General features: G+C 71.8%; 410 protein-coding genes, 1 tRNA gene, 20 pseudogenes and 1 riboswitch (1 of these 432 running past the window's edge). Of the genes and pseudogenes, 217 read left to right on the forward strand and 214 right to left on the reverse strand.

The genetic code is table 11. The annotated features are described in order from the left end of the window. The first annotated feature begins 35 nt into the window (after window positions 1-35). Window positions 36-311, forward strand: a complete 276-nt coding sequence (locus ACH4KB_RS13265; RefSeq protein ID WP_398066076.1) for a hypothetical protein — start codon at window positions 36-38, stop codon at window positions 309-311. Window positions 312-380: 69 nt separating this feature from the next. On the opposite strand, the gene ACH4KB_RS13270 is transcribed toward ACH4KB_RS13265, so the two are convergent. The 4 genes from ACH4KB_RS13270 to ACH4KB_RS13285 all read right to left on the reverse strand — a co-directional run bounded on the left by ACH4KB_RS13270 (window position 381) and on the right by ACH4KB_RS13285 (window position 4,089). After that, on the reverse strand, window positions 381-1,028 hold the full coding sequence (locus ACH4KB_RS13270; RefSeq protein WP_398066077.1) for a class F sortase: 648 nt from the start codon (window positions 1,026-1,028) through the stop codon (window positions 381-383). Between the two features lie 52 nt (window positions 1,029-1,080). Then, complete coding sequence (locus tag ACH4KB_RS13275; protein ID WP_398066078.1) at window positions 1,081-1,713, reverse strand: hypothetical protein; 633 nt, start codon at window positions 1,711-1,713, stop codon at window positions 1,081-1,083. 368 nt (window positions 1,714-2,081) lie between these two features. After that, window positions 2,082-2,459, reverse strand: a complete 378-nt coding sequence (locus tag ACH4KB_RS13280; RefSeq protein WP_398066079.1) for a phosphoribosyltransferase family protein — start codon at window positions 2,457-2,459, stop codon at window positions 2,082-2,084. Window positions 2,460-2,535: 76 nt separating this feature from the next. After that, on the reverse strand, window positions 2,536-4,089 hold the full coding sequence (locus ACH4KB_RS13285) for an FAD-dependent oxidoreductase (protein ID WP_398066080.1): 1,554 nt from the start codon (window positions 4,087-4,089) through the stop codon (window positions 2,536-2,538). Between the two features lie 766 nt (window positions 4,090-4,855). Here ACH4KB_RS13285 and ACH4KB_RS13290 point away from each other — a divergent pair. From ACH4KB_RS13290 to ACH4KB_RS13370, 17 genes are all read left to right on the forward strand, one after another. Beyond that, on the forward strand, window positions 4,856-5,284 hold the full coding sequence (locus tag ACH4KB_RS13290) for a hypothetical protein (protein ID WP_398066081.1): 429 nt from the start codon (window positions 4,856-4,858) through the stop codon (window positions 5,282-5,284). Window positions 5,285-5,424: 140 nt separating this feature from the next. Then, window positions 5,425-6,099 carry a DUF6766 family protein gene (locus ACH4KB_RS13295; protein ID WP_398066082.1) on the forward strand — a complete coding sequence of 225 codons (675 nt, stop codon included), beginning with the start codon at window positions 5,425-5,427 and terminating at the stop codon, window positions 6,097-6,099. A gap of 232 nt (window positions 6,100-6,331) precedes the next feature. Beyond that, window positions 6,332-6,748 carry a CBS domain-containing protein gene (locus ACH4KB_RS13300; RefSeq protein WP_398066083.1) on the forward strand — a complete coding sequence of 139 codons (417 nt, stop codon included), beginning with the start codon at window positions 6,332-6,334 and terminating at the stop codon, window positions 6,746-6,748. Between the two features lie 359 nt (window positions 6,749-7,107). Beyond that, entirely contained in the window at window positions 7,108-8,094 is a 987-nt protein-coding gene (locus tag ACH4KB_RS13305) for an NAD-dependent epimerase/dehydratase family protein (protein ID WP_398066084.1), read from the forward strand. 11 nt (window positions 8,095-8,105) lie between these two features. Further along, complete coding sequence (locus ACH4KB_RS13310; RefSeq protein ID WP_398066085.1) at window positions 8,106-9,740, forward strand: carbamoyltransferase; 1,635 nt, start codon at window positions 8,106-8,108, stop codon at window positions 9,738-9,740. After that, window positions 9,737-10,735 carry a glycosyltransferase family 2 protein gene (locus tag ACH4KB_RS13315; RefSeq protein ID WP_398066086.1) on the forward strand — a complete coding sequence of 333 codons (999 nt, stop codon included), beginning with the start codon at window positions 9,737-9,739 and terminating at the stop codon, window positions 10,733-10,735. The genes ACH4KB_RS13310 and ACH4KB_RS13315 overlap by 4 nt, the downstream gene beginning before the upstream one ends. Next, window positions 10,732-11,286 (forward strand): D-glycero-alpha-D-manno-heptose-1,7-bisphosphate 7-phosphatase, encoded by a 555-nt coding sequence (locus tag ACH4KB_RS13320; RefSeq protein ID WP_398066087.1) that lies wholly within the window; start codon window positions 10,732-10,734, stop codon window positions 11,284-11,286. Before ACH4KB_RS13315 ends, ACH4KB_RS13320 begins: the two co-directional genes overlap by 4 nt. Then, window positions 11,283-12,290 (forward strand): glycosyltransferase family 9 protein, encoded by a 1,008-nt coding sequence (locus ACH4KB_RS13325; RefSeq protein ID WP_398066088.1) that lies wholly within the window; start codon window positions 11,283-11,285, stop codon window positions 12,288-12,290. Before ACH4KB_RS13320 ends, ACH4KB_RS13325 begins: the two co-directional genes overlap by 4 nt. Next, the gene (locus ACH4KB_RS13330) at window positions 12,287-13,249 is read left to right on the forward strand and encodes a glycosyltransferase (RefSeq protein ID WP_398066089.1); all 963 of its coding nucleotides are present in this window, start codon (window positions 12,287-12,289) and stop codon (window positions 13,247-13,249) included. The genes ACH4KB_RS13325 and ACH4KB_RS13330 overlap by 4 nt, the downstream gene beginning before the upstream one ends. Then, window positions 13,246-14,484, forward strand: coding sequence for a glycosyltransferase (locus tag ACH4KB_RS13335; protein WP_398066090.1), 1,239 nt, complete (start codon window positions 13,246-13,248; stop codon window positions 14,482-14,484). Before ACH4KB_RS13330 ends, ACH4KB_RS13335 begins: the two co-directional genes overlap by 4 nt. Continuing rightward, window positions 14,481-15,110 carry an SIS domain-containing protein gene (locus ACH4KB_RS13340; RefSeq protein ID WP_398066091.1) on the forward strand — a complete coding sequence of 210 codons (630 nt, stop codon included), beginning with the start codon at window positions 14,481-14,483 and terminating at the stop codon, window positions 15,108-15,110. Before ACH4KB_RS13335 ends, ACH4KB_RS13340 begins: the two co-directional genes overlap by 4 nt. Further along, window positions 15,107-16,558 (forward strand): D-glycero-beta-D-manno-heptose 1-phosphate adenylyltransferase, encoded by a 1,452-nt coding sequence (gene rfaE2, locus ACH4KB_RS13345; protein ID WP_398066092.1) that lies wholly within the window; start codon window positions 15,107-15,109, stop codon window positions 16,556-16,558. The genes ACH4KB_RS13340 and rfaE2 overlap by 4 nt, the downstream gene beginning before the upstream one ends. Before the next feature lie 5 nt (window positions 16,559-16,563). Further along, window positions 16,564-17,580 carry a glycosyltransferase family 9 protein gene (locus ACH4KB_RS13350; RefSeq protein WP_398066093.1) on the forward strand — a complete coding sequence of 339 codons (1,017 nt, stop codon included), beginning with the start codon at window positions 16,564-16,566 and terminating at the stop codon, window positions 17,578-17,580. Window positions 17,581-17,629: 49 nt separating this feature from the next. After that, window positions 17,630-18,520: a glycosyltransferase gene (locus ACH4KB_RS13355; RefSeq protein ID WP_398066527.1), complete on the forward strand. Its 891-nt coding sequence runs from the start codon at window positions 17,630-17,632 to the stop codon at window positions 18,518-18,520. Next, on the forward strand, window positions 18,517-19,413 hold the full coding sequence (locus ACH4KB_RS13360; protein WP_398066094.1) for a glycosyltransferase family 2 protein: 897 nt from the start codon (window positions 18,517-18,519) through the stop codon (window positions 19,411-19,413). The genes ACH4KB_RS13355 and ACH4KB_RS13360 overlap by 4 nt, the downstream gene beginning before the upstream one ends. Window positions 19,414-19,841: 428 nt before the next feature. Continuing rightward, window positions 19,842-20,195, forward strand: a complete 354-nt coding sequence (locus ACH4KB_RS13365) for an ANTAR domain-containing protein (protein WP_398066095.1) — start codon at window positions 19,842-19,844, stop codon at window positions 20,193-20,195. A 267-nt stretch (window positions 20,196-20,462) separates the two neighbouring features. Continuing rightward, the gene (locus ACH4KB_RS13370) at window positions 20,463-21,278 is read left to right on the forward strand and encodes a SigB/SigF/SigG family RNA polymerase sigma factor (protein ID WP_398066096.1); all 816 of its coding nucleotides are present in this window, start codon (window positions 20,463-20,465) and stop codon (window positions 21,276-21,278) included. 89 nt (window positions 21,279-21,367) lie between these two features. Here ACH4KB_RS13370 and ACH4KB_RS13375 read toward each other — a convergent pair whose 3' ends face one another. Together ACH4KB_RS13375 and ACH4KB_RS13380 are read right to left on the reverse strand one after the other, a co-directional pair. Beyond that, the gene (locus ACH4KB_RS13375; RefSeq protein WP_398066097.1) at window positions 21,368-22,045 is read right to left on the reverse strand and encodes a class I SAM-dependent DNA methyltransferase; all 678 of its coding nucleotides are present in this window, start codon (window positions 22,043-22,045) and stop codon (window positions 21,368-21,370) included. Between the two features lie 109 nt (window positions 22,046-22,154). After that, a complete protein-coding gene (locus ACH4KB_RS13380; protein WP_398066528.1) occupies window positions 22,155-23,486 on the reverse strand; it encodes a cytochrome P450 in 1,332 nt (443 codons plus the stop codon). A gap of 357 nt (window positions 23,487-23,843) precedes the next feature. On the opposite strand from ACH4KB_RS13380, the gene ACH4KB_RS13385 reads away from it, so the two are divergent. After that, the gene (locus ACH4KB_RS13385) at window positions 23,844-24,701 is read left to right on the forward strand and encodes an RNA polymerase sigma factor SigF (protein ID WP_398066098.1); all 858 of its coding nucleotides are present in this window, start codon (window positions 23,844-23,846) and stop codon (window positions 24,699-24,701) included. Between the two features lie 51 nt (window positions 24,702-24,752). Here ACH4KB_RS13385 and ACH4KB_RS13390 read toward each other — a convergent pair. From ACH4KB_RS13390 to ACH4KB_RS13410, 5 genes and pseudogenes are all read right to left on the reverse strand, one after another. Next, window positions 24,753-26,020 (reverse strand): annotated as a pseudogene (locus tag ACH4KB_RS13390) (cytochrome P450). A gap of 45 nt (window positions 26,021-26,065) precedes the next feature. Further along, the gene (locus ACH4KB_RS13395; RefSeq protein WP_398066099.1) at window positions 26,066-26,866 is read right to left on the reverse strand and encodes an SDR family oxidoreductase; all 801 of its coding nucleotides are present in this window, start codon (window positions 26,864-26,866) and stop codon (window positions 26,066-26,068) included. Beyond that, the gene (locus tag ACH4KB_RS13400; protein ID WP_398066100.1) at window positions 26,863-27,978 is read right to left on the reverse strand and encodes a polysaccharide pyruvyl transferase family protein; all 1,116 of its coding nucleotides are present in this window, start codon (window positions 27,976-27,978) and stop codon (window positions 26,863-26,865) included. Before ACH4KB_RS13400 ends, ACH4KB_RS13395 begins: the two co-directional genes overlap by 4 nt. After that, window positions 27,978-29,096: an FUSC family protein gene (locus ACH4KB_RS13405; RefSeq protein ID WP_398066101.1), complete on the reverse strand. Its 1,119-nt coding sequence runs from the start codon at window positions 29,094-29,096 to the stop codon at window positions 27,978-27,980. Before ACH4KB_RS13405 ends, ACH4KB_RS13400 begins: the two co-directional genes overlap by 1 nt. Before the next feature lie 103 nt (window positions 29,097-29,199). Continuing rightward, window positions 29,200-29,994 (reverse strand): SigB/SigF/SigG family RNA polymerase sigma factor, encoded by a 795-nt coding sequence (locus tag ACH4KB_RS13410; RefSeq protein WP_398066102.1) that lies wholly within the window; start codon window positions 29,992-29,994, stop codon window positions 29,200-29,202. 345 nt (window positions 29,995-30,339) lie between these two features. Between ACH4KB_RS13410 and ACH4KB_RS13415 the strand changes: the two genes are divergently transcribed. Then, window positions 30,340-31,560 carry a Vms1/Ankzf1 family peptidyl-tRNA hydrolase gene (locus tag ACH4KB_RS13415; protein WP_398066103.1) on the forward strand — a complete coding sequence of 407 codons (1,221 nt, stop codon included), beginning with the start codon at window positions 30,340-30,342 and terminating at the stop codon, window positions 31,558-31,560. A 96-nt stretch (window positions 31,561-31,656) separates the two neighbouring features. Here the strand turns inward: ACH4KB_RS13415 and ACH4KB_RS13420 are convergent, their stop codons facing one another. Both ACH4KB_RS13420 and ACH4KB_RS13425 read right to left on the reverse strand, forming a co-directional pair. After that, window positions 31,657-31,872, reverse strand: a complete 216-nt coding sequence (locus tag ACH4KB_RS13420) for a DUF2945 domain-containing protein (protein ID WP_398066104.1) — start codon at window positions 31,870-31,872, stop codon at window positions 31,657-31,659. Between the two features lie 85 nt (window positions 31,873-31,957). Further along, on the reverse strand, window positions 31,958-32,368 hold the full coding sequence (locus tag ACH4KB_RS13425; protein ID WP_398066105.1) for a four-helix bundle copper-binding protein: 411 nt from the start codon (window positions 32,366-32,368) through the stop codon (window positions 31,958-31,960). Between the two features lie 225 nt (window positions 32,369-32,593). Here ACH4KB_RS13425 and ACH4KB_RS13430 point away from each other — a divergent pair, with 225 nt between their 5' ends. Beyond that, complete coding sequence (locus tag ACH4KB_RS13430; RefSeq protein ID WP_398066106.1) at window positions 32,594-33,073, forward strand: SRPBCC family protein; 480 nt, start codon at window positions 32,594-32,596, stop codon at window positions 33,071-33,073. Between the two features lie 62 nt (window positions 33,074-33,135). Continuing rightward, window positions 33,136-34,776, forward strand: coding sequence for a phytoene desaturase family protein (locus ACH4KB_RS13435; protein WP_398066107.1), 1,641 nt, complete (start codon window positions 33,136-33,138; stop codon window positions 34,774-34,776). Here ACH4KB_RS13435 and ACH4KB_RS13440 read toward each other — a convergent pair. From ACH4KB_RS13440 to ACH4KB_RS13480, 9 genes are all read right to left on the reverse strand, one after another. Next, window positions 34,761-35,888 carry an amidinotransferase gene (locus tag ACH4KB_RS13440; RefSeq protein WP_398066108.1) on the reverse strand — a complete coding sequence of 376 codons (1,128 nt, stop codon included), beginning with the start codon at window positions 35,886-35,888 and terminating at the stop codon, window positions 34,761-34,763. The genes ACH4KB_RS13435 and ACH4KB_RS13440 overlap by 16 nt on opposite strands. 217 nt (window positions 35,889-36,105) lie before the next feature. After that, on the reverse strand, window positions 36,106-37,041 hold the full coding sequence (locus ACH4KB_RS13445; RefSeq protein ID WP_398066109.1) for an SDR family oxidoreductase: 936 nt from the start codon (window positions 37,039-37,041) through the stop codon (window positions 36,106-36,108). Window positions 37,042-37,195: 154 nt separating this feature from the next. Beyond that, complete coding sequence (locus ACH4KB_RS13450) at window positions 37,196-37,699, reverse strand: hypothetical protein (protein WP_398066110.1); 504 nt, start codon at window positions 37,697-37,699, stop codon at window positions 37,196-37,198. After that, window positions 37,696-40,185: a molybdopterin oxidoreductase family protein gene (locus ACH4KB_RS13455; protein WP_398066111.1), complete on the reverse strand. Its 2,490-nt coding sequence runs from the start codon at window positions 40,183-40,185 to the stop codon at window positions 37,696-37,698. The genes ACH4KB_RS13450 and ACH4KB_RS13455 overlap by 4 nt, the downstream gene beginning before the upstream one ends. A gap of 56 nt (window positions 40,186-40,241) precedes the next feature. Continuing rightward, entirely contained in the window at window positions 40,242-40,841 is a 600-nt protein-coding gene (locus ACH4KB_RS13460) for a flavodoxin family protein (protein ID WP_398066112.1), read from the reverse strand. Between the two features lie 107 nt (window positions 40,842-40,948). After that, on the reverse strand, window positions 40,949-42,424 hold the full coding sequence (locus tag ACH4KB_RS13465; RefSeq protein WP_398066113.1) for an aminotransferase class I/II-fold pyridoxal phosphate-dependent enzyme: 1,476 nt from the start codon (window positions 42,422-42,424) through the stop codon (window positions 40,949-40,951). Between the two features lie 52 nt (window positions 42,425-42,476). Further along, complete coding sequence (locus tag ACH4KB_RS13470) at window positions 42,477-43,364, reverse strand: SDR family oxidoreductase (RefSeq protein ID WP_398066114.1); 888 nt, start codon at window positions 43,362-43,364, stop codon at window positions 42,477-42,479. A 143-nt stretch (window positions 43,365-43,507) separates the two neighbouring features. Beyond that, window positions 43,508-44,554, reverse strand: a complete 1,047-nt coding sequence (locus ACH4KB_RS13475; protein WP_398066115.1) for an SDR family oxidoreductase — start codon at window positions 44,552-44,554, stop codon at window positions 43,508-43,510. Window positions 44,555-44,598: 44 nt separating this feature from the next. Continuing rightward, window positions 44,599-45,783: a zinc-dependent alcohol dehydrogenase gene (locus ACH4KB_RS13480; RefSeq protein WP_398066116.1), complete on the reverse strand. Its 1,185-nt coding sequence runs from the start codon at window positions 45,781-45,783 to the stop codon at window positions 44,599-44,601. 125 nt (window positions 45,784-45,908) lie between these two features. Between ACH4KB_RS13480 and ACH4KB_RS13485 the strand changes: the two genes are divergently transcribed. Then, window positions 45,909-46,445, forward strand: coding sequence for a cysteine hydrolase family protein (locus tag ACH4KB_RS13485; protein WP_398066117.1), 537 nt, complete (start codon window positions 45,909-45,911; stop codon window positions 46,443-46,445). 72 nt (window positions 46,446-46,517) lie between these two features. Here ACH4KB_RS13485 and ACH4KB_RS13490 read toward each other — a convergent pair whose 3' ends face one another. The 9 genes from ACH4KB_RS13490 to ACH4KB_RS13530 form a co-directional block, all read right to left on the reverse strand. Next, a complete protein-coding gene (locus tag ACH4KB_RS13490) occupies window positions 46,518-46,913 on the reverse strand; it encodes a VOC family protein (RefSeq protein ID WP_398066118.1) in 396 nt (131 codons plus the stop codon). Window positions 46,914-47,002: 89 nt separating this feature from the next. After that, the gene (locus ACH4KB_RS13495; protein WP_398066119.1) at window positions 47,003-47,983 is read right to left on the reverse strand and encodes a TIGR03557 family F420-dependent LLM class oxidoreductase; all 981 of its coding nucleotides are present in this window, start codon (window positions 47,981-47,983) and stop codon (window positions 47,003-47,005) included. 256 nt (window positions 47,984-48,239) lie between these two features. Continuing rightward, window positions 48,240-48,908 (reverse strand): HAD family hydrolase, encoded by a 669-nt coding sequence (locus ACH4KB_RS13500; protein ID WP_398066120.1) that lies wholly within the window; start codon window positions 48,906-48,908, stop codon window positions 48,240-48,242. Between the two features lie 22 nt (window positions 48,909-48,930). Further along, complete coding sequence (locus ACH4KB_RS13505) at window positions 48,931-49,404, reverse strand: DUF5709 domain-containing protein (protein ID WP_398066121.1); 474 nt, start codon at window positions 49,402-49,404, stop codon at window positions 48,931-48,933. Between the two features lie 50 nt (window positions 49,405-49,454). Continuing rightward, window positions 49,455-49,781, reverse strand: coding sequence for a plasmid stabilization protein (locus ACH4KB_RS13510; RefSeq protein ID WP_398066122.1), 327 nt, complete (start codon window positions 49,779-49,781; stop codon window positions 49,455-49,457). 271 nt (window positions 49,782-50,052) lie between these two features. Beyond that, window positions 50,053-51,570 carry a sensor histidine kinase gene (locus tag ACH4KB_RS13515; protein WP_398066123.1) on the reverse strand — a complete coding sequence of 506 codons (1,518 nt, stop codon included), beginning with the start codon at window positions 51,568-51,570 and terminating at the stop codon, window positions 50,053-50,055. Further along, complete coding sequence (locus ACH4KB_RS13520; RefSeq protein WP_398066124.1) at window positions 51,567-52,268, reverse strand: response regulator transcription factor; 702 nt, start codon at window positions 52,266-52,268, stop codon at window positions 51,567-51,569. Before ACH4KB_RS13520 ends, ACH4KB_RS13515 begins: the two co-directional genes overlap by 4 nt. A gap of 51 nt (window positions 52,269-52,319) precedes the next feature. Beyond that, on the reverse strand, window positions 52,320-53,048 hold the full coding sequence (locus ACH4KB_RS13525) for an ABC transporter permease (protein WP_398066125.1): 729 nt from the start codon (window positions 53,046-53,048) through the stop codon (window positions 52,320-52,322). Between the two features lie 149 nt (window positions 53,049-53,197). Continuing rightward, on the reverse strand, window positions 53,198-54,112 hold the full coding sequence (locus tag ACH4KB_RS13530; protein ID WP_398066126.1) for an ATP-binding cassette domain-containing protein: 915 nt from the start codon (window positions 54,110-54,112) through the stop codon (window positions 53,198-53,200). Window positions 54,113-54,595: 483 nt separating this feature from the next. Here ACH4KB_RS13530 and ACH4KB_RS13535 point away from each other — a divergent pair, with 483 nt between their 5' ends. Together ACH4KB_RS13535 and ACH4KB_RS13540 are read left to right on the forward strand one after the other, a co-directional pair. Next, window positions 54,596-54,925 (forward strand): discoidin domain-containing protein, encoded by a 330-nt coding sequence (locus tag ACH4KB_RS13535; RefSeq protein WP_398066127.1) that lies wholly within the window; start codon window positions 54,596-54,598, stop codon window positions 54,923-54,925. 110 nt (window positions 54,926-55,035) lie between these two features. Further along, complete coding sequence (locus ACH4KB_RS13540; protein WP_398066128.1) at window positions 55,036-56,127, forward strand: DUF1996 domain-containing protein; 1,092 nt, start codon at window positions 55,036-55,038, stop codon at window positions 56,125-56,127. A gap of 191 nt (window positions 56,128-56,318) precedes the next feature. Here ACH4KB_RS13540 and ACH4KB_RS13545 read toward each other — a convergent pair whose 3' ends face one another. Continuing rightward, window positions 56,319-58,718, reverse strand: a complete 2,400-nt coding sequence (locus tag ACH4KB_RS13545) for a ricin-type beta-trefoil lectin domain protein (RefSeq protein WP_398066129.1) — start codon at window positions 58,716-58,718, stop codon at window positions 56,319-56,321. Window positions 58,719-59,222: 504 nt separating this feature from the next. Between ACH4KB_RS13545 and ACH4KB_RS13550 the strand changes: the two genes are divergently transcribed. From ACH4KB_RS13550 to ACH4KB_RS13570, 5 genes and pseudogenes are all read left to right on the forward strand, one after another. Further along, on the forward strand, window positions 59,223-62,060 hold the full coding sequence (locus tag ACH4KB_RS13550) for a PQQ-dependent sugar dehydrogenase (protein ID WP_398066130.1): 2,838 nt from the start codon (window positions 59,223-59,225) through the stop codon (window positions 62,058-62,060). Beyond that, entirely contained in the window at window positions 62,057-63,835 is a 1,779-nt protein-coding gene (locus tag ACH4KB_RS13555; RefSeq protein ID WP_398066131.1) for a ThuA domain-containing protein, read from the forward strand. The genes ACH4KB_RS13550 and ACH4KB_RS13555 overlap by 4 nt, the downstream gene beginning before the upstream one ends. 426 nt (window positions 63,836-64,261) lie before the next feature. Then, window positions 64,262-64,716, forward strand: a pseudogene (locus tag ACH4KB_RS13560) (IS110 family transposase); the annotation flags it as partial. A gap of 309 nt (window positions 64,717-65,025) precedes the next feature. Continuing rightward, the gene (gene panD / locus ACH4KB_RS13565; protein ID WP_398066132.1) at window positions 65,026-65,454 is read left to right on the forward strand and encodes an aspartate 1-decarboxylase; all 429 of its coding nucleotides are present in this window, start codon (window positions 65,026-65,028) and stop codon (window positions 65,452-65,454) included. Window positions 65,455-65,516: 62 nt separating this feature from the next. Continuing rightward, the gene (locus tag ACH4KB_RS13570) at window positions 65,517-65,870 is read left to right on the forward strand and encodes a GNAT family N-acetyltransferase (RefSeq protein WP_398066133.1); all 354 of its coding nucleotides are present in this window, start codon (window positions 65,517-65,519) and stop codon (window positions 65,868-65,870) included. A 137-nt stretch (window positions 65,871-66,007) separates the two neighbouring features. Here the strand turns inward: ACH4KB_RS13570 and ACH4KB_RS13575 are convergent, their stop codons facing one another. The 6 genes and pseudogenes from ACH4KB_RS13575 to ACH4KB_RS13600 all read right to left on the reverse strand — a co-directional run bounded on the left by ACH4KB_RS13575 (window position 66,008) and on the right by ACH4KB_RS13600 (window position 71,912). Further along, window positions 66,008-66,778 carry a PIG-L family deacetylase gene (locus tag ACH4KB_RS13575; protein ID WP_398066134.1) on the reverse strand — a complete coding sequence of 257 codons (771 nt, stop codon included), beginning with the start codon at window positions 66,776-66,778 and terminating at the stop codon, window positions 66,008-66,010. Between the two features lie 536 nt (window positions 66,779-67,314). Then, window positions 67,315-68,697 carry a diaminopimelate decarboxylase gene (locus tag ACH4KB_RS13580; protein ID WP_398066135.1) on the reverse strand — a complete coding sequence of 461 codons (1,383 nt, stop codon included), beginning with the start codon at window positions 68,695-68,697 and terminating at the stop codon, window positions 67,315-67,317. 90 nt (window positions 68,698-68,787) lie between these two features. Next, window positions 68,788-69,585 carry a family 1 encapsulin nanocompartment shell protein gene (locus ACH4KB_RS13585; protein ID WP_398066136.1) on the reverse strand — a complete coding sequence of 266 codons (798 nt, stop codon included), beginning with the start codon at window positions 69,583-69,585 and terminating at the stop codon, window positions 68,788-68,790. Then, window positions 69,585-70,658 carry a Dyp-type peroxidase gene (locus ACH4KB_RS13590; RefSeq protein ID WP_398066137.1) on the reverse strand — a complete coding sequence of 358 codons (1,074 nt, stop codon included), beginning with the start codon at window positions 70,656-70,658 and terminating at the stop codon, window positions 69,585-69,587. The genes ACH4KB_RS13585 and ACH4KB_RS13590 overlap by 1 nt, the downstream gene beginning before the upstream one ends. Window positions 70,659-70,982: 324 nt before the next feature. Next, window positions 70,983-71,193, reverse strand: a pseudogene (locus ACH4KB_RS13595) (NADP-dependent phosphogluconate dehydrogenase); the annotation flags it as partial. Between the two features lie 185 nt (window positions 71,194-71,378). Continuing rightward, window positions 71,379-71,912, reverse strand: coding sequence for a DUF5709 domain-containing protein (locus ACH4KB_RS13600; RefSeq protein ID WP_398066138.1), 534 nt, complete (start codon window positions 71,910-71,912; stop codon window positions 71,379-71,381). Window positions 71,913-72,270: 358 nt separating this feature from the next. Here ACH4KB_RS13600 and ACH4KB_RS13605 point away from each other — a divergent pair, with 358 nt between their 5' ends. The 3 genes from ACH4KB_RS13605 to ACH4KB_RS13615 all read left to right on the forward strand — a co-directional run bounded on the left by ACH4KB_RS13605 (window position 72,271) and on the right by ACH4KB_RS13615 (window position 76,005). Continuing rightward, window positions 72,271-72,414, forward strand: a complete 144-nt coding sequence (locus tag ACH4KB_RS13605) for a hypothetical protein (protein ID WP_398066139.1) — start codon at window positions 72,271-72,273, stop codon at window positions 72,412-72,414. 298 nt (window positions 72,415-72,712) lie between these two features. Continuing rightward, the gene (locus ACH4KB_RS13610; protein WP_398066140.1) at window positions 72,713-74,188 is read left to right on the forward strand and encodes a UDP-N-acetylmuramoyl-L-alanyl-D-glutamate--2,6-diaminopimelate ligase; all 1,476 of its coding nucleotides are present in this window, start codon (window positions 72,713-72,715) and stop codon (window positions 74,186-74,188) included. A gap of 254 nt (window positions 74,189-74,442) precedes the next feature. Beyond that, entirely contained in the window at window positions 74,443-76,005 is a 1,563-nt protein-coding gene (locus tag ACH4KB_RS13615) for a carboxylesterase/lipase family protein (RefSeq protein ID WP_398066141.1), read from the forward strand. A gap of 172 nt (window positions 76,006-76,177) precedes the next feature. Here the strand turns inward: ACH4KB_RS13615 and ACH4KB_RS13620 are convergent, their stop codons facing one another. Beyond that, entirely contained in the window at window positions 76,178-76,996 is an 819-nt protein-coding gene (locus tag ACH4KB_RS13620) for an ABC transporter ATP-binding protein (protein ID WP_398066529.1), read from the reverse strand. Window positions 76,997-77,141: 145 nt separating this feature from the next. Next, window positions 77,142-77,504, reverse strand: a complete 363-nt coding sequence (locus tag ACH4KB_RS13625) for a hypothetical protein (protein ID WP_398066142.1) — start codon at window positions 77,502-77,504, stop codon at window positions 77,142-77,144. 96 nt (window positions 77,505-77,600) lie between these two features. Here ACH4KB_RS13625 and sigJ point away from each other — a divergent pair, with 96 nt between their 5' ends. Beyond that, a complete protein-coding gene (sigJ, locus tag ACH4KB_RS13630; protein ID WP_398066143.1) occupies window positions 77,601-78,500 on the forward strand; it encodes an RNA polymerase sigma factor SigJ in 900 nt (299 codons plus the stop codon). A 9-nt stretch (window positions 78,501-78,509) separates the two neighbouring features. Here sigJ and ACH4KB_RS13635 read toward each other — a convergent pair whose 3' ends face one another. Continuing rightward, window positions 78,510-79,085 carry a GNAT family N-acetyltransferase gene (locus tag ACH4KB_RS13635; RefSeq protein ID WP_398066144.1) on the reverse strand — a complete coding sequence of 192 codons (576 nt, stop codon included), beginning with the start codon at window positions 79,083-79,085 and terminating at the stop codon, window positions 78,510-78,512. A gap of 95 nt (window positions 79,086-79,180) precedes the next feature. Then, the gene (locus tag ACH4KB_RS13640; RefSeq protein WP_398066145.1) at window positions 79,181-80,221 is read right to left on the reverse strand and encodes an SCO7460 family lipoprotein; all 1,041 of its coding nucleotides are present in this window, start codon (window positions 80,219-80,221) and stop codon (window positions 79,181-79,183) included. A gap of 273 nt (window positions 80,222-80,494) precedes the next feature. On the opposite strand from ACH4KB_RS13640, the gene ACH4KB_RS13645 reads away from it, so the two are divergent. Together ACH4KB_RS13645 and ACH4KB_RS13650 are read left to right on the forward strand one after the other, a co-directional pair. Further along, window positions 80,495-81,640 carry a S1 family peptidase gene (locus ACH4KB_RS13645; RefSeq protein WP_398066146.1) on the forward strand — a complete coding sequence of 382 codons (1,146 nt, stop codon included), beginning with the start codon at window positions 80,495-80,497 and terminating at the stop codon, window positions 81,638-81,640. A 305-nt stretch (window positions 81,641-81,945) separates the two neighbouring features. After that, window positions 81,946-82,707: an isocitrate lyase/phosphoenolpyruvate mutase family protein gene (locus ACH4KB_RS13650; protein WP_398066147.1), complete on the forward strand. Its 762-nt coding sequence runs from the start codon at window positions 81,946-81,948 to the stop codon at window positions 82,705-82,707. 128 nt (window positions 82,708-82,835) lie between these two features. Here the strand turns inward: ACH4KB_RS13650 and ACH4KB_RS13655 are convergent, their stop codons facing one another. The 4 genes from ACH4KB_RS13655 to ACH4KB_RS13670 are packed head-to-tail and all read right to left on the reverse strand — an operon-like array spanning window position 82,836 to window position 87,463. Next, window positions 82,836-84,194, reverse strand: a complete 1,359-nt coding sequence (locus tag ACH4KB_RS13655) for a GH1 family beta-glucosidase (protein WP_398066148.1) — start codon at window positions 84,192-84,194, stop codon at window positions 82,836-82,838. Between the two features lie 47 nt (window positions 84,195-84,241). Next, entirely contained in the window at window positions 84,242-85,135 is an 894-nt protein-coding gene (locus tag ACH4KB_RS13660) for a carbohydrate ABC transporter permease (protein ID WP_018955662.1), read from the reverse strand. Continuing rightward, complete coding sequence (locus ACH4KB_RS13665) at window positions 85,128-86,141, reverse strand: carbohydrate ABC transporter permease (RefSeq protein ID WP_398066149.1); 1,014 nt, start codon at window positions 86,139-86,141, stop codon at window positions 85,128-85,130. Before ACH4KB_RS13665 ends, ACH4KB_RS13660 begins: the two co-directional genes overlap by 8 nt. An 11-nt stretch (window positions 86,142-86,152) precedes the next feature. After that, window positions 86,153-87,463: an ABC transporter substrate-binding protein gene (locus ACH4KB_RS13670; protein ID WP_398066150.1), complete on the reverse strand. Its 1,311-nt coding sequence runs from the start codon at window positions 87,461-87,463 to the stop codon at window positions 86,153-86,155. Between the two features lie 142 nt (window positions 87,464-87,605). Between ACH4KB_RS13670 and ACH4KB_RS13675 the strand changes: the two genes are divergently transcribed. Beyond that, a complete protein-coding gene (locus ACH4KB_RS13675; RefSeq protein WP_398066151.1) occupies window positions 87,606-88,940 on the forward strand; it encodes an ROK family protein in 1,335 nt (444 codons plus the stop codon). 92 nt (window positions 88,941-89,032) lie between these two features. Here ACH4KB_RS13675 and ACH4KB_RS13680 read toward each other — a convergent pair whose 3' ends face one another. The 3 genes and pseudogenes from ACH4KB_RS13680 to ACH4KB_RS13690 all read right to left on the reverse strand — a co-directional run bounded on the left by ACH4KB_RS13680 (window position 89,033) and on the right by ACH4KB_RS13690 (window position 90,966). Continuing rightward, window positions 89,033-89,182, reverse strand: a complete 150-nt coding sequence (locus ACH4KB_RS13680) for a hypothetical protein (protein ID WP_398066152.1) — start codon at window positions 89,180-89,182, stop codon at window positions 89,033-89,035. A gap of 285 nt (window positions 89,183-89,467) precedes the next feature. After that, a pseudogene (locus ACH4KB_RS13685) lies at window positions 89,468-89,698 on the reverse strand (NUDIX domain-containing protein); the annotation flags it as partial. Between the two features lie 101 nt (window positions 89,699-89,799). After that, window positions 89,800-90,966 (reverse strand): LacI family DNA-binding transcriptional regulator, encoded by a 1,167-nt coding sequence (locus ACH4KB_RS13690; protein ID WP_398066153.1) that lies wholly within the window; start codon window positions 90,964-90,966, stop codon window positions 89,800-89,802. Window positions 90,967-91,330: 364 nt separating this feature from the next. Here ACH4KB_RS13690 and ACH4KB_RS13695 point away from each other — a divergent pair, with 364 nt between their 5' ends. After that, entirely contained in the window at window positions 91,331-92,707 is a 1,377-nt protein-coding gene (locus ACH4KB_RS13695; RefSeq protein WP_398066154.1) for a transglycosylase family protein, read from the forward strand. Here ACH4KB_RS13695 and ACH4KB_RS13700 read toward each other — a convergent pair. After that, complete coding sequence (locus ACH4KB_RS13700; protein WP_398066155.1) at window positions 92,677-93,759, reverse strand: DMT family transporter; 1,083 nt, start codon at window positions 93,757-93,759, stop codon at window positions 92,677-92,679. The genes ACH4KB_RS13695 and ACH4KB_RS13700 overlap by 31 nt on opposite strands. 236 nt (window positions 93,760-93,995) lie before the next feature. On the opposite strand from ACH4KB_RS13700, the gene ACH4KB_RS13705 reads away from it, so the two are divergent. Next, window positions 93,996-94,700: a (2Fe-2S)-binding protein gene (locus ACH4KB_RS13705; RefSeq protein WP_398066156.1), complete on the forward strand. Its 705-nt coding sequence runs from the start codon at window positions 93,996-93,998 to the stop codon at window positions 94,698-94,700. A gap of 23 nt (window positions 94,701-94,723) precedes the next feature. Here the strand turns inward: ACH4KB_RS13705 and ACH4KB_RS13710 are convergent, their stop codons facing one another. Next, window positions 94,724-95,086: an STAS domain-containing protein gene (locus tag ACH4KB_RS13710; RefSeq protein ID WP_398066157.1), complete on the reverse strand. Its 363-nt coding sequence runs from the start codon at window positions 95,084-95,086 to the stop codon at window positions 94,724-94,726. 221 nt (window positions 95,087-95,307) lie between these two features. Beyond that, a complete protein-coding gene (locus ACH4KB_RS13715) occupies window positions 95,308-95,823 on the reverse strand; it encodes a MarR family winged helix-turn-helix transcriptional regulator (protein WP_398066158.1) in 516 nt (171 codons plus the stop codon). An 86-nt stretch (window positions 95,824-95,909) separates the two neighbouring features. Here ACH4KB_RS13715 and ACH4KB_RS13720 point away from each other — a divergent pair, with 86 nt between their 5' ends. Together ACH4KB_RS13720 and ACH4KB_RS13725 are read left to right on the forward strand one after the other, a co-directional pair. After that, window positions 95,910-97,091 carry a PP2C family protein-serine/threonine phosphatase gene (locus ACH4KB_RS13720; RefSeq protein ID WP_398066159.1) on the forward strand — a complete coding sequence of 394 codons (1,182 nt, stop codon included), beginning with the start codon at window positions 95,910-95,912 and terminating at the stop codon, window positions 97,089-97,091. A 49-nt stretch (window positions 97,092-97,140) separates the two neighbouring features. Further along, a pseudogene (locus tag ACH4KB_RS13725) lies at window positions 97,141-97,440 on the forward strand (RidA family protein); the annotation flags it as partial. Window positions 97,441-97,456: 16 nt separating this feature from the next. Here ACH4KB_RS13725 and ACH4KB_RS13730 read toward each other — a convergent pair. The 5 genes from ACH4KB_RS13730 to ACH4KB_RS13750 form a co-directional block, all read right to left on the reverse strand. Beyond that, window positions 97,457-97,912 carry an ATP-binding protein gene (locus tag ACH4KB_RS13730; protein WP_398066530.1) on the reverse strand — a complete coding sequence of 152 codons (456 nt, stop codon included), beginning with the start codon at window positions 97,910-97,912 and terminating at the stop codon, window positions 97,457-97,459. Window positions 97,913-98,008: 96 nt separating this feature from the next. Beyond that, window positions 98,009-98,452, reverse strand: coding sequence for a response regulator (locus tag ACH4KB_RS13735; protein ID WP_069736306.1), 444 nt, complete (start codon window positions 98,450-98,452; stop codon window positions 98,009-98,011). After that, window positions 98,449-100,068, reverse strand: coding sequence for an ATP-binding protein (locus tag ACH4KB_RS13740; RefSeq protein WP_398066160.1), 1,620 nt, complete (start codon window positions 100,066-100,068; stop codon window positions 98,449-98,451). Before ACH4KB_RS13740 ends, ACH4KB_RS13735 begins: the two co-directional genes overlap by 4 nt. 1 nt (window position 100,069) lies before the next feature. Next, a complete protein-coding gene (locus ACH4KB_RS13745; protein ID WP_398066531.1) occupies window positions 100,070-101,305 on the reverse strand; it encodes a PP2C family protein-serine/threonine phosphatase in 1,236 nt (411 codons plus the stop codon). Window positions 101,306-101,420: 115 nt separating this feature from the next. Beyond that, entirely contained in the window at window positions 101,421-102,320 is a 900-nt protein-coding gene (locus ACH4KB_RS13750) for an RNA polymerase sigma factor SigF (protein ID WP_398066161.1), read from the reverse strand. Between the two features lie 256 nt (window positions 102,321-102,576). On the opposite strand from ACH4KB_RS13750, the gene ACH4KB_RS13755 reads away from it, so the two are divergent. Together ACH4KB_RS13755 and ACH4KB_RS13760 are read left to right on the forward strand one after the other, a co-directional pair. Next, on the forward strand, window positions 102,577-104,061 hold the full coding sequence (locus ACH4KB_RS13755) for an SDR family NAD(P)-dependent oxidoreductase (RefSeq protein WP_398066162.1): 1,485 nt from the start codon (window positions 102,577-102,579) through the stop codon (window positions 104,059-104,061). 358 nt (window positions 104,062-104,419) lie between these two features. Beyond that, window positions 104,420-104,596, forward strand: coding sequence for a hypothetical protein (locus tag ACH4KB_RS13760; RefSeq protein WP_164610478.1), 177 nt, complete (start codon window positions 104,420-104,422; stop codon window positions 104,594-104,596). A gap of 4 nt (window positions 104,597-104,600) precedes the next feature. On the opposite strand, the gene ACH4KB_RS13765 is transcribed toward ACH4KB_RS13760, so the two are convergent. The 3 genes from ACH4KB_RS13765 to ACH4KB_RS13775 are packed head-to-tail and all read right to left on the reverse strand — an operon-like array spanning window position 104,601 to window position 107,481. Next, the gene (locus ACH4KB_RS13765; protein WP_398066163.1) at window positions 104,601-106,055 is read right to left on the reverse strand and encodes a lipase maturation factor family protein; all 1,455 of its coding nucleotides are present in this window, start codon (window positions 106,053-106,055) and stop codon (window positions 104,601-104,603) included. A gap of 56 nt (window positions 106,056-106,111) precedes the next feature. Beyond that, window positions 106,112-106,624: a DUF1990 family protein gene (locus ACH4KB_RS13770; protein WP_398066164.1), complete on the reverse strand. Its 513-nt coding sequence runs from the start codon at window positions 106,622-106,624 to the stop codon at window positions 106,112-106,114. Then, a complete protein-coding gene (locus ACH4KB_RS13775; protein WP_398066165.1) occupies window positions 106,621-107,481 on the reverse strand; it encodes a YndJ family protein in 861 nt (286 codons plus the stop codon). The genes ACH4KB_RS13770 and ACH4KB_RS13775 overlap by 4 nt, the downstream gene beginning before the upstream one ends. Before the next feature lie 196 nt (window positions 107,482-107,677). Between ACH4KB_RS13775 and ACH4KB_RS13780 the strand changes: the two genes are divergently transcribed. The 8 genes from ACH4KB_RS13780 (at window position 107,678) to ACH4KB_RS13815 (ending at window position 117,371) form a co-directional block, all read left to right on the forward strand. After that, on the forward strand, window positions 107,678-108,805 hold the full coding sequence (locus tag ACH4KB_RS13780) for a DUF6777 domain-containing protein (protein ID WP_398066166.1): 1,128 nt from the start codon (window positions 107,678-107,680) through the stop codon (window positions 108,803-108,805). 125 nt (window positions 108,806-108,930) lie between these two features. Next, window positions 108,931-110,994 carry a SpoIIE family protein phosphatase gene (locus ACH4KB_RS13785; RefSeq protein WP_398066167.1) on the forward strand — a complete coding sequence of 688 codons (2,064 nt, stop codon included), beginning with the start codon at window positions 108,931-108,933 and terminating at the stop codon, window positions 110,992-110,994. A 124-nt stretch (window positions 110,995-111,118) separates the two neighbouring features. Next, complete coding sequence (locus ACH4KB_RS13790) at window positions 111,119-112,486, forward strand: wax ester/triacylglycerol synthase family O-acyltransferase (protein WP_398066532.1); 1,368 nt, start codon at window positions 111,119-111,121, stop codon at window positions 112,484-112,486. 36 nt (window positions 112,487-112,522) lie between these two features. Then, window positions 112,523-113,383: an Fpg/Nei family DNA glycosylase gene (locus ACH4KB_RS13795; protein ID WP_398066168.1), complete on the forward strand. Its 861-nt coding sequence runs from the start codon at window positions 112,523-112,525 to the stop codon at window positions 113,381-113,383. 121 nt (window positions 113,384-113,504) lie between these two features. Beyond that, entirely contained in the window at window positions 113,505-114,257 is a 753-nt protein-coding gene (locus ACH4KB_RS13800; protein WP_398066169.1) for a LytR/AlgR family response regulator transcription factor, read from the forward strand. 62 nt (window positions 114,258-114,319) lie between these two features. Beyond that, window positions 114,320-114,682, forward strand: a complete 363-nt coding sequence (locus ACH4KB_RS13805) for a hypothetical protein (protein WP_398066170.1) — start codon at window positions 114,320-114,322, stop codon at window positions 114,680-114,682. Beyond that, window positions 114,679-116,184, forward strand: coding sequence for a cation acetate symporter (locus ACH4KB_RS13810; protein ID WP_398066171.1), 1,506 nt, complete (start codon window positions 114,679-114,681; stop codon window positions 116,182-116,184). Before ACH4KB_RS13805 ends, ACH4KB_RS13810 begins: the two co-directional genes overlap by 4 nt. After that, window positions 116,181-117,371, forward strand: a complete 1,191-nt coding sequence (locus tag ACH4KB_RS13815) for a sensor histidine kinase (RefSeq protein WP_398066172.1) — start codon at window positions 116,181-116,183, stop codon at window positions 117,369-117,371. Before ACH4KB_RS13810 ends, ACH4KB_RS13815 begins: the two co-directional genes overlap by 4 nt. A 9-nt stretch (window positions 117,372-117,380) precedes the next feature. On the opposite strand, the gene ACH4KB_RS13820 is transcribed toward ACH4KB_RS13815, so the two are convergent. Then, window positions 117,381-117,881 carry a hypothetical protein gene (locus ACH4KB_RS13820; protein WP_398066173.1) on the reverse strand — a complete coding sequence of 167 codons (501 nt, stop codon included), beginning with the start codon at window positions 117,879-117,881 and terminating at the stop codon, window positions 117,381-117,383. A 112-nt stretch (window positions 117,882-117,993) separates the two neighbouring features. On the opposite strand from ACH4KB_RS13820, the gene ACH4KB_RS13825 reads away from it, so the two are divergent. Then, complete coding sequence (locus ACH4KB_RS13825; protein ID WP_398066174.1) at window positions 117,994-118,191, forward strand: zf-HC2 domain-containing protein; 198 nt, start codon at window positions 117,994-117,996, stop codon at window positions 118,189-118,191. Here ACH4KB_RS13825 and ACH4KB_RS13830 read toward each other — a convergent pair. Next, a complete protein-coding gene (locus ACH4KB_RS13830; RefSeq protein ID WP_398066175.1) occupies window positions 118,125-118,697 on the reverse strand; it encodes a sigma-70 family RNA polymerase sigma factor in 573 nt (190 codons plus the stop codon). The two genes, ACH4KB_RS13825 and ACH4KB_RS13830, sit on opposite strands and share 67 nt — an antisense overlap. A gap of 268 nt (window positions 118,698-118,965) precedes the next feature. On the opposite strand from ACH4KB_RS13830, the gene ACH4KB_RS13835 reads away from it, so the two are divergent. Beyond that, the gene (locus ACH4KB_RS13835; RefSeq protein ID WP_398066176.1) at window positions 118,966-120,165 is read left to right on the forward strand and encodes a CapA family protein; all 1,200 of its coding nucleotides are present in this window, start codon (window positions 118,966-118,968) and stop codon (window positions 120,163-120,165) included. A gap of 47 nt (window positions 120,166-120,212) precedes the next feature. Here the strand turns inward: ACH4KB_RS13835 and ACH4KB_RS13840 are convergent, their stop codons facing one another. Then, a complete protein-coding gene (locus tag ACH4KB_RS13840; RefSeq protein WP_398066177.1) occupies window positions 120,213-120,674 on the reverse strand; it encodes a universal stress protein in 462 nt (153 codons plus the stop codon). A 152-nt stretch (window positions 120,675-120,826) separates the two neighbouring features. Here ACH4KB_RS13840 and ACH4KB_RS13845 point away from each other — a divergent pair, with 152 nt between their 5' ends. Further along, window positions 120,827-121,678: a polysaccharide deacetylase family protein gene (locus ACH4KB_RS13845; RefSeq protein WP_398066178.1), complete on the forward strand. Its 852-nt coding sequence runs from the start codon at window positions 120,827-120,829 to the stop codon at window positions 121,676-121,678. Between the two features lie 32 nt (window positions 121,679-121,710). Here ACH4KB_RS13845 and ACH4KB_RS13850 read toward each other — a convergent pair whose 3' ends face one another. Continuing rightward, a complete protein-coding gene (locus ACH4KB_RS13850; protein WP_018955699.1) occupies window positions 121,711-122,373 on the reverse strand; it encodes a class F sortase in 663 nt (220 codons plus the stop codon). Window positions 122,374-122,698: 325 nt separating this feature from the next. On the opposite strand from ACH4KB_RS13850, the gene ACH4KB_RS13855 reads away from it, so the two are divergent. Beyond that, window positions 122,699-123,181 (forward strand): hypothetical protein, encoded by a 483-nt coding sequence (locus ACH4KB_RS13855; RefSeq protein ID WP_398066179.1) that lies wholly within the window; start codon window positions 122,699-122,701, stop codon window positions 123,179-123,181. Window positions 123,182-123,272: 91 nt separating this feature from the next. Here ACH4KB_RS13855 and ACH4KB_RS13860 read toward each other — a convergent pair whose 3' ends face one another. Next, window positions 123,273-123,830 (reverse strand): hypothetical protein, encoded by a 558-nt coding sequence (locus tag ACH4KB_RS13860; RefSeq protein ID WP_398066180.1) that lies wholly within the window; start codon window positions 123,828-123,830, stop codon window positions 123,273-123,275. Between the two features lie 171 nt (window positions 123,831-124,001). Continuing rightward, window positions 124,002-124,766 (reverse strand): DUF4239 domain-containing protein, encoded by a 765-nt coding sequence (locus ACH4KB_RS13865; protein ID WP_398066181.1) that lies wholly within the window; start codon window positions 124,764-124,766, stop codon window positions 124,002-124,004. Between the two features lie 1,212 nt (window positions 124,767-125,978). Between ACH4KB_RS13865 and ACH4KB_RS13870 the strand changes: the two genes are divergently transcribed. Together ACH4KB_RS13870 and ACH4KB_RS13875 are read left to right on the forward strand one after the other, a co-directional pair. Next, on the forward strand, window positions 125,979-126,797 hold the full coding sequence (locus ACH4KB_RS13870) for an SAM-dependent methyltransferase (protein WP_398066182.1): 819 nt from the start codon (window positions 125,979-125,981) through the stop codon (window positions 126,795-126,797). Next, window positions 126,794-128,968, forward strand: a complete 2,175-nt coding sequence (locus ACH4KB_RS13875) for a putative bifunctional diguanylate cyclase/phosphodiesterase (protein ID WP_398066183.1) — start codon at window positions 126,794-126,796, stop codon at window positions 128,966-128,968. Before ACH4KB_RS13870 ends, ACH4KB_RS13875 begins: the two co-directional genes overlap by 4 nt. A 40-nt stretch (window positions 128,969-129,008) precedes the next feature. On the opposite strand, the gene ACH4KB_RS13880 is transcribed toward ACH4KB_RS13875, so the two are convergent. Further along, complete coding sequence (locus ACH4KB_RS13880) at window positions 129,009-129,905, reverse strand: LysR family transcriptional regulator (protein ID WP_398066184.1); 897 nt, start codon at window positions 129,903-129,905, stop codon at window positions 129,009-129,011. A gap of 131 nt (window positions 129,906-130,036) precedes the next feature. Between ACH4KB_RS13880 and ACH4KB_RS13885 the strand changes: the two genes are divergently transcribed. Genes ACH4KB_RS13885 through ACH4KB_RS13895 form a run of 3 tightly spaced genes read left to right on the forward strand, consistent with a single transcriptional unit; the run spans window position 130,037 to window position 133,399 of the window. After that, entirely contained in the window at window positions 130,037-130,705 is a 669-nt protein-coding gene (locus ACH4KB_RS13885) for a succinate dehydrogenase (RefSeq protein WP_398066533.1), read from the forward strand. 1 nt (window position 130,706) lies between these two features. Further along, window positions 130,707-132,656, forward strand: a complete 1,950-nt coding sequence (locus tag ACH4KB_RS13890; RefSeq protein WP_398066185.1) for a fumarate reductase/succinate dehydrogenase flavoprotein subunit — start codon at window positions 130,707-130,709, stop codon at window positions 132,654-132,656. Beyond that, window positions 132,653-133,399 carry a succinate dehydrogenase/fumarate reductase iron-sulfur subunit gene (locus tag ACH4KB_RS13895; protein ID WP_398066186.1) on the forward strand — a complete coding sequence of 249 codons (747 nt, stop codon included), beginning with the start codon at window positions 132,653-132,655 and terminating at the stop codon, window positions 133,397-133,399. The genes ACH4KB_RS13890 and ACH4KB_RS13895 overlap by 4 nt, the downstream gene beginning before the upstream one ends. A 76-nt stretch (window positions 133,400-133,475) precedes the next feature. Here ACH4KB_RS13895 and uvrA read toward each other — a convergent pair whose 3' ends face one another. Together uvrA and ACH4KB_RS13905 are read right to left on the reverse strand one after the other, a co-directional pair. After that, entirely contained in the window at window positions 133,476-135,890 is a 2,415-nt protein-coding gene (gene uvrA / locus ACH4KB_RS13900; protein WP_398066187.1) for an excinuclease ABC subunit UvrA, read from the reverse strand. 56 nt (window positions 135,891-135,946) lie between these two features. Continuing rightward, window positions 135,947-136,972, reverse strand: coding sequence for an MsnO8 family LLM class oxidoreductase (locus tag ACH4KB_RS13905; RefSeq protein ID WP_398066534.1), 1,026 nt, complete (start codon window positions 136,970-136,972; stop codon window positions 135,947-135,949). Between the two features lie 120 nt (window positions 136,973-137,092). Between ACH4KB_RS13905 and ACH4KB_RS13910 the strand changes: the two genes are divergently transcribed. Further along, complete coding sequence (locus ACH4KB_RS13910; RefSeq protein WP_398066188.1) at window positions 137,093-137,581, forward strand: hypothetical protein; 489 nt, start codon at window positions 137,093-137,095, stop codon at window positions 137,579-137,581. On the opposite strand, the gene ACH4KB_RS13915 is transcribed toward ACH4KB_RS13910, so the two are convergent. Continuing rightward, window positions 137,582-137,797 carry a dodecin gene (locus tag ACH4KB_RS13915; RefSeq protein WP_018955713.1) on the reverse strand — a complete coding sequence of 72 codons (216 nt, stop codon included), beginning with the start codon at window positions 137,795-137,797 and terminating at the stop codon, window positions 137,582-137,584. Window positions 137,798-138,000: 203 nt separating this feature from the next. Here ACH4KB_RS13915 and ACH4KB_RS13920 point away from each other — a divergent pair, with 203 nt between their 5' ends. The 3 genes from ACH4KB_RS13920 (at window position 138,001) to ACH4KB_RS13930 (ending at window position 141,286) form a co-directional block, all read left to right on the forward strand. Continuing rightward, window positions 138,001-139,254: an extracellular solute-binding protein gene (locus ACH4KB_RS13920; RefSeq protein ID WP_398066189.1), complete on the forward strand. Its 1,254-nt coding sequence runs from the start codon at window positions 138,001-138,003 to the stop codon at window positions 139,252-139,254. 305 nt (window positions 139,255-139,559) lie between these two features. Beyond that, a complete protein-coding gene (locus ACH4KB_RS13925) occupies window positions 139,560-140,408 on the forward strand; it encodes a GNAT family N-acetyltransferase (RefSeq protein WP_398066190.1) in 849 nt (282 codons plus the stop codon). Then, a complete protein-coding gene (locus ACH4KB_RS13930) occupies window positions 140,405-141,286 on the forward strand; it encodes a lysophospholipid acyltransferase family protein (protein WP_398066191.1) in 882 nt (293 codons plus the stop codon). The genes ACH4KB_RS13925 and ACH4KB_RS13930 overlap by 4 nt, the downstream gene beginning before the upstream one ends. On the opposite strand, the gene egtD is transcribed toward ACH4KB_RS13930, so the two are convergent. The 4 genes from egtD to egtA are packed head-to-tail and all read right to left on the reverse strand — an operon-like array spanning window position 141,229 to window position 145,767. After that, on the reverse strand, window positions 141,229-142,191 hold the full coding sequence (egtD, locus tag ACH4KB_RS13935) for an L-histidine N(alpha)-methyltransferase (protein ID WP_398066192.1): 963 nt from the start codon (window positions 142,189-142,191) through the stop codon (window positions 141,229-141,231). The genes ACH4KB_RS13930 and egtD overlap by 58 nt on opposite strands. After that, a complete protein-coding gene (gene egtC / locus ACH4KB_RS13940) occupies window positions 142,188-142,943 on the reverse strand; it encodes an ergothioneine biosynthesis protein EgtC (protein WP_398066193.1) in 756 nt (251 codons plus the stop codon). Before egtC ends, egtD begins: the two co-directional genes overlap by 4 nt. Then, the gene (gene egtB / locus ACH4KB_RS13945) at window positions 142,943-144,364 is read right to left on the reverse strand and encodes an ergothioneine biosynthesis protein EgtB (protein ID WP_398066194.1); all 1,422 of its coding nucleotides are present in this window, start codon (window positions 144,362-144,364) and stop codon (window positions 142,943-142,945) included. The genes egtC and egtB overlap by 1 nt, the downstream gene beginning before the upstream one ends. Further along, window positions 144,361-145,767, reverse strand: coding sequence for an ergothioneine biosynthesis glutamate--cysteine ligase EgtA (gene egtA / locus ACH4KB_RS13950; RefSeq protein ID WP_398066195.1), 1,407 nt, complete (start codon window positions 145,765-145,767; stop codon window positions 144,361-144,363). Before egtA ends, egtB begins: the two co-directional genes overlap by 4 nt. A gap of 146 nt (window positions 145,768-145,913) precedes the next feature. Between egtA and ACH4KB_RS13955 the strand changes: the two genes are divergently transcribed. Then, complete coding sequence (locus ACH4KB_RS13955; protein WP_398066196.1) at window positions 145,914-146,735, forward strand: TIGR02452 family protein; 822 nt, start codon at window positions 145,914-145,916, stop codon at window positions 146,733-146,735. Window positions 146,736-146,860: 125 nt separating this feature from the next. Here the strand turns inward: ACH4KB_RS13955 and ACH4KB_RS13960 are convergent, their stop codons facing one another. Beyond that, window positions 146,861-147,328 carry a type II toxin-antitoxin system PemK/MazF family toxin gene (locus ACH4KB_RS13960; RefSeq protein ID WP_398066197.1) on the reverse strand — a complete coding sequence of 156 codons (468 nt, stop codon included), beginning with the start codon at window positions 147,326-147,328 and terminating at the stop codon, window positions 146,861-146,863. 145 nt (window positions 147,329-147,473) lie between these two features. Here ACH4KB_RS13960 and ACH4KB_RS13965 point away from each other — a divergent pair, with 145 nt between their 5' ends. Together ACH4KB_RS13965 and ACH4KB_RS13970 are read left to right on the forward strand one after the other, a co-directional pair. Beyond that, window positions 147,474-148,496 (forward strand): LacI family DNA-binding transcriptional regulator, encoded by a 1,023-nt coding sequence (locus tag ACH4KB_RS13965; protein ID WP_398066198.1) that lies wholly within the window; start codon window positions 147,474-147,476, stop codon window positions 148,494-148,496. A gap of 55 nt (window positions 148,497-148,551) precedes the next feature. Continuing rightward, a complete protein-coding gene (locus tag ACH4KB_RS13970; RefSeq protein WP_398066199.1) occupies window positions 148,552-148,824 on the forward strand; it encodes a hypothetical protein in 273 nt (90 codons plus the stop codon). Window positions 148,825-148,973: 149 nt separating this feature from the next. Here the strand turns inward: ACH4KB_RS13970 and trxA are convergent, their stop codons facing one another. After that, complete coding sequence (gene trxA / locus ACH4KB_RS13975) at window positions 148,974-149,372, reverse strand: thioredoxin (protein ID WP_398066200.1); 399 nt, start codon at window positions 149,370-149,372, stop codon at window positions 148,974-148,976. A gap of 126 nt (window positions 149,373-149,498) precedes the next feature. On the opposite strand from trxA, the gene ACH4KB_RS13980 reads away from it, so the two are divergent. The 3 genes from ACH4KB_RS13980 (at window position 149,499) to ACH4KB_RS13990 (ending at window position 152,368) form a co-directional block, all read left to right on the forward strand. Then, the gene (locus tag ACH4KB_RS13980) at window positions 149,499-150,947 is read left to right on the forward strand and encodes a dihydrolipoyl dehydrogenase family protein (protein ID WP_398066201.1); all 1,449 of its coding nucleotides are present in this window, start codon (window positions 149,499-149,501) and stop codon (window positions 150,945-150,947) included. A 613-nt stretch (window positions 150,948-151,560) separates the two neighbouring features. Then, window positions 151,561-151,782 carry an HAD family hydrolase gene (locus ACH4KB_RS13985; protein WP_398066202.1) on the forward strand — a complete coding sequence of 74 codons (222 nt, stop codon included), beginning with the start codon at window positions 151,561-151,563 and terminating at the stop codon, window positions 151,780-151,782. Continuing rightward, the gene (locus ACH4KB_RS13990) at window positions 151,739-152,368 is read left to right on the forward strand and encodes an HAD family hydrolase (RefSeq protein ID WP_398066203.1); all 630 of its coding nucleotides are present in this window, start codon (window positions 151,739-151,741) and stop codon (window positions 152,366-152,368) included. The genes ACH4KB_RS13985 and ACH4KB_RS13990 overlap by 44 nt, the downstream gene beginning before the upstream one ends. Window positions 152,369-152,742: 374 nt before the next feature. Here the strand turns inward: ACH4KB_RS13990 and ACH4KB_RS13995 are convergent, their stop codons facing one another. From ACH4KB_RS13995 to ACH4KB_RS14010, 4 genes are read right to left on the reverse strand one after another with little or no spacing between them, the layout of a single operon-like run. Then, window positions 152,743-153,936, reverse strand: a complete 1,194-nt coding sequence (locus tag ACH4KB_RS13995; RefSeq protein ID WP_398066204.1) for an acyl-CoA dehydrogenase family protein — start codon at window positions 153,934-153,936, stop codon at window positions 152,743-152,745. Further along, window positions 153,933-154,193: an acyl carrier protein gene (locus tag ACH4KB_RS14000; protein ID WP_398066205.1), complete on the reverse strand. Its 261-nt coding sequence runs from the start codon at window positions 154,191-154,193 to the stop codon at window positions 153,933-153,935. The genes ACH4KB_RS13995 and ACH4KB_RS14000 overlap by 4 nt, the downstream gene beginning before the upstream one ends. Next, complete coding sequence (locus tag ACH4KB_RS14005; RefSeq protein WP_398066206.1) at window positions 154,193-155,479, reverse strand: type III PLP-dependent enzyme; 1,287 nt, start codon at window positions 155,477-155,479, stop codon at window positions 154,193-154,195. The genes ACH4KB_RS14000 and ACH4KB_RS14005 overlap by 1 nt, the downstream gene beginning before the upstream one ends. Window positions 155,480-155,488: 9 nt before the next feature. After that, window positions 155,489-155,722: a hypothetical protein gene (locus ACH4KB_RS14010; protein WP_398066207.1), complete on the reverse strand. Its 234-nt coding sequence runs from the start codon at window positions 155,720-155,722 to the stop codon at window positions 155,489-155,491. Between the two features lie 9 nt (window positions 155,723-155,731). Here ACH4KB_RS14010 and ACH4KB_RS14015 point away from each other — a divergent pair, with 9 nt between their 5' ends. The 3 genes from ACH4KB_RS14015 (at window position 155,732) to htpG (ending at window position 159,167) form a co-directional block, all read left to right on the forward strand. Then, window positions 155,732-156,025, forward strand: a complete 294-nt coding sequence (locus ACH4KB_RS14015) for an HNH endonuclease signature motif containing protein (protein ID WP_398066208.1) — start codon at window positions 155,732-155,734, stop codon at window positions 156,023-156,025. Window positions 156,026-156,461: 436 nt separating this feature from the next. After that, entirely contained in the window at window positions 156,462-157,121 is a 660-nt protein-coding gene (locus ACH4KB_RS14020; RefSeq protein WP_398066209.1) for a type III effector protein, read from the forward strand. 129 nt (window positions 157,122-157,250) lie between these two features. Further along, window positions 157,251-159,167 (forward strand): molecular chaperone HtpG, encoded by a 1,917-nt coding sequence (gene htpG / locus ACH4KB_RS14025; RefSeq protein ID WP_398066210.1) that lies wholly within the window; start codon window positions 157,251-157,253, stop codon window positions 159,165-159,167. A 128-nt stretch (window positions 159,168-159,295) separates the two neighbouring features. On the opposite strand, the gene ACH4KB_RS14030 is transcribed toward htpG, so the two are convergent. The 4 genes from ACH4KB_RS14030 to ACH4KB_RS14045 form a co-directional block, all read right to left on the reverse strand. After that, on the reverse strand, window positions 159,296-162,529 hold the full coding sequence (locus tag ACH4KB_RS14030; protein ID WP_398066211.1) for an SAV_2336 N-terminal domain-related protein: 3,234 nt from the start codon (window positions 162,527-162,529) through the stop codon (window positions 159,296-159,298). After that, window positions 162,526-163,545, reverse strand: coding sequence for an AAA family ATPase (locus ACH4KB_RS14035; RefSeq protein WP_398066212.1), 1,020 nt, complete (start codon window positions 163,543-163,545; stop codon window positions 162,526-162,528). The genes ACH4KB_RS14030 and ACH4KB_RS14035 overlap by 4 nt, the downstream gene beginning before the upstream one ends. A 73-nt stretch (window positions 163,546-163,618) precedes the next feature. After that, entirely contained in the window at window positions 163,619-165,835 is a 2,217-nt protein-coding gene (locus ACH4KB_RS14040) for a hypothetical protein (RefSeq protein ID WP_398066213.1), read from the reverse strand. Between the two features lies 1 nt (window position 165,836). After that, entirely contained in the window at window positions 165,837-166,229 is a 393-nt protein-coding gene (locus tag ACH4KB_RS14045; RefSeq protein ID WP_032752517.1) for a CU044_2847 family protein, read from the reverse strand. Window positions 166,230-166,574: 345 nt separating this feature from the next. Between ACH4KB_RS14045 and ACH4KB_RS14050 the strand changes: the two genes are divergently transcribed. The 3 genes from ACH4KB_RS14050 to ACH4KB_RS14060 are packed head-to-tail and all read left to right on the forward strand — an operon-like array spanning window position 166,575 to window position 169,059. Further along, window positions 166,575-167,939, forward strand: a complete 1,365-nt coding sequence (locus ACH4KB_RS14050) for a rhodanese-like domain-containing protein (RefSeq protein WP_398066214.1) — start codon at window positions 166,575-166,577, stop codon at window positions 167,937-167,939. Between the two features lie 5 nt (window positions 167,940-167,944). Continuing rightward, window positions 167,945-168,319, forward strand: coding sequence for a rhodanese-like domain-containing protein (locus tag ACH4KB_RS14055; RefSeq protein ID WP_398066215.1), 375 nt, complete (start codon window positions 167,945-167,947; stop codon window positions 168,317-168,319). After that, window positions 168,316-169,059, forward strand: coding sequence for a sulfite exporter TauE/SafE family protein (locus tag ACH4KB_RS14060; RefSeq protein WP_398066216.1), 744 nt, complete (start codon window positions 168,316-168,318; stop codon window positions 169,057-169,059). The genes ACH4KB_RS14055 and ACH4KB_RS14060 overlap by 4 nt, the downstream gene beginning before the upstream one ends. Before the next feature lie 20 nt (window positions 169,060-169,079). On the opposite strand, the gene ACH4KB_RS14065 is transcribed toward ACH4KB_RS14060, so the two are convergent. After that, the gene (locus tag ACH4KB_RS14065; protein WP_018955745.1) at window positions 169,080-169,367 is read right to left on the reverse strand and encodes a metal-sensitive transcriptional regulator; all 288 of its coding nucleotides are present in this window, start codon (window positions 169,365-169,367) and stop codon (window positions 169,080-169,082) included. A gap of 83 nt (window positions 169,368-169,450) precedes the next feature. Between ACH4KB_RS14065 and ACH4KB_RS14070 the strand changes: the two genes are divergently transcribed. Then, a complete protein-coding gene (locus ACH4KB_RS14070; protein ID WP_398066217.1) occupies window positions 169,451-170,026 on the forward strand; it encodes a rhodanese-like domain-containing protein in 576 nt (191 codons plus the stop codon). Between the two features lie 70 nt (window positions 170,027-170,096). On the opposite strand, the gene rpmF is transcribed toward ACH4KB_RS14070, so the two are convergent. Continuing rightward, window positions 170,097-170,267 carry a 50S ribosomal protein L32 gene (rpmF, locus tag ACH4KB_RS14075; protein ID WP_398066218.1) on the reverse strand — a complete coding sequence of 57 codons (171 nt, stop codon included), beginning with the start codon at window positions 170,265-170,267 and terminating at the stop codon, window positions 170,097-170,099. 213 nt (window positions 170,268-170,480) lie between these two features. Here rpmF and ACH4KB_RS14080 point away from each other — a divergent pair, with 213 nt between their 5' ends. The 4 genes from ACH4KB_RS14080 to ACH4KB_RS14095 all read left to right on the forward strand — a co-directional run bounded on the left by ACH4KB_RS14080 (window position 170,481) and on the right by ACH4KB_RS14095 (window position 173,779). Further along, the gene (locus ACH4KB_RS14080) at window positions 170,481-171,755 is read left to right on the forward strand and encodes an APC family permease (protein WP_398066219.1); all 1,275 of its coding nucleotides are present in this window, start codon (window positions 170,481-170,483) and stop codon (window positions 171,753-171,755) included. 76 nt (window positions 171,756-171,831) lie between these two features. Further along, window positions 171,832-172,347 (forward strand): DUF4396 domain-containing protein, encoded by a 516-nt coding sequence (locus tag ACH4KB_RS14085; protein ID WP_398066220.1) that lies wholly within the window; start codon window positions 171,832-171,834, stop codon window positions 172,345-172,347. Window positions 172,348-172,871: 524 nt separating this feature from the next. Next, window positions 172,872-173,243 carry an ArsR/SmtB family transcription factor gene (locus ACH4KB_RS14090; RefSeq protein WP_398066221.1) on the forward strand — a complete coding sequence of 124 codons (372 nt, stop codon included), beginning with the start codon at window positions 172,872-172,874 and terminating at the stop codon, window positions 173,241-173,243. A 29-nt stretch (window positions 173,244-173,272) separates the two neighbouring features. Continuing rightward, complete coding sequence (locus tag ACH4KB_RS14095) at window positions 173,273-173,779, forward strand: GNAT family N-acetyltransferase (protein ID WP_398066222.1); 507 nt, start codon at window positions 173,273-173,275, stop codon at window positions 173,777-173,779. 55 nt (window positions 173,780-173,834) lie between these two features. Here the strand turns inward: ACH4KB_RS14095 and ACH4KB_RS14100 are convergent. After that, window positions 173,835-173,991: pseudogene (locus tag ACH4KB_RS14100) on the reverse strand (arsenical-resistance protein); the annotation flags it as partial. On the opposite strand from ACH4KB_RS14100, the pseudogene ACH4KB_RS14105 reads away from it, so the two are divergent. Continuing rightward, window positions 173,953-174,784, forward strand: a pseudogene (locus tag ACH4KB_RS14105) (IS5 family transposase). The pseudogenes ACH4KB_RS14100 and ACH4KB_RS14105 sit on opposite strands and share 39 nt — an antisense overlap. Here ACH4KB_RS14105 and ACH4KB_RS14110 read toward each other — a convergent pair. The 3 genes and pseudogenes from ACH4KB_RS14110 to ACH4KB_RS14120 all read right to left on the reverse strand — a co-directional run. Further along, window positions 174,768-175,430, reverse strand: coding sequence for an HAD family hydrolase (locus ACH4KB_RS14110; protein WP_398066223.1), 663 nt, complete (start codon window positions 175,428-175,430; stop codon window positions 174,768-174,770). The pseudogene ACH4KB_RS14105 and the gene ACH4KB_RS14110 overlap by 17 nt on opposite strands. A 75-nt stretch (window positions 175,431-175,505) precedes the next feature. Further along, the gene (locus ACH4KB_RS14115; RefSeq protein ID WP_398066224.1) at window positions 175,506-176,207 is read right to left on the reverse strand and encodes a 2-phosphosulfolactate phosphatase; all 702 of its coding nucleotides are present in this window, start codon (window positions 176,205-176,207) and stop codon (window positions 175,506-175,508) included. A 113-nt stretch (window positions 176,208-176,320) separates the two neighbouring features. Further along, window positions 176,321-176,497 (reverse strand): annotated as a pseudogene (locus tag ACH4KB_RS14120) (LysR family transcriptional regulator); the annotation flags it as partial. A 427-nt stretch (window positions 176,498-176,924) separates the two neighbouring features. Here ACH4KB_RS14120 and ACH4KB_RS14125 point away from each other — a divergent pair. From ACH4KB_RS14125 to ACH4KB_RS14135, 3 genes are all read left to right on the forward strand, one after another. Then, window positions 176,925-178,502 (forward strand): amidohydrolase, encoded by a 1,578-nt coding sequence (locus ACH4KB_RS14125; protein ID WP_398066225.1) that lies wholly within the window; start codon window positions 176,925-176,927, stop codon window positions 178,500-178,502. Between the two features lie 197 nt (window positions 178,503-178,699). Next, complete coding sequence (locus ACH4KB_RS14130) at window positions 178,700-178,918, forward strand: hypothetical protein (RefSeq protein WP_398066226.1); 219 nt, start codon at window positions 178,700-178,702, stop codon at window positions 178,916-178,918. A 335-nt stretch (window positions 178,919-179,253) separates the two neighbouring features. Then, entirely contained in the window at window positions 179,254-180,459 is a 1,206-nt protein-coding gene (locus ACH4KB_RS14135; RefSeq protein ID WP_398066227.1) for an MraY family glycosyltransferase, read from the forward strand. Between the two features lie 18 nt (window positions 180,460-180,477). Here ACH4KB_RS14135 and ACH4KB_RS14140 read toward each other — a convergent pair whose 3' ends face one another. Then, window positions 180,478-181,365 carry a glycosyltransferase family 2 protein gene (locus ACH4KB_RS14140; RefSeq protein WP_398066228.1) on the reverse strand — a complete coding sequence of 296 codons (888 nt, stop codon included), beginning with the start codon at window positions 181,363-181,365 and terminating at the stop codon, window positions 180,478-180,480. A gap of 95 nt (window positions 181,366-181,460) precedes the next feature. On the opposite strand from ACH4KB_RS14140, the gene ACH4KB_RS14145 reads away from it, so the two are divergent. From ACH4KB_RS14145 to ACH4KB_RS14155, 3 genes are all read left to right on the forward strand, one after another. Beyond that, window positions 181,461-183,674 carry a hypothetical protein gene (locus tag ACH4KB_RS14145; protein WP_398066229.1) on the forward strand — a complete coding sequence of 738 codons (2,214 nt, stop codon included), beginning with the start codon at window positions 181,461-181,463 and terminating at the stop codon, window positions 183,672-183,674. Between the two features lie 179 nt (window positions 183,675-183,853). Next, window positions 183,854-184,834, forward strand: a complete 981-nt coding sequence (locus tag ACH4KB_RS14150) for a metallophosphoesterase family protein (protein ID WP_398066230.1) — start codon at window positions 183,854-183,856, stop codon at window positions 184,832-184,834. Continuing rightward, window positions 184,831-185,553 carry a 4'-phosphopantetheinyl transferase gene (locus ACH4KB_RS14155; RefSeq protein ID WP_398066231.1) on the forward strand — a complete coding sequence of 241 codons (723 nt, stop codon included), beginning with the start codon at window positions 184,831-184,833 and terminating at the stop codon, window positions 185,551-185,553. Before ACH4KB_RS14150 ends, ACH4KB_RS14155 begins: the two co-directional genes overlap by 4 nt. Before the next feature lie 614 nt (window positions 185,554-186,167). Here the strand turns inward: ACH4KB_RS14155 and ACH4KB_RS14160 are convergent. Beyond that, window positions 186,168-186,533, reverse strand: coding sequence for a tetratricopeptide repeat protein (locus ACH4KB_RS14160; RefSeq protein ID WP_398066232.1), 366 nt, complete (start codon window positions 186,531-186,533; stop codon window positions 186,168-186,170). A gap of 147 nt (window positions 186,534-186,680) precedes the next feature. On the opposite strand from ACH4KB_RS14160, the gene ACH4KB_RS14165 reads away from it, so the two are divergent. Both ACH4KB_RS14165 and ACH4KB_RS14170 read left to right on the forward strand, forming a co-directional pair. Continuing rightward, window positions 186,681-187,646 carry a pirin family protein gene (locus ACH4KB_RS14165; protein WP_398066233.1) on the forward strand — a complete coding sequence of 322 codons (966 nt, stop codon included), beginning with the start codon at window positions 186,681-186,683 and terminating at the stop codon, window positions 187,644-187,646. Between the two features lie 693 nt (window positions 187,647-188,339). Then, the gene (locus ACH4KB_RS14170) at window positions 188,340-189,470 is read left to right on the forward strand and encodes a hypothetical protein (protein ID WP_398066234.1); all 1,131 of its coding nucleotides are present in this window, start codon (window positions 188,340-188,342) and stop codon (window positions 189,468-189,470) included. A gap of 412 nt (window positions 189,471-189,882) precedes the next feature. On the opposite strand, the gene ACH4KB_RS14175 is transcribed toward ACH4KB_RS14170, so the two are convergent. Further along, complete coding sequence (locus ACH4KB_RS14175; protein ID WP_398066235.1) at window positions 189,883-194,892, reverse strand: hypothetical protein; 5,010 nt, start codon at window positions 194,890-194,892, stop codon at window positions 189,883-189,885. 435 nt (window positions 194,893-195,327) lie between these two features. Here ACH4KB_RS14175 and ACH4KB_RS14180 point away from each other — a divergent pair, with 435 nt between their 5' ends. Then, window positions 195,328-195,480, forward strand: a complete 153-nt coding sequence (locus ACH4KB_RS14180) for a hypothetical protein (protein WP_398066236.1) — start codon at window positions 195,328-195,330, stop codon at window positions 195,478-195,480. A gap of 333 nt (window positions 195,481-195,813) precedes the next feature. Beyond that, window positions 195,814-196,203, forward strand: a complete 390-nt coding sequence (locus ACH4KB_RS14185) for a lactate utilization protein C (RefSeq protein WP_398066535.1) — start codon at window positions 195,814-195,816, stop codon at window positions 196,201-196,203. Between the two features lie 191 nt (window positions 196,204-196,394). Here ACH4KB_RS14185 and ACH4KB_RS14190 read toward each other — a convergent pair. Next, a pseudogene (locus tag ACH4KB_RS14190) lies at window positions 196,395-197,581 on the reverse strand (dihydrofolate reductase family protein). A gap of 27 nt (window positions 197,582-197,608) precedes the next feature. Continuing rightward, window positions 197,609-199,036, reverse strand: a complete 1,428-nt coding sequence (locus ACH4KB_RS14195; protein ID WP_179887924.1) for a helix-turn-helix transcriptional regulator — start codon at window positions 199,034-199,036, stop codon at window positions 197,609-197,611. Between the two features lie 199 nt (window positions 199,037-199,235). On the opposite strand from ACH4KB_RS14195, the gene ACH4KB_RS14200 reads away from it, so the two are divergent. The 10 genes from ACH4KB_RS14200 (at window position 199,236) to ACH4KB_RS14245 (ending at window position 207,454) form a co-directional block, all read left to right on the forward strand. Beyond that, a complete protein-coding gene (locus tag ACH4KB_RS14200) occupies window positions 199,236-199,880 on the forward strand; it encodes an ATP-binding protein (protein WP_398066237.1) in 645 nt (214 codons plus the stop codon). Window positions 199,881-200,198: 318 nt separating this feature from the next. Continuing rightward, window positions 200,199-200,396: a DUF5999 family protein gene (locus ACH4KB_RS14205; protein ID WP_398066536.1), complete on the forward strand. Its 198-nt coding sequence runs from the start codon at window positions 200,199-200,201 to the stop codon at window positions 200,394-200,396. A 173-nt stretch (window positions 200,397-200,569) separates the two neighbouring features. After that, on the forward strand, window positions 200,570-200,824 hold the full coding sequence (locus ACH4KB_RS14210) for a hypothetical protein (protein WP_398066238.1): 255 nt from the start codon (window positions 200,570-200,572) through the stop codon (window positions 200,822-200,824). A 93-nt stretch (window positions 200,825-200,917) separates the two neighbouring features. Beyond that, window positions 200,918-201,334, forward strand: coding sequence for an NAD-dependent epimerase/dehydratase family protein (locus ACH4KB_RS14215; protein WP_398066239.1), 417 nt, complete (start codon window positions 200,918-200,920; stop codon window positions 201,332-201,334). Window positions 201,335-201,449: 115 nt separating this feature from the next. After that, entirely contained in the window at window positions 201,450-202,157 is a 708-nt protein-coding gene (locus ACH4KB_RS14220; protein WP_398066240.1) for a transferase, read from the forward strand. Next, window positions 202,154-202,681, forward strand: a complete 528-nt coding sequence (locus ACH4KB_RS14225; RefSeq protein ID WP_398066241.1) for an RpiB/LacA/LacB family sugar-phosphate isomerase — start codon at window positions 202,154-202,156, stop codon at window positions 202,679-202,681. The genes ACH4KB_RS14220 and ACH4KB_RS14225 overlap by 4 nt, the downstream gene beginning before the upstream one ends. 20 nt (window positions 202,682-202,701) lie before the next feature. Beyond that, window positions 202,702-203,928: a DegT/DnrJ/EryC1/StrS family aminotransferase gene (locus ACH4KB_RS14230; RefSeq protein WP_398066242.1), complete on the forward strand. Its 1,227-nt coding sequence runs from the start codon at window positions 202,702-202,704 to the stop codon at window positions 203,926-203,928. Further along, entirely contained in the window at window positions 203,928-205,733 is a 1,806-nt protein-coding gene (locus ACH4KB_RS14235) for a B12-binding domain-containing radical SAM protein (protein ID WP_398066243.1), read from the forward strand. The genes ACH4KB_RS14230 and ACH4KB_RS14235 overlap by 1 nt, the downstream gene beginning before the upstream one ends. Continuing rightward, entirely contained in the window at window positions 205,730-206,536 is an 807-nt protein-coding gene (locus ACH4KB_RS14240; protein WP_398066244.1) for a nucleoside phosphorylase, read from the forward strand. Before ACH4KB_RS14235 ends, ACH4KB_RS14240 begins: the two co-directional genes overlap by 4 nt. A gap of 39 nt (window positions 206,537-206,575) precedes the next feature. Beyond that, window positions 206,576-207,454, forward strand: coding sequence for a glycosyltransferase family 2 protein (locus ACH4KB_RS14245; protein ID WP_398066245.1), 879 nt, complete (start codon window positions 206,576-206,578; stop codon window positions 207,452-207,454). A 76-nt stretch (window positions 207,455-207,530) separates the two neighbouring features. On the opposite strand, the gene ACH4KB_RS14250 is transcribed toward ACH4KB_RS14245, so the two are convergent. Together ACH4KB_RS14250 and ACH4KB_RS14255 are read right to left on the reverse strand one after the other, a co-directional pair. Further along, window positions 207,531-207,935, reverse strand: a complete 405-nt coding sequence (locus ACH4KB_RS14250) for a (2Fe-2S) ferredoxin domain-containing protein (RefSeq protein WP_398066246.1) — start codon at window positions 207,933-207,935, stop codon at window positions 207,531-207,533. Continuing rightward, window positions 207,932-208,117, reverse strand: a pseudogene (locus tag ACH4KB_RS14255) (hypothetical protein); the annotation flags it as partial. The gene ACH4KB_RS14250 and the pseudogene ACH4KB_RS14255, both read right to left, overlap by 4 nt. On the opposite strand from ACH4KB_RS14255, the pseudogene ACH4KB_RS14260 reads away from it, so the two are divergent. Then, a pseudogene (locus ACH4KB_RS14260) lies at window positions 208,098-208,268 on the forward strand (pirin family protein); the annotation flags it as partial. The pseudogenes ACH4KB_RS14255 and ACH4KB_RS14260 overlap by 20 nt on opposite strands. A 298-nt stretch (window positions 208,269-208,566) precedes the next feature. Beyond that, window positions 208,567-209,256 (forward strand): DUF1345 domain-containing protein, encoded by a 690-nt coding sequence (locus ACH4KB_RS14265; RefSeq protein WP_398066247.1) that lies wholly within the window; start codon window positions 208,567-208,569, stop codon window positions 209,254-209,256. Window positions 209,257-209,339: 83 nt separating this feature from the next. On the opposite strand, the gene ACH4KB_RS14270 is transcribed toward ACH4KB_RS14265, so the two are convergent. Next, window positions 209,340-210,401, reverse strand: a complete 1,062-nt coding sequence (locus ACH4KB_RS14270) for a zinc-binding dehydrogenase (RefSeq protein WP_398066248.1) — start codon at window positions 210,399-210,401, stop codon at window positions 209,340-209,342. Window positions 210,402-210,652: 251 nt separating this feature from the next. On the opposite strand from ACH4KB_RS14270, the gene ACH4KB_RS14275 reads away from it, so the two are divergent. Beyond that, window positions 210,653-213,868: a bifunctional cytochrome P450/NADPH--P450 reductase gene (locus ACH4KB_RS14275; protein ID WP_398066249.1), complete on the forward strand. Its 3,216-nt coding sequence runs from the start codon at window positions 210,653-210,655 to the stop codon at window positions 213,866-213,868. Between the two features lie 68 nt (window positions 213,869-213,936). On the opposite strand, the gene ACH4KB_RS14280 is transcribed toward ACH4KB_RS14275, so the two are convergent. The 3 genes from ACH4KB_RS14280 to ACH4KB_RS14290 are packed head-to-tail and all read right to left on the reverse strand — an operon-like array spanning window position 213,937 to window position 215,792. Next, window positions 213,937-214,563 (reverse strand): TetR/AcrR family transcriptional regulator, encoded by a 627-nt coding sequence (locus tag ACH4KB_RS14280; protein WP_398066250.1) that lies wholly within the window; start codon window positions 214,561-214,563, stop codon window positions 213,937-213,939. 43 nt (window positions 214,564-214,606) lie between these two features. Next, window positions 214,607-214,939, reverse strand: a complete 333-nt coding sequence (locus ACH4KB_RS14285; protein ID WP_398066251.1) for an ATP-binding protein — start codon at window positions 214,937-214,939, stop codon at window positions 214,607-214,609. Continuing rightward, a complete protein-coding gene (locus ACH4KB_RS14290) occupies window positions 214,866-215,792 on the reverse strand; it encodes a GAF domain-containing SpoIIE family protein phosphatase (RefSeq protein WP_398066252.1) in 927 nt (308 codons plus the stop codon). The genes ACH4KB_RS14285 and ACH4KB_RS14290 overlap by 74 nt, the downstream gene beginning before the upstream one ends. Before the next feature lie 466 nt (window positions 215,793-216,258). On the opposite strand from ACH4KB_RS14290, the gene ACH4KB_RS14295 reads away from it, so the two are divergent. Next, a complete protein-coding gene (locus ACH4KB_RS14295) occupies window positions 216,259-217,581 on the forward strand; it encodes a diacylglycerol/lipid kinase family protein (RefSeq protein ID WP_398066253.1) in 1,323 nt (440 codons plus the stop codon). A gap of 99 nt (window positions 217,582-217,680) precedes the next feature. Here the strand turns inward: ACH4KB_RS14295 and ACH4KB_RS14300 are convergent, their stop codons facing one another. The 15 genes from ACH4KB_RS14300 to ACH4KB_RS14370 form a co-directional block, all read right to left on the reverse strand. Then, entirely contained in the window at window positions 217,681-218,547 is an 867-nt protein-coding gene (locus ACH4KB_RS14300; protein ID WP_398066254.1) for a phytanoyl-CoA dioxygenase family protein, read from the reverse strand. A 290-nt stretch (window positions 218,548-218,837) separates the two neighbouring features. After that, a complete protein-coding gene (locus ACH4KB_RS14305) occupies window positions 218,838-220,514 on the reverse strand; it encodes a transporter (RefSeq protein ID WP_398066255.1) in 1,677 nt (558 codons plus the stop codon). Beyond that, entirely contained in the window at window positions 220,511-220,783 is a 273-nt protein-coding gene (locus ACH4KB_RS14310) for a hypothetical protein (protein WP_398066256.1), read from the reverse strand. Before ACH4KB_RS14310 ends, ACH4KB_RS14305 begins: the two co-directional genes overlap by 4 nt. 129 nt (window positions 220,784-220,912) lie before the next feature. Next, the gene (locus ACH4KB_RS14315; RefSeq protein ID WP_398066257.1) at window positions 220,913-222,013 is read right to left on the reverse strand and encodes a phosphotransferase family protein; all 1,101 of its coding nucleotides are present in this window, start codon (window positions 222,011-222,013) and stop codon (window positions 220,913-220,915) included. Then, window positions 222,013-223,251 carry an acyl-CoA dehydrogenase family protein gene (locus ACH4KB_RS14320; RefSeq protein ID WP_398066258.1) on the reverse strand — a complete coding sequence of 413 codons (1,239 nt, stop codon included), beginning with the start codon at window positions 223,249-223,251 and terminating at the stop codon, window positions 222,013-222,015. The genes ACH4KB_RS14315 and ACH4KB_RS14320 overlap by 1 nt, the downstream gene beginning before the upstream one ends. A 27-nt stretch (window positions 223,252-223,278) precedes the next feature. After that, window positions 223,279-224,061, reverse strand: a complete 783-nt coding sequence (locus tag ACH4KB_RS14325) for an SDR family oxidoreductase (protein ID WP_398066259.1) — start codon at window positions 224,059-224,061, stop codon at window positions 223,279-223,281. Between the two features lie 3 nt (window positions 224,062-224,064). Beyond that, on the reverse strand, window positions 224,065-225,741 hold the full coding sequence (locus tag ACH4KB_RS14330; RefSeq protein WP_398066260.1) for a class I adenylate-forming enzyme family protein: 1,677 nt from the start codon (window positions 225,739-225,741) through the stop codon (window positions 224,065-224,067). Between the two features lie 38 nt (window positions 225,742-225,779). Continuing rightward, window positions 225,780-227,336 carry a long-chain fatty acid--CoA ligase gene (locus ACH4KB_RS14335; RefSeq protein ID WP_398066261.1) on the reverse strand — a complete coding sequence of 519 codons (1,557 nt, stop codon included), beginning with the start codon at window positions 227,334-227,336 and terminating at the stop codon, window positions 225,780-225,782. A gap of 100 nt (window positions 227,337-227,436) precedes the next feature. Next, complete coding sequence (locus ACH4KB_RS14340; protein WP_398066262.1) at window positions 227,437-228,693, reverse strand: aspartate aminotransferase family protein; 1,257 nt, start codon at window positions 228,691-228,693, stop codon at window positions 227,437-227,439. A 17-nt stretch (window positions 228,694-228,710) separates the two neighbouring features. After that, the gene (locus ACH4KB_RS14345; RefSeq protein ID WP_359617542.1) at window positions 228,711-229,826 is read right to left on the reverse strand and encodes a Zn-dependent alcohol dehydrogenase; all 1,116 of its coding nucleotides are present in this window, start codon (window positions 229,824-229,826) and stop codon (window positions 228,711-228,713) included. Between the two features lie 28 nt (window positions 229,827-229,854). Next, on the reverse strand, window positions 229,855-231,213 hold the full coding sequence (locus ACH4KB_RS14350; RefSeq protein ID WP_398066263.1) for an NAD-dependent succinate-semialdehyde dehydrogenase: 1,359 nt from the start codon (window positions 231,211-231,213) through the stop codon (window positions 229,855-229,857). A 26-nt stretch (window positions 231,214-231,239) separates the two neighbouring features. Further along, window positions 231,240-231,944, reverse strand: a complete 705-nt coding sequence (locus tag ACH4KB_RS14355; RefSeq protein ID WP_398066264.1) for a transporter — start codon at window positions 231,942-231,944, stop codon at window positions 231,240-231,242. After that, complete coding sequence (locus ACH4KB_RS14360; protein ID WP_398066265.1) at window positions 231,941-233,335, reverse strand: flavin monoamine oxidase family protein; 1,395 nt, start codon at window positions 233,333-233,335, stop codon at window positions 231,941-231,943. Before ACH4KB_RS14360 ends, ACH4KB_RS14355 begins: the two co-directional genes overlap by 4 nt. Next, on the reverse strand, window positions 233,319-234,254 hold the full coding sequence (locus ACH4KB_RS14365; protein ID WP_398066266.1) for an alpha/beta fold hydrolase: 936 nt from the start codon (window positions 234,252-234,254) through the stop codon (window positions 233,319-233,321). The genes ACH4KB_RS14360 and ACH4KB_RS14365 overlap by 17 nt, the downstream gene beginning before the upstream one ends. Continuing rightward, the gene (locus tag ACH4KB_RS14370; protein WP_398066267.1) at window positions 234,247-235,782 is read right to left on the reverse strand and encodes a flavin-containing monooxygenase; all 1,536 of its coding nucleotides are present in this window, start codon (window positions 235,780-235,782) and stop codon (window positions 234,247-234,249) included. Before ACH4KB_RS14370 ends, ACH4KB_RS14365 begins: the two co-directional genes overlap by 8 nt. 589 nt (window positions 235,783-236,371) lie before the next feature. Between ACH4KB_RS14370 and ACH4KB_RS14375 the strand changes: the two genes are divergently transcribed. From ACH4KB_RS14375 to ACH4KB_RS14385, 3 genes are all read left to right on the forward strand, one after another. Then, on the forward strand, window positions 236,372-238,237 hold the full coding sequence (locus tag ACH4KB_RS14375) for an FAD-dependent oxidoreductase (RefSeq protein WP_398066268.1): 1,866 nt from the start codon (window positions 236,372-236,374) through the stop codon (window positions 238,235-238,237). Window positions 238,238-238,755: 518 nt separating this feature from the next. Continuing rightward, entirely contained in the window at window positions 238,756-239,991 is a 1,236-nt protein-coding gene (locus tag ACH4KB_RS14380) for a PucR family transcriptional regulator (RefSeq protein ID WP_398066269.1), read from the forward strand. 206 nt (window positions 239,992-240,197) lie between these two features. Continuing rightward, window positions 240,198-240,518, forward strand: a complete 321-nt coding sequence (locus ACH4KB_RS14385; protein ID WP_398066270.1) for a hypothetical protein — start codon at window positions 240,198-240,200, stop codon at window positions 240,516-240,518. A 422-nt stretch (window positions 240,519-240,940) separates the two neighbouring features. Here the strand turns inward: ACH4KB_RS14385 and ACH4KB_RS14390 are convergent, their stop codons facing one another. Together ACH4KB_RS14390 and ACH4KB_RS14395 are read right to left on the reverse strand one after the other, a co-directional pair. Next, window positions 240,941-242,332: a hypothetical protein gene (locus ACH4KB_RS14390; RefSeq protein WP_398066271.1), complete on the reverse strand. Its 1,392-nt coding sequence runs from the start codon at window positions 242,330-242,332 to the stop codon at window positions 240,941-240,943. Between the two features lie 125 nt (window positions 242,333-242,457). Then, window positions 242,458-243,723: an MFS transporter gene (locus ACH4KB_RS14395; RefSeq protein ID WP_398066537.1), complete on the reverse strand. Its 1,266-nt coding sequence runs from the start codon at window positions 243,721-243,723 to the stop codon at window positions 242,458-242,460. Window positions 243,724-244,491: 768 nt separating this feature from the next. On the opposite strand from ACH4KB_RS14395, the gene ACH4KB_RS14400 reads away from it, so the two are divergent. From ACH4KB_RS14400 to ACH4KB_RS14450, 11 genes are all read left to right on the forward strand, one after another. Continuing rightward, entirely contained in the window at window positions 244,492-245,421 is a 930-nt protein-coding gene (locus tag ACH4KB_RS14400; protein ID WP_398066272.1) for an acetaldehyde dehydrogenase (acetylating), read from the forward strand. After that, window positions 245,418-246,431, forward strand: a complete 1,014-nt coding sequence (dmpG, locus tag ACH4KB_RS14405) for a 4-hydroxy-2-oxovalerate aldolase (RefSeq protein ID WP_398066273.1) — start codon at window positions 245,418-245,420, stop codon at window positions 246,429-246,431. The genes ACH4KB_RS14400 and dmpG overlap by 4 nt, the downstream gene beginning before the upstream one ends. Before the next feature lie 39 nt (window positions 246,432-246,470). Continuing rightward, the gene (locus ACH4KB_RS14410; protein WP_398066274.1) at window positions 246,471-247,340 is read left to right on the forward strand and encodes a cupin-like domain-containing protein; all 870 of its coding nucleotides are present in this window, start codon (window positions 246,471-246,473) and stop codon (window positions 247,338-247,340) included. Beyond that, the gene (locus tag ACH4KB_RS14415) at window positions 247,337-248,593 is read left to right on the forward strand and encodes an aminotransferase class I/II-fold pyridoxal phosphate-dependent enzyme (protein ID WP_398066275.1); all 1,257 of its coding nucleotides are present in this window, start codon (window positions 247,337-247,339) and stop codon (window positions 248,591-248,593) included. Before ACH4KB_RS14410 ends, ACH4KB_RS14415 begins: the two co-directional genes overlap by 4 nt. Continuing rightward, window positions 248,590-249,459, forward strand: coding sequence for an HpcH/HpaI aldolase/citrate lyase family protein (locus ACH4KB_RS14420; RefSeq protein WP_398066276.1), 870 nt, complete (start codon window positions 248,590-248,592; stop codon window positions 249,457-249,459). The genes ACH4KB_RS14415 and ACH4KB_RS14420 overlap by 4 nt, the downstream gene beginning before the upstream one ends. Continuing rightward, window positions 249,456-250,481: an ornithine cyclodeaminase family protein gene (locus ACH4KB_RS14425; RefSeq protein WP_398066277.1), complete on the forward strand. Its 1,026-nt coding sequence runs from the start codon at window positions 249,456-249,458 to the stop codon at window positions 250,479-250,481. The genes ACH4KB_RS14420 and ACH4KB_RS14425 overlap by 4 nt, the downstream gene beginning before the upstream one ends. Then, complete coding sequence (locus ACH4KB_RS14430) at window positions 250,468-251,826, forward strand: hypothetical protein (protein ID WP_398066278.1); 1,359 nt, start codon at window positions 250,468-250,470, stop codon at window positions 251,824-251,826. Before ACH4KB_RS14425 ends, ACH4KB_RS14430 begins: the two co-directional genes overlap by 14 nt. Before the next feature lie 82 nt (window positions 251,827-251,908). Continuing rightward, window positions 251,909-252,463: a MaoC family dehydratase gene (locus tag ACH4KB_RS14435; RefSeq protein ID WP_398066279.1), complete on the forward strand. Its 555-nt coding sequence runs from the start codon at window positions 251,909-251,911 to the stop codon at window positions 252,461-252,463. A gap of 94 nt (window positions 252,464-252,557) precedes the next feature. Continuing rightward, a complete protein-coding gene (locus ACH4KB_RS14440; RefSeq protein ID WP_398066280.1) occupies window positions 252,558-253,007 on the forward strand; it encodes a nuclear transport factor 2 family protein in 450 nt (149 codons plus the stop codon). Next, window positions 253,004-254,209: an MFS transporter gene (locus ACH4KB_RS14445; protein WP_398066281.1), complete on the forward strand. Its 1,206-nt coding sequence runs from the start codon at window positions 253,004-253,006 to the stop codon at window positions 254,207-254,209. Before ACH4KB_RS14440 ends, ACH4KB_RS14445 begins: the two co-directional genes overlap by 4 nt. An 86-nt stretch (window positions 254,210-254,295) precedes the next feature. Next, window positions 254,296-254,961, forward strand: a complete 666-nt coding sequence (locus ACH4KB_RS14450; protein WP_398066282.1) for a TOPRIM nucleotidyl transferase/hydrolase domain-containing protein — start codon at window positions 254,296-254,298, stop codon at window positions 254,959-254,961. Window positions 254,962-255,051: 90 nt separating this feature from the next. Here ACH4KB_RS14450 and ACH4KB_RS14455 read toward each other — a convergent pair whose 3' ends face one another. From ACH4KB_RS14455 to ACH4KB_RS14465, 3 genes are read right to left on the reverse strand one after another with little or no spacing between them, the layout of a single operon-like run. Then, window positions 255,052-257,199, reverse strand: coding sequence for an iron ABC transporter permease (locus tag ACH4KB_RS14455; protein WP_398066283.1), 2,148 nt, complete (start codon window positions 257,197-257,199; stop codon window positions 255,052-255,054). Between the two features lie 2 nt (window positions 257,200-257,201). Then, window positions 257,202-258,176 carry an ABC transporter substrate-binding protein gene (locus tag ACH4KB_RS14460; RefSeq protein WP_398066284.1) on the reverse strand — a complete coding sequence of 325 codons (975 nt, stop codon included), beginning with the start codon at window positions 258,174-258,176 and terminating at the stop codon, window positions 257,202-257,204. Window positions 258,177-258,184: 8 nt separating this feature from the next. After that, window positions 258,185-259,138 (reverse strand): ABC transporter ATP-binding protein, encoded by a 954-nt coding sequence (locus tag ACH4KB_RS14465; RefSeq protein WP_398066285.1) that lies wholly within the window; start codon window positions 259,136-259,138, stop codon window positions 258,185-258,187. Between the two features lie 427 nt (window positions 259,139-259,565). On the opposite strand from ACH4KB_RS14465, the gene ACH4KB_RS14470 reads away from it, so the two are divergent. Further along, entirely contained in the window at window positions 259,566-260,009 is a 444-nt protein-coding gene (locus ACH4KB_RS14470) for a subtilase-type protease inhibitor (protein ID WP_398066286.1), read from the forward strand. 349 nt (window positions 260,010-260,358) lie between these two features. On the opposite strand, the gene rpsR is transcribed toward ACH4KB_RS14470, so the two are convergent. The 4 genes from rpsR to rpmG all read right to left on the reverse strand — a co-directional run bounded on the left by rpsR (window position 260,359) and on the right by rpmG (window position 262,379). Then, window positions 260,359-260,607, reverse strand: a complete 249-nt coding sequence (rpsR, locus tag ACH4KB_RS14475; RefSeq protein WP_398066287.1) for a 30S ribosomal protein S18 — start codon at window positions 260,605-260,607, stop codon at window positions 260,359-260,361. A gap of 140 nt (window positions 260,608-260,747) precedes the next feature. Then, window positions 260,748-261,902: a CobW family GTP-binding protein gene (locus tag ACH4KB_RS14480; protein ID WP_398066288.1), complete on the reverse strand. Its 1,155-nt coding sequence runs from the start codon at window positions 261,900-261,902 to the stop codon at window positions 260,748-260,750. Beyond that, window positions 261,899-262,153, reverse strand: a complete 255-nt coding sequence (locus ACH4KB_RS14485; protein WP_006129269.1) for a type B 50S ribosomal protein L31 — start codon at window positions 262,151-262,153, stop codon at window positions 261,899-261,901. Before ACH4KB_RS14485 ends, ACH4KB_RS14480 begins: the two co-directional genes overlap by 4 nt. 61 nt (window positions 262,154-262,214) lie before the next feature. Further along, window positions 262,215-262,379: a 50S ribosomal protein L33 gene (rpmG, locus tag ACH4KB_RS14490; RefSeq protein WP_003964410.1), complete on the reverse strand. Its 165-nt coding sequence runs from the start codon at window positions 262,377-262,379 to the stop codon at window positions 262,215-262,217. A 69-nt stretch (window positions 262,380-262,448) separates the two neighbouring features. Here rpmG and rpmB point away from each other — a divergent pair, with 69 nt between their 5' ends. Further along, window positions 262,449-262,685, forward strand: coding sequence for a 50S ribosomal protein L28 (gene rpmB / locus ACH4KB_RS14495; protein ID WP_398066289.1), 237 nt, complete (start codon window positions 262,449-262,451; stop codon window positions 262,683-262,685). Next, a complete protein-coding gene (gene rpsN, locus ACH4KB_RS14500; protein WP_398066290.1) occupies window positions 262,685-262,990 on the forward strand; it encodes a 30S ribosomal protein S14 in 306 nt (101 codons plus the stop codon). The genes rpmB and rpsN overlap by 1 nt, the downstream gene beginning before the upstream one ends. Before the next feature lie 70 nt (window positions 262,991-263,060). Here the strand turns inward: rpsN and ACH4KB_RS14505 are convergent, their stop codons facing one another. After that, complete coding sequence (locus ACH4KB_RS14505; RefSeq protein ID WP_398066291.1) at window positions 263,061-264,338, reverse strand: hypothetical protein; 1,278 nt, start codon at window positions 264,336-264,338, stop codon at window positions 263,061-263,063. Between the two features lie 201 nt (window positions 264,339-264,539). Between ACH4KB_RS14505 and ACH4KB_RS14510 the strand changes: the two genes are divergently transcribed. The 12 genes and pseudogenes from ACH4KB_RS14510 to ACH4KB_RS14565 all read left to right on the forward strand — a co-directional run bounded on the left by ACH4KB_RS14510 (window position 264,540) and on the right by ACH4KB_RS14565 (window position 278,470). Further along, window positions 264,540-265,526 (forward strand): ABC transporter substrate-binding protein, encoded by a 987-nt coding sequence (locus tag ACH4KB_RS14510; protein ID WP_398066292.1) that lies wholly within the window; start codon window positions 264,540-264,542, stop codon window positions 265,524-265,526. Next, complete coding sequence (locus tag ACH4KB_RS14515) at window positions 265,523-266,584, forward strand: FecCD family ABC transporter permease (protein WP_398066293.1); 1,062 nt, start codon at window positions 265,523-265,525, stop codon at window positions 266,582-266,584. The genes ACH4KB_RS14510 and ACH4KB_RS14515 overlap by 4 nt, the downstream gene beginning before the upstream one ends. After that, window positions 266,581-267,639 carry a FecCD family ABC transporter permease gene (locus ACH4KB_RS14520; RefSeq protein ID WP_398066294.1) on the forward strand — a complete coding sequence of 353 codons (1,059 nt, stop codon included), beginning with the start codon at window positions 266,581-266,583 and terminating at the stop codon, window positions 267,637-267,639. The genes ACH4KB_RS14515 and ACH4KB_RS14520 overlap by 4 nt, the downstream gene beginning before the upstream one ends. Further along, window positions 267,636-267,785, forward strand: coding sequence for a hypothetical protein (locus ACH4KB_RS14525; protein WP_398066295.1), 150 nt, complete (start codon window positions 267,636-267,638; stop codon window positions 267,783-267,785). The genes ACH4KB_RS14520 and ACH4KB_RS14525 overlap by 4 nt, the downstream gene beginning before the upstream one ends. A gap of 59 nt (window positions 267,786-267,844) precedes the next feature. Next, window positions 267,845-268,675 carry an ABC transporter ATP-binding protein gene (locus ACH4KB_RS14530; protein ID WP_398066538.1) on the forward strand — a complete coding sequence of 277 codons (831 nt, stop codon included), beginning with the start codon at window positions 267,845-267,847 and terminating at the stop codon, window positions 268,673-268,675. A 73-nt stretch (window positions 268,676-268,748) separates the two neighbouring features. After that, window positions 268,749-268,883 (forward strand): streptamidine family RiPP, encoded by a 135-nt coding sequence (amiA, locus tag ACH4KB_RS14535; protein WP_361872703.1) that lies wholly within the window; start codon window positions 268,749-268,751, stop codon window positions 268,881-268,883. Between the two features lie 136 nt (window positions 268,884-269,019). After that, complete coding sequence (locus ACH4KB_RS14540; protein ID WP_398066296.1) at window positions 269,020-270,060, forward strand: hypothetical protein; 1,041 nt, start codon at window positions 269,020-269,022, stop codon at window positions 270,058-270,060. Continuing rightward, window positions 270,057-271,703, forward strand: coding sequence for a CocE/NonD family hydrolase (locus tag ACH4KB_RS14545; protein WP_398066297.1), 1,647 nt, complete (start codon window positions 270,057-270,059; stop codon window positions 271,701-271,703). The genes ACH4KB_RS14540 and ACH4KB_RS14545 overlap by 4 nt, the downstream gene beginning before the upstream one ends. Next, a complete protein-coding gene (locus tag ACH4KB_RS14550) occupies window positions 271,700-273,067 on the forward strand; it encodes a YcaO-like family protein (RefSeq protein WP_398066539.1) in 1,368 nt (455 codons plus the stop codon). The genes ACH4KB_RS14545 and ACH4KB_RS14550 overlap by 4 nt, the downstream gene beginning before the upstream one ends. Window positions 273,068-273,081: 14 nt before the next feature. Next, window positions 273,082-274,575, forward strand: a pseudogene (locus tag ACH4KB_RS14555) (nitroreductase); the annotation flags it as partial. 353 nt (window positions 274,576-274,928) lie between these two features. Beyond that, on the forward strand, window positions 274,929-276,668 hold the full coding sequence (locus ACH4KB_RS14560; protein ID WP_398066298.1) for an ABC transporter ATP-binding protein/permease: 1,740 nt from the start codon (window positions 274,929-274,931) through the stop codon (window positions 276,666-276,668). Beyond that, window positions 276,665-278,470 carry an ABC transporter ATP-binding protein gene (locus ACH4KB_RS14565; protein WP_398066299.1) on the forward strand — a complete coding sequence of 602 codons (1,806 nt, stop codon included), beginning with the start codon at window positions 276,665-276,667 and terminating at the stop codon, window positions 278,468-278,470. Before ACH4KB_RS14560 ends, ACH4KB_RS14565 begins: the two co-directional genes overlap by 4 nt. A 137-nt stretch (window positions 278,471-278,607) precedes the next feature. On the opposite strand, the gene ACH4KB_RS14570 is transcribed toward ACH4KB_RS14565, so the two are convergent. From ACH4KB_RS14570 to ACH4KB_RS14580, 3 genes are all read right to left on the reverse strand, one after another. Beyond that, the gene (locus ACH4KB_RS14570) at window positions 278,608-281,067 is read right to left on the reverse strand and encodes a SpoIIE family protein phosphatase (protein ID WP_398066300.1); all 2,460 of its coding nucleotides are present in this window, start codon (window positions 281,065-281,067) and stop codon (window positions 278,608-278,610) included. Window positions 281,068-281,296: 229 nt separating this feature from the next. Continuing rightward, a complete protein-coding gene (locus tag ACH4KB_RS14575) occupies window positions 281,297-282,523 on the reverse strand; it encodes a glycoside hydrolase family 26 protein (protein WP_398066301.1) in 1,227 nt (408 codons plus the stop codon). Window positions 282,524-282,645: 122 nt separating this feature from the next. Beyond that, window positions 282,646-283,935 carry a cytochrome P450 gene (locus tag ACH4KB_RS14580; protein ID WP_398066302.1) on the reverse strand — a complete coding sequence of 430 codons (1,290 nt, stop codon included), beginning with the start codon at window positions 283,933-283,935 and terminating at the stop codon, window positions 282,646-282,648. Window positions 283,936-284,195: 260 nt separating this feature from the next. Between ACH4KB_RS14580 and ACH4KB_RS14585 the strand changes: the two genes are divergently transcribed. Both ACH4KB_RS14585 and ACH4KB_RS14590 read left to right on the forward strand, forming a co-directional pair. Further along, complete coding sequence (locus tag ACH4KB_RS14585; RefSeq protein WP_398066303.1) at window positions 284,196-284,681, forward strand: tyrosinase family oxidase copper chaperone; 486 nt, start codon at window positions 284,196-284,198, stop codon at window positions 284,679-284,681. A gap of 19 nt (window positions 284,682-284,700) precedes the next feature. Further along, the gene (locus ACH4KB_RS14590; RefSeq protein WP_398066304.1) at window positions 284,701-285,564 is read left to right on the forward strand and encodes a tyrosinase family protein; all 864 of its coding nucleotides are present in this window, start codon (window positions 284,701-284,703) and stop codon (window positions 285,562-285,564) included. 67 nt (window positions 285,565-285,631) lie between these two features. Here ACH4KB_RS14590 and ACH4KB_RS14595 read toward each other — a convergent pair whose 3' ends face one another. The 14 genes from ACH4KB_RS14595 to ACH4KB_RS14660 all read right to left on the reverse strand — a co-directional run bounded on the left by ACH4KB_RS14595 (window position 285,632) and on the right by ACH4KB_RS14660 (window position 300,530). Continuing rightward, window positions 285,632-285,913, reverse strand: coding sequence for a chaplin (locus tag ACH4KB_RS14595; RefSeq protein ID WP_398066305.1), 282 nt, complete (start codon window positions 285,911-285,913; stop codon window positions 285,632-285,634). Between the two features lie 138 nt (window positions 285,914-286,051). After that, window positions 286,052-287,200 (reverse strand): GNAT family N-acetyltransferase, encoded by a 1,149-nt coding sequence (locus tag ACH4KB_RS14600; RefSeq protein ID WP_398066306.1) that lies wholly within the window; start codon window positions 287,198-287,200, stop codon window positions 286,052-286,054. After that, on the reverse strand, window positions 287,197-287,874 hold the full coding sequence (locus tag ACH4KB_RS14605) for a lipopolysaccharide biosynthesis protein (RefSeq protein ID WP_398066307.1): 678 nt from the start codon (window positions 287,872-287,874) through the stop codon (window positions 287,197-287,199). The genes ACH4KB_RS14600 and ACH4KB_RS14605 overlap by 4 nt, the downstream gene beginning before the upstream one ends. Beyond that, window positions 287,871-289,007, reverse strand: a complete 1,137-nt coding sequence (locus tag ACH4KB_RS14610; RefSeq protein ID WP_398066308.1) for a glycosyltransferase — start codon at window positions 289,005-289,007, stop codon at window positions 287,871-287,873. Before ACH4KB_RS14610 ends, ACH4KB_RS14605 begins: the two co-directional genes overlap by 4 nt. Then, a complete protein-coding gene (locus tag ACH4KB_RS14615) occupies window positions 289,004-289,816 on the reverse strand; it encodes a polysaccharide deacetylase family protein (protein ID WP_398066309.1) in 813 nt (270 codons plus the stop codon). Before ACH4KB_RS14615 ends, ACH4KB_RS14610 begins: the two co-directional genes overlap by 4 nt. Beyond that, window positions 289,806-291,572: a murein biosynthesis integral membrane protein MurJ gene (gene murJ / locus ACH4KB_RS14620; RefSeq protein ID WP_398066310.1), complete on the reverse strand. Its 1,767-nt coding sequence runs from the start codon at window positions 291,570-291,572 to the stop codon at window positions 289,806-289,808. Before murJ ends, ACH4KB_RS14615 begins: the two co-directional genes overlap by 11 nt. Beyond that, window positions 291,569-292,927, reverse strand: a complete 1,359-nt coding sequence (locus ACH4KB_RS14625; protein WP_398066311.1) for an O-antigen ligase family protein — start codon at window positions 292,925-292,927, stop codon at window positions 291,569-291,571. Before ACH4KB_RS14625 ends, murJ begins: the two co-directional genes overlap by 4 nt. 2 nt (window positions 292,928-292,929) lie before the next feature. Then, window positions 292,930-294,411, reverse strand: a complete 1,482-nt coding sequence (locus ACH4KB_RS14630; protein WP_398066312.1) for an exopolysaccharide biosynthesis polyprenyl glycosylphosphotransferase — start codon at window positions 294,409-294,411, stop codon at window positions 292,930-292,932. Next, complete coding sequence (locus ACH4KB_RS14635) at window positions 294,408-295,571, reverse strand: glycosyltransferase (RefSeq protein WP_398066313.1); 1,164 nt, start codon at window positions 295,569-295,571, stop codon at window positions 294,408-294,410. Before ACH4KB_RS14635 ends, ACH4KB_RS14630 begins: the two co-directional genes overlap by 4 nt. A gap of 618 nt (window positions 295,572-296,189) precedes the next feature. Next, entirely contained in the window at window positions 296,190-297,239 is a 1,050-nt protein-coding gene (locus ACH4KB_RS14640) for a polyprenyl synthetase family protein (protein ID WP_398066314.1), read from the reverse strand. Next, window positions 297,236-298,294, reverse strand: coding sequence for a tetratricopeptide repeat protein (locus ACH4KB_RS14645; protein WP_398066315.1), 1,059 nt, complete (start codon window positions 298,292-298,294; stop codon window positions 297,236-297,238). Before ACH4KB_RS14645 ends, ACH4KB_RS14640 begins: the two co-directional genes overlap by 4 nt. Window positions 298,295-298,435: 141 nt before the next feature. Further along, complete coding sequence (locus ACH4KB_RS14650; protein ID WP_398066316.1) at window positions 298,436-299,164, reverse strand: TetR/AcrR family transcriptional regulator; 729 nt, start codon at window positions 299,162-299,164, stop codon at window positions 298,436-298,438. Further along, window positions 299,161-299,841, reverse strand: coding sequence for a DUF4166 domain-containing protein (locus ACH4KB_RS14655; protein WP_398066317.1), 681 nt, complete (start codon window positions 299,839-299,841; stop codon window positions 299,161-299,163). The genes ACH4KB_RS14650 and ACH4KB_RS14655 overlap by 4 nt, the downstream gene beginning before the upstream one ends. Continuing rightward, window positions 299,838-300,530 (reverse strand): hypothetical protein, encoded by a 693-nt coding sequence (locus ACH4KB_RS14660; RefSeq protein WP_398066318.1) that lies wholly within the window; start codon window positions 300,528-300,530, stop codon window positions 299,838-299,840. The genes ACH4KB_RS14655 and ACH4KB_RS14660 overlap by 4 nt, the downstream gene beginning before the upstream one ends. Before the next feature lie 155 nt (window positions 300,531-300,685). Between ACH4KB_RS14660 and ACH4KB_RS14665 the strand changes: the two genes are divergently transcribed. Genes ACH4KB_RS14665 through ACH4KB_RS14675 form a run of 3 tightly spaced genes read left to right on the forward strand, consistent with a single transcriptional unit; the run spans window position 300,686 to window position 303,007 of the window. After that, window positions 300,686-301,363, forward strand: a complete 678-nt coding sequence (locus tag ACH4KB_RS14665; RefSeq protein ID WP_398066319.1) for an ABC transporter permease — start codon at window positions 300,686-300,688, stop codon at window positions 301,361-301,363. Window positions 301,364-301,388: 25 nt separating this feature from the next. Beyond that, window positions 301,389-302,060: an ABC transporter permease gene (locus ACH4KB_RS14670; RefSeq protein WP_398066320.1), complete on the forward strand. Its 672-nt coding sequence runs from the start codon at window positions 301,389-301,391 to the stop codon at window positions 302,058-302,060. Then, window positions 302,057-303,007: an ABC transporter substrate-binding protein gene (locus ACH4KB_RS14675; RefSeq protein WP_398066321.1), complete on the forward strand. Its 951-nt coding sequence runs from the start codon at window positions 302,057-302,059 to the stop codon at window positions 303,005-303,007. The genes ACH4KB_RS14670 and ACH4KB_RS14675 overlap by 4 nt, the downstream gene beginning before the upstream one ends. A 15-nt stretch (window positions 303,008-303,022) precedes the next feature. On the opposite strand, the gene ACH4KB_RS14680 is transcribed toward ACH4KB_RS14675, so the two are convergent. Beyond that, window positions 303,023-303,928 (reverse strand): nitroreductase/quinone reductase family protein, encoded by a 906-nt coding sequence (locus ACH4KB_RS14680; RefSeq protein ID WP_398066322.1) that lies wholly within the window; start codon window positions 303,926-303,928, stop codon window positions 303,023-303,025. Window positions 303,929-304,227: 299 nt separating this feature from the next. Between ACH4KB_RS14680 and ACH4KB_RS14685 the strand changes: the two genes are divergently transcribed. Then, on the forward strand, window positions 304,228-304,527 hold the full coding sequence (locus ACH4KB_RS14685; protein WP_398066323.1) for a DUF2087 domain-containing protein: 300 nt from the start codon (window positions 304,228-304,230) through the stop codon (window positions 304,525-304,527). Between the two features lie 13 nt (window positions 304,528-304,540). Here ACH4KB_RS14685 and ACH4KB_RS14690 read toward each other — a convergent pair whose 3' ends face one another. Continuing rightward, entirely contained in the window at window positions 304,541-305,365 is an 825-nt protein-coding gene (locus ACH4KB_RS14690) for an aldo/keto reductase (RefSeq protein WP_398066324.1), read from the reverse strand. Window positions 305,366-305,536: 171 nt separating this feature from the next. Then, window positions 305,537-306,700 (reverse strand): ABC transporter ATP-binding protein, encoded by a 1,164-nt coding sequence (locus tag ACH4KB_RS14695; RefSeq protein ID WP_398066325.1) that lies wholly within the window; start codon window positions 306,698-306,700, stop codon window positions 305,537-305,539. A 190-nt stretch (window positions 306,701-306,890) separates the two neighbouring features. On the opposite strand from ACH4KB_RS14695, the gene ACH4KB_RS14700 reads away from it, so the two are divergent. Further along, window positions 306,891-308,186, forward strand: a complete 1,296-nt coding sequence (locus ACH4KB_RS14700) for an alpha/beta fold hydrolase (protein ID WP_398066326.1) — start codon at window positions 306,891-306,893, stop codon at window positions 308,184-308,186. Window positions 308,187-308,249: 63 nt separating this feature from the next. On the opposite strand, the gene ACH4KB_RS14705 is transcribed toward ACH4KB_RS14700, so the two are convergent. Then, on the reverse strand, window positions 308,250-308,822 hold the full coding sequence (locus ACH4KB_RS14705; RefSeq protein WP_398066327.1) for a rhodanese-like domain-containing protein: 573 nt from the start codon (window positions 308,820-308,822) through the stop codon (window positions 308,250-308,252). A gap of 456 nt (window positions 308,823-309,278) precedes the next feature. Between ACH4KB_RS14705 and ACH4KB_RS14710 the strand changes: the two genes are divergently transcribed. The 13 genes from ACH4KB_RS14710 to ACH4KB_RS14770 all read left to right on the forward strand — a co-directional run bounded on the left by ACH4KB_RS14710 (window position 309,279) and on the right by ACH4KB_RS14770 (window position 321,641). Beyond that, window positions 309,279-309,878, forward strand: coding sequence for a helix-turn-helix domain-containing protein (locus ACH4KB_RS14710; protein ID WP_003964368.1), 600 nt, complete (start codon window positions 309,279-309,281; stop codon window positions 309,876-309,878). A gap of 188 nt (window positions 309,879-310,066) precedes the next feature. Continuing rightward, on the forward strand, window positions 310,067-311,032 hold the full coding sequence (locus ACH4KB_RS14715; protein ID WP_398066328.1) for an NADPH:quinone oxidoreductase family protein: 966 nt from the start codon (window positions 310,067-310,069) through the stop codon (window positions 311,030-311,032). Continuing rightward, the gene (locus tag ACH4KB_RS14720; protein ID WP_398066329.1) at window positions 311,029-312,222 is read left to right on the forward strand and encodes an acyl-CoA dehydrogenase family protein; all 1,194 of its coding nucleotides are present in this window, start codon (window positions 311,029-311,031) and stop codon (window positions 312,220-312,222) included. The genes ACH4KB_RS14715 and ACH4KB_RS14720 overlap by 4 nt, the downstream gene beginning before the upstream one ends. Continuing rightward, a complete protein-coding gene (locus tag ACH4KB_RS14725) occupies window positions 312,219-313,337 on the forward strand; it encodes an acyl-CoA dehydrogenase family protein (protein WP_398066330.1) in 1,119 nt (372 codons plus the stop codon). Before ACH4KB_RS14720 ends, ACH4KB_RS14725 begins: the two co-directional genes overlap by 4 nt. 145 nt (window positions 313,338-313,482) lie before the next feature. Then, window positions 313,483-313,998: a hypothetical protein gene (locus ACH4KB_RS14730; RefSeq protein WP_398066331.1), complete on the forward strand. Its 516-nt coding sequence runs from the start codon at window positions 313,483-313,485 to the stop codon at window positions 313,996-313,998. Window positions 313,999-314,178: 180 nt separating this feature from the next. After that, window positions 314,179-315,795 (forward strand): ABC transporter substrate-binding protein, encoded by a 1,617-nt coding sequence (locus ACH4KB_RS14735; RefSeq protein ID WP_398066332.1) that lies wholly within the window; start codon window positions 314,179-314,181, stop codon window positions 315,793-315,795. Between the two features lie 23 nt (window positions 315,796-315,818). After that, the gene (locus tag ACH4KB_RS14740) at window positions 315,819-316,784 is read left to right on the forward strand and encodes an ABC transporter permease (protein WP_398066540.1); all 966 of its coding nucleotides are present in this window, start codon (window positions 315,819-315,821) and stop codon (window positions 316,782-316,784) included. After that, window positions 316,777-317,634: an ABC transporter permease gene (locus ACH4KB_RS14745; protein WP_398066333.1), complete on the forward strand. Its 858-nt coding sequence runs from the start codon at window positions 316,777-316,779 to the stop codon at window positions 317,632-317,634. The genes ACH4KB_RS14740 and ACH4KB_RS14745 overlap by 8 nt, the downstream gene beginning before the upstream one ends. Before the next feature lie 65 nt (window positions 317,635-317,699). Beyond that, complete coding sequence (locus ACH4KB_RS14750) at window positions 317,700-318,629, forward strand: ABC transporter ATP-binding protein (protein ID WP_398066541.1); 930 nt, start codon at window positions 317,700-317,702, stop codon at window positions 318,627-318,629. Then, window positions 318,622-319,302 (forward strand): ABC transporter ATP-binding protein, encoded by a 681-nt coding sequence (locus ACH4KB_RS14755; protein WP_398066334.1) that lies wholly within the window; start codon window positions 318,622-318,624, stop codon window positions 319,300-319,302. Before ACH4KB_RS14750 ends, ACH4KB_RS14755 begins: the two co-directional genes overlap by 8 nt. Before the next feature lie 290 nt (window positions 319,303-319,592). Further along, a complete protein-coding gene (locus ACH4KB_RS14760; RefSeq protein WP_398066335.1) occupies window positions 319,593-320,471 on the forward strand; it encodes a phosphatidylinositol-specific phospholipase C/glycerophosphodiester phosphodiesterase family protein in 879 nt (292 codons plus the stop codon). A gap of 117 nt (window positions 320,472-320,588) precedes the next feature. Then, the gene (locus ACH4KB_RS14765) at window positions 320,589-320,783 is read left to right on the forward strand and encodes a hypothetical protein (protein WP_018955839.1); all 195 of its coding nucleotides are present in this window, start codon (window positions 320,589-320,591) and stop codon (window positions 320,781-320,783) included. Between the two features lie 114 nt (window positions 320,784-320,897). Beyond that, window positions 320,898-321,641, forward strand: coding sequence for a hypothetical protein (locus ACH4KB_RS14770; protein ID WP_398066336.1), 744 nt, complete (start codon window positions 320,898-320,900; stop codon window positions 321,639-321,641). Window positions 321,642-321,668: 27 nt separating this feature from the next. Here the strand turns inward: ACH4KB_RS14770 and ACH4KB_RS14775 are convergent. Continuing rightward, a pseudogene (locus tag ACH4KB_RS14775) lies at window positions 321,669-321,953 on the reverse strand (DUF779 domain-containing protein); the annotation flags it as partial. A gap of 386 nt (window positions 321,954-322,339) precedes the next feature. On the opposite strand from ACH4KB_RS14775, the gene ACH4KB_RS14780 reads away from it, so the two are divergent. Both ACH4KB_RS14780 and ACH4KB_RS14785 read left to right on the forward strand, forming a co-directional pair. After that, window positions 322,340-329,656, forward strand: coding sequence for a hypothetical protein (locus ACH4KB_RS14780; protein WP_398066337.1), 7,317 nt, complete (start codon window positions 322,340-322,342; stop codon window positions 329,654-329,656). A 68-nt stretch (window positions 329,657-329,724) separates the two neighbouring features. Continuing rightward, window positions 329,725-330,117, forward strand: coding sequence for a hypothetical protein (locus ACH4KB_RS14785; protein ID WP_398066338.1), 393 nt, complete (start codon window positions 329,725-329,727; stop codon window positions 330,115-330,117). Window positions 330,118-330,139: 22 nt separating this feature from the next. Here the strand turns inward: ACH4KB_RS14785 and ACH4KB_RS14790 are convergent, their stop codons facing one another. After that, window positions 330,140-330,862 carry a hypothetical protein gene (locus ACH4KB_RS14790; RefSeq protein ID WP_398066339.1) on the reverse strand — a complete coding sequence of 241 codons (723 nt, stop codon included), beginning with the start codon at window positions 330,860-330,862 and terminating at the stop codon, window positions 330,140-330,142. Between the two features lie 174 nt (window positions 330,863-331,036). On the opposite strand from ACH4KB_RS14790, the gene ACH4KB_RS14795 reads away from it, so the two are divergent. After that, complete coding sequence (locus ACH4KB_RS14795; protein WP_398066340.1) at window positions 331,037-331,321, forward strand: hypothetical protein; 285 nt, start codon at window positions 331,037-331,039, stop codon at window positions 331,319-331,321. Between the two features lie 110 nt (window positions 331,322-331,431). On the opposite strand, the gene ACH4KB_RS14800 is transcribed toward ACH4KB_RS14795, so the two are convergent. From ACH4KB_RS14800 to ACH4KB_RS14810, 3 genes and pseudogenes are all read right to left on the reverse strand, one after another. After that, the gene (locus tag ACH4KB_RS14800; protein WP_398066341.1) at window positions 331,432-331,611 is read right to left on the reverse strand and encodes a hypothetical protein; all 180 of its coding nucleotides are present in this window, start codon (window positions 331,609-331,611) and stop codon (window positions 331,432-331,434) included. A gap of 228 nt (window positions 331,612-331,839) precedes the next feature. Beyond that, the gene (locus tag ACH4KB_RS14805; RefSeq protein ID WP_398066342.1) at window positions 331,840-333,339 is read right to left on the reverse strand and encodes a S1 RNA-binding domain-containing protein; all 1,500 of its coding nucleotides are present in this window, start codon (window positions 333,337-333,339) and stop codon (window positions 331,840-331,842) included. A gap of 391 nt (window positions 333,340-333,730) precedes the next feature. Further along, a pseudogene (locus ACH4KB_RS14810) lies at window positions 333,731-333,835 on the reverse strand (DUF779 domain-containing protein); the annotation flags it as partial. An 87-nt stretch (window positions 333,836-333,922) separates the two neighbouring features. On the opposite strand from ACH4KB_RS14810, the gene ACH4KB_RS14815 reads away from it, so the two are divergent. Next, window positions 333,923-334,312 (forward strand): hypothetical protein, encoded by a 390-nt coding sequence (locus ACH4KB_RS14815; protein ID WP_398066343.1) that lies wholly within the window; start codon window positions 333,923-333,925, stop codon window positions 334,310-334,312. 75 nt (window positions 334,313-334,387) lie between these two features. Then, entirely contained in the window at window positions 334,388-334,567 is a 180-nt protein-coding gene (locus ACH4KB_RS14820) for a hypothetical protein (protein ID WP_398066344.1), read from the forward strand. Between the two features lie 253 nt (window positions 334,568-334,820). On the opposite strand, the gene ACH4KB_RS14825 is transcribed toward ACH4KB_RS14820, so the two are convergent. Continuing rightward, entirely contained in the window at window positions 334,821-335,495 is a 675-nt protein-coding gene (locus ACH4KB_RS14825) for an endonuclease (RefSeq protein ID WP_398066345.1), read from the reverse strand. Continuing rightward, a complete protein-coding gene (locus ACH4KB_RS14830; protein ID WP_398066346.1) occupies window positions 335,492-335,674 on the reverse strand; it encodes a DUF6480 family protein in 183 nt (60 codons plus the stop codon). Before ACH4KB_RS14830 ends, ACH4KB_RS14825 begins: the two co-directional genes overlap by 4 nt. A 125-nt stretch (window positions 335,675-335,799) precedes the next feature. Between ACH4KB_RS14830 and ACH4KB_RS14835 the strand changes: the two genes are divergently transcribed. Beyond that, window positions 335,800-337,005, forward strand: coding sequence for an aromatic acid exporter family protein (locus ACH4KB_RS14835; RefSeq protein ID WP_398066347.1), 1,206 nt, complete (start codon window positions 335,800-335,802; stop codon window positions 337,003-337,005). A gap of 154 nt (window positions 337,006-337,159) precedes the next feature. Beyond that, window positions 337,160-337,351: a DUF6381 family protein gene (locus ACH4KB_RS14840; protein ID WP_265597662.1), complete on the forward strand. Its 192-nt coding sequence runs from the start codon at window positions 337,160-337,162 to the stop codon at window positions 337,349-337,351. A 409-nt stretch (window positions 337,352-337,760) separates the two neighbouring features. Here ACH4KB_RS14840 and ACH4KB_RS14845 read toward each other — a convergent pair whose 3' ends face one another. Both ACH4KB_RS14845 and ACH4KB_RS14850 read right to left on the reverse strand, forming a co-directional pair. Continuing rightward, complete coding sequence (locus ACH4KB_RS14845; RefSeq protein WP_398066348.1) at window positions 337,761-338,768, reverse strand: PHP domain-containing protein; 1,008 nt, start codon at window positions 338,766-338,768, stop codon at window positions 337,761-337,763. A gap of 161 nt (window positions 338,769-338,929) precedes the next feature. After that, on the reverse strand, window positions 338,930-340,507 hold the full coding sequence (locus ACH4KB_RS14850; protein ID WP_398066349.1) for a helix-turn-helix domain-containing protein: 1,578 nt from the start codon (window positions 340,505-340,507) through the stop codon (window positions 338,930-338,932). A 243-nt stretch (window positions 340,508-340,750) separates the two neighbouring features. Here ACH4KB_RS14850 and ACH4KB_RS14855 point away from each other — a divergent pair, with 243 nt between their 5' ends. Both ACH4KB_RS14855 and ACH4KB_RS14860 read left to right on the forward strand, forming a co-directional pair. Beyond that, on the forward strand, window positions 340,751-341,368 hold the full coding sequence (locus ACH4KB_RS14855) for a hypothetical protein (protein ID WP_398066350.1): 618 nt from the start codon (window positions 340,751-340,753) through the stop codon (window positions 341,366-341,368). A gap of 160 nt (window positions 341,369-341,528) precedes the next feature. Continuing rightward, the gene (locus ACH4KB_RS14860) at window positions 341,529-344,078 is read left to right on the forward strand and encodes a SpoIIE family protein phosphatase (RefSeq protein ID WP_398066351.1); all 2,550 of its coding nucleotides are present in this window, start codon (window positions 341,529-341,531) and stop codon (window positions 344,076-344,078) included. Between the two features lie 22 nt (window positions 344,079-344,100). On the opposite strand, the gene ACH4KB_RS14865 is transcribed toward ACH4KB_RS14860, so the two are convergent. Beyond that, window positions 344,101-345,492, reverse strand: coding sequence for an FAD-dependent oxidoreductase (locus ACH4KB_RS14865; protein ID WP_398066352.1), 1,392 nt, complete (start codon window positions 345,490-345,492; stop codon window positions 344,101-344,103). A gap of 452 nt (window positions 345,493-345,944) precedes the next feature. Beyond that, window positions 345,945-346,132, forward strand: a riboswitch (cyclic di-AMP (ydaO/yuaA leader). A gap of 5 nt (window positions 346,133-346,137) precedes the next feature. Between ACH4KB_RS14865 and ACH4KB_RS14870 the strand changes: the two genes are divergently transcribed. Together ACH4KB_RS14870 and ACH4KB_RS14875 are read left to right on the forward strand one after the other, a co-directional pair. Next, window positions 346,138-346,980: a transglycosylase SLT domain-containing protein gene (locus ACH4KB_RS14870; protein ID WP_398066353.1), complete on the forward strand. Its 843-nt coding sequence runs from the start codon at window positions 346,138-346,140 to the stop codon at window positions 346,978-346,980. Window positions 346,981-347,129: 149 nt separating this feature from the next. Beyond that, entirely contained in the window at window positions 347,130-348,773 is a 1,644-nt protein-coding gene (locus tag ACH4KB_RS14875) for a GMC oxidoreductase (protein WP_398066354.1), read from the forward strand. 89 nt (window positions 348,774-348,862) lie between these two features. Here the strand turns inward: ACH4KB_RS14875 and ACH4KB_RS14880 are convergent, their stop codons facing one another. From ACH4KB_RS14880 to ACH4KB_RS14895, 4 genes are all read right to left on the reverse strand, one after another. Next, window positions 348,863-349,345: a carboxymuconolactone decarboxylase family protein gene (locus ACH4KB_RS14880; RefSeq protein ID WP_398066355.1), complete on the reverse strand. Its 483-nt coding sequence runs from the start codon at window positions 349,343-349,345 to the stop codon at window positions 348,863-348,865. Further along, the gene (locus ACH4KB_RS14885; protein WP_398066356.1) at window positions 349,342-350,421 is read right to left on the reverse strand and encodes a dihydrodipicolinate reductase; all 1,080 of its coding nucleotides are present in this window, start codon (window positions 350,419-350,421) and stop codon (window positions 349,342-349,344) included. The genes ACH4KB_RS14880 and ACH4KB_RS14885 overlap by 4 nt, the downstream gene beginning before the upstream one ends. A gap of 116 nt (window positions 350,422-350,537) precedes the next feature. Then, window positions 350,538-353,489 (reverse strand): CARDB domain-containing protein, encoded by a 2,952-nt coding sequence (locus tag ACH4KB_RS14890; RefSeq protein WP_398066357.1) that lies wholly within the window; start codon window positions 353,487-353,489, stop codon window positions 350,538-350,540. A gap of 164 nt (window positions 353,490-353,653) precedes the next feature. Then, entirely contained in the window at window positions 353,654-354,577 is a 924-nt protein-coding gene (locus ACH4KB_RS14895) for a UbiA family prenyltransferase (protein ID WP_398066358.1), read from the reverse strand. A gap of 118 nt (window positions 354,578-354,695) precedes the next feature. On the opposite strand from ACH4KB_RS14895, the gene ACH4KB_RS14900 reads away from it, so the two are divergent. The 9 genes and pseudogenes from ACH4KB_RS14900 to ACH4KB_RS14940 all read left to right on the forward strand — a co-directional run bounded on the left by ACH4KB_RS14900 (window position 354,696) and on the right by ACH4KB_RS14940 (window position 361,033). Continuing rightward, a complete protein-coding gene (locus ACH4KB_RS14900; RefSeq protein WP_398066359.1) occupies window positions 354,696-355,748 on the forward strand; it encodes a type III polyketide synthase in 1,053 nt (350 codons plus the stop codon). A gap of 15 nt (window positions 355,749-355,763) precedes the next feature. Beyond that, window positions 355,764-356,300, forward strand: a complete 537-nt coding sequence (locus tag ACH4KB_RS14905; RefSeq protein WP_398066360.1) for an isoprenylcysteine carboxyl methyltransferase family protein — start codon at window positions 355,764-355,766, stop codon at window positions 356,298-356,300. Further along, window positions 356,297-357,313 carry an NAD(P)/FAD-dependent oxidoreductase gene (locus ACH4KB_RS14910; protein ID WP_398066361.1) on the forward strand — a complete coding sequence of 339 codons (1,017 nt, stop codon included), beginning with the start codon at window positions 356,297-356,299 and terminating at the stop codon, window positions 357,311-357,313. The genes ACH4KB_RS14905 and ACH4KB_RS14910 overlap by 4 nt, the downstream gene beginning before the upstream one ends. Before the next feature lie 156 nt (window positions 357,314-357,469). Further along, the gene (locus ACH4KB_RS14915) at window positions 357,470-359,146 is read left to right on the forward strand and encodes an MFS transporter (protein ID WP_398066362.1); all 1,677 of its coding nucleotides are present in this window, start codon (window positions 357,470-357,472) and stop codon (window positions 359,144-359,146) included. Between the two features lie 3 nt (window positions 359,147-359,149). After that, complete coding sequence (locus ACH4KB_RS14920) at window positions 359,150-359,605, forward strand: VOC family protein (RefSeq protein WP_398066363.1); 456 nt, start codon at window positions 359,150-359,152, stop codon at window positions 359,603-359,605. A 94-nt stretch (window positions 359,606-359,699) separates the two neighbouring features. Beyond that, window positions 359,700-360,098, forward strand: a complete 399-nt coding sequence (locus ACH4KB_RS14925) for a DUF6221 family protein (RefSeq protein WP_398066364.1) — start codon at window positions 359,700-359,702, stop codon at window positions 360,096-360,098. Between the two features lie 22 nt (window positions 360,099-360,120). Then, window positions 360,121-360,341 (forward strand): annotated as a pseudogene (locus ACH4KB_RS14930) (hypothetical protein); the annotation flags it as partial. A 157-nt stretch (window positions 360,342-360,498) separates the two neighbouring features. Then, window positions 360,499-360,702, forward strand: coding sequence for a cold-shock protein (locus ACH4KB_RS14935; RefSeq protein ID WP_003964323.1), 204 nt, complete (start codon window positions 360,499-360,501; stop codon window positions 360,700-360,702). 202 nt (window positions 360,703-360,904) lie between these two features. Then, window positions 360,905-361,033, forward strand: a complete 129-nt coding sequence (locus tag ACH4KB_RS14940; protein WP_018955864.1) for an LPFR motif small protein — start codon at window positions 360,905-360,907, stop codon at window positions 361,031-361,033. A 155-nt stretch (window positions 361,034-361,188) separates the two neighbouring features. Here ACH4KB_RS14940 and ACH4KB_RS14945 read toward each other — a convergent pair whose 3' ends face one another. After that, window positions 361,189-361,437 (reverse strand): hypothetical protein, encoded by a 249-nt coding sequence (locus ACH4KB_RS14945; protein ID WP_398066365.1) that lies wholly within the window; start codon window positions 361,435-361,437, stop codon window positions 361,189-361,191. Between the two features lie 323 nt (window positions 361,438-361,760). Here ACH4KB_RS14945 and ACH4KB_RS14950 point away from each other — a divergent pair, with 323 nt between their 5' ends. The 3 genes from ACH4KB_RS14950 to ACH4KB_RS14960 all read left to right on the forward strand — a co-directional run bounded on the left by ACH4KB_RS14950 (window position 361,761) and on the right by ACH4KB_RS14960 (window position 363,779). Then, entirely contained in the window at window positions 361,761-361,988 is a 228-nt protein-coding gene (locus ACH4KB_RS14950) for a DUF5133 domain-containing protein (RefSeq protein WP_398066366.1), read from the forward strand. 29 nt (window positions 361,989-362,017) lie between these two features. After that, window positions 362,018-363,109 carry a glutamate--cysteine ligase gene (locus ACH4KB_RS14955; RefSeq protein ID WP_398066367.1) on the forward strand — a complete coding sequence of 364 codons (1,092 nt, stop codon included), beginning with the start codon at window positions 362,018-362,020 and terminating at the stop codon, window positions 363,107-363,109. A gap of 106 nt (window positions 363,110-363,215) precedes the next feature. Then, window positions 363,216-363,779, forward strand: a complete 564-nt coding sequence (locus ACH4KB_RS14960; protein ID WP_398066368.1) for a type 1 glutamine amidotransferase domain-containing protein — start codon at window positions 363,216-363,218, stop codon at window positions 363,777-363,779. Between the two features lie 37 nt (window positions 363,780-363,816). Here ACH4KB_RS14960 and bla read toward each other — a convergent pair whose 3' ends face one another. Both bla and ACH4KB_RS14970 read right to left on the reverse strand, forming a co-directional pair. Next, window positions 363,817-364,761 (reverse strand): class A beta-lactamase, encoded by a 945-nt coding sequence (gene bla / locus ACH4KB_RS14965; RefSeq protein ID WP_398066369.1) that lies wholly within the window; start codon window positions 364,759-364,761, stop codon window positions 363,817-363,819. Between the two features lie 56 nt (window positions 364,762-364,817). Beyond that, window positions 364,818-365,846, reverse strand: coding sequence for a S66 peptidase family protein (locus ACH4KB_RS14970; RefSeq protein WP_398066370.1), 1,029 nt, complete (start codon window positions 365,844-365,846; stop codon window positions 364,818-364,820). Between the two features lie 151 nt (window positions 365,847-365,997). Here ACH4KB_RS14970 and ACH4KB_RS14975 point away from each other — a divergent pair, with 151 nt between their 5' ends. The 5 genes from ACH4KB_RS14975 (at window position 365,998) to ACH4KB_RS14995 (ending at window position 368,738) form a co-directional block, all read left to right on the forward strand. Continuing rightward, complete coding sequence (locus tag ACH4KB_RS14975; RefSeq protein ID WP_398066371.1) at window positions 365,998-366,891, forward strand: siderophore-interacting protein; 894 nt, start codon at window positions 365,998-366,000, stop codon at window positions 366,889-366,891. 182 nt (window positions 366,892-367,073) lie between these two features. Further along, window positions 367,074-367,292 (forward strand): MbtH family protein, encoded by a 219-nt coding sequence (locus ACH4KB_RS14980; protein WP_398066372.1) that lies wholly within the window; start codon window positions 367,074-367,076, stop codon window positions 367,290-367,292. Between the two features lie 122 nt (window positions 367,293-367,414). Beyond that, the gene (locus ACH4KB_RS14985; protein WP_398066373.1) at window positions 367,415-367,972 is read left to right on the forward strand and encodes an FABP family protein; all 558 of its coding nucleotides are present in this window, start codon (window positions 367,415-367,417) and stop codon (window positions 367,970-367,972) included. A gap of 95 nt (window positions 367,973-368,067) precedes the next feature. Next, window positions 368,068-368,496 carry a DUF4190 domain-containing protein gene (locus ACH4KB_RS14990; RefSeq protein WP_398066374.1) on the forward strand — a complete coding sequence of 143 codons (429 nt, stop codon included), beginning with the start codon at window positions 368,068-368,070 and terminating at the stop codon, window positions 368,494-368,496. A 164-nt stretch (window positions 368,497-368,660) separates the two neighbouring features. Beyond that, a complete protein-coding gene (locus ACH4KB_RS14995; protein WP_370454205.1) occupies window positions 368,661-368,738 on the forward strand; it encodes a 50S ribosomal protein bL37 in 78 nt (25 codons plus the stop codon). A gap of 118 nt (window positions 368,739-368,856) precedes the next feature. On the opposite strand, the gene ACH4KB_RS15000 is transcribed toward ACH4KB_RS14995, so the two are convergent. From ACH4KB_RS15000 to ACH4KB_RS15040, 9 genes are all read right to left on the reverse strand, one after another. After that, window positions 368,857-369,792, reverse strand: coding sequence for a PfkB family carbohydrate kinase (locus ACH4KB_RS15000; protein WP_398066375.1), 936 nt, complete (start codon window positions 369,790-369,792; stop codon window positions 368,857-368,859). Next, window positions 369,789-370,778 carry a zinc-dependent alcohol dehydrogenase family protein gene (locus tag ACH4KB_RS15005; RefSeq protein ID WP_398066376.1) on the reverse strand — a complete coding sequence of 330 codons (990 nt, stop codon included), beginning with the start codon at window positions 370,776-370,778 and terminating at the stop codon, window positions 369,789-369,791. Before ACH4KB_RS15005 ends, ACH4KB_RS15000 begins: the two co-directional genes overlap by 4 nt. Beyond that, the gene (locus ACH4KB_RS15010) at window positions 370,775-371,671 is read right to left on the reverse strand and encodes a carbohydrate ABC transporter permease (RefSeq protein WP_398066377.1); all 897 of its coding nucleotides are present in this window, start codon (window positions 371,669-371,671) and stop codon (window positions 370,775-370,777) included. Before ACH4KB_RS15010 ends, ACH4KB_RS15005 begins: the two co-directional genes overlap by 4 nt. Further along, window positions 371,668-372,630 (reverse strand): carbohydrate ABC transporter permease, encoded by a 963-nt coding sequence (locus tag ACH4KB_RS15015; protein WP_398066378.1) that lies wholly within the window; start codon window positions 372,628-372,630, stop codon window positions 371,668-371,670. The genes ACH4KB_RS15010 and ACH4KB_RS15015 overlap by 4 nt, the downstream gene beginning before the upstream one ends. Beyond that, window positions 372,627-373,994 (reverse strand): ABC transporter substrate-binding protein, encoded by a 1,368-nt coding sequence (locus ACH4KB_RS15020; RefSeq protein ID WP_398066379.1) that lies wholly within the window; start codon window positions 373,992-373,994, stop codon window positions 372,627-372,629. Before ACH4KB_RS15020 ends, ACH4KB_RS15015 begins: the two co-directional genes overlap by 4 nt. A gap of 202 nt (window positions 373,995-374,196) precedes the next feature. Beyond that, window positions 374,197-374,958 (reverse strand): DeoR/GlpR family DNA-binding transcription regulator, encoded by a 762-nt coding sequence (locus tag ACH4KB_RS15025; RefSeq protein WP_398066380.1) that lies wholly within the window; start codon window positions 374,956-374,958, stop codon window positions 374,197-374,199. A gap of 409 nt (window positions 374,959-375,367) precedes the next feature. Then, window positions 375,368-376,462 carry a Rieske 2Fe-2S domain-containing protein gene (locus ACH4KB_RS15030; RefSeq protein ID WP_398066381.1) on the reverse strand — a complete coding sequence of 365 codons (1,095 nt, stop codon included), beginning with the start codon at window positions 376,460-376,462 and terminating at the stop codon, window positions 375,368-375,370. A 127-nt stretch (window positions 376,463-376,589) separates the two neighbouring features. Continuing rightward, complete coding sequence (locus ACH4KB_RS15035; RefSeq protein ID WP_398066382.1) at window positions 376,590-377,489, reverse strand: LLM class F420-dependent oxidoreductase; 900 nt, start codon at window positions 377,487-377,489, stop codon at window positions 376,590-376,592. Window positions 377,490-377,597: 108 nt separating this feature from the next. Further along, window positions 377,598-378,842, reverse strand: a complete 1,245-nt coding sequence (locus tag ACH4KB_RS15040; RefSeq protein ID WP_398066383.1) for an erythromycin esterase family protein — start codon at window positions 378,840-378,842, stop codon at window positions 377,598-377,600. 58 nt (window positions 378,843-378,900) lie between these two features. Between ACH4KB_RS15040 and ACH4KB_RS15045 the strand changes: the two genes are divergently transcribed. Further along, the gene (locus ACH4KB_RS15045) at window positions 378,901-379,638 is read left to right on the forward strand and encodes a TioE family transcriptional regulator (RefSeq protein WP_398066384.1); all 738 of its coding nucleotides are present in this window, start codon (window positions 378,901-378,903) and stop codon (window positions 379,636-379,638) included. A 75-nt stretch (window positions 379,639-379,713) separates the two neighbouring features. On the opposite strand, the gene ACH4KB_RS15050 is transcribed toward ACH4KB_RS15045, so the two are convergent. The 3 genes from ACH4KB_RS15050 to ACH4KB_RS15060 all read right to left on the reverse strand — a co-directional run bounded on the left by ACH4KB_RS15050 (window position 379,714) and on the right by ACH4KB_RS15060 (window position 382,823). Continuing rightward, window positions 379,714-381,372, reverse strand: a complete 1,659-nt coding sequence (locus ACH4KB_RS15050; protein ID WP_398066385.1) for an acyl-CoA dehydrogenase family protein — start codon at window positions 381,370-381,372, stop codon at window positions 379,714-379,716. A 72-nt stretch (window positions 381,373-381,444) separates the two neighbouring features. Further along, window positions 381,445-382,068 carry a TetR/AcrR family transcriptional regulator gene (locus ACH4KB_RS15055; protein WP_398066386.1) on the reverse strand — a complete coding sequence of 208 codons (624 nt, stop codon included), beginning with the start codon at window positions 382,066-382,068 and terminating at the stop codon, window positions 381,445-381,447. Window positions 382,069-382,241: 173 nt separating this feature from the next. Next, complete coding sequence (locus ACH4KB_RS15060) at window positions 382,242-382,823, reverse strand: dihydrofolate reductase family protein (RefSeq protein ID WP_398066387.1); 582 nt, start codon at window positions 382,821-382,823, stop codon at window positions 382,242-382,244. 185 nt (window positions 382,824-383,008) lie between these two features. Here ACH4KB_RS15060 and ACH4KB_RS15065 point away from each other — a divergent pair, with 185 nt between their 5' ends. Continuing rightward, the gene (locus ACH4KB_RS15065) at window positions 383,009-383,959 is read left to right on the forward strand and encodes an arsenic resistance protein (RefSeq protein ID WP_398066542.1); all 951 of its coding nucleotides are present in this window, start codon (window positions 383,009-383,011) and stop codon (window positions 383,957-383,959) included. An 84-nt stretch (window positions 383,960-384,043) separates the two neighbouring features. Here ACH4KB_RS15065 and ACH4KB_RS15070 read toward each other — a convergent pair. Continuing rightward, a pseudogene (locus ACH4KB_RS15070) lies at window positions 384,044-384,687 on the reverse strand (chitosanase); the annotation flags it as partial. 42 nt (window positions 384,688-384,729) lie between these two features. Beyond that, window positions 384,730-385,188 (reverse strand): winged helix-turn-helix transcriptional regulator, encoded by a 459-nt coding sequence (locus ACH4KB_RS15075; protein WP_398066388.1) that lies wholly within the window; start codon window positions 385,186-385,188, stop codon window positions 384,730-384,732. Between the two features lie 86 nt (window positions 385,189-385,274). Here ACH4KB_RS15075 and ACH4KB_RS15080 point away from each other — a divergent pair, with 86 nt between their 5' ends. Next, window positions 385,275-386,504, forward strand: coding sequence for an MFS transporter (locus ACH4KB_RS15080; RefSeq protein WP_398066389.1), 1,230 nt, complete (start codon window positions 385,275-385,277; stop codon window positions 386,502-386,504). 65 nt (window positions 386,505-386,569) lie between these two features. Here ACH4KB_RS15080 and ACH4KB_RS15085 read toward each other — a convergent pair whose 3' ends face one another. From ACH4KB_RS15085 to vph, 3 genes and pseudogenes are all read right to left on the reverse strand, one after another. Continuing rightward, on the reverse strand, window positions 386,570-387,010 hold the full coding sequence (locus tag ACH4KB_RS15085; RefSeq protein WP_361336620.1) for a hypothetical protein: 441 nt from the start codon (window positions 387,008-387,010) through the stop codon (window positions 386,570-386,572). 161 nt (window positions 387,011-387,171) lie between these two features. Then, window positions 387,172-387,451: pseudogene (locus ACH4KB_RS15090) on the reverse strand (DapH/DapD/GlmU-related protein). 182 nt (window positions 387,452-387,633) lie between these two features. Then, entirely contained in the window at window positions 387,634-388,539 is a 906-nt protein-coding gene (vph, locus tag ACH4KB_RS15095) for a viomycin phosphotransferase (RefSeq protein ID WP_398066390.1), read from the reverse strand. Window positions 388,540-388,703: 164 nt separating this feature from the next. On the opposite strand from vph, the gene ACH4KB_RS15100 reads away from it, so the two are divergent. Continuing rightward, entirely contained in the window at window positions 388,704-389,423 is a 720-nt protein-coding gene (locus tag ACH4KB_RS15100) for a hypothetical protein (protein WP_398066391.1), read from the forward strand. A gap of 126 nt (window positions 389,424-389,549) precedes the next feature. On the opposite strand, the gene ACH4KB_RS15105 is transcribed toward ACH4KB_RS15100, so the two are convergent. Beyond that, window positions 389,550-390,737, reverse strand: coding sequence for a cytochrome P450 (locus ACH4KB_RS15105; RefSeq protein WP_398066392.1), 1,188 nt, complete (start codon window positions 390,735-390,737; stop codon window positions 389,550-389,552). Window positions 390,738-390,808: 71 nt separating this feature from the next. Here ACH4KB_RS15105 and ACH4KB_RS15110 point away from each other — a divergent pair, with 71 nt between their 5' ends. The 3 genes from ACH4KB_RS15110 (at window position 390,809) to ACH4KB_RS15120 (ending at window position 393,832) form a co-directional block, all read left to right on the forward strand. Continuing rightward, entirely contained in the window at window positions 390,809-391,522 is a 714-nt protein-coding gene (locus ACH4KB_RS15110; RefSeq protein WP_398066393.1) for a nucleotidyltransferase domain-containing protein, read from the forward strand. A 191-nt stretch (window positions 391,523-391,713) separates the two neighbouring features. After that, complete coding sequence (locus ACH4KB_RS15115) at window positions 391,714-392,586, forward strand: helix-turn-helix domain-containing protein (RefSeq protein WP_398066394.1); 873 nt, start codon at window positions 391,714-391,716, stop codon at window positions 392,584-392,586. A gap of 226 nt (window positions 392,587-392,812) precedes the next feature. After that, window positions 392,813-393,832: a hypothetical protein gene (locus tag ACH4KB_RS15120; protein WP_398066395.1), complete on the forward strand. Its 1,020-nt coding sequence runs from the start codon at window positions 392,813-392,815 to the stop codon at window positions 393,830-393,832. Between the two features lie 233 nt (window positions 393,833-394,065). Here ACH4KB_RS15120 and aztA read toward each other — a convergent pair whose 3' ends face one another. Continuing rightward, the gene (aztA, locus tag ACH4KB_RS15125) at window positions 394,066-394,809 is read right to left on the reverse strand and encodes a zinc ABC transporter ATP-binding protein AztA (protein ID WP_398066396.1); all 744 of its coding nucleotides are present in this window, start codon (window positions 394,807-394,809) and stop codon (window positions 394,066-394,068) included. Between the two features lie 15 nt (window positions 394,810-394,824). On the opposite strand from aztA, the gene aztB reads away from it, so the two are divergent. The 4 genes from aztB (at window position 394,825) to aztD (ending at window position 399,225) form a co-directional block, all read left to right on the forward strand. Continuing rightward, window positions 394,825-395,685: a zinc ABC transporter permease AztB gene (gene aztB / locus ACH4KB_RS15130; RefSeq protein ID WP_398066397.1), complete on the forward strand. Its 861-nt coding sequence runs from the start codon at window positions 394,825-394,827 to the stop codon at window positions 395,683-395,685. Window positions 395,686-395,705: 20 nt separating this feature from the next. Continuing rightward, window positions 395,706-396,941, forward strand: a complete 1,236-nt coding sequence (locus tag ACH4KB_RS15135) for a hypothetical protein (RefSeq protein ID WP_398066398.1) — start codon at window positions 395,706-395,708, stop codon at window positions 396,939-396,941. Further along, the gene (gene aztC, locus ACH4KB_RS15140) at window positions 396,938-397,915 is read left to right on the forward strand and encodes a zinc ABC transporter substrate-binding protein AztC (protein WP_398066399.1); all 978 of its coding nucleotides are present in this window, start codon (window positions 396,938-396,940) and stop codon (window positions 397,913-397,915) included. The genes ACH4KB_RS15135 and aztC overlap by 4 nt, the downstream gene beginning before the upstream one ends. Before the next feature lie 104 nt (window positions 397,916-398,019). After that, complete coding sequence (aztD, locus tag ACH4KB_RS15145; RefSeq protein WP_398066400.1) at window positions 398,020-399,225, forward strand: zinc metallochaperone AztD; 1,206 nt, start codon at window positions 398,020-398,022, stop codon at window positions 399,223-399,225. Window positions 399,226-399,369: 144 nt separating this feature from the next. Here the strand turns inward: aztD and ACH4KB_RS15150 are convergent, their stop codons facing one another. Beyond that, window positions 399,370-400,488, reverse strand: a complete 1,119-nt coding sequence (locus ACH4KB_RS15150; protein WP_398066401.1) for a fatty acid desaturase family protein — start codon at window positions 400,486-400,488, stop codon at window positions 399,370-399,372. Window positions 400,489-400,495: 7 nt separating this feature from the next. Further along, on the reverse strand, window positions 400,496-401,506 hold the full coding sequence (locus ACH4KB_RS15155) for a ferredoxin reductase (protein ID WP_398066543.1): 1,011 nt from the start codon (window positions 401,504-401,506) through the stop codon (window positions 400,496-400,498). Between the two features lie 130 nt (window positions 401,507-401,636). Between ACH4KB_RS15155 and ACH4KB_RS15160 the strand changes: the two genes are divergently transcribed. Continuing rightward, complete coding sequence (locus tag ACH4KB_RS15160; RefSeq protein WP_398066402.1) at window positions 401,637-402,800, forward strand: helix-turn-helix domain-containing protein; 1,164 nt, start codon at window positions 401,637-401,639, stop codon at window positions 402,798-402,800. A gap of 37 nt (window positions 402,801-402,837) precedes the next feature. Further along, window positions 402,838-403,176, forward strand: coding sequence for a thioredoxin family protein (locus ACH4KB_RS15165; RefSeq protein WP_398066403.1), 339 nt, complete (start codon window positions 402,838-402,840; stop codon window positions 403,174-403,176). A gap of 210 nt (window positions 403,177-403,386) precedes the next feature. On the opposite strand, the gene ACH4KB_RS15170 is transcribed toward ACH4KB_RS15165, so the two are convergent. From ACH4KB_RS15170 to ACH4KB_RS15180, 3 genes are all read right to left on the reverse strand, one after another. Further along, a complete protein-coding gene (locus ACH4KB_RS15170; RefSeq protein ID WP_398066404.1) occupies window positions 403,387-404,145 on the reverse strand; it encodes an SDR family NAD(P)-dependent oxidoreductase in 759 nt (252 codons plus the stop codon). 27 nt (window positions 404,146-404,172) lie between these two features. After that, window positions 404,173-404,607: a hypothetical protein gene (locus tag ACH4KB_RS15175; protein ID WP_398066405.1), complete on the reverse strand. Its 435-nt coding sequence runs from the start codon at window positions 404,605-404,607 to the stop codon at window positions 404,173-404,175. Window positions 404,608-404,694: 87 nt separating this feature from the next. Beyond that, window positions 404,695-405,279: a TetR/AcrR family transcriptional regulator gene (locus ACH4KB_RS15180; RefSeq protein WP_398066406.1), complete on the reverse strand. Its 585-nt coding sequence runs from the start codon at window positions 405,277-405,279 to the stop codon at window positions 404,695-404,697. Between the two features lie 365 nt (window positions 405,280-405,644). Here ACH4KB_RS15180 and ACH4KB_RS15185 point away from each other — a divergent pair, with 365 nt between their 5' ends. Beyond that, window positions 405,645-405,791, forward strand: coding sequence for a hypothetical protein (locus ACH4KB_RS15185; RefSeq protein ID WP_397929054.1), 147 nt, complete (start codon window positions 405,645-405,647; stop codon window positions 405,789-405,791). Window positions 405,792-406,289: 498 nt separating this feature from the next. Here ACH4KB_RS15185 and ACH4KB_RS15190 read toward each other — a convergent pair whose 3' ends face one another. Continuing rightward, window positions 406,290-406,571: a hypothetical protein gene (locus ACH4KB_RS15190; protein WP_398066407.1), complete on the reverse strand. Its 282-nt coding sequence runs from the start codon at window positions 406,569-406,571 to the stop codon at window positions 406,290-406,292. Window positions 406,572-406,980: 409 nt separating this feature from the next. On the opposite strand from ACH4KB_RS15190, the gene ACH4KB_RS15195 reads away from it, so the two are divergent. Continuing rightward, window positions 406,981-407,358, forward strand: coding sequence for an ArsR/SmtB family transcription factor (locus tag ACH4KB_RS15195; protein ID WP_398066408.1), 378 nt, complete (start codon window positions 406,981-406,983; stop codon window positions 407,356-407,358). After that, window positions 407,355-407,864, forward strand: coding sequence for an SRPBCC family protein (locus tag ACH4KB_RS15200; RefSeq protein ID WP_398066409.1), 510 nt, complete (start codon window positions 407,355-407,357; stop codon window positions 407,862-407,864). Before ACH4KB_RS15195 ends, ACH4KB_RS15200 begins: the two co-directional genes overlap by 4 nt. Window positions 407,865-407,976: 112 nt before the next feature. Here the strand turns inward: ACH4KB_RS15200 and ACH4KB_RS15205 are convergent, their stop codons facing one another. The 5 genes from ACH4KB_RS15205 to ACH4KB_RS15225 form a co-directional block, all read right to left on the reverse strand. Further along, window positions 407,977-409,500: an aldehyde dehydrogenase family protein gene (locus ACH4KB_RS15205; protein WP_398066410.1), complete on the reverse strand. Its 1,524-nt coding sequence runs from the start codon at window positions 409,498-409,500 to the stop codon at window positions 407,977-407,979. A 210-nt stretch (window positions 409,501-409,710) separates the two neighbouring features. Then, a complete protein-coding gene (locus ACH4KB_RS15210) occupies window positions 409,711-410,970 on the reverse strand; it encodes a GAF domain-containing protein (protein ID WP_398066411.1) in 1,260 nt (419 codons plus the stop codon). Window positions 410,971-411,078: 108 nt separating this feature from the next. Next, window positions 411,079-411,666, reverse strand: a complete 588-nt coding sequence (locus tag ACH4KB_RS15215; RefSeq protein WP_398066412.1) for an N-acetylmuramoyl-L-alanine amidase — start codon at window positions 411,664-411,666, stop codon at window positions 411,079-411,081. A 333-nt stretch (window positions 411,667-411,999) separates the two neighbouring features. Then, the gene (locus ACH4KB_RS15220; RefSeq protein WP_398066413.1) at window positions 412,000-413,409 is read right to left on the reverse strand and encodes an SWF or SNF family helicase; all 1,410 of its coding nucleotides are present in this window, start codon (window positions 413,407-413,409) and stop codon (window positions 412,000-412,002) included. Next, a complete protein-coding gene (locus tag ACH4KB_RS15225; protein WP_398066414.1) occupies window positions 413,406-416,543 on the reverse strand; it encodes a DEAD/DEAH box helicase in 3,138 nt (1,045 codons plus the stop codon). The genes ACH4KB_RS15220 and ACH4KB_RS15225 overlap by 4 nt, the downstream gene beginning before the upstream one ends. A gap of 256 nt (window positions 416,544-416,799) precedes the next feature. On the opposite strand from ACH4KB_RS15225, the gene ACH4KB_RS15230 reads away from it, so the two are divergent. The 3 genes from ACH4KB_RS15230 (at window position 416,800) to ACH4KB_RS15240 (ending at window position 419,329) form a co-directional block, all read left to right on the forward strand. Next, the gene (locus ACH4KB_RS15230) at window positions 416,800-417,870 is read left to right on the forward strand and encodes a fatty acid desaturase family protein (RefSeq protein WP_398066415.1); all 1,071 of its coding nucleotides are present in this window, start codon (window positions 416,800-416,802) and stop codon (window positions 417,868-417,870) included. Window positions 417,871-417,950: 80 nt separating this feature from the next. Beyond that, complete coding sequence (locus ACH4KB_RS15235; RefSeq protein WP_398066416.1) at window positions 417,951-418,133, forward strand: hypothetical protein; 183 nt, start codon at window positions 417,951-417,953, stop codon at window positions 418,131-418,133. A gap of 290 nt (window positions 418,134-418,423) precedes the next feature. After that, window positions 418,424-419,329: an oxygenase MpaB family protein gene (locus tag ACH4KB_RS15240; RefSeq protein ID WP_398066417.1), complete on the forward strand. Its 906-nt coding sequence runs from the start codon at window positions 418,424-418,426 to the stop codon at window positions 419,327-419,329. 99 nt (window positions 419,330-419,428) lie between these two features. Here ACH4KB_RS15240 and ACH4KB_RS15245 read toward each other — a convergent pair whose 3' ends face one another. Together ACH4KB_RS15245 and ACH4KB_RS15250 are read right to left on the reverse strand one after the other, a co-directional pair. Next, window positions 419,429-420,031 carry a class I SAM-dependent methyltransferase gene (locus tag ACH4KB_RS15245; protein WP_398066418.1) on the reverse strand — a complete coding sequence of 201 codons (603 nt, stop codon included), beginning with the start codon at window positions 420,029-420,031 and terminating at the stop codon, window positions 419,429-419,431. 59 nt (window positions 420,032-420,090) lie between these two features. Beyond that, window positions 420,091-420,270, reverse strand: a pseudogene (locus ACH4KB_RS15250) (TerD family protein); the annotation flags it as partial. Between the two features lie 157 nt (window positions 420,271-420,427). On the opposite strand from ACH4KB_RS15250, the pseudogene ACH4KB_RS15255 reads away from it, so the two are divergent. After that, window positions 420,428-420,544: pseudogene (locus ACH4KB_RS15255) on the forward strand (ATP-binding protein); the annotation flags it as partial. A gap of 24 nt (window positions 420,545-420,568) precedes the next feature. On the opposite strand, the gene ACH4KB_RS15260 reads toward ACH4KB_RS15255, so the two are convergent. Then, window positions 420,569-420,997 (reverse strand): PPOX class F420-dependent oxidoreductase, encoded by a 429-nt coding sequence (locus ACH4KB_RS15260; protein ID WP_398066419.1) that lies wholly within the window; start codon window positions 420,995-420,997, stop codon window positions 420,569-420,571. A gap of 139 nt (window positions 420,998-421,136) precedes the next feature. On the opposite strand from ACH4KB_RS15260, the gene ACH4KB_RS15265 reads away from it, so the two are divergent. The 3 genes from ACH4KB_RS15265 (at window position 421,137) to ACH4KB_RS15275 (ending at window position 423,318) form a co-directional block, all read left to right on the forward strand. After that, on the forward strand, window positions 421,137-421,550 hold the full coding sequence (locus ACH4KB_RS15265) for a roadblock/LC7 domain-containing protein (protein WP_398066420.1): 414 nt from the start codon (window positions 421,137-421,139) through the stop codon (window positions 421,548-421,550). A gap of 109 nt (window positions 421,551-421,659) precedes the next feature. After that, on the forward strand, window positions 421,660-422,790 hold the full coding sequence (locus tag ACH4KB_RS15270) for a DUF6397 family protein (RefSeq protein ID WP_398066421.1): 1,131 nt from the start codon (window positions 421,660-421,662) through the stop codon (window positions 422,788-422,790). 39 nt (window positions 422,791-422,829) lie between these two features. Then, complete coding sequence (locus ACH4KB_RS15275; protein WP_398066422.1) at window positions 422,830-423,318, forward strand: GNAT family N-acetyltransferase; 489 nt, start codon at window positions 422,830-422,832, stop codon at window positions 423,316-423,318. A gap of 462 nt (window positions 423,319-423,780) precedes the next feature. Here the strand turns inward: ACH4KB_RS15275 and ACH4KB_RS15280 are convergent, their stop codons facing one another. Further along, a complete protein-coding gene (locus ACH4KB_RS15280; RefSeq protein ID WP_398066423.1) occupies window positions 423,781-425,913 on the reverse strand; it encodes a SpoIIE family protein phosphatase in 2,133 nt (710 codons plus the stop codon). A gap of 240 nt (window positions 425,914-426,153) precedes the next feature. On the opposite strand from ACH4KB_RS15280, the gene ACH4KB_RS15285 reads away from it, so the two are divergent. After that, window positions 426,154-427,257, forward strand: a complete 1,104-nt coding sequence (locus ACH4KB_RS15285) for an enoyl-CoA hydratase/isomerase family protein (RefSeq protein WP_398066424.1) — start codon at window positions 426,154-426,156, stop codon at window positions 427,255-427,257. 44 nt (window positions 427,258-427,301) lie between these two features. Here the strand turns inward: ACH4KB_RS15285 and ACH4KB_RS15290 are convergent, their stop codons facing one another. After that, window positions 427,302-427,529, reverse strand: coding sequence for a hypothetical protein (locus ACH4KB_RS15290; protein ID WP_047180342.1), 228 nt, complete (start codon window positions 427,527-427,529; stop codon window positions 427,302-427,304). A gap of 65 nt (window positions 427,530-427,594) precedes the next feature. Further along, window positions 427,595-428,089 (reverse strand): hypothetical protein, encoded by a 495-nt coding sequence (locus tag ACH4KB_RS15295; RefSeq protein ID WP_398066425.1) that lies wholly within the window; start codon window positions 428,087-428,089, stop codon window positions 427,595-427,597. 214 nt (window positions 428,090-428,303) lie between these two features. Between ACH4KB_RS15295 and ACH4KB_RS15300 the strand changes: the two genes are divergently transcribed. Then, window positions 428,304-429,146 carry a pentapeptide repeat-containing protein gene (locus ACH4KB_RS15300; protein WP_398066426.1) on the forward strand — a complete coding sequence of 281 codons (843 nt, stop codon included), beginning with the start codon at window positions 428,304-428,306 and terminating at the stop codon, window positions 429,144-429,146. Between the two features lie 64 nt (window positions 429,147-429,210). Beyond that, window positions 429,211-429,444, forward strand: a pseudogene (locus ACH4KB_RS15305) (transposase); the annotation flags it as partial. A 218-nt stretch (window positions 429,445-429,662) separates the two neighbouring features. Here ACH4KB_RS15305 and ACH4KB_RS15310 read toward each other — a convergent pair. The 6 genes from ACH4KB_RS15310 to ACH4KB_RS15335 all read right to left on the reverse strand — a co-directional run bounded on the left by ACH4KB_RS15310 (window position 429,663) and on the right by ACH4KB_RS15335 (window position 433,469). Then, entirely contained in the window at window positions 429,663-430,058 is a 396-nt protein-coding gene (locus ACH4KB_RS15310; RefSeq protein WP_398066427.1) for a cupin domain-containing protein, read from the reverse strand. A 334-nt stretch (window positions 430,059-430,392) separates the two neighbouring features. After that, entirely contained in the window at window positions 430,393-430,911 is a 519-nt protein-coding gene (locus tag ACH4KB_RS15315; RefSeq protein ID WP_398066428.1) for an SRPBCC family protein, read from the reverse strand. A gap of 190 nt (window positions 430,912-431,101) precedes the next feature. Continuing rightward, window positions 431,102-431,692 (reverse strand): hypothetical protein, encoded by a 591-nt coding sequence (locus tag ACH4KB_RS15320; RefSeq protein WP_398066429.1) that lies wholly within the window; start codon window positions 431,690-431,692, stop codon window positions 431,102-431,104. A gap of 4 nt (window positions 431,693-431,696) precedes the next feature. Next, a complete protein-coding gene (locus tag ACH4KB_RS15325) occupies window positions 431,697-432,716 on the reverse strand; it encodes a DUF6286 domain-containing Asp23/Gls24 family envelope stress response protein (protein WP_398066430.1) in 1,020 nt (339 codons plus the stop codon). Next, window positions 432,713-432,940, reverse strand: coding sequence for a hypothetical protein (locus ACH4KB_RS15330; RefSeq protein WP_398066431.1), 228 nt, complete (start codon window positions 432,938-432,940; stop codon window positions 432,713-432,715). The genes ACH4KB_RS15325 and ACH4KB_RS15330 overlap by 4 nt, the downstream gene beginning before the upstream one ends. Window positions 432,941-432,944: 4 nt before the next feature. Further along, a complete protein-coding gene (locus ACH4KB_RS15335) occupies window positions 432,945-433,469 on the reverse strand; it encodes an Asp23/Gls24 family envelope stress response protein (protein ID WP_398066432.1) in 525 nt (174 codons plus the stop codon). Window positions 433,470-433,775: 306 nt separating this feature from the next. Between ACH4KB_RS15335 and ACH4KB_RS15340 the strand changes: the two genes are divergently transcribed. From ACH4KB_RS15340 to ACH4KB_RS15350, 3 genes are read left to right on the forward strand one after another with little or no spacing between them, the layout of a single operon-like run. Next, window positions 433,776-434,363 carry an RNA polymerase sigma factor gene (locus ACH4KB_RS15340; protein WP_398066433.1) on the forward strand — a complete coding sequence of 196 codons (588 nt, stop codon included), beginning with the start codon at window positions 433,776-433,778 and terminating at the stop codon, window positions 434,361-434,363. Continuing rightward, a complete protein-coding gene (locus tag ACH4KB_RS15345; RefSeq protein WP_398066434.1) occupies window positions 434,354-435,097 on the forward strand; it encodes a hypothetical protein in 744 nt (247 codons plus the stop codon). The genes ACH4KB_RS15340 and ACH4KB_RS15345 overlap by 10 nt, the downstream gene beginning before the upstream one ends. Further along, window positions 435,094-435,432, forward strand: a complete 339-nt coding sequence (locus ACH4KB_RS15350; RefSeq protein WP_398066435.1) for an Asp23/Gls24 family envelope stress response protein — start codon at window positions 435,094-435,096, stop codon at window positions 435,430-435,432. The genes ACH4KB_RS15345 and ACH4KB_RS15350 overlap by 4 nt, the downstream gene beginning before the upstream one ends. Before the next feature lie 89 nt (window positions 435,433-435,521). On the opposite strand, the gene ACH4KB_RS15355 is transcribed toward ACH4KB_RS15350, so the two are convergent. Then, window positions 435,522-436,259 (reverse strand): NADPH-dependent F420 reductase, encoded by a 738-nt coding sequence (locus ACH4KB_RS15355; RefSeq protein ID WP_398066436.1) that lies wholly within the window; start codon window positions 436,257-436,259, stop codon window positions 435,522-435,524. A gap of 310 nt (window positions 436,260-436,569) precedes the next feature. Between ACH4KB_RS15355 and ctaD the strand changes: the two genes are divergently transcribed. Both ctaD and ACH4KB_RS15365 read left to right on the forward strand, forming a co-directional pair. Then, on the forward strand, window positions 436,570-438,243 hold the full coding sequence (gene ctaD, locus ACH4KB_RS15360) for a cytochrome c oxidase subunit I (RefSeq protein ID WP_398066544.1): 1,674 nt from the start codon (window positions 436,570-436,572) through the stop codon (window positions 438,241-438,243). 49 nt (window positions 438,244-438,292) lie between these two features. Next, the gene (locus ACH4KB_RS15365) at window positions 438,293-438,634 is read left to right on the forward strand and encodes a hypothetical protein (RefSeq protein WP_398066437.1); all 342 of its coding nucleotides are present in this window, start codon (window positions 438,293-438,295) and stop codon (window positions 438,632-438,634) included. Between the two features lie 84 nt (window positions 438,635-438,718). On the opposite strand, the gene ACH4KB_RS15370 is transcribed toward ACH4KB_RS15365, so the two are convergent. The 6 genes from ACH4KB_RS15370 to ACH4KB_RS15395 form a co-directional block, all read right to left on the reverse strand. Beyond that, window positions 438,719-439,096: a VOC family protein gene (locus tag ACH4KB_RS15370; RefSeq protein ID WP_398066438.1), complete on the reverse strand. Its 378-nt coding sequence runs from the start codon at window positions 439,094-439,096 to the stop codon at window positions 438,719-438,721. Then, window positions 439,093-440,745 (reverse strand): sigma-70 family RNA polymerase sigma factor, encoded by a 1,653-nt coding sequence (locus ACH4KB_RS15375; protein WP_398066439.1) that lies wholly within the window; start codon window positions 440,743-440,745, stop codon window positions 439,093-439,095. The genes ACH4KB_RS15370 and ACH4KB_RS15375 overlap by 4 nt, the downstream gene beginning before the upstream one ends. Before the next feature lie 275 nt (window positions 440,746-441,020). After that, on the reverse strand, window positions 441,021-441,215 hold the full coding sequence (locus ACH4KB_RS15380; RefSeq protein WP_398066440.1) for an antitoxin: 195 nt from the start codon (window positions 441,213-441,215) through the stop codon (window positions 441,021-441,023). A gap of 316 nt (window positions 441,216-441,531) precedes the next feature. Next, window positions 441,532-442,557, reverse strand: a complete 1,026-nt coding sequence (locus ACH4KB_RS15385; RefSeq protein WP_398066441.1) for an MASE1 domain-containing protein — start codon at window positions 442,555-442,557, stop codon at window positions 441,532-441,534. Between the two features lie 63 nt (window positions 442,558-442,620). After that, entirely contained in the window at window positions 442,621-443,454 is an 834-nt protein-coding gene (locus tag ACH4KB_RS15390; protein WP_398066442.1) for a PP2C family protein-serine/threonine phosphatase, read from the reverse strand. A gap of 102 nt (window positions 443,455-443,556) precedes the next feature. Beyond that, entirely contained in the window at window positions 443,557-444,177 is a 621-nt protein-coding gene (locus ACH4KB_RS15395; RefSeq protein WP_398066443.1) for a DinB family protein, read from the reverse strand. Between the two features lie 148 nt (window positions 444,178-444,325). Here ACH4KB_RS15395 and ACH4KB_RS15400 point away from each other — a divergent pair, with 148 nt between their 5' ends. Continuing rightward, entirely contained in the window at window positions 444,326-444,595 is a 270-nt protein-coding gene (locus ACH4KB_RS15400; protein ID WP_398066444.1) for a hypothetical protein, read from the forward strand. Between the two features lie 15 nt (window positions 444,596-444,610). Here ACH4KB_RS15400 and ACH4KB_RS15405 read toward each other — a convergent pair. Continuing rightward, a tRNA-Trp gene (locus tag ACH4KB_RS15405) sits at window positions 444,611-444,686 on the reverse strand. Between the two features lie 197 nt (window positions 444,687-444,883). On the opposite strand from ACH4KB_RS15405, the gene mptB reads away from it, so the two are divergent. Together mptB and ACH4KB_RS15415 are read left to right on the forward strand one after the other, a co-directional pair. Next, complete coding sequence (gene mptB, locus ACH4KB_RS15410; RefSeq protein WP_398066445.1) at window positions 444,884-446,398, forward strand: polyprenol phosphomannose-dependent alpha 1,6 mannosyltransferase MptB; 1,515 nt, start codon at window positions 444,884-444,886, stop codon at window positions 446,396-446,398. Between the two features lie 307 nt (window positions 446,399-446,705). Continuing rightward, on the forward strand, window positions 446,706-447,488 hold the 5' end (the start) of the coding sequence (locus ACH4KB_RS15415; RefSeq protein WP_398066446.1) for an ABC-F family ATP-binding cassette domain-containing protein. It continues 894 nt past the right edge of the window; the window shows 783 of its 1,677 coding nt (coding positions 1-783); the start codon lies at window positions 446,706-446,708; its stop codon lies beyond the right edge, outside the window.

The following is a 447,488-nucleotide window of genomic DNA, read 5'->3' on the forward strand; positions in this document are numbered from 1 at the left end:
GATCCCACTCCGCATTCGTCAGATCCCCACGACCCATGAAGCCAGCCTGGCCCCAACACCCCACCCAAGTCAGGCGATCCGAGAAACAGTGCCTAGGTGGACTCGGCGATCACCGCTTCCTCGACATCGCCCCCGCCACGGCCGCCTACAGCAGAGCCGCCTACGACCTGGAGACCGGAGGGCGACCCGAGGACGCCGCCATCGCACTCCAGCGAGGTGTGGACAGCGCGGTCACCCAGGACGCCTTCGCCGAGGCCCGCCTGGGCGATCTGGCCTGGTCCCGGGGCGAGATCGGCCGGGCGGCTGAGTGAGGCCCCCGCCTCGGTCGCGAGGGCGGCCGGCACCTTGTCCCCGAGGTGCCGGCCGACCCTGAGCGGCGCTCAGGCCGCCTTCTTCAATGATGTGAGATGCGCGAAGACCACCACGTTCGCCGAGTAACCCGCCTTCTCGTCAAAACGCCCGCCGCAGGTCAGCAGCCGTAGTTCGGGCCGCCCGGTCTCCCCGTACACCTTGTCGTCGGGAAACTTGTCCTTCGTGTACGTCTTCACCGCGTCCACCGTGAACACCGCGGTCTTGCGGTCCGCACGCACCACGTTGACCTTGTCGCCCCGGCGCAGTGCGTTGAGGTTGAGGAAGATGGCGGGGCCGGTCCTGGTGTCCCGGTGGCCCACGAGCAGCGCCGTGCCGTTCTCGCCGGGCGACGGCCCCTTCTCGTACCAGCCCGTCAGCTTGGGCTTGCTCAACGGCGGGGCTTCCAGCCGGCCCTTCGCGTCGAGGCCGAGTCCGGTGACCGCCGCCTCGATGAAGATGGCGGGAATGGCGACCTTCAGTGGGCGGGAGGGCACCAGTGGAGCGTGCGAGGCGGGCACGTGCTTCTCCGGTTTGTGCGGTGCCCGCCGGAACGGCTCCCTCCCACCGCCCGCGGCGTCGCTGCCGCGGGCGGCGGCGACCGTCCGGGTGTCCTCGGAGGAGCCCGAGGACACCCAGACGATGCCGGCCACCAGGGAGAACGTCACGCACAGCGTCATGGTGAGACGGCACGCGCGCGTCGGCCCTCGTCGTCGCCGTCGGCAGCGGGCGTTACGCCTCGCCACGGGCACGGCGACGTGCGGACCGGCGCATCATGACGAGGCCCGCGGCTCCGGCGGCCCCGGCAGCCAGCGCGGCGGCCGCTCCGGCGTTCGAGTCGCTCTCGGAGCTGACGGGCTCCATGTCCGGGACACCGCCGCCGCCCGCGGGGACACCGCCGATCGGCCTCTGCGGCTTGTGGGGCTTCCCGCCGCCGTGACCGCGGTCGGGGCACTCGACCTTGAAGCTCTTCTGCTTCGGGCCCGCCGGGACAACCCACACCAGCTGGTACGTGCCCTCCGGGAGCAGGTACGTCTCGCTGCGCGCACTGCCGTTGATGAGCGGCAGCCTGTCCATCAGGGTGGTGCCCGGCGGCACGGTCGGGGGCTGCTCGGTGATCGTCCAGGGGACCGAGGGGAACGACTCGAAGTTGCTCGCAGCCAGCACGAACTTGCAGACCTCGACCCCGTCGCGGTCACTGCTCGAGTGCCAGCTGACCGAGCGGATGTCGATGTTGCCGCTGTCGCCGGGAAGGGCATAGGCGGCGGGTGCTCCGGCCAGGGTGGCGCCGGCGGCCGCGACCGCGACGGCGACCTTGGCGCCCGTACGGGCGCTGCGGGAGCGGACGGAACTGGAGATGCGCATGAAGGCTCCTTCAATCCGAGATGATTGTCGTACTGATCACCTGATCGCCTAAGACATGCCATGAATCATCATGAAAGTCAGATAAGACACGAAAAACATGACGAAAGTTCCCTGATCGGCAGGCAGCATCCGAGTGGCGTTTCCGCGGGCGCGGGAGCGCGCCTTCGTCGACACGGCAGCCACGGGGCGAGCCGGCACGCGCGGCCAACCGGCCCTCGTCGCGCCCGGATGGCCGCAGCTCGACGACTGGGCCGCGCCGCCCCCATCAGCCGAAGCTCCTGTTCGGCTTCGGGTGCGGCGGCCCGTGTGAACGCGCTCGTCCGCGCTCATGGTGGTCCATCCGAAGACGCCGAGGGCGGCCGATGATCTCAGCGGCCATGCAGGAGGGCGAGGACTTCGCCGTCCGTCACCTGGTCGAAGTCGTCGTACCACTCATCCACGGACCGGAGGCCCGGCGGCTGCAGGAGGCAGAGGACATCGTCCGCAGCCCCGCTCAGGCGGTCTCGGCTGCCGGGAGCGCCGACCGGTACGGCGAGAATCAGTCGGCCCGGAGTCCGACGGCGCAGGTGACGCAGGGCGGCACGGGCGGTGAGCCCAGTGGCGAGGCCGTCGTCGACCAGAACCACGGTCCTGCCGACGACTCGGGGCTCGGGCCGGCCGCCCCGATAGAGCGCCTCCCGATGTCGCAGCTCCGTGCGTTCCCGGGCCTGTTGGGGGCCGAGACCGTCCTCGGAGAGGCCGGACATCTCCAGTGCCGCTCTGTCGGACAGCGGCGGGCCGTCGCCGACGATCGCACCGATACCGCTCTCCGGCCGGCCGGGCTCACTCCGCCTCGCCGGGGACCTCCAGCCTTTCCAGAGCGCTCGTCGCCGGCCCCTGGAGCACGGTGCCATCGGTCCCGAATCGGGAGCCATGACACGGACACTCCCAGGTGGCTTCCGCATCGTTGAAGGACACCAGGCAGCCGAGGTGGGTGCAGCGGGCGGAGACGGCCCGCACCGTGCCGTCCTCATGCCGGTAAACGGCGCAGCGCCGCCCCTTCACCCGCACGACGGCGCCCGTGCCCGGCACGATGTCGCCCACCGAGTCGACGTGGGTCACCCGCATCCGGTCGCCGGCGAAGTGCTTGGCCACATCGGCTTGTTGCTTCAACAGCGCCGAGCCCTCGCGGAGTACACCCGCGATACGTCGCGGATCGTACAGCTCCGCCCAGGCCGGCCGGGCTTCGGACTCGGTGATCAGAGAGGTCAACAGCCGGCCCGCAAGGACGCCGCCGGTCATTCCCCAGCCACCGAAGCCGGTCGCCACGTACGTATGACGAGCCCCGATATGGAGGGGGCCGATGAGTGGCACCGTATCGCTGGGGTCGTTGTCCTGCGCCGCCCACCGATAGGTGGTGGCGCCCACCGGAAAGCGTTCGTGCATCCAGGAGTCGAGACGGCGGAAGCCCTCCCGCGGATCGCCCGTTCCCGGTGTGAAGCTCTCCCCGGTGACGATCAACAGACGGCGGCTCTCGTCGAGCGGCGCAGTCCGCACCGACCGCTTCCCCTCGTCCTCGGTGATGTGCATCCCCTTCGGGGCCCGGTCGGTGGCCACCGGCGCGGCGACCACCAACTCCCGTCGGGGCGACAGCCGCGCGAAGAGCATCGCGCGGTCGAAGACCGGGTAATGGGTGGCGACGACCACGTCCCGGGCCGTCACCACCCGCTGGTCCTCAGTGGTGAGACGACACGGCTGCCCCTCCGAGAGTCCGGTGACCCGGGTCCGCTCGAAGACGAGGCCCCCGAGGCCCAGCAAGTCCTCGGCCAGAGCCAGGAGGTAGGCGCGCGGGTGGAACTGCGCCTGTCCGTCGAGGCGTACCGCGCCGCCGACGGGGAAGGGCAGCTCCGTCTCCGTGACGTACGAGACGTCGAGACCCGCGTCGGCAGCGGCACGGGCTTCAGCCTCGACGGCCGCGCGGGAGGCGGGCCCGGCCGCGTAGGAGTAGGCGCTCACGCGCTCCAGATCACAGGCGATGCCCACCTCGCCGACGATCGCCGCCAGCCGCTCCACCGCGTCCAGCTGTGAGCCGGCGTACAGCCGGGCGGCCTCGGCGCCATGGGCCCGCCGCAGCCGGTCGTACACGAGCGAGTGCAGCGCCGACACCTTGGCCGTGGTGTAGCCCGTGACGCCGGACGCGATGCGGTCCGCCTCCAGCACCGCGACCCTCCGGCCCGCCCGGGCGAGCTCCCACGCCGTGCTCAGACCGGCGATGCCGCCGCCCACCACGGCGACGTCGACGGCGATGTCCTCGGTCAGGCGCGGGTACGGCGGCGCATCCGTCGTATCCATCCAGTAGGACTCGTCCTGCCCGGAGAAGGGGCGGGGGTCGGTCATGACGTCATCTCCCCAGATCGGTCGCGGCTCGGCGGAGGCAGCTGCGCGGTAGCTCACCATGAGCGGTGCGCGCGAGGTGGTGCGCGTGGAGCGGCCCTGCTGTCGCCGGGTACCACCGTGGTCAGCTGCCAAACGCTGGAGCGGGGCCGGACGCGGTCGGGGGAAGCCGGCCGGAACCGAGACGTCCACCTCGATCAGGGCAGAGACCCGCTCAGGACGGAGACATGTTTGAGAGGAAGCCATTCGGGGACTCGGGTGGCGCACCGATTCAAGCGGAGGGAGCGATCGCGATGTCGAACCCGCAGCAACCGGAACAGCGGCGCAGCGACAAGGGTGGGGCAACCCCGCAGGACAGCGCCGAAAGGAAGGCGCGAGAGCCTGGAACGCCCCGCGGTGGAGGCGCGCACGCGCACGGAAGGGACAAGGGAGACAAGGGCGGAGGCCCCGGTGGCGGGGTCCCGCCCGAGGAGCGCCCGGATCACCCGTGAGCGACGCCCGCGCGCACTGCGTGACGGCGCCGATCGAGCAGCGCCGTATCGGACCTCTCCGAGGAGTTGTCGGCGGCGCCTCCTGGTGACGCGCTGCCCGCAGTGCCTGCCGACCGCCCCCGGCCTGCCGACGGCCCCCGGCTCCGAGCCGGGGGCCGTCGGCAGCGCCGCTGCCGGAAGTCGACCCGGGATGGGGCGCCGAGGCGTGTCGGAAGGGCGGCGGGCGGCCTCACACGCCCATGATGTCCCCGGAGGGCCGGCCGGTGGACGGAGACACGATGGCGTATCCCCGCTCGCCAGGAGCGTTTCCGGCTCCGCTTCTGGCTCCTCTGCTCGCGGCGATGCTCCTGCTGACGGGGTGCGGCGGGGCGGGCGGTCGTACGGCCGAGGTGCGGGACGCGGCCGTGGCCTTCCGAGAAGGGCTGCGCACCAGGGATGCGGCGGCGACGTGCGCGTTGCTGGCCCCCGCGACCCGCGACACGCTCGAATCCTCTGAAGGGAAGCCGTGTGTCACGGTCATCGCGGGCGAAGAGCTGCCGGTGGCCGGCCCGGTCCGCAGGGTCGATGTGTACGGGAATCAGGGACGTACCGTTTTCGACGGTGACACGCTGTTCCTGTCACGCTTCCCCGACGGCTGGAAGGTCGTGGCCGCCGGCTGTACGCCGGACCCGGGGCGGCCGTACACCTGTGTCGTCGAAGGCGGGTGACCGTGACGAAAGCGCTGTTCGTGCTCTGTCTCACCGGTGTCGTCTGCGGGCTCGCCTATTTCACCGCGCTGGGTCTGACGCACAGGTGAGGGGAGTGCCGCCTCGTCGACGAGGACGTGCAGGAGGGAAGGCCGCGGCCGGTGCGTAGATTCCTGCGGGACAACTCGCTCACTCTGGCTTTCGCCGCGGCCTTCCTGCTGACCCTGGCCGGACAGGCCCTCGTGGGCCACGCCGAGTTCAACAACGGGCTGCTCGTCGACTCCCTGGCGCCGGTGTCCCTGACCGCATACCTGATGTCGTCGGACTTCGCCGTCGATGTGACCGAGAACTGGCAGTCGGAGTACCTGCAGTTCTTCCTCTACATCTTCGGCACCGTCTGGCTGCTCCAGCGCGGCTCCCCCGAATCGAAGGAGATGGACAAGGCGGGCCCGGAGGACGACGAGACGCAGCGGGTCGGAGCCCACGCGCGTGACGACTCCCCCCGCTGGGCGGCGGCCGAGGGGATCCGCCAGAAACTGTTCTCGCGCTCGCTGGGCCTGGTCATGGCGGCGCTGTTCCTCCTGTCGTGGCTGGCTCAGTCCGTCGCGGGCACGGCGGCCTACAACGAACAGCGGCTCCGGAACCTTCAGCCGCCCATCGACTGGAGCGGATACATCCTGTCGGCCGACTTCTGGGGCCGGACGTTGCAGAACTGGCAGTCCGAACTTCTCGCGGTGGCCTCCATGGTCATCCTGTCGGTCTACCTGCGCCAGCGTGGCTCCCCGGAATCCAAGCCGGTCGGCGCACCGCACCACGCGACCGGTGTCGAGGGCTGAGAAGCCGTTGTCGGCGGGAGCTTCCCGTGGAGGCGGGCGCCGCGGTCACAGAAGCAGGGCGTTTCGTCCCGGGCCACAGCGCCGGCGAGCCGGCGACGCGGCGGCACGCACTCGTATCGGCTTCCCATGGCGCATACGCCCGGCCGGAGGAACCGGGCGTTAGGAACGTCCCCGGTGGGGAACCCGCCGCGCTACGGACGATCCGCACGATCCCAGGAAGGGAACGAGATACATGACTACCGCACGCGAGATCATGACCAGCGGCACGGAGTGCGTCGGTGAGAAGGAGAACATCCTGGACGCCGCGAAGAAGATGAAGGACCTCGGCGTCGGCGCTCTCCCGATCTGCGGCACCGACAACAAGCTGAAGGGCGTCCTGACCGACCGCGACATCGTGATCAAGGTGCTCGGTGCGGGCAAGGACCCGGCGGGCTGCACGGCCGGCGAGCTGGCCCAGGGGGAGGCGGTGACCATCGGCGCCGACGACCCCGCCGAGGAGATCCTGCGCACGATGACCTCGCACAAGGTCCGCAGGCTGCCGGTCATCGACGGCCACACCCTGGTCGGCATGGTCGCCACCGCGGACGTCGCCCGCGCCCTGCCCGACCGCCAGGTGGGAGACCTCGTCGAGGCGCTCTCCACCGACTGAGGTCACGGCCCCGCATTCCTGCCGGCCCGTCTGTTCCTCGCCCCACTCGTCGCGACCGGGGAGCAGGCGGGCCCTGCGCGACCTGCCGCCGGAGCACATGTCCACCGCTGCGGGGCCGTTCGGGGGTTCCCGCAGGAACCGGTGAACTTCCGGGTGTGAAACGTACGCGCCAGGGAACTCAGCCCGCCGAGCCCGTCGGGACCACGGCGGGCGTCCTGGCACTGCCCGCCGTGGCGCCCCATCGTCCGCCGGAGCATCCCGGCCCGGGCTCTGCCGTCCGTTGGTCGTCAAGGGTACGGCGCTGTCCAGGAGTCGTGTGTGACACCCCTGCACGGACGAAAGGCGGACCCATGTCCTTGATGACGACACCAGCCCCCTGGCGTCGCGCCGTCGTCACCGGAGGCGCCGGATTCCTCGGCTCCCATCTGTGCGAGCGGCTGCTGGACGCAGGAGTCGAAGTCGACTGCGCGGACAACCTGTTGTCCGGTTCCCTGGACAACATCGCTCACCTGGAGGGCCGCCAGGGGTTCCGGTTCGTACGCTGCAACGTCTCTTCCGACCGGACGGCGGACGAACTGTCAGGCCCCTACGACCTCGTCCTGCACTTCGCGTGTCCCGCCTCACCCGCCGACTACCTGCGCCACCCGCTGGAAACCATGGACGCGGGGAGCCTCGGCACCCGTAACGCCCTGACGGTCGCGCACCGCGACGGCGCCCGATTCCTGCTCGCCTCCACGTCCGAGGTCTACGGGGACCCCCTCGTCCATCCACAGCGCGAGGACTACTGGGGCAACGTCAACCCGGTGGGCCCGCGCAGCGTGTACGACGAGTCCAAGAGGTTCGCCGAAGCGCTGGTCACCGCCCACGCCGGGACGAAGGGCATGAACGCCGGCATCGTGCGGATCTTCAACACCTACGGACCGCGCATGCGCGCCCACGACGGCCGGGCCGTCCCGACCTTCGTCTGCCAGGCGCTCGCGGGCGACCCCGTGACCGTGGCGGGCGACGGCAGCCAGACCCGTTCGCTCTGCTACGTGGACGACACCGTCGACGGGGTGCTGCGCGTGGCGGCGAGCCAGGCCGTCCGACCGGTGAACATCGGCGGCGGCGACGAAGCCACGGTCCTGGACATCGCGCGCCGGGTGATCGCGCTGGCAGGATCCTCCTCCCCGCTCACCTTCATCGTGCGCCCCGAGGACGACCCCGAGCGGCGTCGGCCCGATACCACGCTGGCCCGCGAACTCCTGGGCTGGGAGCCGAGGGTGGGGTGGGAGGAGGGCATCAAGCGGACCATCGCCCACTTCTCCGCCACGCCCGGCCCCGTGTCCCCCGCCCCGCGAGACTGACGGAGGTTTCCATGCGCGTCCTCGGCGTCAACGCACTCTTCCACGACCCGGCCGCCGCTCTGGTCGTCGACGGCGCCATCGTCGCCGCCGCGGAGGAGGAGCGCTTCAGCCGTCGCAAGCACGGCAAGCGCCCCCTTCCGTTCTCCGCGTGGGAGCTGCCCGAGCTGAGCGCCCGGTGGTGCCTCGAACAGGCAGGCCTGCGCCCCGCCGATCTCGACGTGGTCGCCTACTCCTACGACCCCGGCCTCGCCGCTCCCGCCGACCGGCTGGGCCTCGACGACCCGTGGGACCACCTGCGGCAGGAGTACGCCCGCCGGGCCCCGGAGTTCCTCGCCGAAGCCCTGCCGGGACTCGACGCCGGGAAGGTCCGCTTCGTCCCGCACCACGTCGCCCACGCGGCCTCCGCCGGACAGGCGTCCCCCCACCCCGACTGCGCGGTCCTCGTCCTCGACGGGCGAGGGGAGTGCGGATCCCACCTCTCCGGCCGCTACGTCGACCGTCAGCTGACCGTCCTGACCTCGCAGCGGCTCCCGGACTCCATCGGCCTGTTCTACGAGGACCTCACCCAGCACCTCGGCTTCCTGCGGAGCAGCGACGAGTTCAAGGTCATGGCGCTCGCCTCCTACGGAAAACCGCGCTTCGCCGACCGGCTGCGGGAGTTCGTCCACACCGACGGCGCGGGCGGATTCACCGCCCGCCCGGTGCCGTGGCAGTCCCTGGTGCCGGGACGCGCCCCGGGCGCTCCCTGGACGCAGGAGCACGCCGACGTCGCCGCGAGCGCCCAGGCACGGCTGGAGGAGGTCCTCCTGGAGCTGGCGTCGTGGCTGCACGGCCGCACCGGCGAGGACGTGCTCGCCCTCGCCGGGGGGGTCGCGCTGAACTGCGTGGCCAACACGCGCCTGTACCGCGAGAGCCCCTTCCGGGAGATCTGGGTGCAGCCCGCCGCGGGCGACGCCGGGACCGCCCTCGGGGCCGCTCTCCATGTGGCGAACGAGAAGGAGCCGGTCGAGGCGATGCCGACCGCCGCGCTCGGGCGCGGCTGGAGCGACGACGAACTGCGCGGCTGGCTGGAGCGGGCCGCCGTACCGTACGAGGAACCCGACGACATCGCCGAGACGGTGGCGGAGGAACTGAGCCGGGACGGAGTCGTCGCGTGGTTCCAGGGGCGTTCCGAGTTCGGGCCCCGGGCTCTCGGCCACCGCTCCCTGCTGGCCCACCCGGGCCGGGCCGCGAACCTGGAGCGGCTGAACGCGGTCAAGGGGCGTGAGGAGTTCCGGCCGGTGGCCCCCATGGTGCTTCAGGAGCGGGCGGCCGAGCTCTTCGACGGGCCGGTGCCGAGCCCGTACATGCTCTTCGTCCACGACGTCGCCGAGGAGTGGCGAGAGCGCATCCCCGCGGTCGTCCACGTCGACGGCACCGCCCGCGCCCAGACCGTGAACGCCGCGGACGAGCCCCTCGTGGCCCGCATGCTCGCCGCCTTCGAACGGCGCACCGGTCTGCCCGTCGTGGTGAACACCAGCCTCAACACGGCCGGCCGGCCCATGGTCGACGACCCCCGTGACGCGTTGGAGTGCTTCGGGTCCGCCCCGGTGGACCTGCTGGCGCTCGGACCGTTCGCGGTGCGGCGCGGAAGGGCGTTCGCGTGAACCGGCCCCATGAACACGCCGCATACGCGGTGGTCGTCCCCACCATCGGCCGGCCCTGCCTGGACGACTGCCTACGGGCACTGGCCGCGTGCGAGGGGCCGCCGCCGACGGAGGTCGTCGTGGTCGACGACCGGCCCGCGCCCGGCAGCGCCCTGCCGCTGGGGTCCGCCGGAGACCTCCGCGTGCGCTCCGTCGCCACCGGCGGGCGAGGCCCGGCCGCCGCGCGGAACGCCGGCTGGCGAGCGGTGAACGCCCCCTGGGTGGTGTTCCTCGACGACGACGTCCAGGTGTCGCCCGACTGGCGCGACCGGCTCGCCGCCGACCTCGCGGCGGCCGGTGACGGCACCGGGGGAGTGCAGGGCCGGCTGTCGGTGCCGTTGCCCGCGCACCGCAGGCCCACGGACTGGGAGCGGGGCACCGCCGGTCTGGAGGGCGCGGCCTGGGCCACCGCGGACATGGCCTACCGGCAGACCGTGCTCGAAGAGGCCGACGGCTTCGACGAGAGGTTCCCGCGTGCCTTCCGCGAGGACGCCGACCTCGCCCTGCGCGTCATGGACGCCGGATGGTCACTGCGACGGGGCGAACGCGTCACTTTTCATCCGGTCCGCCCGAGCGGCCGTTGGGCCTCGGTGCGCGCCCAACGCGGAAACTCCGACGACGCCCTCATGAACCGCCTCCACGGAACCGGCTGGTGGGACCGGGCCCAGGCGCCACGAGGCCGTCTGCCCGGCCACACCGCCATCACCGCGCTGGCGGCAGCCGCCGTCCTCGGCGCTGCCGCGCGCCGCCCCCGGGCCGCCCTGCTCGCCACCGGACTGTGGGCCGCGGCCACCGCGGAGTTCGCCTGGGCGCGCATCGCCCCCGGCCCCCGTGACCGGCCGGAGGTGGTCACGATGGCCGTCACAAGCGTGCTCATCCCTCCCCTGGCGTGCTGGCACCGCCTCAGCGGCCGGGTCAGGCACCGCGCCGCCCAGCCCGTGGGAGGCCCCCGATGAGCGGCCTGCACCCGGCCCCCCGCCCGGTCTCCGCCGTCCTCTTCGACCGGGACGGAACCCTGGTGGAGGACGTCCCCTACAACGGGGACCCGGAGAAGGTGCGGTTGCTGCCGGGCGCCCGCGAGGCGGTCGCGCTGCTGCGCGCCGGCGGTGTCGCCACCGGAGTGGTCAGCAACCAGTCGGGCATCGGCAGAGGGCTGATCTCCGAGGACGACGTCGTCCTGGTCAACCGCCGGGCCGACGAACTCCTGGGCGCGCTCGGTACCTGGGTGTTCTGCCCGCATGTCCCGGAAGACCGGTGCGGCTGTCGCAAACCGAGACCGGGACTCGTCGTCGAGGCCGCCCGCCGACTCGGTGTGCCGCCGGCCGAGTGCGTGGTGATCGGTGACATCCGCGCCGACGTCCTCGCGGCACGGGCGGCCGGAGCACGGGGCGTCCTCGTCCCGAACGCGGCGACGCTGCCTTCGGAGGTGGAGCGGGAACGCTGGACGGCCCCCGATGTGCTGGGCGCGGTCCGGATGGTCCTGGAGCGCGAGGGGGACATGTGGTGAAAGCGATGGTCGTGCGGCTGGACAGCTTCGGCGACGTCCTGCTGGCGGGCCCGGCCGTCCGCGCGGTCGCCGCCCACGCCTCCCGGGTGACCCTGGTCTGCGGCCCCCGCGGCGAGGCCGCCGCCCGGCTGCTTCCGGGGGTCGACGACGTACTGGTCTGGGACGCGCCCTGGGAAGGAGTGAACCCTCCGCCGGTGGACGCCGCCGACATCGACGGGATGGTCCGGCGTGTACGCGCCGAGGCGTACGACAGCGCGCTCGTCCTCACCTCGTTCCACCAGAGCCCGCTGCCCACCGCCCTGTTGCTCAGGATGGCCGGGGTGCCGCGTATCGGCGCCGACAGTACCGACCACCCCGGCAGCCTGCTCGACGTCCGGCACCGCAGACTCCCCGACCGCCACGAGGCCGAGGCGGCACTGGACACCGCCGTGGCCATGGGCTTCGCCCCACCGCCCGGCGACGACGGGCGGCTCCGCGTGCTGCCCGCCCCCGACACCGTGCCGCTGACCGGCAACGGCCCGTACGTCGTCGTCCACCCCGGCGCCAGCGCACCGGCCCGCGCCTGGAGCCCCGAGCGCTGCGCCGCCGCCGTGCGGAGCCTCGCGGACGCGGGCCACCGCGTGGTCGTCACCGGCGGCCCGGACGAGACGGCCCTCACCCGCCACGTCAGCGGTGAGGCGGCCCTGGACCTCGGCGGCCGCACCGACCCCCGGACGCTGGCCGGAGTCCTGCGCAACGCCGACGTGCTGGTCAGCGGCAACACCGGACCGGCCCACCTGGCCGCCGCGGTCTCCACCCCGGTCGTCTCCCTCTTCGCCCCCGTGGTCCCGGCCGAACGCTGGGCCCCCTTCGGAGTGCCGACCGTCCTGCTCGGCGACCAGTCCGCGAAATGCGCCGACAGCCGGGCCCGCCACTGCCCCGTCCCCGGCCACCCGTGTCTCGACGACATCACCCCCGAGGACGTCGTACGAGCCGTCCGGGAACTCATCGAGGAGCACGCATGAACATCCTCATCTGGCATGTCCACGGCTCCTGGGCGACTTCGTTCGTCCAGGGACCTCATACCTACCTCGTCCCCGTCACCCCGGACCGCGGGCCGGACGGCCTCGGCCGGGCGGCCACGTGGAAGTGGCCGCCGAACGTGCGCGAGGTGAGCCCGCAGGAGCTGGGCGAGCAGGACATCGACCTCATGGTGCTCCAGCGTCCCCACGAGATCACCCTGGCCCACGCCTGGACCGGGCGACGTCCCGGCGCCGACGTCCCGGCGGTCTACGTCGAGCACAACAGCCCGGACGGCACGCCCGTCGGCACCCGGCATCCGCTCGCCGACCGCGACGACATCCCCCTGGTCCACGTCACCCACTTCAACCGGCTGATGTGGGACAGCGGCCGGGCCCCCGCCACGGTGATCGAGCACGGCGTCATCGACCCGGGGCCGCTGTGGACCGGTGCGGAGGCCAGAGCCGCGGTGGTGGTCAACGACCCGGTCCGCCGGGGACGCACGATGGGAACCGATCTGCTGCCGCACTTCGCCGGGGTCGCTCCGTTGGACGTCTTCGGTATGCGCACCGAAGGGCTCGGCGCCCACCTCGGGCTGCCACCCGACCGCGTCCGCACGCGCGACCTGCCACAGGGTGAACTGCACCCCGCCATGGCCCGCTGCCGCCTCTACCTTCACCCGGTGCGATGGACGTCGCTCGGCCTGTCGCTGCTGGAGGCGATGTTCCTCGGGATGCCCGTGGTCGCCCTGGACACCACCGAGGTGCGCGAGGCCGTGCCCGACGACGCAGGGGTCGTGTCCAACCGCCCGGAGGTCCTCGACGAAGCGGTACGCGCCTTCCTCGCGGACCCGGCCCAGGCGGCCTACGCGGGGGAGCGGGCCCGGGCGGCCGTGCAGACCAGGTACGGGGTGCAGCGCTTCCTGGACGACTGGGAACACCTGATGAAAGAGGTCACGCGATGAGCCCCGCCCGACCGGCCCCGCTGCGTGTCGCCCTCGTCTCGGAGCACGCCAGTCCGCTGGCCGACCTCGGCGGACCGGACGCCGGCGGCCAGAACGTGTACGTCGCCCAGCTCGCCGACCACCTCGCCCTGCGCGGGCACGACGTCACCGTCTACACCCGCCGGGACGCCCCCGGCCTGCACCCCGAACTGACCACGGCGGGCGGTGTGAAGGTCGTCCACGTTCCCGCGGGACCGGCGCGACGCGTCCCCAAGGACGGACTCCTCCCGCACATGCCGGAGTTCGGGTCCTTCCTCGCGAACCGCTGGAGGGCCGCCCCACCGGACGTCGTGCACGCCCACTTCTGGATGTCCGGCACGGCGGCACTGGCCGGAGCCCGGGGGCTCGGCATCCCCGTCGTGCAGACGTACCACGCGCTCGGCACGGTGAAGAAGCGGCACCAGGGAAGCGAGGACACCAGCCCGCCGAGGCGTCTGGCGATCGAGGCGGCGATCGGCAGAGCGTGCCGCCGCGTGCTGGCGACCTGTGCGGACGAGGTCGCCGAGCTGGTCGCGATGGGGGTAGACCGCGACCGCGTCTCCGTCGTGCCCTGCGGTGTGGACCCGCGGCACTTCGCCCCGGTCGCCGACGCCGGCCGTGCGGCTGCCGGGCCCCGTCGACTGGTGGCGGTCGGCAGACTCGTACGGCGCAAGGGATTCGATCGCGCGATCGCCGCGCTCGCCGCCGTACCCGACGCCGAACTCCTCATCGCCGGCGGGCCGGAGGCCGATCTGCTGTTCGCCGAGCCGGAGGCGGAGCGGCTCAGGAAGGTCGCCGAGGAGTACGGCGTCGCCGACCGCGTCACCCTGCTCGGCGCGGTGGCCCACGACCGGATGCCCCGGCTGATGTCGAGTGCGGACCTGGTCCTGTCCCTGCCCGACTACGAGCCCTTCGGCATCGTGCCGATCGAGGCCATGGCCTGCCGGACGCCGGTGGTCGCCACCGCCGTCGGCGGCCACCTCGACACCGTCGTGGACGGCGTCACCGGAGCCCTGGTGCCGCCCGCCGGCGACGCGTCACACCTCGCCCGGGTCATCGTCGCGTTGCTCGACGATCCGGAACGGCTGGCCCGCTACGGCAGGGCGGGCCGTGAACGCGTTCTCGCGCACTACAGCTGGGACCGTGTCGCCGACGGGGTCGCGCGCGTCTACAGCGCCGTACGCGCCTCCGCCTCACTCTCGGGAGCAGTCCGATGAACCCCACCCGCAACGCCCAGCACTGCGACGACCTCATGGAAGCCCTCACCGCGTTCCGGAACTCCTGCTCCGTCGTCCACCGCTGGGGCGGCGAGCTGGCCGGCCGCCTCGGCGGCGGGGCCAGACTGCTCGTCGCCGGCAACGGGGGCAGCGCCGCGCAGGCCCAGCATCTGACCGCCGAACTCGTGGGCCGCTACCGCGAGGACCGGCCGCCGTTCTCGGCACTCGCCCTCCACGCCGACACCTCCTCCACGACCGCCATCGCCAACGACTACGGCGTCCAGGAGGTCTTCGCCCGGCAGACCTGTGCCCACGGCCGCCCCGGCGACGTCCTGATGCTCCTGTCGACCAGCGGCGCCAGCGCCAACCTCCTCTCGGCCGCCGCCGAGGCCCGCCGCATCGGCATGACCGTCTGGGCCCTGACCGGCCCGGCGCCCAACCCGCTCGAAGCGGCCTGCGACGAGGCGGTGTGTGTGGACGCCCCTGTCTCGGCGACCGTCCAGGAGCTGCACCTGGTGGCGGTCCACATGCTCTGCGAGGCGTTCGACCAGGTCTGCGAGGAGAAGGCGGCGGCCTCGCGGCGGCCCTCTCCCCCCGCGGTGGCCGTCGAGGGAGGCGCGCTGTGACCGCACCGGCCCCTCTGCTCGTCGTCGGGGACGCCCTCCTCGACCACGACCTGTCCGGCACGGCCGACCGGCTCGCCCCCGACGCCCCTGTCCCGGTGGTCCACGGGGCCCGCCGCGGCACACGGCCGGGCGGCGCGGCGTTGGCGGCCTGCTTCGCGGCTGCCGACGGCCGGGACGTCACCCTGGTGACGGCGTTGGGCGACGGCGAGGCCGCCCGTACGCTGCGGCGCCTGCTGCACGACCGTGTCCGCGTCATCGAGATCCCCCTCACCGGCGAACTCGCCTGCAAGACCCGGATTCTCGCCCAGGGCGTGCCGGTGCTCAGGCTCGACGACGGCGACGGACGCGCGGCCGGGGCGACGGACGAGGCGAGGGAGGCGGTCGGCGCCGCCTCGGCCATCCTGGTCGCCGACTACGGCCGGGGCGCCGCCGACGTCCTGCGGGACGCGCTCGCCCGCGCCGCCCGCAAGGTACCCGTGGTCTGGGACCCCCACCCCAGGGGCGGGCCGCCGGTAAAGGGGACCAGGCTCGTCACGCCCTCCGCGGCCGAAGCCCGTGCGTTCGCCGCTCACGCGGAGGAGGCGACGGCCGGGGGCGGTGCCCGCTCCGACGGTGCACGGCCCGAGCTGCACCACGCGGCCGAGGACGCACGGAAGCTGATCCGAAGCTGGGGGGTCAACTCGGTCGCGGTGACCCTGGGACCGGACGGGGCGCTGCTCTCCCACGGGGACGCTCCGTTGCTGGTGCCCGCACCCCACCGCGCGCCGGGCGACGCCTGCGGAGCCGGTGACCGCTTCGCCGCGACCGCTGCCGGACTGCTGGCCGACGGCGCGCTGCCGGAGAAGGCGGTGCACGGGGCAGTGCACGCCGCCACCCGGTACGTCACCGACGGCGGCGCCGCCGGCCTGCCGCACGACCAGGATCCGGACCCACCGGCCCCGGAGGCCGTTCCCCACCCGGAACCGGCGCTGCTCGCCGACCGGGTCCGCACCCGGGGCGGAACCGTCGTGGCGGCGGGAGGCTGCTTCGACCTGCTGCACGCGGGCCACGTCGCTCTCCTCCAAGAGGCACGGCGCATCGGCGACTGCCTCATCGTGTGCGTCAACTCCGACGCGTCCGTCCGCCGACGCAAAGGTGCGACCAGGCCGCTCGTGCCGGTCGCCGACCGCGTCCGGGTCCTCCGCGCCCTCAGCTGTGTCGACGCGGTCGCGGTCTTCGACGAGGACACCCCCGAGCGGCTGCTGAAGGAGCTGCGCCCCCACATCTGGGCCAAGGGCGGGGACTACGCACTCGCTCGGCTCCCCGAGGCACCGCTGGTGGGCAGCTGGGGCGGGGAAGTCGTCCTGCTGCCCTACCTCGACGGCCGTTCCACCACCGAACTGGCCGCCAAGGCGGCACTCGACCCGGCGGAACGGTCCGCCGGCCGCGCCCGTACGGCCGGGAGGTGACAGCCATGTCCGCCGCCCGCCCCCGCGTACTCGTCCTGCGCGCCCTCGGCCTCGGTGATCTGCTCACCGCTGTGCCTGCCCTGAGGGCGCTGCGCCGTGCCCACCCCGGTCACGAGATCGTGCTCGCCGTTCCCGCCTCGCTGCGGGACGCGGCCCTGGAGACGGGAGCCGTCGACGGCGTCCTTCCGGCCCAGGCACCGGGACGCGGGGTCCCCACCCTCGTCGGCTGGCGCGGGGACCCGCCGGATCTCGCCGTCGACCTGCACGGCAACGGACCCGAGAGCCTCGCCGCGCTCTCCGCCCTCGGACCGCGCCGCATCATCGCGTACGCCTCCCCGTGCGCACCCGGGGCGCCGGCCGCGCCGCCCGTATGGCGGCGGGAGGATCACGAGCGTGAACGCTGGTGCCGGCTCCTGGAGGCGTACGGCATCAAGGCCGATCCGGCCGATGTCCGGCTGCCGCCGCCGACCTGCCCCTCGCCGGCTCCCGGCGCCGTCGTGGTGCACCCGGGCGCCGAAGCGGCCGCCCGGCGCTGGCCGGTCCGCCACTACGCGACCGTCGCGCGCCGCTTGCGGGCGGCAGGCTGCCGCGTCGTGGTGACCGGCGGGCCGGGGGAGGACGGATTGGTTACGGACCTGGCCAGGGCCGCAGGCATCGGACGGCGGGACGTCATGTCCGGCGGGCTGCCGTTCGCGGAGCTGTCCGCCCTGGTCGCCGGTGCCGTCTGCCTCCTCAGCGGGGACACCGGCCCCGCCCATCTCGCCGTCGCCCACGGCACACCGTCGGTGACCCTGTTCGGCCCCGTGGCGCCCCGTCTGTGGGGGCCGCCGCCCGACCCGCGGCACACGGCCCTGTGGCGCCCGGGCCCGCCGGGCGACCCGCACGGCGCCCTTCCCGACCCGGCGCTCCTGCGGATCGGCACCGTCGAGGTGCTCGCCTCCGTCCTGGGCCAGATCCGCCGCGGGCAGACGGAGAACAGGGGCGTGCCGGCCGGGTTCGCGGAGGTGAACCGCCGTGGGTGAGCGCTCCCGCGGGGCCGCGGAAGAGACCGACGCCCGGACGACCGTCGCCATGATCACCAGGAACCGGGCGGCCGGCGCCCTGCGTACCCTCGACCGGCTGGCCGAGCTGCCCGAGCGGCCGCCGGTCGTGGTCGTCGACAACGGCGACGACCCCGCGGTGACCGCTGCCCTCCGCGCCCACCACATCGGCGCCAGGGTGCTGGAGCCCGGCCGCAACACCGGGGCGCTCGGCCGCAACCTGGCCGTACGCCACGCCGCGACTCCGTACGTCGCCTTCAGCGACGACGACTCCTGGTGGGGGTCCGGCTCCCTGCGGCGCGCCGCCGACCTCCTCGACACCTATCCGCACCTGGGCCTGCTGGCGGCCCGCAGCCTGGTGGGCCCCGACGAGCGGGAGGACCCGCTGAACGACCTGCTGGCGCATTCGCCGCTTCCACCCGAACCCGGCCTGCCGGGCCGCCCCGTTCTGGGCTTCCTCGGCTGTGCCTGCGTCGTACGCAGGCAGGCGTATTTGGAAGTCGGCGGCTACCACCCGCTGCTCTTCTTCGGCGCGGAGGAAACCCTCCTCGCCTACGACCTTGCCGCCGCCGGCTGGGGCGTCTCCTACGACCCCTCGGTGACCGCTCACCATCACCCCGACCCGGGCGCGCGACCTGGCCGGACGGCTCTCCTCCGTCGGAACGCGCTGCTCACCGCCTGGCTGCGCCGGCCGGCCCACGTGGCCCTGCGGCACACCCTGGAGCTGGGCGTCGCCACGTTCCTCCGCGAGGACGGGGCCGCCACGGCGCTGCGGGGGGCGCTGGCTCGCGCCCCCCGCGCCGTACGGCAGCGCCGCCGGCTGCCCGCGCGGACCGAACAGCGCGTACGGGTGCTGGAAAGGCACGCCCGCGCGACGAGGAAGGGCCTCAGCAGGGCCGAGGAGAGGGGAACGGCCGCATGAACGACGACCGGATCACGGTCGTGGTGATCACTCACGGCCGTCGCCCCGAACTCCTGCGTACGCTGCGGGCCCTGCACGCGCTGCCGGAGGCTCCGCAGGTCGTCATCACGGACAACGACTCCCGGGACGGCACCGCGGAGGCGGTGGCACGCCTGTTCCCCGGGATGACCCTGCTGACCCCGGGCCGCAACCTCGGCGCGGTAGGGCGCAACCTGGCGGTCGAACACGTACACACTCCCTACGTGGCCTTCTGCGACGACGACACCTGGTGGGAGCCGGGCTCGCTGCGGCACGCGGCCGACCTCCTCGACCGGCTGCCGCTGCTGGCGGCGGTGACCGCGCGCATCGTCGTCGAACCGTCGGGGGACGAGGACCCCGTCGTGGCCGAGCTGCGGGATTCACCGCTGGAGGGCCCCGACTGGATGCCGGGACCCGCTCTCGGTTCGTTCCTCGCCGCCGCCACCGTGATGCGCACCGACGCCTTCCGGTCCGCAGGCGGCTTCCACCCCGGCCTGTGGCTGGGCGGCGAGGAGGAGCTGCTGGCCACCGATCTGCTCCGGCGGGGATGGTGGCTCAGCTACGTGCCCGAGCTGTTGATCCACCACGCGGCCTCTCCGGTCCGGGACAGCACCGCACGGCGGACCCTGGGACTGCGGAACACCCTGTGGTTCACCTGGCTCCGCCGCCCTTGGCCCTCCGCGCTGCGTCGTACCGCCCACCTGCTGCGGACCGTCCCCCGGGACAGGGCTTCCCTGCGGGCCTTCGCCCAGGCGGCGGCCGGACTGCCCTGGGTCCTCCGTCAGCGTGCGGCGGTGCCCCGCGATCTCGAAGAGCGACTGCGGGCGCTGGAGCGGGCCCGGCGCACGTCGGTCGCCCGGCGCTACGTGGGCTGACAGCTCTCAGGGTGCCCGTTCCGTCGATGAGCGACGAAGAACAGCCGTCAGGCGGAACGATCCTTCAGGGCAGGAGCCGAATCCGGCCGCGTGTTGGACGCGACGTGCCCCCGGGCCCTGCCTATGCTCCGTGCGGTGGAGGGATGTACCGGGCACACCGCTCCGTCCTTCCACCGACAAGTCGGCCGGGCGAGGAAGTCAGCCGGCCGCAGGTGGAACCCCACGGCGGCCGTTGCTGTGCCCGGTTTCACCGGCGGGTGTGCTCGCCCCATGAGCCGCACCTGCCCCGGGGCCCCTGCGACGCCCCCCGCAGGGGGCCCGACCCACCTCCGGAGCCCCCGCCGCGACGAACTTCGGCCGGGGCCTCGCTGGTCGCCGGGTCGAGCATCGTGAGCAGGGGTCGGGACGGCCGGGAAGGAGAAGCAGAGGTGCGAGAACCACTCGAACACGGCACACGGGTCGCACCGTCGGGCCGAGGAGGGCCCGGGCAGCCCGTCGACCCGCCGGGGGCGGACTACGCCGCTCTGCAGAGCGAACTGGAAGGCCTGCGCGCCGCGCTCAGCAGCCGCCCCGTCATCGACATCGCCCGGGGCATCCTGATCGCCTCGACGCCCTGCACGAGCCGACAGGCCTGGGACGTACTCGTGGCCGCGTCCCAGAACAGCAACATCAAGCTGAGGGACATCGCGCACCAACTCGTCGAGAGCTTTCACGGCAGCCCCCTGCCGCCGGCCACGCGCCGCGCCCTGCACAGCGCGATCAGCCACACCCGTGCCCGTTGAGCCGACCACGGGCGCACCGCTCTGCTCCGGGACGGCAGGCGGGCACCCCGCGTAAGCCGACAGCCTGGTCGGTGTCGACCGGCCGGGTGGTCGAGACGGCCGGTGCGGTTGGCGGGCCCTGCCTAGTGGCAGGGCCACCGTGTGCTTTGGAGGTGAGGCACGTCCCGGCGACGGACGCCGTGAGGGACGTTCATGGCTGTGCCCGTCACTTCCCCCACGCTCCTCCCGGTGTCATCGACCCCTGAACGCCGAGGAGTGAGAAGGCCCATGGCCGTCGACAGCCGGTATGCCGACGACCCCGACACGGCAGCGGACTTCCGGCGGCTCGCCGAACTGGCCGACGGGCCGGTCAAGGAACATCTGCGGGGCAGGATCATCTGTGCCTGGCTCCCCATGGCGCACCGCCTGGCGACCCGCTACCGCAATCGTGGTGAGAACCTTGAGGATCTGCGACAGGTGGCGGCCGTCGGGCTCGTCAACGCCGTCGACCGCTACGACCCCACTGTCACCCCCGCCTTCGCGCCCTTCGCCATCCCCACCATCACCGGCGAGATCAAGCGGCACTTCCGTGACCGCATGTGGACCGTGCACGTCCCCCGCAGGATCCAGAACCTGCGCAACACCGTCCGCCTGGCGCGAGCCGAGCTGGCCGCCGCCGGGTTGCCGACGTCGCTCGCCCGCATCGCCGAGCGCACCGGCCTGAGCGAGGACGAGGTGCGCCAGGGGAACGAGGCACTGCACGGCTTCAGTGCCCTGTCCATCGACGCCGAGATCGCCGCCGGAGACGGTGACGCGCTGCTCGGCGACAGCCTGGGCGCCGTCGACGAGGCCTTCGACCTGGTGCTCGACCGCGAAGCGGCGAGGCCCGGCATTCTCTGTCTGGCGGAGCGCGAGAAACGCGTCCTCTATTTACGCTTCTTCGCCGACCTGACGCAGAGCGCCATCGCCGCGGAACTGGGCGTGTCCCAGATGCACGTGTCCCGCCTCATCACGGAGTCCTGCCGCCGCATCCGTGAGCACACGGCATCTGAACCGGGCGCACGGGAGGAGCCCCCCAGCACCGGACGCCCGCGCCCTGTGTGACGCCGACGCGCCCGGGGCCACGTCGGCCGTACTCGGTCGGGAAGTACGAGGAAGACCCGCCGTGTGAAGAGGGGCGGCTCGGATACGGGTTAGGAAGCCAAGCCGGCCTCCTGGCGGATCGGCTTGCGGGCAAGGAAGCCGGCGATCTTCCATGTCAGCTTCTCGTCGGGCTCCTGCACCAGCTGAGCGTCGATGGTGAACCCTGCCCGGTCCAGCAACTGCGCGAGCCGGCCTGGAGGCAGGCGATAGGACTCGAAGGACACGGGAAGGCCGCCATAGGCCTGTGTAGGACGACGGTGCTCACCGGAACCGACGTGACTCACGAGGAGAAGATGTCCACCGGGTGCCAGGGTGCGGTGAAACTCGGCAAACACGAGTGGCAGCAGTTCGGGAGGCGTGTGATGGGTGGAGTAGAAGGCCAGGACGCCGCCGAGCGCGTCGTCCGCGAACTCCAGGGCGGTGAGGGAGCCCACCGAGAACGGCAGGTCCGGAAAGGCGGCGCGCGCCAGTTCGATCATCTTCGGGGACACGTCGATACCGATCGGCGACACCCCGAGCCCGGCGAGGTGCGCCGTCACCTTGCCCGGGCCGCAGCCCAGGTCTGCGACCGGTCCGAGGCCGGATGCCTGCACGAGTTCGGCGAACGCGGTCAGCATCGAGCGTGACAACGGGTCCAGCTCTGATGGGGGCTTGACGAGGGCGGCGTAGGCGTGGGCCACGGTGTCGTACGACTCCCGGACCTCGGACAGGTAAGAAGGCTCAGTCACGCGGGGACTCTAGACGGACGCACGGACATCGCCGCTGCCCGCGGCCATCCCTCCGCCGATGCACCGCATCCGACGTCGCACGACCCCGCCGCACAGGTTGAAGGTCAAGTCAGTGTCGGGGCGCGCATGGTGTGGCGTACATGGTCAGGCCCTTGGGCGTCGGCGTGAGTTCCAGGCTCACGCCGATCTTGCGGCCCGGCCGCGCCGGGCTCAGCGTGCGCGAGCCGGCCAGGGTCGCCAGGGCGACGGGCAGCATCGCGTCGGCCGCGGCTGCGCCGGGGCAGTAGCGGGGACCCAGGCCGTAGGCGAGCAGCGCGGTGGGGGCCGACGGCGGCTCGGCGTGGGGGAGCCAGCGCCGCGGGTCGAACACGTCCGGGTCGCGGTAGCGGTTCCTGTCGCGGCGCAGGGCCCCCAGGGGCAGCGTGACCACGGCGCCGGCCGGGATGCGTACACCGCCCTGGCAGGTCTCGTGGCGGGTACGGCGGACCAGGAACGGAATGCCGTGGAGGCGGGTGACCTCTTGAACGAAGGCGGTCGCGAGCGGGAGCTGGTGTGCCTGGAGGCGGCCCGTATCGGGCGCGGCGTCGGCTTCGTCCTGGAGAGCCTGCTGGTAGTGCGGGTGGCGGCCCAGTTCGTAGCAGGCCCAGGCGAGGGTGGAGGCGCTGGTCTCCATGCCGGCGATCAGCAGAGCGCGAACGTCGCGCTGCACCACGTGGGGGTTCCCGGGAGCGGCAGCTTCGAGCAAGGACACCAGGTCCTGGCGGTCGGGGTCGGGCCGGTGATGGGCTCGCACCTGGCGGACGGCCTCGTCCAGCTCGGCGAGCGCACGACGGCTGGCGCGGCGCCGGGGCACGGGCACCCAGGGCCAGGGTGAAAGGGCGTAGCGCCAGAAAATGCCGCCGGACAGGGTGGAGCGGGCGGATGCGATCTTGGACAGGGTGTCGGGAGCGAGCTCGCTGTTGAGGACACAGCTGACGAGGAGGCCGCAGGCGAGCCGGCTCATCTCCACCCGCATGTCGAGCGGTCGGTCCGCGGGCAGCTCGGCGAGAAGCTGCCGGGTACGGGCCTGGACACCGGGGCCGAGAGCGGTGAGCCGGGACGCGGTGAACGCGGGTCTCATCACGGCGCGCCGCTCCCGGTGGGCGGTGCCCTCGAGGCCGACCACCCCGTCCTCCGTGAAGTCGCGCAGGCTCGGGTCAGGGCCCCAGAACTGGAACGTTTCCTCATCACTGCCGACCTTGCGCAGCAGTGCCGGGTCGTTGACCTGGAAGGCGGTCGCCGGGCCCGTCCTGGTCGGGACGACCGGGCCCGCCTGCTCGAGACGGGCCGCGAGGTTGGCCGGGTCGAGCCAGAACCGCAGGGCGCGGGAGGGGGCGAGTACCCCCGCGCCGGGCGGCGGCACGACCGGTTGTCCGGGGCAGACTGTCCTGTCCACACTCATCAGCTTCGCTGTCCTGTCCACGTTCGGCGGCCTCCGCGGCTCCGGCCGCCAGTACCGTATGGGCAACGATCAACTGCGGGGGCGGTCACGGGCGGGCCGGCCCTGGGCGAACCTTCGTGCGCCCGGCCGGGCCTGCCGGCACCAGACACACACCGTCGCCCCCCGACCCGCTCGACGCCGGCTGCCCGTCACTCGCCGGGGCAGACCGGAGACTCCGGCGCGGGAAGGCCGTCGGTGGCCGGGGCGCCGGCGGCGCAGAAAGGGAAGCCGTTGTTTTCCTGGGAATGGCGCGTCGCAGGGCGGGTACGCGCGAACCCGCAGGAGGGCCACAACTGTTGGGAAAAGGGGAATCTCACCATGTCGACGTCCACGGAAGCCTCTGCCCCGGCTATCGGCGCAACGGCCGGGCTTCCGCAGATCGATGACCCGCGAGGCGTCGCGCCGAAGGACGCCCGGGCACTCGGGACGCTGTTCTTCGAACAGTTGCAGGTCCTCGAGGAGGGCACGCGCGCACACCAGTACGCGCGCAATACGCTGATCGAGATGAACCTGTCCCTGGTGCACTTCGCGGCGAAACGGTTCCGCAACCGCGGCAGCGGCGAGATGGAGGACATCGTCCAGGTCGGAACGATCGGCCTGATCAAGGCCATCGACCGGTTCGAGCTGTCGCGGGAGGTGGAGTTCACCTCGTTCGCCGTCCCTTACATCGTCGGGGAGATCAAACGGTTCTTCCGCGACTCCACCTGGGCCGTGCACGTCCCGCGGCGTCTGCAGGAACTGCGGGTGACCCTGGCCCGCGCGAAGGAGGAACTCGCCGGCCGACTGGACCGTGAGGCCACGGTCGCCGAACTCGCCCAGCACCTGGGAATCAGCGAGGAGGAGGTCATCGAGGGCATCATCGCCTCCAACGGCTATACCGCGGGCTCCCTCGACCTGCCCGTAGGGTCCGAACGCAACAGCGCCGAGACCGTCACTTACGGAGACGTCAAGGGCGATGACGATCCCGCTCTGGAACTGGTCGAGAACCTGCACGCGTTGGCCCCGCTGATCGAGACCCTGGACGAGCGCGAACGTGCGATCGTTCGCATGCGCTTCGGCCAGGAAATGACCCAGGCCCAGATAGGCGAGCATCTGTCGCTTTCCCAGATGCATGTCTCGCGGCTCCTCAACCGCCTCCTGGCCAAGCTCCGCGAGGGCATGCTCGCGCAGAGCTGACACAGCCGTACGGAGCGGGCCCCTCCGTGTGGGTCGGCCACTCCGTGTGGGTCAGGCGAGGGGCGCCCTCTCCGTGGGGAGCGCGGCAGACGGTGCCGCGACATCGCTGATGACGAAACCGCTGCGGGGGGCCGTCGGGATCCTCCGCAGCGGAATGCGCAGGTCCTGCTCGGTGACGGTGTACGCCAGCCGCGCCAGGAAACGGGCCACCGTCGCGAGAACGGCGACGGTCACGTCCTCCCCAGGGCAACGGTGGCCGTCCACCGGGCCACCGCCCTGGGGGACCAGCGCGTCGGCCGGGGTGGGGCCCGCCAGGAAGCGCGTCGGGTCGAAGCGATAGGGCTCGGGCCACAGATCCGCGTCGTGATCGAGCCCGTACAGGTCCAGCAGCACCATGGTGCCGGGGGTGATCGTCTGCCCTGCCCACTCCAGCCGCTCGGCGGCCAGACCTCCCACGAAGGGGGCGAACGGGTAGAACCGGCGCACCTCCTGGGCGAACGCCCACGCGAACTCGGGGCCGTCGTCGCCTGCCAGGTGCTCCCGGTGTTCGGGGTGGCGGTGCAGCGCGTGCGCGGCGAACACGGCGAACCAGGTGATGGCCACCGTCGGCCGCAGCACATTGAGCAATTCGACCGCGGCGGTGCGCGGCGTGAGCGGCGACCCGTCCGCGTTCCGGTGTGCCGTGATCGTCCGGAACATCGTGGGGCCGGGGCCGCCGCCAGGGCCGGCGTCAGCACGAGCGGCCTCCACCAGGGATGCCAGCCGCTCTTCCTGGCGTCCGCGGGCCCGTCGTGCCGCGAGGTGGCGGGGGCCGACGGCGGCGAAGCCGTCGACCATGGCGATCAGGTCGCGCGCCGTGCGCGTCAGCGCGTTCTCGTCCAGGGGGACGCCGGCCCAGGCGTGCACCGAGCGGGTGAGTACCTTCGCCAACTCGTCGAAGAGGACGACGCGGTTCTCGCGCGACCACTCCGGCCGTGCCCGTTCCAGTTCCCCGCCCCCACCTGTCGCGAGAGGTCACGCACCGCCGACGGGTCCTTGAGCAGACCGGTGAACAGCGCCTTGCGCACCCGGTGGCGCTCGCCGTCCAGCGTGTGGACCGCGCCCCGGCCGAACAGCGTGTCGATCACCGGTTGCGGCAGCGCGTCGTGGCGCCGGATGTGCTTCTCGTCGTAGAAGAACCGCACCGCGGCCGGGCCGTGCAGGGCGATGGCCTTCTTGCCCAGGAGACGTATGCGTACAGGCGCTCCGCCGCTGCGGCGCCTGCGGTCGGGAAGCCAGGCGTAACCCTGGAGAAGGAGCGGGAGAGTGCTGTCGACCATGGTTCCTCCGTGGGGCGCGGGCGGGGGATGGTGGGGGCGGTCACGTCAGGGGCGGCGCCAGTCGTCGGAGCGCAGGTGGGAGCCGGCCTGAGGGCCCATGCGCAGCATTCCGCCGTCCACAGTCCAGGAGGCTCCGGTGGTGTAGGACGACTCCGGACCGGCGAGGAAGGCGACCACGGCGGCGACCTCCCGGGCGTCGCCGGGTCGCCCGAGCGGGATGCCCGGCCGGTCCACGCCCTCCACCTCGGTGTCCTCCTGGCCCGTCATCGGGGTCGCGATCTCCCCGGGGGCCACCGCGTTCACCGTGATGCCGTACTCGGCGAGCTCCAGGGCCATCACCTGCGTCAGAAGGCCGAGCCCGCCCTTCGCGGCACAGTAGGGGGCGGCGCCGACCCGAGGCTGGTGCTCGTGCACCGAGGTGATGTTCACGATGCGTCCACCGTCCCCCTGGGCGATCATGCGGCGGGCCGCACGCTGCGAGCACAGGAAGGGGCCGATGAGGTCCACGTCGATGACCCGCCGCACCGTGGCGTGGTCCAGGTCGAGGAACCGGGTGGACGTTCCGGTGCCCGCGCAGTTGACCAGTACGTCGATCCGGCCCAGCTCGTCCGCCAAAGCATCCACCACGTCGGCGGCGGCCGGCAGTTCGGTGAGGTCCAGCCGGGCGACCGCGGCACGCCGGCCGGCGGCGCGGACTTCCGCGGCGGTGTCCTCGCCGCCCCGACGATCGCGGTGGTAGGTGATGCCCACGTCCATCCCCTGCCGCGCGAGCCGCACGGCGACCGCTCGGCCGATGCCCGAGTCCGCCCCGGTCACTAGGGCGACCGGGACGCTGCCGTCGGTCATGTCTCCTCCATGGGCGGTTTCGGGGAGGGGCAGGGGCCCGCTCCCTCTCCGGGCGTCGGGCCCGCTCCGGGCGTCGGGCCCGCTCCGGGCGTCGGGCCCTCTCCGGGCGTCGGGCCCTCTCCGGGCGCCGGGCCCTCTCCGGGCGTCGGCCGGGTACCACCGCCGCGCGGAGGCAAACGTGCGGATCGCCCGGTCTCCACCGGCCGGCCGGACATCGCGGAAAGGCGTGCACTCCGTCGACGTGCGGCGGCGCTGCCCGCGGGGGACAGGCACCAGTTCCACCAGTGGTCCAGCAGCACGGTGGACAGATTCTCACTGCCCACCGTCGCCGGCCAGCGCAGGATCCCGCTCTGCGCGGTGACCTTGGCGCCGCCCAGCACCGGGTCCACCGCCAGGGCCGGCACGCCGGCCCGCAGAGCGAGCACCAGGCCGTGCAGCCGGTCGGTGACCACGAGGTCGAGCCGTCCGACCAGGGAGAGGTACTGATCCGGCGTGCGGCAATGGCGCCAGTCGTCGTGGGCCAGACGGGTGTCGGCGTCGATCCGCGCGCAGTCCTGACGGGCCAGCCAGGGGAGGAGCATCTCGGCCACCCGGTCGTGGGCGCGGCGTTCGCCGTACTCGCCCTGGCCGTACGTGAGAGCCACCCCCACGACGGGAGCGGCAGCCGAGGCCGGCGCGTCCGTCGCGAGGTCCGGCAGCGCGGCGGCGCCCGGTCCGTCGCGGGCCAGGACGCGGTGGAAACCCCGGGCCGCCCGGCTGTCGGGATCCACCACGCTCACACCGACGGCAACGCGACGACAGGAGGCGAAACGCTCATGAAGCCGCGTGAACGGTGCACCGTGAACCGGGCCGCACACGAACAGCAGCTGCTCATAACGCGAAGGGAGCGCCTCGTCGAGGCTCAGTCCGCCGGGAACGAATGCCGGGCTCCAAGCCGTGTCGTGCACGATGCCCAGCCGGTCGAGCGAGGCCGAGACGGCCCGTTGGGCGAGAGCGTCGCCGGCGGTGACCTCGCCGTCCAGGAAGCTGAACCAGCCGGTGACGAGGACGCGCCCCGTTCCGTCGCGGGGCCGGAGCAGGTCGTCCAACCGGGTGTCGAGGGGCGACGGCATCAGAGGGGTCCCTCTCCTCGTCGTACGCGGGCGGGCGGAGCGCCCGCGTCCGCTCCATCGGGTGCCAGGTCGTCGAGCAGCGCCTGGCAGTCGGCCGTCAGGCTGCCGAGCGCGGCCCCCACCTCGGGGCGCTGACCGTGCAGGTGTTCCTTCAGGTCGGCGAGGGCTCGGTGGGCAGCCGCCAGGGCGTCGTTCCTCCGGTCGTACCGCTCCTCGTCCGCGCCGTGCGCCATGATGGCCTCGTCGGCCGAGCAGACGTCCGCCGCGGCCGACAGGAGCCGGCCGACATCGGCCAGGGCGCGGTGCGGCGGCAGGGGCAGGCCTCGCTGCTCGGAGGTGGTCTCCCACAGCGTCAGGGTGAGGGCGAGCAGCCGATTCGCCACCCGGGCCCAGACGATGTCCCACGAGGTGGACGGAGCGGGTGTCCGGCGGCGGAGCCGGTGGCCGGGGTTGAGCCGGAAGCTCTCGGTGTTCCAGCCCCGGGCCACGTGGAGCTCCGACAGCGCGGCCAGCAGGTCCTGCGCGCTCCGGTGCCAGTGCTCCGCCCGCTGCGCGTCGTACTCCCGCTCCCGTATGCCGTCGCCCATGTCGCGCAGCAGCTCGGCGCAGTCGCGCGGCAGCGCACACGCCAGCCTGCTGACCTGGAGCGAGTGGACAGGCGGCAGAACCACGGCGTTCACCGCGATGCCCACAGCGGCTCCCACGGCCGTCTCCAGCAGCCGGTGCCCGACGGCCGGCAACGAGTACGAGCCGTAGGCCAGCACGAAGAGGGCGGTGGTCGGCGCGTACAGGCCCTGGCCGCCGACGGGCGCCAGGTTGCCGAGCAACACGGTGAGGGGGAGGGCGATGACCATGGCGGCCATCGTGTCTCCCGTGAGGGCGGCGGCACCGGCGGCGAGCAGGGTCCCGGCCGTGATCATCAGGAGGAGCTGGGTCGCGGTGCGCACGGACCGGTAGACGGTCCCCAGCACCAGTGCCACAGCCGCCCAGGGAGCCATCAGCGCCATGGGCGCCGTCAGCCACCAACCGGTCAGCGCCCAGGCGACGATGGCCGCGGCGGCCGCCTTCAGGGACTGCGTCACCTGGTACGTGTCGGGCCGGTGCAGGCGCGGTGTCAAGCGGGCGAGCGCCGTCCTCATGGCCTGCTTACCGGCGCGGTGGGCTTGAGCGGGTCAACCGGCCGGCGGTCGCCCGGTCGGCGTGGAAGCGGGGTGGGGGCGGTCATGCCGCTCCCTGGAGGGCGTCGTCGCGCAGCCGCTCGCAGGACTGGCTGAGCAGCCGCGAGACGTGCATCTGGGAGATGCCGAGCCGTGCGGCGATGCTCACCTGCGTCATGTCGCGGAAGAAGCGGAGGTAGAGGATCGTGCGCTCCCGCTCCGGCAGCTTGCGCAGGCCCGGCTTGACGGCTTCCCGGTCGACGGCGACGTCCAGAGCCCGATCGGTGGACCCCAGCCGTTCGGACAGCGGGCTGCCGCCTTCCGCACCTGCCGGTTCGGCATCCAAGGAGAGAGCGCTGTAACTTTCCAGCGCCTCCATGCCCAGCAGCACGTCCTCCTCACTGAGCCCGGCCGCGGAGGCGATCTGGGCGCAGGTCGGCGTGCGCCCGCCCGCGGCCTGGCTCAGGTCACGCCGGACCGTCCTGACCTGGTTGCGCAGATCCTGGACGCGGCGCGGTACGTGGACATCCCAGGTGTGATCGCGGAAGTGCCGCTTCAGCTCGCCCGTGATCGTCGGAACCGCGTACGTCTCGAACACCTTGCCGCGGAGTGGGTCGTAGCGGTCCATCGCCTTGACGAGGCCCATGGCGGCCACTTGCCGAAGGTCGTCCATCGCCTCCCCCCGGTCGCGGAACCGTGACGCTATCCGGTGAGCCATCGGCAGCCACGCACGGACCAGATCGCTCCGCAGCTCGTCCCGCTCCCGGCCCGGAGGCAGCGAGCTCAGCCGCTCGAGAGCCTCGTGCGGGGCCGAGCCGTTCCCGTCGGCGCGTTCTTCGTGGCCAGGTGCAGCCTGCATGCGAGTTCACTCCTCGACGACGGTTACGTTGAGCCGCCGTGGGAGCGCGCGGAGCCGGACAGGATGCCGCCCGGAACTCCCACGGGCGCGCCTCATGTCCGAAGCGCATTACTCGCATACCCGTACGAATGCTGGTCAAACGTGCCTAACTCGGAATGGGCGCGGAACTCGCCGCGTCCCGATCCCACCGCTCGGCCGACAGGCCGAGTTCCCTTCCGCGGGAACCCCAAACGGGATCAACAGCGCATCCGGACACCCGTCGGCTGCGACTCGGCGCGTGTGTAGCCGTGGCCGAGCGGGGTACTCGACCGGGTCGAGCCCACCCCGACGAACCGGGAGGAAACCATGGATCTCGCGCACCTGACACCTCTGTACGAGCGCCCGGGCCCATGGGCCACGGCCTACCTCGACACCTCGGTCGCCGACGAGGCCACGCTCAGCCGCCGCGAGCTCAAGGGACGGCAGATCAGCGAGGAACTGGCCGCGCACGGGGCGGATCAGGAGACCTGCCAGGCAGTGCGCCGGGCGATCGGCTCGTACGACTTCGGCGAGCACACCGCGGGCAGGGCGGTCTTCGCCGCCCACGGCCGGGTCGTGCTGGATCCCGTGCTGAGCGTCCCCCCGCCCGGCGAGTCCTTGAGCGTCTGGGCGCCTCTCCCACACGTGGCGCCTCTGGTGGAGCTGACGCCCGACGAACCGGACACACTGGTCGTGCGCGTCGATCGCCTCGGTGCCGACATCGAGCTGCGGACGTCGTCCGCACGCAGCCCGCTCGGTACGGTGCGGGGCCGCGACTGGCCCGTGCACCGTACGGCCTCCGCCGACTGGTCCGAGCGCCACTTCCAGCTGAGCGTCGAGAACACCTGGGAGGAGAACGCCCGTACCGTGGCGGCGGCGGTCGAGGACGCCGCCGGTACGACCGGCGCCCGCCTGGTCGTGCTGGTCGGCGACGCGCGGGAACGGCATGCCGTTCGTGCGGCCCTGCCAGGCCGTCTCCCGGCGCTCGTCGTCGAGACGGAGCACGGGGGGCGAGCGGCCGGCTCGGACACCGCCCGCCTCGACGAGTGGATCGCGCGAGAGCGTCGCGCGTACTCCCGTCGGCACGCGGCGGACACGCTGGAGCGGTTCACCGAGGCCAAGGCCCGCGACGGCGGCCGGACCGACGCGGCCGACGGCGTCCCGGCACTGGTCGACGCGGCACGTGAGCATCGGATCGACACCCTTCTGCTCCGGCCCGACGGCCCCGACACCCATCGCGAGGTCTGGGCCGGCCCCGAGCCGGAACAGCTCGCGCTCCGCCGGACCGACGCCCGTTCGCTCGGTGAGCCGGAACCCTTCACCGTCCGCGCCGACGACGCGCTCCTGAGGTCGGCGGCGCTGACCGGAGCCGACGCCGTCGTGGTAGGCGGTGCGGTGGCCGCTCACGACCGTGCCCCCGAGGAGGATCTGGCAGCGGACAACCGGAAGGCTGCCGAACCGATGCCGGCGGAACCGGTCGGGGGCCTGGGTGCGCTGCTGCGCTGGCCGACGGAGGGCGAACACCCGCTGACGGAACCAGGAACCTGACGTTCCGCCGAGCAGCCGGGGTGGCTGAGAGAGGCAGCGTGCCCCGTGTCTCCAGGCCGGCGGTCCCAGACCTTGCGCATGTGCCCGAGGTCGTCGTCACTTCTTCCTGTCCAGTGACTCCGGGCGGTGGACGGCCTTCCTGCCCGTCTTGTCACTCCGTACTTCGTACTGCGGTTCTTTCCGGGAGGCGTCGACCGTCCGGCCGGCCCTCTCGGTCCGCTCTTCGATCTTCCCGGTCACGGTGCCCTCGACGTCGTGCCCGTGGCTCCGCCAGACGACGTGGTCGCCCTTGGACGGCTTCTTCTTCGCCATGGTGCGCTCCCTTCTGTGCTGATCCCGCCCGTCGATTCCCGCTGGTGGCCCGCCGGCCGCGGGTCCGGCCCGGACCGACGAGCGGTCAGCCCAGTGCGGACAGGAGGTCGTCGCACGCCTGCTCGCAGCGTCGGCATGCTTCGGCGCAGACACGGCAGTGATCGTGCCGGTCCGCATGGGTCTCGCACTCGTCGGCGCAGGCCTTGCAGACGGTGGCGCAGGCTCGGAGGAGCGCGCGCGTCACGTTCGCGTCGTACCCCGTGTGGCGCGAGAGCACGGCCGCGGTCGTTCCGCAGACGTCGGCGCAGTCCGTGTCGGTACGGATGCACTTGGTCAGCTCGGCGACCGTCTCCTCCGACAGACATGCGTCGGCGCAGGCCGTGCACGCCTGGGCACAGGTGACGCACTCCTCGATACAGCGGGCGAGTTTCCGGCGGTCCACCCCGCCCAGGTCTGCGGGGTAGGTGTTGAGCATGTCCTCGACCACGGTGGTCATGAGCGCCTCCCGGAAAGTAGGTCTCCCGTGCGGCGGAGTGCCGCTGTGCCGTACGGGTAGACCGATCGCGGGTCGCGAAACGTCTGGGCGTTCGGAAACCCACGCGATCGCGAGCGGGCCCGCCGGTCCGCGAGGGACGGGTTTGTTCTCCGGTATCGGTGGTACCCAGTAGCGGCAAGACGTCCGGCGGTTCGGGATGCTCCGACCGACGACCCGAGGAGGAACATGGCCGCCCGGCACCATCTCATCGACCGTCCCCCGTCCGCCGTGTGGGCGGTGCTGGAGGACGAAGGTCTGTACGGCACCTGGGTGGTGGGGACCTCGGAGTCCCGCAGGGAGCAGGGCGACTGGCCCGAGCTGGGTTCCTCGATCACCTACAGCGTGCGGCTGGGGCCCAAGGAGTTCACCGGGCGCACGGTGGTCCGGCGTATCGAAAGGCCCCGGACGCTGGAGCTGGAGGCCGAAGCCGGTCCGCTGGGTTCGGCGCGCATCGCCCTGGACATCCGGTCGTGGGGCGACAAGACGCTCGTGACCGTCGACGAACACCCGCTGCGCGGCGTCGGCGGCACGCTCCACAACGCCCTGCTGGACTCGCTGATCCAGATTCGCCACCGCACCATGCTGGCCCGCCTCGCCCGGCTGACCGAGCGCACGACGCCGAGGACGACGGGCGGACGTACCGTCGCACCGGCCGACCGCTCATGAGTTCCCGCTGTACGCGAACCCTGTGAGGGGTTCGCACCGTCGAAACGGAGGGTGAGGCTCCCATGGTCGACGCAGTAGTGGTCGGCAGCGGCCCGAACGGCCTGGTCGCGGCCAATCTGCTCGCCGACGCCGGCTGGTCGGTGGAGGTGCTGGAGGCGCAGGACGAGCCGGGCGGCGCGGTCCGCAGCGACCGTGGCGTCCATCCCGAATACGTCAGCGACCTGTTCAGCTCCTTCTACCCCCTGGCCGCGGCCTCTCCGGTTCTGGCCGGGATGGACCTGCACCGGGAGGGGCTTCGCTGGAGCCACGCGCCCCAGGTGCTCGCGCACCCGCTGCTCGACGGCGCCTGCGCGGTGCTGGACCGGGACCGAACGGCGACCGCCGCCGGCCTGGACCGGTTCGCACCCGGCGACGGCGAGGGCTGGCTGGCCCTCTGCCGGATCTGGGACCGGCTGGGCGAGGACATCGTCGACGCCCTCTTCTCGCCCTTCCCCCCTGTCCGGGCCGGGACCAAGCTCGCGGTACGGCTCCGAGCGGCGGGAGGGCTGCGGCTGGCCCGGAGCCTCGTCCTTCCGGTCCGCCGGCTGGGCGAGGAGGAGTTCGCGGGGGAGGGCGGACGACTGCTGCTGGCGGGCAACGCCCTGCACGCCGATCTGGCGCCGGAGGCGGCGGGCAGCGGCGGCTTCGGCTGGCTGATGTCGATGCTGGGGCAGTTCCATGGTTTCCCGGTCCCCGTCGGCGGCGCGGGGGCTCTCACCGCGGCGCTGGTGAGCCGGTTGCAGCGGCGCGGGGGAAGCGTGCGGTGCGGGCAGCGGGTCACTGAGGTCGTCGTGCGGCGGGGGCGTGCCGTCGGTGTCCGTACGGCGACCGGGGAAGCGGTCCCCGCCCGCAGGGCCGTGCTGGCCGACGTGTCCGCGCCGAGCCTCTACGGGGCGCTGGTCGCCGCCGAGCACCTCCCCGGCCGGCTTCTGGACGACCTGCGACGGTTCGAGTGGGACTTCGCCACGTTCAAGGTGGACTGGGCGCTGAACGGCCCTGTTCCGTGGAGCAGCGCGGCCGCCGCCTCGGCGGGGACGGTCCACCTGGCCGACGGGGTCGACGAGCTCACCAGATGCGCGTCCCAGATCGCCCGCGGCCTGATCCCGGACCGCCCGTTCCTCCTGGTGGGGCAGATGACCACCGCCGACGCGACCCGGTCGCCGCTGGACACCGAATCAGCATGGGCCTACACCCACGTGCCCCACGCGGTGAAGGCGGACGCCGGCGCCGACGGGCTCACCGGCGGGTGGGACGCCGACGAGCGGGAACGGATGGCCGACCGGATGGAGGACCAGGTGGAGCGCTACGCCCCCGGCTTCCGCAGCCGGATCCGGGCCCGGCGCATCCTCTCCCCGGCCTCGCTCCAGGAGGCGGACGCCAATCTGCGCAACGGCGCCATCAACGGGGGGACGGCCTCGATGCACCAGCAGTTGGTGTTCCGGCCGGTGCCGGGAACGGGCCGCCCCGAAACGCCCGTGAAGGCTCTGTACCTGGCGTCCGCGTCCGCACATCCGGGCGGCGGTGTGCACGGCGCTCCGGGCGCCAACGCCGCCCGCGCCGCTCTCCGCTCGGTCCGGGGCACCACGACCGTGCTCTCCGCCGCGCAACGGCTGCTGGCCCGCCGGAGCCGGACCGGTGAGACGGTGGACTACCGGTCGAAGTAGGACTCCAGGCTGCCACGACGGCGGATGTCGAGTGTCGCGCAGTGGAAGGACCCGCCGAAGGGCGCGTAGTGCAGCAGGTCGCACGGGATGGGTTCGAACCCCCAACTCTCCAGGGCCCGCAGCATGGTGGTGTGATGCCGTTCCGCGATGACGCGCTTCTCGTCGACCATGAGGATGTTCATGCTGAGCCACTTTCCGCACAGGGAAGTGAGCCGCAGCAGGGGATCGCGAATCGGGTCGGGCTGGGGCGCGACGAGAATGTCCCAGGATCTCAGGACGTCGGGCAGGCGATCGACGTCGACGTACTCGGGGTTGATCAGCGCCTTGCCGGGGGCGAGTACCAGAAAGGTGGTGTCGATGTGCATGGGGGCGCGACATCGGCTCTCGATCTCGTGGACCCGGTAGTCCGGTCCCAGGTGGCGGCGCACCCACTCGATGCCCATGCGATTGGTGACGTTGCTCCGGGTGACGAACAGATCCCGGCCCGCACGGACGAAATCCGCCGCGTCGAACACGGGCTCGAACTCGGTCAGGAGGTAACGCATGGGTTCGCCCGGCCGGGGAGGCCGGTAGTCGGGGTCGTAGAGCGCATCGGTGAGCTGCGGTTTCGGCGCGGCGGTCCAGCGGGCGCCCCTGCGGAAGTAGTCCTTGAGCAGGGCGCGGTAGGAGTGGGTTTCGAAGTATCTGCACGGCCAGGCCATCGGGGTCTCGATGATCTCCTCCCCGATCACCAGCATGCTGTCCCGGGGGCAGGTGTTGCAGAAGCCGCGCGATGACCAGTTCGGCGTGGAGAACCGCTGCCGGTGGTCGACCGCGTCGGGGCGGGTGACCGTGATGCCGAGGGACTGGAGAAGCTGGACGAACTGGTCGAGTTCCCGCTGAGCCGGCCCGATCAGGGCCTGTGGATATCTGTATCCGGCGGTGAGCCGCTGGAACCGCGCGGCCAACGGCGGGACATTGCAGGAGACGACGGAATGCCGTGAGGGGGTGGTGGCCCCGTCGAGACGGCCGACGACGACCTCCTCGAGAGGATCCCACTCGTTGTGCGAAGCGACGGGAGAACGAAGAGTCTCCGCGGCGCCGCCGGTCGGCGCTTTCGACGCGTCATTCATGCACGGCCCCTGACGTCGGCAGGAGGTTCACCGGGTACGAGTTCCTTCTTCCCATCGCGCTCACCACGCTCCTCCGCGTCCTGCCGTCGGCACGGCTTCCGCGCCGGCTGAGAGATGGCCCGGCAGGCGAGTATCCCGTCGGGCTTGTCCGTAACGTCCCCCTCCTGTCCAGGGCTCTCCCGGACTCGGACCGTGGTCGTGGACATGGCTGCTCGTCCTACGGGTCGGCCGGGGGAGCGGAGCGGGAGGCCCGGTAGGAGTTCCAGTCGGCGCGCCCTCCGGCACCCAGGACCGTGCCGCTGGAAGACGCGGCCCCATCGGGGCGGCGTAGTTCGCGGCGGGTGGTCCGGGCGACGAGGGCCGGGAACAGGGGCCGGAGGGGCTGGCACCAGCGAAGCCAGGGCGGGGCGTAGAGGTGACGGCTGCGGCGGGCGATGCCTCGGGTGAGCCACTGGGCGACCTGGGCGGCGCTGTGGACGCGGCGGGCGGGGCGGGGCTGATTGCGGCGCAGTGCCGCGAGGACGGGGTCGTCGTCGATACCGGTGAGCATGTCGGTGCCGGTCCAGTGCAGGTAGGCGATGCCGACCTGGACGCCGGCCGGTTCGACCTCGCCGCGCAGGGAGAGCGCGAACGACTCCGCTCCCGCTTTGGAGGCGCAGTACGCGCTCATCATGGGTGCGGCGCCGAACGCGGCGGTGGAGGCGATCTGGAGGAAGTATCCGCGGGTGGCGGTGAGCTGGGGCAGGAAGGCGCGGGCGGTGTTGGCGGAGCCCGTGAGATTGACGTCGATGACGCGTTGCCAGAGCTCGCCGGCGGTACGGTCGAACGGGCCGCTCACCGCGATGCCGGCGTTGGCCACGACCACGCTCGCGGGCCCGAGCTCCCTCTCCACGCGGCGTGCCGCGTCCGCCAGCGCCGTGCGGTCGGTGACGTCGCACTCGACGCACATGCTCCGGCCGGGGAGGGCCTCGGCGGCCTTCAGCAGGGTCGCCCTTTCCCGGCCGAGCAGGGCGACCTGCATGCCGACGCCGGAGAGGCTGCGGGCGAGCGCTTCGCCGACACCGCGAGCGGCACCGGTGACGACCGCGACCCGCCCGTGCAGAGGGTGGGCGTGCGCACTCCGGGCCCGCCGCCCGTCTGGACTGTCGTGCATCGACTCTCCTCGCTTCCTGAACGACCGCGCCGCTGTGGGCCGCGCTCCCGGCACCACCGTCACGCGAAGAGTCGGCCCACGCAACCGGGCCGGCGGCTCGGTCGACGGGGCCGGCCGGACCCGGAGCCGCGCTCGGGGAAGCGCGGCCCGCCCGTCACCCGTCCTGCTCGTCACCGACGGTGAGGAGCTGCGGGGACAGGTTCTTGATCATGGTGGTGGTCCACTGCATCTGGCGCAGCGTCCGGGGATGGCAGAAGGAGACGACATCGAGAAGTCGGGTGTCCTTCGACGCCTGCGCGGCCTGGCCCAGCATCACCCAGTGCAGTGAGTTTCCGGCGGCGCCCAGATGCAGTTCCCGCAGGTCCCGAAGGAGCTCCGGTACGGACTCCGGCGTTCGGCTCACGGCCTCGGCGGCGTGGTGGCGGTCGTTCGCCGACGGCTCCGACGGGGACGGCGACGGCCCGTCGAGACGCAAGCCGTAGTGGCGGCCGGTCTCGGCCAGGCGTCGGCAGTGCTCGTTCGACCAGAGAGCCAGATCCTTGGCGACGTGGCACACCTCGTGCTCACGTGTATGCCGTGCGGCGATGACGGTGAGCTGCTCCGCCAGGGCCTGTTCGCCCCGATGGAGCGCGTGCGTCGTGACGGCGATGCCCTTCATCGGGTGCCTCCCGGGGTGCGGTCGACGGGAGACCCGAAGGACTCCTGGACGTGGGCCGAGGCACCGCCGCGGGTAGCTCGGACGCCGTCGCGGCGGGCGGGCGCCGACGCGGTGTTCGTCGGGGCGGGAGCCTGTTGCCCCGTGCTCTTCTCCAGCAGCCTCACCGCAGCGGTGGCGGTCTTGAACAGGGGCTGCTTGGACACGGGGTCCCAGTCGGTGACGGTGGCCTCGTTGGCCGCCCGGCCCGCTGTCGTGCTGTCCGGTCCGCAGCCCGAGACCGTGTCCCAGTAGCCGTAGTGGAACGGCACGAAGAGCAGCCCGCGGCGGATGGCGGTGACGCGTACCCGGGCCCTGATGGCGCCGCGCGGTCCGGCGACCTCGACGAGATCGCCCTCGCCCATCCCCTGCTCAGTCGCGTCGGGGACGGACATCTCCACCCAAACGTCCGGTGCGGCGGCGTTCAGTTGGGGAGCACGTCCCGTCTTGGTGCGGGTGTGGAACTGGAAGATGGTGCGGCCGGTGGTCAGCTGGAAGGGGAACGCGTCGCTCGGCGCCTCGTGCGGAGGCAGGTACGGGACCGCCTTGAGCATGGCCCGGCCCTCCGGGTTGCGGGACCGGTACGCGGCCTCCGACGTGGAGGCGCCGGTGACGAGGTCCTTGCCGTACGTCTCGCACAGGTCCGGGTGGGCCCACGTGAAACCGTCGGTGTAGAGGCGATCGGTGCCCTCGGGCGCCCGATCGTCGCACGGCCACTGGATGCCGCTGCCTCCTCGCAGCCTGTCGTAGCTGAGCCCGGTGTAGTCGCAGGGCCGCCCGGCGCTGCAGCGCTTCCACGCCTCGAAGGCGGTTTCCGGGTCGTGCCAGGTGACCAGCGGAGCACCGTCCTTGTCCCGGAAATCCATCCGCCGGGCGTAGTCGAGGAAGATCTCCAGGTCGGGTCGGGCCTCCCCGGGGGGCTCCACAGCCTTGTCGGACAGGTGCACGGTGCGGTCGGCGTTGGTGAAGGTCCCCGTCTTCTCGCCCCAGGTCGCGGCCGGAAGCACGACATCGGCCAGTTGCGCGGTCTCGGTGAGGAAGAGGTCCTGCACCACGACCAGCAGCCGGTCCTGGGAGAGGATCGAACGGATGCGCGACAGTTCGGGCAGGGAGACCGCGGGGTTCGTGCCGCTGATCCACAGCATGCGGATCGAGCCCTGCTCGGCGTAGCGGAACATCTGCATGGCGTGCGTGGGCGGTGCGTAGTGCGGAATGGTCCCGGGGTCGACGTTCCACACCCTCGCCAGATCGGCCACGTGCTCGTCGTTCTGCCAGTTCCGGAAGCCCGGAAGGTCGCCGTTGGCGCCGCACTCGCGGGTGTTCTGGGCCGTCGGCTGCCCGTTCATCTGCAGGACGCCCGCACCCGGCCGTCCGAGCATGCCGCGGACCAGGTGGATGTTGTTGATCTGGACGGCGGCGCCGGTGGCCTGATGGGACTGGTAGACGCCCTGAAGCACGGTGGACAGGAGCCGGTCGGCGGTGCCGAGCAGTTCCGCCGCCTCCCGGATCTTCGCCGCGGGGACGTCGCAGACGTCGGCCGCCCACTCGGGGGTGCATGGCTCGACCTCCTCCGACAACTCCGCGAAGCCGACCGTGTGCGCCTCGATGTAGCCGGGGTCGACGCGGTCGGTACGGATGATCTCGTGCAACAAGGCGTTGAGCAGCGCCACGTTCGTCCCGCCGCGCGGAGCGAGATGGACGGCCGCACGTCGTGCGACGGCTGTCGGGCGTGGATCGATACAGATCAGCCGCGGAGGATCGGCGCCATCGAGCCGGTCGAGGATGCGCATCCACTGCACGGGTTGCGTCTCCGCGAGGTTGTGACCGTACAACGCGATGACATCGGCGTGGTCGATGTCGTCGTAACTGCCGGGCTGGCCGTCGCAGCCGAAGGACTCCTTGAGGGCTTCGGCCGCCGTGGAGGTGCACAGGCGGGTGTTGCCGTCCAGATGGTTGGTGCCGATGCCGGCCCGGGCCAGAACCGCGAGCGTGTAGTACTCCTCCAGGAACAGCTGGCCGGACGTGTAGAAACCGATCGAGCCGGGACCGCGCTCGTCGAGGAGCCGGCGCGAGCGCGAGGCGATCGCCTCCATCGCGGTGTCCCAGTCGCACTCGGTCAAGCGTCCGCCGCGGCGCACGAGCGGCCTGGTCAGCCGGGAGCGCGAGGCGTTGGCCTGCCAGCCGAACAGATCCTTGGGGCCGAGCCGGCCGCGGTTGACCCGGTCCGAGGCCCTGCCCCGTACGCCGACCATCGAACCGTTCCTGACGGCGACGTCCATGGCATCACCGTCGGAGTGCAGGATCGACGAAGTCTGCACCCACCGCTCGACGTCCGAGGATCTCACCCCCTCGGCCAGGAAGGTGTCGACCCTCGTCGGCCAGGTCTCGTGCCGCCCGTACGGCGTGCGCGTTCCCCACGGCTCCGCGATCCGGTCCACCGGCATCTGCATCAACTCCCCTGACGTTCCTGGCGTTCCTGGCGACCTTGCCCTCGTGCGAGCGCGGATCAGGCTGCCGGGTAGGGGCTGCCGGTGAGCTGCCGGGCCAGGTGGACGGCGTTGGCCGCAAGGGCCTTGGTGGTGGAGGCGACGGCTTCGGGGGTCTCGTCCAGATCCTGGTAGTCGGTGCCGTGCATGGCCTCGCCGACCCAGTACGTGACGGCTCCGGGGGCGAGCGAGAAGCCGACGTCGTTGAGTCCCTGGAACACGTCGGCGCTCACCTTGTGCGCGCCGTCCTCGTTGCCGACGACGGCCACGGCGGCGACCTTGCCGTACGTGTGCGGGCGGCCCTGGTCGTCGGTCTCGGAGGACTCGGCGTTCAGGCGCTCCAGGACCAGCTGGCAGACGCTGGAGGGGTGCCCGAGCCAGATGGGGGTGGCGATGAGCAGGATGTCGGCGGCCAGGACCTTCTCCCGCAGCGCCGGCCAGGCGTCGCCGTCGCCCAGGTCCACCCCGATGCCCGGGCGGACGTCGTGGTCGGCGACCCGGACGACCTCTCCCTGGACGTCATGGTGGGCGAACTGGGCCATGACCTGCTCGGCGAGGTACTGGCTGCTGGAGGGGGCGGGTGAGGCGTTCAGGGTGCAGACGAGGGCGAGAGCACGCATGGTGGGGGCTTCTCCTTGAGCTGAAGGGGCGGGGCCGGAGGCCGGGCCGGTCGCGGGTGTTCCCGTGTACGGCGCCGGTCGGACCCGGGGCTGATCGGGCCTGGCTGTCAGGGGGCCTCGGCGCGGACGCGGATGGTCTGAAGGGTGGGGTCGGCGGGGTCGGGAATGTTCATGCCCGCCTCGACTCCGGAGCGCAGGTAGCGCACGAGGGGTTCGGTGATCCGCTCGCCGGGCAGCACGGCCGGAATGCCGGGAGGGTAGGGCGTGAGCATCTCGGCGGCGACGCGGCCCACGGCTTCCGACGCCGGGACGTCCTCCGTCCGGGCGAAGTAGGCGTCACGCGGCAGACACACCTGGTCGGGCCGGAGCTCGGCGGGCGTGGGCACCAGCACCTCGGGAGCGGGGCGGAGCGTGTGCGCGTGGCGGGCCAGGTCGCGTAGGGCCGTCAGCAGCCGGTCGGCGGTCTCCTTGTCGTCGGCGTGGGTGAACTGGGCGCTGATCCGGCGGTGGTCCACGAGGTGCATGTCGATGCGGTGGTGCTCGCGCAGCCAGTCGGCGGCCCGGTAGCCGGTGGTGCCCATGGCCTCGATGTCGATGATCACGGGCAGCGGGTCGAATTCCGCTGCCGCGCCGGGTCCGCAGAAGTCGTCCGGCCCGTTGACGTGCATTCCCTCGATCTCCTCGATGCGGCGGCGCACCGTCGCCACGAGGTCGAGCGCTCGGGAGAGCAGTCCGTGGCCGTCCAGAACCATCTGCCGGCGCCAGCCGTCGATCCCGGCGTAGAGCAGCACGGAGGGGCTGGTCGTGCCGAGGAGGTCGGCCCGTGAGGCCAGGGTGTCGTGGTCCACCAGGTCGCCCCGGAGATGGAAGACGGAGCCCTGTTCGAGGCCGCTGCCCATTTTGTGGACGCTGGTGACGCAGACGTCGGCGCCGGCGTCCATGGCCCAGGACGGCAGGTCCGGATGGAACGGCAGGTGGGCTCCCCAGGCTTCGTCGACGATCAGTGGCTTGGCGCGCCGGTGGCAGACGTCGGCCATGGCGCGCAGGTCGGCCGCCGTGCCGTACGGGGTGGGGCTGGTGATCAGGGCGCCGCGTGCGTCCGGGTGCCGGGTGAAGGCCTCCTCCAGGGTGGCAGGGGAGGGCGGGTGTGCGAGATGCCGCTCCTTGTCCCACTCGGGTTCCAGCCAGACGGGCTCGATGCCGCAGAGGATGAGGCCGGCGATGACGGACTTGTGGGCGTCCCTGCCGATCAGCAGCTTCTGGTGGGGTGCGGCGACGCTGAGCATGGCGGCCTTGACCGACAGGGAGCTGCCACAGGTGGAGAAGAAGGTGTGCTCCGCGTGGACGGCGTCGGCCATGAGGTCCTCGGCCCGTTGCAGCACGGAGGACTTCTCCCGGCGGTCGTCCAGCCCTCCTGTGGCGAGGACGTCTCCGAAGAACATCGCGTCGCCCAGCAGGGCGCGCACGGCTGGGGCAGCGCCTCGCGCTTGTTTGTGACCCGGCGGGGAGAAGCCCAGCTCGCCCCGGTCACGGTAGGCGGTGAGAGCGTCGAGAACCGGTGTTTCGTGATGGTTCATGGTCATATGGCACGCCTTCCCGGCCTACGCGCGGTCAAATCAGCCTCCGTTCCCCGGATCAGGGGAGCGGTGTACCGCCGGTGGCGTTCATGATCTCGCCGGTGATGAACGAGGCGTTGGCCGACGCCAGGAAGACATAGGCGGGCGCCATCTCCGCGGGCTGCGCGGGCCGGCCCAGCGGGCTCTGCTTCCCGAACTCGGCGGTGTCGGGCAGCGTCGCCGGGATGAGGGGAGTCCAGACGGGGCCCGGCGCCACGGCGTTGACGCGGATGCCGTCGGAGGCCAGCATCTGGGCCAGGCCCTGTGTGAAGGTGACGATCGCCCCCTTGGTCATCGCGTAGTCCAGCAAGTGAGGGCTCGGCTTGTACGCCTGCACCGAGGTGGTGTTGATGATCGACCCCCCTGCCGGGATGTGTGGCAGGGCGCTCTTGCACAGCCAGAACATGCCGTAGAGATTGGTCCGCATCACGCGGTCGAACTGCTCGGTCGAGATCGCGGAGATCCCGTCGGGCTGCGACATCTGGTACGCAGCGTTGTTGACCAGGACGTCGATGCGGCCGAACTCGGACACGGCGCGCTCGATGAGCGAGCGGCACTGCTTCTCGTCCCGGATGTCACAGAGGACGGGCACCGCACCGCGGCCCGCCTGCTCCACCAGGCGAACGGTCTCCCGAGCCTCCTGCTCCTCCTCGGGAAGGTGGGTCAGCAGGACGTCGGCGCCCTCGCGTGCGAAGGCCAGCGCCACCGCGCGGCCGATCCCGGAATCGCCCCCGGTGATCACGGTTTTCCGGCCGTCGAGCAGGCCCGAGCCGCGGTAGGACTCCTCGCCGTGGTCGGGCGGCGGGTCCATCGGGCCGGTCCAGCCGGGATGCGCCTGGTCCTGCTGGGGGAAGTCGGGGCGGGGATGGAGCGTATGGGGGTCCTGCGGCTGTTCACTGCTCGCCATGGTTGATCCTTCCTACGTCGTCCGTCGTCCGTCGTCGCGGAAGCCGAAGCCCAAGCCGAAGCCCAGTACATCGGAGGCTCCCGAAGCCCGCGGGCCGTGCGGACCGACCCGTGGGAGCTCCGCCGACGGCACGGCTGGGTGGCTCAGCCGGTCTTCCGGCCTGCCAGCGGTGCGGTGTCCTCGCCCGCGCCGGTGCGTACGCCGCGCAGAAAAGCGCTCAGTGCGTCTTCCGCCGTACGGGTGGGCTGCCAGCCCAGTACGTCGCGGGCCCGGCCGGAATCCAGTACGGGCAGACGCAGCACCGCGTCGAACAGGTGAGGGGAGGCCGGTACGGCATGGGTCCGCCAGGCGGCCGAGAGCGCGGTGCGCACCAGGGCCCTGGGGATCCGCACGATCCGGGCGTCGAGCAGGCCCGCCAGCGTGCGGGCGTCGATGACCGGGTCCGCCGCCAGGTTGAAGGGGCCCCGTACGTCGTGGAGCACGGCCAGCCGGTAGGCGTCGGCGGCATCGTCGGTGTGAAGCACCTGGAAACGCAGCCCGTCCAGGTCGGGTACGAAGGGGAGCAGATCGGGCCGCAGCAGGGGGCCGGGGACGTAGCGGCCGGCGAAGATACGCCGCTGCTCGGGGGCGGCGGTCTCCTTGAAGAGGAATCCGGGCCGCATCCGGACCACCCGGATCTGCGGGTGGCGCAGCTCGAAGGTGTCGAGGACACGTTCCAGGTAGGCCTTCTCCCGGCAGTAGGCGGCGTCCGGCCAGCCATGCGTGGGCCACTGCTCGTCGACGCCGGGTTCGTCCTTGGGGCCCGGGGAGTAGGCGCCGACGGACGAGGCGTGCACCAGGGCGGGGACCCCGCCGCGTGCCACGGCCTCGAAGACTCGCCGGGAGCCCAGCACGTTGCTCTGCCACGTCACCACGGGGTCGTGGGTGGGCTGGAAACGCCACGCCAGGTGCACGACGGCGTAGGCACCGTGCAGCAGACCCGCGAGCCGGTCCTCGCTGTCGGCCCGGGACAGATCGACGGTGTCCCACTCCACCTTCGGGATCTCGAGCGATGGTCTTCTGCGGGCCAGCCCGAGGACGGATCCGATGTCCGGTTCCGCGGCGAGCGCGCGGACCACGCTGGTTCCCACATTGCCGGTGGCGCCCGTGACCACCACACGCTTGCCGGGATGCCGACTGCTGTTCTCCACGCCCGGGTCTCCTTCCTGGCACTGGCCCGGTTCCGGTCTCCGGATCAGGGGATGAGCAGGGTTTTGATCATGCCGTCGGCCTTCTCCCGGAACGTGTCGTACGCCTGAGGTCCCTCTTCGAGCGGGAGGTGGTGGGTGGCGAAGGAGTCCACGCCCAGCGGGTCGTCGTCGGTGAGCAGGGGCACCAGGTCGTCGACCCAGCGCTTGACGTTGGCCTGGCCCATGCGGAGCTGGATCTGCTTGTCGAACATGGTGAGCATCGGCATCGGGTCGGCGGAGCCGCCGTACACGCCGGAGACGGAGATCGTGCCGCCCCGGCGCACCAGGTCGATCGCCGTGTGCAGTGCGGCGAGGCGGTCGATGCCCGCCGTCTCCATCATGCGCTGCGCGAGGGTGTCGGGGAGCAGCCCGACCGCTGTGTGTGCCGCCTTGGCCACGGGGGAGCCGTGGGCCTCCATGCCGACCGCGTCGATCACCGCGTCCGTGCCGCGCCCGTCCGTGAGGTCGCGGACGGCGTCACCGAGGCCCTTGCCGTGGCGGCGCAGGTCGAGGCAGGTGGCGCCGTACCTGCTCGCCCGGTCGAGCCGTTCGGGGACCAGGTCCACGCCGATGACGAGATCGGCGCCCCGGTGGCGGGCGATCCGGGCGGCCATGGCGCCGATCGGGCCGAGGCCCAGGACGGTGACGCTGCCGCCGGGCGGGATGTCCGCGTACTCCACTGCCTGCCAGGCGGTCGGCAGGACGTCCGACAGGTAGACGAACCGGTCGTCCGACGGGCCGTGCGGGACCTTGATGGGCAGGTCGTTGCCGAAGGGCACCCGCAGGTACTCGGCCTGGCCCCCGGGCACCTGCCCGTAGAGCTTGGTGTATCCGAACAGTGCCGCGCCCATGCCGCGCTCGCGCACCTGCGTGGTCTCGCACTGCGAGTGCAGCCCCTGCCCGCACATGTAGCAGCGCCCGCAGGACACGTTGAAGGGGATCACCACCCGGTCCCCCGGAGCGACGGCGGTCACCTCGCGGCCGACCTCCTCCACCAGCCCCATCGGTTCGTGGCCCAGGATGTCGCCCGGATCGAGGTAGGGCCCGAGAACCTCGCCCAGGTGAAGGTCGGATCCGCAGATCCCGGTCGACGTGATCTTGACGATGACGTCCGTCGGCTCCTGGATCCGCGGGTCCGGGACCGTCTCCACCCGGACGTCCCGCTTTCCCTGGTAGGTCAATGCGCGCACGGGTCCGCTCCTTCTGTCGCCGGTAATCAGTGGGCGAGTGTGCCGGGTTCCCACCCTGCCGACCGTGAAACACCCAGGCAGGTCGCGGGCCGGAACACGAGTGGTCTCTTTGCGATGATGAAGGGATGAGGAACAACGCGCTCATCGTGGTCGACATGATCAATACCTACGATCACCCCGACGCCGACCTGCTCGTTCCATCGGTGCGCAGCGCACTGCCCCACATCGCGCGGCTCATCGCCCGCGCCCGCGCGGAACATGTGCCGGTCATCTATGTGAACGACAATTTCGGAGAATGGCGGTCCCACCACGGAGAGATCGTCGAGAAGACCCTCGCGGGAGAGAACGCGGAGCTGGTCGAACCCATCCTGCCGGACGACGAGTCCCTCTTCGTCGTCAAGGCCCGGCACTCGATCTTCTACGAGACGCCGCTCAGCTATCTGCTCTCCCAACTGGGCGCCGACCACCTTGTGCTCTGCGGGCAGGTCACCGAACAGTGCGTGCTGTATTCAGCACTCGACGCCCATATCCGGCAGTTGCGCGTCACCGTCCCGAGGGACGCCGTGGCACACATCCACAGCGACCTCGCCGACGCGGCTCTGCGCATGATGGAACGCAACATGGGAGCCCGGGTCACCTCCACGGACGACGTCACCTTCTGACATCCATCGGTACACGAAGACGCTGCGGTACGTTCCGCCCGCAGCGTGCCGGCCGTCCCAGAACCGCGGAATTCAGTCGAGGTAGTGGGCGTGCCCCCGGTCATCGAGGCCGACGGAGCCGGGGCCCTCGGGGATGACGCAGAACTCGTTGCCCTCGGGGTCGGCCATCACCAGGAAACCGCCGTCGTCGTACTCCTCCAGGCGTCGTCCTCCGAGCACCTCGACCCGCCGCTGCTCGGCCCCCGGGTCGGGGGAGGAGATGTCGAAGTGCATGCGGTTCTTCCCGGGCTTGGGTTCTCCGGCCTGTTGAAAACCCAGGCCCAGCCCGTTCTCCCGCCGCAGCCAGACGTAGGGGCCGGTACGGTCCACGATCGGACGGCCGAGCAGCTCGGACCAGAACGCGGCGAGCCGCTCGGGGCTGCCGGCGTCGATGACGAGGGCGTTGATCCGCGGACGTGCCTCTGTCATGCGTCGCTCCTCCTTGATCACCGGGCGGGCGACCTGGCGGAACCACCTGAGGCCGCCGCCTCGGGCCATGGTTCGGCCGGGCCCAGCTTTCAGGTGCGCGCGCTGGCCGGTTCGAGCTGTCGGATGCGCGCGTCGAGCTCACGCTGGTAGAAGTCGATGAAGCCGTCGGGGTCGGGGCCCGCGTTCTGCATGACCAGCCTGTCGAAACCCGCGTCGACGTAGCTCTGGGCGACCTCGATGTAGCGTCCGGGGTCCGCTCCGCAGGCGAACTTCCCCAGAATGTCCTCCTCGCGCACGGTGGTGGTCGCGGCATCGAAATTGACCGGATTGGGCAGCTCGCTCATCACTTTCCACCCGGTCAGGGCCCACCGCGACGTCTCCAGGGCGGCGCGCGCGGCGGTGTGCGCGTCGGGCGCCCAGGCCATCGGGACCTCGCCGTAGCACGGGCCGGTTCCACCGGCGTCACGGTAGTGCTGGACGATGCTCGGCTTGTCCTCCGTGGCGAACAGGCCGTCGCCCAGCTCGGCGGCGATGCGCGTCGACAGGTGACCGCTGGCGGCCACGGCGATCAGCGGCAGTTCGTCGGGGAGGTCGAAGACCCGGGCGTCCCGCAGCCGCAGGTGCTTTCCCTCGTAGGACCGGTACCCCCCGCTCCAGAGCAGCCGGATGATCTCCAGGGCTTCCGTGAGCATCTCGTGCCGGGGCTGGACCGTGTCGGGGAATCCGGGACCTACGACGTGTTCGTTGAGCCGCTCCCCCGAGCCGACACCCAGGACGAAGCGGCCTTCCGAGAGCAGGGCGAGTGTCGCGGAAGCCTGAGCGATGATGGCGGGGTGGTAGCGCACGGTGGGGCACGTGACCCCGGTCGCCAGACCGATCCGCGACGTCTTGGCCGCGATGCTTCCCAGCACCGTCCAGGCGAACGGTGAGTGCCCCTGGTTGTCGAGCCAGGGGTGGTAATGGTCGCTGATCTCGACGAAGTCGAACCCCGCCTCCTCCGCGAGCACGGCCTGCCTGACCAGCTCCGCCGGGCCGAACGCTTCCGCCGCCAGCTTGTATCCCACCTGCATGTGATCCTCGTTCCGCACGCGTCATGGCTGCCTCTTCCGCACAGGGGGTACCCCCTGATTCCCGTACATAACGGTCGAGGACGTGGACAGGGCGGGACGAGGCCGGGGCCTGGCCCGTCCGGGTGGTGCTCGGCGGCAGCCGTACGGGGCCGGCATGTCCGGCCCCGTACGGCTACGCGACGGGGGGTTCGAGGTCCGCGCGTCAGTCGGGGCCCGGCCCGTACGGCTACGCGACGGGGGGTTCGAGGTCCGCGCGTCAGTCGGGGCCCGGCCCGAACGGGCTGTCGTCGAGGCGGTCGAGCAGATCGGCGACATTCCGGTAGACCGCTTCCGCTCCTGCCCGCTCCAGGTCCGCGCGAGGGATACCGCCCGACAGGAGAGCCACCGCGGTCACCCCGGCCCGGGCCGCCGCCTCCATGTCCCACACCGTGTCGCCCACGAACACCGCCTGCCCCGCACTGACTCCGGCCAGTCGGCACGCCAGCTCCACGGGCTCCGGGGAGGGCTTTCCCCGGTCGACGTCGTCCGAGCTCGCCGTGGCCCGGACCGCCTCGTCCGCGTCCACCGCCCGCCGCAGAGCCGCGAGCTCCGTCCCGCTCGCCGAGGTGGCGAGGACGACCCGCCAACCGCGGCCTGCCAGGGTGCGCAGCAGGTCGCCCGCGCGCCGGAAGGCGGGGAGGCGGTCGAAGTACGTCGCGTAGAGCACCGTGTGCGCGGAGCTGATGGCCGCGTCCTGCCCCGCGTCACGGTCGGGCCCCAGCAGCCGCTCGATCAGATCACCGGAGCCGAGGCCGACCGCCCGGTGGATCTCCGGCATCGGCACGGTGTGCCCGGCCTGCCGGAAGGCCTCCCACCAGGCCACCACGTGGAGGTGATTGGTATCGGTGAGTGTGCCGTCCACATCGAAGATCGCCGCGCCAGTCATGGTCTCCCGCTTTCACCGGCCCTCAGGCCTCGCGCCCCTGGATGTCCGCCTCGTCCGTGACATGGACGGCCGCTTCCTCCGCCGACGCCGCGCCACCGTCGATGCCCACGTCCTCGGCGAAGACGTCGTTCTCCCGCCCCGCCGCGTCGTCCGCCGCGCTGAGCCGGCCTGCCCGGGGCTCGCGCCCGTCCCGTTCCAGGGGCTCGCCCTCGCCCTCGGCGAGGTCGCCGATGCCGTCGCCGTCGGGCGGTTCCACGTCGTCGGTCTCCTGGGCGAGCCGCTGGTCCAGGGATTCACCGTGGCGTACCTCGGCCCCGGTCGTGCCGAACTTGTTCACGGCCAAGGGGCGTTCGGGAGGGGAGTACCCCTCCTCCATCCGGTCGTCCAGATCCCGTTCGTCGAGCGTGTTCTCCAGGTCGAGCTCGTCGTTCGGCGGATCGACGCCGTCGTCGTCCTGCGGCTGGTACACGTCGTCGCCGCGTGCGTCTGCGGGCATGTCCTGTTCCCTCCGTCGTGCGGCGGCCGGCCCCGGACCGCCGGTGGGTGTCAGCGTCCGAGGGCCTTGCGGAGCTGTTCCTTGTTCATGGAGGAACGCCCGTCGATGTTCTTCTTCCTGGCCTCCGCGTAGAGCTGGTCCTTCGTGGGCCCCTGCGCGCCCTGGTGGGAACGTTCGCCGCCGCGTTCGTAGGCGGACTTCTTGTCCTGCGTCGACGTCTTGCTCGCCGTCCTCGACTCGCCCGACCGGGCGCGCTCCTTGTTGACGGTCCGGGCCGCGATCTCCTTCGCGCGGCTCTTCGACGCGCCCTGCTCCTCCTGGCTCTCCTTGATGTGCTCGTACTGCCGCTCACGCTTCTTGCTGGATCCAGCCGGCATGGCGTCCTCCTCCATTTCCGTCCCGGGTGCGTCGGGACACCGCGTTTCCCGTACGGATCCCACTAAACAACGCCCACCGCGACAGCGCCCCCGGAGACAGGACCAGGAGAGGCACCCCACAGAGCCGACGGAGCGGACGCGAGCGGGCTGAGGGCCTTCACCGTCAGGTCGAGGGCATCCTCAGCAGGCCGTTGCGTGACGTGCGAGGGATACCCGGGGCGAGCGCGACCGAGCGGCGCGTGCGGTGTCGGGGTGCGAGGTACGGATCTGTTCAGTCGCCGAGTGGATCGGTGTACACGGGAAGCAGGATGCGGAATGTGGCGCCCTGGCCGGGGGAGGTGTGGACTTCCACCCGGCCGTGATGGGCGGCGACCAGGGAGTGGGCGATGGACAGGCCGAGGCCGGCGCCGCCGGTCTGCGTCCGGCCTCGGGCAGTGTCCGCGCGGTAGAAGCGATCGAAGACGCGGGCGGCCTGTTCGGCTGTCATCCCGGGGCCCTGGTCGCTCAGTTCGAGGATCGCCAGGGTGGCGTGTGTGCCCACACCGATCCGGATCGCACTGCCGGCCGGGGTATGGGCGATGGCGTTCCCGATCAGGTTGGACATGACCTGCCGGAGCCGCGCCTCGTCTCCCAGCACGGGGGCGGCTCCTGGAGGGCCGCCGCCGGGCCCGGTCAGGGTGATGGCCCGGTCGGAGGCGAGGGCTCTCAGGTCGTGCAGGGCGTCAGCGGCCAGGGTGCGCAGGTCCATCGGGGTCGGCTTCAGGGGCAGCTGGGTGCGCGCGATGGGGTCCTCGTCCAGACGCGCCAACAGCAGCAGGTCCTCGACGATGTGCACCAGGCGGGCTGATTCGCGCTCGATGCGGTTCATCGCGGTGTCGACGTCCGCCCGCCCGGGCATGCCTCCCATGCGGTACAGCTCCGTGAACCCCTTGATCCCGAACAGAGGGGTACGCAGTTCGTGGCTGGCGTCCGCGATGAAGGTGCGCATCCGGTCGTTGGTGGCCGCCCGCGCCGCGTCACCGGCTTCGATCCGGTCCAGCATGCCGTTGAGGGCGGCGGCCAGGCGGCCCAGTTCCGTACGGGAAGAGGCCAGGTCGGGGACGCGCCGGGAAAGGTCACCGCCGGCGATGGCGGCCGCGGTCGTCTCGATGCGCCGCAGGGGACGCAGCCCGGCGCGCACGGCGAACCAGCCGATGACACCCAGCAGGACAAGGACCAGGGAATCGATCACCAGCATTCTCAGCCCCAGGCCCCGGACCGTGCCGCTCACTCCTTCCAGTGAGCCCGCCGCACCGATGCTTCCCGTGGAAGACGCGTCCCGGTCCCCGTCCTGGCCCGGCGAGGAGCGCACCGGTTGGGCGACCACTCGCCAGTCGCTGCCGCCGCCCGACGCCTGGAAGGGATCGCCGCCGCGGGCCGCGACCGCTGCTGTGTCCAACCGCGGCAGCTCTGGTGGATCGCCCGCCGCGGGGCGCAGGCTCCGCGACAGACCACCGTCGGACTTCAGACGGACCAGGTAGACGTCGCCGGTCAGCTGGGGCTCCACCGCGTCGAGCACCCGCGGCGCCGTGGCGTCGGGATCCCTGCCGAGATCGGGGAGGCGCGCCGCCGCTGCGGCGGCCGTGCGCAGCCGCTCGTCCAGTTGGTCCGTCAACTGCCGCTGGAGGAGCGTGATCAGCAGGGCGTTACTGGCGAGCAGGGCGGCCACGACCAGCAGCAGGCAGATGATCACCAGACGGGTCCGCAGCGACAGACGTGCGGCACCGCGGCGCAGGGACGTCGTGGTCATGTCCTGGGCCTGCGCAGGACGTAGCCGGTGCCGCGCACGGTGTGGATCAGCTTGGTCTCTCCGGTGTCGATCTTCCGGCGGAGGTAGCTCACGTAGGAGGCCACGATGGAGTCGTCGCCGCCGAAGTCGTAATGCCAGACCTGATCCAGCAGTTGTTCCCGGGACAGGACCTGCCCGGCGTTCTCCATCAGCACGCGCAGCAGATTGAACTCGGTCGGAGACAGAGGCACCGGCACGCCGTCCCTGGTCACCTGATGGCTGTCGACGTCCAGTTCGAGATCGCCCACCGTGACGCGGTTCTCGGGTTGACGGCCGCTGGTGCGGCGTAGCACGGCTTGGATGCGCAGGACCAGTTCCTCCAGGTTGAACGGTTTGGTGACGTAGTCGTCCCCGCCCACCCGTAGCCCGCTGATCCGGTCCTCGGCCGCGTCCCGTGCCGTGAGGAAGAGGACCGGCGGGTGGCCTGTACGTACGTCCGGGCGCGCGCGCAGGCGGCGGGCGACTTCGAAGCCGTCGATGTCGGGCAGCATCACGTCCAGCACGATCAGGTCCGCGGCGTGCTCGCGCACCGCATCCAGCGCCTGTGCGCCGGTCTCCACCGAGTCCACGTGGAAGCCGGCCAGCCGCAGGCTTGCTGACAGCAGCTCGCGCAAGGTGGGCTCGTCCTCCACGAGGAGCAGGCGTTGTTTCGTCGTCATGGCATCTGTCCCCGGCCGGTGGTCTACTGCCCGCCCAGTGTCCCTGCCGTATCAGACGTCGCGCTCGCGGAACACGACGAACGCCACCGCAAGGAGTGCGGCCACGCACCCGGCCATGACGCCGAGCCCGGCCCAGGGGCCCAACACGTCCGGGTCCCGGACAGCGGTGATGATCTGTCCACCGGCGATGGGCGGCCAGAACTTCGAGACCCAGTCCCCGAGCGCGCCGGGCAGCGCGGGCGCGAATGCCTGGACGATGAGCATGACGCCGAACAGCGTCGTCACCGTAGCGGTCGTGGAGCGGATCACCGTGCCCAGAGCCAATCCGAAGAGGGCGGCCAATGCCAGGTATACGCCGCCGCCGAAGATGCCGCGCAGTGCCACACCATCGGACAGCGCCAGGTGTGGAGCGCCTGTCCCGGACAGCGAAGCCTGTCCGACGAGAAACCCGCCGAGCGACACCAGGATCCCGACCGGCAGTGCCACTCCCGCCAGTACCAGGGCCTTCGATCCCAGCACCCGGGCCCTCTGCGGCACGGAGGTGAGGGTGGGCACGATCGTGCGCGCTCCGTATTCGGAGGTCATCACCAGGCCGCCCAGCAGGCCGAACGCGATCTGCGCCACCAGATAGCCCATCAGACTGGTCGCCAGCGGATCGAACGCGGCCTGGTCGGCGGGCGACAGCTCCGCGTACTCGCCGCCTGCCGACGAACCGTTCAGCGCGGCCAGGCCCGCGGCGAAGGCCGGCGCGCCCAGGATCACCATCAGCGTCGACCGCATCGTCCGGATCTTGACCCACTCGGCGTGCAGGCTGTGCCAGAAGGTCGCCCGGCCCGGTCCCGTCCTGTCCGACGCGGGCCGCCCGCTGCCCGCACGGGGAAGCAGCTTCACCGGAACCGACGCCGGCCCGGGGTGCGCAAGAGGGCGGCTCATCGGTTCGTCCCCTTCTCGGCCTGGTACTCCACCGCGTCGCGGGTCAGGTCCATGAACGCCTTCTCCAAGGACACCTGACGCGGATACAGCTCGTGCAGCTCCACGCCGCCCGCTGCGGCCAGGGCTCCTATCCTGGCGGCTTCCAGGCCAGTGACCACGAGCGTGTCGCTGTCCTCGGCCCGCACGTCGGCGGCGCCGGCCAGCAGCGGCCGGAGCGTCTCGGCCTGCGGGGTGCGCACCAGGACCTCGCGCTCGGAGTGCGCTTCGATGAAGTCCTTCATCGTGGTATCCGCGATCAGCTTGCCGCGCCCGACGACGATGAGATGGTCCGCGGTCAGTTCCATCTCACTCATCAGATGGCTGGACATCAGCACGACACGTCCCTCAGCGGCCATCCTGCGCATGAGCGAGCGGATCCACACGATGCCCTCGGGGTCGAGTCCATTGAGGGGCTCGTCGAAGACCAGGACCGGCGGATCACCCAGCAGCGCGGCGGCGATCCCCAGGCGCTGGCGCATCCCGAGGGAGAAGGTCCCGGCCCTGCGCCGCGCGACCTTCTCCAGTCCCACCTCGGCCAGTACCTGGTCCACGCGGCTGCGGGGGATCCCGTTGCCGGCCGCGAGGGCCAGCAGGTGATGGAAGGCAGTGCGGCCGGGCAGCACCGCGCCGGGATCCAACAGGGCCCCGACCGCCGTGAGCGGGGCGGGCTGGGCGCTGTACGGCCGACCCCGCACGGTCGCGGTGCCTGATCCGGCGGCGTCCAGACCCAGAAGCATCCGGAGGGTCGTCGACTTGCCCGCGCCATTGGGCCCCAGGAAGCCGGTGACCTCTCCCGCGCGGACGCCGAAGGTCAGATCGTCCACGGCGAGGACCTCACCGTAGCGCTTGGTCAGTCCACGTACTTCGATCATCGAGTCCCCACAGGCCGACGGTGGCAGAGGTGCCCGCGATGACCACGAGCACCACACCAGCGTCGCCCGCGGACATGGGAGCGCATGGGAGAACATGCACGTCGCATGGCACCTCCGGCCCTGTGACCTGCACCGATCGGATCGTCGGTCGCCTTCGGGGCAAGACCCTCACATGAAACTCACACGAACCGCCCGCTACTAAGGGAGGCATGAAGGCCGGGATACATGTGCCCAGGCCTGTCGTAGCAGGGCCCGGCTTCGCCGCCCAGGAGGCCGAACACCGGGCGGCCACCGGTGACGGCGAGCCGTCCGCGCCCGTTGATGCCGCTCGTCAGTCATCCGCCGTCCAGCAGGCTCCGCCCGTGAATGGCCCTCACCTTAATGTAAGCCCAAAGAAAAGCTGCCAGGGTTCTTGACCGTTCGATCGCGTGGCGGCATGGTCTGGAGAGCGCTCTCCCGTTGAGGATTGTTGAGGAGCTCTTCATGCCTGTTGGCATACCGGTCGCGGCCGTGCCACGAAGACGACGGCCGACTTCGGGCCGCGGATGGATCGCGGGGGTGCTCCCGGCCTCCGTCGTCGGCGCCCTGCTCGCCCTGGCCCCAGCCCCTGCCGCTCAGGCCGCTCCGTCGCTGCTCTCCCGGGGCAAGTCGGTGACGGACTCCCGTCAGGAGCACCACGGCACCCCCGCGCCCCAGGCCGTCGACGGCGACTACGGCACCCGGTGGTCGAGTGCCGCATCCGATGCCCAGTGGCTGCAGGTCGATCTCGGCCCGAACGTGCACATCACGGCCGGGGCGCCGCCGCCGCGCTGACCCCGGCCGCGTCGAGCGGTCGGAACGTGGGCGGCGGGAGCGAGCCGCCTCCCGCCACCCACACGCACGGCAGTACTCCACCCACCTTCACCCTCCGGCAGGAGATCTTCATGAGACTGACTTCCCAACGGCTCGCCGGGCTCCTTCTCGGCTCCGCCCTCGTCGCCGGCGTCCTGGGCGCCGGCACGATCGCCTCGGCCACGGGCCCGGGCGGCGGCGTCCCGCCGGCCGTCGCCGCGCCCGCCCACCCCGCCGGGCACAACATGGCAGCCTCCACCCGGGCCTCGGGAGACGACGCCGACGGCGACGGCTACATTCCGGCCGTTCCCCAGGTCACCGGCGTCGTCCCGTCCACGGCCACCCCGCCTCCGGCCTACCACCACGAGTTCCAGGCCGGCTGCTCCGTCACCCACACCGCCCCCGACGGCCCGATCGTCTACCCGGGCCAGTTCGGCAAGTCCCACGACCACACGTTCATGGGCAACACCACCACCGACGCCGCCAGCACCACCGGCTCGCTCTACGGCGGCAACACCACCTGCAAGGCGCCCGCGGACGCCTCCGCGTACTGGATGCCCTCGCTCTACAAGGGCGACCAGAAGATTCTGCCCGTCGGACCGCAGGTCATCTACTACAAGGCGGGCGTCACCGACTACCGGAGCGTGCGGCCCTTCCCCAAGGGTCTGCGGTTCGTCGTCGGCAACCCCATGCAGAGCGCGGAGGAGTTCCGCAGCCACAAGGGCTTCGTCGAGGGCTGGGAATGCGGTGACAGCTTCTTCAACACCGACTTCCCGGCGAGCTGTCCGGACCGGCCCGACGTACAGCTCAACCTGCGCATGCAGGCCCCCAGCTGCTGGGACGGAAAGTACCTCGACACCCCGAACCACCAGAGCCACATGGCCTACCCGGTCGTGAAGCCCGGCACCAACGACAACATGTGCCCGACCTCTCACCCGGTCGCCCTGCCGATGATCGAGTTCAAGATGGCGTGGCCGGTCAACGGAGACATGAGCCAGGTCCGCCTGGCCAGCGGCCGGGGCCACTCCTTCCACTACGACTTCTTCAACGCGTGGGAGGAGCGCACCCTCAAGGCCATGGTCGACCACTGCATCGTCGGCGGCCTGCAGTGCGACACACGGGGCTTCGACCTGTACCGCCCCGAACGCGGCACCGTGCTGAACGCCGAGCACCGCCTGCCCTGAGCCGGCCGGAAAGGCGCACGGGCCCGGTCCGCCCCTTCCGTACTCGGGGCGACCGGGCCTCCCGCGTGCGCGCGTCTCCACCCCGCACCGCATCACCGGCCGGGACGCGGCGCGGGGCGAGGGCCGAAGACGTGCACTTCGACCCTCGCCCCTCGGAGACGCGTCGTACCGCTCACGCGTCCCCCGCCGTGCTACGGCAGTGCCCACCGCTGATTGGAACCGGCGTGGCAGGCCCATAGATGGACCGGTGTGCCGTCGTTCCAGACGCCCCCGGAGGCATCGAGGCACTTGCCGGACTGCGGGTTGCGCACCGTGCCGTCGGCCTGGGGCTGCCAGGTCTGGGCCGCGGTGCCGTTGCAGCCGTAGAGCTGCACCTTCGTGCCGTCGGCAGTGCCGGCGTTGTCGATGTCGAGGCACTTGCCCAGGGCACGCACGGTCTGGTCAGCGGCAACCGTCCACTGCTGGGCCGCGGAGTTGTTGCAGTTCCACAGCTGAATCTTCGTGCCGTCGGCGCTGTTGCTGTTGTCCACGTCCAGGCACTTGCCGTTGACCCCCTTCACCTCGCCGGTCCGGGAAGTCTCGCCGGGCAGGTGGTTCATCGTGTACCAGGCTTCGGTGCTCCAGAGCTGTTCACCGTCCGTCGCACTGAAGGGGCGCGCTGAGCGCACGTGGACGACTCGGTCGGCCTTGAGCCCGGGGACCGTCAGCGTGACCGTCCTGCGGTCGGCGGACAGGGTGGCCGACTGGGCGGTGAGGCTCTCCTCGTCGACCTTGGGGCCGCCGTAGGCCGCGGTCGGCACGTAGCGCCACTGCTTGATCTTGTAGCGTCCGGCCAGGTCGGCCGCGGTTTCCGTCGACACCGGCTGGGTGTACTCCAACGCGAAACCGCCCGGGACGGCGCGCATGGCGCGGATGTCGAAGGCGTCGGTGCCGTTCGGTGTCAGCTTCTGCAGACCGTGGCTGAGCTTGCCCTCCTGGCCCCAGTTGCCGCCCGCCCCGAGCCCGCCCGCGTAGAGGGCGCCGTCCGGGCCGACGCTGATCCGGGTGACACCGGCTTCGAGGCCCTGCGTGAGACGGAAGACCGCCCCCTGGTACTCACCGCCGACCTTCTCCAGGAAAGCACGCTGGATGCCGCCGTACGTCACGTCGCCGAACAGCATCTGACCGGCGAACGGGCCGTCCTTCAACTGCAGCGGCGTGCTGGGAGAGTTGGCTATCTCGTTCTGCGGGAGCCACAGCACCGGTTTGGTGACCGGCCGGGAGTCGAAGGGCCCGTCCGGGTTCATGTAGTGGTTGAAGAAGCGGTCCTGCTTGATGTGCACCAACTTCGACGAGGGCAGCCAGCCGCCCTGGTTGTCGGTGACGAACATGTCACCGTCGGGCCCCCACCCGATGCCGTTGGGGGTGCGCAGACCACCGGCGACGTAACTGACCTCTCCGTTCGCCTTGTTCACCTTGATCGTGGTGCCCCGGTTCGGTGCCGGCTGCGGGTCCGTGGTGGCGCCCCCGTAGTTGATCGACACCGACAGGTTCAGGTAGAAGAACCCGTCCTTGTACAGCAGGCCGAAGGCGAACTCGTGGAAGTTGCCGCCGAACGGCCAGGTGGCGATCCGTCTGTACTGGTCCGTGACGCCGTCGCCGTCGGTGTCGTTCAGTTCGGTCAGCTCGTGCTTCTGGGAGACATAGAGCTTGCCGTCCACGTACTTGACGCCCATCGGCTCCTTCAGCCCGCTCGCGATCTTCTTGTACGTCACCTTGTCGGGCCCGGTGGCCCCGGTGACGTTGCTCAGCAGGTACACCTCGCCCGTGCTGTTGTCGGTGCCGCCCCAGGTGGTCACCGCGAGGCGGCCGTCGGGCAGCCAGTCCATGGCGGAGACCTGCGGTTCGAAGCCGGCCGGCCTCAGGTTCGTCAGGGTGTAGTTCGGGTGGACCCCGGTCAGGGGCAGTCCGTCGCCGGGCGTGTCGAGGCCGCCTTCGCACTCCTTCCTGCCGGGAGATGTGACGCGTACGACGCCGGCGTCGGTGCTCAGCACCGAGTTCGGTACGAGGCTGAAGCCGGTGGCGCCCGGAGGCTTCCAGGAGAGCGTGATCTGTTGGTCGCCGCCCGCTTCGAAGTGCTCGATCCGCAGGGAGTGGTAGCCGGCCGTCAGCGAGACCGTGCCGTCCTTGGGCAGGTCGGAGCCGTGCAGCCCGTCGTGGTCGATGACCAACTTGTCATCCACGTAGAGGCGGGAGCCGTCGTCACTGGCCAGACGGAAGGTGTGGCTGCCGGCCGCGTCGACGTCGAGGTTCCCGGTGACCTGAGTGACGAAGTTGGACGCCAGCCCGAAGTCCGCGTCCGAAGTCCAGTTGATCACCGACATCTTCTTGTCGATGTTCGGGGTCTGTCCGGGCTTGAGGGTGCAGATCTCCTTCAGTGACGTCTGCACGTCGAAGACGCGGAGCGTGACACCGGGTTCCTGCGGGGGAGGAGCCGCGGCCTTCGAGGGGGCGGCCGTCGCGGGGGACGACAGGCCGAGGGCCAGTAACGGGACGGTGAGCGACACGGCCAGACGTCTGCCGAGTCGGTGGGAGAACAGCCGTGGATACACGTGACCTCCTGTAGGTCCCCCCGGGATCAGGGAACGTCAATGGGGCAAAGTGCGAAATCCACCGCCGCCGGAGCGCGCCGTCGTTCCGGATACGGAGATGTGGAGAGGTGCGGAGACGCGGACGGTGACGCTTGACGTACGTACCGTCGCCCCACCGCTGCCTCGCACACAGTAGGGACTTCCTCCGGACACGTCCATGCTTTGTCATGAGCGTGTACAAAGTTCGAGGAGATCCCTGAACTACGCCTCTGTAGAGACGAGTTGGGGCAGAAGGGGAGACGTTCTCATCGCGCGAGGCCCCTCGCCCAGCCGCTTTGTCCCTCTGCTGGAAAAAGTTGCGGCCATGTACGTCAAAGGGGTTTCTGGTGCGTGGAAAAGCGAATACCTTCCTGCCCTGTACGAACGACGAGGATGGCTCCCCCTCCGGGACCCCCGAGTCGCCCGGCGCGACGGCGTGCGCCTGTGCTCCAGAACCCCAACCCCGTCACCACACGGAGGACGCGCGTGCACAGGAGAATTTTTCGACCTCTCGCGGCGCTGGCCTGCACCCTGCTCGCCGCCGCGGGTGCTCTCACCGCCCAGCAGAGACCCGCCGACGCGGCACCCCCGCCCCTGGCGGCGGCCGCGGCCGACGAGTTCCAGCAAGTCACCCTCGCCAAGGGCGTGGCCGAGACCGGTGAGCCCATGACGCTCGCCGTCCTGCCCGACAGGTCCGTGCTGCACACCTCGCGGGACGGCACCCTGCGCGTCACGGACGCCGCCGGCACCACCAAGGTCGCCGGGAAACTGGACGTCTACTCGCACGACGAGGAAGGCCTCCAAGGCGTGGGCGTGGACCCCGGTTTCACCGCCAACCGGTTCGTCTACCTCTACTACGCGCCGAAGCTGGCCACCCCCTCCGGCGACGCACCCGCCACCGGCTCCGCCACGGACTTCGCCCCCTTCGACGGAGTCAACCGGCTCTCGCGGTTCGTCCTCAGGGCCGACGGCACGCTCGACACCGCCAGCGAGAAGAAGGTGCTGGACGTCCCCGCGAGCCGCGGACTGTGCTGCCACGTCGGCGGTGACATCGACTTCGACGCCCAGGGCAACCTGTACCTCTCCACCGGCGACGACAGCAACCCCTTCGCGTCCGACGGCTACACCCCCATCGACGAGCGCGCCAACCGCAACCCCGCGTACGACGCGCAGCGTTCCTCCGGCAACACCAACGACCTGCGCGGCAAGGTGCTGCGGATCAAGGTCGGCGCCGACGGGAGCTACACCATCCCGTCCGGCAACCTCTTCGCCCCCGGGACCGCGAAGACCAGGCCGGAGATCTACGCCATGGGCTTCCGCAACCCCTTCCGGATGAGCGTCGACAAGCCCACCGGCACCGTCTACCTCGGCGACTACGGCCCCGACGCGGGCACGGCGAACGCGGGACGCGGACCCGCCGGACAGGTCGAGTTCAACCGGATCACCAAGGCCGGCAACTTCGGCTGGCCCTACTGCACCGGCAAGAACAGCGCCTACGTCGACTACAACTTCGCCACCTCGACGTCCGGCTCCGCCTTCTCCTGCTCGGCGCCGAAGAACACCTCGCCGAACAACACGGGACTGACCGACCTCCCCCCGGCCCAGCCCGCCTGGATACCGTACGACGGGGGCTCCGTCCCCGAGTTCGGCAGCGGCTCGGAGTCACCCATGGGCGGACCCGTCTACCGCTACGACGCGGGGTCGGCCTCCACGGTCAAGTTCCCGCAGAGCTTCGACGGGGACTACTTCGCCGGTGAGTTCGGCCGAAAGTGGATCAAGCGCATCGAGCAGGGCTCCGACGGCACCGTACAGTCGATCAACGCGTTCCCGTGGCAGGGCACCCAGGTCATGGACATGGCCTTCGGCCCGGACGGCGCGCTGTACGTCCTCGACTACGGCACCGGCTACTTCAACGGGGACGCCAACAGCGCGGTCTACCGCATCGAGTACGTCACCGACGGGCGGGCCCCGCTCGCCAAGGCCGGCGCCGACCGCACCTCGGGTCAGGCCCCGCTCGCGGTGGCGTTCTCCTCGGCCGGGACCTCCGACCCCGACGGCGACCCGCTCACGTACGCCTGGAAGTTCGGTGACGGGTCCACCTCCACGGCCGCGAACCCCTCCCACACCTACACCGTCAACGGCCGCTACACCGCCGAACTGACCGTCTCCGACGGCACCGGCAACACCGCCACCGCCTCCGTCCTCATCACCGTCGGCAACACCGCGCCCACCGTCACCCTCGACCTGCCCGCCGACGGCTCGATCATCGACCCGGGCGCCGCCGTACCCTTCAAGGTCACCGTCACCGACCCCGAGGACGGCACCATCGACTGCTCGAAGGTGAAGGTCACCTTCATCATCGGTCACGACAGCCACGGTCACCCGCAGACCTCCGCCACCGGCTGCTCCGGCACCGTACAGACCATCGCCGACGGTGAGCACGACCCCAACGCGAACATCTTCGGCGTCTGGGACGCCGAGTACACCGACAAGGGAGCGAACGGCCAGCCCGCCCTGACCACGCACGACCAGAACATCAGCCAGGGCAGCAAACGCCAGGCCGAGCACTTCGGCGGATCCTCCGGCATCCAGATCGTCGACAAGGCCGCGGCGAACGGCGGCAGGACCGTCGGCCACATCGACAACGGCGACTGGATCTCCTTCACCCCGTACCGCCTCGGCAACGCCACCGCAGTGACCGCTCGGGTGTCCTCCGGCGGTGCGGGAGGCACGCTGGAAGTACGGGCCGGCTCACCCACCGGCACGCTGCTCGGCTCGGCCGCGGTCCCGGTCACCGGCGGCTGGGAGACCTTCCGCGACGTGAGCGCCGACCTGACCGACCGTCCGGCCGCCACCACCACGCTCTACCTCGTCTTCAAGGGCGGCAGCGGCTCGCTCTTCGACCTGGACGACTTCACCTTCACCACCGGTCAGACCAACCCGGCCGGCCGCGACCTCAAGGGCATCGGCGGCAAGTGCGCCGAGGCCGCCGGGGGAGCGAGCGCGGACGGCACGCAGATCCAGCTGTGGACGTGCAACCAGACGGCCGCGCAGAAGTGGACGGCCGGCACGGACGACACGTACCGGGCGCTCGGCAAGTGCCTGGACGTCAGCGGTGCCGGTACGGCGGACGGCACGAAGATCCAGCTGTACGGATGCAACGGCACGGGCGCGCAGAAGTGGGTGGCCCAGGCCGACGGAACGTTGAGGAACACGGCCTCCGGCAAGTGCCTGGACGCTGCCGGGGCCTCCTCGGCGGACGGCACGAAGCTCCATCTGTGGACCTGCCACACCGGCGCCAACCAGAAGTGGACCCTGTCATGAGCCGACGACTCACCCGTCTCGCCTGCTGGGTCGCCTGCGGCCTGCTCGGCGCCGCGGCCCTGCCCGCGGCGGTCTCCACGGCCTCCGAACCGGGGCCGGCCGCCCCCGCCCGCGCGGCAGCCGCCACCCCTGCCCGCGCGTCGGCCGCCGCCGACCCGGCGTACGACGTGCTGGTCTTCTCCAAGACCGCCGGCTTCCGCCACTCCTCCATCGACGAAGGCGTCGCCGCCCTGCGCCAGCTGGGCACCGCCAACAACTTCACCGTCACCGCGACCGAGGACGCCACCGCCTTCACCCCCGCCAACCTGGCCGGTTACGAGGCCGTCGTCTTCCTCTCCACCACGGGCGACGTCCTCAACACCGCCCAGCAGAACGCTTTCGAGGGGTACATCGGGGCAGGCGGCGGCTACGTCGGCATCCACGCGGCGGCCGACACCGAGTACGACTGGACCTGGTACGGCGGTCTGGCCGGCGCCCTGTTCAAGTCCCACCCGCACATCCAGCCGGCCACCGTGAAGGTGGAGGACCGCGCCCACGACGCCACCGCACACCTCGGCTCCACCTGGCAGCGGACCGACGAGTGGTACGACTACCGCACCAATCCCCGCAGTTCGGCCCACGTCCTCGCCTCGCTCGACGAATCGACCTACAGCGGCGGCACCATGGGCGGCGACCACCCCATCGCCTGGTGCAAGGACTACGCGGGAGGGCGCGCCTTCTACACCGGCGGCGGCCACACCGAGGACTCCTACGCCGACCCCGCCTTCCGCCGGCACCTGCTCGGCGGCATCCGCTGGGCCGCGGAGATGACGGAGGCCGACTGCCGTCCGGAGACCGGCTACACCACGCTCTTCGGCTCCTCGGGCACCACTGGCTGGAAGCAGGCAGGCCCGGGCTCCTTCGCCAACGCCGACAACACCCTGACCTCCCGGGGCGGCCTCGGCCTGTTCTGGTACCAGGCGAAGGAGTACGGGTCCTACTCGCTGAAGCTCGACTGGCGCCAGGCCGGAGACGACAACTCCGGTGTCTTCGTGGGCTTCCCCGCCTCCGACGACCCCTGGTCGGCCGTCAACAACGGGTACGAGATCCAGATCGACGCGACCGACTCACCCGACCGCACCACCGGCGCCGTCTACGGCTACAAGTCCGCCGACCTCACCGCCCGGGACGCGGCCCTGAACCCGCCGGGGGAGTGGAACACCTACGAGATCCGGGTCGAGGGTGAGCGCCTCCAGCTCTTCCTCAACGGTCAGAAGATCAACGACTTCACCAACACCGACCCTGCCCGCAGCCTCCAGCAGGGCCACGTCGGCCTGCAGAACCACGGCGACGGCGACGACGTCTCCTTCCGCAACATCCGGATCAAGGAACTCGGGGGCTCGCCCGGCCCACGGGAAGGCGCCGTCACCGGCATCGGCGGCAAGTGCGTCGACGTCGCCGACGGGGCGAGCGCCGACGGCACACAGATCCAGCTGTGGACGTGCAACCAGAGTGCCGCCCAGAAGTGGACGATCGGCACGGACAGCACCCTGCGCGCCCTGGGCAAGTGCATGGACGTCAGCGGCAGCGGCACAGCCGACGGCACCAAGGTGCAGCTCTACGGCTGCAACAACACCGGTGCGCAGAAATGGGTGCCGCAGACCGACGGCACGTTGAAGAACCCGCAGTCGGGGAAGTGCCTGGACGCGTCCGGTGTCTCCTCTGCCGACGGCACCAAGCTCCACCTGTGGACCTGCCACACCGGCGCCAACCAGAAGTGGGCTCTCCCCAGCTGAGCGGCCTCTCGAATTCGTCGGCGTCGCGGAGGGCGGCGCCGGCGAAACCGGCCGCGAGATCGGGCCGGTGACGGCGGCCGGGCGCGACGCCGAAGCGCCCGCCGCCGCTCGCTCACGTACGTCCATGCGGTCTCCGCGGTCCTCCGCGCGGATGGCCGAGTCTTCCCGTCATCCTTTTCGCGGTCCCGCAAGAGGGCCGCTGGCCTCCGGGCCCGGTATGACTGTGTCCCCTCTGTCGAAGGCATGACGTGGGGTGGTGTCGCCGGGTCCGAGGGGTGCCGTCGGAGACGCTGATGAGAGACCCCGGCCACCGTCCGGTCCGGCGCAATGCCGGGCAGTTCGCGGGCGGCAGGTCTGCATGACGTGGATGCGCGAGCACGACACCCGAGCCGAGGCCGGCACCATCAACACCGCTGGAAGGGCAGCATGTTCGAAATCGACGACGCCGGCGTGTTCCTGGGCCTGGACGCGGGCGAGTGCGCCCACCACGGCCACGGACTGACCCCCGCGGGCAGAAGGTCTTCGACAAGCCGCTGCCCAACAGCGAACCCAAGCTGCGGGCCGTTTTCGACAAGCTGACCGCGAAGTTCGGCACCGTTCTGGTGATCGTGGACCAGCCCGCCTCCATCGGCGCCCTGCCCCTGGCCGTCGCCCGCGACGCAGACTGCCGCGTCGCCTACCTGCCCGGCCTGGCCATGCGCCGGACTGCGGATCTCTACCCCGGCGAGGCCAAGACCGACGCCAAGGACGCCGCGGTGATAGCGGACGCCGCCCGTACCATGCCGCACACCCTGCGCTCGCTCGAACTGACCGACGCGATCACCGCCGAGCTGACCGTGCTGACCGGCTTCGACGTGGACATCGGCAGCGTCATCCCGCGCCGTGGCCGGCCAGGCGGAAGACCTCCTCGTCCACGCCGGAGAACGCCTCGACGCGGGGCCGTTCAGCAGAAGACGTGGTCGGTGCCGACGTACTCGGCAGGTCAGCATCCGGTCAGCATGAGTCGCCAGGTGTTCCCCGAGGATTGCCTGAACAGGCGTCGGTGACAGCGCGAAAGCCCAGGTAGGAAGCCGCCTCGCCAGATCGGAGCGATGTTCCTCACAAACATCGTCCGGCAGGTGCCGGTGTACAGTCGAGACTGCCCTTGACCTGCACAAAGCAGGCAGGGAGCCGTCTCAGAGGAGTCCAAGATGCTGCGCACTCTGTTCAAGTCCAAGATCCACCGGGCCACCGTCACCCAGGCCGATCTGCACTACGTCGGTTCCGTGACGATCGACGCCGCCCTGATGGAGGCCGCCGACCTGCTCCCCGGTGAGCTGGTCCATATCGTTGACATCGACAACGGCGCCCGCCTGGAGACGTACGTCATCGAGGGCGAGCGCGGCTCCGGTGTCATCGGGATCAACGGTGCGGCCGCACACCTCGTGCACCCCGGCAACCTGGTCATCCTGATCAGCTACGCACAGGTCGACGATGCCGAGGCCCGTGCCCTCGTGCCGCGCGTCGTGCACGTGGACGCGGAGAACCGGATCGTGGCGCTCGGAGCCGACGCCTCGGCGCCGGTTCCCGGGACCCGTACGGAGCGGAGCCCGCAGGCCGTCGTCGTCGCCGGCGGTTGAGGTCGCCGTCCGTGTTTCCGGGGCGAGCGACGTCCAGGGTCACGAACGAGGAGGCAGGAGTCATGGCCGAGAAGGCAGCTGTGGAGATCAGGGACGACCGGGAGCACGGCAGTCTCGTGGCGTACGAGGATGGCGAGCCGACCGGGAGCATCGCGTACTTCGTCATGGACCCGGCCCCCGGGGCGCTGGTGGCCGTACACACCGTCGTCCGGCCCGAGCACGAGGGCAAGGGCGTCGCGGGGGCGCTGGTCCGGGAGTTCTACACCATGGCCGCCCGCGAGGGCGTTCCCGTCGTTCCGATCTGCCCGTACGCGGCGAAGTGGGCGCAGCGTCACCCCGACGAGGCGTCCGAAGCCTCGGCCGAACTCGTCCAGGAGGCGGAGCGGCAGCTCAGGAACCACCCCGAGCTGTTCTGAGACCGGAGACCGGAGACCGGAGATCTGAGACCGGAGATCTGAGACCGGAATCCTGAGACCGGTGTGGGTTTGGCGGACGGCGTTCGGAGCGGTCCTCCGGCCGCCGTTCCCCCACGCTTCCCCCCCCACGCTTCCCGTCACGCGGTAAGCGCCGTGGCCGATCCGTTCCGGGGCGCGAGGTCCCGGCGGATGTACCACTCGGTCCCCAGCACCTCGCGCTGAACAGGCGCAGCGAGAGAGGCGATCCGGCCGGGCGCCGCTCCGCGGTCCACCTCGCTGCGGTGCGCGAGGATCGCGGCCAGTTTCCGCGGAAGCCAGGGGCCGACGTCGACGGTCGTGGTGATCCACGCGTCCTCCGAGCAGTACAGCGCGTCGGCCGGGGTTCCCGGCCGGGCCAGCCGCCCGCCCACCGGAACAGCAGCCGAGCGGGGGTGCGTGGCGAGGTAGAGGGCGCTCGGCTGCCACGGATCACCGGACCCCGGACAGAAACGGGGGAGGCCGGCGGCCCGGACCGCCAGCGCGGTGATCCGGTGGGCGTGCACGTGGTCCGGGTGGCCGGTCATGCCTCCGTAGGCGTCCACCGTGATCACGATCTCCGGCCGGACGTCACGGATGTGGCCGACGACGGCCTCCACGGCCTCGTCCAGCGGCGCGTCGAGGAACCGGGGCCGGCCAGGGGCCGACTCCGGCACACGGGCGTCCGCGTAGCCGAGCAGCCGTGGGGCGCCCGCGCCCAGGGTGTCGAGGGCCTCGGCGAGCTCGGCGGCCCGGTGCGTGCCCTCCGCCCAGGTCGCTGTGACCACCGCGGTCCGGGCGCCGTCGGCCGCGTGCTGAGCGAGGACGCCTCCGCAGAAAAGGGACTCGTCGTCCGGATGGGCGTGGACGGCTAGAACACTCGGCAGGGGCATGAGGGACACCTTTCGCGTCGACGGCGCCGGTCGCGGATCCGGACGGGTCCAGCCAGGTCCGGGCAGCTTGCCGGAGTCCTGCCCACTCCGGGCGGTCCGGCACACACCGGCACACACCGGCACACACCGGCTCGCGCCGCGGTCGCCAGGTGGATGTGTGGACTCGGCAGGCGCGGGCAGCCGCTCCGGGAGACGGTGGAGGAAAGCTCCATCTGTCCATTTCGTGCCGTTGTGGAGGATCGCGATGACCCACCCGTACCCCGACCCCGTACCGCCCTCGCCGACGCCTCCGCCCGTACCGGGCCCGCCCACTCCGGTACCCAGCCCGCCGCCCGTGCCGCCGGGCCCCGGGCCGGTGCCGCCCGGGCCAGCGCCGGACCCGATCCCTCAGCCGCCCGCGCCCGGCCCGGACCCCGTGCCGGATCCGGAGCCCGAGCCGCAGCCCGCCGGGACGTGACCGGCGGCCGGCCGGCCGTTCCGTCCTGGCCGGCCGGCCTCGGCCGTACCGGGCCCGCCCGCTCCCTCTCCCCGCCCGTTCAGATGCCTCGTTCGATCAGCGCGTCCGCGTGCGCGAGACCGCTCTCCGCCGCGATGTCGTCCAGCGACTGCGCGTCCCGCACCGTCACGAACGTCACCTGTCCGTCGTGGCCCGAACCGTGCGCCGGTCCTGCCGCCGCCCGGAAGCCGTACACCGCGGGACGGGGCAGGCTGTTGTACGCCCACGGGGTGGAGAAGTAGTAAGCCCCCGTGTCGTACAGCACGACGACATCGTCCTCGGCCAGTTTCGGCAGCTCCCTGCCGTACGCCACCACGTCTCCCGCGAAGCAGCACGGTCCCGCGATGTCCTGCGCCAGCGACGGCCCGGTCTTGGGCGTGCCGTCCGGGCCGAACGCACCGATCCGCAACGGCCAGGCGTCGGGCATGAGCACGGTACGGGTGGCGGTCTGCGCTCCCGCGTGGGTGAGCGCGATCCGGCGGCCCCCGGCATCCTTCGTGTACTCCACCCGGGCCCCGATGAAGCCGTTCTTCGCCAGCAGTGAGCGGCCGAACTCCGTGACCAGGGAGTAGCGGCCGGAGAAGAGGCCGGGGGCGGCCGCCGTGAGTGCCGCCACGTAGTCCGCGTAGCGGGGGTGTACGGTCTCGTCGGCGAAATTGACCGGGAGGCCGCCGCCGATGTCCAGGCTGGTGACCTGTCGGACGCCCAGCGTCGCGTTGATCTCCTCGGCCAGCTCGTACGTCCGTGCCACCCCGGCCGCGATCAGCTCCAACGGGCAGCCCTGGGAGCCCACATGGGCGTGCAGCCGGGTCAGCCACGGTCGCTCCCGGAAGGCCCCCACGATCGCCTCGCGGGCCCCCGGGTCGCGCAGCGCGACCCCGAACTTCGAGGTGTCGGTCGCCGTGCTCATCGGCCCGATGGAACCACCGCCCACCTGGGGGTTGACCCGCAGCCCGAGGACCGAGGCGCTGCCCGGGTGGCGAAGCGCGTCGATGCGGCGCAGTTCGTCGAGGCTGTCGGCGTTGACGGCGACGCCGAGGGCGAGCGCCAGCCGGATCTCCTCGCGGGTCTTGGCGGGGGAGTCCAGGACGACACGGGACGCGGCGAACCCGGCCTCCACGGCCAGCCGCAGTTCACCGGGGCTCGCCACCTCGCACCCCATGCCGCAGTCGGCGAGCAGCCGCAGCACCGGGACGAGGGAGCAGGCCTTGGCCGCGAAGGTGTGCAGCACCTCGGGCGTGGCGGCGAAGGCGTCGTGCAGGTCGCCGACGGAGGCGCACACGCCCTCCGTGTCGATGAAACCGGCGACCGGGCTGCCCTCGCCCAGCAGCCCCTGCCCGACGGCCGCCCGGACGACGGTGTCGAAGCGGGCGGCCGGCGGTGCCGTGCCGCCCTCGTGGTGCGCGGAAGTCGTCTGCGTCATACGGCCAGAGTCCCTGATGGCTGCCCCCAGGTCTTCGGCGGAACGGGGGCGCTCGGTCGCCCGGGCACGCGCCGGTGAGCGCCCCCGGGATCAGGCGATCAGGCCGACCACGGCCTCCGGCGTCAGCATCCGGAAGGTGAAGGCCTGCTGGAAGTAGAGGTGGATGCTCGTGGCGTCGTGGTCCGCGTAGCCGATCGACAGGTCCTGGCCGAGACAGAGCTCGAAGTCTCCGCCCCGGGTGGACAGGAGCACCCCGCCCTTGACCGCGGGCGCCCACAGGATCTCGTCGTCCACCAGGCGGCTCAGGTGTGTCTTGACCGGATACCCGTGGTCCGAGGTCTCGGCGGCCTCGGTGAACGCGTCCGCACCGAGCAGCAGCCGGTACGGTCCGTCCACACCGGCCAGCCGCAGCCGCGTCACGGCCTGGCTGACCGCCACCGGATAGTCCCGCGCGTCGGCGGGCAGCGGGAGGGGATCATGGGAGGAGCCGTCCCGCAGGCCGGTGATCCCGGCCGCCCCGTAACCGTCGATGACCGCCATGTCCTCGGCGAACGCGCAGGTGCGCGCCGCGTCCTTGACAGGCTGCCAGTCGCTGTCGGCGGAGCCGCGCTCCACGTCGTCCACGGCCTGGCGGGTCACGGTGAACGGCACCCGCCACTCGATGACCGGCATCGATGTCCGGGCCCGGGCCACCACGTCCGGGGTGGGCGGATCGATGTCGTGCAGATGGCCGTCGCCCACGGCGGCCAGTGTCGGACCCGCCGGATCGGACACGTCGACGACACGGCGGCCCGCGACATGGCGGCGGAAGGTGCGCCGGGCCTCCTCCTCGATCTCGTCCCAGGCCGACGGGGTGACCGGCGCGAGTTCGCGATGCAGGTTGTTCATCACTGGGCGCTTTCTTGCAGGCTGCCGATGCGCAGCGAACCGTGGTCCGCCCCGGCCGCGAGAGGTCCCTGCCGGACCGGTGCGGGCACCGGTTCCGGCCGGTCCCCGGCGCGGGTCAGGACGGGCGGGGGCGGCGGAGCGTCGAGGAAGTCGGCGCGGGGGGCGAAGAAGAGGGAACCGGTGACCGCCGTGGAGAAGTCGAGGATGCGGTCGTGCGTCCCGGGCGGATCGCCCAGGAACATGTTGCGGAGCATCCGCTCGGTCACGTCGGGATCGGCGGCGTACCCGATGAAGTACGTACCGAACTCGCCCTTCCCGAAGCTCCCGAACGGCATGTTCGCCCGCAGGATGTCCCGTTCGGTGCCGTCCGGGTCGGTGATCGTGTTGAGCGCGAGGTGGGAGTCGGCGGGCTTCTCGTCGTCGGGGAACTCCACGTCGTCCACCTTGGTGCGGCCGATGACGCGTTCCTGCTCCTCCACGGAGAGGGCGTTCCAGGACGTCAGGTCGTGCAGGTACTTCTGTACGACGACGTAGCTGCCGCCCTCGAACTCCGGGTCGTCCTCCGCCCCGACGAGCGCCGCCGAGCGGGCGTCGTCGCCCACCGGGTTCTCCGTACCGTCCACGAAGCCGAGCAGGTCCCGGTGGTCCAGATAGCGGAAGCCGTGCGTCTCGTCCACGATCCGCAGCGCTCCGCCGAGCTTGTCGAGCAGCTGGGCCGCCCACGCGTAGCAGACGTCCATCCGCTCGGCCCGGATGTGCAGCAGTACGTCGCCGGGGGTCGCCGGGGCATGATGGAGAGGGCCTCGCAGCTCCGGGAACGGGTGGAGGTGAGCCGGGCGCGGCCCGGCGAACAGCCGGTCCCAGGCGCTGGAGCCGAAGCCCGCGACGCAGGCGAGACCGGCGTCCGGGTAGCGGAAGCCGAGCGACCGGGCGACGGCCGCGAGATCCGGCAGCACGTCCAGCACCGCGCTCTCGCCGCCCGGCTCGATCGTGCCGACCAGGAACAGCGCCGCGCTGGTCAACGGCGCCACCACGGGCTGGACGGAGACGGGATCGGGGACGGCGTCGGGCATGCGCGCACTCCACTACGACGGTGTACGGACGGCGTGGATCGCCGGTGGTGAACGGTCGGCGGTCGCGGACCACGGTGAACAGGGCTCGCAGCCACTAACCCACGTCCCGTCCCCGACCGCACGCCGGGGGCGCCCGGCCGGGGGAGCACGCCGGGGACGCGATCGCGCCGGACGCTTCGGATACGGGGGCGGCCCCCGCGTGCCCCCCTCACGACGTCCCCGGGCGTGCGCGCAGGTCACCGGTGCCCGTAGAGGGGATGCCGAGGCCGACGGACGGGAGTGCGTCACCGGCCGCGCCGACGGCATCGGCTTCGGGCAGGCGTGTCAGCTCTCCACCTCGGTCCTGTCGTCGCTCCAGAGGGTGTGGAACATGCCGTCGCGGTCGGTGCGGTGATAGGTGTGTGCACCGAAGTAGTCGCGCTGGCCCTGGGTGAGGACGGCGGGGAGGCGTTCGGCGCGCAGCGAGTCGTAGGAGGCGAGGGTGGCGGCGAAGGCCGGGGTGGGGGACGCCCTGGGTGGCGGCGGTGGCGATCACGGCGCTCCTGGAGGTCCGAGTACGTCGGTGCGTTCCATGCGTTCCATGCGTTACGTACGTTCGGAGGCACGTTCCGAGTGTGTGGAGGCGCTGGTGCGTTCGGGGCCGCGTGGTGTGCTTCGGGCAGGGGGGCTACGGGCCCGGGAACAGCCGCGCTCAGGGTCGGGCGCTCGCGGACGGCCAGCTCAGGGCGTGGGCGAGGCGGCCCCGCCACCGGTGGAGGGGCCGGTTCCGGGCGCCGGACCGGCCTCCAGGAGCGCCTCGTCGTCCCCCGGCTCGGGGATCACATGCATCGCGGCCTCCTCGGCCGACGCCGCCGCCCCGTCGATGCCCACGTCGCTGGCGGTGAGGGTGGCCGGGACGCTTCCGTCCGCCTGCTGGGTCAGCCGTCCCGCGCGGGCGACGCCGACCTCGTCGTCCCACGGCTCGCCTTCGCCGTCCACCAGATCGCCCACGCCGTCGCCGGCGGAACCGTCCGGCTCAGGAACTTCCCTGGTCAGCCGCGCTTCGAGGGACTCGCCGGTGTGCCGCTCGTTGGCCGTGGTGCCGAGGCCGTCGACGGCCCAGGGGCGGTCCGGCGGAGCGTAGCCCTCGTCCAACGGATCGCCGGTTCCGGACGGATCCATGAGCGTGTCCCCGGCGTCGAGCTGCTCGTCGGGATCGGAGGCCTCGGGTTCCTGGGGCTGGTAGACGTCGTCCCCCCAGTCGGTGTCGCTCATGGCGCGTCCTTTCCTCCGGGAGTACCGAATACCACTGTCCCCTGTACGCAATTCCACTCCGGTCCCGCTCCCGCCGCAAAGGGAAGATCGGATCCAGGCCCTGTAGGGGCCGGTGACGGGCCTCGCGGCCCGGTCCGTACGCAGGTCGTGGCCCGTTCGCCGCGCCCCCGGGGGCCGGGCCCCACCCGGGGCCTTCCCTGTCCGTGCCCGGCCTTCCCTGTCCGTCCCCGGCCGTCCCCAGCCATCCCTGTCCGTCCCCGGCCGTCCCCAGCCACCCCTGTCCGTCCCCGGCCGTCCCCGGCCGACGGAGGACCCGGCGGCGGACCGGGGTCCTTCCCACCGCACGTACACTCGGCCCATGGGACTCAGCGCCGAACCGAGGACACGCCCGCACCGGGCCGCCTCCGCGCTGCCCCCGGCCGCCACCCGCGCGGCTGTGCCCCCGGCGCCCGCGGACGCGGCGCCCGGAACGGGCCGTACGGCACTGCACGGCCACGGCTAGCGGTCCACGCGGCGGTTCCCGACAGCAGCGCCCGGCATCCCCGGCCCCCGGCATAACCGCCCCGGCCCGCCGCCTCCTCACCCGCACCAGCACACCCACCGCGCCCGCACACCCACCGCACCAGCACACCACCACTCCGGCCCGCTGAGCGCCGGAGCTCACCGTCGCCTCCAACGCTCGCCGGACGCGAGAGTCACGAGCGGCTCCACAGCACCACGCGGCCCACGGCGCACCCGCCCGTGCCGCTTCCCGGCGACGGCCGCACCAGCCGGACGGCGCCGCACTCGAAGGGATCATCGTGAAGCTGAGCGACCTCATGGCCGGGCAGGACCATCACGTGCTGCGGGGAACCCCGGCCCGGACGGACGTCACCGCCGGAGCGACGTTCGACGCGGACCGGGTCACCCCCGGCTCCGTTTACGCCGCCGTGCCCGGCCACACCGCCGGCGGCCCGGAAGCCGTCGCCCCGGCGGTCGCCCGAGGCGCTGTCGCCGTACTCGTCGACGAACAGGCGCCGCCGCTGCCCGCGGCACTGGGCGACGTGTGCGCCGTACGCGTCCCCGACGTCCGCAGGGCCGCGGCGGTCCTCGCCTCGCGCTACTTCGGCGAACCGGGCCGGGCGATGGACCTGATCGCCATCACCGGCACCAACGGCAAGACCTCCGTCTCGTACATGACCGAGTCGGTGCTGCGGATCGCCGAGGGGGCCCGGGTCGGAGTGATCGGCACCGCGGGCAGCCGCATCGGGGACGAGCCCATCCCGATGCCCCCTTCCGTGCTCACCACCCCGGAATCGCCCGATCTGCAGTATCTGCTGGGGCACATGCGTGACCGCGCCACCGGCAGCGTCGTCCTGGAGGCCACCTCGATGGGGCTGCTGACGCACCGGCTGGACCGTACGTTCATCGACGTCGGCGTCTTCACGAACCTGACCCAGGATCACCTCGACGACCACGGCACCATGGAGAACTACCGGGACGCCAAGCTCCGCCTCTTCCAGGGGCTGTGCCGGCGCGCCGTGGTCAACGCCGACGACCCGGTGGGCGCCGGGATCCGGGACCTGATGCCCGACGCCGTGACCACGTACGCGCTGGACGGCGACGCGGACTACCGCGCGAGCGATCTCACCGTGGACGCCTCGGGCACCCGGTTCACGCTGCACCACGACGGCCGCAAGTACCCAGCGGCGATCCCCTCGCCCGGCCGGTTCTCGGTCTCCAACGCGCTGGCCACGGTAGCGGCCTGCCACCTCCTCGGCCACGGTCTGGCCGGGCTTGTCGACGCGCTGGAGCGGATGCCGCAGATCCCCGGCCGCTTCGAACGCCTCCACACCTCCAGTGGCGCCTCGGTGATCGTGGACTACGCCCACTCGCCGGACTCCCTCAGCAAGGTCCTCACCACGATCCGGGGCTTCGCCCGGGCCCGCGTCATCACCGTCTTCGGCTGCGGCGGCGACCGCGACACCACCAAGCGCGCCGAGATGGGCGCCATCGCGGGCGACCACTCCGACCTGTGCTTCCTCACCTCCGACAATCCCCGCTACGAGGACCCCGAGGCCATCCTCGACGAGATCGCCCCCGGCATCGCCTCGACCGGAACGCCGTTCGAGCGGATCACCGACCGCCGCCTGGCCATCGCCGCGGCGCTCGCGGAGGCGGGGCCGGCCGACATCGTGCTCATCGCGGGCAAGGGCAGCGAACCGCACCAGAGCATCCGGGGCGAACTGCTGCCGTTCAGCGACATGGCCACCGTGCGCGAACTGATCGCCGGATAGGCGGGCCGGCGCACAAGCGGGCGGAGCCGCGGTCGGGCCGATGCCGAGGCGGGCAGAGGTGTACGCAGGCGGGCGGGAGAGTGGGAGACCGGGTGACCGGGAGACGGGGTGACCGGCATACCGGGGGTGACCGGGTGACCGGGTGACCGGGTGACCGGGCCAAGATCAATCCGGTGGTGGTGGCGCCCGGGGTCCGGCATGATGGCCCGGCCGCGCAGAGCGCCGGACGGGGCAGCGACGGGGGAGTGGGAGCCGTGGACGTCTTCACGACGAAGTCCGGGAGGGTACGGGGGCGACGCGCCGCCCGGGACCACGCCATCGTCGCCGTACTCGGACTTCCCTACGCGGCACCGCCGTTCGGCGCCCTCCGGTTCCGGGAGCCGCAGCCGGCGGAGCCCTGGGACGGCGTGCGGGAGTGCACCGCCTTCGGGCCGGTGGCCCCACAGTCGGCCGAACTGCCGGGCGCGCCGGGCTGGTCGCCCGGTGACGAGGACATCCTCACGCTCAACATCTGGACGCCCGCCGACGGACCGGGCGACCTGCCCGTGCTGGTCTGGATCCACGGCGGCGCGTACGTCTTCGGCTCCTCGGCCCAGCCCGACTTCGACGGCACCGCGCTGGCGGGCCGAGGGCTCGTGGTCGTCACCCTCAACAGCCGCCTCGGCTTCGAGGGGTTCGGCCAGGTGCCGGAACCTCCGGATGTCGTCGGCGGCGTGCCAGGGCCCGCCGCCGACAGCGGCGCCACGGCCTTCCCCGGGAACCGTGGCCTCCTCGACCAGATCGCCGCCCTGGAATGGGTCCGGGACAATATCTCCGCGTTCGGCGGCTCGCCCGACCGGGTCACCCTGGCCGGACAGTCGTCGGGCGCCACCTCCGTGGCCTGTCTGACGGTGGCCGACCGGGCGCGCGGCCTCTTCCACCGCGCCGCCCTCCACAGCGCCGTCAACGCCTTCGCCACCGTGGAGCAGGCGGCCCGCACCACCGCCGAGGTCGCTGCGGCGGCCGGGGTGCCCGCCACGCGCGCCGGGCTGCTCGCCGCCCCGCCCGAGGCGCTCGTGGCCGCGACGGACCGGGTCTGCGAGCGGTACGCACAGGACCCCGGCTCGGGGCGGCGCCACTACGACCCGGCGATCTTCGGCCCGGTCGCCGACGGCGTCCTCCTGACCGCCGACCCGTTGGAGGCACTGGCGGCCGGAGCGGGCGGCGCGGTGGAGCTGCTGGTCTGCCACACCACGGAGGAGTACTGGCTCCTGGACGCGGTCGGCAGCAGCGCGAAGGTCACATCGAAGGAGCGACTGGCGGTCTTCGCAGCCGACTTCGGACTCCCGGCGTCGCTCGTCGAGGGCCACCGGGAGCTCCTGCCGGACGCGCCGGTTCTGGATGTCTACCTGACCCTCCGCTCCGGCCTCCTGTTCGCCGAATACAGCACCCGCCTCGCCGAGGCCCACGCCCTGGCCGGCGGCCGGGCCTTCCTCGCCCGCTTCGACCGCCGCCGGGACCGTGCGGGGCGGCGGGTACGCGCCTGGCACTGCGCGGATATTCCGTTCGCCTTCGGCAACCTCCACGAGGAGAGCGTCCACTTCCTCGTCGGCGGCCCGCCCGGCCCGGCCGACGAGGAACTCTCCCGGCGCATGACCCGTGCCTGGGCCGGGTTCGCCGCCCACGGAGACCCGGGCTGGGCCCCCCTCGACGGGCCCGCCGGGAGCGGGGCGACGGTACGGGACTGGCGTACGGCTGCGGAAGAATCCGCCGGGGCGGCGGGGCACGGCTTCCGTGATCTGTGGCGTACGGCCGGACTGCCGTCGCTGGCGCCCTGAGGCTCCTGCCCCCAGCGGCCCGGCTCCCAGCGGCCCGGCCCCCTCAGCCCTCGTCCGGCTGGGCAGCCTGATGCCCGGGCCCGCGTGCGACAGCCGTCCTGGCAGTGGCGGGCCCCGCCGACGCGGGCCCGGGGCCGGACTCACCCGTGCACCGGGTCGGGACGGGCCCCGTCTACCCGAAGCCGCCCGAGCGGGCCAGCCAGCGGCCCGCGTGCCGTGACACCTCGATGGGGCGGCCGAAGCAGGCGGTCATGCGCTCCTGCGTGAGGACGTCCTCGACCGCCCCCGCCGCGAGGACACGCCCCTCACGCAGGAGCAGGGCGTGACCGATCGCCGGGGAGAGCTCCTCCACGTGGTGCGTGACCGTCACCGTCGACAACTCAGGCCGGTTCACGGCGAGATGACGCATGGTGTCGACAAGGTCCTCGCGCGAGGGCAGATCGAGTGCGTTGAACGGCTCGTCGAGCAGCAACAGCGCCGGATCCGCCATGAGGGCGCGGGCGATGAGGATCCGGGCGCGCTGGCCGCCCGAACAGACGCCGTACGGGCGGTCGGCGAGCTCCTTGACATGGAGTTCGGCGAGCAGCCCGTGGGCACGCTCGCGCACTTCGTCGTCGTACGACTTCCACAGCGGCTGGACGGTACCGGAGTGGCCGGTGAGGACGATGGTGTGGCCGGTGAGGTCCCCCGGGACGCGCTGGGAGGTGGAGACATGGCCGATGCTGGTGCGCAGCTCCCGCACGTCGACGCGGCCGAGCCGGTGGCCGAGGACGTCGACCGTGCCGGTGGTGGGGAAGGCGGTGGCGCCGACGAGCCGCAGGACGCTGGTCTTGCCCGCCCCGTTGGGGCCGAGCAGCGCCCAGTGCTCGCCCGCCCGGACGGTCCAGCCGACGTCGTCCAGGATGACCTGGCCCGTCGTGTGGCGGCGCATGCTCACGCCGTCGAGGGCGGCGACGATACGCCCGTGGCTGGTGCCGGTGTTCCCGTCCATGCCGTCGTCCGGCCCCTTCGCGTCGATGAGTACCGCGTCTGCCGCACGGAGGATAGCTGTAGTCGACATTTATCCGCCGGGGTGACTGCATCGCGGACACGGACCGGACCTGGCCGCAGCTGCCCGTGCCTCGCGGCGGCGGACCTCAGCGCCTGGCCAGGGCGAGCAGGCTCAGCCCGAACATCAGGACTCCCAGGGGTAGATGGACCGACGGAAGGTGCGCGATGCCGACCGCGACCTGGACGGAGGCCAGGACCAGGAAGCCCGACGCGTGCAGGACGGGCCGGGGCGAGCCACCGCCCGGCTTCCAGGCCAGTACCGCCGCGAGTACGTACAGCATCGACGCCCCGTACATCACGCGCGCACCGACGCTGTGCAGCGTCTCCCCGTAGGACGAGGTCATCAGCAGTCCGGAGGAGACCGCTTGAAGGAAGATCGTCAGAGTCTGCAGGGCGATCGCGATCCGAAGGAACGAGAACGCGCGCCGTGCCGGCATCGGAGTGGCCATGCCACGCCCCTTTTCCGCCCGTGGGCAGTCGATCGATAAGGTCTCACCAACCCGACGACACGGGCCGGCGAAAGGTAAGGCGAAGGGGGCCGGAGCATGGGGGCGGCGGGGGCGGGCGCCGAGGCGACGGCCGGTGAGCGCGGCCGACTGATCAATGTGGCCTACCGGTTGCTCGGATCGCTCGCGGAGTCCGAGGACGCCGTGCAGGAGGCCTTCGCGCGCTGGTACGCACTGCCGCCAGGCCGGCGGGACGAGATCGTGTCGCCCGGCGCCTGGCTGACGACCGTGACCGGCCGTATCTGCCTGGACGTGCTCGGCTCGGCGCGGGTCCGGCGTGAACGCTACGTCGGCGCGTGGCTGCCCGATCCCCTGCCCGACCCCGTCGAGCGCGGCGGCGGCCGGGGATCCGACCTCGCGGACCGGATGGTCCTGGACGAGTCGGTGACCATGGCCTTCCTCGTGGTCCTGGAGACGATGACCCCCGCCGAGCGTGTCTCGTTCGTCCTGCACGACGTCTTCCGCTACCCCTTCGCGGAGATCGCCGGCGTACTCGGCCGGACCCCCGCCGCCTGCAAGCAGCTCGCGTCCTCCGCCCGGCGACGGGTGCCCGACGCCCGGACTCCGGTGGCGGCGGACGCGCGGACCGAGGTGGTGCGGCGAGTCAAGGAGGCTTGGGAGAACAAGGACATCGCGGCCCTCGTCGACCTCCTCGACCCGTCCGCCGTGATGACCGCCGACGGCGGCGGTCTGGTCGGTGCCGCCCTGCGCCCGATCGAAGGAGACGCGCGCATCGCCTCGTACATGGTCGCCATCGCCGACCGGGCCCCGGGGCTGGAACTCCAGGCACGGTCGGTCAACGGTGCGCCGGGCCTGGTGGCGCTGCGGGGCGGTGTCGTCCTGACCGTGGCCTCGTTCGACGTGACCGACGGCCGCGTCGCCCGGATCTGGGTGGTCCGCAACCCCGAGAAGCTGCGGCCGTGGATGCCGCCGGGGTGACGGTCGCCGCTATCCGCGCAGGTCGAGCCGCATCAGGACGCGGGGATGTCCGGCCAGTACCGAGGTGGTGTCGGCGGCGTGGGTGAACCCGGCGCGCTCGAAGTTCCTCCGGATACCGGGGTAGGCCATCGTCGGATCGACCTTGGCGTCACCGCTGTCGAGCGGGTACGCCTCGACCGCCGGCGCACCGTGGGCGCGGGCGAACTCGGCCGCACCGGCGATCAGCTCGTGCGAGATCCCCTTGCCGCGGTGACCGGGGCGGACCCGGATGCACCACAGGGACCAGACCGGCAGGTCGTCGACGTACGGGATCTTCCGGCTGCGGGCGAAGGAGGTGTCCGAGCGCGGCGCCACGGCTGCCCAGCCCACCGGCTCGTCGCCGTCGTAGGCGAGCACCCCCGGCGGAGGCTCCGCACGGCACAGCCGGGCGGCGTACTCACCGCGCGCCGGACCTCGGAGCTCGGTGTTGAGCTGGGACGGAATCCGGTAGCTCAGGCACCAACAGACGTTGGCCTTCGGTGACTTCGGGCCGACCAGGGCGCGAACGTCTTCGAACACCGAGGCCGGGCGAACGGCGATGGTCATGGCACCACGATCCCACGACACACCCGGCGACGCCCGCGGGGAACCGCCCTCGCCCGCACCGAGAGCGAACAGCCAGGGGCCGGGGCGCCCCGTCCTCAGTACGGCGGCAGCCGCAGCATCCCGGTGCCCTCGCGTACGTCGTGCACGAGCCGGATCTTCTCCACCGGAGTGCCGTGCTCGTCCGTGGTCACCAGGGCCGCGTCGTCGCTGTCGACGCACCGCCCGCGCGCGTCCGGCTCGGGGCAGAACAGGACGTAGCCGGTCTGCCGGTCGACGCGGCCCGGCTCCAGCCGCCAGATCCACTGGTAGGTGCTCACGACCACCCGGGGGTAGGTGGCGCGCAGTTGCTCCTTCACCGCCTTCTGCACGGTGTCGCCGAACTTCTGGCGCTCCCGGAGCGGGCGGACCGCCCGGGCCCTGCCCGTCGTGTCGACCCGGCCCGCCTCGATCTCGTAACTCGCCGAGAAGTAGGCCTGCTTGGTGAGCGAGGCGCGGAGGCCCGACCGGGTCAGCCGCATCACGGTGGGCCCGGACTCCTCGCCCCGGTCACGCCGGTCGGCGACGGACGGGGAGACCAGGTTCACGTACGACCCCTGAGCCTTCGCCAACGCGCTGTCGGCCCCGCTCGCCGTGACCCAGCGCTGGACGCACTCCCCGATCTCGCCGAGCACCTTCGTGACGGTGGCGTTCGTCAGCTCGGCCACGACGTAGGGCGGGGTGCCGGTCGGGCCCAGGGCGACGACCTCGTAACCGCAGGCGTCGAAGGCGCCCTTGAGCGCCCGGAAGTCCTCGGCCTGCTGCCGTCCGCGCTTCATGGCCTCGGCCAGCGCGCCCGCGCAGTCCTTGCGGTCGCACGTGCCCTCGTCCGCCCTGTCCGTGTCGATGCGGAGCCGGACCACGGCGTCGCGGTCGTCGGTCACCGCGAACGTGACCTCCGAGCCGCCGGAGCCCGGGAAGAGCGTGTGTGCCCCGATCGCCTGGAGCTGGCCGGGGAAGTGCTTCTCGGCCAGTTCCGTCGCCGCCCGGCGGTCGTCATCGGTGTCGACCACTCCGCACGCGCCCACCAGCGCGACCAGTGAACCCGCCAGCGTGCCGGTCAGCGCGGCTCTCCACCGTCTGCGGCGTGATCCGGTCATGATCAGCTCCTCCATCTGGCCCCGTCCCCTGTTCCTGTGACAGTAGGACGAGTGCCTGCGGGCCGGATGAGTACGCCTACTCAACCCGGTGTGCGGCGTTCGCGCACACCTCTTCCGACCCATCGTCCCCATTGGCATGGACCTGACTATCGAACTCCGCTACAGTCCGGGAACGGCACATCTGAGAGCGCTCTCAAGCGACACGATGGGCATGCGCTCCCGGACGCCTCCCGTTCCACCCCACGTCGCTGGAACAACAGGAAGGTCACTCCCTTGAGACACGCAACCGTGCTGCGGACCGGTCTGTCCGCACTCCTGCTCCTCGGTGCCTGGGCCGCCGCCGGCCCGTCGTCCGCCTCCGCCGCCCCCGTCGACTCCGCGGAGGCCCCCGCTTCCGCGGCCCTGCTCACCGCGATGCAGCGCGACTTCGGCCTCACCGAGGGAGAGGCCGTCGAGAGGCTCGCCGACGAGCAGGCGGCCACCGCCCTGGAGCCGAAGGCGCAGCGCGCCGCGGGCTCCGCCTTCGGCGGGTCCTGGTTCGACGCGAAGACCGGCAAGCTGGTCGTCGCCGTCACGAACACCGAGAAGGCCGAGGCCGTCCGGGCCGCCGGCGCCGACGCCCGGCTCGTCGAGCACTCGGCGAAGCGGCTCGACGCGGCGAAGGCCCGCATCGACGCCCTGTCCGCCCCGTCCGGCGTGAGCAGCTGGCACGTCGACCCGGCGACCAGCAGCGTCGTCGTGAACGTCGTCGCGTCCGAGCGACGTGACAACGATGTCCGGTCCTTCGTCGCCAAGGCCCGCGAGGCCGGACCCGTGACCGTGGAGACGACCGCCGAAGCGCCGCGGACCTTCGCCGCGGGAACGGTCGGAGGCGACCCGTACTACACGGGTAACGTCCGCTGCTCGATCGGCTTCTCCGTCCACGGCGGCTTCGTCACCGCCGGGCACTGCGGCGGCGCCGGCCAGTCCGTGCGCGGCTGGGACGGCTCGGCCATCGGCAACTTCCAGGGCTCGTCCTTCCCCGGTAATGACTACGCCTGGGTGAACGTGGCCAACGGCTGGTGGACCGTGCCGGTCGTCCTCGGCTGGGGCACCGTCTCCGACCAGCTGGTCCGGGGCTCGAACGAGGCGCCGGTCGGCGCCTCCATCTGCCGCTCGGGCTCCACCACGCGCTGGCACTGCGGCAGGGTCCTCGCCAAGAACGAGACCGTCAACTACAGCCAGGGCGCCGTGCATCAGATGACCAAGACGAGCGTCTGCGCCGAGGGGGGCGACTCCGGCGGCTCGTTCATCAGCGGCGACCAGGCCCAGGGCGTCACCTCCGGCGGCTGGGGCAACTGCTCCGGCGGCGGGGAGACCTGGCACCAGCCGGTCAACGAGATCCTCAACCGGTACGGGCTGACCCTGCACACCGCGTGACCCGGGGGAGCCGTCCCGCCGTCCTCCCCGGTGGAGCGGCTCCCGCCGACGGGTGGGGGTGCCGGGCCGCGAGTGGTCCGGGGCGCCCACTCCCGTCGGCTCAGCGAAGAGACGGTGAGCGGCGGCCCCGCCGACGTGCGGGGCCGCTTCCGTGTACGAGTCTCCCGGGAGAGGATCTTCCCGAAGCCCAACAGCCTCTGCGCGGAGCATCGTTCACCAGCTAGGGACATCCGGGACCGTCGCGCGCGTTCGCGCCCCCGGCGGCCGTGCCCTGTCGGCGCGTCGCGGAAGGTAGCGTGCTCGGCATGGACCTTCGTACCACCGTTGAGCGAGCTCAACGCCTCAAGCAACTGCACGCCGAGCACAGGCCCCTCGTCCTGCCGACCGTCTGGGACGTCTGGTCGGCGCGGACAGCGGCCGACGCCGGGTTCCCCGCGCTGACGGTCGGCAGCCATCCGCTCGCCGATTCCCGGGGGGCGGCGGACCAGGAGGGGCAGACCTTCGAGGAGGTGCTCGCCGCTGTCGCGCCGATCATCGCCGCGGTCGACGTCCCCGTCTCCGTGGACCTGGAGGCCGGCTACGGGCAGCAGCCCGCGGATCTCGTCGCCGGTCTCGTCGAGGTCGGCGGCGTCGGACTCAACATCGAGGACACCGTCCACTCGGAGGGCGGACGCGTACGGAGCACGCGGGAGCACGCGGCCTACGTCGCCGGCCTGCGTGCGGCGGCCGACCAGGCGGGAGTCCCGGTCTGGATCAACGGGCGCACCGACCTGTTCGTGCACGCGGAGGACGCCTCCGCCGTTCTCGACGAGGCGATCGAGCGACTGAGGGCCCTTGAGCAGGCGGGCGCCGACAGCGTCTATCCGGTGCGCATCCAGGACAACGACGTACTGCTCGCGGCGGTGACCGCCGCCGTCTCCGTGCCGGTGAACTCCACGGCCCATCCGGTCAAGCACGATCTCGACCGCTTCCGCCGCCTCGGCGTCGGCCGGATCACCTACGGTCCGCTGCTGCAGTCCGCGATGACGGACGCGATGAAGGACATGCTGGGGCCGTGGGCCCCTTAGGGCGCACCCGCACCCGCACTCGCGCCCGCGCCCGCGTCCGGGTGCCCTCCTGAGACGCGAAACACCTCCGGCCGCGGCGAGGAATTCGCCGCGGCCGGAGAAGGCCGGCAGGAGCCGGTGGGGGAGGGTCAGACGGCCGCCCGGCTACGCCGCTCCGCGTGCTCCCGGACCAGCTCCGCGTACCGGCGTCCGCTGCTCTTCACCGTACGGCGCTGGGTCGCGTAGTCCACGTGGACCAGGCCGAACCGCTTGTCGTAGCCGTACGCCCACTCGAAGTTGTCCATCAGCGACCAGGCGAAGTACCCGGCCAGCGGGGCTCCCTTGCCGACCGCGCGGGCGCACGCGGCGAGGTGCTCCTCCAAGTACCGGGCGCGTTCCGGGTCGTGGACCGAGCCGTCCGCCGCGACGACGTCCTCGTACGCCGAACCGTTCTCGGTGACGTAGATCCGCTGGACGCCGTACTCCTCGGTCAGGCGCAGCAGCAGCCGCTCCAGGCCCTCCGCGTGGACCTCCCAGTCCATGTGCGTGAGCCGCGCGCCGGGGACGGGGACCTGCTTGGCGTGCGGTGCGGGCCCGTCGGGGTCGGCGGTGACGATCTGCCGGAAGTAGTAGTTCAGCCCCAGCCAGTCGAGCGGTGCCGCGATCGTCTCCAGGTCGCCCGGCCGGACCGGGAGTTCGACCCCGTACAGCTCCACCATGTCCTGCGGGTAGCCGCGGCCCAGGACCGGGTCCAGCCACCAGCGGTTGATGTGGCCGTCGGCGCGGCGGGCGGCGGCGAGGTCGGGCGCGCTCGCGCTCGCCGGCTCGATCGGGCTGAGGTTGTTGACGATGCCGACCCGGGCGTCCGATGAGGCCGCCCGGATCGCCCGGACGGCCAGGCCGTGGCCCAGGTGCAGGTGGTAGGAGGCCCGCACAGCGGCGGTCAGGTCGGTGAGACCCGGCGCCATACGGCCCTCCAGGTGACCGATCCAGGCCGAGCACAGCGGCTCGTTGAGCGTCGCCCAGTCCTTGACCCGGTCGCCGAGGCGTTCCACCACGTGGGAGGCGTACGCCGCGAAGTGCTCCGGGGTCTCCCGTACGGTCCAGCCGCCCCGGTCCTGGAGCGCCTGCGGCAGGTCCCAGTGGTAGAGGGTGGCGAACGGGGTGACGCCGGCCTCCAGAAGGCCGTCCACGAGCCGGTCGTAGAAGTCCAGGCCCGCCTTGTTGACCGGCCCGTCACCGCCGGGCACGACGCGCGGCCAGGCGATCGAGAAGCGGTAGGCGTCCGCGCCGAGCTGCTTGATCAGGCCGATGTCCTCGGGGACCCGGTGATAGTGGTCGCAGGCCACGTCGCCGGTGTCGCCGTTGTCGATCGTGCCGGGGGTGTGCGAGAACGTGTCCCAGATCGAGGGGGAGCGGCCGTCCTCGGCCACGGCTCCCTCGATCTGGTACGCGGCGGTGGCGACGCCCCAGGTGAATTCCGCCGGGAGGGCGTTGAGGTCGGGCACGTGCTGCCTTTCGGTCGGGGGCGACGGACGGCTCTCGCCGGTGGGGGTCACTTCACGGCTCCCGCGGTGAGACCGGCGACCAGATAGCGCTGGAGGAGCAGGAACCCGGCGACGATCGGGACGCTGACCACGAGGGACGCGGCCATGACCTGGTTCCAGTACACGTCGTTCTGCGTGGCGTAGCCCTGGAGGCCGACGGAGAGGGTCCGGGTGGCGTCGTTCGTCATGACGGAGGCGAAGAGGACCTCGCCCCAGGCCGTCATGAAGGAGTACACCGACACCGCCACGATTCCCGGGACGGCGGCCGGCACGACGACCTGGAAGAGGGCGCGGACGGGGCCGCAGCCGTCGACCAGGGCCGCTTCGTCGAGGTCCCGGGGGATGGAGTCGAAGTACCCGATCAGCATCCAGATGGAGAACGGCAGCGAGAACGTCAGGTACGTGAGGATGAGCCCGCCGCGCGAGCCGTACAGCGCGACGCCGGTGCTGTTGCCGATGTTGACGAAGATGAGGAACAGCGGGAGCAGGAAGAGAATCCCCGGGAACATCTGCGTGGACAGCACCGTGACGGTGAAGACCCGCTTGCCCCGGAACCGGTAGCGGCTCACCGCGTAGGCGGAGAACACCGCGATCGTCACCGACAGCACCGTCGCCGAGCCCGCCACGATCAGCGAGTTGACGAAGTACTTGGCGAGCGGAACGGTCTCCCAGATGTCGAAGTACGGCTGGATCGTCAGCGTCGACGGGATCCACTGGAACTTCCCCGACACGTCCTGGAGCGGTTTCAGCGAGCTGCTGACCATCACGTAGACGGGCAGCAGGACGAAGCCGGCGAGCAGGGTCAGGACGATGCGGCGGGTCCAGAGGAAGGACTGCGGCGCGGCCATCGGCGAGCGGGCCCGCGACCGGGTGGTGCGGGTCGGCCGCGTGAGGCTAGACATCGGCGCCCTTCCTTCCGCGCGAGGTGAGGAACAGGTAGGCGGCCGTCACGACGAGCAGGAAGAGCAGCAGCAGGACCGACATCGCGGATCCGGTGCCGAAGTTCCAGGTGACGAACGACGACTGGTAGATGTGGATCGAGATCAGGTCCGCGCTCTCCGGGGCCGATTTCCCGAACAGGACGTACGGGGTGTTGAAGTCGTTGAACGTCCACAGGAAGAGCACGAGGACCAGGACCTGGTTGACGGGTCGCAGCGAGGGCAGCGTGATCCGGCGGATCTGCTGCCAGATGCCGGCGCCGTCGATGGAGGCGGCCTCGTACAGCTCGCGCGGGATGTTCTGGAGCCCGGCCATCAGCATGAGGAAGGCGAACGGCCAGCCCTTCCACACCGAGACGATGATCAGGGCGTAGATGCTGTTGTCACCGATCAGCCAGAACGACGGCTCGTCGGTGATGCCGAGCTGGTCGTGCAGGACGTGGTTGATCAGCCCGTTGTCCCGCTGGAACATGAACGCCCAGGTGATGACGGCCGCGTAGACCGGCAGGGCGTACGGGACGAGGAAGATCGCCCGCAGGATGCCCCGGCCCCGGAAGCTCTCCTGGAGGAGGATCGCCGCCGCGGTGCCGAACAGCCAGGCGAACCCGACCGAGAAGAACGTGAAGACGCAGGTCACGAAGAACGAGTGGAGCAGGGCCTCACCGATCGGCGCGTCGAAGTCGACGGCGATGCTGTAGTTGTCGAGGCCGATCCAGGGCGCCGCGCCCCAGTTGCTGATGAAGAACTGTGTGAGCTGCCGGAAGCTCATCACGATCCCGATGACCATCGGGACGATGTGGATGAGGAGTTCGAGCAGGACGGCGGGCAGGAGCAGGAGGTAGGGCAGTCCGCCCTGGCGGATCCGGTCGGGGATGCGCGGCAGTCTCCTGCGCGCGCCCCCGGTGCCCCGGCTCGTGCCCCTGCCGGCCGACTTGTCGACCTCGGGGTCGGTGGTGACGGTGGCGGTCATGGATCAGGGCCTCACTGCTGCATCGTCTGCTGCGCCTTTTCCAGGCGTGCCTTGACGGATTCCTCGGTCACGGGGCGTCCGGCCGCGGCGTCCGCCCACAGTTCCTTGACGGCCGTTCCCACGGCTGTCTCGAACTGCGACTCGTTCGGGACCTGGGGGAGGGGGGCGGCGCTGGTGGCGAGGGTGTCGCGCAGGACCTTGAGGTCGGGGGCTCCGAAGGCCTCGTCGGCCTGTGCGGCCTTGATCGGCGGGATCGAGCCGTAGGTCTTGTTGAGCAGCTTCTGCTCGGCGTCGCTCGTCATGAACTTCACGAACTTCTTCGCGCCGTCGATGTTCTTCGTGTTCTTGAAGACGGCCATGTTGATGCCCGCGACCATGGAGTTGGTCTGCTTGCCCGCCCCCGGTGCGCCCGAGGGGACCGGCACCGGGGCCGCGCCCCAGTCCTCGGGCTTCATGCCCTGGGCGGCGAAGGTGGAGGCGGCGGCCTGCCACAGCACCATCGCCGTCCTGCCCTTGGCGAAGTCGGTGAGCGACTGGTTCTGGGCGTACTCCGCGTTGCCCGGAGCGATGATCTTGTCCTTGGCCATGAGGTCGATGTACTGCTTGACCGCCGCGACCGCACCGTCGGAGGTGAAGGTCGCCTTGCCGTCCTCGTCGAAGAAGTCGGCGCCGTGCTGCTTGGCCAGAACGAAGGTCTGGTGGATGTTGTTGGAGAGGTTGCCGCCCTCGGCGCCCAGCCCCCACTTGCCGTCCTTGGATATCTTCTTGCCCGCCGCGACCAGCTCGTCCCAGGTGGCCGGAGGCTTCTCGACGCCCGCCTCGGCGAACATCTTCTTGTTGTAGTAGAGGGCGTACGCCAGCGAGTACAGCGGCACGGCGGCGGGCGGCTCGCCCTCCTTGCCGGCCGAGGCGACCGCCGAGTCGACGAAGCGGTCCCGGCCGCCGATCGCCTCGAAGTTCTTCTCGTCCCACGGCAGGAGCGCACCGGTCGCCTGGAGCGAGGCCGACCAGGTGTTGCCGATGTTCAGCACGTCCGGGCCCTGGCCGGAGCTGGTGGCGGCGAGGATCCGGTTCAGCAGGTCGGCCCACGGCACGACCTCCAGCTTCACCTTGATCCCGGTCTCCTTCTCGAACTTCTTCAGCTCGGGAGTGAGGATCTCCTTGTCGGCCTCGATGCTGGGGCCCTGGTTGGACGCCCAGTAGGTGAGGGTCTTCGGCGACTCGTTGCTGCCGCCCGAGGTGGTCCCGCCGCCACAGCCGGTGGCGGCTACGGCGATGGCGAGGGCGAGGGTGGCGGCGCTTGCGGCTCTGGCATGACGCATGTGAGGTGGCCCCTTTCCGGGGATGGCTGCGTTCGGGAACCGAACGGCCTCCATGACTTAATTTATGACGTGATTTAAGAGGTGAGAGAAGGTCGCGTCAAGGCCTGGGACCGGGGTATGTTCCTGGACGGGAAGGAGCAACATGGCCGAGCGCAACAGACGGACCGTGCGTGACCTGCGGCGGGGCAACCGGGCGAGGGTATTGCAACGGTTGTATTTCGACGGCCCGCTGAGCCGCCAGGAGCTCGGACCGGTCACAGGTCTGAGTTCGGGATCCATCAGCAACGTCGTCGCGGAGCTCTCCGCCGAAGGACTGCTGGAGGAGGCCGGCGTCGTCGACTCGGACGGCGGCCGCCCCCGTACGCTGCTGCGCGTCGCCCCGGACGGCGGGTTGCTCGTCGGCATCGACATCGGCGAGACCCGGGTCCGCGTCGAGCTGTTCGACCTCTCCCTGACAGAACTGGCCCGCACCGAACGGCTGCTGGCCCAGCACGGTTACGACGTCGACCGCATCGTCTCCCACGTCCGCACCGGCGTAGCGGACGTGCTGCGCGACGCGGGCGCCGACCCGAGCCGGCTGCTCGGCATCGGCATCGGGGTCCCCGGCATCATCGAGCGCGACGGACCCGAGGGGCCCGACGGCTCCCGGAGCGCGGTGGTCCACGGCCAGACCATCGGCTGGCGCGCGGTCCCCTTCGAGCAGCTGCTGCGCGAAGCCGTCGACGTGCCGCCCGAGGTGCCGCTGTTCATCGACAACGGCGCCAAGACGCTCGGCCAGGCGGAGATGTGGTTCGGCGGCGGCCGGGGCGCGGGCGCCGCCGCCATCGCCCTCATCGGCTCGGGCGTGGGCGCCTGTGTCGACCACGGTGACATCCTCGACGAGGACCGCACGAGCCTCGCCCTCGAATGGGGCCACACCACCGTCCAGCTGCGCGGCCGCCGGTGCCGCTGCGGCTCCATCGGCTGCCTGGAGGCGTACGCGGGCGCGGAAGCCCTGCGCGAGCGCTGGCGCGAGGCGGACGGCCTGCTGCCCGAGGACGCCGACGACGAGACGGCGCTGGCCGCGCTGCTCGCCGCCGCCTACCCGGGAGGCGGCGGCCCCACCCCGGACCCGGTGGCGCTCGCGCTGCTCGACGAGACGGCCGAATGCCTCGGCGCGGCCCTCGCCGACCTGATCAACCTCTTCCTGCCCGAGCGGATCCTGATCGGCGGCTGGGCGGGCCTGCTCATCGGCCCCCGCCTGCTGCCCGAGATCCGCCGGTACGCGAACGAGTACGCCCTGCGCCACGCGGCGGCCCGCACCACCATCGAGATGGGCCGCCTCGGCCCGGACGCGGTCACCGTGGGCGCCGCGACGCTCCCGCTCGCCGACTTCCTCACCCGGGGCGGCAGCCGCCCCGGGCCGGGCGACTCCGGCGCGCCGTCCCGTACGGCCGTCCAGGCGGTCCGGGAACGTCACCGCACCCCGGTGGACTGAGCGGGGAGGCCCACGTGACGCGTCCGCCGCCCGCGCGCCGGCCGACGCGTCGCCCGTACGCGGGCGGCGTGGCCGCCGCGCGCCGCCGCGCCTCAGGGGGCCGTGTCCCGCGCGGGGCCGGGGCTCCCGGCCGCACCGCCCCAGGTGCTCCAGCGCGCGTCCACCAGGCCCAGCCACGCGTCCTGGGCGTCGGCCGGCGGGTGCTCCAGGGGAAGCGGTGCGAACCGGCAGGCGAACCGCATCCCCGCGTCGGACCCGTCGCCGCGGACCCGGTGCTCCCACGCCGCCGGCCCGTCCGAAGGGGCGTCGAGCAGGAGAAAGGTGGTCAGCCGGGGCTGCCCGGTCCCGGGATGGGGCCGCTAGGGCGTGTCCGGCGGATCTTGACCGGGTCCGCGGCGCCTGGCACGGCACCTCGCGGCGTTGCCGAAACGCCCGAATCGCTCCGCGATGAGGACGTTCCAGCGCCTTGCGATGCACCGCACCAGACGCCGCGGCCTATCCGGCCCTGATCCGCCGGACACGCCCTAGTCCACCGTGATCCGCCGGACGACGCGGGCCCCGGTCAGCCCGGTCTCCTCGGCGGCCTCGCGCAGGACGGCCCGCTCCGGGTCCTCGCCCGGCGCGACGCCGCCCGCAGGCACCTGGGTGCCGGCCTCGGGAGAGTCCGCATGATCGAACACCAGCAGGGCGGGGCAGGGGTGACGCCGGATCACATAGGCGGCGACCCGGAGACGGGGCCCGGCCGGGGACGAGGTCATACGGGCATCCTCGCCCACGTCCGGGCGGCCCCGCCCGCGTCCGGGCATCCCCGCCCACGTCCGGGCGGCCCCGCCCGCCGGGCCGGGCGGCTGCACCCCGGTCACGCGGAGCCCCGCACCACCAGCTCCGGCTCGAAGACCACGGAGGTCACCGGAGCGTCCGGCCGCGTCAGCCGGTCCAGCAGGAGGCGCGTCATCTCGGCGGCCATCCCCTCCACCGGCTGGCGGACCGTGGTCAGCGGCGGGCGGCAGGCCAGGGCCGCGCTGCTGTCGTCGAAGCCCACCACCGCCACGTCCCCCGGAATCGAGCGGCCGTGCTCCCGCAGGACGTGGCAGGCCCCCAGGGCCATCAGGTCGTTGGCGGCGAAGACCCCGTCCAGGTCCGGATGGTCGGCGAGCAGCCGCTCCATCGCCGTCTCGCCGCTCTCCTGGGTGAACCGGCCCTCGACGACGGGGATGTACGGATGCCCGTGGCGTGCCATGGTGTCCTGGAAACCCGTCAGGCGGGCGTGGCCCGCCGGCACGTCCAGCGGGCCGCTGATCGTCGCGATCCGGCGGCAGCCCCGGTCCAGGAGATGCTCGGCCGCCAGCCGCGCGCCGTCCCGGTGCGCGAGGTCGACATAGCTCACCGGGACCGGCCGCGCCGGGCGCGCGTACAGGACAGCCGCCAGGCCGGCGTCCGCGATCAGTCCCGGCAGTGGGTCCTCGGCATGCGTCGAGACGACCAGGGCCCCGTCCGCGCTGCCCTGCCTCAGGTACGTCACCACCTCCTCGCGGTCCCGTGAGGTCTCCGCGAACATCAGCACCGGGTGCAGGCCGCGCGGACGCAGGTAGTCGACCACACCGGTCACCACCCGGCCGAAGAACGGGTCGGCGAACACCTGTGCGGCGAACGAGCCCGAACTCCCGTGGCTGTCCTCGTCCTTCCCGGAGGCCCGGCCTCCGGACCGGGCCCCGGACCCGCCCCGGGCGCCGCCTCCGCCGCCGGACGCTCCGGTGCCGGAGTCCCGCCGGGCCGCCTCCGGCTCGACGCCCGCGCCCGACACCACCAGGGCGATGGCGTCCGCCCGCCGGGTCACCAGGGACCTGGCCGCCCGGTTGGGGGCGTAACCCGTCACGGAGACCGCCTGACGCACGGCCTCCTGGATCACCGGGTCCACATTGCGCACCCCGTTGACGACCCGGGAGACGGTGGCGCGCGAGACGCCGGCCGCCCGCGCCACGTCCTCCAGGGTGGGCGCTCCGGCCGAGCGCGGGTCATCCGTCATGAGCGCCTTTATAGCACCCAAGGAGAGCGCTCTCCATCGCTCGGTTCCAGGCTGCGCGAGGTGAGGAGTCCGACCGGGGAGCAGCCTGGAAGGGACAGCGGGGAATGGAGGGGAGCCGCGGACGAGGCGAACGGAGGGGAGGGGCGGGTGAAGCGCGTCGGGCGGAGCGGAGGAACGCGTTCGGGTGAAGCGCCTCGGGCGGAGCGGAAGTTGCGGCCGGCCGGCCGGCCGGTCGGCCGGGGATCGGAATCCGGCCACGGACCGGCCGAGGGCGGCCGACTATCACGTTTTGCTTGTGATCAGTCACCGTGCGGACCTACGTTGCCCCTTGCGACATGACCCGAAGCCAGTGGGGGAGCCACGTATGGCCGCGAACGGACGGCACCGCAGATACCAGCCGAGCCGGATCAACCGTGCCTCGCTCACGGTGACGGCGAGCGGCGCGGGCATCGCGCTTCCGCTCATCACCGCGGCGTCGGCGGGGGCCGCGCCGGTCGAGGTCTGGGAGAAGGTCGCCGCCTGCGAGTCGAGCGGCGATTGGGACGTCAACACGGGCAACGGCTACTACGGCGGTCTCCAGTTCAGCGGCTCCACCTGGTCGGCCTTCGGCGGTACGCAGTACGCGCCGCGCGCCGACCTCGCCACCCGGGACGAGCAGATCGCCGTCGCCGAGAAGGTCCTGGACGGTCAGGGCCCCGGTGCCTGGCCCGCCTGTTCCGTACGGGCGGGGCTCACCCGGGGCGGGGACGCGCCCGGGACCGGTCCGGAGACCGACACGCAGAGCGCGGGAAGTCGGCCGGTCCGGGCAGCGGCTCCGCAGAGCGCGTTGCCCCGGCAGCCGGTGACCCGTCCCGCCGAGGCGACGCCCACCCACGTGCCGGGCAAGCGCGACTCGTACACCGTCGCCAGCGGCGACTCCCTCTCCGGGATCGCGTCCGCCCAGCGGGTGCGCGGCGGCTGGCAGGGCCTCTACGCGGCCAACCGCACCGTCGTCGGGGGCGACCCGGACCTGATCTTCCCCGGGCAGCGGCTGAGCCTCGACCAGAGCCGGGCAGCGAAGGCGGGGGAGGGGAAGAGCTCCGGACAGCCCGCGCGGAAGACCGCCCCGAAGCCCCCCGCGGCGACCCCGGAGGCGAAGAAGGCGGATCAGCGCAAGGCCGAGGCCAAGAAGGAAGCATCCGCGCAGGCCGGGCCCAAGAAGGAAGCCTCGAAGCAGCGGGCCCCTGAGAAGACGGTCCCCAAGAAGGAAGCGCCCAAGCAGCAAGCGCCGAAGAAGGAAGCGCCCAAGCAGCAAGCGCCCAAGAAGGAGCGGCCCGCTCCGGAGCGGGCCGAGAAGCAGACCGGTTTCAGCGCCCCGGTCTCCGCCGGCACCGGCACTCCCTACCGGCAGGCCGGCGGCTGGTCCAGCGGCTATCACACCGGCGTGGACTTTCCCGTGCCCACCGGGACATCGGTGAAGTCGGTGGCTCCGGGCCGCGTCGTCTCGGCCGGCTGGGCCGGAGCGTACGGCTACGAGGTCGTCATCCGGCACAGCGACGGCAAGTACAGCCAGTACGCCCATCTCTCCGCGCTCCACGTGCGCGCGGGGCAGTCGGTCTCCGGTGGGCAGCGCATCGCCCGCTCCGGCTCCACGGGCAACAGCACAGGCCCGCACCTGCACTTCGAGATCCGCACGGGCCCCGGCTACGGCTCGGACGTCGACCCGCTCGCCTACCTCCGGGCAGGCGGCGTCAGGGTCTGAACCGTCCGGTCGGAGCGGGAGCGGCGCAGAGTGGCCCCACCGCGCCGCCGCTGCTTCGCGAGGGCGCCCGGCGTGCCGAACTCCAGCTGCGGCACCGCCTGCCCCGGCGGCAGGGGCGACGGCAGTCGCGTCGCCGGGAGCCGCTCCGACGCCGGTTCCGGCACGACCGGTGACGGCGAGGGGGCAGCCTCCACCCCGGCGTCCGTACACGACTCCTGGACGTGCTCCGTGCGCAGCCGCTCCCGCGTCAGCATGATGAGTCCGCCGGCGGCCAGCGCCCCGCAGGAGAGGGCCAGGACGGTGCCCGGGACGCCGAGGCGGAAGTGCTCGCCGAACAGCGTGATGCCGATCGCGGCGGCCACCACGGGGTTGACCACCGTCACCGTCGCGAGCGGAGCGGTGAGGCCCGCGCCCCGGTAGGCGGCCTGGGAGAGGAACAGGCCCGCCGCCGCGAGCGCGGCGATCACCAGCAGCGGAAGCGCGCCCGAGCGCAGCGAACCGGACGTCCACTCCACGGCCACGGTCTTGGTGAACACCGAGGCCATGCCGAACGCCACGCCCGCGCCCGTGGCCAGGACGATGCTGCGCAGGACCGGCCGGCGCAGCGTACGGGCGAGCACGACGAGCGCGCCGACGGCCCCGAACGTCACCGAGGCCAGCAGCGCCTGCTCGGGGCCGTTCAGAGTGTGCGGCTCGGCGGTCCCCGTGAGCGCCAGGAGTCCACCGAGCCCGGCCGTCGCCATCAGGGCGCCGCGCCAGGCCGTCGCCCCCGCACGCCGCCCGACGAACAGGGCCGCCATCGGCAGCGCGAAGACGATCGTCAGCGCGCCGAGTGGCTGGACCAGGCTGAGCGGGCCGTACGCGAGGGCCACCACATGCAGGACCGCACCGGTCCCGTTGAGGAGAACGGCGGCCCACCACACACCGTTGCGCAGCAGGGCCTGCCACGCGTTGTCACCGGTCGCGGCCACGCGCTCCTGGACGATCGCCCCGGCCGCGTAGGCGACCGCGGAGACCAGTGACAGCAGCACGGACAACGCAAGGGAGCTCATGTACACCACGATGTCCCGTCCGGGGCCCCGCGTCGTCGTCCTTGAGACTGCACTTCGGCCTACTGCCCCAGTAGTACGCCCGACGGACCGACGTCCTCCTCCCGACGGTAGTCCTCTCGTCCCCGGACGTCAGAAGTTCCCGCCCGGCGGATACGGTGAGCGGCGAGGGCGGCACCGCCGGTGGCCGTACGGCCGGTCACGGGAGCGGAGCGGGCCGGGAATCGAGGGGGCGGGGCATGGACCTGGTGCTACTGGCGTCGGTCGGGGGATTCTTCGCGCTGCGGACCACTCCGGTGCCGGGCGGCGGGCACCGTCCGCTGCGGGAGTTGTACGCGGGGGACGGCGGCCCCCTCGCCGCGCGCGTCGACAAGGTCGCGGCACGCCTCGCGGCCCCCGAGCGCCGGGTCGCCGCCTCCATCGCCCATCTCGGTCTCGCCGCCCGGCTCTGGTCCCTCGCGCTGGGCCCGGCCGCGCTCTTCGGGCGGTTCCCCGCGCTGCCGCCCGACACCCTCCACTGGGACCCGTCGGCCACCTCGCCGGACGACCTGTGGCTCGCGGGGACGGCCGAGCTCCCCGGTACTGCGGCCCGGATCCGCGAGGAGGTCCAGTACGGGCATCTGGACCCGCTGTCCGAGGCGTTCCGGCGCGACGGCGCCATCTCCCCGCAGCTGCTGCGAGGCAACGCGGGGTCCGCGCTCGCCGGAGCCGTGCGCGAACTCGTCGCCTTCGCGCGGGCCCAGGACCGGCCGGACGTGGCCGCACGGGCCCGCGCATTGGCGGCCGAGCTCTTCGACGACGAGGCGCTGCGCCACACCGGGGCCCCGCACGGTCCGGCGTTCCGGCGGCGCAGCTGCTGCCTGTACTGGCGCTGTCCGGGCGGCGGGCTGTGCGGGGACTGCGTGTTCGACCGGGCGCCCGGGCAGCGGACGGAGCGCCGGTAGCCGCCCGCTGCGCCCCGGGGCCGTCAGGACGGCAGTACGGCGTCGATCGCGGCGTCCACCGACGGCAGGACGGGCAGGGCGCTGTCGAGGCCGATCATGTCGATCAGGCGGCGCATGAACGGGGACGGGGCGGCCAGCCGCAGCCGGCCGCCCAGCGCGGTGTGTCCCTGGAGGAGCACGTTCACCGTCGTCGAGTCCGCGAAACCGACGCCGGAGAGGTCCACGACGACCGGGCCGGAGCCGTCGCCGACTGCCGAGGTCAGGGCGAGGCTCAACGGCGTGACGCTGTCGATATCGAGGTCACCCGACACGGTGAGGACCAGAGCGTCCCGCTCCTGCCGGGCGGTGATTCTGACGGCTCTGTCTTCGTTGGGTGATGAAAGCACGGAAGGCACCTCGGGCGGATCGTAGGGGACGGAGAGCCGTGTCGTCGGACGGGTCGGCATGGTTCCGTCCCTGGTCGGGGCGGGGTACGGGGTAACGATAGAAGTAACAGTTGCCATTTGACAACATTCTCTATCGGGTAACAATCTGATCCCCGACGGTTGCTCGGCCGGCCTGCCGAGGGCGGAGAACCGATGGATGCGGAAGCAGGAGCTGGATGGAGCTAGGCGCTGTCCGCGACATCATCGCGGAGTGGGGAGGCGGCCGTATCCCTTTGTGGGGAAAGGCGCTCCGAAGCGGCGGCGTGGAAGGCCGCGAGGCCCTCGGCGAGGGCGGCGAGGGCGGCGGGATCCATTCGCTCCAGTACGGCGTTCAGTTCGCCGGCGCGCAGGGCCCGGTACTCTTCCAGAAGGGTGCGACCGCGCAGACTCAGCCGCAGTTCCACTTCGCGGCGGCTGGTCGGGCTGGGTGCCCGCTGGACCAGCCCCATCGCCTCCATCCGGTCGCAGAGCCTGCTGACGGACGGGGCACGCGAGCCCAGGGCTGCACCCAGCGCCCGCAGATTGGTGCCCTCCTGCTTCTCGATCACGAGCAGGGCCCGAAGCTGGGAGGGCGATACGGTTCCCGAAGCGGCGGATTCCTGGCCCCTGCCCCACAGCACTTCCAGCAGCTCCGAGGCCGCGACGGCGTCGGCGGACGCCTGTTCGCGACTGCTCGGGCGGAATCCACGGTGGGGCATTCAGCCACTGTGTCACCCGTCAGGCCTGCTTGTCAGCCCGGCCCCGCCCCCTACCACGTCGCAGGACGAAGATTGCGCGAGAGACCGTGAACAGAAGAACGGACATCGAGGCCGCCGTACGGGCCGCCGCGCCGCACGCCCTGCTGGCCACCCTGCGCACCAAGCTCAGCGGCGCCTACGGGGCCCTCGCGGTCGAGCTCCACCTCGCCGACTACAGTCTGCGGGTCCTCAAATCCCTGGACCGGCCCGATGACGACAGCGAGCCGCTGTCCCTCCACAACAGCCCCGAGGGCCGGGCGTTCGGCAGCCAGGAGCCCGGCGAACAGCAGGTCCGGCACGACGACGCCGTCGACCACCACCTGCCCGTGACCGTACGGGGCGAACGGCTCGGCATCCTCACCGTCCGGCTGCCCCAGGCCCTGTCCACCCCGGAGCTCGTCGGCGAGCTGACCCACATGGCGGACCTGCTGGGCCACGAGATCCTCGTCGCCGAACGGGACACCGACCTGTACCAGCGCGCCCGGCGCACCACCCGCCTCACCCTTGCCGCCGAGATGCAGTGGCAGCTGCTGCCCGCCCGCGCCTGCACCGCCGCCGAGTTCGCGATCGGGGCCCAGTTGGAGCCCGCGTACGCCATCCACGGCGACAACTTCGACTGGGCCGCCGACGCCGACGAGCTGACCCTCGCGGTGACCAACGGCATGGGCGAGGGCATACAGGCCTCCCTCCTCACCAATCTCGCCGTCAACGCCCTGCGCAACGCCCGCCGGGCCGGCATCGGCATCGCGGACCAGGCGGCCCTCGCCGACCAGGCGCTCTACGACCAGCACCGCGGCGCGTGCCACGTCTCCACCCTGCTGCTCCGCTTCGAGCTGGCGACCGGACGGGTCGGCGTCGTCGACGCGGGATCGCCGCAGCTGTGGATGCAGCGCGGCCGGGAGGTCCGCCGGATCGAACTGGAAGCACAGCTGCCGCTCGGGATGTTCGAGGAGTCGCAGTACACGGTCCAGGAGTTCCACGTGGAGCCCGGCGACCGGCTGCTGCTGCTCAGCGACGGCGTCTACGAGGCCGTGTCGCCGCTCGGCGAGGCGTACGGGGAACGCGCGCTGGCCCGCGCCATCCAGTCGACACGGCTGCTTCCGGCCGCCGCCGTTCCGCGCGCGGTGCTCGGCGAACTGGCGGAGTACCGGGGCACGGAGACACTCGACGACGCACTGGTGCTGTGCCTGGACTGGTTCGGCCGGCCGGAGGACGGGGACGTGGCCTGAACCGCGTCGGAGCAGATCCCCCCGACGAGTCCCCGCCGCTCCGTTCCGGGACACGCGGGGCGCCACCGTCGGCGAGGGCGACCTCGCCGCGCAGGTCGAGCAGTGCTACGTGAACGTAGGCACGGCCCTCGCCGCGGTCGGCGGCACCTTCGACGACGTGGCGAAGCTGACCGTGTACGTCGTGGACTGGACGCCCGAGAAGATGCCCGCGTTCCTGGAGGGCGTGGACCGGGCCGCCACGAGGCTGGGCACCACGCCCCGAGCGCCCGGCACCCTGGTGGGCGTCGCGGCCCTGGACCTCCCCGAACGCCTGGTGGAGGCCGCGGCCACCGCCGTGCTCGACGCCTGAGGGGCGCCGGCCGGGCTCAGGTGCTGAGCTGGAACTCCGCCCGGATCCGCTTGCCCACCGGCACCCGCTCGGCGGTGAGCCGGTCGCACAGGGCCACCACGATCTCCATGCCGTGACCGCCGAGGCGGGACGGGTCCGGGGCGTACAGCACGGGCATCGCGGTGCTGCTGTCGTACACCGTGACGCTGATGAGCTGCGCGGTGCCCTCCAACTCCAGGAGATAGGGGCCGTGGCTGTAGCGGTCGGCGTTGGTGACCAGCTCGCTCACGGCCAGCATCAGGTCGCTGCGCGTGTGCTCGCCGATCGGGGCGAGGCACTCCACGGCGAGTCGCGTCAGGAAGCGGTCGGCGAGCGCCCGGGCCATCGCGATGCAGCCCGGCTCGCCGTCGAAGACCTCGGCGCTGAGCAGTACCTCGGCGGAAGCCAGCCCCTGACCCGGGTCTTCCGGTGGGGAGGTGACCTGTTCGTTCATGTGCTCCAGCCAGGGCGCCGCAGTGAGGTCGGAGACCTTTTCCGCCATGCGTCTACCCCTGGCGAACGATCCCACTCCAGGAGATCCGGACCGATCCTACGCACGTCCGGGCAGCCGCACCACGGTCACGAAGAACTCGTCGATCTGGCGCACCGCGGCGATGAACTGGTCGAGGTCCACCGGCTTCGTCACGTACGCGTTGGCGTGGAGTTTGTAACTGCGCAGGATGTCCTCCTCGGCCGAGGACGTGGTGAGCACGACCACGGGGATGAGAGAGAGTTCGGGGTCGCCCTTGATCTGTTCCAGCACCTGCCGGCCGTCGTACCTGGGCAGGTTCAGATCCAGCAGCACCAGGTCCGGGCGGGGGGCCTCGGTGTACTCGCCGCGCCGGTAGAGGAAGTCCAGCGCCTCCTGGCCGTCGCGCACGACGTGCAGGGTGTTGCGGATCTTGTTGTCCTCGAAGGCCTCACGGGTCATCAGCTCGTCGCCGGGGTCGTCCTCGACGAGCAGGACCTCGATGGGCTGGACAGGGGTGTTCACGAAGGATCTCCCGGCTGGCTGGTGAGCAGGGCGGGAGCGAGCAGCTCCGCCGTGGTGTGCGTGGGCGCCTCGGGCGCCACGGGCAGGGTGAAGTGGATGCGGGTGCCTTCGCCCGGTTCGGGCTCCAGCCAGATCCGGCCACCGTGGAACTCGATGATCTTCCGGCAGAGCGCGAGGCCGATGCCCGTGCCCTCGTACTCGTCACGGGCGTGCAGCCGCTGGAAGATGACGAACACCTTGTCCGCGAACTCGGGCGCGATCCCGATCCCGTTGTCCGACACCGTCAGGTGCCAGTCCTCGTCCTCGCGTACGCAGGCGACCGAGATCCGGCACGGGACGCCCTCCCGGCGGAACTTCACCGCGTTGCCGACGAGGTTCTGCCAGACCATGGTGAGAGCGGTCGCGTCCCCGAGCAGTTCGGGCAGGGACTCCGGCCGTTCGACCACCGTCCCCGACTCCTCGACCGCGAGGGTCAGATTGGCCAGGGCGCGGTCCAGGGCCCGGTCCAGATCGACCGGCTTCCAGCTCTCGTGCACCCGGCCCACCCGCGAGAACGTCAGCAGGTCGTTGATGAGGACCTGCATCCGCTTGGCGCCGTCCACCGCGAAGGCGATGTACTGCTTGCCCCGCTCGTCGAGCTCCTTGCCGTACCGCTTCTCCAGGAGCTGGCAGAAGGACGCGACCTTGCGCAGCGGCTCCTGGAGGTCGTGCGAGGCGACGTACGCGAACTGCTCCAGCTCCGAATTGGAACGCCGCAGCTCCTCCGTCTGCTCCGCGAGCAGGGCCTCGCGGCTCTGCGCCTCGGCCAGCTCGTCGGCCAGCCGCCGCCGCATGTCCTCCACGGCCCAGGCCACGGCCTGCACGTCGGACGGCCCCTTGATCTCGATCCGCGTTCCGAAGGACCCCGACCTGACGCGGTCCGAGGCGGCGCGCAGCCGGTTGAGCGGGACGCCCACCACCCCGTGGAGCAGCAGGCTCAGCGCGACGACGGTCAGCACGAAGACGGTGACCAGCGCGATCCCCACCCGGTCACGGGTGGTGCGCGCCGTGCCGAGGTCGGCACGCGCCTGGTCGCGGGCTTCGGCGAGATGCCCCTGCTGGGCGCGGTACGCCTGCCGCAGCTGGTCGAAGTCCGCCTTGCTGCGCTGCAACTGGGCAGAGGTGGCGCCCTCGCTCGGCCCCCGCTCCCGGACCGTCGCGATCAGCGGCTCGGCCTTGCTGCGCCGCCACTTCCCGGCGGCGGAGGCGATGGCGTCGAGGTCGTCGGCGTACCGGCTGCCGGGGCCCACCAGCCGCCGCACCTGTGCGAGGCGCTCCTGCTCGGCGGCCTTCCCGGCCTCGTAGGGGTCGAGGAAGGAGTCGTCGCCGGTCAGCGCGAATCCCCTGATGCCGGTCTCCTGGTCGAGCAGGGAGTTCTGGAGCTGGAACGACGCGGATCTGGCGGGCTGGATGCGGTCCACCAGCTCGGTCGTGCGATCGGAGATCCGGGCCATCACGATCCCGCCGATCACCAGACAGGCGCAGACCACCACGATGAATCCGCCGAGTATGAGATGGACCCAGTTCTGCACCGACAGCCGCGCGGCCAGGCCGCCCGGCGCGGGTTTCCTCGTCATGTCACCGCTCATCGGATTCCGATCCCCAGCCCAGATGCAGTACGGCCACATCGTCCGCGAGGCCGCCGTACGGGGCGGCCCCCTCCGCGGCCCCCGCGACCAGGGCGTCGATGAACGAGCGGGCCGGCAGGTGCGCGTTGGCCCGTGCCATCGCGAGCAGCCCTTCCTCGCCGAGGCGGCTGTCGGGGCCGTCGCGCCCCTCGAAGAGCCCGTCCGTGAAGAGTACGAGACCCGCACCGGGCGCCAACGGGATGTCGACCGTCGGCCACCGGCCCGCCCCGGGCAGCAGCCCGAGCGCCATGCCGCCCTCGGGCTCGACCCAGGTCACGTCCTTGCCCTCACGCAGCAGCAGGCCCGGATGACCGGCCCGCAGGACCTGCACGTGCCGTTGCCCGGGCGGGAACGCCAGCGAGGTGACGGTGGCGAACACATGCGAGTCCGAGCGCTCGGCGACCAGGATCTCCTCCAGCAGGGCTATCTGCTCGGGATGGGACGTACCGCACAGCACGGCGGTGCGCCAGGCCACCCGCAGACACACGCCGAGCGCGGCCTCGGCGGCCCCGTGCCCGGACACATCCCCGATCACCGCGTGGACCGTGCCGTCGGAGGTCTGCACGACGTCGTAGAAGTCACCGCTCAGCAGCCCGTGGACCCGCCCCGGCTCGTAGCGGGCGCGCGCCCGGAAGCGGTCGTCGCGCAGCAGGGGGACGGGCAGCAGCCCGCGCTCCAGCCGGGCGTTCTCCTGGGCGATCAGCCGGTTGGCGCGCAGCGCGGCCGCGGCCCGCTCCACTTCCTTGCGCTGGAGGGCGTAGCGGACCGCGCGCGCGAGTATCTCCGGGCCCAGGCGGCCCTTGACCAGGTAGTCCTGGGCACCACCGGCGACCGCGCGGAGCCCGGTGCCGGACTCCTCCAGCCCGGTGAGGACGACGATCGCGGCGTCGCTGTCGGACTCCAGGATCTGGCGCACGGCGTCCAGACCGTGGACGTCGGGAAGGTGCAGGTCCAGGAGCACGCACACCGGGGTGGTGGCCGCGGTCAGGAAGGCGCGCGCCTCGGCCAGGGTCTTGCACCAGGTGAGGGCGGAATCCAGCTCGCTGTCGGTGAGCATCTCCTCGACGAGCAGCGCGTCACCCGCGTCGTCCTCCACGAGCAGGATCGACGCGTTCAGACTCCACAGCGGGCCCTCGGGGTGGTGCGAGGCCCCGACCTGCTGGGAGGGAATCGCGGAGAGGCCCACAGGAATCGGCGATGTGCCCACGGGCGACTCGGTCAACCCTCCACCCCTCGTCCGAAGGCACGGTTGTTCCGGCCTGATCGTTACAAAGCATAAGCGAGCGAGGGGTCCCGCAGACTCATGCCTCCACGCTCATCCCCTTGCGCAGCTGCTGGACGATCCTGCTGAGCAGCCGCGAAACGTGCATCTGGGACACGCCGAGCTCCGCGCCGATCTGCGACTGCGTCATCTCCGCACCGAAGCGCATCTGCACGATCCGGCGCTCCCGGTCGTCGAGCTGATCGAGCAGCGGAGCCAGGGTGTGCAGGTTCTCCACGGTCTCCATGCCCGGATCGGCCTCGCCGAGGACATCGGCGTACGCCCGCTGATCCTGGCCCGAGTCGCTGTCCGCGGTGGGGGTGTCGAGGGAACCGGCAGAGTAGCCGTTGGCGGCCACGAGCCCCTCGATGATCTCCTCCTCGGAGAGGTCGAGGTGGGCGGCCAGCTCCTTGACGGTGGGGTCGCGGTCGAGCTCCGCGGAGAGCTGCTCCTTCGCCTGGGCGAGGGCCACCCGCAGCTCCTGGAGCCGCCGCGGCACATGTACGGACCAGGTGGTGTCGCGGAAGAAACGCTTGATCTCCCCGACGATGTAGGGCACGGCGAAGGTGGCGAACTCGACCTCGCGGGACAGGTCGAACCGGTCGATCGCCTTGATCAGGCCGATCGTGCCGACCTGGATGATGTCCTCGGTGTCGTCGCCGCGGTTGCGGAACCGGGAGGCGGCGAAGCGCACCAGGGAGAGGTTCATCTCGATCAGGGTGTTGCGCGCGTACTGGTGTTCATGGGTGCCCTCCTCCAGGACCTGGAGCCGGTCGAAGAAGATCTTCGACAGGGCCCGTGCGTCCTGCGGGGCGATCTTGCCGGCGTCCTCGACCCAGGGCAGGTCTCCGGTGGTGACGTCCGCCGTCCGCGCATCGGTCCGGCTGTCGCTGTCGCTCAGCGGCGTCGTTCCGGTGGCTCGCGCTGACATCGCCGTCATGGTGTCGCCCTCCCTGCTGCCCAATGTGTCGGACGGTCGCATGCCCGGTCCTCGCGAAGTCATGCGTCCCTGATTCCGCTCATTTTCGCAGGGCTCTCCCGTGCCCCTCCGCCGGAGGCCTCTCCCGTGCCCCTCCGCCGGGGCCGCCCGTACACCACTCGAACAGAGCAGTGGCCCGCGCATGGCAAACTTGGGCGGGGTGTTTCGGCCTGCGGTGATCCACGATCCGCGGCGAGAAGATGACAGAGGAACGGCAATGACGGTGACAGAGGACAGCCCGGAGCTCGCTCCCGGAATCGAGGAGTTCGGTCCCGGTATCGACCCGGAGCGGCTGGCCGTCTGCCTGAGCGTGCTCGACGAGCTCGACCGGATCGAGGTGGACCACCCGGACGCCATCGCGGTCCGCCGAGCCACCGCCGGGATCTACCGCACCGTGAAGCAGCGCCGCCGCCAGGAGCGCCGCGCCGCGAAGACCGCCCACGACCGGGCCGTCACCGAGGCCACGGCGACCGGCTCGGCCGAGCGCATCGACGACGAGACGCAGGGCGTGCTGCCTTCCTCCTCGGCCCGGGCCGAGATCGCGGGCGTCCTCCAGCGGCCCCGGTCCTGCTACATCTGCAAGACGCGGTACGTCGAGGTCGACGCGTTCTACCACCAGCTCTGCCAGCCGTGCGCCAAGGAGAACCGCTCCCGCCGCGACGCCCGCACCGACCTGACCGGACGCCGGGCGCTGCTCACCGGCGGCCGGGCGAAGATCGGCATGTACATCGCGCTGCGGCTGCTGCGCGACGGCGCGCACACCACCATCACCACCCGCTTCCCCAACGACGCGATCCGCCGCTTCAAGGCGATGGAGGACAGCGACGAGTGGATCCACCGGCTGAAGATCGTCGGCATCGACCTCCGCGATCCGGCCCAGGTCGTCGCGCTGGCCGACTCGGTCGCAGCCGAGGGCCCGCTGGACATCCTGATCAACAACGCGGCACAGACCGTGCGCCGCTCCCCGGGCGCCTACAGCGAGCTGGTCAACGCCGAGTCGGCCCCGCTGCCCGCGGGTGAACTGCCCGTCGCCGAGGTCATCGGCACCTTCGGCAGCGGCACGGTCGACCGGGTCGCGGCCCTGCCCGCCGCCCGCAAGGAGGGGCTCAGCGCCCAGGAGGTCACGGACCTCGCCCTGGTCACCGGCTCCGCCTCGCCGGCCCGGATCGCCGCGGGCACCGCGATCGACGCGGGCGGCCTCGTCCCCGACCTGCACGACACCAACAGCTGGGTCCAGACGGTCGAGGACGTCGAGCCGATCGAGCTCCTCGAAGTCCAGCTCTGCAATTCCACCGCGCCGTTCATCCTGATCAGCAGGCTGCGCCCGGCGATGGCGGCGACCGCCGCGAAACACGCGTACGTGGTCAACGTCTCGGCGATGGAGGGCGTCTTCAGCCGCGGCTACAAGGGCGCCGGCCACCCGCACACCAACATGGCCAAGGCCGCGCTCAACATGCTGACGCGTACCAGCGCCCAGGAGATGTTCGAGAAGGACGGCATCCTGATGACCGCCGTGGACACCGGCTGGATCACCGACGAGCGCCCGCACCCGGACAAGATGCGCCTCGCCGAGGAGGGCTTCCACGCACCCCTCGACCTGGTCGACGGCGCTGCCCGGGTCTACGACCCGATCGTGCGCGGAGAGGGCGGAGAGGCCCTCTACGGCTGCTTCCTCAAGGACTACGCCCCCGCCAACTGGTAACCCGAACGGCGCAACCGGCCCGTCGGCCCCGTGCGACGGCCGAGAACCCGGCCCAGGATGTTCCCTGGGCCGGGTTCTCGCTGTACCCGGTGGCCGAAAGTGACCTACCGCACACGTGCTATCGAGCGCGGTGGCGCTCATTTGGTTAGGCTGAGGTGAACGGACGTCATCGAAGAGCCCACGAAGGTTCCTCGACCGTCCTGGGACATGGTCGGTAACCCGGCCGCTGTTCCGCCCCGAACCGGCGCCACCGCGACCGACATATCCCCATCCCTGCCCCGCGCGGGGCGGTCGCGCTCCGGCATCGCCGCCGGAGCGACGGCGACGCCCCGGGCGACGCGACACGAAGGAGTGCGCGGTGACGACACCGGAACTGACCGAGCGTGAAATGCGCCCCGCCGAACGGAACGCGGGCCGGCCCGGCCGCCCCGAGAAGCTACGGAACATCGAGGTCTGGGCCAGGTCTGCCCCGATCCGGCTGGCCGGATACGAGGACGACCTCGCCGAGCCGCACATCCTGCCCGGCATCGACTGACCGCTCAGCGTGTCCTGCGGCCCGTCCCCCCGCCCTCCCGCTCCGGCGGCAGCGGCCGGGAGACGGGCCGCAGGAATTCCCGGACATAGGTGCGGTGCCACCAGCGTCCGGTGGCCCGCAGCTCCCGCGGCCCGGTGAACCGGTAGCGGAACACCCGGGCGCGCACCTGTCGGGGCGGTCCGTCGGGGAACGGGTTGTGCCCGAGCAGCCGGAGCGTGTCCCGGTCGCCGTCGAGCAGCCGCTCGGCGAAGGGCCCGAACCAGGGGCGGGCGTACGCGGGGGAGAGCGCCGCGAACCACATCATCCAGTCGAGCCGCAGGTGGTACGGGGCGAACAGGCGCGGCAGCCGCCGCGGATCGCCTGGCTTGCCGCGGAAGCCGTACTCCCGCCACTCGGCCCCCTCGCGCCCCACCGGATCGGCGCTGCCCTCGACCACGACCTCCAGCCGCATCCGGCTGATGGAGCCGAACGCCCCGTAGGTGTTGACCAGGTGCAGGGGATCGTAGGACCGGTTCATCGCCTGCCGCCGCGAGAGCAGATTGCGCACCGGGCGATAGCTGAGCACCAGGACGAGGGCGGTCACCGCGATGACCGCCACCTCGTACCAGAGGGGCGGCGCGACCTGGGTGGGCGGCGGCCCGGCCAGAGGGGTCCAGTCGATCGCGGAGAGCGCCAGCGCGATGGTGAGCCAGTTCAGCCAGGCGAAGTTCCCCGACAGGACGAGCCAGAGCTGGGTGAGGATCATCAGACCGGCCGCCGCGCTCGCCACCGGCTGTGGGGTGAACAGCAGGAAGGGCACCAGCAGCTGGGTGACGTGGTTGGCGGCGACCTCCACCCGGTGCACAGGCCTCGGCAGATGGTGGAAGAACCAGCTCAGCGGCCCCGGCATCGGCTGCGTCTCGTGGTGGTAATCCAGGCAGGTCAGCTTCCGCCAGCACGTGTCCCCGCGAAGCTTGATCAGCCCCGCGCCGAACTCCAGCCGGAAGAGCACCCACCGCAGCAGCCACAGCACCAGCACCGGCGCGGCCGTGTCCCCGGTGCCGAGGAAGACCGCCAGGAACCCCGTCTCCAGCAGCAGCGACTCCCAGCCGAATCCGTACCAGACCTGGCCCACCTGGACGATCGACAGATACAGCACCCACGGCAGCGCCCAGAGCAGCATGCCGCCCCACAGCGGCAGCAGTCCGTCGAGACCGGCGATCAGGGCCGCCGAGACGGCGCAGCCGCCCCAGGCGACGGCGGCGAAGAAGCGGTCCGAGTAATGCAGTCGGAACAGCCCCGGAGCGGCGCGCCAGGGGGTGCTCCGCAGCAGCTCGGGGACGGGCAGCATGCCGCGCTCGCCGATCAGCGCCCGGAACTGGAGCGCGGCGGAGAGGAAGGCGACCAGATAGACCACGGCCAGAGCCCGCTGGAAGATCAGCCGGCTGAGCCAGTAGCCGTCCGCGGTGAACCATTCCATCCCTGCCAGTATCGGCCAGGGCGCGGCCCGGGACCTGCCGGTCGTGGCCGGGCGGGTCAGCTCGCGGCGACGATCCGGCGCAGAGTGCGGCCGAGCCTGCGCGCGTACCAGAGCTGCGCGAGGGGCACGAGCGGTCCGGCGAGCCGGGCGTACCAGGACGCGGGGCGCGAGAACGCCAGCACCGTGAACCACACGGCGCCGTCGTCCGCGAGGTTCACCACGAAGCACTCCTCGCCGCGCTCCGGATGCCCGTCGAGGGTGCCGTAACCGAAGCCGGTGCGGCCGTCCTCCCCGTACGCCGTCCAGACGACCTCGCAGGGGGCGGTGAAGCGCAGCGGCCCGAGGCCGACGGAGACCCGGACGCTGCCGCCCGGCTCCGCGCGGCGCCCCGGGGCCTCCACCCGCGCGCCCGAGGCGCGGTGCATCCGCCATTCGGTCACCGCCGCTCCGGCGGTGGCGAAGTCCGTTTCGCCCCGGCCGATCCGGGTGCGGTGGTGGAGGTGGTGGTAGCCCCGGGGGAGCGGGCCGAGGCGGGTCGCGCCGACCTCCGGGTAGGTGAGGGTGCTCATGTGGTCCTGCCTCCGGTGCGGTCGGGTCCTTCGGTGCGGTCGGGTTCCTCGGTGCGGATGCGCCGCCAGGCCAGCAGCGAGCAGAGGGCGAAGCCCAGCGCGTTGCCCAGGCCATGGGTGGCGGCCATCCAGGTCAGGGTGGGGTGGGGCAGTCCGGTCGCCTCGCCGAGCGCCCAGCTCAGCGCGAGCAGCATCGTCGCCACCAGGACGGCGGCCGAGACGAGCAGCAGGAGCCGGGTCGTCCGGTCCCGGTCGCCGGTGCGCCCCATGCGCCAGGTCAGCAGGCCGACCGTCCACATGCCGGCCGTGAGGACGAGGGCCCCGGCGAGCTCGGCCCAGTCGCCGATGAAGTACCCGACGAGGACGAGCAGGGTGCCCAGCGGCACGCTCAGCGCGGCGAAGCGGCCCGCCGGGCCGTCGGAGACCCGGCAGACCAGCCCGGCGACCAGGGCGGCGGCGAACCCGGCGAAGTGGAAGTGCGGCACGGTCAGCGCCAGGATGCCGAGGTCGAACCCGAACAGCTCGTGCCCCGACCGTTCGGCGACCAGGGCGACCGCGGCGACGGCCGGGGTGACCAGCGCGGTGAGCAGCGCGATCCCCGCCGGGTCGAGGTTCCGGCCGCGGACCGCCCGTCGCGGGGCGTGCAGGGCGAGCAGGACGGCTCCCAGCGTGTAGCAGCAGGCGAGCGCCGTGGCCGCCGTGGAGCGCGGCAGCCAGAGGGCGACGGCGCCCGGCACGGCGAACAGGGGCCAGAGCCGCCGGATCCGTTCCAGCTCCTCTTCTCCGGTCAGCCGCAGTCCCGCCGGTACGACGACGAGCATGCCCAGCATCACGATGGCGTTGACCAGTGCGGACATGACTTCCCCCTGCTTCGAACGCCCTGCTTTGGACGCCTTGCTTTGAACGTGTTCAAGTTCTGGAAGTGAGAGTAGAGGGTTTATTGAACGCGTTCAAGACGGGGGTGGTGGTCGGGCCGTCCGCTTGCGGGACCGCGCCCGGTGCGGCACAGATGGTGACACCCATCCGTTCCCCAGGGACAGGCAGGAGAGCTCTGTGCGCTCACCCAGACGTAACCGGCGTACCGCGCTCGCCGCGCTGTCCGCCGGAGTGCTGTTCGCCGTCGCCGGCTGCGGAGGCGGCGGCGACCGTACGGCGAAGGGCACCACGGGCACCGCCGAGGCCAAGGACGTCCTCCTCCAGCCGCTCGCCTCCCCCGGCCCCGGCCCGTTCACCGCTTCCACGGCGCGAACGGCGGCCTCCCCGTCCCCCACCGGGCCGCCGGACGCCGAACCGCCCTCCGCCACCCGGACGGTCCATCCGGTCTCCGGCGCCGTACCGGGGCTCTACGGCGGCACCCGGTCGGTCGCCGCCTGCGACGTCGAGCAGCAGACCTCCCTCCTGGCCGATGACGAGGACAAGGCGCGCGCCTTCGCCGACGCGTCCGGCATCGAGGCCGTGCAGATCCCGGGCTACCTGAAGTCCCTCACCCCGGTCGTCCTGCGCGCCGACGCCCAGGTCACCAATCACGGCTACAGCGCCGGCTCGGCCACCGCCTTCCAGTCCGTGCTCCAGGCGGGCACCGCCGTCCTGGTCGACAGCCGGGGGATGCCCCGCGTCCGTTGCGCCTGCGGCAACCCGCTGGCCCCGCCCGTGGTCGCCGACGGAAAGATCGCCCACCGGGGGGAGCGCTGGCCCGGCTACGATCCCGCGCGCATCGTGGCCGTCGAGCCCGGCGTCAAGGCGGCCACGAGCCTGATCATCGTGAACGCCGACGACAACACCTGGATCGAGCGGGCCATGGGCGACAGCGGCGGCCGCGACCGCACCCCGGACGACCCGCCACCCTACGAGCCCGACGCGGACCTGCTCTTCCCGTCGCCGGGCCGCCCCTCCGAATCCGCGCCCCCGGACACCGCCCCGTCCGGGCCGGCCCCCTCCGAGCCGGCGGAGCCCACGGACCCCGGACCGCCGGAGCCGTCCGACGACTTCGGTGACACGCCGCCCGAGGAGCCGTGGGAGTACGAGGAGGAGGGCTACCCGGACGTCGCGCCAGAGCCGACCCAGGTCTTCCCTGCCGAGCCGGACGAGCCCGCGGGGCCCGACGGCCCCCTTGAGCCGGAAGCGCCCGCCCAGCCGGACGAGCCCATGGAAGCGGGGCTCGACGACGTGTTCGCCGGCTGACCGGACCGGACGCCAGGGGCCGCGTGCCCGGCCGGCGGAGCCCGTACGGCACCGCCCCGGCCCCCTACGAAGCCGTCGACGCATCGGACGAGAAGAATCGGATAAATGGTGGCAAAGTGGCCCACATGGATGATCGGGTAGCGGGTGCCCTGTCACTCCCCGACGACTGGCCCGCCCACCCGGACCTCAGACTCGCCCTGAACCGTATGGGCAGCTTCGACTGGGATCTCGACACCGGCCTCATGCACATGGACCAGGCCGCCCTCGACGTGTTCGACCTGACCGCGGACGAGTACGACGGCCGGCCGGCCTCGCTGGCGCCGCGCGTGCCGACGGACGAGGCCCAGCGTCTGGACGGGATGGTCTCGCACGCGCTGAAGAGCGGCCGCACCGACTACGGCGCCTACTTCCGCATCCAGCGGCGCGACGGCACGCTGCGCTGGACCCACACCCAGGGGTTCGTCCGCCGGGACGGCACCGGCCGCCCGCACCGCATCATCGGGATCGTCCGCGACGCCACCCAGGAACTGGCCGACTCCACCGCCCGGCGCGAGCTGGACGAGGATCGCCGCCGGCGCACCAGCCTGGTCGAGGGCACCACCGCCGCACTGGCCCACGCCCGTACCGTCAAGGACGTCATCGCCGTCCTCAAGAACTCCCAGGGGCTCGCCCACCTCGGCGCCACCAGCCTCGTCATGGGCCTGCTGGAGTCCGGCCGCATCCACCTCGTGGCCGACGGCCCCGAGGGCTCGTACGTCCCCGGCACCCGGTACACCCGGGTGGACGAGCAGTACCCGATGAGCGAAGTGGTGCGGACCCTGGCCCCCCGCTTCATCGAGTCCGCCGAGGACTTCGCCGCCTCCTACCCGATCCTGTGGCCCGGCATCAGCCGCCTCCAGATCACCTCCGCCGCCTACATGCCGCTGATCGCGCAGGCCCGCCCGATCGGCGCACTCGGCCTCCTCTACCGGGACAAGGGGGGCTTCACCGCCGACGAACGCAATCTGCTGATGGCGCTCGGCACCTCGATCGCCCAGAGCCTCCAGCGCGCGATGCTCTACGAACAGGACCACGACCTCGCGGAGGGCCTCCAGCAGGCGATGCTGCCGCGCAGGATCCCGGCCGTGCCCGGGGCGCAGGTCGCCGTCCGCTACCGCTCGGCCCGCCTCGGCCGCGACATCGGCGGTGACTGGTACGACCTGATCCCGCTGCCCGGCGGCCGGGTCGGCGCCGTCATCGGGGACGTCCAGGGGCACGACACCCACGCGGCCGCCGTCATGGGGCAGCTCAGGATCGTCCTGCGCGCGTACGCCGCCGAGGGGCACAGCCCCGCCACGGTCATGGCGCGCGCCTCCGTCTTCCTCCACGAACTGGACACCGACCGCTTCGCCACCTGCACCTACGCCGAGGTCGACCTCACCACCGGCGTCGTCCAGCTGGTACGCGCCGGACACGTCGACCCGCTGGTGCGGGACGTGGACGGGAGCTGCCGCAGGATGCCGTCCGAGGGTGGGCTGCCGCTCGGCCTCTCGGCGGAGTTCGGGCGGCTGGAGTACCCGGTCGGCACGGTCGAACTGGACCCCGGCCAGACGATGGTCCTGTTCACCGACGGGCTCGTCGAGCTGCCGGGCTCCGACCTCGACGAAGGCATGCAACAGCTCACCGCCCTCGTCACCAACGGCCCCCAGGACCTGCAGAAGCTGGCCGACCAGCTCTGCGACACCGTCGACGAGCGCGGTGGCCAGGACGACGTCGCGGTCCTGCTGCTGCGCCGCAGGGCCGCGCACGCCCCGCAGCCGGGCGGCCGGCTCCAGCAGCACGTCGCCCAGAACGACCCCGAGGCGCTGAGTTCGTCCCGGCACATGATCCGGGCCGCGGTCCGGGCCTGGGGAGCGAAGGACCGGGCCGACGAGATCGAGCTCGCGGCCGACGAACTGATCACCAACGCGCTCATGCACACCGACGGCGGCGCCGTCGTGACGATCCGGGTGCTCGCCGGAACCGAGCGACGGCTGCGCGTCGACGTCGAGGACCGCTCCAGCGCACTGCCCCGGCGCCGCGACGCGGGGGAGTCGGGGGTGTCGGGCCGCGGCCTGATGCTGGTCGACCGGCTGGCCGACGTCTGGGGCGTGGAATCCCGAGGCAGCGGCAAGTGCGTATGGTGCGAGTTCCTCATTCCGGCTCGCTGAATCACCCACCGAGACGTAACAGTACGTAACGTGTCTGTGCTTGACCGTAATCGACCGCGAACGATTGACTGCGCGGGACCGGCCGCACCCCGGCCCTGCCGCCTTCGACGACATGAGGCCCCCGTTGGGTACCGAGCTCCTCGCCCCGCTCGATCTCGCTTTCTGGCACCTCGAATCGGACGCCCATCCCATGCACCTCGGCGCGCTCGCCGTCTTCGCGCCGGCGCCCGGCGCCGCGCCGGAGCGGATCCTCGACCTGCTCGGCACCCGCGCCGCCGCGATTCCCCGGCTGCGCATGTGCGTACGGGACGTCCTGCTGCCGGTCGGCGGCAAGGCCTGGACCGTGGACCAGGGCTTCGACGTGCACCGGCACGTCGAGCACGTCGTCGTGGGCGACGGCGACTTCATGGCCGGGGCCGGCCGGCTGGCCGGCGAACTGATGGAGCGACCGCTCGGGCGCGGGCTGCCGCCCTGGCGGATGTATCTCATCGGCGGCGTGGCGGGCGGCCCCTTCGCCGTCCTGGTCAAGCTGCACCACGCCCTGGCCGACGGGATGCGGGCGGTCGCCATCGGCGCCGGGATCTTCGACGAGATCGCCGCCGTCACCCGCGCCCGCACCGCTGCCCGGGGCCGCCCCGCCGTCCCGCCCCGCTCCTGGCTGCCCGACCCCCGGGAGATGGCGGGCATGGCCCTCGGCCGGATCGGCGAGGTCGGCCGGGCGCTCGGCGTGGGGGCCTCCGTCGTCCGCGCGGGCCGCCTCGGCCTGCGCTCCACGACCGCCTTCACCGCACCCTCCAGCGGCACCCGCCGCCTGGCCACCGCCGACCTCGACGCCGGGGACCTCCAACGGATCCGGCGCGCCGAGGGCGGCACCGCCAACGACATCCTCCTCGCCGTCGTCGCCGGTGCGCTGCGCCGCTGGATGGCCGGGCGCGGCGAACCGCTGTCCGCCGCCGACCCGCGCGCCCTGGTCCCCGTCTCCCGCCGCCGGCCCGGTGGCGCCTCCGCCACCGGCAACCGGCTCTCCGCCTACCTGCTCGACCTGCCGGTCGCCGAGGCCGACGCGCGCCGGCGGCTCCGGGCGGTGCGGACGGCGATGGACCGCAACAAGGCGGCCGGCCCCCTGAGGGGCGCCGGAGCCGTCGCCGTACTCGCCGACCAACTGCCCCCGCTGGCCCACCTGTTCGGCGCACCACTGGCGGCCAACGCCGCTCGCGTGCTCTTCGACGTGCTGGTCACCAGCGTGCCGCTGCCCCGCTCCGCGCTCTCGCTCGGCGGCTGCCCGCTGACCGCCCTCTACCCCATGGCCCCGCTGGCCCGGGGTCAGTCCCTGGCGGTGGCCCTGACCACCTACGGCGGCCGGGTCCACGTGGGACTGGTCGCCGACGGCAAGGCGCTGCCCGACCTCGACCGGCTCGCCGCCGCGGTCGAGGAGGAGTTCACGGAGCTGGGCGCCGTCATCACCGGCACGGACCGCGCACCGGTGTCCTGACAGGCAGCCGCCCACCGGCTGCGGCAGTCTGGAACCATGCCCGAACTGCCCGAAGTCGAAGCCCTGCGGGTCTTCCTCGACGACCACCTGGTCGGCAAGGAGATCGCCCGCGTCCTCCCGCTGGCGATCAGCGTCCTGAAGACGTACGACCCGCCGCTGACCGCCCTGGAGGGCACGGCCGTCACCTCGATCGCCCGCCACGGCAAGTTCCTCGACATCGAGGCGGGCGGCCTCCACCTGTGCACCCATCTCGCCCGGGCCGGCTGGCTCCGCTGGAAGGACTCCTTCCCCGCCGCCCCTCCCCGCCCCGGCAAGGGACCCCTCGCCCTGCGCCTGATCACCGTCGACGACGACGGCTTCGACCTGACCGAGATGGGCACCAGGAAACGCCTCTCCGTCCACCTCGTCCACGACCCCAGGGACGTTCCCGGAATCGCCCGCCTCGGCCCGGACCCCCTCGCCGACGCCTTCGACCGCGACGCGTTCGCCGCGCTGCTCGCCGGGGAGCGCCGCCAGATCAAGGGCGCGCTGCGCGACCAGTCGCTCATCGCGGGCATCGGCAACGCCTACAGCGACGAGATCCTGCACGTCGCGAAGATGTCCCCGTTCAAACGGACCGCCGACCTCGGCGAGGACGACGTCACCCGCCTGTACACCGCGCTGCGCACCACGCTCAAGGACGCCGTGACCCGCTCCAGCGGGGTGGAGGCCGGAAAGCTCAAGGCCGAGAAGAAGACCGGGATGCGGGTTCACGGGCGTACCGGGGAGGCATGCCCGGTCTGCGGGGACACCATCCTGGAGGTCTCCTTCAGTGACTCCTCGCTCCAGTACTGCCCCACCTGCCAGACCGGCGGGAAGTCACTCGCGGACCGCAGGCTGTCCAAGTTCCTGAAGTGAGCAGAGGCGCCGGCGCTCCCGAGCCCGCCCAGCGCACGGGCCCCGGCCCGGATGCGCACCGCACCGGACGACGCGGCCTTTCCGGCCCTGATCCGCCCCGCACCCCCTAAACTCCGGCCTCATGCTGCGCGTACTCGCCGTCGACGACGAACAACCCGCCCTGGAGGAACTCCTCTACCTTCTGCGCGCCGACCCCCGTGTCCGCAGCGCCGAGGGCGCCACCGGCGCGACCGAGGCACTGCGCCGCATAGGTGGCGCGGTGGACGCGGGCCCCGACGACCCGTCCGCGATCGACGTGGTCTTCCTCGACATCCACATGGCCGGTCTCACCGGCCTCGACGTCGCCCAGCTCCTCGCCGGCTTCGCCGCGCCCCCGCTCATCGTCTTCGTCACCGCGCACGAGGGCTTCGCCGTCCACGCCTTCGACCTCAAGGCCGTCGACTACGTCCTGAAACCGGTCCGCCGCGAACGCCTCGCCGAAGCCGTCCGACGGGTCGCCGAGCAGGTGGGGGACCGGTCCGCACCCGTCCACGACAGCGCGGGCGACCAGATCCCGGTCGAGCTGGGCGGCGTCATCCGTTTCATCCCCATCGACGAGATCGCGTACGCCGAGGCGCAGGGCGACTACGCCCGCCTGCACACCGCCACCGGCAGCCACCTCGTCCGCGTTCCGCTCACCACCCTGGAGGAGCGGTGGCGCTCCCGGGGCTTCGTCCGGATCCACCGCCGCCACCTCGTGGCGCTCGGCCGGATCGACGAGCTGCGCCTGGACGCGGGCAGCATGAGCGTGCGCATCGGGGCGGCGGAGCTGGCCGTCAGCCGCCGCCACACCCGTGCCCTGCGCGACCTCCTGATGCGCCAGGGCGGCCGCTGACCTGGGAGCTTCTTCGCCCAACCCTTCCCACCGCGGCCCGCCGACGCCTACACTCCGAGCCCATGTCCGCAGAGCCATCGCCCCGGCGCGAAGTGGTCACGGGGGAGCCGCGGCGGGTGCGCCCGCTGCCCCGCTACCGCACCCAGTCGGAGATCGACGAACAGACCGCCCTCGGCGGCGCCTATGTGCGATCGCTGATGCGCGGCCAACTGCGCGCCGGGCTCACCGTGTTCGGCGTCCTCGTCGTTGTCGCGGGTTCCCTGCCGCTCATCTTCGCCGCGCTGAACAGCTCCGCCCTCGTCTGGGCGGTGCTCGGCTTCGCCACCTATCCGCCGCTCACCCTGGCCGCCTGGTGGTACGTCCGCAGGGCCGAGCGCAACGAACGCGACTTCGCCCGGCTGGTGGAGGGCCGCCCCGCCCCGTGAGCACCCCCGACCACATGGCGTCCTGGGTGGCGGTCGCCCTCGTCGTCCTCGCCACCGTCCTCGTCGGCGGCTTCGGCCTGCGCATCTCCCGTACGACCTCCGACTTCTACGTCGCCTCGCGCACCGTACGGCCCCGCCTCAACGCCGCCGCGATCAGCGGCGAATACCTCTCCGCCGCCTCCTTCCTCGGCGTCGCCGGGCTCGTCCTCGTCCATGGCCCCGACATGCTCTGGTACCCGGTCGGCTACACCGCCGGATACCTGGTGCTCCTGGTCTTCGTCGCCGCTCCGCTGCGCCGCTCGGGGGCGTACACCCTGCCGGACTTCGCCGAGGGACGGCTCGAATCACGGCAGGTCCGCCGACTGGTCAGCGCCCTCGTCGTCGGCGCGGGCTGGCTCTACCTGGTCCCCCAGCTCCAGGGCGCCGGCCTCACCCTCAAGATCCTCACGGGCGCTCCGGGGTGGCTCGGCGACGTCCTCGTCGCCACCGTCGTGACCGCCGCCGTCGCCGCCGGCGGCATGCGCTCCATCACCTTCGTCCAGGTCTTCCAGTACTGGCTGAAACTCACCGCCCTCCTGGTCCCCGCCCTCTTCCTGGTGCTCGCCTGGCAGGGCGACGGCCGCCCCCGGGTCAGCTTCGACGACCAGCTCACCGTCTTCCGCGCCGACCATCCGCTGTACGCCACCTACGGGCTGATCGTGGCGACCTTCCTCGGCACCATGGGCCTGCCCCACGTCGTCGTCCGCTTCTACACCAGCCCCAACGGCCGCGACGCCCGCCGCACCACCGTCGCCGTCCTCGCCCTGGTCGGCCTCTTCTACCTGCTGCCGCCCATCTACGGCGCGCTCGGCCGGCTCTACACGCCCGAACTGCGGTACGGCGGAGACGCGGACGCCGCCGTCCTCCTGCTGCCCGCCCGTCTCATCGGCGGACTCGGTGGCGACCTCCTCGGGGCGCTGATCGCCGGCGGGGCGTTCGCCGCGTTCCTGTCCACCGCCTCCGGGCTCACCATGGCCGTCGCCGGAGTCATCACCCAGGACGTCCTGCCCTCGCGCGGGGTACGCCACTTCCGGCTCGCCACCGTCCTCGCCATCGCCGTACCGCTCGCCGGTTCCCTGCTGGTGAGCCGGGTACCGGTGGCCGACGCGGTGGGCATGGCCTTCGCCGTCTCCGCCTCCTCCTTCTGCCCGCTGCTCGTCCTCGGCATCTGGTGGCGGCGGCTCACCCCGCCCGGGGCCGTGGCGGGGCTCCTGCTGGGCGGCGGCTCCGCCCTCGTCGCGGTGGCCGTCACCGTCAGCGGAGCCGTACGCCCGCCGGGCTGGCCGCACGCCCTGCTCGCCTGGCCCGCCGTCTGGTCCGTCCCCGTGGGGTTCCTCGCGATGATCCTCGTCTCGCTCGCCACACCGGGGCGGATACCCCCCGGCACCAACGCCGCCATGACCCGCTTCCATCTGCCCGAGGCACTCTCCTCGACGCGGTCCACCGCCGGGCGGGAACGATGACCGGGGCCGCGATCGCCGCTCTCGTCGTGCCGGCCGTGCTGCTGCTCGGCACCGGGTATCTGGTGGGCCGCCGCACCGCCCGGCCGCTGCGCCCCAGCGATGTCGGCACCCCCGTCGAGCACGCCACGTTCGAGACGCTGCACACCGCGTCGCTGGCCGCCCCGCCGCTGCGGGCCGGCCTCACCGAGGAGAGCGCCCGGCGCGCCGCCCGCCGGCTGCGCTCCCTCCTCGGCACCGACGCCCTCTGCCTCACCGACCGGGACCGGGTGCTGGTCTGGGACGGCGCCGGGCACCACCACGGCAAGGACGTCATGGAGCACCTGAAGGTGCTCCTGGACAACGGCCGCCGCACCGCCTTCGACAGTGGCTGCGCCGACCTCGACTGCCCGCTGCGCTGGGCCGTCGCCGTCCCCCTCACCGTCGAGAACCGGGTCCTGGGCGCGCTGGTCGCCTATGCCCCGCGCGAGTCGGCGGTACTGGCCCGGGCGGCGGGGGAAGTGGCCCGCTGGGTCTGCGTCCAGCTGGAGCTGGCCGAGCTGGACCGCTCCCGCACCCAGCTCATCGAGGCGGAGATCAAGGCCCTGCGGGCACAGATCTCCCCGCACTTCATCTTCAACTCGCTCGCCGCCATCGCCTCGTTCGTCCGGACCGACCCGGAACAGGCCCGCGAACTGCTGCTGGAGTTCGCCGACTTCACCCGCTACTCGTTCCGCAGGCACGGGGAGTTCACCACACTGGCGGACGAACTGCACTCCATCGACCAGTACCTGGCCCTCGTCCGCGCCCGCTTCGGCGAACGCCTCGCCGTGACCCTCCAGGTCGCTCCCGAGGTGCTGCCCGTCGCGCTGCCGTTCCTGTGCCTCCAGCCGCTGGTGGAGAACGCCGTCAAGCACGGCCTCGAAGGGGCGGCCACCCGCAGCCGCATCACCATCAGCGCCCTGGACGCCGGCTCGGAGGCCGAGGTGGTCATCGAGGACGACGGAACCGGCATGGACCCCGAACGGCTGCGGCAGATCCTGCGCGGCGAGGGCGGCGCCTCCACGGGCATCGGGCTGCTCAACGTGGACGAGCGGCTGCGCCAGGTCTACGGCGACGACTACGGCCTGGTCATCGAGACCGGGATCGGGGCCGGCATGAAGATCACGCTGCGACTGCCCAAGTACCGTGCCGGGGTGCACGGTTCCTGAAGCAGGGGATCAGCACAGATGGACGGCCAGATGTCCCAGCGGCAGCCCCAACTGCCAGGCGGGCGTCCAGACGCGGACCTCCTGGTTGTCGGTCTCCCAGCGCCCGGGGCCGATCGCGTCGAGGTCCGCCGCGAGCAGCTCGGTCTCCTCCAGCCACCGCCAGGCCGCTCGCGCCAACGCCAGATCGGGGTCGCCGGGCTCGGTGTCCCGTCCCGCTTCCGTCAGCCGCTCGCAGATCCAGGCGCGCCAGGTGCACTCGTACGCCGTGAGGATCCGCAGCTCGTCCACCCGAGGTTCGGGCAGGGCCCGGGGGGCCGGAGCGTCCCGCGGGACTCCGCACAGGAACATCGTCAGCGCGAGGGCGTCGCGCCCCGCCCGGAACTCCAGGGTCGTCGGTTCCATCAGATCGCCGGTCCGCAACAGGTCGTCGGCGAGATACTCGGTGGACAGCCAGGTCATCGGTACCCGGAGGTCGTTCCCACCGGTCCCATCCGTATCCTCGGGACGCATCCCGTCTCGCCTCTTTCCTCGCTCGGTGCCGGGCTTCACGCAGCATTGAACCGGGGGCGGGCGCCCCGCGTGGGCAGAAGGGGAGGATCGCCCAGGAGATGCGAGGCAGTGAATGAGTGTCGACCCCGGCGACGACGGGCATGTGCGCCTGCTGCTGGGCGCGTACGTCCTGGACGCCCTGGACGCCGAGGAGACCTGTAGGGTCTCCCGCCACCTCCGGGGCTGCGACGGCTGCGCCCGGGTCTACGTGGAGGTGGCCGAGGCCTCCGCCCTGTTGGCGCTGCTCCGGGCGGAGGACCTGCGGGAGTAGCCGGGCAGCGTCCGCGCGAGGACCCGCAGGGCGTAGTACGAGCGGGACTTGACGGTCCCCGCGGGGATGCCGAGCGCCTCGGCCGTCTCGCCGACGCTCAGCCCGCGGAAGTAGATCTGCACCAGCACCGCACGGTGCTCGGGGCTGAGGGTGCGGACCGCCTCCCGGACGTCCAGGGCGCGGACGGCCGAGTCCGCGGTGTCCAGGGTGTCCGGGGTGCTCTCCAGCACGGTGTCGCTGACCTCGACGGGACGGGCCTGCCGGGAGCGCCGCGCGTCGATGGCGAGGCGGCGGCCCACGGTGAACAGCCACGGTCGCATCGACGCGTAGGGCGCGTCGAAGGCCTCGGGGTGCTGCCAGGCGCGTACCAGGGTCTCCTGCACCAGGTCCTCGGCCCGCTGCCGGTCCCCGAAGGTCAGACCGAGGAGGAAGTGGAACAGCGCGGGGCCGTGTTCCCGCTGCAACTCGGCGAGGGTCCGCTCGTCGGTCGTCGTGGTGGTCTTCATGAACGCCCTCTCCCGCCGTGGCCCCTGGCGGCCTCGTTGCCGACTTGGCGTATACGAACGCATTCGGCGGCGCGGGAACAGGCGGTGCGCCGAGGCGTGCGACGAGCGGTCGCTCAGTGCGGCGAATGGTGCGGTGAACGGTCGAGGGGCCGTCGGGGTCGGACGGTACGACCAGTTCAGCTAGGTATGCGGCAATGCTCCTTGCCTATCCGGTATGAAGATCTGTGTAGTCGGATGGTCGTAATCATCCGAACATGGAGTCGAGCAGATGACGCAGCGCATCCGACCGGGCACCGTGGCGGCCGTCGCCCTCCTGCTCGCCGCGGCCACCGGCTGCACCGGGCAGCAGTCCACGGCCCCCGCGCCGAGCGGGCCACCCGCCGCCGCCCGGGGCGCCGGCGGCCAGGACGCCGAGGGGCCCCGCCCGTTCACGCTCCTCGCCGCGGGCGACATCCTGCCGCACTCCTCCGTGATCGACCGGGCCGCCGCCGACGCGGGCGGCGCCGGCTACGACTTCGCCCCGATGCTGGCGGGCGTCGCCCCGGTCGTCTCCGCCGCGGACCTGGCGTTCTGCCACATGGAGACGGTGTACGGCGAGGAGGGCGGCCCCTACACCGGCTACCCGAGCTTCAAGTCGCCGCCCGAGGTCGCCAGGGCCCTGCGCGCCACCGGGTACGACTCCTGCTCCACCGCCTCCAACCACACCCTCGACGACGGGGCCGAGGGGGTCTCCCGCACGCTCGGCGCGCTGGACGGGGCGGGCATCCGGCACGCCGGCTCCGCCCGCACCGCCGCCGAGGCCGCCCGGCCCACGATCCTGCCCGCCGGGCCGGGAAAGGGCGCGGCCAAGGTCGCCCACCTCGCGTACACCTACGGCACCAACGACATCCCGGTCCCCGCCGACCGGCCCTGGACGGTCAACGTGACCGACGAGCGCAGGATCATCGAGGAGGCCAGGGCGGCCCGGCGGGCCGGCGCCGACGTCGTCGTCCTCTCCGCGCACTGGGGCACCGAATGGCAGGACGAGCCCGACGCGACCCAGCTGGAGCTGGCCCGGCGGCTCACCGCGTCCGCCGACGGCGGCCGCCCCGACATCGACCTGATCATCGGCACCCATGCCCATGTGCCGCAGGCGTACGAGAAGGTCAACGGCACCTGGGTCGTCTACGGGATGGGCGACCAGATCGCCGGAGCGATGATCAACTACGAGGGGGTCCAGGACCCGCGCGGCAACCAGAGCTCGATGGGGCGCTTCACCTTCGCGCCGCCCGCGAAACGCGGCGAGCGCTGGACGGTGAAGAAGGCGGAGTTCGTCCCGCAGTGGTACGACACCGATACCGGACGCGCCGTCAACCTGAACGCCTCCCTCGACGACGGGGCCGAGCACCTGCGCGAGGTCCGCGACCGCATCCGTACTGTCGTCCTCGGGCGTGGAGCGGAGAGCGACGGGCTCCTCATGGGCAAGTGAACGCTCCTCACGGCACCACGGCACCACGGCACCACGGCACCACGGCGTCACGGCACCACGGTGACCGGCCAGCGCCCCGCCTTCACCAGGCGCACGGCCACCGAGCCGACGAAGCGGTGCCCGGCCGACTCCGACGCCCCGACCACCACCGCGTCCGCCTTCAGCTCGTCGGCCGCCGTCACCAGCCCGTTGTACGGGTCGCCCCGGAAGGTGTGGAACTCCCAGCGCATGCCCCACGCGTCACTGAAGCGCTCGGTCGCCTCGCGGATCTCGGTGACCAGGTCCTCCGCGACCTCGCTCGTGGTGTCGCTCACCGGCACGCCCAGCGCCGCACCCGCCGTGATGACGGGCTGGACGTACACCAGAGCCAGCATGGCGTTCTGCCGACGGGCCAGTCCGGCGGCGTAGGCCGCCGCGCGCATCGACGAATCGGAGCCGTCGAGCCCCGCGACGATCACCTTGGGGCCGTCCGTACCGCGTTCGAATCGCTGAGGCTGCTGCTCTGTCACGGCTCCGAGGCTATCGGCTCGTCCCGGAGGGGAGGCTCCGGGCCGCCGACCGACCCGAAGAGAGATGAACATACTGCACCGATCGTGTACAAAACGGGCGACGGTCGGTGTCGGCGGCCGGAGCGGACGTCCGGCCGTGCGAGCAGTTGGCCATGAGAAGTGATCACACCGGACCCGACCGCCGCACTCTGCTGAGGGTCGCCCTCGGCCTCGGAACCGCCACCGCCGTGCACCTGATCGCCGCCGATCCGGCCTCTGCGCCCGGTCGCTCCGCACCCGCCGCGGACACCCCGCCCGCCGCTGCCGCGGGACCTCCGGGACACGTCCGGGGCCGGCCCTCCCCGTACCGGCTCGAACCGATGACGGCGAACACCCCGCCCCGGTTCAGACCGGCCAGGCCGCCCGTGCGCGTCCGGCCCTTCGAGCATCTTCCCGAGATCGGTCACTCGATGGTCCTGAGCTTCGACGACGGACCCGACCCGCTCTACACCCCGGACATCCTCGCCACCCTGCGCGAGCACCGGGTCCGCGCGATGTTCTTCGTCTGCGGGGAGATGGCCGACGGGAACCGGGACCTGCTGCGCGAGATGGCCGACGACGGGCATGTGGTGGGCAACCACTCCTGGTCGCACCCGCTCATCCCGAAGCTCTCCCGCCCCGCGATCCGCGAGGAACTGGGGCGCACCAGCGAGGTGGTGGACCGGGCGCTCGGGACCCCGCCGCTCTGGTACCGCGCGCCCTACGGCGCGTGGAACCGCAACTCCTTCGAGATCGGGGCCGAGCTGGGCATGGAGCCCATGGCCTGGACCGTGGACACGCTCGACTGGAAGACGCCGGGCACCGGCACGATCGTCCGCCGGGTCCTGGCCGGAGCGGCGCCCGGCGTCGTCGTCCTCTCGCACGACGCGGGCGGCGACCGCTCGCAGAGCGTCGCGGCCCTGCGCCGCTATCTTCCCCGCCTGCTGGACTCCGGCTACCGCATCACGGTGCCGCGCCGCCTCTGAGCCGGGGGCACCGTCGCGTGGGAACGCCGCTGTCAGCGGGTGTCGACGAGCCGGGCGAAGACCACCACGTTGCCGTCGTAGCCGCCCGCCTTGGAGTAGCCCCCGCCGCAGGTGATGACCCGCAGCTCCGCGTGGCCGGTGTCGCCGTAGACCCGGGGGCCGGGGAAGTCGTTCTTGGAGAAGACCTCCACCCCGTACACCTCGAAGATCCCGACCCGGCCGTCGTAGCGGGCGACCTCGACCCGGTGCCCCTTCTGGAGCGAGCCGAGGCCGTAGAAGACCGCCGGCCCGGACATGTTGTCGACGTGGCCGACGACCACAGCGGTGCCGCGCTGGCCGGGAGCGATGCCGTTCTGGTACCAGCCGGCGAGGTTGGGGTCCTCGGCGGGCGGGGCGTCGATCCACCCGTTGGCGTCCAGGTTGACGTCGATGACCGGGGCGTCGACGTCGATGGACGGGACCTTCACCCGGGAGGCCGGGGCGTACGGCAGCGGCTGCACCGCCTCGCCCTCCACCGGCGGCCCCGCGGTGTCCTTGCCCAGGTCCAGCGAGGCGGCCGCCGCGGGCTGCGGGGGGCCCGCCTCCCCGAACTCCGTGCCGTTGCGCATGAGGGCGAGGCCACTGAGCAGCACCAGGGCGACCGCACCCCATGGCACACGTCTGGTCCGCTCGGCGCCAGCGTAGTCCCGGCCCATGGTTCTCCCTTCGTCGCGACGCTGTGAACGCTAGGGGCGTCGGATCCGGGCGGCGATCAGAGAGAGGCGAACGGGTGGTGGCGGGGTCGGGCCCCTGCCGGATGCCTGCCCATCGGAGTAATGAGCAGATAAAAGTTCTGACGGTCCGTGACCTGCGGCTCCATCAGTTTCACGGGTTTTCGTACGGCGTGTCGCGTCACCGGGGTGGACCAACGCCGAAGTGCGAGCCAGCGGTCCGCTGGTGAGTGTTCGTCATGGGAGGCGTTCTCGTCGATCAGCCCGGGGGACAAGCCCCCGGGGGCGTTTCCCGCTGGAGGTTCACACGATGCGTGTCTCACGCGCTCTCGCGGTCACCGCGACCGCTTTCGCGGCCGTCGGGCTGGCGGCTCCCATGGCCGCCGCCACCAACGGCCCGGTCAACGTCGCCGTCAACCCCCACTCCGTCCACCAGGGCGGCACGCTGAAGATCACCGCGCAGGGCTGCGGTCACGGCGGCAAGGTCTGGTCGAACGCGTTCCCGACGACCACCCTCTCGCCGGGCGACGGCACCAACTACGCCCACGCCCGGGTCCGGAACAACACCACGCCGGGGCAGTACCACCTCTCCGTGAAGTGCGGCGACAACGACCGGATCGCGACGCACAAGTTCACCGTGCTCGCCGGCAACCCCTCGCAGGGCGGGCTCGGCGGCTCGATGGGCCCGAGCTCCGTGGAGATGCAGGTCGGCGGCGGTCTGGTGGCCGCGGCGGCCGTCGGCGGCGCGGTCTTCCTCGTCCGGCGCCGGCGGCCGAGCCATGCGGCGTTCTAAGGCGTCGAACCTCCCGCCCGGCCCGATACGCCCGTCGCCCCGAGTCCTGGATCAGGACCCGGGGCGACTGTCGTGCGCCGCATGCTCGCGGTCAGTGGTGGCGGTCGGCGGTGCGGCGGCGCGCGAAGTAGAGGGCGCCCGAGGCCGCCAGGGCCACCAGGGCCGCTCCGGCGGCGACCTCCACCGTGTCGGCGGAGCCGGAGCTTCCACCGAGGCCGCCGCGCACGCCCCCCGGCACGAGCGCCGTCGAGCTGGCGGTCGGAACGGTGGTGGGCCTCGGGGTGGGGGTGCTCGTGGCGCCGCCGGTGATCGTCAGATTGACGTTGCGGGAGGTGCCGGTGGAGCCGCACGCGAACGTCACCGCGTACACGGCCCCCCGGCGGGCGTCCGTGTCGATGGTGGCGGTGGCCGTTGTGGAGCCGCTCGGGATGGTGGTGGTGTCGAAGATGCCCGAGGAGACGGTCGTCTCGCCCGTGCAGCCGCCGGCGCCGAGGGTGACCCGGCCGCCGGGTGCGATGACCGACGGGGCGATCGTCGGGTTGAACGTGCTGGTCGCCCCGTCCGGCGCGGCGTGGGCGGCGGACGGGGCCAGCAGAGTCAGGGCACTGGCGCCGAGCAGGGCGAGCGGTGCGACACGTATCGCGCGCATGGTGGATCCTCCGGGTTCCCCGAGGGGCAGCTGCGGAACCATTTTCCACATAGCAGGAAAAATGCACCTCGATGCCCGACACGCTAGGAGGGGTCCCCCCGGCCCGCGATCGGGGTCCGGCGAATGGGTCAGCGGTGTCCCCCGGCCGGCTCACGGGCCGGGGGCGCGGACTCAGCGGGCGGCCCCCGGGAACATGTCGAGGAACGGGTCCGCGGTGGCCGAGATGCCCCGGCCGAAGGGCGCGTCGAAGTCCCAGATCAGAAAGAGCAGGAAGGCGATCAACGCGCTGAACAGGCCGGCCAGGAGCAGTTCCCGGAACGTTCTGCGGATCTGGAGGGTGAAGATCAGCCCCACGGTCACCAGTGCCCCGATGATCAGCCCGAACCAGACCACCCCCGGCATCGTCGCCCCGGCGTTCTGCCCGCGTGTGCTGCGGGCGTCGTCCGCCGCCGCCACCTGGTCGACCAGCGGCTGGTAGGCCTGCCCCTCGTGATCGGTCCTGGGCACGTAGTCGGTGACGTCCGCCCGCACCTTGTCCAGCAACTGGGTGCCGCGCTCGGTGAGCGTGTTCCGGTCGGACATCACCTTCCACTCGTCGTGTACCACGTGGCTGACATAGGCGTCGACGTCCGCCCGGATGCGGTCGCGGACCTCCACCGGGTAGACGGAGGCGCGCGCCTGCACCTCGTGCAGCGCCTGCGCCTCGATGCGGACGGACTCCTGGGCGGCGCTGCGTCCCTCCCAGACCCCGGCGATGGCGAGCCCCAGGACGATCGCGTAGACCACGCCGATCATCATCGTCATGTACTCGATGACGTCGGGCGTCTCGGACGGGTCGTCGTCATCCCTGATCCGCCGGTTGTTCAGGACGGCGATGGTGAGGACGACCGCGCAGGCGGACGCCATGGCAATGCTCAGGACGAGCCATTCGGACATGCATCTCTCCTGGTCAGCGGGATGATCGCGGCCGCAGCACGGCAACGGCGAACACCGCCGGGGCGGTGATGAGCAGCGTCAGGGACACCAGCGACGGTCCGCTTCGCGGCTGTTTGCGGGCCGGTTTGCGGTAGGTCGGCAGCGCCACGGGGCGGGGGCGCGGTGGCTCGGTCCGCTCCGATGGCCGCGGCGACGGCGACGGCGATGGCTTCGGTTGCGGAGCGGGCGCGGGCGCCGGTGGCGGGGGAGAAGGCGGCGGAGGCGGAGGTGGTGGAGGCGGAGGCGGAGGCGGCTGTTCCGCGACCACCGGCGGCGGTGGTGGCGGTGGTGGTGGCGGTGGCGGAGGCTGCGGCGGAGGCGGCGGGGTGGGTGGCGGTGGTGGTGGTGGCTTCGGTGGTGGCGGTGGTGGTGGCTCGGAGACCGCGACGCAGTCCCCGTCGCCCGCCACGGCGACCGACGAACTGCCGTCTCCCTGCCCGATCGTGGCCACCGCGCAGCTGTCGGCGGTGGCGGGCAGCGGTACGGCTGTCAGCCAGAGAAGTGCGGCGACCGTCGTGAGCCGCGCGATGCGTGATCCGTACACATCCGCGAGCATGATCCACGCTGCCGGGGAACACGCGATACCTGCCGGTGATTCGCCTGATCGTGCGGTTAATGCGCCATTCGTGTTTGTCCGGTGGACGTCGCGTCGCCGAATTATTCTCAGCATTCCTTTGAACGCGGCCCCCGTCGGCGTCCCGTACCGAGGGCCAGGAACGGCGCGCGGTCCCCGCGCCGGCAGCGCCCCTCCGGCCCAGCCGCCCGCCGACAGCGGGTACGGATCAGCGGTCGGGGGATGCGGGCCGGGGGCCGATGCGGAGGCGGAGCCGGCACCACCCGAGGAGGTCGGTCAACTCGCCCTCCAGGAGCGCGAGAAGCTCGGGAAGGTGCTCCCTGGCAGTGCGGGCTTCACGCTCTACCGGTTCGACAAGGACACATCGCCCAGGAGCCCCAAGTGGCCCGGAACCGCAGGGAAACGGCGTCCGGAGTGCCGGTCCGTCGCTGTTCGCATACGCGCAGCGACGGACCGGCCGCCGATGCCACCGGAGTGTGACCAATAACGGATCGCTAATTTCCGTTTCCACTCGCTCTCTTGGCGGCCGATCAGTAGCCTCTGGACAACACTGACCATGAACATGGCCGGATCGCCGTGGCGACTTGTTGGAGACATCGATGGAGCGTCCCGCCTGGGCACCGCAGGGCATTGACATCTCGGTGCCAAGCGTGTCTCGCATGTACGACTTCTATCTGGGCGGATCGCACAATTTCGAGGTGGACCGGGAAGCCGCGCGCAAGGCCATGGAGTTCCTTCCGGGCCTTCCCAAGATCATGCAGGCCAATCGCGCCTTTATGCGCCGGGCCGTCCGCTACGCCGTCGACACCGGCATCGACCAGTTCCTGGACATCGGCTCCGGCATACCCACCTTCGGCAACGTCCACGAGGTCGCCCGGGCCGCCGACCCCGGGGCCAAGGTGGCCTACGTCGACCACGACCCGGTCGCCGTCGCCCACAGCCGGGCCGTCCTGGAGGGCGACGACCGCGCGGTCATCGCCGCCGCCGACCTGCGCCGTCCCAAGGAGATCCTGACGAACCCGGAGATCACCGGGCTGCTCGACCTGGAGCGGCCGGTGGCGCTCCTGCTGGTCGCGGTCCTCCACTTCGTGGAGGACGCCGACGACCCGCGTGGCGCGGTCGCCGAGCTGCGCCAGTCACTGGCCCCCGGCAGCCTGATCGTCCTGACCCACGCCTCGTACGAGGGCATCCCGCTGCCCGAGGAGGAGGCGGCCGGCACGGTCGGCGTCTACCAGAACATCCGCAACCCGCTGATCATGCGCTCGCGCGGGGAGATCGGCCAGTTCTTCGAGGGCTACGAGATGGTCGAGCCGGGGCTCGTGTCGATGCCCGAATGGCGGCCCGACACCCCGCAGGCGCCGGAGCAGGAAGACCCGTACGCCTTCTCGGGCTTCGCAGGGGTTGGGCGCAAGGCGTGACCATTCCCGCCCAGGCGTCCGGGGAACCGGACGCGGAGCCCGACGGTCCGGAAGGCCGGCTGCGGAGATTCGCCAGAATCTGGAGCCGGGCCATCTTCCCCCTGACGGCCACCTCTCTCACCCGGCCGGAGTTCGAACAGCATCTGCTGCCCCTGGCACGCGAGCTGAACGGCATCCTGCACGCCCACCCCTTCGACGCCTCGCCCGCCCAGCGGATCGGCGAGGCCCTGATCGACGCGCACTGCACCGACCCGGACGCCCTCAGCTCCACGCTCGGCGTCATCGACTCCTACCTCGTCCTGTACTGCGGCGGCAACGGGCCCGGCGCGCTGTCCACCGAGGACGGCCGGGCCCGCTGCGCCCGGATCCAGCACACCCTCGCCGCCGGCTTCACCGGGGCCCTGCGCGAGCGCACGCTCGCCGAGCAGGAGGCCATCGCCCGCTCGGCGCTGACCGCCCGCTCGGACGCCGAACAGGCCCTGCACGCGACGGAGGCCCGGTTCCGCGCGGTCTTCAAGGACGCCGCCATCGGCATCGGCGTCGCCGACCTGGACGGCAACATCCTGGAGATCAACGACACGCTCACCAAGATGTTCGGCGGGCTGGAGAACCACGTCCGCAGCCACAAGGTGAACGAGTGGGTCCATCCCGAGGACTCGCCGCAGGTGTGGAAGTACTACGACGAGTTGGTACGTGGCGAACGCGACCACTACCGGGTGGAGAAGGCGTACTACCGCAACGACGGCACCGTGCTGTGGACCAACCTCACCGTCTCCCTGCTGCGGGATTCCGAAGGCCGCCCCGAGTACCAGCTCGCACTGATGGAGGACACCACCGAGCGGCGGCTGCTCAATCTGCGCCTGCGCTACGAGGCCACCCACGACGCGCTCACGGGACTGCCCAACCGGACGCTGTTCTTCGAGCGCCTGGAGAAGGCCCTCGCCGCCCAGGAGGGAATCCGCTTCGGCCTCTGCTACCTGGACCTCGACGGCTTCAAGGCCATCAACGACAGCCTCGGCCACGCCGCCGGCGACCGCCTCCTGGTCGAGGTCGCCGACCGGCTCCAGAGCTGCGCCACCGCGCGTGGCGAGATGGTCGCCCGGCTCGGCGGTGACGAGTTCGTCGCGTTGACCACCGGCCCGGACACCGCCGACGAGGTGGGTGAACTGGCGGGCCGCATCCTGAACGCGCTCGCCTCCCCGATCCGCCTCGACGGCCGCGAGCTGACCGTCCGCGGTTCCATCGGCGTCGTCGAGGGGCCCGCCGGGGAGCGCAGCGCCGCCGAGGTGCTGCGCAGCGCCGACATCACGATGTACCGGGCCAAGGCGGCGGGCGGCAACCGCTACCAGCACGCCGACGCCGAGGCCGACTTGCGGGCCATCACCCGGCACGGGCTGACGACCGCGCTCCCGGCCGCCCTGGACCGGGGCGAGTTCTTCATCGAGTACCAGCCGCTCGTGCACCTGGGCGACGGCACGGTGCACGGCGCCGAAGCCCTCGTACGGTGGTGCCATCCGCAGCACGGGGTGCTCGGCCCCGACCGGTTCATCCCGCTCGCCGAGCACACCGGGCTCATCGTGCCGCTCGGGCGCTGGGTGCTGGAGGAGTCCGTACGGCAGGCGAACTTCTGGCAGGAGCGGCACAGCGACGGCGGACCGCTGCGGATCAACGTCAACCTCTCGCCGACCCAGCTGCACCACCCCCGCCTCGTCGCCGAGACCGTCGACGTGCTGGAACGTTCCGGTCTCGAACCGGGAGCGCTCTGCCTGGAGGTGACCGAGTCCGCGCTGATCGGCGCCGACGACGATCTCCTCAAGCCGCTGCGGCAGCTCGCGGAGATGGGCGTCGACATCGCGCTCGACGACTTCGGCACGGGCTACTCGAACCTGGCGAACCTGCGCAGGCTGCCGGTGAGCGTGCTCAAGCTGGACCGTTCCTTCACCCGGGGCATGCAGCAGCACCCGGCGGACCCGGTCGACATGAAGATCGTCGAAGGCATCGTGTCGCTGGCCCACAGCCTGGAGCTGGCCGTCACGGTGGAGGGCGTGGAGACGGGCGCCCAGGCCGAGCAGCTGCGGCTGCTGGGCTGCGACACCGCACAGGGCTGGTACTACGCCCGCCCCGGGGCTCCGGACCGCATCCACTCCCTGCTGCTGGCGGACGCGGTCTGAGTCAGGCCGGGGGGCGGAGGACCCTTCGCACCCCGGCCGGTCAGCCCGAGGCCGGCCGGTGCTCCAGCAGCATCCGCTGGAGCTCGCGGGCGGCCCGGGGCGGAGCGACGTCGCTGCGGTGCGCCAGCGCGATCGTGCGCCGCAGCCCGGCGCCGGCCAGCGGGGTCCTCCGCAGGTCGCTGCCCGCCCGGGCGGCGGCCATGCTCGGCACCACGGCGATTCCGAGCCCCGCCCGTACGAAACCGAGCACCGCGTCCATCTCGCCGCCCTCGACGGTGAACGTGGGCTCGAAGCCCTCCGCGCGGCACGCGGCCACGGTCAGCTCCCGCAGGTTGTACCCGTGCCGGAACATCACCAGCGGCGCCCCCTCCAGATCCGCGATCCGGATCGACTCGCCCGGTCCCGGGGGCGGCTCCGCCGCCGAGGACACCACCACCAGGTCCTCGTGCAGCAGTTCCACCGTGGTCAGCGCGGGAGAGGCGGCCGGCATGGGCAGCACCACCAGCGCCAGGTCGAGTGCGCCCCGCGCCAGCTGACGCACCAGGTCGTGCGAGCCGCCCTCCTCCAGCAGCAGCCGCACCCCCGGATGACGGTCGTGGAAGGCGCGCAGCACGTCCGGCAGCAGCCCGGTGCACAGACTCGGCGTCGCCCCCAGCCGCACCCGGCCGCTGCGCAGCGAGACCAGCTCCTGGACCTCCTGCCGCGCCGTCTCCGCATCGGCGAGGATCCGCCGGGCGAGCGGCAACAGCGCCTCGCCCGCGTCGGTGAGGGCGATGTTTCCCCGGGCCCGGCTGAACAGATCAGCGCCCAACTCCGTCTCCAGCGCCCGGATCTGCTGGGAGAGCGAGGGCTGCGACACATGCACCGCCTCGGCGGCCCGGGTGAAGTGCCGGGCCTCGGCGACGGCCACGAAGTAGGTGAGCTGTTGGAAGTGCACCCTTCGACTCTAAGGGCTGTCGATAGGGAACGCCTATGGAGATGAGCCAGGCCATGTCTTGGACTGATCGGGCCCTTCCCCCTACCGTCGTGTCCATGGCATTGGCAACGCGGACGGACCGACGGCCGTCGATGACGCGTACGCTCTGGGACTCGACCGTCGGCAAGAAGACGATCATGGCCGTGACCGGTCTGGTCATGCTCGGATATCTCGTCGCCCACATGGTGGGCAACCTGAAGATCTTCTTCGGACCCGGCGAGTTCGACGGGTACGCCCACTGGCTGCGCACCATGGGCGAACCGGTACTGCACTACGAGTGGGCCCTGTGGATCGTCCGGGTGGGGCTGGTCGCGGCCGTCGTGCTGCACGGCGTCTCCGCGTACCAGCTGAGCCGGCGCGACATCAGGGCGCGCCCGGCCAAGTACGTCCACAAGAGGCCCCGGGCGAGCTACGCCACCCGGACCATGCGCTGGGGCGGGATCATCCTCGCGCTCTTCATCGTCTGGCACATCCTCGACCTGACGACCGGCACCGTGCACACCAGTTTCGAGGCCGGGCACCCCTACCAGAACGTCATCGACACCTTCTCGACCTGGTACGGCAACGTCATCTACATCGTCGCCGTGCTCGCCATGGGCCTGCACGTCCAGCACGGCTTCTGGAGTGCCGCGCAGACCCTGGGCGTCGGCAACGCGACCCGCGACCGCATTTTGAAGACCCTCGCCAACCTCCTCGCGGCGGTGCTGACGGTGGGCTTCATCTCCGTACCCGTCGCCGTCATGACCGGAGTGGTGAGCTGACATGCCCGACTACACGCAGTACGCCACGGGCGAGCCCGTGGTCGACACGAAGGCCCCCGAGGGCCCCGTCGCCGAACGCTGGGACACCCGCCGCTTCCAGGCGAGACTCGTGAACCCCGCCAACCGGCGCAAACACACCGTCATCGTCGTCGGCACCGGTCTGGCCGGCGGAGCGGCCGGCGCCACACTCGCCGAACAGGGCTACCACGTCGTCCAGTTCTGCTTCCAGGACTCACCCAGGCGCGCCCACTCGGTGGCCGCCCAGGGCGGCATCAACGCAGCGAAGAACTACCGCAACGACGGCGACTCCATCCACCGGCTGTTCTACGACACCGTCAAGGGCGGCGACTTCCGCGCCCGGGAGTCCAACGTCCACCGGCTGGCGCAGATCTCGGTGGAGATCATCGACCAGTGCGTCGCCCAGGGCGTCCCCTTCGCCCGTGAGTACGGCGGCCTCCTCGACAACCGTTCCTTCGGCGGCGTCCAGGTCTCCCGCACGTTCTACGCGCGCGGCCAGACCGGACAGCAACTCCTCCTCGGTGCGTACCAGGCGCTGTCCCGGCAGATCGCGGCGGGCGGCGTCGAGCTCCACGCCCGCACCGAGATGCTCGACCTGATCGTGGTCGACGGCAAGGCACGCGGCATCGTCGCCCGCGACCTGGTCACCGGGAAGATCGACACCTACTTCGCCGACGCGGTCGTCCTGGCCACCGGCGGCTACGGCAACGTCTTCTACCTGTCGACCAACGCCATGAACTCCAACGCCACCGCCGTCTGGCGGGCGCACCGGCGCGGCGCGTACTTCGCCAACCCCTGCTTCACCCAGATCCACCCCACCTGCATCCCGCGCACCGGCGACCACCAGTCCAAGCTCACCCTGATGAGCGAGTCGCTGCGCAACGACGGCCGCATCTGGGTCCCCAAGGCCAAGGGCGACGACCGACCGGCCAACCAGATCCCCGAGGACGAACGCGACTACTACCTGGAGCGGATCTACCCCGCCTTCGGGAACCTGGTGCCCCGCGACATCGCCTCCCGCGCCGCCAAGAACGTCTGCGACGAGGGGCGTGGCGTCGGCCCCGGCGGACAAGGGGTCTACCTGGACTTCGCCGAGGCCATCGGCCGGATGGGCCGCAAGGCCGTAGAAGCCAAGTACGGCAACCTCTTCGACATGTACCAGCGGATCACCGACGAGGACCCCTACACGGTCCCCATGCGGATCTACCCCGCCGTGCACTACACGATGGGCGGCCTCTGGGTCGACTACGACCTCCAGACCACCATCCCCGGCCTCTTCGCCATCGGAGAGGCGAACTTCTCCGACCACGGGGCCAACCGCCTCGGCGCCTCAGCCCTGATGCAGGGTCTCGCCGACGGCTACTTCGTCCTGCCCTCCACGATCAACGACTACCTCGCCCGCCATCCGCACACCGAAACCGTGGACGAGGCGCACCCCGCCGTCGCGGAGGCCGTGGCGGAGACCGAGGACCGGATCAACCTGCTGCTCTCCGTCGACGGCGACCGCACCCCCGACTCCTTCCACCGCGAGATCGGTGAACTCATGTGGGAGTACTGCGGGATGGCCCGCACCGAGGACGGTCTGCGCAAGGCGCTCGCGAAGATCCCGGAGATCCGCGAGGAGTTCTGGCGCCGCATCAAGGTCCCCGGCACCGGCGAACAGTTCAACCAGTCGCTGGAGAAGGCGAACCGCATCGTCGACTACCTGGAGCTCGCCGAGCTCATGTGCCTCGACGCCCTGCACCGCGCCGAGTCCTGCGGCGGCCACTTCCGCGCGGAGTCCCAGACCCCGGACGGCGAGGCCGAGCGGCGCGACGAGGACTTCTCCTACGCCGCCGCCTGGGAGTTCACCACCACCGGCGGCGCCCCTGTCCTGCACAAGGAAGACCTCGTCTTCGAGTACGTCCACCCCACCCAGCGGAGCTACGCATGAAGCTCACCCTGCGCGTCTGGCGCCAGCGGAACGCCGAAGAGCCCGGCGCCATGGCCACCTACGAAGTCGACGGCATCTCCGCCGACATGTCGTTCCTGGAGATGCTCGACACCCTCAACGAGGAACTCACCCTCGCCGGGGACGAGCCCGTCGCCTTTGACCACGACTGCCGTGAGGGCATCTGCGGCGCGTGCAGCCTCGTCATCAACGGCGATGCCCACGGCCCGGAGCGCACCACCACCTGCCAGCTCCACATGCGGTCCTTCGCCAACGGCGACACGATCGACATCGAGCCCTGGCGCGCCTCCGCCTTCCCGGTCATCAAGGACCTGGTCGTGGACCGCTCCTCGTTCGACCGGATCATCCAGTCCGGCGGCTACATCTCCGCCCCCACCGGCACCGCCCCGGACGCCCACGCCACCCCGGTGCCCAAGCCGGACGCCGAGCTGGCCTTCGAGAACGCCGAGTGCATCGGCTGCGGCGCCTGCGTCGCGGCCTGCCCCAACGGCTCGGCCATGCTCTTCACCGCCGCCAAGGTCAACCATCTCAACGTCCTGCCGCAGGGCGCACCCGAGCGCGAGACCCGCGTCCTGGACATGGTGGCCCAGATGGACGACGAGGGCTTTGGCGGGTGCACCCTGACCGGCGAGTGCGCCACGGCCTGCCCCAAGGGCATCCCGCTGCCATCGATCGCCGCGATGAACAAGGAGTGGCTGCGGGCGACCCGCAAGGTCCGCCGCTGACACGGGTGTTGACCCCGGCTGTTGATCCCGTACGGTTCCGGAGCCGTACGGGATCGACGCGCCGCCCGCCGTCGGCTCAGCGCCGCAGCGCCTTCGCCAGATACGGCGCCGTACGGCTCCCGGCTTCGCCCGCCACCTCCGCCGGGGTACCGGACGCGACGATCCGGCCGCCCCGGTCACCCCCCTCGGGCCCCAGGTCGATGACATGGTCCGAGCCCGCCACCACGGCCATGTCGTGCTCCACGACCACCACCGTGCTCCCGGCGTCGACCAGGGAGTGCAACTGCCGCATCAGCACCTCCACATCGGCCGGATGGAGTCCCGTCGTCGGCTCGTCGAGCAGATACAGCGTGTGCCCGCGCCGGGTGCGCTGGAGCTCCGCCGCCAGCTTGATGCGCTGCGCCTCGCCGCCGGACAGTTCCGTGGCGGGCTGACCGAGCCGCAGATAGCCCAGGCCCACGTCCAGCAGGGTGGTCAGCGCGCGCTCGGCGGCAGGCGTCCCGGCGAAGAAGGACGCCGCCGACTCCACCGTCAGCTCCAGGACCTGAGCGACCGTCAGCCCGTTCAGGGTGACGTCCAGGGTCTCCGGGTTGTACCGCGCTCCGTGGCAGCCCGGACAGGGCGCGTAGGTGCTCGGCAGGAACAGCAGCTCCACCGAGACGAACCCCTCGCCCTGGCAGGTCTCACACCGCCCGCCACTCACGTTGAACGAGAACCGCCCCGCCGTGTACCCCCGCTCCCGCGCCGCGTCCGTCCCCGCGAAGAGCTTCCGCACGGCGTCGAACAGGCCGGTGTACGTGGCCAGATTGGACCGGGGCGTACGGCCGATGGGCTTCTGGTCGACCTGGACGAGCCGGTCCACCGCCTCCAGACCGGTGGCCGCCGCGCAGAACCGCGCACCCGGCCCGGGCTCCTCGCCGGCCTGCCGGTCCGCCAGTACCCCGGCGAGCACCTGGCCGACCAGGGTCGACTTGCCCGAGCCGGACACCCCGGTCACCGCTGTGAACACCCCGAGCGGGAACGCCGCGTCCACGCCCCGCACATTGTGCCGCTCCACGCCGCTGAGCCGGATCCACCCGGTCGGCGCCCGCGGCTCCCGGACCGGCGCGGGCCCCTCCTCGAACAGGAACCGCCGCGTCGCCGACTCCGGCACCCCGGCCAGCCCCGCGGGCGGCCCGCTGTGCAGCACCCGCCCGCCGTGCTCGCCGGCCAGCGGACCCACGTCCACCAGCCAGTCCGCCCGCCGCACCACGTCCATCTGATGCTCCACCACGAAGACCGAGTTCCCGGCCTCCTTCAGCCGGCCCAGCACCCCGAGCAGCGCCTCGGTGTCCGCCGGGTGCAGCCCGGCCGACGGCTCGTCGAGGACGTAGACGACGCCGAAGAGACCCGACCGCAACTGCGTTGCCAGCCGAAGCCGTTGCAGCTCCCCCGAGGACAGCGTCGGGGCCGTACGGTCCAGGCTCAGATAGCCGAGCCCCAGCTCAGTCACCGTCCCGATCCGCGTCAGCAGGTCACCTGTCAGCACCCGGGCAGTCTCCTCGCCGCCCGCCCCCGCACCGGCCAGCACCTCGGCCAGCGCGGACAGCGGCAGCCCGGCCAGCTCCGCGACGGTCCGCCCCGCGAAGGTCACCGCCATCGCCTCCGGCCGCAGCCGGCTCCCGCCGCACACCGAGCACGGGGCGCTGGTCAGGAACCGCTCCGCCTTCGCCCGCAGGGCCCGGCTCTTGGTATCGGCGAAGGTGTGCAGCACATAGCGCCGCGCGCTCATGTACGTGCCCTGGTAAGGGCGTTGGATCCGGCCCGCGTCCCGCACCGGATGCACCGTCACCACCGGCTGCTCGTCGGTGAACAGGATCCACTCCCGGTCCTTCGCGGGCAGCTCGCGCCACGGCCGGTCGACGTCGTGACCCAGCGCGTCCAGCACATCGCGGAGGTTCTTGCCCTGCCACGCCCCGGGCCACGCCGCGATCGCCCCCTCCCGGATCGACAGCGAGGGGTCCGGGACGAGCAGCTCCTCGTCCGTCCGGTGGACGCGCCCCAGCCCGTGGCACTCCGGGCACGCCCCGACGGCGGTGTTGGGGGAGAAGGAGTCGGAGTCCAGCCGCTCTGCCCCCGGCGGATAGTCGCCGGCACGGGAGAAGAGCATGCGCAGCGAGTTGGAGAGCGTCGTGACCGTCCCGACGGAGGACCGGGCCCCCGGGGCGGAGCGCCGCTGCTCCAGCGAGACGGCGGGCGGCAGCCCGGTGATCTCCCCGACGGCGGGCGCGCCCACCTGATGGATCAGCCGCCGGGCGTAGGGGGCCACGGACTCGAAGTAGCGGCGCTGGGCCTCCGCGTAGATGGTCCCGAAGGCGAGCGAGGACTTGCCGGACCCCGACACACCCGTGAACACGGTCAAGGTGTCGCGTGGGATGTCGACCCGGACGTTCTTGAGGTTGTGCTCGCGGGCGCCGCGCACGCGGACGTACGGATCGTGGGGGGAGTGCATGGGGCTCGGCTCCGTACGGATGGGTTCTGACGCCTGACAGGACAAACAGTCCGATTCTAGGCGTCGGTGCCGGTGACGGGCTCCCGGGATCGACGTGCGATCCGGGCGAGCCGCCGCAGCGAGTCCACCAGACCCTCCCGGTCGTACGTACTGGTCGTGACGAGCACCTCGTCCGCCCCGGTCTCCTCGATCGCCCGCTCCAGCTGCCCGGCCACCTGGTCCTCGGTGCCGTGGACATGGCCGTCGAGCCCTCGCTCGTACAGAGTCCGCTCCTTGGCCGTCATGGCGAGGGCCTCGACACGCTCGGCCGGGGCCAGCGGCGGAAAGTCTCCGCGCGTACGGGAGTACGCCATGGCCCACGCCTCCGGTACGAGCAGCCGGCGGGCCGCTTCCTCGGTGCCGGCGACGGCCACCGTGCCCGCGACGATCACCTCGGGCCGCTCGGCGCGGGCGGAGGGCCGGAAGTCGCGGCGGTAGACCTCGATGGCCCGCAGCACCTTGTCCCGGCCGCGCAGATCACCGATGACGAGGGGGAGCCCGGCGGCCGCAGCGACCGACGCGCCTTCCCCGATCGCCAGGACGTACGCGGGGATGCGCAGGCCCTCCGTCGGACGGGCGTGCACCCCGGGGTGGGCCTGCTGGGTGCCGTCGATCCAGCCGAGCAGTTCGGCGAGCCGGCCGGGGAAGTCCTCGGCGGCCTCCTTGCCGTGACCGAGCGCCCGGCGGACACCGTCGGTGAACCCCACGGAGCGGCCCAGCCCCATGTCGATCCGGCCGGGGAAGAGGGAGGCGAGCACCCCGAACTGCTCGGCGACGACCAGCGGCCGGTGGTTGGGCAGCATCACCCCGCCGGTACCGATCCGGATGGTGGAGGTCGCGGCGGCGACGGCGGCGGCCAGCACCGTCGGCGCGGACCCCGCGACCCCCGGCACGCCGTGGTGTTCGGAGACCCAGAAGCGGTGGAAGCCGAGCGCCTCCGCCTCCCGGGCCAGGTCGACGGTGTCGCGCAGCGCCCGGGAGGCGTCGTGCCCCTCGCGGGTGCGGGAACGGTCCAGGACGGAGAAGCGGGTCGAGGCGATCACAGAGCTCACGCTCCCTTCAACACCACCGCTCTCCCAGGATTCCCGTGAAGGCCGCGGCTCTCCCGGGGTTTCCGCGCGACGGGCCGACGCGGGGGCCGACGGGCTTCCTAAGCTGGGGGAGTGGACAACGACGCACGGCCGCTGGCCGTATTCGACCTGGACGGCACGCTCGCGGACACCGCCCACCGGCAGCACTTCCTGGAGGGCCCGAAGCGCGACTGGGCCGGCTTCTTCGCCGCGGCCGCGGAGGACCCGCCGCTCGCGGAGGGCGTACGGATGGTGCTCGCGAGCGCCGAGGAGTGCGCCATCGTCTATCTGACCGGACGCCCCGAGCGGTGCCGTCGCGACACCGTGCGCTGGCTGAGCCGTCAGGGGCTGCCCGCGGGCACGCTGTTCATGCGCCGCAACGACGACCGGCGCCCCGCACGCCGGACGAAGCTGGACATCCTCCGGCAGCTGGGGCGGAAGGGGCAGGTGCGCATGCTCGTGGACGACGACGAGCTGGTCTGCGACGCGGCCCAGGTGGCCGGATTTACCGTGGTGCGGGCCCGCTGGGCCGACCCGTCGGCGGTGCTGAAGGATGCCCAGGAGCGCGAGGGACGTACCTGATCAGGCGCTTTCGTCGAGCCGGAAGCCTACTTTGAGGCCGACCTGATAGTGAGCGATTCGGCCATCTTCGATATGGCCTCGAACTTGATTAATCTCGAACCAATCGAGATTGTGCAACGTTTCCGCCGCTCTTGCGACGCCGTTCCGGATCGCCTCGTCGATGCCCTCCTCGGAGGTTCCTACGATCTCGGTGACCCGATAGGTGTGATTCGCCATTGTTTGTCTCCTCTCCTGTGACCACGTTGCCCCAATCCGAGCTGTCCCGCGAGGGGGAGGACAGGGCGAAACGGGACAGGTGTCCGCCTTGACCTACTGATTGGTCCATACCAAAATTCAGCCAACCACCCGTGCGAGCGCCGCCCGCAATCCCCCCACACCGGGTCCCGATTTCGTTGTGCCGTTTCGCAGAAGGTGACCACGTGAAGAACCGCATACTGGCCGGAGCCATCGCGCTTGTCTCGTCCGTCGCACTCGGTGGATGCGGCTTCATACCCGGCTCGGGCAGCGGTGACCGCACGGTGACGGTCTGGCTGATGAAGGACAGCGTCTCGCCCGGCTTCCTGGACAAGTTCACCCGCTCGTACGAGGAGGAGAACCCCTCGATCGAGCTGGACTTCAAGATCCAGGAGTGGAGCGGCATCGGTCCCAAGGTTCTCTCCGCGCTGGAGGGCGACGCCCCGGACGTGATCGAGGTCGGGAACACGCAGGTCGCGCAGTACGCGGAGAGCGGCGGCCTGCGCGATCTGACCCTCGAATCGATGCGCGACCTGGGCAGCGAGGACTGGCTGCCCGGCCTGGCCCAGCCCGGCAGCATCAACGGCGTGCAGTACGGCATCCCCTGGTACGCGGCCAACCGGGTGGTCATCTACAACAAGGAGATCTTCGAGGAGGCAGGCATCGACTCCGTCCCGAAGACGCGCGACGAGTGGATCGCCGCCACCGACAAGCTCAACAGGGCGGGCAACCAGGGCATCTACCTGGCCGGTCAGAACTGGTACGTGCTCGCCGGTTTCATCTGGGACGAGGGCGGGGAACTCGCCGACGAGAACGGCGGCGACTGGCAGGGCGCCCTGGACACCCCGGAAGCCCGGGCGGGCATGGAGTTCTACCAGGAACTGCAGGCGCTCGGCGACGGACCCACGGACGCCGACGAGGAGAAGCCCCCGCAGACCGACGTCTTCGCCAAGAGCGACGTCGCGCAGATCATCTCGACTCCGGGCAGTGCCGCGCTCATCGAGCAGAAGAATCCCGAACTCAAGGGAAAGCTCGGCTACTTCCCCATTCCCGGCAAGTCCTCGAAAGCCCCCGGCTCGGTATTCACCGGCGGTTCCGACCTCATCGTCCCGAAGAAGGCCGACGAACGCACCGCCGGCATCGCCGTGGTCAAGGCGCTGGCGAGCGAGAAGTGGCAGACGGAGCTCGCCCGGGGCATGAGCTACGTCCCCAACAAGCCCAGCCTCGCCCATGTCATCGAGGGCGACGAGGGCACGGCGGCGATGGCCGAAGGCGCCACCCGAGGCCGCGCCACCCCCAACTCGCCCCAGTGGGCCAGGGTCGAGGCGGAGAACCCGATCAAGCCCTACATGACGGCCGTGCTCGAGGGCGGCGACCCGGCCCGCGAGGCCAGGACCGCCTCCGAGCGCATCACCGCCCTGCTGGCCGGCAGCGGCTGATCCCACCCGGACGAAGTCCACGGGACAAGTCCATGGGACGAGGAGTCCTCGCGCGGCACGGAGTCCTCGCGGCAAGGAGTCCTCGTGACACGGTGCCCCCGGGAAATCGTGCCCCGGGAAATCGTGCCGCCGGGAAATCGGGTCCCTGGGGAATCGGGTCCCTGGGGATTCAGCCGTCGCACATCCACGCTCTCCACAGCGGTCACGTCGAATCCAGCCGGTGACGGAAGAAGTAAGGGGCCGGGCCGTCGCACTCCCGCGACAGCCCGGCAGCGCCCCTCACTCTTCCGTCACCGGAGACCGCCATGACCGTGCTGCCCGTCGCCCCGCTCCCCGCCTCATCCCCGGCCCCCGCCTCGTCCCCGCTCCCCGCCTCATCCCCGGCCCCCGCCCCGGCCCCCGGCCCCGCCGGCGCCCCGGAACCGGCCTACCGGGTCTCCTTCGCCGGCTGCCAGGAAGACATACGAGCCGCCCAGCGCCTGCGCCACCTCGTGTTCGCCGGGGAACTCGGAGCCCGGCTGGAAGGGCCCGAACCGGGCCTGGACAGCGACGCCTTCGACGCGTACTGCGACCACCTCCTGGTCCGCGAGACCGCCACCGGGGAGGTCGTCGCCACCTACCGGCTGCTGCCGCCGGACCGGGCCCGGATCGCCGGACGCCTCTACGCGGAAGGCGAGTTCGACCTCACCCGGCTCGCCCCGATCCGCGACGACCTCGTCGAGGTCGGCCGCTCCTGTGTCCACCCCGCACACCGCGACGGCGCGGTCATCGCCCTCGTCTGGGCCGGACTCGCCCGCTACATGGAGCGCACCGGCCACACCTGGATCGCGGGCTGCTGCTCCCTGCCGCTGACCGACGGCGGCGCGAGCGCCGCCCGGAGCTGGAACACCGTACGCGCCAGCCACCTCGCGCCGGAGAAGTACTGGGTCACCCCGCACCGCCTCTGGGACTCCTCCGCGCACGGCACGGAAGCCGGCTCCCGGGCAGATCTCCCACCCCTGCTGCGCGGCTACCTCCGGCTCGGCGCCCAGATCTGCGGAGCCCCGGCGTACGACCCCGACTTCAACGTCGCCGACCTGTACGTCCTGCTCTCGCTGCGCCGCACCGACCCGCGCTACCTGCGCCACTTCCTCTCGCTGGCCCCGTTGCGATGAGCCCCTGGCTGCCCGTCGCCCCCTGCACCCCGGACGGCTGCGCCCGGCACACCGGAGCCGTACGCGCTCCACTGCCCGCCGCCCTCCTGCTGCTGGCCGGCTGCGGACTGGTCCTGCTGGGCGTGGCCTGCGTCCCGCTGGTACGGCTGCTCGGGCCCGCCCCGCGGCGCCGCCTGACACGGCGCTGGGCGCGCGCCGTCCCCCGGGCCTTCGGCGTACGCGTCACCGTCCGGCGGCACGCTCCGGAAACCGCCACGGGCGGCGAACTCGTCGTCGCCAACCACATCTCCTGGCTCGACATCCCGCTGATCGCCTCCGTACTGCCCGGCCGGATGGTCGCCAAGAGCGAGATCCGGCGCTGGCCCCTGCTCGGCCCCCTCGCCGCGCTCGGCGGCACCCTGTTCATCGAACGCGACCGGCTGCGCGTCCTGCCCGACGCCGTACGGGCCGTCGCCGCGGCCCTGCGTTCCGGCTCCCGGGTCGTGGTCTTCCCCGAGGGCAGCACCTGGTGCGGACGGGACGGCGGAGCTTTCCGGCCCGCCGTCTTCCAGGCGGCGATCGACGCCGGTGCGACGGTCCGGCCGGTCCGCATCGCCTACCGCACCGCGGAGCACCGCTCCGGACCGGCCGCGGGCGCCGTCGCGTTCGTCGGGTCCGACCCGCTCGCCGCCTCCCTGTGGCGGGTGGTGCGGGCGGCCGGGCTCACCGCCCGGATCGACGTCCTCGCGCCGGTCCCCGTGGACGGCGAGGACGGCCGCCGCGCCCTGGCACGCAGAGCACGAGCGGCCGTCCTCGAACGCGAGGGCCCCCTCCGGTCCCGTCAGACCGCCGTGGCCAGCGACAGGGCGAACCGCCCCGCCGAGTCCGTCCACCACTGAGTCAGCCGCATGCCGGCGGCGGCCAGCTCCGCACGGACGTCCTCCTGCCGGAATTTCGCCGACACCTCCGTACGCAGTTCCTCACCGGCCTCGAACGGCACCACGAGGTCCAGCTCCCGGATCTTGACGCTCAGCGCCCGGCGGGCCCGCAGCCGCATCTCGATCCAGCGGTCCCGCGGATTCCACACCGCGAGGTGATCGAAGTCGTCGAGCGGGAAGTCGGCCCCCAGTTCACGGTTGACGACGTTGAGGACGTTCTTGTTGAAGGCCGCCGTCACCCCGGCCGCGTCGTCGTACGCGGCCACCAGCGTCTCCTCGTCCTTCACCAGGTCCGTGCCGAGGAGCAGCGCGTCACCGGGCGAGAGCAGCGAGCGTACCGACCGGAGGAACGCCGCCCGCTCCTCCGGCAACAGATTGCCGATCGTGCCCCCCAGGAACACCACCAGCCGGGGCCCCGGTGTCCCCGGCAGGGCCAGGCCCCCGGTGAAGTCCGCGATCAGCGCGTGGACGGACAGCCCCGGGCGCTCGGCGAGCAGCGACTCGGCCGCCCCCGTCAGCGCGCTCTCGCTCACGTCCACGGGAACGTAACTGTGCAACTCGGGGAGTGCGTCCAGCAGGTGACGGGTCTTCTCGGACGACCCCGAGCCCAGCTCGATCACCGTCCGGGCGCCCGACGCCGCGGCGATCTCCTCGGCGCGCGCCGAGAGGATCTCCCGCTCCGCGCGGGTCGGGTAGTACTCGGGCAGCCGGGTGATCTCCTCGAACAGCTCGCTGCCGTGGGCGTCGTAGAACCACTTCGGCGGCAGGGTCTTGGGATGCCGGGTCAGGCCGCTGAGGACGTCGGCGCGCAGCGCCGCGTCCGTCGCGTCCACCGGCAGGGTGCGGGTCAGCAGGAAGGGACTCACGCGGTGGGCTCCTTGAGCGGGGTGAGCAGGACGTCCGTGGAGGTCGCGACCAGCAGCGTGCGGTCGGGAACCTCGCGCCAGAGAGGGTCGTCGTCGTACGGCTCCGAGGCGACCGCGGTGCGGTGGCCCGGTGCCGTGAGGTACCAGAGGGTGTCGCCCCAGGCGGTCGCCGTGATCGTCTCCCCGTCGGTGAGGAGCAGATTCAGCCGGGAGCCGGGCGCGGCGGCCGCGACCTCCCGCACGGTCTCCGCGACGGCGCGCGGCACATCGTCCCCGGCGTCGGTCCGGTGGCGGATCAGCGCCCAGATCAGCGCCGAGTCGTTACGGGCGGCCAGCGACAGGAGCCGCTCGGCGGGCAGGGCGGCGGCCGCGTCGGCGAGTGAGCCGGGCCACCCCCGCACCATCCCGTTGTGGCTGAACAACTGCCGCCCGGCGGTGTACGGCGCGGCCGCGGCCTCCCCGTCCGCACCCGCCTCGGTGGCATCCCGTACGGCGGCGAGCAGCGCGGTGCTGCGGACCACCCGGGCCAGATCGGTGAAGGTCTCGTCGCCCCATATCGGTCCCTGACGGCGATAGCGTCCGGGTACCGGGTCGCCTTCCGCGTACCAACCGACCCCAAAACCATCCGCGTTCACCGTTCCGTAACGCTGGCGGCGCGGCGCCCAGGACTGCCGCCACAAGGCATGCGGAGGTCGCAGCAGGATGTCGCCGAGCGCCACCGGCTCGCCCACATAGGCGATGTGACGGCACATCAGGCGTCCTTGGCGGTGCGGAATCCGGAGAAGATCTGCCGCCGCACCGGAAGGTCCCAGTTGCGGAAGGTGCCCCGGCAGGCGACCTCGCCCACGGCGAACGAGCCGCCGCGCAGCACTTTGTGTGCCGGCCCGAAGAAGACCTCCGAGTACTCGCGGTAGGGAAACGCCACGAACCCCGGATAGGGCAGGAAGTCGCTGGAGGTCCACTCCCACACGTCGCCGATCAACTGCCCGGCCCCGGCGGGCGAACGTCCCGCCGGATACGCGCCGGACCGTGCCGGACGGAGGTGGCGCTGTCCCAGATTGGCCCGCTCCGGCGTCGGGTCCTCGTCGCCCCACGGGTAGCGCCGGGAGCGGCCGGAGGCGGGATCGTGGCGGGCGGCCTTCTCCCACTCGCTCTCCGTGGGCAGCCGCCGCCCCGCCCAGCGGGCGTACGCGTCCGCCTCGTACCAGCTGACGTGCAGCACGGGCTCGTCCTCCGGCACCGGCTCGGTCACCCCGAACCGGCGGCGCAGCCACTGTCCCGCCTCCCGCCGCCAGAACAGCGGTGCGGCCAGGTCGTGTTCACGGACCATCGCCCAGCCCTCGGGCGCCCACCAACGCTCGTTCCGGTACCCGCCGTCCTCGATGAAGCGGAGGTAGGCGCCACAGGTGACCGGCGAGGCGTCCAGACGGAACGCCGGCACGTCGCGCCGGTGCGCGGGCCGCTCGTTGTCCAGGGCCCACGGCTCGGCGGAGGTTCCCATCGTGAACGGGCCCCCGGGAATCAGGACGTCGTCCCCGAGCGCCTCGGCACCGACGGGCGGCGGCGGCGCGGGCGCGGTGAGCGCCGCGGGACCCGCGCGCAGCTGATGGGTGATCAACATCGTCTCGTCGTGCTGCTGTTCGTGCTGGGCGATCATGCCGAAGGCGAAGGCGGCCCGCTCCAATGGGCGTCCGCCCTCGTGCAGCTGTGTGCCCTCCAGCAGGTCCAGCGCCCGCCCCCGTACGTCGGAGGCGTACGTCCTGGCCTCGGCCGGTGCCAGCAGCGGCAGCGAGGGGCGCGAGGCACGTGTGTGCTCGAAGGCGTTGTACAGCCCGTCGATCTCCGGGCGCAACGCCTCCCGGCCGCCGACCGCGCGCAGCAGCCACTGCTCTTCCTGGTTGCCGATGTGCGCCAGGTCCCAGACCAGCGGCGACATCAACGGGGAGTGCTGAGCGGTCAGTTCGCCGTCGTCCACGCTGTCGGTGAGCAGCGCGGTGCGCTCGCGCGCGGACAGCAGCGCGTCGAGGGCGCGCCGTCGCAGCGCCTCCGGATCGATGCCGGGTGCGACGGCGAAACCCGTCGACGCGGTGGCGCCGGCCGGATCGAAGGCGTCGGAGTGCTCGCGGTGCCGGGTGTCTTCACGCTGCCGGGTGTCTTCACGGTGCTCGGTCATGCGGAGGCCGCCTTTCCGGGACGTGGCGGGGTGCGATCGCTCAGCGGGCTGGGACCGCTCAGCGGGCTCGGACCGGTCAGCAGGCTCTGATCGGTCAGCGGGCTCCGATCGGCCGACAGGCTCCCCGCGGTCAGGGCGCCTGGCTCGGGCAGGTCGTCGGCCGGACATCGACCCCGGGCGACATAGCGGTCGGTGAAGGCGGCCACGGTGTCGCGCACCGCCCCGCTCGCTCCCATCCGCTCCAGCGCCGGGAGCGCCGCCCCGAAACAGGCGGTGGCCGCGGCCCGCAGCTCCGGGTCGGCGAGTCCCTCGCGGGCGGCAGCCGTCCAGAGCGGGTTGCGGGGCGCGGCCGCTGCGCCCGACGTCTCGGCCAGCGGCTTCACGGTGCGGTACACGGTCTCGGCGGCCTCCGGGTCGTCGAACAGGGCCGTGGCGACGGCGAGCGGCACCAGCCACCCGTCGGGTCCGCTCTGCGCGTCGATCATGCGCAGTTCGAGGTGACCGCGCGGCCGGACGGGAGGGAACAGCGTGGTGAGGTGGTAGTCGAGATCGGCCCGCGTCGGCGGCCGGGGCGACCCGGTGCGGATCCACTCACGGAAGGTCAGCCCTTCCGGCACGTCCCAGGGGCCCTCCTTGCCCCGGATGCACAGCACGGTCGTGTCCAGCACGTGCGCGGCCCACGCCTCGCGCGGGGCACGCCCAAAGCCCGGCGCCAGGGTGCGGCCCGGGTCCAGATCGGCCCAGAGCGACTGCCGGGTGGAGCGCCAGCCGGTCCGGCGGCCCTGCTGGAACGGCGAATTCGCGAACGCGGCCACCAGCACCGCGCCCAGCAGGTGCGCGAGCTGCCAGCGCCGCCCGTATCCGAGCGGCCCCGGCTCCTCCTCGCCCGCGTCCAGGCAGACCTGGACCGACGCGGAGGTGCACATCATCGCCCGCCCCGCCGGCCCCGTACGGTCCAGCGCGGCCTCCATCGCCTCGTAGCGGGGCTCCCGCAGCCTGCGGCGCGGCGCCTGCCAGGGGTCGACGCCGAGCCCGACCGGTGCGAGCCCCGCCGCGCCGAGCGTGGCGCGGACCGCCGCCAGATCGGCCGCGGTGGTGTCGACGCACTCCATGAGGGAGCCGGCGGGCTGCGAGCTGAGCTCCAGCTGCCCGCCCGGCTCGAACGTCAGCGCCGCGCTCAGCGGCAGTGCCCGGACCGCCTCGGCAGCGCTGTCCAGCCGTTCCTGACCGACCGGAAGGTCAGGGCGTTCCCGGTCGTGGATGAGCCATTCGAGTTCCACTCCGACGGTTCGAGGCGGGCCCGTCTTGAAACATATGCCGCGCAGTAAATCCTCTGCCCCGCTCTCGTCGAGGGGGGCGGCGTCCGGGCGCGAGCCGGTTACGCCGGGAATGTCCAAGCCCATGGGGGCCTCCTTCTCAGCCGCGTGCCTACCAGCCAAACCTGTACCCGGAGATCGCACAAGGGTGCCCCCGAGTCAGAAGAATCCGGTTGCGCCGAGGCCGGGTTCCCCGTCAGCATGCCCCGTATGCACCAGACGGGGGAGCGCCGGTGAGCGCGCGGCTGCGCGGCATCGCGCGCGGGACGGAAGCGGTCGTCGAGGCCGGTACATATCGCAACGCCGCAGGTCAGGACGTGTCCATCACACGGGCCGTGGCCGCCGCGCTGTCCGGTACCACGCTCTACGGGCCGGACCCGGTGCCCGTCGCGGCCCTGGAATCCGACCGCACCCCGCACTTCGAGGTCACCGGCGAGAGCAGCCTCGCCGCTGCCCGCAGGATGACCGCCGAGGCACCCGGCCGGGTCGCCGTCCTCAGCTACGCCTCGGCCCGCAACCCCGGCGGCGGCTACCTCAACGGCGCGCAGGCCCAGGAGGAGGCCCTGTGCCGCGGCTCGGCCCTCCACGCGACCCTCCTGCGCGCCCCCGAGTACTACGCGCACCACCGCGCCGAACGCAGCGCCTTCTACACCGACCGGGTGATCCACTCGCCCGGGGTGCCGGTCTTCCGCGACGACCGCGGCGCCTTCCTGGACGCCCCTTACACCGTCGGATTCCTCACCTCGCCCGCGCCCAACGCCGGGGTGATCCAGCGGCAGACCCCCGACGAGGCCCACCGCGTCCCGGCGGCCCTGGCCTCCCGCGCCGAACGGGTGCTGGAGGTCGCGGCCGTACGCGGCTACCGCAGGCTGGTCCTGGGGGCCTGGGGCTGCGGGGTCTTCCAGAACGATCCGGCACAGGTGGCGGAGGCGTTCCGGGCGCTGCTCGGCGAGGGCGGCCGGTTCGGCGGCCACTTCGAGCAGATCGTCTTCGGGATCCTGGACCGGGACCCCGAATCCGCCGTCCGGGCGGCCTTCGCCCGGACCTTCACCTGACCCGGGGACCGGCGTCCGGAGCGTGCCCGGCGGGCCTCACCACGGCCGCCTCCCACCGCGTTGCCGCCGCCCGCCTCCCACCGCGTCGCCGCCGCCCGCCGCACCGCCTCCCACCGCGTCGCCGCTCAGCTCCAGCCGTACCGCTCGCGCAGCCGCCCGGCGACCCGGTCGAACCGCTCCCGGTCCAGGGCGCACGCCTCCCGGCGCATCCCGTCCTCGTGGACCCGCAGCACTCGATCGAGGCCCGCCCAGGAAGGCCGCCCCGAGCTGTCCCAGGGGCCCGCGCCCAGCGCCACCCACTCGTGTTCCCGGTCGTGCTGCTTGCTGGAGAGCTGGACGGCGAGCAGCGTGCCCGCCTCCTCGCGGGCCACGACGAGCACCGGCCGGTCCTTCCCCCGCCCGTCGTTCTCCTGGAAAGGCACCCAGGTCCAGACGATCTCACCTGGGTCGGGATCGCCGTCGCGATCGGGGGCGTAGGAGGTGCGCACGGGGCCCACGTCATCGGCGTCGGCCTGCGTCGTGGCGGTCGGCCCGCTGCTGCCGGGCACGTCAAAGGGGTTGTCGGATCGGTACGCGCTGTCGTGGAACGTCATCGCAACACCGTAGAACCCTCACCGCCCGGTCCCGGGAGCGGGGCGTCGGGCCGGGGCCGCGGGGCGGCGTTCCGGCCACCGTGACCGAAGGTGCGGGCCCCGGACCGAAACCCGCTCCCGCGGGTCTGGAAGACTGCCCGACGCCATGAGCCAGTTACCCAAGCAGCCCGCCGAAGTCTCCGTTCCGACCAGCGCCGATGTCGCGCGCCTCGCCGGAGTGTCCCGGGCCACCGTGTCCTACGTACTGAACAACAACGCCACCGTCCGGATCAGCGAACCCACCCGACGCCGGGTCAGGGAGGCAGCTCTCCAGCTCGGTTACGTTCCGCACGCGGCTGCCCGCAGTCTGCGCGCCGGACACAGCCGTATGGTCCTGCTGCCCTCCGGTCACATACCGGCGGGACCACTGCACCAGTACTTCTTCGAGGAACTCCAGTCCGGGCTGCGCCGCCTGGACTACACCGTCGTCCAGTACGGCAGCGTCGGTCTCACCGCCGACGAGGCGGCCACGGCCTGGGCCGAACTGCGGCCCGTCGCCGTCGTCGTACCGCCGGGCATCGCCCTCACCCCCCACGGCACGGGCATCCTGACCCGCTCCGGCGCCAAGGCGGTGATCACCCTGGGCCCCGGCCCGGTGGCCGGAGCGCACGGCCTGGTCATGGACCAACGCCAGGTCGGCGCCAGCGCGGTGGAACACCTGCTGGCCCGCGGCCGTCGCCACATCGGCGTGGTCATGCCCCAGGAACCGGGCCGGGCGCCCTTCTCCGAACCCCGCCTCATCGGGGCACGTCGCGTCGCCGAACCGGCGGGGGCCCGTGTGTGCCCCCTCCCGCTGCGGTACGAGGAGGAGTCCGCTCACCAGCTGGCCGCCCGCTGGCCGGAACTGGGACTGGACGCGGTGTTCGCGTACAACGACGAGTACGCCATGCTGCTGATGCGGGCCCTCCAGGACGCCGGAGTGACCGTGCCCGCCGACACGGCGGTGATCGGCGCCGACGACTCCCTCATCGGCCGGCTGCTGCGTCCCCGGCTGAGCACGGTCCGGATGGAGCTCGCCATGCCGCAGCCGCTGGCCGAGACGATCGACCGCATGGTCCAGCACCCGGGCGGACCGCCGGTCCATCAGGACCTGCTCCGCACCAGCGCCGTGCACCGGGAGTCGAGCTGACCGCCTCCGGCGCGACGACATGCGCCACGCACGGCGGGTGTCTAGCGTCGGAGGCATGAGCCACCCGCAGAGTTACGAACTCCTCCTGACCCCCCACCACAGCAGGACGCGGACCGGGGCCCCCGGCCGGCCGATCCGGTCCGCGGTCGTCGCCGCCACCGGCGAGACGGGGGCCTCGGGCTACCCCCGGTACGCGGGCGAGGGCATGGAAGCGGACATCGACCCGGAGACCCGGGCGGTGGAGGCCGTGCTCGTCGACGGCGAGGAACTGGACTACGGCATGTCGGTCCGCGTCGCCGGGGCCGAGGGGGAGCGCCCCGCGTCCTGAGCGGGAGAGGGCGAGACAGCGAGAAGAGAAGAAGGGCTCGGGACACCCTGCTCGACGCCCTGGGCACGACCGAGGGCCCCGACCGCGTACACCGTCTCCACGGTGTCGGTCAGGGCCCCAGGGCCGTGCCGGGCGCAGGACAGGCCGGACTACGGGGCCTCCGGCTGCCCCTGGCCCGCCTCGGCCGCCCGCTTCTGCTCCTCGACGGACTTGCGGACCTCGTCCATGTCCAGCTTCCGGGCCTGCCCGATGACGTCCTCCAGAGCCGCCTCGGGCAGCGCACCGGGCTGCGAGAAGACCGCGACATTGTCGCGGACGATCATCAGCGTCGGAATCGAACGGATCTCGAAGGCCGCCGCCAGCTCCTGCTGGGCCTCGGTGTCCACCTTGGCGAAGACGAGGTCGGGGTGGCGCTCGGAAGCCGAGTCGTAGACCGGCGCGAACTGCCGGCAGGGGCCGCACCAGGAAGCCCAGAAATCGATCAGAACGAAATCGTTGTCGCTGACGACCTGATCGAAGTTTTCGTTGGTGAGCTCGACGGTGCTCATACGGGGGATACCTCTTCCTCTGCCGGTGGGGTCCTCACGGGTCCTGTCCGGCACAACGGTGACGGCACTTGCGCTATTCCGCCTGCCCATGTGGCCGGGGCGCACACCCGCGAGGACACTGTTTCCATGACTGACGCAGGGAAGAACAACTCCGAGCGCTCCGAGTACGACGTAGTGGTCATCGGCGCCGGCCCGGTGGGGGAGAACGTGGCGGACCGGGCCCGCGCCGCCGGGCTCTCCGCAGCGGTGGTGGAGTCCGAGCTGGTCGGCGGCGAGTGCTCCTACTGGGCGTGCATGCCGAGCAAGGCGCTCCTGCGCCCCGTCGTCGCCCGTGCCGACGCCCGCCGGGTGCCGGGACTGAGCGCCGCGGTGCGGGGCCCCCTGGACGTGGAGGCCGTACTCGCCCACCGGGACGCGGAAGCGAGCCATTGGCAGGACGACGGCCAGGTCGCCTGGCTGGAGAGCGTCGGAGCGGACGTGTACCGGGGTACGGGGCGGCTCACCGGCCCCCGTGCGGTCACCGTCACCGCCCCAGACGGCACGGAGCAGCGGCTCACCGCCCGGCACGCCGTCGCCGTCTGCACCGGCTCCCGTGCCGTGGTCCCCTCCCTCCCCGGCATCGAGGAGGCCCGTCCCTGGACCAGCCGCGAAGCCACCAGCGCCAAGGAGGCTCCCGGCCGGCTCGTGATCGTCGGCGGGGGAGTCGTGGGCGTGGAGATGGCGACCGTCTGGCAGGCGCTGGGCTCCGACGTGACGCTGCTGATCCGGGGCGGCGGTCTGCTCCCGAAGATGGAGCCCTTCGCGGGCGAGCTGATCGCCGACGCGCTGGCGGAGGCCGGCGCCCGGATCCGTACGGGCGTCTCGGTCACCGCCGTCCACCGCCCCGCACCGGGCGGCCCGGTCACCGTCGACCTGGACGACGGCGACCGTATCGAGGCCGACGAGATCCTCTTCGCCACCGGCAGGGCCCCGCGCACGGACGACCTGGGCCTGGAGACGATCGGCCTCGAACCCGGCTCCTGGCTCACCGTGGACGACAGCTGCCGCGTCGACGGAACGGACTGGCTGTACGCGGCCGGGGACGTCAACCACCGCGCCCTCCTGACCCACCAGGGCAAATACCAGGCCCGCATCGCGGGCGCGGCGATCGCCGCCCGCGCCGGGAACGGTGCCCTGGAGACCGCCCCCTGGGGCGCCCACTCGGCCACCGCCGACCACACTGCCGTCCCCCAGGTCGTCTTCACCGACCCGGAGGCCGCGTCCGTCGGCCTCACCCTCGCCGAGGCCGAACGCGCGGGCCACCGCGTACGCGCCGTCGACTACGACCTCGCCTCGGTCGCCGGCTCCGGCCTCTACGCCGACGGCTACCGGGGCCGCGCCCGGATGATCGTGGACCTGGACCGCGAGATCCTGCTCGGCGTCACCTTCGTCGGCCCCGGCATCGGCGAACTCCTGCACTCGGCGACGATCGCGGTCGCGGGGGAGGTCCCCATCGCCCGCCTGTGGCACGCGGTCCCGGCGTATCCGACGATCAGCGAGGTGTGGCTGCGACTGCTGGAGACATTTCGAGGTTGAGGAACCGCCGTCAACAGGGGCGACGCTCAGGCCGCCCGGACGCCCGAGTCGTAGTAGATCTCGTCGTGGGCGGCGATCCTGTGCACCCCGGCCCTGATCGCCTCCGTCCACGGCATGGACTTCGACCACATGCCGTGGTTTCACCGGACCTGGGCACACCTCTCCAGCTCGCGCCGACTCGCTTCGTTTGCACGGTGGTCGGCCGGGCACGCAGAGTCTGCTCCCGGGGCGGGAGTGGCTGGCGCCAGAGCTGTGCCCGCCGTACTTCTCACGTCGATCATCGCGGTCGCGGCAGGGTCACCGCTGCGCAGCGCGTGTTCGGCGTAGTTCAGGCGGGCGCCGGGTCGTGGTCGGCGCCTTGTCGGTGTCCGCCGTCCGTCCTGCGGGGATGGTCGATGGACGGATGTCCGGCCGACGCGATGGGCGCGCGGCCCGAATCGCCGTGTGTGCCGAAGCTGTTGGGCCAAGCCGACGAGCGACAGCCCGCGACGGACACGTACGGCGGCGACCCACCGGGCGCGAGGGGCGCCCGCCCCGGCCTGTCCGACACCGCCGAAGTCCCAGGCGGCCATTGGGGCGCGTACGGCTGCGGACGGGTCGATAGACTGCGGAAATGACGCAGCCCCGGTTGATCGCGACCGACCTCGACGGCACACTCCTGCGCAACGACGGCAGTCTCTCCGAGCGCACCCGCAAGGCGCTGGACCTGGCGACCGCCGGAGGCGCCGAGGTCGTCCTCGTCACCGCCCGTCCCCCCCCGGTACGTGGACGCCCTGGCCGCGGCCCACCGGGTGACCGGAACAGCCGTCTGCAGCAACGGGGCCCTGGTCTATGACATCGGCTCCCGGACCGTGCTCAAGTCTCTTTCCCTGGAGATCGCGTGCGCCCGGGCGGCCGCGGACGCCCTCACCGCCGAGGTGCCGGGCATCGGCTTCGCGGTCGAGACCGGCCATCAGGTGCTCTTCGCCCCCGGCTACGGATTGCGGCTGCCCGAGGACGCCGGCGCCGAGTTTCCCGTGGAGCGGGTGGGGGACCTCTGGCAGGGGAAGGCCGACATCATCAAGCTGCTCGCCTGGTCTGCCCAGCATGACGTCGACGCCATGCTTGCCGTCGCGGAGCGTGCCGCCGGGACGCTGGCGCAGATCACGCACTCGGGGGGCCGGGGCCTGCTGGAGATCAGTGCGCCCGGAGTCACCAAAGCGGGGACGCTGGCGGAGCTCTGTGCCGCCCGGGGCATCGGCGCCGCCGATGTCGTCGCCTTCGGCGACATGCCCAACGACCTGAGCATTCTCAACTGGGCGGGTCGGCCCTACGCGGTGGCCAGCGCGCATCCGACCGTGCTCGACGCGGTGCAGCGGCATACACGGTCGAACGAGGACGACGGCGTCGCGGTCGTGCTGGAAGAGCTGTTCGGCTGCTGAGCCACGGCAAAACTGAGGGGCACCGGCGACGTCCCGCGAAGACTGCACCAGCAGTACGGACCCCACGTGCCGCAATGGCCACCGAGCGCCGTCGGAATCCGCCAGGGGGCTCTGCCGAGACCGGTGCCCGCGGCTTTGGCACACGCCTCGCGGGCGGTCCAGAACCAAGCCGACTCCAGGGAACGCCGGGCCATCGGCAGATGCCCGAGCTGATCCAGCGCCGTCCGCGTGCCGACAGCTCCGGCGCCGTCGGCCACGCTCGCGGGGCGGACCGGGCAGCGGCCGAGGGACCGGTACGACACCCGCTCCGGCGGGCTCTGGACGTCGATGCCCACCGAGCGGTCCTCGGCGACCGCGACCGCCAACCCAGCGGATCAGACAAACCGCACCTCGGGGTCGAGCAGGGTCAGTCTCCCGTCCGCCAGATGAAGCCGGTCGTTGTGGTAGTTGAGCGAAGCGGATCGCAGATCGCGCAGGGCCTGCTCCAGCCGTGTGGGCGAGTCGCGTAGATATCCGTGGCGCAGACCTGCCGCCTCGACGAGACCGTCGACCGCCCGGTGGCACTCGTCCGCCGCGGTGATCTTCAGGGCGTTGAGGAGCAGTTGCACGCGGGGTGTGGAGAGATCCGTCGCACCTCCGACGGCCTGTTCGGTGTGGCGCAGCAGCGCGTGCACGGTGTCCAGCCGACGACGGGCCTCGGACAGCCGGGTCAGCAGCAGCTCCGATGTCAGGTCCGTCCGCGCCCGGCCTTGTGGACTGCGCAGCATCTTCACCGTACGAGACAGTGCCCCGGCCGCGGTTCCCAGCCAGCACGCCGCCCAGCCGAGATGCGCGGCGGGGGCGAAGACGGTGGTGGCGATGGTCGGGAAGGAACCCTGATCTCCCACGACCTGATGCTCCGGGAGCCGCCCGGTCAGCCGCATCGCGGTGCTCCGGGTAGCCCGCATTCCCAGCGGCTGCCAGTCGCCGCTCTCCTCGACCGCCAGCTGGTCGCGGTGCGCGTACACGAGGGACACCTGGCTCCCGGAGTGCGCCCCGGGACTGCGCATGGTGACCAGGAATCCGTCCGAGTATCCGCCACCCGTGACGATGGGGGCCAGTCGGTCCAGATGCAGGAGGCCATCACGCGCCTCCAACTCTGCTTCCGCGCTGCGCAGATGGCCGCCCTTCCCCTTCTCGGTGGTCACGGAAGCCAGATAGACCGCACCCGAGGCGATGCCGGGCAGCACCTCGGCGCGCAGCCGCTCGTTGCCGAACCGCACCAGGGCGGATACCTGCTGGCAGTGCATGGCGAAGACCATCGCCACGGACATGTCGACGCGGCCGAGTCGCGTACTGACTGCCGTCATGTCGCGGAGGCCGCCGCCGAAGCCTCCGTACTCGCGAGGTACCAGCAGGCCCAGCAGCCCGCTCTCGCGCATCGCGGCGAGGGCCTCGACGGGGAAGGAGGCGTCGGCATCCGTCCGCTCGACGTGGGGTGCGGCTGCCTCTGCGGTGGACTCGGCCGCCGCCGTCCAGTCCTTCCCGCGGCGTTCCTGCCCCGCGTGGGCAGGAACGCGCACGTTCACGGGCGGGCCGCCGTCCCGTGCTGTGCCTCGACCGCCGAGCTGATCGCCGCCCAGAGGCTGCCCGCCGTGGCGAAGGTCGTGTCGTTGATCGCTTCCTCGGGCAGCGCGATGGCGAACTCGTCCTCGATGGCGAAGAGCAGTTCCACGGCCAGCATGGAGTCGAGTCCGAGGTCGCGCAGTGAGGACTGCGGGGTGATCGCCCCGTCTCCCAGGAACTTGAGGAGCGAGGTGAGAATCTCGGTGAAGCGGGGGTCCATCAACGTTCTCCTTGGGCGGTGCGGACGAGCCGTAGACGGGAAACGGCGGGGGCGGTGCCGGGCGCGGAGCTGTCGATCACCACTTCGCAGGGCATCGGCCGTCCGAGGAAGGCCACCAGGCTGGCCGTCAGTCCGTAGGCCCCCACGTTGGGGATGGAGAGCAGGTCGCCGGGGCGCAGCGGTGGCAGCTCCGCCGCCCGGGCCCAGGTGTCGAGGGGGGTGCAGAGCGGACCGGTGACGATCGTGGGCACGGTCTCGGAGGCGCCCCGGTCCTCGTCCGTGACGAGGGTCGGACGCAGGGGCGGCAGCCTGCGCAAACCTGACATGCCGCCCAGGTGGTTGATGCCCGATTCGAGGACGACGACGTTCCGCCCCTGGGAGAGCTTCACATCGAGGACGCGGGTGAAGAGGGTCCCCGCCGTCGCGACCAGGTATCGGCCGGATTCGAAGGCGACTTCGGGCAGCGGATCACCAGGCTCGACGACGGCCGGAAGGAGCTCGCCGAGCAGACGATCCAGTCGCCGGTCCAGCCCCGAGAGATCCGACGCCTCGCCCGTGGTGGCGAACGGCGCGCCGAATCCACCGCCCAGGTCCAGCAGCCGCAGGCGTACGCCGTGCCGCGCCAGCGCCCCGGCCAGCCGCCCGGCGGTGCGCAGGGAACGTTCGAACTGGGCCGTGAGCGCGTCGACGCCGTCGACGTTGGATCCCATGTACAGGTGGAGACCGACGACCTGGGCGTGTTCCCGGGAGGCGAATCGTTCCGGCTCGTCGAGTATCCACGAGGCGTCAGCGCCGAACTGCGAGGGCACTCCTGTCATGACCAGGCCCTGACCAGGGACGGGGTGGTCGTCGTTGACCCGGAGGAGACAGTCCACGGCCATGTCCTCGGCCGACGCGATCCGGTCCAACTGGTCCAGCGCATGGGGTGAGTCGACGGAGAACAGCCGGACTCCCACTTTCAGCGCCCGGGTGATCTCGTTGTCCGGTCTGCCCGGCCCGGTGTACAGGATCTCGGCGCCGGACCAGCCCGCCGCCAGTGCGGCACTCAGCTCACCCGTCGAGCACACCTCGGGACGCGCACCGCCTGCGCGCAGCGCTTCGAGCAGCAAGGGGTGCGGATTGGCCTTGAGGGAGTAGAAGAGGACGGAGCGCGGTGGCAGCGTGGAACGGAGCGAGGCATGCCGGCGCCGTACTTCCGCGAGGTCGTAGACGTACGCGGGTGTCGGTGCGGCGCCCGGTGGCTCGGGCGGGGGCGCCGCGGCCGGGGATTGACGAAGGGCGGGCAAGGGGGTTCCTTACGGGGAGGGGAGCTCGTGCGGAGCGGGGCGGGTTTTGGTCCGGTCCCGGGGGGTTTCCGACGGTTCGTCGGCCGTGCCGGTGACGGCGGCGCGGGCCAGGGCTCTGCGGTCGCCCTTTCCGTGGGCGGTGAGGGGCAGGTGAGGCAGCACTGAGCAGTGCTGCGGGATCTTGTACGTCTCGATCTGGTCCCGGAGCCGCGCGAGCACCTGGTTCGCGGACATCTCGCTCACGACGAACAGATGGGCGTGGCGGCCGGCGGTGGGGGCCAGTCAAGGGACGCCGTCCTTGTGCGCTGCGGTGGGCTGTGCGAGAACCCTGGGTGTGCGGGGCAGCCAGTCGACGTGAAGGACGACGGCAGCGCAATCCTGGAAGTGGACCACGTCCATGCCCTTGAGGACGGTGGCCCTGATCTTCCGTGGAACATGGTGGCGCTATGCCCCAATTGCCACCGCGTCAAGACGTACGGCCGTACCAGGAAAGAGCTGACGAGGGCCCTGGGTGAGCTTGCCCGGCGAAAGCATGCAGCATTCTGACCAGCCGTGCGGGGAGGTCACGATGCTCATCGTCACCCGTAAGGGTGGCCGCGGTGCAAACTCCCGCCGCCCCCGGCGGGCGGTAAAGCCAAAGCTGCCCCGCATGCCGCAAGGATGCGTCGCACTACCGTACGGAGGCGACGGTCGGGAAACACCTGCCGGCCGCCGCCTCTCCTCGCCGATAGCGGCCGGCCACCTGACGGTGCGGCGTCGGCCAGTAGGTCCGCCACGATCGAGGCGACGGGCGCCCTGGTCAGGACGTCGACCAGAGAGCCGCGTCGTCGGCAGGCGGGCAGTGGGCGTCAGCACCGTGAGACGGCTCCAGCGAGGTTCGAGCCGTTGCTGCCGATGCGCTGCAGTGATCCCGTTGCCATTTGTCATCCAATGGACGACAATTAGGATGTCGTCCACCCACTGACAAGACGAGGGAGGTGCCGTGAACGCAGCAGACCAGCCGTCCACGGCCAGTACCGGCGCCCACAGCCCGGCGTCCTTCATCGCCGCCGCGGCGGCCCTGGCCGCCATGGACGACGCTCTGCGCGACGCGCAGAGCGACTCCCCCGACGCCGTCGGCCCTGACCCCGAGCAGGCGCTGGCCTCCCTGATGCTGCTGCGGCAGGTGCGCGAGCATCTCGCCGGCTGGGAGACCGGCCTGATCGAAGCCGCCCGCGGCGCGGGCGCCAGCTGGGCCGATCTCGCCCGCCCTCTCGGCGTCGCCAGCCGCCAGGCCGCCGAGCGCCGCTACCTGCGCGGCCGCCCCGGCGCCGCCGGAACCACCGGCGAGCAGCGTGTGGCGGCCACCCGTCAGGCAAGAGCCGCCGACCGCGCCACTGCCAACTGGGCCCGCGCCAACGCCGCCGACCTGCGCCGCATCTCCGGGCAGATCGCCGCGCTCGCCCACCTCGCGCCCGGCGCGCGCTCGGCCCAGGACGCCCTGCACGCCGCTCTCGGCGCCGCCGACGCGGCTGAGCTCATCGCCCCGCTGGCCGGCATCCGCCCCTACCTCGATGCCCGTCATGCCCGCCTCGTCGAATCCCTGGACGCCCTGGACGCCCTGGACGCCCCGGCGCACAGCCGCGCGGACGGTGATGACTGACTCCCACCACGCAGAGGCATGCCATGCGGGTGTGGCCCGACCCATGCAGAACCACGCCGGTGACGGTCAACGACCCGTCCCGGCCCTGCTCCGATTCCCTTCGTGACGTTTCCACAGAAAGAGATCCACATGAGCGGCAGTGTCGAGACGCTGGAATTCCAGGCGGAGACCCGCCAGTTGCTCCGGTTGGTGATTCACTCGATCTACTCGAACAAGGACATTTTCCTGCGCGAGCTGATCTCCAACGCCTCCGACGCCCTGGACAAGCTGCGGCTGGAATCGCTGACCGACTCCAGCCTCGAGATCGAATCGGCCGACCTGCACATTGCGCTGGAAGCCGACCCGGACGCCCGCACCTTGACCGTCCGTGACAACGGGATCGGCATGACCCGCGAGGAGCTGGTGGAGCTGATCGGCACGATCGCCAAGTCCGGCACCGCCGGCCTGCTGGAGAAGATCAAGGAGTCCAAGGACGCCGCCACCGCCGAGAATCTGATCGGGCAGTTCGGCGTCGGCTTCTACTCGGCCTTCATGGTCGCCGACAAGGTCACCCTGTGCACCCGGCGGGCCGGCACCGACACCGGCACCCGGTGGGAGTCCGACGGCGAGGGCACCTACGCCATCCAGGCCGTCGACGGCCTGCCCGTGGGCACCTCGGTCACCCTGCATCTGAAGCCCTCCGACAGCGAGGACGGACGCGCCGACTACCTCTCCGAGCCGAAGATCCGTCAGATCGTCAAGCAGTACTCGGACTTCATCCGCTGGCCCATCCGCATGGCCACCGAGCGCACCTCCGCCGATGGCGCGACCACCCGCGAGACCGACACGCTCAACTCGATGAAGGCACTGTGGGCCCGGCCCCGCACCGAGGTGACCGAGGACGAGTACAACGAGTTCTACCAGCAGATCAGCCACGACTGGCTGCCCCCGGCCGAGACGATCCACATGCGCGCCGAAGGCACCTTCGAGTACGAGGCGCTGCTGTTCATCCCCTCGCAGGCGCCCTTCGACCTGTTCTCCCGCGACACCAAGCCCGGCGTGCAGCTGTACGTCAAGCGGGTGTTCATCATGGACGACTGCGAAGCGCTCATGCCCAACTACCTGCGCTTCGTCAAGGGTGTCGTGGACGCCCATGACCTGTCGCTGAACGTCTCGCGCGAGATCCTCCAGCATGACCGCCAGATCCACGGCGTGCGCCGACGCCTGGTCAAGAAGGTCCTCGGCGCCCTCAAGGACATGCAGTCCAAGGACACCGAGCGTTACGCGAAGGTGTGGGAGCAGTTCGGCCGGGCCCTGAAGGAAGGCCTGGTCGAGGACGCGGACAACACCGATGCCCTGCTTCAGCTGGTGTCGGCGGCCTCCACCCACGACCCCGACCGGACCACCACGCTGCGCGAGTACGTCGAGCGCATGAAGGACGGCCAGGACACCATCTACTACCTGACCGGCGAGAGCCGCGCGATGGTGGAGAACTCCCCGCACATGGAAGCCGTCGCCGCGAAGGGCTACGAGGTCCTGATCCTCACCGACCCCGTCGACGAGGTGTGGGTCGACCGGGTCACGGCCTTCGACGGTCACCCCCTGCAGTCCATCGCCAAGGGCCAGGTCGACCTCGGCGAGTCCACCGACGGCGAGAAGGAGGGCGACGCCGCCAAGGCCCAGCGCGAGGAGGACTTCGCCGCCCTGCTGCCCTGGCTGACCACCGCCCTGTCCGAACAGGTCAAGGAGGTCCGCCTGTCATCGCGCCTGACCACCTCGGCCGCCTGCATCGTCGGCGACGCCCACGACGTGACGCCGACCCTGGAGAAGATGTACCGGGCGATGGGCCAGCAGATGCCCACCGTCAAGAGGATCTTGGAACTCAACCCCTCACACCCGCTGGTCACCGCCCTGCGCACGGCACACGACGCAGGCGCCGACGACCCCGCGCTCACGGAGGTCGCCGAGCTGATCTACGGCAGCGCACTGCTCGCCGAAGGAGGCGACCTGCCCGATCCGGCCCGCTTCACCCGGCTGCTCGCCGACCGGCTGGCCCGCAGCCTTTAAGGGTGCAGCCCTGCACAGACGCAGCCGCCTGTGCCGGCGTCCCGTACGGGGTACCTGCACAGGCGGCTGCGGGGGCGCCGTCGCGCAGTCACCCGCTCCATGGGCCGGGCGCCGGCAAGAGCCATCGTTCACGTTGGCCGATGTGCCGCGGTGGTCGACTCGTACCCCGTGGCGAAGTGGATCGGCCCCTCCCCGGAAGGGATGTGGAGAACGGCCCCGTCCAGTGACGGGGCGCCGCCCTCGACGGTCCGGCTCAGCAAGTCGACGCGGGCGCACAGACTGACGGAGACGTCGTCGGTGGCCACCAGCTCCATGTCATCGGCGGACATGACCAGATGGATGCCGAGCCGCCCGCCGGCCCTGACCACCTCGCGCAGGGCGGTGTGCAGTTCGGGGGCCAGACGGTGGACCCGGGGGAAGTCGTCCACAGCCACGACCAGGTGCGGCGGGCGGTCCTGCTCGGAGACCTCGCGGGTGCCCGGCGAAGTGCTTCGCCGACTCCAGAAGTTCTCCCGGCGCCTCAATTCCCGCCGAAGCAGATCGCCCAGCGTCAGGACGTCCGTTCCACCTCGGCGAAGGCCGAGGAACGAGAAGTCGCGTGGACGTTGCGCGAACCGGTCGAAACCGCTGCGGTCGTCATAGTCGGCTAGGAGGAAACGTACCCCGTCGCCCGCCTGACGCGAGATCTGTTCCAGCACGTCCAGCAACAGGTCTCTGCGTACCCGCGCCGGACGCCCCTGGCACAGCAGGTGAGGGCCGTTGCCACTGCCGGACTCGCCGCGCAGGTCGAGCCGTACGGAGTTCAGCTCGGCGTCGAAGCCGAGGGCGATCGTGAACGCGTCGGTCTCCCGATGCGCCAGGGAGTCGAGAGCCTGGCGCAGCTGAAGTGCGGTGGGTCTGCGGGCGGGGTCGTCCTGAAGACAGGCGCGGAGAAGGCCGATGAAGGCGGGTTCGAGCGTCTCCCTGGCCGCCTCCAGGGCATCGGCCGGGCCCCCGTAGTAGCCTTGGCCGACCGCGGCCTCCACCAGGACGGCCCCGAGCGCATAGACGTCGGCCTCCCGGCTCGGACCCTCCGTGGCGTTGTTCAGTTCCGGGGCCCGGTAACGCGGGTGCTGTCGATGGACGGACCAGTAGCGGCTGTCCACATCGTCCACGGACGCGGTCAACCACCCCAGGATCTGTGCGTCACGTCCTGCGATCAGCACCCTGCCGGACGTCAGGGCCCCATGGACCAGCCTCAGCTCGTGGGCCCGGGCCAGGCCGTCGGCGAGCTGACGGGCGACCGCCAACAGGCCCGCATGGTGGAGGAGCCCGTGCCGGGTGGTGAAGTCATGCAGGTTGGGTGCGGGTTGCGACGGCTCGTCGAGGGAACACAGAACGGCGTGCCACGGTCGCTCGTGGTCGGGCTCCCACGCCATCAGAAGCGGGGCGCAGGAGCCGTTCATGCGCTGAAGTGCGAGGACTTCCGTCGCGATCAGGTTGTGGGCGTCGGGTTCCCCGTCCAGTCTCCGGATGACCAGCAGACGTCCCTCCCCGTCGTGCGCGAGGAAGACACCGCTCTCGACCGGTCCGTACTCGGCGAAGACGTCGTACGGCAGAGCCGACCGGCCCTCGAATCGTTGATCGGAGACCGTGAGCCCGCGCCACCGCGTCGCGTCGAGGTCGAGTGCCAGACCGGGCGGCAGCGGCCGCAGTTCCGGTGATCGCGGCGGAGCCTCGTGCTGGGAGACGTCCGGCGGCGAGACGCCGAGTCTGCGCAGGAGAGTCTCGCCCACCCAGCCGAACGGCCTTCGCGAGTCGGCCGATACCCGATCCGCGCCGCCCGGGTGAGGCAGCCAGGCCGGGAAGTCGGCCGATGAGCTGCTGAGTTCGCTGAGGTGGTCCGTCACCCTCCGTGTGGTGCGCACCAGTTCGGCGGGCGGAACGGTGCCGAGCAGAATCTGTCGGGTCTCCTCCGTGAAGTCGAACGTCCTCTGGTGCGGTGGGCGTTCCGTCTCGTCGGCGCTGCGCATGAGTCCGCCGAGGAAGACCTCGACCAGGTGGGACGTGTCCACGGCCGGAGTCACCGCGTGCTGGACGATGCGCATGACCGGCACGGGAAGGGGTGCGACGGAGGCCAGATGCGCCGCGAGGCGATAGGCGTCCGCGGACGCGGATTCCCGGAAGCGCGTCACGGCTTCCCGCGCGCCGCCCGTACGATCGCGATGCGGCGAGCGGGGCTGGTCCGGAGCGGTGACCGTTCCGGACGGCAGCGTGAGCAGAGGTAACACCGCGGTTTCCCCCGGGGAACCGACCAGCCGGGCCCACGTACCGACGGCGTCGCCGTCGGTGGCGAGCACCGGGACGGGTACCCCGTCGAAGGGGGCGAGTTCGGGGGGCAGTAGCGGGTCCTCGATGTGCCAGGACCGGTTCGCCGCGCCTCGGCGCCTGGCCGTCACCCGCCACGACCGCGTGTCGATGCCCGTCCCGGCCCACAGGCGCCGGGGCAGCGTGTGCACCACCGCCGTCGGCCCGGCCGATGCGGTGCGCAGCAGTGCCTCGTGCATCGAGCCGTCCCGCCAGGACCCGCCGACACCGTCACTCATGACGAGCAGCAGCGTGTTGCCGGCCGGGTCGAGCACCGCGGACAGGGGCAGCGCCGCCGCGGAGGCGCCATAGGGGCGGCTGCGCAGCCGCGGCCCGGTGGGGCCGCGGGTGTCCAGGCCGTGGACGCGTACCTGCCGGAAGGCGCCGCAGCGTTCCAGCAGTCGTCGGAGTTCACCGGCGAGCCCCTGCCAGAGGAGCATCGAGACGCCGTCGTCGACGAGGACGGTCAGGTCGAGCCATCGCGTCGTCGCCGGGCGGAGCACGGCTTCCGGGAGCCCTGTCTCCGCCATGGCCGTGACCGTCGCGTCGACGTCGAGTTCGCTGCGCAGGAAGTCGGGGCGCATCTGCTTCAAGGGACGGAGGGCCCGCCCGAGGCGGAGTTCCGCGCCGCCGAGCGCCTTGACACCGGGAGCTCGTACGGCCATCGCCGACCGGTCGGAACGGGCGGGGGGCTCTTGCACGACAGGAGCGGCATGCAGGCCGGTCTCCCGCGCCGGCCGAAGGACGGGGAGGGGCTCACCATCCGTCGTCGCCGTGCTCCGCGCGTCGTGGCCCGGCAGCGGGGCAGCGAACGGGGTGGGGTCATCGGCGTCCTGGTGGGCGGGAACCACGGCCGGAGGTTCGGCGAGGGCCGCCACGCGGGCGAGTGCCGTGGCGGCGCACGGGGGCAGCCGTGCGGCCAGCCAGAGGACATCGAGGAGTTCCTCGGCGTCGAGCGGCTCGCCCTCCGCCGCCAGGGCCCTGCGGATCCGCCCGAGCTCCGGCCGGCCGGTCACAAGGTTCTGCCGAGGCGGTGCAGTACGGCGTCCAGCAGCCCCTCGGCGTCCAGTTCGACGCCTCCGCGGCGCAGGAAGACGGCGTTGAGCAGCTGGTCCGTGGCCAGTTCACCGCGGGCCCTGCGGGCGAGGAACGCGCGCATCAAGTCGTCGAACTCGTCCGTGCCGCCCTCCTTGCCGTCCGGGTCCAGGTGGGCGGAGACGATGGCGCGCAGCCGCTCCTCGTCCGGTTCCGGAAGGTCCAGACGGACGCATCGGCGCAGGAAGGCGGGCGGGAAGTCGCGTTCGCCGTTGCTCGTGATGACGACGACGGGGAACGCGGTGCAGCGGATACGTCCGCGGACGACGTCCGTCCAGGCGTCGGAGTCGGCGGTCATGACGCTCACGGCGGACTGCTCCTCCGTGAGCCGTGCCAGCTCAGGGATCTCGAACTCGCCCTCCTCGAAGACGTTGAGCAGGTCGTTCGGCAGGTCGGCGTCGCCCTTGTCCAGTTCGTCCACGAGGAGGACACGTGGCGAAGCCGACGGCACGAGCGCGGTACCGAGAGGACCGAGACGTACGTAGGAGCCGATGCCGGGTTCTTCCTGCGGTGAGTCGTCATCGCCCTGTGCGTTCCGGCGCCTGTTCGTTTCGCGGAGGCGGCCGATCGCGTCGTAACGGTAGAGGGCGTCCTGGAGGGTGGTACGGCTGTTGACCGGCCAGTGCAGGACGTGGCCCAGGGACAGTTCATGGGCGAGGGCGTGTGCGAGGGAGGACTTGCCCGTCCCCGGGTGCCCGGTGACCAGCAGTGGCCTGCGCAGGAGGAGCGCGGCGTTGACGACATCGGCCTCCTGCGGGCCGATCAGATACGGCCGGGAACGCCGGGAGCGTGCTTCCTTGTCCCCGAAGCGCCTCCACGGCGGTGCCTCGGGGAAGGAGACGTGGCGTGCCCGGCCATCGCCCTTGAACAGCCTCCAGTCGGAGTCCTGTCGGCTGTCGGCCGCTCCATGGTGCCCTTGAGATGCCTGGGCCGTCATCGTGTGTCTGCCTTCTTGTCGGGGAGGTACGAGGGAAGGTCGGGGAGGTTCGAAGGGCTACGGCGCCGGCGCGTCATGCGGGATCCGCGAAGTGCAGGGGTTCGGGCAGCGACAGCTCGGTGTCGTGCCAGACGAGGGCCGGTCTGGCGGCGGAGAGACCCGCCTCCGCTCCGTAGACGGCGGAGCGGAGGTTCTGAAGCCGCTGCGGGAGCTTGTCCAGCGGGCCGGTCGGATCGAGGGGGTCGAGCCGGGGGGCGTCGTCGTGCGATGCCGCTGCCCGGTCCCAGAGGACGACGGGTACGCCCATCGCCAGGCACACCGGCAGAAGACGGCTTCGCTGCTGCGGTGGGCCGTGCAGGACGACCCGGACGGTGTCGCGGTGCGTGGTGCTCAGCAGTTCGTAGAGATGCTGAATATCGAGGGAGGGATCGCCGACCACCAGCGGATGAGGTTCGTCGGCAGCCCAGCGGCGCTGGACCTCGCCGTCGGTCCTGACGATGAACTCGGGGCATCGCAGGGCGACTTGGTAGCGGCTTCCCAAGGCCACGCTGAGGCCGCTGACATCGGGGAGGACGTCCCTGAGTCCAGCGAGTTCGGGGAGGCCGTCCGCCAGCTCACTGCCCGTTTCCCAGCCGTCGACGTCGATCTCGAGATGGGCGGGGCCGACGACTACGTCCACCTGGGAGGGGGCGGGCTCGCCCGCCACGCGGCTGCCCTCCGCGGTCCGGCGCAGCAGCCTGCCGATCTCCTCGGGTGTCAGGAAGCCCTTCGGAGTGGTGACGCCCACGCGTGTGCCGTCCCTGTGCCAGAGCCAGATCTCGCAGCGGTAGCGGCCGGTCGGCTCGCCGTCCGCCGCGGTGAGGCGGGCGCCGACGCGGGTGACGGGGGACGGCCGGTGGGCGGCCCATGCCACGGCGTCGGCCCGTCGCTCCGCCAGCGCCGAGGGGCTGATTCCGAGTCGGTCGGCGACGCGGTCGCACCATCCGCGCAGACTCTTGCGACGGGTGATGTCGGTGGTGGCCGCGGCGGTGAACTCGGTCAGTCTGAGCAGCGCGGGAACCGGGACTGACTGAGCGGCCGCGAGATCGCCGTCGGGGTAGTCCTCCAGGGCGAGGATGATCGCGTCGACGTCCACCACCGTCGGACGGGAGGCCAGCGAGAGCATGATCGGCAGGTTCATGAACCGGAGTGCCTCACGGGCGGCGCGCGCGATCAGACCGGGGTCGGCGTGGACGCTCGCCCGGAAGAATGCGACGAGCTGACGGTGTTCGGCGAAGGAGAGCAGCCGGACGTGGTCCTCGACGCGGCCCAGTGCCAGCAGGGCGCTCAGCGCGCGGCGCCGGGGAGGGTCGTGCTCGACCGCCGGAGCCAGCGACTCCGACAGCGTCGCGAGTGCCCGGTCCTCCGCGAGCAGGACCCCCGCCAGTTCGTCGAGGGCGGGCGCCTGCGACCCGCCCGTCGGCACCTCGCACCCCAGGGCGAACGAGAGATCGCGGCAGTGGTCGGTCCGCCTCACCGGGTCGTCCAGCAGGATGCGCAACAGGGGCGCCATCGCCTGTACGGAGGTCTCGCCGGGGCCCGTGGTGCGGCCCCGCCGCACCACCTGGCACTCCGCGACGACGTCACCGGCCCCCGCCCGCGTCATCTCCTCCCGTATGGTCTGCCAGGGCACGGCCCAGCCCCGGCGCACGGTGTCCTGGGCCTTCAGGGCCGGACCGTCCGTCATCACCTGCGCTACGGCGAGCCCGGCGACCGTGGCATCGGATCTGACCCACAGGGGACCACCGCTGTATCCGGGGCCGATCGCAGCCCCGGTCAGGGATCCGTCCAGATAGCAGCAGCCGTCGTGCTGGAGGCCCGCGATGGTGTCCGCGTAGGTGATCGCGGCGCCGCCACCGTGCCAGGCCCGCAACTCCATGCCTTCCAGCATGTCCTGCCAGACGACGGGCCTGGTCCAGTCGGGGGCGGGTTCGTCGAGGTCCAGCACCGCCAGGTCACCGCCCCACACGGGGCTGCCGGCCCGTCTCTGGGGCGGCAGCCACAGCGAGACGCGGCCGGTTCCCACACCGGCGGCCGCGTCGGCGCCGCGGAAGGAGACGGTGAACGCCCCGTCACGCCCAGGGTGTTCGGGGCTCAGCAACTCGCGTCCCAGAGCGTCGTTGACGACGTGGGCGCAGGTGAGGATACGGCGGGCGGAGAGGAGCACCGCACCGCCCGCCGCCCTGGAGTCACTCGTACGCAGCAGTGCGGTGTGGGAGCCGGGAGCTGAACGGCGGCTGAACCAGCCCATGTCAGACCTCGCCGGAGCCCTGGTTCTGCCAGGTGGCACTGACCGTCATCGTCGCCTGGCCGTTCACCCCCACGATCCCGAGCTTGAGGTCCTGGCCGATCTGGACACCGAACTCGACCGTCAGTTCCTGGGGTGGATGCGCGGTGCCGGTGACCGACGCGTGGACTTCCTCGAGGAGCGGACCGAGAGGGCTGAGCGCGGACTTCAGCACGTCCTGTGCCACCTCGGCGGCGCGTCGCCCCCTGGCCACGGGTGTGGCGGTGCCGAAGCCGTCGGGGAGGTCTCCGTCGTCCGGGGCGGCCGCAGCGGCAGGGAGCGGTGCTGGTTCCCCCACGGCGGCCAACTCCACGCGTAACGCGGCTCCGCCGAGGTCGAGTTCAAGGTATTCCGGCATGCCCCGCATTGTGCACGAATCGAGGAACCCGCCGGGGCGGATGTCGCAAGTTCGTTGGGTTCCCGCGGGCGGGAGCGCCTCTCCTGCGGGGCGGACGCCGGAACGCAAGGAGGCGGGACGCGGCAGGCGCCGCCCCTGGCGCCACACCGTGCCACCTTGTCCGCGGCCTCCGCCCTCCGGCTGCGCTTCCGTCGCTCCCGGCGCGCCCTGACCGGACGAGGTCTCGGCGAGCGAACGCGGCTCGTCCATTGGGGTCGCCGCCCCGCCAAATATACCCCCGGGGGTAAGAGTGTTACGGTGAAACACATACCCCCGGGGGTAATTTTTCGTCGGAAGGAGACTCTCGTGTTCTTCGTTGAAGCCATCGAGCTGGAGGGCTTGGGCAACCGCAGCTACCTGGCCGGTGGCCGGCGGGCGGCGGTCGCCGTGGATCCGCCACGTGACATCGACCGGGTGCTGGCCGCCGCGGCCCGGCGTGGTGTGGCGATCACCCATGTGGTCGAGACGCATATCCACAACGACTATGTGACCGGCGGTCTACAGCTGGCCCGTATCACCGGAGCCGCTTACCACGTTCCGGCCGGCGCGCACGTCTCGTTCGCCCGGACCGCCGTTTCCGACGGCGACACCGTCGTCATCGACGCGGAACTGATCCTCGGCGCGGTGGCGACGCCCGGGCACACGCCGCACCACATGTCGTACGTGCTGAGCGAGGCGGGCAGGCCCGTCGCCGCGTTCACGGGCGGTTCTCTCCTCATCGGTACGGTGGGGCGGCCCGATCTCGTGGAGCCGCGGCTCACCGAGCAGCTGGCCCGCGCCCAGCACGCCTCCGCCCACCGCCTCGCGGACGCGCTGCCCGACGGGACCGAGGTACTGCCGACGCATGGGTTCGGCAGCTTCTGCTCATCCGCCCAGGCCCACGGGGAAGCCACCACGATCGGCAGGGAGAAGGCGGTCAATCCGGCTCTCACCGCGGATGTGGACACCTTTGTCGCCGAGCTGCTGGCAGGGCTGGAGGACGTGCCCGCCTACTACGCGCACATGAGCCCCGCCAATGCGGCCGGCCCCGCACCCGTGGACCTGACCGTGCCGGCCGTGGCCGACCCCCACGACATCGCCGCGAGGCTCGCGGCGGGGGAGTGGGTGGTGGATCTGCGTAACCGCGTAGCTTTCGCCGAAGGGCATGTCGCGGGGTCGTTCAACTTCGAGGCGGAGGGCAAGCTCGCCACGTACCTCGCCTGGTTGATCCCCTGGGGCAAGCCGGTGACCCTGCTCGCCGAGTCGGCGGAGCAGCTTGCCGCGGCCCAGCGGGAGCTGGTGCGTGTCGGCATCGACCGCCCGGCCGCCGCCGCGACCGGCGGTCCCGCGGACTGGCTTCGCGCCGGCGAGAGCGCCGCGTCCTTCCCCCGGGCCACGTTCGCCGAACTGGCCGGTCAGGGAACGGGCCGGATCGTCGTACTGGACGTACGCCGCTCGTCCGAACGGGCCGAGGGCTGGATCGAGGGCTCGGTGCACATCCCGGTCCACCAGATCCACCGCCGTATCGACGACGTGCCCGACGGCACGGTCTGGGTGCACTGTGCGGGAGGTATGCGCGCGGGCATCGCCGCGTCGCTGCTGGACGCGGCGGGGCGGGACGTGGTCGCCGTGGACGACGGTTTCGACGCCGCGGCGGCGGCCGGGCTGACCGTCGTCACCGAAGAAGGGTGAAGTCGATGTTCCTCTTCCGGTCCCGAGGGCGTGGAGGACGCCTGTCCGTCGGCGAGGCGCGCACCCGCACCGGCGGGGAGCGGCCCGCAGCGGTTCTGCTGGACGTGCGGGAGAAGTCCGAGTGGCGAACCGGCCACGCCCCCGGCGCGGTGCACGCGCCGCTGACCGCCCTGGCCGCGGGCGCGCCGCTTCCGGCCGCGGCGGCGCGGGAGAGGCCGCTGGTGGTGATCTGCCGCAGCGGGCAGCGCTCGCAGCGGGCAGTGCGGCTTCTCGCCGAGCGGGGAGCGGACGCGGTGGACGTCAAGGGCGGCATGATCGCGTGGGCCGCCGCAGGGTTGCCGGTGATCGACGAGCGCGGTGACGGCGGCTCGATAGCGTGAGCACCTTGGTTCTCGCCCTCGTCGCCGGGACGGTGATCGGGCTGGCGCTCGGTGCGCTCGGCGGCGGTGGCGGCGTTCTGGCGGTTCCGGCACTGATCTACCTGCTCGGCTTCTCGGCGGCGTCGGCCACGACGGCCAGCCTGATCATCGTCACCGCCACATCGGCCACCGCTCTCTACGCCCATGCCAGAGACGGCCATGTCGCCTGGAAGGCCGGGGTGATGATGGCAGCCGCGGGAGTCGTTCCGGCGTTCCTCGCCGGAGCCGTCGCCGATCACCTGCCCGAAGCGGCTCTCACGGCGGCGTTCGCGGTGATCGCCGCCCTGGCGGCGCTGCGGATGCTGCGGCCCTCCGCTGCCGAGCCGACAGCGGGGGTGCGGCCCGCGAAGGCGGCCGGAACCGGCGCCGGTCTCGGCGCCGTGACGGGATTCCTCGGGGTGGGAGGCGGATTCCTCGCCGTGCCCGCCCTCGTCGGAGTCCTCGGCCTGCGGATGAAGCAGGCAGTGGCCACCAGCCTCCTGGTCATCACCGTCAATTCCCTCGCCGCCCTCGGGGCCCGGTCGGGGACCGGCGACGACCTTCGATGGGAGGTGATCGCCCCGTTCGCCGGAGCGGCGATCCTCGGAGCCTGGGACGGCAAACGGCTGGCGGCGAAGGTCTCCGGCGCCACTCTGCGGAGCGTCTTCGCCTACACCCTGTTCGCGGTGGCGGCCTTCATGGTCATCGACGTGGTCGCCTGAGCACGAGGGCCGCCCCGGCATCAGGCGAGCGAGAGGAAGAGCTTCTCCAGCCGGGCGCGCATCTCGTCCTGGGACTCGGCGGAACGCCGGCCTTCCTCCACCTCGGTCAGGCACTGCTGGAGCCCGGTGGCGATGATCGCGAACCCGGCCCGGTCCAGCGCCCGCGACGCCGCCGCCAGCTGGGTGACGACGTCCTCGCAGTCCCGCCCCTCCTCGATCATCCGGATCACCCCGGAGATCTGCCCCTGTGCCCGGCGCAGCCGGTTCAGGACCGACTTGAGCTCCGCTCCTGCCAGATCAAGCTCCATCATCACTCCTCATGAATACCCCCAGGGGTAATGTACTCCCCCTTGGTGGGGACCCCGCCGACAGGAAAAGGATGGCACCCGCCATGACCACGCCCACCGCCCTCGCCACCCACGAGACACGCAGCCGCCTCCACGAGCTGACCGTCATAGACGTCCGCACGCCCGGTGAGTACGCCGGCGGCCACCTGCCCGGTGCCCTCAACATTCCCCTGGACCGGATCCAGCGGGCCCTCGCCGAGATCCGGCAGGCCGCGGACCGGGGTGAGGTCCTGGTCGTCTGCGCGTCCGGAGCCCGCTCGGGGAACGCCTGCCGGATCCTCGCCGAGAACGGCATCCCCGCCGCCATGCTCAGCGGTGGCACCAGCGCCTGGGCGGCCGACGGTCACGACCTGCACCGCCCCCAGGGGACCCCCCGTGCGGTCTGGGGCATGGAGCGGCAGGTCCGTCTCACCGCCGGAACCGTCGTCCTCCTGGGCCTGCTCCTGGGCCTTCTGGTCCACCCCGCGTTCCAGGTCCTCTCGGCAGGCATCGCGGCCGGGCTGGTCTTCTCCGCCCTGACCAACACGTGCGGCATGGCCGCGATGCTCGCCAAGCTGCCCCACAACCGCACCAGCGCGGCCGATCTCGACGCCGCTCTCGCGGCACTGCGCGGGCGCTGACCGGGCGCGACGGAAGAGAAACGCTCAGGAAGCGAGGCGGTGACGGGCGGGGGGCTGCGCCCCAGGGGTCTCAGCCCTCGGGGTGCAGGAGGCCGCGCTCGTAGGCCTTCACCAGGCGTTGCGGCACCTGGTGGACGGAACCGTCGATCGTGACGGGCACCAGCTGAGGCGTCACGGCCTTCCACTGGGCGCGACGGTGACGGGTGTTGCTGCGGGACAACTTCCGCTTCGGGACTGCCATGGGTACCACCTTCGTCGTTGGCGTCGAGACGTTACATGGAAATGATAGTCATCACGAAATGGTTGGGGGGCCGGACCCCGGTGGGTGGCCCGCCGTCCGCCCCGGCACCCTCGCGATGCCCACTGCCGTGACCGCTTCCGCCGCGACACCGAGGTGACACGCGCTTCGGGTACGGTGCCCGTTGAGTCGTCCGTGGGGTGAGGGGAAAAGCGCGTGAGCTCGGTGGATGTCGCAGGGGGCGCGGGCGGGTTGCGGCGTCGGCTGGGTGTGTTCGATGCGGTGGTGATCGGCCTGGGATCGATGATCGGCGCCGGGATCTTCGTGGCGCTGGGTCCGGCCGCGGAGGCCGCGGGTTCGGGGCTGCTGCTCGCCCTGGCCGTCGCCGCGGTGGTGGCCTACTGCAACGCGACGTCCTCGGCGAGGCTGGCCGCCCGCTACCCCCGGTCCGGCGGCACCTACGTCTACGGCCGTGAACGACTGGGCGACTTCTGGGGCTACTTGGCCGGCTGGGCGTTCGTCGTGGGCAAGACCGCCTCCTGTGCCGCCATGGCCCTCACGGTCGGCGCCTACCTGTGGCCCGGTCAGGAGCACGCGGTGGCGGTGGTCGCCGTGGCGGCGCTGACCGCGGTGAACTACGCCGGGGTGCAGAAGTCCGCGCGGCTCACCCGGATCGTCGTCGCGGTGGTCCTGACGGTGCTCGCCGCCGTGGTCCTCGCCGCCCTGACCTCGTCCGGTGCGGACGCCTCGCGGGTGCGTATCGGCTCGGACGCCGGTTTCGGCGGGGTGATCCAGTCCGCCGGGCTGCTGTTCTTCGCCTTCGCCGGGTACGCCCGCATCGCCACGCTCGGGGAGGAGGTGCGGGACCCCGCCCGTACGATTCCGCGCGCCATCCCGATCGCGCTCGGCATCACGCTCGCCGTCTACGCCCTCGTCGCCGGTGCCGCACTGGCGGTGCTGGGCCCGGGGGGAATGGCGGCCACGACCGCCCCGTTGGTGGACGCCGTCCGCGCCGCGGGGGCCGGCTGGCTCGTGCCCGTCGTCCGTGTGGGGGCCGCCGTCGCGGCTCTCGGCTCCCTGCTCGCACTGATCCTCGGCGTCTCGCGCACCACCCTGGCCATGGCCCGTGACCGGCACCTGCCGCACGTCCTGGCCGCCGTCCACCCCCGCTTCGGCGTCCCGCACCGCGCCGAACTGGCCGTCGGCGCTGTCGTCGCCGTGCTCGCCGCGACCACCGACGTACGCGGAGCGATCGGGTTCTCCTCCTTCGGCGTGCTGGCCTACTACGCCATCGCCAACGCCGCTGCCTGGACGCTCACCCCTGAAGAGGGGCGGCCCAACCGCCTCGTTCCCGGCGTCGGCCTGACCGGCTGCGCGGTGCTCGCCTTCGCGCTGCCCCCGGACTCCGTGATCTCCGGTGCCGCCGTTGTCGTCCTCGGCGCCGCCGTCTTCGGTATCCGAAAGGCGGCGGGCGGCCGTTCGGACCGCTGACCCGCGCGTCATACCCCTGCCGGGTATAACGTGTCGCGGGTGGGGGACACACCGCACGGCACGGGAGGCGACGACCATGGACCACGGCACGCACCACGCCGACCACGACCACGGCGGCCGACGGGCGCCCGCGGGTCATGCCGGACACAGGGAAGGCGGGGCGACGTGGGGGACGGCCGCGAAGGCGACGCTCCACTGCCTCACCGGCTGTGCCATCGGTGAGATCCTCGGCATGGTCATCGGCACCGCCCTGAGGTGGGGCAACGTCCAGACGATGGCTCTGGCGATCGCGCTGGCGTTCGTTTTCGGCTACTCGTTCACTCTGTTCGCGGTCCGCAGGGCAGGGCTGGACTTCAGGACCGCGCTGAAGGTGGCGCTGGCCGCCGACACCGTCTCGATCGCCGTGATGGAACTCGTCGACAACGGCATCATCGCCCTGACGCCCGGGGCCATGGACGCCCACCTTTCGGACGCGCTGTTCTGGACGGCCCTGCTGGGCGGCTTCGCCGTGGCCTTCGTGATCACGACGCCGGTCAACAAGTGGATGATCGGCCGAGGCAAGGGGCACGCCGTCGTCCACGCCTACCACTGACCGCACCCGCCCGCCTCCCCGGTGCCGCGTCGGGTTCGGTCCGAGCTTTTCCTGCTCCTCGGCGGCGGACGGAACGGTCCGTTCGGCAGGCGTGACGAGGCCTGATGGCGCGCCGGTCCGGTCTGGAGGAGCAGCAGCCCGCCGCGCCGCCGTCGGCCGGTGCTCCGGCACCGAGCCGGACCACGGTGGGTCCGGGCGTCCCTCAGCAGCCTCCGGTGTCGGCCTCGCCCCCGTCGAAGGTGGAGTCGGAGAGGCCCCGGCGCAGGGCCCACACCCCGGATCCGGTCGCCCAGGGCGTCGGGCGAGCGGCCGCAGATACTGTTCGGCCCAGTCCCCACCGGAGGGACACGTGTCCGGGGCGGGCCGCGTTCAGCCCGTGAGGGCCAGCCCCTTGGTCAGCCCCTTCTCGGCGGCCGGGTCGACGACCTCGCCCCAGGTGGAGAAGAGGCGCACATGCGCCCGGTCGCGCACCGCGGCGCCGTGGGTCTCTCCCGCCCTGGTTTGACGTGTGTCAACATAGACATATGTCGCATGCGAAGGTGCTGCCGCTGATCGAGCCCGTCGGCGGCCAGGGTGTTGTGCCGTGCTGTCCGCCCCTGGCCGAACGCCCGATGACCGCCGACGAGGCGCAGACGGCCGCGCGGATGTTCAAGGCGCTCGGCGACCCGGTGCGGCTGCGGCTGTTCTCCGCCGTGGCCTCGCACGAGGGCGGCGAGGCATGCGTCTGCGACATCTCCGATGTCGGGGTCTCCCAGCCCACCGTGTCCCACCACTTGAAGAAGTTGAAGGAGGCCGGGCTGCTGACGTCCGAGCGGCGCGGCACCTGGGTCTACTACCGGGTCGAACCGTCGGTGCTGGCCGGGATGGGCAGGCTGCTGACGCAGCCGGCCGCCTGAGCGCGAGGGTGACGGGGAGGGGGCACGCGGTGAGCGGGGCGCCGGGATGCGTGATCGCGCCGCTGACCGCGGACCACGCCGAGCAGGTGCTGGCGATCTACCGGGCGGGCATCGACGAGGGCAACGCCACCTTCGAGACCGGCCCGCCCGACTGGCGGAGTTTCGACGCCGCGAAGTTGCCCGGCCACCGCTTCGTCGCCCTCGGTGGGCCCGGTGAGGTCCTGGGCTGGGTGGCGGCCGGCCGGGTCTCGGACCGGTGCGCGTACGCGGGCGTCGTCGAGCACTCCGTCTACGTCGACCCCGCCGCGCGAGGCCGCGGGATCGCGTCCGTCCTGCTGAAGGCCCTGGTCGACTCCACCGAGCAGGCCGGGATCTGGACCCTTCAGGCCGGCATCTTCCCGGAGAACACCGCCAGCCTCGCCGTTCACGAGCGGGCGGGATTCCGGGTCATCGGCATCCGCGAGCGGATCGGGCGCCACCGCGGCGTCTGGCGCGACGTCGTTCTCGTCGAGCGCCGCAGCCCCGCCATCATGTGACGGCCGGTTCGGCCACCCCGTCCCGCGTACGGCGTCGCGGGGCGCCCGCGCCGCGTCACGGTGCCGTCGTCACCGCACCGGAGGCGAACCTGCGCCGCCAGGCGAGCGCGACGTACACCAGCCCGATCAGCACCGGCACCTCGATGAGCGGGCCGACACGCGCCGGACAGGGCCTGTCCGGAGGTGACGCCGAAGGTGGCGATGGCCACCGCGGGGTATGGACCCGGCGGCAGCTGGTCGACGGCATACGGTTCCGGGTCCGCACGGGCGTCCCGTGGCGGGACGTGCCCGAGGAGTACGGGCCGTGGGGCCGGGTGTACGACCTGTTCCGTCGCTGGCAGTGCAACGGGACCTGGCAGCGCATCTTCACCCAACTCCCGGCCCGGGCCGATGCGCAGGATTTGATCACCTGGGACGTCAACGTCGATTCCACCGTCTGCCGGGCCCACCAGCGCGCCGCCGGAGCGAGGAAAGGGGGGACCTGCAGAAGGAACCGCCCGGCGGCGTCACCACCGAGCCCGACGACCATGGCCTCGGGCGCTCGCGCGGCGGCCCGACCACCAAGCTGCACCTGGCCGTCGAGCAGGGGCAGAAGCCTATGTCCGTCGTGATCACTGCCGGGCAGTGTGGGGACTCCCCGCAGTTCGAGGCCGTCCTGGGCCGCGTCAGGGTGCCCCGACCGGGGCCGGGCAGACCGCGCACCCGGCCGCGGCGGGTGCGCGCTGACAAGGCGTACGCCTCCCGCAAGAACCGTGCCTACCTGCGCAGACGTGGCATCCATTGCACCATCCCGGACAGGACCGACCAGGCCCGCCACCGCAAGAGGCGCGGCTCCCACGGTGGCCGCCCGCCGGAGTTCGACCCGAAGGACTACAGGGCCCGGCACGCGGTCGAGTACGGCATCAACCGCCTCGAAAGGCACCGGCCGTGGCCACGAGGTACGACAAACTCGCGGTCCGCTACGAGGCGACCGTCCTCGTCGCGGCCATCAACGAGTGGCTGTGACCAAGCGGCCCAGGGCGGGGAGCACGCCTCGTAGGTCGCCGCCGTCCACCGTCACGGTTGCAGCCGCCCGAGCTCCTGCCGAGGCATTGAACGCCACGCTCAGCCCAACGGAAGCGAATAGGGGCAGATCGGAGCGGCTGTCACCGACGGCCCCGCACGAGCCGGGAGCCAACCCCAGCTCTCGTGCCTGCGCGAGAGCGAAGTCTCGTTTGTCGTACTCGTCGAAGTGGCAGGCGACGCGGCCCGTGAACCGGCCGTCGGCGGTCTCCAGCCGAGGCCCGCTGAACGCGTGGAAGCCGAAGCGGTCAGTCAGGTAGCTACCGACCGGCGACCAGGCGAGAGTTGCCAGCACGGGCACCAACCCGTTCCGCCGGCACCAGCCCACGGTCTCCGTGATGCCCGAGACCAAGGGAAGCCCATCGAGCCAGCCAGAGACCTGTCCTTCCAGCACGCCCGCCCAGCCCTTGGCATCCAGCTCGGAGACTTGTCGATTGTCCAGGTCGCCGGAGGCGTAGGCTTCCTCGGCCTTGGCCAACTCGTCCCGATGGCCAAGGAAGCCAGCCAGAAAGACCGACGAACTCGTGCCTGGGACGAGGGTGCCATCGACATCGAAGAACACGACGCCCGCATGATCGGATGAGAACACCGACCGAGGATGTCACCGCCACGTGAGACGCCAGATCGGGGGGCGTCCCGCGTACTTCGACCTAGTGGGGCTTGGTCATGGCGAAGCCTCGTCGCCCGGGGCGGGCACGGCGCACGGGCGGAGGACCATCAACGAGTCCTCCGGCGACGCGACCATGGCGAAGGGGAACCGGTCGAGTTCGAGGCAGAGCGCGACGTCATCCGGATGGGCTCCCTGGCGTACGCCCTCCGTCAGTTCGGCGGCGGCGCGCGACCGGGCGGCACGGCGCAGGAACGGGGCCGCGTCCGTCCCGCCCCCGCCGGTCCTTCGCGCGATGTACTGAGCGCACGCCAGATCTTCCTCGGCGCGTCCTTCCTCGCCGGTGACCACGAATGTGACGGCGTCGCAGCCGCGTTGACGCAGGAGCCGAGCCGTTGCTCCCGCCACCACGAAGCCGGCGCACAGCACCAGCGACGCCTCCTTGACCGCGAGGGCACCGACCGTCCCCGCCGTGGTCTTCTGTACGACGGTCCGTCCACCGAGGTCGAGGGAGCGCAGCAGACCGGGTGAGTTGACGGTGTCGAAGCCGGGCGCGGGCGGACCGTCCTTGAGGGCCACCCAATCGGGATGGCGTGTCTTGAGCGCCAGTGCGGCGGCCTGGGACTCGGCCAGGACGATCTTCTCCGCGCCTCGGCCGAACGCCCAGGCGGCCACCGTGAACGCCCGCATGACGTCGACCACGACCGCCACGGACGGAGTTTCTGCCAGCTCGGCGATGCCGAGGAAACGAGCTTCCATCCGGCCATGATCGCGTACGTCCGGCCCGGAGCACCCGGTCAGTGAGGCAGTTCACAGCGGCCGTCCCGGTACGCGAGACCGGCGGCGGCCCGGGCCGCCGGAGTTACCCGGGGTCACTCCGCCTCGATGCCCAGGAGTTCGAGGAAGGCGGCCGCCGCCGGGGTTCGGCTCTCCCGGCCCCAGATCACGTACTCGACGCGGGTCGGCGCGTCCGTCACCTCGATCGTGGTCACACCGGAGAGGCCGGCCACTTACGCGGGCGGGAGCAGGGCCACACCCAGGCCGGCCCCCCCCGGCGGCCTCCCCACGGAGTTTCCGCGTGGAGGCCGTCCGCTCAGGCGCCCCGGCGCAGTTCCGGGTGACCGTTGTCGCGCAGCCAGCCGTGGTGGGCCGGCCCGTCGACGACGGGCGCGCCGTTGGCCGCGAAGACCATGCTTACCCGATAGCGCAACGGCGCTTCCCGGCCATGCCAGTTGAGTCCGCCGATGTGACGGCTGTCCCCGAACCCCTGGGCCGGAGGGGCGTTGAAGGCCGATGCGTCAGGCCGTGCCAGGTCGGACCCGTGCCCGATTCGGGGGACCGATGGTGCCCGCCGCGCCCCGACGCTACATTCCGGGCGGACGGCCGGGAGCGCTCGGCGGCGATGTCCCACAGCCGTACGGCTCCGAGAAAGGCCGCGCCCGCGCAGCACACCGGACTCCGAAGGACGGACTGCCCATGCTCTGTACGCGACTGACCAACGCGCGCATCCTCACGATGGACCCCCGGCACCCCGTCGCCCACGACCTGGGCATCTGGCGGGGGCGGGTCGTCGGTGTGGACGATGCCGTGACGTCCCTGCCCGCCCGCGAGGTCGTCGACCTGGGCGGCGCCACCGTGTTGCCCGGTTTCATCGACAGTCATGTCCACCTGGCCTGGGCCGGGTTGAAGGCCGGTACGCCGAGCATCGCCCCGTGCGAGCGGGTCGAGGACATCCTCGCCGTCGTGGCCGCGGCGGCCCGGCGGCCGGCCCCTGCCGGTGCCTGGGTGGACGTCGCCGGGTACGACCAGCGGGCCCTGGGCCGGCATCTGACCGCCGCCGAGCTGGACCGGGTCAGTCACGGCCGCAAGGTCCTCCTGATGCACGACTCCGGGCACGCGTGCGTCGTCAACACCGCCGTGCTGGAGCTCCTGCCGGAGGGAACGCCGCACGAGGACGGTTTCCTCGCCGAAAGTGCCATGACCACAGCCCGTCGGCTGCGGCTGCCCTACTCCCAGGAAGAGCTGGCCGACGCGATCGAGCTCGCCGCCCGCGGTTGCCTCGACGAGGGGATCACGGCTTGCGCCGAGGCGGGCATAGGCGGCGGGCTCCTCGGACACAGCCCCGTCGAACTGGGTGCCTACCAACTGCTCCGGGACCGCGGCCGACTGCCCCTGCGGGTCCAGCTCATGGCGTCCGGCGACACCCTGCGCCCCCGTGCCACCCATGCCGACGACGGGTTTCCGCGGGCCCTGGACCTCGGCCTGCGCACCGGGTTCGGCGACGACTGGCTGTCCCTGGGCGCCCTGAAGATCTACACCGACGGCGGGATGATGGCACGCACGGCTGCGCTCACCTCCCCGTACGAGGGCACGACCGACAACGTCGGCCGTTTCCAGGACGACCCCGGCCTTCTCGCCGACCTCATCGTCGACGGCCACCTCGCGGGCTGGCAGCTCGCCGTCCACGCCATCGGCGACCGCGCCGTCGACCTCGCCCTGGACGCCCTGGAGCGGGCCCAGAAGCTCCGCCCCCGCCCGGACGCACGCCACCGCATTGAGCACGCCGGGCTGATCCGCCCGGACCAACTGCCCCGGTTCGCCGGGCTGGGCGTGAGCGCCGTGGTCCAGCCCGGCTTCCTGCGCTGCTTCGGCGACGACTACGCGACGGTGATGGGGGAGGAGCGGGCCGGCTGGCTGTACCGGGGCCGGGGCTTCCTGGACCACGGGGTCGCCCTCGTCGGCAGCTCGGACCGCCCCGTCACGGACGGTTCGCCGCTGCGGGCGATCCAGTTCATGGTCGAACGCGCCTCCACGTCGGGCCGCCTCGTCGGTCCTGACGAGGCCGTCACCGTCGACGAGGCGCTGCGGGCCTACACGGTCGCCGGCACCCACGCCTGCCGCTGGGAGGCGTCGGCGGGCGCCCTCTCGCCGGGAATGCGCGCCGACCTGGTGGTGCTGGGCGACGACCCGCACCGCGTGGCCCCCGCGCGGATCGGGGACATCGAGATCGTCGGGACCTTCGTGGACGGCCGGGACGCCCGCATCGCTGGGTGACGCACGGGCGTGGCCGTCGTCGTGCGCCCGCCGGGAACCGCGGGACAGCCGTTAGGCTGGCCGTCATGCGCAGGCAGAAGGCGGACAGCGGGTCGAGTGCCGCGTGGGTGGCCGTCGTGTCGTGCGAGAACCTGGCGGGCTGTCCGCGGCCCCCGGAGGAACTCCGCGCCTGACTGCGGGACCGTGGCGTCGACTGGATGCCCTTCGCCGGGAATCTCGTCCGCTTCGATCTCCTCTGCGGCGTCGGCGCGGACGGGCGCCGGTACGGTCAGTACGTCGTCCGGGTCCGCGCGGACGCGCTGCGCGTCCTGGGCCTGCACCCCGATCAGCCCACCGCCGCGGTCACCGCTCCCTCTCCGCCCCGCTGGTGGCACGCGGCCGCCGAGCGCAACGCCGGACGGGGACTCGGGTACTGATGGCCCATCCGCCCGCGCTCACCCCTCAACTCCGTTCACGCCGAGCCTCTTTGGAGGCTGATGGGCGGTCGGCCCGGCGCCTTCCGGCAGTCGGGTGACAGCCCGGTGACCGTTCCGGAGGCAGCCCGGGTGGAGCCCGGCGGCAGAACAATAGGTCGCTCTTTTCGTGTTATTTAGGGTGAATGCGGACATTGGCCCGTAGGTTGGGGAGAAACGCCACCCGAGTGGCGTCCCGTGTCCCCCGACCCGCAACCGGCCCGGGGCCGGGCGGCCGCCGTTCCACCGGCCGTCCGGTGTCCCGCGCCGCAGGTCATGAACGAGGAAAGGCAGGGCAGGTGAACGTGCTGGGGATCATCGCCTCCGGTGTGGCCGCGCTGTTCATCACGGTCGCACTCGCCAAGGGCGCCCGCCGTGCGGCGCTCCGCCCCCACGCCCCGGACGAACCGGGCGGGCGGGCGCCACGGGCCGCAGCGCTGCGCAGGACAGGCGGTGCCACAGTCGTGCTCGGCGTCGGCGCGGCAGCCGGCGGGGCCCTGTGGCTCGGCGCGGTGGACGACTCCGCCGGCTCCGTCGCGGGGTTGCTCGCCGGGGCCGGGATCGTCGCGGCCCTGGGACTCGTCCATGACCTGAAGCCGTTCCGGGCCGCTGTCCGCCTCCCCGTGCAGACGGCCGCCGCGGTCCTTGTCGTCTGCCTCGCCGGACTGTCACCGGCGGCGGGCGTCCTGGCCGTGCTCTGGATCGTCCTCGTCACCAACGCGTTCGCCCTGCTCGACCACGCCGACGGACTGTTGACAACCGTCGGGCTGGTCACCGCCGCCGGGCTGCTCGCGTGCGCCGCCGTCGGCGGGAGCCCCGCCCTCGCCCTGCTTCCGGCGGCCCTGGTGGCCGGTCTGGCCGGCTTCCTGCTCCACAACTGGCACCCCGCCCGCCTCCGGCTGGGCGCATCCGGTGCGCAGTTCACCGGATTCGCGCTGGCCGCCTCCGGCGCGCTGATCCAGGCGGCGGCCCCGTCGGGCCGGGCCGCCTGGGCCGCACTGCCGGTCCTGGCGGCGGTGGCCCTCGCCGACACCGTCCTGGTCCTGGTCTCCCGCCGCCGCGCCGCGCGTTCCCTGCTGCGCGACACGGACGACCACATCGCGCACCGCCTGCGCCGGGTCCGCGTCACCGTGCCGGGCACGGCGGTCCTCCTCGGCCTGTGGGCGGCGGTGCCGGTCACCACCGCGACACTGGTGTACGCGGAACTGCTGCACCCCGCGCTGCTCCTCCTGCCGCTGGCCGGGACCGCGGCGGCCGTGTTCGCGCTGCTGAGGATTCCGGTGTACGCACCGCTCCGTCCGGCCCGACCCCGTACGGCCGCCCGGCGCACCACGGCGACCTCCACCGGCGCCGCGATCCCCTCCGCCGCCTCCGCGCGGCGTGTCGCGGGCCCGGCTCCCGGGAAGAGGGCGCCCGCCGGCACCGCCAGGACAGCCGCGGGGCACCCCACCGTGCCGCCCCCGCCCACCGGCCGGTCCGCCGCCGCGGTCGCCGAGCGAAGCTGACGCCCGCCCGGCCCCTGCTCACCCCCGCGGCCGGCCGAGCGTGGCGCGGACCGCGGCGCGCGCGTACGGGGCGAGCATCAGATACGGCGCCCACGGCCAGGTGTGCCGCAGGCAGTACACCCACCACGGGCGGAGCGGCAGCTCCTGCGCGGAGGTCACGCGGCGCAGCGCCTCCCGGACGCCGATGCCCGGCTCCCGGGATCGGGGAGCCTCCGGTCCGCCCACGCACTCACCGGCGTGTCCCGGGGCGACGAACGCGGTCACCCCGGCCCGCCGCGCCCGGCAGCCGTGGTCGTAGTCGCCCATCCGGTGGCGGAAGACCTTGTCCGGGTCCCCGACGAGGTCGTACACGGGACGGGGCACCAGCACCACGCGCCCGTCGTACGTGTCGCAGGCCTCGGGCCGGTGCTCGCCGGGCTCGACGAGGGTCAGGAAACGGCCCCGTCGGCCGGAGTACACCGTGTCCCCGTACGCGTTCCGTACCGCGCCCACGACGACGGTCCGGGGCCCGGCCGCCCCGGCCGTCCGCAGCAGGTTCGCCAGGGCGTCCGGGAGGAGCTCGACCCCGTCGTCGAGCCAGAGCTGATGCGTCCACGAGTGGGTCGGCCCGCCGGGCGCGCCGCCGAGCGGACCCCCGCCCCCGCCGCCGCTGCGGCTGTTGCGGCTCGCCATGCGCAGCGCCAGGTTGGGGGGTGTGTCCGCGCCCACCGACATGACCTCCACCGCCGGGTGCCGCAGCCGGACCGCCTCCGGCGTACCGTCGGTGCTGCCGGTGTCCACGAGATGCACGCCGAGCGTCGTACCGGCGGGGAGTCCGCGCTGCTCCTCCAGGGCGCGCAGCGCGGACAGCGTTCGCGCACGGCGGTCGTGACTCGTCATCAGCACGGCCAGGTGAACGGAGTGCACAGCGGCTCCTCGGCTACGGAGTGCACAGCGGGCTCCTCAGCTCCTGAATCTCATCATTCATGCGGAAAAGCTGATATTCCGCATAGGCTGGGCGGGTGAGTGCCGAACCGACCGGGAACTCGCTCGGGCCGTCGCGGGGACCCGCGCCCCCGCACCGGCCCGGCCGTCTCGTGCAGGTGCTCGCCTTCCTGCTGGCCGTCCTGTGCGTGACGACGGTCGCCCTGACCGCGACCGTCCGGTCCACGGCCGCCTCGCCCTCCTTCTACCAGGCGGTGCTGGACGAGGAGTCGGCCTACGACCGCCTCTACACCGAGGTGCTCGTCGACCCGGAGATCTCGCCCGTCACCCGCGATCTGCTCGCGCACTTGCCCGTGCCCGAGGCGCTGGTGACGTCGAACATCAAGGTCGTGCTGCCGCCCGGCACGGTCCGGGCCCTCACCGACCAGCAGATCGAGGCGGTGACCGGCTATCTGCGCGGCGACCGTGACGAGCTCCGGCTGACCGTCGACCTGGCCCCGGTGCTGGAGAACCTCGCCGACCTCGCACGCGTCTACTTCGGCGACCTGGTGGCCGGCATCCAGGGGAGAGACCGGCCGGACTTTGAACGGTTCGCCGCCGACCTCGTCACGGCGCTCGACGCGCTCCAGGAGGGCCGCGCCCCCGACCTGCCCACGCTGCCGCTCACCGAGGACCAGGCCGACCGCGCCGCCGACGCCCTCCTCACGACGGTCCCGGAGCCGGAGCGGGCGGCGCTGCGCCCCGAGATCGAGGTGGCCCTGGGGGAGGGAGACGTAGCGACCGCGCTGGCAGCCACCGCAGCCGCCGCGCTCTCCGAGGGCTCGCGGACCGCCGCCGCCGGCCTCCGCACCACTCTCCAGGACGGTACGTGGGACCTCACCGGCACCCTGACCACCGCCGGGATGGACCTCACGGCCCTGGAGCGGGCCCGTGACGCCATCAGGCTCCTGACCCTGCTCCAGGTCCTCGCCCTCACCGGCGCACTGGCCGCGCTCGCGACGCTCTGGTTCACCGGTCCCGCCGCCCCGGCCCGCCGGCTGATGAGACTGGGGCAGGCGCTCGCCTGCGCGGGAGTCCTGACCGCCGGGGCCGTGCTTCTGGCCCGGCTGATCACCGGAGGACGCCTCCTCATCACACCGCTCTCCTGGGCCCCGAGCGTCGCCGCGCTCGTCGACGACCTTCAGCGCAACGCCGTGAACCAGGCGGTCGCCACCGGGCTGGGCGCCGCCCTCACGGCCCTCGTCGGCGGCGTGCTCCTCACGGGCGTGGGCTGGGCGTTCCTGGTGCGCCCGGGTCGGATGCCGACCCCGACAGCGGTGCGGACGACGGCGGCGGGCGTGGCCTGTGCCGCACTGGCCGGCGTACTGCTCGTGCCGCCCGTGTTCGGCCCGTCCGCGCCCCGCCAGTGCCTGGGCAGCAGCCGGCTGTGTGAACTGCGTTACGACGAAGCCGCCTACCTCACCGCGCACAACGCCATGTCCACCACCGCGGACCGGTTCATCGGCCCTCTTCAGGACCCCGACATCACCACCCAGCTCAACACGGGCGTCCGGGCCCTCCAGCTCGACACGTACCGCTGGGAGCGCCCGCAGGACATCGCCGGGCGTCTCGACTCCCCCGAATTCACCCCCGAGCAACGGCGCCTGATCACCGGCGCCATCGACCTGGCGAACCCGCCGCGCGAGGGACTCTGGCTCTGCCACGGCGTCTGCCGCGCCGGGGCCGTCGAACTGGTTCCGGCCCTGGAGGACATCGGCGACTGGCTGCGCGCCCACCCGACCGAGATCGTGACGCTCATCGTCCAGGACGACATCAGCCCCGAGGACACCGAGGAGGCGTTCCGCGCCGCGGGCCTGGAGGACCTCCTGCACACCCCATCGGTGGATCCTGACGCCCCGTGGCCCACCCTGGCGGAGATGATCGACAGCGGCCGCCGACTGGTGGTGTTCGCCGAGAAGGCCGACGGCCCGGCCTCCTGGTACCGCAACTTCTACCAGTACGGGATGGAGACCCCGTTCGCCTTCCGGAGCCCCTCCGAGATGACGTGCGAACCCCACCGGGGCGGCACCGGGAAGCAGCTCTTCCTGCTCAACCACTTCATCACGAACGCGGGCGGCAGCCGCCTGGACGCCGGCCGCGTCAACGCCCGCGACTGGGTCCTGGAGCGGGCCCGCGCCTGCGAGGCGGAACGCGGCAGTCCGGTCACCTTCATCGCCGTCGACTACACGACGGTCGGCGACGCACTCGGGGCGGTGAACGAACTGAACTCGCGCCGGGCCGAGGCCGACTGACGGCTCATCAAAAATGGGGCCATCGGCGATGGCAGGGGCCCCGCCCGAAGCCGTCCGACGTGCCCGCCATTCGAAACCCCGGGGGAACCGGGAGGGGAGCGTGAGAGGCTACGTTCCCAGCGGCTCCCACCGTGCGGACGGAGCCGGACCACTGCCGACAGATCGGGAAATCAGCGCCCATGACGCCTCCGAGCGACCCCGCACCGCACGGTGCCCCCGCCGCCGTTCCCGCCCCCGGCGACGGGGGCCGACAGCAGAGCGCGGGTCGCCTGCTGGCCGTGAGCGACCTGCACGCGGCGGTGACCGACAACCGTGCCATCGTGGAGTCCCTGCACCCGACGTCCGACGCGGACTGGCTGATCGTCGCCGGCGATGTGGCGGAGACGCCCGAAGACATCCGGTGGACGCTCGGACTCCTCGCGGAACGCTTCGCCCACGTGATCTGGACCCCCGGCAACCACGAGCTGTGGACCCTGGCCAAGGACCCGGTCCAACTGCGCGGCCAAGCCCGCTACGACCACCTCGTCGAGCTGTGCCGGGACCTCGGGGTGACGACTCCGGAAGACCCGTTCCCGCTCTGGCCGGGCCCGGACGGGCCGGTGGCGATCGCGCCGCTCTTCCTCCTGTACGACTACACCTTCCGCGCCCCGGGAACGCACACGAAGGAGGAGTCGCTGGCCGTCGCGCACGAATCCGGCATCGTCTGCAACGACGAATACCTCCTGCACCCGGACCCCTACCCGACGCGGGACGACTGGTGCCGCGCCCGGGTCGCCACGACCGGCCGCCGGCTCGCGGCGCACGACCCCGGGATACCCCTCGTCCTCGCCGGGCACTGGCCGCTGGTCCGGGAACCCACGTCGGTGATGTGGTACCCGGAGTTCGCCCAGTGGTGCGGCACCGAACTGACCGCCGACTGGCACCGCCGCTTCAACGTCACCGCCGTCGTCTACGGCCACCTCCACATCCCCCGTACGACCTGGTACGACGGGGTGCGCTTCGAGGAGGTCTCCATCGGCTACCCCAGGGAGTGGCGCGAGAGGGGGCACCCCCGAGGCCTGCTGCGGCAGATCCTCCCCTACGAGGGACAACCCGCCCCACCGGCCCGCACCGACGCCGAACCCTCAGCACAGCGGCGCACCAGGGGAGGCTCCTCGTGATCGAGCGACTGCTGCCCGCCGACGTCTCCTGTGCCGCCACTCGCGCGGAGACCGTCCCCGACGGAACCCTCTTCCCGGAGGAGGAGGCGCTGGTCGCCAAGAGCGTGGCCAAACGCAGGAACGACTTCGCGACGGCCCGCGCCTGCGCCCGGCGTGCCATGGCCGGACTCGGCCTGCCACCCGTGGCGGTGCTCCACGGTCACCGTGGACGACCGCTGTGGCCCGAGGGAATCGTCGGCAGCCTCACCCACTGTGAGGGGTACCGGGCGGCCGCGCTGGCCCGCGCGAAGGGCGTACTGTCGCTCGGCATCGACGCGGAACCGCACGCCCCGCTCCCCGCCGGAGTACGGGAGTTGGTGACGCTGCCCACCGAACGTGCGCGGATCGGCCCGCCCGCGCCGGAAGGCAGGGGCGAAATCCACTGGGACCGTGTCCTGTTCAGTGCCAAGGAGAGCGTCTTCAAAACCTGGTACCCGGTCACGGGAATCGAACTCGACTTCATTCAGGCGGATCTGACGTTCCAGCAGGCCGGCGGTCGAGTCGGCGAGGACGACGCGCCCCACGGGGGTACCGCTGCCGAGGGCACGTTCGCGGCGCGTCTGCTCCTCACGGACCCGGCCCTGCCGACCACGCTGCGCGGGCGGTGGCGGATCGAGGACGGCATCGTCGCCACGGCCGTGCTGGTCCGGCCCGACTGGCGGGAGAGCGAGGCGGTGTGACGCCCGGTCGGCCGGGCAGCGCGAGGGCTGCGCGGTGGCGCTCGGTGGGCCGGGTCCCGTACCGCGGTGCCGTTCAGCCGGTCGTGGGGGCGGTGAGCGGGCGGCCCCGGCCCCACGTTCCACCGGCGAGGGCGGGAGACCGGGCGCGGAGGCCGTCATGGTGCGGGGGAGGGGACGTCGTGATCGCGGAAGCCGCCCTCCGTGCGGCGTGCCGCGTTGCCGACGATCCGTTCGAGGCTTTCCCGTACGTCGTGTTCCGTGCTCCCGTGCGGTGCGTTACGCGGACACCGTGAGCACGAGGTCGCCGTTCCGCGGGAGGAGGGTGCGGCCGGGGCGTTCCTGGTCGTCGGCCGGTATCGCGTAGGCGGCGTCGTGGACTTTCCCGGGCCCGCGTCCGTGGGCGCGGTCGAGGTCCTCCTTGACGCGGTACGCGGTACGCGTGACGGGTGGCCTCGGCGGCCTCGTACACCGATGCCCTGGTGCTGAGCCTCCAGAACGTGCCGTCGGGAGCCTCCAGGCCCGCGAGGAGATCGCAGGGTGTGCTGGTCCAGCTGTGGGTTCGAAGACCGGGCCCGCACCGAGTGGTGCGGGCCCGGCCGGTGACACGGAACTGCTCAGGAGCGCGTGGCTCCGGGGCCGAAGTCCCCGGTGAGGGCGGCGGCCATCCGCAGGTGCGGCACCGCGTCGGCGCTCCGCCCCTGGCGCTCCAGCGTCCGGCCCAGCATCAGGTGCGCGTAGCTCTCCACCGGGTCGAGCTCCAGAACGGCCCGGAGCTCCTGCTCCGCCTTGCCCAGCCGGGCGGAGTGGTAGTAGGAGCGGGCCAGCAGCAGCCGCGGAGCGACCTGCTCCGGCGCTTCCCCGACGAGTCCGCCCAGGATCCGTGCGGCCGTCAGGTACTCCTTGGCCTCGAAGAACATCTGCGCCCGGTCCCACCGGTCGGCGGCGGTGCCGAACTCGTAGTAGGTCTCGGTCTCGCTCACGTGTCCTCCTTCATGTGGTGCGGGCCGGCCCCGGACCGCCCCGCCGTACGTTCAGCCATGACAACAACGCACAATGGTTGAACATTCCACTAAAGTCCTGGCGTGGGACCCGGTGCTCCGCGCCCCTACGGGAATAGGTTGAGCGTCATGAGCAATCTCGATCGCCAGGCCACGCCCTCCGTCTGCGGAGGACGCGGCTTCGTCGTCGCCGAGCCCGTCCGTGAGCTTCTCGCACCCCGCCGCGTCCAGCTCGGCGAGGGCACCGAGGTCCGCCGTCTGCTGCCCAATCTCGGCCGGCGCATGGTGGGCGCCTGGGCCTTCGTGGACCACTACGGCCCCGACGACATCGCCGACGAGCCCGGGATGCAGGTCCCGCCGCATCCCCACATGGGCCTCCAGACCGTCAGCTGGCTCCACGACGGGGAAGTCCTTCACCGGGACAGTCTCGGCAGTCTGCAGACGGTACGCCCCCGCGAACTGGGCCTCATGACCTCGGGCCGCGCCATCAGCCACTCGGAGGAGAGCCCGAAGGAACATGCCCGGCTGCTGCACGGAGCGCAGCTCTGGGTGGCTCTCCCGGAAGCGCACCGCAACACCGAGCCGCACTTCCAGCACCACACGGACCTGCCCGTCGTCACCGCCCCCGGCGTGACCGCCACCGTCATCCTGGGCGAACTGGACGGTGCGGCCTCGCCCGGCACCACGTACACCCCGATCGTCGGCGCCGACGTGACTCTGGCCGGTGGCGCCGAGGCCCGCCTGCCCCTGGACCCCGACTTCGAGTACGCGGTCCTGTCCATGTCGGGCGAGGCCGAGGTCGACGGCGTCCCCGTGCTGCCCGGCTCGATGCTCTACCTCGGCTGCGGGCGCTCCGAACTGCCGCTGCGCGCCGTCTCCGACGCCGGGCTGATGCTCCTGGGCGGCGAGCCGTTCGAGGAGGAACTGGTCATGTTCTGGAACTTCATCGCCCGATCCGGTGAGGAGATCGTACAGGCGCGAAAAGACTGGGAGGAGGGCTCCCGGTTCGGCGAGGTGCGGGGCTACGACGGCGCCCGCCTGCCCGCCCCGGAGCTTCCCGCTACTCCGCTGAAGCCGCGTGGACGGGTGCGCTGACCTGCGGAAACCTATAGACGGTCTGGTCGTGCTTCCGCTGGCGACCGCCATGCTGGGCCCCGATCCGCCTTCCGTCCTGGTGCAGGGTGCTCGGGGGCCTATTGGATGTGAGAGGAGGCGCGTCGAGTCTCGTGTTTGAGCTTGTGTGTCAGGGTTCAATCGGATCGATGCTGACCTCTTGCTGACTTTCCTGATTGCCTGTCAGGTGGTGGTAGCCGTATGCCGGAAACCGGTCCCGGACGGAGCCGCTGAAGCGTGACTGGGTGCAGCAGAGCCCGGGCGTAAACTCGTCCGGCCGACTTCCGAGCCACCCTCGCCGAAGCCGGGAAGTGCCGCATCGGCTGGCTCCGGCGGGTGCTCACCGACGAGTTCTGGAAGTCGCCCAGCCAACTTCCAGGCCGCCTCTCAGCAAGCCAGGTCAGGTGTCACTTAACCGTGCAGCAGTCCCCCGCGCGGCCAATGTCGGTGGCAACGCCTAGGGTGCGGCACATGTCTGCTTCGTCAACTGAACTCAAGGCTGAGGAGCCCCTGGTGCCGTTGTACCCCTTCAATGCGCCAGGGGAGCCGATCACCCTCTACGACGGACCTATTGGCGCGGCTGGGGCTGAGGTGCCCGGGGTTGTCCAGTACGACTGCTCCCCGAAGCCCCGGATCTCTTGGCGGTTGCATACCGAAGACTATGACCCCACGTCTATGGACAGGACTGAGCTGAGTCTGCTCAACCCCGGCATCGAACTGCCGGTGTCTGCCAGAGACGCTGTGAGCGGCTGGTCCAACGGCACTTCTTACGGAGACCCCACCGCCCCGCTCGACCGTGTTATTGCCCACTGGTTCAATCTGCCCCGATGGCGTGGATCAGCCCACCTCGAGGCTCATGCTGCTGATGGGACGCCGCGACTGATATCGGCCGGACGCAGTGTGTATGAGGCGGACGGGTGGAGGATCACGCTCGACGTCCGCCCCGATCACAAGGCCGTCTTCTCTGATGTGCGCCAGGCCGACGTCTACGTCATGACTCACGTGATGGAGCTCCGTCGGTTGGACGGAGCCACGTTCACGGCCGCCGAGGTCGCCCCGGTTCTCAGTGCGCTGCACGTCGGACTGTCCTTCGCGCTCGGCCGGTGGGTCGCCCCCGCCCTGCCCGTCGGCCTGAACGACCAGGAGCATACGGTGTGGGGCCAGTGGGGCCCGATGCTCTGCGACCCGGCACGCCGCATCAGCTCCGGCTGGTGGTACACCGAAGACCAGAAGTCCTTGGCAGGTCTGCTGGCCTGCCTCCTGCCTACCTTCCGCGATTCCGGCAAGGGGCAGGCGCTTCGCCTGCAGATGCAGTACGCGATCACTGCCATAGTCGATCTAGGGTTCGTCGAGCAGCGGATCATGAGCGGAGCTGCCGGACTGGAGCATGTGATGTGGCAGGAACTCGTGCTCAGCGGGCGGTTCACGGAAGCCGAGTACACATCCCGCGCACGGCCGGCTCATGACAAACTGCGTATGGTCCTGACGGAGTCCGGGGTCGATCTTAGGGTGCGCGCAGACCGTCTGCCGGCAGCCGCTGCCTATGCGGCCAGACAGCGTGTAGACGGCACTCGGCTGGCGGACGGCGCCGACGTCGTCACCCGAGTCCGTAACCGTCTTGTGCATCCCAAAGAGACACAAGAGCCCGTCTACGGGGTGAAAGGACTGGTCACCGACACCTGGCTCCTGACCCGTCACTACCTCGCGCTGCTGGTGCTCCGCTCGATCGGCTACCGAGGCTCCTACCAGGATCTCTCCAGGACCAACAGGTGGGTCGGTGAGACCGAGCCCGTCCCATGGGTGTGAGGTCGAGCAAGCATTCAGGAGCCGACAGCGCTCTTTCCGGGCTTGGGGGCCCCTGCGGTCGTACGAGGTGCTGGGCGACATCGTTGCGGCTGATGTCCTGCGAAGTCGCAGCCTCGCGGATCGTGCGCTACCGCATCCTCGATTGATGACGGCGGCGTCCGAGTCCGGATTCGGTGACCGGAGGCCGACTGTGGCCTCCAGCCATGCCAACCTTCGACACCGGGATGAAGCCGCGAACTTGAAGGTGCCCCCTGTGGGAGATAGATGCGGATCAAGCACCTCGCCGGAACGTGCTCCCTGGCGCCGGAGCCGGTCCCCGCTGCGCGTGTGGCGTGCCTCTGCGCTGCTGCCGGTCGAGACCTGACGAACACAAGGCCGGCTGCCCCCGCGCCCCGGGGGCCCCGCGCCGGAGTCATTCCTCCATACGCTGCAGATCGGCCGCCCGGTGGTCACCTGCGGACGCCAACCCGTCGACGAGGCGTCGCCACCGTGCGATCTGGTCCGGTGTCATGGCATCCCGTGAGTGAAGCGTCCGGAGCCAGTCGGGAAGGTACCAGCACCTGTTCGCGGCGATGCGATGGTTGCCGTCGACCAGCCGCTCCGCCAGACGGAGTCCCGTGTCCCTCTGCCATGTGAGCGGGGCGCACTTGCCGAGTTGTGCGAGTGCATCGAGGGCCTTCGGTTCCTGACGGGCGAGTACTGTCCAGCGGTCCAGGAGGCTGGTGAGGATGTCGGGATGGAGCCAGTCCTGCCGGGCGCGAGCCAGGGTCGCGTCGATGTCGGTGTCACTTATGTCGATTTCTGGCGCGGGCAGGAGCGAACCCAGCGCGAGGCCGTCCCAGTGATGGCTGGTGCGTAGCCCGGTGCCGTTGCCGATGGCGTCGAGGGCGGCCTCCATGACGACGGGCCAGACGGCAGGGAGGGACGGGCGCAGGCCGTCGTCGTAGGTGAAGAGTACGGCGAGGTCGTGGAGGAACTGGTGGAGGGCGCGGCTGTTAGCGGCGAAGTGCTGTGCGTGTGCTTTGAGCGGCTCGGTGTTGCCACTGACCGCTAGGTCGACAATGACGCGCGCGCTTCGCTTGCTGTGCCGGTTCTCGTACCCTTCCTTGGCCCAGTGGTCAGTGGTGCGGGCGTGGGCGGCGAGCAGGGTTTCGGTGAGCCTGTTCGCCCGATCCACCACACAACTGTCGCTGAGGGATGCCGCGCCGGCGGCCACGAGCGGGGGGATCAGCGAGATCAGGTACAGCTGTTCCGTATCGACCTCGGGCAGCGTTCGCTCATAGGGGCCGTCGAGCCGGGGACGCTCCCGTGTGCCGGTCTTCGGGTCCCAGTCACCCAGTAGACAGCTCCGCAGTCCCGCCTCCGCGGCGTCTAGCGCCACCTGGTGGCGGCACGGGCCGGGCTGTCGGTCGGTGTCGCATGGCGCGGCCCAGACGTATTTGAGAGCCCGGGCGAACGCCATGCGCACCTCGTCGAAGTGGTTCGTGCTGCAGCGGGTCAAGACGCCGATGATCGCCTGCCGGTCGAGGACGGCGTCGTCGGAGGTCACCGCTAAGAGCGCCGCCAGGCCGGTCGCCGCGGACCGGTCGGCCCCTATCGAGTAGTAGGAGGAGGCGGCGTACCCGGTACGCTTCGGTTCGGTGATCGCCTCAATCAGGACGGTCGTCGCCCATCGCAGGTCGTCGGCCGGAACCCGGAGCCGTCCGCGAGCCTGTACGACGGCAGCGGAGGCGGCGACGGCGGCGATCGGGTCAAGCCGGTCGAGAGGAAGACCGGGTGTGTCGTCGCCCAGGGACCGCGCCTCGGCTATGTCGGCCAGAAGCGTGTCGGGAGAGGCGGTGCGACCGTCAGATCCAGCGTAGGTGTTCTGCAGGCGCAGGGCCCGGCTGGCCCGGTCGAGCATCTCAAGCTCGGGCCGCATGCGAGTCGCCAGCGGCTCGGGATGCTGGTACTGCACTGCCAGGTTGCCGGATCCGGCGGTTTCCAGGCGGAAGTTCTCCGGCCTGAACGTCGCTGCCCACACCCGCACCGAGGCGAGGAAGCGGTCGGCCTCCGAGCCGTCCTGGGAGTCGGCGACCATTTCCTCCGCGCGGCGGACGAGTTCCTCTCCGGTGGCCGCGAGCTCATCCACCCGGCCCTGGTCCCCCGAGAGGACCGCGCGCATGGTGAGTTCGGCGGCGACATCGCGAAGGCTGCTTCGGCGACGGGACCGCCCCACGAGATCGGGCTCGTCAGGGCCTTGCACGTGCAGTACTCCTTCACTGGCGACTCGTGCGAACTCCAACTGCCACACGTTCGAATCACGCATCCAGGGGATGAGTAGATCGCTGGCCTGTTCCAGATGGCGGGTCAGGAACCCGACGACCAGACCAGGCATGGCCAAGTTGTTGCAGTCGCGCAGCAGCAGCTCCACGACCCGGGCGGGGGGAATGCCGGCGATGGCCACGAGCTGGTCCGCCATACGCTCGACCGCGAGCAGCGCGCTCACGCATGGGTACGGTCCGACTGACGACCCCCGATACCAGACCCATACCTGCCCGTCCCCGATGCAGTGCCGGACCATTCCTGCCAGTTCCAGCTCGACTCCGGTTGGTTCGTCAGCAGGTTCCCGGACATCGTCGCCGTGGTTCCCGACTCGGACGGTCGCCGCGTGGTCGAGCATCCGGTTGATCAGCGCCAGAGCAGACACGGCGTGCGTCTTCAGCAGCGGCCAGAAGGGACCGCGGTACCACCCCGCCATCCGCTCGGTAAGGCCTCCGCGGGCGCGGTGATGTCGAATGCCGTCGTCGAATGGGTATGAGCGGGACCAGCCGTATCTGGCCTCTGCAGGGTCGTGCTGTTCGATGTAGTAGGACTCGGCCAGGGCCAGCAGCAGATCCGGCTGATGCCTCGCCATCTCCGTCGCAGCCCAGAAGCTCTCCACGGCGGGCTCGAGAAACGCACTGCGGTTGCCGGCGATTCTTCTGAGGAACGCCTCGGTCCGGCCGTCGAGGTCGGGACCGAGCATCGCCAGGGCTTCCACTGCGAATTCGTCCGAGTGCTCCGGATCAGATGCGAGCACGCGGTCCCGCAGCGACTGTCGGATCGGGACTGGCCCGCGTGTCTCGGCTTTCACCAGGCCACACAGCCACGCCAGCACCAGTTCGCGGACGCTGCTACCTACCTCGTAGGCGGTTTGTGAGCTGCTGTCGGAGCCGGCGTCGTGCGGGTGGCAGAAGGCCAACTCGACCAAGGGCGCGAGTACCAACGGGTCGCCGACACCATGGGACGCGTAACGCTGCATGGCCAGCCGGATCACCGTGCGCAAGCCGGCTTGCTGATCCGTCTGCAGCGCGGGCCACACGCGCCTGATTACCTTTCCGGCGGCACCGAGGGTGAGCACCGCCTCCCATGGCACATCCGACCACCGCTCGCCGTGGTCGGCCGCGATCCCGTCGAAGACGGTGCGCAGGTGGGCGAGTGCCCGTTCGACGTCATCGGTGCCGAGAAGATGGGCCTGGCACGCGACGCGGGCGGCACGCAGCCCCCAGCGCGGCGCGTCGGCGGTCGAGAGGAGAGCGAAGCCGTCCGTGACGAGCAGCCGCACCACCGCCATGTCCCGCACGAGATCGCTGGCGAACCGATCAGACGGACTCCAGGCGCTGGTCGCGCCGAGCGGTGCCAGCAGACCATCGGAGCGAAGGGAGGGCAAGGCGGTCGGGTTCGGTGGCACGGCGGTCTCGTGGGAGAGTAGCTGGCGCCTGGCCAGTGCCTGGAGAGACTGGTCGCGAGCGTCGGGGGAGGGGCCTCCCGCCGTCATCACCTCTCCACGGCGTACAAGGTTGCGCCAGACGGCGGCGAACAGGTCGGCCTCCGACGCCGCCCCTTGGGGGGCCGCCACGCCCGGGCCCGAGCGCAACAGCATGTCCACTAGACCAGGCCTGCCCAGCAACCACCGTGTCCGCTCGTCACCAGCCCACTGCCGCAGCTGCGGAAAGGCCTCGACGAGCCGCGTGATTTCGGCCGGAGTCAGCCGGGGGACCTCATGCTCGCGAACGAGGTCCTCAACGATTCCGCCGTCCCGTGTCACGCTCTCCGCAGCCTGAACGAGCACGTCACGTGCGGCTCCCGAACCGTCAGCACGGGTGACCGCCACCACGCCGAGCCCGGCGGCCATGGCCGCCCGCGCGAGGTCCGAGAGCAGCTGGGCACGTCCTTCCAACACCGACTCCGCGCCGTCGACTACCAGGAGACGCCCCATACCCACCGCAGAGGCGCCGAGCACCGCGGCGAGGCGGGCACCGAGCAGCGCCTCGAATCCCGCAAGCGTTGCGGGGATCTCCCGCAGGTTCAGCACGGTGATCGTGACTCCGTCGGCTCGCAGTCGCCCAGCGGTACGCAGGGCCAAGGCCGACTTGCCGGCGTCGGGCTCCCCGTGGACGATCAGCGCGGTCGCCCGCGAGGCAACCGCCCTCGCTTCGGAGGCCAGAGCGTCTCCGGCTTCGGCGCGCTCCAGTTCGAGGTTCGCGCCGACACTGGTCAACCGGAACCGCACGAGGTTCTCGGCCGTCTCTGACAGGGCGTCAAGGGCGCGCCACGCTGGGGCGTAGGACGGGGAGCGGTCGACGACCGCAGTCCCGGAGAGCTGTCTCCGAAGCATGCTTTCGGTGACAGCGGCCGCTGTCGGGGCGTAGCTCCGGGACAGTCTGCCCAGAGCTTCGAGCAGGGTGGCGGAGCCCTCCACGGAGGCATCGGGAACGACACTCCGCAGGCGGGCCACGGCCGCTGTACGGTCAGACTCGTCGGCCCCCTCCAGCCTCAGCTGCCACAACCAAAGCACGTGCAGGACTCGCCAGGTCAGCTCGGCGGCAGGCCTTTCGGTGCTCACCTTCGAACTGGTGGCCGCCTGAGCGATCAACGCGTCCAGATGGCTCAGCCGCCTGCGAACCGCTTCGGTCGTGCGTCCAGGCTGCTTTACTACCGCACGGAACGACTCCTCGTCGGGCTGCCCCTGTGCGATCACGGCCAGCTCATGCACCTGCCGTACGGCAGGACTTGTACTGGCCACAGCGAGCGCCAGCCGCCAACGCCCTGCGCCGGCCTCGGCCCAGTGATCCGTGACGATCTGCAGGTAGGACACGAGCAGGTCCGCCGTGGAGACGTCGCTGGTCGTGAATGCCGGGGCCCGGCGTACACCGATCGACAACCGCCGCTGTGTTCCGTCGGCCGTGTCTCCGACGACGATCAGGTCGTCCACGGGGCTGAAACTGCTGTCCTGAAAGCGTACGGACACCGGCGTGACGTCATCGCCCAGTGCCGGTACGGGATCGCCGAGGAGGAGGTGCGCCAGCAGGATGGCACCGAAGTCGTGCTCCAAGATCGTGCCACCGCCGCCGGTCGCGTACGGGCTGGCCACCTGCTCTGATGCGTCGCTCTCCACCATCTTCGCATGGTAGGACGCGCCACTGACAGCAATGGCGGCACGACGCCGCGTCTGTCAGTGCAACGGTCCTCTCAGACGAGAGGGGTATGCGATGGATGCGGCGATACATGAAGAACGTACCTACGTCCGTGGCCGCGTGCTATGGAACCCACACCGCCCCGCAGCGGAAACTCGGAATCGGTTGGATCGATCTTGAGCGGCGGGATGCTCCCACGAGTGGCCGAGGTAGGCCCGTGCCGATGGCCCGGCTGTTCCGGGGCGAAGAGCCGCCGGGCGGCAAGTGCGACCTGAAGACCCTCGTGGCCGGTGCCGGAATCACGCGCACGGGTTTCTACCCGAAGATGAACGGGGTTGGCACCGAGCGTCCCGCCCCGTGCCAGCACTTACCGAAAAGTTCGAGCGTCGCCCTGCGGCGATGCGCGACGCCGGGAGGCCGTGGACTCGCGGGACACTAAGATCGAGCGGCCCAGGGCCGAGGTGACCGAGTTGCGGGAGCGGGTCGCTGCGAGGGACAGGACGATCGTCGACCTGAAGGACTCCATGCAGAAGGCGGTGTCCCGACTGGCGCCGCCCAGCACGACGCCGTGAGCGAGGCTTGCAGGCCACGGCGCTGCCCCCGTGGTCGTCGCGGGCGACACTCCACTGGGGCTGATGGGACCGCAGACGAAGTGATGGCCTGTCGGCTCGTATCGGCTTCTGCTGCCTGCCCGTTGTTCTCTTGCCGGATCAGCCGATGGTGAGGTTCCTCTGCGCGGTGATGGCTCGGGAGTTGCGTGCCGTGGCGAAGGTGTAGAGGCCGGGGACCAAGGCCCACGTTCCGGACGTCCAGACGGTGAGGTCGTCGGTGGGGATGGTGAAGGTGAGACGCTGGCGGAGCTCGTTGCGCGTCTGGTCGCGGACCGGGAATCCGCGTACGTGATCGTGCCACCAGGACTACCCGACGACCTGCTCAAACTGGTCGGACCCCGCATCGAACGGGAAAGCACCCATCTCACGGCTCGCCGCCTCGACACCTTCGGAAGCGTGATCACGGGATGCGCACTCGCCCTAGCCGAGACAGGGACGCTCGTGCTTGACGCGGTACCGGACCAAGGGAGCCGAAAACTCACCCTCGTTCCCGACCACCACATCTGCATCGTGTACGAGCAGCAGATCGTGGGGTCGGTTCCCCAGGCCACAGCACGCTTGTCCCCGACCCGGCCCATGACGTGGATCTCGGGCCCCTCGGCCAGCAGCGACATCGAACTCAACCGCGTCGAAGGCGTTCACGGGCCCCGCCACTTCGACGTGCTCGTCGTCGCCGCGACCTGATCCTCCGTACGAGTCCTTGGTTGGCACCCGGGCCAGCAGTATGGGCGACGGCACCTGGCCTCAACTGCCAGGTGCTGTCGCCATGCGGCACTCTCATAAGGGTCGAAAGCGCTCCTAGAACGCACCACGAAGAAGTCGTGCTACGTCCTCAAGGCGCTTGCCGAGGGTGGGACCGTCCTGCCGCGAACTAATCAGAGCAGGTGGAGGTTCGGGGCCTGCGCGGCGTTCGCGTACTCAGGCAGTGCAATGACCGTTACGTCGGCCTCTTCGAGGAACTCAGTACCTTCTGCGCCTGCGACGAAGGTGTCGGGCTCGCTCCAGGCGGTGACGACGCGGCGGATGCCGGAGCTTTGAATGAGCTGGGCGCAGGGCCGAGAGCGGGATGCCCGCTGGGAACAGGGCTCCAGGGAGCTGTAGATCGTGGCGGTGGCGAGTCGGGCATCGTCGGCGGGGAGTTTGGCGAGGGCGCCTTCCTCGGCGTGGTCGTGAGGGTCGCTCTCGCGGGAGAAGCCGCGGGCGAGTTCGGTTCCGTCGGCCGCGACGATGACGGCTCCCACGCTGAAGGCGGTCGCCGAGGGTGGGCAGAGGGCGGCCAGTTCGCAGGCGAGTGCGAGCCAGTTCCGGTCCGCGGTGTTGGCCGTACGGCCGGTGCCGGGAGTGCTGACCGAAGGGGTGGGGCTCATCGGGGCTCCGTGGAGGTGTCTTTGGGGGCGTACGTCAGAAGTACCACGTCGCCGATCTGACGAGCCTCCAGGAGCCGGAGCCGGGAGGTCGGGCCGCCGGGGTAGCTGGCTGAGCCGAGCATCCGTACCGCGTCTGGCTGGCCGACCAGGAGCGGGGCGACGACGAGCTGGAGTTCGTCGGCGAGCCCTGTTTCGAGGAGCTGTGTGTGAATGGTGCCGCCGCCTTCGACCATGAGCCGGTTGACGGCGTACGCATCACCGAGGACATCGAGAACGGCGGGCCACGTGCCCTCCGCAGGGATGCTCTGAACGGTGGCCAGGTCACCGAGGGCGGAGCGAGCCTTCGCCGTGGCCGCGTCGCCGACGGCCAGGACGAGCTTGTCCCCGCCGTGGTGCCAGAATTTCCAGTCGGGGTCGAGGTCTCCCGTACCGGTGATGGTGACCTTCAGCGGGTACTCCGGCTGACCGGCTGCGATTCGGGAGGCCCTGCGATCCTCTGAGTTGACCAGGAGTCGGGGGTTGTCGGCACGGAGTGTTCCGGCTCCCACGAGGATGGCGTCGACGCCTGCCCGTACGGAGTCGACGCGGTCGAAGTCTTCTCTGTTGGAGAGCAGGAGCCGGGCTTCGCCCGGGCGGGTGTCGAGGTAGCCGTCGATCGAGACGGCTGCGGACAACAGGACGTACGGGCGGGGCACGCTATCTCCAGAAAGTGTGTTGGTGGGTCAGGCGGGGTGCAGGACGATGCGATCGAGCGAGGCTCGGAATTCGGCGACGCCGTCCTCGCTGGCTGCGGGGGCCAGCGTCTGGTCGAGACGGTCGAGCTGGTGGACGATCCGGGCGGAGCCGGTCTCGGCAGCGATGCCTACAGCCTGCGTACCGATTCGGGCGGCCAGGACGTTGTTCCCCGTCCCTGCATGGGCGCGAGCGGCACGAGCGAGGTAGACGCCCCTGTCTCGGCGGTACGCGGGTGGAAGCATCGCGATGGCGTTGTCGAAGCCGGCCGCGGCCCGCTCGTAGTCACCGAGCGCAGCGAGGGAGCGGGCTCGGGCTGTGTTGACGTACGCGGTATCGAGCCAGGAACCCCAGACGCCGTCGGAGTCCGCACGGGCGAGAAGGGCGAGCGCGGTGTCGTATGCCTTATGGGTTTCACTGGCCTCCCCGAGCACGGCATGTGCGTGAGCCTCGTGCAGAACAGCGATGACCTCCAGGCGGCTCCCGGGCCGGGCGGTGCGTCGGGCAGCGGTAGCGAGCCCGAGGGCGTCGGCGGGATGTCCGGTGTCAACGGCGAGTTGGGCCTTCCGGCCGAGAATGTAGGCCGTGAGGTCGGTGTCGCCGGTGATATGGGAAGCGTCCAGTGCTTTCGCGGTGTGACCGTGCGCAGAGCGTTCGTCGCCGATGTCCTGGGCGAACCAGCCTGCCAGCTCTTCGTAGCGGGTCTCCAGCGCGAGGAGTTTGACGGCGTCGGCACCACGGGCGGCTCGACGCCTTGCGGCAACGGAGACGAGATTCTGCTGCAGGGCGGGCAGCACGTGCCGAGGGCCGATAAGGTTGTCGGTCTGAATTATTACTCGGCGGAGCTGCGCGAAGTGCTCGAAAGGCGAGCCCATGTCGGCCAAATCGCTGTCGGCCGTCGCCGTCGTGGCCGGAACGGCAGCCGCGGCCAGTCCGGCGAGCCCGGAGGCGAGAACGACACGGCGAGGCACGGGCACGAAATGGATCCTTCCGTTGATTCGTGCGGGGACGACGACCAAGTCCATGTCGTCTCCGAGTGAGACTGCCTTCTCGGGGCCGCTCATTGCCAGAGGTCCCAGGCCGCTGGCCCCATGGCTCCGTGTATTGGCCTCATGAACCTCTATCTCGGCTCTGGACGTCATGGCCGAGGTGTCCTGTGGGGACTCGCATTCCGCCTCGTCCCAGTAGCGAACCAACGCGCCGGCGGCATCCAGGACCCGGTCAAGGACGACGGCCGCAGGCCGAGGCACGCGGCGCTCGGCGCGCTCGAAGCGCCCGAGATGCGAGCGGTCGATCAACGCCTTGCGAGCGAGCGCCTGCTGGGACAGCCGACGGGCCTCGCGGAACTGGCGTAGCTCGTACCCCCAGCGGTGCCATGGGCCTGCACCCGGAGTCAGGTCGTTCGGCTGTTGCCCCACGCTTCCCCCCTCACCCGCGAACTTCCCTCGTGCCACGGATTGATCCAACGAAGTCGGCCAGCTCCCGATGGGGCCTGTGGAGCCAGCGTGCGGGGCTCCATCCAAGGACTCCCGGCTGGGGCGCCCAGCCGTTTTCATCGTTGGCATGAGTTGGCCTCACGGTATCCGAACGGTCCGTGTGACGACTCGGATTCACGTCATGAAACGCGAGAGCCAGCGAACGCACCCCGCGCTCCTCTCCCAACCCGGGAGGCACACCATGTCCCAGGCGCCACACCCGCGTAACACGCTCGAATTGGCAGACACTCCCAACGCCGTGCCCTGGGCGCGGCTGCACACCGCCGATCTCCTTTCCTGGTGGGGCGTGCCCTCCGAGGCCGCGCAGACGGTACAGCTCGTGGTCTCGGAGCTGGTCACCAACGCCGTGCAGCACCCTCAGGAGGAGGGTGATGAGACACAGGTCTCGATCCTCTCCTCGCGCAACACGTCACAGACCTTCGAGCTCACGCTGGAGAAGCTCTGGGACGCCGTGCGGGTGTCCGTCTGGGACCGTGACGCACGGCCGCCTGTCCTCAAAGAGGTCGGAGTGGAGGCGGAGAGCGGGCGGGGGATCTTCATGGTCGCGATGATGAGCAGGGCCTGGGGCTACCGCCCGGCCGTGGGCATACCCGGCAAGGTGGTCTGGGCCGAGGTCGGACTCCTCTCAATTGGCCGAGTCGGTGAGGACGAGAGAGCCGTACGCCCTCCCGGTCGGCTGCCGTCGGCTGAGCCCGGAATTCCGAGGGCCGCGCCGACGGACCCGAACTTGCTCGGCCGCGTGCTCGTCGGTGTCAGGGAACGCTGAGCCGTGGCCGCGACAGACCGAGTCGGACCGGTGCCCGAGAGGACGAGGGAGCTGTCCTCCTGGGAGCGCCACCTGTTCGCCGGAGTGCGGATGGTGAGCCCGGACGAGCAGGCAGTGATAGCCGCAACGCCTCGCCATCGGCCGGACGGAGCCGCCCTCGCCCAGGGTTCCGCCGGGGTGAGGGTGACAGCTGATCACCCCGACACCGAGGCGAGTTCCCCACAAGTCCCCTCTCCGGCGCCGGGTGGTTTTCCCCTGCGGCGCCCGGCGTCGGAGAGGGCCCAACTTCCGATCGTCGAGGAGAGGATGGCGCACTCGATGTGCCCTCATACCCCGCGGTGTCCCACGGCTGACGCGGCTGACCGCCAGGCCGCACGCGTTTCCACCGCCTGCCACGAGCAGGGGTGGTGCCGCCTCTGCAACGGCGTCGTGGGGTTCGAGGACACCGGTGCGCTGTTGCCGGACGGTCGACTGATCCCGCCCCACCGTGACGTTCGCACCGGTCAGTCCTCGTGACCGACCGGGACAGCTCCGCTAGTTGGCCCGCGCTCTACATCCGGGCAAGCGAAGCACTGCGGCGGTTCCCCGCCGCGTAGCTCGTGCGCGACCTCGCCACCTCGGAGCCCGTCAACGTCCGGCGCGGTCTCCTCTGCACCACCACCCGCTGAACTAACCACCAAGGATCTGTTGTGATCTCTGTTCTCGATGCCGCTCACGTACCGCCGCTGCCGTTGGCCTTGAAGGTGAGCGGGGTGCCCCAGCGGTTGGTTCCGTCCCGTCCGCTGCCGGGCGAGCGGTTCGACGCCGGCCTCCAGGTCCGCGTTGACCGCGACGGAAGCCCGGTGATCCAGAGCGACCAGTACCGAGCATCCAACACCGGGGTCAGTTTTACGCATATGCGGCCCGGCGATTGGGTCGTCAGCGATGTGGATGGTGCGGCGTGAGCCCGGTCCAGGCCGATGGCGGCACCGTCCTGGTCATCACCGCCCGGGACTCCGATACCGGGGACGCGGTCACGTTGGCCCTTCAGGACCTCGGTGTCCGCACCGTCCGCTTCGACCTCGCCGATCTGCGGCCTACCGCTCCACCTGAACGGCGGCGGCGGCCAGGTGAGGGACCTGACCCACGTTGAGGACATCGCCGAGGGCACGCTGCGCGCCCTGGTCAGTCCCGGGGCCCACAACGAGACGATCAACATCGGCACCGGCATCGCCACCAGCATCCGGGCCGTGGCGGAACTGGTCCAGGCCCACTACCCGGACACCGAACTCCTGGAAACGCCCCTGCCGGCCGGCGACCCGCTCGGCGGCTACGCCTCGGTCCGCCACAGGGAGAACGTCCTGGGCTGGACGCCGAAGGTGCCGCTCGCGGCCGGGGTGGAGCGCTACGTGCGGTGGCTGCAGAGCACGCCGCAAGCGGCCCCGGACTGGCTGTTGCAGGCAACACCCCTTTAGGGACACCGAGTTCAGGCCCCGCAGCGCCGTACGGCGTCGACCGCCGCCGCCTTCCCCGAGGGCGAAGCCCCTCAAGACCTTCCGCCGCGACCAACTCACGGAAAGCCGAAACTCCATGAAGCCGCTCCCGCTCGGCGACTATGTCACCGCGCCCGCCTACGGACAGCTCGCCGCCACCCCGTACGGGCGTCTGCACACCTACGACCTGGCCGACTTCCTCGCTCGGTGGTCGGAGCTGCACGAAGAGGCTCTCGCTCTGCTCGGCGACGACCGCATCCACCCGACGGCGTACGTGCACCCGCAGGCGATCGTCGGGGACGACGTCATCATCGGCCCGGACGTGAAGGTGCACGAGTTCTCCACCGTACGCAAGGGCAGCGTGCTGTGCGCCGGGGCCTCCATCGGCTTCAACTGCGAGGTGACCTCCGCATTCGTCGGCGAGGGCGCGGTCCTGGGCCATCGCATCGGCATCAACCGCACCATCGTCGGCAACCGAGCGCACCTGTCGGCCGGGGTGATGGTGGCCGCCATCGCGGTGAGCGCCGACATGTCTGCGCGGGACCGCGAGATCCGCCTGCGCACCGAAGGCGGCGCGTACCGGTGCGGGACCGCGCGGTTCGGCGCGGTCATCGGCGACAGGGTGCAGACCGGCAACAACATCAGCCTCGGCCCCGGCGTCCTCGTCGGCCGCAACAGCCAGGTCGACAGCGGCGTCACCCTCGCCATCCGCGCCGTCCCCGAGCACTCCGTCGTCACGGCCCCGCACACCGCACAGACCCGCATCCGCAGCCGCAACGCGGGAGTCGAGGAAATGTTCCCGTGACCGCGCCCCGCCGGAATCCGGGTGCTGGCCCCGACGCTCTGCCTCCCCTGCACCTGGCCATCGGCGCCGATCGCGCCGGCCAGGAATACAAGGACGCGCTCGGCGAACACCTACGAAATCACCCCCTCGTCGCGACGGTGCTCGACGTCGGCGTGCACCTTCGTTCCGAAGGCACGTACCCGCAGATCGCCGAGGAGGCTGCCCGGCGCGTCGCCGAGGCCACCGTCGACAGGGCCCTGCTCATCTGTCACACCGGCCTCGGGGTCGCCATCGCGGCGAACAAGGTTCCCGGCGTCCGCGCCGTCACCGCCCACGACTCCCTGTCCGTGCGGGCCTCCGTGCTCTCCAACAACGCCCAGGTCCTCACCTTCGGCGCCGGAATCATCGGCCTGGCCCTGGCCAAGCAGCTCACCGAGGAGTGGCTTGCCCACCGCTTCGACCCGACCGCGTCCGCCGCCCGCAAGGTCCAGATGATTCACGACCTGGAGAGCACCGGCCGCATCATCCCCCCGCCCGTTCCCTGACCCGTACGAGGAGAGCGCCGATGCCGACCAACCGCAGCACCGTTCCCCGCACCACCGCAGCGCTTTCAATCCCCTTCGAGCCGGCTCAGGGCGGCTGGTACACGGGAGCCGAGCACGACGCCATCCGCATGGTCGTCTCCGGTTCGGAGAGCTGGCGGACGGGCTGGCGCGGCGCCGAGTACGTCACCAGCTTCGAGAATGCCTTCGCCCGGTACACCGGGGCGAGTTACGCCCTGGCGTTCAACTCGGGTGGCACCGGGATGGAGATGGTGCTCCGTGCCCTGGAGCTGCAGCCGGGGGACGAGGTCATCTCCTGCGCGATCAACTTCGTCGGCCCGCACATCGCCGTCATCGGGCAGGGCGGGCAACTCGTCCTGGCCGAGCCGGACCCGATCACCCTCAACCTCGACCTCGCTGACACCGAGCAGCGGATCGGCCCGCGGACCCGGGCGATCCTGCTCACCCACTGGAACGGGGCGAGCGCCGACATCGGCCGCTTCGTCGAGCTGGCCGCCCGCCACCCGCACCCGGTGCACGGGCCGCCGGTCGTGATCGTGGACGCCGCCCGCGCCTGCGGCGGCCGGACCCCGTCCGGAGCTCGCGTCGGTGCTGAGGGCTGGGCGACGGTGTTCTCCTTCGAGTCCAAGAAGCTGATGACCACCTTCGGCCAGGGCGGCATGGTCACCACCGACGACCACGTTCTAGCCGAGCGGCTGCGCGGGCTGCGGACGTACGGCGGACGGGCGGGGTGGGGTACCAACCAGCTGCTGACCAAGGCCCAGGCCGCGGTCGGGCTGATCCAGCTCGCGCGCCTGGACGAGATGAACGCCGCCCGCGTCACCCGCGCGCACGACCGTACGGCGGCCCTCGCCGACATTCCCGAGCTGACCCTGCCTCCGACGCTCGACGAGGGCCTGCACCTCTACTACCGGCACAACCTCCTGGTCCCCGAAGCGTGGGCGGGCCGGGGCCGCGACGAGCTGATGGACGTGCTCGCCGACCGGTACGGGGTCGGCAGCATCGTCTCCGACCCCGTCACCTACCTCGGCCACGACCTCATCCGCGCCCACACCGCCGGCCAGCGCTGCCCGCGCGCCGAGCAGCTCGCCGCCCGCCTGCTGTGCCCCTGCCTCCACCCGCAGATGACCCGGGACGAGGAGGCCCAGGTCCGCGACGCCGTCCGCCGGGCCACCGCCGACGTCGCCCAGCTCCAGCCCGCCACCACCACCGCCAAGGAGAACGGCTGATGTCCCAGCTCCGAGCCGAAATCGACGGCATCCTCGACCGCGAGATCCACCTCGTCGACCCGTACGAGCTCAAGGATCCCGACGGGCTGTTGCGGATGGTCTTCATGATCCCGTACGGACACGCCTTCAGCCTGATGGGCAACGGCCCCATGGGCTTGCACGACCTCATCAACCGTACGAAGGACGTCCCCGCCGTCGCCGAGCGCGCCCTGCACTACGAGTGCCTGGTCCACGAGGGGAACCGGGTGACCACGCCGGACGGCGAGGTCTACCGCAGCATCGAGTCGCCCTTACCCGTCGGCACGGCGGACGTGATCGGCGTCTCCGTCATCAACTCCGGCAGTCTGCACTCCGTCTTCCAGCAGCTAGACCTCGCCGGAGTGCCCCGCCGCAGCGCCGACCGGATCCCCGGCGAGCACCCGCTCGTCGTCGGCGGCAACTCCGGCCTCGCCGACCCCGAGCCCATGGCCGACTACCTCGACGTCATCGCCCTCGGCGAAGCCGAAGAATCCCTGCTCGAACTGCTGCGCGTCCTCCACGCCCACCGCGAGGAGCCCGGAACCGGCGTCACCTTGTACGAGAAGCTGGCCCGCATTCCCGGCCTGTACGTGCCGTCGCTGTACACCTGCGAGTACCTGCCCGGCGGCGGCGTCGCCGCGGTCACCCCGAAGAAGCTCACCGTCCCCGCGAAGGCCAGCCCCGCCTACCTCCCCGTACGGGAGCTGCACCCCGCCCACTTCGTCTACCCCAAGAGCGACGGCACCGCCGCCGGCATCCACCCCACCCTCGGCTGCCGGCACTCCTGCGACTTCTGCAACCTCGGCGTCCCCCCGTTCCGCCACGCGCCCATCGACATGCTCAAGGACTACGTTGACCGGCTCGAAGCGCGGAAGATCCGGCGGATCATCATCAGCTCGCCCACGTTCACCCAGTACCGCCACCGCGGTGAGCTCCTGGACCACATCAGCGCTTACGCCCGTCGGGCGGCGGCCGAGGGGGAGACGGTCACCACGATCATCGGCTCCATCAGGGCGGATGAACTCACTGCGGACTACCTGGAGTCGGTCACCGAACTCGAAGAGTTCGGGCACCTGTTCACCGAGCTGAACCTGGACCAGGCCCGGGGCATCATCACCATTGCCCCCGAGTGGGCCTCCCCGGACCTCGTCGCGATGTACGGCAAGACCCAGCGCCGCGAACGCGTCGACAACGCCATAGAGCTGTGCCGCAAGAGCAAGGACGTCAACACCGTCATGCTCTATTTCATCGTCGGCGCCCCGGGCGAGCGCGACGCGGACCGCCTAGCCATTGCCGACTACGCCCAGGACGTCCTGGATCGGCTCGGGCACCCCGACGGCACGGTGATCGTCAAGCTCCACCAGTTCATGCCCAAGCCCGGCACCGCCAGCCAGCGCCTGCGGATGAGCGACCCCGACCTCGTCCACACCTACACCGCCCAGATCGAGGACCGTCTGCGCGACCTCGTCGGCGACGAGAAGTTCGAACAGCACTTCCGGGTCCTGGACCTCGGCGCCAGCCACATGCACCTCGAAGTCATCTGCTCACGCGGAGACCGCCGGATCGGGCTGGTCCTGGAGGACCTCTACGACGCCAACGTCGACCTGCACACGGTGACCAAGGACCAGCTCGTCGAGGCCCTCGCTCGGCGTGGTCTGTCGTACGACCGCCACCTGCGGCACATGGACGAGCCCGTCCTGCCCTGGCACACTCTCAATTACGTCAACACCGCCGCCGAGCAGCAGCTGGCCACCGCCCTGTACGAGCGCGAGAGCACCCTCGGGTGAACGGCTTCCCCCTCCACCCGGGCAAGCACGCCCTGCCCGCCGTACCCGACCCGGCCGAGCACGCCGCGTACGTCCGCACCACCGACCCGGAAGCGGACCTCGCCCCGCTCGACGGGGTGGTCCTCCTCTACCAGGGGCGGCTGCTGGAGCACGCTCTACGTACGTACCCCACACGCCCTTGCCCGGGGTGGGTGCGCGGCGGCCTGCACCTGGTCGAGGACCAGGGCCGTAAGTTCGCTCTGTGCGGCGGCTTCGGCCTCGGCGCGCCGGCCGCCGCCCTCGTCGTCGAGCAGCTCGCCGCGCTCGACACCCGGCGGATCATCACCGTCGGCACCGCCGCCTCCCTCCAGCACGGGCTCGGCCCCGGCCACCTCGTCGTGGGTACGAGCGCGCTGCGCGATGAAGGACTCTCCCACCACTACCTGCCCCCCGGCCGTACGGCCTCACCCTCGCCCGTCCTCACCCAGCACCTGACCGAAGCGCTGGCCCCGTACGACGTACCGGTCACGCGCGGGCCGATCTGGAGCACGGACGCCCCGTACCGCGAGACAGCGGCAGAAGTCGATCGGTACGAAGCCGAAGGCATCCTCGCCGCTGACATGGAAGCCGCCGCGGTCTTCGCCGTGGGCCACTGCCGTACGGTCGCCGTCGCCACCGTCCTCGCCATCGCGGACTCCCTCGTCGACCGCCGCCCGCGGCGGCACTCGCCGGACACCGAACACGCCCTTCACATGGCGCTGGCCGCAGCGGCGCAGGCGCTCCACACCTCCACGGCGTTACCGCCGACCCCCGGCGAACACTAGGGTTGAACTCCTCGTGAACAGAAGCAGAAGGGCACCCTTGTGAGCACCGGCGCCTCGCGTCCCACGGTCGGCGCGGTCGTCCTGACCATGAACGACCGGCCCGAGGAGTTCCCCCGGGCCATGGCCTCGCTCCTCGCGCAGGAAGGCGTCGACCTCGACGTCGTCGTGGTCGGCAACGGCTGCACACCCGAACAGGTCCCCGCGGGTGTCCGTACGGTCACGCTGCCCGAGAACGTTGGCATCCCCGAGGGCCGCAACGTTGGGGCCCACAACGTCAAGGGCGATTACCTCTTCTTCTTCGACAACGACGCCCACCTGTCCGACACCGACACCCTCGCCCGGCTCATCGCCGGACTCCACCGCGACCCCCAGCTCGCCTACGTCCAACCGCGCATCAGCGACCCGGTGACCGGTGAGACCCTCCGCCGCTGGGTGCCCCGCCTCCGGGCCTCGGACCCCACCCGGCCCGGCGTGGTCACCGTCATGGCCGAGGGCGTCGTCATGGTCCGCCGCGACGCCTACGACCGAGCTGGCGGCTGGCCCGGAGACTTCTTCCTCTTCCACGAAGGCGTCGAGCTGGCCTGGCGGCTGTGGGACCTGGGCTGCACCGGCCGATACCTGCCCGACATCGTCGTTCACCACCCCGCCACCAACCCGGCCCGGCACGAGACTTTCTATCGGCTCAACGCCCGCAACCGCGTCTGGGTCGCCCGCCGGAATCTGCCGCGTCTCCTCGTCCCCTTCAACCTCGCCACTTGGTGCCTGATCACCCTGTGGCGCATTCGCGACCGCCAGGCCCTCCGCGTCACGCTGGCCGGCTTCCGTGAAGGGCTCGCCGGTGGACAGGGCCCAAGGCAGCCCATGTCCTGGCGAACCGTGCTCCGGCTCACGACGGCCGGGCGACCGCCCGTCTTCTGACGCTCTCTGTCCTGTGCCATCGAACCTTGAGCGCGTGCCATCGAACTTTGAGTTGTCCGGAGGATCGGTGTGAGCGCTATTCGTCGTGGAGCTCGGCCTGGACTCGGCGGGAGGGGCGGAAGGTGTAGAGGTCGAGGATGTCGGGCGGGTCGGTGATCCCGGGGCCTCCGCTCTCGACCCAGGTGGTGATGTCGGTGGTGGCGTCGGGGTCGTTGACCAGGCCGAGCCAGACGGGCCGCCCGCCGTTGCGGCGGGCTTCGGCGGAGGGCTGGACGACGACGTTGGCGCGTTCGCAGGCGTCGAGGCAGTCGGTGACCCGTACGGTCGCATGGCCGTCGAGGGCGTGGCGCAGGTCGCGGAGCTGGGCGGTGTGGTCGAGGCCGGGGATCTTGGGGCTGCCGCAGCAGCAGCCCCGGCAGACGGTGACGGTGGGCCGTGCCGCCCCTGTGGTGGGGGCAGCACGGCGGGTGCGTTTGCTCACGCGGTGTCCTGGGTGAGGCGAGGCCAGGCGGCTTCGCGCAGGAGGCGCAGGCCGTTGAGGCCGACGATGACGGTGGAGCCTTCGTGGCCGGCGACTCCGAGCGGGAGGGGGAGGTTTCCGATCAGGTCCCAGGCGACCAGGGCGGTGATGAAAGCTCCGGCAATGATCAGGTTCTGGAACTTCATCGCCCGATCCGGTGAGGAGATCGTACAGGCGCGAAAAGACTGGGAGGAGGGCTCCCGGTTCGGCGAGGTGCGGGGCTACGACGGCGCCCGCCTGCCCGCCCCGGAGCTTCCCGCCACTCCGCTGAAGCCGCGTGGACGGGTGCGCTGACCTGAAGAAATCCATTTCTCGGGGTTGGCCTTGCTTCCGGTGGCGGCCGTCATGCTGGAACTCCGATACGCATCCTGCCCTGTGCTCGTACTCGGAGCTCTGCTGGATTCGAGGTCAGACACGTCGGGTCCCACCAGTCGTCAGGAAGGTCAGCAAAAGGTCAGCATCGATCCGATCACACCCTGACTCACCAGCTCAGACAGCCTGCCTTTCGTACGATCACACTCTGTTCCCGGCCCCTTCGCGGGGTGAGCGGTTGCCCCGGGCGCGTGGGGCGTTCGAGAGGAGGGCACTGCCGGTGCATTCATGGCTCTCCGAGCGCCGCCGGTCCGCGGTGAGCACGGTCGTCGGGCTCTGTGTCGCCGGGCTCCTCGGCCTGCTGGGAGCTTTCGTGCCGGGTTCGGTGTCCGCCTCCGGTGCTGACCTGGGGGTTGTGGCGCTGTTCGCCTACCTGCTGTGCTACCTGGTGGTCACGCTGAGAGCCTTCTCGGCCGCGCCGCCGGAACGGGTCCGGCTGTGGGCCCGGCGGGAGGCGCGGGGCACCGTGCTGCAGCGCTATCTCCTGGGAACCGCGCCCGGGCCGGGAGTGTCGGTTCTCATTGCGTCGGCGGCGCTCGTGGTGTCGGCGGTCTGGCGCCCCGGGCATCTGGGTTCCGCTTTCCCGGCGACGGCTTGGGTGCTGATGGCGCTCGGCCTCGTCGTCGTCGCCTGGATCTGCGTCCTGGCCGCTTTCGCGGTCGCGTTCCATGCCGACAACCTCGTGGAGGACGAGGCGGCGCTGGACTTCCCGGGTGAGAAGACAGTGGCCTGGACCGACTACATGTACTTCGCCCTGTCGGTCATGACCACCTTCGGCACGACGGACGTCACGGTGATGTCGCGGGAGATGCGCCGGACGGTGGCGGCCAACGCGACCATCGCGTTCGTCTTCAACACAGTGATCGTGGCCGGCATGGTCGCGACGCTGGACAGTGGGCAGGGCGCCTGAACAGGCGCCGTTGACCCCGGGCGGCGGGGGCGGTGGCCGGGGTCAACGGCGCTGGGCGGGGTGAGCCGGCCTCCGCCTCCTGCTCAGGGGATGAGCACGAGGCGGACCGGGTCTCCGATCTTCTTCTCCAGCTGGGCGACGGCGTCCGCCGCCTCGGCCAAGGGGATGTGGGCGCTGATGGAGGGGCCGAGGTCGATCCGTCCGGCGGCGGCCAGTCCGACGAGCTGCTCCACGTGCTCCGGCTCGGAGCCGTAGTGTCCGCGGATCTGCTGGACGTTGAAGCAGAAGTCGATGCTGTCGGCGACGGTGACCGGCTCCGGGGTGAGGCCGGCGAGCACCAGGACGCCGTTCGGGCCGAGGACCGTGGTGGCCTGGGAGCGGGCCGCTCCGACGCCCGCGAAGTCGAAAGCGACGTCGATGCCCCGGCCTGCCGTGGCCTTGCGTACTGCCTCGGCGAAACCTCCGGCCATGGGGTCGAGCGCGTAGTCGGCGCCGAAGAGGAGGGCGCGCCTGCGGGCCGAGGGCAGCGGGTCGACGGCGATGACGGGGGCCGCGCCGACCAGGCGGGCGAGCCGGATGCCGTGGGCGCCGAGGCCTCCGGCGCCCCAGATGCCGACGGCCTGCGCGGGGCGGACCGCGCCGGTGTCCACGATCGCGGCGTACGGGGTGGAGACGGCGTCGGGAATGATCGCGGCCTGGTCGAAGGGCAGGCCGTCCGGTATGGGGAGCAGGGTGTCCTCCCGCGCGAGGGCGTACTGCGCCCAGCCCCCGTCGTAGTCCACTCCTCGGGTCAGGGGCTGCCGGCAGGCCATGTGGCGCAGGCAGTCGGCGCAGTGGCCACAGGCCTGACCGGCCTGGAGCACGACCCGCCGGCCGGGGGTCCAGCCGCCCCTCACGTCGGGGCCGACGGTGTGGACGACACCGGCCACTTCGTGGCCGGGGGTGATGACGCCGGAGGCCTTGACGGCGTCCACGGGGTAGAAGGGGCTCAGGCTGCCGTCGATCAGATGGATGTCGGACAGGCAGACGCCGGCGGCCCGCACCTCGACGAGGACCTCGCCCGGGCCGGGGACCGGGATCGGGACCTCCTCGACGGCGAAGGTCCGGGTGTCCAGGCGCAGCCGTCCGGCCAGCATTTTATTCATGCGGAAACCTCGATGGATTCGGTGAGAAGAGCGCGCACAGCTGGGGCGCTCGGGATGGTCGATCGACCGTGTCGCTTAACCGTGTCGAGTGACAATGTCGTCTGTCAAGCCGCTGTTGCCGGGACGTTCTCGGAGGGCGGAGGGTTCCCAAGCGTGACTGTGTCGGTCAATACAGTCAGTCGACATGTTCACCTGACACAGTCATGTGTAAGTTGGTCGGTGACTGCTGGATTGCAATGAAAGGCACGCTCATGACTCAGGTGTCCGTAGGCGCGGCGCGGGCGATCCCCGAGCGCCCCCCGCTGCCCCTCGTAGGCCACGCGTTCAACGTTCCGGCGGGCGCGGACTTCCTGGCCTACCTGCTGAAGGAGTTCAGGGAGTTCGGGCCCGTGTACCGGCTGCGGCTCTTCGGGAGGGACACCGTCATGGTCGGCGGTCTGGACCTCGTGACCGAACTGTCGGACGAGACCCGCTTCCGCAAGCACGTCCACACCGAACTGGTCGAGGTCCGGGCGTTGGCCGGGGACGGTCTGTTCACCGCCTACAACCACGAACCGAACTGGCGCAAGGCCCACGACATCCTGATGCCCGCGTTCTCGCTCGGCGCGATGCGCAGCTACCACGACCCCATGCTCAAGGTCGCCCGCTCGCTGATCGGCAAGTGGGACCGGCTGGCCGGGGTGCAGACGGTGGACGTGCCCGACGAGATGACCCGGCTGACCTTCGACACGATCGGCCTGTGCGGCTTCGGCTACGACTTCGAGTCCTTCCGCCGTGACGACCTGCACCCGTTCGTCGAGGCGATGGCCCGGGCTCTCGTCTTCGCCCAGGAGAAGGGCGAGTCCATCCCGGGCTCCGAGTTGTTCAAGAGGAAGAAGGTCGAGCAGTTCCGCGCGGACATCGATCTGATGACGGACCTCGTCGACGATGTGATCAGGGAGCGCCGCGCCTCCGGCGACACCAGTACGGACGACCTGATGGGGCTGATGCTGCACACCAAGGACCCGGTCACCGGTGAGCCGCTGGACGACGTCAACATCCGGCACCAGGTGATCACCTTTCTGATCGCCGGCCACGAGACCACCAGTAGTTCGCTCTCCTTCGCCCTGTACTACCTGACCAAGCACCCCGAGGTGCTCGCCCGGGCCCAGGCCGAGGTGGACGCCCTCTGGGGTGACACCGGCTCCCCGGACCCCCAGTACGGCGACATCGGCAAGCTCACCTACATCCGCCAGATCCTCAACGAGAGCCTGCGGCTGTGGCCGACGGCTCCCGGGTACGCCGTCGAGCCGATCGAGGACACCGTCATCGGCGGCAAGTACCCCGTACACAAGGGCGAGTCGCTGATGGTGATCAACTCGGCCCTGCACCGCGACGCTGCCTGGGGGGAGAACGTCGAGCTGTTCGATCCCGAGCGCTTCACCCCCGAGCGAGAGGCGGCTCGGTCGGTCCACGCCTTCAAGCCGTTCGGCAGTGGTGAACGGGCTTGCATCGGACGCCAGTTCGCGCTGCACGAGGCCACCCTGCTGCTCGGCCTGCTGGTGCACCGCTACCGCCTGATCGACCACACCGACTACCAGCTGAAGATCAAGTCGACGCTGACCATCAAGCCCGACGGGTTCAGCCTGCGGCTCTCCCGCCGTACCAGCGACGAGCGGCGCCTGCCCACCGCGGCGGCGGCGGACCCCGCCGCGGGCCGGACCTCTGCCGTGACGCGCCGGGCGAGCGGCACCGCGCTGACCCTGCTGCACGGCTCCAACCTCGGCACCTGCGCCGGTCTCGCCCGCGATCTGGGCACGGACGGCGAGGAGCACGGCTTCGCCCCGACCGTCGCCTCCCTCGACCCGTACACGGAGAGGCTGGCCGACGCCCAGGGGCCCGTCGTCATCGTCGCCGCCTCCTACAACGGCCGACCCACCGACGATGCGGCCGAGTTCGTCGCCTGGTTGGAGAACCTTGCCCCCGGCTCGCTCGCCGGGCTGCGGTACGCCGTCCTCGGTGTCGGCGACCGCAACTGGGCAGCCACCTACCAGCGCATCCCCACCCTGATCGACGAGCGTCTGACCGCCGCCGGCGCCGTCCCGCTCCTGGAGCGCGGGAGCGCCGACGCCTCCGGCGACTTCGGAGGAGCGGTCGACCAGTGGACGGAGAACCTCTGGAAGGCGCTCCTGGACGAGTACGGCCAGGCGATCGCCGGTGAAGCGGCCGACCCCGCACCGGAGGCCGAAGGGGAAGGGCTGTACGACCTGGAGGACACCTCGGAGTCGGTCCTCGGCGGTCTCGCCGAGCGTCATGGCGTTCAGCCGATGAAGGTTCTCGAAGCGTACGAACTCGTCGACACCGACCACGAACTGGGCCGCTCCAAGCGGTTCCTGCGACTCAGGCTCCCCGAGGGCGTCACCTACCGCACCGCCGACCATCTGGCCGTCCTGCCCGGCAACCCCGAGGCCCTCGTCCAGCGCGTCGTCGACCGTTTCGGCCTCGACCTGGACCGTACCGTCCGGCTGCGCGCCCGCCGCCGGAGCCGGGCCGCCCTGCCCGTCGACCGGCCGCTGACCCTGCGCCGTCTCCTCACCGACTTCGTCGAACTCCAGGACGCTGCCACCCAGGAGCAGGTCGCCGTGCTCGCCGAGCACACCACCTGCCCGCCCGAGAAGCAGCCTCTCACCGCCTTCGCCACCGCCGATCCCGATGCCTTCCGGGAACAGGTGACCGCCGCGGGCCTCAGCGTCCTGGACCTCCTGGAGCGCTACCGCGCGTGCGAGCTGCCCTTCGAGCGCTTCCTGGAGCTGCTGCCGGTGCTGCGTCCCCGGCACTACTCGATCTCGTCGTCCGCCGCGGCCCGGCCCGGCGAGGCCGACCTGATGGTCTCGCTGCTCGCCGCGCCCCACCGGTCGGGGGAGGGGACCTTCCGGGGCATCGCCTCGCACTTCCTGCAGACCATGGACGCGGGTGACGTGATCCAGGCCCGGGTCCTGCCGTGCAGCGAGTCCTTCCGCCTCCCCGAGGACACCTCCGTGCCGGTGATCCTGGTCAGCGCGGGCACCGGCCTCGCGCCCTTCCGCGGCGCGGTCCTCGATCGCCACCACACCGGCTCGACCGGCACCCTGCTCTGCTACTTCGGCTGCGACCACCCCGACGTGGACTTCCTGCACCGGGAGGAGTTCGAGGCGGCCGAGGCGGCCGGGGCCGTCAGCATGCGCCCCACCTTCATGCACGCGCCCGAGAACGGCGCTCGTTTCGTTCAGGAGCGCATCGCCAGCGAGAGCGAGGAGGTGTGGTCCGTCCTGGACGCGGGCGGACGCGTCTACATCTGCGGTGACGGCCGCCGAATGGCGCCCGCCGTACGGGAAGCATTCATGGCGGTCTACCGTGAGCGGACCGGTGCGAGCGATGAGCAGGCCGTGGCATGGCTGGGCGAGCTCGTCGAGTCCGGACGCTACGTCGAGGATGTCTGGGCCGGCTGATTCCCTGGAGTAGGCAAAGACGTTGTGGGCGCACCCGGAAAGGTGCGCCCACAACGTGTCGCGTCGAGTCAGGCCGTCGGCACGTCCGGGAGTTCGAGATTTCCCTTCGCCAGCGCTACAGTCGCGGCTACGAGTGCCCTGAGGCCCGTCCGCTCAGCGGCCTCGTCGGGCAGGGCCACAAGGACCTGCATGGTGAGTCCGTCGAAGCCGGAGAGGAAGAACCGGGCCACCGTGTGCGGAGACTCGGCCAGTTTCTGCCCCGTCCTCTGCGCTGTCTCGGTGATCACCTGTGCGGTCACCTCTATGACCCGCTGGTAGTGGCCCTGCCGGGCCTCGTTGAGACCGGGCACACGCAGGGCGAACATGGTCAGCTCACTGAGCAGCTGGTGGTGCGACGTCGGCTCGCGCACGGTGTCCCACAGGGACCGCGCGAAGGCGATGATGGTCTCCTCGAAACCCGCGTCCTCCGGGGCCGCCCGCTGCACATGCGCGACCAGCTCGTCGGTGATCTCGTCCATGACCGCGCGGTAGAGGTCCTCCTTCGAGCCGAAGGTGTAGTGGACGGTGGTCTGGGCGACACCGAGCTCCGCGGCGATGGCACGGGTGCTCCCCGCGGCCACACCCTCCCGGGTCATGAGATCGATGGCCGCCTTGATCAACTGAGGGCGGCGCTCCGCCGCGGAAACATGAGCCATGAGCTCACTATATCGACTCAGTCGGTCGACACAGTCATCCCCGTCAACGCTCGGTCACCGGCCAGGCGGACCGTTCGGCCGAACTCTCTTCTCTGCCCCCGGTCAGAGGGGGTTGGATTCCTTCGATGCTCGGCCCGCTTCCCGCCGGGAGAGCCTGCTCGGCCCAGATGACCTTTCCCTCACGATGGTGTCGCGTGCCCCAGCGTTCGGTGAGCTGGGCCACCAGGAGCAGGCCCCGGCCGCCTTCGTCGAGGATCCGGGCCCGGCGCATATGCGGGGCGGTGCTGCTGGCGTCGGAGACCTCACAGGTGAGCGTCGCCTGGAGGATCAGTCGTAGTTGGACCGGACTCCTGCCGTAGCGGATCGCGTTCGTCACCAGTTCGCTGAGACCAGCTCCGTGGTGAAGGACAGTTCCTCCAGTCCCCAGGCCGCCAGGATGTCGGAGGTGAAGCGGCGGGCCCGGACACGGCCGCCGCATCGGACGGGAGGTCGATCACCGCGACTTGGTCGGGGTCGAGGGCTCGGGTCCGGGCCACCAACAGCGCCACGTCATCAGCCGGGCGGCCAGGCAGGAGCGAGGCCAGCAGCTGGTCGCATGTCTCCTCCAGCGACTCCGGTGCCGAGGTGAGAACGTCGTGCAGCGTGGCGAGTCCGACGTCCACGTCACGCGTGCGGCCGGCGAGTAGCCCGTCGGTGTGGAGGACCAGCAGGCTGCCTTCCGGCAGTTCGAACTCGGCCGTCTCGAAAGGGAGCCCGCCCAGGCCGAGAGGCGGGCCGATCGGTACCTCGGGCAATTCGGCCACGCTGGAGGTCCGATTCGTAGGCGACAGGGGCACCACGGTCGGCGGGAGGTGACCGGCACTGGCGAGGGAGCACCGGCGGGAGACGGGGTCGTAGATCGCGTACAGGCAAGAGGCGCTGGTCATGGACACCGCCGCCCTGGAGGCGATCTCCTGCGCGAGAAGGAGATCGTCGTCGTCGAGGGGGGCCGAGGTGCGATGGCGTACGAATTGCACGAGGCCCAGGGTGCCCCCGCGGGAGTGCAGAGGAACGAGGAGAACCGAGTGGAGGCCGAGCGCACGCAACACCTCGCGGCGGGACTCGGACGGTGCCATCCACGCTGGTATCCCGGCCCCCGCGACGTGGTGCAGGACAGATCGTCCGGTGACCAGTGCGCGAGCCGGTTGCGAGTCGTCGGGACAGGAGTGGGCCTCGCCTCTGCGGAGCAAGGACTCCGGACAGCCGTCGAGGACGGAATGCTGGGTGACCCAGGGGCGGTGTCGAAGAGGTCGACGGTGACGAGGTCGGCGAAGTCCTCAGTGCAAACCTCCGTCAGCTCCTCCGCGGTACGGGTGACGTCGAGCGTGGTCCCGATTCGCTTGCTCGCCCTGTTGGTGAGGGCGAGCCTGCGCTGCACCAGATGGTCGCGCTCCTCCTGGTAGGCGGCGACGACCTCTTCCGAGGAGTGGTCTACGTAGTCGAAGCCGATCGTGACCAGTCTCATCGAGGCCAGGTGAATCATGTGCCAGTCGTCGGTGAGACGGGAAGCTTCGGTCTGTACCCGCTCGAACAGGCTGACGTGGCCCAGCCGGTACGCACGCAGGAGTCTGCTTTTAGGAGAGGGCCATAGACAGGACACGGAAGGCGCGGGCGCGGGCATGGCCGGCCGCCCGGCTGCTCGCGCGGTGCGCCGTGGTGGCGGCCACCGCCGCCGTGGTCGTGCTGCTGCTCGCGCTGGGCGCGGGCGGACTGCTCCTGGTGGTGGTCGGGCTCTTCGGGCTGGTGATCTGCGCCGCAGGCATCTGGTGGGCTGTGGCCCGACGCGGTCTGGTGCGGCTGCTCGGCGCGTTCGTGGCCGTTGCGGCGCCGATCGGCGTGCTCGTGTTCTACGTACGGAGTGGTCTGTGGCTGATCGCGTTGATCTCCAGCCTGTGCTGGGTGACGGCGTCGGCCTGCGGCCGCGCGGCGCTGCACCGAGCGCGGCCGCCCCGGTCGCAGCGACCCGTCCGCGCACGTCGGCCGAGGCGGGCGGTGCTGATCATGAATCCGAAGGCGGGCGGTGGCAAGGTCACCCGGTTCGATCTCGTGAAGCGGGCGGAGCGACTGGGGGCGCGGGTGATCCTCCTGGACCCGTCAGCCCCGGTCGATGTAGGCGGACTGGCCCGAGAGGCCGTGGGGAATGGGGCCGACCTGCTCGGTGTCGCCGGCGGCGACGGTACTCAGGCACTGGTCGCGGCCGTCGCCGCCGAACACGGACTGCCCTTCCTCGTGATCGCTGCGGGCACCCGTAACCATTTCGCCATGGATCTCGGCCTCGACCGCGCCGACCCGGCTCGTTGCCTCGATGCCTTGATCGACGGTGAGGAGACCCGGGTCGATCTCGGTGACGTCTCCGGCCGTCCTTTCGTCAACACGGTGTCCTTCGGCGTGTACGCGGACATTGTGCAGAGCCCCGAGTACCGCGACGACAAGACGGGCACCGCCCTGAAGCTGATGCCGGGCCTCCTGACCAGGCCGGGCGCGCGACGACTCGACGCGCGCGTGGACGGTGCCCGGCTCGCGGACCTGCAGGCGCTGTTGATCAGCAACAACCCGTACATCTCGCCCGACGAACTGAGCAGCGCCGGGCGCCGGCCCGTGCTCGACGACGGTGAGCTGGGTGTCATCGGGGTCAGAGTGGAGAACGCGGTACAGGCGGCAGAGCTGGCCCTATGGGGCTCACAGGCGCCGGGGCTCGCCGTGGCGACCGCGCGGCGGGTCGAGGTCACTGCGGGGGGACCGCGGCACCTGGTGACGGTGGGCGGGGAGGAGTCGCGGCTTCCGGTGGCGGTCGACGGGGAGGCGCTGTGGCTGCGCACACCGGTCGTGTGCTCGGTACGGTCCCGCGTGCTGCGAGTACTGCTGCCACGCGAGCGCCGCGGTGCGCTGCCTCCAGCGCCTCCTGTCGACTGGCGGAAACTGCTCGCCCTTGCGTTCGGTCCCGCCCAGCACACAGCATCCGGAGAGAGCCACACCTGATGGCCGTCCGGTCCCTGCGGTCCTCGGTGACACCCGCGCTCTGCTCCGACGATGCACGAGCCCCTCAGAGCATGGCTCGTTGGCTGATCGAGTCGGCTTCTAGAGACCGAGGTAGTCGCCCAGGTCGGCGTAGTCGACCTGCCACAGGCCGGGGGAGCCCGTCGGGTACTGGGAGCGGAAGCCGAGCATGCGCTGGACGCGCGGCGAGAGCGTTCTGGCGACCTCCATGTCGATCAGGAAGGGGTACGCCTCCTCGCCGGTGAGGAACCCCGGGTTGAGAGCGAAGGCCACGGCCCGCCGGTATTCGTCGTTCGTCCGGTTCGCTCCGCCGCCGTGCGCGGTCTTGCCGCTGAACAGCAGGGCGTCGCCGGCGTTCATGACCGCCGGAATCGTCTGGCCGGGAGTCCCACGGTCCTCGAAGTCGCCCCAGTGGTTGCTCCCAGGGATGACGCGGGTGGCACCGTTCTCCTCCGTGAAGTCGGTCAGGGCGATCAGGAAGTTGACGGCGACTTCCGGGCCCCTGGGCCCCATCGCGACGAACGGGAACCAGTTCTCCAGGTCCCGGTGCAGCATCTGCGCCTGGCTGTGCGGGCCGATCTCGATCACCTGCGCGGTGGTCATCCAGTACGTGCCCGACTCCGGGAGGAAGATCCGGTCACAGATCTCGTGGACCAGCCGGTGCTCGAGGATCTCGTTGCGGAACGTGGCACTGTGCGTGACCAGGTTCGTGAGCCGCTTGGTGTTGCTGCCGTGGAACGCGGCCACCATGTCGTTCCCGTGGGTCGAGCCCGGGTGAAGCGCCTGCAGCGGGGGCTCGATTTCGGAATTGAACCGGCACATCTGCTTCTGCGTCAGGAAATCCTTGACGATGAGGCTGCCATCGCGGGTCAGGAGCTCAAGGATCTCGTCTGCCGGAGTGCCGACCGCTACCGACGACAGAGTCTGGGGCTGCTTCTGTGCTGTCATGTGAATCTCTCTCCTCGACATGAACTCCGGCCGATCGGAGCCCCGATCGGCCGACGGCATCCTGGCTTTCGTGGTCGACTGCGCGTCGCCCTCGCGACGGTCAAGCGGGTTGGATCGTCAAGGCGGCTTCTTCGTTGTTCCTGTGGCGGGTGGCGTAACTTTCGCCACCCGCCACCGCCGACGAGAATGACGGCGTGCACCTGTTTCGATCGGGCCGGTGCGTGGTGAACAGGCGGGTCGCCCGAGCATGGCTGCCGGTCCGGATCCCGGGCGTTCGCGGTCAGGGCGGGCTATCCGCCGACGCCGTCCCGGTCGGAGCCGATGCCTGCCCAGGGGCCATCGCGGCTGGGATCCGGGACGTGTCCCTGTCGCCCTGCCTCCCGCGATGCAGCGTGCCGGCGCCCTGCGGCCCGCTCCCACGGACGCGCGCTGCCGAGCCATCCGAGCAGGAAGGCCGCCGGGACGGAGACCAGTCCAGGGGTGTGGAGCGGGAACAGGTCGAAGTCCCGGTCCGGCAGCAGCGCGTACGCCGTCCCGGACACCGCTGGGGAGAAGAGGGTCAGCAGAACACAGAGGGACAGCCCGCCGTAGACCAGCCACAGCAGCCCTCGGCGGTCGAAACCGGTCCAGAGGAAGGAGTAGACGAGCGCGGGGAATACACATGAGGCCGCGAGACTCAGCGAGAACGCGAGGAGGAACTCGATGGGGTAGCGGTGCACGGTCGTGGTGAGAACAAGGCTCACAGCGCAGAGCGCGACCACGGCCAGCCGCATGACCGTCGGCTCCCTGATGCCGGCCCTCGCAAGGCCCCTCTGACCGATCAGGTCGCGGGTCACGGAGACGGCGGCGGCGAAGGTCACACTTGCCACGGCTGTGAGGACGGCGAGGAAGGCGACGCAGGCCACGAGGGTGATGAGCACGACCCGGCCGGTGGAATGGTGGGGGAGCACCTCCGATGCGAGGAGGATCGGGGCTCCCTGTCCCTTCGAGTCGACCGCCCCGATCCGTCCGCTGCCCACCACCGCGGCCGCGGCGAAGCCGGCTGTGATGAGGAGCAGGTAGAAGACGCCGGTCAACCCAACGGCGACGCTCAGTGAGCGCCGGGCGGCAGGCACGTCCCGACCAGCGCTGACGCGAAGGAGCAGGTGGGGCATCATCGCGGTGCCGAGGATGACGACGATGTGGTCGCTGAGCGTGCCGAGCGGTCCGAGACCGGCGGAGTGCGCCCACAACCCGGGACTGAGGTACTCGTCCGGCGACGTGCTGTTGTCCACGGCGGCGGACAGCAGGGACGCGGGACTCCAGTCGAACCGGTGGAGCGCCAGCAGGATCACCGCGGTGAGCGTCGCCAGAGCCACGGGCACCTTGGCGACCTGCACGAAACTGGTCCCACGGAGATCGGCCACTCCCGCGAAGAACGTGATGAGGCATCCCATCATCACCGTGCACACCACCTGGGCCGTCTCGGTCGGCATGCCGATCAGAAGAGCCGCGGTGATGCCGCCGGCACGCAGCTGGACCATGAGCAGGGGTACGGCGATGCACAGCGTCACCACCGCACCGGCGATCCGCGCCCCCGGTCCCTCGGCGCGCAGGGAGAACAGCGCGCCGAGGGTGTAGCGGCGGGTCGCACGAACCCTGGCGGCGAGCAGCAGGAAGACCCCGAGGGCGAGCGCGCTGTCGACGGCGGTCGAGACCCCGTCGTAGCCGAAGAGGGCGATCGCCCCCGGCAGCGAGACCAGAATGACGACCGTGATCTGTTCACCCGCGATCGCGACGCCGTTGAAGACCGGTGGGAGGGACCGGTCGGCCACATAGAGGCGTTCCGGGTCGTCGGTCTGCGTCGCGAGGGTGAAGATCCACAGCAGGCAGAGACCGATGAAGACGAGGAAAGAACAGATGACCGCGCCCCTCGCGGCAGGGCCGATGAGGTCGGTCGAGCCGACGCTCAGGAGGCACGTCGTCACCACGTGCCTCCGGCCGAGGAGGCAGCGGTCGTCGCCGACGCCGGTTCACCGGAGGACGCGGACCGGCTCTCGTACCACCAGGCCGCGCCGACGAGGACGACGAGCTGTGCGAGCGCCCAGCCCAGGGCGAGGGTGAGACGCCCGTACAGGGAGATGGCTCCGAGGGGCGTGGAGCAGGAGAGCAGCACACCGACGGCGAGCGGCAGTGCGTTGACCGTGACCAGGACCCGTAGGTCGCGGGATGGGGACGGGGAGGGAGCGGAGTGCACGGTACCTCTCTCTGAGGAGAAAAAGACGGAGACGAGAAGGAACGGCACGCTGGTGACTGAGAGGCACGAGGAGGGCGGCCGGGCCGCGGCGATGTCGGTGCAGAGCCCCGTACCGTGGAGCGTCGGGCGTCAGCGGCGCGTGATCGCTGTCAGGCCGGCGTAGTGGCCGGCCCGTTCCAACAGACGGGGAACACCCGTCTCGAGCGACGGTCCGAAGGACGTGTCGTGGGGGCGCTCGCCGCGCTGCCAGCGGGTGTAGATGGCCTCGCAGAAGATCGCCGCCTTCCACAGGGCGAGGGTCTGGTACCAAGGGAGCGGGGTGAGATCGAGGCCCGTGCGGCATCGGTAGCGCTCTGCCAGTTGGCGCCGGGTGAGGTATCCGGGCGACCGGGTCACCCGGGTGAGTTCGAGCGGGGTGGCGGGGCTGCCCGCCTCGGAGTAGGTGGCGGTGAGGTAACCCAGGTCCGCGAGCGGGTCGCCGAGGGTGGCCATCTCCCAGTCCAGGATCCCGAGGATCCTGGCCGGTGCCTGGGGGGCGAACATGAGGTTGCCCATGCGGTAGTCGCCGTGCACCACCGAGGCCGCCTGGCTCGGCGGGAGGTTGCGGGCGAGCCACTCCCCGATGCGCTCCACCGCAGGCAGGCTGCGCGTGGTGTTGATCTCCCACAGGCTGTGGAACCGCTCGACCTGGCGCCGGAGATACCCCTCGGGCAAGCCCAGGGAGGCGAGCTCCCCCCGGGTCACGTCGATGCCGTGCAAGGTCACGAGGGCGTCGATGACCGCCTCGCTGGTGGCCCGGCGCTGTTCGGCGCAGGAGAGGTGCGGCGGGACGGAGTCGGTGATGACCGTGCCGTCGAGCCGGGACATGAGGTAGAACGGCACGCCGAGAAGCGATTCGTCCTCGCAGACCGCGATGATCTCCGGTACCGGCACCCCGCGCTCGCCGAGGATCTTCTGGACGCGGGCCTCGCGCATCATGTCGTGCGTCGACTTCGGCAGCGGCGGCCGGGGGCCGCGGCGTAGGACGACGCACTCGCCACCACGCTCGATCAGGTAGGTGACGTTGGATTGGCCATCGCCGATGCGCTGCCACGCGAGCGTGCCGCTGCCGATGCCCTGTTGGTCGAGAAAGCTGGTCGCCGCGTCGACGACCAGGAGCGGAGGGCTGTCGAGGTGACGGGCCCGGCCCCAGCTCGCGACGACTTCCACCCCGTCGGGGACGGTGTGCATCACGCGCCTCCGCCCCGGCCCACGACGGCATCGCCCCTGTACTGGTCCCCGGCCTGGACTGCTGCGCGTCGGCCGGCCGAGGCCCGGCGGGCGATGGCCCACCGGTGGGTCTCGTTGGAGCCGTCGTAGATGCGGAACGGGCGGACCTCGTTCAGGTACTGCGCCAAGGGGAGCCCGTCGGAGACGCCGTCCCCGCCGCAGATCTGGATGGCTCTGTCGATCACCCGGAAGATCGCCTCTGAGCAGTGCACCTTCGCGACCGAGGACATTGCGGAGCCCGCCTTCGGGTCGCTGTGCAGCAGCGCCGCGGTCTTGGTGATGATCGCGTCGGACGTCTCGATGTCGATCACGGACTCGGCGATCAGGTGCTGCGCCAGGCCGAGGGAGTCGATCGGCGCCCCGAACAGCTCCCTCTTCCCGGCCCGGTCGAGGGCGGTGTCGTGTGCTCGCCGTGCCAGCCCCAACCACCGCATGCAGTGCGTGAGACGTGCGGGGCCGAGCCGTACCTGCGCGTAGCGGAATCCGAGTCCGACCTCGCCGAGGACCGCGTCGTCGGGGACGAAGCAGTTCTCGATGTACAGGTGAGGGTGACCGCCGTCGATGGTGCGGTCCACGGTGTGAATCGCCTCACCGACCCGGATCCCGGGGTTCGTCATGTCGACGAGGAACATGGTGGCCCCCTGCGGGGCACCGTCGACGGCCGGGGTCCCCGCCATGACGATGCAGAAGGCGGCACCGACAGCGCCGCTGGTGAAGCGCTTGTGGCCGTCGATGACCCAGCCGCCGTCGGCGCGCACGGCCGTGGTCCGCAGCGCCGCCGGGTCGGAACCCGCTCCGGGGTGGGGCTCGGTCATGCCGAAGCACGACCGGACGGCTCCCGCCGCCAGAGGCGCGAGATAGCGCTTCTTCTGCTCCTCGGTCGCGATGAGGTTGAGCATGTGCATGTTCCCCTCGTCGGGGGCCATGCAGTTGAGCGCGACGGGACCGATCGGCGAGTAGCCGGCTTCCTGAAGGATCGGTGACCAGTGCTCGATGGGCAGGCCCTGCCCGCCGTACTCCGTCGGCACGAGTGGTGCGAAGACGCCGACTTCCTTGGCCGCGGCCTGTAGCCGGTCGCGGGCGTCCTGGTCGAGACGTCCGCCAGGCATGGGCTCGGCGTCGACGACGGACTCGCGTATGAACCGGCGCGTGCGCTCACGCAGGCTCGCGATCTCCGGGGGAAGGGGAGGGGTGGTCATGGCAGTCCTTTGGGGTGAGCGAGGTTGTTACGCGGTGCCGCCGGCGACCGTGAGGCCGCCATCGACGGTGAGGACGTGACCGGTGACCCATGAGGAGTCCTCCGAGGCCAGGTACGCCACCGCGGAGGCGATGTCGGACGGCACGCCCAGACGCCGCAGGGGGTAGTCGGCGGCCACCTCGGTTTCCTTGCCCGCGTACAGGGCTTCGGCGAACCGGGTCTTCACCACGGCCGGTGCCACCGCGTTGACACGGACCTCCGGGCCGAGTTCGACGGCCAGAGTCCTGGTCAGGTGGGACACCGCCGCCTTGCTCACGCCGTACAGGCCGATGCCGGAGGCGGGGGTGTCGCCGGTGACGGAGGAGAGGTTCACGACGGTGCCGTGACGTTCGGTGAATCGAAGCCCGGGGTGGGCCACCGCCTCCTGCACCCAGGCGAGGGTGGCCAGGACGTTGACCTCAAGGACCTTCCGGGCGACGTCGAGGTCCAGGCCGACGACGGGACCGTACGCCGGGTTGATTCCCGCGTTGTTCACCAGGACGTCCAGCCCGCCGAACTCGCGCGCGACGGTGTCGAAGACCTCGCGGCGGTGCTCGGGGTCGTCCGCTCCGCCGGCGACGGTGACGACGCTGCCCGGCGGAAGAGCGGCGGCGGCCTCTTCGAGCGGTCCGGCCTTGCGCGCCGTGATGCACACGCGCGCCCCTTCGGCGACGAGTCGTTCCGCGACGGCGAGACCGATGCCCCGGCTGGCTCCGGTCACTACGGCGACGCGCCCGGAGAACCGGCCGCGGTCGGTGTGGTTCTCGCTCATGGATCAGTCCTTCGAGGGGGAGGCCGGCCGCAGACCGTTGAGGCCGCGGAGCTCGGCGCGCCGGATCTTGCCGCTCTGGGTCTTGGGCAGGTCGGCGATGACATGGATCGTGCGGGGGCACTTGTAGGCGGCCAGCCGGTCGCGGGAGAAGGCGATCAGCTCTTCCGCCGTGGCGTCGAGACCTGCCTTGAGCGAGACGTAGGCCACGACGGTCTCTCCGCGGTAGGCGTCCGGCCGGCCGATGACCGCGGCCTCGAGCACCGACGGGTGCTCGTACAACGCGTCCTCGACCTCACGCGGCCAGACCTTGTATCCGGACACGTTGATCTGGTCCTTGAGCCGGTCCACCAGGTAGACCCAGCCCCCCTCGTCGATGACGGCGACGTCGCCGGTACGGAGTCGGCCTTCCGGCATGGTCCGACGGGTGGCCTCGGGCTTGTCCCAATAGCCGGCCACCACCTGCGGCCCGCTCAACTCGAGTTCGCCCTGCTCCCCGCTCGGCACCGCGTCACCGTGAAGGTCCACGACGCGCGCGGTGAGGTGCGGCAGGGGTTTCCCGATGGACAGAGTCCCGCTCGGCCGATGCACCGGCGCTCTCTCCCCTGGTGGCACGGCGATGACGGCGGAGGTCGTCTCCGTCATCCCGTAGCCGTTGTGGAGGTAGACGCCGAACCGCTCCCGGAACCGCTCGACGGTCGCCGCCGGGATCGGCGCACCCCCGGAGTACAGGGCCTTCACCGACGTGAAGTGCTCCGGTCCGGCCTGCGGCAGCTCGTGGATCGCGTTGTACGCCGTGATGGAGCCGATCGTGTAGGTCACCCCGTGCTCGGCGAATGCCTCCAGGGCGACCTCGGGGTGGAACCGGCCCGTCAGGACGAGCGTGGTGTCGGTGAGCAGGGAGATCGTCGCGTTGACCACGGCACCGGTGATGTGGAACAGCGGGGCCATGGCGAAGACGACGTCCCCGTCGCCCACGCCCATCCACGACGCGCAGGTCGAAACCACGCTCAGGACGTTGCCGTGGGTGTTCATGGCACCCTTCGGCGGCCCCGTCGTGCCCGAGGTGTACGTCAGGAACGCGACGTCGTCACGGGTCGGCCCCACGGGCGAGGGGCTGCGGCCCTCGAACTCGCTTATCAACGCCACCAGATCGCCGTCCGGCCCCGGGGCGTGGCGTTGCGTCGTCGTGAAGACCCGCGGATCGCTCCTCGACTGGTAGTCCAGCGCCGACGTGCTGATCAGCCAGCGCACCGTGCTCCCCGCCAGCGTCCCGAGCGTCTCGTGGACGTCCACGTCCGCACAGACGACCCCGACCGCCCCGGAATCGTCGATGATGCGGCGGAGCTCCTGGCGCCGGTACATCGGGTTGAGTCCCAGCGCCGTGGCCCCCAGCTTCCACAGGGCCAGCAGCACCAGCGCGTATTGCGGAACGTTCTGCAGGTACACCCCGACACGATCACCCCGGACGGTTCCGTGCGCCTCGAACACGGTGGCCAAGGCGTCCGACGCCGCGTCCACCTCCCGCGCGGACAGAACACCGTCGAAGTAGCGGAGAGCGGTGCCGTCCGGGTTCTTCGCCACGCGCGCCTTCCAGGCGGCCACGAGCGAGTCAGGAACCGCGTCGCCCGTACCCGGGCTGCCGAGGAACGTGTCGCGCCGCCGGCCCTTGTCCACTGCCATCTGCCGTCCTTCCCGACCAAGTTCATGAGCTTGGCGTGTCACGTGAGTTCGCGCTTGAGGATCTTTCCCGTGGACGTCATCGGCAGGGTCGGCACGATCTCCACGATGCGCGGGTACTTGTAGCCGGCCATCTGCTCCTTGCCCCATGCGATCAGCTCGTCGGGGCGGGCCTCGGCACCACGGTCGAGGATGACGAACGCCTTGATCTCCTCGCCGTGGCTCTCGTGGGGCACGCCGATGACCGCGGCCAGGCTGACCGCCGGGTGCGTCATCAGGACCTCCTCGATCTCGCGCGGGTACACGTTGAAGCCACCGCGGATGATCAGGTCCTTCGCCCGGTCGACGATGTAGTAGAAGCCGTCCTTGTCCCTGCGTGCCAGGTCGCCGGTGCGGAACCAGCCGTCCCTGATGGCTTCGGCGGTGGCCTCGGGGCGGCCGTGGTAGCCCTTCATGACGTTGTGGCCCTTGACCGCGATCTCCCCGATGGCGCTGCCCGTGCCGTCGTCCTCGACCTCCGACCAGTCCGGGTTGACGAGCTTGACCTCGACGCCCCAGATCGGCACGCCGATCGACCCGGGCCGGGGCTCCCGCGTCGGATCGCTGAAGGTCGCCACCGGCGAGGTCTCGGAGAGGCCGTAGCCCTCCAGGACCTGGACGCCCAGTCGCTCCCTGACCTGCTTGATGAGCTCCGCAGGGAGGGACGCGCCGCCGGAGGCGCCGACGCGCAGGTTCCTCGCTATGCGCTCGACGTCGACGTCGTCGGTGAGCGCCTGCAGCAGGCCCCACCACATGGTGGGGACGCCCGCGAAGACGGTGATGTCCTCCTGCTGCATCAGGGACACCGTCTGCCGGGCGTCGAACCGTGGCAGCAGCACCAGCGTGCTCGCCGTCGAGAAGCCGGCGTTCATCTGCACGGTCGCCCCGAAGGAGTGGAACAGCGGCAGCACGACCAGATGGGTGTCCCGGGCCGGCCGGTTCTCCAACAGCTTGTTGCACGCGAGGGCGTTGAGAACCAGATTGGCGTGGCTGAGTTCGGCACCCTTCGCCTGTCCTGTCGTACCACTCGTGTAGAGCAGCACGGCCGGGTCGTCCCCCGACGTGCCGACGCTGTCGAACGTCGTCGCAGTGCCTCGCAGCGCTGCGCCCAAGGTCTCGGCGCTTTCGATCGGGCTCTCCGCAGCAGGGTCGGCGGTGATGACGAAGAAGTGCTCACAGGCCGGGGACCCGGTGAACCCGGCGTGTCCCTCCGCACCCGTCGGCAGGCCCTCGCCGCCCTCGAAGCAGAAGTACGCCTTCGCCTCCGAGTCGGCGAGGTGGTAGGCGACCTCCCGGCCCTTGAGCAGGATGTTGAGCGGTACGACGACTGCGCCGGCCTTGAGGATCCCGTAGTAGACGATGGGGAACCAGGGCACGTTCGGGCAGCTGAGCGCGACCTTGTCGCCGGGCCAGATGCCGCGGTCGACCAGGAGGTTGGCGACCCGGTTGGCGGCGGCCTCGACCTGGGCGTAGGTGAGACGCGTCGTGCCCAGGACGACGGCGTCCTGGTCCGGGTGCGTGCGGGCGGAGTCCTCGAGCAGGACCGAGAGGTTCAGCATGGTGGGTCTTCCGGGAAGGTGGGCCGGGCCAGGCCGCGGGGGAACGAACACGCGGCCTGGCTCGGAGCGGGTGAGGGTTGCGCATGGCTCGAAGCAGGCGTCACAACGTCCGCAGGAGCCGGTCGAGGGCCTCGGCCGTCGCCTCGATGTCGGGGGTGGTGTGTGTCGTGCTGATGAAGACCTTGCCGGACGGCATGAACAGGAAGCCCTGACGCAGCATCCCTTCGAGGATCTCGGTCCAGAGCCCGCTGGTTCCGTGGAGCCCGGTGGTCCCGCCGGCAGGGACGTACTGGAGGAGCGAGCCGACCCGGTTGAAGCGGCCGAACTCAGCGGATGGACCGAGAGCGCCGCCGACGAGTGCTTCGAACTCGGCCGAGGTCCGTTCGAGCAACTCGTAGACCGCGGGATCGGCCAGGGCCTGCATCGTCGCCGCGACGGCCGCCAGGGCGATCGGGTTGGCGTTGAAGGTTCCGGCGTGCACGACGCCGGTCGTCACCTGATCGACCAGTCCGGCCCGGCCGACGACGGCGCTCTGGGTGAACCCGCCGGCCATCGCCTTCCCGAAGACGGACAGGTCGGGCAGCACGCCGTACTTCTCGGCCGCCCCGCCCCGTGCGATCCGGAACCCGGCGATCACCTCGTCGAAGACGAGGACGACGCCGTGCCGGTCGCAGAGGGTCCGCAATGTCGACAGGAACTGCGGTGCGGGTGCTTCGACGCCGGCGTTGCTCATCACCGGGTCGACGAGCACGGCCGCGATGTCGCGCTCGACGGACTCGCTCAGCAGGCGCTCGGCCAGCTGTACGTCGTTGAAGCGCGCCACGACCAAGTCGTCGAGCACGCTTGCCGACTGTCCCGGTCCGCCGGGGGTGGCGGGGCGGCCGCAGTCGTCCTCGGACATCCCGGCGTACACGGTGTCGTGCCAGCCGTGGTAGCTCTTGGCGAACTTGAGGACGCGGCGCCGGCCGGTGGCGGCGCGCGCGAGGCGCAGCGCCACCTGCACCGCTTCGGTCCCCGTGTTGCTCCACAGCAGTCGCTCGCCGTGCGGCACGGCTTCGAGGACCGCTTCCGCCGCGAGGTACTCGAGCGGGTGGCCGGTGCCGACGACCTGCATCCTCGTCGCGACCTCGGTCACGGCGGACACCAGGCGGGGGTCGCCGTGACCGAGGACGAGCGGGCCCCAGGCCATCACGTAGTCGATGTACCGGTCGCCGTCCAGGTCCCAGACGTACGCGCCCCGCGCCTCGCGCACGAAGAGCGGATGGGGTGGCATCGCGGCGCGCAGCCCCGACCCCACTCCTCCGCCGACGCTGCGGCGGGCTCGCTCGAAGGCCGAGCGTGATGATTCCAGGGCCATGAGATCGCCCCTGCCTTTCAGTACGTGATCACCGAGCGGATGCCGATGCCGCGCTTCATCTGGTCGAACGCCTCGTTGACGTCCTTCAGACCGATCACGCTTGTCACCAGGGAGTCGAGCTCGATGCGATCGTTCATGTAGTGGTCGATCAGCAGCGGAAAGTCGGAAGCCGGCTTGCTGGAGCCGTAGTTCGAGCCGATGAGCGAGAGCTCCTGATCGGACATGACGAAGGGATCGATGGAGATCTTCAGGCCGTCCGCCACCTGCCCGGCGACCACCGCCGTGCCGCCCCGGGCCAGGACCTCGTAGGCCGACTCGATGGTGCGGGGCAGCCCGATGGCCTCGATGGCGATCTCCACACCGTGTCCGTCGGTGAGCTGTCGCACCCTGTCCGCGAAATCCTCGCGGCCGTTGTTGATCAGGTCGGTCGCGCCGAAGACGCGCGCCTGCTCCAGCTTCTCGTCGGAGATGTCCGCGGCGATGATCTTCCGCGCGCCGGCGAGCCGGGCACCCTGGATCGCGTTCAGGCCGACGCCGCCGCAGCCGAGGACCAGCACGGTGTCGCTCGGCCGCACGCCGGCGGTATTGACGGCCGCGCCGACGCCGGTCGTGACGGCGCATCCGACCAGAGCCGACTGCGGGAACGGCGCGTCGTCCCGGATGGCGATGGCGCCCGATTCGGGCACGAGGGTGTACTGGCCGAACGTTCCGAGGCCCGCGAAGCTGAGCACGTCGCCCCCGTCGGCGGAAGTGATCCGGGACCGGCCGTCGAACGACAGGTGGTTTGCCGAGTGCTGGCTGACCATGTCGCAGAGGACGGGCCTGCCACTGATGCAGTAGCGGCAGCGGCGACACGAGGGCGTCCAGGACAGCACGACGTGGTCGCCCTTCTTCAGTGTCGTGACGCCTTCGCCGACGCTCTCGACGATCCCGGCTCCCTCATGGCCGAGGATCATCGGCGTAGGAACCTCCCATTCGCCCAGGAGGACGTGGAGGTCGCTGTGGCACACCCCGCTCGCCTGGAGCCGCACGAGTACTTCGCCGGGCGGAGGCGTCGAGGGGATCGTCACTCTCTCGACGGTCAGTGGTTCGTTCGGCGTCCTGAAGACAGCGGCGTCGAATTCGATGGTCATGAAAGTCTCCCTTCCGAGTTCCGGGCGATCACGTCCGAGCGGTGCGGATGAGCTTCCTGTTGGCGAACTCGTCGATTCCCGCCCGGCCCAGCTCGCGGCCGAAACCGGACAACTTGACTCCGCCAAAAGGTAGTTCCGCGCCTTCGAGGCCGACGCCGTTGATGAAGACCATGCCTGCGTCGATCTGGCCGGCGACGCGCAGCGCCTGCTCGGTGTCCGTCGTGAACACGTAGGAGCCCAGCCCATACGGCGTGCCGTTGGCCAGTGAGACAGCCTCGTCCTCGGATGCGACCCGGTAGACGGTCGCGACGGGGCCGAAGAGCTCCTCGGCGGCCGACGGCGACGTCGGCGAGACGCCCGTCAGCACGCCGGGCGGGAAGTAGGCCCCCTCGCGCTCTCGTGCGGAGACGAAGGCCGCCCCGTCAGCGACGGCCCGCTCGACCTGTTCCTCGACGTACTCGGCGGCGGCGACCGAGGACAGCGGCGCCAGGCCGTCGGTCAGCGCGAGCACCTTCTCGGTGAACTTGTCGAGGAAGGCGTCGTAGACGTCCTCGGCGACGATGAAGCGCTTCCCGGCGTTGCACGCCTGACCGGCGTTCTCGAAGCGGGTCTCGACCGCCGCCTGGACCGTGGCGTCCAGGTCGTCGGTGGAAAGCACGATGAAGGGGTCCGAGCCGCCCAGTTCGAGCACCACCTTCTTGAGGCTGCGCCCGGCCTTCTCGGCGACCTCCGCGCCGGCCCGCTCCGAACCGGTGAAGGAGACGCCCTGCACACGGGGGTCCGCGATGGCGCGACCGATCTGTTCGCCGGTGGCGTGGACGTTGACGTAACAGCCCTCGGGGAAGCCCGCGTCCGTGAACAGCTGCTGGAGAGCCGCGGACGACTCCGGACACTGCGACGCGTGCTTGAGCACGATGGTGTTGCCCAGCGCGAGATTGGGTGCGGCGAACCGGGCCACCTGGTAGTACGGGTAGTTCCAGGGCATGATCCCCAGCAGCACGCCGACCGGCTGGCGTCGGACGAAAGCGGTGCCCTCCCCCTCCAGGAGCTCGATCGGCTCGTCGGTGAGGAACTTCTCCGCGTTCTCGGCGTAGTACCGGTAGATGGAGGCGCTGAACTCGACCTCCCCGACGGCCTCGGCCACCGTCTTGCCCATCTCCCGGCGGATGATCTCGGCAAGATGCTGGCTGCGCTCGCTGTGCAGGGTTGCGACGGCATGCAACAACTGGGCGCGCTCTTCCACGGAGGTCCGCCGCGACCACCGCGCGTAGGCGCCCGCCGCCGCGTCGAGTGCCGCGTCGACGACCTCGTCCGTCGCGGTGGGGTACTCCTTGACCAACTTGCCGGTGGCCGGGTCCACCACCGCGTACACGTGCCTCTTCGCCATGCTGACTCCTTGTTGGTGTGACGGGTTCACGCGACGGCCCCGGTCGCGCGGGCCGGGTTCGCGTCCGAGGCCGCGTTGTGGTCGTGCAGTGCGCGGTAGGCGCGGAAGTAGACGAATCCCTGGGTGCCCCACGTCGCCAGCGCGGCGGTGTAGAAGATCGTGCGGTTCGCGTCGTCGAACGGCAGCGGGAAGAAGTCGTAGATCAACGCGATGGTGGTCCCGGCGGCGGTGACCAGGCCCGTCCAGATCGCGAGCCGCTTCGCGCCCGCGTTCCAGAGCCGCTTCGCGAAGTACCCGAGGAAGACCGCCGTGAGGAGGTTGACGACGACATAGAACACGGCGACCCAGAACGCGGTGCCGCCGGTGTGGAGATCCGCGCCGTGGAAGGGCCGGAGGAACAGACCGGCCACGATCGCGACTCCGAACACGGCGACGTCGACGCTGCGGCTCGGCTTGTAGCGGTGGGTGACCTTCATCAGGCCCATGATCAGAATGAGCGTGATGCCGACCGACCTGGAGAAGGCGTCGAAGAAGTACGCGACGTCGTACAGGACGCTGTCGCTCTCGGCCCCGAGCAGCGACCAGAGCAGGAAGTTGCTGCCCGACGTCGCGACGACCATCAACTCGAGACCGAGGAGGTAGTTGCCGTACCGGCGGATGAGTTTCCAGCCGTAGAAGTAGCCGACGAAGATCATCCACAGGTCGGCAAGCAGGAACAGCGCCTCCTTCAACGCGACGCCCCCTGTCGGACGTCTCGGGACAGGAGGGTGGCGATGTTCTCGGCGGTGCGCTGGCCCGTCAGGACCGCGCCGTTCATGGTGCCGGCCCATTCGCCGGCGGTCTCGGTGCCGGCCCAGTGGATGCGTGCGTGGGGCTCGGTCAGCGCCTTGCCGTAGCTCGTGGTCGCGTGGGGACCGGCGACAGGGTGGGGGCCGCCCGGGGCGAAGGGTTCCGCTCCCCAGCAGTGGTCCAGGTAGTCGATCGGGGTGCGGGCCTGCGGACCGTAGAGGTCGACGAGCTGCCGAACGACCAGGTCGCGTCGGGTCTCGGGGTCGAAGCCATCGAAGACGCGAGGGTCGCAGAAGGCCATCAGAACACCCGGTCCGCCGGGGGCGGGGGACACGTCGAAGGTGATGAACACGGTTCCGGTGTCGGTCAGCGCCTCACCGGAGAAACCGTCGGTCCGCCAGAACGGCTTCTCGTAGGCCACGAAGGCCTTGCTGAGGACACCCATGCGCCAGGTTCGCGTCAGCCCCTCGGCCCGCTCGGGCAGAGCGGGCTCGAACTCGATGGTGGCGCGGTGCGCCGGTGCGGCCGTGACGATCGCGTATCCCGCGTGGATCTCGCCGGAATCGGTGCGGACGGTGACGCCGTTGTCGTCCTGCGTGATGCGGCGCACCGGTGTCTCCAGTCGCACGCGGTCGCCGAGCCGCTCCGCCACCCGCTTGGCGATCTCCTGGGTGGTCTCGACGAACCGGTCCTCGTTCGCTCCGCCCTCGACGTCCAGCATGTGATGGAGCCCGCCCGCTGCACGGATGTAGCGCATCACGTGCAGCAGGGAGACGTCTCCCGGGGTGCAGCCCCACTGCACCTTGCTGACGATGGTCATCAGCGCACGGGTGCTGGGCAGCGCGCACTTCCGGTCGAGCCACTCGCCGAACGAGATCGCGTCGAGCCGGCCCGCTTCGGGCGTCTCCCACGCGGCGTTCACGTCGATGGTCGCGACCAGCTTGCTCACCGCCGTCTGCATGCGGGCCATGTCCACCAGGACCGCGGGGGAGACCTTGGGGATGGTGCCGCTGTAGGTGCGGCGCCGTCCTGCCATCCACAGCACGTTGCGACCCTGGTCGAACTGGCCGGTCGTGGTACATCCCATCCGGTTCGCGAGGTCCCGGATGGCGGTGTGGCGTCGTGCTACCCATGTCGCTCCGAGGTCGACCTTCACGCCCGCCACCTCACCCGAGAGCGATCGGCCTCCGACGCGGTCGCGGGCTTCCACGACCAGGACGGACCGCCCCATGCTCACCAGCCGTTCGGCAGCGCTCAGACCGGCGAAGCCGGCACCGACGATCACGACGTCGACCGTGGTGTCCCCGGAGTCGGATTTACGAGATCCGGTCATGGTTTCCTCCTTCACACACGCTGTTCGCGTGCTGCGAGATGTAGGTCGTGATGGGGGCGACGAGGCCCTCGGGAATGTGATGGCCCATACCGGGAATGACCACGTGCTGGGCCGAGCGGATTGCCCGAACGGTCGCGACGCCGCCACTCGGGTCGACCAGCGGGTCCCGGTCACCGTGGATGACCAGCGTCGGGGCTGTGATTCTGCTCAACTCGGCCGTACGGTCTCCGGAGCGCTGGATCGCCTGGATCTGGCGTGCCGTGCCGGCCGCCGGTTCGCCGGCGCTGCGGTCCCACCCACGAGCCGCGATGGCCGCCTCGGCCGCGTCATCGAGGGGATGTTCCGTTCCCGTGACGTGCCGGGTGAGCCGCAGGTGGGCACGGACCGCCGCGGTCCTGTTCCTCGCCGGCGGCGCGGCGAGGAGCCGGATCGTCGACAGAGCCGGCTGACCGACCTTGCGCCCCCCGGTGGTGGAGTAGAGGGAGGCCAGCGACAGGACCCGCTCGGGCGCCGTGGCCGCGATCGTCTGCGCGATCATTCCACCCATCGACCGCCCGGCCAGGTGTGCCCGCGCGATCCCGAGGTGGTCGAGTACGCCGACGGCGTCCCGGGCCATGTCGGACAGCGCGTACCCGTCGCCGCGCGGACGCCCGGCGATCTGACGCCAGAGCCCGGGAGGGGGAGCGGCGACGAACGTCGACCGGCCGACGTCGCGGTTGTCGATCCGGACGACCCGGAAGCCGCTGGTGACCAGGGAGCCGACGAACGAGTCGGTCCAGAAGGTGAGGTCCTCGCCCAGTCCCGCGATGAGCAGCATCGCGGGATCGGCCTTGTCGCCGTGGTCCCGGAAACAGATCGTCATCCCGGACGGCAGGGTCGCGTACTGGTCGACGGTCTCGGCGCGGCTGGTCTCAGGCATGGGTGGTCCGCCTCCCACCGGGCAACTGGGCGGCCGCCCGGCGCGCGCCGAACTCGAGGTGCTCGTCGGCCACCGGGCCGCGCAGGGCCCTGGCGTCCTCGGGGAAGGACATCGCCATCCGCCAGGGCTTCTCGGGGCCCTGTTTGGGCATGAACTTCTCGCTGCGCTTGGCGTATCCGGCCTGGATGTCCATGACGGGCCGGCGGTTCGTTCCCGACGGTGCGACCGGAACCACCGTGTCGTATCCGCGGGCGTCCATGTGCCTGACCAGGTCGATGAAGTAGCGGCACATCAGGCTCACCTTGAGCGTCCAGGACGAGGTGGTGTAGCCGATCGCCATCGCCCAGTTCGGGATGCCGCTCAGCAGCATGCCGCGGTAACAGAGCGCGTCCGCGAGGTCGACCTGGCGTCCGTCGACCACGAGGGGCATGCCGCCGAAGAGCTGCAGGTTCAGTCCCGTCGCGGTGACGACGACATCGGCCTCCAGCTCCTCGCCCGACGCCAGGACTATGCCGCGCTTGCTGAACCGGGCCACGGCGTCGGTGACGACGGAGGCCCTTCCTTCCTTGATCGCGTCGAAGAAGTCCCCGTCCGGTGCCACGCACAACCGCTGGTCCCACGGGTCGTACGGCGGGTTGAAGTGCTTGTCGACATCGAATCCCCTGGGAAGGCGCTTGACGTTCTCACGCCGGATGAAGGCCCGTCCTGCCTTGGGGAACCTCCGCAGCCCCTTCACGACGGCGTGTTCCGTCCAGATGTTCTTGAACCGCGTCACGGCGTATCCGCGCTCTTCCCCGAGCAGCTTCGTGAGCGCCAGGGCGGCCCTGTCGACACGGGGGAGCGCCATGACGTAGGTGGGGGTGCGCTGCAGCATCGTCACGTGCCGGGCGGCGCCCGCCCCGGTGGTCATGGCGGGCACCAGCGTGATCGCGGTCGCGCCGCTGCCGATGACGACGACCTTCTTGCCGCTGTAGTCGAGTCCCTCGGGCCAGTGCTGCGGATGGACGATCCGGCCTTCGAACTCGTCCCTCCCCGGGAACTCCGGGGAGAACCCCTCGTCGTACCGGTAGTAGCCGGTGGCGGCGAAGACCCATCCCGCGTGGATCGTCCTGGTCCGGGGCGCTCCCGTGGCGGGGTCCGACGTCTGGACGGTGAGGGTCCACCGTGAGTCCGCCGTGGACCACTCCGAGCGGACGACCCGGTGGCCGAGCCTGAGGACGCGCTCCAGGCCGTTCTCCTCGACGGTCTCGTGGAGGTATCCCTTTATGAGGGGAGCGTCGGCGATCGCGGCTTCGTGGCGCCAGGGCTTGAACGCGTATCCGAACGTGTGGAGGTCGGAGTCCGAGCGGATGCCGGGATAGCGGAACAGGTCCCACGTGCCTCCGATGTCCTCGCGCGCTTCCAGCACGGCGAGCGACTTGTCGGGCAGCTCCCGGCTGACATAGGTGGCCGCGCCGATCCCGGAGATCCCTGCTCCGATGATCACCACGTCGAACTCCTCGACGGCGTCCAACACCTCAGCTGTCATGGCGTTTCCTCGCTGTTCCTGTGGCGGATACCTCACTGTCGCGAGCAGCGACCGCCTGCGAGAACGACAGCGGGCACCTCCTTTGCCAGGGCTCGGTGCACGATGCACAGGCGGGCCGGGCCGCTGCGCCCATACGGTGTCCGACGTTCGGGGCGCGGCCCCGGTGGAGCCCGCGGCCAGGTCCTTCCGGGAGCAGGGCGGCCGGAGACGGCTGTCCGGCGGCCGGCCATGCGCCAGTCATTGCGGCAGCGAGACCGGCGTGACAGACGTTCGTTGGATCATGACGGGGTGAACCGTCGCCATGAACTGCCCGATGCCGAGCATGAGTTCGTCCGGACGTTGACAAGACCGCCGGGTCCGATGAAGCAGCCGTCGCCTTCGCGTCACCGTTTCTCGCTGACCGGGCTGTGCGCCGTGCACCACCCCCGGGAAAAATAGGTGCTCGGTGTCGTTCTCGCCGCGGTCGTGGCTGAGGACAGTGGGATACGAGGCAATCGCCACAGGCGAAGTCCAGTTTTGCCGAACACCATGGCGAGGGTGCGCCGACCGGGGTGCCTAGGGGTGTGCGTCGAGTAACCAGACTGTCACCGTGGGGCTAGGTGCGCTCGCGGCAGGGCTCGGATGGGATCTCGACACGGTGGACGTGGCAGAGGCCGAACCCGCTGTCGTGACGACTTCGCCGCGCGTCGGGGACCACATGTGTATCGAACCGGGGCAGATAGCGGCTGTCACCCATGCCGCCCGGGGTGTACTCAAAGGCGAAGTGGTGATCGATCTGGAGATCACGTTCGGATTTTTCGAACCGGTCGATGAAGTGGCCGCGGGGGACGACTACCGGATCGTCGGAGAGGGGCGGGTCGTCGACCTTCGTCGCTCCGTGGGCTTCGACTCCCTCCTCAGCATCATCGCAGCGGCGGTCAATGCCTCGACCGCGGTCGTCGAGGCGCGTCCCGGTCTTCTGTGGACGGGGGACCTTCCAGCCCGCTCGGTCGCGGCCAAGGGAGAGCGACGAGGAGCCGGGGCCTCGGGGGCGCTGCCGAGCGGGCCACGCGGAGCCGAGGCAAGCCGAAAATCCCATCCAGGAGGAGATCAGGACATCATGAGGACCGACGGCACGAAGTACAACAACTTCAGCGGCTGGATCGACCGGCCGGACGACGTTCAGCCTGCACTGGACGGCGACCTCACCTGTGACATCGCCGTCATCGGCGGCGGCATGGGTGGCATGGCGGCGGCGCTGCGCCTCGCGGAGCGCGGCCAGGACGTGGTGCTGCTGGAGGCCGAGTTCTGCGGCTACGGCGCAGCCTCGCGCAACGGCGGCCAGATCGCCGGGGCGCCGGGTGGCGACCTGCGGATGCTCAGCCTCCAGTCCCCGAAGAAGATGCCGGTCATGGCCAAATTGGCGGAGCACGCGGGCCGCTACGTCGAAGACCTCATGAAGACGCACGACATCGACTGCGACTACGTGGCGAACGGCCTGGTGTGGGGTGCGGTCTCACCCCTCATGATGCTCAGGGTGCGCACCCAGGCGGCGATCCTGCGTGCCTTCGGCGGGAACGGGACCGTCGGGAGCCGGGAGGAACTCGGCCTCCCTGCCGGCTTCGTGGGCGGTATGCGGGAATCCATCGGCGGGATGCTGAACCCGGGCAAGCTCGCTCGTGGTGTGCGTCGCGCGCTGCTCGCCTCATCGGCCAGGGTCTTCGAGCAGTCGCGGGTGAGCGATGTCCGGCGGACAGGCGGCATCGTCGAGCTCACGACACCGAACGGCACCGTACGGGCCGACAAGGTGATCCTCGCAACCAACGTCTACGGCGGCGAGTGGGACATCACGCCCAAGAACCTGGCGACGCCGCTGTACGTCATCGAGATCGAGTCGGAACCCATCGCGCCGGAGCGGCTCGCCGAGCTGGACTGGACCAGCCGGTCCGGCATCATCACCCAGCACCAGCTGATGACCCACTACCGGCTCACCGAGCGCAACACCATCGTCTGCGGGGTCCGCCAAGCACAACGGGGTCAGACCTATCCGCTCCCGGACCGCGTCCCGGACCCCGTAGTCGTGCAGGACATGGGGAAGGACCTGGCCAAGCGGTTCCCGACGCTGTCCGACGTGGCGATCGAGCGGGCCTGGGGCGGTTGGATCGGCATCAGCCCGGACTGGCTGTCGGTCGCCGGTCAGGTGGGCGACAACGTCTTCTACTCGATGGCCTGCAACGGCCACGGCCTCTGCCAGGTGCCGTACGTGGCCCATCAGCTCGCCGACTACGTCGTCGACGGTGAGATGTCGGATGACCTCGCCGGTATCTGGTCGAACGCCTCGAAGTACTCGCCATCGATGTCGATGCTCATGCAGCCGCTCGTCCTCCGAGCGGTCTGGAGGCTCGACCGGTTCAACGACTTCTTCAACGGCAGCAAAACGCTGGCGCGCCGACGTCGCAGGCGCGGGGACTCCTGAAGGTTCGGGCGGAATATGCTCCGTGACGGCGTGACGTGAGATCGCCACCCGCTACGACCAGACCGCCGAGTTCTGCGAAGCTGCCGTAGTCATCGCATCAGGTCCAGCCTGATCCTCCGCAGCTGTGCGCCTGTGGCCCCTTCGAGAGCGGCGGCGGCTTCCCGCTCCGCCTGCTGTCCCATCGTCACCGATGGACATGGTGCGCTCACCGACTGTCCGAGGCTACGGTCGTGTGCCTGTCAGGTGACGGGCCGACCCGGACGAGTCCTTTCCCGGACACGGGGCTAGTCCATGCGCATCAGGGGTAGCCGGTGCGCCCCGGCGGAGGGGGCGACGGCGTCGAACCGCTTGTGGCGCCGGTGAGGGCGTGGTAGGTCTGCCACCGTTCAGTGTGAGGGAACAGTGGCCGAACGGCCCGTGCGTGCGTCCTCGTCCAGGCCGCCGACGAGCCCTTCACCTGTCTGTGACGCGGCATGTCGGGAGCCTCGGTTCCCCGAGACCAGAGGGACACTGAGAACATGGAAGAGCTGTGGCCCCCGCCCTCGCGTGAGGTCGCGGATGCGATCAGGTCACTTTGCCAGCGCCTGCTGACGGAAACGGACGCCCTGGTCGGCGCCTTCGCAAGGCCCTCTCTCGTCGCCCAGAACGACCCCGCCCTCCTCGCGGACGCATCGCTGGTCGAGGAGGATCGCGCGCTCAACCGCTCTGACCTGGTCCAATGGATGACCGCGAATGTTCAGCAACCGGGACGGCGGGTAGAGCCCTACGTCAGCCCCAGGACCACGGCGTACATCAACGATCTCGTCTCCCGGGGCATCGCGCCCGACTTCGCCGGTGCATGGCGCGTGGCCCTGGGGATCGGCTGGCGGCGGTGGCTGGAGGAGTGCGTGGCGGACTGTGCCGACCCCGTCCTTCTCGTGGAAGTCCTGGACGTGACGGCGCAGTCGCTGGTGCAGTACGCCCTCGACTCCGTCGCGGCCCTGCGGCAAGCCGGCCTCGCCGCGGCGATGGGTAACACGGATGCCGAGGGGATCGCGCTGATTCAGCTGATCGCCAGTGGGGCGCCGATGGCGGAGGACCTCGCCGAAGGCCGCCTGCGCTACCGGATGGCGCGGTGGCACGTGGGTCTTGTCCTCTGGGTCGATGACCCCCGGCAGGCCGGTGCCCTGGACGACGAGGTCTCCGCCGTGCGATCCGCCGCCGGCGGCCGGAGCGCGCTGGTGGCGCGGGCCAGCGCCACGTCGCGGTGGATCTGGCTCTCGGGAGAAGTCGTCCCGGACCTTCACCACGTGGAGAATGATCTCGTGGCGGCCGACGAGGTCCGCGCGGCGGTGGGAAGGCCGGGGCGCGGTCTCGATGGATTCCGCTCCAGCCACCAGGACGCCCTCGCGGCGCAGGCGCTGGTGATCCGGCTGGGATCCGACCGGCGATTCACCGCCTACGCCGATGTCGAGCTGATCGACGCGCTCACGAAGGATCGTTCCGGCGCACGCAGGTTCGTCCTCAGCACCCTCGGGCCGTTGGCCGAAGCCGACACAGCGCTACGGCAGGCCCTCCTCACCTACGTGCAGTGCGGCTTCAGTACCACCCGGGCAGCCGCCAACCTCTATGCGCACCGCAACACCGTCGAACGGAGGGTCTCCCGCGCCAACGAGCTCTCGGCCGTCAAGGTGGAGACCAACCCGGCCCATGTGGCGGCGGCGCTCCTGGTGCTGGACATCGCGCCTGACATCGTGACGATCGCTCCGAGCTGAGCTCACACCACGGGGTCGCACGGCCACATCCTGCCGCTCATGCTGACTTTTGCTGACCTTCGAGACTTACAAGCCGCTGACCTACGGTCATGTGCGTTGCTCGTCATTCTGGAACTGGATCGGACGTTCGCAGGAGGAGATCGAACAGGCCGGCGTGCTGCGAGAATGCTGGTGAGATCCCGGGGAGATCCTGCGACCCTGAGTACATGCCTCGACGCATCATGTTCGTGCAGCTGAAAACGGGTTTCGACACCGACCGCGGGCCCTCATGGATCGGGTGGGTGGACTTTTCGAAGACGTGGGGGACCGCGAACTTCCACGGGCGAACGCTGCGCCGTGCAGGGGGGATGTTCGATGCCAACTTCTACGACATCGAGACCAGCGAGGAGTTCTGGGTCTCCGGTCCAAAGCGGGACCGTGCTGACACCCGCTACGCCCCCTCGGACCCCGAGGTCGAGCCGGAAGCAGCCGAGGCCTATGCAGCCTTCCTGGATGGCGCGCCTCTGCCGGGCCGGGAAAACGGCTAGTACGGCTTGGTCACGCGCGATCCGTGTTGGCTGCCCGGGACCACCCCGCTGCACCGCCCGTTCACTACGGAGGTTGCACGGTGGTCCACCTCCTGTGCAGGGGGCAAAAGCCCCTCGCGGGCGTGCGCCCCGGTAGCGTGCCGGCGCACGCCTCGCCCTTGATCGGCTACATCACGAGAGGGGACGTGGTCCTCCCCCGGAGATCTATTGTCCTGCTCCTCCCAGTAGAGCAGCCCGCGCGATTGAGGCCGCCCGACCAGGGACGGGCCGAGCTGCTGTAGTCCACACTGCCGTTCCGCCATTTGTACGGAGTCGCCAGTGCCGCTCCGCAGAAGTCGTGGAGGGGGCCGGAAGGCGGGGAGCCGGCCGGCGGGGTCCGGTGGCGGCCTTTCCGTCGCCGGGCCGGGCTCGGACGCGGGGGATCAGCGGTCGCCGCCGTGGAAGACGCAGCCGACCGTGGCGCCGCCGCCCATGCTGACGACCCCCACCGCCGGATCGGCGCTGCCCCGGACGAAGCCTCCCGCGTAGCCGTCGTCCTCGGCGCCGCGTGCGCTCAGGTAGAGGCCCCAGTTGAGGAAGAGTTCCCGCACGCCGCCGGCGCCGTCGGGAAAGGGCTCGGCGGTGGGACGTACACGGCGCTGGAGTACGAACGGGCCGTCCATCGCCGAGGCGACCCTGCTTTCCCACTCGGCCGGGTCCACCGTCCAGCCGGCGATGATGCCGTTGCCGCCGTGCAGCAGCGTCGGCTTGAGGATCAGTTCGTGCTGGTGCCCCAGGGCGTGGGCGAGCAGGTCGACCCGGGTGCCGCCGGGGTCCGTGGCGCGGGGGCGCACGTACCGTGTCCACGGCAGGATCCGGTCGAGGCAGGCCAGTTCGGCGGCATCGTACCGGTCACGGTGCTCCTCGTCGGAAAGCATCGCCAGGGTGCCCTTGTTGCCGTACAGCTCGGCGTCCAGACGGCTGAACAGGCCCAGCCTCCCCTGTTCGACCGCGGTCAGCAGCGGCTCCAGCTGGGCCGCCGCGGTGGGGTCGGTGAGGTCTTCGGGCAGGAAGTACCGGAAGACGACGTCGACGGTCCGGCCCGCGGCCGTCGGACGGCCGTTCGGGTACGTGATCGCGCCGAGGTCGCAGGCGATCCCTTCTGCCCCGAAGTCGGCCAGCTTCTCGGCGAAGACCCGCAGTCGAGGTCCCACGACGGCGAAGTTCTCCACCGTGTCCACCACGGCGACGACGGGCGCCCGGCCGGTGGGGATGTTCGCGGCACACTCCGCGTACATGGTCCGCACCATGTGGCCCAGCGTGTCCTCGTAGCGCAGCCCGTGCCGCCGTACGAACTCTTCGAGCGGGGGATAGGCCAGCATCGCCCGGTTGATGTCCGCGTTCTCGAAGCCGCCGAGGGCGCTGGTGATGTTGAATTCGAGAAGTTTGAATCCCGTGCCGTCGTGGTACAGGTCGGCCCGCCCCAGCGGGAGAAGTGACCCGGTCCGGGCGCTCCGCGTGATGAGCGCCGACTGCGAAGGGTCCAGCCCGACCGCCGCGGCCAGTGCGGTGACGCTTCCGCCGAACCCGCGTTCCGGCAGCGAGCGCAGCAGCCCGTAGACCGTGTGGAGGTCTGCCACGAGGGCGCGGAGCTCGCTCTCGCCGAGGAAGGCGGGGCCGGTCAGGAACCGGTCCTGGTACGCGAGTCTCAGCGTGGCGGACTCCAGGGCCGCGGCCGTGGGGCTGCCCGTCGGCCCGTTCCGCGCGAGCTGCTCCCCGTACGCGTGGCCCAGCCGCGACCTGGTCGGGGTGCGCGGACTCGTGGTCGTCGTCATGGGGTGTCCCTTTCCGGAATGGGCCGTGCGTTCGTTACGGTGCCGCGTTCGGTGCGCCGCGGTCCAGGGCGCTGCCGTGTCCGGTGCGGTGCGGCCGTCCCGCGGCGCGCCGGACGACTGCCCGCTCAGTCCGATTCCGTCGTGCGCGGAGCCGGGTCGGCGCGGGTGATCCACCGGCGGCGGGCGCCCACGAGGAGCCCCGCCGCGACCACCGCCATGACGACCGCGCCCGCCCCGAACACGGCGCGGGTGCCGACCTCGGCGGCGACGAACCCGCCGGCCGCCGCACCGACGGGCAGTCCGCCCCAGGCCACGAGCCGGTACACACTGTTCGCCCGCCCGAGCAGGTGCTGCGGCACCAGGGTCTGCCGCAGCACGACCACGACGACGTTCCACGTCACCGTCCCGCAGGCGAAGATCGCGAGGGCCACGCCGGCCGCGTACATCGAGGGCACGGCGGCGAGCACCGTCTCGCTCGTGGTGATCAGGACGGCGGTTGCGACCAACGCACCTTCCCGGCCGAGCCGTTCCGTCAGCGCGGGGGCGAAGCGTGAGGCCAGGACGGCTCCCACCGCTTGGCAGGCGAGCAGGACGCCGTACCCGAACGGACCCAGGCCGAGCTCCTTCCCGCTGTGCACCACGAGGACCGCGAGCATCGCGCTCCCGGCGAGGTTGATCAGACAGGACACCAGGGCGAGGCTGCGCAGCAGATGATGCGAGAACAGCCATCTGGCGCCGGCCAGCATCTCCGACATCACGCCGGACCTGTCCGGTGCACGCTCGACGGGCCTGGTGCGGCGGATACGGCTGATCAGGACGGCGGAGCACAGGAAGGTGGCCGCGTCCACGCCGAAGGGCAGAGCCGTCGCCACACCGAACATCAGCGCGCCGAGGAGCGGCCCGATGAAGCCGGTGCCGGCCTCCTGCGCGGCCATGATGCGGGCGTTGGCGGTGGAGAGACCCGCCTGCGGGGTGATGAAGGGGACGAGTACCTGGGCGGCGTTGCGGCAGAGGACCTCGCCGACGCCGAGCAGGAACATACAGACGTAGAGCAGCGGCAACCCGCCCCAGCCGCCGAGGATCCCGAGGGTGAGCACCGCCAGCAGGACGGCCCGGCCGACGTCGACACGCACCATCATCGCCCGGATGTCGATGCGGTCCACCAGCAGCCCCGCCGGGATGCCGAACAGCAGGAAGGGCGCGGTGAAGGCGACCGAGGCCGCGCCGATCAGGCGGGGGTCGTCGGTGAGTCGGGTGGCCAGCAGGGGCGCGGCGGCGATCGTGGCCCCGTCACCGAGCGAGGACACCGCGGCGGACCACCACAGCCGGGAGAAGTCACGTCCCAGAGCGGGCCGTTGCGCGTCGGCCTTGTCGGTCGTCGGCGCGGTCATGAGCGCGCGTGGCAGCGCGACCGGCAGTACATTGCCTCCCCCTTCGACGTGGCTGCCCCGCCGTCGACGCCCCACCAGCCCGTCGTCGTGCGCCGAGACCCGCACAGTCAGGTGCACGGGGTTCCCGAGAGTAGTCGGCGTCCGCGGTGGAGTCGAGGAAAAGATCAGGTCCTGCGGGGAAAGGTACGTAACCGGCGCTCACGTGCCCGGGACTGAGCCGCCGAGCGCCTCTCAGGAAGATCAACCGATGCACGAATGAGGGGGGTTGTGTCCTGCGGTCTTCTGATATGTTCGCCGCCGCTGGGCGGGTGAATCGGCGGCCGGCGACGTGCGTGCATGGGAGGGCATGCCGTCAATGGGGCTTCAACACACCGAGTCAAGCCTCCGGTTCGCGCTCACGGCCGATTGTTTCGGCGCGACGACATGCGGCCGGTGATTCCTCGTCCTCCAAGCACGACCGCGCATCGCCTCACTGACGCTTCACCTCTCGGCGGCCGACCGGCACGGACGACTGACCGACGGCTGCCCGAGGGAGAGGCATCGTGTCCGACCGCGTCGGCACACGGCCCGGAACGGACGGAGATCCCGGAGAGGCACCTGGCCCCCCGCGGCCAGGACCGCCACGGAGCTGCCGCGCGCAGATGGAAGGGTGGGAACAACGTTCATGAGAACCTACGAACCCGACGTGGCGAGACAGACGACCGGCGCCCGCCGTCGCCACTCACATCATCCGCCGGCCACCCGCCTCCGGCGCCCCGGAGGCATCCGTTGAGTCCCGCGGCGGGCCTGACGAACGCCCGTCCGGACATCGTCGAGACCGTGACGGTCGCCGTCATCGGCACCGGGGCGATCGGGCGGGACCTGGTCGGAAAGATCGACCGGTCGCCCGGGCTGGACTGCCGGCTGGTCGCCGGGCGCAATCCGGAGTCGGCGGGCCTGCGGTACGCCGAGAGCCTCGGCTGCCCCACATCCGCCGCGGGCATCGAGGCCGTACTGGCGGCGCCGATTCCGTTCGATGTCGTCTTCGACGCCACCAGCGCCGCGTCCCACCGGGGCCACTGGCCGCTGCTGGAGCCGCTCGGAACGCTGGTGATCGACCTGACCCCCAGCAAGGTCGGGCAGATGGTGGCGCCCACCGTGACCGGGGTCGCGGCCGAGGCCGCGCGCAACGTCAATCTGATCAGCTGCGGAGGCCAGGCGTCCGTTCCGGTCGTGCACGCGCTCGCGGCCCGGTTCCCGGTGACGTACCTGGAGGTCGTGTCGACCGTGGCGAGTGACGTGGCCGGCCGCGCGACCAGGCTGAACCTCGACGAGTACGTGACGGCCACCGGTCACGCCGTGACGACGTTCTCCGGCGTGAGTGACGTCAACGTGATCCTCAACATCAGCCCGGCGGTGCCGCCGGCCACCTTCCGCACGGTCATCCATGCCCGGGTGCCCGACGCCGATGCGGCGGCGGTGCGAGCGGTGGTCGACCGGGCGGCCGAGCAGGTCCGGTCCTTCGCTCCCGGGTACGAGGTCGTCGCCTGCACCGCCGCCGACGACCTGGTGACGATCGTCCTCAAGGTCACGGCGCACAGCGACGTTCTGCCCCCGTACGCGGGGAACCTCGACATCATCAACGCCGCCGCCGTCATGGTCGCCGAGCAGTACGCGGCCCGGCCGGACCGGGTGTCCCGGACGGGAGTGTCGTCGTGAAACACGTGGTGATCCACGACCCGACGTTGCGCGACGGCCAGCACGCCGTCCGCCACCAGCTCGGCCTGACCGCACTGCGCCGTTACGCGGAAGCGGCGGACGCGGCACGGATCCCGGTGGTGGAGGTCGGCCACGGCAACGGCCTGGGCGCCTCCTCGTTGCAGGTCGGGCTGGCAGCGGCGACCGACGACGAGATGCTGTCGACCGTTCGAGAGGCGCTGCGGCACAGCCGGTTGGGCACCTTCATGCTGCCCGGCTGGGGCACCTCCGAGGACCTCCGACGGGCGATCGCCCACGGGGTCGACGTCTTCCGCGTCGGCGTGCACGCCACCGAGGCGTCCCTGGCCGAGCACCATCTGGGCTTCCTCCGGGACGCGGGCGCCGAAGCCCACTGCGTCCTGATGATGAGCCATATGGCCTCCCCGGACGAGCTGGCCGAGCAGGCCGCACGGGCCGTCGGATACGGCGCGCAGGGTGTGGGGATCATGGACTCCGCCGGGCACTTCCTCCCTCCCGACGTCACCGCGCGGATCGGCGCGATCGTCGAGGCGGTCGACACCGTCCCGGTGATCTTCCACGGGCACAACAACCTCGGTATGGCCGTCGCCAACTCGGTGGCCGCCGCCGACGCCGGTGCCCTGATCATCGACGGCTGCGCCCGTGGCTTCGGAGCCGGGGCGGGCAACACCCAGCTCGAAGTGCTGGTGCCGGTGCTGGAGCGGAGCGGCTTCGCCACGGGCATCGACCTGTACGCGCTGCTCGACGCCGCCGACCTCGCCGAGCGCGAACTCATGCCGGCACCACCGGTGACCGCCTCGATGAGCATCGTCAGCGGTCTGGCCGGAGTCTTCTCCGGCTTCAAGCACCGGGTCGTCGAACTCTCCGGGGCCGCGGGTGTGGACCCGCGCGAAGTCTTCTTCGAACTCGGCCGACGGCAGGCCATCGCCGGCCAGGAGGACCTGATCGTGGACGTGGTGGCGGAGTTGAGCGGCCGCGGGACCGACGGCTGACGCGGTAGGAGACCTGGCGACGAGAGGAGGACCAGCGACATGGCAGTTCCGGAAGCTGTGCCCGGGTCGAACGGGACAGCGGGCGTCGAGATCACCCGTATGTCGTTCGACGAGTTCCTGGCCGTGGGCCCCCGGGGGCTGTACAAGGCCGACCGCCCCGTGGTGATCAAGCTGCCGGCCGATGTGCAGGGACTCGGACGGGACGAAGTGGCCGCGCGCCTGGCCGAGATGACCGTCACCCTGTTCACCGAGCCGGGCGACAAGAACCACCCGGGGCGCTGGGAGACACGGGACATCAGGCTCCGCGAGTTCTTCGCGGACGAGCAACACCTCACCAGCACGGACACCTGGCACCGGGTGGTATCGAACATCCGCAGCAACCCGGCCGACGTGAACGCCGTCATCGGCTTCGACGCCGAGGAGTTCTTCGGCTACGGCGACAGCCTGTACGCGGCCAACCTGTGGATCAGCCACCGCGGCGTGTTCACCAAGAACCACTTCGACGAGTTCGAGAACTTCAACATCGCGCTCGAGGGCAGCAAGCGGTTCATCATCGCTCCACCGGGCGTTCGGGCCTACTACCCGAGGTCGGTACTGCGTGGCTTCGGCGACAAGTCGAACGTGGTCGACCTCGACGACGTCGACCTGTCGCGCTACCCGAGGCTCGCGGCCAAGCTCGCCCAACGCCGCGACTTCGTCCTCGAACCGGGGCACATGCTCTACCTGCCGCTCGGCTGGTGGCACCAGGCCGAATCGCTGGACGAGCTGAACATCAACGTCAACTTCTGGCTCAAGTCCAAGAAGATCCTCCACCGGCCGCACGTACTCGGCGTCGCCCTGTACACGTACGCCTACCGGAGGCTCAAGGGCGTCTACAGCTACAAGCCCACCGAGGGGAACTCCCGATGAGCGAGCGCAGGACCATCACCCCCACCCACCGGTACCGCAACAACGACAAACTCATCGGGATCGGCAACGCCTTCTGGAACCAGTCCTACGAGAGGGGGGTCGCCGGCATCGTCGGCGACCTGGAGGACGGCGTGTTCCACATGCCCGACGGGCATGAATTCGTCAACTTCACCGTCTGCTCCTACCTGGACCTGGACACCCACCCCAAGGTCATCGACGGCGCGGTCGCCTCGCTGCGCCGCTTCGGGGTGCTCGACCACTGCATCCCGCGCACCCGCGTCCAGACCCCGGTGCTGCTGGAGCTGGAGGAGTCGCTGGGCGAGCTGTTCGGCGCGATGGTCATCAGCGCGCTCTCCACCGCCGCGGCCAGCACCGGTCTGCTTCCGATGATCGCCTCGGGGCACCTGGGCAACGGCACCAGGCCGCTGATGGTCTTCGACAAGAACGCCCACGTCTCCCTGGCCCATGCCAAGCCGAGCTGCGCCGACGAGAGCGAGGTCGTCACCTGCGGCCACCACGACCTCGACTTCATCGAGGACATGTGCCGCACCTACGAACGCGTTTGCTACGTGGTGGACGGCTCGGACAGTCTCGGCGGCTACGCGCCCGTCGAGGAACTGGCCGAACTCCAGGAGAAGTACAACCTCCTGGTCTTCTACGACGACTCGCACTCGCTGTCCGCGTACGGCGAGCGCGGCATCGGCTACGTACGCACCCACGCCCCGGTGCTCGACGAGCGGACCATCACCGTGGCGACCCTGACCAAGGGGTTCGGCGCCGGAGGCACGGCGATCCTGCTCGACGGCTACCCCGAGGAGACGCGCCGGCTCATCGAACGATTCGCGGGCCCGCTGGGCTACTCGCAGAAGATGAACGCCGCCGCGGTCGGTGCGGCACTCGCCTCGGCCGAGATCCACCGCACCGAGGAACTCACCCAGCTCCAGGGGCGCCTGCGGTCCAACATCGCGCTGTTCGACTCGCTCGTCCTGACCGAGCAGGCCGACAGCACCTATCCGATCCGGGTGGTGCCGATGAGCGACGACACGGTCGTCGACGCGGCCAGACAGGTCTTCGCGGCCGGGTTCTACACCTCACCGGTGTTCTTCCCGATCGTCGCACGCGGCACCGCCGGACTGCGGGTCATGCTGCGGGCAGGCCAGAGCGCCGACCAGATCAAACGGCTCTGCACCGCGCTGATCGAGGCCGGGGCGCGCCCGGCGGGCACCACGCTCCCCGGGGCGGTGAACCGGTGACCGGGGCGCCCAGGGCGATTCCGCGCAGCATCCTCTACACGCCGGCCCTGTCGCCGGAGAAGGTGGTGAAGGCCTGGTCGTACGACGCGGACGTCCACCTGATCGACCTGGAGGACTCCGTACCGGCCGCCGACAAGCAGGCCGCCCGCACGGTCTGCCGGGCCGCGCTGGAGAAGACGCCGAGACCCGGACGCGTCGCCGTGCGGATGAACGAGCTCGGCAGCCTCGCGGGGGTCCAGGACGTGTCGATGCTGGCCGAGGGCCCGGTGCGGCCCGGCATCGTCCTGATGACGATGGTGACCTCGGCGGACGAGGTCGACCTGCTGCGCCGGATGCTGGCCTCGGCGGGCGCGTCCCCCGAGATCTACGTGACGGTGGAGACGGTCGAGGCGGTCACCCGCATCGACTCCCTCGCGCGCTCGGCCGACGGCCTGGTGCTCGGCTCGGCCGATCTGGCCGCCACACTCGGTGTCGACATCAGCTGGGAGGCCATGCTGGCCGCGCGGCAGGCGATGGCGATGGCCTGCGCCCGGCACGGCACGGCGTGCGTCGACACCGCCAACTACCGGCTCGCCGAACCGGCGGTCCTCGCCGAGGAGACCACCCGGGCGCGGGCGCTCGGCTTCCACGGCAAGGCGACGGTGCACCCGGGTGAACTCGACGTGATCAACCGCCTCCTGCGGCCCCGGCCCGACGAGCTGGGACAGGCCCGCCGGGTGGTGGAGGCCGTGGCGGCGGCCGACGGCGGGATAGCCGTCCTGGAGGGCAACATGGTCGGCCCGCCGTTCGCCCGGCTGGCCCGCACCACTGTGGCGCGTGAGGACGCCTGGGCGAGCCGGTTCGGCGGAGACGGTGGGACCGCGTGAGCGCCCCGGTGATGGTCCAGGCCGCCGACATGGCCGGCAACCGGCGGATGCTCCGCGTCATCGACGTGCTCGGCGAGATGTTCGTCGACCTGGCCTCCGGCCGCACCCGCTCCCCGGCCCGCACGGTGATCGAGCACGGCGACCGGCGGGTCCTCCTGGTCAGCCCCGCCGTCTGGGAGCGGCGCGCGGTGGGCAGCGTCAAGGTCACCACGCTCACCCCCGGCAACCCGGTACGCGGGCTGCCGCTGATCCACGGGATCGTCGCCCTCACCGACCTGGAGACCGGGCAGATCACCGCGCTCCTGGACGGCGCCGAGCTCACCGCCGTCCGCACCGGCGCCGTCGCCGCTCTGGCGACCCGCTGGTGCACGCCCGACGACGCCGACGACCTGGCGGTGATCGGCGCGGGGGTCCAGGCGCGAGCCCTCTTCCGGGCGGTGACGGCGGTCCGCCCGATCCGTACCGTCCGCGTCCACTCGCGCACGTGCGCCGGGGCCGAGAAGTTCGCCGACTGGATCCGAGAAGCCGCACCACGGCCCGTCCACGTGACGGTCTGCGCCACCGCGAGGGACGCCGTCACCGACGCGGCGATCATCTGTACGGCCACCTCGACCGACGACGGCACCCCCGTGGTGCGGGCGGACTGGGTGACCCCCGGGGCCCATGTGAACGTGATCGGCGGAACCCACCCGGACGCCGTCGAGCTGGCCCCCGCCCTGCTGGCCGACGCCGTGACCGTCGTCGAGGACCGGACCGCGGCGCTGGACGGCGCGGGTGAGATCCGGGCCGCACTGGCCGACGGCCTGATCAAGGCCGAGGACCTGTACGAGCTGGGCGGCCTGGTGAGCGGCGCGGTCGACGTCACCGGCCGGACCACGGTCCTCCGCACGGTCGGCATGGCCATCGAGGACACCGCCGCCGCGGTGGCGCTGTCCGAGGAGCACCGTAGGGCCGAGCAGGGAACCGGCGGCCCGGCCGCCGTTCCGCCGACAGAGGAGGAAGAGCCGGATGGACACGCATGAGGACCTCGGTCCGGGACACGGGCACCCGTGGTTCGGCCGCCACCGGCTGAGGCCCGCCGCGTCCGCGGACGCGATCCGGCAGATGCTGCGGCACGAGCTGCGGGACACCGGCTGGCCGTACCAGAAGGTTCTTCCCGCGGCCCCGCTGGCGATCCCGCGCGCGTCCTACGCCGAGATCTTCCGGGTGAGCGTCGCGCTGGTCGATCTGCTGCGCCGTGCCGCCCTGGAGAGCGGGCACACCACCGCCGACCGGCTGACCGCCTACGAGATGCCCGCCACCGAGGACCGGCTGTGGACGCCCGACCCGTTCGTCGAGGAGCGGTACGCCGACTCCGTGGTCCGCCCGGATCTCGTCATCGGCCCCGACGGGCCGCAGTTCCTGGAGTTCAACGTCAGCGGGGCGCTCGGTGGCGTGGTGGAGACCCAGAGCCGTCTGGCCGTGTGGCGCGCGCTGCACGCCGACGAGGAGGGCCGGACCCCGTTCCGGTCGCCGAGCCCCTTCGCCGTACGCGCCGAGATGTTCCGGTCGCTCAGCGCGGAGTTGGCGGTGGCGCCGCGGGTGGCCGTCGTCGGCAGCGCCCGGGTGACCGGCGTGGAGCGGCGGTACTTCGAGATGGAGGCCGACCACTACAACAGCCACGGCCTGACCGCACGCTTCTTCGAACCGGAGGAGTTGTCGGAGGCGTGGGACTGCGCCCCGCATCTGCGCTATCCGGTCGGACTGCGCAACTTCACCATTCCGGACTGGCTCGACGCGGGCCTCGACACCACTCCGGTCCAGGACGCCCTGGACCACGGTTGCCTGCTGGTGGGCACCCAGACATCGACGTTCCTGCACAGCAAGCTCACCATGGGGCTCCTGTCGGAGGGACGGCCCTGGATGACCGAGGGCGAGCGCGGGCTCATCGCGCGGTACCTGCCGTGGACGCGGATCCTCTCCGAGCGCAGGACCGACCGCGAGGGACAGCAGGTCGACCTGGTGCCGTTCGTCCTGAAGAACCGTGAGCGGCTGGTGCTCAAGGCCGCACTCGGGGAGAGCGGACAACAGGTGACCATCGGCCGCGAAGCCGATCAGGCCGCGTGGGAGTCGGCCGTCGGTGAGGCCGTCCAGGGCCGCACCAGCGTGGTGCAGGAGTTCGTGCGGCCGGAGACCTGCCGGGTCGCGCTGATCGCCGACGGGGTCGACGAGCCGTACGACGCCGATGTCGCCCCGGTGCTGGGGCCCCTGATATTCGGCGGCCGGCCGGCCGGGCTGTTCTGCCGGTTCTTCGGCGACGGTTCCGCCGGGATCGTCAGCGTGCGGGGCGGAACGAGCAGCTCCGACAACGTGATGGTCGCGATCTGACCGCAGCACCGCTCAGCCCGCCCCCGTATCGGCGCCCGCCCGCGCCGCCCCTGATCGAGTGACATCACCGGAGAGATGCCGCATGACCCTGCGTCACGTCAAGGACAACGAGTACGTCGAGGAGCACGGCGGGGACTACGAGGACTTCGAACCGGGCATGGTGATCCGGCACTGGCCGGGCCGTACCCTCTCCGAGGCCGACAACACCTGGCTGACCCTGCTGACGATGAACCAGCACCCGCTCCACTTCGACCAGCACTACGGCGCCGGCGCCGAGTACGGAAGGGTCCTGGTCAACAGCGGCATCACGCTGTGCCTGGTCGGGGGGATGACCGTGCAGGCGCTGTCGGCGCGGGCGGTGGCCAACCTGGGCTGGGACAGGGTCCGGCTGAAGAGCCCCGTCTTCGTCGGCGACACCCTCTACGCGACGAGCCGCATCCTCGACAAGCGGCTGTCCCGGTCCCGGCCGGGGCAGGGCATCATCACGGTGGAGACGACCGGCACCAAGTCGACGGGGGAGACCGTCATCGTCTTCGAGCGGTCCTTCATGGTCCGCTGCCGTGAGCTGCCCGACCCACCGACGGACCAAGGCCCCGAGGGCCCGGCCGCCGCTCCGGAAGGCGGCCCGCCCGCGTAGCGCACGGAACCGCGGGCCCCGTTCGGTTCATGGGCGGCCCCCGCCCGGCCGCCCATGAACGGCGACCCGCGTACCCCGCGGCTACGCTCGAACCATGGAAGACAGCGGAGCCGGCTCCGGGCCGCCCCTGAACGGCGCCGACGCCCAGGACCCTGCCGTACAGGCCCGGCTCGCCGCCCTGGTGGAGGAGTGGTCCGCCGCGATCGTCTCGAACGACGTGCCGCGGATCAGCGCCTTCATGGCGGACGCATGGGTCATCGTCTCCGAGTCCGGCATCACGGACCGGGACGCGTTCCTCGGCTACGTCGCGTCCGGCGACCTGACCCACTCGGCGATGCGGGCCATCAGCCCGTCGCGGGTCCGCGTCCACCAGGACACCGCCACGGTCACCGCGCGGATGACGAACACGGCCCACTACGGTGGCCGCCGCGTCGACGCCGACGAATGGGTCACGGACGTCTTCGTCCGGCGCGACGGCCGTTGGCTGTGCGTGCTCACCCACATCACCTCCGCCGCCCCGACGGACCCTCCGCCCGACGCATGAGCCGGACGCCCGGCTCCGCGCACCGCGGGAAAGGCCTCGGATACCCGGCCGCGGCGGCCGTCTTCGCCATCGGCATGGCCGGCACCACGCTCCCCACACCGCTCTACGGCCTCTACCGGGACCAGCTCGGCTTCTCCGAGCTGATGGTGACCGTCGTGTTCGCCGTCTACGCCCTCGGAGTGATCGCCACCCTGCTGCTGGCCGGGAACGTCTCCGACGAGGCGGGGCGGCGGCCCGTCCTCCTGGCCGCCCTGGGCTTCTCGGCGGCCAGTGCCTTCTGTTTCCTCTTCGAGGGCGGGCTCCCCGCCCTCTTCGCCGGACGTTTGCTCTCGGGGTTCGCCGCCGGACTGCTGAGCGGCGCGGCGACGGTCACCGTGATGGAACTGGCCCCGCCGGGACGCGCGGCCCGGGCGGGGCTGGCCGCGACCGCCGCGAACATGGGCGGCCTGGGGTGCGGCCCGTTGCTGTCCGGGCTGCTCGCCCAGTACGCCCCCTGGCCCCTGCGGCTGCCCTTCGTCGTGCACCTGGCGCTGATCGCCGTGGCCGCCGTACTGACCTGGTTCCTCCCCGAGACGGTCGCCTCCTCCCGGGTACGGGGAGTGCGACTGCGGCCCCAGGGCCTGGCCGTCCCGCCCGCGATGCGCGGCGTGTTCGCCACCTCGGCGCTGGCCGCCTTCGCCGGGTTCTCCCTGCTGGGCCTCTTCACCGCGGTCGCCCCCGCGTTCCTGGCCGAGACGCTCGACGTGCACAACCTGGCCCTGACGGGACTCGTCGTCTTCTCCGTCTTCGTCGCCTCGACGGCCGGGCAGGCGCTCATGGGGCGGGTCGGCGAACGGCGGGCCCTGCCGGGCGGCTGCTTCGTCCTGGTCGGGGGCCTTCTCCTGGTGGGCGCCTCGTTGCTGTTCACCTCGCTTCCCCTGCTCATCGCCGGTGCGCTGGGCGGCGGCCTCGGGCAGGGGCTCGCATTCCGGGGCGCGGTGACGGCGATCAGCGCCGCCGCGCCGGCCGAACACCGGGCCGCGACCGTGTCCGCCTTCTTCGTCATCGCCTACCTGGGCATCTCCCTGCCCGTGGTCGGCGTCGGCGCCCTCACCCTGGGCATCGGACTCAGGAACGCCGGACTGACCTTCGCCGGCTGTGTCCTGGCGCTCGCCCTCGGCGTCGGCCTGTACCTGGCGCGCAGGCCTCCCGCACCCCGCTGACGTACCGACGTACCCCGCCGGCAGCCCTGGCCGACGTACCGGAAAACCCTTGCCGTGACCGCCGACCACGGTGCGAGACTGGCTCCGTGGACACAGCGACGCGCTTCCGGCAGACGGTCGTCTCCTGGGCCGCGGGCGACGCGGACACGCCCGCGCCCGCCGAGGCCGGGGCCGCCCGTGAGCTGGCGGCCGACCTGAGCCTGCGCACCGTGGTGCTCGTCGAGGGCGTCAGCGACCGGGCGGCGGTCGAGGCCCTCGCCGAACGCCAGGGGCGCACCCTGAGCGCCGAGGGCGTCGTGGTCGTGCCGCTCGGGGGCGCCACCAGCATCACCCGCTATCTGCGCCTGCTGGGGCCCGACGGGCTCGACACCCGGCCGGCGGGCCTGTGCGACGCGGCGGAGCAGCGCTTCTTCGTCCAGGGCCTGGAGCGGACCGGCTTCGGCACCGCCCGGACCCCCGACGACCTGGCGGCGCTGGGCTTCTTCACCTGCCACGCCGACCTGGAGGACGAGCTGATCCGGGCGCTCGGCACGGACGGCGTCCAGCAGGTCATCGACGACCAGGGAGACCTGCGGGCCTTCCGGATCTTCCAACGCCAGCCCGCCCAGCGGGAGCGGACGGTCGAGGCGCAGTTGCGGCGTTTCGTGGGGACCATCGGCGGGCGCAAGGAGCACTACGCGCGAGCGCTCACGGAAGCACTGGACCTCGCACGCCTGCCGGAACCGCTGGACGGCCTCCTCTCCCACGTCTGACCGAGGGCGCTGCTGACCGGCTTTCCCGGGGAAACGCCGGAGCCGCGCGGTCGTCGACCGCGCGGCTCCGCAACCGGGCCGGCTCCGCACTCACCCCTCGCGCCGCGACCGCCAGAGCAGCCAGATGAAGTACGGGGCGCCGATCACAGCCGTCAGCAGTCCCACCGGGATCTGCGCCGGCGCGATGACCGCCCGGCCGACCAGGTCCGACACGACCACCAGCAGCGCGCCGAGCAGCGCGCTCACCGGTATCACCCGCACATGACCGCGTCCCACCAGGGCACGTGCCGCGTGCGGGGCGACGAGGCCGACGAATCCGATCACGCCGACCGCCGCCACGGCTCCCGCCGTCAACAGGACGGCCAGGCTCAACAGCGCCAGCCGGGTGGCGCCGATCCGCACACCGAGCAGGGCGGGCGTCTCGTCGTCCAGCCCGATCAGGTCCAGCTCGCGGCGCATCAACGCCAGGACGGGCAGCGCGACGACCAGACCCACGAGCACCGGGATCAGCTCGGGGAACGTCCGCCCGTACGTCGAACCGCCGAGCCAGGCCAGCGCCTTCGTCTCGTTGTGCGGGTCGGTGAGCACGATCAGCAGACTCACGAACGCGCCCGCACCGGCCTGCACGCCGATACCGATGAGCACCAGGCGGTTCTGTTCCAGCCCGCGGCGCGCGGCGAGACCGAACACCAGCGCCGCGGCGGCCGTCGCACCGGCCAGCGCGGAGCCGCCGATCAGCCAGAAGCTCGCCAGCGGTACGACGGTGAGGACGGCGACCGCCCCGACCCCCGCCCCGCTGACGACGCCGAGGACTCCCGGCTCCGCCAGCGGATTGCGCGACACCGCCTGGACGACGGCACCCGCGACGGCCAGCGCCGCACCGGCCAGCAGGGCCGCGGCGACCCGGGGGACCCGCGTGTCGAGGACGTAGCCGACGAACTGCCCCGCCCGGCCGGTGAGCCAGTTGCCCACATCGCCCAGGAGCAGCGTCGCGTCCCCGAAGAGCGTCGCCGCCACCACCGCGCCGAGGAGCCCCACAACCGTCACCACCAGCGTGAGGACGAACGCCCGCCGGCTGCGCAGCCGGGCGAACGCCGTCGAGCCGCTGTCCGTGCCCGTGTCGCGCGACCGGTAGGCCAGGACGACCAGGACGAGCGCGCCGAAGCAGGTCGTGACGATGCCGGTGGGCACCTCGGCCCCCGCCTGGGCGCCGAACACCGCGCGCAGAGCCACGTCCGCGCCGAGCACGACCAGCACACCCGCGAGCGCCGACGCGGGGATGAACGCGTGGTGCCGGACCAGGCCCGGGATCCACGTGCTGAGCAGGCGGACCACGGCGGGCGCGCACAGGCCGACGAAGCCGACCGGCCCCGCGACCGCCACGGACACCGCCGCCAGCAGCACCGCGAGGACGACGGCGGTGCTGCGCGTCAGCCGGGGGCTCACGCCCACGACCGCGGCGCCGTCGTCGCCGAGGGCGAGGATGTCCAGCCGCCTGCCGAGCAGCATCAGTCCGGCGAACGCCAGGAGGGCGACCGGGGCGAGCCGGTCGATGGACTGCATGCCGATCTGGGCGAGCGAACCATTGCCCCAGGCGAACAGCCCGGTCGTCTGCTGGGAGCGCAGGAGCAGCAGCATCCCGCTCAGCCCGGAGAGGGCGAGGGTGAGGGCCGAACCCGCGAGCACCAGCCGGATCGGTCCGGCTCCCGCCCGGGAGAGGCCGAGGACGACGCCGGCCGCCAGCAGCCCGCCGAGGAACGCCGTCGCCCCGGCGGGCAGCGCGGGCAGCGTGATGCCGAACGCGGCGACGGCCACCACCGCGAGGTACGCGCCCGCGTTGACGGCGAGCGTGTCGGGGGAGGCCAGCATGTTGCGCGACACCGACTGGAGGGCCGCGCCCGCCGCACCGAGCGCGCAGCCGACGAGGAGTCCGGCGGCGAGCCGGGGCAGCCGGGAGTCCAGGACGACGGCGGCCGTCTGCTCGTCGGCGCTCCGGTCGGAGGCGGCCCCGATGGCCAGCTGCCAGAGCGTGTGCAGGTCGACGGCGGCGGTGCCCTGGCCCACGTGCACGAACGCGAGTGCGGTCAGCGCGACGGTCCCCGCGATCGCGAGGACAAACATCCGGCCGCGGCGGGCCGTTGGGCCGGCCGCCACCGGGGAACCGGCGCCGGCCTGACCGGCCGCGCCCGCCCCGGTCCTCACGGGGGCGGGCGGGGCGGTTGTGGTGCGTGTGCTCATCGTCAGGCGGTCAGAGCGCCGACGAGGGCGTCGATGTACTCGCGCATCGACGCGGTGGAGCCGAACATCCAGATGCCGTCGGGCAGCCGGTGGACCTCGTCGTTCTTGACGAACGGGAGGGACTTCCACACAGCGTTGTCCTTGAGACCGTCGGCGAACGGGTCGCCTCCGTCGGAGTCGTTGGCGATGTACGCGAACCGCGCGTCGCCGATCTTCGTGAGGCCCTCGACATCGGTCGCCGCCAGGCCGTAGGCCTTGTCACCCTTCAGCTTCCACGGGTCGACGAGGCCGAGTCCGGTGTTCACGTCGGAGAGCAGCGAGCCCTTGACGTACGGGCGCACCGAGACCTGGTTGCCCTCCTGCCAGCCGTCGGCGAAGGCGACCTTCTCGCCGTCGAGACCGGCGTCCGCGAGCTTCTTCTTCCCGTCGGCGACCGCCTTGCGGAAGGAGGCGACCTCGGACTCGGCCTTGTCCTCGTTGCCGGTGGCCTTGCCGATGAGTTCGACGGTGTCGACCATCTGGTCGATCTGCCGGCTCGCGTCGGCCGAGCGCACCACGGCGACCGGGGCGGCCTTGGACAGCTGCGCGATGGCGGAGTCGGACAGGTCGGTGGTGGCGATGATGAGGTCGGGCTCGAGGCCGGCGACGGTGGCGACGCTGGGCTCGCCCCGGGTGCCTATGTCCTTGACGCCCTTGGTGAGCGGCGCGGCCGTGTTGTACGCGGTGTAGCCCTTGACGTCGGCCACGCCGACCGGCTGGACGCCGAGGGTCACGAGCGACTCGACGACGTTCCACTCGGTGCCGACGACGCGCGTCGCCGGCCCGTCGAGCGTGATCTTCTTGCCGCGGGAGTCGGTGATCGTCACCGCGCTGTCCTTGGCTGACTCCTTCTTCGGCGCCTCGGTGGTGCCACAGGCCGTGAGGGCGAGCGCGGCCGCGGCGGCGAGGGCGGGCCACGTCAGGTGCTGGTTCTTCATGAGGGTGTTCAGGGCCTTTCGGAACGAAGGTGGTGGCGGCCGACCGCGCGGGTGCGCGGGATGCCGGTGGAGGAGTCGTGTTCGACGTCGATGCGGATGCCGTACGCGTCGCTGAGCCGCTCGGGGGCGTACACCTCCGCGGGCGTGCCCGCGGCGACGATCCGCCCGGACGAGAGGAGGACGACCTGGTCGGCCACGGCGGCGGCCTGGTCCAGGTCGTGCAGGACGACGCCGACGGTGACGCCGTGGGTGTCGGCGAGGTCGCGGACGAGGTCGAGGATCTCGACCTGGTAGCGCAGGTCGAGATAGGTGGTCGGCTCGTCGAGGAGGAGGACGTCGGTGTCCTGGGCCAGGCAGCAGGCGAACCAGACGCGCTGCAACTGCCCGCCGGACAGGCTCTCCACCCCGCGGTCGGCGAACTCGGCGAGGTTCGTGACGGCCAGCGCGTGTTCGACCATCCGGGCGCCGTCCGGATCGGTGCCCCGGAGCCGGCCCCGGTAGGGGTGCCGGCCAAATCCGACCACGTCGCGCACGCTGAGGCCGGCCGGCGCGTTCCGGCTCTGCGCGAGCAGGGTGACCCGGCGGGCGAAGTCGGAGCGTGACAGGGCGAGGGCGTCGACGGGCGCGGCGTCCTCGGCCCCGGCCGCCACGGTCACACTGCCGGTGCGGGCCTTGTGCAGCCGGGCCACCGCCCGCAACAGGGTGGACTTCCCACTGCCGTTCGGCCCGATGAGCGCGGTGACGCGACCGCGCGGCAGCCGGAGGTCGGCCCCGTGCACGACGTCGGTACGGTCGTACGCGATCGTCATGTCACGGGCGTCGAGTCCGGCATCGGGTTCGGGGGCCGCGAAGGCCGTGGCCGGGCCGGGCTCGGCGCCGGGGGGCGCGGCGGTGGCGCCGGCAGCCGGCGCGGAGCGCCGACGCGGCGGGGGGTCTTCTCGGTCGAGGGCAGGAGCGATCACGGATGTGAGGTTAGCCTAACCTAAATTGCCCTGGTCAAGCGGGATTCGGAATCGTGTCCTCCGTGTGACCCCCGGGTGGTTCGCCCTCCGGCCGCCGGTCGTCGGCCGCCGGTCGCCACTGAGGGGTGGTCGACGCTCCCGGAAGGGTCTGGCGGTCCCGGGTGGCGGTACATTCTGGCCGAAGCGGCGATGTGGCGCATCAATGGACTCGCGCATGTCCGCAGGTCAGGCGGTAGTTCTGTGTTGAACAGCCGAAGTTGGTCCATATGTTGGACGGCTCACGCGGGGCGTCTGAGCTGCCCGAATGACCATTCGGTCGGTTCGAACGTCCGTCCACGGCTGGAAGCTGGCCGTCGACGTGCGCTTACTTTCCGCATGCGTCAGACTCCTGACCGCAATCAAGCACACGACCAAGGAGTCTTCACTCATGCGACGCAACCCTCACGCGATCTTCGCAACTGTCACGGCGGGCACCCTCCTGCTCGGCGGATTCGCGACCGCCACCGCTCAGGCCGCACCGGCGAGGGCGGAGAGCCTCTACGCGCCCTCGGCGCTCGTCCTCACCGTGGCCCGCGGCGAGGACCCGCTGACCGCCGCCGTCGAGCGGGCCGTGACGCTCACCTGCGCCCCCACCGCCGAGGGAACGCACCCCACTCCCGCTGCGGCCTGCAAGGAACTGGCCGCGGTCCAGGGCGAGTTCTCCGAGCTCACCGCCGGCCCGTCGAACCGGACCTGCACCCGCCAGTGGGACCCGGTCGTCGTGACCGCCCACGGTGTCTGGCAGGGCAAGCAGGTCCAGTTCAGCGCCGCCTACGGCAATGCCTGCGAGATGGCGGGCAGCATGAACGACAACGCCGTATTCGCCTTCTGATCCACCGGGGCGTGCCGACGCCGGGATGACGGAGCGCGACTCCGTACCGCCCGACCGCGTCCGGCGACCCGCCCTGCCCGGCGTGCCCCGCACACGCCCCCCGTTCGCGACGACCGGGAGCCACGCGGTCGCCCCAGCCGTTTCCGCCGCGGCCGGCAGCGCCCCCCCGGTCGGTTCGTCCCCGGTGTCGATCGCCCGGATCGTCGCGTCGGTCGAGGCCGGCACCGGCAGGCCGCGGCCCGCCTGGTGAGCCGACCGCCGAGCAGCGGCCTGATCGCGTGTGATGAGCGCCCCGCACAGAGCGGAGGGGGTGACGACGACCCGGCTTTACGCGGCGGGGCAGCGCCCGCTACTTGCCCGCCGCGGATCCGGTGTACGGCAGCAGGGCCATCTCGCGGGCGTTCTTGATGGCCGCGGCCAGCTGCCGCTGCTGCTGGGCGCTGACCCGGGTGACCCGGCGGCTGCGGATCTTCCCGCGGTCGGAGATGAACCTCCGCAGCAGATCGGTGTCCTTGTAATCGATGTACGTGATCCGTGCGGCGTCCAGGGGGTTCGGCCGGTTCTTGAGCGGCTTGCGGGGGTCCTGCTGACGTGCCATGGGGCTTCCTTCGTGCTCGGTGTGCGGTCGGCGGTCGTTCGGGTCGCGGGATACGGCGGTACGGGGGTACGGGGGTACGGGGGTACGGCGGTACGGCGGTACGGGGGTGCGGGGGTACGGCGGTACGGGGGTGCGGGGCGTCAGTGCACCGGGTCGAGGAGCGCGTCGAACGCGGCGGGCAGGTTCTTCCACGTCTCCCGGCCGGAGCCGTACTCCTCGTCCGTGAGCAGGCAGGAGTCCAGCAGACCGGTCAGGCCGTCGCGGTCGAGGCCGGGGGAGACGAAGACCAGGTGCTGGCAGCAGTCGCCGTGCTCCGGGTGCCAGTCCAGGGCGGCGGCCGCCCGTCGGTAGGGCGGCACCATGGACCAGGCGGCATCCGGGAGCGAGGCGAGCCAGGGGCCGGTGTTCTCCACGCAGAGCGCGCCGCCCGCCGCATCCCAGGAGAGCAGGGTGTCGGGCCGGTCCGCGAGCCAGAACCGGCCCCGGCTGCGGGCCGCCGCGCAGCTCAGGTCCTCCAGTGCGTCGAGCAGGCGCTCGGGGTGGAAGGGACGGTGCCGCCGCCAGACGAGCGTGCCCACCCCGGCCTCGTCGGCCTCCTGCGGAAGCAGAGCGCAGGCCGGGTGCTGGCCCGCGTCCGCCGCCTCCACATCGAATCCCGCGAAGGCGAGCCGGGCCAACTCGGCCGATCCGGAGGCGGCCTGGCGGGCCGTCGGGTTCAGCTGCCGGATCAGGGCGCGGTCCTCGTCGTCGGCCGCCGGGCTCGGCACCACGGCCAGTACGGGTGCGTACTCCACCTGCCGGGCCCAGGTGTCGCCGATGGTCCGCCGGTCGGCCGGCGCCGCCGCGAGACCGGCCTCGGCCAGATCGTCGCCGTTGGAGAGGCAGGGCAGGACGAGAGTGGGATCGACCGCCGCGAACACGCCTGTGACCTCGGCGGCGGTGGTGTGCGCGGCGATCACCTCGGCCATGGACTTCGGCTCGACGGAGTCCCAGAGCTCCAGGACGGCGAGGCGGGTCCGTCCGTCCCCCGCGAGGCGTTCGAGTTCGGGGACGAGGTCCTCGCGCAGCGCGCAGCAGGCGCACGCGTTCACCAGCGGGGTCTCGCCGGAATCCAGCTCACCGCCGGAATCCCGCAGGGAGCGACGTACGGTCCCGCCGGTGGCCGTGGACAGGTCGTGGTGCAGCGCGACGCTGTGCGGGACGTCCCGCAGCAGCCCTTCCACCACTTCGCGGCGGGCCTCGGAGTGCAGGCCGCAGACGATGACGACGGGCAGTTTCGTGCGGTGCCCGCTCACCGGGCCTCACCACGTCCGTAGCGGCGCTCGAAGCGCTCGACGCGTCCGGCGGTGTCCAGAACGCGGGCGGTGCCGGTGTAGAAGGGGTGGCTCGCGGAGGAGATCTCCACGTCGACCACCGGGTAGGTGTTGCCGTCCTCCCAGGTGACGGTGCGGTCGCTGGTCATGGTCGAGCGGGTCAGGAACGCGAAGTCGGCGGCCTTGTCGCGAAAGACGACGGGGCCGTAGGAGGGGTGGATTCCGGGCTTCATGAAGGTGTCCTAGGGGTCGGGTCCGGGGCGCGTGCGGGTGAGCGGTGGGGTCTCTGGGGCCTCAGCGCTCCTCGCGGAAGTCGACGTGGCGCCGGGCGACCGGGTCGTACTTGCGCAGCACCATCCGATCGGGGTCGTTCCGCCGGTTCTTGCGGGTGACGTAGGTGTAGCCGGTCCCCGCGGTGGAGCGGAGCTTGATGACCGGGCGCACTTCGTTGCGAGCCATGGGCGCTACTATATGGCAATGGTTTCCATTTTCAATAATGGATGCGTCGAAGGAGAGGCAGGTAACCTCATGTCCGCCCACTGTCAACTGACCGGCTCGAAGCCGGGATTCGGCAACAACATCTCCCACTCGCACCGCCGGACGTCCCGTCGGTTCGACCCGAATATCCAGCGCAAGCGGTACTGGCTGCCCGGCGAGGGCCGCTATGTGCGCCTCACGCTGAGTGCTCGTGCCATCAAGACCGTCGACAGCATCGGCATCGAGGCCGCGGTCGCGCGCATCCGTGCGCTGGGCGGGAAGGTCTGATGGCGAAGAAGAGCAAGATCGCGCGGAACGACCGGCGCCGGGAAACCGTCGACCGCTACGCCGCCCGCAGGGCCGAACTGAAGGAGATCATCCGCCGGCCGGGTACGCCGGAGCGCGAACGCAGCGCGGCCGTAGAGGAGTTGCGGCGTCAGCCGCGCGACGCCAGTGCCACGCGGGTGCGCAACCGTGACAGCGTCGACGGCAGGCCCCGGGGGTACCTGCGCAGGTTCGGGCTCTCCCGGGTCCGGATGCGTGAGCAGGCCCACGCGGGGTTCCTGCCGGGGGTGACCAAGTCCTCCTGGTGAAGGCGGTCTGAGCGCCAGGAACGGGTGGTGGTAGGGCGGTTGCGCCGCGCCACCACTCGTTACGCGTCTCTCAGCGGCCGACCGTGTCGGCGTGCGCCCCGTCCCCGGGGGTCAGCAGGGCGAGGTGGCCGCCGTCGTTCAGGGGGGTCGGGACGGTCAGGGTCGTGAGCAGCTCCGCCCGGTCCGCGTCGAATACGTGGACCTCGCCATGGCCTCCCCGGCTGACCGCGACCAGGCCCCCGCCGGGCGACGCGGCGACGGCCCGCCGCTGCACGCCGTCCCAGGGGGTCCCGCCGGGCCGGGGCGCGCCGGACATGGCGGGCAGGGGCAGGCGCGCGGCGACCTCCGGGCGGGCTCCGGCGACCGGGGGCGCGGTGAGCAGGACGAGTTCGTCGCCGTCCGGGTGGACGCGGGTGTACGCGATGTGGCGGGCGGTCACCGCGAGCCGGAAGACCAGTCCGGGGCCCAGGTCCAGCCGGCCCGTGACGCCGGTGTCGAGGTGGTGCCACCAGGCGTCGTTGGACCAGTCCGGCCACTGCCCGGGGTCGCCCGGACCGTCGCGCACGCAGGACCAGAGCGTCCGCCGCACGGGGTCGAGCCGCAGGTAGTAACCGCGCCCGCCGGAGCGCCCGTCGGCGGACCAGGGCAGGGGAGCCTCGCCGACGAGGCCGTCCCCCTCCCGCCGTGCGCGATGCACCCCCGACCCCGCGGCGGCGAACACCCGGCCGGTGAGCGGGTCGTGGGCGTCGCCGTGTCCGTCGTCGTCCGGCAGGGCGATCCGCCGGACCGGGGTCGCCGGAGGGCATGCGGGGGCCGAACGCATCAGGTCGCCGTGTCGGTGGACCAGCAGCTCGCCCGGCTCCCGGTGGCGCAGCACCACGAGCGAGGGCGCCCCGCCGAGGACCGTGACCCCCGGCTCGCCCGTCCGCCCGCGTACGCGTACGGCGACGGCGCCGTCCGGTGCGTCGAGGTCGACGGCGGTCAGAAGCCCCGTCCAGGCCTCCTCGTTGCGGCCGAGGCCGGTGGTCACCGCGAGGTGCCGTCCGCTCGGGTCCGCCGCCAGGTGTTCGGCGGGGACCGCGACCGGTATGCGCCGCCGGACCAGTGGCCGGCCGGCGCCGGGGCCGTAGGGGTCGAGGACCAGCAGCTCGCCCGCCCGGTCGTCCACGCAGGCGGTGAGGCCGTCCGGCAGTGCGAGGAACCCCGCGTGCTCGGCGAGGTGCCGGTGGTTCAGCTCGGCACGCTCCGTGCCGTCCGGGAGGTCCAACAGGCTGATGCGGCCCGCGACATGGTCGGAGACCAGCAGGCGCGGGGGCGCGTGGGGCGCGGGGTGCGGGGACTGCGGCATGGCGAACTCCTGCGGTCGGCGGGGTCGTGGGGGCGGCGGTGGCCGGTGGGTTCCGGCGAGGGCCGGGTGAGGGCCCCGGCCACTGTATTGGAAATGATAATCATGTGTAAGGTTTCGGTTCGTGGCGGGGATCGCTCCCGGGGCTCCGCCGCCTGCTCTGCCGCATCCCCGGGACCGCACAGGAACGTTGAGGGACCGTCGATGCCACGAACCGCGCTGAGAGTCCGCCGCTGGGCGGCGATCGCCGTACTGGGAGGCCTGCTGGCCGGCTGCGGGACCGGGGAGACCGACACCGGAGGGCCGGCCGCCGCTCCGGGGAACGGGGCCGGCGCCCGCACGAGCACGGACGTGCGGCCCATCGAGGCCGCCACCCGGATCACCGACGCCAAGGGCGTCAGCGTCTCCCTGTCGAAGCCGCCCGAGAAGATCGTCTGCCTGGTCGCCCTCTGCGACGACATCCTCGTCGAGCTGGGTATGACCCCGACCGCCACCAACTCCCAGGTGCTGGCGCACCCGAAGTTCCTGGGCGAGAAGAAGGCCGCGGAGATACCGGTGGTGCCCGGCGGCTTCCTCAGCCCCGAGGTCGAGGCGATCCTGTCCCACCGTCCCGACCTGGTGATCGGCCTGGAGGACACGCACGGCAAGCTGGCCCCCGCGCTGAAGGGCGCCACGACGTTCTGGCCGGTCCAGCCCGGATCCTGGCAGGACAGCGTCGGCTACCTGCGGGACCTGGCCGCGCTCACCGGCCGCACCGAGCAGGGCGAGACGGCGGAGAAGACCTTCCGCACCCGCCTGGCGCAGGCGGAGAAGGAGAAGAGCGACCAGACCGCGCTGATCGTCTACGGCAGCGACGAGAACTTCGGCGTGGCCACCCCGGAGTCCGACGTGGCGGCCGGGCTGTTCCCGAAGATCTCCCACTACCCCTGGAAGAGCCGGGGCGTCGACGGCAGTTACAGCCTGGAGGAGATCCTCGCCCGGGACGTCGACGTCCTGTTCGTGGAGACCCTGTCGTTCGGCGCCCCGGACGGCAAGCTCTCCGACAAGCTGGCGAAGAACCCCCTCTGGTCACGCATCCCCGCCGTGAAGAACGGCAAGGTCATCGAGGTCGACTCCGAGGTGTGGGCCAAGGGGCGCGGCACCCGCTCCCTGGGCGTCGTCCTCGACGAGGCGACGGCCGCACTGCGGTGAGGCGCCCGCCCGTGGCGCCGCTCTGCCTGGGCGCGGCGGCCCTGGCGGGCGCGGTCTGCGCGCTCAGCCTCGGCACGCCGTACGTCCCGCCCGCCAGGCTCCCGGCCACGCTGGGGGCCGACGGGCTCGCGGGGCTCGTCGTCACCGAACTGCGGCTGCCCCGCATGGTGCTGGCGCTGATCGCCGGGGCCTGCCTGGGCGCGGCCGGCCTCGTTCTCCAGGAGGCCCTGCGCAATCCGCTGGCCGTGCCCGAGATGCTGGGAGTCTCCTCCGGGGCCGCGCTGGGCGTCGCCGCACCGCTGGTCCTGGCCCTGGCCGTCCCCCTCGGACTGCAACCGTTCCTCGCCCTGGCCGGGGCGGCGCTCGGCGGTCTGCTCACCCTGGTCGCCGCCGGATTCGGGCGGAGCCCCTCGGCCGTCCTGCTGACCGGAGCCGCCGTCGCGGCCGCGCTCCAGGCGGCACTGCTGGTGCTCATGGTGATGGCCGACCAGCTCGACCTCCAGCTCATCTACCGCTATCTGCTGGGCAGTCTGTCCGCCCGCACCTGGGACGACGTCACCGGCCTGCTGCCCTGGCTCGCCGTGGCCGTCCCGGCGCTGGTGCTGTGCGTGCCGGTGCTCGGTGTGCTGCGCCTCGGCGACGACGACGCCCGCGCGCTGGGCGTGCGCGTCGAACGCGCGCGGGTCGCCGCGCTGGGCATCGCCGTCGTCCTCATCGCCCCCGTCGTCGCGGTCTGCGGACCGGTGGCCTGGGTCGGCTTCCTCGCCCCCCACCTCGCCCGCCGGCTCCGCCCGGACGGCGGCGCGGCCGGGTGGCTCGTCCGGTCCGCCGTGTGCGGCGCGATCGTCGTGCTGTGCGCCGATCAACCGGCCCGGCTGGCGCTCGCCCCGGTCGAGACCCCCGTCGGCGCGTGGACCGCCCTGGTCGGGGTGCCGGTCGGGGTCGTGCTGCTGAAGCGGGGGAGACGGCCCGACCGGGACCGGGGGCCCGTGCTCGCGTCCCTGCCGGGGACTCCGCGGGACCTCTCCGCTCCCGTCCTGCGGAAGGCGGAACGATGACACTCATCGACACCGTGCCCGGACCGTCCCGCCGGGTCCTGCGCGCACCGGGCGTCCGGATGGGCGGCCTGGTGCTGCTCGTCGCCGCGATGGCCTGCGCCGATCTGTTCGCCGGCCGGGGCGTCACCCCCGAAGGCGTCCGGGCCGTGCTGCTCGGCGGCGGTGACGACCCCACCGCCGAGCACATCGTGCTCCAACTGCGGTTGCCCCGGCTGCTGGTGGCGCTGGTCGCCGGGGCGTGCCTGGGGGTGGCCGGGCTCGTGCTCCAGTCGGCCCTGCGCAACCCGCTGGCCGGGCCCGAGGTCACCGGCGTCACTCCCGGTGCGGTGCTCGGGGCGGTCGCCGCGACCGGCCTCGGTCTCGCGGGCTGGGAATCCCCCACGGCCGTGGTCGTGGCGGCCTGCCTCGGCGGCTTCGCCGGGGCGGGGCTGCTGTGGCTGCTCGCCGGGCGGGACCGGGGCGACCCGGAGCAGACAGCCGTGTACGGGGTCCTCGTGTCGGCGGTGCTGGCCGGGCTCACGGCGGTCGTCCTTCTGGTGGCCCCCGGCGAACTCGGCAGCGTCGTCCAGTGGTTGATCGGTTCCACCGAGGGCCGGGTGTGGCAGCACTGGAATCTGCTCTGGCCGTGGGCCGCCTTCTGGGGCGCGGCGGCCTGGCTGCTCGCCGGGCCGCTGACCCTGTTGCGCTGCGGCGACGAACAGGCCTCTGCCGCGGGCCTGGCCACCGGCCGGGGCCGGGGGGCGGCGCTGGTGTGCGCCGTCGCGCTGACGGCCGGTGCCGTGTCGGCCGTGGGGGCGCTCGGCTTCGTGGGGCTGCTGGTGCCCCATCTGGCGCTGGCGGTCTTCGGGGCCGATCTGCGCATCACCCTTCCGGGTGCCGCGCTGCTCGGCGCGGCGGTGGTGTGCGGGGCGGACGCCGCCGCCCAGCTGCTGTCCCGGCTGCTGGCCACCGCGCTGGAAGCGGACCGGCTGACCCTTCCGGTCGGCGCCCTGACCACCTTCGTGGGGGCGGGGCTGCTGATGGTGGTGGCGCGACGACGGGCGGACGAGCGATGACGGAGAGCGGTACGCGGACGGGGTGCGTCGATGGCGGTATCGGTGCGGGCGTCGGCGTCGGCGTCGGCGTCGGCGTGGGCAACTACGCCGACGCCGACGGAAGTGGAGGACAGCGGATGAGGAGGGTGACATGCCGGAAGGCCTGACCGGACAAGTGGAGCCAAGCCCGGTGGAGGCGGCCGGGCCGGAAGCGGAACCGGGCGTGATGTCCGGTCCCGAGGTCGTCCGGGCGGAGGGGCTGTCCTTCGGCTACCCCGGACGCATGGTCCTGCGCGGGGTGGACCTGAGCGTCCACGCCGGCGAACTGGTCGCGCTGATCGGGCTGAACGGCTGCGGCAAGAGCACCTTCCTCAAGCTCGCCGCCGGACTGCTCACCCCGAGCGGCGGGCGCGTCCTGCTCGAAGGCGACGACGTGGCGAGGCTGCCCCGCCGCACCGCCGCCCGGCGCGTCGCCCTGCTCCACCAGTCGGCACCCGCCGTACCGGGACTGACCGTGCGTCAACTCGTGCGTCAGGGACGCTACGCCGCCCGGGGGCCGCTCGGAATGCTGCGGGAGGGGGACGACGAGGTGACGTCGCGGGCGCTCGCGGACGTCGGCGTCACCGCCTGGGCCGACCGGCCGGTGGACGCGCTGTCCGGAGGCGAACGCCAGCGGGTCCGGCTGGCCATGGCGCTGGCCCAGGACGCCCGCGTGCTCTTCCTGGACGAGCCGACCACCTATCTCGATCTGCGGCACCAGCTGGAGGTGCTCCAGACGGTCGTACGGCTGCGCGCGGAGCGCCGGCTGACGGTGGTGATGGTGCTGCACGACCTCAACCACGCCGCGCGGTTCGCCGATCGGATCGTCGCGCTGCGCGAGGGCCGCGTCGCCGCCGACGGGCCTCCGGCCGAGGTGGTTACCCGGGGTCTGCTGGCCGAAGTCCTCGGCGTGGAGGGCCGGGTGGGGGTCGACAGCGAGGGCGGGTGGCCCGTCTGTTACCCAGATCACCCTCTCGATCCGCTCCAGCTCTTGCGGAATGAAAATCATATTCATTAGTGTCTGTGCTGCGGCACGCACCGACGCCGCGACCGAAAGACCCATCCGATCCTTCCGAATGGAGATTCAACTCATGGAGAACAACAAGGTGTTCAGCCCGATCGCCGACCAGGGCCAGCTCGCGCACCTCTCCGCCACCCACTCGAACGCCCTCGTCGAGAACCCCTTCGACGACGCCGTCGAGGCCGACACCGCGACCGAGAAGTAAGCGACGCCTGCCGCTGACGGCAGGTTCCCCGCGTGGCGCGGGGCGGGCCCGCCCGGTGACATCCCGGGCGGGTCCGCCCCGTTCGGCCCTGTTCAGCCCCGAACGTCCCGTCCCGCTTCCTGCTTCGGAGGATTCCGTGACCCGCAGTCGACTCGCTCCCGGCACCGGGATCGTCACCGTCCCCGGTGAACCTCCCGTACTCCGGACCTCCGGAGGGGAGTTCCTGCGCATCGACACCGGCGGTGTCGCCCGCGAAGCCCTGGTGCGCCGGCTGGCGGGGGAGGAGGCGCCGGACGAGGACGCGCCGGACGGGAGCGGGCACGCCGCCGAACTCGCGCGGCTCGTCGAGGCGTTCGAGGCAGGCGGGCACGCGGTGTCCGCCCCGTCCCGGGCCCGACTCGCCGGCCGCACCGTCCACGTACTCGGCGACCCCGTGCTCGCCGAGCCGCTGGCGCGCTGCGCCGGGGCGGAAGGGGCCGAGGTCCACCGGATCACCCCGGGCGGTGTGGCGGAGCTGGCCCGGACGGCCCCGGACCACCGCACCGAAGGGCGCGTCGCCGTGGTGTGGTGCCTCGACTCGCCCGTGCCCGAAGGGCTCTGGGACACGGCGGACCTGCTGCCAGGGCGACGCGTCGCCTGGCTGCGCTGCCACCGCGAGGGCGCCCACAGCTGGACCGAACCCCTTGCCGCGGCCCCGGGAGACGTCACCTCCCGTCACGTCAGGCTCCGCAGACTCGCGGCCACCCCCGCCCATCGCGAACTCGCCGCGTACTGGGCCGGGCACCGGACCCCCGACACCGGACCGCACCCCACCGAAGCCTCCGCCGCCCTGATCGCCGCGCTCCTCACCGCCGATCTGCTCGCCTGGGCCGAAGCCGAAGCCGAAGCCGAAGCCGAAGCCGAAGCCGAAGCCGAAGCCGGGGCCGAAGCCGGGGCCGGGGCGCGGGCCGGAGCCGGAGCCGAAACCGGGGCGCGGGCCGATGCCGCGACGAGCCGGGAGGCCGTTCTCCCGGTGCGCCGTCGGCTGCGCCGCATCGACCTGCGCGACCTCACCTTCTCCGAGCACTCCGTGCTCCCCGTCCCGGACGTCGCACCCCTGCCCGCTCCGGCCTCGACGCGCGCCGGGGCCGGGGCCGGAGCTGGAGTCGGAGCCGGGGCAGCCAAGGCGCGCCCGTGAACACCCGCACCCTGTACGTCCCCGCGCCGGACGGCACCGCGCTCGCCACCGACGTATGCCTTCCGGAGGGCAATCGCCCCGTCCCCGCCGTCCTGATCAGAACCCCCTACGGGCGTGACGCCCACCGCGCCGAGCTGTACGGCTGGGCGGCGCACGGATTCGCCGCCCTCGCCCAGGACGTTCGCGGCCGCCACGGCTCACCGGGGGAGTGGCACCCCTACCGGGGCCACGAGACGGTGGACGGCGCGGCCACCGTCGCCTGGACGCGCGCACAGGAGTGGAGCAACGGGGAGGTCGTCGCCGTCGGCGCCTCCTACGCCGCGTACTGCGCCCTCGTCACCGCACTCGCCGCTCGCGACACCGCCCGCGACACCGTCCGTGACGCCGCCTGCGATGCAGCCCACGATGCCGGCCCCGGACCCGGCGCCGACTCCGACCGCCTCCTTGCCCTCGGAGTCCCCGACGCCGTCATCGCCGCTGTCCCCGCGCTCGGACTCGCCGAGACGGCGCGGGAGCCCGGGGGTCCTGAGCGGCTGTGGGCCCGGGCCGGCTGGTGGGCGGCCCACGGCGACCGTCGCGACTCCGACCCGGACGCGTTGGCCCGCGCCCTGGCCGAGGACCCCCGGCTGCTCGAACACCTCCCGGTCGCCCACCTCCCGACCCGGCTGGCCGAGAGCCTGGGACGCGAACTGCCGTCCTGGCCCCGCCTCTGGGCCGGCCGAGGACGAGGCCGGCTCGTCGCGCTGGGCCACACCGCCCGCCTTCCGCTGCTCGCAGTCGGTGGCACCCGTGACCCCTTCGCCGACGACACCGTGGCCCTGTGGCGCGGCTGGGGCGGACCGTCCCGCCTGCTGCTCGGGCCCTGGGGCCACCGTCTCACCGCCGACCCTGCCGCACCGGCCCGCGCCCGCGTCAACCTCGGTGCGCTGTACGTACGGTGGGCCCGCGCGGCGCTCGCCGGGCGGCTGGGGCCGACGCGGCGCGGTGTCATCGCCCTCGGCGACAGCGGTCGCTGGCACAGCGTCCCCGGAGAGCCGATCACTCCCGACACCACCTCACCGGACCGGCCGGAGGCGGAGCGCCGCTGGCCCTTCGGCTCTCCCACCGGTCTACGGCTCCTCCACGGAGCCGAGTTCAGCGCCGACCCGGACCGCCCCGTGCGCTCCGACGACCTCGCCGTCCCGGCCGACGGCGCCCCAGCCGACCGCTGCCTGCTCCTCTCGCCACCGCTGCCCCGCCCGCTCGACCTGGCGGGAGCCGCCGTCGCCCGGATCAACGTCACGGCCGACACGCCCAGTGCCGACTGGGCCGTACGCCTGACCGCACTCGACCCGTCCGGCCACGCGGATCCGCTCGCCTTCGGCATCGTCCGGCGCACCGGCCCGCCCGGCGAGGCCGCGGACATCACCGTGCCGCTCGGCACGCTCGGCCGTCGGCTGCCCGCCGGGACCCGGTTGCGCGCGGAGATCGCCGGACACCACTTCCCCGCCCACGCCCGTAACCCGCACACCGGGGAGGACCCGGTCGCCGCCACCCGGCTCGCCCCGTCCCGCCGCACCGTGAACCCCCGGGGCAGCGCCCTCCACCTGCCCGTCGTCGCCCGACGCCGCTACGTCGAGCCCGCACCGGAGATATGCCGTTGACCAGCGTCCTGCCCATTGAAGCCCTCGTCGATCCCGTCACCGGGATCATCCGCGACGTCGCACCCGTCGAGCACCCCACCGGTGCGCCGCCCCGCTACACCGCGATGACCGCCGACGTCGCCGACGCCCGCCGCCTCGGCGCCTGGCCCGCCGACCGGGTCTCGCTCGGTACCACGTTCGGCGACCCCCGGGGCGCCTGGATCGCCGCGGTGGCCGAGGCCGTCGAGCGCTACTGCGGCAACCGCCTCCCACCGCCCGGCCACCCCCAGGAGCCCCGCCGGGCCACCGCCGCCGAACTGACCGCCGAGGGCCACCGCGTGTACGGGCCCGGCGCTCTGCCGACGTACGCGCCCTGGCAGTTCGGCCGCCCGGGATTCCCGTACGCCGAACTCACCCCCGACACCCCCGCACTGTGGACCCGGGCCACCGAGAACGGGCAGGCCTGCTGGGCCCCCGTCGCGCTGACCCACCTCAACTGGCGTCAGGGTGAACTGCGTTCGCTGCCCCGCACCCACCACCTCAACTACGCGGGCATCGCCACCGGGCAGGGCCTCGACGACGCCGTCGAGCGCGGCCTCCTCGAAGTCGTCGAGCGCGACGCCCTGGAGCTGTGGTGGCACCTGGACGGGCCCACCCGGGGCATCGACCCGGCGAGCGTCCCCGGGCTCACCGAGGACCTGGCCGGCTGCGCGCTGGACGTGCACATCGTGGAGATGCCCTCCGAGTTCGCCCCCTGTGCGGCGGCCCTCGTGCACGACCCCGGGCGCGGCATATACGCGGCCGGGTTCGCCTGCCGGTACGACCCGGCGGAGGCGGCCCGCAAGGCCGTCCTGGAGGCCGTGCACACCTGGGTGTTCACCCAGGGAGCGGTGGACGCCGACGGCTGGGTGTACCGGGCGGTCGAAGCCGGGATGCTCGCCCGTGGCCTCTACCTCGACCACCGTGCCGACCGGCGCTATCTCGACGACTGCGGGCCCGAGTTCGCCGCCGTGCGGGACCTCGGGGCCCACGTCCAGGTCTGGCTGGACGACCGGATGTCCCCGCTCGCCCGCCGCTTCACCGAACCCGCCCTCGGCACGGTTCCGGTCACCGCGATCGCTCCCGGTGGCCGCACCGCGCTCGACGCGGCGCTCGCCGCCGGGGGGCACCGGGTGATCACCGCCGACCTCACGACGGAGGACGTCGCCGAGACGGCACTGCGGGTCGCCCGCGTCCTGGTCTCCGGACTGATCCCCAACGCACCTGCCGCCTTCGGCTACTTCGGCTGCCCGCGCCTCGCGGACGCGGCGCTCGCCCGGGGCTGGCGCACCCGACCGCCCACCGCCCCGGGGGACTTCACCCTCGCCCCGCCCCCGCACATGTGAAGGAGCGCGCCGCCATGCCCGACACCCCGGCCCGGACCGCCGCCCCCGGCCCCCGCACGCGCCCCGCGTCCGGCCTGCTGCGCCGGGCCCTCGCAGACGTCCGCTCCTCGCGCGCGCCGGGCCTCTCCCCGTACGTTCCCGAGCGCCCGTTCCCCTGGAGCGGGACCGGGCTGCCGTTGGCCGGGGAAGAGGTCCGGTCCGGGGCGGGTCCTCGGGCCGGGGGCGGGGCCGGCCTCGACCTCGACCGCCTCCTGCGGCTCTCGCTGGCCGCGCCCGCCGGCACCCCGGGCCGGCTGCGGCCCGTCCCCTCGGCGGGAGCCCTGCACCCGGTGCGCGCGCACCTGTTGGCCGGGCCCGGGTGTTCGCTGCCGCCCGGGCGCTACGCCTACGACCCGCGCGCCCACCGCGCGCATCCACGCGGCCCGGCCCCCGAAGGCATACCCCCGGGCGCTCTCGTCGTCCTCACCGTGGTCGTGTCCCGCACCGTCGCGCACTACGGCCACCGGGCCTGGCCGCTCCTGCTGCTGGACACCGGCCACGCCGCCGCGGCCCTGGCGCTGGCCGCGCCCCCGGTAGCCGATGTCCTGGTCTGCCTCGACGCGGACACCGCCCTCCTCTCCGCCGCCGCCGGACTGCCCGCCGCTCCGGACCGGCCGAACGCCTGGCCCGGCACCGAGCCGGAACTGCCGCTCGCGGTAGTCGCGTTGACGCCCGTGAGTGTGACAGCCGACGCCCCCGGGGCGCTCAGGGCCTGGGCCGGCCCACCCCGTACCGGAACCCCGTCGCCGCGATCCGGCGCGGAGACCACCCCGCCCAGTGAACTCGCGGCGACACTCCACCTGTTGCACCACATCGCGGCATCCCCCGAGCTGCCCGGCGGCACCTGGCACCCGGCCGTCCGTCCGGGACCGGTGACCGACCAAGCCCTGGAGGCGCGCCGGAGCGCCCCGCCCGACGACCTGATCCACCCGCCCGGCGAGGAGCAGCTCACCCGGCTCCTGACCACAGCCGGGACAGCACGGCCGGACGGACCCGCCTGGACCGCGGCGCTCGGCGGTGGGGCCCCGGCCCTGTACGCGAAGGCTCCCGGCGGCAGCGGACTCGACGTCCGCGCCTCCGGGGACGCGCGTCCCACCCTCGCCCACTGGGCCGCGGGCCAGCAGTGGATCGGCGGCGCGGGCGCGGTGCTCCTGGCCCACGGCTGTCCCGCTGACGCCCCGCCGGCCACTGTTCGCACCGGCCACCTCGCCGCCGGGTACGCGGCCGGAGCCGTCCAGGCCCACGCCACCGCGCTCGGCCTGCGCTCCCGTCCCGTCGGATCCTGGCAGCGGGCGGATCTGGGCGCGGCGCTGGGCGAGGCCCCCGGACGCGACTGGATCGCGCACGGCCTCGCGGTGGGAGCGCCCCCACCGCCGGGCCCCGTCGGCCCGGGCTTCGTGCGGCGCCCAACGACGGCCGAAACGCCACCCGCCCCGACGCCCCCCGGCGCAGCCAGGCCAACGCCACCCGCCCCGACGCCCCCCGGCGCAGCCAGGCCAACGTCACCCGCCCCGGCAGCACTCGGCCCCAGGGCTTCCGGCGCAGTGAGCCCAGCGCCACCCGCCCCGACGCCCCCCGGCGCAGCGAGGCCAACGCCACCCGCCCCGGCAGCACTCGGCCCCAGGGCTTCCGGCACAGCGAGCCCAACGCCACCCGCCCCGACGCCCCCCGGCGCAGCGAGCCCAACGCCACCCGCCCCGACACCACTCGCCCCCACGGCCCCCGGCACAGCGAGCCAGGCGCCCGCCGCCCCGACGGCACCCGCCCCAGCGTCCCCGACAAGCGCCGCCCCGGCGGCTCCGCCCGGCGAGGAAGAACGGCCATGATGCTCCACCCCGAACTCCTGCGCGCCGCGAACACCGCACGCCGCCCGCTCGGCCTCGCCACCGCACTGCTCGCCGCGGTCGCCGCCACCCACCTCGCCCAGGCCGTCCTTCTCGCGCTCGTGCTCGCCCGGATCGCCCGGGGGGAGACGGCCGCCCTCGCCCCCCTGCTCACCACCGTCATCGCCGTCGTCCTGGTCCGCGCCGGACTCGGCCGTGCCCAGCGCCTGACCGCCGTCACGGCGGGAGCCGCCGTACGGGTCGGGCTGCGCGACACCCTGCTGGCGAGGCTCGGCGCACTCGGCCCCACCGCGATCACCGGCGCGCGCGCCGGAGCCGTGCGCGCCACGCTGGTGGACGGCGTCGAGGGCGTCGACGCGTACGTCTCGCGCTATCTGCCCCAAGCGCTCATCACCTGCGCCGTTCCACCGCTGCTGCTCGTCGCCGTCGCCCTCGTCGAGCCGTACGCGGCCCTCGCCCTCGGCCCCGCCCTGCTGCTCGCCCTGTTCGGGCCGCGCTGGTGGGACCGGCTGCTCGCGCGGCGGGGCAAGGAGCACTGGGACTCCTACGAAGCCCTCGCCGCCGACTACCTGGAAGCGCTCCAGGGGATGCCGACCCTGCGCGCCACCGGTGCGGTGGGCCGCGTACGGGAACGGCTGGAGCGGCGGTCATCCGCCCTGCACCGGACCACCGTCGCCAAACTCCGCGTCTCGCTCGTCGACACCGGCCTCACCGACCTGGCCGTCCAGGGCGGCACGGCCGCCGCCGTCCTCGTGGCGTGCTCGTCGGCGGCCACCGGCCGTACCGCCGCCACCGGCACCTACCTCCTTCTCCTCCTCGCCTCCGAATGCTTCCGCCCCGTCCGCGACCTCTCCCGCGAGTGGCACGCGGGCTACCTCGGGGTGTCCGCGGCCGACGGAATCGCCGCCCTGCGCACCGCCGAGGCGGCCGTGCCCGACCGGGGCACCCTGGCCGCCGCCTGGGAGAGCCCACCCGAAATCCGTTTCGAGGACGTGCGCTTCACCCACCCGGGGAGCAAGCTGCCCGCCCTCGACGGCGTCACCTTCACCGCCGCCCCGGGGCGCACCACAGCCGTCGTCGGACCGTCCGGGGCGGGAAAGTCGACCCTGCTGAGCCTGCTCCTGCGGCAACGGGACCCGGACAGCGGCAGCCTCACCGTCGCCGGTACGGCCACCGCCGCGTACACCCTCGCCTCACTGCGCCGGGGCATCGCCGTCGTCTCGCAGGACACCTACCTCTTCCACGCCACGATCGCGGAGAACCTGCGGATCGCCCGCCCGGCCGCCACCGACGAACAGCTGCGTGCCGCCGCCCGCACCGCCGGGATCGACCAGGAGATCGCCAGGCTGCCGCACGGTTACGCCACCCTCGTCGGCGAACGCGGCGCCACGCTCTCCGGTGGGCAGCGTCAACGGCTCGCCCTCGCACGGGCGTTGCTGGCCGACGCCCCTGTCCTGATCCTGGACGAGGCCACCAGCGCGGTCGACGAACGCGGCCAGGCCCGCATCGTGCGGGAACTGTCGGCGGCCGGCCGCGGCCGCACCTGCGTCGTCGTCGCCCACCGGCTCGACGCCGTACGCCACGCCGACCACATCGTCGTCCTCGACGCGGGCCGTGTCGCCGCGGCGGGCGACCACACCACCCTGCTCGCGGGCGGCGGCGTGTACGCCTCGCTCGTCGCGGCCGGGCGCACCGCACAGGAGGAGCGCGCCGCATGACCCCGACCTCGGCCCCTACCGGCCCTGCCCGTTCCCCCGGCGCCGCCGCCGCCACCGACGACGCCGCGACCGGCGCCCTGCGCTCGCTCCTCCCGGTCCTCGGCGCGCACCGCGCCACCGTCCTGCGCACCTGCCTGGCCGCCCTCGTCGACCAGGCGGCCCTGGTCGCGCTCGTGACCCTCGCCGCGCACACGGTGGGCACGGCCGTGACGGAGCACCGCCCACCCACCCCGGGGACCGTCGCCGTCCTGATCGGGCTCGTCCTGCTCCGGGCCCTCGCCACCTGGCGGGAGATGGACCTCTCGCACGACCTCGCCTACCGGGTCCTCGCCGAACTGCGCGTCCGGGTCTTCGACGGGCTGGCCCGCAGCGCCCCGGCCCGAATCGCGGGCCGGCGCAGCGGCGACCTCGCGGCCACCGCGCTCGGGGACGTCGAGGCACTGGAGTTCTTCTACGCCCACGCCATCGCGCAACTCCTCGCCTCCGGCGTGGTCTTCGCGGTGTCGGCCGCTGTGCTGGCGGCCCTCGGTCCCTGGTTGCTGCTCGCCGTCGTGCCCGCCGCGCTCCTCCTGATCTGGTCGCCCCTGTTCGAGGCGCGCGGACGGGCCGAACGCGGGGCGAGGACCCGGAGCGCGCTCGCCGAGGTCTCGTCCGAGACCGTGGAGAGCGTCGACGGGCTGCGCGAACTCCTGATGACCGGGGCGCTGAACCGCAGGCGGTCCCGGCTCCGGTCCGCCGGACGCCGGCTCGCCCGCGCCCAGCGCGCCGAACAGTCCTGGGAGACCGGCGCGGGCGCCACCCGCGACCTGCTGGTCGTCGCCGCCGTCATCGGGGTAGTGGCGGCCGCCGCCCACGCCGCGTCCGCCGGACGTCTGGACGGGGCGTGGGCCCCGGCCGCCATGGCACTCGCCCTGGGAGCCCTGGCCCCGGTCGCCGAATCGGCGGCCGCACTCGGCCGGGCCGGGGGTCTGCGCGCCGCCGCCGCCCGGGTCCGGGCCGCCGTGCACGCGCCCGCCGGAGCCCCCGCTCCCACCGCCCCCCGCCCCGTACCGCCGGGACCGCTCGGCCTGCGGCTGCGCGGAGTCCGGTTCGGCTACGGGGGAGAGGCCGTGCTGGACGGCCTCGACCTGACGGTCCGGCCGGGCGAGACCGTCGCCCTCGTCGGAGCCTCGGGGGCGGGAAAGTCGACCTGCGCACACCTCCTGGCGCGTTACTGGGACCCCGAGACGGGCGCGGTGGAGCTGGTGCCCCCCGCCCCGGCCGACCCCGTGGACCTGCGGGACCTCGCCGAGGATGACCTGCGCGCCGCCGTGTCCGTGGTGGGGCAGGAGGCCCCGCTCTTCCACGGCACCCTCGCCGAGAACCTCCGGCTGGGCACTCCGGACGCCACGGCGGAAGAACTGGGCGCGGTGACCCGGATCTGCGGCATCGACCCCATCGCCGACGCCCTGCCCGACGGTCTGGACACCGCCGTCGGCGAGCGCGGCGCGACCCTGTCCGGCGGCCAGCGTGCCCGGGTGGCCCTGGCCCGGGGGCTGCTGAGCGGCCCGCGCGTACTCGTCCTGGACGAGACGACGGCCCACCTGGACCACCGGGGCGACGCGGAACTGTCCCGGGCGCTCGCGGCCGACTCCGCCACCCGGACGACCCTGGTGATCGCCCACCGCCCGGCGACGGTCCGCAGGGCCGACCGGATCGCGGTCCTGGACGGCGGGCGCATCGTCGAGGAGGGCACCTGGGACGAGCTGATCCGGGCGGGCGGCCCGCTGACCCGCCTCTTCGCCCGCGAGGAAAGTCCCTGAGGAAAGCCCCTGGAGGAGAGCCCTTGGGGAAAGTTCCTGAGGAGAGCCCCTGAGGAGCCCCTGCGGAGAGCCCTTGAGGAGAGTCCGCAGGGGGGCGTCCCCGAAGCAGCCAGGGGCGTCCCGGGGACCGGGCCGGATCAGGGAAGGGGCTGCTCCGCCCAGATGATTTTCCCCCGGGGGGTGTAGCGCGTGCCCCACCGATGGGCGAGCTGAGCGACGAGGAACAGCCCACGCCCGCCCTCGTCCGTCGTCCTGGCGTGCCGCAGCCGCGGCGAGGTGTTGCTGGCGTCGGACACCTCGCAGGTCAGTGCCGACTGGAACAGCAGCCGCAGCCGCACAGGACCCGCGGCGTACCGGATCGCGTTGGTCACCAGCTCGCTGACGATCAGTTCCGTCGTCATCGACAGCTCCGCGAGCCCCCACGTCTCCAGCTGGCGGGAGACCTTGGCGCGGGTCTCGCCGACCGCCGCGGGGTCCACGGGCACGTCCCACGAGACCAGGTGCTCGGGGCTCAGGCGGTGGGTCCGGGCGAGGAGCAGCGCGATGTCGTCCGGCTGCGGGACGGGCAGCAGCTCCTTGACCACCGCCGGACACAGGTCCGCCAGGGGCATTCCGTTCCGGGACACCGCCCGGCCAAGCCGGTCCATTCCGCGCTCCAGGTCCTTGTCGGCCCCTTCGATGAGCCCGTCGGTGTAGAGGCCGAGGAGGCTTCCCTCGGGCAGCTCGACCTCCAGGGACTCGAAAGGCAGCCCGCCGAGCCCCAGAGGCGGCCCTGCGGGCAGGTCCGGGAAGCTGACCGCGTTGTCCGGCGTGACGATCACCGGTGGCGGGTGACCGGCCCGGGCCATCGTGCAGCAGCCGTTCGCCGGATCGTAGACGGCGTACAGGCAGGTGGCCCCCACCACCGTCGTCCCGCCCCGCTCCTCCGGACCCCCCGCGCGCTCCTCCTCGCTGAGCCGGAGGACGAGATCGTCCAGGCGTGCCAGCAGCTCGTCCGGGGGAAGATCCATGTCGGCCAGCGTCTGTACGGCGGTGCGCAGCCGGCCCATGGTCGCGGCGGCTCCGATGCCGTGTCCGACGACGTCGCCGATGACCAGGCCGACCCGGGCGCCGGACAGCGGGATCACATCGAACCAGTCGCCGCCGACCCCGTCCTTCGCGTCCGCCGGAAGGTACGACGACGCCACGTCCAGCGCCGTTCCGCCGCGCAGCGTGTGCGGCAGCAGGCTCCGCTGGAGCACCAGCGCCGCGGTGTGCTCCCGGGTGTAGCGGCGGGCGTTGTCCACGCACACGGCCGCGCGCGCCACCAGCTCCCGGGCGGGCGCCACGTCGTCCTCGTCGAACGGCACCGGATTCCGCGACCTCATGAAGGTGGTCAGCCCCAGCACCGTGTCGCGCGCCCGCATCGGCACGGAGATCAACGAGTGCAGCCCGAACTCCCGGAGCCGGGCGGCCCGCGCGGGCTGCTCCACCGTCCACCCGTGGCTGTCCGGGTCGAGCGCCGGGAGCAGCACCGGGTCGCCGTCGAGGAGGAAGTGCGCGTCGTGCGGCGGCGGCACGAAGTCGACCGTCTCGCCGACCCGTACGACCGCCTCCGGGCAGCCCTCCCGCACCGAGCTCAGCCCCGCCCGGCGCATGGCCGGCCGCTCGCCCTCGGCCGGCGCCCCCGGCAGGTCGCCGCCGAACGGGTTCTCCAGCAGGTCGACGAAGACGAAGTCCGCGAACCGGGGCACCGCGAAGTCGGCGAGCTCCTGCGCCGTACGTTGTACGTCCAGGGTGCTGCCGATACTCGCTCCGGCCTCGTTCACCAGCGCGAGGAGCCGACGCGCGTTCCACCGGTCGGTGACGTCGAGGACCATGTAGCCGATGCCGATCCGGCGGTCGCGGGCGTCGGCCAGCGGGAAGCACGAACTCGCGTACGCCCGTCGGCGGTGCGGGTCGGCCCAGCTCCAGCCCAGGTACTCGTAGTCCATGATCGCTTCGCCGGTCGACAGGACCTGCCGCATCAGCCGCTCGACGGGCGTCGCCAGTGCTCGGGGCAGTACCTCGCTCGGCCGGCGTCCCAGACGCTGTTCCCGGGGCACGCCGCCGAACCGTACCAGGGTGTCGTTGAGCCAGAGATAGCGCAGTTCGGGGTCGAGTACCGCCATTCCGACCGGCGACCGGGTCAGGAAGTCGTCCAGCACGGACCCGCGCATCGTCCAGCGCGGGGTGAGTTCCCGCCCGGACACCAGAAAGCCCTCCCGCCCGGCGATCAGGAACGAGGCGGTGACCCGTACGTCGATGTCCAGCGACCGGCCGTCCCGGGCCCGCAGGGGGACCAGTCCGCTCCACCCCGAACCGGCCCGGCAGCGGGCGGCCACCGCGGCCGTGCGCCGGGCGTCCGGAGGGCCCGTGAGCAGCTGGGAGGCGGACCGGCCGACCACCTCGGCCGCCGGATACCCGAGCAGCGCCTCGGCCCCGCGGGTCCAGCCGATGACCGTGCCGTCCCCGGCGATCACCGCCGCCGCGGCGTCGGTCGTCCGCGCCGGTTTCCGCCCGTCCCCGGAGGGCAGCGGGCCGGGTTCCGCCGGGGAGCCCTCTTCGGCGGATGCCATTGCACCTCACCACCCTCCGTAGGTTTCCATGGTCGCTGCTCGCCCCGGACCGCGCCCGGTGCGGAGTCCGGGCGAGGGCTGTCCCTCGTTCGGCGGCGTGACGGAGCGGGCCGTGTCCGCGTTGGTGGTGGTGACAAGCGGTTGCTTGTCCACCTGCCCCGCGCTGGACCCGTGTGGGTGGACGGCTCCGGCCCCGACAGGAGGGCCGGAGCCGTTTCCATGCCCGGGATCAGTAGCGGAAGCAGATCTCGCGCTCCCGCAGCCACGGGACCGGCACGCACCACTCGCGGGCGGACGGCCCCCCGGCGCCCGGAGCCGTGGGCGAGGGCGAGGACGCCACCGGGGACGGCACCACGGACGGCGCGACCGTCGGTGAGGGCGCCGGATCCGTCGGAGCGGCGGTAGGTGCGGGCGTCGGCGTCGGGCTGGACACGGGCGCGGCCGGCGCGGCCATCTCGGTCAGCATCCTCCGGAACACCTTCGAGGACCGCGGATTGCTCTCGCACTGCCAGACGCCGTGCGGGCAGTAGTCCGTGACCGTCTGGTACAGCGGCTCGTGCCGGTCGATCCACTCCAGCATCCGCCGCATGTACGCGGGGTTGTCGCCGTTGCGGAAGAGCCCCCACTCCGGGAACGAGATGGGCTTGCCGTGCTCCGCGGCGAAGTCGATGTGCTTCTGGAGCCCGTACGGGTCGGTGATCTGGTCGTCGAAGGTCTCGCCGGGCGGCTGGTCGTAGGAGTCCATCCCGACGATGTCGACGACGTCGTCGCCCGGGTAGCACTCGGTCCACGGCACCGCGTCCCGTCCCCGGCTCGGCGTGAAGTCGAAGCGGAAGTCCTGACCGGGCACCGCGCGCATCGCCGTGACGATCCGCTGCCAGTACGCCTTCCAGGACGCGGGATCGGGGCCGCACCGATGGGTGTACGTGGTGCCGTTCATCTCCCAGCCGAGCACGATCACGGTGTCCGGAACACCCAGTTCCACCAGCCGCTCCGCGAGCCGGGTGAAGTGCTGGTCGTAACTTCCGGCCGCGCCCGCCCGGAGCAGGGTGCGGACCTCGTCGTCCGGGACCCGCTCCTCGTTGCGCTCCAGCATCGGCACGTTCAGGACGAACATCCGGTCCGGGTCCGCCTGTCTCCACTCCGCCCAGGCGTCGAGGAAATCGGGCGCCCCCTCGATGTTCACCCACAGATCGCCCGGCAGGTAGGTGTGTCCCACCCGTAGCTCCGCCCCGCCGAGCCAGCGCGACAGCTCGGCCATCCTGCTGACCCCTGCGGGCCCGTAGTCCAGATACGCGCCGTGCGCCGTGCTGCTCGCCGCCGCCGGGGCGCCGGGGGCGGCGCCGTCGACGGAGTCGGCGCCCGGCGGCGACTGCCCCGCGATGCCGCCACCCGCCAGGAGGCTGAGAGCAGCCGCCGCGATGCACGAAACGATAAGACGGCGCTTGGACGGCATTACTCCTCCTGGCTGTGGTGCATTCCGGCCGGTTCGGCCTGATAGGGAGAGAGTCGCATCATCGTGCACCGGGGGCATGTGCAGGAGTCCATTTATCGTATTCGGCGTTGCGTACGCGCCGATCAGGTGAATGTGGGGCCGAACGTGAAGGGCAGCGATCCGACGCGGTTGTCGAAATTCGAGTCGACCAGGTCCGGATCTCCCAGGTTTCGCATGACGGGACGACGGGAGATCAGTTCCCGGAAGAGCGCCACCATTTCGAGCCGTGCCAGATGTGCTCCCAGGCAGTGGTGCGGGCCCCCGCCGCCGTATCCCAGATGGGGATTGGGTGACCGGGTGATGTCGAAGCGATCCGGCTGGGTGAAAACCGTCTCGTCGCGATTGGCCGACGCATAAATGAGAGCGACTTTCTCCCCCGGGAGAAACGTACGGCCGCCCAGTTCACATTCCGTGGCGACAGTCCTGCGGAACTGGATGATCGGCGTCGAATGCCGCACGATCTCGTCGACGGCGCCGCCGATGTACCGGTCGAAGTCGGACCGCAGCAGTTCCCGCTGCTCCGGATGCCGGTCGAGCAGGAACAGCCCGTGCGCGATGGCGTTGCGGGTCGTCTCCACCCCCGCCACCAGCAACAGCGAGAAGAAGGCCCCGAGTTGCCGCCCGGACAGCGCCTCGCCGTCGATGTCCGCACTGACGAGCGCCGAGACGAGGTCGTCCCCGGGGTCACGGCGCCGTTCCCGGGCGAGCCGCCCCATGACGAACTGCATCCGGGCCAGCGACGCCAGCCCGCGGCCGGGAATCCGCAGCCGGGCCCGGCCCCGGCGCTCGACGCCGACGTGCTCCGAGGCGTGGTCGATCTGCTCCGCGATCCGCGCCCGATACGCCTCCGGGACGCCCATCAGGTCGCAGATCACCTCCAGCGGCAGCCGCGAGGCCGCCGACGGCATGAAGTCCCGGGGGCGCTCGGCGATCAGCTCGTCCACCAGCCGCCCGGCGAGCCGGCCGACGTTCTCCTCGACGTCCGCCAGCAGCCGAGGGGTGAACCGCCGCGAGATGATCCGGCGCAGCGCCGCGTGCTCGGGCCCGTCCATGTTGACCATCGAGTTCCCGAACAACGCCTTCGCCCACCCGGCCGGCTCCGGGGTGGTGACCCCCGGAGCGCTCGCGAACACCTGGGGCGTCCGGCTCGCGGTCCGCACGTCCGCATGGCGCACCAGGGCGTGGAAAGGCTTCCCGGCGGTGCGCGCGGCACCGGCCCGCGGAGTGAACAGGACCGGCGCGTCCAGCTCCCGCAGCAGGGCGAAGGCCCTGAGCCGCACGGGGCGGGGCAGCCGCCAGAAGGCCGGGTCGGCCAGATCGACGTCCGCCGCGCGCAGCACACGGTCCCCGGACAACGGATACGGAACGGTCATGCCCATCACCTCCACGGTTCGCCAGGCCATGGTCCGGCCCGCCGCCGCGAGGAGCCTCATCGACGCGGCCCGTCACTCCCGAAGCGCCCGCACCCTCACGCGTTTGACGGAACGGAACCGGTGACTGTGCGCCGTACGCCGCACGCACGAGAACTGTTTCGCCACCGCCTCGTTGTCAACATCGCCATCAGAAGCACCTCGGACGAGTGAGCGAGTCACGAGTCGACGAGGCGAGTCCACGAGAGGCAGGCAGTCATCCCATGAGCCCCACCCCCGCGAAACCGGGCGGCCCCCGCGTTCCCTCCCGCCGGACCGTCCTGCGCGGAGCCTTCACCGCCGCAGTGGTCACGGGCACCGCGGGCGCCCTGCTCCCGCTGGTCGGCCCTGAGCGGGCCGCCACGGCCCGGCCCGTGCCCCGGGCGCCCGCATCCGGCACCCCGCCCCGCCCCGCACCCGCGGCGGAGGAGTTCGCCGAGATGTACCGGGGCAGGGAGATCCGCGCGACGGCGACCGCCGTCGTCCCCGCCGGCGCCACGGACGACCACCGGCTCGCGATCGCCGCCGAACCGGGAGCAGAGATCCGCATCGACGGCAGGCCCCTGCACGTCATGAGGCGGGCGGACGGCACCTATCTCAGCGACGTCCGGCACTACGAGTCGTACCCGACGCTGCTGGAGGCGGCCCGTGCCGCCGTCGACGAGCTCGGAGCCGCCCAACTCGCGCACCCCGCCGCGCACCGCATGTGAACCAGGAGGACCAGCACCGGTGTACACCCGCAAGAACCAGCGCGACCTCACGCGCACCGAGAAGCGCCGGCTCGTCGACGCGATCCTGAAACTGAAGCGCTCGGGCCGCTACGACGACTTCGTCGTCATGCACCGGGAGTACTACGTCATGGACACCGAGCGCCGGCCCCGCCCGGCGCACATGACGTCCTCGTTCTTCCCCTGGCACCGCCAGTACCTGCTGGAGTTCGAGAAGGCCCTGAGAGGCGTGGACGCGGGCGTCAGCGTCCCGTACTGGGACTGGACCCAGGACAACAAGCCGACCTCGTCGCTCTGGGCGGAGGACTTCCTCGGCGGCAACGGCAGACAGGGCGACCGGCAGGTCACCACCGGAGCCTTCGCCTACAGGGCGGGCAACTGGAGCGTCGGCAGGGGCGTCACCGACGAGCACTACCTCACCCGCAACTTCGGCAGACCGGGCCGCGACCCGGTCTCCCTCCCCACCAGGAACGACCTGGCGCGGGCGCTCAAGGACCCCGTCTACGACACCGAGCCCTGGAACAGCGTCTGCACCGGGGGCTTCCGCAACCGCGTCGAGGGGTGGGGGATCCGGGGCGTGCGCGGGGTGGGCCTCCACAACCAGGTGCACCAGTGGGTCGGCGGCCCGATGGCGGGCGCGGCCTCCCCCGAGGACCCGGTGTTCTGGCTCCACCACTCCTTCATCGACCTGTTGTGGGACCGTTGGCGCAAGGCCCACCCGGACTCCGCCTACCTGCCGGGCCGCAAGCCCCCGTCGCCGGGCCCGGACCGCGACTACGTCTTCGGCCTCGACGACGCCATGCCCCCTTGGGGTGTGACCCCGCGCAGACTCCTCGACCACGGCAAGCTCTACCGCTACGCCTGAGCCCGGACGGAGGAACGGCCGGCCCCCTCCGCGAGGAGGAAGCCGGCCGTTCCTGTACTACGGGCGGTCAGCGGCCGTAGCCGTAGCCGCCGTTGTCGTGGTGGCCGCCGTCGGCGTTGACGCAGGTGTTGCCGAAGGCCGGGTTCAGCAGGCCGATCACGTTGATCGTGTTGCCGCAGAGGTTCACCGGCACGTGCACGGGGACCTGGACCACGTTGCCCGAGCCGACGCCGGGGGAGGCGGCGGCGAGGCCCTGGGCGCCGGCGTCCGCGGACGCCATGCCGGCGCCGCCGGCGATCAGGGCGCCGGTGCCGGCCATGACAGCGGCGACCTTCGTCATACGAGACATTCAGAACTCCTTGTAAAGAAGGGGGTGTGCTGCGGACGCGAGGCCCGCACCCCCTGACAACGCGGGAGAGGCCGGACGGTAACGGATCAGCGCACAGGTGATATCTCCGACGCCCCTGTCCGGCGTACGCCCGGCCCGTCAGCGCCCGATCACCGACAGCCCCGTCAACCGCTCGTGCCAGTCCCGCGCCGCCGGGAACCGGGCCTTCACGGTCTCCACCGCCCGCTCCCGGACGGCCACCTGCGACTCGCGCAGTCGCAGCAGCGGCTCCAGGCCCGGCCGCGCCAGCAGCAGCCGCTGGTTGACCACCGGCACCGGCCCCCAGTGGTTCTTGTAGCTCTCCGCACCGCGCAGCAGGCTCAGCACCGCGCGCCCGCCGTCCGAGGCCTGCTGGGCGACCTCGCGCAGCAGCATCGTCGACACATCGACCTTCCGCTCGCGCAGCGCCGGGTCCGCACCGTACAGATAGCCGCCCGTCAGCCGTCCGGACTGCAACGACAGGTTGGACGCCACCACCTCGCCGTTCAACCGGAACTCGGTCATGGCCGCCGTACCGTCCCCCACCATCCGGCCCACCGACCGGATCAGATGGTCCGAGAACCGCGCCCGGAGATGCTCGGGGTTGACCGCCCGGCCCTCCCACTGCCGCTCGTGCAGCCGCAGCAGCGTGCCGATCGCGGCGGGCACCCCGTCCCGCGGGATCCGGCGCGCCTCGACGCCCAGGGCGTCGACCTTGCGCAGCTTGGAACGCAGCCGCTGGCCCCGCGAGCCCGTCAGCCGCGCCACGGCGTCGCCCAGCGGCTCGGCCGGCAGCTCCATGCACGTCGAGTCGGTGAGCCGGCTCCGGGCCCCGGCCCACCGCCCGAACAGCAGCTGCGCCGACGCGTCGGGCCTGACCTCCCGCAGGTCCACCACGGTGTGCCGGGCCGCCCGGTCCAGACCGCGCCCCAGCGCCCCCACCGCGTACCCGGCCTCCTCCTCGTCCAGCAGGATGTCGAAGAAGTCGGAGATCGCCCCGCCCATCGGGACGAGCAGCGGCATCGGGCGGTGCACCAGCATCAGCGGCGCCGCCCCGATCAGCCGCCCCGCCCGGCGGACCAGCAGCACCCGCAGCCGGCCCTCCTGACCGTAGGAGATCCACCACGAGTGGAGCCAGGCGTGGCTCTGGAAGGGGGTCGCGGTGGCGCAGCGGCGGTGCAGCGCGTCCCACTCCCCGGCGAGAGCGCCGAACTCCCCGAAGTCCCGGCACAGGGTCACGGCGAGGCCGCCCGCCCGGCGCCCCGTCATCGGACGAGCTCCCGGCCGTCCTGGGCGACTTTGCCGCCTTCGGCCGTCGGACCGGGAACCTGCGCCGGGACGGGCCGGCCCGCCCGGCGCGGCCGGACCAGCAGCACGAGGCCGCCCAGCAGCCCGCCCGTCGCGGCTCCCACGGCGCCGCCCAGCGGCACGGACGGCGAGACCGGCTGGTCCGGCGTCATCGCGTGGGTGAACTTGATCAGCCTCACCCCGGTGTCCTCGGAGACATGGCCGCTGCTCACGATGACGGCCTCGATGACCGCGTTGGCGATGTCGGCCGCCTTGTGCCGGTCCTCGGACGTGCCCGTCACCGCGATCATCGGCGAGTCGGGAGAGGTCTCCGACCGGACGTGGGACCGCAGCTCGCGCACCGGTTCGCCGGCCGCGCCCTGGGCGTACGAGAGCGTCGCGTCGCTCGTCGTCAGCCGCCCGTACGACTGGGCGTACCCCAGGGCCGCCGAGGGGTCCGTCTCCGCCTCGGCGACCGCCATCGCATAGCTGGTGGCCTCGTACCGGTCCGCGGCGAGCGCACTGTACGAGAGCCCGGACGCGGTGCCGATCAGTACGGAGACGGGCAGCGGCCACCAGTGCGGCAGCCGGGCGAGGGCGGTGCGCAGCCGACGGACGACGACGTGCCGGCGCTGCTGCTCGGGTGAGTCGGTCATGAAAGGGCTCTCCGGTTCGGTGGGGCGGTGTCGAGGGCGTACGCGTACACGTCCATCAGGCGTTCGCTGCTGCGCCTGATGTCGTAATGGCCGACGGCCCGGGGCGGCGGCCGCCGGTCCGCTCCGGCCTGGACCCGCTGCCGCAGCCGGGCCGTCAGCTCCTCGGGGCTCCCGGCGATGCGGGTGGCCGCGGGGGCGTGGGCGGCGGGCAGGTCGTCGATGGCCGGGCAGGCGTCGTGGAACACGGGCAGTCCGGCGGCGAGCGCCTCCACGGCGGCGAGCCCGAAGGACTCCTCGCGGGACGTGGAGACGAAGGCGTCCACGGCGCTCAGCAGCGCCGGGACGCCCGGGACCGGGCCGTCCCCGCGCTCGTCGCACTCCCCGAGGAACCGGATCCGGTCCACGGCCCCCAGGCGCAGGGACAGCGCCCGCAGCGCCCCGGCCTCCGGACCGTCCCCGGCCAGCAGCAGGCGGGCCTCCGGCAGGGCGGCGACCGCGCGGATCAGCACGTCGAACCGCTTGCCCGGCACCAGCCGACCGACCCCGCCGACGACGAACGCCCCGTCGGGGACGCCCAGTTCCGCCCGTACGGAGGCCCGGCGCCCGGCGTCGAAGCGGAACCGGTCCGCGTCGATGCCGTTCGGCACCAGCCGGATCCGGTCGGCCGGCACCCCCCAGTCCCGCAGCCGGCCGGCCACGGTGGAGGAGACGGCGACGGTCGCGGCCCCGAGGCGTTCGGTCGCGAGGTAGAGGGCTCGGATGGACCGGGTGAGCGGGCGGCCCTCGATCTCGGCACGCCCCAGGGAGTGCTCGGTCGCGACGGTGGCCCGGGTCCCGGCGAGCCGGGCCGCGATCCTGCCGTACACACAGGCCCGGTACAGATGCGTGTGGACCACGTCGTAGCGGCCGTCCCGGATCAGCCGGGCCAGCCTTCCGACGGCCGCCACGTCCCGGTTGCCGCGCATCCCCAGGTGGGTCACCCGGATGCCGTCGGACCGCAGCTCCTCGGCCACCGCCCCCGGGTTGGTGAGCGTCACGACGTCGCACTCCACCGGCAGATGCCGCAGCAGCAGCCGCAACTGCCGCTCGGCGCCGCCGACCCCGAGCCCGGTGATGACGTGCAGCGCCCTCACCGCGGGCCGCCCGTCGGCACCGGCCCGGCGACCCGGGTGCCCGCACCGGGCGCCGCCACCTGCCGCAGCCCGTGCCGCAGGTCCTTCGCCCACAGGCGTACCCCCCGGTCCGCCTGGCTGATGTGGGTGCGGGGCAGCGCGAACCGGCTGAGCAGCGCGCCGGGAGCCAGCGCGCACGCGTAGCCGTAGCCCGCCGAGCGCGCGGCCTCCGTGACCCGGCGGTCGAGGATGCCGTACGGGTAGCAGAAGCCCTCCGGGAGCGACCCGGTGAGATCGCCGATCAGCTCCCGGCTGTGGGCGGTCTCCCGGCGCAGCTCCTCGTCCGGAAGGGCCGTCAGATCCTGGTGGTACAGACCGTGCGAGCCGACCTCCATGCCCGCTGCGGCGACCCGCCGGACGTCGTCGTGGGTGAGCAGCTGTTTGCGCGGGCCGAGCGGATCCCACTCGTTGACGCCGCCCGGCCGGCCCGGGAGGACGAAGACCGTCGCCCGGAAGCCGTGCTTGCGGAGCACCGGCAGCGCCTCGTCGAGGAAGTCCGCGTACCCGTCGTCGAAGGTCAGCCCGACCAGCCCGCGCCGGCGCCCGTCCTCCGCGCGCAGCAGCTCGGACACCCCCACCCCCGTCAGCCGCCGGCTGCGCAGCCAGGACAGCTGCGCGTCGAGGCGGTCGGGGGAGACGGTGATGCCGTACGGATCGTCGCCCGGATCCGTCACCGAGTGGTACGTGAGGATCCACGGGCGGCGGCGGGTGTGCGGGCGGAGCCGGGACGCGGGAGCGTCGGCGCGGTGTGCCGAGGATTCAGCGGCCATCAAGGAACCTCCGTCGGGTGAGTGCCAGCAGGGAGACGACCTCGGGCGAGCGCAGGGCGAGCCCGGTCAGGAAGAACACGGAGGGGACGAGGAGACACCCGGCGGCCAGGCTCAGCACCGGATCGGAAATGAGGGGGGCGCAGGCCCAGCCGGCCACGCCCGCCGCCAGCGACGCCCCGGTGAGCCGGCCCAGCGAGAGCGCCACGGCCCGCGTCCGGATCGGCACCACCCGGGTGCCGAGGCCCATGAGGAGCAGCAGCGCCGCCGCGCTGATCCCGATCGCGTTGGCGGTCGCGATGCCGTCCACGCCGAAGCGGTACGTCAGGGCGTACCCGGCCCCCATCGTGACCAGCAGCCCGGTGCCCATGGCGAACGCCGGGAACCAGGTGGGCCGTCCGGACGAGAAGAACGGCCGGCTCAGCGCGCCGACCAGACAGTGGCCGAGCAGCCCCAGCGCGTACACGCGCATCACCTGGGCGGTGGAGGCGGTGTCGGCGGTGTCGAACGCGCCGCGCTGGAAGAGCACTCCGATGATCTGGGGCGCGTAGCCGAGGACGACCGCCGTGCCGAGCAGCACCACCATCCCGGCGAGCGCCAGGTCCCGCTCGACGCGCAGCCGGGCCTTCTCCCGGTCCCCCGCGGCCATGGCCTGCGCGACCACCGGGAAGGTCACCGTGCAGATCATCAGCGACAGCACCATCGGCAGCTGCGCGACCTTCTGCGCGTAGTTCAGATGCGAGATCGCGCCCGCCGGCAGCGTGGAGGCCAGGAACCGCTCGACCAGCACCTGGGACTGACGGCTCACCACGAACAGGACCACCGGGGCCAGCACCGCGAAGCCCAGCAGCGGAACGGTCCGCGTCGCACGCCGGCCCCGCCGGAACCTCGGCAGCCGGGGCCGTGCGAGCGGCAGCAGCCGCAGGAACACGGGCAGTTGGGTCAGGATCATCAGCACACTGCCGACCGCGACCCCCGCCGCCGCCGCCCGCACCCCCCACGCCGCGTGCAGGGCCAGCGTCATCCCGATGATGCCGAGGTTGTACGCGACGTAGACCCCGGCGGGCGGCAGGAAGCTGCGGTGCGCGCGCAGGGCGGCGCTGAAGTAGCCGGTGATCCCGAAGGTGAGGACGGTGACCGCGGTCAGCCGCGTGCAGTCCACGGCGAGCCGCGGATCGGCCAGGCCCGGGGCCAGCACGCCCACGACCCAGGGGGCGCCCGCGACGAGCAGCGCCGCGCCGCCGGAGAGCAGGAGGAACAGCCGGGGGAGCGTGGCTGCCACCAGATCCCGTACGGGGTCGGGGCCGGAAGCTTCCCCGGCCGCGGCCCGCCGGGTCAGGGCGAGGCTGAACGCGGGGACCAGGAGGAGCGCCATCCCGTCCTCGATCAGCAGCGTCGCCGCCATCTCGGGCACGGTCCAGGCGATCAGGAAGGCGTCACTCGCGTCGCTCGCCCCGAAGTACCGGGCGATGGCCTGGTCCCGCACCAGACCGAGGACGGCTCCCACCACGGTCAGCACCGCCGTGGCCGCCGCCGCGCGGGCGAGGAACGGCCCCAGCCGGGGTGCCTCGCCGCCGGCCGTTCCGGGCGCGACGCCGGGGGAGAGGGGGCCTTCGGTTCCTCCTCCGGGGGCCGGGAGCAGCGGGGGGGCCGCCGTGCCCGCCGGGCGTGCCTCGGCCTCCGTCCCTGTCCCCGTCCCGGTGCCTGCCCCGGTCCCGGTCCCGGTGCCGGTGTCGGTGTCGGTGCCGGTGTCGCTCATGCGGCGTTCACCCGGTCCGGCCCGGCCAGCGCCCACCAGGCGGCCAGCCCCAGCACGACCCCGCTCAGCACCGTGGTGGGCCCGCCGATGTCCGCGTACAGGAAGTTGACGCTCTGCCAGGTCATCAGGGCCACCGCCGTCAGCCCGCAGTCCAGGGCCGTGTGTCCGCGCGAGCGGGCGACGCACAGTCTGCGGACCGCGCCGGCCAGGATCGCCGCCCAGCTGCCGACGAGCGCGGTCAGACCGATGAGGCCCTGCTCGCTGAGGACGAGGAGATACATGTTGTGCGGGGAGAGGAGCGCCTGCCGACGGAACTCCTGGCCCGCCCCGGCCGTGTCGCTGCCGGAGGAGAGCCCGATGGAGGCGTGTCCGTCGCGGTGCGCGGGGAACCCCTTGAGGCCGACCCCGGTGACCGGTCGCTCCCGCCACATCGCGCCCGCCGCGCTCCACATCGCGTAGCGGTCGCTGACCGACCGGTCCGGGGTGCTGGTCACCCGGGTCACGCTGGCGGCCCGGTCCGCGATCATCTCGGAGCCGATGCCGAGCCCGCCGACCAGGACCACCCCGGCCGCGCCCAGCACGGCCAGCGACGTCAAGGCCTGCCGCCGCCCGGTCAGCGCCAGGGCGACGAGGAGCGCGGCGACCGTGGCGATCCACACGCCCCGGCTGAACGACAGCGTCAGGGGCACGATCAGTGCGACGGCCAGGACGGCGGCGCACGGCCGCAGCCAGACCGGGGCGTTCCGCGGCGTACGCAGGGCGCAGGCCGCGGCGGCGAGCAGCCCGTAGGCGACGACGGTCGCCATCCCCATGATGTCGCTGGGCCCGAACGTGCCGACCGCCCGGACGTCCTCGCCCATGTAGGAGGCGCCGGTCCCGGTGACGTACTGATGGACGCCCGTGACGCCCTGCACGACCGCCAGGAGGACGAGCGAGCCGGTGACGATCCGGAACCCGTGGGCGTCCCTGAGCAGCAGGTACACGGCGATCGGTACGAGGACGAAGACCTGGAGGTGGCGGACCAGCCCCGGCAGGGCCGCCGCCGGGTCCGCCGCCGTGACCGCGGCCACCGCGAAGCCCACGGCGGGCAGGCCCAGGACCAGCGCGGCGGTGGCGCTCAGCGGACGCTGCCGCAGATACAGCAGCCGCCCCACGCACACCAGCACCGCGAGGCCGGACGCCACGTCGGCCGGGCCGCCCCCACCGGAGGCCCCGGAGGGCAGGGCGGGCAGCAGGACGGTCGCGACCAGCGGCAGCAGCGGCCAACGGCTCCGCCAACCACCCCACGGGGGGCGGGAGACGGCGCGGGGTCCGGCCGCCGCCGACGGCGCGGGCGGGCTGAGCACAGCGGCCATGATCAGCTGCCTCCGAGCCGGAACAGGGAACCCGCGGTCCGCGCGAGCACGCACGCGTCCTGCCACAGCGACCAGGTCTCGATGTAGCGGTTGTCGAAGCGGGCCCGCTCCTCGATCGAGGTGTCGCCGCGCAACCCGTTCACCTGGGCCAGACCCGTGATGCCCACGGGCATCCGGTGGCGGGCCTGATAGCCGGGATGGGCGCGGCTGAACTGCGCCACGAAGTAGGGGCGTTCGGGGCGCGGGCCGACCATGCTCATATCGCCCCGCAGGACGTTCCACAGCTGCGGCAACTCGTCGAGGGAGGTCCGGCGCAGCACACGGCCGACGCGGCTCATCCGCCCGTCGGACGCGACGTTCCAGCGGGTGGCCGACTCCTGGACGTCGGCGGGACGCAGCGTACGGAACTTCAGCAGGACGAAGGGGCGTCCGTACCGGCCGACGCGTTCCTGACGGAAGATCACGCCCGGCCCGTCGGAGAGCCGCACGGCCAGGGCACAGGCCGCCATCACCGGGGCCGCCAGCAACAGCCCGACCGCGGCCAGGGCGGCGTCCATCGCCCGCTTCGCCCCGTGGCCGAGAGGACGGTTCGTCCCGTCGTTCAGCGGCTGGACGGTGAAACCCCACAGATGATCGGGGCGGCCTTCCGCCGGGAGCCCCGCGACGGCGCCGGGACCGGTGACCAGCCACACCCGGCAGCCGTGACCGGTGAGCAGAGTGAAGAGAGCGGCGCCGTCCGGGGTGGACTCGGGCGGGGCCGTGAACACCGCGTGCCGCACGCTGTTCTGGACGACGGCCCGCCGCACCTCCTGGGGCGAGGCCAGGACCGGCAGCGGCACGGAGTCGGAACCCGTCGGCTGCTTCTCGTCCCCGGATGCCGGGGGCGCGACCAGACCGACCGGCCGCAGTCCGTAGGCGGGGTGGCCGTGCAGGGCGGCCGTCACCTGACGGGCCGGCGGCCCCTGACCCACGACCAGCGTCGACAGCGGGCGGCGGACCGCGGCCCACCGCCGCGCCCGGTACACGGACGCGCGTCCCGCGCAGGTCAGCACGGTCTGCGTGGCGGCCCCGCACGCCAGCACAGTCCAGCCGATCGACTGTTGCGGGGCCCAGGCGGCCAGCACCTCCATGGTCACGTACCACTGGAGGAGGGCGAGGCCGAGCAGGGCGGGGAGTTCGGAGAGGACCGAGGGGGACAGGCGCATCGCGTACAGGCGACGTCGAGCGAAGAGCAGCACCTGCGCCACCGCCTGGGCGGCCACCAGCATCCAGGGCCACGGGACCGGGACGACCAGGGCGAACGTCACGGCCGGGGCCAGGGCATCCGCGCACAGGAGCGGGGCGAGGCGGCCGTACCGGACGGTCCGGCGCCTGCCGGGCTGGGCCCGCGCACCGCCGCCGCTTCTTCGCGGCGGATGAACCGTGTGAGCCTGCACGGCTGTTGCCTGACCAGCGCCGGGAACCGGTGCACTCTCCATCGTCATCGCTCGGTGCGCTTCCTCGTGGGGCCGGACACGCCGACCAGTTCCTGGTAGAGACCGGTAACGGCCCCCGCGGTCCGTCGGACGTCGAAGGACGCACGGGTGTGGCGCAGGGCCCGGCGGGCCAGCGCATCGCGCAGCTTCCGGTCGGCGAGCAGGGCGGTCAGCGTCGCGGCCAGTGCCTCCGGATCCTCCGGAGGCACCAGACAGTGGTCCTCGTGGCCGGGCGGCAGGCTCTCCCGCGCCCCGTTCACGTCGGTCATCACGACGGGGCGCCCGCAGGCCATGGCCTCCAGCGGGGCCAGCGCCATGCCCTCCCAGCGGGAGGGCAGCACGAGGACGTCCGCCGCGTGGATCCACGGCCGCACGTCCTCGCAGGCTCCGGTGAACAGCACGCCCGGCGGGGCCGACGCCTCCAGTCCGTCCCGGTCGGGCCCGTCCCCCACCAGCACCAGGCGGGCCCCGGCCGCCGGCATCCGGCGCCAGGCCCGCAGCAGCACGTCCTGCCCCTTCTGCCGGGTCAGCCGGCCGACGCAGACGACCAGCGGGGCATCCGGGCCGACGCCTTCCAGCAGGGGCAGCGAGGCGCGGGCCTCCGCGCGGTCCCCGCTTCCGCCGGGACGGAAACGGTCGAGGTCGATGCCGTTGTGGATGACCGACCAGCGGGCGGCGATGCCGGCCTCCTGTCCGGTGCGGCGTTCGGATTCGCTGACGCACAGGATGTGATCGGCCCAGCGCGCGCCGAACCGCTCCCAGCCGAGCGCGAGTTCCGCGGTGCGCCCGCCGACCGCCTCGAACGACCAGGCGTGCGGCTGGAACACGGTCGGGATCCGGCCGCGCACCGCGATCCGGCCGGCCAGTCCCGCCTTGGCGCTGTGGGCGTGCACCACGTGCGGGCGGCTCACGCGGACGATCCTGCGCGCGGCGGCCACCTCACCGGCCAGCCGGGGCCCGGGGGCGCGGGTGACGGACCAGCCATGGACCTCGGCGCCCGCGGCCGCCGCCCCGAGGGCCAGCGGGCTGCCGGGAGGGCAGGCCACCACGGGGCGCAGCCCGGACCCGGCCTGGGCCCTGACGAGATCGGTGACGACCCGGGCCACTCCGCCCTCCACGGGTTGAACCAGATGAAGGACCGTCAATCGGCTTTCTTCAGTACGACGCATGTGCAGCACGCACGGCTCTCTTCGCTCAATCCGGTGAGTTAAGCCGAAGTGCACTTTGGCAGAGTTGTGGCGAAATCGTGCGCGTGACTCGCTCATACGACTACAGGGGGATGATGCGGGAATGAGGGCCGTTCGGGTGGTCGCGCAGCAGCCAGGCGCATGACCGCGGGCCTTTCACGGACAGCCGGTGAAAGGGCTTACCGGGAGTCCCCGTGCGGAATGCCGGAGGTGTTCCGTACGCATCGCGCCGCTTATATCGTCAGCCGGTTTACGGCCTGCCGTGCTCCGCCGATCGCCGCACTGGATGGCGGCACCATCTATCGGGGCAGCTCTCGAATAATTCTCGTGGTGGCGGACGGAGCGGCGAAAGAGACGGTCGCGGCGCGCGCCACGCTTTCCACTTCGTTACCCAGAGCTCATTCCGCGCCCCGTGACGCCATGGCAGCCGGCACCACGTCACTGATGTCCCCCACGACGAACGCCGACTGGGGTCCTCACGTGTCGCGGCGGGTGCGGGTGCGGGTGCGGGTCCGGGTGCGTGGGCGAGGGCCCGCCCGGACCCGTCGTGCCGTACGCGGACCCGTGGCCGCCCGCCGATTTCCGGCGGGCGGCCACGGGTCAGCCGGTGCGCTCCACGAGGTACGGGATCAGCGTGAGCAGGTCCCCGCGCGCGTCCTCCGCCAGCGGGACCCGGTCCAGACAGGCGCGGGCCGCGGCCAGGTGCTCGTGCGCCTCGGCGACCGCGGCCCGCCGCCCCCCTGCCTCGTCGATCAGCTCGGCCGCGCGGCGCGCCGCCAGGTCGTCGAGCGGCCCGGCAGAGGTGAGCAGCGCGTCGAGACGCCGGGCCGCCGGGTGGTCGGCGGACAGGGCGGCGAGCACCGGGTACGTCTTCTTGAGCCGCCGCAAGTCGCTGTGCACCGGCTTGCCGGTCACCTGCGGATCGCCCCAGATCCCGAGCAGGTCGTCCACCGCCTGGAACGCCACCCCCACCTGCCGCCCCGCCAGGTCGAGCGCCTCGACGGTGCTCGCCGGGGCGCCGGCCAGCACCGCGCCCAGGGCGGCGGCGCAACCGAGCAGGGAGCCCGTCTTCTGGGTGGCCATCGACCGGTACTCGTGCGGCAGGACCGCCCCGGGCCCGGTCCACGGCCGGGACTCGAAGAGCAGGTCCTGCGCCTGACCACGCACCAGGTCGCTCAGAGCGCCGGCCAGTTGCCGGACCGCCGCCGCGCCGCCGGGGCCCGGAGCCTCCGCCAGCGTGGAGACGGCCAGCGCGAACAGCGCGTCACCCGCGAGGACCGCCGGCCCCGTGCCGTACGCCTTCCACAGCGTCGGCCGGCGACGACGGGTCTCGTCCCCGTCCATGATGTCGTCGTGGATCAGCGAGAAGGTGTGGATCAGTTCGACGGCCACCGCGCCGAGCACCGCGTCCGCCCCGCTGCCGCCCGCGGCCTCCGCGCCGAGCACCGCGAGCGCCTGGCGGACCCCCTTGCCCTGCGATCCGGGCGCCGGCTCGCCGCCGGTCCCGCTCCAGCCCAGGGAGAAGGCCGCCGTCTCCGCGTGCCAGGGGTGCAGCCGCCCCACCGACTCCACCAGGGCCGGGCGCACCAGTTCGCGGCAGCGGTCCAGTATCTGCGGTGCGCTCGCCCGGCTGGTCGTGGAGAGCGTCATCGGCGGCCGTCGCTCTCGCCCGCGGAGGCCGGTTCCACGCCGAGTTCGGCGTACGCCTTCTCGACCATCTCCTGGGCGTTGAGCAGTCCGATCCGGCTCAGCCTGCCGCGCAGTTCGTCCAGCTCGGCGGCGGTGGCGTCGCGGTCCCGGCCGAGCCTGGCCCGCGCCTTGACCAGGCCGAGCGAGGCGAGCGCCTCGCCCCGCGGCTCGTCCATCGCACGGAACTCCCCGAGCGCCTGCTCGTAGACCTCGCGCGCCTCCTCGTACCGCCCGGCGCGGAACAGCACGTTGGCCCGCATCTTGTGGTTGTACGCCAGGGCGCTGGAGAGGTTCATCTCGCGACAGGTCCCCTCGGCCTCGGAGAGCAGGGCGAGTGCGCGCCCGGTCGCCCCGTCCCGGAGGGAGACGATGTCGGCGATGCCGCGCAGGGCCCAGGCCCGGCCGCGCCGGTCGTCCGCGTCGCCCGCCAGGACGGCCGCCTCCTCGAACATCTCCAACGCGGTGTCCAGCGAGCCGGTGTTGCGGTGGATCTGGGCGATGCCCTCCAGCGCCCAGACGGTGTGCCGGGCCTCGCCCCGGGCGCGGGCCTCGGCCAGCAGCTGTTCGTGCAGCGTCGCGACGGTCGCGTAGTCGCCCTGGATCCGGCCGGTCTCGGCGAGGCCGGCCAGCGAATAGCCCCGGGCGACCACGTCCCCGCCCCGCTTCCCCAGCTCCGCGGCGAGACCGAGCAGCCTGAACGCGAGGCGCAGCGAACCGCGTTGGCGTGCCAGGGTCCCCCCGCTCCACAGCGCCCACGCCATCGCCCCGGTGTTCCCGGCCGCGCGCGCGGCCCGGTAGCTGGCCTTCCAGGCCCGGTCGGCCTCCGCGACCTGCCCGAGCCTGCGGTGCGCCTCGGCCACGGCCAGACCCGAACGCGCCACCTCCTCCTGCGTTCCGGAGAGCTCGGCCTGCCTCAGGTGGTGTATGCCTTCGGCCAGTACGTCGGTGAGGGAGGCGTTCACCGACATCTTGGTGAGCGCTCCCTGGTACTCGGGCGCCAGTGCCTTGGTCTGCATGGGGGCCTTCCGCGCGGTGCCGGGCCCGCAGCGGCGCAACTATACGCTCCATGTATACGTGGAAGGTATAGTCCGGCGGTCGTGCAGGCCCGGATCATGTGGGGGTTGGGCGCCGCGCGTCACGCGCGGCGCACCGTCCTGTCATGGATCAAGACGGCGGCCGGGCGAGGAGGGTTGCTCGGGAAGCCCAGGTCGTTCCGCGTTCCCGCCGCGCACCGCCTTCTGCGTTCTCCCCGTGCGCCGCAGCCGGTGGCGTACCGCCCGCCGGGCCACCGGGCCGAGCTCGTCCAGCACCCCGGCCAGTTCGGCGAGCTGCTCCAGCGCGTCGAAGGCGCGCCCGGCCCCCGCGGGGTCGACGCCCTCGTACAGCTCCAGGCCCACGAACGAACCGGTCACGGCGCGTGCGAGGCCCACCGGGTCGGTGAACTCGCCCAGCGGCGAGTCCGCCAGGATCCGGGTGAGGACCTTCTCGATCTCGGCGGTCCACAGGTCGAGCCCGGCCGCGGTCGCGGGCGCCAGCCGGGGCTGGGTCTGCGCTCCCGCGAGCACCTGCGCGAGAAAGGCGACATGGCCGCCGGCCCGCTCCTCCTCGTGCAGCTCGCGCCCGCACTCCAGCAGCTCGGCGAGGGTGGTGACGGCGGCGAGCCGGTCGCGGTGACGGGCCACCCGCTGCTCCGCGCCGTACCGGCAGGCCGCCGCCAGCAGCTCGTCGACCGAGCCGAAGTGGTAGAAGACCAGCGCCTGGTTGACCCCGGCCGAAGCCGCCACCGAGCGGGCCGACGTCCTGGCGATCCCCTGTTCGGCGAGGGTGCGCAGCGCGCCCTGAAGAAGCTTCGTGCGGGTGTCCGCCCCCGCCGCGCTCGCCGTCACGCCCGCGCCTCCTCGCGGACCGGGCGCAGGCCCGCCCGCACGCCGTGGCGGAGGGCGTCGACATAGCGGGCGCGGAACGTTCCCTCGTACCCGAACAGGGGGCCGAAGCGGCGGTTGGTCACCACGACCCGGATGCGGAAGCGGCCCGTGGCGTCGTCGAAGGACTCGCGGACCTCGGCGTCACCCCCGATCAGCCGGGGGACCCGCACGTCGACGGGCCCCTCGCGGAAGCGGTGCTCCCCGGAGCGGATGAGCAGGGAACCGTCGGGCTCCGCGGTGAGCCGCAGGTCGGTGGCGAGGTGCTGGTGCGTACCGAGGTAGTCCAGCACGCAGGACCGCTCGGGGCTGTGCACCATCGTGGCGTCGAAGCGGCGCGGACCGCCCGGCAGGGCGAACGTCCGGACGAAGGTCACGGTCTCCCGGCCGTGGGCGTCGGTGTACGGCACGTTCTCGATGGTGAACGGGACGTCGCGGCCGGTCCTCGGCACCAGGATATTGCGGGTGGCGCCGAGCGCGAGGAACGGCTTCACGAAGGTCCGGCCGTGCCAGATCCGGTCCATGGAACCGCGCCCGACGCACGCCTCCCCGCTCTCCAGACCGACCGAGAAGCGCCGTCGCAGCTGGGGGTGGAGCCGCTCGAAGTCGTCTCCCATCGCACGGGCGAAGATCGAGGTCACGGGCGCTCCAGCCGGGCGAGGAGGGACGGGGCGGCGGTCGGCCGGCCGGGCGGTCTGCGCAGGCAGCGCCGGGCGGCGGGCGTGAGCGGGGACGGGGGTACCAACAACGCGGCCAGGGCGGCGGGCAGTACGGCCGCCGGGCCGAAGGGGAGGGCGGCCGCCACGGCGAGGGTCCGTACCAGGACCTCCGCCAGGGCGTACGCCAGCGACCGGGCCGGGCTGACGTCGCGCTCGCACCACAGCCGCAGCCGGTCGAAGGACCAGGCGGTCGCCCAGCCCATCAGCGGCCGGAACGCCAACCGGTCCGCGACCGCGCCGAAGCGGCCCCAGCGGGTCCGGTAGTCGTAGCCGGTCAGAAAGCGGATGCCGTCGGCGGTGGGAACGTAACGCCAGTACCCGCTGCCCTCGGCCAGCGGCGACAACCACTCCGAGGAGGCGAAGCGCAGGGCCGAGACCCGCTCGCCGTCCGCCCGCCGCCGCTCGCCCGCGCTCGTCCCGGTCCCCGCGACGGTCAGGAAGGGCAGCACCCGGGTCGCGTACCGGAACCGCTGGGCGGAACCCGGCGGAGAGGGCAGGTGGCTGATCTCGGTGAAGCGCAGATCCCACCGCTGATGCTGGGCGGGCTCCTGCGTCCGCTGCCACAGGCGCTCCGGATCCGTGCGGATCAACGCCTCTATGTACAGGCCCATGCGTGCCCCCCGGGGTCGGTCACGAGGGTTTTGAGCGAGTGCTCAACCCTCTCCGCTCGCCAGGACGCTACCAGAGGGGTTTGAGCACTCGCTCAAAACCCTCGAACGGCGGCCCCCGACGCGCGATCGAACCGCTGCCGCGCTCGAATGGACGGGTGACGGCGCCCCCGGACGACTGCCTCGCCCGTAACGAGTGGATCTGCGGGGCCTACCTCTCCAGCCGCCGCGAGATCCTCCTGGACGCGGTGCTGCAACACCTCCAGCTGACGGCCGCCTCGGTGGCCATCGCGCTCCTGCTCGCCGTCCCCCTGGCGGTGGCCGCCCGCCGGTGGCGCTGGGCGGCCGACCCGGTGCTGGGGCTGACGACGATTCTGTACACGATCCCGTCGCTCGCGATGTTCTCCCTGCTGCTGCCGCTGTACGGACTCTCCGCCGCGCTGGTGATCGCGGGGCTCGTCCTCTACTCCCTGACGCTGCTCGTCCGCAACATCCTGGCCGGGCTCCGGGCCGTCCCCGAGGAGACCCGGCAGGCCGCACGCGGCATGGGCTACGGGCCGCTGCGGCTGCTCATCGCCGTGGAGCTCCCGCTCGCCCTGCCCGCCGCGATGGCCGGGCTGCGCATCGCCACCGTCTCCGCGGTCTCCCTGGTCACCATCGGGGCGATCGTCGGCCACGGGGGACTCGGCAACCTCATCTACTCCGGCATGAACACCTACTTCAAGGCCCAGGTGCTCACCGCCTCCGTCCTGTGCGTCGTCATCGCCGTCGCCGCCGACCTGCTGCTCCTGGGAGCGGGACGGCTGCTGACCCCCTGGACCCGGAGGCGGGCGTGAACACACCCAGCAGGGGGGCGCGGAGGTGAACACCCTCTCCGACACCTGGTCGTGGCTCACCACCGCCGCCCACTGGTCCGGCCCCGACGGCGTCTGGAACCGGCTCGGCGAACACCTCTACCTCACCGTCGTCTGTCTGCTCATCAGCTGCCTGATCGCCCTCCCCGTCGCCCTCGTCCTGGGCCACCTCGGCAAGGGCGGCGCGCTCGCCGTCAACCTCTCCAACGTCGGCCGGGCCGTGCCCACCTTCGCCGTACTGGTCCTCCTGCTGCTCACCCCCATCGGAACGCGCGGGCAGTGGTCGACGGTCATCGCGCTCGTGCTCTTCGCCGTGCCGCCGCTCCTCACCAACGCCTACGTCGGGATGCGCGAGGTCGACCGGGACGTCGTCCGGGCCGCCCGGGGCATGGGCATGACCGGCCGCCAGCTGCTCCTGGGTGTAGAACTGCCGCTCGCCCTCCCGCTGATCCTCACCGGCGTGCGGATCGCCGCCGTCCAGCTGGTGGCCACCGCCACCATCGCGGCGCTGGCCGGCGGCGGGGGACTGGGGCGGATCATCACCGCGGGCTTCAACCTCGCCTCCACCCCGCAGGTGGTGGCGGGGGCGATCCTGGTGGCCGCCTTCGCCCTCCTCGTCGAGAGCCTCTTCGAGGCGGGGCAGCGTCTCGCCCCCCGGCGCGGCCGGGAGGCCGCATGAGCCGCGCCCGCCGGGCCCTGGCCGCGCTGGCCCTCCTCGCCGCCACGGCCTGCGCCGCCGGCCCGGCACTGGAGAACCAGGGCGAGGTCACCGCACCGCCCGGCGACAGCAGGCACCTCACCGTCGGATCGGCCGGCTTCACCGAGAGCGACCTGCTGGCCCAGCTGTACGCGTTGCTCCTGGAGCACGCCGGGTACTCCGCCGACACCATCTCCGTGACCAATCGCGAGATCTACGAACCGGCTCTGGAGAACGGCCAGATCGACGTGGTGGCGGAGTACGCCGCGACCTTCGCCGACTGGCTGAACGCCAAGGCCAACGGGGCCGACGCGCCCCCGGTCGGATCGCCCGACCTCGCCACCACCATGAAGGAGCTGCGCTCGCTCGCCGCCCCGCGCGGACTCACCGTGCTCGACCCCGGCCGGGCCGTCGACCAGAACGCCTTCGCCGTCACCGCCGCGTACGCGAAGGAACACGGACTGAGGACCCTCAGCGACGTCGGCGCCGCGAAACTGCCCGTACGGCTGGCGGCGGGCGACGAATGCGTCCAGCGGCCCTACTGCGCCCCCGGCCTGTGCGGGACGTACGGCATCGACGTCGTCGCCGTCGACCCGAAGGGAGTCGGCACCACCCAGGCCAAGCAGGCGGTGCAGAGCGGTCAGGACCAGATGGTCCTGACCACCACGACCGACGCCACCCTGGACCAGTTCGGTCTCGTCCTGCTGGAGGACGACAAGAAGCTCCAGAACGCCGACTACGTCGTCCCCGTCGTCAACCGCGCACGCGCCGGGAGCACCGGGGTGCGCGACGCCCTCGACCGGCTCAACACCGTCCTGACCACCGCCGACCTGGCGTCGATGAACGAGCAGGTCGACAGCTGGCGCAGACTGCCCGAGGACGTCGCACGCACCTACCTGGAAGGGAAGAAGCTCCTCCCGGAGGGCTGAGGCACGGCCGGCTGCTCAGGAGGCGGGCGGGGCCGGGGGCCAGGGCACACCGGCCAGCAGGGGCAGGAGGTGTTCCTCCTCGTAGTCGAGGTGGGCGGTCAGCTCCTCGGTCATCCGGGCCAGTTCGGCGCGGAAGCGGTCCGGCTCCGCGACGGCGACGTCGGCCAGCAGGGCCGCGAGCGCCGACTGGACGGCCCCGATGCTCCGGTGCTCCTCCCGCAGCCGGTCGAAGACGTCCACCAGGTGCGGGTGGTAGCCCTCCATCGTCGGGAGCATGTGGCCGTCCTCGGCCGTGTGGTGGAACTCCAGGGCCTGGCAGAACGCGAGGCAGCGCTGGCGGATCTGGAGCCCGAGGCCGGGTGCGGGCGCCTCGACCCCGCCCGGGTGTGCGGCCCGCGCGGCGAAGTGCGCCTCCGTCTCCGCGTGTACGTGGAGGAGTTGGGCGCGCAGCCAGGTGTGCACCTCCACCAGCTTGTCGGCGAGCGAGGCGATCGCGGGGGCCGTCGCGTCGGGGTCGGGCCGCTCCAGGACCACGACCGGCAGCACGCGGTCCGTCGTGTCCTGGTAGTCGGCGTACCCGGGCGCTTCGGCGACGATCCGGGCGAAGAGTTCGTCGCGCCGCGCCCCTTCGGCCGGTACGGCGAGGGACTCGAACTCGTCGTCGCCCAGCTCGACCGTCACGGTGGGACGGGCGAGGAGGTTGCGGTACCAGTCGGGGTGGTGCGGTGCGCCGAGGTTGGAGCCGACGACGAGGAGCCGGCGGCCGTCGCGTACGTATCCGAGGGGTGTGGTGTGCGGCTTCCCGGAGCGGGCTCCGATGGTGGTGAGCAGCAGGAGATCGGCGCCCTCGAAGGGGCCGCCGACCTTCCCCGCGTTGGCGCGGAACTCGGTGATGACGGACTGCTGGAAGGCATGGGGCATGGAGGTTCTGGGTCTCCCGGAAGGAAAGCGGGCGGCGAAGGCCCGGCGTCGCGGAGCGCGTGCCCGCGGCGAAGCGTTCGGAGGCTGCGGTGCTCAGAGGCAGGGGGCGATGAGTGGACTCACGGCGTCATCCCTGGGAAGAGGGTGCTGGCTTGACCGTCGGCCGGCCCAGATCTCTTTGGCCGACGTCACGCTGCACGGACACATCACAACCCGGCCGGTACGGGTCTGTCAACGCGAGGACGGGCAACGCCGAAAAGGCGTTGCCCGTCCTCCGGACGGCTGCGACGCTTCCGGCCATGCCCGCTGAACAAGAGCCCCTCACGCCGCCGTCGCGGACCCCTCGCACCCACCGGGTCGAAGCACTCTTCTCGCACGGCCGCCTGGTCGCGATCCCGCGCAGGGAGGCCCGGCGGGAGCAGTTGCTCGTGCACCTCGCCGACACGCTGTTCGAGCGGGAGCGCTCGTACACCGAGCGCGAGGTGAACGAGGCCCTCCTCACCGTCCACGAGGACTGCTCCGCGCTGCGCCGCTACCTCGTCGTGGCGGGGCTGCTGGTCCGGCCCCGGGACGGCAGCAGCTACCGCCGCGGACGCTGACCGGTGAACCGGGTCAGTTGAGGGTGTCGGGGTCGGGGCCGGTGCGCATGCCGCGGTCCAGGGCCGCGATGGCGTCCATGTCCTCGGCCGACAGCTCGAAGTCGAAGACGTCGATGTTCTGCCGGATCCGTTCGGGCGTGACCGACTTGGGGATCACCACGTTGCCGAGCTGGAGGTGCCAGCGCAGCACCACCTGGGCCGGCGACTTGCCGTGCCGCTCGGCGATGGTGACCAGCGTCTCCTCCTTGAGCAGGGCGCCCTGGGCCAGCGGGCTCCAGGCCTCGGTGGCGATGCCGTGCTCGGCGTGGAAGGCGCGCAGCTCGGCCTGCTGGAGGCCCGGGTGCAGCTCGATCTGGTTGACCGCGGGGACGAGCGTGCCCGTGTCCAGCAGTCGGCGCAGGTGGGCGGGGTGGAAGTTGGAGACCCCGGCCGCGCGGATCCGGCCGTCGGCGGCCAGCTTCTCCAGGGCGCGCCAGGACTCCGGGTACAGGTCGTGCGCGGGCGTCGGCCAGTGGATCAGGTAGAGGTCGACGTGGTCGAGGCCGAGCTTGGCCAGGCTCGCGTCGAAGGCTGCGAGCGTCGCGTCGTAGCCCTGATCCGCGTTCCACAGCTTCGTGGTGACGAACAGCTCCTCGCGGGGGATCCCGGAGGCGGCCAGCGCCCGGCCCACGCCGACCTCGTTGCCGTAGATCGCCGCGGTGTCGATGGACCGGTAGCCGGCCTCCAGCGCGGCGGAGACGGCCGCGGTGGTCTCGTCGTCGGGCACCTGGAAGACGCCGAAGCCGAGCTGGGGAATGGTCACGCCGTTGTTGAGCGTGACGGTGGGAACGGTGGACATGTGACGGCCTTCCGGTAGAGCGGTGCAGCGGTGTGCCTCGTGCGCGTCGCCCGCCGGAATTTCCGGCGTGCGACGTTTACTGGCGCCAACAATAATTGCACACGCGGGCTATGCGCAAACGCGGGCAAGATGTGGCGGGGTGCCCCGTAGGGCTGGGACGCGGAGGCACCTCTACGCGTCCGCCACGGAATCGAACTCCACCTCCTCACGGCCCACCCCCTGCGCGTCGGCGTCCACCGACCGGCGCAGCGCCTCGTGCAGCTTCGCGGGGGTCAGCACCCCGAGGAACCGGGCCCCGTCCAGCACCGCCACCCACCCCGCGTCGTGCTGGAGCATCTCGCTGAACGCCTGCTTCAGCGGGGCCCCGACCGGCACCCACGCGTCCATCCGGCGGGCCAGGCCGCCCACCGTCCCCTCCTCCCCGGCCGACCGCAGCGCGTCCGCCGACACCCAGCCGTGCAGCTCGCCCGCGCCGTTGAGGACCACCGCCCAGCGGGCCCCCGCAGCCGCCAGCCGGGCCGCCGCGGCCCCGGCGTGCTCCTCCAGCCGGGCCACCGGCGGCTCCTCCAGGTCCTCCGGCTCGATCGCGGTGACCGACAGCCGCTTCAGCCCCCGGTCGGAACCCACGAACCGGGCCACGTACGGGGTCGCCGGGGTGCCGAGCACGGCGGCCGGGGTGTCGAACTGCTCGATGCACCCCTCCCCGTACACGGCGATCCGGTCGCCCATCCGCACCGCCTCCTCGATGTCGTGCGTCACCAGGAGCACCGTCTTGCGCACCCGCTGCTGGAGCGCCAGGAACTCGTTCTGAAGCCGCTCCCGCACCACCGGGTCGACCGCGCCGAACGGCTCGTCCATCAGCAGCACCGGCGGATCCGCCGCGAGCGCCCGCGCCACGCCCACCCGCTGGCGCTGCCCGCCGGAGAGCTGCGCCGGATAGCGCGGGCCGTACGTCCTCGGGTCCAGGCCCACCAGGTCCAGCAGCTCCGCCGCCCGCTCCCGGGCCCGTGCGCGCTTCCAGCCGACCAGCGCCGGCACGGTCGCGGTGTTGTCCAGGACGGTCCGGTGCGGGAAGAGGCCCACCTGCTGGATCACATAGCCGATCCGCCGGCGCAGCTTCACCGGGTCGATCCCGGCGATGTCCTCGCCGTCCACCAGGATCCGGCCCGAGGTCGGCTCGATCAGCCGGTTCACCATCATCATCGTGGTCGTCTTGCCGCAGCCGGACGGTCCCACCAGGGTCACCAGCTCGCCCTCCGCCACCTCGAAGGACAGCCCGTCGACCGCCGTCGTCCCGTCCGGATAGACCTTGCCGACCTGCTCGAACCGGATCATGTCTGAACGCTAGGAGTCCTCCGGCCGCCGCGCACACGGGCCGGGACCGTCCGGGGCGGGCATCCCCCGACGACCCGTCCGCCGGGCCGGGGCGGGCATCCCCCGACGACCCCTCCGCCGGGCCGGTGCGGCCATGTGCTGAACTGGCCCTTTCGCCCGGATCAGTCCGCACCCGGATTCAGGAGTTCCCGTGATCAGCTACCGGCAGCCCGGCGTCGTCCTCACCGACCGGCGTTTCACCGTGCCCCTGGACCACAGCGACCCCGGCGGCGAGCAGATCGAGGTCTACGGCCGGGAAGCGGTCGCCACCTCCCGGGCAGGCGAGGAGCTGCCCTGGCTGGTCTACCTGGAGGGCGGCCCCGGCTTCGGCGCGCGCCGGTTCGTCGGCACGGAGGCCTGGCTCGGCCGCGCCCTGCGCGAGTTCCGGGTCCTCCTCCTCGACCAGCGCGGCACCGGACTGTCCACCCCGGCCAACCGGCAGACCCTCCCGCTCCGCGGCGGCCCGCGCGAACAGGCCGACTACCTCGCCCACTTCCGCTCCGACTCCATCGTCCGCGACTGCGAGCTGATCCGGCCGCAGCTCACCGGCGGAGCGCCCTGGACGGTCCTCGGCCAGTCCTTCGGCGGCTTCTGCGCCGTCCGCTATCTCTCCTCGGCCCCCGAGGGCCTCGCGGCGGTCCTGATCACCGGCGGACTGCCCTCGCTGGACGCCCACGCGGACGACGTCTACCGGGCCGCGTACCCCCGTATCGAACGCAAGGTCGCCGCCCACTACACCCGCTACCCCCAGGACGTCGAGCGCGCCCGCGCGATCATCGCGTACCTCGCCGAGCGCCGGCCCGAGAGCGCCGGACACCGGCTGACGCCCGAGGGCTTCCAGTCGCTCGGCATCATGCTCGGCTCGGGCAGCGGCAGCCACCAGCTCCACTACCTGCTGGAGAACGCGTTCGTCCGCACCCCGGGCGCCACCGAGCTCTCCGACGCCTTCCAGGAGGCCATGCGCACGGCCGCGTCCTTTGCCGGGCACCCGCTGTACGCCCTGCTCCACGAAGCCATCTACGGGCAGGGCGAGCGCCCCACCGCCTGGGCCGCCGAGCGTGTCCGGGCCGAGTTCCCGCAGTTCGACGCGGCGACGGCGCTGGCGGGCGACGGCCCGGTCCTCTTCACCGGCGAGACCATCCACCCCTGGCACTTCGACGTCGACCCGGCCCTGCGCCCGCTGCGCGAGACCGCCGAGCTCCTCGCGCAGCGCACCGACTGGCCCGTGCTGTACGACCGCGAGCGGCTCGCCGCCAACGAGGTCCCGGTCGCCGCGGCCGTCTACCACGACGACATGTACGTCGACACCGCGGACGCGCTGCGCACGGCGGCGGCGATCCGGGGGCTGCGGACCTGGGTGACGGACGAGTACGAGCACGACGGCGTGCGCGCGGGCGGCCCCCGCGTCCTGGACCGGCTGCTGGCGCTCGTCCGAGACGAGGCCTGACCGGCCGGGCCCCGACCGCCCGGCCCCGGGCCGGGCGGTCGCGGACCGGCCTGCCCCGTCGGATCAGCGCTGGAGCTCCGCCAGCGTGGCGTCCAGGTCGCGGGCGGCACGCGGGGCCCGGTTGTGCGGCAGCTTCGAGAGGACCGCGGCCATCCCGCACGTGTTGCTGAGCGCCGAGTACACCAGGCCCGTGCCGACGCCCGCGGACAGCCAGCGCGCCGCCGGGAAGCGGATGCCCGCCACCAGCCCAGCCACCACCAGCGAACCCGCCGCGAGCCGTACCTGACGCTCCATGGGCCAGGTGGTGCGCGCGCCGTCGGGACGGTCCAGGCCGCGGCCGTCGCCCTCCCAGGCCGACGTGCCGCCGGTCAGCGTCACGGCCTCGATGTCCGCTCCGGCGAGGATCTCGCAGGCCCGCGTGGACCGGACCCCGGAAGCGCACACCACCAGCAGCGAACCGCGCGCGGAGGCGGACTTGAGCGCCGGCAGCGCGTCCGGCAGCTTGTCGAGCGGGATGTTCAGGGCGCCGGGAACGTGTCCGGCGGCGTACTCGCCCGGAGCCCGCACGTCGACGACGGTGAACTCCTCCAGACGGGCTGCGGCCTGGGTGGGGGAGAGGGATGCGGGGCTGGGCACGAGCGGGTTCCTTTCGTTCGCCGGAGCGGCGGGGTGCGGGGGCGCCCCCGCACCCCGCCCGGACGGGCCGGGCGGCCGTGTTCGCGGTGACCGTCACCGGACTCCAGCCTCGCACGCCCGGCGCCGGAGCCGGGAAGCCCGCCGTGCCCACGGCACGTGGCCGGCCTGCCGGTATGACGTCGCAGCGACTCGAACGCGTGCCCGTCGACCGGCAGCGCGCCCAGGTGTACCGGCCCCGGCAGGTTGTGGAGGGGCGAGGGAGGTCTCGGCCGAGGCGTCTCGTACGGGTGAGGGCCTTCCGGGCTCGGGTGGATTGCGATCTCCACCGGCCGGTCGGAAGCCCGCATGCCCCACCGCGCAGCGCCGAGCGGTTCGGAGGCCGCCCCGCGGTCACCTTCGAGGTCTTCGACCTCTGACCGTATTGACAAACCGGCTTGCCGATCCTGCAATGGCCGCATGAAGGAACACGACCGGGACGACCCGGAACTGGAATCCGTCCTCTCCGGCGTCGGCCCCCGCCTGCGTCGGCTGCGCAAGGACCGCGGGGTCACCCTCGCCGCGCTCTCGGCAGCCACCGGCATATCCGTCTCCACGCTCTCCCGGCTGGAGTCCGGCGGCCGTCGCCCCAGCCTCGAACTGATGCTGCCGATCGCCCGTGCCCACGAGGTGCCGCTCGACGACCTGGTGGGCGCCGCACCCGTCGGCGATCCGCGCGTGCGGGCCAAGCCGATCGTGCAGCACGGCCGGACCATGCTGCCGTTGACCGCCCGGCCGGGCGGCCTCCAGGCGTACAAGCTGATCCAGGAGCCCGGCAGCGGCGGCCCGCCGGAACAGCGCACGCACGAAGGGTACGAGTGGCTGTTCGTGCTCTCCGGGAAGCTGCGACTGCTGCTGGCCGAACACGATCTGGTGCTGGAGCCGGGCGAGGCCGCCGAGTTCGACACCCGGCTGCCGCACTGGTTCGGCCCGGCCGAGGACGAGACCGTGGAGTTCCTCAGCCTCTTCGGTCCGCAGGGCGAGCGCATGCACGTGCGGGCGAAGCCGAAGCGCGCCTGAAGCGCGGGGCCGGCCTGAAGCCCGGGCCCTTCTGAAGCCCGGGCCCTTCTGAAGCCCGGGGCGGGCCCGAAGCCCGGGGCCGGCCCGAGGTGTTCCCAGATGGGCAAGCGACCGCTTAGTATGCGGCGCAGCAGTGGTAATGCCGACCGCTCCAGCGGTTGATGCCGACAGTGTTGTGGAGGCCCCTCATGCAGGCATGGCGAGTGCACCGGAACGGCGAGCCGGGCGAGGTGATGCGGCTGGAGGAGACGGACCGGCCCACGCCCGGCGACGGGCAGGTGCTCGTCGAGGTCCGTGCCGCGAACGTCAACTTCCCCGACGCCCTGCTCTGCCGGGGCCAGTACCAGGTGCGGCCGCCGCTGCCGTTCACCCCGGGCGTCGAGGTGTGCGGCACCACCGAGGACGGGCGGCGGGTCCTCGCCACCCCCGCCCTGCCCCACGGCGGCTTCGCCGACTACGTGGTCGCAAACGAGGCGGCCCTGCTGCCCGCCCCCGACGCGCTGGACGACGCCGAGGCGGCCGCCCTGCACATCGGCTACCAGACCGGCTGGTTCGGCCTGCACCGCCGCGCCCGCCTCCAGCCCGGTGAGACCCTCCTCGTCCACGCGGCGGCCGGCGGTGTCGGCAGCGCCGCCGTCCAGCTCGGCAGGGCGGCCGGCGCGAAGGTCATCGGCGTCGTCGGCGGCCCGGAGAAGGCGGCCGTCGCCCGTGAGCTCGGCTGTGACCTGGTCATCGACCGGCGCGGCGAGGACATCGTCGCCGCCGTTAAGGAAGCCACCGGCGGGCGCGGCGCGGACGTCGTCTACGACCCGGTCGGCGGCGACGCGTACGCCAAGTCCGCCAAGTGCGTAGCCTTCGAGGGGCGCATCCTCGTCGTCGGCTTCGCCAGCGGCGTCATCCCCACCCCGGGCCTCAACCACGCCCTGGTGAAGAACTACTCCGTCGTCGGACTGCACTGGGGCCTGTACAACACCAAGGACCCGGCCGCCGTCCGCGCCTGCCACGACGAACTGACCAAGCTCGCCGAGCAGGGCGTCGTCAAACCCCTCGTCAGCGAGCGCGTCGCGATGGCCGGGGCGGCCGACGCCGTACAGCGCGTCGCCGACGGCACCAGCACCGGCCGCATCGTCGTCCTGCCCGGAGGCGCCCGATGAGCCGCGCTGTCGACGCCGCCGAGGTCCGCCGCCGCACCCGCGAGCTGCTCGCCGCGCACCCGCCCGCCACCACCGACCGCACCGACTTCCTCAGGGCCCGCTTCGACGCCGGCCTGGCCTGGGTCCACTACCCGGCCGGCCTCGGCGGACTCGACGCGCCCCGCTCCCTCCAGCAGGCCGTCGACGCCGAACTCGCCGCCGCCGACGCGCCCGACAACGATCCGCGCCGCATCGGCATCGGCCTCGGCATGGCCGCGCCGACCATCCTCGGCTTCGGCACCGACGAGCAGAAGCGCCGCTTCCTGCGCCCGCTGTGGGTGGGGGAGGAGGTCTGGTGCCAGCTGTTCAGCGAACCCGGCGCCGGATCCGACCTCGCGGCCCTGGCCACCCGTGCCGTCAGGGACGAGGGCGGCGACTGGATCGTCGACGGCCAGAAGGTCTGGACGTCCAGCGCCCACCTGGCCCGCTGGGCGATCCTCATCGCCCGCACCGACCCGGACCTGCCCAAGCACCGCGGCATCAGCTACTTCATCTGCGACATGACCGACCCCGGCGTCGAGGTCCGGCCGCTGCGCCAGATCACCGGCGAGGCCGAGTTCAACGAGGTCTTCCTCACCGGCGTACGCATTCCCGACAGCCACCGTCTCGGCCCCGTCGGCGAGGGCTGGAAGGTCGCCCAGACCACCCTGATGAACGAGCGCGTCTCCATCGGCGGCTCCCGCATCCCCCGCGAGGGCGGCATGATCGGCCCGGTCGCCAGGACCTGGCGCGAGCGCCCCGGACTGCGCACCCCCGACACCCACCAGCGGCTGCTGACCCTCTGGGTGGAGGCAGAGGTCGCCCGGCTCACCGGCGAGCGGCTCCGACAGCAGCTCGTCGCCGGGCAACCGGGCCCGGAGGGCTCGGGCATGAAGCTCGCCTTCGCCCGGCTCAACCAGGAGATCAGCGGCCTGGAAGTCGAACTGCTCGGCGACGAAGGCCTGTTGTACGGCGACTGGACCATGAGCCGCCCGGAGCTCGTCGACTTCACCGGACGGGACGCCGGCTACCGCTATCTGCGCTCCAAGGGCAACTCCATCGAGGGCGGCACCAGCGAGGTCCTGCTGAACATCGTGGCCGAGCGCGTCCTCGGCCTGCCCTCCGAACCCCGCAACGACAAGGACGTCGCCTGGAAGGACCTGAGCCGATGACCGCGCCCGCCCAGCCCCCCGCCACCCCCGACCTGCTCTACTCCAGGGACGAGGAGGACCTGCGCTCCGCCGTGCGCGCCCTCCTCGCCGACCGCGCCGACGCGCCGACGGTGATCGCGGCGACCGAGTCCGACACGCCGTACGACCAGCGGCTGTGGTCCTCGCTTGCCACCGGCATCGGCGCGGCCGGACTCCTCGTGCCGGAGGAGCTCGGCGGCCAGGGCGCGTCCCACCGCGAGGCCGCCGTGGTCCTGGAGGAGCTCGGCCGGTCCGTGGCCCCCGCCCCGTATCTGACCAGCTCCGTCGTGGCCACCGAGACGCTGCTCGCACTGGGCGCCGAGAACGGTCCGGGCGCCGCGCTCCTGGGCGAGCTGGCCTCCGGCGCCCGTACGGCCGTGCTCGCCGTGCCCTTCGCGACCCCGCCCGTCGGGGCGGACGCGGAGCTCGCCTCACTGGAGGGGACGGTACGCGGCGTCGCCGACGCGGCGGTGGCCGATGTGCTGCTGGTGCCGACCGCCGAGGGCCTGTACGCCGTCGAGACGGCCGGCCCCGGCGTCGCCGTACAGCCGCTCGTCCCGCTCGACCTGACCCGGCCGCTGGCCGCCGTCACCCTGACCGGGGCCGCCGGGACCCTGCTGGCGAACGCGGACGCGAGCGCCACCGCCGTACGGCGCGGACTGCTCGCCGGGGCCGGACTGCTCGCCTCCGAACAGCTCGGCCTCGCGGAGTGGTGTCTGACCGAGACGGTCCGGCACACCCGGGAACGCCACCAGTTCAACCGGCCCGTGGGCTCGTTCCAGTCGCTCAAGCACCGGATGGCGCAGCTCTGGCTGGAGGTCGTCTCGGCCCGCGCCGCCGCCCGCAACGCCGCCGACGCCCTCGCCACCAGCAGCCCCGACGCCCCGCTCGCGGTCGCGGTGGCCCAGGCGTACTGCTCCGGCGTCGCGGTCCACGCCGCCGAGGAGTGCGTACAACTCCACGGCGGGATCGGCATGACCTGGGAACACCCCGCGCACCTCTACCTGAAGCGCGCCAAGGCCGACTCGATCGCCTACGGCACGGCGGGCAGCCATCGCCGGGCGGTCGCGGAGCTGGCGGAGCTGCCGGCTCCGTAGCGCCCCGAGGCCTGCGAACGCGTCGGTCCGCTCGTCCATTCCGGTGGTCTGTGCGTGCGGGGCGACCCGTTCCACCCCGGTGGGCGTTTGTCCGTGGGGCGCGCGTGCGCCCGGAGACACGACGGACAAGGGTGTGAGGCGGGCGATGACGGACATGGATCGCAGAAGCGTTCTGCAGTTGACCTCGGCGGCGGCCATCGCCGGGGGACTGGTCGTCGGGGCGGGCGGGGCCGCCCACGCGGCACGCAGGGCGGCCCGCCGGATCGTCCTCACCGGCAGGCGCACGGGCGCGAACATCCCGGAGGTCCTCACGGCCGGCGTCCCGTACTTCGTCCGGTACGACCTGTCGGACGCACAGGGCGACAGTGTGGGCACGGAGAACGCGCACTGCCTGCCTGTCGCCGTGGGTCTGGACGGCTCGTTCGTCCTGGCGACACTGGTCCTGAGCCTCGACGACGGTCTGATCACGGCCGCCACAGGCTTCCAGCGGCCGCTGCCGGCCGTGACCGAGCCTCCGGTCAACGCGCAGCCGTGGTCCCACCTCTTCGCGATCACCGGAGGGACGGGGGCCTACGCCGGCGCGACCGGCTCGATCACGATCGACCACCCCGCGAGGGACGAGGACGTCCTCACCATCGACCTGGCCGAGGCTTCGCCGTAGGGCGCAAGAGGCCTGCGAGGCCATCCCTGTAGTGCAAGAGGCCTGCGAGGCCATCCCTGTAGAGCCGACCCCGGTTACAGCCCCCGTCTGTCGAGGCGGGCTGTACCGGGGTCTTTTACGTGATGTTTAATTGCATACTGTTCGCAATAACAGTCGATCTTGAACAGGGATGTGCAGACTATGACGGCCCGATCGATACGGGTGGCGGTCGCCGCCACGATGGCGACCGCACTGTCCCTGACCGCAGCCGCCTGCTCCAACCCGGACAGCGGCAAGAGCGGAACCGGATCGGGGTCCACCTCGGCCGTCGTCGGCATCGCCTACGAGCCCGACAGCCTGAGCCCGCTGCTCGGCTACGGCAAGGACGGCAACTCCAAGATCTTCGACGGACTGCTCGCCCTGGACGCCGACATGAAGCTCCGTCCCGCGCTCGCCGCCGAACTCCCCGAGGTCAGCGCCGACGGTCTGACGTACACGTACAAGCTGCGCCGGGGCGTGAAGTTCAGCGACGGGAAGCCGTTCGGGGCCAAGGACGTCGTCTTCACCTACCGCACCATCCTCGACGAGAAGACCAACAACGCCTCCCGCACCGAGCTGGACGCCGTCAAGGACGTCACGGCGAAGGGCGAGGACACCGTCGTCTTCACGCTGAAGTACCCCTACGCGCCGTTCGCCCAGCGCACCGTCCTGCCCATCGCCCCCCAGCACATCGCGGGCGGGCAGGACGTCAACACCGGGGCCTTCACCACCCGCCCCATCGGCACCGGACCCTACGTCCTCACCAAGTGGTCCAAGGGCGAGAAGATCAGCTTCACCGCCAACCCCCACTACTGGGGCGGCGAACCCGAGGTGAAGAAGTTCACCATGGCGATCATCAAGGACGACGACGTGCGCGCCACCCGGCTGCGCTCCGGCGACCTCGACGGCGCGATCCTGCCGCCCAACCTCGCCAAGGGCTTCGCGGACGACAAGAGCAAGAAGACGGTCGCCGCCACCACCTACGACTACCGCACGGTGACCCTCCCGACCCACAACAAGGTGGCCGGCGACACCGCCGTGCGCCGCGCCCTCGACATCGCCGTCGACCGCGAGACCATGGTCGACGCCATCCTCAACGGCGAGGGCAAGCCCGCCTACGGGCCCGTCCCCACCGACAGCGAGTGGTTCACCCAGGGCACCGAGCGCCCCCACGACCTCGCCGCCGCGAAGAAGATCCTGGACGAGGCCGGATGGAAGCCCGGCAAGGACGGCGTCCGGGTCAAGGACGGCGTCCGCGCCGCCTTCCCGCTCTGGTATCTCACCGGCGACAAGCTCCGCCAGGAGCACGCCCTCGCCTACGCCTCCGACGCCAAGAAGGCCGGCATCGCCATCACCGCCGAGGCCGGCACCTGGGAGGTCATCGAGCCCCGGATGAAGCACGACGCCGTGCTCGCGGGCGGCGGCTCGCCCGCCGACCCCGACTTCGACCAGTACACCCTGCTGAAGTCCTCCCTCGCGGGCGACGGCTTCAACAACATGGCCTGGTACGACAACAAGGCCGTCGACGCCGCGATCGAGGCGGGCCGCAGGAGCGGTGACAAGGCCGAGCGCAAGAAGGCGTACGACACCGTCCAGCGCGAGCTGGTGAAGAACCCGGGCTACACCTTCCTCACCCACATCGACCACCTCTACGTCATCGACGACCGGTTCGGCCCCCTCACCACCCAGGTCGAGCCGCACGACCACGGGCTGGCCTCCGGCCCCTGGTGGAACGTGGAGAAGTGGTCCACCGAGGGCGCCGGGGGCTCGAAGAAGTGAGCCGACGCCTCCCCTGGGGGCCGATGGCGCGGATGGCGGGACGGCGAGTGCTGTTCGCCGTCCCCGTCCTCGGCGTCGTCACCTTCGGCGTCTTCGCCGTCGCCGCCGCGTCCCCGTTCGACCCGGTCAAGGCCTACGCGGGCACCGCCGGCCTCACCGCCTCGCAGGAGAACCTCGACCAGCTGAGGGCCAACCTCGGCGTCGACCAGCCGCTCGTCGCCCGCTGGTGGGACTGGCTGACCTCCGCCCTCCGGGGTGATCTCGGGGACTCCAGCGTGATGCGCCAGCCGGTCGCCGACGTCATCGCCGAGCGCATGGGCTGGTCCGTCCTGCTCGCCGCCACCGCCTTCCTCGTCGCGATCCTGCTCGGCACCGGCCTCGGCGTCCTCGCCGCCCGCAGACCCGGCGGCTGGCTCGACCGGTGCGTCAGCTCCGCCGCCTACACCCTGGAGGCCGCCCCCGCCTTCTGGCTCGGGCTGCTCGCCATCTGGTTCTTCGCCCTCAAGCTGGACGTCCTCCCGGCCGGCGGACTCACCGACGCCGCCAGCGAGGTCGTCACCTTCGGCCAGGTCGCCTCCCACCTGGTGCTGCCCGCCGCCGTCCTCGGCGTCTCCCAGCTGCCGTGGTTCTTCCTGTACGTGCGCCAGGGCGTCACCGACGCGCTGGCCGAGGACCCGGTGCGCGGGGCGCGCGCCCGGGGGCTGAGCGAGCGGACCGTGCTCCTCGGCCACGCCCTGCGCTCCGGGATGCTGCCGATGCTCACCCTGATCGGCTCCCGCGTCCCCGAACTCATCACCGGCGCGCTGCTCGTGGAGACGGTGTTCAGCTGGCCCGGCATCGCCGCCGCCACGGTGGAGGCCGCCACCTCGGTCGACTTCTCGCTGCTCGCCGCGCTCACGGTGCTCGCCACCGCCGCCGTGCTGCTCGGCAACCTGCTCTCCGACGTCCTCTACGGACTCGCCGACCCCCGGGTGGCCTTCGATGGCTGAGACCGCGCTCGCCCTCCCCGGCCGCACCACCCGCCGCGTCCGGATCGTCACCTCGGCCACCATCGTCGTCGCCGTCCTGCTCGCCGTCCTCGTCGTCCCGCCGCTGGCCCAGCTGGACCAGCAGGCCGTCGACCTGGCCAACAAGCTCGACGCGCCGTCCTGGGCCCACCCGTTCGGCACCGACGACGTCGGCCGCGACCTCCTGCTGCGCTGCGTCTACGGCCTGCGCGTATCGCTGCTCGTCGGCCTGGTCGCGGCCCTCACCGCCACCGTCATCGGCACCGCGATCGGCGCCCTCGCCGGGGCGTTCGGCGGCTGGACGGACCGGGTCGTCATGCGGGTCGTCGACGCCCTGTCCTCCGTACCGCACCTGCTCCTCGGCATCTTCATCGTCGCGATGTTCCGGCCCGGCGTCTGGCCGGTGATCATCTCGGTCGCCCTGACGCACTGGCTGTCCACCGCCCGGATCGTGCGCTCGGAGGTGCTGTCGCTGCGCTCGCGCCCCTTCATCGACGCGGCCGTCTCGGGCGGCGCCTCCCGCACCCGGGTCATCGTGCGGCACCTGCTCCCCGGCGTGCTCCCGCAGGCCGGTCTGGCGGCGGTCCTGATGGTGCCGCACGCGATGTGGCACGAGTCGGCGCTGTCCTTCCTCGGGCTGGGGCTCCCGGCCCATCAGGCGAGCCTCGGCAACCTCGTCCAGTCCGCGCGCGGTTCGCTGCTCGCGGGGGACTGGTGGCCCACCCTCTTCCCCGGCCTCTTCCTGATCATCCCGACCCTCGCGCTCGCCGGCCTCGCCGGAGCCTGGCGCGACCGGATCAACCCGCGCCGGAAATCGGAGCTGATGCTGTGACCCGCGCCCCCGAATCCGCCGAGCCCCCCGTCCTCGCGGTCGAGAACCTCTCCGTCCGCTTCCGGATGCGTGGCGGCCGGGACATCGCGGCCGTCACCGACGCCCGCTTCTCCGTCGCGCCGGGGGAGTGCCTGGCCCTGGTCGGCGAGAGCGGCTGCGGCAAGTCCGTCCTGGCCTCCGCCCTGCTCGGCCTGCTGCCCGCCAACGCGACTACCACCGGCAGCGCGGTGCTCGGCGGGGACACGGACCTGCTCACCGCCGACGAGCGCACCCTCGCCCGCACCGTACGGGGACGGCGCATCGGCCTCGTACCGCAGAGTCCCGCCGCCCACCTCACCCCCGTGCGGACCGTCCGGGCCCAGTTGGAGGAGAGCCTGCGCGAGCTGACCGGGGTGCGGGGGAGCGAGCTGCCGAAGGCCGCCGCGGCGGCAGCCGACCGGGCCTCGTTCCCCGAGGACCACCTCGACCGCTACCCGCACGAGCTCTCCGGCGGCCTCGCCCAGCGCGCCGCGACCGCCCTCGCCCTGGTCGGCGACGCCCCGCTGCTGCTCGCCGACGAACCGACCACCGGACTCGACCGGGACCTCGTCGAACGGACCGTCGACGAACTGCGGCGCCACACCGACGAGGGCCGGGCGCTGCTGATCATCACCCACGACCTGGCCGCCGCGGAACGGATCGCGGACCGGGTCGCCGTGATGTACGCGGGCCGGATCGTCGAGATCGCCGACGCGGGTCCCTTCTTCGGCGCACCCGGCCCCCGCCACCCGTACGCCAAGGGCCTGCTGGACGCCCTGCCCGAGCGGGACTTCGCCCCGATCCCCGGGATGCCGCCGGAGCTGGGGGCGCTGCCCGACGGCTGCGCCTTCGCCGCCCGCTGCGCGCACGCGGACGCCCGCTGCGCCGGTGAACGCCCGGCCTTCGTGTCGGACCTGGCCTGCCACCACGAACTGCCCGGCCGGACGCACCCCCTCAAGGAGGCCGCCGATGCTTGAGCTGACCGGGATCACCGCCGGATACGACCGCCGCGACCCCGTCGTCCGCGATGTCTCCCTGCACGTCGCGGCGGGCGAGGCGATCGGGCTGCTGGGCCCCAGCGGCTGCGGCAAGTCCACCCTGGCCAAGGTCGCCGCGCTCCTGCACCGCCCGGACGCGGGAACCATGACCCTCGACGGCACGGTCGTACGTGGCTGGCGGCACCGGGCCCCGCGCGAGCAGCGCACGGCCGTCGGCGTCGTCTTCCAGCAGCCCCGGCTCTCCGCCGACCCCCGGCTCAGCCTGCGCGAACTGATCGCCCAGCCGCTGCGGTCCACCGGGCGCCGCCGGGACGTCCCGGAGCGGGTGGCGGAACTGGCCCCGCTGGTCGGTCTCTCCGATGAGCTGCTGGAGCGCCGCCCGCACGCGGTGAGCGACGGCCAGCTCCAGCGGGCCTGCCTGGCACGGGCCCTGGTGCTGGAGCCCCGGCTGCTGATCTGCGACGAGATGACCGCGATGCTCGACGCCTCCACGACGGCCGCCCTGGTCGCCGTGGTCGAGCGCTACCGCTCCGGGTCCGGGGCGGCCCTGCTCGCGGTCGGCCACGACCGGGTGCTGCTGGAGCGCTGGTGCGACCGTACGGTCCGCTGGGGCGAGCGGACCGCCGGAAGCGAGCGCGTGGCGGTCGGCTGACCGGCGGCTGTCGCCCGAGCGCGCCACGCGGACGGCGGACGGCGAGCAGCGAACGGCGCGCGAAGAACGGCGGACGGCGGACGGCGGACGGCGAGCAGCGGACGGCGCGCGAAGAACGGCGCGCGCCGCGGCCCACGGACCGTGGCACCCGGCGAACAAGCGATGCGGCCCGGCCGACCGGCGGGCGACGGGTCGGCCAACTCTTGGCAGGTACCTGCCCAGCGGTGGGGGTGCGGCTCCATACTCGACGCGACCGTCCACCCCGCCCGTCCGCCGCTCAGGGAGTCCCCATGGCCCAGCCCACCCGCCGCCGCGCGCTCACGGTCGCCCTCGCCACCGCCGCCGCGGCCGTCGCCGCCCCCACCGCGACGGCGGTCGCCGCACCCGCCCGCCCGCGCGGTCCGCGCCCGTTACGCCAGGCCCACGCGCACAACGACTACCTGCACCCCCGGCCGCTGCACGACGCGCTCGCCCACGGGTTCACCAGCGTCGAGGCGGACGTCTTCCTCGTCGGCGGCGACCTGCTCGTGGCCCATGAGCCCGCCACGCTCGACCCCACCCGCACCCTCGCCTCGCTCTACCTGGACCCGCTCGCCGCCCTCGTCCGCGCGGGGCACGGCAGCGTCCACCCGCACCACCGCGCCCCGTTGCAGCTCCTCATCGACATCAAGGCCGACGGCGTCGCCGCCTACCGCGAACTGGACCGCCAACTGCGCCGCCACCACCGCATCCTCACCCGCTACACCCACGGCCGCGTGCACTTTGGCGCGGTCACCCCGGTGGTCTCCGGCGACCGCGCCGCCCGCGTCCCCATGGAGGCGCAGCGCACCCGGTACGCGTTCTACGACGGCCGCCTCGACGACCTCGGCACCGGGGCCCCCGCCTCGTTCGCCCCGCTCGTCAGCGCCAACTGGACCCAGAGCTTCGGCTGGCTCGGCGCCGGCCCCTTCCCCCGGGCCGAGCGCGACCGGCTCCGCACCCTCGTCGCCACCGCCCACCGGGAAGGCCGCCGCATCCGCTTCTGGGCCACACCCGACCTGCCCGGACCCGCACGCGAGGCCGTCTGGTCCGAACTGCTCGCCGCCGGGGTCGACCACCTCAACACCGACGACCTGGCCGGACTCGAACGATTCCTCCGCGCTCGCGGGAACGGCGCCCCGACCCCGTAACGCCTCCCGGCCCGGAAGTACCCGTTCGGCCGACACGCCAGTGCGCCGGACAGCCCCTCTGCTGCGCCACACTGGCGGCCGAATGCCGCAAATCCGGCGCGGCGGAGGAGGTTGGCCATGGCCGTTTCGATCTCGGTGGTCCTGCTCATGCTGATCCTGGCAGTGATCTTCCTGCGCAACGGCGGACTGAAGGTCTCCCATGCACTGGTCTGTGTCCTGCTGGGATTCTTCCTGGCCGGTACGAGCATGGCGCCGACCATCCACGACGGCGTCGGGGCCACCGCCGACCTGGTCAGCGGCCTCCACCCCTGACCCGGCCGCACTCCCGCACCCGGCCCCGGGCTCGGCGCGGAACCCGCTGCCGGTGGCCCGGCCGGTGCCGACGGCCCGTCCACGCCGCGCCGGGACATACCGCACAATGGGCAGATGTCTTTTCCGCCCCCCGGCCGGCACTCGGGCGCCGCCCACCACGAGTACTGCAACACCGGCCTGTGCTGCCGGTGCCAGATGCGGATCTGGACGACGAAGGCGGGCAACGAGCGGCTCTGCGGGCCGTGCGCGGCCTGCTGCCAGTCCTGCGGCCGGGCGCCCGCGCCCCACCTCGACGGGCTCGACGGCGGGCTGTGCGCCGAGTGCCGCGGCCTGTGCGGCCGCTGCCACGCCCCGAAACGGCCCGACGGAACCTGTTCCTGCGACCGCTGGCGGGAGAACGCCAAGAGCAACCCGCGCGGCTACGTCCTCCAGGCGTTGCCGCAACAGCTCCTCCAGGCGCTCGGCGGCCGGATCCCGAGCACCATCCACGACCTGATCCACCAGGAGCTGGCGAACCGCAGCGCGGGTCTCCTCCGGGAACGCATCGAACGCCGCTGGAACCTGCGCTGGGCCCACGCCCTCAACGAGAAGGACGAGGACGGCCGCCGCCGCTGGAGCGCCCAGGACATCGCCGAACAGTTGCTGATGCCCGGCTCGTGCTCCGACCCGCAGTGCGAGGACGGCCACCGCGTCACCACCGACACCCCGTGCCCCCGCTGCCGGCAGCCGCTGCACCGCTTCGTCACCTCGGTCGCCGACCACACCGCGACGCCGGAGCACGCCCGGGCCGCGGCGGCCCGCATCCGCCGGGCGATGCTGGAGAACCGCTCGCACAGGAAGCCTCCGCCGCGCGGATAGGGCGCGCGAAACCCGCGGTGCGGCTACTCAGCCGTTCACCAGACGGGACCGGATGATGAACCGCACCCCCTTCCGGAGTCTCCAGCGAGAACCCGCTGCCGCGGCCCTCCACCACATCCACGATCAGCCGGGTGTGGGACCACGCCTCGTACGGGCTCCGCGACATCCAGAAGGGCACGCTCCCGGCATTCCCTCGACGGCGAGGTCCGCCAGCAGCACATCGGCGTTCCCGGTACGGAACTCACCGGCCGGACAGCACATCGGCGCGCTGCCGTCGCCGGGGCCTTGCGACGTGTCGCGGCCGAGCGGGCCGGATTGAGTGAGGCCGGAGGGCCCGGAGACCTGCGTCGCGTGTGGTCACTCCACGGAAGCACCGTCCGTGCATTTTGGACACATGAGGCTCAATTCTGACTGCGGTGAGAGGCACGCTACCTACACTAAGTAACAAGATGATCAACAAGTCGAGCGTTTCATCCGCTTATTGAGCTGCGCGCCCCTATTGGTGAAGATTATTTGATCTTCCCGTGAAGGATCGCGCATGGCATGGTCACGAGGTAAGCGGCAGCGTCGGCTCATGGGGAGCAGCGGATACGCCGACAGCCGCCGTTTCGCGGGGAGAGCGTGCGCCCAGGCGTCGGACGGCGCCTGTCATGCCCATGAAATGTGCTGCCGGACGATCTAGAGATTGCCGGGCAGACATGTCAATGCTCAGAGATGTCGGCAGACGCCGACGTCGCATTCGCTCCACCCTGACCAGAGCTACCGCAGCAACAGCGCTCCTGACCGCCGCAGCCGTACTGGCGGGCGTGATCCAGGCCGTTCCTGCCACGGCTGACCCGGCCGCCGAGGAGGATACCGGGACCAGCCGCAACAGCATCGGCGAGGATCCGCGGCGCGACCGCTGCCTCGCCGGTGTGGCGCTGCACGTCGGCGGCCCCCGGATGAAGGCCAAGGCCATCGAGGCCCTGACCGGCACCGACGAGCAGCTCCGCGAGGCCATCGGCGACATCGGCTGGATCGGCTACGGCCCCATGGGCATGGAAGGAATCGCCGACGAGGAGGACGGCAGCGCCTACCGGGAGGCCAGTGACCGGCGCAGGACCGAGCTCAACGAGGCCAACAAGCCTTACCGCGAGTCCGCGTGGAACGCCGAGGGCATCGAATACCACGCGCCCAACTTCGGCGCGAACGTGAACTACTTCACCGCGCTTGCACAGGTTCAGCTCGCCTCCCCACTCGGGTGGGACGGCCACAGCGAGGCCAGTGACGAGGCGATCGCGCGAGCCCGCGCGATCGCCGACGAGAACGACGGCAAGGACGACTGGCACGACTTCGCGGCGCACTGGATGCTGCAAGACGTCGGATACGAGTATTCGGGCGGCACCACTTCCAGCGACATCGCCGCCTATCTGCGGCGCGGTGGATTTGCGTCCGAGGCTCCGGTCAAGGACACGGCCGAGTACAACGTTGAGGTCGAGGACCTCAAGCAGGCCTGGGCGGCCTGCGACTACCAGAACCCGATCGACCCGCGCCGCGTGCTCAACGCCCCGGTCATGAGCGCGATGGTCGAGTGGGAGCAGGAGTACGCGGGGCAGTCCACCCAGCGCGCCACGATTATCCAGGCTGAGGCGGACGCCGCAGCGGCGACCCAGGCCGCGACCAGCGACATGATCGAGGCCATCAGGCAGGCCTGGATCGTCGAGCAGATCCTGACCTGGCGCAAGCACTGGCAGGACGAGCTCGCCAACAACCCCGACACCATCTTCGAGAAGCCCGACCAGGCGTTCTACGACAAGGCCACGGCCGATCAGAACGCCGCCCGCACCACGGTCGCCGGCCTGGTCGTCTCGGCCAAGGCGCAGGCTGCCAAGGCAGCTACCGCTGCCCAGAAGGCCGCGACCGCGCAGCAGGAGGCATGGGCCGTCGCCGACGCCGCCCATGCGCCGCGCGGGCGTGGCCTGATGTATGCCCAGCAGTCGGTCCAGGTAGCCCGCGCCTCGTCTGCCGCCACCGCGGCCGCCGCGAAGGCGACCGAGACCGCGCTCGCAGCAGCCAACGCGACGATCGCCGACGCGGACGCCCTGCTCGCCAAGGCGCAGACCGACTCCCACGCCATCAGCACCGAGTTCCGTCGCGTGGCCGCCGAGGAGGCTGCCTCCCAGGCGACGGCCGCCGCCGACAGCGCCGAGGCCAACGCCCAGGCTGCTGCCACCAGTGCGAAGAAGGCGAAGGACGCCCGCACGACGGCGGAGCAGAAGCGCGACAAGGCCAAGACCGCTGCCGCCACCGCTGCTTCCGAACGCGCCAAGGCACAGGCCGAGAAGGCCAACGCCGTCGCATCCCGCACCAAGGCCGCCACCGAGCGGGACAAGGCGCAGAAGGCCGAAGCGCGGGCGGCTGCCGAGCAGACCACCGCCAAGAGCGCCGACACCGCTGCCGAGACCGCGACCGCCGACGCGAAGGCGAAGCGCAAGCTCGCCAACGAGAAGGCGAAGGCTGCGCAGACCGCTCGCGAGAAGTCGGTCGCCGCGACCCAGGCCAAGCAGGCCACCGCGGCCCGCGCAGCCGCCCTCGAAGCCGCGGCCACCGCCGCCGCAGGCACAGCGGCGGCCGCCGAGACCCGGGCCGCGGCGACCGCTGCACGTACGGCGGCGAGCCAGGCCGCCCAGGCCTCTGCCACGGCGCAGACCGCGGCGGACCAGGCCACCACCGCCGCCGTCGGTGCCCGGACCGCCGCGACCACGGCGGAGGGCGCCGCCGGGCGGGCCGAGGCCAACGCCGGCAACGCGTGGTCGGCGTACCGCACGTCCCTCGGCGCGGCGTCTTCCGCGTACGCCGCTGCCGCCGTCGCCTTGGACGCGTCGCAGGACGCCGCGCTCCGCGCGGAGAACGCCGCCACGGCGTCGGGGAATGCCACGAAACTGGCCGAGAAGGCCGAGCAGGAATCCGCAGCCGCGATGACAAGCGCAACCGCGGCGGTCAAGTCGGCCGCGACCGTGGTCGGCCGTGCCTACGCCGCCGGACAGGCGGCGCTCGCCGCGCGCGACAGTGCGAAGGAAGCCACAGCGGCTTCCAGCGAAGCCATCGCGGCGGGAACGCCGTACCGGGTGAAGGACAGCTCGGCCGCGTTCGCCGTTCTGGTCGGTCAGTCGTCCAAGACGATCGCCGAACAGCAGTCAGCGGCCGCCGAGGCGAAGGCCACCGAGGCGGCAGCGGCGTCCGAGTCCGCGCGGCAGGCCGCTGCGCAGGCGACGGGCGACGCCAAGCTGGCAGCCGAGGCCGCCGCACGCGCCGCGAGTGATTCGGTCCGCGGCGTCGAGGCCGTGACCCGCGCTCAGACGTCCGCCGCCGACGCGGCCGGCGACCAGAAGGGCGCCAAGAACGCGTCCGACGCCGCCGCCGGCCACTCCCAGCAGGCCGGCGACGATGCGGCCAGTGCCCACGTCGTCGCGAACGAGGCGAACAACACCGCCATCGAGGCAGACCGCGAGGCGACGGACGCCGAGCGGCACGCCGCCGAGGCGAACGAGAAGGCCGATCGGGCCGATGAGGCCGCCAAGGGCGCCCAGGACAAGGCGACCCAGGCGGAGAAGGACGCCAAGGCAGCCGAGGACAAGGCGTCCGACGCCACGGGCGACAGCACCGCCGCCGAGGAGGCCGCGAAGAAGGCCGAGCAGGAACAGCGCGAGAAGAACGAAGCCGCGCACAAGGACGCACTCGCCGAGGGCGTCACACCCATCAAGGGCGGCGTCTCGAACTGGCCCGTGCTGGGTGACCGCGAGGAGAAGATTCTCCTCGACGCGTGCGGCCAGACCTGCGTCGACGACTACCGCGAGGGCCTCGCGGCCGTCTCAGTGGACATCGTCGCCTGGGCGACGGCCAACGGCGGCCAGATCCTCTTCGAACAGCTCGACGCGGCCGAGGTGAAGAAGTGCCTGGCCGGCTTCGACGTCGAGGACTGCCTCTGGGATCTTGTCGACATCGCCTCCTCCGCGGTGATCGTGGGCCGTATGTCCGCACTCGCCCAGGCAGTCGAGAAGGTCTCCGAGGGTGTCCGGAAGATCTTCGTCGACGCCGACGATGCACAGGGCCGGCTCGGCGAACTGACCGCCGTCATCAGCGATGTCCGCTCCACCCCGCGCCTGAACCGTTGCCTTGCGGGAGTCGCCCTGCACGCGGGCGGCGCAAAGATGAAAGCCAAGGCCATCGAGGGCCTGACCGGGACCAATGAGGAGCTGGACGCCGTCATCGGCGACCACGGCTGGATCGGGTTCATGCCCCTGGGGCAGGCCAGGGACCAGGACGACGAGACCGCCATGGCCTTCCGCGATGCCATGGCCGCCCGAGAGGCTCTTCTGGAGGACGCCAACCGGCCCTACGCGATGAGCTCGTTCGACGACGGGATCACGCTGCACACACCCGAGTTCGGCGCGGACATCCTCGGGTTCACCCTGGCATCCCAGGCGAAGCTGTCCCAGCGTCTGGGCTGGGACGACCACACCAACCCCAGTGCCGAGTCACTGGCGAAGGCCGAGGAGATCACCGAGCAGAACCGCGGCAAGGACAGCTGGCACGACGCCGAAGCCGACGTCATGCTGCGGTACTCGAACGTCACCAACACCCGGTTCTCCGGCGGTACAACGTCCGCCGACGTTGCCAGCTATCTGCGGCACGGCGGCTTCCTCGACAAGAAGGTCACCGAGGACAGTGCCGGGTTCCGCATCGAGGTCGAGACCCTCAAGCAGGCATGGGCGGAGTGCAACCACCAAGACCCGGTGGACCCGCGCAACCGCCTGAGCGAGGCCGTCTCGCAGGCCTCGGCAGAGTGGGAGACGGAGTACGCCGGCCAGGCCGCCCCGCGCGCGGTCATCATGCAGGCGGAGGCCGACGCCGCCGCCGCGACCCGGGCCGCCGCCGACAACATGGTCGAGGCCATCGGCCAGGCCTGGTTCGCCGACCAGATCCTGCGCTGGCAGAAGTACTGGCAGGACCAGCTCAAGATCGACCCGGATCACCTCTTCAAGCCGAAGCAGGCCCTCTTCGATCAGGCGAAGAGCGATCTGGCGAAGGCACGGGGCAAGGTCCAGGCGCTCGTCACCGCCTCCAAGCAGCAGGCCGCCGCTGCCAACGCCGCCGCCCAGCGCGCGGTGACAGCCCAGCAGCAGGCCTGGACGATCGCGGACTCCGCAGAGGTGCCACGCGGGCGCGGTCTGGTGTACGCCCAGCAGTCGGTCCAGGTCGCCCGCGCCTCCGGCGCGGCCGCCACGGCCGCCGCGAAGGCCACGGAGACGGCGCTGAACGCGGCGAACGCCACCGTCTCGACGTCCCACACCTTGCTGGCCCTGGCTCAGACCCAGACGCACGCGGTGAAGACAGAGTTCGCCCGTATTGCCGCTCAGGAGGCCGCCTCCCAGGCGAAGGCCGCCGCAGACAGCGCGGAAGCCTACGCGGTCTCCGCCGCGGCGAATGCCGCGACGGCCAAGAAGGCCAAGGAGACCGCCGCCGCAGAGGAAGAGGAGGCTCGTCAGGCCGCTGCCGACGCGCAGCGGACAAGGGGCGTGGCCGAGCTCGAGCGCGCCAACGCGGCGGCCTACAGGGCGACCGCGGAGAGCGAGCGGGACAAGGCGGCTTCTCACGAGGCGGACGCCGTCGCGCAGGGCCGGCTCGCCGGTGATGCCCGTTCCTCCGCCGAAGCATCGGCAGTCACGGCTTCGGATCGCAGGGCCAACGCCGAGAAGGCGGAGAAGGACGCGGTAGCCGCCCGCGACAGGGCCCTGGAGGCCGAGCAGCGGCGGGACTCGCTCAAGGCCAAGGCCGAGGCGAAGGAGGCGCACGCCGCCGCCGTGGAAGGTACGGACGCCGCAGAGGCCGCCCGTGCCGCCGCCACCGACGCCCGGAGCGCTGCCAACACGGCCACCACAGCTGCCGCCAACGCGCGGGCGTCGGCGAACGCGGCCACGGCCGCGGCCACCAACGCCCGCGAGGCGGCCACCAAAGCACAGGGCGCGGCATCCCGTGCCAAGGCGGCGTCCGACGCCACCTGGGCCTCCTACCTGGTGGCGGCCGGTTCCGCCGCCTCCGCCCACGCCGCCGCGGCGGAGGCGATCGACGCCTCCGAAGCGGCAGCCCTGGACGCCAAGGGCGCCAAGGAACAGTCCGAGAAGGCGTCCACAGCAGCCAAGACCGCCAAGAATGAGGCAGCCACCGCCCGCAGCGAGGCGCTGAAGACCGCAGGCTGGGCAGCGACCACCGCCGGCAAGGCGCTCGCCGCCGTCCAGTCGTCCCTCGCCGCCCGGGACTCCGCAGCAGCGGTGATCAAGCCCGCGAACGAGGCGATCTCGCTGGGCGGTCCGTACCAGGAGACCGACAGTTCCGCCGCGTTCGCCGTCCTCACCGGCCAACAGAGCCTGACGCTCTCCCAGCAGCAGGCAGCGGCGGCAGCCGCCACAGCCAATCTGGCCGAGGGCTTCTCCGCCGAGGCGAAGGCTCTCGCAGCCCAGGCCGCGGCCGACATGAAGCTCGCGGCCCAGGCATCCGCGGCAGCGGCAACCGACTCCGTTCGTGCCGCCAAGGCATACCAGCGGGCCCAGGCATCAGCCACCCAGGCCGCAGCGGACTCAAAGCTGGCCCAAGGCTCGGCGAAGCGAGCCGACGACTACGCCCATTCGGCCGGTTTGGACGTGGGAAGGGCTTGGACGGCGTCGAACGACGCTCAGCAGGACGCGATCGCGGCGGACAGCGCTGCTACCGAAGCGGAGAAGGACGCCGCTTCGGCCCGTGCGGCGGCCACCAAGGCCGAGGAGGACGCGGCCGGTGCCCGCGGCGCCGCCACCCGGGCGGAGGCCGACGCGACGGCGGCCGAGAAGGCCGCCGAGGGCGCGTGGGATGCGGCGAACGAGGCGCAGGAGGCCGCGGACCGCACGGAAAAGGGTGGCAACACCGAGCAGATCACGCAGGGTGTCACCACCGGAATCGGCGGAGTGTGGGCGGTTCTCGACCGCATCGAGTACATCGGCGACCCGCAGAACGTCGTCAAGGACAACTGCAACCCGATCATCCACATCGGGGACTGCACGATCACGGCCAGCATCACGTACAAGTCGCACGTCGACCTGTTCATGTGCATGGCGCCGCCGGATTCCTACTCCGGCAGTTGCCCCGCCGCAGACACCGTCTACCTCGGCCCCGAGATCTCGGAAGCCCAGACCAAGCGGATGTCGTACACGCTGACGATGGTCGAGTTCAACTCGGGCATCGATCCGATCGATGTCCTGCTCGGTGACTTCATCGGCTGTGCGAAGCTGATCACGCCGGGTGTTTCGGGGGGCAGTTGGGGCAACTGTGCCTGGGCTGCCAGTTGGTTCGTCGCCGGCGCGATCTTCAAGTCCGCAAAGGCTGCGGTCACGGCGATGGACGCCGCAGTGAAGACTGGTGTCGGCTTCGTGGACGCCTGGCTGGCACTCCGCTCCATAGGACTGGCCGAGGCAGCCGTCGCCGGTATCGGCACCAAGGTGATCCTGCGACTGCAGAAAGCCTGCGAGAAGGTCGTCCCGAAGTCCTTCAGCCGTGCAGCTCTCTCCGCCTCCAGCACCCCGCACCATCCAGGATGCTGGGTCGAGATGGGTGGCCCGGGCGTATGGCAGATCTCCCACGAGGGCGGAAAGAAGCCCCGCGCCATCGCCTACGAGTTTCAGATCACCGGTGTCCCGGAGGGCTTCGGCTACCTCCTCAAGAGCACACCCAACCCGGCAGGCAGACTGAAGATCGACGGATACAAGGGCGGCGTTCTCCTCGAAGCCAAGGGGCCCGGGTACTCCAACATGCTCAACACCTACAAGCCGAAGGTAGTGGAGGAGGACTTCGTCAAGCAGGCCCAATACCAGGTGCGGGCCGCACCGAACACCCCTATTACTTGGCACATTGCCGAGGAGGATGTCTTCCTGGAGGCGAAGAAGGTGTTCGCGGCCGATCCTGAACTGGCACGTATCACCGTGCTCTTCACGCCCCCCGTCTGACCGAACCGTCGGTGCCCCGCCCCCCCAGGGGGCGGGGCACCGGCAACCACCTGTGATAGGGAGAGGCCATGAGTTTTGACATCTTCGTGTGCCGGTTCGAAAACGGTGAACCGGCACCACTGGACATGAATGCCGCACATGAGGTCCTCGACCCCTATGCGGTTGCGCGCGACCCCGAAATGGATTTCCTTCTCGTGAGTACAGCGGAAGGAGAGGAGGCTTCGGTGTACTTCAACAACACGACCGGAATCACCTTTAACCGGTTCGGGGGAGAAGGAATCATGAACCTTCTCGCCGTCCTGCTCCAACGCCTGGACGCCGCACTCATCGTCCCGGGCGGGCCAACGATGATCCAGAGGGAAGAAGACCATGAGCGTCTGCCTCCGTCACTGAGGGACGAGTGGCCGGTCGTGGTCGTCAGAACTGGAGCGGAGATCACGGAAGCGATCGAGGCTTCGTAAGGGGCCCCCGGGAGGGGCGTACTCAGCTCAGCTTCTTCAACTGCCCCCGGACGACCGCTTCGGGAATTGCGCTCTTCTGCGGGGTCAGCATGTTGACCCCGTAGAAGACCGCGATCACGCCATCTTTGCGGATCAGGGTGTACGTCATACTGGCCTTCTGCTTTCCGACGACGTTGGTGATGCGATAGCCGACGGCATCGTCGCCCAGAGCGGGGGCCTTCACCGGCTGGACCGACTTGTAGGCCAGCCCCAGGGTCTTGAAACCGTCCGGGCACTCCTTGAGGGAAGTTCGCACCTCGGCGAAGACCTTCTTGGCGTTCTGCGCCGAGTGGGAGGCGAGCCACATCGAGCCGACAGTCGCGTTGGTTGCCTCCATGGGTTCGAGGGCACGGTGCTCGACCGCCACCGCAGGGATGTGGGTGTAGCCGCCAGCCAGGCTCGCCAGCGGCTGGCACTCGGCCTTGTCCGCCTTCATGTCGCGTCCGGCTTCGACATCCGCCTTGGCTACCTTCTTGGCATCGAAGCCGTTCTTCTCTCCGGAGAGCGTGGCCTTTTCGAGGGCCTTTGGGGCCATCGCTCCGATGCGCTCGGCCTCGGCCTCAGCCTTGGATTCGGCCAGAAGTGAGCTGCTTTTTGTGCTCGCTTTCGAATTATCGCTAGAATCTTCAGACGTGCCACTGCATGCAGATATTGCGATAAGGGCTGGCAATATGGCGGTGAGCAAGTTGACCTTGTGCGGTCTCATGTGATTATTTCCTGGCATCTCTCGCTGTCAAAGAATTAACAAAACTATCTTACCGACAGCAGAGCGGATTTCAGATTACGTTTTGACGTCAACCAAAGCCACAATCATCTGCTTTCCGGCATAAGCCTCGATCTTTCGTGACGGCCCGCCAGCTTCTCTGGCGGGCCGTTTCGGTTGTTCGAGCTCGCGGCCGCTGGCACCGGCACTGACCGCGACCAAGGCGGTGCGCAACTGCACTACGCCGGTAGCGTCGGTGCCAGCTGGAGCCAGGCCGAACGCACCCGCCTCGCCGGCCTCCTCCGCACCGCGGCCATCGACACCTGCGCGTTCACCGAGATCCCGCCGGTGGCCGGGGCCCCATGGGTGCTCGGCTACGCAACCCGCACGCGCGCCGGACGCCTGCGCCACCCCTCCTGGCACCGGCTGATCCCCGACCTCGCCCCCGGCGACCTCACCTGATCCCGCGGCGGTTGGTTGCGCGGGCCGCGTTCCCGGTCCGTCCGCGCCGGATGCGTCTTTGCCCGGCAGCGCGCTACGCCGCCTCACCCGTGGACTGGTCGTCACGTGCTTCAGCTGCATCCGGAGACAACGGTGCTGGGGCCCAGGGTCTGCCAGAAGGGGTGGGTGCTCACCTGGGTGCTGAGCTCCAGCAGAAGCTTCCGGTAGGCAGCGACCTGCTGGAGCTGGTACTCCGCATATCCGGGGCCGGCCGGCCTGGCGGGCCGGTAGTTCATCCGGGTGGCGCACATCCCGGCCGCGAACCATAACCGGCGGCCGCGGCGCCGCACCGGGCATGGATGCCGTTTCGACGCCCGCCACGTCAGCGAGCCCGGGCTCGTCGTCCTCGACACGCCTGGTGGCGGAGGTCCGGGAAGCAGCCGACACGGCTTTGTACTCCCGAAGCCGCCGCGACGTAAGAGGAGCTCTACGTCACCAGGCGCGAATCGACCGGCACCGGATTGCTCTCGTCGTCAGTCTCACGGCCAACCGTCTGTAGTAGAGGTGAGGGCCGGGACATGTGACAGAACAATACGACGGCGTGCGAGATCGACGTCGATGATCTTCACAGTGATGGCGTCGCCGACCTCGACGACGTCTCTGAACGATTCATCCAGCTCGCTGGTGTGCACGAGCCCCTGGAAGCCGTCCGCTCGGTCCTCGATGCGGACAAGGACGCCGAACGGCACGATCTTGGTGACCGGCCCGATGACCATCTGTCCGATCCTCTGCGCCATCTGCGGCCAGGGGTCTTCCTGCAGTGCTCGAAGCGACAGCGGTACCCGTTCCCGGACCATGTCGACGTCGAGGACCTCGGCTGTGACCTCCTGGCCGACGCTGACGACGTCGGACGGGTGGTCAAAGGGACGCTGGGACAACTCCGGGAGGTTGATCATCGCGGCGAAGCCGCCGATGTCCACGAAGGTAACGCCGAAGCTGGCGATGGTCGTTACTGTGCCGGTGACGACCTGGCCGCGCCGTAGGGTCTTCAGGAAGGCCCAGTCCCGGTCGCCGGGCGTCGGCTCGGTCTGCCAGCGAGCGCGTAGAACGCCGTCGCTGTCAGGCAGCACAGCGGTGAACAGCGGGAGATCTTCACCGGCGTACATGGATACGACGCCGGCAGCACGCGCGCCGGCGAGCTGGGAAGTCACTGCCGCGAACTGGGTCTCGTCCACGACCGTGCTCGTGATCTGCCCGTCCTCGTCCTCCCAGACGATCTTCGCAAGGTCTTCGTCGGGCAGAGCGGCCACGGCCGTGTCGACGTCCGTGAGCAAGTCCGGCCAGACCGCCAGCTGGGAGCGCGGGACCAGCTGGGAGCGCACGGTCTCGATGTTGTCGCGGGTCAGGCGGTGCCACCGGGAGACGTTGACGGCGAAGACTTCCTCCAGGAACACCGCACGGTGGGAACTGACGGTCCAGTGCAGACGAGCCCAGAAGTCGGCATCGGCCGGGCGCTGCACGTACGCGGCGTCGTCAGGGGCGAAGTCGTATGGCGAGGCGTCTATTCGTTCCGGGAACAGGCCGAGCGCGCGGGTGCGGGCCAGTGCGGTTTCGCAGGGCAGGTTGCTGCCGATGTAGAGGTACTGGTCCCAGCCTACGTGCACAGCGAACGCTCCCTCCGCCTCCAATCGGCACCAGGCGCCGTTGTCGCGGAGCATGGACCGGACGAGTTCCAGGCCGACGGCGATCGGCACCAGAGCGCCGTCATGGAACCCGGCCGGGCCGGCCGGGAACAGGTCGGCCAGGCCGTAGCCGTCTACCGGTGGCTCCAGGCCGAAGCGGGCGAAGCCGCCGACCTGTGGCTCGCGGACCTCCAGCCGGTCAGTGCCTGCCGCCTCCGCGAAGGCGGCGATTGCCGCCAGGTAAGCCTCTTCGACCGGCCCGTGGTCACTGACCGTGTCCTCGGCACCGGTGTAGTGACCGCGCTCGTCACGGTGTGCGGGATCGTACTTGGTGATCCGGTAGACGAACGGCGGCACGCTGCTCCCTGGGCGGTCTGAAGGAGATCTCAGCATAGGTTCCGCTGCCGAGTCCGCGGTCAGGATTCTCGGAGAGCGTCCCAGGTCACCCCGGCTGGGCACCCTGTGCTCGCCAAGTGGAATGCACACCCGTGACAGCTCCTGTGCTCAACGGACAGGCAGGCCTGATGCTCAGCCACCGCTCCTGCGCCCGCCGGGAGTGGATCACCCGCAGGAACGCTGGTCCGGCGTCTGACCGGTGCGTGGGAGCGGTGCGCCGACGGCGCCCTGAGGAGTGGTGGAGTTCGCGCCATCCTTCGTCAAGATCCAGCGGGCCCGCCCGGCTATCGCGATACTCGTTCCGCCCTCCTCCGGAAACAGAGGAGGATGAGGGCGTTCCGGACGAGGCGTTCGACTGACGGCACATCAACGGGCCGTGTCCCGCCCGCAGCCGTCGCAGCAGATCGGCCGCGGCCGGTGTCAGCTCGACGGCGGGAGATTTCGGGTCACACTCCATGGACCTGCTCCTTCTCTGCCACGGCGACGCCGCGACAACCGGACGCGAGTCAACCGGACCGGACGTTGCGACCGGGTTGCACGCCCTATGCTCGCGGCCATGGAGCAACGGGAAGTCGTGAAGCGCGTGATCGGCATCCTCACAGAGGCGCGCGAAATGCAGCGTCTGCTGGAGGCGGACCTCGAACGGGAAGATCTGGACGCGGGAGCGGGCGCGGTCACCGCCCTGCTGAACGAGACGATGCCCCACATCGCCATCCCCGACGACTTCTCCGTGGAGGAGGTGGTCACCGTCGTCGGGCGCGAGGTCGGCGGCGCGGTCGAACAGCTCGTGAGCGCCTTCACCCTCGCGTTCACGATGCTGGCCCAGGTCCACGACTCCGGGCAGACCGACGTGTCGTCGGCGGACGTTCTCCAGGACCTCGCGCTGCGGGTCGAGGGCGGCGGGCCGGACGACGACGAGGACCCCCTGCTGTAGCGGCCTGCGTTCCGCCGCGCGGGTATGCATAGTGGAGGGAGAAGCGCGTATCTCCCTCGCGGCATGGAGGCAGCTGTGGGAAAGAGCACCGGCATTGCCCGCGCCAAGGCGCGGAGGCTCAAAGGCATGATCAAGGAATCGGACGGCATCGCCCTCGAGAACGAGCGGCTGAAGGCCGAGGGCAAGAAGGAACAGGCCGAGGCCCGCCGCGAGGAGGCCCTGGCACGTGCGGCGCGGGAGGCCTCCGACCGCTGAGAGAAGCGCGGGTGCCCGTGCCGTCACGCACGGCAGGCCGTCACGCACGGCAGCGGGCACTCGCACGAGTCCGCTGCTGCCGTACCTCCCATCGCGGAGGAGAAGCGCCGTCGATTTCGCCGGAGGACGCCCCTCACCCGGGGACGCTGCCGTACGTGGGGGCACCGGACGCTGCCGTACGTGCGGCGGCCGGACGGGGTCGTACGTGCGAGGGCCGGACGGGGTCGTGCGTGCGGGGGCCGGACGGGGTCGGCTACTTCCCGGCCTGTGCGTTCTCCCGGACCGTCTCGACGACCTCCGGGTCGAGGGCCGCCCTGACCAGCGCCGCGGCGAGCGCCGCCCGGCTCCGGCCGTGCGCAAGCTCCGCCAGCGTGCCGGGGGAGGTGGGCAGACCGAGCCTCTCGGCTCCCTGGAGCCCTTTCGCACCGGCCCGGAACCCGGTCTCCGGCCAGAGGTCCTGCACCTCGCGCACGAAGATGTCGGCCCCGGCCGGTCCGATCCCCTGGACCCGCTGGAGCCCCGCACGCACCACCTCCCCATCGCCGTCCGCCTCAGCGCGGAGGCGGCGAAGGTCGCCCTTCCAGACGTCGAGGACGAGGTGTGCGCCCTCCCCGAGCTGGGTGGAGGTCCGCTCGTCGTAGCGGCGGTAGCCGCCCTCGCCCAACGCGTCCACGCGCTGCTGCCAGGTCGCGTCGGCCATCCGGCGCGGGGTGCGCATGCCGTCCGCGAACAACGCCCGCGCGGCGGCTACGGCGACCGACGCCCGGATCCGCGCGCTCAGCAGATGACTCAGCACCAAGAGCTGGTAGAGCGGCTGCGGAGTGTCACGCAGCCGGATCCCCGCCTCCTCCGCGTACGTCCGCCCGTACCCCTCCAGCAGCGCGTCGGTGATCCGGCGCGCTGCTGCGGACACCTCGCGGCTCGTCATCCGTAACCGAAGATCCGGGCGAGGAAGAATCCGGCGACCACCAGCGCGCCGATCACGATCAGGGCGGTCCAGACGCCGGGGTGCTCCCACGGCCCTCCGTCCGGGCGTTCCTCGTGGGCCTCCCCGATGGAACCCTCGGCCGGCGGTGTCTCTCCTGGGGGATTCAGTAGAACAGCCATGAATCCAGGGTCCCTCCTTTCGAGGGCCCGCGCACGCCGTCCGGTCCTTGCCCGGCTGCGGGGCCGTACGGCGGAGCCTGACGGGGGAAGCGCTGCGGTGACGGAATTCGGGGCACCGTCAAGGAATGCCCCGAGTCTCCGCCCCTGTCGTCAAACTCGTGCAGCGCACCACCGAACCCGCCGGGGTGCAGACGCTGCGCTCGACGGCGGCCGCCGTCATCGCCTACTCCGTGGCGGTGTGGGCGCTGCCCGAACCAGCGCCCCTGACCGCACCCCTCACCGCACTCCTGGTCGTCCAGGTGACCCTCTACGCGACCCTCACCACCGGCGTCCGCAGGGTGAACTCGGTGGTCGTCGGTGTCCTCATCGCCATCGCCTTCAGCTCTCTGGTGGGGCTGAGCTGGTGGAGCCTCGGCCTCACGATCTTCACCTCGCTGCTGATTGGACGGCTGGTCCGGGTCAACGAGTTCGTGCCCGAGGTGGCGATCAGCGCGATGCTGGTCCTCGGCGTCTCCCAGGTCGCGGACACCGCGTGGGACCGGGTGTGGGAGACCCTGATCGGCGCTGTCGTGGGACTCCTGTTCAACCTGCGCCTCGCCCCGCCCGTCTGGGTCGGCTCGGCCGGCTCCTCCATCGAGTCGCTCGCCGCCCGGATGGGCACGATGCTGCGCGGCATGGGAGAGGAGGTCGTGGGGCACAACCCGGTGACCCGGGCCGCGGCCCGGCTCCACGAGGCCCGCAGGCTCGACCACGACATCGTCGAGGTCGACGCCGCCCTGCGGCAGGCGGAGGAAAGTCTCACCCTCAACCCCAGGGTGAGACAGGGGTTGCTCCACCGGGTCGTCCTGCGCACCGGGCTCGACACGCTGGAGATCTGTGCCGTCGTGTTGCGCGTCCTGTCCCGCACCCTCACCGACCTGGCGAAGGCCCGCACCGAGGAGTCGTTGTTCCCGGCCGACGTGACGGAACTGCTCCAGGAACTCTTCGGCCACCTCGCCGACGCGATCGAGAGCTTCGCCGTACTGGTCACGACCCAGCTCGCCGCCGACGCGGAGGCGGCGGAGGACCGGCTCGCCGACGCGCTCGCCCGCAGCCGCGCCACCCGCGACCGGGTGGCCGACCTGCTGCTGGAGGACGTCCAGGAGCACCCGCGGCAGTGGCAGTTGCACGGCGCCCTGCTCGCCGAGGTCGACCGGGTGCTGGCCGAACTCGACATCGAGGAGCGCACCCAGCGCCTCGGCGAGGAGCTGGACCGCCGCTCGGCGGAGGCGCACGCGCGTCACCCCGGGCTGCGCGCACTCCGGCGGCGGTTGGGCCGGCAGCCCTCCTGACCGCCCGCGCGGGAGCCCCACCCGATTCCGGCACGAGAACTCCGGCTGCTGGGGATGCGAAGGCGGCCGGTCGCTGGTTCGCTGGTGGCCGGGGTACGTCCGGCCGCGACCCGCCTGACACGCCTCAGAGGTCCCCAGCGTCCAAGGAGTGATGATGAGCGGTTCGGACGGACCCGCCGACCTGGCTCGGCAGATGCGCGAGAAGGCCCAGCAGCTCGCGGAGGCCGCGGAGCGCGCGAGCGACCCGCACGAACGCGAGCGGCTGGAGAAGAAGTCCCGGACGATCCGGGACCGGAGTGAGCAGCAGAGTGCCATGGAGGCCGGGGACGTCTACCCCGAGAAGTAGCCCCGCCGACGCGCGCCCGCGCGCCCGCTCGCCCGCTTCCGGAGGAACCTGGCGAACCTCCGGGGCGGACGGGCGTGCGCGCAGGCGGGCCCGGGCGCGACCGCGTGCCCCCGCCGGCGACCGCGTGCCTCCGCCGGCGACCGCGTGCCTCCGCCGGCCCGGCGACCGGGTGCCCCGCACGGGACTGCGTGCATCCGCCCGCCGGGCGACCGGGTGCCTCCGTCGGCAGCCGCGTGCCTCCGCTGGCCCGGCGACCGCGTGCCCCGCACGGGGCTGCGTGCCCCGCACGGGACTGCGTGCATCCGCCCGCCCGGCGACCGGGTGCCCCCGCCGGCAGCCGCGTGCCTCCGCTGGCCCGGCGACCGCATCCGGGCGCCCCCGCCCAGCAGCCGCGGGCGCCCGGATGCGGTCACCTGGCCCACTTCAGGAGCCGGTCCGCGCTCCAGGTCGTCACCACCCGGTCGGCCCGCACCCCGCACTCCTCGGCGCGGGCGCACCCCGACCGCTGCCAGGCGAGCTGCCCCGGGGCGTGCGCGTCGGTGTCGATCGCGAACAGCGCCCCCGCCGCGACGGCCGCGCGCAGCAGCCGCAGGGGCGGATCCCGCCGCTCCGGACGGCAGTTGATCTCCACCGCCGTCCCCGCATCGGCGCAGGCCGCGAAGACCCGGTCCGCGTCGAACCGCGACTCCGGCCGGCCGCGCCCGGCCAGCAGGCGGCCCGTGCAGTGGCCGAGCACATGCGCCCGCGGGTGGCGTACCGCCGCCTCCAGGCGACGGGTCATCGGCTCCGGGTCCATCCTCAGCTTGGAGTGGACCGAGACCACGACCACATCGAGCCGCTCCAGCAGCGCGGGCTCCTGATCGAGCGAGCCGTCCGGGAGGATGTCGCACTCGATGCCCGTCAGCAGTCGGAACGGGGCCCACACCTCGTTGAGCCGCTCCACCACCGCGAGCTGCTCCCGCAGCCGCTCCGGCGACAGGCCGCGGGCCACCGTCAGCCGGGGCGAGTGGTCGGTGAGGACGGCCCATGCGTGCCCGAGCTCCGCGGCCGTCCGGCCCATCTCCTCGATCGGGCTGCCCCCGTCCGACCAGTCCGAGTGCAGATGGCAGTCGCCCGTCAGCCGGGCGAAGAGATCCTCGCCACCCGCGACGGGCGGCTCGGCGGCGGCTTCCGCCTCCAGCCGGTCCAGATACCCGGGCGTCTCCCCGGCCAAGGCCTCGCGAATCACCTCGGCGGTGCGCGGCCCGATCCCGGCGACCCGTTCCAGGGAGTTCGCGGCCACCCGCTCGGCCGCCTCCCCGGCGGCCATCGCATCCACGGCGGCCGCGGCCGTGCGGAAGGCCTTCACCCGATAGGTGGCGGCCTGGGAGCGTTCCAGCAGGAAGGCGATCCGCCGCAGGGCGTTGACCGGGTCCATCGGCACCTCCACCAGAAGCGTCCGCGGCCGGCACAGGTCCGCGCCGGGAGTCCGCCCGCCCCACCAGGATGGTCGCATCCGTCCCAGGTCGCATCCGCCCCCGTTCCCAACCGCCCCCGGTCCCATCCGCCCCCAGTCGCCTCCGCGCCGAAGCCGCCGCTTCAGGACACGGCCTCCCCGGTGTCCGGCACGGGCACCCAGCGGCCGGTGCCCGTGTCGTAGTCGAGCAGCGGCCGCCCCCGCACCCCGCTCGTACGGAACGGCCGCCCGCCGTCGTCGACGCGCACCGTGCCGGACCGGCCGCCGGCGCTCCAGGTCAGCTCCGCGAACCAGTCGCAGTCGCAGCCGACCGTACGACCCGTGATCAGGAGGACCTCGGGATCGGTGACGGAGACGCTGTACGGGAAGGCGACCGCCTCGATGGGCTCGCCCGAGTCGTTGCCCGCGACCGAGCGGGCGACGGGGCGAGGCGCGTCGAGATCCACGTCGAACATCCTCGGGGTGAGGGCACCGCCGCAGCCGGAGCTCATCCGGTAGACCCGGCCCTCCGCCGGCGGACGACGCTCGACCACGCGGATCCGCAGGGCTTCCAGCACCACGGTCCGCTCGTCCTTGCCCTGCAACGTGATCCGGACACCGGCCTCGCCCGCGTGCACCGCGCCGAGCGCTCCGGCCCAGGACGCCGCGTCCGCCTCCAGCGGGGGCGGCGGGACGGCGGCAGGCGCCCGGTCGACGAGGTAGGAGTGGTCGCAGCCGTTCTTCCAGACGTGACCGTCCGCGGTCCAGGTGAACGGCACAAGCCCGGCCTTCGGGCCCGGTGAACCCCCGGACGCCCGTGGGAGCGCCTCCCCGCGCTGCTCGACGCCGGGCGGCACGGTCGCCGACGGGGTGGAGCCGGAGGGCCTTACGCGTGGGGTCCCGGTCGGCGATGCCCGCGGCTTCGCGGGTGTGAGGGAGCTGGAAGGCGAGGGCGCCGGGCTGTCCGCCGGGGGCCCGCCCGGCCGCTGGGCCACCGAGGGGCGTCGGTCCGTGTCCGGGAGCGACGGCCCTCCCAAGGCCGCGACCAGGGCGAGCGTGAGCACCGCGGCGGCGAGGACCCCGAGCCCCTGCCCGTACCGGCGTGCTCGACGCGCCCAGGACACCGGCCCCCGGGGAAACCCGCCGGTCGTGGCCGCCTTCCCGGCGACGGAAGCCGGCCCCGGGCGAGGACCGGTGTGGCCGGACGGCTCGTGGGCCGCGGACGGCGGCGGCCCGGACACGGCCCTGCCGGACGGCCCGGCTCCGGCGGCGTGGGGCAGCGCCGGCCACCGCCCGGGCGACACCGTCTCCCTGGCCGATCCCTCCACCGGCGCCACTTCCGCCACTTCCGCCACTTCCGCCACAGCATCCGCCTCTGCCTCAGCGTCGGTCGCGGCTTCGGTCTCGGCCTCGGCGCCGGCCTTCTCCTCCGGCCTCCCTTCCGCCGTCCCCTGGCGATCGAGGCGTTCGCGGTCCGCCAGGATCCACAGACGGTGCAGTGCCTCCCGCTCCCCGGCCGGTGCGCCGCACAAGCGGGCCAGCCGCTCCACGGGGGCGAACTCCACGGGCACCGTCCGCCCCGTGCAGTACCGGTGCAGCGTCGAGCCGCTGACCCCGATCCGGCGGGCCAGCGACGCGTACGTCCGGCCCGACCGCTCCCGCAGCGCGTTCAGCCGTTCCGCCAGCACCGCCCGCGCGGCCCCCTCGGCGTCACCCGACACGCTCGACCTCCCCCGCAGCCGTACCAGGGCGTTCCAGCCCCCCGAGAACACCCACGTCACCAGGGGTGGGACGGTTCCAGCCCGGCGGGAACCCGTGTTGCGCTTGTCGGCGTCCTGGGCGGCGGCCCAGGCTGGTGCTCGTTCCCGTACCTCCGTCGCAGGGCCCCTCAGCGGGCTCCGCACCTCTCGGCGCGACGGCTGTACGACCACCTGACCGCACCATCCGAAACGGGGAACCTCACCATGCGCACCCTTCGCACCGCACTGCTGACCGCCGCGGCCACGGGCCTGGCCGTCTCCGCACTGGCCCAGGTGCCCGCCGCCGCGGCGCCGGCCCCCGCTCCCGTCCAGCCGAAGTTCCTGAGCGCGGGCCGGCTGCCCGCCTCCACCACACCCTGGACGGCCGGTCCCGTACGCCAGGGAGTACCCGCGGAAGGGTCGGTGTGCACCGCCGGCATCGCCCCGGCCGCCGGCACCCGCCACCGGGACTTCCGCACCGAACTGGACACCACTGCCCGCCAGACCATCACGGTCGCCACCACCACCGCTCGGGCCAAGGCGCTCGCCGCCGAGCTGCGCGGCGCCCTGGAGAGCTGCCTCGACCGGCTGAAGGAGCAGGACCCCGGCCTGGAGGGGGAGGCGTTCTACCACGGCCACGTCGACATCGAGGAGGGCGCGCACGTCTACAGCATCGACACGTCCTACCCGGAGGTCGGCTCCACCGACATCGGGCTCTACTCCGTGGGCCGCGACGGCAGGGCCGTGACCGTCGTCGAGTGGGGACAGCTGGGCGAACTCGACGGCGCACCGCTGGAGGGCTTCAGGAACACGACGCGCACCGCCGTCGCCAAGCTGTACTGAGGCCACGTCCGGCGACCGGCCGTCGGGGGGTGGCCGGTCGCCGGAGGTGCGGGGCACCCGGCACCGGGAGCATGCTGGCTGTGTGACCCGGCACGGAACGCCCCGGCATCCCCCGCCCGCCGGAAACGGGGCCGCGGCCGGGGGACACGAGGGTGGCCGAGTGCCCGACGAACTGTCCCTCGTACTCGCGCAGGCCCTCGTCAGCGCCGTCGAGTCGAGCGACGGCCACGCGGGCGGGGTCTACCTCCGCAGCCGGACGCCCGGGCTCCTGCGGCTCGCCGTGCTGGCCGGTCTGCCGGGTCCGCTGTTCCGGCCCTGGTGGCGGATGCAGGTGAACCGGCCCTTCCCGCTGTCCGAGGCCTATCGTACGGGCCGACCCGTGCTCCTCTCCGACGCGGAGGAGGCGATGCGCCGGTTCCCGCAGCTGATGGCCGGACTGCCGTTTCCGTTCGGTTCGCTGTGGGTGCCGATCACCGGACCCCGGGGGAGCCTGGGTGTGCTGGCGATCCTGCGGGCCTCCACACCGGGTCGGCCCGTCGCCCCCGCCGACGGCGACCGGCTGCACCGCCTGGGCCACCGGCTCGGTGACGCGCTCACCGATCTGGACCAACGGGGCGTCGACTGCGTATGGGAGACCGAGCCGGTCCCCGTGCAACTGCCCGCCGCCACCACGCCCCCGGTCCGCGTCGGCCGCTTCGACTGGGACCTGCACTCCGGGCAGGTCGCCGCCGACGACGAGCTCTGCGCGATCCTCGGTTTCGAGCCCGCCGCCTTCCCGGGAGCCGTCGATGCGCTCGCCGAACGGCTCGTCCCGGAGGACGTGTACGGTCTGTGGGCGCTGGCCCGCCAGACGGTGGAATCGGCCGAACCGGTCGTCCGGCGGATGCGGTTGCGTGGCCCTGACGGCCGGTCCCACCTGCTGGAACTGTCCGGCCGCTGGACGCACCCGGACGGCGATGTGTCCGCCGGCCGTCTGAGCGGCTTCCTGGTCGACCTCGGCGCGGGACCCGTCGTGGCGGAGGCCGCCGACCGGCTGCCGCGCGGCATCCTCTCCCTCGACCGGCTGGGCCGGATCACCTACGCGAACGGCCTCGCCGAGGAGCTGCTCGGCCATTCCAGGGAGGAGCTCGTGGGCCACGTCGTGTGGCAGGCCCTGCCGTGGTTCGGGCACGAGGCGTACGAGGACCACTACCGGGCCGCCCTGATGGCCGACGAGCCCGTCCACTTCCGCGCCCGCCGCCCGCCCTCGCGCTGGCTGTCGGTGTCCCTGTACCCGGGCCACGACGGGGTGAGCGTCGTTCTCCAGGAGACCGACCGGCCGGACTACGCACCGGGCTCGGTCACCGCGCCAGGTCTCGGCATCGGCTCTACCGCAGACCGCTCCTCGGCGCTCTACCGGCCGGTGGCCCTCGCCATCGCGCTCACCGAGGCGGTCACGGCACGTCAGGTCTCCGAGGTGGTCACGGAGGAGCTGCTGCCCGCGTTCGGCGGCCGCCGGCTCGCCATCTATCTGCTGGACGAGGGCCATCTCCATCTGGCCTTCGAGACGGGGTTCCCGAAGGGTTTCCTCGACCGTTTCGAAGGGGTCGAGCTCGACGTCAGCATTCCCGGGGTGGAGACCCTGACCACGGGCCGCCCGATGTTCTTCGAGTCCATGCAGCGCTTGGCCGAGGCCTATCCGGGCATTCCGATCGACGCGGACGTCGGGGCCCGCGCGTTCCTGCCGCTGATCGCCTCGGGGCGGCCCGTCGGCTCCTGCATCCTCGGGTTCGACCGCCCTCGCGGCTTCAGCCCGGAGGAACGCACGGTCCTGACGGCACTGGCCGGACTCATCGCCCAGGCCCTGAAGCGCGCCCGGCGCTACGACAGCGAGTCGGCCCTCGCCCGCGGACTCCAGAACGCCCTGCTGCCGCACCGGCTGCCCGAGGTGGACGGGGTGGACACCCTGGGGCGCTACCTCTCCGGCACCCAGGGCATGGACGTGGGCGGCGACTGGTACGACGTCATCGAGACCGGCCACGAACTCGCCCTGATCATCGGCGACGTACAGGGACACGGTGTCTCGGCCGCCGCGACCATGGGGCAACTGCGCAGTGCGGTAAGAGCGTTCGCGCTGAGCAATCACGATCCGCAGGAGGTGATGAGCGGGACGAACCGGCTGCTCATCGACCTCGACCCGGGACAGTTCGCGAGCTGCTGCTACATCGCGCTGGACCCGGTGACCGGAGTGGCCCGCGCCGTACGGGCGGGGCATCCGCAGCCCGTGCTGCGTCGGGCGGACGGCCGGACGGAAGTGCTGGACCTGCCCGGCGGCATCGTGCTCGGGATCGACGGGCAGGCGGCCTATCCGGTCACCGAGATGCGCCTCGAACCGGGCGCGATGCTCGCCCTGTTCACGGACGGGCTGATCGAGCGCCCCGGGACCGACATCGACGAGGGGATCGAGCGGCTGCGCGCCACCGTCGAACGCATCGGCGCGGTCCCCCTGGCCGAGACGGCCGACCAGGTCATCGGAGAGGCCAGGGCGGCCGTCGACCGCCCCGACGACATCGCGCTGCTGCTCGCCGCCCGGTGGGCCGGGGCCCCGGAGGTCCGCCGGCCGCGGGAGGACCGGGCGCCCGGCCCCGACCTGTGGCGCACGTTCAGGAGGCCGGACCCGGGGCGCACGGCAGGCGCACCGGATCCGGCCTCCGGAGAGACGTCCTGCTGATCAGGCGCCGCCGAGGCGTTGATCAGACGTCGGCCGGCGGCTCCGCCGGCGCGAAGGCGCCGGAGGCCTCCAGCATCCCCTCGCGCTCCACGACCTTGATCCGCTCACGGCCCTGGGCCGCGCCCAGAGCCTGCTCGTGGGCGTCCAGCTTGTGCCAGCCCTCCCAGGTCGTGTAGCGCACGCCGCGGTCCGCCAGGAAGGCCTCGACGGCCTCCGGAGCGGGCGTGGCCGGCTCCGGCAGCCGGCCGGCCGCCCGGTCTTCCAGGACGCAGGCGACCGTCTCGTTCGCGTCGCCCTTGGTGTGTCCGATCAGACCGATCGGACCGCGCTTGATCCAGCCCGTGACGTAGACCGAGGCCATGTGCTCGTCGCCGGAGATGACGCGTCCCGCCTCGTGCGGCACGGTGCCGGAGGCCACGTCGAAGGGGAGCTTGGGCAGCTCCTCCGAGTAGTAGCCGACGGCCCGGTAGACGCTCTGCATGTCCCAGTCCGTGAACCGGCCGGTGCCCCGGACGTTGCCGGTGCCGTCCAGCTCGGTGCGCTCGGTGCGCAGCGCCACGACCTTGCCGTCCTCGCCGAGGATCTCGACCGGGGACTCGAAGAAGTGCAGGAACAGCTTGTGCGGGCGGTCGCCGACATCGCGGATCGCCCAGTTCTCCAGGGTCTGCGCGACCATGTTGGCCTGCTTGTTCTCCCGGCGGGTCGCGATGGAGCCCTCGTCGTACTCGATGTCCTCGGGGTTGACGATGACCTCGATGTTGGGGGAGTGGTCCAGCTCCCGCAGCTCCATCGGGCTGAACTTGGCCTGTGCGGGGCCACGCCGCCCGAAGACGTGCACCTCCAGCGCCTTGTTCTCCTTGAGGCCCTGGTACACGTTGTCCGGGATCTCGGTGGGCAGCAGCTCGTCCGCCGTCTTGGCCAGGACGCGGGCCACGTCCAGGGCCACGTTCCCGACGCCGAGCACGGCGACCTTCTCCGCGGCGAGCGGCCAGGTGCGCGGGACCTCGGGGTGCCCGTCGTACCAGGAGACGAACTCGGCCGCGCCGTAGGAGCCGTCCAGCTGGATGCCGGGGACGTCGAGCGCCCGGTCGGCCTCGGCGCCGGTGGAGAAGATCACCGCGTCGTAGAACGACCGCAGGTCGTCCAGGCCGATGTCGTGCGGGTAGCTGACGTTCCCGAAGAGCCGGATCTGGGGCTTGTCCAGCACCTGGTGCAGGGCCTTGACGATGCCCTTGATCCGCGGGTGGTCGGGGGCCACGCCATAGCGGATGAGGCCGAAGGGCGCGGGCATGCGCTCGAAGAGGTCGATGGAGACCCCCGGGTCCTGGCAGACCTCGGATTTGAGCAGCGCGTCCGCAGCGTAGATACCGGCGGGGCCGGCTCCGACAATGGCGACGCGGACGGGGCGTGTCATGGCGTGGTGATCCTTCGGGGCGGGCGAACGCGGGCAGGTACAGCGTACGTCGGAGGTAAGGGTTGGCTTACTAGTCTCCACCGCACACCGTAAGCGATCGCCCCGAGGGCTGTTCGACCGGCCCCGCCTAGAGTGTCCGATTGGCCCGTTTTTCTGTGCCGATATGGGCGATTCGCTTCTTTTGGGCATTCTGCTCAATAAAAGGCTTACTGGCGCTTCTGGGGTATTTGCTTGGGCTCGTTTTCGCCATCACCGCGAGGGAGTGGTGAGCGTCACGTCCGCGAGGGCGGACGCGGAAGTGGAAGCTTCGGTTCCCTTCTGTGCGAAGAAAGTTGACGACGTGACGGAGTGACCCGATCCGGCGATTCCGTCTTTCGATCTTGCGTGGAAAAGGGAATCCGGAATGCGGGGCTTGTTCTGTTCGGCGTTTCTCGCCTACGGTCACCGTCAATCCGGATGGAACGCCGAATCCTGCCGCCGTCCGGGAATCCGAAACCCACTCGAGTACGGCAGGAGCGGGGGACCCAGGTAAGTCGCCGATCCGTAACCGGAACGGCTTGGGGTGAAGCCGCACGAGCGTGCGGCCAGACATCTCCCGTCTGAACCCGACAGCTCACCCCGCAGGCGCCGGAGAGGAAATCCCCCATGCCCGCACAGGGTAAGCACCGTCGTTCCCGTTCCACCTCGCTGCGCCGCGGCCTTGCAGCCGTGACTACAGGTGGAGCCGTCCTCGCCCTCCCCGTGATAGGTGCCACCAGCGCCTTCGCGGCCCCCGTGCCCGCCACCGCGCCGCAGCAGGCCGTGGCGCCCGCCTCGATTCCCCAGGTGAATTCCGCCGTGCGGGCCGCGCCCGCCGAGCATTCCGTGGCGGCCGGTGAGACGCTTTCCAAGATCGCCCGCGAATATTCCGTGAGCGGCGGCTGGGAGAAGCTGTACGAAGGCAACCGGAAGATCATCGGAGAGAATCCCGATCTTATTCACCCGGGTATCAAGCTGACCCTCGGAACCAAGGCCGAGGCCCCTTCGGGTGGTAAGGCGGACAAGGCCGCCGAGGCTTCCCCGTCCGCCGTGCGTGGTGCCGAGGCGGACCGTGCCGACCGTTCGGAGCGTGTCAACGCCACTCCCGCGGCAAAGGCCGCTCCGGCCGCCGAGAAGGCCGTCACGTACACGAACGACCTCGACGGCTGGATCAAGGAGTCGCTGGCGGTCATGGCCGAGCAGGGCATCCCCGGCACCTACGAGGGCATCCACCGCAACATCATGCGCGAGTCCTCGGGCAACCCGGCCGCGATCAACAACTGGGACTCCAACGCGGTCAAGGGCACCCCGTCCAAGGGGCTGCTCCAGGTCATCGACCCGACCTTCCAGGCCTACCACGTGCCCGGCACCTCGACCGACAGCTACGACCCGGTCGCCAACATCACGGCCGCGTGCAACTACGCGGCGGACCGCTACGGCTCGATCGACAACGTCTTCGGCGCCTACTGATCCTCCGCGCCCGAGCCCGAGGGGCCCCGGACCTCATCTTGGTCCGGGGCCCCATGCGCGTACCGGGAAGTTACCCCCAAGTTTCTAGTGACTTGCCAGGCGATCGACAGTAGAACCTGTTGCACTCTGTCGAGAGTGAGGTATGTCACATGAGCGACACCACCATGCGGGATGGCGAGACCAAGGGTGTCTCGCGTCGAAGATTCATCGCTGGAACAGGTTCTCTCCTGGGGGCTGCGGCTATCGCCGGGCACTCCGCACCGGCGTGGGCGGGCGTCCGGACGGCAGCAGCGCCGATCGGCTCCGGGGCCCGGGTGCCGGTGCTGGTCGTCGGCACCGGATACGGCGGCTCCGTGGCGGCCCTCCGGCTCGCCCAGGCCGGCGTCGACGTCCATATGGTCGAGATGGGCATGGCCTGGGACACGCCGGGTGCGGACGGCAAGATCTTCGCCAACACCACCAGACCCGACGACCGCTCCTTCTGGCTGCGGACCAGGACCAAGCAGCCGCTGAGCAACTTCCTCGGCTTCCCCATCGACAAGGACGTCAACCGCTACACCGGCATCCTGGACGCCGAGGAGTTCGCCGGCATCACCGTCTACCAGGGCCGCGGTGTCGGCGGCGGGTCCCTGGTCAACGGCGGTATGGCCGTCACCCCGCGCCGGGAGAACTTCGGCGCGATCCTCCCCTCGGTGAACGCCGGGGAGATGTACCGCACCTACTACCCGCGCGCCAACAGCGGACTGGGCGTCACCACCATCGACCCCGCCTGGTTCGACAGCGTCGACTGCTACCAGTACGCCCGGGTCGGCCGGAAACACGCCCAGCGCTCCGGCTTCCCGTTCCTCTTCGTTCCCGCCGTCTACGACTGGGACTACATGAAGCAGGAGGCGGCCGGGACCGTCCCCAGGTCGGCCCTGGACGCCGAGATCCTCTACGGCAACAACTACGGCAAGAAATCGCTCCAGAAGACCTACATCGACCGGATCAGGGCCACCGGCCGGGTCACCATCTCCCCGCTCCACCAGGTCACCACGGTCACCCCGGCCCCGGGCGGCGGCTACACGGTGCTCATCGACCAGCTGGACACCGTCGGCCGGACGACCGCCACCAAGACCGTCACGGCGGACAAGGTCTTCTTCGCCGCGGGCAGCGTGGGCACCAGCAAGCTGCTCGTCGGCCTCAAGGCCACCGGTGCGCTGCCCCTCCTCAACGACGAGGTCGGCAAGGGCTGGGGCGACAACGGCAACGTCATGTGCGGCCGGGCCAACCACCTCTGGGACCCGACCGGGAAGGTGCAGTCGTCGATCCCCACCGGCGGCATCGACAACTGGGACGCCGGCGGGGCCTTCGCCGAAGTCGCGCCGCTGCCCACCGGGATCGAGACGTGGGCCTCGTTCTACCTCTCCATCACCAAGAACCCGCACCGGGCCCGGTTCACCTGGAACGCCGCGACGGGGAAAGCCGAGCTGAACTGGCAGACGGCGTGGAAGCAGCCCTCCATCGACGCCGCGAAGACCATCTTCGACAAGATCAACCAGAAGGAGGGGACGATCTACCGCACGGACCTCTTCGGCGTCCACAAGATCTGGGGCGACCACCTCACGTACCACCCGCTGGGCGGCGCGGTCCTGGACAAGGCCACCGACAACTACGGCCGGCTGCACGGCTACCCGGGCCTGTACGTCATCGACGGCGCGCTGATCCCCGGCAACACCAGCGTGAACCCGTTCGTCACCATCACCGCGCTCGCCGAGCGCAACATCGAACGGATCATCGCGACCGACCTGTAGGCGCCCCGGAGGACGCGGGGAGCGACGAAGAGCCCGGGGCCGGGAGTGCCAACCCGGCGGCCCCGGACTCCGTCAGGAGGCGCCCGCGCTCACCCGTGACCGGGCAGAACGCACACCGCGTCGATCCCCAGCACATGGTTGAGCCGCCCGAACGCCAGCCACGAGCCGATGCTCATCGTCAGTTCCACGATCTCCGCCTGGCCGTAGTGCGCGGCCATCCGCTTCCAGAAGGCGTCGTCCAGACCGTGGTGGTCGAGCGTGTACCGCTCGGCGTACTCCGCCGCCAGCCGGGTGCGCTCGTCGAAGGCGCCGGTCGTACGCCACTCGGTCACCGCCCCGGCGAACTCCTCCTCGACCTTCGCCCCGTCCCGCTCGGTCCGCCAATCCAGGCAGAACAGGCACCCGTTGATCTGCGCGACCCGCAGCCTGGCCGCCTCGAACTCCCGGAGCCCCAGCGTCGAGTGCTCGTACACGGACATCGAGAAGGCGGCGGCGGCCATGCCGATGCCGGGAACCATCTCCCCCCACACATAACCGATGGGCTCCTGGCCCTCCGGGATGTCGATGATCATGCCGGTCTCCTTCCCAGCCTGCCGACGGCAGGCCGCAGCGGAACGTCCAGTGCGTCGTACAGGCCCGGCTCCGCGTCCACCAGCCAGTCGATGGCGGAGACGAGCCGCCCGACCGCGGTGGCGTTCCCGCCCGCCGACCGGTTCTCGTCCTCGTCGGAGGCCTCGACCGTCACCTCGATACGGGGACGGCCCTCGATCACCACCCGGTGCGCGCCCACCCCGTCGGGCGGGGACGGCCAGTCCGGGGCACACGAGGCGTGGATCCGGGTGATGTGCTCGATGACGATGCGCGGCACGCCGTCCACGATGCCCTGCACCTCGAAGCGCACCGCGCCCTGCGTGCCCGCCGCGAACTCGCCCATCGTGCGCGTGCGGACCGCTCTCTCCAGCGCCCGGCGGTCCATGGTCTCGCGGATCCCGTCCAGCTCGACGTCCAGCGCCCGCGCCATGAGCCGTATCTGACCGCCCCACACCATCGTCGGAACGCTCTCCGCCAGCATCAGCGGCTCGTAGTCCATCGGGTGCCCCATGCCGATCAGATGGCGCACCGACTCCTCCTGCTCGTACGTGGAGTAGTCGAAGATCTCCTGGCAGCGGATGACGTCCACCTCGGTACCGAGCCCGCTGACCAGCAGGGGCAGGACGTCATTGCCCCAGCCGGGGTCGACTCCGGAGACGAAGAGCGAACCGCCCCCGTCGGCGATGGCGGCCAGGACCGGGTCCCGCAGCTCCGGCGGGGCGTTGCGCTGATCGTAGAGCGGATAGAGGGAGGGCGTGACGACCACCGCGCCGGACCGGATCGCCCGGCCGATGTCGGCGAGTGCGTCGTCGGGGCGGATGTCGCCGGACGCCGCGTAGACCACTGCCCGGGGGCGGGCGGCCAGGACGGCGGCGATGTCGTCGGTGGCCGCGACCCCGAGCGTGCGCCCGACCCCGCCGAGCGCGCCCGCGTCGCGGCCGGCCTTGGCGGGATCGTGCACGAGGACGGCGGCGAGTGTCAGTGCCGGATGGGCTTCGACGGCGCGGATCGCCGCGCGGCCGACGTTGCCGGTACCCCAGACAACCGTGGGAATCATGCGCGGAGGGTAGCCCCGGGCCCCTGCACTTCCCAGAGCCGTGCGGGACCCAATTCGCCGGTTCGAAAGGGGCGTTCCCGGGCCGAGGGCGATTCGCCGGCCCGGGAACGCGAGTGCTACCGCTTGGCCCGTGCGCCGTTCGGGGCGCCGGAGACCGTGAACTGCGAGCCGGGCTCGATGAGTACGTGGCCGTCGCGCGAGTCGGTGATCGTCACGTCTCTGAGCGTCGCGTTGCCGCGCGCGCCGCCCATCGCCAGGATGCCGGATCCGTTGTTCGACTTGTCGATCCGGACGTTCTCGATCGTGACGTCCCGCATCAGGCCGCCGCCCGTCTTGAACTGGATGCCGTCATAGGTGGAGTCGATGATGTCCGTGTCGCGGATCGTGACCCCGGGGATCGGCAGGTTCTGCGGGAAGAGGGTGATCGCGCCGAACTCCTGGTCCTCGTTCCAGAAGGCTCCGCCGGTGCGGTACAGACCGTTGTTGGCGATCAGTGTCTGCCCGGAGAAGGGCAGCGGATCGTGGTCGGTCGCCAGCATGATGGCCGGGTAGTTCATCGTGTCGGAGATCAGGTTGTTCTCGATCTTGTTGTCGTAACCCCCGTAGATCGCGATGCCGTTGGCGCGCCAGGGGAGCTGGATGGTGTTGTTGCGGAAGCTGTTGTCGTGGCCGATGTCGACGGACTGGTCCTTGACGTACTTGCTGGACCAGACCGCCAGCGCGTCGTCGCCGGTGTTGCGGAACGACGAGTTGTAGACCGTGGAGTTGCGGGTGCCGTTGGCGAAGTTGATGCCGTCGGCGTACGTGTTGCGGACCCGCATGCCGGTGAACTCGACGCCGTCGCCCGGGTTCCACAGCTCCGGGATGTTGGTGAAGTCGCGACCGGCCCAGACGCCCACGTTGGCGTGCTCGATCCAGACGTTGCTGATCTTCGTGTTCTTGCCGAACCGGCCGTTCAGCGCGACCCCGCCCTCGTGGTTGCCGTCGCCGCCGCGAATGGTGCCGGAGCCGAAGATGGCGATGTCGGAGATTTGCGTGTTCTCGTCGATGTCGAAACCGAAGTTGCCCTCGTGCGGGTGGTTGATACCGCCCGCCTCGTGCGGCGGGGTGAGGGTGTAGAGCTGTGAGTGCCACATGCCCGCGCCCCGGATCGTCACATCACGGATGCCGACCTGGTTGAACTGCCCCCGGTCGAGCGGGTCGTCGGTGAGGATCTTCTGCTCCTGACGCCACTGGCCGGCCGGGATCCACACACAGTCGATCGCGCCGTCCTGGTTCGCCGTCACCGCGCGCTGGATCGCCGCCGTGTCGTCGATCCCGTCGTTCGCCACCGCGCCGTACGTCGTGATGGACACGCAGCCCGAGGGCTGGGACGAGGGCGCCGCCACCTGCTCCAGGTCGATCAGGTCGATGATGTAGAAGGAGGCGTTGTCGCTCGCGTCACGCTGGAGCCGGAACTTCGTGCCCGCCGGATAGGTCTGCGTGAGCAGGGCGTGCGACTCGTCGAACAGCCGCCGCGCGTCGCCGCCGGGGGTGTTGGTGAGTCCTTCGGGGCTGTCGGTGTTCCCGTACAGCCAGCTGTGCTTCGAGGAGAGGTCGACCTTGCGGACGAACTGACCGTCGGCGTACAGGCTGATGGTCGCCTCGCGGCCGCCACCGCCCGGCGCGTCCGGGATGGAGTTGCGCACGACGACCGAGTTCGACGGGGCGGTCGAGGTGAACTCCACGAACTCACCCGTCGCGTCGAGCCGTACCGACTCGCGTCCTGAGGACTCGGTGGCGAAGTTGGTGTGACCGAAGGTGCGCTCGGCGTCCGACTTCAGCAGCGTGCCCCGGTAGGCGGCGTTCTCGGCCTCCAGCTCGGTGTACGGAACGGCCGCGCCGCGACCGACCACGATGGAGCGGGCGAAGGTGTTGTTGGTCTCGCTGGTCTCCGTGACCTGGTTCGTGGCGTCCGCGGTGGCGGTCAGCGTCGCGCCGCCGCTCTCCGCCCTCCAGCTGCCGCTGACCTTGACGTTCGCGGTCGCGCCCGCCGCGATGGCCGGTGTGGTGCCGTTGAGCGTCGTGGAGCCGACGGTCAGACGGGTGACCGTGCCCGCGCTCACCGCGCTGGTGCCGCGGTTGTGCACCGCCACGGTGAAGGTGACCGCCGCGCCGACGGCCGGGTTGGCCGGGCTGGAGGAGATGGAGCGGACCTCCAGGTCGGGGCCGGGGCTCTGCCCGACCACCAGCGGGGAGGCGGTGGCACGGCTGTTGTTGGCGTTGTCCGACTCGACGACCGTGTCGGTCGGGTCCACCAGCGCCGAGACGGCGTACGAGCCCTGCGGCCGCTTGCCGACCGCGACCGAGACCGGGGCCGAGGCTCCCGCGGCGAGCGGGCCGACCGGCGCGCTGCCCACGACCACGCCGCCCAGGCTCACGTTGACGGTCGTCGCGGGGGAGGCCGCCGACCCGGCGTTGCGGACGGTCCCCTGGACGGTGATGTCGTCCGTCTCGGACGGGGACGACGGGCTCCAGGACAGCGCGCTCACCGTCAGGTCCGGGTTGGGCGCGGCCGTCCCCAGGACCTGGACCTCGGCGATCTGCGCGCCGGGCGCCCCGGTGTTGGTGAAGAACTTGAGCTGGAGGTCGGCGGCCCGGCCGGCCACCGGGATCGTCACCGTGTTCTGGTTGCCGGACGGGTTGAACGCGTAGCCGGCGCGGGCCCGGAGCGAGGTGAACGCGGTGCCGTCCTGGGCCCGGCCGAGGACCTGGATGTCCTGGGTCCGGCTGCCCCAGATCGGGTCGGGGTTGAGCTTGACCACCACGGACTGGAGGTCCGCGTCGGCGCCGAGCTTCACCGTGAGGTCGGCCGGCAGTCCGTTCGACTCCCAGTAGCTGTTGACCTTGCCGTCGTTGGCGTTGGCGGCCGGGTACCCGCCGTGCGATCCGCTGGCGACGACGGGCTTGCCCCGGGCCAGATCGGTGGCCTCAGCCGCGCTCGCGGCGACGGGCAGGAGCCCGACCGAGACCATGCCGGCTATCAGCAGCCCGGTGATCGACTGTCCGGTGAGTCGTTTCCATCTCATGATGTCCTCTGTTTCCACAATATTTGAGCCAACAAGTCAATCTTTTGCGGTGAGAGGTTCACAGATTTCTGCCCTGTTTCTGATTTGTCAACGGTCTTCGCATGGTCACGTCATTCGGGCGTCTCTGCTGACGCCTTGTCAGATCGGTGATCGGGTGGGCTCGTTCAGGCCCCGGCGGCACCCCGGGCCAGCAGCAGCGTCAGATCCACCGCGGCCACGGCCACCGCTCCGGCCAGGGCGGCCTTGCGCCACCGGCGGCCGAGAGCCGGGCCCGCGAGCGACGCCGCACCGGCCAGGACGAGTGCCGCCGCACCCGCTGCGTCCACCGGTCCCGGCGGGCCGAACGCCAGCACGGCCGTGGCGCCGAGGAGCGGTACCGGCAGCAGCAGCCGGGTGCTCCGCTCGCCCAGCCGGTGCGGGAGGCCCCGGATCCCGGCCGCCCGGTCCGCCGCGATGTCCGGGAGGGTGTCGGCCAGATGGGCCGCGAACCCGAGCAGGGCCCCGGCCGTCACCGTCCACCACCGGGGCCACGGCCCGCCGGGCAGGGAGAGGGTGACGACGGCGGGCAGGGCACCGAATCCGGCCACGTACGGGAGCCAGGACAGGGCGGTCGCCTTGAGCCGCAGGTTGTAGAGCCAGGCGGCGGTTACCGCGGCGAGGTGCACCGTGCCCGCGAGGGCCCCGCAGGCCAGCGAGAGCGGTACGCACAGGGCGAGCGCGACCGCCGCCGCCGCCCCCACCGCACGCGCCCCGACGGTGCCGTCGGCCGCGGGCTTCCCCGGGCGGCCGGCATCGGCGTCACGCCGCGCGTCGTACGCGTCGTTGCACCAGCCCACCGAGAGCTGGCCGGTCAGCACCGCCACCGTGACCAGCGCGGAGCGGGGACCGCCGAGACCGGAACCGAGGGCGAGGGCGCACGCGAGGGCGGTCACCGCGAGCGCCGGTCCCGGGTGGCACGCGAGCGCGAGCCCCACGACCCGGCCGTGTCGCCCCGGGCCGGAGGAGGCCGTTGCGGCCGGCCCCGCCCCGACCGGCTCGGCGTCGGCCGGATCCGTTCCGGCCCGGCTCCCCCTGTCCGTGGCGTCCATCGGGCGATCGTAGGGGCCTGGCGCCCCGTCAATGCGGCGACCGGGCGGGTCTTTTACGCCATTCCCTCGCACCTTGTGGGCAGGATGGGGCCATGACGCCACCGAACCAGGAGGCAGAATGACCCGCATCGCCGCGGTTCACGGGGCCCTGCCGCCCCACCGCCACACCCAGCGCGAGGTCACCGACATGGTGGCCCGCACCTGCCTGCCGCCCGGCGCCGACCGCCGTGTCCTGGACCGGCTCCACGAGAACGCCCGGGTCCGCACCCGGCACACCGTGCTGCCCCTGGACGGCTACCGCGACCTCGACGGCTTCGGCGCGTCCAACGACGTGTTCATCCGGTCCGCCGTGGACCTCGGCGCCCAGGCCGTACGCGGTGCGCTGCGGGCGGCGGGGCTGCGGCCCACCGATGTGGACCTGCTGATGTTCACCTCGGTCACCGGCATCGCCGCCCCCTCCGTCGACGCCCGGCTCGTGACCCGCCTGGGGATGCGGTCGGACGTCAAACGGCTGCCCGTCTTCGGCCTCGGCTGCGTCGCCGGAGCAGCCGGGACGGCCCGCCTGCACGACTACCTCCTCGGCCGCCCCGACGACGTTGCCGTGCTCCTTTCGGTCGAGCTCTGCTCCCTCACCTTCCAGCGCCACGACACGTCGCCCGCCAACCTGGTGGCGACCGCGCTGTTCGGCGACGGAGCGGCCGCCGTGGTCGCCCTCGGCGCCCGCCGCGCCGTCTCCGGCCCCGAGATCGTGGCCACCCGCAGCCGGATGTACCCGGACACCGAGCACGTCATGGGCTGGGACATCGGCGGCACCGGCTTCACGGTGGTCCTCGACCCGGCGGTGCCCGACGTCGTCCGCCGCTATCTCGCCGACGACGTACGGGAGTTCCTCGACGAGCACGGACTCAAGCCGAAGGACGTCGCCCACTGGGTGTGCCACCCGGGCGGCCCCAAGGTGCTGGAGACCGTCGCCGAGGTCCTCGATCTGCCCGACGGCGCGCTCGACGTCACCTGGCGCTCGCTGGCCGACGTCGGCAACCTGTCCTCGTCCTCGGTCCTGCACGTCCTGCGGGACACCATCGAGCAGCGCCGCCCCGAGCCGGGCACCCCCGGTCTGCTGCTGGCCATGGGCCCGGGATTCTGCTGCGAACTGGTGCTGCTGCGCTGGTAGGAAGGAGAGACCCTCATGACCTCGACCACCTGGTACACCCTCCTGGTGCTGGCCGTCGCGGCCGAGCGCCTCGCCGAACTCGTCGTGGCCCGCCGCAACACCCGCTGGAGCCTCGCCCGGGGCGGCGTCGAATCGGGCCGCGGGCACTATCCCGCGATGGTCGCCCTGCACACCGCACTCCTGCTCGGCTGCCTGGCGGAGGCCCGGTTCGCCGAACGCCCTTTCCCGGGCGTACTCGGCTGGACGATGGCCGCCGTCGTCCTGGCCTCGCAAGTGCTGCGCTGGTGGTGCATCCGCACCCTCGGCCCCCGCTGGAACACCCGGGTCATCGTGGTCCCCGGCCTGCCCCGGGTCACCGGCGGCCCCTACCGGTGGCTGAGCCACCCCAACTACGTCGCCGTCGCGGCCGAAGGCCTCGCGCTGCCCCTGGTCCACGGGGCCTGGGTGACCGCGCTCGTCTTCACCGCCCTCAACGCCGTGCTCATGGTGGTGCGGATCCGGTGCGAGGACGGGGCGCTCGCCCGCCTCCCGGCCGCGGACGCACCCGCGTGATCGACGTCCTGGTCGTGGGCGGCGGCCCGGCCGGACTGGCCGCCGCGATCCGGGCCGCTTCGGCGGGCCTGGAGGCGGTGGTGGTCGAGCCGCGCACCACCCCTGTGGACAAGGCGTGCGGCGAGGGCATCATGCCCGGCGGCGTCGCCGCCCTGCGCGACCTCGGCGTACGGGTGACCGGCCACGAACTGCGCGGCATCCGCTACACCGACGGCCGGCGCAGCGCGGAGGCGGCCTTCCGGGGCGGCCCCGGCGCGGGCGTCCGCCGCACCGAACTCCACACCGCCCTGCACGAGCGGGCCGCCGCCCTCGGCGTACGCGTCGTCGCCGCGAAGGCGGGGGAGATCCGGCAGGACGAGGACCGCGTCACCGCCGCCGGACTCACCGCGCGCTGGCTCGTCGCCGCCGACGGGCTCCACTCGCCGCTGCGCCGCACCCTGGGCCTCGACCGGCCCGTCACCGGGCCCGGACGCTACGGCCTGCGCCGCCACTACCCGCTCGCCCCGTGGACGGACCACGTCGAGGTGCACTGGTCCCGGCACGGCGAGGCGTACGTGACCCCGGTCGGCGACCGGCTGGTGGGGGTGGCCGTCCTGAGCCGCGACCGCCGCCCCTACGACCGGCATCTGGCCGCCTTCCCCGCTCTCGCGGCCCGGCTCGCGGACAGCCCGGGGGCCACCCCCGTACGCGGGGCCGGGCCGCTGCGCCAACGGGCACAGGGCCCCAGGGCCGGGCGCGTCCTGCTGGTCGGCGACGCCGCGGGCTACGTGGACGCCCTGACCGGGGAGGGCATCGCCCTGGCGGTGGCCACCGCGACGGCCGCGGTCGACTGCCTGGCCGCCGGGCGGCCCGGGGACTACCCCCGGCGGTGGGCGCGGGTCACGCGACGCTACCGCCTGCTCACCGCGGCCCTGTTGGGCGCCGCCGGCCACCCGTCCTCGGGCCGGCTGATCGTCGCCGCCGCCCACCGGGCGCCCGTCCTCTTCCGCACCGCGGTCCACGCTCTCCAGTGAATCCGGCCGCCCGCGCGGGCGGCGGTCGCTCGAATGGCGGGGCTCCGGCTTCCGGCATAACGTCGGTCGGGTGAACGCCCGCGTTCGTCCGGCCGACGCAGAGACCGGCCGCCCGCACCGGGCGCACTGCCCTCGGCACGAGAGACGAACCCCACCATGACGGGCTCCCACGCGACACCCGCCGATACGGCCACCTCCGATCGGCACCGCGGCGGACTGGCACTGCTGGTCATCGCCTCGTGCCAGCTGATGGTGGTGCTCGACGTCACCATCGTCAACATCGCGCTGCCGCACATGCAGAAGGACCTGGGATTCTCCACCGAGAACCTCTCCTGGGTCGTCAACGCCTACACGTTGACGTTCGGCGGCCTGCTGCTGCTCGGCGGACGCCTCGGCGACATCCTCGGCCGCCGCCGGGTCTTCGTCTTCGGCGTGCTCCTCTTCGTCTTCGCCTCGCTGCTCGGCGGGCTCTCCCAGGAGGGCTGGCAGTTGCTGGCCGCCCGCTCGCTCCAGGGCGTCGGCGGCGCGATCGCCTCCCCCACCGCCCTGTCGCTGATCACCACCACCTTCCGCGAGGGCCCCGAACGCAACCGCGCGTTCGGGGTGTTCGCGGCCGTCTCGGCGGGCGGCAGCGCGATCGGGCTGCTCGCCGGCGGGCTGCTGGTGGAGTGGCTGGACTGGCGCTGGGTCCTGTTCGTCAACGTTCCGATCGGCCTGCTGATCGCCTTCGCGACCCCTCGCTACATCCCCGAGTCCGAACGCCGACCCGGCCACTTCGACATCGCCGGCGCGCTCACCTCGACCGTCGGCATGGTGCTGCTCGTCTACGGCTTCATCCGCGCCTCCGAGGACGGCTGGACCGACGCGCTGACCCTCGGCTCGTTCGCGGTGGCCGTGGTGCTCCTCGCGGTGTTCATCACCGTCGAACGTGGCTCGAAACAGCCCATCACGCCGCTGTGGATGTTCCGCGACCGCAACCGCGCCGGCTCCTACGCGATGATGCTCAGCCTCGCCGCCGCGATGTTCGGGATGTTCTTCTTCCTGACCCTCTTCGTGCAGAACGTCCTCGACTTCAGCCCGCTGCGGGCCGGTCTCGCGTTCCTGCCGGTGAGCGCCGTCATCGCGGTCAGCGCCGGCCTGGCTTCCCAACTGCTGCCCAGGTGGGGGCCGAAACCCTTCATGGTGGTGGGGGCGCTTCTGGCCGCGGTGGGTCTCGGCTGGCTGACGCTGACCGACGTCCACAGCTCCTACCTCGGCTCGATCCTCGGCCCGATGCTGGTGTTCGGCTTCGGCATGGGCATGCAGTTCGTGTCGTTGACCCTGATGGCGGTCTCGGGCGTCGCCCCGAAGGAGGCGGGCGCCGCCTCCGGCATCCTCAACGCCACCCAGCAGGTCGGCGGGTCCCTGGGGTTGTCGATCCTGGTCACGACGTTCGGTACGGCCAGCCGCAACGAGGCGACCGACCAGGTACCGAGATTCCTCCGGGAGGGCACGCCCGCCCAGCTGCTGGAGTTCCGCAGGACCGGCGAGCTGCCACCGCCCTGGGGCGACCAGGTGCTCACCTCGGGCGTCTCCAGCGCCTTCGTCGTCGCGGCCTGCTTCGCCGTGGTCGCCGCCCTGGTCGCCCTGTTCGTCATCCAGGTCAGGCCCGCCGACCTGGCCCGCCTCCAGGGCGGTGCGGCACCGCTCGCGGGCGAGACGACGGACGACGCCGAAAGGGACGGGACACGGTCCGGGACGGAAGGGGCACGGCCCGGCACGAACGCGCCACGGCCCGGCACCGACGAACCACGGCCCGACCCCGAGGCCGAGCGACCCCCGAAAGAGAGCTGACCCATGGACTGGACCCTCGAAGTGATCGTGCTGCCCGTGACCGACATCGACCGGGCCCGGGACTTCTACCGGGACGGAATCGGCTTCCACGTCGACATCGACGCCGAGGTGATGCCCGGCGCCCGAGTCGTCCAGCTGACGCCACCCGGTTCCGGTTGTTCGATCGCCCTCACCGACGGACTGCCCAATCCGACCGGAACCCCGCGGCCGGGCACGTACCACGGCCTCCAGCTCTGCGTCACCGACATCGACGCCGCGCACGCCGAGCTCGTCGGCCGAGGCGTCGAGGTGTCCGAGCCGCAGCGGCACGCCCCCGACGACGGGGCGACCTTCATGTACTTCACCGACCCCGACGGCAACGGCTGGGCCGTGCAGGAGTACCGCCGCCGGAAGACCGAACCCCTGCACAAGGTCCTCGCCGACCTGGCCGCGAGCAACGCGGGGGACACCGTGGGGTGAACCGGATGCGGAGGTGGATCGGGTCGCGTCCGGTCCACCAGAATGCTCCCCGTATCGAGTGCAGAGATCCATCAGCGCAAGGGAGCGGCATCCAATGGGCGCCAACGCAGACATGGTGGCCTTCGTCCGGGCGCGGCTCGCCGACGAGGAACACGTCGCACTGGCCGCCGGCGGGGACCGATGGCGGTGCCCGGCCGATGTGCCGGGCGAGGTCCACGACCGCACCGGCGGGGTGGCGTTCACGGTGCGGGGCCGGGGCTTCGACGAGCACATCGCGCTCCAGAACCCCGCGCGGACGCTGGAGCGCATCGAGACGAACCGGGTCATGCTCGGCGAGTACGTCGAGGTCGCCGACCTGGACACCGACCGCCCGGCCGAGGACTTCCGCTCCGGCCGCGCGGTGGGCCTCGGATTCGCGGTACGGCAGCTGGCCGCCGAGTACGCGGGCCACGCCGACTACCAGGCCCGTTGGCTGCCCCGGTTCATCCAATAGCACTCGGGACCCCGGGCCGCCCGGTGTGTTTCCGGCCAATGTGCACATGGCCGTCGACTGGCGTCACCGCCCCAGTCCGCAGCGGGCAGCGGACTGGGCCCGGCTGCCCTCCAGGTGCCGCTTTTCCTGCGGGCGCGCGGTGTCGCCGGGCCGCCGACGGCCCCTGAACGGACCGTAGTCGGTGTGGTACGAGCCGGTGACCGTGAAGGTGATCCACAGCAAAATGGCGTTGCTCTCTGGTGAGGAGTGATCCCGGCGTGTAGCGTCGCCGGAAGATGTCGTGGTTCGCAGTACCTGCCCGCGCCTGGCGCGGGCGTTTTGCTGTGCAGTGCCTGAGAACCAGGGCGATCACCTCCGGGTCCGCGCGGTGCGGATCCGTTTACTGCTGAGAGGTACGGGCATGGCCAGCGGAACCGTCAAGTGGTTCAACTCGGAAAAGGGCTTCGGCTTCATCGCGCAGGACGGCGGCGGTCCCGACGTCTTCGCGCACTACTCCAACATCAACTCCACCGGCTTCCGTGAGCTCCAGGAAGGCCAGGCGGTGACCTTCGACATCACCCAGGGCCAGAAGGGCCCGCAGGCGGAGAACATCACCACCGCCTGATCCGGGTTGACCGACCCTGGAGCCCCGGAGCGCAGCGCGCTCCGGGGCTCCAGGGCGTTCCGGGCGCTCCGTACGGGCTGACGGGATTCCTGTCGTGCGGCTCTCCGGTTGGGACGGCGCGCACCGGGTACGCGGTGGCTCTCGCACCGATCGTTCCGGAACGTCCGGAAGGGACAGGCGGGAAATGGAGGGCGACCGACCCATGCTGAAGGCCATCGCAGACGTACTCCGCTCCATCGCGGGAGCCATCGCCACCGTGGTCACGCTGCCCTTCCGGGCCCTGGCCAGGCTGTTCGGCGGCGCGTCGAGCAGTGCGCGCGGCCACCACTGAGCGCGCGTGCCTGTGCCCCGGCCCGGGAAGGGCCGGGGCACAGGCATGGTGTACGCGGTGAGGCCGGCCGGATCGCCGGGGCGACGCGCCCGCCGGCCGACCGGCCCCGGGCCAGGCGCCGCGGACCCGGTCAAGATCCGCCGGACACGCCCTAACTAACCCGTCGACTCGTCCGGGGCCGGGTGCTTGTCGGGGTGCGCGCCCGCGTTGCGCGGTGCCTTCCGGCCGGCGCCGGCCTCGTCCAGATCGGGTTGTCCGCCCTCGCGGGCCACCCGGTCCGGCACCGGTATGTCGAGAGCGTCCTCGCCCTCCTGCGTCTGCTGGTCCTGCATGTCCGCCGGAACGGGGGGCGGGCTGCCGGAAGCCCCGGTGTAGGCGGTGCCTTCCGGCCTGCGGTCGGTCATGAGAGCTTCCTTCCGTACTGCCCCGGTGCGACCGGGGAATGGGTGATGCGCCCTGGTGGGTACCCGCTGCCGGGCGATGCAGTCCCCTGCTCCGATGAGGCCCGGGACACACAGCCCGGCCCGGGAGAGAGGCGGAGAAGATGCGGAGGTTCTGCCGCCCGGCCATATTGGAGCTCCGGCCACCGGCCGGGGGCGCGTCACGCGGCACCGGAGCGGCGGACGCGGTGCCCTGGTGTGTGGCTTGCCCGTGGGCGGGTACCCGGGCGGTGCCCACCCGGGCGAGCAGGACACCACGCGACGATGCCAGCGAAAGGACGCCCCGCATGCTGATGGCCCACCCCACGGTACTGCGCAACCTGATCGAGCAGTACGAGGCACTGCGTGTGCTGCACGCGGAGAGCGGCGGCGAGGAGGCCCGGCAGCGCATGGACGACGTGGCGTACACGCTGTGCGTGTCGACCGGCACGGGTGACGTCGACAGCGCGCTGGTCGCCGCCCGCCACCAGCTGCCCGGCGCCCGGCCCGAGGACGACTCCGTTCTCTCCACCTGACCGCCGTCGACCGTGGAAGGGAGGGTGCCGTGGCCCGCACGGTGGGTGTCGAGGAAGAGCTGCTGCTGGTCGACCCGGTGAGCGGAGAGGCGCGCGCCCTGTCCTCGGCGGTGCTGGCGATCGCCGAGAAGGAAGCGGTGGGCGAGTCGGCCTTCGAGCCGGAACTGCACCGCCAGCAGCTGGAGTTCTCCACGCACCCCTGCGGGGACATGAGTGAACTCGCCGCCTCGGTCCACCAGTGGCGCGCCGAGGCGGTACGCCACGCCTCGGAGGCCGGCGCGGCGGTCGTGGCCCTGGCGACCTCGCCGCTCCCGGTCAGCCCGACGATCGGCACGGGGGAGCGGTACCGCTGGATGGCGGAGCGCTACGGGCTGACCGCGCAGGAGCAGCTGACCTGCGGCTGCCACGTCCACGTCTCGGTGGAGTCGGACGAGGAGGGCGTGGCCGTGCTCGACCGGGTGCGCCCCTGGCTGCCCGTCCTGCTCGCCCTGAGCGCCAATTCCCCGTTCTGGCAGGGGCGGGACAGCGAGTACAGCAGCTACCGCAGCCAGGTGTGGGGGCGCTGGCCGTCGGCCGGTCCGGTGGAGGTCCACGGCACCGCCGAGGCGTACCACGCCCACGTGCGGTCCCTGATCGGCACCGGCGTCCTCCGGGACGAGGGGATGGTCTACTTCGACGTGCGCCTCTCGCACCGCTACCCGACCGTGGAGGTCAGGATCGCGGATGTCTGCCTGGACCCGGCCGACACCGTACTGCTGGCCATGCTGGTACGGGGGCTGGTGGACACGGCCGCACGCCAATGGCGGGCCGGTGAGCCGCCCCCGGACGTCAACACGTCCCTGCTGCGTGTGGCCTCCTGGCAGGCGGGCCGTTCGGGTCTGGAGGACCGGCTGGTACACCCCCGCACCCTGCGCCCGGAGCCTGCCCCCGACGTGCTGCGCGCCCTGCTGGACCATGTGCGGGACGCCCTGGAGGACGCCGGGGACCTGAAGGCCGCGGAGCGGGCCCTGGCCGCCGTGGTCCGGCGCGGGAACGGGGCACGGATCCAGCGCGAGATCCTGGCGCGGACCGGGAGCCTGCGCGACACCGTCGCCGCATGCGTCCGGATGACGGCCGGATGAGCCGCCCCCGGGCCCCTGCCGGCCGATACGACGAACGGGAGCCACCGCGACGACACGACCGTACGAACGGCGACGGACGAACGACACCACAGGAACGGAGCAGCCCATGCCCACCACCGCTCTCGACGACCGCCGGATCCTGGCCATCGTCACCAACTACGGAGTCGAGCAGGACGAACTCGTCGTCCCCGTGAAACACCTTCGCGGACACGGGGCGCAGGTCAGCGTGGCGGCGGTCTCCGCCGACGGGATCCGCACCCTCGTCGGCGACCGCGATCCCGGCGAGACCGTGCGGCCGGACCTCACGCTCGACGACGTCGACCCCGCCGCGTACGACCTGCTGCTGGTCCCGGGCGGCACGCTGAACGCCGACTCGCTGCGGCTGGAGGAGGCCACCACCCGGATCGTCAGCTCGTTCGCCGCTTCCGGCCGGCCGGTGGCCGCCATCTGCCACGGGCCGTGGGCGCTGGTCGAGGGCGGCTACGTCCGGGGCAAGACGCTGACCTCGTACGCGTCGCTGCGGACCGACATCACCAACGCGGGCGGCACCTGGGTCGACAAGCCGGTGGTCCGCGACGACGCCTCCGGCTGGCCGCTGATCACCTCCAGGAACCCCGGCGACCTGGACGACTTCCTCGGCGAGATCGACGCCGTGCTCGACGAGTCCTGAGCCCTTCTCCTCGCCGGGTCCCGCTGCCCGTGGCCCGCTACCCGGTCAGGGCGGCGACGGCGGCGGACGCCGCCTTCGCGATCAGCGTGTTGTCGTAGTCGGCGTCCGCGTCCGCCCGGTTGGAGAGCACCGCCAGCACCAGGGGCGCCGCGTCGGGCGGCCACACCACGGCGATGTCGTTGCGCGTCCCGTACGTACTGCCCGCCCCGGTCTTGTCGCCGACGGTCCACCCCTTCGGGACCCCTGCCCGGATCAGTTCGCCGCCGGTGGTGTTGGTGGTGAGCCACTGGGTGAGCCGGGCCCGCTCGGGCCTGCCGAGGGCGTCGCCCAGGACGAACGCCCGCAGATCCCCGGCGAGGGCCCGGGGCGTGCTGGTGTCACGGGTCGCGCCGGGAGTCCACTCGTTCAACTCGGTCTCCCACCGCTCCATCCGGGTCACGCCGTCCCCCAGCTCCGCGAGCACCGCCTGAAGCTTCCGGGGCCCGCCGACCGCGTCGAACAGCAGATTGCCCGCGGTGTTGTCGCTGAAGCGCACGGCGGCGTCGCAGAGATCGCCCAGGCTCATTCCGGTGGCCACGTGCTTCTCGGTGACGGGGGAGTGGTCGACCAGATCCTCACGGCGGTACGTCACGACCCGCTCCAGCCCGCCCAGCCCGTGCTCGCGGAGCACGGCCCCCGCAGCGAGCGCCTTGAACGTGGAGGCGTAGGGGAACCGTTCCCCGTCACGGTGGGCGACCGTGCGCCCGTTCCCGGTGTCGACGGCGTACACGCCGAGCCGCGCCGCGTACTCCTTCTCCAGCGCCGCGAAGGCGCGCCCGGCGTCCCGCGCCGCGGCCGAGGGGGTTCCGGCCGCCGTTCCGGCGGGCGAGGGCGAGGGCGAGTCGGATTCCGTGCCACAGGCCGCGAGCGGCACGGACACGAGGGCGCCGCCCAGCAGGCGGAGTACGGAACGCCGGGCGTGGGGGTTCGGCAGTCGGCTCATCCCGTCATGCTAGGCCCGACACCGCGGGGCAGTACGTCGAGGGCGTGTCCGGCGGGTCAGTCCAGCGTCTGCGTCAGTTCACTGCGCGTCGCCGTGTGGACGACCCGGCCCCGCGCCCCGTTGACCAGGGGAAGGTACGGCTGCACATGGCCGCACTCGACGTCGGCGACGATCGGCACGCCCAGCGGTCCGAGCGCGTCCAGCACCGCCTGACGCTGGGTGAGCGAGCCGCTGTCCGGGGCCGAAGCCCGGGCCACGAGAACGGCGTTGGCCGCGTCGAAGAAGCCGGCCAGCCGCATCCCGTGCAGATTGCGGCAGATGGTGAACGCGTCGTGGCCGCCGGCCTCCACGTACACGAGGAGACCCTCCGGGGCATGGGCCCGGGCGAAGGCGGAGGTGTCGAGGTACGGCGTTCCGGCGACGTTTCTCAGCATCTCGGTACAGCCCCCGATCAGCCGCCCCTCGACGTCCACGTCACCGCCGCCGTCCAGCCTCGTCCACCGGCCCGGGGTGTCGAGCGTGAACGTGCGGACCTCCGGGTGTTCCGCGTAGTCGTCGTAGCCCGTGGCCCGGTGACGCTCCGGCGGAATCTGGGTGAACCGGTGACCCGGCGGCGCGGCGACGACGTCGAGCCAGGACACCAGCCCCTCCGGCGCCTGGTAGGGGGTGTCCATGAGGTTGTTCCCGTGCACGGTCGCCGACCCCGTGAGGAGGGTCAGCGGCGTCATGACGGTCGACATGTCCGAGTAACCCACCACCCAGGTGGGCTCGGCCCTCCGCAGCCGGTCCCAGTCCAGCAGGGGCAGCAGGTCGATGGCGGTCTCCCCGCCCCACGGGGGCACGACGGCCCTGACGGCGGGGTCCGTCAGCATCGCCGTCAACTCGGCCGCCCGGTCGGCCGCGGGCGCGCTGACGTGTCCGCCGCCGTCCATGCACCGGCCGGTTACGACCTCGTACCCCCGTGCCTCCACATCGCGCACCGCGAGGGCGAGCCGATCGCGCATCTCCTCGGGCACTCCGCTGGACGGGGAGGTGACGCCGATCCGGTCACCGGGGCGCAGGGGGCGTGGATATCGAACGGGCATGCGTCGGATTTTGTCACGGCGCTCGACCGTACGGCCGATGCCGTATCGAACCGGTGCTCATGAAAGGTTAGGCTGACCTAAGTCAATTCGGTTCTCTCGTCCCGGCGGGCGAGGCGCTCAGGCCGACCACGCGTACGAAGGGGCAGAGTCCATGACGATCCACCGAGCCGTCGTCGCCCGAGTGCAGCCGCTCACCGGGACCATGACCCGCGTCACGCTCCACGGGGACGGGCTGGCGGGCTTCAGGACCACCGGAGTCGGTGACGAGTACGTGCGCGTCTTCCTTCCGCACGGCCCGGACCGCACCGAGGTCTCGCTGCCCCGGACGACCGAGCAGGGCGGGTGGGAGACCCCCGAGGGGCAGCCTGTCGCGCCGATGCGCACGTACACGATCCGCGCGGTGCGCCCGGAGGCGGGCGAGGTCGACATCGACTTCGTGCTGCACGAGGGCGGCGTGGCGTCCGGCTGGGCCGCCGAGGCGCGGCCCGGGGACGTCGTGGGCGTCAACGACCCCACCGGTCTCTACAGCCCCCCGGCCGACCTCTCCTGGCAGGTGCTGGTCGCCGACCAGACCGGTCTGCCCGCCGCCGCCCGGCTGCTGGAGAACACACCGGACCACGTCAGGACCCGGGTGGTGCTGGAAGCGCCCGCGCCATCGGCGGTGCTGCCCCTGCGGGAGCCCTCCGACTCCAAGGTGACCTGGACGTACGGCGGGAACGGTCACGGCCCGAGCCGCCTGGCCGACCTGGTGGCCGCCGCCGTCCCGCCCGGCACCGACCTCGCGGGCGGGTACGTCTGGGTCGCGGGGGAGACCAACGCCCTGCGCTCGGTGCGCCGTTACCTCCGTCGTGACCTCGGGCTCCCGGCGGACCGCTTCAAGGTCGTCGGCTACTGGATACCGAACTCCGACACCTGGACCGAGCGGTACGAGGCGCTGCCCGACGCCGTGCGCTCCGAGTTGGAGGCCCTCTGGGACAACCCGGCGGGCGACTCCGAGGACCTCACCATCCGCTACGAGGCCCGCCTGAGCGACCTCGGTCTCTGACCGGGCGGGACGGGACCCCGAACTCGTCGTGCGGTCGCTGCCGTCCGTGGCCGTCGGCCTGGCGCGTTCTTCGCGTCGGCCGCCCCGCAGGTCGCCGTCATGGTCAGGGAGTTGTGAGATTCAGTGAGTCAACAGGGGAGCGGATGGGTAAGGTCGCTGGCGACCAATGGATGGAGATTGCGGTGACCAATCCGTTCGAGGACGAGGACGGCGCCTACCTGGTGCTCGTCAACGACGAAGGACAGCACTCCTTGTGGCCGGCGTTCGCCGAGGTGCCCGGCGGATGGACCGTGGCCCATCCGCAGGACAGCCGCCAGGCCTGCCTGGACTACGTCGAGCGGAACTGGACCGATCTGCGGCCGAAGAGCCTGATCGAGAGCATGGCGGCCGATCCCGTCTGAGTCCCGTCACCGGCGGCCCCGCACACCCGTGTGCGGGGCCGCCGCCGTGCTCACCCGCCGAGCCACAGGACAGGACCTAGGCTGCGACCCTGCACCGGCACCGACCCGAGGAGCACACCCGCATGCAGGACGCCGTCTCCGAACTCCCCTTCCCCGACGCCCTCCGCCCCGAAGCGTCCCCCGCGCCGCATCCGCTGCTCGCCCCGGTGACGGGCTACCTCGGCACCTGGCGCGGCACCGGACGCGGCGGATATCCGACGCTGGAGGCGGACTTCACCTACGCGCAGGAGGTCACGTTCAGCCACGACGGGCGGCCCTTTCTCACGTACGAGGCCCGGGCCTGGCTGATCGACGCGGACGGGCGTCCCCTGCGGCCGTCCGCCCGTGAGACCGGATGGTGGCGTCTGCAGCCGGACGGGCGGGTGGAGGCCCTGATCACCCAGCCCACCGGCATCGCGGAGATCTCCGTCGGCCACGCCCGCGACGGCGTCGTGGACCTCGCCACCGAGCAGGTGTCCCTCGCCCCCACGGCCAAGGAGGTCGACGCCACCCGCCGCCGCTACACCCTGACGGATCCGGACACGCTCGCCTTCGTCCACGACCTCGCGGCGGTCGGCCGGCCGCTCCAGCACCACCTGTCGGCGCGGCTCCGCCGGGAAGCCCCTGGCCAGGGCGTTTAGGGCCTCTTGTTGCCGGAGTGTGACCAAGGACGTGCATGGAGGACGGGCCACAGGGCAGGTGGACGGGAAGCCAGGAGAACAGGAGCACTTCCCCGATGTCCCTTCCCTCGTACCCGGATTCCCCGTACCCGGGGCAGCCCGCCGCCGACCACGACCCCTACGGCGCCCAGGCGCCCGCCCGGACGAACGGCTTCGCCGTCGCCGCACTCGTGCTCGGCCTCCTCGCCTGCCTGTTCTTCTGGACCGTGGTGGGCGGGCTGCTGCTCGGCCTGCTCGCCGTCGTCTTCGGGATCATCGCCGCGCTCCGTACCCGCCAGGGCCGCGCGCCGCGCCGGGTGATGGCGATAGTCGGCGCGGCGTTCGGGGCGCTCGGACTCATCGGTTCCGCCATCCTCCTCGTCGTGGCCGTCTCCGTGCTCGACTCCCAGGAGTTCAGGGACCTCGAGGACTGCATGAACCAAGCCAACGGCCAGGCGGCCGAGGACCGGTGCGCACAGGACTTCATCGACGAACTGACCAACTGACGGATCCGCACACCTGTCCGCCCCCTCCCGGCGGCGCGCCGCCGGTTGCACCCGCACCGGGTGTTTGCCACGGTGTCCCTGGGCAGGCGGCCCGGTGATCTCCGGGCCTCACCGCTCGGTGGACCGTCCGCAACGGAGTACAGAGCAGAGAGAAGGAGGGTTCGATGTCATCGAAGCGACGTCGTAAGAAGAAGGCCCGCCGCAAGAACGGCGCGAACCACGGCAAGCGTCCCCAGAGCTGAGACCACGCCGCGGCCCCACCGGGCGGAGGAGCCCGGTGGGGCCGCGGCGGTTTCCGTGGGCCGGGGGAGGGCCGTGCGGAACTCGGGTCCTGAGGGTGATGCCCGATGCGTGCCGGGTTCACACCCCGGGCGGGGCCGTGGGCTCCGTTCCCGCACGGGCGCAGACCGAAGCGGCAGTCCCGGCCGCGTACTCCAGCATCGCCTTCGTCCGCCCGACGGACAGCGCCGGGTCCCAGCCCGCCTCCGTTCCCAGCCAGGTCAGCATCCCCGCCATGAACGCGTCACCCGCGCCGATGGTGTTCACCACCCGCACCGGCAGGGCCGGGACCGAGACCGCGGGAGCGTCATGGACGTACGCGGTGGCGCCTTCCGGCCCCCGGGTCATCACCACCAGCCGCCCCTCCCCGGCGAGCGCCCGGCAGCTGGCCTCCGGGGCCGCGTCCGGCCACAGACGCGCCAGATCCTCGTCGCTCGCCTTCACGACCCGCGCCAGGGAGCACAGCTCGCGCAGCCTGCCGAGGCTCCGTACGGGGTCCAGGGTGCGGTCCTCGCGCACATTGGGGTCCACCACCAGGAGCCCCGCGCCGGCGGCCGCCCGCGCGGTGGCGGCCACGACACCGGCCGCCGGCGCCACGACCGCGGCGAGCCCGCCCACGTACACCGCGCCGAAGCGCGCCGCCTCCGCCGTCCGGTCGGGCAGCTCGAAGGTCGCCGTGTCACGGAGGTGGAAGCGGTACGTGTTCCCGTGATCGCCCGGGTCGGCCACCGCGAGCGCCGTCGGCAGCGACGACCGGCCGCTCAGCGAGAGATCGACGCCCGCACCGGCCAGCCATGCCTCGATGCTCTCCGCGAAGGCGTCGTCGCCGAGCCCGCCCACGAAGGACGGCCGCAGGCCGAGGCGGGCCAGGCCCACCGCGACGTTCGCGGGCGCGCCGCCCGGCTGGGCCGCCCGGATCGCGGCGTCACCTCCGGTCGGCACCAGATCCACCAGCGCCTCACCGAGCACGAGGACGGAACCGCGATCCGGGGCGGGCGAAGGCACGGAACCCGTCACGGCTCCACCACGATCTTGCGGCCGATCCCCGCCCGGAAGCGCTCGATCGCCTGCGGGTACTGCTCCAGCGGCAGCCGGTCACTGATGAACACCGACGCGTCGAGCACCCCGCTCGCGAAGAGCGCCGCGGCCCGCTCGTAACTGTGCAGGACCGCCATCGAACCGGTGATGGTGATCTCCTGGTTGTAGATCCGGTACGGCTCGATCACCGCGGTGGTGGCGTAGTCGGAGACCCCGAACTGGAGGAACGTGCCACCCTTGGCGACCCTCCCCAGACCATCCTGGATGGCCCCGGCGTTGCCAGTGGCGTCGATGACGACGTCCCAGCCGCCCGGGCGGTCCAGCTCATCCGCGAGGGCCGCCGCGCCCGTACAGCCCAGGGTCTCCGCGGTGGCCAGCCGCTGGGCGTTGACGTCCAGCACGTCCACCGACGCGGCGCCGGTGCGCTTGGCCAGCTCCAGCATCATCAGCCCCATGGTCCCGGAGCCGTAGATCAGCACCTGCGCCCCGAGGTTGCCGTTGAGGACGTCGTAGCCCCGCACCGCGCAGGACAGCGGCTCGATGAGCGCCGCGTCCCGGACGTCGATGTGTTCCGGCAGCGGGACGCAGTTGGCGACGGGCGCCACCGCGAACTCGGCCGCGCCCCCGGGCACGGTGACACCGATCGCCGCCCAGTTGTCGCAGAGGTTGCCCCGGCCCGAACGGCAGTAGCGGCACTCGTGGCAGTGCAGCGAGGGGTCCACGGCCACCTTGTCGCCGACGGACAGCTCCGTGACGTCCGCGCCGAGCCCCACGACCTCCCCGGCGAACTCATGACCCGGCACGATCGGCAGCATCGGCGCGAACTCGCCCTGGAGGATGTGCAGATCCGTCCCGCACAGCCCGCACGACGCCACCTTGACGACCACGTCACGCGGACCGGGCGTGGGATCCGGGACGGTGGTCACGGAGACCTTGCCGACGGCTTCGACGATGGCTGCCCTCATTTGACTGCTCCCAGCGAGAGGCCCTGGACGAGTTTGTCCTGGGCGGCGTAGCCGGCGACGAGCACCGGCAGGGACACGACCACGGACGCCGCGCACAACTGGGCGAGGAAGAGGCCCTGGCTGGTGACGAAGGTGGTCAGATGGACGGGGGCGGTCCCGGCGACGACGCCGGTCAGCACCCGTGCGAACAACAGCTCGTTCCAGCTGAAGATGAAGCAGATCAGGGCGGTCGCGGCGATGCCGGGGCCGGCGACCGGGGCGACGACACGGCGCAGCACCGTCGGCAGCCGGGCCCCGTCGACCTGAGCCGCCTCGATGATGGAGACGGGGACGTCCGCGAGGAAGGACTGCATCATCCACACCGCGATCGGCAGGTTCATCGAGGTGTAGAGGAGGACCAGCAGCCAGATGTTGTCCAGCAGCCCCGTGTTCTTCGCGAACAGGTACACCGGCAGCAGCCCGGCGACCACCGGCAGCATCTTGGTGGACAGGAAGAAGAACATCACGTCCGTCCACTTGCGCACCCGCCGGATGGACAGCGCGTACGCGGCCGGAAGCGCGAGCAGCAGCACCAGCACGGTCGAGAAGAACGAGGCCGCGAGCGAGTTGACCAGCGGCGGCCACGGCGTCGGGCCGCCCCCGCCGCCGAAGAAGGTGCGGTAGCCGTCCAGCGTCAGCGCGGCGGCGATCGACGGCGGGTTGGTCGCCGCGTCGGCCTCCGCGTGGAAGGACGTCAGCACCATCCACAGGGCGGGCAGGCAGAACCCGATGCCCACGACCCAGGCGGCCACGCCCAGGGCGGCGGAGCGCCGACGGGCCTTGCGCGTAGCGGCGTTGACAGACGCGGGTGCTGGTACGGACGCGCGTGCGGATGTCACGGTCGAGGCGCTCATGCGCGGCTCGCCTCCTCACGGAAGAGGGAGGAGACCGTCCGGAGCGCGAAGGTGGCGATGATGATCGTGCCGATCACCACGACCACGCCCGCCGCCGACGCCAGCCCGTACTCATGGGCCCGGTAGAAGGTCTCGTAGACGGTGTACGGGAGGTTGGCGGTGCCCAGACCGCCGGAGGTGATCGTGAACACCGCGTCGAAGTTCTGCACGATGTACACCGACCCGAGCAGGATGCCGAGTTCGAGGTAGCGGCGCAGATGCGGCAGGGTCAGATAGCGGAACATCTGCCAAGGGCCGGCGCCGTCCAGCCGCGCGGCCTCCATGATCTCGGCCGGCCGGCTCTGCAGCCCGGCCAGCAGGATCAGCATCATGAACGGCGTCCACTGCCACACGAGCGACGCCTCGATGGCGACCAGCGGCATCTGGGACGTCCACTCGGGCTGCGCGATCGACTCGATGCCGAAAAGCTCGCCGAACCAGGTGAGCGCCCCGTTGAACAGCCCGTACTCGGGGTTGTACAGCGCGTGCTTCCACAGCAGCGCGGCCGAGACCGGCACCAGCAGGAACGGGGTGATCAGCAGGGTGCGCACGAACCCGCGGCCGAAGAAGGCGCGGTCCAGCAGCAGGGCGAAGAGGAGCCCCAGCACGACGCTGACGATCACGACGGACGCGGTGAGGACGACGGTCGTCACGACCGATTCGCGCAGCGCCTCGTCGGTGAAGACGGAGGCGTAGTTGGAGAACCCGGTGAAGTGGCGCTTCTCCGGCTTGAGGGAGTTCCAGTCGAAGAGCGAGATCACCAGGGTCGCCACGAAGGGCAGTTGGGTGACGGCGATCAGGAAGACCAGCGCCGGCAGCAGGGGAGCGCGGGTCGCCCAGGCACGGCGTCGGCGACCACCGCCCGGCTTCTTCGCAGGGACCGGCGGCGATGTGGTCTCTCTGGTTGCGGTGACGGTCATCGGTACTCCTCCGCGACCTTCTCGGCCAGCTTCTGGGAGGCGGCGAGTGCGGCGTCCACCGACTGGCGGCCCGCGATGGCGGAGCTGATCTCCTGCGCCACCCGGGTGCCCAGGTCGGTGAACTCCGGTACGCCGACGAACTGGATGCCCGCCGTCGGGCGGGGCTGGGTGCCCGGATTCTTCGGATCGGCCTCGGAGATGGCCCGCTCGGTGACGTCCGCGAACGCGCCCGCCTCCGCCCGGTAGTCGGGGTTGGCGTAGGTGGAGGCCCGTTTGCCGGCGGGCACGTTGGACCAGCCGCTGGTGGCCCCGACGAGCTCCTCGTACTCCTTGCCGGAGGCCCAGGACACGAACTCCCAGGCGTCGTCCGCCTTCTTGGACGCCTTCTGCAACCCCCAGGCCCAGGTGTAGAGCCAGCCCGAGCTCTTGGTCTGCTCCACCGGGGCGGGGACGTACCCGATCTTTCCCTTCACCGGGGAGCCCTCCGCCTCCAGGGACCCGGCGCCCGCCGTGGCGTCGTACCACATGGCGGTCTTGCCCTGGGTCATGTTGTTCAGGCACTCGGCGTATCCGGACTGCGGGGCGCCGAGCTCCCCGTGCTCGCGCACCAGGTCAACGTAGAACTTGGTCGCCTTCTTGAACTCCGGTGCGGTCAGGCGCGGTTCCCAGTCCTCGGTGAACCAGGTGCCGCCCATCGTGTTGACGACCGTGGTGAGCGGGGCGATGACCTCTCCCCAGCCCGGCAGCCCGCGCAGACAGATGCCCTTCATTCCGCGTTCCGCCCCGTCCGTCTGCTCGGCGAGCTTCGCCACCTGCTCCCAGGTCGGCTTCCCGGGCATGGTGAGGCCCTGCCTCTCGAAGACGTCCTTGCGGTACATGAGGAAGGACGACTCGCCGTAGAAGGGCTGGGCGTAGAGCTTGCCGTCCTCGGCGGTCAGCGATTCCCGCAGAGGCTGGAGGATGTCCTCCTGGTCGAAGGCGGCGTCGGCCTTCGCGTAGTCGTCGAGGGGGTGCAGCCAGCCGTTCTTCGCGAAGAACGGCAGCTCGAAGTTGCTGATGGTGGCGACGTCGTACTGACCGGCCTGGTTGGAGAAGTCCTGGCTGATCTTGTCGCGTACGTCGTTCTCGGGCAGCACCGTGAAGTGGACCTTGATGCCGGTCTCCTCCGTGAAGTGCTTCGCGGTCAGCTTCTGTAGTTCGACCATCTGCGGGTTGTTCACCATCAGTACGTTCAGCGCGTCGCCGCCCCCGAAGGAGGTCCCGCCCGCTCCGGCGCAGCCGGTCGCGAGCAGGGCCAGTGCGGCGGTCACGGCGCGGGCCCGGCCGCGTACACGTGGTCGGCTGCGGCGTCCTGGATGGGGCATGGGGGCTCCTGATCAGTCGTAGCGGCTCGGTGATCGGGTCGGTGCGGGCATGGCGAAGCGGGCTCCGGCGGTGCGGAGGAGCGGTGATGCAGGGTGTGGGTGTGGGTGTGGGTGCGGGGGCCGTGCGGTGGGCGGGTAGGTGGGTGGGCTGGTGGGGGTGGGCCGGTCGGGCAGGGGAGGTCGGCCGGGCTGACGGGTCCGGTCAGACGCGGATGACCTGGGGCCCCAGGAGGGAGTAGCGCTGAGCCTCGGCGGAGGAGAGCCCGGCGTCGGTGACGATCGCTTCGAAGTCGCCGACCCCGGCGAACCGGCAGAAGCTCACCGCTCCGAACTTGCTGTGGATCCCGGCGAAGATCCTGCGCCGCGAGCTGCGCAGTGCCTGCGCCTTCACCTCGGCGACGGCGGGGTCCGGGGTGGTGAGGCCGTACTCGCGGGAGATGCCGTTGGCTCCGAGATACGCGAGGTCGATGACGAAGTCCGCGAGCATCCGGGAGGCCCAGTGGTCCACGGTCGCCATCGTCGAGCCGCGCACCCGGCCGCCCAGCAGCAGCACCGAGGTCTTCTCGGCCCCGGCGAGGGAGGTGGCGACGGTCAGGGAAGCGGTGACCACGGTCAGGGGCCGGTCCTGGGGGAGCGCCTCGGCGATGAGCTGCGGGGTGAAGCCCTCGTCGACGAAGACCGTCTCGGCGTCGCCGAGCAGATCGGCGGCGGCGGTCGCGATCCGCGACTTCTGCGGAACGTTGCGTGTGGTGCGGACGGCGAGCGTGGTCTCGAATCCGGCCGACTCCACCGGGTAGGCGCCGCCGTGGGTCCGGCGGACGAGTCCGTGCTCCTCCAGTACGTGCAGATCGCGGCGGACGGTCTCCTTGGCCACCTTGAACAGGTCCGCGAGGGCGTTCACTCCGACCGACCCCTCTCGCCGGGCCGTGGCCAGAATTCCCCGACGGCGTTCCTCGGTGTCCACGGCGCACATCCCTGGTCGCTGCTGGGCCCGTTGCGGGCGGAGCCCGTCTGTCCGTTCGGGCTCATGTGTCGTTTGTACAAGCAGCCCCGGGGCGACTACCAGCCGCTTCACCGGATCCCCTCAGCCCGATCGTGCCCGTTTCCCTTGCGTGATGGCGCTGGTCATGCCCAGGACGGCCGCCGGTCCGGTCACTGGGGCTGCCCGCTCTCCTGTGATCCGCGCCCGAATGGCGCCCGAAGTGCGGAGCCCCGGCGTCCGCGGTACCCGGGAAGGGGCACGCGCAGGCCGGGGCAAGGGGGCGCGGGAACGTTGGGGCAAGGGCCCGGGAAGGACGGGGTGCGGGCCCGGGAAGGACGGGGTGCAGGGCCCGGGCGGTGCCGGGCGGGCTCAGGTCGCCGCTCAGCCCACGTCAGGAGAGAAGGGCGCTGTCCTCGCCCTCGCTGCGGTGCGAACGGGTCACCGCGGCCCTGCCCGGCGCCTCCGGATAGAACCGCTTGGCCCAGCGCCGGAACGGCCCGATCGGTCCGTCACCGGAAGCCAGCCTGGGCGGCTGCTGATACTGCTTGTGGTGCCAGATCGGGAAATCGGCGGCGGTGAACTCGCAACTGGACCGGAAGACGGGGCGGTCCAGGAGCCGCGCCGCGGTACGGCTGACGATCCGGGCGAGCCCGGGCGGCAGCCGCCCCGGCTCGTCGAAGGCGATGCGGTTCAGCTGGCGGAACTGCATCCGGTTGGGCCCGATGGCAGTCGGCATCACCATCGTGCACATCCGCAGCCCGAAGCGGGGTGTGTGGACGTCGGCGTGCAGGCAGCCGAGTCCATAGCCGTCCACCTTCACGTCGACGGTGAAGTCGCCCACGAGCGGCGCCGACTCGTGGGCCCGCATGGCGACGTGGAACTTCGCGTCGTCGTACGCCACGGGGCCGTCGATCTCGGCCTTCGCCCAGCCGTGCAGGGTGGCGAAGTGCCCGAGGTCGACCGAGTTCTCGATGACCTCCTGGACGTTGCCGGCCAGCTCCCAGGCGGCCGTACGCGCGGGCCTGTGTCCGATCTCGTGCCACTGCGGGACGGACCAGTCCGGATCCCGGCCGTCGTGGTGCCGCCAGACGAAGACGCCCCCGTTCACCTCCTGGACGGGCAGCTGCCTCAGCGGGGACCGCGGCGGCGGCGTGCCGTACCCCGTGCGCACACAGGTGCCGTCGGGTCCGAACGAGAAGAAGTGGAAGGGGCACGTGAGATCCTCCCCCTCGACCTTCGCCAGACCGAGATGCGCCCCCAGGTGCGGGCAGTACGGACGGACGGCGCGGAGCGCCCCCGTACCGGTGCGGTACAGGACGACGTCGCGCCCCGCGAGTGGCCGGGTGAGCACGGTGCCCGGCCGCAGCTCGTGCGAGAAGGCCAGGGCGGACCAGCCGCTCGGATAGGGCAGGGCCGTCGCTCCCGCCGCATCGGCCGGTGTCGGACCCTCACTGATGGTGCGCCCGTACTCACGTGCCACTCCCACGACTCCCCCTCCATGATCGGTTCGCACGGAGGCTGCCCAGAGCCGCCCCGAAATCCTCCCGACACGCCGCACCGCACCCGAACGGGTCGGATGGGTGCGACGTGTTGACGGACCGGGTCCGCGCCCGTCAGAGCTCGTCGCCGAAAGCCTCCGCCAGCTCACGCCATGCGGCACGCGGCAGGCCGGCGCCGCCCTCCTCGGCGGTGAGCACCTGCAACGCGACGTGGTCGGCGCCGGCGTCGAAGTACTCCCGGGTCCGGCGCCTCACCTGTCCGGCGTCGCCCAGCGCGAAGAGGGCGTCGAGCAGACGGACGCTGCCGCCGCCGTCGAAGTCGCCTTCCGTGAATCCCAGACGCAGCAGATTGTCGGTGTAGTTGGGCAACCGCAGATACATCTCCAGCATCGTCCGTGCGGTGGTGCGGGCCCGGTCGAGGTCGGTGTCCAGCACCACGGTCAGCTCCGGGGCAAGCAGCGCGTCGGGGCCGAGCGCCTCACGGGCCTCCGCGGTGTGCTCGGTGGTGACGAGATAGGGGTGCGCCCCCAGCGACCGGCCGGCCGCGAGCTTCAGCATCTTCGGGCCGAGGGCCGCCAGGACCCGGTGATCGGAACCCACGGACGGTTCGGCGGCGTCGAGCGCGTCGAGGTAGGAAACCATCGCGCTGTACGGCTTCGCGTACTGCGGCACCATCGGGCCGTGGCTGACGCCAAGACCGAGGACGAAGCGACCGCGCGCCGCCGGGTCGATCGCCGCGATCGCGGCCGCCGCCTCCTCGGCCGTGTGGTTCCAGATGGACAGGATGCCGGTGGCCACCGTGATGGACCGGGTGGCGGCCACGACGGCCGCCGCGTCCTCGGGCGTCGGGCTGCCCCCGATCCAGACCGTGCCGTACCTCAGTGCTTCGAGCTCGGCGACCGCCTCCGCGATCGCCTTCCCGCCCGCGTCGTCCACCCGTGAAGCGTGCAGGGCGCCGCTCCAGATTCCCACGCGTCCGAATGCCCTGCCCGTTCCGGCAATCTCAGAAGTCATGGTGTGGTCAACCACGGCCGGTCCCGCGTATTCCCGACCTGACGGCGATTCACCCGTCCGGACGCGCGGAGCGGGGGAGGGCCTCTCCAGCGGGTGCCACGAGCGTCTTCACTCCCCCGGAACGTCCCCCTCCTGAACGTCCCCCTCCTGAACGTCCTCCTGAACGTCCTTCATGAACACGACTCCGTCGATACGGGCCAGGTGCGCCGGGTCGAGCGGGGCGTACCCGAAGTACGGGGATGTGCGCCGGACGGGGCCCGCGGCACCGAGGACGGCGGCCAGTTCGGAGGCGTCCACCAGGCAGGAATCCTCCGGGAGCGCGTACAGGGTTCCTTCGAGGGTGTCCGGCGGCGGAACGCCGACCCCCTGGTGCCTCATCGTGCCGAAGGCGGTGGCCAGGAAGCCGTACTCCTCGCCCAGGCGGGCGTCGACGACGGCGCCCGCGCTCCACCACTCCAGCCGCCGGCCGCCCATCCGCATCGAGCTCATGTCCCGCTGGAGATGGCTGTTGTGGGCGTGCACCAGAACCGGCCCCCGCTCGGCGAGCGCGAGGAGATTGCCGGCCATCATCTGGTCCCGCAGGCCCGTCAGCCGTGACAGCCGGCTCGGTGACGTGTCCGCCATCCAGAAGTGGTACCGCAGCAGCCCCGAGGCGGCCCGTGCGTACAGCTGCGCCCGGTCGAACGCGTCCCGCGAGGCCACCGCGATCAGGTGCGGCGTCCACGCGTCGAGCAGAGCGCCCAGGTCATCGGCGAGCAGGCGCAGTCGCCCGGCCTCGGCCGACCGCCCGAAGGACGCGGACGGATCCAGCATCGCCGCCGGGTCGGTCCACCGGTCGTCCGAGCCCAGGAGGCGGTCGAGCGTTCCGGCGGTGCAGGGCAGCAGGCCCGGGTCCACGTGGTCGGCGAGAACGCGGTGCAGCGAGGTGAGGGCCTCGCGCGGGCTCGCCGCGTACGCCATCTCCAGCGGCCCGTCGAAGCCGGCGAAGCGGACCCGGTCGGGCCCGGGCCGGCCGTCGTTGAACGCGCGCATCCAGCCGACCAGTTCACGATTGGCAGCCGACTCGCCGAGTCCGTGGCCGAACCCCCGCTCCATCGCCTCGTCGAGCGTGCCCGCGCCCGTCGTCACGTAGTCGTCCACCAGCAGCCCCGCCACGCAGTCGCTCTCGATGGTGATGGTGCGGTAGCCCTCCCGTTCGACGAGCTGCCGGAAGAGCGCGTTGCGCAGCAGGAGAGGGGCGTCCACCCCGTGGGTGGGCTCGCCCAGAGTCAGCACTCGGGGCGGGGAGGCGAACAGCCCCATGACGGAAGCCGTGTCGACGGCGTGGGCGATGTCCTTGATGTCGTTGGCCATGGCTTCAACCGTATCGTTGAACCCTCGGTTGAAACTTTTACGCGCTACCTTGGGACGCATGCGGCAGAACCCTCAAACAGCGGTACGGCTCCGGCCCGTAGATCTGGCCCGTCGGCACGGGTTGTCGACGCAGGCCGTCAGGAACTACGAGGCGGCGGGAATCCTCCCGGCCGCCGGGCGCACCCCCCACGGCTACCGCACCTACGCGCCGCTGCACGCGTACGCCCTCGCGGCGTTCCTCGCGCTGGTTCCCGGGCATGGGCACGGGACCGCAGCGTCGATCATGCGGGCGGTGAACCGCGACGATCAGGAGGAGGCGTTCCGCGTCGTCGACGAGAGCCACGCCCAGCTCCTGGAGGACCGGCGCACTCTGCAAGCGGTCGAGCGGGCCCTCGGTGATCTGGGGCCCGGCGTCGCCCCCGCACCCGACGACGCGGCGAGCGACGGGATGTTCGTCGGACCGCTGGCCAGGAAGCTGGGAATCAGGCCCGCCACGCTGCGGAAGTGGGAGCGCGCCGGACTCGTGACCCCGCGCCGCGACCCGCGGACCGGCTACCGGGTGTACGCCGAGGCCGACGTACGGGACGCCGGACTGGCCCACCAGCTCAGGCGGGGCGGCTACCGTCTTGAGCAGATCGCGCCGCTGATCGCCCAGGTCCGGGCGGCCGGCGGTCTGGAGCCGCTGGCGGCCGCCCTGCGCGACTGGCACGCCCGGCTGGCCGCGCGGGGGAGGGCGATGCTGGCCGGGGCCGCCGAGCTGGACACCTACCTCCGCCACGTACACGACGCCCCCTGACGGAACAGCAGCGGGCGGCCGGCACGGCACGTACGCCGGACGGGGGCAAGGTTCCCGCCGCCCCGCCCGGTCCCGTCAGGCGGGCAGACGCCCCAGCAGTGCCGCGAAGTCCGTGCCCGCGGGAAGCGTGCCGAAGGCGAGCCCCTGGTCCCCCGCGAGGCGGGACGCGCAGAACGCGTCGGCCACCGCCGCCGGTGCGTGGCGCACCAGCAGTGAGCCCTGGAGCACGAGAGCGGCCCGTTCGACGACCCGGCGGGCCCGGAGCTGCGCGTCCTTGGTGCGCGTCAGCTCGGCCCGCAACTCCCGCCAGGCCGTGTCGAGGCGCGCGTCTGCCCCGGCCGCCGCCTCGATCTCGGCGTGGAAGGCCTCCAGCGAGGCGGGCTCCCGCGTCAACGCCCGCAGCATGTCGAGGGCGTTGACATTGCCGGAGCCCTCCCAGATGCCGTTGAGCGGGGCTTCGCGGTACAGCCGCGGCATGCCGGACGCCTCGTCGTACCCGTTGCCACCGAGGCACTCCAGCGCCTCGGCCACCGCCACCGGCTGCCGCTTGCACACCCAGTACTTGCCGATGGCCGTGGCCAGGCGCAGGAAGGCGCGTTCCCCGTCGTCCCCCCGGTTGGCGCGGTCGGCGGCCCCCGCCAGGCGCAGGGCCAGGGTCGTGGCGGCCTCGGACTCCAGGGACAGGTCCGCCAGGACATTGCGCATCAGGGGCTGGTCGAACAGCCGGGCGCCGAACACCGAGCGGTGGCGCGCGTGATGGGCCGCCTGCGCGAGCGCGGCACGGATGCCGGCGGCGGAACCGAGCACGCAGTCGAGCCGGGTCATCGTCACCATGTCGATGATGGTGCGCACGCCCTTGCCCTCGTCACCGACGAGCCAGGCCACGGTGTCGTCGAACTCTGGCTCGCTGGACGCGTTGGAACGGTTGCCGAGCTTGTCCTTGAGCCGCTGGATGCGGAAGGTGTTCCGGCTCCCGTCCGACAGCACACGCGGCACCAGGAAGCACGACAGACCGCCGGGCGACTGGGCGAGTACCAGGAAGAGATCGTTCATCGGCGCGCTGGTGAACCACTTGTGCCCGCGCAGCCGCCAGGTGCCGTCGGCCTGCTCGGCGGCGGCCGTGGTGTTGGCACGCACATCGGTGCCGCCCTGCTTCTCCGTCATCCCCATGCCGGCGAGCAGGCCGCGTTTGCCGGCGGGGGCGCTCAGCCCGGGCTGGTACACGCGGCTGGTCAGGAGCGGTTCGTACGTCTTGGCGAGGTCGGGGGAGCGGCGCAGCGCCGGGACGACGGCGTACGTCATCGAGACCGGGCACAGGTGGCCCTGCTCCAGCATCGTGGCCAGCATGAAGCCGCCGGCGCGGGCGACATGGGCCCCGGGGCGCATCTCGGCCCAGGCGGCGCCCGCCAGCCCCGCCCGCACCGAGGCGTCCATCAGCGAGTGGTAGGCGGGGTGGAACTCGACCTCGTCGACGCGGTGGCCGAAGCGGTCGTGGGTACGCAGCTCCGGCTCGTGGCGGTTGGCCTGGTCGGCCCAGCGCTGCGCCTCTTCGCTGCCGACGTACCGGCCGAAGCGGTGCAGCTCGTCCAGGTGCCATCCGGCGCCCTCGCGGCGTACCCCTTCGAGCAGCACCGCGTCGTCGGCGGCGTCGTGACCGGTGAGCGGAGGCGGCTGGTTCGTCACCTCGTGCGTCACGGCGGTCGGGTTGCTGCGTGGTGCGGTGGGCGTGGGCATCGGTTCTCCTCCGGGAGACGGGGCGGCGGGTTGCGGCACACGGGGCACGGGCACGAGGGGGTGCGGCCCGGGTCAGGGAGGCGTGGAATGGTCAGGGGCCGCGCCGGCGCAGCGCAGGGCCAAGGCGGTGAGACGGGTGACGAGCCGGTCCGTGTCGTACGCGGCCGAGGTGCTCAGCGGGTACACGAGGACCTCGCCGACGGCGCCGGTCAGCGCCGCGGCGGTGATCTCCGCGTCCTGGTCCGGCAGCAGGCCCGCGGCGACCCCCTCGCCGATCACCGCGGCGAACAGCGCCCGGTAGCGGCGCCGGAAGTCGAGACGTTCCGCGCCGACCGCGGGTTCGGCGGGCGCCGCGAGCAGCGCGTACGCCAGACCGTGGTTCTCCAGGGCGCGGCGGGCGAACACCTCCACCCCCCGGCGCAACCGCCCGGCGGGGTCGCCGTCGCTCTTCAGCACCTCGCCCAGCACGTCCACCTCACGCTGTGCGGCGCGCCGGAAGACCTCCACGGCCAGCGCGGACTTGGACGAGAAGTGCTGGTAGACCGAGCCGGCGGCGATCCCGGCCGCGTCGGCGACAGCGGTCACGGACGCCTGCGCCCAGCCGACCTCCGCCACGACCTCGGTGGCGCGGGCGACGAGACGCTCCCGGGCGGCTTCGAGCCGACGGAGCTCGGCCGGTGTCTTGCGGTAGGCCATGAATGAAGTGAATCACCATTCAGAGTTTCCCGCCATGCTCGGCGAGCCCCAAGCCCTGCTGGGCAGCGCCGGAAGCCTCGCCGCGACGGCCGGCACCGCTGCGTGGCTCCGGCGGACGCGCCGAGCCCGAGGCCGTGCGCGCCCGTGCACGAACCGGTGCGGGGCCGCGCGGGTCAGTGCGGGGTGGGCCGGTAGGTGAGCTCCTGGGTACGGCCGTCGAGCGTCCGGCTCCCGATCAGTTCGAGGTCGAAGTCGGCCGCGCCCCGCAGGACCGGTTCCGTACCGGTCCGACCGGTGATGACGGGGAAGAGCGTCACTTGGACGCGGTCCACCAGGCCGGCGGCCATCAGCGCCCGGTTCATCGACAGGCTGCCGTGCGAGCGCAACGGCACATCGGACTCTTCCTTGAGGCGGGCGACGACGTCGACGGCGTCGCCGTTCGCGACGGTCGCGTCCGGCCAGTCGAGGGGCTCATCGAGGGTGGTCGACACCACCGTCGCCGGCAGGCTCCTCATCCGCGTGACCCACGCGTCACCGGCGCCCGACTCCTCCGCGGCCGGGTCCAGCAGCCGCACGAAGTCCCGGTAGGTGTGGGCCCCGAAGACCATCCGCTGCTCCTCGCCGTACAGCGACAGCCGGTGTTCGAGCAGCTCGGGCCCCTGCTTGCCCCAGTAGCCGCCCCAGTCGCCGTCACCGTTGTAGGAGCCGAAACCGTCGAGGCTGGAAAAGACGTCGAAGGTGTAGATAGCGGTCATGATGCTCTCCCGGGTGAGTCCGCTCGATGGACATAGGTACAGACTGCGTCCGGTGGGAGAACTCATCGGGTGGAAGGCCACCGGGCCACCGCCCTTCTTCGGCCCCTGTCCTCGTTCCCCCCGTCATCCCTCCCCCTGTGCAAGGAGTACGTACGTTGTCGTCGCCGTCCGGACCGGTCGCCGCCATGGAACGCCACCAGGTCGCCGTCTATGTGGGAGCGCTGGCCGCCGGGGGTCTGGTGGGCCGGGTGGCGCCCGGTGCTGGGCCGGGCCTGGAACACGCGATCAACCCGGTGCTGGCCGCCCTGCTGTACGTGACGTTCCTGCAAGTACCCGCCGCCGAACTGGTCCGCTCGGTGCGGGCGGGCCGCTTCCTGGCCGCGACGCTGGTGGTGAACTTCCTCGTGGTGCCGCTGGTGGTCGCCGCGATGTTCACCTTCCTTCCGGACGACCGGGCGGTCCGCCTCGGCGTGCTGCTGGTCCTCCTGGCCCCGTGCATCGACTATGTGATCGTCTTCAGCGGGCTCGCCGGCGGCAGCAGTGAACGTCTGCTCGCCGCCACCCCGTTGCTGCTGCTCGCCCAGATGCTGCTGCTGCCGGTCTATCTGTTCCTGTTCATGGGCCCGGACCTGGCGGAAGTGGTGGAGGCCGGACCGTTCATCGAGGCGTTCGCCGTGCTGATCGTCATTCCGCTCGCGCTGGCCTGGCTCACCCAGGTGTGGGCCGCACGCCGCCCGGCCGGGCAGAGGACCGCCGACGCGATGGGCGCGACCATGGTGCCGCTGATGGCCGCCGTCCTGCTCACCGTGGTCGCCTCCCAGGTACCGAAGCTCGGCGACGCGGGCAGCCTGGGCGACGTGGGCCGTGTCGTGCCGTTCTACGTGCTCTTCCTCGTCGTGATGGCGTTCGCCGGGCTCGGTGTCGCCCGCCTGTTCCGCCTGGCGGCCCCGGACGGGCGGGCGATCGTGTTCACGGGCGCGACCCGCAACTCCCTGGTCGTCCTGCCCCTCGCCCTGGCGCTGCCGGACACGCTCGCCGTCGCCGCCGTGGTCGTGGTCACCCAGACCCTGGTCGAGGTGATCGGCATGGTCGTCTACGTCAGAGCCGTGCCCCGGCTGCTGCCGCTGCGGAGCTGATCCGACCGGCCCGCGACGCCCCCGGTCCGGGTGCCGCCACAGATCAGCCGCCCGACACGACCATGGAAGGTGACGAGGCGTCGCTCAGGAGACGGCCCAGGCCAGCGGGGTGTCGAGGTTGAGGTTGCCGTTCCTCAGGAACACGCGCTGGGCGGTGTCGACCCGGCTGGTGTCCTCGTGTGCCGCCTCCTTCTTCATCTCCACGACACGGGCGTCGAGGAAGGTGTCGAGGTACCGGGTTTCGTCGCCCCCCTCGGCGGGCGTACGGGCGTCGGCCCTGGCCTCGGCGCGGATGCTGTCGAAGCCCGACTGCCCGTGCATGACGATGGCGTCGTAACAGGCGAACTGCCCGAGCACCCGCAGCCCGTCGCTCTTCGCCCGGGACACGGAGGGGCCGAAGTAGACGCGGTCACGCTCGTGTTCCTGCGCCGCGCGGAACTCGGGGGTCGCCGCGGCCTGCTCCCACGCAGCCGTGAAGCCGGGGTCAAGGCCCTCGTGGGAGTCGCTCCCGTCGACCGCGCGGAGCGCCGGGAGGTACGCGGCCAGCGGATTGTCCGGCACCTTGTCCGTGTAGTACTCGACGAGTTCGAGCATGTCGCCCGTACCGGAACAGAAGCCGATGATGCCGGCCGTGTAGCCGCGCCCGTCGCCGATGTCCTCGATGTAGTCGAATGGCTCGCGCCACTGGAGCAGGAGTTCTCGGCCGTCGAGACGATCCGCATGGCGACCTGGTGCGGGGTGACCACCCGCCGGGCGCGAGCCCGTGACGCCTATGGGGTCTTCTGTACGTGAGTGGTGTCGCTGTCCAGGGGGGCGCCGTCCGCGCCGGCCGGCGCGAGGTCTGGCACGGGGTTGCCGTGCCGGTCGACCAGTACGGAGTGGGGCTCGCCCGGCGCGAAAGCGTGCTGCTCGCCCCACTGCCGCAGGGTGAGGATGACCGGGAACAGTGCGCGGCCGGCGTCGGTGAGGGCGTACTCCCGGCGGCGGCCCGACGGTGCGGTGCGCTGGGCGAGGACCCCGTGGGCGAGGAGCTTGCGGAGGCGGTCGGTGAGGATGTTGCGCGCGATGCCGGTCCGCCGCTGGAACTCGGTGAACGAGGCCGCGCCGTCCATCGCGTCACGGATGACGAGAAGGCTCCACCGGTCGCCGACGAGGTCGAGGGTGCGGGCGACGGGGCAGCCGGGATCCGTCCATTGCGCGTCCGGGGCGTGCAGGGGTGCGCCTGACATGACACCTCTCAATCAGTTGCAGATTGAAACCATCATGCCGTACCGTCCAATCGGTTGCAAAACGCTACTGATTGAATGGGGTTGTGATGAACGCAGGGCATCGAATGCTGCTGGCGGTGGTGTGCGGCGTCGCTGTGGCGAGCGTTTACGCCGCGCAGCCGGTTCTGGAGCCGATGGGACGCGATCTCGGCGTGCCGACGGAGCTCACCGGCTGGTTCGTGGCCGCCGGTCAGTTCGGCTACCTGGCGGGCCTGTTGCTGCTGGTGCCGCTCGGTGATGTGGTCGACAGACGCCGCCTCATCGCCGTGCAGTTGGCGGTCACCTCGGTGGGCATGATGCTCACGGCCTTGTCGTCGGCCGCGTGGCAGGCGTTCGCGGGGCTGGCGACGGCCGGGGTGTTCGCGGTCGTGGTGCAGATCGCGGTGGCCTACGCGGCGTCGGCCTCCCGTCCCGCCGAACGTGGACGGAACATCGGGGTGGTGACCTCGGGCGTCGTGGTCGGCATTCTGGGTGCGCGGGTCGCGTCCGGTGCGCTCGCCGACATGTGGGGCTGGCGCGGCGTCTACGCCGTGCTCGCGGTGCTCTCCGTCGGGCTCGCCGCACTGGTGTCGGCCGTACTGCCTCCGGACCCGGTGACTTCCCCCGCGAAGTACCGCGAGGCTGTCTGCTCGCTCGGCCGGCTGCTGGGGCAGCGCACCTTCCTGACGCGCGGCCTCGTCGCGTTCTTCCTGTTCGCCTCGTTCGGAACCCTGTGGAGCGGGCTGTCCACGCCGCTGGCGGGCGGGCCCTGGCAGCTGAGCGAGACGCACATCGGGCTGTTCGGCATCGCGGGCCTGGCCGGCGCGCTCGGCGCGGCGCGCGCCGGACGGTGGGCGGACGCCGGGCGCGCGACCCCGGTCAGCGGCCTCGCGCTCGCCGTCCTGATCCTCTCGTGGGTGGCGATCGCCCAGCTCCCGTGGTCCCTGTGGCTCCTGATCATCGGAATCGTCGCCCTCGACTTCGCGGTCCAGACGGTGCATGTGAGCAACCAGCACGTGCTCACCGCTACGTATCCGGATCGCCTGAGCGGCGTCATCGGGGGCTACATGGTCTTCTACTCACTCGGCTCCGCCCTCGGCGCGGCGGCGACCACGGCGACCTTCACCACCTACGGCTGGACGGGCTCCAGCCTCCTGGGATCCGGATTCGCGGCCTGCGCGCTGGTTGTCTGGCTGGTCGTCAAGGCGGGCTCCCGGAGCGACACCGCGGGCGCGGTCCCGCTCCCGGTCCGCCGTGGCCGGGCGCCGCACTCAGTGGTCGGAACACCGGAGGAGTGACGCCTCGTCGTGTCGGTGTCCCACAACTGTTCAGCCCGACGCCGGTCCGATGCGGTGATCCCCGGTCAGCGGCGGCCGGCGGTAAGGACGACGAGGAACTGGCCGCCGCCCGACTCGATGCCGGCGGTCACCGGCAGCCCCGGTACCAGTCGGGAGAATCGGTCCACCAGCCAATCCGCCGCTTCCTGGGCGTCCTGCCTGGTCGGACAGCGGCCCACCATCTCGCGGCCCCCCTTGCGCTCCAGGCGGGAGGCCACAGCGATCAGCGGCGCGGGTTCGACCACGTACAGACGGTCCGGCCAGGCGATGGACACCTTGACCGCGCCCTTGCGGGAGTTGCACCCGCGGTGCGCGAGTCGCTCGGCGACCTTGGCCTTCCGATCGGCGGTCCGGCTGTCGACACTGGGGCCCTGCTGGTCGTTTACCGACTTGTCGGGGTCGACCGGTTCGTCGCACACCCAGCACAGCCAGCCATCGCGCTCGGCCACATCATGGAGAAGGCTCATCCGAGCAAACTAGCCCCTCTGGCCGCCACCCCGTGCACCGGGCCACGGTGGAGTCCCGCGGTGGCCACGGCCGGAGCTCGTCACCTCCGGCCGACCTCGCAATCCACGGCGCGGCCTCGGCCTTCGACCGGCAACGAGCATCCCCGTCAGCCCGGCCGGGCTCAGTCGATCTTCTTGATCACCCGGGCGGGCACGCCCGCGACCACGGTGCCGGCCGGAACGTCACGCGTGACCACCGCACCCGCGGCGACCACCGCACCGGCACCGATGGTCACCCCTTGCGTGATCACGGCAGCTGTCCCGATCCAGACGTCGTCCTCGATGACGTTCCGTGCGACCTGGGCTGTCGCTGAACGGAAGGACGTTCAGCCGGGACGTCGCATCAGTCACCTCCACGATCCGCTCCGCGTGACGCGCGAACTCAGGCGTGCGGACATACATGACCTGCTCTGTGCGGGTAGACATGTGCTGATCCCACCACCGTGCGCAACACACAATCAAACAACTCCGCAACCCGAGAGACACAACCAATGGTTGTGGAAGCAGGGCAGGAAGCGTTGGATGTCAGTGCTGCGGACGCTTGCGGCCGCCGCAACGGGTGGACCACTGACCGGACGACCGGATCACCGGCACGCTCGGGCGTCGCGAGCCCCTGGGGGCTTGGCCTGGCGATAGCCGGTGAGGCCGTCCGCCAGCTCATCCTCGTCACCGTCGCGTTGTGCGTAGAGGGCCTGTTGGAGGGCGAAGGTGCCGCGGATCGCGGCGATCCGTCCGGCCGTCGAGGCGTTGTTCCAGCCGCCGAGCGCCAGTACCCGGTCCAGCAGCTCCTCCCCATAGCCGGCTCCGACGGCTGCCAGGTCCTCGGCGGGGTCGCCCAAGGTGACCTCGTCCCAGTCGATGACACCTCTGAGGCGTGGCACACCGTCCGAGAGCTCCCACAGGACGTTCTCACCGCCGAGGTCGCCGTGGACCACTGCCGAAGTGAGCGGGGGAAGGCCGTCGAGCGCGGCGAGTTCGCGCGCGGCACGCTCCCGGCCGCCGTCGGACATCAGCGGGAACAGCTCGGCGCGCACTCCCGCCGCGAACTCCGGCCACTGACGCTCGGGGGCCGCCGAAAGCGCGGCGCGCGCCCTCTCGTCCCTGCCCGCGGCGATGAGCCTGGAGAGGAGCCCGGCGTACTGCTCGGCCACCGCCTCGGCGACGTCGGCGCCCTCGAGCGCGGCATCGTCCAAGGGCGCGCCGGGGATCCGGCTCAGCACGAGGTAGGGGGGTTCGTCCGTGCCCGGGCCGCCGCCCTGGGCGAGCGGGCGCGGGGTGCGGAAGCCGAGGTCGAGCCCGGCGAGGGCGCGCAGGGCGGCGGCCCGCGCGGGCAGCCGCCCTGCGGCGGCTTCGGTGCGGGCGAAGCACACCACGTGCTCCGATCCGACGACGACATGGTGGAACTGCCCGTGGCGGATGGTGAGTTCTTCCTGCTTGTCATCGGGCAGCAGGCGGGTCACGAGGTCGCGGTGCGTCTCCACGATGTCCATGGTGGGGAACTCTCCATTTCTCAGGCTTACGGAAGCCTTCACGTGGTGGGTTCGACAAGTTTCTCCGCGCTGAGCCGTGATGGCTGCCCTGGCGCTACTGCCCAGGGCCGATCACGTCGGAAAAATGATGGGGCCAACGCGTGGCATTGACCGATCATGTACGGATGACCGACCAGCCGGCGATGAGTACCTTGACCTTGCGGCACAGGATCCCGGACGACTGGGCTGCGGACCCCTGGGCCGAGGTGCGCCCCCTGATCGACGGCATGGACGTTCTGAGGGCGGTCCACCCGGAAGCGATGGCACGCAGCCGCCGGCACTGGACAGGTCCTACCGAGAGCTGGCCGTTGGCGGTCACGGAGGACCCGCGCAGGGTCAACATCGGCGAGCCGCCCTGCACCGCCGGTTGCTGCGGCGCTCTGTACGTCACCATGCGCCGCGAGGGGGACCGGGTGATCTGGGACGACTGGGAGAACACCAGCAACGCCACTGCCCTGCCCGCGGACTGTTGGTTCGACGTGGCCCAGTACGAAGCCGAACTCGCCCGGGCCGCAGCGGACCGCAGCTGGGAAGAGCCGGTGGACACCATCGCCCGGCTGCTTCGTCAGACCCTTGCGGACAGCGGCTGGTTCGAGCAGTGGGGCTGCGTCCTCACGAATGTGTCGCCACGACGCGAGGAGCCCGACATGCCCGAGGAGTTCACCAGCCCCGAGGGTGTCGATGTCAGCTTTGACGAGGTTCACGCATCGGGGACGGCTGCACGTTTTCACTGGTACGACTTGTTCACCACCCACGAGCAGCCCGTGGAGGAGCAAGCACGGCAGCTCGCGGCCCGCATTCTGGCGGACGACCCGCGGAAGACCGCTGAGCGCGAAGAACACTGAGGACCGGGCGAGGGAACGCACGAGCCGAGAGAGGCCACATCCTCAACGGGCCACCCATGCCGAGGCGGCTTCGCCTTGACCCCCTCTGCTGACGTCCGCGCGGGGGCGCTTGCCGAGGTGGCGGATTCAGAGCAGAACGGGCAGAGAACTCAGCCCGCGGATGAGCCGGGTCTGCCGCCAGTCCAACTGGTCTGCCGGTACGGCGAGCCGGATGTCGGGGAAGCGGGTCAGGATCGCGTGGAGGGCGATGTGCGCTTCGGCTTTCGCGAGTGGTGCGCCGACGCAGCGGTGGATGCCGTGGCCGAAGCTGAGATGACCGGTCGCCTCCCGGTCCAGGTCGAGCTGGTCCGGTGCGGTGAAGCGCTTCGGATCGCGGTTGGCCGCGCCGAGGGCGACGAGTACGGGGACACCTGCGGGGATCTCGGTCCCACCGAGGGAGATGGCTTCCGTGGTGAACCGGAAGGTGGCGGTGCTGACGGGCGTGTCGAAACGGAGCAACTCGTCCAGTGCCTGCGGGATGGCTTCCGGGTTCCTGCGCAGACGTTCCAGCCCGGCCGGGTGCTGTAGCAGCGTCAGGACTGCGTTACCGAGGAAGTTCGTGGTCGTCTCATGGCCGGCGACGAGCAGGAGCACGGCCAGGGAGACCAACTCCTCCTCGTTCAGACGGTCCCCGCCGTCGCGAGCGGCGATGAGACGATCCAGGAGCGAGTCGCCCGGGTGAAGACGCTTCGACGTGATGAGGCCGGTCATATATGCGGCGACGGCGTAGGAGGAGGCGTCGGTGCGGCCGGGCTCCCCGGCAGCGAACAGGTCGGCGGACCAGCGCTGAACCTGCGGCCGGTCGGTCTCCGGTACGCCGAGCAGTTCGCAGATCACCATGACCGGAAGGGGGACGGCCAGTGCGGCCACGAGGTCGACCGCCCCGCGGGCCGACCAGCGGTCCAGCAGTTCGTCGGTCAACCGGATGATGGAGGGGCGGAGGCCGGCGACCGAGCCGCTCGTGAAAGCGCCGGTGATCAGCTTGCGGATTCTGGTGTGCTGGGGCGGGTCGCTGGCGAGCATGTTGTGCGCGACGGCGGGATGCAGGCGGCGCTTCGAGTCCTTGCCGGCGAAGAAGGCGGCGGTGTCCTTGGACAGCCGCACGTCGCTGAGAGCGTGCCGGGCTTCCGCGTATCCGGTCACCAGGTAGCTGTCACGTCCGTGGGACCCGGATGCCACAGCCTGTACCGGGCATGCGGAGCGCATAGCAGCGTACCCGGGACAGGGGTCGGAGGGGTCGGAGGCAGATCGTCCGTCGTCGGAGGCGTCGTTCATGGTGTCAGGATCCAACCAGGTGGTGCCCCGTGCTTTCAAAGAAGCCCGTGAGGCCACGGCAGAGTGTGGGCATGGATGAAATCAACCTTGCCCGTGCCCTTGTTCTGGAGCGCCACCCCGACGCCCGCGCCGCGTTCCTCGGGGGCAGCGTCCTGACGAGTCGGCGCACCGCCCGGTCCGACTTGGACGTCGTCGTACTGCTCGGCGGCCCGCCCGCCCCGTACCGCGAGAGCCTGCGGTACGGGAACTGGCCGGTGGAGCTGTTCGTGCACACCGAGGAATCCTGGCACAGCTTCGTGACCCCGGAAATCGTGCGACGGAACTCAGCTGTGTTGTCGATGTGCGCCGAGGGGGCACTGCTGCTCGACGCCGACGGGACAGGAGAACGGATGGCGGACACGGCGAAACGCCTCATGGCCGCAGGCCCGCCCCCGGTCACCGATACGGCCCTTGAGGACGCCCGGTACGCGCTGACGGACCTGCTCGACGACCTCGCCGCCTGTACGGTTGCGGGGGAGCGGCTGTTCGTCGTGGCCGAACTCGTCCGGCGGAGCGGCGAACTGGCGCTGCTGACCCACGGCACGTGGGCCGGCGGCGGCAAGTGGCTGGCCAGGCGCCTCGAACCCGTCGCGCCGGACCTGGCCGCGCGCCTGGACGAGACCGCGCAAGCCGCGCTGCGCGGCGCACCGGCGGGCCTCACCTCGCTGGTCACCGAGGTCCTCGACGCGGCGGGCGGCCCGGTCTGGGAGGGATACCGCCGCAGCGGACCGCGCAAGACGGCCTGAACGCGTCCCGCCCAAGGAACTCGTGCACGGTCGGCCGGGCCGGCGACCGGAGCGGCAAGCGCGAAAGGCCGCGGGGCCGACAGGTACCGAGCCGCCGTTCCGCGCACCCCTTTCCGGCACCCCCGGGCCCGGGGCTGCCGGTTCGCCCGCAGTTCTCCCGCGCCCGTCCGGGAGCACGGGACAATGAATGTATGAGTACACAGCGAGAGTTGGGCGACTTCTTACGTTCGCGACGGGCTCGGATACGTCCCGAGGACGTCGGTTTCGCCTCGGGTTCCGGCAGACGCCGCGTTCCGGGCCTGCGGCGGGAGGAGCTGGCGCATCTGGCAGGCGTGAGCGTCGACTACTACGTTCGGCTCGAACAGGGCCGCAACCACGGGGCGTCCGATGCCGTCCTCGCAGCCGTCGCCGTCGCGCTCAGGCTGGACCGGGACGAGCACGACCACCTCGTACGGCTGGCGCGCCGGCAGCGGAACGCAGTGGCTCGTGCCGGGTCAGGAGCGGACGGTACGGCTTCGCCCTCCCCGGCCCTCGCGTCGGAGGGGGGTGAGGCCGCACGAGCCGGGGTGCAACACCTGCTGGACTGGATCGCCGCACCCGCCCTCGCCATGGGGCACCGGATGGACGTCGTCGCCTGGAACCGTCCCGCCTGCGCCCTCATCACCGACTTCGCCCGGCTCCCGCCGCGGTCCCGGAACATGTGCCGCCTCCACCTCGTCGACGAAGACATCGGCAGCCGCTACCCGGAGCGCGACACGATCGCCCGGGAAGCCGTCGGAACGCTGCGGATCGCAGCGGGCCGTTTCCCCGAGGATCCCCTCCTCGCGGAGCTGATCGACGAACTGAACGCGGCGAGCCCGGAGTTCCGACGCCATTGGGCGGCGCACGCGGTCCGGACGAAGGCGTACGGCGTCAAACGCATCGATCACCCGGAGCTCGGCCCGCTCGCGCTCGGGTACGAGATCACCACCTTCCCCCAGGACCCGGAGCTCAGTCTGCTGGTCTACACCGCGCCGCCGGACACCCCGGAGGCGAAGGCACTGCACGCGCTTGCCGAGCGGTGACCCCGAAGGATCCGGCCGATGTCGCGGCGTGCCGAGCGACGGTAGGTGCGGCGTACCCAGGTTTGGCGTACCCGGCTACGTCGCGACCGGGGGACAGCGCGATCCGAGGGACGGCACAGCAGCCGGAGAACCGCACACCCCGGCTGACGATGGCACCGCAGCACGGAACAGCGGAGCATCGACGGCCGTCGGTGCTCCGACGCCATCGAGAGGGGTTCCACACCTCATGCGCCTGCTCGTATCCGCCGCCGTCGCGGCGCTCGCAGCCACATCACTCGCCCTCGCCCCCGGAGAGGCCGCTCCGCCCGACCGGTACGTGGTGCCGGGCGACCGGGCCTTCCCCACCGGTCTCGCCATGGACTCGGCGTCCGGCCACTTCTACGTCGGCAGCGCCGAGGGCGGCACGCTCTACCGCGGCCACCTGTCGGAGCCGGCGGTCGAGGTCTGGTCGCCCGCGGGACAGGACGGACGCACCTTCACCTCGGGAATGAACATCGACTCCGTGGGCCGTCTCTTCGCCGGGGGCGGCGAGACCGCCACCCTGCGGATCTACGACACGAAGAGCAAGGCCCTCCTCGCCCGGCTGAAGGGCAGGACGGGCGGATTCGTCAACGACATCGCCCTCGACGGCGACGGCACGGCCTACGTCACTGACTCGTTCAAGCCCCAGATCTACCGCGTGACGCAAGCACCGGGCGGGCGCTGGACGATGCGCCCCTGGCTCGACGTCGAGGCGGCCGGCGTCGACTGGATCCATGGGCAGCACAACCTCAACGGCATCGTCTCCGCGGGTAGCCGGCTGCTCGCCGTCCAGAGCAACACCGGGCAGCTCTGGCGGATCGATCCGGCGACCCGGGAGATCACCGAGGTGGATCTCGGCGGCGGGAGCCTCCCGGGCGGCGACGGCCTCGCATGGCGCGACGGCCACCTGTACGTGTCGCAGGGCGGCCTCTTCGAGGGGCCCGGGGCACAGTCCCGCGTCGCTGTCGTCGAGCTGAGCCAGGACCTGGCACGGGGACGCGTGGTGGACGGGCTCGCGCCGCCGGAAGGGCTGCTGCACCCGAGCGCGGTCGCCCTCACCGGCAGGGCGGCCGACGGAACGGCCGCAGCCGGTCGGGTGCTGGTGGTGAACAGCCAGTTCAACCGCTGGTCCGCCGGGCTGCCGCCGACCTCGCTCCCCTTCACCGTCTCCTCGCTGCCCCTTCCTGCCCGGCCCCTGGACGGTGCCGCCCGCTCCTCCCGCTGAGTCGTTTCTCCGCACGCGTGCACGACTTGGGCGGTGCGGGGTGGCTCGGAAGCCACCCCAAGGCCCTGAGCGTTGCGGGGCGCATCCGGATCCCGATGCGCCCCGCAACGCCACTTCACGACCGCTGCTGCGCGCCGGCACGGTCGTGGTGGACGCCTCGGTAGCACCCGGTAGCGCTGGTGCCGTGATGCCGCCATGAGCTCGTGGCCCCGTGCGCTGAAGATCAACGCTTCTCAGAGCGTTGGCCAGACCTGGGTCAGCGATGCCGTGGTGAGGACGTGGTCGGGACGGCCCTGCCCTGCGAGGCGGCCGTCCTGGAGGAGGAGGCAGGCGTCCGCCGTGCGCGCCACCTCGAGATCATGCGTGGCCTGGACGATCGTCACCCCGTCAGCCACCAGCGCCGTCAGCAGCGCGCCGATCCGCTCCCTCGCCTCCGGATCCAGGCCGGTGGTCGGCTCGTCGAGGAGCAGCAGGTCCGACTCCTGCGCCAGGCCCTGCGCGATGAGCGCGCGTTGACGCTGGCCGCCCGACAGCTCGCCCAGTTGGCGTGAGGCGAGGTCGCCGATGCCGAGCCGGTCGAGCACCGCGTCCACGGTCGCGTGATCCCGTGCGGTCAGTCGGCGCCACGGACCGCGCTCGCCCCAGCGCCCCATCTCCACGGTCTGCCGAACGGTGAGGGGAAGAGTGTCCCCGACCGCTCCGCGCTGCGGCACGAAGGCCGGCGGCCGGCCACCGGTACGGAAGAGATCGCCGGATGTCGGCTTGATCACACCGGCGAGCACGGCGAGCAGGGTCGACTTGCCGCTGCCGTTCGGGCCGACGAGTGCAGTGGTGGTCAACTCGGCTATCTCTCCGCTGACTTGATGAAGTACCGGGCGCCCTGGATAACCGGCGCTCAACCCCGAGAAGCGGAGGTGGGCGGTCCGATCGAGGGGCGGGGTGGGTGAGGGGGGCGGTGTGTTGAACATGATTTTCATTGTAGTGTCCGGGCCATGGAATGGTTGACGGTCCCGTTCGAGGTGACCTTCGTGCAGCGAGCCCTGTGGGGCGGGATGCTGGTGTCCGCCATCTGTGCCCTGGCGGGCACCTGGGTGGTACTGAGGGGGATGGCCTTCCTCGGTGACGCCATGTCCCACGGGCTGCTGCCGGGCGTCGCGGTCGCCGCGCTCCTCGGGGGCAATCTGATGGTGGGCGCGGTGGTCAGCGCCGTCGTCATGACGGCGGGCGTCACCGCGCTGGGCCGTACGCCGAGGTTGTCGCAGGACACCGGCATCGGGCTGCTGTTCGTGGGCATGCTCTCGCTCGGCGTGATCATCGTGTCGCGCTCGCAGTCCTTCGCGGTCGACCTGACCGGATTCCTCTTCGGGGACGTCCTCGCGGTCAGGCAGCAGGATCTTCTCGTGCTCGCGGCGGCGTTGTTCGGGGCGCTGGTGGTGTCGGTCCTCGGTCATCGTGCCTTCCTGGCGCTGGCGTTCGACGCGCGCAAGGCCCACACCCTGGGGCTGCGGCCGCGCCTGGCCCACGCCGTGCTCCTCGGCCTGCTCGGCCTGGCGATCGTCGCCTCGTTCCACATCGTGGGAACGCTGCTCGTCCTCGGACTGCTCATCGCACCGCCGGCGGCCGCTCTGCCCTGGGCGCGCTCCGTGCGCGGGGTCATGGTGCTCGCCGCCCTGGTCGGCACCTTGGCCACGTTCGGCGGCCTGCTGCTGTCCTGGCATCTGAGTACCGCGGCCGGCGCGACTGTCGCGGCCCTCGCGGTGAGCCTGTTCTTTCTCTCCCACGTGCTGTCCGGCCTGCGTGACCGGCGTACGCGGCAGATCCACTCCACGGCATCCCTACCCGAAGTCAACTGAAAGGAGCCGAGGCGATCATCATGAACGTCCGCAGAAACGTCACTCCGTGGGCATCGGCCGCACTGGTGCTCACCGCGCTGCTCACCACGAGTTGCGCGGGGGAGGAGCCCAGCGCCGGGCGATCCGAGGCGAAGCCCCCGTCCGCCACTCCGCACGGGTACGTCGAGGGGGCGAAGGAGGCCGCCGAGCAGCAGGCCCGACTCCTCCTGAACGACCCCGACAGCGGGAACACCAGAGTCCTCGACCTCGTCACCGGCGAGGTGCACAGGACGGCCGAGGTGAAGGATGCCGTTCGGCTGGGCATGGACGGCAGGTTCGGCTACCTCCAGGCGCCCGACGCCACCCATGTGCTCGACAGCGGCGCGTGGATGGTGGACCACGGCGACCACGTCCACTACTACAGTGCGCCGACGCGGGACGTGGGGGAGATTCCTGCGGGCAGCCAAGCGCAGATACGCAGCGATGTCGCCGTCACCGCGGTGACCGGCGAGGACGGCCGCACCGTCCTCTACGACCGCGGCAAGCTGGAGAAGGGGCAGATCGCGACTCCCCGGACGCTGCACGGCACTTACACCGGCGTCGTCGTGCCGTACGAGGAACACCTGCTCGCCTTCGCGAACAAGGGCGACACCACGGAACTCGTCGTCCTCGATCGCAAGGGCGAACGCGTGGCTTCCCCGGACGTGACGTGCGAAGCGCCCCGGGGAGACGCCGTCACCCGGCGCGGCGTGATCCTCGGCTGCGCGGACGGCGCCCTGCTCGTCCGTGCGCAGGGCGGCGCGTTCACCGCCGAGAAGATCCCGTACGGAAAGCACGTTCCCGCGCAGGACCGAGCCACCGCTTTCCGCCAACGGCCAGGCAGTGACACCCTCACGGCCCCGGCCGGAGACGACGCTGTCTGGGTCCTCGACGTCACCGAGCGGACCTGGAAGTGGGTGGAGACCGGGCCCGTCGTCGCGGTCAACACGGCCGGCGAGGGATCCCCGTTGCTCGTTCTGGAGACCGACGGATCGGTGCACGGCTATGACACCACCACCGGAAAGCAGACCGCGCGTACCAAGCCGCTGCTGACAGCGGGGAAACGGGGCGAATCCGACGGCAACGCCCCCGTCATCGAGGTCGACCGCAGCCGCGCCTACGTCAACGACCCCGAGGGCAAGCAGGTGTTCGAGATCGACTACAACGACGGCCTGCGCATCGCGCGCTCCTTCGATCTGGACGTCAAGCCGGTCCTCATGGTGGAGGCCGGTCGATGAGCCGAACCGGGGTGAACCACCGCGCGAGGGCGGGCACCGCTCGCCCGCGACACCTGATCGCGGGCCTCCTCGCCCTCGTGACAGCGGTGACTGCCGGCGCCTGTACCACCGGAGACGACCGGCCCAGCATCGTCGTCACGACCAACATCCTCGGCGACGTCACTCGCGAGATAGTCGGCGACGAAGCCGACGTCACCGTCCTGATGAAGCCCAACGCCGACCCGCACTCCTTTGGCCTGTCGGCGGTACAGGCAGCCGAGCTGGAACAGGCCGACCTGGTCGTCTACAACGGCCTGGGCCTGGAGGAGAACGTCCTGCGGCACGTGGACGCCGCCCGCGAGTCCGGCGTCGCCACCTTCGCGGCCGGCGAGGCGGCCGACCCGCTCACCTTCCACACCGCCGACGACGGCGGCCCCGAGGGAGAGGAGGGACAGCCCGACCCGCACTTCTGGACAGACCCCGAGCGGATGCACAAGGTCACCGACCGGATAGCCGACCAGGTCGTCGAGCACGTCACCGGGGTGGACCCCCGCACGATTCAGAACAACGCCGACCGCTACGCGAAGCAACTCGCCGCCCTCACCGCCTGGATGGAAGAGTCCCTCGGCCGAGTTCCCGCGGACCGACGGGCCCTGGTCACCAACCACCACGTCTTCGGCTATCTCGCCGACCGCTTCGGCTTCGAGGTGATCGGTGCCGTCATCCCCAGCGGCACCACGCTGGCCTCACCCAGCTCCGCGGACCTGCGCTCCCTCACGGAGGCGATGGACGGAGCAGGCGTGCGCACCGTCTTCGCCGACTCCTCCCAGCCCAAACGGCTCGCCGAGGTACTGCGAGCGGAAATGGGCGGCGAGGTCCGTGTCGTCGAACTCCACTCGGAGTCCCTGACCGCCAGGGGCGCGGGCGCGGACACCTACCTGCGGATGATGCGCGCCAACACCACCGCCATGGTCACCAGCCTGACCCGCGACTGACCCTCCCAGCCTCGACCTTCCCAGCTTTCCGGAGCACCTGCCACCGGGTGCCGGCTCGTAGTACCCCCATACCGCCACCGCGCGGTGCAGAAAGGAACAGACCGATGAACAAGTCGATACGCGGCAGAGCCCTCACGGGCACGGCACTGGCTCTGGCCACGGCCACGGTGCTGACCGCCTGCGGCGGGGAGAGCTCCTCCTCCTCCACCGACACCACGTCCGACAGAACCGCCGAGGCCACGCCCGCGGCAACGGTCAAGGAGCCGTTGGTCGCCACCTTCGACGGCGGCCTCTACATCCTCGACGGCGAGAGCCTCAAGCTCACCGAGACCATCGACCTGCCCGGCTTCAACCGGGTCAACCCCGCAGGCGACAAGGACCACGTCGTCGTCTCCACCGACAGCGGATTCCGCGTCCTGGACGCCACCGGCCAGGCCCTCACCGACATCGAGTACAAGGGCGCCAAGCCGGGCCACGTAGTCCGCCACGCCGCGAAGACGGTGCTCTTCACCGACGGCACCGGAGAGGTCAACGTCTTCGACCCCACCACACTGAGCAGCGGCAAGAAGCCGGCAGGGCGCACCTACACCTCCGCGGAACCCCACCACGGTGTCGCCATCGAGCTCGCCGACGGCAGACTCTTGAGCACGCTGGGCACCGAGGAGAAGCGCACCGGGGCGCTGGTCCTGGACCGGAACGACAAGGAAATCGCACGCAACGAGGACTGCCCCGGTGTCCACGGTGAGGCCGCCGCCAAGAACGAAGCCGTCGGAGTCGGCTGCGAGGACGGCATCCTGATCTACAAGGACGGCAAGTTCACCAAGATCGACTCTCCCGACGGCTACGGCCGCATCGGCAACCAGGCCGGCAGCGACGCCTCGCCCGTTCTGCTGGGCGACTACAAGACCGACGCCGAGGCCGAGCTGGAGCGACCTTCCCGCGTCTCCCTGATCGACACCGAGAAGAAGAAGCTGCGCCTGGTCGAACTCGGCACCAGCTACTCCTTCCGCTCACTGGCCCGCGGCCCGCACGGCGAGGCCCTGGTCCTCGGCACTGACGGCGCCCTTCACGTCATCGACCCGGACACCGGCAAGATCGAGAAGAGGATCCCCGTCGTGGGCGCATGGCAGGAGCCGCTGGACTGGCAGCAGGCCCGGCCCACCCTGTTCGTGCGCGGACACGTCGCCTACGTCTCCGAGCCCGGCAGGAAGGCGTTGCACGCCATCGACGTGGAAACGGGGAAGAAGCTCACCTCCGTCACCCTGCCGAAGAGCACCAACGAGCTGTCGGGCGTCGTCGCCGGACACTGACCTCACCGGCCGCGCCTGTGCCCTCGCCGCCGAGGCTTGACGCCGCGGCGGCGAGGGCACACGCCTGCCCTGCCTGCGCGGCGGATCCGAACGAGCTCGGCGGTGCCACCGGTACGGCCGCGAGATCCGAACCCGTACCGGGAATCAGGCGGCGACGAGCTTCTGCTCGTGGTCCGGCGCTCCGGCCTTGGGCTCCTTGTTCGGCAGCGCGAGCCGGAAGACCTTGTGCCACGCGGAGACGACCTGCTTGGGCAGCGGGCCGGTGACGTACTCCAGCTCGTACTTCTCGAACAGCGCGCGTACCTTCACCGCGACCTCGGCGTACCGGTTGCTCGGCAGGTCCGGGAACAGGTGGTGCTCGATCTGGTGCGACAGGTTGCCGGTCATGAAGTGCATGGCCTTGCTGCCGCTGATGTTCGCCGAGCCCATCATCTGGCGCAGGTACCACTGGCCGCGCGTCTCGCCCACGATCGACCGGCGCTCGAAGACCTGTACGCCCTCGGGGAAGTGCCCGCACATGATCACCGAGTGGGTCCAGACGTTGCGGACCAGGTTCGCGGTGAAGGTGGCGGCGAGTGTGGGGAGGAACGACGGGCCCGACAGCAGCGGGTGGATCACGTAGTCCTTGAGCACCTGCTTGCGGATCTTGCGCCCCACGGCCTTGGCCCGCGCGCGGAACTCCGGGTTCTTGCGGCGGCGCTTGTGGAGGTTCTTGCCGAGCTCCAGGTCGTACGCCGCGATGCCGTACTCGAAGAAGCAGGCGTTGAGGAAGTTCCACAGCGGCTGGCCGAGGTGGAAGGGGTGCCACTTCTGGTCCTCGTCGACGCGCATGATGCCGTAGCCGAGGTCGTTGTCCTTGCCGATCACGTTGGTGTACGTGTGGTGCAGCTCGTTGTGCGAGTGCTTCCACTGATCGGACGGCGAGACGTGATCCCACTCCCAGGTGGTGGAGTGGATCTTCGGGTCCCGCATCCAGTCCCACTGGCCGTGCAGGATGTTGTGGCCGATCTCCATGTTGTCCATGATCTTCGCCACGGACAGCCCGGCGGTGCCGATCAGCCATGCGGGCGGGAAGATCGAGAACAGCAGTACACCCCTGCTGACCAGCTCGAGCTTGCGCTGCGCCGCGATCACCCTACGGATGTAGGCGGCGTCCTTCTCGCCGCGGCCGGCGATCACCTCGTCGCGGATCGCGTCCAGCTCGCGGCCCAGCTCCTCGATCTGCTCCGCGGTCAGGTGGGCGGTGGGGTCGATGGCGGTCAAGGTGCTCCTACCGTTCGATGTCGCACGGGCCCGCGGCGGCGGACACGCAGGTCTGGATGAGGACGCCCGGCTCGGCCTCGGTGATCCCGCCGGTGCGCAGGTCGCGGACGGCGCCCGCCTTGAGCGGCGTGACGCAGCCGAAGCAGATGCCCATGCGGCACCCGGAGGGCATGAGCACGCCGGCCTCCTCACCGATGTCCAGCAACGGCGTGGCGCCGTCCGCGGCGACGGTTTTGCCGGAGGCGCTGAACGTGACCTCGCCGCCGTCGCCGGCCACGACGATGCCGGGGCGGAAGCGTTCGGTGTGCAGGCGCTCCTGGACGCCGTGCTCGGTCCAGTGCTCTTCCGCGGCGTCGAGCAGGCCCGTGGGCCCGCAGGCCCAGGTCTCGCGCTCGGCCCAGTCCGGTACGAGTCCGTCGAGACGGGCGATGTCGAGCATGCCGTCCGTGTCGGTGTGCACCTCGATGAGACGAAGCTTCTTGTCCGCGACCAGACCGTGCAGTTCGTCGCGGAAGATCACGTCTTGCGGTCGTGGCGCGCAGTGGACCATGACGACGTCGTCGAGCTCGATGTCGCGCAGCATGCCCATCACGGGCGTGATGCCGCTGCCGGCCGTCAGGTAGAGCACCTTGGCGGGTTTGGCCTGCGACAGCACGAAGTCGCCGGTCGGCTGGTCGAGCTGGATCAGCGTGCCCGGTTTCGCCCTGCGGACCAGGTGGTTGCTGACCTTGCCGTCCGGGATCGCCTTCACGGTGATCGTGATCCGGCCGTCCCGGCGATGTGTCGGCGAGGTGAGGGAGTAGGCACGCCACAGGCGCACCCCGTCGACGTCGACCCCGATCCGCACGTACTGACCGGCTGTGTGGCCGCGCCAGCCCCGTCCCGGCCTGATCACGAGAGTCGCGGCGTCACCCGTCTCGGGGCGCACGGCCTCGATGCGCCCACACAGGTCAGCGCCCGCACGCAGCGGGCTGACCAGGTCGAGGTAGTCCGACGGCAGCAGCGGCGTCGTGACCATCTCCAGCAGTTTCCACGCCCTACTGCGGAGGGCTGCACTCGTCATGACCCCAGCTTGCTGCGCCGATGGCGTAAAGTCCTGACCGCAGGACGTGAATCTGATCAGCTGAATTGTTCGCAGGGAACAAATTGTGAGCCATGCAATCCGGAGGGCCAGTGAGCTGGCCCTGGACGAGACGACGGTCACCGTCCTTCGGGCCGCTCTGAAGACCACCGCCGACGAGGTCGTCCAGGCGATCATCGACGAGGTCCCTTCGTACGCCAACGCCCTTTCGGGCCGCATGGGCGGCACCATCCGCCGGGCCGTCCGCACCGCCCTGGGGCACTACCTGGACCTCGCCAGCGGCAACGCCACGGGCGGTGACGGCGGTGACGCGGCCTACGAGCTGGGCCGCGGCGAGGTGCGCGACGGCCGTTCGATGGACGCCCTGCTCAGCGCCTACCGCGTCGGCGCCCGTGTCGCCTGGCGCTGCCTCGCAGCGGGTGCCGTACCCGCAGGTCTGCCCGCCGCCGAGGTCGCGAAGTTCGCCGAGCTGACCTTCGCCTACATCGACGAGCTCTCCGCCGCGAGCGCCGCGGGACACGCGGATGAACTCGCCGCCCGGGGCAGGGCCCACGAGCGCCACCTGGAACACCTGGCCCGTGACCTCCTCGCGGGTGCGAGCCTCGACGTGCTGCTCGCCTCCGGTCAACGGGCCGGGTGGCAGCCTCCGGTCTCGCTGACCGCGGTCCTGCTGCCCGCCGCCCAGGCCCGACCTGCCTACCGCACGCTCGACCCGAACACCCTGGTCCTCGACGATCTGCCGGATGCCACTGGTGTGCTGCTCGTCCCCGATGCCGACCGGCCACATCTCTTGCGGCAGCTGGCCGACCGCACGGCCGTGACCGGCCCGGCCCGGCCGTGGACGCGTGCGTCCGCGTCATACGCGCGAGCCGCCCGCGCACGCTCCCTCTCCCCTGACATTCGCGACACCGAGGACCATCTGCCCGAGCTGGTGCTGAGCGCCGACGTGGACGCGTTCGCAGACCTGCGTGCCCGAGCCCTCGCACCCTTGCGGGCCTTGCCCATCGCGACCGCACGGCGGCTGGAGGAGACGTTGCGGGCGTGGCTGCTGCACCAGGGCAGACGGGACGAGGTGGCGGCGGAACTGTTCGTCCATCCCCAGACGGTCCGGTACCGGATGTCGCAGCTGCGGGAGCTGTTCCCGGATCTCGCAACGCCGCACCGGGTCCTCGAACTGACGCTGGCGGTCGGTCTTCGGACGGTGCCGACCGGCGCACCGCGCGAGGGATGATGGGACGGAACGACGGAACGTGAGGGCAGGAGCTTCCATGGCACATCGGGTTCACCGGCCCCGCGAGGACGCGGAGTTCGATTTCATCCTCGCGATGAGCGGGGTGCCCGTCCTCGCGTACTTCACCGGCACATGGCCCAAGGCGATCGAGCCCTGCCGGGCGATGGACCTCGTCGTGGCCGGCGTCGCCGACGACTGCGCGGGGCGCCTGGCGGTCGTCCGCACCGACATCACACGTTGTCCGGCGGCAACCGAGAGATACGGGGTCACTGGCGCCCCCTCCTACGTCCTGCTGAAGGAGGGAGAGGCGGTGGCGCACGGCACGGGGCCCATGACCAGCGCCGAGGTACGGCAGTTCCTGGACGGTCACCTCTGAACTGCCGCTGCGGCCCGTGGCCGCGAGGCCCGTCACGTCCCGTCCATGGAAGCCGCGTCGCCCGAGAAACCCCCACGCCGACGCCGCCGGGCAGGTCGAGGCCCGCCGATGCGTGGGGGAGCGGAGCGGAGCGCAGGCCGGGCTACGGATTCCGGCCTCCGCGGATCCTGGCAGTCCCGCGGCAGCCTGCTCAGCCTCCGGCAGGGGGCGTCAGGCCGACGATCCACTGTCGATGACCAGGTCGGTGCCGACGACCGAGCCGGCAGCGGACGAGGCGAGGTAGAGCACCGCGGCCGCCACTTCCTCGGCCTCCGCGACCCGGCCGAGCGGGTTCTCCGTCTTCACTCGCTCGGCACGGTCGGCCTCGGACTCGCCGGGTCGCAGCGACATGGGAGCGGCGGAGGCCCCGGGGCTGACGGCGTTGATGCGGATGCCCTGGTGGATGTGGTCGAGAGCGGCGGCGCGGGTCAGCGCGGAGACCGCTGCCTTGGAGGCGATGTACGCGGCGGCGTTCGGGATCCGCAGGTGTGCGCCCAGATTGGAGGAGATGTTGACGATGGTGCCGCCGCCGTTCTCCTTCATGTGGGCGATCTCGTGCTTCATGGCCAGCCAGACGCCGGTGACATTGGTCCGCAGCACCGCGTCCCAGTCCTCCTCGCTCACCTCGCCGACGGGGACCGCGCCCCGGAATATCCCGGCGTTGTTGACCGCGATGTCCAGTCCGCCGAAGCGGGCGACGGTCTCCCGAACGAGATGCTGGAGCCGTCCGGAGTCGGTGACATCGGCGGTGATGGCCGCAGCCGCGCCACCGGCTGCCTCGATGAGGGCGACCGTCTCGTCCAGGGAGGCCGCGGTGCGTCCCGCGGCGACCACGGACGCGCCCTCGGCGGCGAAGGCGAGCGCGACAGCACGGCCGAGGCCGGAGCCCGCGCCGGTGACGAGGACGGTCTTGCCGGTGAAGCGGTTCATTTCGGTGACTCCTCTGTGAGTGATGGACTACTTGGTGCGGTGGTTCAGGAGGGCCGCGACGGCAGTGGGGGCCAGGAACCGCCGCCGGTCGAACAGGAAGCCGGGGGGCGACAGGGGATCGCGGGCCCCGCGCTCGGCGTACCGGAACGCGGCCGGCAACGCGGTCCCGCCGAGCAGCGGCACGGGCACGCCGGCCGACGGTCCGGGGAGGGCGTCGGTGACGTCGAGCCCGTAACCGGCGAGGGTGATCCCGGCGGTGGCGAGCGGAGCACCGGGCAGGTCGAGACTCCTGCCCGAGTTCGGTGCGGCGTCCGACAGCAGCCGGGGCGCGAGGACGAGGCCTGCGACCGCCACCTCGACGGGCACCGCGAAGGTCCTGCGCCAGGACAAGGCCGGCGATGAGGGCGCGCCGCCCGCCGTAGCGGTCGGCGAGCGCGCGGTGCCCGTGGCGGTGACGGTCATACTTCCCCCCGATATTTGACCGATCGGTCCATTATTTGCACGCACGGAAGCGGCCTCGCGGCTCCGGCGGGTGTGATGCGGTGTGATTCAGTCCAGCAGGGACAGCGCCTGTTCGGCCGCGTCTCGCACCCGGGTGGGATCGTTCGACGCCTTGCCGACGATGCGTACGCCCTGCAGCAGGACGAGCAGCAGGTGGGCCAGCGCTCGCGGTTCACGGCCCTCGGGGAGCTCTTCCTGGGCCTGGGCCCGCACGAGCGCGGAGTGCAGCAGGGTCTCGATGTGTTCCCAGCTGATCTCGACCCGGCGGGCCGCCGCGGGGTCGTGCGGGGCCAGCTCGGCTGCGGTGTTGGTGACGAAGCAGCCGTTCAACCGCCCTTCCGGGGAGGCGGCTTCTGCGGCGAAGCGGCGCACCAGCCTGCGCACCGCGGGCAGTGCGGGGCCTGGCTGGGACAGCTCGGACATGAGGAGCGGGTCGCGCATCTCCGCGTACCGGTCCATGGCCTTCAGGTACAGCTCGTGCTTGCTGCCGAAGGTCGCGTAGATGCTGGCGCGGCCGATGCCGAGGTGCTCGACGAGATCTGTCACCGACGTCGCTTCGTAGCCGCGCCGCCAGAACAGCTCAAGGGCCGACTGCAGCGCGGCGTCCGGATCGAATTCCTTGGTCCTGGCCACGTCGAAGACCCTAGTCCTATCTGGACTGATCGGTCAATAATCGAGCGCGTCAGACCTGTAGAGAGCGGGGCGGAGCGCGAGGCTCTCGTAGGGCTGCTGCGCCGCCCGGCCCGCCCAGGCCCGGGACTCCACAACAGGCGGTCGGCGGGACCGCCAGGCTCGGGGTGGGAACAGTGCACTGTGCCGTGTCGGCGGTCCTGCTGTTCCCCGGGGAAGGTCGAGGCGGTCGCGCACATGGGGGCGGTCCCGAGTCGCGGCCCGGGAACGGCGGCTTCCGCTCCGTGCGGCGACGGACTGCGTACGACGCCCGGACATTCTCGTCTCATCGCGGGGTACGCGGGTGGCATACGCCCTCAGGAGGAATCATGGCCGGACTGATCGCCCGTCTCACGCAGTTCACCCGCAGCCCCCAAGGGCGGCGAACCATCGCTTCGGCCCGGCGCGCCGCGGCCGACCCGCGCAAGCGCGCCCAGGCGCGCAGCCTGTTCGGCAGGCTGCGCGGACGCCGGTGACGTCGGCGCTTCGGCGGATGGCCGGAAGCGCCTGCTGACGTCGCTCATCGCAGGCAGGGACGAGGGGCCTCGGGCTGATGTCGAGCGTTACCCCGGGCGCCCGTCGTGTTGCAGAGGAGCTGCATGGCACGCGAGGACTGGACGGCCCGTGGACCGGCTTCGCGTCGCCCTGCCCCACGCTGCTTTCCGGCAGCAGCTTCTCCAAGACGTGAACCTCACGTGATGCGGGAGGCCGCCGAACCGCGCCAAAGGTGCGGGGTCGGCCGCGGCGCAGCGTGATCTTTCGGCTCGACTTCCCCGCGGGCATATGGGACACGTGCAAGCAGCCGCCCGAGCTCGCCCGGCGGGATCCCGCACCCACCCGTGTCAAGCCGCAGGTCAGAAAGGCTGCTCCCCGCGCATGCGGGGATGGTCCCGGCTGCGCGGGCAGGGGCCGGTGCGGATCGTGCTGCTCCCCGCGCATGCGGAGATGGTCCCCCAGGACGCTCGTCCCACGTTCTACAGGTCGAGTACCGCCCACATCCTGCGGCCGTCTTCCGAGGTGTCCGTTCCGCACGAGACCGCGCCCAGGCCGGTCAGTTCCGCGAGGACGGCCGTGTCCGCGACCGCGACACCTGGCCGGTGGGACAGGGCGACGATCAGCGCCTGCCGGTTCTGGTCCGCGAGGTGCAGGGACACCCGCCGGCCGCCATCGGCGACCGCGGCCCGCACCAACGCCTCCGTCAGGTCCGCCGCGGCTTGGTCGGCCTCTCGGTATCCCCAGTCGTGCAACTGGCGCACGACATTGCTGCAGGCCCTTTTCGGCGCCCAGGCAGCAGCTTCGAGCAACCAGTTCGCCGACCGCCGGTTCCGTACCAGCATCCGGGCCCGCGCCGTTCCTTCCGGACTCGTTTCAGGACGCGGCGGCTGTACGGGTCGCTTAGGTGGCGGTGGAGTCTTCGGCGGGTAGTCCGGTGTGTGATCCAGCACGGGTGCTCCCAGGATCGGCGCGAGTACCCATCGTAGAGGCGCGATTACCTGGCGGGACCAGTACCGGTCGCCGGGTGCCGGGCGCAGCCTTGGGCGGCTCCACCGTGCCCCTGACTTTCGACGACGCGGACCCATGGGCTGCGACCGCCAGCGCCGATCCCGTCTACCAGGGCGACCAGGGGGTCTTGTCTATTGGTAACTTATAGGTTACCAATAAGGGATGGACCCGTTCATCGCCCTGGCTGACCCCGTACGCCGTGACCTGCTGCGCACACTTGCCTCCGGTCCGGCCCGAGTGGTCGACCTCGCGGCGCGGCATCCGATCAGCCGGCCCGCGGTGAGCAAACATCTGCGAGTGCTCACCGAGGCGGGGCTGGCCACCGTCGAGGACCGCGGTCGCGAGCGCCACTACGCGCTCGCCCGCCCGGGCCTTGCCCCGGTACGGGCTCTGCTCGACGAGCTCGTCGGGCGCCGCCCACCGATCCCCGAGAAGGCCTTCGACGCCCTCGACCTGGAGGTCCGCAGAACCGTCCACGACCGTCGGGCCGGCGCCGACGCCGCTCCCGGCACCCCAAGCTCTCAGGAGGAATCAGCATGACCAGCACCCCCACCGGGCGTCGCGTGAGCATCGATGGCCTGGACAGCATTGCCTTCGACCGCACGTTCCGGGCCGGCGTCACGGACGTCTGGGCGGCGGTCACCGAGTCGGACCGTCTGGCCCGATGGATCGGCGAATGGACCGGCGACCCGTCGACCGGCTCGGTCGACTTCCGGATGCTCTACGAAGGCGACGAGCACGAGCCCGAACTCCTCACCATCCAGGAGTGCCAGGCCCCCCACCGTCTGGTCCTCAAGTCGCAAGCGCCCGGCCAGGAAGTCGTCTGGCACATGACTCTCACGCTCGTCGAGCACGAGGGCACCACCACGCTCACCTTCACCCAGTCCGTCGGCGACGACCCAGCGATGGCGGGCGGAGTCGGCCCCGGCTGGGACTACTACCTCGACCGGCTCGTCGTCGCCGAGACCGGCGGCGACCCGGCATCCGTCGACTTCGGCGCCTACCACCCGGCCCACGAACAGCACTACCTCGACATGTTCAGCTGAACCCGACGACGACGTCGAGTGCGAGGGCCAGGCGCGACGAGATCATCGCCGAGCCCGGCAAAAGGGGGCGCCTGCCAGGGAAATCCCCTGGTCAGGTGCCCTTCTGCCGTGCCTAGAAGAAGCCCAGCTTCTTCGGCGAGTACGACACCAGCAGGTTCTTCGTCTGCTGATAGTGCTCCAGCATCATCTTGTGGTTCTCCCTGCCGATACCCGACTGCTTGTACCCGCCGAACGCGGCGTGGGCCGGGTAGGTGTGGTAGCAGTTCGTCCAGACCCTGCCCGCCTTGATCCCGCGCCCCGCCCGGTAGGCCGTGTTGACGTCGCGGGTCCAGACCCCGGCCCCCAGCCCGTACAGGGTGTCGTTCGCCGTACTGATGGCGTCGTCGAAGTCCGTGAAGGACGTCACGGCCACGACCGGGCCGAAGATCTCCTCCTGGAAGACCCGCATCCGGTTGTCGCCCTCAAGAATCGTCGGCTGTACGTAGTAGCCGCCGGCCAGCTCACCGTCGTGCTCGACGCGCCGGCCACCCGTCAGGATCTTCGCTCCCTCCTGCTGCCCGATGTCCAGGTACGAGAGGATCTTCTGCAACTGGTCGTTGGAGGCCTGGGCGCCGATCATCGTGTCGGTGTCCAGCGGGTGACCCGGCACGATCTGTTCCGTGCGGGCGATGCCGGCCTCCAGGAACGCGCCGTAGTGGCCGCGCTGGATGAGAGCACGCGACGGGCACGTGCACACCTCGCCCTGGTTGAGAGCGAACATGGTGAAACCTTCGAGGGCCTTGTCGAGGAAGTCGTCGTCGGCGCGTGAGACGTCGTCGAAGAAGATGTTCGGCGACTTGCCGCCCAGCTCCAGCGACACCGGCTTGATGTTCTCGGAGGCGTACTGCATGATCAGCCGCCCCGTCGTGGTCTCACCGGTGAAGGCGATCTTCGCGACGCGCGGGCTCGATGCGAGCGGCTTCCCGGCTTCCACTCCGAAGCCGTTGACGATGTTCACGACGCCCGGCGGAAGGAGATCCGCCACCAGGCTCAGCCAGTAGTGGATCGAGGCGGGCGTCTGCTCGGCCGGCTTGAGGACCACGGCGTTGCCCGCGGCGAGCGCCGGGGCGAGCTTCCAGGTAGCCATCAGGATGGGGAAGTTCCACGGGATGATCTGGCCGACCACACCCAGCGGTTCGTGGAAGTGGTACGCGACGGTGTCGTCGTCGATCTCGCTGAGCGAACCCTCCTGGGCGCGCAGAGCCCCCGCGAAATAGCGGAAGTGGTCGATGGCCAGCGGAATGTCGGCCGCCAGCGTCTCCCGTACGGGCTTGCCGTTCTCCCAGCTCTCCGCGACCGCCAGCTCCTCCAGGTGAGCCTCCATCCGGTCGGCGATCCTGTTCAGCACCGAGGCCCGGTCCCCGGCGGAGGTGGCTCCCCAGCCCGGAGCCGCCGCGTGGGCGGCGTCCAGGGCCAGTTCGACGTCCTCCGACGTGCCGCGCGCGATCTCCGTGAACGGGCGGCCGTTGACGGGGCTCGGGTTCTCGAAGTACTGGCCCCGGGCCGGCGGGACGTACGCGCCGCCGATCCAGTGGTCGTAGCGGGACGCGTAGTTGACGATCGCGCCCTCGGCGCCCGGCGCTGCGTAACGGGTCATCTCAGTGGTCTCCCGGATCCTTCGCCGCCCGTCGTTGGACGGCCCTCGCCGCGAGGCTAGGGACGGGGACGTTGCAAGGGCGTTGCAACGGCGTCGGCGGGCGCCCTTCACGGTCTGTCGCCACCGCCCTGCCGGCCGGGCGGCGACAGGACAACGCCGTAGATGTGCGTGCCGAGGCCCGCGAGCCCGGGCTGAACCGGACGAAGGAGCCTAACCGCGCTGCTCGGCGTCCAGCCCCCGTACCCGGGCCAGCAACGCGGCCCGCTGGTCCACCGGAACCGCCCCGGCCAGCGCGCGCCACACCGGCAGGTCCTCCTCGCCCCACGGGCTGTAGGCCCAGTCGGCCAGCAGCCCCGGATCAGCCCGGGCGATCAGCGCAGCCCGCAGCTGCTCCGAGATCCGCCGCCGCAGCCGTACGACCGCAGGGGCCCGGGAACCCGGCAGCAGCGGGCCCGCGTACGCGCCCAGCGCCCCCGCCACCGCGCCCGAACCCAGGCGGCGCGTCACCGTGTCGAAATCGGCGTCCACCGGGACGGCCAGCCGGTACGGGCGCGAATCCAGCAGATCGGGCCCCAGCAAGCGACGGAGCCGCGAAAGTTCGGCCCGCAAGGTCACCGGGGTCACCGACTCGTCCTCGTACAGCTCCACCAGCAGCTCGTCCCCGCTCAGGCCCTCCGGCCGACGGGACAGGGCGACCAGGATCTCGCTGTGCCGTCGGCTGAGCCGCAGCCGGCGCCCGCGCGCCACCAGCAGCGCCTCGTCCCTGCCCAGCGCGGTCAGCCGCACCGACTCGGCATCGGACGCGGACGGTGGCGTCAGCAGCGCGAGCTGTGACTCCGCGGCCCGGGCCACCGCCTGGACGAACGCCAGACTGTGCGGATGGGCGAGCCGGTCGCCGCCCGTGATGTCGACGGCTCCCAGCACCCGGCCCGTACGGGGATCGTGCAACGGCGCCGCCGCGCAGGTCCACTGCTGTACCGGTCGCAGGAAGTGCTCGGCGGCGAAGACCTGGACCGGACGGTCCACCGCGATGGCCGTTCCCGGCGCGTTCGTCCCCGCCACGGACTCGGCCCAACGGGCGCCCTCCACGAAGTTCATCAGGCCGGCCCGCCGCCGCGCCGCCGTATGCCCCTCGACCCACAGGAGCCGTCCGTGGGCGTCGCAGACGGCGAGCAGATGTTCCCCGTCCGTCGCGTACGCACCCATCAGCTCGCGGATCACGGGCATGGCACGGGCCAGGGGATGCGCCGCCCGGTAGGGGCCCAGCTCGTCCGGAGCGATCTCCACCGCGGGGGCGTCGTCCGGGCTGACCCGGGCCCGTGCCGAGCGTCGCCAGGACGCGCCGACCACGGCGCGGACCGGCCGCTCCAGGCGTCCCGCCGAGGTGAACACGTCATGGGCGCGGCGCAGCGCGCCGCGCCGTTCGCCGGGATCGGTGTCCGCCGCCAGGGCCACCCAGGGATCCGTCAACTCACCCTCCCGACCGCGGGCCTTCGTGCCCTCCCATCGTCGTCGCCGTCGGCCTCCGCGACAAGCTCGGTGCGGAGAGTCATCACCACGGGGGCCGGGGGAGGTCGCTCAGACGGCGTCGACGACGAGCCGGAGATAGCGTTCCCAGTCCCAGTGGACACCCGGGTCGGTGTGGTCGCTGCCCGGCACCTCGTGATGGCCGACGATGTGCTCCCGGTCCTTGGGGATGCCGTGGCGGTCGCAGATGTCCGCGGTGAGTCTGGCGGACCGCAGATACATGACGTCCGTGAAGAACTCCGGGCGGTCCACCCACCCTTCGTGCTCGATGCCGATGCTCCGGGTGTTCCAGCTCCAGTTGCCCGCGTGCCAGGCGATGTCCTTCTCGCGTACGCACTGGGCGACATGGCCGTCGCCGGAGCGCACCACGTAGTGGGCCGAAACCTGCTTGGAGGGATTGCGGAAGATGCCCGCGGTCGGCGTGAACAGCTGTTGGGCGACGTGGATGACGACGCGGTCGATCCGGCGCTCCGAAGGGCGGGCGGGGACGGTGTAGTTGGCGGCGGCGGCCGGAGCCCGGAGCGCCGTCGCGTAGTCGGTCGGACCTTTCGGCGCCGGCGTCACGGCCCTCGCGGATGCGGGCAGGACGGCCGCCGCCATGGTCGCGGCGGCCGTCTGAACAATCCTTCTGCGGTGCAACGGCACTCCTGAGGCCGGGGGCGGACGGAACGGGGCGGGACAGGGCAGGGCAAGGGCGGACGGCGAGGACGGGGGGGTACGGAACTGAGCCGGGGCGGTCTCCCGGCTCGTGAATCACCCGCCTATGCAGATGACGAACCCACCGGACATCCGGTTCCCCGCAGCCGCAGCCGCAGCCGCAGCCGCAGCCGCAGCCGCAGCCGCAGCCGCAGCCGCAGCCGCAGCCGCAGGCAGTCGCTGCCGCTGCCGCAGTCGCAGGCAGCCGCAGCCGCTGTCCGGACACGCCACGACCCGCGCGCCCGCGCCTCCTACGCGTACGGCTCCGGCGCCGGTTCAGACGACCGTGTCCGCCGCCCCGCCGTCGGCCCCCGCCAGCGCGCCCGCCGGGTCGTCGTCCGCCGGTCCGGCAGGCACCCAACGACCGCGCTCCTTGCGGTAGGGCCACCATCGCCCGTTCCGGTCCAGCCGGAGCTGGAGGTCGGCGCCCGCGACGGTCCAGCGGGCCCGGCCGTTAGCCCGCAGGGCCGGTCGCTCCGCCGCCTCCCACGCCTCGCCGAGCCGGGCACGGGCCCTCCCCAGGTCCTCCGGGGCCGGCGCCCACTCCTCGTCCAGCACGGCGAGTGCCGCGATCCCGCCGTACCGCCAGGCGCGGACCGCCGCGTCCAGGTCCGCGGCCGGGCGGCCGGATCCCGCGGCCAGCCGGGCCCCGATGCGCGGCTCCGGCCGGGTGTCCGCGGCCATCCGTACCGCATCCTGCCGCGGAGTCAGCTCGACCGGCAGCGGCTGTCCTTCGTGCCCCGGGGCCAGCGCGTCCAGCAGCATCCGGTGCGCTCGCACCGCGCTGTCGGCCGCCAGCACCTCCAGCGCCGCCGGGTCGACCCCGGGCGCGGGGGCGGTCGCCGTGTCCAGCGCGGGCCCGAGCCCCGGTTCGTCGGGGGCCGGTGGGGGAGCGGGGAGCGGCGGCAGGATTCCGGCAGCCGCGAACGCCTCGCCGGCCGGGACTCCGTGAACCTCCCGCTGCGCGTCGTCGGCCGCCTCCCGCGCCCCGTCGCCGCCCGCCCGGACCGCGCGGGCGGCGCTGCGCACCTGGAGTTCGTCCAGCAGCCGCCGCTCCTCGCGCCCCCGCATCAGCAGCAGGACGAACGGGTCCTCGTCCAGCAGGCGCGCCACCTGGTAGCAGAGAGCACCCGAGTGCGGGCAGTGGTCCCAGGTCCCACAGGTGCATTCCGGCTCCAGATCCCCGATGCCGGGCAGCAGCTCGACACCGGCGCCCGCCGCGTCCTCCACCAGATGCGGCGGCATCTCCCGGTCCAGCAGCGCCGCGATGTGCCCGGCCCGGTCGACGGCCATGTCCAGGAACCGGTCCCAGGCGCCCGCGCCGAGCTGCTGGAGCAGGACGTCGCTTCGGTAGGCCGTGCCGTCGCGGTCCCGGACCACCGCTGTGATCCGCCCCGGCCGTACGGAGACCGCCCCGACCCTGCCCTCCCGGGCCAGTCGCCGGCCCTGCTTGAGCTGTTGGCCGTCCAGCGCGGTGTCCTCCAAAGCCTTGAGCCACGCCAGTCCCCACCAGGACGTCGCGAAACCCCGGCCCTGTGCGGGGGGAAACGCCGCGAACACACGCTCCGCCCCGCGTCGGCCGTCCCGCGACGCACCGTCGCCGCCCCCGTCGGAGGCGTCCGCGTCGCTCGTCCCGTACTCCGCCCCGTACGCGTAGTCGTCCTCGTCCTCGTAGTCGTCGCTCATCGTGCGCCCCCTCGCAGCTCGACCAGGTCGGCCAGTTCCGCATCGGTCAGTTCGGTCAGTGCCGCCTCGCCCGAGCCGAGCACCGCGTCCGCGAGCCCCTGCTTGCGGGCGAGCATCTCGGCGATCCGGTCCTCGATCGTTCCCTCGGCGATCAGCCGGTGCACCTGCACCGGCTGCGTCTGGCCGATGCGGTACGCCCGGTCCGTCGCCTGCGCCTCGACCGCCGGGTTCCACCAGCGGTCGAAGTGCACGACGTGACCGGCCCGGGTGAGGTTGAGCCCGGTGCCCGCCGCCTTGAGGGACAGCAGGAACACCGGGGCCTCGCCCGTCTGGAAGCGGTTCACCATCTCCTCGCGCCGGGCCACGGGCGTACCGCCGTGCAGGAACTGCGTATCCACCCCGCGCGCGGCCAGGTGTTCCTCCAGCAACCGGGCCATCTGCACGTACTGCGTGAAGACCAGCACCGAACCCTGCTCGGCCAGGATCGTGTCCAGGAGTTCGTCCAGCAGCTCGACCTTCCCCGACCGGTCCGCGATCCGCGGCCGTTCCTCCTTGAGGTACTGCGCCGGGTGGTTGCAGATCTGCTTCAGCGCCGTCAGCAGCTTCATCACGAGCCCCCGCCGCTCGAATCCGTCGGCGGCGGAGATCTCCGCCAGGGTCTCGCGGACCACTGCCTCGTACAGGCCGGTCTGTTCCGGCGTCAGCGACACGGCCCGGTCGGTCTCGGTCTTCGGCGGCAGCTCCGGAGCGATCCCCGGATCGGACTTCCGGCGGCGCAGCAGGAACGGCCGCACCAGCGCCGCGAGCCGCTCGGCCGCGCCCGGGTCGCTGCCGCTCTCGACCGCTGCCGCGTACCGCGTACGGAAGGCGCCGAGCCGGCCGAGCAGACCGGGCGTCGTCCAGTCCAGGATCGCCCACAGCTCGGAGAGGTTGTTCTCCACCGGGGTACCGGTGAGCGCGACCCGGGCCCGGGCCCCGATGGTCCGCAGCTGCTTGGCCGTCGCCGAGTGCGGGTTCTTCACGTGCTGCGCCTCGTCGATGACGACCATGCCCCAGGACGCGGCGGCGAGCCGGGGCGCGTCGAGGCGCATCGTGCCGTACGTCGTCAGGACGAACTCGCCGTCCACCAGGCCTTCCAGGGAACGGGACGCGCTGTGGAAGCGGCGTACGGGGGTGCCCGGCGCGAACCTCTCGATCTCCCGCTGCCAGTTCCCCATCAACGATGTCGGGCACACCACCAGCGTCGGACCGGCCGCGTCGCGGTCGCTCTGCCGGTGCAGATGCAGGGCGATGAGCGTGATCGTCTTGCCGAGGCCCATGTCGTCGGCGAGGCAGCCGCCGAGGCCGAGCGAGGTCATCGTGTTCAGCCAGTTCAGGCCGCGCAGCTGGTAGTCGCGCAAGGTCGCGGTGAGCGTCTCGGGCTGTCCGATCGACTGCTGGGCGTCGGACTCCGGGTCAGCCAGCCGGTCCCGCAACCGCTGGAGCCAGCCGGTCGCGGCCACCTCGACGCGACGGCCGGCCACCTCCGTGGAACCGGTCAGCACCGCGCCGAGAGCGTCGATCGGGGTGACCTTGCGGTCCTGGGTGTCCCGGGCGGCGCGCGCCTCCTCGGGGTCGATGAGCACCCACTGGTCGCGCAGCCGCACGATGGGCCTGGTGGATTCGGCGAGCCGGTCCAGCTCCTCGCGGGTCAGCTTCTGGTCGCCGAGGGTGAACCGCCAGTCGAACGACAGCAGGGCGTCGGCGGAGAGGAACGAGGGCACGTCCGCGGCGATGCGTCCCCGCGTCCCGGCCTCCTGCCCGACGCCTTCCCGGTCCGTGGCGTCCCGGTCGTCCGGGCCGATAACGGCCCGCGCGGTGAGCTTCCTGGCCAGTTCCTTGGGCCAGTGCACCTGTACTCCGGCGGCGGCCAGGGCACGTGAGGCGGACCCCAGCAGCTCGGCGATCTCCTCGTCGGCCGGTTCCACCCAGTCCGGCACCGCGGCGGAGAGCAACGGCGCCAGCGGCGGCCAGGCGCGGGCGGCCCGGCGCAGAGTGAGGAGGGCGTCCATCCGGGCCCGGGGCCCGAACGCGGCGGCGGTCCGCGAGTCGCCCGCCCACACCTCGGCCGCGTCGGCGACGAGGGTGGGATCACTGACACTGTGGATCTGCAGCACGGCACGGAACGTCGGCGCGGCCGACTCCGGACCGGGCCCCGGCCCCGGCGCTCCCGGACCTACCACTTCTGGACCCGGCCCCGGCCCCACCGTTCCCGGGGTGGCCTCGGGGCCCGCTTCCGCGCCGCTCCGCTGCGAGGTCACACCCGCGACCTCGATACGCAACGAGAGCCGCACGCCCGCGTCGTGACCGGCCGCCACATCGGCCGCCCAGGCCCGCCCCTCGGGCAGGCGGCGCGGCTGCTGGGAGGTGAACGCGGGTCCTGCGGCGGCGAACCCCGCGCCCGGCGTACGGGGCATCGCGTCGGCCACGGCATCGAGGAACGCGCGCAGCAGGCGCTCCGGTTCGGGCAGCAACGTTTCGCCGGAGGCGCCGCTCGTCGTGTTCCGCGCCGCTTCCCGCTCCCCAGCTCCGCCCGGCCGGCCCATGTCGTCCATGCTTCCGGGTCCGCCGGGTCCGCCGGGTCCGCCGGGTCCGCCGGGTCCGCCGGGTCCGTCCGACTGTCCGTCGCCCTCGTCCGGAACGGGGGTCGCGTGGGCGGTCGGCGGCATCGATGCCGCCAGTTCCCGGATCCGTTCGAGGTCGTCGGCGTTCAACGGCCCGATCCGCCAGGCGTCGTGGTCGGTACGGCTCAGCCCTGGCAACAGGAGGCCGCGGGCGACGAACTGGAGAGCGAGGAGCGCGGCGGCGCCCCAGAAGGCGGTGGCGGGTGAGGCACCCGCGACGGCGCGTGCCCGGGTCAGGACCGGCAGAGCGTCCCGCACGGGGAGGTACCGCGCGGTCACCGTACGGGGGCGCAGGTCGGTTTCGACGACGGTCAGCTCCGACGACAGCCCGGAGGTGCCGGAAGGGGTGCTACCGTCCGGACTCCAGAACGCGATCCTGCCGGTACGGGCTGGATCCGCGGGGACGAAGACCGCGGAGCCGCGAGCCAGTTCGGCGATCTCGGAGGGTGTTGCCGCAGGGTGCCTGTGCACAGCGATGTCAGATTCCTCAAATTTGACTAGTGGGCGGAGTCGCCGAGGGTACTCCATTCCGAGCGGCGACAGGCCGTGGGGCTATGTGGTGTGCGTCACTCCTTCTCCTTTTCTGGTCCCGATGGTGCAGCCAGCCCCACCATCGGGCACGGGGTCTGCCCCAGGGAAACCAGGGTGGTGGCGCCATGGCCCGCACACGCCTCCGGTCCGTACGTTCCATGAGGTCAGCGCATATGTTCCAGAGACCGGAGACGTCATGCCCCAGGCGACAGCCACTGTTGCGGATCCCGCCGACGAAAGCAGCCCGGACCGTACGGCCGATGTTCGCGGGGCGGCGGCCGGGAGCGATTTCGCGCCGCTGCTGCGTGCCGTGCGGGACCAGGGACTGCTGGAGCGCCGCACGGACCGGTATGTGCTCGGCATCGCCGCCAATCTGGCGGCCCTGGGCGCGGTGATCACCGGATTCGTCCTGCTGGGCGACACCTGGTGGAGCCTGCTCCTCACCCTGCCGCTGGCGGTCTTCTGGACCCGTACGGCTTTCGTTGCTCACGACGCGGGACACGCCCAGATATCCGGCGACCGCAGGACGAGCAGGCTGATCGGTCTCGTACACGCCAATCTGCTCCTCGGTATGAACGAGGCGTGGTGGAACGACAAGCACGTACGCCACCACGCCAACCCGAACCACATCGACAAGGACCCCGATGTCGGTGTCGGCGCCCTGGTCTGGACCCAGAAACAGGCGGCGCAGCGTGAGGGGTTCGCCCGCTGGCTCACCAGGAACCAGGCCCGCCTGTTCTTCCCGATGCTCCTGCTCGAAGGCATCGCCCTGAAGATCTACGGATTCCAGTTCCTGCGCCGCCAGCCCCTCCGGGAGCGGGCCGTCTCGGGGCTGCTGCTGACCGCGCACTTCGCCCTCTACACGACGCTGCTGCTCAGCACGCTGTCCCCCGGCAAGGCGATCGTCTTCGCACTGGTGCTGCACGCGCTGTTCGGCCTCCACCTGGGCATGGCCTTCGCCCCGAACCACAAGGGGATGGAGATGCCCGACCCCGACGGCGAGCGCTGGGGCCACCTCCAGCGACAGGTCCTGACCTCGCGCAACGTACGCGGCGCCGTCCTGACGGACTGGTTCCTCGGCGGGCTGAACTACCAGATCGAGCACCACCTCTTCCCGAGCATGCCCCGCCCCAACCTGCGCCTCGCCCAGCCCCTGGTCAAGGCGCACTGCTCCGGCATCGGCATGCCGTACGCGGAGACCGGCCTGATCGAGTCCTACCGGCAGGCGCTGTCGCACATGCACGAGGTCGGCGAACCTCTGCGATAGCGCGGCCGACGGGGAACGCAAGGGCACGCGTACGCGTTCACACAACAGGAGCGGCGCCGGCCGCGAAGGAGGCGTGGACCATGTCGAATGGTGCGAAGGTCGCTATCGGGGGAGTGCTCGCGGCGGCCATCCTGTGGCCCCTGATCGGATTCTGGTGGGCGCTGCTGATCGTGATCGGCGTTCCCGTGGCGGGCTATCTGCTGCTGGACCCGTCCCAGCGGCGCAGGCTCCGCAGAATGAACCGCAAGCAGATCGGCCGCTGAGCCCGGATCGCCCCGGGTGACCGACGAGTATGTCACGTGGGGCGAGCGGCCAGCCCGTCGAGGGCCGCGAGCGGTCCGGGCGGCGCGGCTCCACACCTGACAGGAATGGCCGTGCCGGCTCCTCTTCCAACAGGAACAGAGCGATGCCGTCGGTCCGGGCCCCAGCCATCCGTGTCAGGAGGGGCCGGCGGGGACGGGCCCTCCCTGTTCGAGTGCGGGGAAGCCGAAGGCCCGGGTGTGGGAGAAGGCCTCCGCGTAAGGTTGGACGTCCGGCCGAACGAGGGGACAGCGTGGTGAAGCGGTACGACCGGCTGAAAGGGATTCAGCGACTTGACCCCGAGCGGGACTTCCTGGAGATCTACCGTCTCACCGTCACCCACGAGTTCCCCTGGGACATCGCCCGCGCCCTCGAACTGGCCCTGTACCGCACCTATGCCGTGCCCAGCATCGGCCGACTGCTCGATGAGACGGCTGAGTTGACGGAGCGCTCCCAGAAACGCTACGACGACACCGCCCTGCTGCTCGATACGGTGGTGGAGCACGGCTTCGACACCGAAGACGGCCGCACCGCCGTCCGCAGGATCAACCGCATGCACCGCAGCTACGACATCAGCAACGACGACATGCGCTACGTCCTGTGCACGTTCGTCGTCACCCCGAAGCGCTGGTTGGACAGCTTCGGCTGGCGACGTCTGTGCTGCCACGAGCGGGGCGCCTTCGCCGCCTACTACCGCACGCTCGGTGCTCATATGGGGATCAAGGACGCTCCCGAGACCTACGAGGACTTCGAGCGGACCCTGGACGCCTACGAGCACGAGCATTTCGGCTGGGACGAAGGAGCCCGCCGGGTAGCCGACGCCACCCTGGCGCTGATGGCGTCCTGGTACCCGGCGCCCCTCGCCCTGCTGGTGCGCGGCGCCAGCCTCGCGCTCCTGGACGACTCGTTGCTCGGGGCGTTCCGCTACCGCCGCCCGGGGCCGGTGGCCCGGGGAGTGACCAGGGGTGCGCTCAGGCTCCGGGCCGGTACCGTCCGGCTCCTGCCGCCCCGGATGACACCCCACTACGGGCGCCAGAACCCCGAGATCAAGGGATATCCGAACGGGTACGAGATCGCGGAGCTCGGTACGTACCCCACGCCGGGCGTCCGTGGCTGCCCGGTACCCGGCCGCCGCCCGCCGCAGTCACCCGCCGAGTGACGCGACGTGCCGCGGCCGGATCATGCGCGGTGCCGCCACGGCAGCGCCTGACTCGGACGCTTTCCGCGTACGGCGGTGGGCCCGGCCGAACCCTCGGCCTCAGGGCTGCCTGACAGCGAGGGCGAGAAAGCGGTCGTCCTCGTCCGTGTAGGACTCCAACCGCCACCCCGCCCCCGCCAGCAGCACGCGCAGCCTGGGCTCGGCGCGCAGGTCGTCGTCGGTGACCGTCCGTCCCCGGCGTGCGGCGAGGGCGGCCCGGCCGATCGGGTGGAACAGAGCCAGGACCCCGCCCGGCCGAACCACGCGGGCGAGTTCCGCCGCGTCGGCCTCGGGGCGGGCCAGATGGGAGATCAGCCCCGCTCCGAAGACCGCGTCCAGGACTCCGTCACGCAGCGGCAGCCGCGCGACGTCGGCACGGACGAGTGTCCCGCTGTCCCCTCGTCCCGCCCGCACCGCGGCCTCCAGCATCGCCGGGGTCAGGTCGGCGCCCAGCACCGTGCCCTCCGGCCCGACCGCGGCCCGCAGCGCGGGCAGCGCGCGCCCCGTCCCGCAGCCCGCGTCGAGCACGGCATCTCCGGGACGCAGCCCCAGCAGTCCGACCGCGGTGGCGTAGGCGGGGCCGTCGTCGGGGAACCGGCTGTCCCAGTCGGCCGCACGCGGAGTGAAGAAGTCCAGGACGTGATGGGTGTGGTCGTGAGCCATGGGGACATGATCGCGCAACCGGTGTGGGGCGCGCCGCCACCGGAGCACGATCTGCCCAATCAGACGTTGACGCCGTAGTCCGAGGCGATGCCCGCCAGGCCGGAGGCGTAACCCTGGCCGGGGGCCCGGAACTTCCACTCGGTGCCGTGCCGGTACAGCTCGCCGAAGACCATCGCGGTCTCGGTGGAGGCGCCATCGCTCAGGTCGTAGCGGGCGAGCTCGACGCCGTTGGCCCGGTGCGCGCCCGCACGTCATGCACGGGCCACGGCCACCAGGCGCAGCCCGTCTCCGCTGCCCGGTCCGCCCGGGCGAGCAGCCGGTCGCGCTCCTCCCGGTCCACGGAGCACCGGTCGGGCACGGCTTCGGCGGCGCCCCGGGTGACCAGGGTGGGGAAGTACTCCGGTCGTGCTGTGCGACGCCCGCGACCGGGCATCCGGAAAAGAAGTCCTGATCCGTACGGTCGAGTACGCCGGGCGCTTGCTCACGGCCCGGCTCCTCGCCTCCGTCGGCTGACGGCCCGGCACCGCGGCCAGTCCGTCAGCCGACCATGTCGGCCATCGCGACCACCTTGTCGATCCGCACCCGTACGACCAGTTCGCCGGGCACGCCGTTGCGCCGGCCGAACTCCTCGGCGGCGTCGGCCTCCACGTAACGGTGGGCGATCAGCGTCGCCCACCTCAGCAGTTCCCCGGGGTCCGTGCTCAGCTCGGCATGCCCCTGCACCACCGCGAACGCGTACGGAGGCCGGTCGTCGTCGACGCAGAGGGAGACCCGTCGGTCGCGTGCGAGGTTGCGTCCCTTCACGCTCTCCTCGCCGGTGTTGAAGACCACCGAGTCGCCGTCGAGAAGGAACCAGACGGGTGCGATGTGGGGACTGCCGTCGGCCCGCACCGTCGAAACCTTCGCCGTGCGCGTGCCCTTCGAGAGGAAGGCCCGCCATTCTTCCTCGGTCATGTGGTGTGCCATGGGCCCATCCTGAGCCCGATCCCCGCATGGCGCGAAGCGACGCCCCCGGAGGAGAGGGGCGCTTGCCCCCGCGGGGCCGTTGCGCGAGGCTTACGCGCGTAGCGGGCACGGGGAACGAGGGTACGGGGAGGACGAGCACATGCCGCTTGACCGGGGACTTGACTGGCTCCTTGACGATCTCACCAGCAGGGTGCAATTCATACGGCACGCCTTGGTGCTGTCGAACGACGGACTGGTCACCGGGGCCAGCACCGGGCTCGCCCGCGAGGACGCGGAACATCTGGCGGCGGTCTCCTCAGGGCTGCAGAGCCTGGCGCGCGGTTCGGGGCGCCACTTCCGGGCGGGCCGGGCGCGTCAGACCATGGTCGAGTTCGACGAGGCGCTGCTCTTCGTGACGGCCGCCGGCGACGGCAGCTGTCTGTGCGTGCTGACCGCGGCCGAAGCCGATGTCGGCCAGGTCGCCTACGAGATGACCCTGCTCGTCAACCGGGTCGGCGAACACCTCGGAGTCTCCGTTCGTCAGGGCGGACCTGACGACATCGAACCCTTCTGACCTGCACTTATCATCGCCGAAAAAGAGTTATCCACAGGGGTGACGGGCGATGACTCCTCCGGGCTACCGTAATCACGGAGAGTAATTGAACCGACGGGGGAGGACAGTCATGACGGTCAGGGAAGTGTTCCGAGCACACGCCGGGAGCCAGGGCACGGACACCAGGGCCCAGGCCGCGCGGGCCAGGACCCGGGGCACACGGGCCATCGGCACGAGCGCCCGGGGCGATGCCCATGCCGAGGACGTCGGCACAGAGGCCGAGGGCGCGGCCGGGCGAACCGCGTCCGCCGCCCCGGCGGCGACGGTCGCGGCCGGGCGCGCGGCCCAGGAGCTGGGCATCCGGCGTGCGGAGTTCGAGCTCGCGGTACACCTCGGGCTGATCGCCGTCGTCGGCGCACCGGGCGGTGGGCGGCCACGGGTGCACGAGGAGGAGATCGCGCGCCTGCGGGAGCAGCCGGGCTTTCCCGATGGCCTGGCGGAGCGGGTCCGCACCGTCGGAACAGCCGAAGGAGCCGCCCTGTTGGGCATCGCCCCGGCGCGGTTCACCCGGCTCGCCCGGGCAGGGTGCGTCTCACCGGTCACGTTCTATCTGAACCGGTATCGCGCGGTGGTCTGGCTCTACCTCGCGGACGAGCTTGCCGCCTTCGCGGCCCGGGAACCCGCCCTGCTGGCCGGACGTACGCCGTTGGGGATGCGCTCGCTGCTCGAGTCGGGCGCCGACTGGCGGCCGCGCAACTGGCGCTCGCAGCGCATCGACCGGCTGCTGAACCGCACGAAGGACCCCTGGGTGCGAACGGCGGTCCAGGCATCGGCACTGGACCCCGTGCAACTGGCGGAAGTGGTGGACGACCCCTATGAACGGGCCTATCTCGTGCGCGTCCGGCCGGAGCCGGTCTTCGGACGCCCGGGTTCCCTGGCGGCGAGGGAGGCCATGGGGGAGCTGATGCTGGCCGATGACCCCGACGAAATCCTCTGGCGGCGGGTCAACCTGACGCTGGAGCTGGACGGGGCACGTGAGGACCGGCCGGCCCCGTGCCCCCGGGGCGACAGCGCAACCCGAGCGGCGCCCGCCGTCCGGACCGGCGCCGGAACCCGTACCGTGACCGCGCTCGCGGCACCCGCCGCCGAGCCGGCTTCGCCGCCCGCCGGCGCCAGGGCGTCAGGCTGCGCCGCGGCGGGGGTGCCGACCGGAAAGGGGCTGCTCGCAAGGCTGGGATGGCGCGGGCGCGGAGCCGAATAGGTGTTCGCGCCGATCGTTCGGATGGGCCATGCTGTTCGCATGTTGATCAGGGAAGCGACCCCCGAGGACTGGCCTGCCATCTGGCCCTTCTTCCATTCGATCGTCTCCGCGGGCGAGACGCTCACCTATCCACTCGATCTCGGTGAGGAGGACGCCGAGGGATGGTGGTTCGTCGCAGCGCCGAGCCGGGTGGTCGTCGCCGTGGACGATGCGGGGACCGTGCTCGGCACGGCGAAGATGAACCGCAACCACATGGGCAACGGAGCGCACATAGCCAGCGCCACGTACATGGTCGACCCTGCTCACTCCGGCCGGGGAGTGGGGCGCGCGCTGTGCGAGTACTCGGTCGGCTGGGCTCGCGCCGAGGGTTATCGGGCCATGCAGTTCAACGCGGTGGTCGAGACCAACACGCACGCCGTCAAGCTGTACCGTTCGATCGGCTTCGACGTGATCGGAACCGTGCCGGAGGGCTTCAACCACCCGACCGAGGGCTATGTGGGGCTTCACATCATGCACAAAGCACTCTGACGACAGAACGTCCTCACAGCGCACGCCCTCACCCGCGGGTGTGAGCGCGGCGATCAGCCGAAGGGGCGATCCGCTGTCGGTCCCAGCTCCGGCCCCGGCAGTGTTCGCCCCGCCGGGCCGGCGTCCGCCGCGCCGCTCGCGGTGGCCACTACGGCGTCGAAGCGGGCCGGCGCCTCCGTCCCGCTCTCGCCCCGGGCATTTGGCGGGCGATGTCCCCGCCGGACCAGGCGAAGGCGGTCGTCAGGTACTGCCGGACCGCGTCCTCGTCGGCCCGCGTCTCCAGGTCACCGGCCGACAGTTCGCGGATTCCGTCGCGGATCCGGACCTCGATGCCGCGCTCCGCGGCACAGGTGGCGGCATCCTGTGGGCCGTCCGCAAGCGGCGTACCGCCCAGAACTGACGTTCCACGGGCGAGGGGTGTGCCGCATCACCGCGGTGGTGCGGCACACCCCTTTCCGTCCGTCACCGTTCCGCGACCGTCCGGGGCGGTGTGGTGGCCGGCGGGGGAGCGGGGCCGATCTCGCACCAGACGGCCTTGCCCTCGCCCCTCGGTTCGATTCCCCAGCGCGTGGCGACCGCGTCGAGCAGGAGCAGTCCCCGGCCGGAGGTGGACGTCTCGCCCGGCGTACGCCGACGGGGCCAGGCGCTGGACCGGTCCTGGACCGACAGCCGGATCCGCCGCACCGGTTCGGGCAGCACCTCCAGCGTCAGGACGGCCCCGCCCTCGGTGTGCAGGAGCACGTTCACCAACAACTCGCCCGTGACGAGCTCGGCATCGTCGGCGAACTCGGCCATGTCCCAGTCGGCGAGGGCCTGGCGCACGATCGCGCGGGCGTCCGAGAGCCCTTCCGGGTCCGCCTGGTGAATGTACTGGTGCAGTCGCGGCGCGTGCGACGACCCCACGTCGGGGCTGCGGCGCAGGACGAGGAGCGCCACATCGTCCCCCGCCCCCCACCGCTCCCACAGCCGTTCCGACAGGTGATCGGCCAGCGCCTCGGCGCCGGCGGGCCCGGCGCTCACCTCGTTGCGCAGCGCGTCGATCCCGGTGTCGAGGTCGGCTCCGGGCTCCTCCACCAGCCCGTCCGTGTACAGGACGAACGTCTCACCGGGCACCAGGTCCAGCCGGGTCTCCGGGTACTCCTCGTCCTGAAGGTCCGTGGAGGTGCCCAGCGGTAGTCCGCCGCGCACCTGTGGGCTGCCGACCCGCCCGTCGAGGTGGCGGATCAACGGGCCGAGGTGCCCGGCCCGTACCACCTGCACCGCTCCGGACGCCAGGTCGACCTGGGCGTAGGTGCAGGTGGCGAAGCGGTCGGTGTCCAGTTCGGAGAGGAAGCGGGAGGCCCGCGCCAGCACGGTGGCCGGCGGGTGCCCCTCGGCGGCGTACGCGCGCAGGGCGATGCGCAACTGGCCCATGATCGCAGCCGCGTGGGTGTCGTGTCCTTGCACGTCCCCCACGACCAGTCCGTAACGGTGCTTGGGCAGGGTGATCACGTCGTACCAGTCGCCACCGACCTGCCGGCCGCTCCACGCCGCGTGGTACCGGACCGCGATCTCGCCGCCCTCGACGTCCTGAATCCGGGGCGGGAGCATCGCGGACTGGAGCTGCGTGGCGAACTCCCGCTCCTCGTCGAAGAGCATCGCTCGCTGCAGGGACTGGGCCACGATGGCGGCGAGGCCCAGGCACAGAATGCGCTCGTCCGCGTTGAAGACTGTGCGCTCGCGGTAGAAGAGGGCCAGACCACCGAGCGACCGGGCCTGGGCCACCAGCGGAAGATACGCCGCCGCCCTGAACTTCAGCTTCCCGAGATGCGGCTCCAGTTCCGGGTAGCGACGGGCCAGCGCGGAGAGGGAGGTGATGAACCGTGGGCGTCCGCTGCGGATGGTGTCCGCGAGGGGGAGGTTGCGGTCGAGATCACCGGAGCCGAGTCCGTCGAGCACCTCGAGCGACTCGCCGCTCAGCGCGACGATGTTCAACGTGGAATTCTCCACGAGCCCCAGGGCGAGGCCGTCGGCGCCGAGCCGGGCCAGCCCGCCCGGTCCGGTGAGGGCTGCCGTCACGTCGTCCACGGTCACCGCACGGGACATGGCGCTCGTTGTTCGTTCAACGATGTCTGTCTGGCGCTGCCGCCGCTTTTCCAGATCGAGAACGAAGGCCGAATGGGTGACCTCCGCCGTCGCGTCCCGGACGACACCCACGATCCGGTGCGCCCTCCCGTCCTTCGATCGCAGAATGCGGGCCTGGACATGGGTCCACTGGGTGGTCCCGTCGTCCAGCGGCACACGGAAGTGGACGCTGTAGCTGTTACTGCCGCCGGTGATGGCCTCGTCGACCGTGACATCGAGCCGGGCCCGCTCCGCCGGTTCCAGGTGCTCCAGCAGGGCGCCCGGGCGCGCGTCGAATGTCGCGGGATCCACCCCGAACACCATCAGCCCGGCATCGTCGATGTCCAGGGTCCGCGTGTCCAGATCCCAGTCGAAGCTGCCGGTCCGATTCATGGCGAGGCGTTCCGTCGGCCGGATCTCACCGTTGGTCTTCCGGTCGATCCGGCGGAGCGGAGAGGCCTCGGCGTCCTGCCGCCGTTCGTCGTCGGTCATGCCAGCTCCGGAGGTCGTCCGGCGGGGGCCGCACGTCGGCGGACCCCGTAGGCCTCAATTGTCGAGCCGCATCCATCGGAATGCCACAGCGGCTCGCCCGCGAACCCTTGCGCCCGGACCTCACGCGCCGCATATCCGCTCTCGGCCCGGCCCGGGGGGCGCGGGGCGGCAGCCGAAGGCCGTCAGCGACCATGGAGGGCGTCCCACGTGTCCACGAGGTCAGCGAGCGGAAGCGCACATATGAACGACGACCGGCCCGTCCTGCTGGAGAAGAGGGGCACATGCCTGCACCTCACACTGAACCGCCCCCGGGCGCTCAACGCTCTCAGCCACACCATGGTGAGGCTTCTCGACGAGGCCCTGTCCCACGCCGAGCAGGACGAATCGATCGCATCGGTACTGCTGTCCGGGGCCGGCGACCGGGGCCTGTGCGCCGGAGGTGACATCCGTGCCCTGCACGACGACGCACGGGCCTCGGGACGTGCGTCCCTGGAGTTCTGGCGTGACGAGTACCGCCTCAACGCCCGCATCGCCCGATTCCCCAAACCGTACGTCGCACTGATGGACGGCATCGTGATGGGCGGAGGAGTCGGAGTGTCCGCACACTCCGGAATCCGTGTCGTCACCGAACGTTCACGCGTCGCCATGCCCGAGACCGCGATCGGCTTCGTGCCCGATGTCGGGGGCACCCGCCTGCTGGCCACCGCCCCCGGCGAACTGGGCACCCATCTGGCGCTCACCGGCCGATCCGTCGGGGCGGCAGACGCCATTCTCTGCGGTCTGGCCGATCACCACATCCCTGCCCGCCTCCTGCCTGCCCTGACCGAGGCGCTGGGAGAGCCGGCCGGCCAGGACCTTTCGGTGGCGGGCATCGTGCAGCGGTTCGCCACGGAGCCGCCGGCCGGCGAGCTCCCAGCGCAACGCGACTGGATCGACCGTTGCTACGCGGCGGACAGTGTGGAGGAGATCCTCCGCCGACTGCGTGAAAGCGGTGCGCCCGCGGCGGAGGCGGCGGCGGACGAACTCCTGACCAAGTCGCCGCTCGCCCTCAAGGTGACCCTCGCCGCCGTCCGCCGGGCCGCCCGACTCGACAGCCTGGAGGCCGCGCTCGACCAGGAGTTCCGCGTCTCCAGCCGGGCGTTCGAACACCCTGATTTCGTGGAGGGGGTGCGAGCCCGGATCATCGACAAGGACAACGCACCGCAGTGGAAGCCGGGCTCCCTAGCCGAGGTCGACGACCAGGAGGTCGCCCGGTTCTTCGCACCGCTCGGCCCTGGTGGGCAGGAGCTCGGACTCGCTCAGGGACCCGCCGGCACCCCCGTCAATGGAGGGCAGGCCGAGTAGGACGGACAGGCGGGGGCCAGGCCGGGCGCCGGCCCCCGCCCCGCCTATCTGTCGCTGCCGGAGAGGCTCGGCTGCAGTGCCCGTACGAGAGCGAACAGCCGGTCCTCGTTGCCCGTCAGCCCCGCGCTGCGCAGGGCATGGTCGGCCTCCCGCATCGGAGAGGTGAGCAGCGGCAGGTAGACCGGTGCGTCGTCGGGGTCCGCGAGCGCTGCCCGGGTGGCTTCCAGCAGCCGGACGTACGCCTGCGCCGCGGCAAGCTCGTCGTTGTCCATCTCGGCATCTCCTCCTCAGAGCTGTCGGACCGTCAAGCATCCCCCATGGGTCTGACAACGCCGCCTCAGGCCCGGCCGCGCCCGCCGGACAACCCGCCCGGCGGTTCCACCTCCAGGTAACGCCGCCTGCGGGGCCCTCGATAGAGCAGGACAGTCCAGCCCAGGTCCCGCAGGGCCGAAGCGCAGCCGGCCAGCGCCTCCTCCTCGTCATGAGCGGCGCCGCTCCCGGGCGGTCCGGTCCACTCGACCCGTACCGAACCTGACGACTCCCCCTCGCTCACCCGGTATCCGGCCGACAGGCGTTGTCCCGACGGGTCGACGGCCGAAGGCGTGGCCCCCGACCTCTCCAGAGCCAACGCGATCGCCCTCACCGGGCGGTTAACCTCCCACGGAGCGGGCGCGGCCACGGGGTCGGGCCGCCCGGCGCCGGTGAGCCGGCGGATCTGCAGCAGCCCCTCGAACGCGGTCCGCACCGAAGCGGCCCGTGCCGCCGCGGGTTCGGCGGCCGGTGGGCCGTCGCCGGTCGCGGGCTCGAACCCGTTGGTCTGCTCGGCGCCCATGTGCCCCCTCACTGATCCGTACCGTGCCCAGTCTGCACCGGCGGCGGCCGACGGTGTCCCCGGGGAGCCGCAGTGGTCGACGGGTGCTGTGGCCGACCGTGCTGAACAGAGCGACAGGGCCGACGGGAGTGTCGCCTCCCGGCCCCTCGCTAGACTCGTGTGCTCTGCACCCGTTCCCTTTCCGCAGCACCATTCACGCGAGGACCCGCCGCCCGTGCCCGACAACGAACCGACCGCCGTGCCCGACAACGGACGGGAGGCCCTGCGTGCGGACTGCGCGAACTGTTTCGCTCTGTGCTGCGTCGCCCTCACGCTGACGGCCTCTGCGGACTTCGCCATCGACAAGGACGCCGGGCGGCCCTGCCCCAACCTTCAGGACAGCTTCCGCTGCGGCATCCACACCCGGCTGCGGCCGAAGGGCTTCTCCGGCTGCACCGTGTACGACTGCTTCGGCGCCGGCCAGCAGGTCTCCCAGGTCACCTACGGCGGTCGTGACTGGCGTTCGTCCCCGGACCTCGCCGCGCAGATGTTCCAAGTGTTCCCGGTCATGCGTCAGCTCCACGAACTGCTGTGGTATCTCACCGAGGCCCTCACCCTGCCGGGCGCGCGTCCCCTGCACGGCGAGATCCGCCGGGCCCTCGAAGAGACGGAGCGGCACACCGCACGGCCGGCCGTCGACTTCGCGGAACTGGACATCGCCGGTCACCGCGAGCGGGTCGCCGGGCTGCTTCTGCGCACCAGCGAACTCGTCCGGGCCGCCGCGCCCCGCCGCAAGAAGCGCAACCACCGCGGTGCCGACCTCATAGGAGCCCGCCTGCGCGGAGCCGACCTGCGCGCGGCGGACCTCCGTGGGGCCTATCTGATCGCCGCCGATCTCACCGGCGCCGACCTCCGTCTGGCCGACCTCATCGGTGCGGACTTCCGTGACGCCGACCTCTCGGACGCCGACCTCACGGGAAGCCTGTTCCTCACCCAGGCACAGCTCAACGCCGCCACGGGCAACGCGAAGACAGCGCTGCCCACGTCCCCGAGCCGCCCTCCGCACTGGGCCGCCTGACGACCTGGTTCGTCTCCCTCGTTCCGTGGCGTGATGATCGCGGTGTGGGGATCTCTCTGACGAGCAGTGGTCGGTCTTGGAACCATTGTTGCCGGTCGTGGTGTTGGCCAGACCGTCGCTGCGTCGGCGCAAGCTGACCGGCGGAGTCCCATGGCGGGACCGGACCGGCGCCCGGTCGCGGGACCTTCCGCCGGAATACGGGCCGTGGCAGACCGTCTACGGACTCTTCCGCCGCTGGCAGCGCGACGAGCACTGCGGCGATAGCCGCGGCTACCCGGAACCTGGACCACGTTGCTGACCGGTCCGGTCTGTTGTCAGCGCCGCGAGCAGCGCTCGCGCCACCGCCACCGCCAGGGCCACCGCCCCCGACCTCACCGTCTGGCCGGCCGCCCGTGTCTTTCACGGACGGCCGGCCAGACGGATCGCCGACTTCTCAAACTCGGCGTAGCCCTACCTGACAGAGTTCAACCAGCTCGGTGCCAAAACGCCACAGGCGCCACCGCAGCAGGCCCGTCGTCAGGACAGGCCTTCCTCTGTGAGCTGGTAGAGCTCCGGCACGGAGACTTTGATCGGTTGCTGGGTGGTGCGGGCAATGACGACGACCACAGGCTCGTCCGGGTCGGGATGCTCCTCGCGGTGGGGAACGAACGGTGGGACGAGGATGAAGTCGCCCGGTGCGGCGGAGATTCTGACCTCCTGGTCACCGTCGTGGAAGACGAAGACGGGGTGGCCACTGACCACGTAGATGCCTGCCTCCGACGCGCCGTGGTGGTGGTTGTCCGTCGCGCTCAACGGTGCGTTTTCCACTCGCCCCATCCAGAGGTTCACCGACCCGACGGTGTCGCCGCTGAGGGCTGTGTTCCCGTCCAGTTCCCCGGCGCGGACGTGGTGGACGCGGTTGTTCAAGGCCATGATGCTGTCTCCCTGCCTACTGTCGAAGACGCTTGACTGGGCGTCAAATTAAGGTCGGCACGCAGAGAATTGCAACAAGGATTGCTGAGTCGGCAAATCTGCCAGGTGTGCTGGACAGTGACCGTGTCCAGGAGCGCGGCCGCCCGAACCACGGGCGCAACGCGACCGGCGAAAACGGTCCAAGACCGACCACTGATCGTCAGGAGCCTGTGGCACGTACTGGGCGGCCGAAGACCGCGTTGCTTCTGTCGGACAAGGACATCCGGACCTGGAGCGCAGCCTGGAACACCGACCCCAAGACCTGCATTGGACCAAGACCGCGGCGGACAGGGGACTAGCTTCCGGCGCCCCGGAGGTCCGCCTCCAGGGCTGCCTTGAGACGCTCCAGCGTCGTGCGGATGTTGCCGCTCTGGAACTGCGCGAAGGTCTTCCCGCCTGTCGCGACGCGGTCGAACGCGTTGGCGAGGAAGTCCGGCCAGCGGCGCCGGTCGTCGGTCCAGGTCTCGGTGACCCGGGTCGCGCTGTCCACTGCCTCGAAATGGTAGTCCCACGTGGCGATCGGCCCCGGGAGCAGAGGGCGCCGCAGGCCGATCGCATGCACCCGGAAGGTGAAGCACTCGCCGGGGTCGGCCGCCGTCACTGTGCACCGTGTCGTCCAGCGCGCCGCACCGCGCTTGTTCCGGCCCTCGAAGACCATGCCGACGTACGCACCACGCCGCTCGCCGTGCACGGTGGCGCCACGGTTTTCCGGACTCCAACGCCCCATCGCCGTGGGGTCGCTGAGCTGTTCATAGATGTGCGTCGGGCTGGCGTCGATAACGATGCTGTCTGTCACGGACATGGTGCGGGGCACGGTGAGACTCCTTGTCCACGGCCGTCGACGGGCCACGCCCGGGCGCCGTACGGGCCGTGGGCCGACATCCCGGAGCCCATACCTTACTCATGAGTAGATTCTGTGGGGGCGGGTGGGAGCAGCTCCGGAGTGCCGCCACGCACGTGGGTGGCGGCCGGGCCATCGTGGTGCGAGCCGACACACGGGCGGTTCAACGCGTCCGGCGCTCCCGGCGGTTCGTGACCCGGAGCCGTATGTCGGCCGACAGGCTCTGTTCACCGCCGCTGTTCCGGGCGTCCGCGATGACCCCGGCCACGGACCGCACGATCTGTGCCGGCCAGGCCATGGGCTCCACGACCACCGTGACCACCGCCCGCAGTGGCCGGCCCACCAGACGCACGCGGGCGCGCACCACGTCGTCCAACGCTGCCACCTGAGTGGTCATCGCCCGTTCCCACGCACGCCTGCGCAATACCAGACCGCTCCTTGGCAGCACCGCCCAGCGGCTCCTGCCGGACATGGCCTGACGGGCCAACCACCACACCAGCAGCGCCAGAACGAGGGCGAGCCCGGCGATGAGCGCAGGACTCCACCACCTCTCCTTCCGGAGCCGTACCGTCAATCCGCGGTCCAGCAACACCCCGTCCGGCGCGGGCGTCGGCCACCAGTGCGGGACGCGGCCCACCACCGGGACCCACCCCGAACCGTCGCCCATGGCCAGCCAGCCGCCGCCGACGACCAGCACCAGCCCGGCGGCACCGAGCAGCGACCGGTTGACCGCGCCACGCCTGATTACCGACATCCCTTCACGCCTCTCTCTGCTCAGCCGGAGCCGGAGCCGGAGCCGCTGTCGCGGCGGCTGCGGATTGCGTCGGCTCCTCGATGGACGGCCGAGGCCCGTGCAGGTCACGCCGGAGCCGGACCCCGACCCGCAGCGCGGGAGCCCGAGCCAGGCCCAGCTCCGGCAGGGCCGCTCCGACGACTCGGACCACCTCGGCCCGCCCCTGCTCCAGGGCGCCGTAGCCCACCTCTGCCAGCACCTTTACGCGTCGCCGCCGCACACTCACCCGGACCCGAACCACTCCGGCTACGGCGGCGGTCCGGTCCTGGACGACCCGGGCGGCGGCCGAGCGGTCGAGCGTCGCCCGCAGCCGCGGCGCGGGCGCGTCCATCGTCAGTCCGCGCCGGTACCCCGGGATCAGGGCGCACCCCAGTAGCACTGCGCCGGTCAGCGCGGCCAGCACCCCGCCGACCCGGACCGCCGTGTCCGCCGGGCCGTGCGTCGACGTCCAGTCGACCAGCCAGGTCCGCCAGGCGGCGGGCGTGCTGCCGAGCCGCACCGCGACGACGTCCACCAGGAGCAGCGCACAGCTGGTGGCTAGGACGGCTGCCGTCAGCGCTGCGGGAATCCGGCGCTGGGCCCGGATCCGGCGGCCCGGGCCACCGCTCCGTACGGCGTGCTCCGTCCCGCGCGTGACATCGTCTGCCCCGGAGGACGTATCGTCCGAGGGGTTCCGGGCGGACGGCAGCGGTATCACCGAGAGCGCATCGATCCGAACGTCCGCGTGCGGAACGGACAGGCCCGTCAGGGCCGCCGTCCGGGTCCGTGCCCGCTCCCGGATCCGCTCGGCCGCCTCATCCGCCCGTATGGGATACGGCAGCTGGATGCCGACCGTGACCCGCGCGGACGCGCCACGCACCGAAGCGGAACCGCGGGTCACCGCGCCGCCGTCGGGCAGCGCCTCGGCCGCCGCCTGCTCGGCGATCCGCCGGACGGCGCGGGGAGCCACCGTCGTCGTACCACGCTCGGCGGCCGAGACCGTCATGGCCGCCGCCCGGCCACCGTGTCCAGGAACTCGCGCAGGCTGGTGCCACCGTCCATGAGGTGTCCGGCGAACCAGCCCACCGCCCCGAGTGACGCGACCACAAGGAAGGCACCGAACCCGCCGAACCAGCCCGCGAACCCCAGTGCCATGCCCGCCGCCGCCCCGTAGGCACCCCGGCCCGGTGCACCGCCCGCCGGGCCGGACGCGTCCATCTTCCGCGTCACGCCGTCACGCCACGCGCGTCTCGGACGAGGCGGCCTCGTCGTCGTCCTCGGGCAGATGCACGTCGTTGACCGTCACATTGACCTCCACGACCTCAAGGCCCGTGGTGCGCTCCACCGCTGCGATGACGTTCTCGCGGACATCGTGCGCCACGTCGGTGATCGCGACCCCGTACTCGACGACAATGTCCAGGTCGATAGCGGTCTGGCGCTCGCCCACCTCGACCTTGACGCCCCGCCCGACGTTCGGCCGGCCGCCCGGCACCCGGTCGCGGACCGCGCCGAGGGTGCGGGAGAGGCCGCCGCCCATGTCGTGGACGCCGGGGATCTCGCGGGCCGCCATCCCTGCGATCTTCACGACGACGGTGTCCGCGATGGAGGTGCGCCCTCGCGTCGCCGCCGGCTCGGCTGCTCCGGTGGCCCCGCTGCCGACCGTGGTGGTCCCGCCCGCGGAGCCGCTCTGCTTCGTCATGCCCGTCCGCGAAGCGGCTCCCGCGGGGGGAATGGTCGCTGCTGGCTGGATGGTGGTCATGAAAACTCCTCGCGTCTCGCTCGGCTCGTTCTGCCTGACATTTCGTTGGACACGCTGTCCGCCGATTCGTCACGCGGGTTCGCGGATATTTCCCGGAAGCAGGACGACGGCCGGCGGGGCGCCGGGCGACGGCACGCCGTGCGGTACAGACAAAAGCCGTGCGAGTGCGTGACGTTCGGCCTCGCGGTGTGTCCAACGACGAGAAGCGGTCACGAGGGCACGTGGAGTCGCGTGCGGGGTCGTGCGCCGGTCGCGTACAGAAGCAGGAGCAAGCGTCGTGGAAATGAGCGGGGAAGGAGTTGGTCCGTGCCCGGCGACGGGAATCAGCTGACGGAGCGCGCGCCGGACGCCGCGCCGTCCGACGAGCCACTGCTGGTCGTGAGGGCGGGAGAGGGGGACGAGGAGGCCTTCGAGGTGCTCGTGCGCAGGCACAGCCCCGTGATGTTGCAACTGGCGATGCGAGTTCTCGGCGACCGGGCGGACGCGGAGGACGCCGTCCAGGACGCCTTCGTGAGCGCCTGGCGAAAGCTCCCCGAGTTTCGCCGGGACGCCTCCTTCCACACATGGCTCTACCGCATCGTCACCAACCGCTGCCTCAACCGGCTCAGAGCTCGCAGACCGGCGGCGGACCTCGACTCGGTGCCCGAGCAGGCCGCCCCCGAGCACCAGGCGTCCCCTGCCCGTGCGGTGGAGTCGCGGGCAGCCGTCGACGCGCTGGCCGAGGCGATGGCGGGCCTCTCACCCGAACAGCGCGTGTGCTGGGTGCTGCGCGAGATGCAGGGACTGTCGTACGAGAGCATCGCGGGAACGGTCGGAATCAGTCTGCAGGCGGTCCGCGGCCGGGTCTTCCGGGCCCGCCGCTCCCTGACGGAGGCGATGAGCGCATGGCGATGAGCGCCAATCCGGACCGGCCGGAGGAGAGCCGGCACGAGGAGAGCCGATACGAGGAGGAGGAGCAGCTCGGTTGCGGGCGCCTGCTCACCGACGTCTGGGAGGCCTGGGACATCGGCCGCTCGGCGGAGGACCCGCACTTCGCCGCATGCACCTTCTGCTCGGCCGCCCTGGCCGACCTCAGGGGCCTCGGCGACGCGGTACGCCGTACCTGCGAGCAGGAGCCCGGCACGCCGGACACCACGGCCATAGCGGCTCGTGTCATGGAACTCGTACGGCTGGAACTGCGTCCAGGACGCCCACTGCCGCTGGGAGAGCCGGGGGAGGACCACTGGATGGTCGAGTCCGCGGTCGCGCGGATACTGCGGGCGGCGGTCGACAGCCTGCCCGGGGTGCGGGCCGGGAGCTGCCGTATCGCCCCACTCGACCCGTCGGACCCCACCGGAGAGCTGCACATTCGGGTCGAGGTGGCGGCGAGCCTCGGCCTGCCCATGCGGGACCTGGCCGACGCCGTGCGCGCACGGGTCGCCGAGGTCGCCGACCGGGACATCGGTATCCGCGTCGCGACCACCGACGTTCTCGTTGTCGACATCCTCGACACGGTCGACACTCTGGACGTCTTCTACGAGGACGTCGGCCACCGTGTGCACAGCGACGGCGACGGAGCTGACGGTACGGTCATCGGCGGTCACACGAACGGCCGGGCCGACGGACACGGGACGGGAGCAGCGCGATGACCGCGGACACACGCCGGGACCGGGTGGCCGGGGCTGCCGCCGAGGCCGCTCGAGGCGTGCAGGGCGTCGCGTTCCTGCGCCCCGGCATAACGGACCTCCTACGGACCCGGATCGCCGATCGCACCCCGCGCCGCGCCCCACTGACCGGGAACAGGACACCGGGAGTGCGGGTCGGCCGGGACGAGGGCGGCGGCTGGCACATCGACGTTCGGTTCGTCCTGAGCCGTGGTCACCGGGCGCTTGACGTCACCAGGGCCGTACAGGCCGCGGTCGGCGCCGTGCTGCCGGAGGAGCCGGTGGTCTCGCTGCGGATCACTGTGACGGGCGTCGTCTGAGGGCGGCCGGCGCTCGGGCCGGGCGGGTACCCCCTTTCCCGCCCGGCCGGAGTGGTCGCCCGGTTGTCCCACCGGCGTGAAGCCCGGTATCAGGCGCGCCACTCCGCGGTGCGCTCCTGGGATGCTTCCGAGAGGGCCTTCACGATGGCGTCGACGTCGCCCTGGCTTCCGTACACCGGCGTGCCGGGCTGCTGGCGCCAGGATTCGTCCAGGCCGCCGCTGTCGACGGTGTCGAAGCCCAACTCGTCGATGAGGTCGCGGACCGCCTGTTTGGCCTTCGGGTCGTCGCCCGCGACAGGGAGCGCCTGCCGGCCCGGAGTGCCGTGCGGGCGGCCCCGGTCCAGGATGTCCTGGGCGTACGTGCCGTTGAACGCCTTGATCACGGGGTGACCGATCTGCTGCTCCGTCCACCGGCTCTCGGGCAGCCCGTCCTCGATGGCGGCGATAAGGCCGTCGCGCTGCTGCGGGTAGTAGTTGCCCGTGTCGATGACCGCGACGCCTTCCGTCGCGCCGTCGAGGAATCCGGCGGGCAGGTCGGGCACGGCCTTCAGCGGCACCGTGACGACGACTACCTTGGCGCCCCGCGCGGCCTCCGACGCGGGCACCGGCTTCGCCCCGGTCTCTTCGGCGAGGGCGGTGAGCGTCTGGGGGCCGCGGGAGTTGGCAACCGCGACCTCATGCCCGAGGGCGGTGAGACGTCGCGTCAGGTTGCCGCCGATGTTGCCCGCGCCGATGATGCCGATCTTCATGGATCCGACCTTCCGAAACTGCCGAGTGGAGAGGAGTGAACGGGAGTGGGGAGGAGAGAAGTGATTCCGTCGGTTCACCAACTCCGGTGCCGGAGAAGCTATTCCTGTGCCCGCGAGGGAATATCCGATCTGCTCCCGGACGTTGACGCCCGGTTGCGGTTGCGGTTGCGGTTGCGGTGACCGAGGGTGGAGGGAGGGTTCGTCCTAGGCCATTTGAGTGTCCTTGTCGGCCGCTCGCCCCGAACGGGGAAGGATGTCCCACCGCACTGATCTCCGCGGGTCCATTCTGGTCGCCGAGTCCACACGGGCCGTCGACCGAAGGAGCGTCGTAGTGACGACGAGGGGCATCTCGCAACCGGTGGAGACCGATGCCGCCGACCAGGACGAAATGCCGGTACGGCGCGGCGAACCCGGCAATGTGGTCATCAAGTGGATGACCAGCACGGACCACAAGACCATCGGCACGCTCTACCTCGTCACCTCCTTCGCGTTCTTCTGCGTGGGAGGGCTCCTGGCGTTGGTGATGCGAGCCGAGCTGGCCCGGCCCGGTATCCAGCTGATCTCGAACGAGCAGTTCAACCAGGCTTTCACGATGCACGGCACGATCATGCTGCTGATGTTCGCGACGCCGCTGTTTGCCGGATTCGCGAACTGGATCATGCCGTTGCAGATCGGCGCGCCCGACGTGGCGTTCCCGCGGCTGAACATGTTCGCGTACTGGCTGTACCTCTTCGGCTCGCTCATCGCGGTGGCCGGCTTCCTCACCCCGCAGGGTGCGGCCGACTTCGGCTGGTTCGCCTACGCCCCGCTCAACGACGCGGTCCGCTCTCCCGGTGTCGGCGCCGACATGTGGATCATGGGTCTGGCCTTCTCCGGCTTCGGCACGATCCTCGGCTCGGTCAACTTCATCACCACGATCATCTGCATGCGCGCACCCGGCATGACGATGTTCCGTATGCCAATCTTCACCTGGAACGTCCTGCTGACCGGTGTCCTGGTTCTGCTGGCCTTCCCGGTCCTCGCCGCGGCCCTGCTGGCGCTGGAGGCCGACCGCAAGTTCGGTGCGCATGTCTTCGACGCGGCCAACGGCGGCGCCCTGCTGTGGCAGCACCTGTTCTGGTTCTTCGGCCACCCCGAGGTCTACATCATCGCCCTGCCGTTCTTCGGCATCGTCACAGAGATCCTTCCGGTCTTCAGCCGCAAGCCGGTCTTCGGCTATATCGGCCTGGTCGCGGCCACCATCGCCATCGCCGGCCTGTCCGCGACCGTGTGGGCGCACCACATGTTCGTCACGGGCGGTGTGCTGCTGCCGTTCTTCTCCTTCATGACCTTCCTCATCGCCGTGCCAACAGGCGTGAAATTCTTCAACTGGATTGGCACCATGTGGAAGGGATCGCTCTCCATGGAGACCCCGATGCTCTGGGCCGTCGGTTTTCTGGTCACCTTCCTGTTCGGTGGTCTGACTGGGATCATTCTCGCCTCACCACCCCTGGACTTCCACGTCTCCGACTCGTACTTCGTCGTCGCCCACTTCCACTACGTGGTATTCGGCACCGTGGTGTTCGCGATGTTCGCCGGATTCCATTTCTGGTGGCCGAAGTTCACCGGTAAGTTGCTGGACGAACGGCTCGGGAAGATGACGTTCTGGACGCTGTTCGTGGGCTTCCACGGCACCTTCCTGGTGCAGCACTGGCTCGGGGCCGAGGGCATGCCGCGTCGTTACGCGGACTACCTCGACGCCGACGGCTTCACCGCGCTGAATACGATCTCCACCCTTTCCTCCTTCCTGCTGGGCCTGTCGATCCTGCCGTTCTTCTACAACATCTGGAAGACCGCCAAGTACGGCAGGAAGATCGAGGTCGACGACCCGTGGGGCTACGGCCGTTCGCTGGAATGGGCCACGTCCTGCCCGCCGCCGCGGCACAACTTCGTCACCCTGCCGCGGATCCGCTCCGAATCCCCGGCGTTCGACCTGCACCACCCGGCGGTCCGCTCTTTGGAGGAAGCCACCAACCGCCCCCAGGACTCCACGGTCGTCGCCCCGGGGGACCGGCACGAGTGAATGCGGCCCACGCCCTTGATCAAGCGGCGGGGTGCGAGAGGAGGACGGGGTGAAACCCGACGAGGACTGCGCCCGGGGCCTGGCGCAACTGGAAGGCTTTCTGCTGTGGAACGCGGAGGTCGAGAGGGCGCGACGACAGGCGCGCCGCTTCACCGACCGGTTGCCCTGGTTGACCACAGCGCAGCGTGAGGACGTCGAGCGGGTGTTCATCACCGAACGCGTCGCCGCTTCCCGGGAGTCGCTCACCCACATCCGGGACCGCGCGGACGAACTGCGCGAGGAGTACGCCGGGCGTTATGTTCGGCTCCGGGCCCGCTGCGTCGCCGTCTCGGCCGGCGCGGCGGGCGCGGCGATCTGCGTCGGCACGGCGCTGATGTTGGTCCTGCGCTGAGCCCGGCGAGATCCCGCCGGGCTCAGGTGCGGCTGGTCGGCGGCCGCACCGGACGGCCCGGGCGTGCGAGCGGTGCTGGAACGGTCAGTGCCGAACCAGGCAGAAGGGGTGTCCGGCAGGGTCGGCGTAGACACGCCACCCGCGCGCTTCGTCCCCGGCGTCGAGGAGGGACCCCCCGCACGCCAGAACCACCTCGTGCGCCCGTTCCTGGTCGGTGACGCCGAAGTCCAGGTGGAACTGCTGGGGCGGCTCCTGGCCGGGCCAGCCGGGCGGCCGGTGATCGGCCACCCGCTGAAAGGCGAGGACGAGTCCACCGGGCGTGTGCAGCGTGGACCAGTCCGCGTCGCACGCCCATCTCCGGTCGGCGCGGTCGACCTCGCCCCCGAGCAATGACGCGTAGAAGCCGGCCAGTTCCTTCGGGTCGGGGCAGTCCAGTACCACGCACTCCACTTGAGCGATCATGGCGGCATCCTAAGGGGTGTCCGGCGGGCTAACCGGGTCCCGAACACCTGTGTCCATATCGGACCTTCGTCCGTATTCTGCTTACCGACGCCGATCTCCTTGAAGGAACAGTTGAGGATGTTCGCGCGGTGTCCCGGGCTGTCCATCCAGGACCGCATCACGTCGGCCGGGGTCTGCTGGCCCTTGGCGATGTTCTCGCCGTAGGTGGACCACCGATACCCCGCGGCGGTGATCCGGTCGCCTGGATCCCTGCCGTCCTGCGAGGTGTGCGAGAAGTAGTCCTTGGCCTCCATATCGGCGGAGTGCCGTAGCGCGGCGGTGTTGAGCTGATCGTTGACGGTCACCGGACCGCAGCCCTCCTTGGCCCGCTCGGCGTTGACCAGATCGGCCACCTGGCCGGCGGTTCCCGCCGGTGCGGGCGGTGCGGGCGGTGCGGGCTGTGCGGGCGCCGGCGGGTCCGGCTTCGGGGCCGGGGCTGCGGTGGTGGGCGCGGGCGGTGCCGGGGTGCTCTTCTCCGGCTTGGCCTTGGACGTACGCGAGGAACTCGGCGTCGGGGAGGCGCTGGGCGACACGGACGCGAAGGCCGAGGAAGACGGGGACGGCGTCGGTGAGGCAGAGGTGGGCGCCTGGGAGCGGGGGGCCGGAGCGTCGGCGGTGACGGTCGTCGCGTCCCGGTCGTCGGCGTCGGTGTAGAGGTGCACCGCCGCGCCGCCCGTGCCGAGCGCGGCGACCGCGACCACGGCCGCTATGGCTGCGTTGCGACGGCGGCGTCGGGCCTGCACTCGTCTGCGCTCCGCGCGTCCCGCCCCGGTGCCGGGCGAGCCAGGACCGGCCACCTGGAGCTGCGCAGCCGTGGTGAGCAGATCAGGAACGGCCCCCGTTCCTGCCGCGGCCACCGGGACCAGGGCGAGACCCACCAACAGCCCTTCGGCGGGAACAAGCCCCGAGCGGTGTCCCGAGCACACGGTGCATTCGCGGGCATGGCGGGCCAGCCGCTTGCGCCACAGGGCGGAGGGGACACCGTCCCAGCCGACGGCGATGCCCTCCAGAAGCACGCACGGCGGTTCGGCCGCCAGCGCGCCCACCACGACTCTTGCCGCCTCCAGCTGTGCCTTCATCCGTTGCACCCGTACGGCGGTGTGCTGCGGGGAGAGTTCGAGGGCCGCGGCGACCTCGGCACGGGACAGGTGCCCGGTGGTCTCCAGCCACCACAGCGACAGCAGGGCGCGGTCGTCCTCGTCCAGCCAGCGTGTCGCCTCCGCTACCTGGCGACGCTGGCCGGTCAGGCCCAGCTCCAGGATCGTCACCTCGACGAAGTCCGCCCGGGGATCCGGCAGGTCGTACGCGGCGTCCAGCCGGTCCGCCGGTATCGCACCGGACTGTCCGTCACGCCAGTGCGTACGTATCTCGTTCATGGCTATCGCCACCAGCCAGGAACGGAAACGCTCCGGGTCACGCAGATCCGGCAGGCCCCGGAGCATGCGCAGCACCGCCTCCTGCACCACGTCGTCCACGTCCGCATGACCGTCCAGCGCACGTCCGACGACGTTGTACAGGAGGGGCAGGTAGGCCGAGACGAGCTGGTCCTTGGCCTGCTGGTCGCCGCTCCGCGCCGCCGCGATCAGGGCCGTCGGGTGATCCTTGCCCATGCTGTGCTCACTCTTCCGGGGTCCGGTGCTGTCACTTCCCACACTCGGGAGACGGGGTGCGGGCGGGACAATAACAAGAATCCGGCGGGCAACCCCGGAAATCGTCGCCGCCCCTGCGCCACGGGTCTCGTTCGGGCCCGTGGGTCAGTTTGCGCGAGGGCTCGACGTACCCCGTGCACCGGGCCGTGCCACGGATCGCATTCCGCGGCACGGCCCGGTGCACGGGACGGACGGCGGCCGACGGACGGCGGCCGCCCGGTCACCTGCGGGGCGGCTCAGGTGCGCGGCGGCCCGTCCTGGTCGCGGTCCGCCCCGAACTGCTGCCTGAGCCTGTCCTGGCCCTTGTCGACGTGGCCCTTGTACTTGCCCTTCGTGCGGTCGTCGACCATGTCGCCGGCCTTGTCGATGCCCTTGCCGACGTGCTCCTCGTGTCCCTTGAGCATTCTCTTGATCTTGTCCAGTGCGGACATGCGTCCTCCTCCGTCGACTCTGCGGCCCCCATCTCAAGGGTCACCGCACCGGGCACCGCCCGCATCCGCGCCGAGGGACCACGAGGACGCCGACAGGTGGGACGGGGCGGCCGGGAAGTGTGAAGCCGCGCCGACTGGGCACATACCGGTTGACCAGGAGGAGGTGGTGGCAATGGGCCGCATCCGAGTTGTCGTCCGTCGTCCCCCGCCCCCTACGGGGCCGCCGCCGCTGGATCTGCGCACTCCGTCCGGCCGCCCCCTGCCGTACTGACCGTCGGCGTTTCCCGCCCTTCGACCCACCGGGGCGTACCACGCGCTACCGGTGGTCCGGCCGGGGGCCGCCGTCGAGCGGGCCGTGCCGCCCCGGCCTGTCCTCGTACCGCGCGGCGGCCGGCCCCGACAGCGGCGCCAGCTGCTCCACCAGGGCCTCCAGCTCCTCGACGGCGTACTCCGTCTCCCGGCGGATGTTCTTGTGCTCCGCGACGACGGCCCCGAGCAGCAGCGCGGTGAGCGCGACGCTTCCGTTGAGCAGGGAGAGGTTGGCCATGATCTCCATCAGGGTGTGTCCCGCGAACGGCCCCACTCCATCCGTACCGGCGATGATGGCGAGCACCGAGACGACCAGGGCGCATGGAGCGCTGCCGGGCAGCTGGAAGCGCAGAGCCGCCCAGATGATCACCGGGAACACCAGATAGATCATCGACAGCGAACTGCGCGTAGCGATCAGCGACGACACGACCACGACGACCGCTAGGACCGATGCCTCCAGCCACCGGTCGGACGCGCGGGGCCACCGCACCCCGCGCAGGACCAGCAGCACCGGGGTGACGACCAGGACCCCCATCGCGTCCCCCGCCCACCAGGACGACCAGACCAGCCAGAATCGTCCCGGCGGAACCTTGCCGTCGAGCAGCAGCGTGAAACTCCCGATGGCGGCGCTGATCAGCATCCCCGCGAACGCGCCGAGGAAGACCAGGCAGACCCCGTCCCGCAGGCGGGCCAGCTCACTGCGGAAGCCAACCCTCCGCAACAGCGCGTACGAGGCGAGCGGCGCGGCCGTGTTGCCGAACATGACGGCCAGACTGCTCACGGTGAACGTGCCGCCGGTCTCGAGAACCGCGAGCAGCGCGCCCAGCGCGATGCCCGGCCAGACGCGGACACCCAGGCACAGCAGTGCGGCCAGGGCGATGCCGGTGGAAGGCCACAGAGGTGTGACGACCGCGCCGTCCACGACGACCTGCCGCATCAGCCCGAGATGCCCCGCCAGGTAGTAGGCGCCGGCCACGCCCAGGATCTGCGCCACGTACAGGGCCCGACGTCTGGCTTCCTCGGTGCGGATCACACCCCTCATCAGACACCGGCCGCGACGGGACCGGGCAGGTGACACGCGCGGTACGGTCCGGCGTCACCGGGGCCCGCGGCGGGCGGCGGCATGCCGCAGGACCAGTACGGCGGCATCGTCCTCGTGCCCCGTCACCTCGGTCGCGCGCAGGACCTCGTCGGCCAGCTGTGCCGCGCCTGCCCCGACGTGCGCGGCGACCAGCCGCCGTACTCGCTCCAGGCCGTCCTCGATCAGCAGCGACGGTCCCTCGACGACCCCGTCGGTGAGCAGCACGATCGCCCCGTCGGAGTCGAGGGTGCGCCGGGTGACGGGATAGTCCTCGCCCGGCTCGATGCCCAACGGCAGGCCGCCCGGGTCCTCCGTGACGCCGGACCGCCCTTCCGCTGTGGCCCACACACACGCCACGTGCCCCGCCCGCGCGCTGTGCAGCTCCCAGGTCGTCGGGTCCAGACGCATGAACGTACAGGTCGCGAAGAGGCCCGAGTCCACGGACACCAGCAGATCGTTCGTCCGGCCGAGGATCTCGCCCGGATCGGACGCCGTGCCCGCGATGGCCCGCATCGCGATACGGATCTGGCCCATGAAGGCGGCGGCCTCGACATCGTGCCCCTGTACGTCGCCGATGGCGAAGCCGAGGGCCCCGTCCGCGAGCGGGAAACCGTCGTACCAGTCGCCTCCGATGTCCAGACCGTGGCGAGCGGGCGCGTAGCGTGCCGCCGACTGGAGACCGGGGACCGTGGGCAGGGCCGCCGGGAGCATGTCGCGCTGGAGCGCCTGCGCCAGCTCCACCCTGGCCTGGTGGAACTCCACCTCGCGCCGAGCGCGGGCAGTGAGGTTCTGCAAGGTGTTGAGCAGGTCTTCGGCGCTAGCTGAGCGGGGAGTCCGACGCCGGTTCATGTGCCGCTCCGCGGTGCGTTATGTCCCTGAATCATAGGGCGGGTGCCCTTGAGCGGCGACTGCGGGCGCTTCCGCGTACTCCCGGCCACCCCCGGGCGCCGCTCAGGACCGCCTGACGCGGTACAGATCGCGGAGCAGGGCGATCTCGGCGCCGTGGTGCAGCACCTCCTGGTTGACCCACCAGACGATGTCGACGAAGGGATCCTCGGCGTCGCTGCCGTTCGGATACGTGCTGTACCCGACGGTGTCCAGGGCCACGTCGTCGGCGGTGAGCAGGGCTTCGCGCCAGGCGGCGGACGCGGTCTCGAAGGCGGCCACCGCCCCGGCGGCGTCCCCCGGAGTGCGGTAGCCGTCGCGCGTGAGCGCCCTGGTGCCACAGGTGTGGTCGGCACGGAGAGTGAGCATTTCGGCGAGATGGCTCAGACGCCACGCGATGGTGGTGAACGGCGGAGGGAACGGATGCGGGGAGTCCGCCGAGTCCCGCCCCCAGTCGCCGGCTCCCGCCAGAACGGTCGCCCGCGCCCCGGGGGCGTCGCCGCGACGGCGTACGGACCAGCAGTCGGGCACGGGTTCCCAGAGGTGTTCGTCGTCGCCGAGTGGGGTCACGCCGATGTCGACGCCGTTGCCGCTGTCCATGACGGGACCGGCCAAGCGGGCGAGGAGCCGCTCACAGGCGAAGTCGAACTGCTCCAGCAGTGGGATCAGAGGCGGTGGAAGGATCATCGGTGGAGCGTGTCACGGCGACCGGGCGGGCGCGCGCCCATTTCCGCGGTCACCGTCCCGCCCGCCCGGGCCGGCGGGGCGCGGCGGACACTGGCCGGATGGACCCTCGCACCGAGCCGTTGTCAGTGGCCGGTGGGATGCTGCCCGCATGGACGAGCTGATGAGGCAGCGACGGGTGTACGGCACCGACCACGACGACCCCCGTCCCGGGCCGAGACCGGGGCACGACTACCGGGAGCTGGTCGGCGGCCCGCTCGACGGGCTGCTGCTCGACGTCACGGGCTGGGGCGAGGCGGACCTGCGCGACGGCGTCGGGCTGGTCACCGAGATCGGCGCCTACGGGCCCGGGGGACGCGCCGAGTACGGACCGCGGTCGCCGGACAGCCACCAGTGGGACTGGCGCGGCGACATGCGGTGAAGGGCCGGGTGGTGATGGCAGGGGCGGCAGGAATCGAACCTGCGACATACGGTTTTGGAGACCGTCGCTCTGGCCGCTGAGCTACGCCCCTTGGTTACGGGTGAAGCCTGGCACGCGCGCGCCCGGACGCCAACGGATTTACGTGGGCACGGCGTTGAACGCCGTCGCGCGTACCGGCCCCTCGGCCGGCCGGGGCTCCGGATGCGGCGCGGCGCCTCCCCCGGGACGCCGGGCAAGCCGGGGGAGGCGCTGCGGGCCGGTCCGGGCCGTCCGATAGGTTGGCCGGTCATGTGGGCTTTGAGCGCGGTCGGGCACCGTCGGCTGGGTGCGGCAGGATCTCTGGCGATCGTCGCCGGCGGCTGGTTCGCCGGAAAACTGCCGGTCCATGACCCCTGGGGCCTGTGGACCGACCACGGGTCCGCCACGAAGGCGGCGGCGGCCGTCCTCGCCTACGTCGGACTGACCGTGCTCGTCGTGGCCTGGTGGCAGTACGGCAAGACCGCCTCCACAGCCCGCGAGACCCTCATCACCCTCGCCTGGTGGACGGCCCCGTTCCTGCTCGCGCCCCCGCTCTACAGTGCCGACGTCTACAGCTACATCGCCCAGGGCTCGATGGTCGTCGAAGGGCACGACGTCTACACCGTCGGCCCCTCCGCCCTGGACCCCGGCGGAATCGGGGGCGACGCCGCCGCGAGCGTCGGCAACCACTGGCGCGACACCCCGGCCCCGTACGGACCGCTCTTCCTGCTGCTCTCCGCTGCCGTCGCCTGGACCACCGGCGGCACGATCGTCCCCGCCGTCCTCGCGATGCGGCTCGTCGCGCTCGCCTCCCTCGCCCTGATCGTCTGGTCCCTGCGCCGCCTGGCGCGCGAACACGGCCGCAGCGAGAGCCGAGCCCTGTGGCTGGGAGCGCTCAACCCGCTGCTGCTGATGCACGTGGTCGGCGGCGTGCACAACGACGGGCTGATGATCGGCCTGATGCTCGCCGGCCTGGTGCTCGCGCTGCGCGGCAGGTGGATCGCGGGCAGCGCCCTGGTCGGCCTCGCCATGATGGTCAAGTCCCCGTCGGCCGTGGCACTCCTGTTCATCGGGGTCCTCGTGCACGCGTCCGCGACCGGCCCCCAGTGGCGCCGCTGGGCCAAGGGACTCCTCGCACCCGGCCTGATCGCCTGCGCGGTGGCCGGAGGGGCCACACTGATCAGCGGCACCGGATTCGGCTGGCTCCGCACCCAGGGCGTCGCCGCGAACATCCACACCGCGCTCTCCGTCACGAGTGACGTCGGCCTCGGACTGGGGGAGCTGGCCCAGCTGCTTCTGGGCGTCGACGCGGAACCCGTCAAGTCCGCCGTCCAGACGCTGGGACTGGCGGTGGCGCTCGGTGTGATCGTCGTTCTGGCCCGCCGTGCGATGCGGGGCGGTATGACGCCGGCCCACGCCCTCGGCCTCTCGCTGCTCGTCCTGGTCGCCCTCTCACCCATGGTCCAGCCCTGGTACCTGCTGTGGGGCATGGCCGTCGTCGCCGCGACCGAACAGTACGGCCGCCTCGCCGCCGTCCTGATCGTGCTCTCGGCGGCGCTGGTGTACGAGACCCACCCCATGGGCGCCACCCCGCCCTACGGATTCGTCCTGGCCGGTCTCGCCGCGGTCCTCGGCACCCTCGCCCTCCGACGTACCCCCGTCGTGCCGCCCGGCGTCCGGCTGCCCGGCCGGCGGGGCCCCGCCGGCCCGGCGGACTCGGAGGCGAACCAGGCCGCCTCCGCGTCAACCGCCTCGCCCGCCCCCGCGCCGCAGAGCGCTCCCTGACACTCCCCTCGACACCCGGCAAGATCCTCGGCTATGCTGCGTGGGTCCTGTTGTCTCCGATAGAGGTGGACGTTGCGCATCTGAGGTCCGCGATCATCGCGCGGTACGGCCCTGGTCCGTACACGGTCACGACGTTGTCGGCATTTCTGCCGCCCGTGACTTCCGCGTGGATGCGACCTCGGTGCTGAGCCGTCCCTCACCTTCGCAGGACTGTTCTTCCCACCACCTTCCGGCCCCGGCCGGGTCGCCGCGTGCTGCTCGCATACGAAGCCCCCCGTTCCTCCCCGCTTCCGACTGCGAGAACCACATGAGCCATCCCACCGCGCCCAGCGCCTCCGTGGCAGCCTTCAACCTCACCTTCCGGTGGCCCGACGGCACGAATCTCTTCGACGGGCTCTCCCTCACCGTCCCCCGGGGCCGCACCGGTCTGGCCGGAGCCAACGGCGCCGGCAAGTCGGCCCTGCTGCGCCTGTTCGCCGGACTGCTGCGCCCCTCGGAGGGGTCCGTCACCGTCGGCGGGCACCTTGCCTACCTGCCCCAGAACATCACCCTGGACACCTCCCTGCGCGTCGACGCGGCCCTCGGCATCGCCGGGCGACGGGCCGCCCTGCGCGCCATCGAGTCCGGAGACGTACGGGAGGAGCACTTCGAGACGGTCGGCGACGACTGGGACGTCGAGGAGCGCGCTCTGGCCACCCTCGGCTCCCTCGGGCTCGGCGCCGTCGAACTGGACCGTACCGTCGGGCAGTTGTCCGGCGGGGAGACCGTCCTGCTGCGCCTGGCCGCGCTGCTCCTGGAACGGCCGGACGTCCTCCTCCTCGACGAGCCGACCAACAACCTGGACCTGTTCGCCCGCCGCAGGCTCTACGACGCCGTCGACTCCTGGCGCACCGGCATCCTGGTCGTCGTCAGCCACGACCGGGACCTGTTGGAGCGGGTCGACCGCATCGCCGAACTGCGATCGGGCTCGGTCAGCTGGTACGGGGGCGGCTGGTCCGCCTACCAGGAGGCCCTGGCCACCCAGCAGGAGGCCGCCGGGCGGATGCTGCGCGCCGCCGACGCCGACGTACGCCGTCAGCAGCGAGAACTG

The sequence above is a fragment of the Streptomyces sp. NPDC017520 genome, from assembly GCF_044329855.1.
Classification (GTDB): domain Bacteria; phylum Actinomycetota; class Actinomycetes; order Streptomycetales; family Streptomycetaceae; genus Streptomyces.

What these genes read in the sequence shown, in the direction of transcription:
- ACH4KB_RS15275 (WP_398066422.1), top strand. Translation starts at nt 422,830, where the DNA reads ATGTTGATCAGGGAAGCGACCCCCGAGGACTGGCCTGCCATCTGGCCC.
- ACH4KB_RS13495 (WP_398066119.1), bottom strand. Translation starts at nt 47,983, where the DNA reads ATGCAGGTGGGATACAAGCTGGCGGCGGAAGCGTTCGGCCCGGCGGAG.
- ACH4KB_RS14915 (WP_398066362.1), top strand. Translation starts at nt 357,470, where the DNA reads ATGACGGGCTCCCACGCGACACCCGCCGATACGGCCACCTCCGATCGG.
- ACH4KB_RS15170 (WP_398066404.1), bottom strand. Translation starts at nt 404,145, where the DNA reads ATGAACCGCTTCACCGGCAAGACCGTCCTCGTCACCGGCGCGGGCTCC.
- rpsR (WP_398066287.1), bottom strand. Translation starts at nt 260,607, where the DNA reads ATGGCACGTCAGCAGGACCCCCGCAAGCCGCTCAAGAACCGGCCGAAC.
- ACH4KB_RS13445 (WP_398066109.1), bottom strand. Translation starts at nt 37,041, where the DNA reads ATGCACGACAGTCCAGACGGGCGGCGGGCCCGGAGTGCGCACGCCCAC.
- ACH4KB_RS15165 (WP_398066403.1), top strand. Translation starts at nt 402,838, where the DNA reads ATGGCACATCGGGTTCACCGGCCCCGCGAGGACGCGGAGTTCGATTTC.
- ACH4KB_RS13835 (WP_398066176.1), top strand. Translation starts at nt 118,966, where the DNA reads ATGACGCAGCGCATCCGACCGGGCACCGTGGCGGCCGTCGCCCTCCTG.
- ACH4KB_RS13430 (WP_398066106.1), top strand. Translation starts at nt 32,594, where the DNA reads ATGGCCGCCCGGCACCATCTCATCGACCGTCCCCCGTCCGCCGTGTGG.
- rpmB (WP_398066289.1), top strand. Translation starts at nt 262,449, where the DNA reads ATGTCCGCCCACTGTCAACTGACCGGCTCGAAGCCGGGATTCGGCAAC.
- ACH4KB_RS14845 (WP_398066348.1), bottom strand. Translation starts at nt 338,768, where the DNA reads ATGGACCCGGTCAACGCCCTGCGGCGGATCGCCTTCCTGCTGGAACGC.
- ACH4KB_RS14085 (WP_398066220.1), top strand. Translation starts at nt 171,832, where the DNA reads ATGGACCACGGCACGCACCACGCCGACCACGACCACGGCGGCCGACGG.
- ACH4KB_RS13505 (WP_398066121.1), bottom strand. Translation starts at nt 49,404, where the DNA reads ATGCCCGCAGACGCACGCGGCGACGACGTGTACCAGCCGCAGGACGAC.
- ACH4KB_RS15395 (WP_398066443.1), bottom strand. Translation starts at nt 444,177, where the DNA reads ATGATCCTTCCACCGCCTCTGATCCCACTGCTGGAGCAGTTCGACTTC.
- ACH4KB_RS15400 (WP_398066444.1), top strand. Translation starts at nt 444,326, where the DNA reads ATGGACGAGCTGATGAGGCAGCGACGGGTGTACGGCACCGACCACGAC.
- ACH4KB_RS14970 (WP_398066370.1), bottom strand. Translation starts at nt 365,846, where the DNA reads ATGCCCGTTCGATATCCACGCCCCCTGCGCCCCGGTGACCGGATCGGC.
- ACH4KB_RS13930 (WP_398066191.1), top strand. Translation starts at nt 140,405, where the DNA reads ATGAGCCCCTGGCTGCCCGTCGCCCCCTGCACCCCGGACGGCTGCGCC.
- ACH4KB_RS14455 (WP_398066283.1), bottom strand. Translation starts at nt 257,199, where the DNA reads ATGAGCACACGCACCACAACCGCCCCGCCCGCCCCCGTGAGGACCGGG.
- ACH4KB_RS13750 (WP_398066161.1), bottom strand. Translation starts at nt 102,320, where the DNA reads ATGACGGCGATGTCAGCGCGAGCCACCGGAACGACGCCGCTGAGCGAC.
- ACH4KB_RS14720 (WP_398066329.1), top strand. Translation starts at nt 311,029, where the DNA reads ATGAGCCGCGCTGTCGACGCCGCCGAGGTCCGCCGCCGCACCCGCGAG.
- ACH4KB_RS13415 (WP_398066103.1), top strand. Translation starts at nt 30,340, where the DNA reads ATGGATCTCGCGCACCTGACACCTCTGTACGAGCGCCCGGGCCCATGG.
- ACH4KB_RS15325 (WP_398066430.1), bottom strand. Translation starts at nt 432,716, where the DNA reads ATGACGGTCTCGGCCGCCGAGCGTGGTACGACGACGGTGGCTCCCCGC.
- rpmF (WP_398066218.1), bottom strand. Translation starts at nt 170,267, where the DNA reads ATGGCAGTCCCGAAGCGGAAGTTGTCCCGCAGCAACACCCGTCACCGT.
- trxA (WP_398066200.1), bottom strand. Translation starts at nt 149,372, where the DNA reads ATGAGCACCGTCGAGCTCACCAACGAAAACTTCGATCAGGTCGTCAGC.
- ACH4KB_RS14985 (WP_398066373.1), top strand. Translation starts at nt 367,415, where the DNA reads ATGCAGGACGCCGTCTCCGAACTCCCCTTCCCCGACGCCCTCCGCCCC.
- ACH4KB_RS14445 (WP_398066281.1), top strand. Translation starts at nt 253,004, where the DNA reads ATGAGCCGGACGCCCGGCTCCGCGCACCGCGGGAAAGGCCTCGGATAC.
- ACH4KB_RS14345 (WP_359617542.1), bottom strand. Translation starts at nt 229,826, where the DNA reads ATGACCATCGAATTCGACGCCGCTGTCTTCAGGACGCCGAACGAACCA.
- ACH4KB_RS13395 (WP_398066099.1), bottom strand. Translation starts at nt 26,866, where the DNA reads ATGACCGACGGCAGCGTCCCGGTCGCCCTAGTGACCGGGGCGGACTCG.
- ACH4KB_RS13500 (WP_398066120.1), bottom strand. Translation starts at nt 48,908, where the DNA reads ATGACTGGCGCGGCGATCTTCGATGTGGACGGCACACTCACCGATACC.
- ACH4KB_RS14595 (WP_398066305.1), bottom strand. Translation starts at nt 285,913, where the DNA reads ATGTCTCGTATGACGAAGGTCGCCGCTGTCATGGCCGGCACCGGCGCC.
- ACH4KB_RS14695 (WP_398066325.1), bottom strand. Translation starts at nt 306,700, where the DNA reads ATGATCCGGTTCGAGCAGGTCGGCAAGGTCTATCCGGACGGGACGACG.
- ACH4KB_RS13730 (WP_398066530.1), bottom strand. Translation starts at nt 97,912, where the DNA reads ATGAACGAACAGGTCACCTCCCCACCGGAAGACCCGGGTCAGGGGCTG.
- ACH4KB_RS14855 (WP_398066350.1), top strand. Translation starts at nt 340,751, where the DNA reads ATGCGCACCCTTCGCACCGCACTGCTGACCGCCGCGGCCACGGGCCTG.
- ACH4KB_RS13455 (WP_398066111.1), bottom strand. Translation starts at nt 40,185, where the DNA reads ATGCAGATGCCGGTGGACCGGATCGCGGAGCCGTGGGGAACGCGCACG.
- ACH4KB_RS15110 (WP_398066393.1), top strand. Translation starts at nt 390,809, where the DNA reads ATGGATGAAATCAACCTTGCCCGTGCCCTTGTTCTGGAGCGCCACCCC.
- panD (WP_398066132.1), top strand. Translation starts at nt 65,026, where the DNA reads ATGCTGCGCACTCTGTTCAAGTCCAAGATCCACCGGGCCACCGTCACC.
- ACH4KB_RS13570 (WP_398066133.1), top strand. Translation starts at nt 65,517, where the DNA reads ATGGCCGAGAAGGCAGCTGTGGAGATCAGGGACGACCGGGAGCACGGC.
- ACH4KB_RS15265 (WP_398066420.1), top strand. Translation starts at nt 421,137, where the DNA reads ATGCCGCTTGACCGGGGACTTGACTGGCTCCTTGACGATCTCACCAGC.
- ACH4KB_RS14435 (WP_398066279.1), top strand. Translation starts at nt 251,909, where the DNA reads ATGACCCTGCGTCACGTCAAGGACAACGAGTACGTCGAGGAGCACGGC.
- ACH4KB_RS14840 (WP_265597662.1), top strand. Translation starts at nt 337,160, where the DNA reads ATGAGCGGTTCGGACGGACCCGCCGACCTGGCTCGGCAGATGCGCGAG.
- ACH4KB_RS13665 (WP_398066149.1), bottom strand. Translation starts at nt 86,141, where the DNA reads ATGACCGCCACCGTCACCACCGACCCCGAGGTCGACAAGTCGGCCGGC.
- ACH4KB_RS13715 (WP_398066158.1), bottom strand. Translation starts at nt 95,823, where the DNA reads ATGCCCCACCGTGGATTCCGCCCGAGCAGTCGCGAACAGGCGTCCGCC.
- ACH4KB_RS14055 (WP_398066215.1), top strand. Translation starts at nt 167,945, where the DNA reads ATGTTCCTCTTCCGGTCCCGAGGGCGTGGAGGACGCCTGTCCGTCGGC.
- ACH4KB_RS13960 (WP_398066197.1), bottom strand. Translation starts at nt 147,328, where the DNA reads ATGACGTTCCACGACAGCGCGTACCGATCCGACAACCCCTTTGACGTG.
- ACH4KB_RS13885 (WP_398066533.1), top strand. Translation starts at nt 130,037, where the DNA reads ATGACGCGTACGCTCTGGGACTCGACCGTCGGCAAGAAGACGATCATG.
- ACH4KB_RS15260 (WP_398066419.1), bottom strand. Translation starts at nt 420,997, where the DNA reads ATGGCACACCACATGACCGAGGAAGAATGGCGGGCCTTCCTCTCGAAG.
- ACH4KB_RS14320 (WP_398066258.1), bottom strand. Translation starts at nt 223,251, where the DNA reads ATGACCACCCCTCCCCTTCCCCCGGAGATCGCGAGCCTGCGTGAGCGC.
- ACH4KB_RS13620 (WP_398066529.1), bottom strand. Translation starts at nt 76,996, where the DNA reads ATGGACGGGAACACCGGCACCAGCCACGGGCGTATCGTCGCCGCCCTC.
- ACH4KB_RS14815 (WP_398066343.1), top strand. Translation starts at nt 333,923, where the DNA reads ATGCTCGCGGCCATGGAGCAACGGGAAGTCGTGAAGCGCGTGATCGGC.
- ACH4KB_RS14235 (WP_398066243.1), top strand. Translation starts at nt 203,928, where the DNA reads ATGTCCCAGCTCCGAGCCGAAATCGACGGCATCCTCGACCGCGAGATC.
- ACH4KB_RS14315 (WP_398066257.1), bottom strand. Translation starts at nt 222,013, where the DNA reads ATGCACACCGTCCCCGACGGGGTGGAAGTCGTCGCGAGCTGGGGCCGG.
- ACH4KB_RS13635 (WP_398066144.1), bottom strand. Translation starts at nt 79,085, where the DNA reads ATGACCATCGCCGTTCGCCCGGCCTCGGTGTTCGAAGACGTTCGCGCC.
- ACH4KB_RS15290 (WP_047180342.1), bottom strand. Translation starts at nt 427,529, where the DNA reads ATGGACAACGACGAGCTTGCCGCGGCGCAGGCGTACGTCCGGCTGCTG.
- ACH4KB_RS15195 (WP_398066408.1), top strand. Translation starts at nt 406,981, where the DNA reads ATGGACCCGTTCATCGCCCTGGCTGACCCCGTACGCCGTGACCTGCTG.
- ACH4KB_RS13965 (WP_398066198.1), top strand. Translation starts at nt 147,474, where the DNA reads ATGAGCCAGTTACCCAAGCAGCCCGCCGAAGTCTCCGTTCCGACCAGC.
- ACH4KB_RS14380 (WP_398066269.1), top strand. Translation starts at nt 238,756, where the DNA reads ATGGAAGAGCTGTGGCCCCCGCCCTCGCGTGAGGTCGCGGATGCGATC.
- ACH4KB_RS14945 (WP_398066365.1), bottom strand. Translation starts at nt 361,437, where the DNA reads ATGACCGACCGCAGGCCGGAAGGCACCGCCTACACCGGGGCTTCCGGC.
- ACH4KB_RS14890 (WP_398066357.1), bottom strand. Translation starts at nt 353,489, where the DNA reads ATGAGATGGAAACGACTCACCGGACAGTCGATCACCGGGCTGCTGATA.
- ACH4KB_RS13855 (WP_398066179.1), top strand. Translation starts at nt 122,699, where the DNA reads ATGCGTGTCTCACGCGCTCTCGCGGTCACCGCGACCGCTTTCGCGGCC.
- ACH4KB_RS13400 (WP_398066100.1), bottom strand. Translation starts at nt 27,978, where the DNA reads ATGCCGTCGCCCCTCGACACCCGGTTGGACGACCTGCTCCGGCCCCGC.
- ACH4KB_RS13765 (WP_398066163.1), bottom strand. Translation starts at nt 106,055, where the DNA reads ATGGAATGGTTCACCGCGGACGGCTACTGGCTCAGCCGGCTGATCTTC.
- ACH4KB_RS13425 (WP_398066105.1), bottom strand. Translation starts at nt 32,368, where the DNA reads ATGACCACCGTGGTCGAGGACATGCTCAACACCTACCCCGCAGACCTG.
- ACH4KB_RS14950 (WP_398066366.1), top strand. Translation starts at nt 361,761, where the DNA reads ATGCTGATGGCCCACCCCACGGTACTGCGCAACCTGATCGAGCAGTAC.
- ACH4KB_RS13340 (WP_398066091.1), top strand. Translation starts at nt 14,481, where the DNA reads ATGAACCCCACCCGCAACGCCCAGCACTGCGACGACCTCATGGAAGCC.
- ACH4KB_RS15005 (WP_398066376.1), bottom strand. Translation starts at nt 370,778, where the DNA reads ATGAGGGCAGCCATCGTCGAAGCCGTCGGCAAGGTCTCCGTGACCACC.
- ACH4KB_RS13690 (WP_398066153.1), bottom strand. Translation starts at nt 90,966, where the DNA reads ATGACGGATGACCCGCGCTCGGCCGGAGCGCCCACCCTGGAGGACGTG.
- ACH4KB_RS15295 (WP_398066425.1), bottom strand. Translation starts at nt 428,089, where the DNA reads ATGGGCGCCGAGCAGACCAACGGGTTCGAGCCCGCGACCGGCGACGGC.
- ACH4KB_RS13640 (WP_398066145.1), bottom strand. Translation starts at nt 80,221, where the DNA reads ATGACCGGATCACGCCGCAGACGGTGGAGAGCCGCGCTGACCGGCACG.
- ACH4KB_RS14905 (WP_398066360.1), top strand. Translation starts at nt 355,764, where the DNA reads ATGACCTCGACCACCTGGTACACCCTCCTGGTGCTGGCCGTCGCGGCC.
- ACH4KB_RS14825 (WP_398066345.1), bottom strand. Translation starts at nt 335,495, where the DNA reads ATGACGAGCCGCGAGGTGTCCGCAGCAGCGCGCCGGATCACCGACGCG.
- rpmG (WP_003964410.1), bottom strand. Translation starts at nt 262,379, where the DNA reads ATGGCTCGCAACGAAGTGCGCCCGGTCATCAAGCTCCGCTCCACCGCG.
- ACH4KB_RS13850 (WP_018955699.1), bottom strand. Translation starts at nt 122,373, where the DNA reads ATGGGCCGGGACTACGCTGGCGCCGAGCGGACCAGACGTGTGCCATGG.
- ACH4KB_RS15075 (WP_398066388.1), bottom strand. Translation starts at nt 385,188, where the DNA reads ATGTCAGGCGCACCCCTGCACGCCCCGGACGCGCAATGGACGGATCCC.
- ACH4KB_RS15100 (WP_398066391.1), top strand. Translation starts at nt 388,704, where the DNA reads ATGACCGACCAGCCGGCGATGAGTACCTTGACCTTGCGGCACAGGATC.
- ACH4KB_RS14780 (WP_398066337.1), top strand. Translation starts at nt 322,340, where the DNA reads ATGTCAATGCTCAGAGATGTCGGCAGACGCCGACGTCGCATTCGCTCC.
- ACH4KB_RS15085 (WP_361336620.1), bottom strand. Translation starts at nt 387,010, where the DNA reads ATGAGCCTTCTCCATGATGTGGCCGAGCGCGATGGCTGGCTGTGCTGG.
- ACH4KB_RS13870 (WP_398066182.1), top strand. Translation starts at nt 125,979, where the DNA reads ATGGAGCGTCCCGCCTGGGCACCGCAGGGCATTGACATCTCGGTGCCA.
- ACH4KB_RS13350 (WP_398066093.1), top strand. Translation starts at nt 16,564, where the DNA reads ATGTCCGCCGCCCGCCCCCGCGTACTCGTCCTGCGCGCCCTCGGCCTC.
- ACH4KB_RS14150 (WP_398066230.1), top strand. Translation starts at nt 183,854, where the DNA reads ATGACGCCTCCGAGCGACCCCGCACCGCACGGTGCCCCCGCCGCCGTT.
- ACH4KB_RS13680 (WP_398066152.1), bottom strand. Translation starts at nt 89,182, where the DNA reads ATGCGGTTCGCCTGCCGGTTCGCACCGCTTCCCCTGGAGCACCCGCCG.
- ACH4KB_RS14520 (WP_398066294.1), top strand. Translation starts at nt 266,581, where the DNA reads ATGACACTCATCGACACCGTGCCCGGACCGTCCCGCCGGGTCCTGCGC.
- egtA (WP_398066195.1), bottom strand. Translation starts at nt 145,767, where the DNA reads ATGGGCTTGGACATTCCCGGCGTAACCGGCTCGCGCCCGGACGCCGCC.
- ACH4KB_RS14045 (WP_032752517.1), bottom strand. Translation starts at nt 166,229, where the DNA reads ATGCCGGAATACCTTGAACTCGACCTCGGCGGAGCCGCGTTACGCGTG.
- ACH4KB_RS14960 (WP_398066368.1), top strand. Translation starts at nt 363,216, where the DNA reads ATGCCCACCACCGCTCTCGACGACCGCCGGATCCTGGCCATCGTCACC.
- ACH4KB_RS13440 (WP_398066108.1), bottom strand. Translation starts at nt 35,888, where the DNA reads ATGAATGACGCGTCGAAAGCGCCGACCGGCGGCGCCGCGGAGACTCTT.
- ACH4KB_RS14000 (WP_398066205.1), bottom strand. Translation starts at nt 154,193, where the DNA reads ATGGACCCCCGCTTCACCGAGATTCTCACCTCGCTCCTCAAGTTCCTG.
- ACH4KB_RS14745 (WP_398066333.1), top strand. Translation starts at nt 316,777, where the DNA reads ATGGCTGAGACCGCGCTCGCCCTCCCCGGCCGCACCACCCGCCGCGTC.
- ACH4KB_RS14350 (WP_398066263.1), bottom strand. Translation starts at nt 231,213, where the DNA reads ATGGCGAAGAGGCACGTGTACGCGGTGGTGGACCCGGCCACCGGCAAG.
- ACH4KB_RS13465 (WP_398066113.1), bottom strand. Translation starts at nt 42,424, where the DNA reads ATGACCATGAACCATCACGAAACACCGGTTCTCGACGCTCTCACCGCC.
- rpsN (WP_398066290.1), top strand. Translation starts at nt 262,685, where the DNA reads ATGGCGAAGAAGAGCAAGATCGCGCGGAACGACCGGCGCCGGGAAACC.
- ACH4KB_RS13800 (WP_398066169.1), top strand. Translation starts at nt 113,505, where the DNA reads ATGCTGCGCGTACTCGCCGTCGACGACGAACAACCCGCCCTGGAGGAA.
- ACH4KB_RS13520 (WP_398066124.1), bottom strand. Translation starts at nt 52,268, where the DNA reads ATGACGACGAAACAACGCCTGCTCCTCGTGGAGGACGAGCCCACCTTG.
- ACH4KB_RS13890 (WP_398066185.1), top strand. Translation starts at nt 130,707, where the DNA reads ATGCCCGACTACACGCAGTACGCCACGGGCGAGCCCGTGGTCGACACG.
- ACH4KB_RS13470 (WP_398066114.1), bottom strand. Translation starts at nt 43,364, where the DNA reads ATGGCGAGCAGTGAACAGCCGCAGGACCCCCATACGCTCCATCCCCGC.
- ACH4KB_RS14200 (WP_398066237.1), top strand. Translation starts at nt 199,236, where the DNA reads ATGAAACGCGAGAGCCAGCGAACGCACCCCGCGCTCCTCTCCCAACCC.
- ACH4KB_RS14385 (WP_398066270.1), top strand. Translation starts at nt 240,198, where the DNA reads ATGCCTCGACGCATCATGTTCGTGCAGCTGAAAACGGGTTTCGACACC.
- ACH4KB_RS13270 (WP_398066077.1), bottom strand. Translation starts at nt 1,028, where the DNA reads ATGACGCTGTGCGTGACGTTCTCCCTGGTGGCCGGCATCGTCTGGGTG.
- ACH4KB_RS15310 (WP_398066427.1), bottom strand. Translation starts at nt 430,058, where the DNA reads ATGGCCTTGAACAACCGCGTCCACCACGTCCGCGCCGGGGAACTGGAC.
- ACH4KB_RS13650 (WP_398066147.1), top strand. Translation starts at nt 81,946, where the DNA reads ATGGACCTTCGTACCACCGTTGAGCGAGCTCAACGCCTCAAGCAACTG.
- ACH4KB_RS13770 (WP_398066164.1), bottom strand. Translation starts at nt 106,624, where the DNA reads ATGAGCACCCTCACCTACCCGGAGGTCGGCGCGACCCGCCTCGGCCCG.
- aztD (WP_398066400.1), top strand. Translation starts at nt 398,020, where the DNA reads ATGAACAAGTCGATACGCGGCAGAGCCCTCACGGGCACGGCACTGGCT.
- ACH4KB_RS14070 (WP_398066217.1), top strand. Translation starts at nt 169,451, where the DNA reads ATGACCACGCCCACCGCCCTCGCCACCCACGAGACACGCAGCCGCCTC.
- ACH4KB_RS13740 (WP_398066160.1), bottom strand. Translation starts at nt 100,068, where the DNA reads ATGACGAGGAAACCCGCGCCGGGCGGCCTGGCCGCGCGGCTGTCGGTG.
- ACH4KB_RS15105 (WP_398066392.1), bottom strand. Translation starts at nt 390,737, where the DNA reads ATGAACGACGCCTCCGACGACGGACGATCTGCCTCCGACCCCTCCGAC.
- ACH4KB_RS14770 (WP_398066336.1), top strand. Translation starts at nt 320,898, where the DNA reads ATGTCTTTTCCGCCCCCCGGCCGGCACTCGGGCGCCGCCCACCACGAG.
- ACH4KB_RS14735 (WP_398066332.1), top strand. Translation starts at nt 314,179, where the DNA reads ATGACGGCCCGATCGATACGGGTGGCGGTCGCCGCCACGATGGCGACC.
- ACH4KB_RS15055 (WP_398066386.1), bottom strand. Translation starts at nt 382,068, where the DNA reads ATGGCCTACCGCAAGACACCGGCCGAGCTCCGTCGGCTCGAAGCCGCC.
- ACH4KB_RS13625 (WP_398066142.1), bottom strand. Translation starts at nt 77,504, where the DNA reads ATGGCCACTCCGATGCCGGCACGGCGCGCGTTCTCGTTCCTTCGGATC.
- ACH4KB_RS13460 (WP_398066112.1), bottom strand. Translation starts at nt 40,841, where the DNA reads ATGCGTGCTCTCGCCCTCGTCTGCACCCTGAACGCCTCACCCGCCCCC.
- ACH4KB_RS13420 (WP_398066104.1), bottom strand. Translation starts at nt 31,872, where the DNA reads ATGGCGAAGAAGAAGCCGTCCAAGGGCGACCACGTCGTCTGGCGGAGC.
- ACH4KB_RS14765 (WP_018955839.1), top strand. Translation starts at nt 320,589, where the DNA reads ATGGCCGTTTCGATCTCGGTGGTCCTGCTCATGCTGATCCTGGCAGTG.
- ACH4KB_RS13410 (WP_398066102.1), bottom strand. Translation starts at nt 29,994, where the DNA reads ATGCAGGCTGCACCTGGCCACGAAGAACGCGCCGACGGGAACGGCTCG.
- ACH4KB_RS14335 (WP_398066261.1), bottom strand. Translation starts at nt 227,336, where the DNA reads ATGCTGAACCTCTCGGTCCTGCTCGAGGACTCCGCCCGCACGCACCCG.
- uvrA (WP_398066187.1), bottom strand. Translation starts at nt 135,890, where the DNA reads ATGCACTCCCCCCACGATCCGTACGTCCGCGTGCGCGGCGCCCGCGAG.
- ACH4KB_RS14585 (WP_398066303.1), top strand. Translation starts at nt 284,196, where the DNA reads ATGAGCCCCACCCCCGCGAAACCGGGCGGCCCCCGCGTTCCCTCCCGC.
- ACH4KB_RS13535 (WP_398066127.1), top strand. Translation starts at nt 54,596, where the DNA reads ATGCCTGTTGGCATACCGGTCGCGGCCGTGCCACGAAGACGACGGCCG.
- ACH4KB_RS13805 (WP_398066170.1), top strand. Translation starts at nt 114,320, where the DNA reads ATGTCCGCAGAGCCATCGCCCCGGCGCGAAGTGGTCACGGGGGAGCCG.
- ACH4KB_RS14530 (WP_398066538.1), top strand. Translation starts at nt 267,845, where the DNA reads ATGTCCGGTCCCGAGGTCGTCCGGGCGGAGGGGCTGTCCTTCGGCTAC.
- ACH4KB_RS13360 (WP_398066094.1), top strand. Translation starts at nt 18,517, where the DNA reads ATGAACGACGACCGGATCACGGTCGTGGTGATCACTCACGGCCGTCGC.
- ACH4KB_RS14560 (WP_398066298.1), top strand. Translation starts at nt 274,929, where the DNA reads ATGATGCTCCACCCCGAACTCCTGCGCGCCGCGAACACCGCACGCCGC.
- ACH4KB_RS14015 (WP_398066208.1), top strand. Translation starts at nt 155,732, where the DNA reads ATGGGCGTGGCGGCCGGCGGTGGGGGCCAGTCAAGGGACGCCGTCCTT.
- ACH4KB_RS13300 (WP_398066083.1), top strand. Translation starts at nt 6,332, where the DNA reads ATGACTACCGCACGCGAGATCATGACCAGCGGCACGGAGTGCGTCGGT.
- ACH4KB_RS15270 (WP_398066421.1), top strand. Translation starts at nt 421,660, where the DNA reads ATGACGGTCAGGGAAGTGTTCCGAGCACACGCCGGGAGCCAGGGCACG.
- ACH4KB_RS13830 (WP_398066175.1), bottom strand. Translation starts at nt 118,697, where the DNA reads ATGAAGACCACCACGACGACCGACGAGCGGACCCTCGCCGAGTTGCAG.
- ACH4KB_RS14115 (WP_398066224.1), bottom strand. Translation starts at nt 176,207, where the DNA reads ATGGAAGCTCGTTTCCTCGGCATCGCCGAGCTGGCAGAAACTCCGTCC.
- ACH4KB_RS14870 (WP_398066353.1), top strand. Translation starts at nt 346,138, where the DNA reads ATGCCCGCACAGGGTAAGCACCGTCGTTCCCGTTCCACCTCGCTGCGC.
- ACH4KB_RS14630 (WP_398066312.1), bottom strand. Translation starts at nt 294,411, where the DNA reads ATGACGATGGAGAGTGCACCGGTTCCCGGCGCTGGTCAGGCAACAGCC.
- ACH4KB_RS15220 (WP_398066413.1), bottom strand. Translation starts at nt 413,409, where the DNA reads ATGAGCGACGACTACGAGGACGAGGACGACTACGCGTACGGGGCGGAG.
- ACH4KB_RS14940 (WP_018955864.1), top strand. Translation starts at nt 360,905, where the DNA reads ATGCTGAAGGCCATCGCAGACGTACTCCGCTCCATCGCGGGAGCCATC.
- ACH4KB_RS14330 (WP_398066260.1), bottom strand. Translation starts at nt 225,741, where the DNA reads ATGGCAGTGGACAAGGGCCGGCGGCGCGACACGTTCCTCGGCAGCCCG.
- ACH4KB_RS14790 (WP_398066339.1), bottom strand. Translation starts at nt 330,862, where the DNA reads ATGAGACCGCACAAGGTCAACTTGCTCACCGCCATATTGCCAGCCCTT.
- ACH4KB_RS14440 (WP_398066280.1), top strand. Translation starts at nt 252,558, where the DNA reads ATGGAAGACAGCGGAGCCGGCTCCGGGCCGCCCCTGAACGGCGCCGAC.
- ACH4KB_RS13895 (WP_398066186.1), top strand. Translation starts at nt 132,653, where the DNA reads ATGAAGCTCACCCTGCGCGTCTGGCGCCAGCGGAACGCCGAAGAGCCC.
- ACH4KB_RS14725 (WP_398066330.1), top strand. Translation starts at nt 312,219, where the DNA reads ATGACCGCGCCCGCCCAGCCCCCCGCCACCCCCGACCTGCTCTACTCC.
- ACH4KB_RS15375 (WP_398066439.1), bottom strand. Translation starts at nt 440,745, where the DNA reads ATGGGCAAGGATCACCCGACGGCCCTGATCGCGGCGGCGCGGAGCGGC.
- ACH4KB_RS14740 (WP_398066540.1), top strand. Translation starts at nt 315,819, where the DNA reads ATGGCGCGGATGGCGGGACGGCGAGTGCTGTTCGCCGTCCCCGTCCTC.
- ACH4KB_RS15285 (WP_398066424.1), top strand. Translation starts at nt 426,154, where the DNA reads ATGAACGACGACCGGCCCGTCCTGCTGGAGAAGAGGGGCACATGCCTG.
- ACH4KB_RS13605 (WP_398066139.1), top strand. Translation starts at nt 72,271, where the DNA reads ATGGGACTCAGCGCCGAACCGAGGACACGCCCGCACCGGGCCGCCTCC.
- ACH4KB_RS13660 (WP_018955662.1), bottom strand. Translation starts at nt 85,135, where the DNA reads ATGTCTAGCCTCACGCGGCCGACCCGCACCACCCGGTCGCGGGCCCGC.
- ACH4KB_RS15390 (WP_398066442.1), bottom strand. Translation starts at nt 443,454, where the DNA reads ATGAACCGGCGTCGGACTCCCCGCTCAGCTAGCGCCGAAGACCTGCTC.
- ACH4KB_RS14755 (WP_398066334.1), top strand. Translation starts at nt 318,622, where the DNA reads ATGCTTGAGCTGACCGGGATCACCGCCGGATACGACCGCCGCGACCCC.
- ACH4KB_RS15065 (WP_398066542.1), top strand. Translation starts at nt 383,009, where the DNA reads ATGGAACGCCACCAGGTCGCCGTCTATGTGGGAGCGCTGGCCGCCGGG.
- ACH4KB_RS14170 (WP_398066234.1), top strand. Translation starts at nt 188,340, where the DNA reads ATGGACAGGACTGAGCTGAGTCTGCTCAACCCCGGCATCGAACTGCCG.
- ACH4KB_RS14430 (WP_398066278.1), top strand. Translation starts at nt 250,468, where the DNA reads ATGGACACGCATGAGGACCTCGGTCCGGGACACGGGCACCCGTGGTTC.
- ACH4KB_RS14130 (WP_398066226.1), top strand. Translation starts at nt 178,700, where the DNA reads ATGCCCTTCGCCGGGAATCTCGTCCGCTTCGATCTCCTCTGCGGCGTC.
- ACH4KB_RS14690 (WP_398066324.1), bottom strand. Translation starts at nt 305,365, where the DNA reads ATGTCCACCGTTCCCACCGTCACGCTCAACAACGGCGTGACCATTCCC.
- ACH4KB_RS14920 (WP_398066363.1), top strand. Translation starts at nt 359,150, where the DNA reads ATGGACTGGACCCTCGAAGTGATCGTGCTGCCCGTGACCGACATCGAC.
- ACH4KB_RS13290 (WP_398066081.1), top strand. Translation starts at nt 4,856, where the DNA reads ATGGCGTATCCCCGCTCGCCAGGAGCGTTTCCGGCTCCGCTTCTGGCT.
- ACH4KB_RS15120 (WP_398066395.1), top strand. Translation starts at nt 392,813, where the DNA reads ATGCGCCTGCTCGTATCCGCCGCCGTCGCGGCGCTCGCAGCCACATCA.
- ACH4KB_RS13845 (WP_398066178.1), top strand. Translation starts at nt 120,827, where the DNA reads ATGAGAAGTGATCACACCGGACCCGACCGCCGCACTCTGCTGAGGGTC.
- ACH4KB_RS14125 (WP_398066225.1), top strand. Translation starts at nt 176,925, where the DNA reads ATGCTCTGTACGCGACTGACCAACGCGCGCATCCTCACGATGGACCCC.
- ACH4KB_RS13555 (WP_398066131.1), top strand. Translation starts at nt 62,057, where the DNA reads ATGAGCCGACGACTCACCCGTCTCGCCTGCTGGGTCGCCTGCGGCCTG.
- ACH4KB_RS14470 (WP_398066286.1), top strand. Translation starts at nt 259,566, where the DNA reads ATGCGACGCAACCCTCACGCGATCTTCGCAACTGTCACGGCGGGCACC.
- bla (WP_398066369.1), bottom strand. Translation starts at nt 364,761, where the DNA reads ATGAGCCGACTGCCGAACCCCCACGCCCGGCGTTCCGTACTCCGCCTG.
- ACH4KB_RS14760 (WP_398066335.1), top strand. Translation starts at nt 319,593, where the DNA reads ATGGCCCAGCCCACCCGCCGCCGCGCGCTCACGGTCGCCCTCGCCACC.
- ACH4KB_RS13815 (WP_398066172.1), top strand. Translation starts at nt 116,181, where the DNA reads ATGACCGGGGCCGCGATCGCCGCTCTCGTCGTGCCGGCCGTGCTGCTG.
- ACH4KB_RS15370 (WP_398066438.1), bottom strand. Translation starts at nt 439,096, where the DNA reads ATGATCGCTCAAGTGGAGTGCGTGGTACTGGACTGCCCCGACCCGAAG.
- ACH4KB_RS14485 (WP_006129269.1), bottom strand. Translation starts at nt 262,153, where the DNA reads ATGAAGCCCGGAATCCACCCCTCCTACGGCCCCGTCGTCTTTCGCGAC.
- ACH4KB_RS14995 (WP_370454205.1), top strand. Translation starts at nt 368,661, where the DNA reads ATGTCATCGAAGCGACGTCGTAAGAAGAAGGCCCGCCGCAAGAACGGC.
- ACH4KB_RS13525 (WP_398066125.1), bottom strand. Translation starts at nt 53,048, where the DNA reads ATGCGGTCGACGCTGATGGTGATCCTGGGCGCGCCGGCCTTCGCCGCG.
- ACH4KB_RS13700 (WP_398066155.1), bottom strand. Translation starts at nt 93,759, where the DNA reads ATGAGCTCCCTTGCGTTGTCCGTGCTGCTGTCACTGGTCTCCGCGGTC.
- ACH4KB_RS14640 (WP_398066314.1), bottom strand. Translation starts at nt 297,239, where the DNA reads ATGACGCTCTCCACGACCAGCCGGGCGAGCGCACCGCAGATACTGGAC.
- ACH4KB_RS13775 (WP_398066165.1), bottom strand. Translation starts at nt 107,481, where the DNA reads ATGTCCGCACTGGTCAACGCCATCGTGATGCTGGGCATGCTCGTCGTC.
- ACH4KB_RS14065 (WP_018955745.1), bottom strand. Translation starts at nt 169,367, where the DNA reads ATGGAGCTTGATCTGGCAGGAGCGGAGCTCAAGTCGGTCCTGAACCGG.
- ACH4KB_RS14975 (WP_398066371.1), top strand. Translation starts at nt 365,998, where the DNA reads ATGACGATCCACCGAGCCGTCGTCGCCCGAGTGCAGCCGCTCACCGGG.
- ACH4KB_RS14600 (WP_398066306.1), bottom strand. Translation starts at nt 287,200, where the DNA reads ATGACGGGGCGCCGGGCGGGCGGCCTCGCCGTGACCCTGTGCCGGGAC.
- ACH4KB_RS15080 (WP_398066389.1), top strand. Translation starts at nt 385,275, where the DNA reads ATGAACGCAGGGCATCGAATGCTGCTGGCGGTGGTGTGCGGCGTCGCT.
- htpG (WP_398066210.1), top strand. Translation starts at nt 157,251, where the DNA reads ATGAGCGGCAGTGTCGAGACGCTGGAATTCCAGGCGGAGACCCGCCAG.
- mptB (WP_398066445.1), top strand. Translation starts at nt 444,884, where the DNA reads ATGTGGGCTTTGAGCGCGGTCGGGCACCGTCGGCTGGGTGCGGCAGGA.
- ACH4KB_RS14900 (WP_398066359.1), top strand. Translation starts at nt 354,696, where the DNA reads ATGACCCGCATCGCCGCGGTTCACGGGGCCCTGCCGCCCCACCGCCAC.
- ACH4KB_RS13530 (WP_398066126.1), bottom strand. Translation starts at nt 54,112, where the DNA reads ATGATCGAAGTACGTGGACTGACCAAGCGCTACGGTGAGGTCCTCGCC.
- ACH4KB_RS15050 (WP_398066385.1), bottom strand. Translation starts at nt 381,372, where the DNA reads ATGCCCACGCCCACCGCACCACGCAGCAACCCGACCGCCGTGACGCAC.
- ACH4KB_RS13355 (WP_398066527.1), top strand. Translation starts at nt 17,630, where the DNA reads ATGATCACCAGGAACCGGGCGGCCGGCGCCCTGCGTACCCTCGACCGG.
- ACH4KB_RS14360 (WP_398066265.1), bottom strand. Translation starts at nt 233,335, where the DNA reads ATGACCGGATCTCGTAAATCCGACTCCGGGGACACCACGGTCGACGTC.
- ACH4KB_RS13675 (WP_398066151.1), top strand. Translation starts at nt 87,606, where the DNA reads ATGGCCGAGCGCAACAGACGGACCGTGCGTGACCTGCGGCGGGGCAAC.
- ACH4KB_RS14830 (WP_398066346.1), bottom strand. Translation starts at nt 335,674, where the DNA reads ATGGCTGTTCTACTGAATCCCCCAGGAGAGACACCGCCGGCCGAGGGT.
- ACH4KB_RS14880 (WP_398066355.1), bottom strand. Translation starts at nt 349,345, where the DNA reads ATGATCATCGACATCCCGGAGGGCCAGGAGCCCATCGGTTATGTGTGG.
- ACH4KB_RS15345 (WP_398066434.1), top strand. Translation starts at nt 434,354, where the DNA reads ATGGCGATGAGCGCCAATCCGGACCGGCCGGAGGAGAGCCGGCACGAG.
- ACH4KB_RS14510 (WP_398066292.1), top strand. Translation starts at nt 264,540, where the DNA reads ATGCCACGAACCGCGCTGAGAGTCCGCCGCTGGGCGGCGATCGCCGTA.
- aztA (WP_398066396.1), bottom strand. Translation starts at nt 394,809, where the DNA reads ATGAAAATCATGTTCAACACACCGCCCCCCTCACCCACCCCGCCCCTC.
- ACH4KB_RS13820 (WP_398066173.1), bottom strand. Translation starts at nt 117,881, where the DNA reads ATGCGTCCCGAGGATACGGATGGGACCGGTGGGAACGACCTCCGGGTA.
- ACH4KB_RS14570 (WP_398066300.1), bottom strand. Translation starts at nt 281,067, where the DNA reads ATGGCATCCGCCGAAGAGGGCTCCCCGGCGGAACCCGGCCCGCTGCCC.
- ACH4KB_RS15320 (WP_398066429.1), bottom strand. Translation starts at nt 431,692, where the DNA reads ATGTCGGTAATCAGGCGTGGCGCGGTCAACCGGTCGCTGCTCGGTGCC.
- ACH4KB_RS15230 (WP_398066415.1), top strand. Translation starts at nt 416,800, where the DNA reads ATGCCCCAGGCGACAGCCACTGTTGCGGATCCCGCCGACGAAAGCAGC.
- ACH4KB_RS15115 (WP_398066394.1), top strand. Translation starts at nt 391,714, where the DNA reads ATGAGTACACAGCGAGAGTTGGGCGACTTCTTACGTTCGCGACGGGCT.
- murJ (WP_398066310.1), bottom strand. Translation starts at nt 291,572, where the DNA reads ATGAGCGACACCGGCACCGACACCGACACCGGCACCGGGACCGGGACC.
- ACH4KB_RS14040 (WP_398066213.1), bottom strand. Translation starts at nt 165,835, where the DNA reads ATGGGCTGGTTCAGCCGCCGTTCAGCTCCCGGCTCCCACACCGCACTG.
- ctaD (WP_398066544.1), top strand. Translation starts at nt 436,570, where the DNA reads ATGCCGGTACGGCGCGGCGAACCCGGCAATGTGGTCATCAAGTGGATG.
- ACH4KB_RS14645 (WP_398066315.1), bottom strand. Translation starts at nt 298,294, where the DNA reads ATGCAGACCAAGGCACTGGCGCCCGAGTACCAGGGAGCGCTCACCAAG.
- ACH4KB_RS13380 (WP_398066528.1), bottom strand. Translation starts at nt 23,486, where the DNA reads ATGAGTGTGGACAGGACAGTCTGCCCCGGACAACCGGTCGTGCCGCCG.
- ACH4KB_RS15020 (WP_398066379.1), bottom strand. Translation starts at nt 373,994, where the DNA reads ATGCCCCATCCAGGACGCCGCAGCCGACCACGTGTACGCGGCCGGGCC.
- ACH4KB_RS13795 (WP_398066168.1), top strand. Translation starts at nt 112,523, where the DNA reads ATGCCCGAACTGCCCGAAGTCGAAGCCCTGCGGGTCTTCCTCGACGAC.
- ACH4KB_RS15185 (WP_397929054.1), top strand. Translation starts at nt 405,645, where the DNA reads ATGGCCGGACTGATCGCCCGTCTCACGCAGTTCACCCGCAGCCCCCAA.
- ACH4KB_RS14090 (WP_398066221.1), top strand. Translation starts at nt 172,872, where the DNA reads ATGTCGCATGCGAAGGTGCTGCCGCTGATCGAGCCCGTCGGCGGCCAG.
- ACH4KB_RS13515 (WP_398066123.1), bottom strand. Translation starts at nt 51,570, where the DNA reads ATGACCACGACGTCCCTGCGCCGCGGTGCCGCACGTCTGTCGCTGCGG.
- ACH4KB_RS13575 (WP_398066134.1), bottom strand. Translation starts at nt 66,778, where the DNA reads ATGCCCCTGCCGAGTGTTCTAGCCGTCCACGCCCATCCGGACGACGAG.
- ACH4KB_RS13450 (WP_398066110.1), bottom strand. Translation starts at nt 37,699, where the DNA reads ATGAAGGGCATCGCCGTCACGACGCACGCGCTCCATCGGGGCGAACAG.
- ACH4KB_RS13755 (WP_398066162.1), top strand. Translation starts at nt 102,577, where the DNA reads ATGACGGTGACAGAGGACAGCCCGGAGCTCGCTCCCGGAATCGAGGAG.
- ACH4KB_RS14750 (WP_398066541.1), top strand. Translation starts at nt 317,700, where the DNA reads ATGCGTGGCGGCCGGGACATCGCGGCCGTCACCGACGCCCGCTTCTCC.
- ACH4KB_RS14565 (WP_398066299.1), top strand. Translation starts at nt 276,665, where the DNA reads ATGACCCCGACCTCGGCCCCTACCGGCCCTGCCCGTTCCCCCGGCGCC.
- ACH4KB_RS13670 (WP_398066150.1), bottom strand. Translation starts at nt 87,463, where the DNA reads ATGCGTCATGCCAGAGCCGCAAGCGCCGCCACCCTCGCCCTCGCCATC.
- ACH4KB_RS13985 (WP_398066202.1), top strand. Translation starts at nt 151,561, where the DNA reads ATGACGCAGCCCCGGTTGATCGCGACCGACCTCGACGGCACACTCCTG.
- ACH4KB_RS14660 (WP_398066318.1), bottom strand. Translation starts at nt 300,530, where the DNA reads ATGGGCCTGTACATAGAGGCGTTGATCCGCACGGATCCGGAGCGCCTG.
- ACH4KB_RS13695 (WP_398066154.1), top strand. Translation starts at nt 91,331, where the DNA reads ATGGCCGCGAACGGACGGCACCGCAGATACCAGCCGAGCCGGATCAAC.
- ACH4KB_RS14175 (WP_398066235.1), bottom strand. Translation starts at nt 194,892, where the DNA reads ATGGTGGAGAGCGACGCATCAGAGCAGGTGGCCAGCCCGTACGCGACC.
- ACH4KB_RS15045 (WP_398066384.1), top strand. Translation starts at nt 378,901, where the DNA reads ATGCGGCAGAACCCTCAAACAGCGGTACGGCTCCGGCCCGTAGATCTG.
- ACH4KB_RS14460 (WP_398066284.1), bottom strand. Translation starts at nt 258,176, where the DNA reads ATGAAGAACCAGCACCTGACGTGGCCCGCCCTCGCCGCCGCGGCCGCG.
- ACH4KB_RS14625 (WP_398066311.1), bottom strand. Translation starts at nt 292,927, where the DNA reads ATGGCCGCTGTGCTCAGCCCGCCCGCGCCGTCGGCGGCGGCCGGACCC.
- ACH4KB_RS13785 (WP_398066167.1), top strand. Translation starts at nt 108,931, where the DNA reads ATGGATGATCGGGTAGCGGGTGCCCTGTCACTCCCCGACGACTGGCCC.
- sigJ (WP_398066143.1), top strand. Translation starts at nt 77,601, where the DNA reads ATGGGGGCGGCGGGGGCGGGCGCCGAGGCGACGGCCGGTGAGCGCGGC.
- ACH4KB_RS14205 (WP_398066536.1), top strand. Translation starts at nt 200,199, where the DNA reads ATGTGCCCTCATACCCCGCGGTGTCCCACGGCTGACGCGGCTGACCGC.
- ACH4KB_RS14990 (WP_398066374.1), top strand. Translation starts at nt 368,068, where the DNA reads ATGTCCCTTCCCTCGTACCCGGATTCCCCGTACCCGGGGCAGCCCGCC.
- ACH4KB_RS13865 (WP_398066181.1), bottom strand. Translation starts at nt 124,766, where the DNA reads ATGTCCGAATGGCTCGTCCTGAGCATTGCCATGGCGTCCGCCTGCGCG.
- ACH4KB_RS13510 (WP_398066122.1), bottom strand. Translation starts at nt 49,781, where the DNA reads ATGCCGGCTGGATCCAGCAAGAAGCGTGAGCGGCAGTACGAGCACATC.
- aztB (WP_398066397.1), top strand. Translation starts at nt 394,825, where the DNA reads ATGGAATGGTTGACGGTCCCGTTCGAGGTGACCTTCGTGCAGCGAGCC.
- ACH4KB_RS13915 (WP_018955713.1), bottom strand. Translation starts at nt 137,797, where the DNA reads ATGGCGAATCACACCTATCGGGTCACCGAGATCGTAGGAACCTCCGAG.
- ACH4KB_RS15205 (WP_398066410.1), bottom strand. Translation starts at nt 409,500, where the DNA reads ATGACCCGTTACGCAGCGCCGGGCGCCGAGGGCGCGATCGTCAACTAC.
- ACH4KB_RS13335 (WP_398066090.1), top strand. Translation starts at nt 13,246, where the DNA reads ATGAGCCCCGCCCGACCGGCCCCGCTGCGTGTCGCCCTCGTCTCGGAG.
- aztC (WP_398066399.1), top strand. Translation starts at nt 396,938, where the DNA reads ATGAGCCGAACCGGGGTGAACCACCGCGCGAGGGCGGGCACCGCTCGC.
- ACH4KB_RS13925 (WP_398066190.1), top strand. Translation starts at nt 139,560, where the DNA reads ATGACCGTGCTGCCCGTCGCCCCGCTCCCCGCCTCATCCCCGGCCCCC.
- ACH4KB_RS13590 (WP_398066137.1), bottom strand. Translation starts at nt 70,658, where the DNA reads ATGCCCGACGCCGTCCCCGATCCCGTCTCCGTCCAGCCCGTGGTGGCG.
- ACH4KB_RS14220 (WP_398066240.1), top strand. Translation starts at nt 201,450, where the DNA reads ATGAAGCCGCTCCCGCTCGGCGACTATGTCACCGCGCCCGCCTACGGA.
- ACH4KB_RS14370 (WP_398066267.1), bottom strand. Translation starts at nt 235,782, where the DNA reads ATGACAGCTGAGGTGTTGGACGCCGTCGAGGAGTTCGACGTGGTGATC.
- ACH4KB_RS14415 (WP_398066275.1), top strand. Translation starts at nt 247,337, where the DNA reads ATGAGCGAGCGCAGGACCATCACCCCCACCCACCGGTACCGCAACAAC.
- ACH4KB_RS15175 (WP_398066405.1), bottom strand. Translation starts at nt 404,607, where the DNA reads ATGACCGTCACCGCCACGGGCACCGCGCGCTCGCCGACCGCTACGGCG.
- ACH4KB_RS14615 (WP_398066309.1), bottom strand. Translation starts at nt 289,816, where the DNA reads ATGGCCGCTGAATCCTCGGCACACCGCGCCGACGCTCCCGCGTCCCGG.
- ACH4KB_RS15010 (WP_398066377.1), bottom strand. Translation starts at nt 371,671, where the DNA reads ATGAGCGCCTCGACCGTGACATCCGCACGCGCGTCCGTACCAGCACCC.
- ACH4KB_RS14340 (WP_398066262.1), bottom strand. Translation starts at nt 228,693, where the DNA reads ATGGCCCTGGAATCATCACGCTCGGCCTTCGAGCGAGCCCGCCGCAGC.
- ACH4KB_RS15380 (WP_398066440.1), bottom strand. Translation starts at nt 441,215, where the DNA reads ATGTCCGCACTGGACAAGATCAAGAGAATGCTCAAGGGACACGAGGAG.
- ACH4KB_RS13585 (WP_398066136.1), bottom strand. Translation starts at nt 69,585, where the DNA reads ATGAACAACCTGCATCGCGAACTCGCGCCGGTCACCCCGTCGGCCTGG.
- ACH4KB_RS13280 (WP_398066079.1), bottom strand. Translation starts at nt 2,459, where the DNA reads ATGTCCGGCCTCTCCGAGGACGGTCTCGGCCCCCAACAGGCCCGGGAA.
- ACH4KB_RS15135 (WP_398066398.1), top strand. Translation starts at nt 395,706, where the DNA reads ATGAACGTCCGCAGAAACGTCACTCCGTGGGCATCGGCCGCACTGGTG.
- ACH4KB_RS13320 (WP_398066087.1), top strand. Translation starts at nt 10,732, where the DNA reads ATGAGCGGCCTGCACCCGGCCCCCCGCCCGGTCTCCGCCGTCCTCTTC.
- ACH4KB_RS14035 (WP_398066212.1), bottom strand. Translation starts at nt 163,545, where the DNA reads ATGACGGCCCAGGCATCTCAAGGGCACCATGGAGCGGCCGACAGCCGA.
- ACH4KB_RS13330 (WP_398066089.1), top strand. Translation starts at nt 12,287, where the DNA reads ATGAACATCCTCATCTGGCATGTCCACGGCTCCTGGGCGACTTCGTTC.
- ACH4KB_RS15235 (WP_398066416.1), top strand. Translation starts at nt 417,951, where the DNA reads ATGTCGAATGGTGCGAAGGTCGCTATCGGGGGAGTGCTCGCGGCGGCC.
- ACH4KB_RS13580 (WP_398066135.1), bottom strand. Translation starts at nt 68,697, where the DNA reads ATGACGCAGACGACTTCCGCGCACCACGAGGGCGGCACGGCACCGCCG.
- ACH4KB_RS14635 (WP_398066313.1), bottom strand. Translation starts at nt 295,571, where the DNA reads ATGCGTCGTACTGAAGAAAGCCGATTGACGGTCCTTCATCTGGTTCAA.
- ACH4KB_RS14505 (WP_398066291.1), bottom strand. Translation starts at nt 264,338, where the DNA reads ATGCCGCAGTCCCCGCACCCCGCGCCCCACGCGCCCCCGCGCCTGCTG.
- ACH4KB_RS14875 (WP_398066354.1), top strand. Translation starts at nt 347,130, where the DNA reads ATGAGCGACACCACCATGCGGGATGGCGAGACCAAGGGTGTCTCGCGT.
- ACH4KB_RS14410 (WP_398066274.1), top strand. Translation starts at nt 246,471, where the DNA reads ATGGCAGTTCCGGAAGCTGTGCCCGGGTCGAACGGGACAGCGGGCGTC.
- ACH4KB_RS15245 (WP_398066418.1), bottom strand. Translation starts at nt 420,031, where the DNA reads ATGGCTCACGACCACACCCATCACGTCCTGGACTTCTTCACTCCGCGT.
- ACH4KB_RS14800 (WP_398066341.1), bottom strand. Translation starts at nt 331,611, where the DNA reads ATGTGCGCCACCCGGATGAACTACCGGCCCGCCAGGCCGGCCGGCCCC.
- ACH4KB_RS13305 (WP_398066084.1), top strand. Translation starts at nt 7,108, where the DNA reads ATGACGACACCAGCCCCCTGGCGTCGCGCCGTCGTCACCGGAGGCGCC.
- ACH4KB_RS14390 (WP_398066271.1), bottom strand. Translation starts at nt 242,332, where the DNA reads ATGACGACGACCACGAGTCCGCGCACCCCGACCAGGTCGCGGCTGGGC.
- ACH4KB_RS14230 (WP_398066242.1), top strand. Translation starts at nt 202,702, where the DNA reads ATGCCGACCAACCGCAGCACCGTTCCCCGCACCACCGCAGCGCTTTCA.
- ACH4KB_RS14925 (WP_398066364.1), top strand. Translation starts at nt 359,700, where the DNA reads ATGGGCGCCAACGCAGACATGGTGGCCTTCGTCCGGGCGCGGCTCGCC.
- ACH4KB_RS13275 (WP_398066078.1), bottom strand. Translation starts at nt 1,713, where the DNA reads ATGCGCATCTCCAGTTCCGTCCGCTCCCGCAGCGCCCGTACGGGCGCC.
- ACH4KB_RS14785 (WP_398066338.1), top strand. Translation starts at nt 329,725, where the DNA reads ATGAGTTTTGACATCTTCGTGTGCCGGTTCGAAAACGGTGAACCGGCA.
- ACH4KB_RS13600 (WP_398066138.1), bottom strand. Translation starts at nt 71,912, where the DNA reads ATGAGCGACACCGACTGGGGGGACGACGTCTACCAGCCCCAGGAACCC.
- ACH4KB_RS15035 (WP_398066382.1), bottom strand. Translation starts at nt 377,489, where the DNA reads ATGACTTCTGAGATTGCCGGAACGGGCAGGGCATTCGGACGCGTGGGA.
- ACH4KB_RS13310 (WP_398066085.1), top strand. Translation starts at nt 8,106, where the DNA reads ATGCGCGTCCTCGGCGTCAACGCACTCTTCCACGACCCGGCCGCCGCT.
- ACH4KB_RS13265 (WP_398066076.1), top strand. Translation starts at nt 36, where the DNA reads ATGAAGCCAGCCTGGCCCCAACACCCCACCCAAGTCAGGCGATCCGAG.
- ACH4KB_RS14710 (WP_003964368.1), top strand. Translation starts at nt 309,279, where the DNA reads ATGAAGGAACACGACCGGGACGACCCGGAACTGGAATCCGTCCTCTCC.
- ACH4KB_RS14525 (WP_398066295.1), top strand. Translation starts at nt 267,636, where the DNA reads ATGACGGAGAGCGGTACGCGGACGGGGTGCGTCGATGGCGGTATCGGT.
- ACH4KB_RS15040 (WP_398066383.1), bottom strand. Translation starts at nt 378,842, where the DNA reads ATGGCCAACGACATCAAGGACATCGCCCACGCCGTCGACACGGCTTCC.
- ACH4KB_RS14280 (WP_398066250.1), bottom strand. Translation starts at nt 214,563, where the DNA reads ATGGCTCATGTTTCCGCGGCGGAGCGCCGCCCTCAGTTGATCAAGGCG.
- ACH4KB_RS15155 (WP_398066543.1), bottom strand. Translation starts at nt 401,506, where the DNA reads ATGGTCACGACGCCGCTGCTGCCGTCGGACTACCTCGACCTGGTCAGC.
- ACH4KB_RS14275 (WP_398066249.1), top strand. Translation starts at nt 210,653, where the DNA reads ATGACTCAGGTGTCCGTAGGCGCGGCGCGGGCGATCCCCGAGCGCCCC.
- ACH4KB_RS15335 (WP_398066432.1), bottom strand. Translation starts at nt 433,469, where the DNA reads ATGACCACCATCCAGCCAGCAGCGACCATTCCCCCCGCGGGAGCCGCT.
- egtC (WP_398066193.1), bottom strand. Translation starts at nt 142,943, where the DNA reads ATGTGCCGTCACATCGCCTATGTGGGCGAGCCGGTGGCGCTCGGCGAC.
- ACH4KB_RS13540 (WP_398066128.1), top strand. Translation starts at nt 55,036, where the DNA reads ATGAGACTGACTTCCCAACGGCTCGCCGGGCTCCTTCTCGGCTCCGCC.
- ACH4KB_RS14865 (WP_398066352.1), bottom strand. Translation starts at nt 345,492, where the DNA reads ATGACACGCCCCGTCCGCGTCGCCATTGTCGGAGCCGGCCCCGCCGGT.
- ACH4KB_RS13825 (WP_398066174.1), top strand. Translation starts at nt 117,994, where the DNA reads ATGAGTGTCGACCCCGGCGACGACGGGCATGTGCGCCTGCTGCTGGGC.
- ACH4KB_RS14270 (WP_398066248.1), bottom strand. Translation starts at nt 210,401, where the DNA reads ATGAATAAAATGCTGGCCGGACGGCTGCGCCTGGACACCCGGACCTTC.
- ACH4KB_RS13705 (WP_398066156.1), top strand. Translation starts at nt 93,996, where the DNA reads ATGGACCTGGTGCTACTGGCGTCGGTCGGGGGATTCTTCGCGCTGCGG.
- ACH4KB_RS13860 (WP_398066180.1), bottom strand. Translation starts at nt 123,830, where the DNA reads ATGCGCGCGATACGTGTCGCACCGCTCGCCCTGCTCGGCGCCAGTGCC.
- ACH4KB_RS14685 (WP_398066323.1), top strand. Translation starts at nt 304,228, where the DNA reads ATGCCCGCTGAACAAGAGCCCCTCACGCCGCCGTCGCGGACCCCTCGC.
- ACH4KB_RS14935 (WP_003964323.1), top strand. Translation starts at nt 360,499, where the DNA reads ATGGCCAGCGGAACCGTCAAGTGGTTCAACTCGGAAAAGGGCTTCGGC.
- ACH4KB_RS14835 (WP_398066347.1), top strand. Translation starts at nt 335,800, where the DNA reads ATGCCCCGAGTCTCCGCCCCTGTCGTCAAACTCGTGCAGCGCACCACC.
- ACH4KB_RS14680 (WP_398066322.1), bottom strand. Translation starts at nt 303,928, where the DNA reads ATGCCCCATGCCTTCCAGCAGTCCGTCATCACCGAGTTCCGCGCCAAC.
- ACH4KB_RS13385 (WP_398066098.1), top strand. Translation starts at nt 23,844, where the DNA reads ATGTCGACGTCCACGGAAGCCTCTGCCCCGGCTATCGGCGCAACGGCC.
- ACH4KB_RS14395 (WP_398066537.1), bottom strand. Translation starts at nt 243,723, where the DNA reads ATGACCGCGCCGACGACCGACAAGGCCGACGCGCAACGGCCCGCTCTG.
- ACH4KB_RS13980 (WP_398066201.1), top strand. Translation starts at nt 149,499, where the DNA reads ATGACTGACGCAGGGAAGAACAACTCCGAGCGCTCCGAGTACGACGTA.
- ACH4KB_RS14675 (WP_398066321.1), top strand. Translation starts at nt 302,057, where the DNA reads ATGAGCCGCGCCCGCCGGGCCCTGGCCGCGCTGGCCCTCCTCGCCGCC.
- ACH4KB_RS15350 (WP_398066435.1), top strand. Translation starts at nt 435,094, where the DNA reads ATGACCGCGGACACACGCCGGGACCGGGTGGCCGGGGCTGCCGCCGAG.
- ACH4KB_RS14365 (WP_398066266.1), bottom strand. Translation starts at nt 234,254, where the DNA reads ATGCCTGAGACCAGCCGCGCCGAGACCGTCGACCAGTACGCGACCCTG.
- ACH4KB_RS14325 (WP_398066259.1), bottom strand. Translation starts at nt 224,061, where the DNA reads ATGAGCGAGAACCACACCGACCGCGGCCGGTTCTCCGGGCGCGTCGCC.
- ACH4KB_RS14885 (WP_398066356.1), bottom strand. Translation starts at nt 350,421, where the DNA reads ATGATTCCCACGGTTGTCTGGGGTACCGGCAACGTCGGCCGCGCGGCG.
- ACH4KB_RS13970 (WP_398066199.1), top strand. Translation starts at nt 148,552, where the DNA reads ATGAGCCACCCGCAGAGTTACGAACTCCTCCTGACCCCCCACCACAGC.
- amiA (WP_361872703.1), top strand. Translation starts at nt 268,749, where the DNA reads ATGGAGAACAACAAGGTGTTCAGCCCGATCGCCGACCAGGGCCAGCTC.
- ACH4KB_RS14575 (WP_398066301.1), bottom strand. Translation starts at nt 282,523, where the DNA reads ATGCCGTCCAAGCGCCGTCTTATCGTTTCGTGCATCGCGGCGGCTGCT.
- ACH4KB_RS13370 (WP_398066096.1), top strand. Translation starts at nt 20,463, where the DNA reads ATGGCCGTCGACAGCCGGTATGCCGACGACCCCGACACGGCAGCGGAC.
- ACH4KB_RS13485 (WP_398066117.1), top strand. Translation starts at nt 45,909, where the DNA reads ATGAGGAACAACGCGCTCATCGTGGTCGACATGATCAATACCTACGAT.
- egtB (WP_398066194.1), bottom strand. Translation starts at nt 144,364, where the DNA reads ATGACCGAGCACCGTGAAGACACCCGGCAGCGTGAAGACACCCGGCAC.
- ACH4KB_RS14605 (WP_398066307.1), bottom strand. Translation starts at nt 287,874, where the DNA reads ATGACCGACTCACCCGAGCAGCAGCGCCGGCACGTCGTCGTCCGTCGG.
- ACH4KB_RS14300 (WP_398066254.1), bottom strand. Translation starts at nt 218,547, where the DNA reads ATGACAGCACAGAAGCAGCCCCAGACTCTGTCGTCGGTAGCGGTCGGC.
- ACH4KB_RS15280 (WP_398066423.1), bottom strand. Translation starts at nt 425,913, where the DNA reads ATGACCGACGACGAACGGCGGCAGGACGCCGAGGCCTCTCCGCTCCGC.
- ACH4KB_RS14730 (WP_398066331.1), top strand. Translation starts at nt 313,483, where the DNA reads ATGACGGACATGGATCGCAGAAGCGTTCTGCAGTTGACCTCGGCGGCG.
- ACH4KB_RS14715 (WP_398066328.1), top strand. Translation starts at nt 310,067, where the DNA reads ATGCAGGCATGGCGAGTGCACCGGAACGGCGAGCCGGGCGAGGTGATG.
- ACH4KB_RS15060 (WP_398066387.1), bottom strand. Translation starts at nt 382,823, where the DNA reads ATGACCGCTATCTACACCTTCGACGTCTTTTCCAGCCTCGACGGTTTC.
- ACH4KB_RS15015 (WP_398066378.1), bottom strand. Translation starts at nt 372,630, where the DNA reads ATGACCGTCACCGCAACCAGAGAGACCACATCGCCGCCGGTCCCTGCG.
- vph (WP_398066390.1), bottom strand. Translation starts at nt 388,539, where the DNA reads ATGGACATCGTGGAGACGCACCGCGACCTCGTGACCCGCCTGCTGCCC.
- ACH4KB_RS13285 (WP_398066080.1), bottom strand. Translation starts at nt 4,089, where the DNA reads ATGACCGACCCCCGCCCCTTCTCCGGGCAGGACGAGTCCTACTGGATG.
- ACH4KB_RS13490 (WP_398066118.1), bottom strand. Translation starts at nt 46,913, where the DNA reads ATGACAGAGGCACGTCCGCGGATCAACGCCCTCGTCATCGACGCCGGC.
- ACH4KB_RS14895 (WP_398066358.1), bottom strand. Translation starts at nt 354,577, where the DNA reads ATGGACGCCACGGACAGGGGGAGCCGGGCCGGAACGGATCCGGCCGAC.
- ACH4KB_RS14165 (WP_398066233.1), top strand. Translation starts at nt 186,681, where the DNA reads ATGAGCAATCTCGATCGCCAGGCCACGCCCTCCGTCTGCGGAGGACGC.
- ACH4KB_RS15200 (WP_398066409.1), top strand. Translation starts at nt 407,355, where the DNA reads ATGACCAGCACCCCCACCGGGCGTCGCGTGAGCATCGATGGCCTGGAC.
- ACH4KB_RS14580 (WP_398066302.1), bottom strand. Translation starts at nt 283,935, where the DNA reads ATGACCGTTCCGTATCCGTTGTCCGGGGACCGTGTGCTGCGCGCGGCG.
- ACH4KB_RS13435 (WP_398066107.1), top strand. Translation starts at nt 33,136, where the DNA reads ATGGTCGACGCAGTAGTGGTCGGCAGCGGCCCGAACGGCCTGGTCGCG.